The 461,373-nt window shown below is 38.9% G+C and carries 408 protein-coding genes, 11 tRNA genes, 3 rRNA genes, 6 pseudogenes, 5 riboswitches and 1 other annotated feature (2 of these 434 cut by a window edge); of the genes and pseudogenes, 379 read left to right on the top strand and 49 right to left on the bottom strand.

Annotated features, from left to right (window positions below):
• The 4 genes from aroA to hisC form a co-directional block, all read right to left on the bottom strand.
• Positions 1-940: the 5' portion of a 3-phosphoshikimate 1-carboxyvinyltransferase gene (gene aroA / locus QKW49_RS13645; protein ID WP_282863196.1), read on the bottom strand. The gene continues 341 nt to the left of window position 1, outside the view; 940 of the gene's 1,281 nt are visible here — the first part of the coding sequence; it begins with the start codon at positions 938-940; its stop codon lies off the left edge, out of view.
• 95 nt (positions 941-1,035) lie between these two features.
• A complete protein-coding gene (locus tag QKW49_RS13640) occupies positions 1,036-2,136 on the bottom strand; it encodes a prephenate dehydrogenase (RefSeq protein ID WP_282863194.1) in 1,101 nt (366 codons plus the stop codon).
• 301 nt (positions 2,137-2,437) lie between these two features.
• Positions 2,438-3,460, bottom strand: a complete 1,023-nt coding sequence (gene aroF / locus QKW49_RS13635) for a 3-deoxy-7-phosphoheptulonate synthase (RefSeq protein WP_282863193.1) — start codon at positions 3,458-3,460, stop codon at positions 2,438-2,440.
• A gap of 139 nt (positions 3,461-3,599) precedes the next feature.
• Positions 3,600-4,697, bottom strand: a complete 1,098-nt coding sequence (hisC, locus tag QKW49_RS13630) for a histidinol-phosphate transaminase (RefSeq protein ID WP_282863192.1) — start codon at positions 4,695-4,697, stop codon at positions 3,600-3,602.
• Positions 4,698-5,242: 545 nt separating this feature from the next.
• On the opposite strand from hisC, the gene fusA reads away from it, so the two are divergent.
• The 23 genes from fusA to QKW49_RS13515 all read left to right on the top strand — a co-directional run bounded on the left by fusA (position 5,243) and on the right by QKW49_RS13515 (position 31,973).
• Entirely contained in the window at positions 5,243-7,318 is a 2,076-nt protein-coding gene (gene fusA / locus QKW49_RS13625) for an elongation factor G (RefSeq protein ID WP_282863191.1), read from the top strand.
• Between the two features lie 82 nt (positions 7,319-7,400).
• Positions 7,401-7,898 (top strand): DUF4830 domain-containing protein, encoded by a 498-nt coding sequence (locus QKW49_RS13620; RefSeq protein WP_282863190.1) that lies wholly within the window; start codon positions 7,401-7,403, stop codon positions 7,896-7,898.
• Between the two features lie 131 nt (positions 7,899-8,029).
• Complete coding sequence (locus QKW49_RS13615; protein WP_282863189.1) at positions 8,030-9,526, top strand: hypothetical protein; 1,497 nt, start codon at positions 8,030-8,032, stop codon at positions 9,524-9,526.
• Between the two features lie 29 nt (positions 9,527-9,555).
• A complete protein-coding gene (locus QKW49_RS13610) occupies positions 9,556-10,920 on the top strand; it encodes an RsmB/NOP family class I SAM-dependent RNA methyltransferase (protein WP_282863187.1) in 1,365 nt (454 codons plus the stop codon).
• A 267-nt stretch (positions 10,921-11,187) separates the two neighbouring features.
• A complete protein-coding gene (locus QKW49_RS13605) occupies positions 11,188-11,922 on the top strand; it encodes a pseudouridine synthase (RefSeq protein ID WP_282863186.1) in 735 nt (244 codons plus the stop codon).
• 316 nt (positions 11,923-12,238) lie between these two features.
• Positions 12,239-13,450 carry a CapA family protein gene (locus QKW49_RS13600; protein WP_282863185.1) on the top strand — a complete coding sequence of 404 codons (1,212 nt, stop codon included), beginning with the start codon at positions 12,239-12,241 and terminating at the stop codon, positions 13,448-13,450.
• An 84-nt stretch (positions 13,451-13,534) separates the two neighbouring features.
• On the top strand, positions 13,535-15,688 hold the full coding sequence (locus tag QKW49_RS13595) for a Tex family protein (protein WP_282863183.1): 2,154 nt from the start codon (positions 13,535-13,537) through the stop codon (positions 15,686-15,688).
• 179 nt (positions 15,689-15,867) lie between these two features.
• Complete coding sequence (gene cbiM, locus QKW49_RS13590; RefSeq protein WP_282863180.1) at positions 15,868-16,590, top strand: cobalt transporter CbiM; 723 nt, start codon at positions 15,868-15,870, stop codon at positions 16,588-16,590.
• Complete coding sequence (locus QKW49_RS13585; RefSeq protein WP_282863179.1) at positions 16,587-16,919, top strand: PDGLE domain-containing protein; 333 nt, start codon at positions 16,587-16,589, stop codon at positions 16,917-16,919. Before cbiM ends, QKW49_RS13585 begins: the two co-directional genes overlap by 4 nt.
• Entirely contained in the window at positions 16,912-17,859 is a 948-nt protein-coding gene (gene cbiQ, locus QKW49_RS13580) for a cobalt ECF transporter T component CbiQ (RefSeq protein ID WP_282863178.1), read from the top strand. The genes QKW49_RS13585 and cbiQ overlap by 8 nt, the downstream gene beginning before the upstream one ends.
• A 68-nt stretch (positions 17,860-17,927) precedes the next feature.
• Positions 17,928-18,734 carry an ABC transporter ATP-binding protein gene (locus tag QKW49_RS13575; protein ID WP_282863177.1) on the top strand — a complete coding sequence of 269 codons (807 nt, stop codon included), beginning with the start codon at positions 17,928-17,930 and terminating at the stop codon, positions 18,732-18,734.
• Between the two features lie 113 nt (positions 18,735-18,847).
• Positions 18,848-20,062 (top strand): ROK family protein, encoded by a 1,215-nt coding sequence (locus QKW49_RS13570; protein WP_282863176.1) that lies wholly within the window; start codon positions 18,848-18,850, stop codon positions 20,060-20,062.
• 4 nt (positions 20,063-20,066) lie between these two features.
• Positions 20,067-20,666 carry a chromate transporter gene (locus tag QKW49_RS13565; RefSeq protein ID WP_282863174.1) on the top strand — a complete coding sequence of 200 codons (600 nt, stop codon included), beginning with the start codon at positions 20,067-20,069 and terminating at the stop codon, positions 20,664-20,666.
• Positions 20,666-21,253, top strand: a complete 588-nt coding sequence (locus QKW49_RS13560) for a chromate transporter (protein WP_282863173.1) — start codon at positions 20,666-20,668, stop codon at positions 21,251-21,253. The genes QKW49_RS13565 and QKW49_RS13560 overlap by 1 nt, the downstream gene beginning before the upstream one ends.
• A gap of 496 nt (positions 21,254-21,749) precedes the next feature.
• Positions 21,750-23,156, top strand: a complete 1,407-nt coding sequence (locus tag QKW49_RS13555) for a LysM peptidoglycan-binding domain-containing protein (protein ID WP_282863172.1) — start codon at positions 21,750-21,752, stop codon at positions 23,154-23,156.
• A gap of 388 nt (positions 23,157-23,544) precedes the next feature.
• On the top strand, positions 23,545-24,657 hold the full coding sequence (ugpC, locus tag QKW49_RS13550) for a sn-glycerol-3-phosphate ABC transporter ATP-binding protein UgpC (protein ID WP_282863170.1): 1,113 nt from the start codon (positions 23,545-23,547) through the stop codon (positions 24,655-24,657).
• Positions 24,658-24,750: 93 nt separating this feature from the next.
• Entirely contained in the window at positions 24,751-25,836 is a 1,086-nt protein-coding gene (locus QKW49_RS13545; RefSeq protein WP_282863169.1) for a helix-turn-helix domain-containing protein, read from the top strand.
• Positions 25,837-26,245: 409 nt separating this feature from the next.
• The gene (ftsE, locus tag QKW49_RS13540; RefSeq protein ID WP_282863168.1) at positions 26,246-26,932 is read left to right on the top strand and encodes a cell division ATP-binding protein FtsE; all 687 of its coding nucleotides are present in this window, start codon (positions 26,246-26,248) and stop codon (positions 26,930-26,932) included.
• A complete protein-coding gene (gene ftsX, locus QKW49_RS13535; RefSeq protein ID WP_282868144.1) occupies positions 26,898-27,821 on the top strand; it encodes a permease-like cell division protein FtsX in 924 nt (307 codons plus the stop codon). The genes ftsE and ftsX overlap by 35 nt, the downstream gene beginning before the upstream one ends.
• 29 nt (positions 27,822-27,850) lie before the next feature.
• Positions 27,851-28,987, top strand: a complete 1,137-nt coding sequence (locus QKW49_RS13530) for a peptidoglycan DD-metalloendopeptidase family protein (RefSeq protein WP_282863167.1) — start codon at positions 27,851-27,853, stop codon at positions 28,985-28,987.
• A 178-nt stretch (positions 28,988-29,165) separates the two neighbouring features.
• Complete coding sequence (locus tag QKW49_RS13525; RefSeq protein ID WP_282863165.1) at positions 29,166-30,377, top strand: S41 family peptidase; 1,212 nt, start codon at positions 29,166-29,168, stop codon at positions 30,375-30,377.
• A 105-nt stretch (positions 30,378-30,482) separates the two neighbouring features.
• Positions 30,483-31,724, top strand: a complete 1,242-nt coding sequence (locus QKW49_RS13520; RefSeq protein WP_282863164.1) for an ROK family transcriptional regulator — start codon at positions 30,483-30,485, stop codon at positions 31,722-31,724.
• Between the two features lie 54 nt (positions 31,725-31,778).
• A complete protein-coding gene (locus tag QKW49_RS13515) occupies positions 31,779-31,973 on the top strand; it encodes a small, acid-soluble spore protein, alpha/beta type (RefSeq protein WP_282863163.1) in 195 nt (64 codons plus the stop codon).
• 18 nt (positions 31,974-31,991) lie between these two features.
• Here QKW49_RS13515 and QKW49_RS13510 read toward each other — a convergent pair whose 3' ends face one another.
• Positions 31,992-32,516: an amidase domain-containing protein gene (locus QKW49_RS13510; protein ID WP_282863162.1), complete on the bottom strand. Its 525-nt coding sequence runs from the start codon at positions 32,514-32,516 to the stop codon at positions 31,992-31,994.
• A 158-nt stretch (positions 32,517-32,674) separates the two neighbouring features.
• Between QKW49_RS13510 and QKW49_RS13505 the strand changes: the two genes are divergently transcribed.
• The 20 genes from QKW49_RS13505 (at position 32,675) to QKW49_RS13410 (ending at position 53,697) form a co-directional block, all read left to right on the top strand.
• Entirely contained in the window at positions 32,675-33,703 is a 1,029-nt protein-coding gene (locus QKW49_RS13505) for a hypothetical protein (protein ID WP_282863160.1), read from the top strand.
• Between the two features lie 208 nt (positions 33,704-33,911).
• Positions 33,912-34,391 carry a transcription elongation factor GreA gene (gene greA / locus QKW49_RS13500; protein ID WP_282863159.1) on the top strand — a complete coding sequence of 160 codons (480 nt, stop codon included), beginning with the start codon at positions 33,912-33,914 and terminating at the stop codon, positions 34,389-34,391.
• Between the two features lie 123 nt (positions 34,392-34,514).
• Entirely contained in the window at positions 34,515-35,996 is a 1,482-nt protein-coding gene (gene lysS / locus QKW49_RS13495; protein WP_282863158.1) for a lysine--tRNA ligase, read from the top strand.
• Between the two features lie 140 nt (positions 35,997-36,136).
• Complete coding sequence (locus QKW49_RS13490) at positions 36,137-36,457, top strand: STAS domain-containing protein (protein WP_282863157.1); 321 nt, start codon at positions 36,137-36,139, stop codon at positions 36,455-36,457.
• A 6-nt stretch (positions 36,458-36,463) separates the two neighbouring features.
• Positions 36,464-36,880, top strand: coding sequence for an ATP-binding protein (locus tag QKW49_RS13485; RefSeq protein ID WP_282863156.1), 417 nt, complete (start codon positions 36,464-36,466; stop codon positions 36,878-36,880).
• A 1-nt stretch (position 36,881) separates the two neighbouring features.
• Entirely contained in the window at positions 36,882-37,649 is a 768-nt protein-coding gene (locus tag QKW49_RS13480; protein ID WP_282863153.1) for a SigB/SigF/SigG family RNA polymerase sigma factor, read from the top strand.
• A gap of 129 nt (positions 37,650-37,778) precedes the next feature.
• Positions 37,779-38,222, top strand: coding sequence for an ATP-binding protein (locus tag QKW49_RS13475; RefSeq protein ID WP_282863151.1), 444 nt, complete (start codon positions 37,779-37,781; stop codon positions 38,220-38,222).
• Positions 38,223-38,636: 414 nt separating this feature from the next.
• Positions 38,637-40,161, top strand: a 16S ribosomal RNA gene (locus QKW49_RS13470).
• Positions 40,162-40,451: 290 nt separating this feature from the next.
• Positions 40,452-40,527, top strand: a tRNA-Ala gene (locus QKW49_RS13465).
• Between the two features lie 5 nt (positions 40,528-40,532).
• Positions 40,533-40,609 (top strand) — tRNA-Ile (locus QKW49_RS13460).
• A 259-nt stretch (positions 40,610-40,868) separates the two neighbouring features.
• Positions 40,869-43,713 (top strand): 23S ribosomal RNA (locus tag QKW49_RS13455).
• A gap of 242 nt (positions 43,714-43,955) precedes the next feature.
• Positions 43,956-44,072, top strand: a 5S ribosomal RNA gene (gene rrf, locus QKW49_RS13450).
• The 16S, 23S and 5S rRNA genes sit together here with 3 tRNA genes alongside, the layout of an rRNA operon.
• Positions 44,073-44,079: 7 nt before the next feature.
• A tRNA-Asn gene (locus tag QKW49_RS13445) sits at positions 44,080-44,155 on the top strand.
• 458 nt (positions 44,156-44,613) lie between these two features.
• Entirely contained in the window at positions 44,614-45,759 is a 1,146-nt protein-coding gene (locus tag QKW49_RS13440) for an ROK family transcriptional regulator (protein WP_282863150.1), read from the top strand.
• A gap of 19 nt (positions 45,760-45,778) precedes the next feature.
• A complete protein-coding gene (locus tag QKW49_RS13435; RefSeq protein ID WP_282863149.1) occupies positions 45,779-46,858 on the top strand; it encodes an SIS domain-containing protein in 1,080 nt (359 codons plus the stop codon).
• A gap of 27 nt (positions 46,859-46,885) precedes the next feature.
• Positions 46,886-48,967 carry a hydantoinase/oxoprolinase family protein gene (locus tag QKW49_RS13430; protein WP_282863147.1) on the top strand — a complete coding sequence of 694 codons (2,082 nt, stop codon included), beginning with the start codon at positions 46,886-46,888 and terminating at the stop codon, positions 48,965-48,967.
• 16 nt (positions 48,968-48,983) lie between these two features.
• A complete protein-coding gene (locus QKW49_RS13425) occupies positions 48,984-50,645 on the top strand; it encodes a hydantoinase B/oxoprolinase family protein (protein WP_282863144.1) in 1,662 nt (553 codons plus the stop codon).
• 44 nt (positions 50,646-50,689) lie between these two features.
• On the top strand, positions 50,690-51,766 hold the full coding sequence (locus tag QKW49_RS13420; RefSeq protein WP_282863142.1) for a TRAP transporter substrate-binding protein: 1,077 nt from the start codon (positions 50,690-50,692) through the stop codon (positions 51,764-51,766).
• Between the two features lie 90 nt (positions 51,767-51,856).
• Positions 51,857-52,348 carry a TRAP transporter small permease subunit gene (locus tag QKW49_RS13415; protein ID WP_282863141.1) on the top strand — a complete coding sequence of 164 codons (492 nt, stop codon included), beginning with the start codon at positions 51,857-51,859 and terminating at the stop codon, positions 52,346-52,348.
• The gene (locus QKW49_RS13410; RefSeq protein WP_282863139.1) at positions 52,345-53,697 is read left to right on the top strand and encodes a TRAP transporter large permease; all 1,353 of its coding nucleotides are present in this window, start codon (positions 52,345-52,347) and stop codon (positions 53,695-53,697) included. Before QKW49_RS13415 ends, QKW49_RS13410 begins: the two co-directional genes overlap by 4 nt.
• A gap of 348 nt (positions 53,698-54,045) precedes the next feature.
• On the opposite strand, the gene QKW49_RS13405 is transcribed toward QKW49_RS13410, so the two are convergent.
• A complete protein-coding gene (locus QKW49_RS13405) occupies positions 54,046-54,681 on the bottom strand; it encodes a TrkA C-terminal domain-containing protein (protein WP_282863138.1) in 636 nt (211 codons plus the stop codon).
• A 252-nt stretch (positions 54,682-54,933) separates the two neighbouring features.
• On the opposite strand from QKW49_RS13405, the gene dapB reads away from it, so the two are divergent.
• From dapB to QKW49_RS13240, 33 genes are all read left to right on the top strand, one after another.
• Complete coding sequence (dapB, locus tag QKW49_RS13400; RefSeq protein ID WP_349239028.1) at positions 54,934-55,824, top strand: 4-hydroxy-tetrahydrodipicolinate reductase; 891 nt, start codon at positions 54,934-54,936, stop codon at positions 55,822-55,824.
• 128 nt (positions 55,825-55,952) lie between these two features.
• Positions 55,953-57,050 (top strand): aldo/keto reductase, encoded by a 1,098-nt coding sequence (locus tag QKW49_RS13395; RefSeq protein WP_349239027.1) that lies wholly within the window; start codon positions 55,953-55,955, stop codon positions 57,048-57,050.
• A gap of 309 nt (positions 57,051-57,359) precedes the next feature.
• Positions 57,360-58,442 (top strand): substrate-binding domain-containing protein, encoded by a 1,083-nt coding sequence (locus tag QKW49_RS13390; RefSeq protein ID WP_282863137.1) that lies wholly within the window; start codon positions 57,360-57,362, stop codon positions 58,440-58,442.
• 244 nt (positions 58,443-58,686) lie between these two features.
• Entirely contained in the window at positions 58,687-59,844 is a 1,158-nt protein-coding gene (locus tag QKW49_RS13385) for a diphosphate--fructose-6-phosphate 1-phosphotransferase (protein WP_282863135.1), read from the top strand.
• A 37-nt stretch (positions 59,845-59,881) separates the two neighbouring features.
• Complete coding sequence (locus tag QKW49_RS13380) at positions 59,882-60,811, top strand: triose-phosphate isomerase family protein (RefSeq protein ID WP_282863133.1); 930 nt, start codon at positions 59,882-59,884, stop codon at positions 60,809-60,811.
• A 225-nt stretch (positions 60,812-61,036) separates the two neighbouring features.
• Positions 61,037-62,461, top strand: a complete 1,425-nt coding sequence (locus QKW49_RS13375; RefSeq protein ID WP_282863132.1) for a lactate racemase domain-containing protein — start codon at positions 61,037-61,039, stop codon at positions 62,459-62,461.
• Between the two features lie 45 nt (positions 62,462-62,506).
• Positions 62,507-63,667 (top strand): class II fructose-bisphosphate aldolase, encoded by a 1,161-nt coding sequence (locus tag QKW49_RS13370; protein WP_282863131.1) that lies wholly within the window; start codon positions 62,507-62,509, stop codon positions 63,665-63,667.
• 48 nt (positions 63,668-63,715) lie between these two features.
• On the top strand, positions 63,716-64,990 hold the full coding sequence (locus tag QKW49_RS13365) for a glucose-6-phosphate isomerase (RefSeq protein WP_282863130.1): 1,275 nt from the start codon (positions 63,716-63,718) through the stop codon (positions 64,988-64,990).
• A gap of 209 nt (positions 64,991-65,199) precedes the next feature.
• Positions 65,200-66,057, top strand: coding sequence for a class II fructose-bisphosphate aldolase (locus QKW49_RS13360; protein WP_282863127.1), 858 nt, complete (start codon positions 65,200-65,202; stop codon positions 66,055-66,057).
• A 511-nt stretch (positions 66,058-66,568) separates the two neighbouring features.
• Complete coding sequence (locus QKW49_RS13355) at positions 66,569-67,609, top strand: LacI family DNA-binding transcriptional regulator (RefSeq protein WP_282863125.1); 1,041 nt, start codon at positions 66,569-66,571, stop codon at positions 67,607-67,609.
• Between the two features lie 372 nt (positions 67,610-67,981).
• Positions 67,982-69,178: a hypothetical protein gene (locus tag QKW49_RS13350; RefSeq protein WP_282863124.1), complete on the top strand. Its 1,197-nt coding sequence runs from the start codon at positions 67,982-67,984 to the stop codon at positions 69,176-69,178.
• Positions 69,179-69,440: 262 nt separating this feature from the next.
• The gene (locus tag QKW49_RS13345; protein ID WP_282868141.1) at positions 69,441-70,181 is read left to right on the top strand and encodes an ABC transporter permease; all 741 of its coding nucleotides are present in this window, start codon (positions 69,441-69,443) and stop codon (positions 70,179-70,181) included.
• Positions 70,181-70,987 carry an ABC transporter permease gene (locus QKW49_RS13340; protein ID WP_282863123.1) on the top strand — a complete coding sequence of 269 codons (807 nt, stop codon included), beginning with the start codon at positions 70,181-70,183 and terminating at the stop codon, positions 70,985-70,987. Before QKW49_RS13345 ends, QKW49_RS13340 begins: the two co-directional genes overlap by 1 nt.
• Entirely contained in the window at positions 70,960-71,727 is a 768-nt protein-coding gene (locus QKW49_RS13335) for an ABC transporter ATP-binding protein (protein WP_282863122.1), read from the top strand. Before QKW49_RS13340 ends, QKW49_RS13335 begins: the two co-directional genes overlap by 28 nt.
• 26 nt (positions 71,728-71,753) lie before the next feature.
• Positions 71,754-72,497 (top strand): ABC transporter ATP-binding protein, encoded by a 744-nt coding sequence (locus QKW49_RS13330; protein ID WP_282863121.1) that lies wholly within the window; start codon positions 71,754-71,756, stop codon positions 72,495-72,497.
• Positions 72,498-72,563: 66 nt separating this feature from the next.
• Positions 72,564-73,376 (top strand): glucose 1-dehydrogenase, encoded by an 813-nt coding sequence (locus QKW49_RS13325; protein ID WP_282863120.1) that lies wholly within the window; start codon positions 72,564-72,566, stop codon positions 73,374-73,376.
• A 148-nt stretch (positions 73,377-73,524) separates the two neighbouring features.
• Entirely contained in the window at positions 73,525-74,370 is an 846-nt protein-coding gene (locus tag QKW49_RS13320) for a transketolase (RefSeq protein ID WP_282863119.1), read from the top strand.
• A 1-nt stretch (position 74,371) separates the two neighbouring features.
• Positions 74,372-75,316, top strand: a complete 945-nt coding sequence (locus tag QKW49_RS13315) for a transketolase family protein (protein WP_282863117.1) — start codon at positions 74,372-74,374, stop codon at positions 75,314-75,316.
• Between the two features lie 63 nt (positions 75,317-75,379).
• Positions 75,380-76,123, top strand: a complete 744-nt coding sequence (locus QKW49_RS13310) for a sulfite exporter TauE/SafE family protein (RefSeq protein ID WP_282863116.1) — start codon at positions 75,380-75,382, stop codon at positions 76,121-76,123.
• Positions 76,124-76,194: 71 nt separating this feature from the next.
• Positions 76,195-77,232, top strand: a complete 1,038-nt coding sequence (locus QKW49_RS13305; protein ID WP_282863115.1) for an alcohol dehydrogenase catalytic domain-containing protein — start codon at positions 76,195-76,197, stop codon at positions 77,230-77,232.
• A 37-nt stretch (positions 77,233-77,269) separates the two neighbouring features.
• Complete coding sequence (locus QKW49_RS13300; RefSeq protein ID WP_282863114.1) at positions 77,270-78,085, top strand: sugar phosphate isomerase/epimerase family protein; 816 nt, start codon at positions 77,270-77,272, stop codon at positions 78,083-78,085.
• 518 nt (positions 78,086-78,603) lie between these two features.
• Positions 78,604-79,776 (top strand): MFS transporter, encoded by a 1,173-nt coding sequence (locus QKW49_RS13295; protein WP_282863113.1) that lies wholly within the window; start codon positions 78,604-78,606, stop codon positions 79,774-79,776.
• Between the two features lie 352 nt (positions 79,777-80,128).
• A complete protein-coding gene (locus QKW49_RS13290; RefSeq protein WP_282863112.1) occupies positions 80,129-81,628 on the top strand; it encodes a sugar ABC transporter ATP-binding protein in 1,500 nt (499 codons plus the stop codon).
• A gap of 19 nt (positions 81,629-81,647) precedes the next feature.
• Complete coding sequence (locus QKW49_RS13285; protein WP_282863111.1) at positions 81,648-82,661, top strand: ABC transporter permease; 1,014 nt, start codon at positions 81,648-81,650, stop codon at positions 82,659-82,661.
• 79 nt (positions 82,662-82,740) lie between these two features.
• Positions 82,741-83,769: an ABC transporter substrate-binding protein gene (locus QKW49_RS13280; RefSeq protein WP_282863110.1), complete on the top strand. Its 1,029-nt coding sequence runs from the start codon at positions 82,741-82,743 to the stop codon at positions 83,767-83,769.
• Positions 83,770-83,831: 62 nt separating this feature from the next.
• A complete protein-coding gene (locus QKW49_RS13275; RefSeq protein WP_282863108.1) occupies positions 83,832-84,836 on the top strand; it encodes a LacI family DNA-binding transcriptional regulator in 1,005 nt (334 codons plus the stop codon).
• Positions 84,837-84,910: 74 nt separating this feature from the next.
• Positions 84,911-86,185 (top strand): ArgE/DapE family deacylase, encoded by a 1,275-nt coding sequence (locus tag QKW49_RS13270; protein ID WP_282863107.1) that lies wholly within the window; start codon positions 84,911-84,913, stop codon positions 86,183-86,185.
• 1 nt (position 86,186) lies between these two features.
• The gene (locus QKW49_RS13265) at positions 86,187-86,921 is read left to right on the top strand and encodes a creatininase family protein (protein WP_282863105.1); all 735 of its coding nucleotides are present in this window, start codon (positions 86,187-86,189) and stop codon (positions 86,919-86,921) included.
• 16 nt (positions 86,922-86,937) lie between these two features.
• Positions 86,938-87,312, top strand: coding sequence for a sensory rhodopsin transducer (locus tag QKW49_RS13260; RefSeq protein WP_282863104.1), 375 nt, complete (start codon positions 86,938-86,940; stop codon positions 87,310-87,312).
• A 23-nt stretch (positions 87,313-87,335) separates the two neighbouring features.
• Positions 87,336-88,505: a Xaa-Pro peptidase family protein gene (locus QKW49_RS13255; RefSeq protein WP_282863102.1), complete on the top strand. Its 1,170-nt coding sequence runs from the start codon at positions 87,336-87,338 to the stop codon at positions 88,503-88,505.
• 519 nt (positions 88,506-89,024) lie between these two features.
• Positions 89,025-90,518 (top strand): sugar ABC transporter ATP-binding protein, encoded by a 1,494-nt coding sequence (locus QKW49_RS13250; protein WP_282863099.1) that lies wholly within the window; start codon positions 89,025-89,027, stop codon positions 90,516-90,518.
• A complete protein-coding gene (locus QKW49_RS13245; protein WP_282863098.1) occupies positions 90,511-91,464 on the top strand; it encodes a ribose ABC transporter permease in 954 nt (317 codons plus the stop codon). The genes QKW49_RS13250 and QKW49_RS13245 overlap by 8 nt, the downstream gene beginning before the upstream one ends.
• Before the next feature lie 57 nt (positions 91,465-91,521).
• On the top strand, positions 91,522-92,592 hold the full coding sequence (locus tag QKW49_RS13240) for a substrate-binding domain-containing protein (RefSeq protein ID WP_282863097.1): 1,071 nt from the start codon (positions 91,522-91,524) through the stop codon (positions 92,590-92,592).
• Positions 92,593-92,759: 167 nt separating this feature from the next.
• Here the strand turns inward: QKW49_RS13240 and QKW49_RS13235 are convergent, their stop codons facing one another.
• Positions 92,760-94,007 carry an IS110 family transposase gene (locus tag QKW49_RS13235; RefSeq protein WP_282863096.1) on the bottom strand — a complete coding sequence of 416 codons (1,248 nt, stop codon included), beginning with the start codon at positions 94,005-94,007 and terminating at the stop codon, positions 92,760-92,762.
• Positions 94,008-94,701: 694 nt separating this feature from the next.
• Here QKW49_RS13235 and ltrA point away from each other — a divergent pair.
• From ltrA to larC, 9 genes and pseudogenes are all read left to right on the top strand, one after another.
• Positions 94,702-96,009 carry a group II intron reverse transcriptase/maturase gene (gene ltrA, locus QKW49_RS13230; protein ID WP_282863095.1) on the top strand — a complete coding sequence of 436 codons (1,308 nt, stop codon included), beginning with the start codon at positions 94,702-94,704 and terminating at the stop codon, positions 96,007-96,009.
• A gap of 249 nt (positions 96,010-96,258) precedes the next feature.
• Positions 96,259-97,560 (top strand): ArgE/DapE family deacylase, encoded by a 1,302-nt coding sequence (locus QKW49_RS13225; RefSeq protein WP_282863094.1) that lies wholly within the window; start codon positions 96,259-96,261, stop codon positions 97,558-97,560.
• A gap of 198 nt (positions 97,561-97,758) precedes the next feature.
• The gene (locus QKW49_RS13220) at positions 97,759-98,745 is read left to right on the top strand and encodes a LacI family DNA-binding transcriptional regulator (RefSeq protein WP_282863093.1); all 987 of its coding nucleotides are present in this window, start codon (positions 97,759-97,761) and stop codon (positions 98,743-98,745) included.
• Between the two features lie 343 nt (positions 98,746-99,088).
• The gene (locus QKW49_RS13215; RefSeq protein WP_282863090.1) at positions 99,089-100,273 is read left to right on the top strand and encodes a Xaa-Pro peptidase family protein; all 1,185 of its coding nucleotides are present in this window, start codon (positions 99,089-99,091) and stop codon (positions 100,271-100,273) included.
• A gap of 110 nt (positions 100,274-100,383) precedes the next feature.
• Complete coding sequence (locus tag QKW49_RS13210; protein WP_282863088.1) at positions 100,384-102,054, top strand: ribulokinase; 1,671 nt, start codon at positions 100,384-100,386, stop codon at positions 102,052-102,054.
• Positions 102,055-102,352: 298 nt separating this feature from the next.
• Complete coding sequence (locus QKW49_RS13205) at positions 102,353-102,637, top strand: class I SAM-dependent methyltransferase (RefSeq protein ID WP_282863087.1); 285 nt, start codon at positions 102,353-102,355, stop codon at positions 102,635-102,637.
• A 550-nt stretch (positions 102,638-103,187) separates the two neighbouring features.
• Positions 103,188-104,030, top strand: coding sequence for an ATP-dependent sacrificial sulfur transferase LarE (gene larE / locus QKW49_RS13200; RefSeq protein ID WP_349239026.1), 843 nt, complete (start codon positions 103,188-103,190; stop codon positions 104,028-104,030).
• Between the two features lie 51 nt (positions 104,031-104,081).
• The gene (gene larB, locus QKW49_RS13195) at positions 104,082-104,840 is read left to right on the top strand and encodes a nickel pincer cofactor biosynthesis protein LarB (RefSeq protein WP_282863085.1); all 759 of its coding nucleotides are present in this window, start codon (positions 104,082-104,084) and stop codon (positions 104,838-104,840) included.
• A 120-nt stretch (positions 104,841-104,960) separates the two neighbouring features.
• Positions 104,961-106,240 (top strand): annotated as a pseudogene (larC, locus tag QKW49_RS13190) (nickel pincer cofactor biosynthesis protein LarC).
• 34 nt (positions 106,241-106,274) lie between these two features.
• Here larC and QKW49_RS13185 read toward each other — a convergent pair.
• Positions 106,275-107,282: an ABC transporter substrate-binding protein gene (locus QKW49_RS13185; RefSeq protein ID WP_282863084.1), complete on the bottom strand. Its 1,008-nt coding sequence runs from the start codon at positions 107,280-107,282 to the stop codon at positions 106,275-106,277.
• Positions 107,283-107,856: 574 nt separating this feature from the next.
• On the opposite strand from QKW49_RS13185, the gene QKW49_RS13180 reads away from it, so the two are divergent.
• The 5 genes from QKW49_RS13180 to larA all read left to right on the top strand — a co-directional run bounded on the left by QKW49_RS13180 (position 107,857) and on the right by larA (position 113,193).
• Positions 107,857-108,927: a TRAP transporter substrate-binding protein gene (locus QKW49_RS13180; protein WP_282863082.1), complete on the top strand. Its 1,071-nt coding sequence runs from the start codon at positions 107,857-107,859 to the stop codon at positions 108,925-108,927.
• A gap of 133 nt (positions 108,928-109,060) precedes the next feature.
• The gene (locus tag QKW49_RS13175) at positions 109,061-109,579 is read left to right on the top strand and encodes a TRAP transporter small permease (RefSeq protein WP_282863081.1); all 519 of its coding nucleotides are present in this window, start codon (positions 109,061-109,063) and stop codon (positions 109,577-109,579) included.
• Positions 109,579-110,865 carry a TRAP transporter large permease gene (locus tag QKW49_RS13170; RefSeq protein WP_282863080.1) on the top strand — a complete coding sequence of 429 codons (1,287 nt, stop codon included), beginning with the start codon at positions 109,579-109,581 and terminating at the stop codon, positions 110,863-110,865. Before QKW49_RS13175 ends, QKW49_RS13170 begins: the two co-directional genes overlap by 1 nt.
• Positions 110,866-110,895: 30 nt before the next feature.
• Positions 110,896-111,651, top strand: a complete 756-nt coding sequence (locus QKW49_RS13165) for an alpha/beta fold hydrolase (RefSeq protein WP_282863078.1) — start codon at positions 110,896-110,898, stop codon at positions 111,649-111,651.
• A 264-nt stretch (positions 111,652-111,915) separates the two neighbouring features.
• A complete protein-coding gene (gene larA, locus QKW49_RS13160; RefSeq protein WP_282863077.1) occupies positions 111,916-113,193 on the top strand; it encodes a nickel-dependent lactate racemase in 1,278 nt (425 codons plus the stop codon).
• A gap of 42 nt (positions 113,194-113,235) precedes the next feature.
• Here the strand turns inward: larA and QKW49_RS13155 are convergent, their stop codons facing one another.
• Both QKW49_RS13155 and QKW49_RS13150 read right to left on the bottom strand, forming a co-directional pair.
• Positions 113,236-114,363 (bottom strand): helix-turn-helix domain-containing protein, encoded by a 1,128-nt coding sequence (locus QKW49_RS13155; protein ID WP_282863075.1) that lies wholly within the window; start codon positions 114,361-114,363, stop codon positions 113,236-113,238.
• Entirely contained in the window at positions 114,344-116,413 is a 2,070-nt protein-coding gene (locus QKW49_RS13150) for a DctP family TRAP transporter solute-binding subunit (protein ID WP_282863074.1), read from the bottom strand. The genes QKW49_RS13155 and QKW49_RS13150 overlap by 20 nt, the downstream gene beginning before the upstream one ends.
• A 566-nt stretch (positions 116,414-116,979) precedes the next feature.
• On the opposite strand from QKW49_RS13150, the gene QKW49_RS13145 reads away from it, so the two are divergent.
• The 6 genes from QKW49_RS13145 (at position 116,980) to xylB (ending at position 124,966) form a co-directional block, all read left to right on the top strand.
• On the top strand, positions 116,980-118,107 hold the full coding sequence (locus QKW49_RS13145; protein ID WP_282863072.1) for an ROK family transcriptional regulator: 1,128 nt from the start codon (positions 116,980-116,982) through the stop codon (positions 118,105-118,107).
• A 376-nt stretch (positions 118,108-118,483) separates the two neighbouring features.
• On the top strand, positions 118,484-119,995 hold the full coding sequence (locus QKW49_RS13140) for a sugar ABC transporter ATP-binding protein (protein ID WP_282863071.1): 1,512 nt from the start codon (positions 118,484-118,486) through the stop codon (positions 119,993-119,995).
• A 1-nt stretch (position 119,996) separates the two neighbouring features.
• Entirely contained in the window at positions 119,997-121,016 is a 1,020-nt protein-coding gene (locus QKW49_RS13135; protein ID WP_282863070.1) for an ABC transporter permease, read from the top strand.
• A 92-nt stretch (positions 121,017-121,108) separates the two neighbouring features.
• Complete coding sequence (locus QKW49_RS13130; protein ID WP_282863068.1) at positions 121,109-122,101, top strand: sugar ABC transporter substrate-binding protein; 993 nt, start codon at positions 121,109-121,111, stop codon at positions 122,099-122,101.
• A gap of 250 nt (positions 122,102-122,351) precedes the next feature.
• A complete protein-coding gene (locus QKW49_RS13125; RefSeq protein WP_282863066.1) occupies positions 122,352-123,389 on the top strand; it encodes an NAD(P)-dependent alcohol dehydrogenase in 1,038 nt (345 codons plus the stop codon).
• Between the two features lie 53 nt (positions 123,390-123,442).
• Positions 123,443-124,966 (top strand): xylulokinase, encoded by a 1,524-nt coding sequence (gene xylB, locus QKW49_RS13120; RefSeq protein WP_282863064.1) that lies wholly within the window; start codon positions 123,443-123,445, stop codon positions 124,964-124,966.
• 1,070 nt (positions 124,967-126,036) lie between these two features.
• On the opposite strand, the gene QKW49_RS13115 is transcribed toward xylB, so the two are convergent.
• Positions 126,037-127,365 carry a transposase gene (locus tag QKW49_RS13115; RefSeq protein ID WP_282868035.1) on the bottom strand — a complete coding sequence of 443 codons (1,329 nt, stop codon included), beginning with the start codon at positions 127,363-127,365 and terminating at the stop codon, positions 126,037-126,039.
• Between the two features lie 192 nt (positions 127,366-127,557).
• Here QKW49_RS13115 and QKW49_RS13110 point away from each other — a divergent pair, with 192 nt between their 5' ends.
• From QKW49_RS13110 to nspC, 5 genes are all read left to right on the top strand, one after another.
• The gene (locus QKW49_RS13110; RefSeq protein WP_282868019.1) at positions 127,558-128,841 is read left to right on the top strand and encodes a hypothetical protein; all 1,284 of its coding nucleotides are present in this window, start codon (positions 127,558-127,560) and stop codon (positions 128,839-128,841) included.
• Positions 128,842-128,871: 30 nt separating this feature from the next.
• Entirely contained in the window at positions 128,872-129,468 is a 597-nt protein-coding gene (locus tag QKW49_RS13105) for a hypothetical protein (RefSeq protein WP_282868018.1), read from the top strand.
• 359 nt (positions 129,469-129,827) lie between these two features.
• On the top strand, positions 129,828-131,432 hold the full coding sequence (locus QKW49_RS13100) for a peptide chain release factor 3 (protein WP_282868017.1): 1,605 nt from the start codon (positions 129,828-129,830) through the stop codon (positions 131,430-131,432).
• A 107-nt stretch (positions 131,433-131,539) separates the two neighbouring features.
• Entirely contained in the window at positions 131,540-132,745 is a 1,206-nt protein-coding gene (locus tag QKW49_RS13095) for a saccharopine dehydrogenase family protein (protein WP_282868016.1), read from the top strand.
• A gap of 2 nt (positions 132,746-132,747) precedes the next feature.
• A complete protein-coding gene (nspC, locus tag QKW49_RS13090) occupies positions 132,748-133,887 on the top strand; it encodes a carboxynorspermidine decarboxylase (protein WP_282868015.1) in 1,140 nt (379 codons plus the stop codon).
• A gap of 330 nt (positions 133,888-134,217) precedes the next feature.
• Here nspC and QKW49_RS13085 read toward each other — a convergent pair whose 3' ends face one another.
• The 6 genes from QKW49_RS13085 to QKW49_RS13060 all read right to left on the bottom strand — a co-directional run bounded on the left by QKW49_RS13085 (position 134,218) and on the right by QKW49_RS13060 (position 140,347).
• A complete protein-coding gene (locus QKW49_RS13085) occupies positions 134,218-135,498 on the bottom strand; it encodes a TRAP transporter large permease (protein ID WP_282868014.1) in 1,281 nt (426 codons plus the stop codon).
• A gap of 5 nt (positions 135,499-135,503) precedes the next feature.
• Positions 135,504-135,980, bottom strand: coding sequence for a TRAP transporter small permease (locus QKW49_RS13080; protein ID WP_282868013.1), 477 nt, complete (start codon positions 135,978-135,980; stop codon positions 135,504-135,506).
• Positions 135,981-136,052: 72 nt separating this feature from the next.
• A complete protein-coding gene (locus QKW49_RS13075; protein WP_282868012.1) occupies positions 136,053-137,075 on the bottom strand; it encodes a TRAP transporter substrate-binding protein in 1,023 nt (340 codons plus the stop codon).
• A 159-nt stretch (positions 137,076-137,234) separates the two neighbouring features.
• Positions 137,235-138,233 carry a 4-hydroxythreonine-4-phosphate dehydrogenase PdxA gene (gene pdxA, locus QKW49_RS13070; RefSeq protein WP_282868011.1) on the bottom strand — a complete coding sequence of 333 codons (999 nt, stop codon included), beginning with the start codon at positions 138,231-138,233 and terminating at the stop codon, positions 137,235-137,237.
• A 28-nt stretch (positions 138,234-138,261) separates the two neighbouring features.
• Positions 138,262-139,569 (bottom strand): four-carbon acid sugar kinase family protein, encoded by a 1,308-nt coding sequence (locus QKW49_RS13065; protein WP_282868010.1) that lies wholly within the window; start codon positions 139,567-139,569, stop codon positions 138,262-138,264.
• 16 nt (positions 139,570-139,585) lie between these two features.
• Positions 139,586-140,347, bottom strand: coding sequence for a DeoR/GlpR family DNA-binding transcription regulator (locus tag QKW49_RS13060; RefSeq protein WP_282868009.1), 762 nt, complete (start codon positions 140,345-140,347; stop codon positions 139,586-139,588).
• Between the two features lie 239 nt (positions 140,348-140,586).
• Here QKW49_RS13060 and QKW49_RS13055 point away from each other — a divergent pair, with 239 nt between their 5' ends.
• The 6 genes from QKW49_RS13055 to QKW49_RS13030 all read left to right on the top strand — a co-directional run bounded on the left by QKW49_RS13055 (position 140,587) and on the right by QKW49_RS13030 (position 145,197).
• Positions 140,587-140,961 (top strand): putative PEP-binding protein, encoded by a 375-nt coding sequence (locus QKW49_RS13055; RefSeq protein WP_282868008.1) that lies wholly within the window; start codon positions 140,587-140,589, stop codon positions 140,959-140,961.
• Positions 140,958-141,116, top strand: a complete 159-nt coding sequence (locus QKW49_RS13050; RefSeq protein WP_282868007.1) for a hypothetical protein — start codon at positions 140,958-140,960, stop codon at positions 141,114-141,116. The genes QKW49_RS13055 and QKW49_RS13050 overlap by 4 nt, the downstream gene beginning before the upstream one ends.
• A gap of 249 nt (positions 141,117-141,365) precedes the next feature.
• Positions 141,366-142,004, top strand: coding sequence for a TetR/AcrR family transcriptional regulator (locus QKW49_RS13045; RefSeq protein ID WP_282868006.1), 639 nt, complete (start codon positions 141,366-141,368; stop codon positions 142,002-142,004).
• A gap of 24 nt (positions 142,005-142,028) precedes the next feature.
• Positions 142,029-143,237 (top strand): HlyD family efflux transporter periplasmic adaptor subunit, encoded by a 1,209-nt coding sequence (locus QKW49_RS13040; RefSeq protein ID WP_282868005.1) that lies wholly within the window; start codon positions 142,029-142,031, stop codon positions 143,235-143,237.
• A gap of 10 nt (positions 143,238-143,247) precedes the next feature.
• Positions 143,248-144,030, top strand: a complete 783-nt coding sequence (locus QKW49_RS13035) for an ABC transporter ATP-binding protein (RefSeq protein ID WP_282868004.1) — start codon at positions 143,248-143,250, stop codon at positions 144,028-144,030.
• A 12-nt stretch (positions 144,031-144,042) separates the two neighbouring features.
• Positions 144,043-145,197, top strand: a complete 1,155-nt coding sequence (locus tag QKW49_RS13030; RefSeq protein ID WP_282868003.1) for an ABC transporter permease — start codon at positions 144,043-144,045, stop codon at positions 145,195-145,197.
• 50 nt (positions 145,198-145,247) lie between these two features.
• On the opposite strand, the gene QKW49_RS13025 is transcribed toward QKW49_RS13030, so the two are convergent.
• A complete protein-coding gene (locus QKW49_RS13025) occupies positions 145,248-145,595 on the bottom strand; it encodes a hypothetical protein (RefSeq protein WP_282868002.1) in 348 nt (115 codons plus the stop codon).
• 156 nt (positions 145,596-145,751) lie between these two features.
• Here QKW49_RS13025 and QKW49_RS13020 point away from each other — a divergent pair, with 156 nt between their 5' ends.
• From QKW49_RS13020 to QKW49_RS13010, 3 genes are all read left to right on the top strand, one after another.
• Positions 145,752-147,338, top strand: coding sequence for an ATP-binding cassette domain-containing protein (locus QKW49_RS13020; protein WP_282868001.1), 1,587 nt, complete (start codon positions 145,752-145,754; stop codon positions 147,336-147,338).
• Between the two features lie 304 nt (positions 147,339-147,642).
• Positions 147,643-149,817: a DNA topoisomerase III gene (locus QKW49_RS13015; protein WP_282867999.1), complete on the top strand. Its 2,175-nt coding sequence runs from the start codon at positions 147,643-147,645 to the stop codon at positions 149,815-149,817.
• A 485-nt stretch (positions 149,818-150,302) separates the two neighbouring features.
• Entirely contained in the window at positions 150,303-150,437 is a 135-nt protein-coding gene (locus tag QKW49_RS13010) for a hypothetical protein (RefSeq protein ID WP_282867998.1), read from the top strand.
• Between the two features lie 124 nt (positions 150,438-150,561).
• Here QKW49_RS13010 and QKW49_RS13005 read toward each other — a convergent pair whose 3' ends face one another.
• Positions 150,562-151,509, bottom strand: coding sequence for a nitronate monooxygenase (locus QKW49_RS13005; protein WP_282867997.1), 948 nt, complete (start codon positions 151,507-151,509; stop codon positions 150,562-150,564).
• A gap of 379 nt (positions 151,510-151,888) precedes the next feature.
• Here QKW49_RS13005 and QKW49_RS13000 point away from each other — a divergent pair, with 379 nt between their 5' ends.
• The 56 genes and pseudogenes from QKW49_RS13000 (at position 151,889) to QKW49_RS12725 (ending at position 212,042) form a co-directional block, all read left to right on the top strand.
• A complete protein-coding gene (locus tag QKW49_RS13000) occupies positions 151,889-153,469 on the top strand; it encodes a DEAD/DEAH box helicase (RefSeq protein WP_282867996.1) in 1,581 nt (526 codons plus the stop codon).
• A gap of 244 nt (positions 153,470-153,713) precedes the next feature.
• Positions 153,714-154,322 (top strand): acetate uptake transporter, encoded by a 609-nt coding sequence (locus tag QKW49_RS12995; protein WP_282867995.1) that lies wholly within the window; start codon positions 153,714-153,716, stop codon positions 154,320-154,322.
• A gap of 263 nt (positions 154,323-154,585) precedes the next feature.
• Positions 154,586-155,554 carry a MoxR family ATPase gene (locus QKW49_RS12990; RefSeq protein ID WP_282867993.1) on the top strand — a complete coding sequence of 323 codons (969 nt, stop codon included), beginning with the start codon at positions 154,586-154,588 and terminating at the stop codon, positions 155,552-155,554.
• Positions 155,544-156,803 (top strand): DUF58 domain-containing protein, encoded by a 1,260-nt coding sequence (locus tag QKW49_RS12985; protein ID WP_282867991.1) that lies wholly within the window; start codon positions 155,544-155,546, stop codon positions 156,801-156,803. Before QKW49_RS12990 ends, QKW49_RS12985 begins: the two co-directional genes overlap by 11 nt.
• A 5-nt stretch (positions 156,804-156,808) precedes the next feature.
• Positions 156,809-158,146 (top strand): hypothetical protein, encoded by a 1,338-nt coding sequence (locus tag QKW49_RS12980; RefSeq protein ID WP_282867990.1) that lies wholly within the window; start codon positions 156,809-156,811, stop codon positions 158,144-158,146.
• Positions 158,147-158,382: 236 nt separating this feature from the next.
• Complete coding sequence (locus QKW49_RS12975) at positions 158,383-160,287, top strand: NAD(P)/FAD-dependent oxidoreductase (RefSeq protein ID WP_282867989.1); 1,905 nt, start codon at positions 158,383-158,385, stop codon at positions 160,285-160,287.
• A gap of 362 nt (positions 160,288-160,649) precedes the next feature.
• The gene (locus QKW49_RS12970; protein WP_282867988.1) at positions 160,650-161,006 is read left to right on the top strand and encodes an FMN-binding protein; all 357 of its coding nucleotides are present in this window, start codon (positions 160,650-160,652) and stop codon (positions 161,004-161,006) included.
• Between the two features lie 19 nt (positions 161,007-161,025).
• A complete protein-coding gene (locus tag QKW49_RS12965) occupies positions 161,026-162,600 on the top strand; it encodes a sensor histidine kinase (protein ID WP_282867987.1) in 1,575 nt (524 codons plus the stop codon).
• On the top strand, positions 162,601-163,287 hold the full coding sequence (locus tag QKW49_RS12960) for a response regulator (protein WP_282867986.1): 687 nt from the start codon (positions 162,601-162,603) through the stop codon (positions 163,285-163,287).
• A 76-nt stretch (positions 163,288-163,363) separates the two neighbouring features.
• The gene (locus QKW49_RS12955) at positions 163,364-164,752 is read left to right on the top strand and encodes a sodium:alanine symporter family protein (protein WP_349239115.1); all 1,389 of its coding nucleotides are present in this window, start codon (positions 163,364-163,366) and stop codon (positions 164,750-164,752) included.
• Positions 164,753-164,923: 171 nt separating this feature from the next.
• A complete protein-coding gene (locus tag QKW49_RS12950) occupies positions 164,924-165,325 on the top strand; it encodes an ATP-binding protein (protein WP_282867984.1) in 402 nt (133 codons plus the stop codon).
• Positions 165,325-167,343 carry a methyl-accepting chemotaxis protein gene (locus tag QKW49_RS12945; protein ID WP_282867983.1) on the top strand — a complete coding sequence of 673 codons (2,019 nt, stop codon included), beginning with the start codon at positions 165,325-165,327 and terminating at the stop codon, positions 167,341-167,343. The genes QKW49_RS12950 and QKW49_RS12945 overlap by 1 nt, the downstream gene beginning before the upstream one ends.
• Positions 167,327-167,650, top strand: coding sequence for an STAS domain-containing protein (locus tag QKW49_RS12940; RefSeq protein WP_282867982.1), 324 nt, complete (start codon positions 167,327-167,329; stop codon positions 167,648-167,650). Before QKW49_RS12945 ends, QKW49_RS12940 begins: the two co-directional genes overlap by 17 nt.
• A gap of 333 nt (positions 167,651-167,983) precedes the next feature.
• A complete protein-coding gene (queG, locus tag QKW49_RS12935; protein WP_282867981.1) occupies positions 167,984-168,886 on the top strand; it encodes a tRNA epoxyqueuosine(34) reductase QueG in 903 nt (300 codons plus the stop codon).
• 275 nt (positions 168,887-169,161) lie between these two features.
• On the top strand, positions 169,162-170,406 hold the full coding sequence (locus QKW49_RS12930) for a M14 family zinc carboxypeptidase (protein WP_282867979.1): 1,245 nt from the start codon (positions 169,162-169,164) through the stop codon (positions 170,404-170,406).
• Between the two features lie 78 nt (positions 170,407-170,484).
• Positions 170,485-170,853, top strand: a complete 369-nt coding sequence (locus QKW49_RS12925) for a VOC family protein (protein ID WP_282867978.1) — start codon at positions 170,485-170,487, stop codon at positions 170,851-170,853.
• 120 nt (positions 170,854-170,973) lie between these two features.
• On the top strand, positions 170,974-172,827 hold the full coding sequence (locus tag QKW49_RS12920; RefSeq protein WP_282867977.1) for a sulfite exporter TauE/SafE family protein: 1,854 nt from the start codon (positions 170,974-170,976) through the stop codon (positions 172,825-172,827).
• Between the two features lie 66 nt (positions 172,828-172,893).
• Positions 172,894-173,607, top strand: coding sequence for a response regulator transcription factor (locus QKW49_RS12915; protein ID WP_282867976.1), 714 nt, complete (start codon positions 172,894-172,896; stop codon positions 173,605-173,607).
• A gap of 4 nt (positions 173,608-173,611) precedes the next feature.
• Entirely contained in the window at positions 173,612-174,997 is a 1,386-nt protein-coding gene (locus tag QKW49_RS12910; RefSeq protein ID WP_282867975.1) for an ATP-binding protein, read from the top strand.
• A gap of 404 nt (positions 174,998-175,401) precedes the next feature.
• Positions 175,402-176,772 carry a dihydrolipoamide acetyltransferase family protein gene (locus tag QKW49_RS12905; RefSeq protein WP_282867974.1) on the top strand — a complete coding sequence of 457 codons (1,371 nt, stop codon included), beginning with the start codon at positions 175,402-175,404 and terminating at the stop codon, positions 176,770-176,772.
• A 14-nt stretch (positions 176,773-176,786) separates the two neighbouring features.
• Positions 176,787-178,151, top strand: coding sequence for a dihydrolipoyl dehydrogenase (lpdA, locus tag QKW49_RS12900; protein ID WP_282867973.1), 1,365 nt, complete (start codon positions 176,787-176,789; stop codon positions 178,149-178,151).
• 14 nt (positions 178,152-178,165) lie between these two features.
• Positions 178,166-180,637: an alpha-ketoacid dehydrogenase subunit alpha/beta gene (locus QKW49_RS12895; RefSeq protein ID WP_282867972.1), complete on the top strand. Its 2,472-nt coding sequence runs from the start codon at positions 178,166-178,168 to the stop codon at positions 180,635-180,637.
• Between the two features lie 103 nt (positions 180,638-180,740).
• On the top strand, positions 180,741-181,508 hold the full coding sequence (locus QKW49_RS12890) for a DeoR/GlpR family DNA-binding transcription regulator (RefSeq protein ID WP_282867971.1): 768 nt from the start codon (positions 180,741-180,743) through the stop codon (positions 181,506-181,508).
• A 200-nt stretch (positions 181,509-181,708) separates the two neighbouring features.
• The gene (locus tag QKW49_RS12885; RefSeq protein ID WP_282867970.1) at positions 181,709-181,918 is read left to right on the top strand and encodes a copper ion binding protein; all 210 of its coding nucleotides are present in this window, start codon (positions 181,709-181,711) and stop codon (positions 181,916-181,918) included.
• A 12-nt stretch (positions 181,919-181,930) separates the two neighbouring features.
• Positions 181,931-182,197 carry a metal-sensing transcriptional repressor gene (locus tag QKW49_RS12880; protein WP_282867968.1) on the top strand — a complete coding sequence of 89 codons (267 nt, stop codon included), beginning with the start codon at positions 181,931-181,933 and terminating at the stop codon, positions 182,195-182,197.
• Positions 182,198-182,212: 15 nt separating this feature from the next.
• Positions 182,213-184,678 (top strand): heavy metal translocating P-type ATPase, encoded by a 2,466-nt coding sequence (locus QKW49_RS12875; RefSeq protein ID WP_282867967.1) that lies wholly within the window; start codon positions 182,213-182,215, stop codon positions 184,676-184,678.
• Positions 184,679-184,887: 209 nt separating this feature from the next.
• Positions 184,888-185,017: riboswitch (FMN riboswitch) on the top strand.
• Positions 185,018-185,101: 84 nt separating this feature from the next.
• The gene (locus QKW49_RS12870; protein ID WP_282867966.1) at positions 185,102-185,704 is read left to right on the top strand and encodes an ECF transporter S component; all 603 of its coding nucleotides are present in this window, start codon (positions 185,102-185,104) and stop codon (positions 185,702-185,704) included.
• 84 nt (positions 185,705-185,788) lie between these two features.
• Positions 185,789-186,259 carry a small multi-drug export protein gene (locus QKW49_RS12865; protein ID WP_282867965.1) on the top strand — a complete coding sequence of 157 codons (471 nt, stop codon included), beginning with the start codon at positions 185,789-185,791 and terminating at the stop codon, positions 186,257-186,259.
• An 83-nt stretch (positions 186,260-186,342) separates the two neighbouring features.
• A riboswitch (SAM riboswitch) is annotated at positions 186,343-186,444 on the top strand.
• Positions 186,445-186,537: 93 nt separating this feature from the next.
• A complete protein-coding gene (gene metK / locus QKW49_RS12860) occupies positions 186,538-187,728 on the top strand; it encodes a methionine adenosyltransferase (protein ID WP_282867964.1) in 1,191 nt (396 codons plus the stop codon).
• 406 nt (positions 187,729-188,134) lie between these two features.
• A complete protein-coding gene (locus QKW49_RS12855; RefSeq protein ID WP_282867963.1) occupies positions 188,135-188,491 on the top strand; it encodes a glycosyltransferase in 357 nt (118 codons plus the stop codon).
• Positions 188,492-188,567: 76 nt separating this feature from the next.
• Entirely contained in the window at positions 188,568-190,796 is a 2,229-nt protein-coding gene (locus QKW49_RS12850) for an ATP-dependent RecD-like DNA helicase (protein WP_282867962.1), read from the top strand.
• A 116-nt stretch (positions 190,797-190,912) separates the two neighbouring features.
• Positions 190,913-191,662 carry a ComF family protein gene (locus QKW49_RS12845; RefSeq protein ID WP_282867961.1) on the top strand — a complete coding sequence of 250 codons (750 nt, stop codon included), beginning with the start codon at positions 190,913-190,915 and terminating at the stop codon, positions 191,660-191,662.
• Positions 191,663-191,677: 15 nt separating this feature from the next.
• Positions 191,678-192,109 carry a MerR family transcriptional regulator gene (locus QKW49_RS12840; RefSeq protein ID WP_282867959.1) on the top strand — a complete coding sequence of 144 codons (432 nt, stop codon included), beginning with the start codon at positions 191,678-191,680 and terminating at the stop codon, positions 192,107-192,109.
• Between the two features lie 118 nt (positions 192,110-192,227).
• A complete protein-coding gene (locus QKW49_RS12835) occupies positions 192,228-192,515 on the top strand; it encodes a flagellar biosynthesis anti-sigma factor FlgM (RefSeq protein ID WP_282867958.1) in 288 nt (95 codons plus the stop codon).
• A 34-nt stretch (positions 192,516-192,549) separates the two neighbouring features.
• Complete coding sequence (locus QKW49_RS12830) at positions 192,550-193,050, top strand: flagellar protein FlgN (protein ID WP_282867957.1); 501 nt, start codon at positions 192,550-192,552, stop codon at positions 193,048-193,050.
• 123 nt (positions 193,051-193,173) lie between these two features.
• Entirely contained in the window at positions 193,174-194,688 is a 1,515-nt protein-coding gene (gene flgK, locus QKW49_RS12825; RefSeq protein ID WP_282867956.1) for a flagellar hook-associated protein FlgK, read from the top strand.
• 82 nt (positions 194,689-194,770) lie between these two features.
• Entirely contained in the window at positions 194,771-196,288 is a 1,518-nt protein-coding gene (gene flgK / locus QKW49_RS12820; RefSeq protein WP_282867955.1) for a flagellar hook-associated protein FlgK, read from the top strand.
• 77 nt (positions 196,289-196,365) lie between these two features.
• Positions 196,366-198,390 carry a flagellar hook-associated protein FlgL gene (gene flgL, locus QKW49_RS12815; RefSeq protein ID WP_282867954.1) on the top strand — a complete coding sequence of 675 codons (2,025 nt, stop codon included), beginning with the start codon at positions 196,366-196,368 and terminating at the stop codon, positions 198,388-198,390.
• Between the two features lie 12 nt (positions 198,391-198,402).
• A complete protein-coding gene (locus QKW49_RS12810; RefSeq protein WP_282867953.1) occupies positions 198,403-198,957 on the top strand; it encodes a DUF6470 family protein in 555 nt (184 codons plus the stop codon).
• A 143-nt stretch (positions 198,958-199,100) separates the two neighbouring features.
• Positions 199,101-199,550, top strand: a complete 450-nt coding sequence (fliW, locus tag QKW49_RS12805) for a flagellar assembly protein FliW (RefSeq protein WP_282867952.1) — start codon at positions 199,101-199,103, stop codon at positions 199,548-199,550.
• A 4-nt stretch (positions 199,551-199,554) separates the two neighbouring features.
• A complete protein-coding gene (gene csrA / locus QKW49_RS12800) occupies positions 199,555-199,773 on the top strand; it encodes a carbon storage regulator CsrA (protein ID WP_282867951.1) in 219 nt (72 codons plus the stop codon).
• Between the two features lie 262 nt (positions 199,774-200,035).
• Positions 200,036-200,440 (top strand): annotated as a pseudogene (locus tag QKW49_RS12795) (flagellin); the annotation flags it as partial.
• A 1,956-nt stretch (positions 200,441-202,396) separates the two neighbouring features.
• A pseudogene (locus QKW49_RS12790) lies at positions 202,397-202,783 on the top strand (flagellin); the annotation flags it as partial.
• Positions 202,784-202,953: 170 nt separating this feature from the next.
• Positions 202,954-203,319, top strand: a complete 366-nt coding sequence (locus tag QKW49_RS12785) for a hypothetical protein (protein WP_282867949.1) — start codon at positions 202,954-202,956, stop codon at positions 203,317-203,319.
• An 18-nt stretch (positions 203,320-203,337) separates the two neighbouring features.
• Positions 203,338-203,535, top strand: coding sequence for a YjfB family protein (locus QKW49_RS12780; protein WP_282867948.1), 198 nt, complete (start codon positions 203,338-203,340; stop codon positions 203,533-203,535).
• A gap of 21 nt (positions 203,536-203,556) precedes the next feature.
• The gene (locus QKW49_RS12775; RefSeq protein ID WP_282867947.1) at positions 203,557-203,790 is read left to right on the top strand and encodes a hypothetical protein; all 234 of its coding nucleotides are present in this window, start codon (positions 203,557-203,559) and stop codon (positions 203,788-203,790) included.
• Positions 203,791-203,879: 89 nt separating this feature from the next.
• Positions 203,880-204,539, top strand: a complete 660-nt coding sequence (locus QKW49_RS12770; protein ID WP_282867945.1) for a hypothetical protein — start codon at positions 203,880-203,882, stop codon at positions 204,537-204,539.
• 137 nt (positions 204,540-204,676) lie between these two features.
• Positions 204,677-204,808, top strand: coding sequence for a hypothetical protein (locus tag QKW49_RS12765; RefSeq protein ID WP_282867944.1), 132 nt, complete (start codon positions 204,677-204,679; stop codon positions 204,806-204,808).
• Between the two features lie 208 nt (positions 204,809-205,016).
• Positions 205,017-207,014 carry a flagellar filament capping protein FliD gene (gene fliD, locus QKW49_RS12760; RefSeq protein WP_282867943.1) on the top strand — a complete coding sequence of 666 codons (1,998 nt, stop codon included), beginning with the start codon at positions 205,017-205,019 and terminating at the stop codon, positions 207,012-207,014.
• A 1-nt stretch (position 207,015) separates the two neighbouring features.
• Positions 207,016-207,420 carry a hypothetical protein gene (locus tag QKW49_RS12755; RefSeq protein WP_282867942.1) on the top strand — a complete coding sequence of 135 codons (405 nt, stop codon included), beginning with the start codon at positions 207,016-207,018 and terminating at the stop codon, positions 207,418-207,420.
• A gap of 23 nt (positions 207,421-207,443) precedes the next feature.
• On the top strand, positions 207,444-207,848 hold the full coding sequence (locus tag QKW49_RS12750) for a flagellar protein FlaG (protein ID WP_282867941.1): 405 nt from the start codon (positions 207,444-207,446) through the stop codon (positions 207,846-207,848).
• A 50-nt stretch (positions 207,849-207,898) separates the two neighbouring features.
• Complete coding sequence (gene fliS, locus QKW49_RS12745) at positions 207,899-208,411, top strand: flagellar export chaperone FliS (RefSeq protein ID WP_349239114.1); 513 nt, start codon at positions 207,899-207,901, stop codon at positions 208,409-208,411.
• Between the two features lie 10 nt (positions 208,412-208,421).
• Positions 208,422-208,886, top strand: coding sequence for a flagellar export chaperone FlgN (gene flgN / locus QKW49_RS12740; RefSeq protein ID WP_282867940.1), 465 nt, complete (start codon positions 208,422-208,424; stop codon positions 208,884-208,886).
• Between the two features lie 349 nt (positions 208,887-209,235).
• On the top strand, positions 209,236-210,291 hold the full coding sequence (locus QKW49_RS12735; protein WP_282867939.1) for an HD-GYP domain-containing protein: 1,056 nt from the start codon (positions 209,236-209,238) through the stop codon (positions 210,289-210,291).
• Between the two features lie 359 nt (positions 210,292-210,650).
• Complete coding sequence (gene galT, locus QKW49_RS12730; RefSeq protein ID WP_282867938.1) at positions 210,651-211,616, top strand: galactose-1-phosphate uridylyltransferase; 966 nt, start codon at positions 210,651-210,653, stop codon at positions 211,614-211,616.
• Between the two features lie 195 nt (positions 211,617-211,811).
• Positions 211,812-212,042, top strand: a complete 231-nt coding sequence (locus QKW49_RS12725; protein WP_282867937.1) for an alpha/beta-type small acid-soluble spore protein — start codon at positions 211,812-211,814, stop codon at positions 212,040-212,042.
• 47 nt (positions 212,043-212,089) lie between these two features.
• Here the strand turns inward: QKW49_RS12725 and QKW49_RS12720 are convergent, their stop codons facing one another.
• The 3 genes from QKW49_RS12720 to QKW49_RS12710 form a co-directional block, all read right to left on the bottom strand.
• A complete protein-coding gene (locus tag QKW49_RS12720; RefSeq protein WP_282867936.1) occupies positions 212,090-213,163 on the bottom strand; it encodes a DUF3048 domain-containing protein in 1,074 nt (357 codons plus the stop codon).
• Positions 213,164-213,316: 153 nt separating this feature from the next.
• A complete protein-coding gene (locus QKW49_RS12715; RefSeq protein WP_282867935.1) occupies positions 213,317-213,814 on the bottom strand; it encodes a hypothetical protein in 498 nt (165 codons plus the stop codon).
• A gap of 94 nt (positions 213,815-213,908) precedes the next feature.
• Positions 213,909-214,352 (bottom strand): cell wall hydrolase, encoded by a 444-nt coding sequence (locus QKW49_RS12710; RefSeq protein WP_282867934.1) that lies wholly within the window; start codon positions 214,350-214,352, stop codon positions 213,909-213,911.
• A gap of 239 nt (positions 214,353-214,591) precedes the next feature.
• On the opposite strand from QKW49_RS12710, the gene mutY reads away from it, so the two are divergent.
• Positions 214,592-215,677 (top strand): A/G-specific adenine glycosylase, encoded by a 1,086-nt coding sequence (gene mutY, locus QKW49_RS12705; RefSeq protein ID WP_282867933.1) that lies wholly within the window; start codon positions 214,592-214,594, stop codon positions 215,675-215,677.
• A 285-nt stretch (positions 215,678-215,962) separates the two neighbouring features.
• Entirely contained in the window at positions 215,963-217,150 is a 1,188-nt protein-coding gene (trpB, locus tag QKW49_RS12700) for a tryptophan synthase subunit beta (RefSeq protein ID WP_282867932.1), read from the top strand.
• 46 nt (positions 217,151-217,196) lie between these two features.
• On the opposite strand, the gene QKW49_RS12695 is transcribed toward trpB, so the two are convergent.
• Entirely contained in the window at positions 217,197-218,279 is a 1,083-nt protein-coding gene (locus QKW49_RS12695; RefSeq protein WP_282867931.1) for a LacI family DNA-binding transcriptional regulator, read from the bottom strand.
• 582 nt (positions 218,280-218,861) lie between these two features.
• Here QKW49_RS12695 and QKW49_RS12690 point away from each other — a divergent pair.
• The 7 genes from QKW49_RS12690 (at position 218,862) to QKW49_RS12660 (ending at position 225,714) form a co-directional block, all read left to right on the top strand.
• Positions 218,862-219,779 (top strand): sugar phosphate isomerase/epimerase, encoded by a 918-nt coding sequence (locus tag QKW49_RS12690; protein WP_282867930.1) that lies wholly within the window; start codon positions 218,862-218,864, stop codon positions 219,777-219,779.
• Positions 219,780-219,993: 214 nt separating this feature from the next.
• Positions 219,994-221,100, top strand: coding sequence for a tripartite tricarboxylate transporter substrate binding protein (locus QKW49_RS12685; RefSeq protein WP_282867929.1), 1,107 nt, complete (start codon positions 219,994-219,996; stop codon positions 221,098-221,100).
• A 9-nt stretch (positions 221,101-221,109) separates the two neighbouring features.
• Positions 221,110-221,715, top strand: coding sequence for a tripartite tricarboxylate transporter TctB family protein (locus tag QKW49_RS12680; protein ID WP_282867927.1), 606 nt, complete (start codon positions 221,110-221,112; stop codon positions 221,713-221,715).
• Between the two features lie 21 nt (positions 221,716-221,736).
• Positions 221,737-223,272, top strand: a complete 1,536-nt coding sequence (locus QKW49_RS12675; RefSeq protein WP_282867926.1) for a tripartite tricarboxylate transporter permease — start codon at positions 221,737-221,739, stop codon at positions 223,270-223,272.
• Positions 223,273-223,371: 99 nt separating this feature from the next.
• Positions 223,372-224,199 (top strand): sugar phosphate isomerase/epimerase family protein, encoded by an 828-nt coding sequence (locus QKW49_RS12670; RefSeq protein WP_282867925.1) that lies wholly within the window; start codon positions 223,372-223,374, stop codon positions 224,197-224,199.
• Between the two features lie 26 nt (positions 224,200-224,225).
• Complete coding sequence (locus QKW49_RS12665; RefSeq protein WP_282867924.1) at positions 224,226-224,879, top strand: aspartate/glutamate racemase family protein; 654 nt, start codon at positions 224,226-224,228, stop codon at positions 224,877-224,879.
• Positions 224,880-224,922: 43 nt separating this feature from the next.
• Positions 224,923-225,714, top strand: coding sequence for an aldolase/citrate lyase family protein (locus QKW49_RS12660; RefSeq protein WP_282867918.1), 792 nt, complete (start codon positions 224,923-224,925; stop codon positions 225,712-225,714).
• Positions 225,715-225,898: 184 nt separating this feature from the next.
• Here the strand turns inward: QKW49_RS12660 and QKW49_RS12655 are convergent, their stop codons facing one another.
• The 3 genes from QKW49_RS12655 to QKW49_RS12645 all read right to left on the bottom strand — a co-directional run bounded on the left by QKW49_RS12655 (position 225,899) and on the right by QKW49_RS12645 (position 227,165).
• Positions 225,899-226,087: a small, acid-soluble spore protein, H family gene (locus QKW49_RS12655; protein WP_282867917.1), complete on the bottom strand. Its 189-nt coding sequence runs from the start codon at positions 226,085-226,087 to the stop codon at positions 225,899-225,901.
• Positions 226,088-226,182: 95 nt separating this feature from the next.
• On the bottom strand, positions 226,183-226,371 hold the full coding sequence (locus QKW49_RS12650; RefSeq protein WP_282867916.1) for a small, acid-soluble spore protein, H family: 189 nt from the start codon (positions 226,369-226,371) through the stop codon (positions 226,183-226,185).
• Between the two features lie 83 nt (positions 226,372-226,454).
• The gene (locus QKW49_RS12645) at positions 226,455-227,165 is read right to left on the bottom strand and encodes a L,D-transpeptidase family protein (protein WP_282867913.1); all 711 of its coding nucleotides are present in this window, start codon (positions 227,163-227,165) and stop codon (positions 226,455-226,457) included.
• 241 nt (positions 227,166-227,406) lie between these two features.
• Here QKW49_RS12645 and QKW49_RS12640 point away from each other — a divergent pair, with 241 nt between their 5' ends.
• Positions 227,407-227,829 carry a rhodanese-like domain-containing protein gene (locus QKW49_RS12640; protein ID WP_282867912.1) on the top strand — a complete coding sequence of 141 codons (423 nt, stop codon included), beginning with the start codon at positions 227,407-227,409 and terminating at the stop codon, positions 227,827-227,829.
• A gap of 256 nt (positions 227,830-228,085) precedes the next feature.
• Here QKW49_RS12640 and QKW49_RS12635 read toward each other — a convergent pair whose 3' ends face one another.
• A complete protein-coding gene (locus QKW49_RS12635; protein ID WP_282867910.1) occupies positions 228,086-228,664 on the bottom strand; it encodes a TIGR00730 family Rossman fold protein in 579 nt (192 codons plus the stop codon).
• Positions 228,665-229,081: 417 nt separating this feature from the next.
• On the opposite strand from QKW49_RS12635, the gene cysK reads away from it, so the two are divergent.
• Both cysK and glpX read left to right on the top strand, forming a co-directional pair.
• Positions 229,082-229,984 carry a cysteine synthase A gene (gene cysK / locus QKW49_RS12630; RefSeq protein WP_282867908.1) on the top strand — a complete coding sequence of 301 codons (903 nt, stop codon included), beginning with the start codon at positions 229,082-229,084 and terminating at the stop codon, positions 229,982-229,984.
• A 483-nt stretch (positions 229,985-230,467) separates the two neighbouring features.
• Positions 230,468-231,457 (top strand): class II fructose-bisphosphatase, encoded by a 990-nt coding sequence (gene glpX, locus QKW49_RS12625; RefSeq protein ID WP_282868137.1) that lies wholly within the window; start codon positions 230,468-230,470, stop codon positions 231,455-231,457.
• 83 nt (positions 231,458-231,540) lie between these two features.
• Here glpX and QKW49_RS12620 read toward each other — a convergent pair whose 3' ends face one another.
• From QKW49_RS12620 to QKW49_RS12600, 5 genes and pseudogenes are all read right to left on the bottom strand, one after another.
• Complete coding sequence (locus QKW49_RS12620; RefSeq protein ID WP_282867907.1) at positions 231,541-233,973, bottom strand: glycogen/starch/alpha-glucan phosphorylase; 2,433 nt, start codon at positions 233,971-233,973, stop codon at positions 231,541-231,543.
• A 178-nt stretch (positions 233,974-234,151) separates the two neighbouring features.
• Positions 234,152-235,579 (bottom strand): glycogen/starch synthase, encoded by a 1,428-nt coding sequence (locus QKW49_RS12615; RefSeq protein WP_282867906.1) that lies wholly within the window; start codon positions 235,577-235,579, stop codon positions 234,152-234,154.
• Positions 235,580-235,594: 15 nt separating this feature from the next.
• The gene (glgD, locus tag QKW49_RS12610; RefSeq protein ID WP_349239113.1) at positions 235,595-236,710 is read right to left on the bottom strand and encodes a glucose-1-phosphate adenylyltransferase subunit GlgD; all 1,116 of its coding nucleotides are present in this window, start codon (positions 236,708-236,710) and stop codon (positions 235,595-235,597) included.
• Positions 236,711-236,840: 130 nt separating this feature from the next.
• Positions 236,841-238,001: pseudogene (locus tag QKW49_RS12605) on the bottom strand (glucose-1-phosphate adenylyltransferase); the annotation flags it as partial.
• Positions 238,002-238,553: 552 nt separating this feature from the next.
• Complete coding sequence (locus tag QKW49_RS12600) at positions 238,554-239,348, bottom strand: IclR family transcriptional regulator (RefSeq protein ID WP_282867904.1); 795 nt, start codon at positions 239,346-239,348, stop codon at positions 238,554-238,556.
• Between the two features lie 394 nt (positions 239,349-239,742).
• Between QKW49_RS12600 and QKW49_RS12595 the strand changes: the two genes are divergently transcribed.
• From QKW49_RS12595 to QKW49_RS12550, 10 genes are all read left to right on the top strand, one after another.
• Entirely contained in the window at positions 239,743-240,885 is a 1,143-nt protein-coding gene (locus QKW49_RS12595) for an ABC transporter substrate-binding protein (protein ID WP_282867903.1), read from the top strand.
• Between the two features lie 106 nt (positions 240,886-240,991).
• The gene (locus QKW49_RS12590; RefSeq protein ID WP_282867901.1) at positions 240,992-241,864 is read left to right on the top strand and encodes a branched-chain amino acid ABC transporter permease; all 873 of its coding nucleotides are present in this window, start codon (positions 240,992-240,994) and stop codon (positions 241,862-241,864) included.
• Positions 241,865-241,875: 11 nt separating this feature from the next.
• Positions 241,876-242,865: a branched-chain amino acid ABC transporter permease gene (locus QKW49_RS12585; RefSeq protein ID WP_282867900.1), complete on the top strand. Its 990-nt coding sequence runs from the start codon at positions 241,876-241,878 to the stop codon at positions 242,863-242,865.
• Positions 242,852-243,628, top strand: a complete 777-nt coding sequence (locus tag QKW49_RS12580; RefSeq protein WP_282867899.1) for an ABC transporter ATP-binding protein — start codon at positions 242,852-242,854, stop codon at positions 243,626-243,628. Before QKW49_RS12585 ends, QKW49_RS12580 begins: the two co-directional genes overlap by 14 nt.
• The gene (locus tag QKW49_RS12575; protein ID WP_282867898.1) at positions 243,621-244,580 is read left to right on the top strand and encodes an agmatinase family protein; all 960 of its coding nucleotides are present in this window, start codon (positions 243,621-243,623) and stop codon (positions 244,578-244,580) included. Before QKW49_RS12580 ends, QKW49_RS12575 begins: the two co-directional genes overlap by 8 nt.
• A 37-nt stretch (positions 244,581-244,617) precedes the next feature.
• Positions 244,618-245,328, top strand: coding sequence for an ABC transporter ATP-binding protein (locus QKW49_RS12570; RefSeq protein WP_282867897.1), 711 nt, complete (start codon positions 244,618-244,620; stop codon positions 245,326-245,328).
• Positions 245,329-245,353: 25 nt separating this feature from the next.
• Entirely contained in the window at positions 245,354-245,851 is a 498-nt protein-coding gene (locus QKW49_RS12565) for an L-2-amino-thiazoline-4-carboxylic acid hydrolase (protein ID WP_282867896.1), read from the top strand.
• A gap of 20 nt (positions 245,852-245,871) precedes the next feature.
• Positions 245,872-247,104, top strand: coding sequence for a Zn-dependent hydrolase (locus QKW49_RS12560; RefSeq protein ID WP_349239112.1), 1,233 nt, complete (start codon positions 245,872-245,874; stop codon positions 247,102-247,104).
• Between the two features lie 178 nt (positions 247,105-247,282).
• Positions 247,283-248,089 carry a rhomboid family intramembrane serine protease gene (locus tag QKW49_RS12555; RefSeq protein WP_282867895.1) on the top strand — a complete coding sequence of 269 codons (807 nt, stop codon included), beginning with the start codon at positions 247,283-247,285 and terminating at the stop codon, positions 248,087-248,089.
• Positions 248,090-248,412: 323 nt separating this feature from the next.
• Entirely contained in the window at positions 248,413-250,248 is a 1,836-nt protein-coding gene (locus QKW49_RS12550) for a GGDEF domain-containing protein (RefSeq protein ID WP_282867894.1), read from the top strand.
• 222 nt (positions 250,249-250,470) lie between these two features.
• On the opposite strand, the gene QKW49_RS12545 is transcribed toward QKW49_RS12550, so the two are convergent.
• Complete coding sequence (locus QKW49_RS12545) at positions 250,471-251,418, bottom strand: RluA family pseudouridine synthase (RefSeq protein WP_282867893.1); 948 nt, start codon at positions 251,416-251,418, stop codon at positions 250,471-250,473.
• Positions 251,419-252,142: 724 nt separating this feature from the next.
• Between QKW49_RS12545 and rpsJ the strand changes: the two genes are divergently transcribed.
• The 33 genes from rpsJ (at position 252,143) to QKW49_RS12380 (ending at position 269,926) form a co-directional block, all read left to right on the top strand.
• Complete coding sequence (gene rpsJ, locus QKW49_RS12540; RefSeq protein ID WP_282867892.1) at positions 252,143-252,454, top strand: 30S ribosomal protein S10; 312 nt, start codon at positions 252,143-252,145, stop codon at positions 252,452-252,454.
• A 216-nt stretch (positions 252,455-252,670) separates the two neighbouring features.
• Positions 252,671-253,300, top strand: coding sequence for a 50S ribosomal protein L3 (gene rplC, locus QKW49_RS12535; RefSeq protein WP_282867891.1), 630 nt, complete (start codon positions 252,671-252,673; stop codon positions 253,298-253,300).
• 27 nt (positions 253,301-253,327) lie between these two features.
• A complete protein-coding gene (rplD, locus tag QKW49_RS12530; RefSeq protein WP_282868134.1) occupies positions 253,328-253,951 on the top strand; it encodes a 50S ribosomal protein L4 in 624 nt (207 codons plus the stop codon).
• Complete coding sequence (gene rplW / locus QKW49_RS12525) at positions 253,948-254,244, top strand: 50S ribosomal protein L23 (protein WP_282868133.1); 297 nt, start codon at positions 253,948-253,950, stop codon at positions 254,242-254,244. The genes rplD and rplW overlap by 4 nt, the downstream gene beginning before the upstream one ends.
• Positions 254,245-254,398: 154 nt before the next feature.
• Positions 254,399-255,232, top strand: a complete 834-nt coding sequence (gene rplB, locus QKW49_RS12520) for a 50S ribosomal protein L2 (protein WP_282867890.1) — start codon at positions 254,399-254,401, stop codon at positions 255,230-255,232.
• A gap of 93 nt (positions 255,233-255,325) precedes the next feature.
• Entirely contained in the window at positions 255,326-255,604 is a 279-nt protein-coding gene (gene rpsS / locus QKW49_RS12515) for a 30S ribosomal protein S19 (RefSeq protein ID WP_282867889.1), read from the top strand.
• 147 nt (positions 255,605-255,751) lie between these two features.
• Positions 255,752-256,087: a 50S ribosomal protein L22 gene (gene rplV / locus QKW49_RS12510; RefSeq protein WP_282867888.1), complete on the top strand. Its 336-nt coding sequence runs from the start codon at positions 255,752-255,754 to the stop codon at positions 256,085-256,087.
• Between the two features lie 19 nt (positions 256,088-256,106).
• Positions 256,107-256,772, top strand: coding sequence for a 30S ribosomal protein S3 (rpsC, locus tag QKW49_RS12505; RefSeq protein ID WP_282867887.1), 666 nt, complete (start codon positions 256,107-256,109; stop codon positions 256,770-256,772).
• Positions 256,773-256,774: 2 nt separating this feature from the next.
• Complete coding sequence (gene rplP, locus QKW49_RS12500; RefSeq protein WP_282867886.1) at positions 256,775-257,215, top strand: 50S ribosomal protein L16; 441 nt, start codon at positions 256,775-256,777, stop codon at positions 257,213-257,215.
• Complete coding sequence (rpmC, locus tag QKW49_RS12495) at positions 257,205-257,405, top strand: 50S ribosomal protein L29 (protein ID WP_282867885.1); 201 nt, start codon at positions 257,205-257,207, stop codon at positions 257,403-257,405. The genes rplP and rpmC overlap by 11 nt, the downstream gene beginning before the upstream one ends.
• Positions 257,406-257,430: 25 nt before the next feature.
• On the top strand, positions 257,431-257,688 hold the full coding sequence (gene rpsQ / locus QKW49_RS12490) for a 30S ribosomal protein S17 (protein ID WP_282867884.1): 258 nt from the start codon (positions 257,431-257,433) through the stop codon (positions 257,686-257,688).
• 26 nt (positions 257,689-257,714) lie between these two features.
• Entirely contained in the window at positions 257,715-258,083 is a 369-nt protein-coding gene (rplN, locus tag QKW49_RS12485; protein ID WP_282867883.1) for a 50S ribosomal protein L14, read from the top strand.
• A gap of 23 nt (positions 258,084-258,106) precedes the next feature.
• Positions 258,107-258,430 (top strand): 50S ribosomal protein L24, encoded by a 324-nt coding sequence (gene rplX, locus QKW49_RS12480; RefSeq protein ID WP_282868132.1) that lies wholly within the window; start codon positions 258,107-258,109, stop codon positions 258,428-258,430.
• A gap of 26 nt (positions 258,431-258,456) precedes the next feature.
• Positions 258,457-258,999, top strand: a complete 543-nt coding sequence (rplE, locus tag QKW49_RS12475) for a 50S ribosomal protein L5 (RefSeq protein WP_282867882.1) — start codon at positions 258,457-258,459, stop codon at positions 258,997-258,999.
• 14 nt (positions 259,000-259,013) lie between these two features.
• The gene (locus tag QKW49_RS12470; protein ID WP_282867881.1) at positions 259,014-259,199 is read left to right on the top strand and encodes a type Z 30S ribosomal protein S14; all 186 of its coding nucleotides are present in this window, start codon (positions 259,014-259,016) and stop codon (positions 259,197-259,199) included.
• Positions 259,200-259,228: 29 nt separating this feature from the next.
• The gene (gene rpsH / locus QKW49_RS12465; protein ID WP_282867880.1) at positions 259,229-259,627 is read left to right on the top strand and encodes a 30S ribosomal protein S8; all 399 of its coding nucleotides are present in this window, start codon (positions 259,229-259,231) and stop codon (positions 259,625-259,627) included.
• Between the two features lie 31 nt (positions 259,628-259,658).
• Entirely contained in the window at positions 259,659-260,210 is a 552-nt protein-coding gene (gene rplF / locus QKW49_RS12460) for a 50S ribosomal protein L6 (protein WP_282867879.1), read from the top strand.
• A 17-nt stretch (positions 260,211-260,227) separates the two neighbouring features.
• Complete coding sequence (rplR, locus tag QKW49_RS12455) at positions 260,228-260,593, top strand: 50S ribosomal protein L18 (protein WP_282867877.1); 366 nt, start codon at positions 260,228-260,230, stop codon at positions 260,591-260,593.
• 15 nt (positions 260,594-260,608) lie between these two features.
• The gene (rpsE, locus tag QKW49_RS12450) at positions 260,609-261,112 is read left to right on the top strand and encodes a 30S ribosomal protein S5 (RefSeq protein WP_282867875.1); all 504 of its coding nucleotides are present in this window, start codon (positions 260,609-260,611) and stop codon (positions 261,110-261,112) included.
• A 12-nt stretch (positions 261,113-261,124) separates the two neighbouring features.
• Entirely contained in the window at positions 261,125-261,304 is a 180-nt protein-coding gene (gene rpmD / locus QKW49_RS12445) for a 50S ribosomal protein L30 (protein WP_282867874.1), read from the top strand.
• Positions 261,305-261,324: 20 nt separating this feature from the next.
• The gene (gene rplO, locus QKW49_RS12440) at positions 261,325-261,765 is read left to right on the top strand and encodes a 50S ribosomal protein L15 (protein WP_282867873.1); all 441 of its coding nucleotides are present in this window, start codon (positions 261,325-261,327) and stop codon (positions 261,763-261,765) included.
• A gap of 1 nt (position 261,766) precedes the next feature.
• The gene (gene secY, locus QKW49_RS12435; protein WP_282867872.1) at positions 261,767-263,038 is read left to right on the top strand and encodes a preprotein translocase subunit SecY; all 1,272 of its coding nucleotides are present in this window, start codon (positions 261,767-261,769) and stop codon (positions 263,036-263,038) included.
• A gap of 51 nt (positions 263,039-263,089) precedes the next feature.
• Positions 263,090-263,725, top strand: a complete 636-nt coding sequence (locus QKW49_RS12430) for an adenylate kinase (protein WP_282867871.1) — start codon at positions 263,090-263,092, stop codon at positions 263,723-263,725.
• A gap of 1 nt (position 263,726) precedes the next feature.
• The gene (map, locus tag QKW49_RS12425) at positions 263,727-264,473 is read left to right on the top strand and encodes a type I methionyl aminopeptidase (protein WP_282867870.1); all 747 of its coding nucleotides are present in this window, start codon (positions 263,727-263,729) and stop codon (positions 264,471-264,473) included.
• Between the two features lie 19 nt (positions 264,474-264,492).
• The gene (locus tag QKW49_RS12420; RefSeq protein WP_282867869.1) at positions 264,493-264,795 is read left to right on the top strand and encodes a KOW domain-containing RNA-binding protein; all 303 of its coding nucleotides are present in this window, start codon (positions 264,493-264,495) and stop codon (positions 264,793-264,795) included.
• Positions 264,796-264,810: 15 nt separating this feature from the next.
• Positions 264,811-265,029, top strand: a complete 219-nt coding sequence (gene infA, locus QKW49_RS12415) for a translation initiation factor IF-1 (protein ID WP_282867868.1) — start codon at positions 264,811-264,813, stop codon at positions 265,027-265,029.
• A 39-nt stretch (positions 265,030-265,068) separates the two neighbouring features.
• Positions 265,069-265,182, top strand: coding sequence for a 50S ribosomal protein L36 (gene rpmJ, locus QKW49_RS12410; protein ID WP_178522764.1), 114 nt, complete (start codon positions 265,069-265,071; stop codon positions 265,180-265,182).
• A gap of 340 nt (positions 265,183-265,522) precedes the next feature.
• Positions 265,523-265,891 (top strand): 30S ribosomal protein S13, encoded by a 369-nt coding sequence (rpsM, locus tag QKW49_RS12405; protein ID WP_282867867.1) that lies wholly within the window; start codon positions 265,523-265,525, stop codon positions 265,889-265,891.
• A gap of 19 nt (positions 265,892-265,910) precedes the next feature.
• Entirely contained in the window at positions 265,911-266,306 is a 396-nt protein-coding gene (gene rpsK / locus QKW49_RS12400) for a 30S ribosomal protein S11 (RefSeq protein WP_282867865.1), read from the top strand.
• Positions 266,307-266,341: 35 nt separating this feature from the next.
• The gene (rpsD, locus tag QKW49_RS12395; RefSeq protein WP_282867864.1) at positions 266,342-266,968 is read left to right on the top strand and encodes a 30S ribosomal protein S4; all 627 of its coding nucleotides are present in this window, start codon (positions 266,342-266,344) and stop codon (positions 266,966-266,968) included.
• 183 nt (positions 266,969-267,151) lie between these two features.
• On the top strand, positions 267,152-268,099 hold the full coding sequence (locus QKW49_RS12390) for a DNA-directed RNA polymerase subunit alpha (RefSeq protein ID WP_282867863.1): 948 nt from the start codon (positions 267,152-267,154) through the stop codon (positions 268,097-268,099).
• A 164-nt stretch (positions 268,100-268,263) separates the two neighbouring features.
• Entirely contained in the window at positions 268,264-268,605 is a 342-nt protein-coding gene (rplQ, locus tag QKW49_RS12385; protein ID WP_282867862.1) for a 50S ribosomal protein L17, read from the top strand.
• 457 nt (positions 268,606-269,062) lie between these two features.
• On the top strand, positions 269,063-269,926 hold the full coding sequence (locus QKW49_RS12380; protein ID WP_282867861.1) for a class I SAM-dependent methyltransferase: 864 nt from the start codon (positions 269,063-269,065) through the stop codon (positions 269,924-269,926).
• 114 nt (positions 269,927-270,040) lie between these two features.
• On the opposite strand, the gene QKW49_RS12375 is transcribed toward QKW49_RS12380, so the two are convergent.
• A complete protein-coding gene (locus QKW49_RS12375) occupies positions 270,041-270,982 on the bottom strand; it encodes an RluA family pseudouridine synthase (protein WP_282867860.1) in 942 nt (313 codons plus the stop codon).
• 385 nt (positions 270,983-271,367) lie between these two features.
• Here QKW49_RS12375 and QKW49_RS12370 point away from each other — a divergent pair, with 385 nt between their 5' ends.
• The 11 genes from QKW49_RS12370 (at position 271,368) to rpmE (ending at position 284,605) form a co-directional block, all read left to right on the top strand.
• Positions 271,368-272,219 carry an energy-coupling factor transporter ATPase gene (locus QKW49_RS12370; RefSeq protein WP_282867858.1) on the top strand — a complete coding sequence of 284 codons (852 nt, stop codon included), beginning with the start codon at positions 271,368-271,370 and terminating at the stop codon, positions 272,217-272,219.
• An 80-nt stretch (positions 272,220-272,299) separates the two neighbouring features.
• Positions 272,300-273,175: an energy-coupling factor transporter ATPase gene (locus QKW49_RS12365; RefSeq protein ID WP_282867857.1), complete on the top strand. Its 876-nt coding sequence runs from the start codon at positions 272,300-272,302 to the stop codon at positions 273,173-273,175.
• The gene (locus QKW49_RS12360; protein ID WP_282867856.1) at positions 273,172-273,975 is read left to right on the top strand and encodes an energy-coupling factor transporter transmembrane component T; all 804 of its coding nucleotides are present in this window, start codon (positions 273,172-273,174) and stop codon (positions 273,973-273,975) included. Before QKW49_RS12365 ends, QKW49_RS12360 begins: the two co-directional genes overlap by 4 nt.
• Before the next feature lie 165 nt (positions 273,976-274,140).
• Positions 274,141-274,887, top strand: coding sequence for a tRNA pseudouridine(38-40) synthase TruA (gene truA / locus QKW49_RS12355; protein WP_282867855.1), 747 nt, complete (start codon positions 274,141-274,143; stop codon positions 274,885-274,887).
• 23 nt (positions 274,888-274,910) lie between these two features.
• On the top strand, positions 274,911-276,104 hold the full coding sequence (locus tag QKW49_RS12350; RefSeq protein WP_282867854.1) for a DUF5711 family protein: 1,194 nt from the start codon (positions 274,911-274,913) through the stop codon (positions 276,102-276,104).
• Positions 276,105-276,112: 8 nt separating this feature from the next.
• On the top strand, positions 276,113-276,811 hold the full coding sequence (locus QKW49_RS12345; protein ID WP_282868131.1) for a CvpA family protein: 699 nt from the start codon (positions 276,113-276,115) through the stop codon (positions 276,809-276,811).
• A gap of 306 nt (positions 276,812-277,117) precedes the next feature.
• Positions 277,118-278,779: a dihydroxy-acid dehydratase gene (gene ilvD, locus QKW49_RS12340; protein ID WP_282867853.1), complete on the top strand. Its 1,662-nt coding sequence runs from the start codon at positions 277,118-277,120 to the stop codon at positions 278,777-278,779.
• Between the two features lie 250 nt (positions 278,780-279,029).
• Entirely contained in the window at positions 279,030-280,694 is a 1,665-nt protein-coding gene (gene ilvB, locus QKW49_RS12335; protein ID WP_282867852.1) for a biosynthetic-type acetolactate synthase large subunit, read from the top strand.
• A 246-nt stretch (positions 280,695-280,940) separates the two neighbouring features.
• Positions 280,941-281,111: riboswitch (M-box (ykoK) riboswitch) on the top strand.
• Positions 281,112-281,410: 299 nt separating this feature from the next.
• On the top strand, positions 281,411-282,343 hold the full coding sequence (locus QKW49_RS12330) for a magnesium transporter CorA family protein (RefSeq protein WP_282867851.1): 933 nt from the start codon (positions 281,411-281,413) through the stop codon (positions 282,341-282,343).
• Positions 282,344-282,607: 264 nt separating this feature from the next.
• On the top strand, positions 282,608-284,272 hold the full coding sequence (gene rho, locus QKW49_RS12325; RefSeq protein ID WP_282867850.1) for a transcription termination factor Rho: 1,665 nt from the start codon (positions 282,608-282,610) through the stop codon (positions 284,270-284,272).
• A 120-nt stretch (positions 284,273-284,392) separates the two neighbouring features.
• A complete protein-coding gene (gene rpmE, locus QKW49_RS12320; RefSeq protein ID WP_282867849.1) occupies positions 284,393-284,605 on the top strand; it encodes a 50S ribosomal protein L31 in 213 nt (70 codons plus the stop codon).
• A 143-nt stretch (positions 284,606-284,748) separates the two neighbouring features.
• On the opposite strand, the gene QKW49_RS12315 is transcribed toward rpmE, so the two are convergent.
• Positions 284,749-285,342, bottom strand: coding sequence for a tetratricopeptide repeat protein (locus QKW49_RS12315; RefSeq protein WP_282867848.1), 594 nt, complete (start codon positions 285,340-285,342; stop codon positions 284,749-284,751).
• 284 nt (positions 285,343-285,626) lie between these two features.
• Between QKW49_RS12315 and QKW49_RS12310 the strand changes: the two genes are divergently transcribed.
• The gene (locus QKW49_RS12310) at positions 285,627-286,505 is read left to right on the top strand and encodes a DUF1385 domain-containing protein (RefSeq protein WP_282868130.1); all 879 of its coding nucleotides are present in this window, start codon (positions 285,627-285,629) and stop codon (positions 286,503-286,505) included.
• A complete protein-coding gene (prmC, locus tag QKW49_RS12305; RefSeq protein WP_282867846.1) occupies positions 286,499-287,383 on the top strand; it encodes a peptide chain release factor N(5)-glutamine methyltransferase in 885 nt (294 codons plus the stop codon). Before QKW49_RS12310 ends, prmC begins: the two co-directional genes overlap by 7 nt.
• Positions 287,384-287,449: 66 nt before the next feature.
• Here the strand turns inward: prmC and ytvI are convergent, their stop codons facing one another.
• The 3 genes from ytvI to QKW49_RS12290 form a co-directional block, all read right to left on the bottom strand.
• Positions 287,450-288,529: a sporulation integral membrane protein YtvI gene (ytvI, locus tag QKW49_RS12300; protein ID WP_282867845.1), complete on the bottom strand. Its 1,080-nt coding sequence runs from the start codon at positions 288,527-288,529 to the stop codon at positions 287,450-287,452.
• Positions 288,530-288,767: 238 nt separating this feature from the next.
• Complete coding sequence (locus QKW49_RS12295) at positions 288,768-289,982, bottom strand: cofactor-independent phosphoglycerate mutase (protein ID WP_282867844.1); 1,215 nt, start codon at positions 289,980-289,982, stop codon at positions 288,768-288,770.
• A 214-nt stretch (positions 289,983-290,196) separates the two neighbouring features.
• Positions 290,197-291,483, bottom strand: a complete 1,287-nt coding sequence (locus QKW49_RS12290) for an aminotransferase class I/II-fold pyridoxal phosphate-dependent enzyme (protein ID WP_282867843.1) — start codon at positions 291,481-291,483, stop codon at positions 290,197-290,199.
• Between the two features lie 300 nt (positions 291,484-291,783).
• Between QKW49_RS12290 and QKW49_RS12285 the strand changes: the two genes are divergently transcribed.
• The 14 genes from QKW49_RS12285 (at position 291,784) to QKW49_RS12220 (ending at position 306,418) form a co-directional block, all read left to right on the top strand.
• On the top strand, positions 291,784-292,236 hold the full coding sequence (locus tag QKW49_RS12285; RefSeq protein WP_282867842.1) for an ACT domain-containing protein: 453 nt from the start codon (positions 291,784-291,786) through the stop codon (positions 292,234-292,236).
• A gap of 218 nt (positions 292,237-292,454) precedes the next feature.
• Positions 292,455-293,705 (top strand): homoserine dehydrogenase, encoded by a 1,251-nt coding sequence (locus tag QKW49_RS12280; RefSeq protein ID WP_282867841.1) that lies wholly within the window; start codon positions 292,455-292,457, stop codon positions 293,703-293,705.
• Between the two features lie 101 nt (positions 293,706-293,806).
• Positions 293,807-294,712, top strand: a complete 906-nt coding sequence (thrB, locus tag QKW49_RS12275) for a homoserine kinase (protein WP_282867840.1) — start codon at positions 293,807-293,809, stop codon at positions 294,710-294,712.
• Positions 294,713-295,036: 324 nt separating this feature from the next.
• Positions 295,037-297,700: a calcium-translocating P-type ATPase, PMCA-type gene (locus tag QKW49_RS12270; RefSeq protein ID WP_282867839.1), complete on the top strand. Its 2,664-nt coding sequence runs from the start codon at positions 295,037-295,039 to the stop codon at positions 297,698-297,700.
• 80 nt (positions 297,701-297,780) lie between these two features.
• Positions 297,781-298,626 carry a 23S rRNA (guanosine(2251)-2'-O)-methyltransferase RlmB gene (rlmB, locus tag QKW49_RS12265; RefSeq protein ID WP_282867838.1) on the top strand — a complete coding sequence of 282 codons (846 nt, stop codon included), beginning with the start codon at positions 297,781-297,783 and terminating at the stop codon, positions 298,624-298,626.
• Between the two features lie 429 nt (positions 298,627-299,055).
• Positions 299,056-301,389, top strand: a complete 2,334-nt coding sequence (locus QKW49_RS12260; protein ID WP_282867837.1) for a YcdB/YcdC domain-containing protein — start codon at positions 299,056-299,058, stop codon at positions 301,387-301,389.
• 256 nt (positions 301,390-301,645) lie between these two features.
• Positions 301,646-302,155 (top strand): NYN domain-containing protein, encoded by a 510-nt coding sequence (locus QKW49_RS12255; protein WP_282867835.1) that lies wholly within the window; start codon positions 301,646-301,648, stop codon positions 302,153-302,155.
• A 113-nt stretch (positions 302,156-302,268) separates the two neighbouring features.
• Entirely contained in the window at positions 302,269-302,919 is a 651-nt protein-coding gene (gene sigH, locus QKW49_RS12250) for an RNA polymerase sporulation sigma factor SigH (protein ID WP_282867833.1), read from the top strand.
• Positions 302,920-302,925: 6 nt separating this feature from the next.
• Positions 302,926-302,999, top strand: a tRNA-Gly gene (locus QKW49_RS12245).
• Positions 303,000-303,005: 6 nt separating this feature from the next.
• A tRNA-OTHER gene (locus QKW49_RS12240) sits at positions 303,006-303,076 on the top strand.
• Positions 303,077-303,107: 31 nt separating this feature from the next.
• Positions 303,108-303,377 carry a zinc-ribbon domain containing protein gene (locus QKW49_RS12235; protein WP_282867832.1) on the top strand — a complete coding sequence of 90 codons (270 nt, stop codon included), beginning with the start codon at positions 303,108-303,110 and terminating at the stop codon, positions 303,375-303,377.
• A 671-nt stretch (positions 303,378-304,048) separates the two neighbouring features.
• Positions 304,049-304,891, top strand: a complete 843-nt coding sequence (locus tag QKW49_RS12230; protein ID WP_282867831.1) for a basic amino acid ABC transporter substrate-binding protein — start codon at positions 304,049-304,051, stop codon at positions 304,889-304,891.
• 83 nt (positions 304,892-304,974) lie between these two features.
• A complete protein-coding gene (locus QKW49_RS12225) occupies positions 304,975-305,709 on the top strand; it encodes an amino acid ABC transporter permease (RefSeq protein ID WP_282867830.1) in 735 nt (244 codons plus the stop codon).
• The gene (locus QKW49_RS12220) at positions 305,696-306,418 is read left to right on the top strand and encodes an amino acid ABC transporter ATP-binding protein (RefSeq protein ID WP_282867829.1); all 723 of its coding nucleotides are present in this window, start codon (positions 305,696-305,698) and stop codon (positions 306,416-306,418) included. Before QKW49_RS12225 ends, QKW49_RS12220 begins: the two co-directional genes overlap by 14 nt.
• Positions 306,419-306,563: 145 nt before the next feature.
• Here QKW49_RS12220 and QKW49_RS12215 read toward each other — a convergent pair whose 3' ends face one another.
• Positions 306,564-306,872 carry a hypothetical protein gene (locus tag QKW49_RS12215; RefSeq protein ID WP_282867828.1) on the bottom strand — a complete coding sequence of 103 codons (309 nt, stop codon included), beginning with the start codon at positions 306,870-306,872 and terminating at the stop codon, positions 306,564-306,566.
• A gap of 251 nt (positions 306,873-307,123) precedes the next feature.
• On the opposite strand from QKW49_RS12215, the gene hisD reads away from it, so the two are divergent.
• The 16 genes from hisD (at position 307,124) to QKW49_RS12135 (ending at position 324,814) form a co-directional block, all read left to right on the top strand.
• Entirely contained in the window at positions 307,124-308,416 is a 1,293-nt protein-coding gene (hisD, locus tag QKW49_RS12210) for a histidinol dehydrogenase (protein WP_282867827.1), read from the top strand.
• A 121-nt stretch (positions 308,417-308,537) separates the two neighbouring features.
• Positions 308,538-309,173 (top strand): hypothetical protein, encoded by a 636-nt coding sequence (locus QKW49_RS12205; RefSeq protein WP_282867826.1) that lies wholly within the window; start codon positions 308,538-308,540, stop codon positions 309,171-309,173.
• Between the two features lie 198 nt (positions 309,174-309,371).
• Entirely contained in the window at positions 309,372-311,564 is a 2,193-nt protein-coding gene (locus tag QKW49_RS12200) for a methyl-accepting chemotaxis protein (protein ID WP_282867825.1), read from the top strand.
• A gap of 100 nt (positions 311,565-311,664) precedes the next feature.
• The gene (locus tag QKW49_RS12195; RefSeq protein ID WP_282867824.1) at positions 311,665-312,792 is read left to right on the top strand and encodes an HAD hydrolase-like protein; all 1,128 of its coding nucleotides are present in this window, start codon (positions 311,665-311,667) and stop codon (positions 312,790-312,792) included.
• 238 nt (positions 312,793-313,030) lie between these two features.
• On the top strand, positions 313,031-313,594 hold the full coding sequence (locus QKW49_RS12190; protein ID WP_282867823.1) for a Fe-S-containing hydro-lyase: 564 nt from the start codon (positions 313,031-313,033) through the stop codon (positions 313,592-313,594).
• Between the two features lie 112 nt (positions 313,595-313,706).
• Positions 313,707-313,919 (top strand): DUF1858 domain-containing protein, encoded by a 213-nt coding sequence (locus QKW49_RS12185; protein WP_282867821.1) that lies wholly within the window; start codon positions 313,707-313,709, stop codon positions 313,917-313,919.
• 122 nt (positions 313,920-314,041) lie between these two features.
• On the top strand, positions 314,042-315,268 hold the full coding sequence (locus tag QKW49_RS12180; protein WP_282867819.1) for an MFS transporter: 1,227 nt from the start codon (positions 314,042-314,044) through the stop codon (positions 315,266-315,268).
• Positions 315,269-315,447: 179 nt separating this feature from the next.
• Positions 315,448-316,869, top strand: coding sequence for an FAD-dependent protein (locus QKW49_RS12175; RefSeq protein WP_282867818.1), 1,422 nt, complete (start codon positions 315,448-315,450; stop codon positions 316,867-316,869).
• 160 nt (positions 316,870-317,029) lie between these two features.
• Positions 317,030-318,304, top strand: coding sequence for an adenylosuccinate synthase (locus tag QKW49_RS12170; protein WP_282867817.1), 1,275 nt, complete (start codon positions 317,030-317,032; stop codon positions 318,302-318,304).
• A gap of 93 nt (positions 318,305-318,397) precedes the next feature.
• Positions 318,398-318,613, top strand: a binding site (T-box leader).
• 231 nt (positions 318,614-318,844) lie between these two features.
• Positions 318,845-319,516, top strand: a complete 672-nt coding sequence (gene epsC / locus QKW49_RS12165; RefSeq protein ID WP_282867816.1) for a serine O-acetyltransferase EpsC — start codon at positions 318,845-318,847, stop codon at positions 319,514-319,516.
• A 203-nt stretch (positions 319,517-319,719) separates the two neighbouring features.
• Positions 319,720-321,123, top strand: coding sequence for a cysteine--tRNA ligase (gene cysS / locus QKW49_RS12160; protein ID WP_282867815.1), 1,404 nt, complete (start codon positions 319,720-319,722; stop codon positions 321,121-321,123).
• Between the two features lie 27 nt (positions 321,124-321,150).
• A complete protein-coding gene (locus QKW49_RS12155; protein ID WP_282867813.1) occupies positions 321,151-321,492 on the top strand; it encodes a hypothetical protein in 342 nt (113 codons plus the stop codon).
• Positions 321,493-321,507: 15 nt separating this feature from the next.
• The gene (locus tag QKW49_RS12150; protein ID WP_282867812.1) at positions 321,508-321,954 is read left to right on the top strand and encodes a ribonuclease III domain-containing protein; all 447 of its coding nucleotides are present in this window, start codon (positions 321,508-321,510) and stop codon (positions 321,952-321,954) included.
• Between the two features lie 194 nt (positions 321,955-322,148).
• A complete protein-coding gene (locus QKW49_RS12145) occupies positions 322,149-323,012 on the top strand; it encodes a YitT family protein (protein ID WP_282867811.1) in 864 nt (287 codons plus the stop codon).
• Positions 323,013-323,029: 17 nt separating this feature from the next.
• Complete coding sequence (locus QKW49_RS12140) at positions 323,030-323,875, top strand: transketolase (RefSeq protein ID WP_282867810.1); 846 nt, start codon at positions 323,030-323,032, stop codon at positions 323,873-323,875.
• The gene (locus QKW49_RS12135; RefSeq protein WP_282867809.1) at positions 323,876-324,814 is read left to right on the top strand and encodes a transketolase family protein; all 939 of its coding nucleotides are present in this window, start codon (positions 323,876-323,878) and stop codon (positions 324,812-324,814) included.
• Positions 324,815-324,862: 48 nt separating this feature from the next.
• Here the strand turns inward: QKW49_RS12135 and QKW49_RS12130 are convergent, their stop codons facing one another.
• Positions 324,863-325,207, bottom strand: a complete 345-nt coding sequence (locus QKW49_RS12130) for a PilZ domain-containing protein (RefSeq protein WP_282867807.1) — start codon at positions 325,205-325,207, stop codon at positions 324,863-324,865.
• A gap of 588 nt (positions 325,208-325,795) precedes the next feature.
• Between QKW49_RS12130 and QKW49_RS12125 the strand changes: the two genes are divergently transcribed.
• Positions 325,796-327,910, top strand: a complete 2,115-nt coding sequence (locus tag QKW49_RS12125) for an S-layer homology domain-containing protein (protein ID WP_282867806.1) — start codon at positions 325,796-325,798, stop codon at positions 327,908-327,910.
• 281 nt (positions 327,911-328,191) lie between these two features.
• Here QKW49_RS12125 and QKW49_RS12120 read toward each other — a convergent pair whose 3' ends face one another.
• Positions 328,192-328,437, bottom strand: a complete 246-nt coding sequence (locus QKW49_RS12120; protein WP_282867805.1) for a hypothetical protein — start codon at positions 328,435-328,437, stop codon at positions 328,192-328,194.
• 189 nt (positions 328,438-328,626) lie between these two features.
• Between QKW49_RS12120 and QKW49_RS12115 the strand changes: the two genes are divergently transcribed.
• The 3 genes from QKW49_RS12115 (at position 328,627) to QKW49_RS12105 (ending at position 332,090) form a co-directional block, all read left to right on the top strand.
• Positions 328,627-329,688, top strand: a complete 1,062-nt coding sequence (locus QKW49_RS12115) for a hypothetical protein (RefSeq protein WP_282867803.1) — start codon at positions 328,627-328,629, stop codon at positions 329,686-329,688.
• 258 nt (positions 329,689-329,946) lie between these two features.
• Positions 329,947-330,624 carry a response regulator transcription factor gene (locus tag QKW49_RS12110; RefSeq protein ID WP_282867801.1) on the top strand — a complete coding sequence of 226 codons (678 nt, stop codon included), beginning with the start codon at positions 329,947-329,949 and terminating at the stop codon, positions 330,622-330,624.
• A complete protein-coding gene (locus QKW49_RS12105; protein ID WP_282867800.1) occupies positions 330,621-332,090 on the top strand; it encodes a HAMP domain-containing sensor histidine kinase in 1,470 nt (489 codons plus the stop codon). The genes QKW49_RS12110 and QKW49_RS12105 overlap by 4 nt, the downstream gene beginning before the upstream one ends.
• A gap of 54 nt (positions 332,091-332,144) precedes the next feature.
• On the opposite strand, the gene QKW49_RS12100 is transcribed toward QKW49_RS12105, so the two are convergent.
• Both QKW49_RS12100 and QKW49_RS12095 read right to left on the bottom strand, forming a co-directional pair.
• A complete protein-coding gene (locus QKW49_RS12100; RefSeq protein ID WP_282867799.1) occupies positions 332,145-332,435 on the bottom strand; it encodes a YmaF family protein in 291 nt (96 codons plus the stop codon).
• A 226-nt stretch (positions 332,436-332,661) separates the two neighbouring features.
• The gene (locus tag QKW49_RS12095) at positions 332,662-332,979 is read right to left on the bottom strand and encodes a hypothetical protein (protein WP_282867798.1); all 318 of its coding nucleotides are present in this window, start codon (positions 332,977-332,979) and stop codon (positions 332,662-332,664) included.
• Between the two features lie 299 nt (positions 332,980-333,278).
• On the opposite strand from QKW49_RS12095, the gene pcrA reads away from it, so the two are divergent.
• The 11 genes from pcrA (at position 333,279) to QKW49_RS12040 (ending at position 339,279) form a co-directional block, all read left to right on the top strand.
• Positions 333,279-335,474, top strand: coding sequence for a DNA helicase PcrA (gene pcrA, locus QKW49_RS12090; RefSeq protein ID WP_282867797.1), 2,196 nt, complete (start codon positions 333,279-333,281; stop codon positions 335,472-335,474).
• A 101-nt stretch (positions 335,475-335,575) separates the two neighbouring features.
• The gene (locus QKW49_RS12085) at positions 335,576-335,878 is read left to right on the top strand and encodes a YerC/YecD family TrpR-related protein (protein ID WP_282867796.1); all 303 of its coding nucleotides are present in this window, start codon (positions 335,576-335,578) and stop codon (positions 335,876-335,878) included.
• 6 nt (positions 335,879-335,884) lie between these two features.
• Complete coding sequence (locus tag QKW49_RS12080) at positions 335,885-336,634, top strand: class I SAM-dependent methyltransferase (protein ID WP_282867795.1); 750 nt, start codon at positions 335,885-335,887, stop codon at positions 336,632-336,634.
• Between the two features lie 86 nt (positions 336,635-336,720).
• Positions 336,721-336,921, top strand: a complete 201-nt coding sequence (locus QKW49_RS12075; RefSeq protein ID WP_282867793.1) for a cold-shock protein — start codon at positions 336,721-336,723, stop codon at positions 336,919-336,921.
• Between the two features lie 271 nt (positions 336,922-337,192).
• The gene (gene hslO, locus QKW49_RS12070; protein WP_282867791.1) at positions 337,193-338,089 is read left to right on the top strand and encodes an Hsp33 family molecular chaperone HslO; all 897 of its coding nucleotides are present in this window, start codon (positions 337,193-337,195) and stop codon (positions 338,087-338,089) included.
• 199 nt (positions 338,090-338,288) lie between these two features.
• A tRNA-Val gene (locus tag QKW49_RS12065) sits at positions 338,289-338,364 on the top strand.
• Positions 338,365-338,458: 94 nt separating this feature from the next.
• A tRNA-Asp gene (locus QKW49_RS12060) sits at positions 338,459-338,535 on the top strand.
• A gap of 5 nt (positions 338,536-338,540) precedes the next feature.
• Positions 338,541-338,616 (top strand) — tRNA-Phe (locus QKW49_RS12055).
• 49 nt (positions 338,617-338,665) lie between these two features.
• Positions 338,666-338,740, top strand: a tRNA-Gly gene (locus tag QKW49_RS12050).
• A gap of 188 nt (positions 338,741-338,928) precedes the next feature.
• A tRNA-Cys gene (locus QKW49_RS12045) sits at positions 338,929-339,003 on the top strand.
• 63 nt (positions 339,004-339,066) lie between these two features.
• Positions 339,067-339,279, top strand: coding sequence for a winged helix-turn-helix domain-containing protein (locus QKW49_RS12040; protein WP_282867790.1), 213 nt, complete (start codon positions 339,067-339,069; stop codon positions 339,277-339,279).
• A gap of 264 nt (positions 339,280-339,543) precedes the next feature.
• On the opposite strand, the pseudogene QKW49_RS12035 reads toward QKW49_RS12040, so the two are convergent.
• Positions 339,544-340,007, bottom strand: a pseudogene (locus QKW49_RS12035) (transposase); the annotation flags it as partial.
• 262 nt (positions 340,008-340,269) lie between these two features.
• Here QKW49_RS12035 and QKW49_RS12030 point away from each other — a divergent pair.
• From QKW49_RS12030 to QKW49_RS11845, 38 genes are all read left to right on the top strand, one after another.
• A complete protein-coding gene (locus QKW49_RS12030; protein ID WP_282867788.1) occupies positions 340,270-340,446 on the top strand; it encodes a hypothetical protein in 177 nt (58 codons plus the stop codon).
• Positions 340,446-340,721 carry a diguanylate cyclase gene (locus tag QKW49_RS12025; RefSeq protein WP_349239131.1) on the top strand — a complete coding sequence of 92 codons (276 nt, stop codon included), beginning with the start codon at positions 340,446-340,448 and terminating at the stop codon, positions 340,719-340,721. The genes QKW49_RS12030 and QKW49_RS12025 overlap by 1 nt, the downstream gene beginning before the upstream one ends.
• Before the next feature lie 166 nt (positions 340,722-340,887).
• On the top strand, positions 340,888-341,466 hold the full coding sequence (locus QKW49_RS12020) for a TetR/AcrR family transcriptional regulator (protein ID WP_282867787.1): 579 nt from the start codon (positions 340,888-340,890) through the stop codon (positions 341,464-341,466).
• A 71-nt stretch (positions 341,467-341,537) separates the two neighbouring features.
• Positions 341,538-344,183, top strand: a complete 2,646-nt coding sequence (locus QKW49_RS12015) for a PAS domain S-box protein (RefSeq protein ID WP_282867786.1) — start codon at positions 341,538-341,540, stop codon at positions 344,181-344,183.
• A gap of 17 nt (positions 344,184-344,200) precedes the next feature.
• Entirely contained in the window at positions 344,201-344,593 is a 393-nt protein-coding gene (locus QKW49_RS12010; RefSeq protein ID WP_282867784.1) for a response regulator, read from the top strand.
• A gap of 306 nt (positions 344,594-344,899) precedes the next feature.
• Positions 344,900-345,121 carry a hypothetical protein gene (locus QKW49_RS12005; protein WP_282867783.1) on the top strand — a complete coding sequence of 74 codons (222 nt, stop codon included), beginning with the start codon at positions 344,900-344,902 and terminating at the stop codon, positions 345,119-345,121.
• Between the two features lie 431 nt (positions 345,122-345,552).
• Positions 345,553-345,912 carry a response regulator gene (locus QKW49_RS12000; protein ID WP_282867782.1) on the top strand — a complete coding sequence of 120 codons (360 nt, stop codon included), beginning with the start codon at positions 345,553-345,555 and terminating at the stop codon, positions 345,910-345,912.
• Positions 345,913-345,950: 38 nt separating this feature from the next.
• Entirely contained in the window at positions 345,951-346,199 is a 249-nt protein-coding gene (locus QKW49_RS11995; protein WP_282867781.1) for a hypothetical protein, read from the top strand.
• Between the two features lie 130 nt (positions 346,200-346,329).
• Positions 346,330-348,273: a methyl-accepting chemotaxis protein gene (locus QKW49_RS11990; protein WP_282867780.1), complete on the top strand. Its 1,944-nt coding sequence runs from the start codon at positions 346,330-346,332 to the stop codon at positions 348,271-348,273.
• Between the two features lie 18 nt (positions 348,274-348,291).
• Positions 348,292-349,767: a chemotaxis protein CheW gene (locus QKW49_RS11985; RefSeq protein ID WP_282867778.1), complete on the top strand. Its 1,476-nt coding sequence runs from the start codon at positions 348,292-348,294 to the stop codon at positions 349,765-349,767.
• A gap of 95 nt (positions 349,768-349,862) precedes the next feature.
• Positions 349,863-350,942, top strand: coding sequence for a chemotaxis response regulator protein-glutamate methylesterase (locus QKW49_RS11980; RefSeq protein WP_282867777.1), 1,080 nt, complete (start codon positions 349,863-349,865; stop codon positions 350,940-350,942).
• A gap of 9 nt (positions 350,943-350,951) precedes the next feature.
• Positions 350,952-351,815: an STAS domain-containing protein gene (locus QKW49_RS11975; RefSeq protein ID WP_282867776.1), complete on the top strand. Its 864-nt coding sequence runs from the start codon at positions 350,952-350,954 to the stop codon at positions 351,813-351,815.
• 25 nt (positions 351,816-351,840) lie between these two features.
• The gene (locus QKW49_RS11970; RefSeq protein ID WP_282867774.1) at positions 351,841-352,251 is read left to right on the top strand and encodes an STAS domain-containing protein; all 411 of its coding nucleotides are present in this window, start codon (positions 351,841-351,843) and stop codon (positions 352,249-352,251) included.
• The gene (locus tag QKW49_RS11965; RefSeq protein ID WP_282867772.1) at positions 352,252-352,647 is read left to right on the top strand and encodes an anti-sigma regulatory factor; all 396 of its coding nucleotides are present in this window, start codon (positions 352,252-352,254) and stop codon (positions 352,645-352,647) included. It abuts the gene before it with no gap.
• A 4-nt stretch (positions 352,648-352,651) separates the two neighbouring features.
• Positions 352,652-353,686 carry a SpoIIE family protein phosphatase gene (locus QKW49_RS11960; protein WP_282867771.1) on the top strand — a complete coding sequence of 345 codons (1,035 nt, stop codon included), beginning with the start codon at positions 352,652-352,654 and terminating at the stop codon, positions 353,684-353,686.
• 11 nt (positions 353,687-353,697) lie between these two features.
• Positions 353,698-354,693 carry an ATP-binding protein gene (locus QKW49_RS11955; protein ID WP_282867769.1) on the top strand — a complete coding sequence of 332 codons (996 nt, stop codon included), beginning with the start codon at positions 353,698-353,700 and terminating at the stop codon, positions 354,691-354,693.
• A gap of 42 nt (positions 354,694-354,735) precedes the next feature.
• Entirely contained in the window at positions 354,736-355,146 is a 411-nt protein-coding gene (locus QKW49_RS11950) for a response regulator (protein WP_282867767.1), read from the top strand.
• A gap of 14 nt (positions 355,147-355,160) precedes the next feature.
• Complete coding sequence (locus tag QKW49_RS11945) at positions 355,161-356,369, top strand: Hpt domain-containing protein (RefSeq protein ID WP_282867766.1); 1,209 nt, start codon at positions 355,161-355,163, stop codon at positions 356,367-356,369.
• Complete coding sequence (locus QKW49_RS11940; protein WP_282867765.1) at positions 356,359-358,278, top strand: HEAT repeat domain-containing protein; 1,920 nt, start codon at positions 356,359-356,361, stop codon at positions 358,276-358,278. Before QKW49_RS11945 ends, QKW49_RS11940 begins: the two co-directional genes overlap by 11 nt.
• Entirely contained in the window at positions 358,275-359,099 is an 825-nt protein-coding gene (locus QKW49_RS11935) for a protein-glutamate O-methyltransferase CheR (RefSeq protein WP_282867764.1), read from the top strand. Before QKW49_RS11940 ends, QKW49_RS11935 begins: the two co-directional genes overlap by 4 nt.
• Positions 359,100-359,111: 12 nt before the next feature.
• Positions 359,112-359,480, top strand: a complete 369-nt coding sequence (locus tag QKW49_RS11930; RefSeq protein ID WP_282867763.1) for a response regulator — start codon at positions 359,112-359,114, stop codon at positions 359,478-359,480.
• 15 nt (positions 359,481-359,495) lie between these two features.
• On the top strand, positions 359,496-361,727 hold the full coding sequence (locus tag QKW49_RS11925) for a chemotaxis protein CheA (RefSeq protein WP_282867761.1): 2,232 nt from the start codon (positions 359,496-359,498) through the stop codon (positions 361,725-361,727).
• 36 nt (positions 361,728-361,763) lie between these two features.
• Positions 361,764-362,132, top strand: a complete 369-nt coding sequence (locus tag QKW49_RS11920) for a response regulator (RefSeq protein WP_282867760.1) — start codon at positions 361,764-361,766, stop codon at positions 362,130-362,132.
• 29 nt (positions 362,133-362,161) lie between these two features.
• Positions 362,162-362,617, top strand: coding sequence for a chemotaxis protein CheX (locus tag QKW49_RS11915; protein WP_282867758.1), 456 nt, complete (start codon positions 362,162-362,164; stop codon positions 362,615-362,617).
• A gap of 2 nt (positions 362,618-362,619) precedes the next feature.
• Positions 362,620-363,081 (top strand): chemotaxis protein CheX, encoded by a 462-nt coding sequence (locus QKW49_RS11910; RefSeq protein WP_282867757.1) that lies wholly within the window; start codon positions 362,620-362,622, stop codon positions 363,079-363,081.
• A 29-nt stretch (positions 363,082-363,110) separates the two neighbouring features.
• Entirely contained in the window at positions 363,111-363,884 is a 774-nt protein-coding gene (locus QKW49_RS11905) for a ParA family protein (protein ID WP_282867756.1), read from the top strand.
• Entirely contained in the window at positions 363,868-365,607 is a 1,740-nt protein-coding gene (locus QKW49_RS11900; protein WP_282867754.1) for a chemotaxis protein CheW, read from the top strand. The genes QKW49_RS11905 and QKW49_RS11900 overlap by 17 nt, the downstream gene beginning before the upstream one ends.
• Positions 365,608-365,632: 25 nt before the next feature.
• The gene (locus QKW49_RS11895) at positions 365,633-366,025 is read left to right on the top strand and encodes a response regulator (RefSeq protein WP_282867752.1); all 393 of its coding nucleotides are present in this window, start codon (positions 365,633-365,635) and stop codon (positions 366,023-366,025) included.
• A 27-nt stretch (positions 366,026-366,052) separates the two neighbouring features.
• Positions 366,053-366,445 (top strand): response regulator, encoded by a 393-nt coding sequence (locus QKW49_RS11890; protein WP_282867751.1) that lies wholly within the window; start codon positions 366,053-366,055, stop codon positions 366,443-366,445.
• 41 nt (positions 366,446-366,486) lie between these two features.
• Positions 366,487-366,954 carry a chemotaxis protein CheX gene (locus QKW49_RS11885; protein ID WP_282867749.1) on the top strand — a complete coding sequence of 156 codons (468 nt, stop codon included), beginning with the start codon at positions 366,487-366,489 and terminating at the stop codon, positions 366,952-366,954.
• Positions 366,955-366,973: 19 nt separating this feature from the next.
• On the top strand, positions 366,974-368,020 hold the full coding sequence (locus QKW49_RS11880; RefSeq protein ID WP_282867747.1) for an HD-GYP domain-containing protein: 1,047 nt from the start codon (positions 366,974-366,976) through the stop codon (positions 368,018-368,020).
• Between the two features lie 46 nt (positions 368,021-368,066).
• Positions 368,067-369,140, top strand: coding sequence for a cobalamin-dependent protein (locus tag QKW49_RS11875; RefSeq protein ID WP_282867746.1), 1,074 nt, complete (start codon positions 368,067-368,069; stop codon positions 369,138-369,140).
• Positions 369,137-370,732 (top strand): ATP-binding protein, encoded by a 1,596-nt coding sequence (locus tag QKW49_RS11870; protein WP_282867745.1) that lies wholly within the window; start codon positions 369,137-369,139, stop codon positions 370,730-370,732. Before QKW49_RS11875 ends, QKW49_RS11870 begins: the two co-directional genes overlap by 4 nt.
• Positions 370,733-370,895: 163 nt before the next feature.
• Entirely contained in the window at positions 370,896-371,069 is a 174-nt protein-coding gene (locus tag QKW49_RS11865) for a hypothetical protein (protein WP_282867744.1), read from the top strand.
• Between the two features lie 9 nt (positions 371,070-371,078).
• Positions 371,079-373,835, top strand: a complete 2,757-nt coding sequence (locus QKW49_RS11860) for a diguanylate cyclase (RefSeq protein WP_282867743.1) — start codon at positions 371,079-371,081, stop codon at positions 373,833-373,835.
• Positions 373,836-374,093: 258 nt separating this feature from the next.
• A complete protein-coding gene (locus QKW49_RS11855) occupies positions 374,094-374,303 on the top strand; it encodes a hypothetical protein (RefSeq protein ID WP_282867741.1) in 210 nt (69 codons plus the stop codon).
• A 942-nt stretch (positions 374,304-375,245) separates the two neighbouring features.
• Entirely contained in the window at positions 375,246-376,277 is a 1,032-nt protein-coding gene (locus QKW49_RS11850; RefSeq protein WP_282867740.1) for a hypothetical protein, read from the top strand.
• Complete coding sequence (locus tag QKW49_RS11845; protein WP_282867739.1) at positions 376,274-376,921, top strand: response regulator transcription factor; 648 nt, start codon at positions 376,274-376,276, stop codon at positions 376,919-376,921. The genes QKW49_RS11850 and QKW49_RS11845 overlap by 4 nt, the downstream gene beginning before the upstream one ends.
• Positions 376,922-376,924: 3 nt before the next feature.
• Here the strand turns inward: QKW49_RS11845 and QKW49_RS11840 are convergent, their stop codons facing one another.
• Positions 376,925-378,643, bottom strand: coding sequence for a histidine kinase N-terminal 7TM domain-containing protein (locus tag QKW49_RS11840; RefSeq protein WP_282867738.1), 1,719 nt, complete (start codon positions 378,641-378,643; stop codon positions 376,925-376,927).
• A 220-nt stretch (positions 378,644-378,863) separates the two neighbouring features.
• Between QKW49_RS11840 and QKW49_RS11835 the strand changes: the two genes are divergently transcribed.
• The 5 genes from QKW49_RS11835 to QKW49_RS11815 all read left to right on the top strand — a co-directional run bounded on the left by QKW49_RS11835 (position 378,864) and on the right by QKW49_RS11815 (position 385,029).
• Positions 378,864-379,229: a YegP family protein gene (locus QKW49_RS11835; RefSeq protein WP_282867737.1), complete on the top strand. Its 366-nt coding sequence runs from the start codon at positions 378,864-378,866 to the stop codon at positions 379,227-379,229.
• A gap of 11 nt (positions 379,230-379,240) precedes the next feature.
• Positions 379,241-380,083, top strand: coding sequence for a hypothetical protein (locus QKW49_RS11830; RefSeq protein WP_282867736.1), 843 nt, complete (start codon positions 379,241-379,243; stop codon positions 380,081-380,083).
• Positions 380,084-380,105: 22 nt separating this feature from the next.
• Complete coding sequence (locus QKW49_RS11825; RefSeq protein WP_282867735.1) at positions 380,106-381,041, top strand: hypothetical protein; 936 nt, start codon at positions 380,106-380,108, stop codon at positions 381,039-381,041.
• A gap of 16 nt (positions 381,042-381,057) precedes the next feature.
• A complete protein-coding gene (locus tag QKW49_RS11820) occupies positions 381,058-383,322 on the top strand; it encodes a dockerin type I domain-containing protein (RefSeq protein ID WP_282867734.1) in 2,265 nt (754 codons plus the stop codon).
• A 72-nt stretch (positions 383,323-383,394) separates the two neighbouring features.
• A complete protein-coding gene (locus QKW49_RS11815) occupies positions 383,395-385,029 on the top strand; it encodes an S-layer homology domain-containing protein (protein ID WP_282867733.1) in 1,635 nt (544 codons plus the stop codon).
• A 469-nt stretch (positions 385,030-385,498) separates the two neighbouring features.
• Here the strand turns inward: QKW49_RS11815 and QKW49_RS11810 are convergent, their stop codons facing one another.
• The gene (locus QKW49_RS11810) at positions 385,499-386,140 is read right to left on the bottom strand and encodes a TetR/AcrR family transcriptional regulator (RefSeq protein ID WP_282867732.1); all 642 of its coding nucleotides are present in this window, start codon (positions 386,138-386,140) and stop codon (positions 385,499-385,501) included.
• A 693-nt stretch (positions 386,141-386,833) separates the two neighbouring features.
• Here QKW49_RS11810 and QKW49_RS11805 point away from each other — a divergent pair.
• The 5 genes from QKW49_RS11805 (at position 386,834) to QKW49_RS11785 (ending at position 399,903) form a co-directional block, all read left to right on the top strand.
• On the top strand, positions 386,834-394,795 hold the full coding sequence (locus tag QKW49_RS11805) for an S-layer homology domain-containing protein (RefSeq protein ID WP_282867731.1): 7,962 nt from the start codon (positions 386,834-386,836) through the stop codon (positions 394,793-394,795).
• Positions 394,796-395,201: 406 nt separating this feature from the next.
• Positions 395,202-395,615: a hypothetical protein gene (locus tag QKW49_RS11800; protein ID WP_282867730.1), complete on the top strand. Its 414-nt coding sequence runs from the start codon at positions 395,202-395,204 to the stop codon at positions 395,613-395,615.
• Positions 395,616-395,736: 121 nt separating this feature from the next.
• Entirely contained in the window at positions 395,737-397,170 is a 1,434-nt protein-coding gene (locus QKW49_RS11795; RefSeq protein ID WP_282867729.1) for a hypothetical protein, read from the top strand.
• Complete coding sequence (locus QKW49_RS11790; protein WP_282867728.1) at positions 397,170-398,375, top strand: SPFH domain-containing protein; 1,206 nt, start codon at positions 397,170-397,172, stop codon at positions 398,373-398,375. The genes QKW49_RS11795 and QKW49_RS11790 overlap by 1 nt, the downstream gene beginning before the upstream one ends.
• Positions 398,376-398,538: 163 nt before the next feature.
• Positions 398,539-399,903 (top strand): AbgT family transporter, encoded by a 1,365-nt coding sequence (locus QKW49_RS11785; protein ID WP_282867726.1) that lies wholly within the window; start codon positions 398,539-398,541, stop codon positions 399,901-399,903.
• Between the two features lie 73 nt (positions 399,904-399,976).
• On the opposite strand, the gene QKW49_RS11780 is transcribed toward QKW49_RS11785, so the two are convergent.
• Entirely contained in the window at positions 399,977-400,993 is a 1,017-nt protein-coding gene (locus tag QKW49_RS11780; RefSeq protein ID WP_282867725.1) for a LacI family DNA-binding transcriptional regulator, read from the bottom strand.
• Positions 400,994-401,657: 664 nt separating this feature from the next.
• Between QKW49_RS11780 and QKW49_RS11775 the strand changes: the two genes are divergently transcribed.
• From QKW49_RS11775 to disA, 10 genes and pseudogenes are all read left to right on the top strand, one after another.
• Positions 401,658-401,867, top strand: a complete 210-nt coding sequence (locus tag QKW49_RS11775) for a hypothetical protein (protein ID WP_282867724.1) — start codon at positions 401,658-401,660, stop codon at positions 401,865-401,867.
• Positions 401,864-401,953, top strand: a pseudogene (locus QKW49_RS26050) (hypothetical protein); the annotation flags it as partial. The gene QKW49_RS11775 and the pseudogene QKW49_RS26050, both read left to right, overlap by 4 nt.
• 27 nt (positions 401,954-401,980) lie before the next feature.
• Positions 401,981-402,109 carry a hypothetical protein gene (locus QKW49_RS11770; RefSeq protein WP_349239111.1) on the top strand — a complete coding sequence of 43 codons (129 nt, stop codon included), beginning with the start codon at positions 401,981-401,983 and terminating at the stop codon, positions 402,107-402,109.
• 189 nt (positions 402,110-402,298) lie between these two features.
• Entirely contained in the window at positions 402,299-403,231 is a 933-nt protein-coding gene (locus QKW49_RS11765) for a response regulator (RefSeq protein ID WP_282867723.1), read from the top strand.
• A gap of 128 nt (positions 403,232-403,359) precedes the next feature.
• Positions 403,360-404,070 carry an N-acetylmuramoyl-L-alanine amidase CwlD gene (gene cwlD / locus QKW49_RS11760; RefSeq protein ID WP_282867722.1) on the top strand — a complete coding sequence of 237 codons (711 nt, stop codon included), beginning with the start codon at positions 403,360-403,362 and terminating at the stop codon, positions 404,068-404,070.
• Between the two features lie 245 nt (positions 404,071-404,315).
• Complete coding sequence (locus QKW49_RS11755) at positions 404,316-404,882, top strand: chromate transporter (protein WP_282867721.1); 567 nt, start codon at positions 404,316-404,318, stop codon at positions 404,880-404,882.
• Positions 404,879-405,472, top strand: coding sequence for a chromate transporter (locus tag QKW49_RS11750; protein WP_282867720.1), 594 nt, complete (start codon positions 404,879-404,881; stop codon positions 405,470-405,472). Before QKW49_RS11755 ends, QKW49_RS11750 begins: the two co-directional genes overlap by 4 nt.
• A gap of 108 nt (positions 405,473-405,580) precedes the next feature.
• Positions 405,581-407,512, top strand: a complete 1,932-nt coding sequence (locus QKW49_RS11745; RefSeq protein ID WP_282867719.1) for a glycoside hydrolase family 15 protein — start codon at positions 405,581-405,583, stop codon at positions 407,510-407,512.
• Between the two features lies 1 nt (position 407,513).
• The gene (radA, locus tag QKW49_RS11740; protein ID WP_282867718.1) at positions 407,514-408,872 is read left to right on the top strand and encodes a DNA repair protein RadA; all 1,359 of its coding nucleotides are present in this window, start codon (positions 407,514-407,516) and stop codon (positions 408,870-408,872) included.
• Between the two features lie 46 nt (positions 408,873-408,918).
• A complete protein-coding gene (gene disA, locus QKW49_RS11735) occupies positions 408,919-410,001 on the top strand; it encodes a DNA integrity scanning diadenylate cyclase DisA (protein WP_282867717.1) in 1,083 nt (360 codons plus the stop codon).
• A 101-nt stretch (positions 410,002-410,102) separates the two neighbouring features.
• On the opposite strand, the gene QKW49_RS11730 is transcribed toward disA, so the two are convergent.
• Positions 410,103-410,501: a DUF1573 domain-containing protein gene (locus QKW49_RS11730; protein WP_282868127.1), complete on the bottom strand. Its 399-nt coding sequence runs from the start codon at positions 410,499-410,501 to the stop codon at positions 410,103-410,105.
• A gap of 280 nt (positions 410,502-410,781) precedes the next feature.
• On the opposite strand from QKW49_RS11730, the gene QKW49_RS11725 reads away from it, so the two are divergent.
• The 6 genes from QKW49_RS11725 to QKW49_RS11700 all read left to right on the top strand — a co-directional run bounded on the left by QKW49_RS11725 (position 410,782) and on the right by QKW49_RS11700 (position 422,603).
• The gene (locus QKW49_RS11725) at positions 410,782-411,048 is read left to right on the top strand and encodes a TM1266 family iron-only hydrogenase system putative regulator (protein ID WP_282867716.1); all 267 of its coding nucleotides are present in this window, start codon (positions 410,782-410,784) and stop codon (positions 411,046-411,048) included.
• Positions 411,049-411,169: 121 nt separating this feature from the next.
• A complete protein-coding gene (gene dapF / locus QKW49_RS11720; protein WP_282867715.1) occupies positions 411,170-412,003 on the top strand; it encodes a diaminopimelate epimerase in 834 nt (277 codons plus the stop codon).
• A 246-nt stretch (positions 412,004-412,249) separates the two neighbouring features.
• On the top strand, positions 412,250-413,485 hold the full coding sequence (locus tag QKW49_RS11715) for an LL-diaminopimelate aminotransferase (RefSeq protein ID WP_282867714.1): 1,236 nt from the start codon (positions 412,250-412,252) through the stop codon (positions 413,483-413,485).
• A 460-nt stretch (positions 413,486-413,945) separates the two neighbouring features.
• Positions 413,946-415,295 carry an NADP-specific glutamate dehydrogenase gene (gene gdhA, locus QKW49_RS11710; RefSeq protein WP_282867713.1) on the top strand — a complete coding sequence of 450 codons (1,350 nt, stop codon included), beginning with the start codon at positions 413,946-413,948 and terminating at the stop codon, positions 415,293-415,295.
• Positions 415,296-416,489: 1,194 nt separating this feature from the next.
• Entirely contained in the window at positions 416,490-421,088 is a 4,599-nt protein-coding gene (gene gltB, locus QKW49_RS11705) for a glutamate synthase large subunit (RefSeq protein WP_282867712.1), read from the top strand.
• 30 nt (positions 421,089-421,118) lie between these two features.
• On the top strand, positions 421,119-422,603 hold the full coding sequence (locus tag QKW49_RS11700; RefSeq protein WP_282867711.1) for a glutamate synthase subunit beta: 1,485 nt from the start codon (positions 421,119-421,121) through the stop codon (positions 422,601-422,603).
• Positions 422,604-422,747: 144 nt separating this feature from the next.
• On the opposite strand, the gene QKW49_RS11695 is transcribed toward QKW49_RS11700, so the two are convergent.
• On the bottom strand, positions 422,748-423,239 hold the full coding sequence (locus QKW49_RS11695) for a hypothetical protein (RefSeq protein ID WP_282867710.1): 492 nt from the start codon (positions 423,237-423,239) through the stop codon (positions 422,748-422,750).
• Positions 423,240-423,722: 483 nt separating this feature from the next.
• On the opposite strand from QKW49_RS11695, the gene glnA reads away from it, so the two are divergent.
• The 36 genes from glnA to QKW49_RS11510 form a co-directional block, all read left to right on the top strand.
• Positions 423,723-425,054: a type I glutamate--ammonia ligase gene (gene glnA / locus QKW49_RS11690; RefSeq protein ID WP_282867708.1), complete on the top strand. Its 1,332-nt coding sequence runs from the start codon at positions 423,723-423,725 to the stop codon at positions 425,052-425,054.
• Between the two features lie 38 nt (positions 425,055-425,092).
• On the top strand, positions 425,093-425,665 hold the full coding sequence (locus tag QKW49_RS11685; protein ID WP_282868126.1) for an ANTAR domain-containing protein: 573 nt from the start codon (positions 425,093-425,095) through the stop codon (positions 425,663-425,665).
• A 136-nt stretch (positions 425,666-425,801) separates the two neighbouring features.
• Positions 425,802-426,140: a P-II family nitrogen regulator gene (locus QKW49_RS11680; protein ID WP_282867706.1), complete on the top strand. Its 339-nt coding sequence runs from the start codon at positions 425,802-425,804 to the stop codon at positions 426,138-426,140.
• Between the two features lie 33 nt (positions 426,141-426,173).
• Positions 426,174-427,487, top strand: a complete 1,314-nt coding sequence (locus QKW49_RS11675) for an ammonium transporter (protein ID WP_282867705.1) — start codon at positions 426,174-426,176, stop codon at positions 427,485-427,487.
• 164 nt (positions 427,488-427,651) lie between these two features.
• A complete protein-coding gene (locus QKW49_RS11670; RefSeq protein WP_282867704.1) occupies positions 427,652-428,860 on the top strand; it encodes an MFS transporter in 1,209 nt (402 codons plus the stop codon).
• A 138-nt stretch (positions 428,861-428,998) separates the two neighbouring features.
• Positions 428,999-429,074: transfer RNA gene (locus QKW49_RS11665), tRNA-Lys, on the top strand.
• A gap of 258 nt (positions 429,075-429,332) precedes the next feature.
• Entirely contained in the window at positions 429,333-429,758 is a 426-nt protein-coding gene (locus QKW49_RS11660) for a hypothetical protein (RefSeq protein ID WP_282867703.1), read from the top strand.
• Entirely contained in the window at positions 429,737-429,955 is a 219-nt protein-coding gene (locus QKW49_RS11655; RefSeq protein ID WP_282867702.1) for a type II toxin-antitoxin system HicA family toxin, read from the top strand. The genes QKW49_RS11660 and QKW49_RS11655 overlap by 22 nt, the downstream gene beginning before the upstream one ends.
• Positions 429,956-430,415: 460 nt before the next feature.
• On the top strand, positions 430,416-430,991 hold the full coding sequence (locus tag QKW49_RS11650) for a DUF2202 domain-containing protein (RefSeq protein WP_282867700.1): 576 nt from the start codon (positions 430,416-430,418) through the stop codon (positions 430,989-430,991).
• Between the two features lie 580 nt (positions 430,992-431,571).
• Positions 431,572-431,976, top strand: a complete 405-nt coding sequence (locus QKW49_RS11645) for a GFA family protein (protein ID WP_282867699.1) — start codon at positions 431,572-431,574, stop codon at positions 431,974-431,976.
• A gap of 206 nt (positions 431,977-432,182) precedes the next feature.
• On the top strand, positions 432,183-433,082 hold the full coding sequence (locus QKW49_RS11640; RefSeq protein ID WP_349239110.1) for a DUF1186 domain-containing protein: 900 nt from the start codon (positions 432,183-432,185) through the stop codon (positions 433,080-433,082).
• 50 nt (positions 433,083-433,132) lie between these two features.
• Entirely contained in the window at positions 433,133-433,420 is a 288-nt protein-coding gene (locus QKW49_RS11630) for a hypothetical protein (protein WP_282867698.1), read from the top strand.
• Positions 433,421-433,429: 9 nt separating this feature from the next.
• Positions 433,430-433,666: an SEC-C metal-binding domain-containing protein gene (locus QKW49_RS11625; RefSeq protein WP_282867697.1), complete on the top strand. Its 237-nt coding sequence runs from the start codon at positions 433,430-433,432 to the stop codon at positions 433,664-433,666.
• Positions 433,667-433,681: 15 nt separating this feature from the next.
• Entirely contained in the window at positions 433,682-434,116 is a 435-nt protein-coding gene (locus QKW49_RS11620) for a hypothetical protein (RefSeq protein WP_282867696.1), read from the top strand.
• 902 nt (positions 434,117-435,018) lie between these two features.
• Positions 435,019-435,102, top strand: a riboswitch (cyclic di-GMP riboswitch).
• Between the two features lie 115 nt (positions 435,103-435,217).
• Positions 435,218-435,673 carry a LysM peptidoglycan-binding domain-containing protein gene (locus tag QKW49_RS11615; protein WP_282867695.1) on the top strand — a complete coding sequence of 152 codons (456 nt, stop codon included), beginning with the start codon at positions 435,218-435,220 and terminating at the stop codon, positions 435,671-435,673.
• Positions 435,674-436,094: 421 nt separating this feature from the next.
• A riboswitch (cyclic di-GMP riboswitch) is annotated at positions 436,095-436,180 on the top strand.
• 217 nt (positions 436,181-436,397) lie between these two features.
• Positions 436,398-437,414, top strand: a complete 1,017-nt coding sequence (locus tag QKW49_RS11610) for an HD domain-containing phosphohydrolase (RefSeq protein WP_282867694.1) — start codon at positions 436,398-436,400, stop codon at positions 437,412-437,414.
• A gap of 224 nt (positions 437,415-437,638) precedes the next feature.
• Entirely contained in the window at positions 437,639-438,337 is a 699-nt protein-coding gene (locus QKW49_RS11605) for a FadR/GntR family transcriptional regulator (RefSeq protein WP_282867693.1), read from the top strand.
• A 319-nt stretch (positions 438,338-438,656) separates the two neighbouring features.
• Positions 438,657-439,523 carry a transketolase gene (locus QKW49_RS11600; protein ID WP_349239109.1) on the top strand — a complete coding sequence of 289 codons (867 nt, stop codon included), beginning with the start codon at positions 438,657-438,659 and terminating at the stop codon, positions 439,521-439,523.
• A gap of 10 nt (positions 439,524-439,533) precedes the next feature.
• Positions 439,534-440,469, top strand: coding sequence for a transketolase family protein (locus QKW49_RS11595; protein WP_282867692.1), 936 nt, complete (start codon positions 439,534-439,536; stop codon positions 440,467-440,469).
• 53 nt (positions 440,470-440,522) lie between these two features.
• A complete protein-coding gene (gene garR, locus QKW49_RS11590; RefSeq protein WP_349239108.1) occupies positions 440,523-441,407 on the top strand; it encodes a 2-hydroxy-3-oxopropionate reductase in 885 nt (294 codons plus the stop codon).
• A 37-nt stretch (positions 441,408-441,444) separates the two neighbouring features.
• Positions 441,445-441,948, top strand: a complete 504-nt coding sequence (locus QKW49_RS11585; protein ID WP_282867691.1) for a TRAP transporter small permease — start codon at positions 441,445-441,447, stop codon at positions 441,946-441,948.
• 17 nt (positions 441,949-441,965) lie between these two features.
• On the top strand, positions 441,966-443,246 hold the full coding sequence (locus QKW49_RS11580; RefSeq protein WP_282867690.1) for a TRAP transporter large permease: 1,281 nt from the start codon (positions 441,966-441,968) through the stop codon (positions 443,244-443,246).
• 109 nt (positions 443,247-443,355) lie between these two features.
• Positions 443,356-444,450: a DctP family TRAP transporter solute-binding subunit gene (locus QKW49_RS11575; protein WP_282867689.1), complete on the top strand. Its 1,095-nt coding sequence runs from the start codon at positions 443,356-443,358 to the stop codon at positions 444,448-444,450.
• A gap of 256 nt (positions 444,451-444,706) precedes the next feature.
• Complete coding sequence (locus QKW49_RS11570) at positions 444,707-445,729, top strand: galactitol-1-phosphate 5-dehydrogenase (protein ID WP_282867688.1); 1,023 nt, start codon at positions 444,707-444,709, stop codon at positions 445,727-445,729.
• 546 nt (positions 445,730-446,275) lie between these two features.
• Positions 446,276-446,971, top strand: coding sequence for a FadR/GntR family transcriptional regulator (locus tag QKW49_RS11565; protein WP_282867687.1), 696 nt, complete (start codon positions 446,276-446,278; stop codon positions 446,969-446,971).
• A 44-nt stretch (positions 446,972-447,015) separates the two neighbouring features.
• Complete coding sequence (gene dgoD, locus QKW49_RS11560) at positions 447,016-448,164, top strand: galactonate dehydratase (protein WP_282867686.1); 1,149 nt, start codon at positions 447,016-447,018, stop codon at positions 448,162-448,164.
• Between the two features lie 251 nt (positions 448,165-448,415).
• Positions 448,416-448,832 (top strand): methylaspartate mutase subunit S, encoded by a 417-nt coding sequence (gene glmS, locus QKW49_RS11555; protein ID WP_282867685.1) that lies wholly within the window; start codon positions 448,416-448,418, stop codon positions 448,830-448,832.
• Entirely contained in the window at positions 448,833-450,230 is a 1,398-nt protein-coding gene (glmL, locus tag QKW49_RS11550) for a methylaspartate mutase accessory protein GlmL (protein WP_282867684.1), read from the top strand. It begins immediately after the preceding gene.
• 250 nt (positions 450,231-450,480) lie between these two features.
• The gene (locus tag QKW49_RS11545; protein ID WP_282867683.1) at positions 450,481-451,932 is read left to right on the top strand and encodes a methylaspartate mutase subunit E; all 1,452 of its coding nucleotides are present in this window, start codon (positions 450,481-450,483) and stop codon (positions 451,930-451,932) included.
• A 206-nt stretch (positions 451,933-452,138) separates the two neighbouring features.
• The gene (locus QKW49_RS11540; protein ID WP_282867682.1) at positions 452,139-453,383 is read left to right on the top strand and encodes a methylaspartate ammonia-lyase; all 1,245 of its coding nucleotides are present in this window, start codon (positions 452,139-452,141) and stop codon (positions 453,381-453,383) included.
• Between the two features lie 43 nt (positions 453,384-453,426).
• Entirely contained in the window at positions 453,427-454,806 is a 1,380-nt protein-coding gene (locus QKW49_RS11535) for an acyclic terpene utilization AtuA family protein (RefSeq protein ID WP_282867681.1), read from the top strand.
• Positions 454,796-455,113 (top strand): DUF4387 domain-containing protein, encoded by a 318-nt coding sequence (locus tag QKW49_RS11530; protein WP_349239107.1) that lies wholly within the window; start codon positions 454,796-454,798, stop codon positions 455,111-455,113. Before QKW49_RS11535 ends, QKW49_RS11530 begins: the two co-directional genes overlap by 11 nt.
• Positions 455,114-455,601: 488 nt before the next feature.
• The gene (locus tag QKW49_RS11525; RefSeq protein WP_282867679.1) at positions 455,602-456,528 is read left to right on the top strand and encodes an alanine-tRNA synthetase second additional domain-containing protein; all 927 of its coding nucleotides are present in this window, start codon (positions 455,602-455,604) and stop codon (positions 456,526-456,528) included.
• 90 nt (positions 456,529-456,618) lie between these two features.
• Positions 456,619-457,743, top strand: coding sequence for a TMEM165/GDT1 family protein (locus QKW49_RS11520; RefSeq protein WP_282867678.1), 1,125 nt, complete (start codon positions 456,619-456,621; stop codon positions 457,741-457,743).
• A 235-nt stretch (positions 457,744-457,978) separates the two neighbouring features.
• The gene (locus QKW49_RS11515) at positions 457,979-459,892 is read left to right on the top strand and encodes a sigma 54-interacting transcriptional regulator (RefSeq protein ID WP_282867677.1); all 1,914 of its coding nucleotides are present in this window, start codon (positions 457,979-457,981) and stop codon (positions 459,890-459,892) included.
• Between the two features lie 398 nt (positions 459,893-460,290).
• Positions 460,291-461,373, top strand: the 5' portion of a protein-coding gene (locus tag QKW49_RS11510; RefSeq protein WP_282867676.1) for a Na+/H+ antiporter NhaC family protein. It continues 246 nt past the right edge of the window; the window shows 1,083 of its 1,329 coding nt (coding positions 1-1,083); its start codon is at positions 460,291-460,293; the stop codon falls past the right edge of the window.

Raw genomic sequence — 461,373 nt, 5'->3', positions numbered from 1 at the left:
CATCAATAAGCCTTGGAATAAGAGCACCTTCAATGATAGTACCCACTAAAGAAGAAGATTTTACAACCACATCGGCAACAGGCTCATTATTCATTGTTCTCGTATTATTCATATGAATATTTGCGCCCATTTGAGTAAGCACATCAATGATTCCGGTTCGTGTAGGGTTGATTCCTACATTTTTGATTACGATTTCCGAATCAGGTACAATAAGACCTGCGACCATAAAATATGCGGCGGAAGAAATATCACCGGGAACCGTAATATGCTGTGCATGCAGCTGTGAGACTGGTGCACTATGCACATCAAGTCCATCGGTATAAATATTCGCACCGAAATAATTTAACATTAACTCAGAATGATCACGGGATTTCTCCGGCTCGATGATGATGGTATGATCTTGGGCATATAGGCTTGCCAGCAATAAAGCAGATTTTAATTGCGCGCTGGCGACCGGAAGCTTATACTTAATTCCATGTAAGGGCTGCCCTTTTATGACAAGGGGGCAGAGGTTGTTATTATCCATGCCTGTAATGTTTGCTCCCATTTGAGTGAGGGGTTCAATCACTCGGCCCATAGGACGTTTTCTTATCGATTCATCTCCGTCAATTTTGCTCTCAAACCCTTGGCCGGATAACAAACCTAACAACAGTCGTGTAGTAGTACCTGAATTCCCTGTATATAGTACGTCGGATGAAGGTTGTAATCCATACATCCCTTTTCCGAATACTTTTACTTTGTTATGTGGGAAGGTATCTATTTGTATGCCTAACTTTCGGAAACAATCAATGGTACTAAGACAATCCTCTCCGGTGAGAAAACCATCAATCTCAGTAATGCCCTCAGCAATGGCACCAAACATTACAGCTCTGTGTGAAATAGACTTATCGCCCGGGATAGTAATTTCACCCTTCAATGATTTTGCAGGACTGATAATCATGGTACTTCGCTCCTTAATTTATATATTCATCGTTCGTGCTGTACAAATCCCAGATATGAGGATTTGTCGGTATTTTTATAATGGCAATAAATATGCTAGTGTCTTTTAATTGCGTGATAACCATATTTTATTAAGATTTCATAAGATTTATCCATGCTTACACGATTGGGTAGACTGATGATCAATACTCCGCCTTCATATTCCCGGCTGTTGCTGATATTGATATTTTTTATATTAATATCATTTTTACCCAGTATGGTGGCAACTTCTCCGATGATTCCCGGCTTGTCCACCACATCCACAGAAAGTTCATACGTGCCTGGGATAAGTCCGGTAACTTTGGAGGGAAAGGAGTCTCTAAATTCTTTAGCATCCGCAAAGAATTGAAATACCTCATGGCCATTCAGTGTTTCGATGTACGTTTTATACGTATTCAAAAGACCTAAGTAGACATCTAAGATGTCCAAAATAGCATCTTTGTTGCTAAAACAAATATTATGCCACATTTCCGGATTGGAGGAAGCGATGCGGGTAATATCCTTAAAACCGCCGGCTGCCAGCTTCTGCATATATTGCCCGGAGGTATCCAGATCCTTAACCATGTTTACCAGTGCTGCGGAAATGATATGAGGTACATGACTGATGGCTCCGGTAACTTTATCATGCAATTCCGGAGGTATTTCAATAGGTATGCTTCCAAAGCACTCAGCCAATTCTTTTAAAATTTGAATATCGTCATGCGTGGATTTTTCGCATGGAGAAATAATATAATAAGCATTTTCAAATAGATGACTTTTGCTGGACATATAGCCAGATTGCTCAGAACCGGCCATTGGGTGACCACCTATGAAATGAAACATTTCCGGCAGTTTTTCCACCTGATTGATCAAATGGGCTTTGGTACTTCCCACATCCGTAATGATACAATGATGCGGCACAACAGAAGCTGCTTTTTGAATCCATTCTATGGTCTTATTTACAGGTGTACAAACAAAAACAATATCCGATTGATGCATTTCAGTAGAAACATCGTTCAATGCCACGGATATTATTCCCTCATCTATTGCCTGTTGTAATGTATTGTCATTATTATCTATTCCTATGATCTTATCTATGCCGCATCTTTCTTTTAGAGCCTTTGCGATAGAGCCGCCAATTAACCCCAACCCAATCACTGTTACACATTTAATGTTCATGATAACCTCCCGTATTTTATAATGGACAATGGACATTGTACAATGACGCAATAAGTCACACTAAGTACGTTACATATGCATTCAGACATATAGGAGCCGGTTCGAGGCCACTTAGTGAAGCATGAGGACGTGAAGCAGTACCTCCGTCACCATGCTTTCAATACTTTTGAATGTATTTCCAGTCACCCAAGGCGTCGTGTCAGGAAACCCGTTCCCATATCTCTACTTTTACGTCTGAATGCAATATATTTAGTGGTATTTATAAATAGTATCTGACCACGTTGTCTGAGTATAATAAGGTTTAATCAACCTTATATTCGCGGTCCAGCAGGGAGGCAATCTTGCTTATGTTGCTGCAAAGCTGATGAAAGTTCTGTGGAGTTAAAGATTGCGGACCATCGGACAGGGCACACCTGGGATTAGGATGAACTTCTATCATGAGTCCGTCCGCACCGGCAGCGATGGATGCACGGCTTAACGGTGCGACATATTCCCATTTGCCTGTAGCATGACTTGGGTCTACTATTACCGGCAGATGAGTTTTGCTTTTGATAACAGGGATAGCGCTAATATCGAGTGTATTTCTGGTAGCTGTTTCGAATGTGCGGATACCTCTCTCACATAAAACAACATTATAATTACCTTCGCTCATAATATATTCTGCTGCATTCAACCATTCTTCCACTGTTGCGGAAAGGCCTCTTTTAAGCAGAACCGGTTTTTTTGTTTTACCTACTTCTCTTAATAGGTAGAAGTTTTGCATATTTCTTGCGCCAATTTGAAACATGTCTACATATTTTTCAGCGATCTCGATAGATTTCTGGCTGATTACTTCGGTTATAATTTTAAGGCCGGTTCGTTCTCTAGCTTCGGCCATATATTTTAGACCCTCTTCTTCCAATCCCTGAAATGAGTAAGGAGATGTTCGGGGCTTGTAAGCGCCGCCTCTTAAAAACTGCGCTCCTGCTTGTTTAATTGAATCTGCAGCTTCGAAAAGCTGCTCTTTGCTTTCTATAGCACAAGGACCGGCCATAATCACGATTTCTTTACCGCCGATTTGAACACCATTGACATTTACTACCGAGGCCTCCGGTTTAAATGTTTTACTTGCCAGCTTGAAAGACTCCATAATAGGGACTAGCTTATCCACCCCCGGCATGAGTTCAAGAGGTACATCATTAAGCACTCTCTTATCACCGATTACTCCAATAATGGTAACCAGTGCGCCTTCTGAAATGTGAATGCCAAGCCCAAGAGAGTCCAGTACACCGCATACCTCTTTTACTTGCTCTTGGGTTGATTCGGGTTTCATTACAATAATCATAATATCTCTTCCTTTCTACAATACTACTTGTTTTTAGTGTTTGCCAATACCATGCTTCCATACTACACTAGTGAAAAGTTAATAGTGAATAATGAATAGTGAATAATTCTTGTGGTTACGCTGTACTATTCACTATTAGCTATTTATTATTCACTGTTTCTTTTAGTGCTTTAACAAACTCTTCACATTCTTCTCTCAAACCAATGGTAACTCTCAACCATGTATCCATTCCGTACAAATACCCCGGGCGTACGATGATACCCTTATGTAATAGTGATTGGAATACTTCTTTGCTGCTACGGTTCACATTCACCATTACGAAATTAGTTTCGGAGGGGAGATATACCAGACCAAGTTTATCGAAAGTACTATATAAGTACTCTTTGTTCTCTTTATTGGTCAAATAGCTCGTCTTTTTAAACGTATCATCTTCTAAGCTTGCTGTTGCAGCAGCTTGTGCGTATGAACTTACGTTAAAAGGACTTCGAACCCTTTCAAGATAGCTGATGATCTTTTCATTTGAAATGGCATATCCGATTCTAGCAGAGGCCAAGCCATAAATTTTGGAGAAAGTTCTTAAAATAATAATATTATTATATTTATCCAGCAGTTGTAAAGATTCAGGATAGTCATCACGCGTCACATATTCGTAATATGCTTCATCCAATACTACAACAACGTGATCGGGAACTTTTTCAAGAAAAGCATCTTGCTGCTCTTTGGTATACATTGTTCCTGTAGGGTTGTTAGGATTACATAGCCAAATCAACTTGGTCTTATCATTGATTTTTTCTTCCATCGCGTCCAAGTCAAAGAAATAGTCTTTGTCCAACGGGATTCCGATACAAATACCGCCGGCCAACTTGGTGTTTGTTTCATACAATGGGAATGACGGAACTGCCATAATGGCTTCATCATCGGGATCAATAAAGGCTTTTGGAATCATTTCTATAATTCCATCAGACCCGGCACCAAAGAAGAGTTGCTCCGGCTTAAGCTTCATTTTTTTAGCCAAGGCATTTCTCAATTCAGTGCTATTTGCATCAGGATAAAGTCCCGGTGTGTTCATCACTTCCATCATAGCGTCCTTGGCTTTGCTAGAACACCCTAATGGATTTTCATTGGAAGCCAGCTTGATAACCTTCTCCAATCCTAATTCCCGCTGTACTTCCGATATAGGTTTACCGGGGACATATGGGGCGATACTATTTAAAGCATCTCTAAAACGTATAGACATAATAACAACTCCAGTGATAGTGGGAGGTGAGTTAAGAGTGGCATACACCCAAAACCATTACACCGAAACGCCACTGTTTTTCATAATATTATATAGGAATATGAGTAAAAAAGAAATATATCTGACAAAAATAATGGTCAAATTATTGCTTTCAGCATTGCAAAAAATATATTACTTTTAACAAGACATAAGATTGCGAATGCAATATGCGTCACAATAAGTGTGGTACATATTTGCTCAGATAATATTGTCCACTGTACATTATTCACTATTCACTATTCACTATTAATTATTAGTTGTTAATTGCCTTCCCTCTTCCATGTATAAAAATAGTAGAATAATCAATATATACAAAAAAATAATGCACTAATAACTAAATTCATTATAAAGTTGGCATGGTTTTTGTATAAAATAAATATAAAAATATAAAAATATTGTTAAAAAATTTTAATTGAAAAAAGGAAATTTGGAAAAAATATCGAATAATATTAATAAGGATGTAATATTCTCTTAACCCAAAATTTACAGTCTAAGGGGGAAAACGTATGAAGCAATATCCAATATCAAAAATCAGAAACGTATGCCTGATGTCACACGGTGGAGCAGGTAAAACATCATTGGCAGAAGCCATCTTATATAATACGGGTGCGCTGGATAGATTTGGTAAAGTTGCTGATGGTACGACAACTACTGACTATGACCCGGAAGAAATTAAGAGAAAGATTTCCATTAGTACTGCAATAGCACCTTGCGAGTGGAAAGGTGACAAGTTAAATATTATTGATACCCCTGGATATTTTGATTTTGTTGGTGAAGTCATGGAAGGCGTCCGTGTTGCTGACGCTGCTGTGATTGTAGTAAGCGGGAAATCCGGAGTGGCAGTAGGGACTGAAAAGGCGTGGAAGTATGCTGTAGATAGAAAACTTCCCAGAATTGTTTTTGTAAATAAAATGGATGAAGACAATTCGAATTTCTATGCGGTGTTAGATCAATTGAGAGAAAAATTTGGAAAGATGATTGCACCTTTCCAAGTTCCTATTCGTGAAGGAGAGCATTTTACCGGTTTTGTAAATGTAGTTGATATGCAGGCACGAAAATTTGATGGTCAAAAGGTAATAGATGTTGCTATTCCTGATGGTATGGAAGAGAAAATTATGCCGGTAAGAGAAATGATCATGGAATCTGTTGCAGAATCCAGTGAAGAGTTAATGGAAAAATATTTTGCAGGTGAAGAGTTTACCATTGAAGAGATCCATCACGCTTTAAGGGTAGGCGTAGAAGAAGGCAGCATCGTTCCGGTGCTTTGCGGCTCTGCTCTGACCAATACAGGAGTGCAGGTATTGATGGATGCGATTGTTGAATACTTCCCGTCTCCTGATGAAATGGGTAAAGTTGTTGGCACACGACCGGAATCTGATGATGTGATTGAAAGAAACCCTGCTGAAAATGAGCCATTGGCTGCGCTGGTATTTAAAACAGTTGCAGACCCGTATGTAGGGAAATTATCCATATTTAAAGTTTTTTGTGGAACGTTGAACGCTGATTCCACGGTATATAACGCTAAGACTGATACAAATGAGAGGATAGGACGTTTATATTTATTAAGAGGTAAGAAACAAATTGAAGTTGATAAGATCACAGCAGGGGATATTGGTGCAGTAACAAAATTGGCGAATACCAATACAGGAGATACATTATGCGATAGTGCCGACCCTATCATTCTGGAAAGCGTTGATTTCCCGGAACCTGCAATCTCTCTGGCAATTACGCCTAAAGCAAAAGGTGATGAAGAGAAGATTGGTGTAGGCTTGCATAGACTGGTAGAAGAAGATCCTACGTTAAAAGTGGAACTGAATACCGAAACACATCAAATGCTGATATCCGGCATAGGTGAGCAGCATCTGGACATTGTGGTGAGTAAGCTGAAAGCTAAATTTGGAGTGGCAGTAGACTTAAGTGATCCTAAAGTTCCATATAGAGAGACTATTAAGAAAAGAGTGAAAGTGGAAGGTAAACATAAAAAGCAATCCGGAGGACATGGACAATATGGACATGTATGGATCGAGTTTGAAGCGGGAGAGACGGAAGATCTTATATTTGAGGAAAAGATATTCGGTGGTGCTGTCCCCAGAAACTTTTTTCCCGCTGTAGAAAAGGGTTTGAGAGAGAGTATGGTTCATGGAGTGCTTGCCGGCTATCCGGTAGTTAATTTGAAAGCAACATTAGTGGATGGTTCGTATCATCCTGTAGATTCTTCAGAAATGGCTTTTAAGGTAGCTGCTTCATTGGCATATAAGAAAGGGTTGGAGCAAGCAGGGTCTGTCCTTTTGGAACCTATTGCGCATGTGGAAGTAGTAGTTCCTGATGATTACATGGGAGATGTAATCGGTGATCTTAATAAGAGGAGAGGGAGAATACTTGGTATGAATCCTCAAATCGGAGGGCAGCAGCAGGTTGTTGCAGAAGTGCCCATGGCGGAAATGTTTAAGTATGCTACAGATTTAAGGTCAATGACGCAGGGAAGAGGAAGCTTCAGTTTGAAGTTTGAAAGATATGAAGAAGCTCCAGCCAATGTAGCGCAAAAGGTAATCGAGCAAGTTAAGAGCGAAAGCGCAGAATAAGTGCTAAAAATATATATTTACGCATATTTTATCTTCCTTAAAAATATGATGTAATAAGAATATTTTTAAGGAAGTGTATACTATGTTTATAGTTTCCTTCAAATTCAGCAAAAAAAAGTTAATCATTGCGGTATTAATCATTCTACTTATGATGATATCAGCAGCATCCATATTCATAAAAGCAAAATATACGATTATATTCAATACGTTGCAGAATGATATCTCATATAATTTTAAAAATATTAAAAGTAATGAGGATCGGATTAACTTTTTAAAGCAGTTTGGTTGGGAAGTCGAAGAGAAACCCATTGAGATCATGGAAGTCCAAATTCCGGAAAAATTTGGAAGTGTATATACTAATTATAATAAAATACAACAAGAAATAGGGCTTGACCTAGAAGTATACAAAGGGAAGAGAGTGAAAAGGTATACCTATAAAGTAATAAATCATCCTGTTTATAATAACGATGATGTACGAGCGAACATGCTTATATATAAAGATAGTGTAGTGGCAGGAGATATTATGACAACAGCAATTGACGGTTTTATGCATTCGCTGTTGTATAAGATTGATGGTTAAAAAATAGTAAACAAATAGTAAAGAAAAACACCAGTGTAATAAACTGGTGTTTTTAGTTTTTATTATGGTATAATACATTGGTAACGATTTGGATAGAGATATACAGGTGTATAGAAAGTGGGAACGAGGTCATGAAAACTATCAACATCCGTGATATTAGAAGAAAATTAAAAAAACGTTTAATAGATGTAGATAAATTACAAGAAATGCTGGAATGCTTGTTGGAAAGGCAGCAAGTTAATTATGCAATAAAGGGACTTGTTGGAATAAGCTTGGAATATGTTGCCTTACTGGATATATTAAACCAACCCAGGAATAGGCCCGTATTAGAACAGGAATATGAAGTAGAACAGGATATCATCTTTATAAGAGATCTGTTAAATCGAATTGATACATGGTTTATAGCCGACGAGAGAGAGAAAGATGATAGAATAAAAAGATTAAAAGCTATTAAAAAGATGATGTTAGAACGTGCGAAAGTCCTTGCTGCTTATCAAAATGTGCTGGAAGTATATATATATATATTAACTTCTGCTAGCGAAAAAAGTTATTTTGAGCAGCAGGAACTACAACAGGTGAATATGGAATGTTTTGTGGAGGAAGTCATAAAGTTTATCTTTTCACAGAAAGAGAAGCTTATTGTTAATGAAAAGCTTAAGGCGATATTAAGGTGCCTTCCTATAAAAATCAGCAAGCAAAGGTTTTATGATTATATTGTAAGCAGCATCGGAAATTATAAGGGGGCATATACTAAAGATCTGGAAGCATTTATAGAGATGCTGATGGACACATTTTATCCTGAGCGGATAAAACACTATGGAGAAACATTTAAATTTATTGTAAAACCGATTGAAAATATGAGAAATATTGACTTCAGTAATCTTTCACAGCACCAAGTGGACGAAAAAGGAGAAGAAATTCAGAACATAGCAGATGATATTAACCTAATGATCAATCTATGCAATTACACAACCGGTATAGTAAATAAAGCAATTGCAATGATCGAAAAGACATGTGTTGCTGACTATGAAGTACTGTGGCAAGAGGAACCTGCGCTAGAATCAGTAAGTGAAATGATGGGAATTATAAAAGAAATGATTAAAGAGACCGTATATGACTTCACGATGTCTAATGAAATAATCACTAAGCTTGTGAGGCTGGAAGGTAAGCAAGAGAAGTGGATGGACAGGATAGAACGATATATGGATGTGATTAATTATGCAGCAGATGAATATAAAGATACTATTTCCGATTTGGGACTACGAGAAGATATTGATAATATTAGAATGATAGAACTTTTTAATTCGGATTGTTTATTTGTTGACCCTGATATTTATATACATAATTATGAAGGATGTGAACAAGTAGATACTATGGTTGCAAATAATAAAGCGCAAAGCCTAATAGATTTTATAGAGGAAAAATCTAAAAGTACACCTCCAAATATTACAAAAGTTAAGATGAATATCCTGCTGTTTTTAATGCCGCCTGCTTTTAATACGGTACAAGAGGTAACGCAGTATGTAACCAATGCTATGAAATCATGCAGTGATAGGTATGAAAAGCTGGCAGTGATAGACGCAATAAGACAAATCATGGATAACTACGGATATAAACCATTTAATTGATAATGAGGAATGGAGAATCAAAACTGACAATGAGGTTACCCAAAAAATTTTTAGATAGAATGCAAGCATTATTAGTAGATGAATATGAAGATTTTTTAAAATCTTATGATGAAGGCCGGTTTTATGGATTGAGGGCGAATACCCTGAAAATCAGCAAAGAGCAATTCTTGGAGATTTGCCCCTTTGAATTAGAACCGGTTGCATGGACAAGGGATGGCTTTTATTATAAAGAAGAAGCGGCGCCGGGCAAGCATCCCTACTACCATGCGGGGATTTATTACATTCAGGAACCCAGTGCGATGGCTCCGGGGACAATCATAGATGCAAAACCGGGAGAAAAAATTTTGGATATGTGTGCTGCTCCCGGAGGCAAGACCATTCAAATTGCAGCAGGACTGCAAGGGAAAGGCGTGCTGGTAACCAATGATATTAACGCGAATAGGGTGAAAGCACTGGTAAAAAACATAGAACTGTATGGTGTTCGAAATGCTGTAGTAACCAATGAGACGCCACAGCGTTTAGCAGAGAAGTTTATCGGATATTTTGACAAGATTCTTGTAGATGCGCCTTGTTCGGGAGAAGGGATGATGAGAAAGGATGAGCAGGCTGCAAAAAGCTGGGAAAAATTTGATGTGCAGACTTGCTGTGCGATGCAGAGAGACATTTTAGAATATGCAGATAGCATGCTCAAGGGAGGGGGGCTGATCTGTTATTCAACTTGTACTTTTTCTCCAGAAGAGAATGAAGGAACCATTGAGTGGTTTCTCAATAAAAATCCCCATTACGAGGTGTTAAGCATACAAAGTGTGGAAGGAATGGGTAAGGGTAGGCCGGATTGGATAGAAGGAAGAGAAAGTTTAAGTAAATGTGTACGTTTTTGGCCCCATAAAATTAAAGGAGAGGGTCATTTCATAGCGTTGCTGCGGAAAAATGAAGATGTAAAGATTGTGCCGAAAAAAGGCTTAGCAGGTGTAGTAGAAAAAAATACCGAGAAGTTATGGACGGATTTTAGTGAGAGTATATTTCGCGCTATTCCGGAGGGTATTCTGCAGGTATATGGCAGCAATATACATATCATACCCGAAGACCTTCCCGATATAAGAGGTTTAAATATAGTAAGAACAGGTGTGCAATTGGGAAGTATCGAAAAGAATCGTTTCGAACCGTCACAAGCGCTGGTAATGGCATCGAAAATAGATGATTTTAAGAATGTACTTGATTTAAAAGCAGAATCCCAAGACGTTATAAAATATCTCAAAGGTGAAACGCTGATGGTAGAGGGAAAGAAGGGGTGGACTGCTGTATGTGTAGACAGCTATCCTTTAGGTTGGGCGAAGCAGGGTGAAGGGGTATTGAAAAACATGTACCCGAAAGCATGGAGAAAAATGGGGTAATAGTTCACGGAAACGATATACTCGATATATAGTTGTAGCGGCAGGCCTTGTGTCTGCCCGATTTGAAATGTACACGCTATTATAGATAACTAAAGTGAGACTTGAAAAATACCAAGTTATCTAACTTAGCACGCAGAAGGAGTGAAGCATGGGGACGGACCTACTGCTGCACTTGTTTTTTAGGGAAGCTGTAGGCCCGTCCCCATGCTTTGCGACTGACCAATCAAGCACTTTATAACATCCTATAGGAAATAACTGGAGGGCATTATGGCGGATACACAAAGGTTAGACAAGATATTATCCAACAGTGGTTTTGGAACCAGAAAAGAAATTAAACAAATGGTACGGGTCGGACAAGTAACTGTTGATGGCAGAGTTGTCAAGGATAGCAGTATGCATGTAAATCCATATCAAAATGAAGTGATGGTGAACGGACAAAAGGTGGAGTACCGCGAATTTGTTTATTTGATGATGAATAAGCCTGCGGGGGTAGTTTCTGCTACATGGGATAACAAGTTTAAGACTGTGGTGGATCTTGTACCTGAAGCCTATAGACATTTCGATGTATTTCCTGTAGGGCGCCTGGATAGAGATACCGAAGGATTACTGCTCCTTACTAATGACGGACAGCTGGCCCATGACCTGCTGTCTCCCAAAAAGCATGTTCCTAAGACTTATTATGCAAAAGTGGATGGGAAGATTTCACAAACAGACGTTGAAGTCTTCAAGAAAGGTGTTGGGCTTGATGACGGATACGAGACTCTGCCAGCTCAGCTTGTTATCCTAAAGTCAGAAGAGCAGTCGGAAATAGAGCTTACCATCGTAGAAGGAAAGTTTCATCAGGTCAAAAGAATGTTTGAAGCGGTGGGAAAGAAGGTAACTTATTTACAAAGAATAACAATGGGAGCTGTGGATTTGGATAGAGGATTAGAGCTGGGAGCGTGTAGAGAACTAACACATCGTGAATTGGATGAGTTGAAGAATATAGATAACGAACTTTAGGCTTGTGGCTTGCCATCATGCTAGCAGTTGAGATTCGGTAGGGGTGGACGACTCTGTCCACCCGTAGATCATGCAGTAATGCACCGGGCGGACAGGGTCGTCCGCCCCTACGGATAATCGCTTGAGTTCTTGTTACATAGGATTTAGGATTAGGATAATTCTAGCTTTAGAGTTTTTTATCTATATACGTGTTTTTAATTTTTATACTTAAAATAACTTAGGGATCAACACACTAAGTTATGTTTTTGTTATGCTTGCCTGTTTCTGTAGAGTATTGTAGAATTGGTTTAGATATTACAAAAAGTGGGGGAACTGTATGCAAAAGAATAAAATAATCAAATTGCTATTATTGGTGTTATGTATTGTGTTGCTTCCGGCCTGCGGTATAAGAGAAACACAAAAAGTTGAGCCGGTATTTACTGAAGTAGAGAAACCGGCTGAGAAGCAGGATATGCCGTCTTTTCAAAGTAACAACAGCAAAATTGAAGAGAAGAAGGAACCGGATAAAATTATTAATATTAAAGCGATCGGTGATATTATGCTGGGCCGGGGTGTGGCGTACCATACCAAAGGTGATTATACCTTGCCTTTTAAAGAAACTGCCGAGTTTTTAAAAAGTGCGGATATCACTTTTAGTAATGTAGAATTTGTTCTTTCAGAGCGCGGACAAAAATTAGAAGGGAAAATAAATTTGAGGGGTGAGCCTAAATCGGTTGAAGGGCTTAAGTTCGCAGGTATTGATATCGTAAGTATTGCAAACAATCATATGATGGATTACAATGAGTTGGGTTTGCTTGATACGATGGAGACGCTAAGCCGGAATAATATCAAGTATGCAGGAGCGGGGAAAAATCTTATGGATGCAAGAACGCCTGCTATCATTGAAGTCAAAGGTGTCAAAGTCGGATTTCTGGCATACTCCGATTTTGCCCATTATGGATTTTGGGATTCTCCTAAAAAGAATAGAATGCGCTTTTTTGAAGCCAAGGATGATGTTTCCGGGGTAGCGCCATTGAAGCATCAGGATGATAAAAACGGCAATGCGGTCAAGTATGAAATTGATCCTATCGTAGAAGATATTCAAAAGCTAAAAGAACAGGTGGATCTTGTTGCGGTATCCTTCCATTGGGGCGTGGAAAATTCTCATAATGTTCCTTCGCTGCAGAGAGAACTGGCACATAGCATCATAGATGCCGGTGCGGATATGATTTTAGGACATCATCCGCATGTGCTTCAAGGAATCGAAATTTATAAAGGTAAGCCTGTAATATACAGTATGGGAAATTTTATATTCGATCAGAATGAGAAAGCAAATAATGAAAGCATGATGGTAGATATGGACTTCACCAATGGAAAACTATCACGGTTGGAAATGCTGCCTCTTCAAATTATAGCTAAAAAACAAACCGTATTTGCGAAAGATGAAGATGCCGCGAGAATTATGGGGTATGTAAAAAAGCTTTCGCAGCAGCAAATGGATACCAATGCGGTGGAGAAAGAGAATAAGTTGATATTTGACATCCATTAATGTACATTTGTATTATACTTTTAATTGAAATAGTATGTTTTGTATAGTTATAATAATAGATATCATCATGAACGGGGGAAAAATATGGACGCATTATTGCAAAGGCTGCAGGGAGAGTTTTCGCTAAAGACCTTCCAAGTAGAAAATACGGTAAAATTAATTGATGATGGCAACACCATTCCATTTATTGCGAGATACCGTAAAGAAATGACAGGAGAACTGAATGACCAGGTTCTGAGAGAGTTTTACGATAGGCTTGTGTATTTACGAAATCTTGAATCAAGAAAAGAAGAGGTGAAGCGCCTTATCCAGGAACAGGGCAAGCTCACCGAGGAGATAGAATTAAGTATTGCCAAATCAGAGACACTGCAGGAAATTGAAGATATTTATCGGCCATTTAGGCCTAAGAGGAGAACCAGGGCTACCATCGCCAAAGAAAAAGGTCTTGAACCGCTTGCTAATATTTTATATTTGCAGAATATCTATACCGGAAATATTGAAGATATTGCTAAGCCTTATATTGATCCGGAAAAAGAGGTCAATAGCGTGGACGATGCTGTGAATGGTGCAATGGATATTATTGCTGAGATGATTTCGGATAATGCCGAATATCGAAAAGCGATAAGAACAATGACATTCCAGCACGGCATCTTGGTATGCAAAGCCTCAAAGAATGAAGATTCGGTATATTCGATGTATTACGATTTTAAAGAACCGGTGGCTAAAATCGCCAAGCACCGTGTGTTGGCTGTTGACAGGGGTGAAAAAGAGGAGTTCTTAAAAGTATCTATTGATATAGCCGATGAACAAATTATTAAGTATTTATATAAAGAAACAACGCCTCTAAAAAGAGCAATTACTACCGAGTATGTCCAAAGAGCAGTAGAAGATGCTTATAAGAGATTAATACAGCCTTCTATTGAAAGGGAGATTAGAAATGAATTATCGGAAGCTGCTCAAGAGCAGGCTATTAAGGTGTTTGCCGCAAATTTGAAGAATCTGCTGCTGCAGCCGCCGGTAAAAGGAAAAGTGGTGCTGGGGCTGGATCCGGCTTATAGAACCGGTTGTAAAATTGCGGTAGTAGATGAGACCGGTAAAGTACTGGACACTACGGTGATTTATCCTACGCCACCTCAGAATAAAATTGAAGAAGCTAAAAAAGTGCTTAAAGGATTAATAGATAAGCACAAAGTTGATATTATCTCCATAGGCAACGGTACGGCTTCCAAAGAATCGGAAATATTTGTAGCCGACTTAATCAAGGAACTGGACAGAGAAGTACTCTATATGGTGGTCAGTGAATCGGGGGCTTCTGTTTATTCTGCTTCTAAGTTAGGTGCGGAGGAATTTCCGGATTTTGATGTGGCGCTCAGAAGTGCTGCTTCGATCGCCCGAAGGCTTCAAGACCCGCTGGCGGAACTGGTAAAGATTGATCCGAAAGCTATAGGGGTAGGGCAATATCAGCATGATATGAACCAAAAAAGATTAGGAGAAGCTTTGAGCGGGGTAGTAGAAGATTGTGTGAACAGCGTGGGGGTAGACCTGAACACCGCATCACCGTCATTACTGCAATATATTTCAGGTGTCAGTAGTACAGTTGCTAAAAACATCGTAGCTTATAGAGAAGAAAAAGGAAAATTCTATAATAGAAAGCAGTTGTTAAATGTGGGCAAGTTGGGCCCGAAAGCCTATGAACAGTGCGCCGGCTTCTTGAGGATTACAGAAGGGGATAATATATTGGATAACACCTCCGTACATCCTGAGTCCTATGATGCTGCGGAAAAACTGCTGGCAAAGACCGGGTATACGCTGGAAGATGTAAGGAAGGGCGGTATTCGGGAGCTAAAAGACAAGGTATCACAGCATGAGGGAAAAAGGCTGGCGGAAGACTTAGGCATCGGCATTCCGACCCTGAGAGATATTGTAAATGAACTTTTGAAACCCGGCCGTGACCCGAGGGATGAACTGCCCAAACCCGTATTAATGAGTGATGTACTACATATTGAGGATTTGAAGACAGATATGGTTCTGACGGGAACGGTAAGAAATGTCATAGACTTTGGTGCTTTTGTAGATATAGGTGTACATCAGGACGGCTTGGTACATATTTCGCAGCTTAGTGATAAATATATAAAGCATCCGATGGATGTGGTAGCAGTGGGTGATATCGTAAAAGTCAAGGTGATGGAAGTAGATGTGCAAAGAAAAAGGATCTCTCTGACCATGAAAGGAATATAAAATCTTGACATAGTCAAGCGAGAATGTTTATAATATATATTATAATAAAGCGATCATGAAGGTTGCGTTTGAGTAGTTCACAATACTTGAAATATAACCACGAAGGTTATGACTGTATGAAGTACAGTCTGTCTTTTCGTGGTTTTTTATTTTAGAAATACATATGGGAGGTAATTTATATGCATATTCCTGACGGGTATATAGGGCTGGAAACCGCTATTCCTTTTATAGGAGTGATGATTCCTATCTGGAGGAAGGCTTTGCAGAAGATAAAAACTACTTTAAAGCGAAAACATATCCCGGTACTATCTATTGGAGCTGCTTTTTCATTTACCATTATGATGTTCAATGTACCGCTGCCGGGAGGGAGTTCGGGGCATGCTGTGGGTGCGGTTTTACTGGCTATATTGCTGGGGCCGTGGGCAGCATGCATAGGTGTTTCTCTCGCGCTTATTATTCAGGCTCTAATATTTGGTGATGGGGGCGTATGGGCAATCGGTGCCAATTGCTTTAATATGGCTTTTGCGATGCCTTTTGTCGGATATTACACATACAAACTTATAAGGGGTAACGCGGAAGTACTATCAAAAAGGGCAGTGATAGCTGCTATTGCTGCCGGCTATATTGGTCTGAATGTTGCTGCGCTGCTTACAGCAATAGAATTTGGAATTCAGCCCATGTTCTTCAAAGCAGCAGATGGAACACCACTTTACAGTCCGCATCCATTATGGATATCGGTGCCGGTAATGATGTTTGAACACTTATTGATTGCAGGACCTATCGAAGGAGCAGTCACGGCGTTGGCATATGTATATGTAGGCAAAACCCATCCTGAATTGCTTGGTGAGCAGAACAGGAAAGGCATTAGTACTCGGATTGCAGAGGGGGAAGCAATATCATGAAAAGATATAAATACCTTTGGGTCGCACTTGCAGTAATGATCTTTATTACACCATTAGGCCTATTGGCAGCCGGTACTGCATGGGGGGAATGGGGAACTGAAGAGGTGGGGGAAATGCTGGGTTATATCCCTGAAGGGATGGAAGAACTTTCGGAATCATGGACAATCGCGCCTATGACTGATTACAGTATATCCCTACTGAACGGCAGTTTTGTCGGAGAAGCAGCGGGATATATTCTATCGGCAGTAGCAGGCGTGTTATTAGTGATTGGTATTATTCATTTTATTGGGAAGATGGTTCCCGCAGAACAGGAAGGATTAAATGAGTGATTTAAATACAATTCCAAAATGGTTGCTGGAGCCGGAGCTGTCCGGCTCTCCATTTTTAAATAAACAAAAACGTATAAAAAGAAAAAGTTTTATAGTCAAGACGTTGGGACAGCTATCAGAGACACTGCGGAACGAATTTTTATCTGATCACTATTCTAAAGCGCCGGGATTGCTTCAACAACTTGATCCTAGGGTGAAGGTGCTCTCATTTGTTGCATTAATGGGATTTGCGGCAATGATGAGAAGCTTATCTGTTCTGATAATTATGTATGTATTTACCGTTTTGTTATTATTTTTAGGGAAACTGCCGGTTTTTACTTTTACAAAACGGATTTGGGTGGTGATGCCGCTAGCCACTGCCGTGATGGTACTGCCGGCGGTATTGAACATCATTGTGCCCGGGGAACCGTTGCTGATCATCTATGAAGTGAAAAACCCCATATCTTGGTTTGGAATTCCGCTTCCCCAGATGTTATCAGTTACAAAACAGGGAATGATCTCTGCGGTAACACTTATATTAAGAGTGAGCATCTCGGTATCATTAGGAGTTATTTTAACGGTGACAACCTCTTGGGCGGAGCTTATGAAGGGTTTGTGCCGAATTAAAATACCCTCTATTTTTATAACCATGCTGGACATGGCATATAGATATATCTTCGTGCTCATAAATATATCATTACAGATGTTTGAAGCGCGGAAACTAAGAACGATAGGAACTGTAAGCTACTTAAGCAATAAAAAGTTCATATCGGATATTATAGGCGTGTTATTTGCAAAGAGTATGTCATACAGTGAGGCTGTCTATGATGCGATGGTCGCACGCGGTTATACAGGACAAATTGAAACCATCTCTTCTTTTAAACTAAAAAGATTGGATATCTTATGGATTTTTAGTATAATGATATTTATATTGATATTATCTTATTTTAGTATCAGATAATGGCTGCAGCCTGCGGAGAGGCTTATAGCGGCTGTAGCAACACATCGTTTGAATAAGGAGAGAATATATTGCAACAGACAGATATCACGATTTTTGGATTAAATAATGTTAGCTATAGTTATATACACAACCAACCGGTTTTGGAGAATATAAACCTGAAAATTAGTAAAGGTGAAAAAGTTTGTATTCTTGGCGCCAATGGCTGTGGGAAATCGACGCTTTTAAAGATCCTATGTGGGTTGATATCTCCCAATTCAGGAGAATTTACTGCTTTTGAAGAAAGAATTACTGAGGAAAAGTTAGAGAATGATCATTTTTCCAAGCAGTATCACCAAAAAGTAGGATTTATTTTTCAAGATTCGGATGTGCAGCTCTTTTGCAGCAGCGTATGGGATGAAATTGCCTTTGGACCTCTGCAGATGGGATATTCGGAACAAGAAACTATGGATAGAGTAGAAGATGTCATACGAATGCTTCGCTTAGAAACGCTGAGAGAACGTCCTCCTTATCGTTTAAGCGGAGGAGAGAAAAAGAAAGTGGCGATAGCGGCTATTCTTGCAACTAATCCTGAGGTGCTTATATTGGATGAACCGACCAATGGCTTAGACCCTAAAAGTCAAAGATGGCTTGTAAGCCTTCTGGTTCAGTTGAACAAAGCAGGTAAAACGATTATAACAAGTACCCATAATCTTGAATTGGTACAGGAGATTTCGGACCGTGCAGTTGTATTTAATGAAAACTACCATATTGCAGAAGATGGTGCAACGCATAAGATATTAACAAATAAAGAGCTGTTGATTAAAGTGAATCTGGTAGATGAATACTATCATACGCATGGTGGGGTGCATTCTCATTATCACATTCACAACTACTGATTTGATTTATCTCATCTGATATTTCGCAATTTATTGTATCGACTTATTGCCAAAATGGTTAAAAGTTGATATGATAGAGGTATACAGTAGATATCTAAGAAGAGGTGGAACTAATGGCAAGTTGGGAGAAATGCTTTAAAAACCTAAGTAGAGAAAGTAAAAGTCTATTTAGCTTGTTACAAAAAAAAGGCCCGCTGACCAAGAATGAGCTAATACTTATTGCCGATATGAAACTAACTTCCTTAAATAGAGCGCTACGTCCTTTGGAAGAGCAGAAGATGATTGTTGAAGTGGGCATAGGTGAGTCCACAGGAGGCAGAAAACCTTTGCTATATGATGTAAATCCGGATATCTTCTATGTTATAGGAATAGACATTTCAAGAATTTATACGCGCGTCGTTATTACAAATTCAAAAATGGATATTATCCTTGAAGAAGAATTCCTGATGACCAAATCTTTTACACCTGTTAAGACTATTGAAGTCATCTCTGAAGTGCTGTTAAAAGCAATAAAGAAATTAGCAATCAGTAAAGCAGATATCATAGGGGTTGGTGTAGGAACCATCGGCCCTATTGACAGAGATAACAGAACAATGTACAGTCCTCGATATTTTTCTGCCCCTTCATGGGTGAATATACCTCTTGGTGAACTCTTGGAACAGGAAATTGGTTTGCCGGTATTGATTGACAATGGTGCCAATACGGCTATACTTGCAGAACTGCTCTTTGGATGCGGAAGTGGGTTTAAAAACATTGCGTATTTCAACTGTGGTATAGGGATAAGAACAGGTGCTGTTTCAGCGGGAAATATTGTGAGACCTATTAATGATGCAGAAGATGCCTTCGGACATATGGTTATTGATGTTGACGGTCAAAAATGCAATTGTGGCAATTACGGATGTATAGAAACATATTCGTCTATTCCTGCCATAACGCAAGCGTTTATTTCAGCATCAAAAAAAGGTCGTTACTCAATCATATCAAAGCCGCTGGAAGAAATAAATTATAAGGATATCTGCACTGCCGCAGAAAGAAATGACCACTTGTCCAGAGAAGTTATTACAGGTGCGGCGGATATCTTGGGAGTAGGGCTTGCGAACTATATTAACCTGCTTAATCCGCAGTTAATCATTTTAAGCGGACCGTTAGTGTGGCATTCAAATGTATTTTATCAGGAATGCAAGGAAGTCGCATTAAAGAAATATTATTTAAAAGAAGAGAATTCAGTGGTCTTTCATAGAAGCGGGTATTTTAAATATAGCGCCATTGCAGTGGGGGCAGCCGTGATGGTGATGGAAAGCAATCTGAATAATAAAATATTGGGGTGATTTTGTGAGTAAAAGTAAGAACAAAGTATCTATTTTTATTGAACTTTATATGCTTTTCTTTAAACTCGGTTGTTTCAGTTTTGGGGGAGGATATGCAGCGGTACCACTGATAGAACGAGAAGTCGTAGAAGAAAAGAAGTGGATGGAAAAAGAGCAGATCGTTGATATTTTTGCCGTTGCACAGGCTTTGCCGGGTGCAATTGCGTTAAATGCGGCAGGGTTCATAGGATATACGGTTGCAGGACTTTCCGGATCCATTATTTCGATCATTGGGAATTTAACACCTTCTGTAGGGATCGTGTTGACACTGTCCATATTATTTTCGAAAGTTAGCGATAATCCTGTTGTGCAGTCGGCTTTCCAGGGGATCCGGCCTGCGATTATCGGTTTGATAGCATATGCAGCTTATAAAATAGCTAAGACATCATTAGTAGACGTAACAACAGTTATAATCATGATTTTAGCTTTTGTCGCTTCCACGTTTTTTAATATAGCCCCTATTCCTCTTATTGTGTTTGGTGCAGTAGCAGGCATCGTGGTCAAACAGGTAAAATGCGTTTTGGCCAAAAAGGACATATCAGAGGGAAAGGATGGTGAACAGTAGTGACACTGCTATTAAAATTATTTATAGTATTTGTTAAGCTGAGTTTCTTTTCTTTTGGCGGGGGATATGTCATGATTCCTATTATGCTCAAAGAGCTGGAAGCAAATCATTGGGCTACTACGGCAGAAGTAACCGATATTGTTGCAATTGCAGGTATGTGCCCAGGATCGGTGGCAGTGAATGCCGCTGTCGGATTAGGATATAAGGTAGCGGGGGTTGGCGGGGTGATTGCGGCATTCCTCGGGATTGCGCTGCCATGTGCGTTGGTGGTTATTGTAGTAGCGGTTTTCTTCTTTAAAATATATCAGTATCCGGCGGTACAATCCGCACTGTATGGATTAAGACCTGTGATAACCGGGATTATTGTGTTTGCGGCTGTAAAGATTGCTCTGAGCAGTGGTATAGTTGCAGCAGCACCTGGTCAAATGATGGAAAACGGGTATAACATCAATATGGGGTCGGTACATTTGTTTGAATTGAAAAGTATACTCATGACTGTTGTTGCGTTTTTTTCGCTTATAAAAACAAAGGTTCATCCGATCTTTGTGATTATTGGTGCGGGTGTGCTGGGAATTGTACTTTTTTAAATAAAGTATATGACTATTGAATGGCTAATAGTGTAATATAGAATTAAGACGTAACAGATTTATATCTTGATTTAAAAAAATTGTAATAATATATGCAAATTTTATTAGGGAAGAGGGATCATAATGCCGCCCATAGGATGGAGCAAATTGCAAAAATGATTTCTCAGAGACAATTTTAGCAACCTCGACTGGTGTAGTAAATCAAAACTATATGTAGGAGGGTGTGCTAAATTCGACTTTATCACAGTCTTCTGTATAAATGTAAATAAACTTAACAATAGTGAAAACATCATTCGAATTGTAGACATAAAGTGAGGGTTTCCATTATTTACATCTTAAGTTTCTCCCTTGATTGACGATATATAAGACAGAAGAATATTAAGTATACATAATGCAATATATGATCTGATAATTCTAGTGCATAATGTATCCCAATAATATTATTCTATTTTTTTATTACAAAAATAACGTTATGTAAACAAGGGGGACGAATATTGTGAAGGGCAGATTAGTTAAAGGGTTAGCAGTACTTGGAATTTCTGCTGTACTGGCTTTCCATACTGGAACTCCTGCAAAGGCAGCTGATAGCATCTATATTGCGCACACGGTTATATCGGGAGAGTCACTGTGGAAGATTAGCGTGAAGTATAGTGTGAGCATTGAGGCCATCATACAGGCAAACAATATTACCGGAACAAGTATTATTGTGGGTCAGCAGCTAAAAATACCGGTAACTATTTCGGATAGCACGATAGAGTACACAGTGAAAAGTGGAGATGTACTATGGAAAATTGCGGATACCTATAAGGTAAGTATTCAAGCGATCGTTGATCTTAATAAAATTGATCCTAATAAGTCACTTATGATAGGGCAAAAAATATACATACCTGCACCAGAATCTGTAGAACCATCCACAGAATATACTGTTCATACTGTAGTGAGTGGGGATACTTTGTGGAAGATATCTGATTTTTATAAAATGAGTATTCAGCAAATTGCAGAACTTAATAGAATCGATCCTAATACTTCTTTGAATATAGGGCAAAAATTATTGATTCCAAAATCTCAGGTTGCAGATCAACCGGTATCTGAAGAAACAAATACTATTCACACCGTAATCAGCGGTGAGAGTATTTGGAAAATAGGTGCAAAATATAATGTTTCTGCGCAGGATATTCTGACAGCCAATCATTTGACCGAGTCTTCTGTAATATATGTTGGCCAAAAGTTGGTTATCCCTTCAGATAGCCAGAAAACTGAGACGGATATACAACCGCAGCCTGAAATGCCTCCTGCGAGTACGGAGCCATACATTACCTATAGTGAGCATGTTGTTCAAAAAGGGGATATCATTTGGAATTTAAGTATTCAGTATGGAATACCGCAAGCAGAACTGCTTAAAGCCAATAATTTAACCCTGCAATCCATGCTAAGCGTGGGGCAAAAGCTGCGTATACCTGTACACCATGTTCCTGTTACTTCTACACCGGGTGCGGAATATGGGGAATACCTGGACTGGTGGACGCAAGCACAGTATGTGTTTCCAATAGAAGCACAGGCAAAGGTAACTGATTTTGCAACCGGAAAAAGCTATAATATTAAAAGAAGTATCGGGGCCAATCATGCAGATTGTGAACCATTAACAGCGCAAGATGCAGCTATTATGTATGAAATATGGGGTAATAAGTGGAGCTGGGCTGAAAGAGCGTCTATAGTAGAAGTAAACGGAAGAAAAATAGCAGCATCAGTTGCCAATATGCCCCATGATATAGAAACTATAAAGGAAGAGAATAATTTTCAAGGTCATTTTGATATACATTTTAAAAATAGTACAAGGCATAATGATGGTTTGATGAATGAAGAGCATCAGGCACAAATCAGAATTGCAGCAGGAGTGAGATAAAGGCAATTAATAATGGATAGTGAATAACTAATAATTAATAATGATTTGAGGGCAGAGATAGTTTATACTTTTTCTGTCTTTTGTTTCGATATATTAACCGTTTTTAAAGATTTTACACAGAACAAGTTGTTCCTTATTTGATCATTATTATAAATTTTTTATCGCTATTTATATAAATAATGCTTGTAGCAAGACAATTATAGAATTTAAAGAAAGCACTATTCATTATTCACTATTCACTATTAATTGTTATTTAGTTTATGCATTGTCACTAAAATGATCTTTTAATTTTGTGAAAATCTGTCCTAACATAAGGATAAGCCGTATGCTATAGTAGATATATAAGATATAGATATAAAGAGACATAAATTTTAGGAGGGGGCGTAGTATGGCAAGCTTAAAGCTAAAAAATGTTTACAAAAGATATGCAGGGGGAGTTACTGCAGTTAGTGATTTCAATCTTGATATCGATGATAAAGAGTTTCTGATTTTAGTTGGCCCATCCGGTTGCGGTAAATCGACAACATTAAAAATGATTGCCGGTTTAGAAGAAGTCACTCAAGGAGAGCTTTATATCGGTGAGAGACTGGTGAATGAGGTTGCGCCAAAAGATAGGGATATCGCGATGGTTTTTCAGAACTATGCTCTTTATCCACACATGACAGTTTTTGAAAACATGGCATTCGGCTTGAAGCTCAGAAAGACTCCAAAGGAAGAAATAAAGGTACGGGTTGATGAAGCGGCAGAAATTCTTGATATCGTTCAACTGTTGGATAAGCAACCTCAGGCCTTATCAAGCGAGCAAAGACAGAAAGTGGCGTTGGGACGTGCCATTGTACGTAAGCCAAAAGTGTTTTTGATGGATGAGCCTCTTTCCAATCTCGAAGCTAAACTAAGAGTACAGATGAGGGCTGAGCTTAGCAAGCTGCATCAGAGGCTTGAGACAACATTTATCTATGTTACGCATGATCAGACAGAAGCGATGATGATGGGAACCAGACTGGTTGTGATGAAAGATGGATTTATTCAACAAATAGACTCTCCGGAAGATCTATATTCCAAACCTAATAACATGTTTGTTGCTGGGTTTATAGGAAGTCCTCAGATGAACTTTATAAATGTTATGGTGGTAAAAAAGGATGACCAAATCCATCTTGTATTCGGTAAGAATGAAATAGTTCTTCCTGGAGAGGCGGCAAAGAAGTTAGAAGATGCGGGATATATTGGCAGAGAAGTGGTTATGGGCATCAGGTCTGAAAATGTTTACGATGAAGAAACGGATGTCGTACAAATGGCTGGAGGTTTTATTAAAGCCAAGGTCCAATCTGTTAAAACGGTGGGTGCAGAGACTTATTTATATATGACAGTGGAAGGTGTAACCTTTATTGCAAGAGTTGATCCTAAGACCAAGGTGAAAGCTGGAGAAGTCATTAAGGTTATTGTTGATATGAATAAAATCCATCTATTTGATGCAGATACTCAAAGAGCTATCATCAACTAATTAAAAAAAAGGAAGAAATTATTCAATGGAATACATTTCCTCCTTTTTTTATTTATAAATTTGTTGTATACTATATACAAGGAGGTGTTGAAGATGTCCAATCGATTGTTTCAAAATATTGTGAATGAGATGAAAGAGATTATTAATAGAGAAATCGGGGTTATAGATGATACGGGATACATGGTCGCTTGTTCGAATACCGTCAAAAATGGGGATCAAATGGATGAAGTGCTTGAGAAGATAGAGGACAGTCATACTACAGTTGTGCTGGACGAACGCACTTATAAACCTATTATCAAAAAGAATCGGTTAGAATATATTATTTATGTTTCGGGAGCTGATAGCGAGGCAGAAAAGTATTGTTCGCTGATTGCCGTCAGTGTAGACAATATAAAACAGTATTATGATGAAAAGTTTGATAAAGGTACATTTATAAAAAATGTAATATTAGATAACACGTTGCCGGGAGATGTTGCTGTGAAGGCTAAGGAACTGCATCTACAGATAGACGCGCCAAGAGTAGCCTTTTTGATACGTACTTATGATGGAAATGACCTTTATGTGTATGATACTATTCAAAATTTGTTTCCGGGCAAAACTAAAGATTTTGTTTTTGTAATAGATGATCATAATATCGTATTAATAAAAGAAGTGAAAAGTGTGGATGAAACAGAGGAAGTAGAAAAGATTGCAAAGACTATTGTAGATACCATTCATACTGAGGCGTTAATGAAACTTTATGTAGGTATAGGCAGTGTGGTAGGAAATATTAGGCAGTTGGCAAAATCATATAAAGAGGCGCAAGTTGCGTTAGAAGTAGGTAAAGTTTTTGATACAGAGAATTACATCATTAATTATGATAACCTTGGTATAGGTAGATTAATATACCAGCTTCCGACTACTTTATGTGAATTGTTTCTGGCAGAGGTGTTTAAGAAAGAATCTATTGATGCATTGGATGAAGAAACAATCATAACCATTAAAAAGTTTTTTGAGAATAATTTAAATGTTAGTGAAACATCCCGTAAATTATTTGTTCATAGAAATACACTTGTCTATCGGTTAGATAAGATACAGAAATTAACCGGATTGGATTTAAGAATTTTTGATCATGCCATCGTATTCAAAGTAGCTATGATGGTTAAAAAATATCTGGATTCAAATCCAATTAAAATTTAATAAAAACTCGTGACAATAAAAAATATTAATGCTCACAGCTCATAGCTTTATAAACAATTATATAATCTGTGAACCGTGAGCTAACACGACACCTGGGAAATAATTTGCCCAGGTTTTTTTATTTACTATCTTTTCTTACAATAATAGAAGAGTGTGAAAAAGTCTAATTTAGCACATAGAAGGGCAAGACTTGGGGACTGGTCTGCTGTGAGGCCTGGTTTTTGGCCGGACTGCGGCCCTGTCCCTATGTGTTGCCCTAACCGATCAAGCACTTTTTCACATCCTCCTATATAGTTCCAAAAATTGACTTCTATATTTTTACAAAAAAAAGTGGGAAATAAGAAGGATTTTTGTCATGTTATGTAGAATAATGAAAATGGATTAATTATATAGTAGAAGGTGTTAAATTTTGATATTACTTACACATGTATCCAAAACATACAGCAATGGTACAATGGCGCTAAATGATATTAGCCTATTCATAAATAAAGGTGAGTTTGTTTTTGTAGTGGGTCCCAGCGGGGCGGGGAAATCTACTTTGATAAAGCTGTTGATGAGAGAAGAAGTGCCCACTTCCGGTAATATTATTATCAATGATTTTGATATATGTAATCTAGCCAGAAAAGATATCCCATATTTAAGGAGAAGTATTGGCGTGGTATTTCAAGACTTCCGTTTGCTTCCTAATAAGACAGTATATGAAAATGTTTCCTTTGCAATGCAGGTAGTCGAAGCTTCTTCTAAAGAAATTAGGAGACAGGTTCCCTTTCTGTTAAGCATGGTAGGATTAAGCCATAAGGCAAAGATGTATCCGCATCAATTATCAGGGGGAGAGCAGCAAAGAGTTTCTTTGGCCCGTGCATTGGCAAATAATCCGGCAGTACTTATTGCAGATGAACCTACCGGCAATCTTGATCCGGAGACGGCTTGGGATATTGTAAAATTGATACACGATATTAACAAAAGAGGTACAACGGTAGTAATGGCTACCCATGCAAAAGAAATTGTAAATAGTATGAAAAAACGGGTTATTGCACTGGAAAAGGGTATGATTGCCCGTGATGAAGAGAAAGGCGCATACGGCTATGAAAGTTAAAACGATAGAATATTTTGTAAAAGAAGGGTTAGCCAGTATCTGGTCTAATCGTATTATGAGTTTGGCATCTATTAGTACAGTAATGGCAAGCTTGGTGATTTTCGGCATGTTTGCCCTTATAACATCTAATTTAAATTATATTGGCGGCCAGGTTAAAGAGCAATGGCAGATCAAAGTATTTGTTGACGAAAATGAACCGGAAAGTCGGTTAGATCAAATAGAGCAGGAAATAAAAAATATTTCTCATGTTAAAGAGTGTATTCTTGAAACAAAAGAGCAAGCCTTGGAAAATTACAGAGAGCAGTTAGGGGAAGATGCGCATGTTTTAGAAGGGTTTGATAAGCATAACCCCTTAAGGAATGCTTTTGTTATTAATCTTAAAGATGATGTTGAAGATATTGAAGTTGTAGACGAGGTCATTACTCAACTGGGGGCCATACAAGGGGTCGCAAAGATTAGAAATCACCGCGAATCGGTAGATAAGCTGATAAAGATCACCGAATTTATAAAAATGGCGAGTCTATGGGTAATGGGGTTATTAACATTGGTTGCTGTCTTTATTATATCTAATACCATCAAGTTAGCGGTTTTTGCACGTAGAAAAGAGATTAATATTATGAAGTTTGTGGGAGCAACAGACTGGTTTATCCGTTGGCCGTTTATTATGGAAGGGATGGCTATCGGCATGATAGGGGCGTTATCATCTTTAGTGCTGGTCGGATACGGGTATAACTATACATTAAAACTTTTTTATCAAAGTATAAATATTTTTCAGCTAAGAGAATTTTCGGATATCGTGCAGGGTCTGGGGATTATTTTTATTTCTTTAGGCACTAGCATTGGTGCCGTAGGCAGTGCCATATCTATAAGAAAATATTTGCGTGTATAACATGTAACGTAAGGGGGAACAGAAAGAGGATGGGGAAAAAGCGTAGGTTATCAGCTATTATTATATCGTGTATATTTATTATTGCAGTGGCCTTGCCTGTTTATGCAGAAGATTTAGGCAGTCTGGAGAAAAAGCTAAATAGTGTAAATAGTGCTATGAACAAAGCGCAAAAAGAGTTGAAATCAGTCCAGACCCAGAAGAAGGGTGTGTCTAATGAGCTGGAACAGTTAGATGTGGAAATTGATAAAACAGAGAATGAACTGGAACAGATTAATATATTGCTTCGCGAAAGTGAAGAGAAAATAAAACAGAAAGAAGAAGAACTAAAACAAGCATCCGAGGAAGCAGAGCAACAGTTTGAAATGCTCCAACTACGGGTCAGAACGATGTATGAAGACGGAAATGCTACGTATTTGGAAGTGTTGTTCGATTCTGCCAGCTTTGCCGATTTTGTATCCAGATTGGAAATCGTAAAAGAAATTGTTGATTACGATAATAATCTTCTGGCGCAGCTAAGAGGGATAAAGGATAAGATCGCGGAAGCAAAGGAGATTGCGGAGCAAGAGAAAGTAAATAGAGAAAAAATAAAAGTCCGTGTTGTTACTGTGAAAGAAGACTTACGTCAGAAGCAGGTTTCCAGAAGTCAATTAATGCAGCGTCTTACCCAGGAAGAGAAAGAATATCAGAAACAAATGGACGCATTAGAGGAAACATCCAAGCAAGTTGAGAAAGAAATTAAGCGATTACAAGAGCAGAATAAAAGAAAGTATGCGGGGGGAAAATTGGAATGGCCGACACCGGGAGTTTACAATATAACCTCTCCTTTTGGTAATCGATGGCATCCGATATTGAAAAAGAACAGCTTGCATACCGGGGTAGATATCGGTGCATCTTCAGGAACAGCTGTTAAGGCTGCAAATGATGGGCAGGTTATTCTAGCAGGGTGGAACGGAGGCTATGGTAAGTGTGTGATTATTGACCATGGAGGCGGTATTGCTACGCTATATGCACACAACAGTACGCTTTTGGTCAAAGTTGGGCAAGAAGTGAAAAGAGGGCAGACCATATCAAAAGTAGGAAGTACAGGATGGTCGACCGGACCGCATCTGCATTATGAGGTGAGGGAAAACGGAAGTCCGGTAAATCCCATGAAATACTATCAATAATGAATAATAAAAAGATTTGAAATATGAAGATTGAGATTCTTTTTAAAAAATCTTAATCTTTATTTCTTTTATGTAATAAGGTATAATAACTTATTGTATAAAATATTATAATTAAGTAAAGATTTGATACTTATTTTTATAGATGTGTTTTTAAGAGATTATAAGGAGATGGAGTGGATTGTTTAGAAAAAGGACAGTTTTAATTGGCGGGGCGATACTGGTTTTGATAACGATCTTTGTGACTTTTATTGGCACAAATGTTTTATATTTTGCATTAGGCAATTTGCCGTTATATGGAATATTCAACATGAATGGCGATAAGACCCAATATAATAAGTTGAATCAAGTCAAAGAAATAGTAAAAAAATACTATGTAGAGCCTGTAGAAGATGACAAGTTAATGGAGGGAGCTGCAGCAGGCGTAGCAGCTGCTGTAGATGATCCATATACTGTGTATATGGATAAAAAAGAGTACGAAGACCTAATGACACAAACCCATGGTAGTTATGCCGGGATTGGAGTTGTGGTATCTGTAGATCCGAAAGATAATCTGATTACTGTAGTGGCACCGTTTGAGGATACTCCTGGAGAAAAAGCGGGTATACTGCCGGGAGATAAGATTGTAAAGGTGAATGGAAAGGATGTATGGGGCGATAAGCTGGATGAAGCGGTAAGCATGATGAAGGGCCCAAAAAATACGGAAGTGACGATTACAATTGTAAGAGGAAATCTTTCCGATTTCAAAGAAATTACTATAAAAAGGGATATCATTGTATTACAGACGGTAAAACATAAAATCATTGGTAATGATATAGGGTATATCAGAATTACGATGTTTGATGAAAAAACGAGCAAAGACTTTGATGCGGCATTGGATGAATTGTACCAAAAGAATATTAAGGGTCTTATTATTGATGTTCGTGATAATCCGGGGGGATTGTTGGACCAAGTTGTAAAAATTGCGGATCGTTTGGTTCCGGAAGGATTGGTTGTTTATACTGAAGACCGAAACAAGGAACGCAGTGAAGAAGTCTCAGATGCAGAGCAGGCAAACGTTCCTATGGCAGTGTTGGTTAATGGAGGAAGTGCAAGTGCTTCCGAGATATTGGCAGGAGCAATAAAAGACCATAGGAAAGGAACATTGGTAGGTACCAAAACCTTTGGAAAGGGATTGGTACAAACAGTATTTCCTCTTGGAGACGGGTCAGCAGTGAAGGTTACCATTTCAAAATATTATACCCCTAATGGGATTTCCATTCAAGGTGTGGGAATACAACCGGATGTAGAAGTAGTACTTCCTGATGAATTGCAAAAAAGTGTAGCACAAATAAAAGAAGAAGAAGATGTCCAACTTCAAAAAGCAATTGAAATAGTACAAAGCAGCACGTGACCAAAACAGCTAAAAGCTTCCTGTAGAGGAGGCTTTTAGCTGTCTATATAAAGTAAGTCACGTTATAAATAGCAATATAATCGTGGATAATGGTGGGTGAACTAAATGGGTAAGCAGCTCGTACCGGGAAGTTTTTCGCTTATGAAAAAAATGAATACTTCGCTGATTTTGAATACGGTGAGAGAAAAGGGTCCTGTATCTAGGGCGGAGATTGCCAAAATGACAGGGTTAACACCGGCTACTGTTACCAATATTACTGCAGAACTAATTAGCTATAACTTAATATTGGAAGCAGAAAGAGGAGAGTCTAGCGGCGGGCGAAAGCCGGTAATGCTTCGCATCAATTCTAACGGTTATTGTGTAGTAGGTGTATATATAGGATCTAAGGGTGTGAAAATAATCGTTGCAAATTTAAATTCTGAGCCCATTTACCAGGAAAGCCTCATCATTGACGGAATAGTTGAGAGTGATATTGTTTTAAAGAACATCACGGAGATAGTAAGTAATTGGATGAGTAGAAATAAGGATAAAAAAATACTAGGAATGGGAGTAGGCGTACATGGGCTTGTGAAATCGAGGGAAGGGATATCTATTTACGCACCTAACCTTGGATGGGAGAATGTGCCCGTCAAACAGATTCTTGAAGATGCGCTGGATATTCCTGTTTTTGTGGATAATGATGTTCGCACTATGACGCTTGGTGAAAGTTGGTTTGGCAGGGCGAAGAATATATCGAACTTTGTTTTTATATATGTAGGTTATGGAATAGGTGGCAGTATAGTGATAGATAATCAGCTTTATCGTGGTGCTAGTGAAGGTGCGGGAGAGGTAGGTCATACTACTATTGACATGAATGGTCCGAAATGCAGCTGTGGCAACTGTGGCTGCTTGCAGACAATGGCGTCGGAACAGGCTATGATGCGCAAAATAAAGGATGTTTTGGAAAATGGTGAAGCAACCATCATTAGTGATTGGATTAGTGGAGATTTATGTAGCATTTCCCCGGAAATAATCTATAAAGCTGCGTTACATAATGATCCTGTCGCATTAAGGGTGATTAAGGAGACTGCCGTTTATTTAGGCGTGGCGGTGGCGAACCTAATTAATACTTTTAATCCGTCCTTAGTTATTATCAATGGAAGAATTGCGGCGTTGGGAGAAACTGTAATGAAATGTATTCAGGAGGAAGTAGGCTGGCGAAGTATGAAGTATTTACAGTCATCTACAAATATCATATTTTCAACATTAAATCAGAGTGCTGTGTTAAAGGGAACAGTTGCGCTGGTGATGAGTGAGATATTTGAAGATCCTCATATTCTTTATTCTTCTAGTACTTTAAATCACTAAATGATGTATAAATACTATTTTTCTCCATAAACTACCATCAAAAGGAGGGCGATTATGGAGAAAAAACCACAGAAAAAAATAAATGAAGCTGATGAAAAGCTTAAACTTGAGATAGCAGAGGAATTAGGGCTGCTGGATAAAGTGAAACAAATGGGATGGAAAAGCCTTACTGCAAAAGAGACCGGTAGAATCGGCGGTTTGATGACTAGGCGTAAACGGTTAATAAAAGAAAAAAGTCAACAGATGTAAGCTGTTGACTTTTTTCTTTTATTTTCTAATGCCTTTTATATGTATAAACCTGATATACTCCCACTCATAATTGGATAAGGGATAATTATCTCTATCAATGGTATGTGCAGCGATTAATATATTATTTATATCCGGGATAGAGCCAGTGCTAACGATAACGGGCGAGTGATTAAAATCATCAGCTTCATCAAAAGAAAGTTGTACAATATCTCCCGGTTGCACATCTTTTACATCTACCTCTTCCGAAAAAGGGCCTGAACCGTTGTTTCTAATAAGGAATCTGTGTAAAAAATCTACTCCGGTCCAGGCAGGAGCGCGGTTATTAATATTGATATAATACCAGCCGATATTAGGGGTATAGTTCATAATTTCACTGCCCGCAAAAATACATTGGGACGCAAAGTTTGTGCAGTCTCCGCCAAGATCTTCAAAATCATAATAACGCGGATTCCGTTTGAAAGCCCACTGATGTGCATAAGATACGGCTTTTGTCCGGTTATACTTTAGTGTATGAGAGTTGATTTTAGGATTGATAATAAACATTAAGAAGCCTCCTTTTTATATACTGCTTATTAAATAGCTATGCATATGAAATGTATATCATGAAATGAAATAGTAATATTTTTACTAAACTATAATATTTATATAATACGCAAAAAGGAAAGTGATTTAAGCAATAATCAATGCAAGGAGGAGGTTATATGGGGCATTTTGGGATAATAACTACTACGCCAGAGTTAAAGAATAGATACGGGTATATTCCGGATATTATATATCATAAAATACCTGAAACAATACTAAACGTTATATGCTTGAAATTTAAAAAAATTGAATACCAAGATATCAGGATCCCTGATACAGATATAAAGATCACAATAGCCCAGCTGCCAATTACCGAGAAACAGCTTGATACTATACAGTCGGAGTCCTTAGAAAAAAAATGTAAAACCATCTTCAGTTTTTTTGAGAAACAAAAAGTTGAAGAGATTTTTATTAGTAAGCATTTAAAAGTGTATGAAAGACTCTTAGAAAGGGCACATGAATGCAAAAAAGCTTACAATCAGCAGGAAAGATTATTGTTGATGGCGATATCTTTTGATGTAGTAAAGAAAATATGCAAGATCCTGGGAATCGATCTATTTGAAACACATGTCAAGATTTTTGAATATTCTTATAGTTGGAAATCAAGACTACTCATAGAAATGATGTCATCCTATACAAAGTATATCACTCTGGTCACGCAACAGACAAAAGAAGCAGAGAGGCATATGGATGAGCTATATGATGAAAGTGGTCTTACCGTACATGTTTCAGCAGAAAGTCACAAAACTGATGATGTTGAAATAATATATATATTGGACGACCTCGATAGATATGTTAAAATGAATAGATTTAATCCAAATTCAATTTTATTTGTTTTTAGTCCATCAAACATGAGTGGATATCGAATGAATAACATAATCATTGATAGTGTAGATATAAAATTGCCGGATCAAATCGAGCAGCTTATAAAGCCGTTAGGGTTGTCAGACCATGAAGAACTTGTGGAATGCAGTATTTTAGGAAAGATAGATAACACATTGACTAGCCGAGATATAGCGTATTATAAACAAATTAGAAGGGTATTTTATCAGATGGGATATCAGATTAATGCTTTGAAAGCATGTGGCAAACCAGTGAGCATGGAGCGATTTGAAACAATAGCAAAAAATTTGAAGAGAATTAAGTAAACAATTTATTGACAATATATAAAGTGTTGTTTATAATAGAAAAAAATTAGCGCTTAATTCATTTCATGAATAATTACATGGTTATAGCATATATTATCAACATAAAAATTTGTAGGTCGTTTTTATTATGTTTCGGGTTTTACACGACAGCAATATTATTTATTATATGTTTAGATTAAGAAATAGATATTAAAAGGAGAGAAATAAAATGAGTAGTAGTAAGCAGATTGTACTAACGGTTGAGGGTCTTGAAAAACTTGAGAGCGAACTTGAATATTTGAAAACAGTCAAAAGAAAAGATGTTGCTGAAAAAATTAAACAAGCGATAGCTTTTGGTGATTTATCGGAAAACTCTGAGTATGATGAGGCAAAAAATGAGCAAGCACAGATGGAAGTACGTATTGTGCAGCTTGAAAATATGCTTAAAAATGCAAAGGTAATAGATGAAGAAGATATAAATACCGACATTGTTAGTATCGGGTCTAAGGTTACTGTTTTAGATTTGGAGTTTGATGAAAAAATAGAATATGCCATTGTAGGCTCTACTGAGGCAGATCCCAGCAACTATAAAATATCTGACGAATCTCCGGTAGGAAGTGCTTTAATAGGTCAAAAAGTAGGCAATACCGTAGACGTAGCTGTTCCGGATGGCGTGATTAAGTTTAAAGTGTTATCAATCAGCAAATAAAGAACGTCTGAAGCGGGAGTAAGAATATAAATATTTCTTACTCCTTCTTTATTTTTTTATTTTACAAAGAAAAAGATATAATATATAATAGATTCCACAGAATGTTAAACAGGAGGTTATACAATGACGGTGCAAAATCAGGACATGGAGTTAAGTGAAATCCTTAAAGTCCGAAGAGAAAAACTGAAAGAATTGCAGGAGATGGGACAAGACCCCTTTAAAATAGTGAATTTCGGAAAAACTCATAGCACTGAAGAAATAATCCAAAACTTTGATTCGATGGAAGGTATGTCTGTCTCGATTGCAGGAAGACTTATGTCCAAAAGAGGGATGGGAAAAGCATCTTTTTGTGATTTGCAGGACAGAGAAGGAAAAATTCAGTTATATATAAGGGTAAATGAAGTGGGGGAAGATACATATAACAAGGTAAAGAAGTTTGATATTGGCGATATTGTTGGTGTCAAAGGAGAAGTATTCAAAACACATAAAGGTGAAATATCCATTAAGGTAATGGAAATCATATTATTATCCAAGTCATTGCAACCGCTTCCTGAAAAGTGGCATGGTTTAAAGGACATGGACCTGAGATACCGTCAAAGATATGTTGACTTAATTGTAAATCCCGATGTAAAAGATACATTTATTAAAAGAAGTAAAATTATAAAATCTATCAGGGAGTTTTTAGACAATAGAGGATATTTAGAGGTAGATACTCCTATACTAAATACTATTCCGGGTGGTGCGGCCGCCAGACCTTTTATTACGCATCACAATACTTTAGATATTGATATGTACCTTAGAATAGCTACTGAACTGCACTTAAAAAGATTGATCGTTGGCGGTTTGGAAAAAGTATATGAAATGGGCAGGATTTTCAGAAACGAAGGGATGTCAATTAAGCATAATCCCGAGTTTACCACGATAGAGCTTTATGAAGCTTATACCGACTATAAAGGTATGATGGAACTGACCGAGCAAATGATTTCAGGTGTTGCACAAGAAGTTTTAGGGACAACTAAAATTGTGTATCAAGAAGAAGAAATAGACTTAACACCACCATGGAAACGCATGACAATGATCGAGTCCATTAAAGAATATACAAATGTGGATTTTGAAGCTATAACGACGGATGAAGATGCCAGAGCCGCGGCAAAAAGCTTGAAGGTACATGTGGAAGACAAGCATACAAGAGGTGAAGTAATCAATACCGTTTTTGAAGAATGCGTAGAAGAACATTTGGTTCAGCCAACCTTTATTACGGATTACCCGGTAGAAGTATCACCACTAGCAAAAAGAAAGCCGGATGCGCCTACGCTTACAGAAAGGTTTGAACTTTTTATTACACGTAGAGAAATGGCAAATGCCTTCTCAGAACTGAATGATCCTATTGACCAAAGAGAACGTTTTGTAAAACAAGTGGAAGCTAGGGAAGCCGGTGATGAAGAAGCAAATATGATGGATGATGATTTTATAAATGCATTAGAGTATGGGATGCCTCCTACCGGTGGACTAGGGATTGGTATTGATAGGTTGGTAATGCTTCTGACAGATTCTTATTCAATAAGAGATGTACTATTGTTCCCGACAATGAAACAGAGGGATTAAAATATAGAATAGAGATATCGGATAAAATAAAGATCGGATTAAGGAATTAGGACTTCTTAATCCGTATCTTTATTTTTATTGTCTTATTTTGTAATATATGATAGTATAGAATTGTCAATTTAATAATTGGAGGGGATAATATGGCTTCTAATTTAATAATTACAGAGAAAGAAGTAAATGATTCAGTTATTATTGTTGCTTTAAGTGGAGAAATAGACATTTCTACGATAGGGGAGCTAAAAGATAAATTATACGATATTATAACGAAAAATGAAAAGAGTCTTAAGCTGGATTGTATGAACTTGAATTATATTGACAGCACTGGACTGGGAGTGTTGGTTGGAGCACTTAAAAAGGTAAAGCACAACAATAAGGACATCGTTTTAGTTAATTTGAAAAGCAATATTAAAAAGCTATTTCTAATTACCGGGCTTGATAAGGTATTTGTCATTGAGGAGTGAATGTTGATGAGCCAGTTGTATAACAAAGATATTTCGGGTCCAAAAGAGATTGACCTGATTGTGCCTCTATTGCCTGAAATAGTACGGATTGTAAGACTTACGGTTTCAGGAATTGCCAGCGGAATGGGCTTTTCTATAGATGAAATAGAAGATATTAAGGTATCGGTAGCAGAGATCTGTAACAGGATTATAATACAGGCAGAGTCTATTTCTGATAGGTGCCTAATTAGATTTTATATTTTTGAGAAGCAGCTTAAAGTTAGTTTCAAATTTGAAAGCAAAAAACCAAATAGTTTTCAATTGTTTGACGAAGATGATATATTTGGAGTCTCTATTGTAAATTCTCTAGTAGACGAAGTAGATGTACATACATCTGAAGATGAGGAAATCGTTACCTTGTCTATATCATTAAAGGAGAATTAATATGACAGTAGTAAAGGAAGTAAACAGGCTGAGTCATATGTCGGAGGAACAGCTATTTGAAGCATATAATCAAAGTAAAGATAAACTGATTAGAGAGCTTATCATCAATAAGTATCTATATATTGCGGAAATTCTCACAAAAAAGTTCATAAATCGTGGATTAGAATTCGATGATATATATCAGGTAGCATGTATAGGGTTAATACAAGCTGTGGAACGCTTCGATGCGGAAAAGGGCGTGAAGTTTTCAAGTTTTGCCACGCCCACTATTATTGGAGAGATTAAAAGATATTTTAGAGACAAAGGAAACATTATTAGAATTCCCAGAAGGATTTATGAAATATATCAAAAAGTTAATCAAGCGAAGCATGTACTATCCCAAGAGCTTGGTAGAATTCCTAAAGTAGAAGAAATCGCAGAATACCTTAATGTTTCTGAAGAAACGATACTTGAAGTTATAGAATCGGCCAATGCCAGCGCTGTGCAGTCTTTAGAGCAATCAGTATATTCCGATGATGAAACAGCACTCGAACAGCTTGTAGGCGCAGAAGATGCTACGTTTGCTAAAATTGAGAATAGGGATTTTATAGAGAAAAGTCTAAACGAATTCAATGAGGCGGAAAAGGAATTCATAAAGCAGCGGTATTATAACAAAAGAACTCAAAAGCAAATAGCCGAATTGCTCGGAGTATCCCAAATGTATATATCAAGATTAGAAAGAAAAATTATAGATAAATTTAAGAGATTATATTATAAAAGTGTTAATTGAATTAACACTTTTTGTTTTGTATGCTCACGAATTGGGTAATTATATTTAGGTCTAGATTTTTTCTATATTTAGAAGTTAGGGTAATGCCAGTATGTTTATGTTTGAAGCTATAAAAGGGTGGGAATAAAAGTGAAAAATGATTGTTCTTGTTCAGTTACGATATCTGCGGATACGCAGTATATTGTCGGTGCTGTTGAAGAAATTATGATTTTTCTTCAAACGCATATGTATTTAAGTGACGGAGCATTTTTTGAAACGAAGGTAATATTAAATGAATTACTGGTAAATGCAGTAGTGCACGGAAATAAACAAGACAGTGAGAAGAAAGTATATATTAAGGCAGGTGTGTGTAAGGAAAATAAGATATATATTATTGTAGAAGATGAAGGAGATGGGCTGATTAAAAGTGCAAAAAGCTGTGGTAAGGAGATTTTGGATTACGATGCAGAAGTAGAACTATTTTGTTTAAATGAGAGTGGACGAGGACTTATAATAACATCATCACTATGCGATTGTTTTAAAAGAAATAAAAAAGGAAACAAAATAGTTGTAGTAAAAAAAATAAAACAATAGCATATTCAAGAATGCTGTCGCAAAAGAAAGAAAAACGCAAAATATGCAAAACAGATTATATTATTGAGGTTTAATGGAAGTTTTCCGAAGTTGAAACGGCAACCATGTTGTGTTATATTAATATAGCTGTCGCTGATGGCAAGCTCTAAAAAGAGTCATCGATAAGTGACAGTAAAAAAACGAAAATGTTGTTGACAAAAAGAATTTATTGTGATAACATAATAAAAGTCGGCAGTAAAAGTCGATGTTTGATTGGTCTTTGAAAATTAGATAGCGTAAGAGGTTCTCGTTTAATATAGTTAATAATTAATAACGAATAGTTAATAATTATTGATGATTTGAGAAAACTTTAGCGTACTTTATAACAAAGTAAAGCTAGTGATAATTTTGAGCTAATTAAACGTTCAATAAATTTTTATTGAGAGTTTGATCCTGGCTCAGGACGAACGCTGGCGGCGTGCCTAACACATGCAAGTCGAGCGGAGATTGGTTGAAGATTTATCGGATGCCAATTTTAGCGGCGGACGGGTGAGTAACGCGTGAGTAACCTGCCTTATACAGGGGGATAACACATCGAAAGATGTGCTAATACCGCATGATATCAGATAGTCGCATGGCTGTTTGATCAAAGGAGCAATCCGGTATAAGATGGACTCGCGTCTGATTAGCTGGTTGGTGAGGTAAAAGCTCACCAAGGCGACGATCAGTAGCCGACCTGAGAGGGTGATCGGCCACATTGGGACTGAGACACGGCCCAGACTCCTACGGGAGGCAGCAGTGGGGAATATTGCGCAATGGGGGAAACCCTGACGCAGCAACGCCGCGTGAAGGAAGAAGGCTTTCGGGTCGTAAACTTTTGTCTTCTGGGAAGAAACATGACGGTACCAGAGGAGGAAGCCACGGCTAACTACGTGCCAGCAGCCGCGGTAATACGTAGGTGGCGAGCGTTGTCCGGAATTACTGGGTGTAAAGGGCGTGTAGGCGGGACTGCAAGTCAGATGTGAAATACCGGGGCTCAACCCCGGGGCTGCATTTGAAACTGTAGTTCTTGAGTGCAGGAGAGGAAAGCGGAATTCCTAGTGTAGCGGTGAAATGCGTAGATATTAGGAGGAACACCAGTGGCGAAGGCGGCTTTCTGGACTGTAACTGACGCTGAGGCGCGAAAGCGTGGGGAGCGAACAGGATTAGATACCCTGGTAGTCCACGCCGTAAACGATGGATACTAGGTGTTGGGGGTATCGACCCCTCCAGTGCCGGAGTTAACACAATAAGTATCCCACCTGGGGAGTACGGCCGCAAGGTTGAAACTCAAAGGAATTGACGGGGGCCCGCACAAGCAGTGGAGTATGTGGTTTAATTCGAAGCAACGCGAAGAACCTTACCAGGGCTTGACATCTACAGAATCCCAAAGAGATTTGGGAGTGCCTTCGGGAACTGTAAGACAGGTGGTGCATGGTTGTCGTCAGCTCGTGTCGTGAGATGTTGGGTTAAGTCCCGCAACGAGCGCAACCCCTATTGTTAGTTGCCATCATTAAGTTGGGCACTCTAGCGAGACTGCCGGTGACAAATCGGAGGAAGGTGGGGACGACGTCAAATCATCATGCCCCTTATGTCCTGGGCTACACACGTACTACAATGGCCATTAACAGAGCGAAGCAAGACGGTGACGTGGAGCAAATCGCCAAAAATGGTCCCAGTTCAGATTGTAGGCTGAAACTCGCCTACATGAAGTCGGAATTGCTAGTAATCGCGGATCAGCATGCCGCGGTGAATACGTTCCCGGGCCTTGTACACACCGCCCGTCACACCATGAGAGTCGGTAACACCCGAAGCCTGTGAGCTAACCGTAAGGAGGCAGCAGTCGAAGGTGGGGCTGATGATTGGGGTGAAGTCGTAACAAGGTAGCCGTATCGGAAGGTGCGGCTGGATCACCTCCTTTCTAAGGAGCAGAGCTCCAGTTAATAGTGAATAACGAATAGTTAATAATTATTAACGGATGGAGCCAATCCTATGGTCGATAGATCATATTAGTATGATCTTCACGAGAACTCTTACGCTATTTAATTTTGAAAGACCAAGTTCTTTTTAGTGAATAGTTAATAGTGAATAATGAATAGTTTAAAAGCTATGAATGGAAGCTGTTAGCAGTCACTAAGAAAATGATCTTTCAAAAGTTAATAGAAGATAACTGTTCATTATTAGTTATTCACTATTAACTAAACCTGATGTGGGGGTGTAGCTCAGTTGGGAGAGCACCTGCCTTGCAAGCAGGGGGTCAGGAGTTCGACTCTCCTCATCTCCACCATATATGGGCTTATAGCTCAGCCGGTTAGAGCGCACGCCTGATAAGCGTGAGGTCGGTGGTTCGAGTCCACTTAAGCCCACCATTTAATTAATGTACAATGGACAATGATCCAATGTACAATTAGTTAAGTACAAATGTACCTTGAAAACTAAACAATGTAAAGACATGAGGAAAAGATTAAAAAAGGGTAATCGCAGTGGAACCACTGTATTACACTACAATTTTAAAGGAAAACTTTACTCATATAATTCTTAAGGAGAACACCAGACTGTTGAGGTGAAAAGCAGTAGGAAGATGAATAACACTATTCATTATTCACTACTAACTATTCACTAAACAAAGGTCAAGCTAATAAGAGCACAGGGTGGATGCCTTGGCATTAGGAGCCGAAGAAGGACGCGATAAGCTGCGAAAAGCTGCGGTAAGGCGCAAATAGCCATTGACCCGCAGATATCCGAATGGGGAAACCCGGCTGGAGCAATATCCAGTCACCATGCAGTGAATTCATAGCTGTATGGAGGAATACCCGCTGAACTGAAACATCTAAGTAGGCGGAGGAAGAGAAAGAAACATCGATTCCCTAAGTAGTGGCGAGCGAACGGGGAAGAGGCCAAACCTGAAGTAGCAATACTTTAGGGGTTGCGGACTGCAATATGTATCATGAAGGTTAGCAAAACTACCTGGAAAGGTAGACCATAGAGGGTAAGAGTCCCGTATGTGAAAACCGAAGTGAGCTAGCAGGATCCAGAGTACCATGGGACACGAGAAATCCTGTGGGAAGCAGGAGGGACCACCCTCCAAGCCTAAATACTACCTAATGACCGATAGCGCATAGTACCGTGAGGGAAAGGTGAAAAGAACCCCGGGAGGGGAGTGAAATAGAACCTGAAACCCTGTGTTTACAAGCAGACAAAGCACATTAAGGTGCGATGTCGTACTTTTTGTAGAACGGTCCGGCGAGTGTATGTAACGAGCAAGGTTAAGGTGTTAAGCACCGCAGCCGAAGGGAAACCGAGTCTTAAAAGGGCGCGCAGTTCGTTGTATACGACCCGAAACCGGGTGACCTACCCATGGACAGGTTGAAGCGGAAGTAAAATTTCGTGGAGGACCGAACCCACCAATGTTGAAAAATTGGGGGATGAGCTGTGGGTAGCGGAGAAATTCCAATCGAACTCGGAGATAGCTGGTTCTCCCCGAAATAGCTTTAGGGCTAGCCTCGGATTAATTTAGCGGAGGTAAAGCACTGAATGGGCTAGGGGCCTTATCCGGTTACCGAACCCTATCAAACTCTGAATGCCGCATAAATGATGTCCGGGAGTCAGACTATGGGAGATAAGTTTCATAGTCAAAAGGGAAACAGCCCAGATCAACAGCTAAGGTCCCTAAATAGATTTAAGTGGAAAAGGATGTGGAGTTGCTAAAACAACCAGGATGTTGGCTTAGAAGCAGCCACTCATTTAAAGAGTGCGTAATAGCTCACTGGTCGAGTGATTCTGCGCCGAAAATGTAACGGGGCTAAAATCTATACCGAAGCTTTGGCAGTAGCAATACTGGGTAGGGGAGCTTTCTATGACAGGTTGAAGCATGACCGCAAGGACATGTGGACGAGATAGAAGAGAGAATGCCGGAATGAGTAGCGAGAATTATGTGAGAATCATAATCGTCGAAAACCTAAGGTTTCCTGAGGAAGGTTCGTCCGCTCAGGGTTAGTCGGGAGCTAAGGCGAGGCCGAGAGGCGTAGTCGATGCACATACGGTTGAAATTCCGTAACCACCGAAGCCGATAAGTATATAAGGGACGCAGGAAGATAGTCTGACCGCACCGTTGGTTGAGTGCGGCGAAAGGGAGCGAAAACAAGTAGCGAAGCAGACGATTCTACACTGACGAGAAAAGCTTATATATTGGTTAGGTGCCCGTACCGCAAACCGACACAGGTGGGTGAGGAGAGAATCCTAAGACGAACGGGAGAAGCGTTGTTAAGGAACTCGGCAAATTGACCCCGTAACTTCGGGAGAAGGGGTGCCAGGGTGACCTGGCCGCAGAGAATAGGCCCAAGCGACTGTTTAGCAAAAACACAGGTCTCTGCTAAGTCGAAAGACGACGTATAGGGGCTGACGCCTGCCCGGTGCTGGAAGGTTAAGGGGAATGCTTAGCGCAAGCGAAGGTGTGAACTTAAGCCCCAGTAAACGGCGGCCGTAACTATAACGGTCCTAAGGTAGCGAAATTCCTTGTCAGGTAAGTTCTGACCCGCACGAATGGCGTAACGACTTGGGCACTGTCTCAACAACGTACCCGGCGAAATTGTAGTACCGGTGAAGATGCCGGTTACCCGCGACAAGACGGAAAGACCCCATGGAGCTTTACTGTAGCCTGATATTGGATTTTGGTATTTCATGTACAGGATAGGTGGGAGACTGAGAAGATAGCACGCCAGTGTTGTCGGAGTCGACGTTGGGATACCACTCTTGAGATACTGAAATTCTAACCAGTACCCGTAATCCGGGTATGGGACACTGTCAGGTGGGCAGTTTGACTGGGGCGGTCGCCTCCAAAAGAGTAACGGAGGCGCTCAAAGGTTAGCTCAGCGCGGTCGGAAATCGCGCAAAGAGTGCAAACGCATAAGCTAGCCTAACTGTGAGAGAGACACCTCGAACAGTAACGAAAGTTGGAGTTAGTGATCCGGCGGTATGAGAGTGGAATTGCCGTCGCTCAACGGATAAAAGCTACCCTGGGGATAACAGGCTTATCTCCCCCAAGAGTCCACATCGACGGGGAGGTTTGGCACCTCGATGTCGGCTCATCGCATCCTGGAGCTGTAGTAGGTTCCAAGGGTTGGGCTGTTCGCCCATTAAAGCGGTACGCGAGCTGGGTTCAGAACGTCGTGAGACAGTTCGGTCCCTATCTGTCGCGGGCGCAGGAGATTTGAAGGGAGCTGTCCTTAGTACGAGAGGACCGGGATGGACGCACCTCTGGTGCACCAGTTGTCATGCCAATGGCACAGCTGGGTAGCTAAGTGCGGAAGGGATAAACGCTGAAGGCATCTAAGCGTGAAGCCCCCCCTAAGATAAGATTTCCCATAGCGTAAGCTAGTAAGGTCCCACGTAGACTATGTGGTAGATAGGTCGGAGGTGGAAGTGCAGTAATGTATGGAGCTAACCGATACTAATAGACCGAGGGCTTGACCAAAAGGAATTTACAATGGACAATGTACAATGTACAATGACCATTAGTAAACAAAGAGAGATATATATGAAGTAGGTTTTTCCAAAGAAGTACTCATGATTTACATTGTATAGTTTTGAAGGTACATTAAAAAATGTACAATGGACAATGATCCAATGTACAATGAAGTACCAGAAAAGAGCAATAAAATTGTACATTGTCCATTGAAACATTGTACAATCATTCAAACAAAGTTTGAATGGCATTCCGGTGATTTTAACGTGGAGGCTACACCCGTTCCCATTCCGAACACGGTAGTTAAGCTCCACAGTGCCGATGATACTTGGAGGGTGACTTCCTGGGAAAGTAGGTCGTTGCCGGAACTGATATTCCTCAATAGCTCAGTTGGTAGAGCATGCGGCTGTTAACCGCAGGGTCGTAGGTTCGAGTCCTACTTGAGGAGCCAAAAAGAAGCTGGTCAATACGATGATGTATTGGCTAGCTTTTTTATTATCTAGGTAAAAGGTTTAAAGTGAGCTGCTAAGATTGCTTTGAAAAAATAACAAAATTAAGCTATATGATTTGTGCAATGTTTAAATGAAAAAGGATTGATTTCCTAAAAAATTGATGATATAATCTAAACGAACAGAAAGTAGATAATAAACTCGTTCTCTTGAGAATTAGGCGGCGAGTTTTTTTAAAAGTATATTAGTAAGTGCACTGTACTTATTATTAAACTTATTACCTGAAAATTTGCTATTATAATCTTTATAAACAGAAAAATACTTATGAAGATCGTTTCCTCAAGACCTAACAGGGAGGGATTTTTAAGAGCGAATTAGTAAGTACACTATACTTATTATTAAGAGGCAGATGTTTGGTGTATTGAACTCCATGCAATGCCAGAAAGATGGGGGAAGCACTATGGGAAAAACAAACAACTTAGGGCATCTGGAACTTATTCGCAGAATCAATCGTTCACTGGTTCTTAATACAGTGAAGGAGGAGCAGCCTATCAGCCGTGCTCAAATTGCGAAGCGACTCAACTTGAGCAAGACAACTGTCAGTGCTATTGTAGATGAATTGCTAAAAAAAAGACTGATTGTGGAATATGGCGATTGTCCCTCTCCTGCTGGTGTTGGCCGCCCATCCACAATGCTAGGTTTCAATCCAAAGTCAGCGTATTGCATCGGCGCGGATATTGGTGGAACAAAGCTGATGATTATAATTACCGACTTGTTGGGTGAAATCGTATACCAAGTAAAAGTGCCCACCAAAAACCATGTGGATGAATTGGTTGCTATCATACAAGGTGTCATACAGGAATGCGGCCTTAAGGAGGACGATATTTTCGGAATGGGGATTGGTGTGCCTGGTACAGTGACTGCGGATGGTGTAGTAGTTCGGGCCAAAGCTTTGCACTGGAACAATTTTCCTCTCCAGCGCATTATGAATCAGCATTTCTCATTTCAGGTATTTGTCGGTAATGATGTAAATCTAGCCGCCTTAGGTGAGCGCTGGTTAGGCTCCGGAGACCAGGTTGACAACATGTTGTTCATTGCGTTGGGAACCGGCATCGGTAGTGCTTTGGTCTGCGACGGCCAGTTGATCCTGGGGGCACAAGGAAGAGCCGGTGAGATCGGCTATTATCTTGAGAGTCGGGATGTGGAGAATGGAAATCTAAATCGTCTGGGTATGCAGGGGATTTTAGAGCGCAAATGCTCCGGTACCGCGCTTGGACAACATGGATATACCGCCGAGGAGCTTTTTCTTGCCTACGGCCAGGGAAATCAGCAGGTTGTCCAGATTATAGACCAGTTTATCCGTGATTTTTCCATCGCGATCGCAAATTCCATCAGTTTACTGAACCCGTCTAAGGTGGTCATTGGCGGCGGTGTATCCGATTCTATGAACACTGTGATCTATCGGATCCGCGAGGAGGTATCCCAGATGACCCCTATTCAGGCGGATGTTTGCCTGGCCAGTTTAGGCGCCTGCGCTGGCGCTTTAGGCGCCATCAATTACGCATTCATTCAAATAGAACAGCAGGATATTCAGGTTCAGATTTAAAAGGGGGTAAAAAACACAAATGAAGCAAAACATGAAAGGTTGTATGTTTGAGCAGCCTGACACTATTCGGAATGTGATTTTCAGAGCGCCGGAGCAAGTAGAGCGTGTCTGTGCTGCGGTTGGAGAAGGACCATTTCAAAAGATTTATCTGATTGGTTCCGGAACCTCTCTTCATGCGGCAATCGCGGCAAAATACGCATTTGCCCGCTGGCTGGATGCGGAGGTCCAAGTACTGACTCCTTTCGAGTTCCTCTACTACTTCCCCCATGACCGGGTGGATGAGAGTACGTTGGTCTTGGGTGTATCTCAGACCGCCCGCAGTATTGGCACTATCAATTGTGTGGAACTCAGCCGGAAGAGAGGAGCAAAAACTGTATTTGTTACCGCGGAGCCGGATAATCTGGGAGCCGCCAGTGCCCATGTGGTGCTGGATACTTGCACCGGTCAGGAGATGGTAGGCGCCAAAACCAAAGGTTTTACCTCTACCATGGCGATGCTCTATCTATTTGCAGCTCGATTGTCAGGTAAAGCGCTGGACCTTTCCCAGGTGCCTGATTGGATGGAGGAAACGTTCCGGCAAACCAGACAGGAGATAGAAGCGCTGGCGGAGGAATATAAAACCGCGCCATCTGTCACGATCCTGGGTGGCGGTCCGTTGTCCGCAGCGGCAAAGGAGGGTGGACTGAAGATGTTGGAGGGTGTTCGGATCCCTGTGGAGGTTTATGACGTGGAGGAGTATATGCATGGTCCCTACCACTGTCTGGAGCAGGAGTCTCATCTAATTTTTCTGGTGAACGGAGGAGCGGGAACCGAGCGGGCTAAGCGAATGATTCAATTCTCTCAGGAACATTCAAATCATGTTCTGGTGATTGGATATAAAGCTCTTGCTAAGGAGATGGACCTGAATTGCAAATTCCTTCCTCTACCCGAGGGAATGGATGAGATCCTGTCGCCGCTATTCTACGTGCTGCCGCTTCAGTGGCTGTCAAACGACGCCACTGAAAAGAAGGGCAGACGGCCGGAACAATCCCGTTACCCTCAGTTTCACGCCATTTTGGGCAGCAAATTTATGCCGAAAGTTAATTACTACGAAGGCTGATCTTTTACTATTAGGAGGGATATTATCATGTTCAAATTGAAACTTGGCGTTGATGTGGGCGGAACCTTCACCGATGTGGTTGGAATTAGCGAGGAAGGAAAGGTGTACTTTGCCAAAATGCCTTCCACCCCACAGGATCAAAGCATCGGGGTTCTCAATGGAATCAAAAGTCTATTGAGTAGCCTGGAGGTACCCGCCGACTGTGTTACCGGTGTGGCCCATGGCACCACAGTGGCTACCAATACGTTACTGGAACGAAATGGCGCGGTCACTGCGCTGATTACCACAAAGGGGTTCCGTGATGTCCTACATATTGGCCGTCAGAGTCGACCGGAGTTGTATGATCTGCACGCCCGCAAGCCGGAACCGCTGATTCCTCGCTATCTTCGCCGGGAAGCCGATGAGCGCACCTTGCACACCGGAGCGATCCTAGCTAATCTGGATGTTAACGGCCTGAAGCAAACCGTTCAGGAGTTGATGAAGGAAGGTGTTGAATCTATCGCCGTCTGTTTCCTTCACTCGTATGTCAACGCTAAAAACGAGTGCAAAGCTCTGAAAGCTATCCGCGAGATTGCTCCCGATTTTCCCGTTTCTGTCTCCAGCGAGATTCTTCCGGAGTTCCGGGAGTTTGAACGGATGAACACCACGGTCATAAATGCCTATGTCCAACCCCGGATGCAGCGCTATGTTTCCCAGTTGAGGGGACGTCTGGATGAAAATGGAATGTCCGCCCCCCTGACCATCATGCAGTCTTCCGGAGGCATGATGACCGATCAGGTGGCCGCTTCCCGCAGTGTCAACACGCTGCTTTCCGGGCCCGCCGGCGGTGTGCTGGCCGCAGAGTTCTTGTCCAAGATCACCCCTTACCACAACATTATTACGGGGGATCTGGGTGGTACCTCGTTTGATGTGGCCGTGGTGCAAAACGGCAATATTGACATTGCCAGTGAGGGCATGATTGAGGGATTCCATGTCAAATTCCCCCATATCGACATTACCACCATTGGTGCCGGCGGCGGTTCGATCGCCTGGCTGGACGTCGGCGGAGCCCTCCGTGTCGGTCCCCGCAGCGCTGGTGCCGTCCCCGGTCCTGTGTGTTACAGCAAGGGCGGTATAGATCCCACTGTGACGGACGCCCATGCCGTGCTGGGCCGTGTGGGCGGTGAGCTGCTGGGCGGTAAGATGAAGTTAGATGTGCCCGCCGCCAGAGCTGCTATAGAGGAGAAGCTGGCAAAGAATCTCAACATGATTGTGGAAGAGGTGGCCGAAGGCATTCTACGTGTGGCCAATGCTAACATGGTCCGCGCCATCCGTGTCATGACGGTGGAAAAGGGCATCGATCCCAGAAAATTTGTCCTTCTTCCCTATGGTGGTGCCGGCGCCCTCCACGCGGTGGATTTGGCTCGGACCCTTGAGATCCCCACCGTGGTCATCCCCATCGCCCCCGGCAATTTCTCTGCATTTGGACTCCTGGTGGCTCCCATCCGCTACGATGAGGTCTGTACTTACCGCAAGCACCAGAAGGACATCAGTTATGACTGCATGGAACAGCTGTTCCAACAGCTGGAGAAGACTGCCCGGCAGGAAATGGCGCGTGATGAGGTTGCTGAGGACACAGTCACCTTCCGGAGGAAGGCAGATATCCGCTATTTTGGCCAGGCCTATGAGCTGACCATTCCACTACCCAATCAAAAGATTGATGAGCACGTATGGAAAGGACTATTGGACGATTTCAGTACCGCGCATGAGCAGTCTTATGGATTTAAAAAGGAAAATGACCCCATCGAAGTAGTTAGTTTGCGCCTGTCTGTAGTGGGTCGTGCCGACAACGATGACCTCTACGCCAAAGGCGAGCGGGGCGATGGCAAGGTAATGCCTGTTACCATCCGGAAGGTCTACTTCATGGGCAAGTGGATGGAAGCCGGCATTTACAACCGCGATCTGCTAAAGGTAGGCGACACTTTTGTTGGACCGGCCATTGTGGAGGAGACTGGCGCTACTTCCGTGATTGGCCCCAGTGATAAGGTGGTCGTGGACGAACGGAAAAATTTAATTATTGAGGTGGCAGATAACGCTTCGTGCCGTGCTGCCGTTGATGCGAGCAAATAAAGGGGGAGAATTAGTCATGGATGCCATAACATTAGAAGTCATGCGTAACCGCTTCTTTGCGATTACCGAAGAAATGGGTGCGGCGCTGATCCGTACCGCTTACTCCACCAATATCAAGGACCGCCGGGACTGCTCCTGCGCTCTGTTCAATGTGGATGGTGATACCATCGCACAGGCGGAGCACATCCCTGTGCATTCAGGTGTGCTGCCCTGGGGCGTAAAGGGCGCGCTGAAGCATATTGACAAGTCAGCGCTTCAGCCTGGTGACGCTATTATGCATAACGATCCTTTTATTGGTGGGACTCACCTGCCGGATATTATCATCTTTTCCCCGATTTTTTATAAGGGGAAGCTAGTGGCCTTTGTGGGGAATCTGGCCCACCATGTTGATGTTGGCGGTAAAGTGCCTGGTTCCCTTACACCGAACGCCACAGAAATTTTCCATGAGGGAATTCGATTCCCACCGGTCAAAATAAAAAAGCAGGGAAAAATTGATCCTGAGATTTTTGGGATGTTCAACGCCAACATACGTACCAAATATGAGAGCAGCGGAGACCTGATGGCGCAAATCGCGGCCAACAATGTGGGGGAACGCCGGTTTGAACAGCTATGTGATGAGATGGGCGTTGATGTGGTGCTGGAGGCTGTTACAGAACTGGAAAATTACTGTGACCGCCGCATGGCGGTCGAGTTAGAAAAATTGCCTGCCGGAACCTTTGAATTTGAGGATATGCTGGAAGGAGACGGAGTCACCACCGATGAGCCTCTAAAGATCAAAGTGGCAGTTACCACCGGCGGTCCCCAGATCCGAATTGATTTTACCGGTACCTGTCCCCAGGTTACAGGCCCGCTTAATTGTGTGCGGCCGATGGCTCTGGCCTGTATCTACTATGTGGTTCGGGCAATGACCGATTCCACTATCCCGCCCAACTCCGGAACGTATCGGCGCTTCGATGTCATCACGCCGGAAGGGTCGCTGGTCAACGCAGTGTACCCTGCTGCAACCGGTTCCGGCAATTCCATCACCTGTCAGCGACTAGTGGACGCGCTGATTGGTGCGCTGGCACAGGCCGTGCCCGACAAGGCCTGCGCGGCAGCCTGCGGTTCCATGAATGGCATACAGTTGGGCGGTTATGATGCTAGTACCCACTCCTACTTTGCTAATGGCGAGACGGTCGGCGGCGGTTATGGAGGTATGTTTGATCAGGACGGCACTAGTGGCGTCAATACCCATATGACCAATACCCGCAACACGCCTGTTGAGGTGCTGGAAACTATCATGCCGGTAAAGGTAATTCGCTATGGTCTGCTACCTAATTCCGAAGGGGCCGGTATGCATCGCGGTGGCTTTGGTATGGAGCGGGTGCTGGAATTCCAGACGGATGAGGTGGACTGCTTCATTGCCTCCGACCGCGTCAATATGCCCCCCTGGGGTCTGGCTGGCGGCAAGCCTGCCCGAGGTGCTCGCTTTACAGTAGAGCGTGCAGATAAGCGGGTGGAGAACCTACCTTCAAAAGCCCATGTACGTTTCTATAAAAACGATCGGCTCTACATCCAGACCAGCGGCGGCGGCGGTTGGAATGATCCCGGTAAACGCGATAAGGACGCGCTGGCCCGCGACGTGAAGGACGGCCTAATTAGTCAGGAGCGAGCAGCGAGCGAATATGGAGGAATCTAAACCAAGCGGACATATCACAATAATATAAATAGGGAGGAAGTCAAATGAAAAAGATCACTGTGTTTTTGCTTTCCATTATGATGATGCTTTCACTGGTCAACTGCGGAAAAGGTAATACTGTTACCATGCCTAACAACTCTAAGGGAAGTGTCTCCGGCGGAGACACGCAGCCTTCGAATCCGGACGCAAAACGGCTGGTACTGACTACATCTGCGCTTGACCCCGCAGTTGCACCCGACTATAATCCTTGGGGAGACGCGCTGCTGAAGTTTAAAGAAGAAGTGGAAAAGAATAGTAATGGCCGGTACAAAATCGATATTTTCTGGTACTTTACCTATGGCAGCGACGCTGAGATGTTCCAGATGATCCAGGATGGAGAGACTGATTTCCATTTTGGTGCCGGTATGTCCAATGTAGATGGTCGTTTTGCCTGGCAGCGTATTCCCTTCCTCTTGAAGGATATTGACACGGTCCGGGAGAAGATGGCGAATCCTAAGGCAGAGGGATTTAAGATCAACAGCGAGCTTTATGCCGACAACGGGATTAAGCTTCTGGCGCAGAACACTGGTCTACAGCGGAATATCTTGTCCTCGAAAAAGATGATTAAGGTGCCATCGGATCTCAGTGGCGAGACCTTCCGCACTTACGAAGACGCCATAGTTAACACCTTCTATGGAGGGTTGGGTAATATTGCTGTTATGCCTTCCGGCGAGCTCTACACCTCTCTTCAGAATGGGCTGGTCACTGCCACGGAACAGCAGGTTCCCTCCTATATCATTGAGAAGTACTATGAGATCGCTCCTTATTATTCCTATGTAGGGGCTCAGTGGACCATGTACAGTCTGATGATGAATATGGACAAGTTCAACTCCTATAGTGAAGAAGATCAACAGATTTTTATTGACGCTGCCTGGAACGCATCTGAGGCAGAGTATCAGTCCTATGTGAAAATGCTGGGAGAGTCCGAGGCATTCTTCGACAAGAACGGTGTTACCTACTATCAGCCTACGGATGAAGAACTGAAGCAGTGGCAGGATTATGCCGCTTCTCTGGGCGATTCTTGGAAGGGATTGATTGGCGCTGAACTTTATGATAGAGTAACCGCACTGTTTGATTACTGATTCTAAACCAGGGGTCTGCGGAGTTTTTCTGACCCGCAGACCCCTGCACCATTCATTTTAAAAAGCTTGATTGGCTGGAGGAATATTGCTATGAAATTCTTGAAGTTACTGGACAAGTGGATAACATTTATCGTTGGCAACTTATCGGGTATACTGATGATGATCATGATGCTGATGATTAATGTGACCATTTTCAGCCGTTATGTATTTAATATCAATCTGCAGGGGTACGAGGAACTGCCTACCATGCTGTTTATTGTGTTCGTTTGGCTGGCGGTCATTCTGGTTGTCCGCGACGATAACATGCTGAAGGTGGATTTTTTTCAGAATCTCTGCAAGACAGCGCGCGCCAAAGAAATTTTACATCTGATTAGCTTGATCATTTCTGTAGTGATCTGCGTGCTATTTACCCCGTTGACCTTTAAACTGACCATGACACACGTTGAACGTGGAACCGTATCTGCGGCAGTGGGGTTCAGCATGTGGTGGGTATATGGTTCTCTCTTTGCCGGGTCTTTGGGCATGACCGTCTACTATGTGGTCAATGTATTTAAATCTATGAGGAGGCTGAGCGAGTTATGATTTTCGGATTAGCCGCGATTATCATCCTTGCACTGATTTTCATGGGAGTGGCGGTCCCGCTAGCGTTTTTAGGCGGATCCTTCTTTGTCGCTTACATGATGGGAACCAGCACAGGGACTTTTGCAACGAACTCTTTCTACATTTTAAATTCCATTTCCATGCTAGCAATTCCGTTATTTATTGTTGGAGGCGCCCTTATTGAGCGCAGCGGTATTGCAAATGTACTGATCAAATTAGCAGACAAAATGCTTCACAATGTCAAAGGGGGGCTGACAGCTACCATTCCAGTTGTATCCTGCTTCTTTGGCGCTCTATGCGGTTCTGCCTTGGCCACGGCCAACACCCTGTCCACCGCAATGGTACCAGAGCTGGAGCGAAAGGGATATGATAGAGCTTATCTGGCTGCGCTTATTGCTGCGTCCAGTCCGTTTGGGTTCATGATCCCCCCAAATGTGAATGCCATAATTTTTGCGTCTGTTACATCTGCCTCCGTTGGCGCTCTGTTTATGGCTACCATTGTTCCCGGAGTGTTATGGACGTTGCTCTACCTCGTCATCAACCGCTTAGTTTATCACAAATACTACCATCCGGAATTGGCCGCGACCAATACTAATAGGATGCGTCCTTCGGCCTCTGCTACTCCGCCGGAGAGCGGAGCGGATGGAACACATTTGCAGAAACTCAGTCCGATGCAGTTCTGGATCCAGCTGACGTTTGCCGTCCTCATGCCTGTCATCGTTTTGGGTGGTATTTATGGCGGTATTTTCACAGCAACGGAAGCTGGCGCAATCACTTGTCTTTACGGAGCTCTGGTTGGAGTGCTGGTCTACAAAAAAATCACAATCAGGCAACTGTTTGGGGTCCTCACCAAAGGAACCAAGGATGTGTCGGCTTTGGTTGTTATGTTCCCTATGACTTTGATTTTCAGCCGATTGATGACTGTAAATCACATTCCTGAGTTGGTGGCTGAACTGATGCTTAGCATTACAAACAATAAGATTGGCCTGATTTTGCTGATTGACTTGCTGCTATTCATGATCGGTTTTTTCCTGGATGGCAATGTCATCATTCTTACTTTGGTGCCACTGCTCACACCTATCGCTAGCGCCTGTGGGATTGATACCATTCAGCTTGCGGTGATCGTGTTTGTCTCTATCGGCATTGGCTCTATCACACCTCCGATGGCTACCTGCCTGATGGCCTGCTCGCGGGTATGTGATGTGCCGATTCACAAGCTGGTGAATCCCATCCTTCCCTTCCTGCTGTTTGGAGCTCTCCCCATTCTATTGCTTGTGTCTTTTGCACCAGCCTTATCAACCTGGCTTCCAGGTTTATTCTATAGCTTTTAGGGATAGGGTTCCATCCCTTCCTAAAAAAGTCCCCAGCAAGGCTTGCCTGCCGGGGTCAAAAGAAGAAGGATAAGAAAGGTCGTTACTCTTTCCGAAAGAGGGTAGCCAGACTTTAGGTGGAGTCAGGCATCAGCTCCAGGGCCGTCCGCAAGCACCCGGACCTAATGAACTCCGCCTTCCGTGGGTGTACTTATTCTTAGTATAGGGTCATCAATAGTGAATAACGAAGAGTAAAAGACTATTAACTACAAGAAATACGGAATATTTCAGCAACATTATTAATTATTCACTATTAATTGTTAACGGGTTTTTAATATGTGGTGTTCAACAAAAAAACAGAAGCTAATTTTAATCAGCTTCTGTTTTTTTATTTAAGAATGCTTCCACATTTCTCAGAATATCATTTCCGCCAACGACTACAATAGTGTCTCCTTCTTCTAAAACAGCATATGGCCCAGGAGATACAATTAATCGCTGGCCTTTTCTAAGTGCTACAACGGTACCGCCGGTATTTTGCCAAAACTTTAATTCAGAAATATTTTTACCGACAAAAGGTGAGTTTCCAGAGACTTCGACTTCAACCGGATTGTAAGGAGACAAGTTTTTTAGTTTATCAGAATATTCTATGATACTACTCATCTTTTTCTCAAATTCTTCATCAATTTGCTTTTTTTGCTCTATTAAATTCTCGACGTCATGCTTTAAAGAGTTTATCGAGTCAAGATACTTGAATCTTTGAATAAAGTTATATGCTCTATCGACAGAATTTATTACGATTCCGCTTCCTTGATTTACTTGAAGTACGTCCATATCCTGCAACAATGCGACTGCTTTTCGTATTGTCTCAGGCGATACATTATACATACTGGCAAGTACAGAGCGACCATGAACTTTTTCACCAATATTAAATTCTTTGTTAACCACTCTTTGTGCAATATCTAGTGCAATCTGCTGATATCTTGAAGGTAAACCGTGTTTTGACATTTGAAGCCTCCATTTATTAATAATTACAGTAGTTATTATACATAATTATGTTGTAGTTTTAAAGTATTTAATTCTTATAATTAATAATAGTTGCCTAAAATTTCAAAACCATACTAAAAACGCAATATTATTAGCAAATAAGTGTTATTAGGATCTACAACACAGATATTGACAAGTAACAACCTGTGTAGTATAATAAAGTTGTTGATTTATATTATAATGGTGTATAGTTATTAAATAGGAGGGATCAGGATGGCTGATATTATTAAAGTTTGTCTTATTGGTTTGGGTAGAACCGGGAAAGAGATTGCAAAAGTATTATTAGACCAGGAAGATATAGAACTTGTTATGGCGGTATGTAGCGAAAACAGTGATAAAATCGGTCACGATCTTGGCGAAATATTAAACTCACGTGATACGGGGATTATTATAGATAGTTGTGCCAATTTAGAGCAGAATATATTTAAGTATAAGCCAGATGTCGCGATAGATTTTTCTCACCCGGAAGCGACTATTAGGAACGCGGAAATATTATCAGCGATGAGAGTACGTATTGTGGTGGGTACAACAGGATTTACCGAAATCCAGTCTAAAAAATTAATGAGTATTGCGAAAAATAATAAGACCGCTATTGTACATACGCCTAATGTAACATTAGGGATAAATGTATTAATGGTGTTGACGAATTTAGCGGCAAGTATATTGGAAGGTTATGATTGTGAGATTATTGAATCGCATTTTAAGAGCAAAAAAGATTCTCCTTCCGGTAGTGCAAAGAAGATAGCAAATGAAGTTTTAAAAGGGATGTCTATTAATAATAATGATATAAATCTTCGGGATTTGGACTATAATGATGTACCTATTCACGCAGTCAGAGCAGGTGGCATTATAGGAAGGCATCGGGTGATTTTAGCAGGAGAGTATGATAAAGTTGAAATTCTTCATGAATCCTTCTCCAGAACGGCATTTGCATTGGGTGCACTGAAAGCAGTACGATTTATATATGACAAAATAGGCTTTTTTGAAATGAATGATGTATTAGATTTAAAACACGTTATGACACGATATCTTGAGCGTGAAGCATACTTTAAAAAGCAGAGGCATTTTAATACTGACATGCCTGACAATGAAATATCCGTTTAATTTAAATGAAAAGAAATGGAAGAAAAGCCTTGTACACTTCCATTTCTTTTTGTTATTATGTAATTAATATTAGAAATGCAAGATATTATTGATAATAAGTGTTGCATCCAAAAGTAAGAGGAGGATATATGATGCAGTATAAAGAATACGGAATGACGGGGAAAAAAGTATCTGCAATAGGATTTGGGGGGATGCGCTTCAGAAAAGAAGATTATACTAAATCTCTTGAAAAGTGCGCTGAGATTGTTAGAAGAGCGAGTGAGTTAGGTATAAATTACTTTGATACGGCTCCGGATTATTGCAATGATAAAAGTGAAGATATAATGGGTATAGCATTTAAAAATCTGCCCAATCCTTTTTATGTATCAACAAAAAGTGCGATATGGAATGAGAAAACTGCTGATGATGTGAGAAGAAGAGTGGATAAGTCTTTAAAGCGACTGGGAGTGGAGAAGATCACATTTTTTAATATGTGGTGTATCCTAAATATGGGGCAATATAAAAAAGTTATGGCACCGGGCGGCCCATATGAAGGTGCAGTGAAGGCTAAAGAAGAAGGTCTGATTGAACATATTGTTTTTTCGACCCATGCCAATGGAGAAGAAATTGAAACCATAGTAAATGAAGGTTATTTTGAAGGAATCACTGTAGGATACAATGCTACCAACTTTGCATTCAGGCAAAAGGGGATAAAGGCTGCCCATCAAAAAGGATTAGGAGTGGTTACGATGAATCCTTTAGGTGGAGGTATTATTCCACAAAATCCGGCGTTTTATTCCTTTATAAAAGAAAGTAAAGAAGATACCTTGGTACAAGCTGCTCTAAGATTTAATGCTTCTCATAAAGAGATTACCGTAGTGTTGCCGGGAATGGGAACCGTAGAAGAAGTAGAAGAAAATGTTAAAGCAGGAGAGAATTTTGGCGAAATGACAGACGAAAAGATAGCGCTTATGTCACAAAAATTGAACGAGTCATTAGATTCGCTTTGTACAGGTTGTCAGTACTGTAAGGGATGTCCTAAAGATATCCAGATTCCAAAATACATGGATGCGTATAACATGTACATACTTAATAAAAAGCCGGGTGCTATTAAAGACCGCTTAAATTTTCACTGGGGACTGTCGAAGGAAAAAGCATCAGAATGCATTGAGTGCGGTAAATGCGAAGCAATTTGTACACAGCATTTACCTATTGTGGAAAGATTAAAGCATATTGCTAGTATATAGTATAAAAGAATATAGTTTATATATTTCGGCCACCCTCACATAGGGTGGCTGTTTTTTGTACTTGGAAAGTATTATAAAACTTGATACTTTATTTTATTTTATTTTTTTAAAACATATAATAAAAATATAAACAAGATTAAATTCATTATTTTGCTGGAAGGAAGATTCACATGAACGCGAACATATATAGATAAAAATAACAGACGTAAATAAATTTTACGAAAACGTTTGGAAGAATGCAGGATTTTTGTGTTTTCTGTAGAATATATTAATATAAAAGAACTATAATTATTTTGAGGAGAAAACAATATGGCAGTCACACTAAAAGATATTGCAGAAAAAGCACAAGTATCCATTTCTACAGTATCCAGGATCATAAATAACGACCAAACAAAGCCTGCAAGCAAAGAAACAACCGATAAAGTATGGAAGATTGTTAGAGAATTGGGGTATGTACCTAACTTGAATGCGAGAAGCCTAATCAAGGGGCAGGAAGAAGGTGAAGGTGACGCAAGAACAAAGGCTATCGGGTGTATATTTACCTCTACCCGTGATACCTACAACGACCCCTTCTTCTCACAGATTGCGAGGGGCATTCAGGCAGAGGCCGCAAAACGGGGGTATGTCATGGGGTATTCCTTCTCTTCATGTGATATGAATGAATCCGCGCTATATAATAATGTTACCGCCAACAGAGTTGATGGGGCTATTGTTTTGGGGCGTTTTGATCAAGAGTTTTTGGCATTTCTCAAGAATAATATTAAGAATCTTGTCTACGCCGGGCTAAATTATGTAAATGCCGGATTTGACGAAATCATTTGTGATGCTTATAAAGCAGTAGCTAGTGCTATAGAACATCTAATCGGGCTGGGGCACATAAATATAGGATATATTGGTTCTATTCCGGGTACCCAAAAGATAAATGTAGTCAATGAGCATAGATTTGAGGCATTCCAAGATACGATGAGAAAACACGGGATTGAAGTGTGTGAAGGTTTTGTGCGAAATATCGAGCTTTGCACCGAAGAAGGATACAAAGGCATGAAAGAGTTGCTAAAGTGCAGTAATCGGCCGAGTGCAGTTTTTGCAGCAAATGATGTTGTAGCTATCGGTGTAATGAAAGCCATCCATGAAGAGGGATTACGTATTCCAGAAGACATTGCAGTAATGGGACTGGATGATATTGATATTGCAGCATATTTAAGACCAGGGCTAACAACCATTCATGTACCTAAAGAAGAATTAGGTAAATTTGCAGTGAAAATGCTGATAGATAGAATCGAAAACGGGCATGATTTACCTGTGAGGGTAGATTTGCCATTTGAACTGGTAGTACGCGAAAGCTGCGGGGCAAGCAAAGTTAATGATGAGATTCCGAAGAATTTGGGATAATAAAAAGGGTAGAGAAATTTTGCTTCTAAATACAAATTAAGTGGAAAAATAAAAAAAATTTACCCAAACGTTTGGAGTGAGAAGGAATTTTAAAGTTTATGTAGAATATGTTATATATAAGGGCAAATATTTTTTTTGAGCTATATCCAAAGGTTTGGGGCAAAATAGCAAAAGAGGTATTACGTGTGAATAAGAATAAAATAACCATAGTACGAGAAGATACTGTGAAAGGTGGTGAAATGACATGAAAGGAAATCTATTGATAGCACATGGCGGAGGCCCGACAACAGTGATCAATGCCTCACTTTACGGTGCGATTGAGGAAGCCAAAAAATGTGAAGAGGTTGATGCTATATACGGTTCATTGGGAGGAGTAGATGGTATCCTAAGAGAGGACTTTATAGATTTTAAGAAACAGCCTCAACAAAAGCTGGAACTTCTTCCATATACGCCTGCCTCAGCAATCGGAACCTCTAGGACAAAATTATATGAGGAAGATTATGAAAAGATTGTACAAACATTGGTGAAAAATAATATAAAGTATTTGTTATTCAACGGCGGGAATGGTTCCATGGATACCTGCGGGAAAATATATAAGTTCGCTGCGCAGCATGATATCAAGGTAATAGGTATTCCTAAAACCATGGATAATGATATCGCTGTTACCGATCATAGTCCGGGATTCGGAAGTGCTGCAAGATACATTGCGGTTTCTGTGGCAGAAGTAGCACAGGACATCAAATCAATGCCTATTCATGTATGCATCATTGAGGCGCTTGGCAGAAATGCGGGGTGGGTAACTGCAGCATCCGCCATGGCAAGGAAAAAGGAAGGGGATGCTCCTCATCTTATATATTTGCCTGAGAGACCATTCAGTGAAAAGGAGTTTTTAGAAGATGTAAAAGCAGTACATGAAAAATTGGGCGGGGTAGTTGTGGTAGTCAGCGAAGGCTTAAAGAATGCGAAAGGTGAACCCATTGTAGATCCTATCTTTACTAGAGGTCGGGATGTATACTTTGGAGATGTAAGCGCGCACCTGGCAACACTTGTTATCAAGGAACTGGGGATTAAGGCGAGAAATGAGAAGCCGGGTATATTAGGCAGAGCCTCTACTACATTGCAATCGAATGTTGACCGCCAAGAAGCGATACAAGCCGGTGCACTTGCAGCAAAAGCGGCTATCAGCGGAGAAACAGGAAAGATGGTTGGTTTTAAGAGGATTTCCGACCAGCCGTATCAATGTGAAGCAGCACTTATTCCAATTGAAGAAGTGATGATGCACGAAAAAATTATCCCTGATCATTTTATCAATACAAGAGGCAATGATGTTACCCCTGCATTTATTGAATACTGTAAAGGACTTATCGGAGGTCCGCTGCCTGAGTATGCGGAATTCAGATAATATATAAATCAAAGATTTCTAAGAGGAGGGAACAGTATTGAAACAAATATTTGTAAATTTAAAACGCTTTGATGTAGCTAAACGCCTTGGGGGCATATGTCCCATGGACAACCCGCGGGAGTGGATCGAATGGGTTATGGATGAAAGTGTAAAATATGGTCTGGGAAAACTTCAAGATATACAGGTCACTTATCTGCTGCCTGAAGCATTATTAATCAGTGCGATCGAGAAATTGGCTGAGTATGCTGAAGATGAAACCAAGAATATTCATATAGGATGTCAGGGTGTGTTTCGGCAGAATATTGCACCGGGCGGCAATTTCGGTGCGTTTACTACTAATCTTCCTGCAGCTGCCGCCAAGAGTATCGGCTGCACCTGGTCGATTATAGGGCATTCGGAAGAACGCAGGGACAAACTTCAAATCATAGGCGAATTTGAGCCTGCTTGTAATGATTCGAATGTATTGGGAGAAAAGGCGGCAAATGCTGTGCATGGCTTGATCAATGAAGAAGTACTGTGCGCATTGGATTCCGGAATAGATGTTTTGCTTTGTATAGGTGAAACTGCAGACGAAAAAGGGGAAGGTTCTTTTGAAGAGCAAAAGCCGAGAATTCAAGCAGTATTAAAATCGCAGTTGGAAATCGGGTTAAAGGGTGTGCAGGAAAAATTAGATGAACGGCAGATTGTGATCGGTTATGAACCAATTTGGGCAATCGGGCCGGGGAAAACACCACCGGATGGAGAATATATTGCATTTGTTTCCGAATACATTAAGTGGGTTGTAAAGGAATTGTATGATTTTTACCCTGTGGTTGTTTACGGGGGAGGTTTAAAAGAAGAAAATGCAGGCATGATCTCTAAAATAGAAAGCATTGGAGGAGGCTTGGTAGCCTTGACCAAGTTTACGCAGCCTATCGCATTTGAGCCGGAAGGATTAAGGAATATCATTCAAAAGTATGTAGATTAATAAGTATATTATGTTGTGTTTACAGTTCACAGTTCACGGAATTCGCTATCTCTACTGTGAACTGTTATAGATAAAAGCTATAAAATTACAGATTGGAGCATATAAGCAGGAATGCTAATTGGGGACGGCTCGTCTGTGGCATTTGGTAAGATTATTTCTAACTTTAAAGTTTTTTATCTATCACTGTGAACCGGAAAAAATGAAAAAATAAGGAGAGGATTATTAATGAAATTATCATTTGAATACGGGCAAGGACTAATGGAGGCAAATCTGCCGGATAATACCGATGTGTTTATTCCGGGAGAAACCGTGCCGGACCCTGCGTTATTGCAAAACATTGAAGAAGAAACCCGGAAATCTATTTTAAACCCTATTGGTGTTCCTCCTATTGCTGAACAAGTAAAAAAAGGTTCAAAAGTAACGATTATTTTCCCCGACAGGGTAAAGGGAGGATTTCAAGAGACTTCCCACAGAAAGACATCTATTCCCATTATCATAGAAGAATGCTTGAAAGCCGGTGTAGAGAAGAAGGATATCAAGCTGATCTGCAGCAATGGACTGCATAGAAAGAATACAAAAGAAGAGATTAAGTCAATACTGGGTGAAAAGGTATTCAATGAATTTTGGTGGAGCAATCAAATCGTAAACCATGACAGTGAAGACTGGGATAATCTTGTAGACTTGGGGAGAGATGACTACGGTAGTCATGTCATCATGAATAAAGAAGTATTCGAGTCGGATATGGCAGTACTTATCGGTCATACTTTGGGTAATCCTTATGGGGGATACTCCGGCGGATACAAGCATTGTTCAACCGGTATTACCCATTGGAAGTGCATAGGAGCACACCATGTACCTCACGTTATGCACCGGGATGATTTTACACCGGTAAATAATCACAGCTTGATGCGTAAGAAATTTGATGCGATTGGACAACACATGGAAAAATGTATGGGCAAGAAATTTTTTACTTGTGATGCCGTACTGGACACATACCAAAGGCAAATTGCCGTTTTTACAGGGTATGCGAAGGAAATACAGCCTTTGTCATGGGAAGTGGCCGATAAAAGGACCTATGTTCCGTGGGCTGAAAAGAAATATGATGTGATGGTTTTTGGAATGCCCCAGTTTTTCCATTATGGAAACGGTATGGGAACAAACCCGATTTTAATGCTGCAAGCTGTTTCTGCTAATATTATAAGGCATAAAAGAGTAATGAAGGATAATTGCGTAGTGATTTGTTCATCTATTTGCAACGGATATTTCCATGATGAAGAGTTTCCGGCGTATAGAGAAGTGTACGACCTGTTCCAAAGCGATTATCACAATACGCTTCCTGATGTTGAAAAATATGGGGACTATCTGTCTAATAAGCAAGAGTATATCGACAAATACCGTTTTAATTACGGATACCATCCGTATCATGCGTTTTCAATGATTTCATGCGGTCATATTGCAGAGATGAATTGTTCCGCCATTTACATTGTAGGCGCTCAGGAACCGGGATATGCACGTGGGATGGGAATGAAGACCAGAGCAACGTTTGAAGAAGCATTAAAAGATGCGGAAAAGTATGCAGGTAAAAATCCTGATATTCTTGCACTGCCTAAAACCTTTAAGACAGCAGCGGTACATTTAATGATGAAATAGTTTGGATTATGATGATTATTCATCACTGAAAGCGAGGAGTTTAATATGCCAATCATACCTTTGAGACCTCTGTTGGAGGCCACACATAAATACGGGTTCGCACATGGCGCATTTAATGTGAATGCTGTTGCGCAGGGCAAGGCAGTTATTGAGGTGCATGAAATGTTCCGATCTGCTGCAATTTTGCAGGGAGCCGACCTTGCAAACGGCTTCATGGGCGGAAAAACCGATTTTATGAATGCAACACTTGAAGACAAAAAAATAGGTGCAAAGAATATTGCAGATGCAGTAAGAAAATATGGAGAGAATTCTCCTATTCCCATCGTGCTTCACTTAGATCATGGGAAGGATTTTGAATCGGTAAAGGTAGCGATAGACAACGGATATACATCTGTGATGATCGATGGCTCACACCATGCCTTTGATGATAATGTGGAATTAACACGCGAGGTAGTAAAATACGCACATCCGAGAGGCGTAACCGTAGAAGGGGAACTGGGAGTTTTGGCCGGCGTGGAGGATGATGTGTTTTCCGAATCATCTACTTACACCAACCCTATGAAAGTCTGTGAATTCTTCAGGAAAACGGGTGTGGATTGTCTTGCGATTTCCTATGGGACGAAGCATGGGGCTGCCAAGGGAGTAGGAGCAAAACTGAGAAAAGAGATTGCGATTGCTTCAATGGAGAACCTAAAGCATGAAGGAATCTTTGGTGTGTTGGTTTCCCATGGTTCTTCCACTGTACCCCAGTATATTGTGGAAGAAATCAATGAGCTAGGAGGTAAGATTAGCAATGCGCACGGTATTGATATTCGACAACTGCAGGAAGTTATCCCTCATGGCATTGGAAAGATCAATGTAGATACCGATATACGTTTGGCAGTTACGAGAAATATGAGGGAGTATTTCGTAAATCATCCAAGCAAAAAAGAAAGCGCTTCTATAGGAGGTATTTGGAATCTACTGGAGCAGAAAGCAGATCAGTTTGATCCGAGAGCATTCTTGCCTCCGATCATGGAGACTGTAATGACCGGAAATATACCTGATGAGGATGTCGCGGATATTGTAAATTGTATCGAAAAAGGGGTAAAAGAGGTAGTAGGAGCCTTGATTGTCCAATTCGGTTCGGTAGGATATGCATCTAAGATTCAGGCTGCTTCACTGGAAGAGATGGCGGAACGATACAAAAAAGAAGTAAATAGGTAAAGAAGAAGCAAAAGTGGTATAAAGAATCCGGTTAGAAAGGGGAAAACCATGAGAACAATTGCATTAGATTATTCCGGCATTTTGCGAAATATAAACGAGAAGGACATCTATGAAATGATAGATAGCAATCGTGACATGCTGTCCTGCATTCTTCATTGTGAGGGTAAGGATTCTGACGTACTGGGATGGGTTGATATCGATATATGTGCCAATGAATTGCTGATTCGAGAGATAGAACAAAAAGCCGCAGAAATTCGGGAAAAGGCCGATGTGTTTTTGCTGATCGGTGTAGGAGGTTCCAATCAAGGCGCACGTGCCGTGATTGAATCTATGGGAGATGGAAAGCCTGAAATTATCTATGCGGGTAATAATCTTTCACCTGATTATTTAAACAGGGTGATGAATAAGATAAAAGGTAAATCTATCTATGTAAATGTTATTGCTAAGAATTTTGCAACCTTGGAGCCGGGCATTGTATTCCGGGTAGTAAGAAATTATATGGAAGAGGTTTACGGCGTTGAAGAGGCGGGCAAGAGAATCATAGCGACCGGTTCGCTGAATAACAGCAGTCTGGAGATATTAGGGAAGCAAAAGGGGTATACGTTATTACCGTTTCCATTAGATGTGGGAGGCCGCTATTCTGTATTAACGGCAGTAGGATTGCTGCCAATTGCGGTAGGGGGGACGGATATCCGGGAAATACTTGCCGGAGCGAAAGACATGAAGAAGACGATTCAAAGCGCTGCTCTTCATGAAAATCCTGCCGTGCTATATGGAGCAATAAGAAATGTATTGCTGGAAAAAGGCTATCATATTGAGATCTTAGCTTATTTTGAGCCGCTGCTGTACTATTTTTCTAAATGGTGGGTGCAGTTGTTCGGAGAAAGTGAAGGGAAGGATGGAAAAGGGATTTTCCCAACGGCATGCTCATTTAGTGAAGATCTTCATTCGTTAGGACAATATATCCAGGATGGACAGAAAATCATTTTTGAAACCTTCCTGCATCTTGAGGATCAGGGTGCTGCTTATACGATCCCATCTGGAAAAGAAGATGTTGATGGTTTTGCATATATTGAAGGGAAGGATTTCACGTATTTGAATGAAGTAGCGTATGAAGCGACAGTAAAGGCGCATAGCGAGGGAGGCATTCCATGTATAGTGTTGAATATTCCTAAATTAACACCCTATTATATGGGGCAATTATTCTACTTTTTTAAATATGCTTGTTATATCTCAGGCTCTATATTGGGAATCAATCCTTTTGATCAGCCAGGTGTAGAAGCTTATAAGAACAATATGTTTAAAGTACTTAAACCCTTTTAATTTTAAATTTCCATATATTATAGACAATCAATACGGGCGGATATCGAATCCGCCTTTATATCTTAGATGCCTTGAGGGATAGATGTAATACAATATTCCAAAAGGAGATAGGTAGGATATCGGTTATCTGTTTGGTTATTTATACACAAAGATGAAGAAATAAATGCTGGTAATAAGCAAAGAATTACTGATAAAAGGAGTGGTTAAAAATGGCACTTGCAACAAGTAAGGAACTGGTTGTGCATGCCCAAAGGAATGGTTATGCGGTACCGGCTATAAACGTACAAGGGGCAAATTATGACAATATACGGGCCATATGCGAAGCGGCAGAAGAAAATGGTTCTCCGATGATCATCGCATCATACGTGGAAACATTACATTATCATGGGATGGAATGGTTTGCGCAAGTTAGCAAATACCTGGCTGATAAGGTAAAAGTACCTGTAGCCATACATCTGGATCATGGAAATACCTTTGAAATTTGTATGAAGGCGATAAGATCGGGATTTACTTCTGTCATGCTTGATGGGTCGGCTGAACTGATTCAAGATAATATCAAGCACACGAATGAAGTAATTAATGCTGCTAGAGCAGTTGGAGTTTCGGTGGAAGCCGAGGTGGGAGAACTGGCAAGATTGGATGCACAAGGGAATCAAGGCAAAAATAAAAATCTTGCATCGGTAAAGGATGTAAAAGAATTTCTGTCAGGCTGCGAACCTGACCTTCTCGCTGTCGGAATTGGAAATGCGCATGGGTTTTATAATGGAAAGCCGGATATACGTTTGGACATTTTAAAAGAAATACGAGCAATTACCGATATACCATTGGTACTGCATGGGGCTACGGGCATTCCGGTGGAAGACGTAAAAGAGGCTATTGATATAGGGATTACAAAAATCAATTTTGGGACTTTAGTGCGCTATAAGCTGATGGAATATTATAAAGAGGGAATAGAGACATTGGATCATAAAGGACATATATGGAAAGTCTCCATGTATGCAGAAGAAAAATTAAAAGGTGATATTAAAGATATCATTATGCTGTCAAGGTCAAACAATCGGTATTAATGCTTCATTGCGGAAGATGTCTTATCGTTTACATGCCATGTAATTGTGATGATTTGAAGCAGCGATTTTTAAAAGCTTGAGAGTAGTATTTGAAGACGTTGTAGAATTATTTTAAAAAATTCTTGACAAACGTTTGTTATGGGGCTATAATGATAAATGTAATAAAAAATAATTACTTACTGTAAAAAATCTATACAATTTGCATAAAAAGTTCGCTGGTTATGCCATTTTTCATTAATTGTTTATTCTGTATGCAATCAAGTATTAAGAATTTCTATATAAAAGGCGACTCCTTTATTTAACTAGATTATCTTTGAAATCCCATACTGATATATAAATCACAACAGCTGTCAAAGTTTGCTGAGTTTCTAAATTATATAGAGGTGGGATGCCTGATTGCATCAATGACAAACGTTTTCTATAAAGAAGTAACAATGCTTGGTATAAATTTAACATTTCATGATATTATAAAAATATGTTTCTCTATTAACGGCAGAAGGAGGTATTGACGGTGTCTAGATTTAATAAAGCAACTATAAAAGATGTGGCAGAAAAAGCAGGGGTAAGTATTTCAACAGTATCAAGGATGTTAAGTGGTAATTATCCGATAGGAGATCAAACGCGCCAAAATATTTTGAATGCTATCAGTGAGACCAACTATCAACCTAATGTACTGGCGCGCAGCCTAAAAAGCGGACGAACAAAGATGATAGGTGTAGTGGTTGCAAATATGGCCAATAGATTTTTTATGCAATTGGCGAGGGGGATAGAAACGTTTGTTGAACCCCTTGAATATAATTTGATTATCAGCAGCACATACAATGACCGTAAGAAAGAAGAGAGAGTATTGTCCATGCTTACCGAACGTGCTGTTGATGCTATTGTACTTGCATCGTCTATAGACGATCCTAAATGCCTTGAGAAGATAGTAACCCGTAATACACCGCTGATTTTAATTGAAAGACGTGTTCCGGGAATACAGGCGGATATGGTGCTTGAAGACAACTATGCTTCAGGATATAAACTAATGAAACTCGTGACGGATAACGGTCATCGGAGGATCGCATTTGTAAACGGTATTGAAAGTCATCCAACGACTAAAGAGAATTTTGCAGGATTTAAAAGTGCTTTAGATGAAAAAAATATTGAGATTGATAGAAGGTATATCATCAAAGGTGACTTGGATAAGACGAAGGCATATGAAGGGATTAAGAAGCTTTTTAAAACATTACCAAAGGAAGAATGGCCTACAGCCGTCGCTTCAATGAGCGGTCTTATGACTGAAAGTACGATGCACGCATTGCGGGAGCTTAATCTCAGAATACCCGAAGATGTATCGGTGGTCTCTTACGGAGAACTTTCATCAGATCTTATATCACCAAGGATAACATCTATAAAACAAGATGCCAACAGGATGGGAAAAAAAGCGGCTGAACTTGTGTTGGAACGTTTGGAAGAAGTGGAGAAGGATGTTACAAATAGGCACTACCGGGAAATTTTGTTTGGTACGGAGATTGTTATTGGAGAGTCGATAAAAAGAATCAATGGTTAATATTCAAAAATAAATGTACTTAAGCGGATTATTGCAATGGATATATATATTGAATTTAAATATATGGTCTAAATATACAGGGAATTACTATTCTAATACTTTTCTATAAAAAATAAAGCAAAATAATGTAAAAATAAAACGTTTTGCGAGCAAATCATTATCAAAAAGTTAAATAGCTTTCTGCAATTGTTTTCCTACCATAGTGTATTGACATAATTCATTTTGAGGAAGAGACTAAGTCGCTATACCTCTTAGTCTCATGCAAAAAAATATTGACAGACAGCGCTTGTGATTCAACGTCAATCTTAAAAGTCTCAGGAAGAAATAGTTATCCTAGCCTCAAAGGAGGCTTAAAATATAAGGAGGGTTAATATGAAAAAAGTAGTTTGTATTATCATTACCGTATTATTGTGTGTGAGCATGTTTGCCGCATGTGCACCAAGTGCTCAAAAAGAGCCAGCGCCTAGCAAATCGAATGATACCGCACCAAGTAAGTCAGATGGAACCGTATCTGACACCGACAATCCGTATAAAGATGTGGAGCCGCTTTCAGAGCCAATTGAAATTACATTTGGTATATTAAATGGATCGCCTCATGGTGTCATTAGTGTACTCATTGAAAAAATGGGAGGTTTCGAGCAGGTAGGTATTAAACCAAAGTGGCAGGTGTTCGGTAACGGCCCTGTAATGGTTGAGGCGCTTGCTTCCGATGGATGGGACTGCGGTACTTACGGGATCGGAGGTACCCTTTCAGGTGCTATTGGACAAGGCGCTATCCATATCGGTGCCTCTAACCGTGATTTTGATTCGCTGCAATTCTTCACTCCCAAAGATTCCGATATAGTTAAAGCGGGTAAGAACATATCTACTTCTCCTGAACTTTACGGTACTGCGGACACTTGGAGAGGCAAAGAAATATATGTTCCTACCGGTACTACACTGCACTATGCTCTTGCGGTTGGTCTTGAAAAGTTTGGTTTAACCGATGCAGATGTAAAATTGACACATATGGATGTTACCAATGTAAATACGGCTATGAGAGCAGGAAAAGGAGAGGTTGGAGGTTTATGGGGCAACTTCACATACGCAGCCGACCTTGATGATAAGTTTGCCCGTGTTATGAAAGCTTCCGATACGGGTGTTGAACTTGTAACCACCATGGCGGCTAACCCTAGATCCTATAATGACCCTAAGAAGAGAGAAGCCATCAAAAAGTGGGCTGAACTCTATTTCAAGACAGTGGATTGGGTGTTTGAGCAAAATAATCTGGATAAAGCTTCCGAAATGTTTTATGAGTGGGATGAAGAGGTAGGAGTTAAAGCTACTCCTGCTGAGTGTAAAGCACTATTGGTGAATAATGAAAATTATACATTAAAAGAAAACTATTTAATGTTTACGCAAAAAAGTTCTAATGGAAAAATGACAATACAAGAAGAATTGAATTATAAGCCGCTTGAGTTCTTCATTGCAAAAGGAAAATATAAGCCGGAGGACGGGGAGAAATTCCTTAATGGTTCTTTCAATGGTGATATTGTAAAAGAGCTTTATGAAGCCTCGCAAAAAAAATAATATCCATGTATTAACATCAATGAAGTAAATTGCATAAGGAGGTTGGTAGGATACATCGTTATTCTGCCAACTTCCCGGATAAGATATTTATCATACCATTTTTTTGCTTAAAAATTATGATTTTAATTCCGTTATACGGACTTGTGTCAACTACAAGGAGTGAAAAATAAACATGGAAAAAAAAGTTGCAAATACAGATCAATCAATAAGCAGTAACAGAAAGAAGAGTACCTATGGTGATGCAAAATATACGATTCTTTCTATGGTCAGTATATTAAGTTTCTTATTTATATGGCAGATGGCGGTTCAATCAGGGATTATATCGCAAAAGCTGCTGCCTACACCATCCAAGGTATTTGCGCTTCTGTTTGAAAAGTTTACAAGCCCTAATCCGGATGGCGCAGTCATTCAGGTCAATATCATGGTAAGTCTTTCTGTCGCATTAACAGGTCTTTTGTCAGCTATCGTGATAGGAGCGCCGTTGGGTTTGCTAATGGGTTGGTATAAATCGGTAGACAGATTTGTAAGGCCTCTTTTTGAGATTGTTAGACCGATACCGCCTATTGCGTGGATACCGCTGACCATTTTATGGGTAGGTGTAGGACTTGAAGCGAAGGCGATGATTATCTTCTTCTCTGCCTTTGTGCCATGTGTGATTAATTCCTATACAGGGGTAAAAGGCACAAATCAGACACTTATCAATGTTGCCAAAACATTCGGTGCTTCTAACTTTGTTACATTCGTCAAGGTTGGTGTACCATCTGCAATGCCTATGGTTTTTGCGGGAATACGTATTGCACTGGGCAATGCGTGGGGAACCCTTGTAGCGGCAGAATTACTAGCTGCAAATGCAGGTCTTGGGTATATGATCGCCATGGGCCGGCAATTTGCCCGTCCCGATGTTATCGTATTGGGGATGGTGACCATTGGGGTACTGGGCTTTGGTTTTACCTACATCTTTACAAAGATAGAAAATATAGTAGTAAGATGGAGGACGATGTGATGAAAACAGTATATACGGATAAAAAAACTATTACCGCAAAAAGTATCTTTACAGCAGTTGCGCCATTCGCATCTATCGGTATTTTACTAGTTATATGGCTTTCGGCATCCAATGTGAATTCGGAATTGGTTCCCACACCTCTGATGGCATTCGATAGATTCTTACTTCTCTTTACAAAGCCCATCAGCAATATGACTTTATTCGGGCATATATGGGCAAGCTTACGGAGAGTATTCCTGGCACTTTTAATATCCTTTGCATTGGGTATTCCTTTTGGGGTTATGATCGGATGGAACAAAACGCTAAATGCGATATTTGGTACACTATTTGAGTTGATCAGGCCGATACCGCCCATTGCGTGGCTGCCTATCGTCATTATGTGGTTTGGAATTGATGAGCTGCCAAAAGTTATTATTGTTTTTATAGGAACATTTATGCCTGTCGTCATTAACTCATATACGGGGATTAAAATGGTACAGTCGCTTCACCTTGATGTAGCCAGAATGTTTAACGCTAATGAAAGACAGCTTTTACTTGAGGTTGCCGTTCCAGCTGCGATGCCGGCAATATTTGCAGGCGTCAGAAATGCCACCAGTGGCGGTTGGATGGTTGTGCTGGCGGCGGAGATGATAGGCGCAAAAGCAGGGATGGGATTCTTAATTACAAGAGGAATGGAATTCTTTGATGTTCCCTTAATAATGGTAGGTATGCTGGTGATAGGGGTTATTGGTGCGATTCTTGCAGTTATTACAGATTATATCGAAAGGTGGGCTTGTCCATGGAACAAAAAACTGGAGTTAGACTAGAAATCAAAAACATATCAAAAACATTTTACTCCAAAAAGGGCGAGTCGCATTTGGTAGTTGATAATGTGTCATTTGATGTAAAAGAGAATGAATTTTTGGTATTGCTCGGTCCGGGCCACTGCGGTAAGACCGTTATGCTCAATATGATATCCGGTTTGATGGAACGAGACAGCGGAGATATCGCATTGGATGGAGAGATCGTTACATCGCCTAATCCAAAGATGGGAATGGTGTTTCAAAAGCTGGGATTGATGCCTTGGAAAACAGTAATGGAAAACGTTGAAATAGGTCCCAAAATGCGTGGTGTAAGTGTGAAGGAACGTCGGGAAAAAGCGGCATACTACATCAATCTTGTAGGCCTGGGTGGTTTTGAAAACAGTTATCCTCATCAGTTATCAGGGGGGATGAAACAGCGTGTGGGCATTGCCCGTGCATATACGAATGACCCGGAGATCCTGATTATGGATGAACCTTTCGGGCAGCTTGACGCGCAGACAAGATACAACATGCAAAATGAAATTGCCAGAATTACGTCTCAAGAAAAAAGGACCATTATTTTTGTTACCAACAATATTGAGGAAGCAGTATATCTTGGCGACCGTATCATCCTTTTGACCGATTGTCCGGCAAAGGTGAAAGAAATATACACGATAGATTTAGCAAGGCCAAGAGATGTGATTGATCCCTTATTCCTCAATTTAAGAAAAGAAATATCCGGCAAGACTGACCTTGCTCTTTAAATAAATCAATGAAAGGGAGCAGTGCAATGTCAAATCAAAATAAAATCGAAGTTAAAAATCTTACAAAGTATTTTGGAGATCTGCATGTGTTGGATAATGTATCCTTCAACATAAAAAAAGGTGAGTTTGTGTGTGTTGTCGGACCAACAGGATGCGGAAAAACTACTTTTCTAAATTTGCTTACCAGAATATATATGCCTACCTCAGGTGATTTATTAATTGATGGTACCCAGGCAGACCCCAAAGTGCATAATCTTGCATTCGCATTTCAGGAGCCGTCGGCGATGCCATGGCTTACGGTTGAAAAAAACTTAGAGTTCGGACTTAAAATAAAAGGCTTGCCTAAAGATACTATCAAAGAAAGGGTAGAGCGTATTATTAAGCTTCTCGGGCTTGAGAAATTCCGGGACCAGTACCCGCATCAGTTGTCGGTAAGCAGTGAGCAGCGTATTATCATAGGCCGTGCCTTCGCAATGTTTCCGGATTTGCTTTTAATGGACGAACCTTACGGGCAAATGGATATAAAGATGAGGTATTATCTGGAAGATGAAGTCATTAAGCTGTGGAAAGAATTTAACAGCACGGTTGTGTTTATAACACATAATATTGAAGAGGCGGTATATCTTGCCGAAAGAATACTGATTCTTTCAAATAAGCCTACCACCATTAAAGAAGAAGTGATTGTTGATCTGCCAAGACCTCGTGATTTTACCGATCCTAAGTTTGTGGAAATACGCCGTCATGTAACAGATCAGATAAAGTGGTGGTAATAAGAGTAGTATATCCTTTCTTAGAAAGAGATTTGAGGTATGTAACTAAATTAGAGAGGTGTCATTATGAATGGTTTTAATAGATTAAAAGATCAAGTCGCAGTCGTTACAGGTGGTTCCAGAGGCATAGGACTTACCATTGCAAGAAAGCTTGCATCTGAAGGAGCAAAGATTCTTATAGCGGATATTTTGGAAGAGGAGTCCCGAAGTGCGGTGAAAGAGCTTTGCGATGAAGGGTATGCTGCCGATTGTTTTATTTTGGATGTAAGTAATGTTGAAGAAATTTATAAAATGACTGATTATTGTGAAAAAAAGTTTGGAAAGATAGATATTCTAATCAATAATGCGGGTATTCAAAAACCTTGTCCTTCTATGAAGCTGTCTGAAGAAGCTTTTGATAAAATTATGGATATAAACATTAAAGGTGCGTTTTTCTGTTCGCAAGCGGCAGGAAAGGTGATGAGAAAAAACGGCGGCGGAAAAATCGTCAGCATTTCTTCCGGCAATAGCCGTATGGTGAATATAGGACGTGCACCGTATTGTATATCCAAAAAGGGTATAAATGGAATGACAGCAGTACTGGGGGCTGAATGGGCCATGTACGGAATCAGGGTAAACGCAGTAGCACCGGGTTGGATCTATACGGCAATTGTAGAAAAAGGGTTGGCATTAAAAGCCATAAGTCAGGAGCAGGTGTTCTCGGTTTCACCGGTAGAAAGATGGGGAACCGAACAAGAAATTGCTGATTTAGTTTGCTATCTATGTTCCGATGAATCCACGTATGTCGTTGGACAGACCATCTTTTGCGACGGTGGATGGAATACAGGTATGCTGCCAAATGCATTGGACTTTATCCGGCAGCACGATACGATTGATTGATATATGATCGCGCTTCTATTATTTCCTTATGTCTTTATCAATACTTTATTTGAATAATAACCCTCAAGAATATCTGTTCAGATGAATAGGCCGGGCTTTTGGCCTGGTCTATATTGTGTAAGTATCCTAACGAAAAGGAGATCAAAAAATGGAATTTAGCTTAATCAATGAATTGCAGAGAAAAGCTGCTAAGATAAGAATGCATATTGTGGATAGTGTCTACTGCGCGGGTTCAGGACATCCGGGAGGCTCGCTGTCTATTGCGGAGATTCTTTCCGTACTATACTTCCATGAAATGAAATTAGAACCAAACAACCCCATGTGGGCCGACCGGGATAGGTTTGTCCTATCGAAAGGGCACGCTGCTCCGGCTTACTATGCGGCCATTGCTGAAAAGGGTTACATACCGGTAGAAGAACTGAAAAATTTAAGAAAGATTGACAGCATCCTTCAAGGACATCCCGATATGAAAAAAATACCTGGGATAGACATGTCCACCGGATCTCTCGGGCAGGGATTGTCCGCTGCCAATGGAATGGCTTTGGTGGGAAAGGCTGATCAAAAGGATTACCGGGTTTATGCCATCGTTGGTGATGGTGAAATTCAAGAAGGCCAAATATGGGAGGCAGTCATGACAGCAGCTCATTATAAACTTGATAATTTGACAGTGTTTCTTGATCATAACGGATTGCAGATTGATGGTAACGTAACGCAGGTGATGTCTCCATATCCTTTAAAAGAAAAATTTTCTGCTTTCGGATGGAATGTCATTGAAATTGATGGCAACGATATTGCGCAGATCATGAACGCCATTCAAGAGGCAAAACAGGTAAAAGATATGCCTACGGTTATAATTTGTAATACTGTTAAAGGAAAAGGTGTATCGTTTATGGAAAATCAGGTCGGATGGCATGGCGCTGCACCAAGCAAAGAACAATATGATATGGCTATTGGAGAACTGCAAGAAACGTTGAAGAAATTGGAGGGTGAATAATATGACGGTAAAGGTATCTCTAAGAGAGGCATATGGTAAAGCATTGTCCGCATTAAGTGATAAATATGATTTCTGGGTTCTGGATGCCGATCTGTCAAAGGCAACTAAAACGCAGATATTTGCCGACAAATGCCCGCAGCGTTTCTTTAATATGGGAATTTCAGAAGGGGATTTGATGTCTACTGCAGCAGGTATCGCGACCTGCGGCAAGACGGTATTTGCTAGTACGTTTGCGATGTTTGCTGCCGGGCGTGCCTATGACCAGGTGAGAAATTCAATCGCTTATCCCAATTTAAATGTAAAAGTGGCTGCTACACACGGTGGAATCTTAATTGGCGAAGATGGAGGTTCGCATCAATGTGTAGAAGATATTGCGCTCATGCGCGCCATACCGGGCATGACAGTTATAGTACCTTCGGATGCTGTTGAGACACAGGCACTAGTAGAACAAGCGATTTTATATAAAGGACCTGTTTATTTAAGATTGGGTACCCGATATGATGTCCCGGTTATTTATAATGAAAATGAATACACCTTTGAAATCGGCAAGAGCATCCAGGTGAAAGCAGGTAATGATGTTACTATTATCGCAACCGGAGAAATGGTCTGCGAAGCGATTGTTGCATCAGAAGAATTGAAAAATGTACACGGCATTTCTGCGCGGGTTATCGACATGCATACCATTAAGCCGATTGATAAAGATATGGTTATTAAGTGTGCGAAAGAGACAGGGGCAGTGGTGACAGTAGAAGACCATAATGTTTTAGGCGGTCTTGGAGGTGCTGTTGCCGAGGTGCTAATTGAAGAGTATCCGGTTCCAATGAAGAGAATAGGTGTAATGGATAAATTCGGTCGCTCGGGTACGAGGGAAGCTCTTGCTGAAATGTATGGCCTGAATTCAAAAGCGATCATTCAAGGTGTAAAGGCTCTTCTGAAGAGGGGATAGAAAGAGGGACTATTCTCCCGTGGTCAGGTATGTGGAGAATGATATGATTTTAAGGAGAAGAATATGGAGCTTAACAGCATAATCATACAAGCCGTCATCATATTCATTATTGTTTTATTCAGCAGCTTTATTCACTCTAGTACCGGCTTTGGATTCGCAGTTTTTTCTATGACCTTGTTGACGATAATACTTCCGCTTGCCTCGGCTGTTGCGGTGGTAAGGCTGTCACTGCTTGTTTTAACGGCTATGATGGTGGTGAGCCTGTGGAAGCATATTAACTGGCGGTTTATTGTTAGGCCGACGATTTTTACCATGGTAGGGAACACGGTAGGCTTTTATCTATTAATAATAATAAGCGCAGGTATTCTTAGCAAGATCATGGGTGGTGTATTGATTGTTTTTGCGATATATCTTTTGAAGTACTATGAAAAGATTATTATAAAAAAATCGAAAAAGGCAGATGTATGTATAGGATTATTAGCCGGTGTACTCAATGGAATGTTTAATCTTGGAGGAATCGTGTTGGTCACCTATTTTTTAGTGGCCATCGATGATAAATTGGAATATGCTTCATCGCTGCAAGCCAACTTTGTAATCAACGCACTATTCATCAATATTCTTGGTTTGATAGCCGGAGATTTTTCATCGCCGGGGATGATTGCTTTTTCTGTGGCAGTAGTGATAGCAGTAGTTGTTGGCAGCTGGTTCGGGTTAAAGGTATTGAAAAAAATAAATAAGGAACTCATTGGAAAGCTGTCGTACAGCTATATGTTGATTATGGGAGTTATAATGCTGATAAAGCATTAGAGCATCTGTGTGGATATGTAGAAACCTAAGGGAAAAAGAAATTTGTTTATAAAATAGTGGGGTGTTATTTGATGAAGGCAGCAGTTTTAACAAAAGTAGGTTGTATTGAAATCATGGAACATGAAATACCTCAGATATCAGATGATGAAGTTTTAGTGCATGTAGAATATGTAGGTGTTTGTGGTTCGGATTTGCATTTTTTTGCAGAGGGAGGCATAGGAGCAGCAAAAATTCAAGAGCCAAGAATATTAGGTCATGAAGCATGCGGAAGAGTGGAGAAAGTAGGAAAGAACGTAACTGATCTAAAAGAAGGCGATAATGTTGTTTTAGATCCTGGACTGAGCTGCGGGAAATGTCACTATTGCCGGACCGGGAGATATAATTTGTGCACATATGCTTTAAAATGGTTTTTGGGAAATCCGTGGACCGATGGTGCTTTTAGGGAGTACATGGCGTATCCGGCAGATCGGACTTACAAGCTGCCCGATAGTATTCCGAAGATACGGGCGGCGCTGATAGAGCCGTATTGTGTTGCGCTGCATGCAGTAGAACGCAGCGCGGCCGGATATGGTCAAAATGCAGTTGTGTTGGGGGCAGGATGCATCGGTTTAATGACATTGATGGCTTTAAAAGCCCATGGCATTAATGAAATTATTGTGGTTGATGTTATCGAAAGCAGATTGGCCAAAGCCGTGGAATTAGGAGCTTCCCATATTATAAATGCAGCAAAAGAGAATCCTGTTGAAAAGCTAAAAGAGTTGACAGAGGATATTGGTGTTGATCTGGTATTTGAAACATCAGGGAGCATACAGGCACAGGCGCAGACTGTAGAATATCTAAAAAAGGGAGGCACTATTACTTTTGTAGGTTTTTCATCGGGACAGCTTGTAAATTATGATATCAGCACGTTGATGAGAAAAGAGGCGAATATTGCCACTGTTTTCCGTTTTGCAAATCAGCATAAAAAGGCGATCGAGCAGCTTGCTGACAATCCGATAGAGCTCGAAAAAATCATGCCGCAAATATACAAGCTTGATAATATCCAGCAGGCAATTGAAGAGAATATACGGGATAAAGACAAGGTGATCAAGTGTGTAATAGAAATATAGTAAAGGCATACTGCATATGTGTGTGAAAAGAGGTCAAATGATGAATGAATTATGTGTAACGATATCTATGGAAGATTGTTTTCCAAAAGCGCTAGTAGTCTTTAAGGGAATAGAAAAAAACTTAAGCGCTATTAAAGATTTGGGTTATGATGGCATTGAATTAGCTTTGTATAGAAAGGATAATATTGATGTCAAAGCATTAAAGAAACTTATAGACGAATATGGTTTGCAAATTCCTGTGATCTCTACAGGGCAGATGTTTACGATGCTCAATGTGTGGTTTACACATACCGACAGCAAAGTGAGAGAAAAAGCAGTAGAAGAGTTTAAAGGGATTATTGATGTTGCAGCAGAATTTGGAGCAGATATAAACGTAAGCAGGGTAAGAGGATATATAGATGAGAACGACACATTGGATGAAGGGCTGAAGAAGTTAACCGAATGCTTGTACGAGGTGTGTGAATATGCCAAATCATATAACAGGGATATATTGCTTGAGCAGATGAATAGATTTGAAACAAATTATTTGTGCAGTGTGAAAGATGTGGGGAAATATATCAAATCTTTAAAGATACCTAATTTAAAGATTCATGCCGACTTGTTTCATATGAATATTGAAGATGTGGATATTTATGACACGTTAAAAGAGTATAAAGATCATATAGGATATATCCATTTCTGTGACAGCAACAGATTAGCTCCGGGAAAAGGGCATTTGGATTTTTATAGGACATTAAAGACGATGGACGAAATAAAGTATGGTGGATGGATTGGTTTGGAAGTTTTGCCTGAACCTGACCCATATACTGCAGCTAAAGATTCTATAGACTACTTGAGAACTATTAAAATATAGTGGCAATGTACCGGTTTAAAAGGAAACACAGATAAGGTGAATTTTATTCAGATTCTTATCTGTGTTTTTGCACCCAATGGCTATCAAATTTTAATCATATATTATGATCATATGCCTTCTTAAAATTGTCTCAGGATAATTAAATGATTCTATGTAAAATATTCTTGTGGCTCTTCCCCAAACCCTGACGCTCATTGCCGCGCGGCTAGACCTTTAAAATACATTGAAAAAATCCGAGTTCTATTTGTATCTTGCGCAGTGATAAAATACTCAATTATTTGTATTAGTAAATTCCACCCTATTGTTTGTAAGACTAAATTCCACTATTAGACATGGTAGGGGCGGAATTTATTTTTGCAATTAAGAAAGGAATTATTGCGTGACTATATTAAGATTTTTATAGTTGACAAAAAGAATAAAAAGTAGGTATAATCCAAGGAAGAAAATTCACATAAAACATGTAGGTGATGGCGGTTTCCAAGCGTCCGCTAAATCATTGAGAAAGGAGAAATAAGAATATGAAAAAACAGGAGTATTATTTATTTACGATTGTTTCTGTTATGCTGTTTATGTTAGGACTTGAAGCGGGAGGATTTCAATATGCGTTATTGAAAATTTCACAGGAATTTTCAATTGGAAATGCGGTAACGGGAATGTTGGTAACAATCCAGTTTGTTGGAATTATTGTAGCCTCATTGTTGGTGGGGCATGCAGCAGACCGGATAGGTAAGAAAAGAGTAATAGCAATATTTGGAGGGGTCTTTTTTATAGGAGTGTGTCTATTTACCAAGGCTAATACACTGGCTTTACTGATGCTGGGAGTTTTTGTGGTTGGAATGGGTTATGGTGTTAGTGAAAGTGTATCCTCGGCATTATTGGCAGATGTATTTAGCGAAAAGGCAGGGATGTATTTGAACTGGACGCAGTCCTTTTTTTGTTTGGGAACAGTTGTGAGTCCCTTGATTATGGAACAGATGATTTTCCGGTATTCTTGGGATTGGAGGGGTAGCTTTTGGATAGCTGGTATTTCTTTAGGCTTAATATTTATACCTTTCCGGTTGTGTAAAATAAAGGAAAAAGCAAATACAACAACAATCCACAAGATTAATAATTTTACAATTCCACCAGAACTGTGCTTTCTAATTATTGCTATGGTTGTATGTGTCAGCCTTGAAAATGGTATTGGGTATTTTATTGATACATATTTATGGCAGATAGATAAACAAAATCAGATTTCGGCAAAAGTATTGTCAGTATTTTGGTTGGTTATGATTCCTTCAAAATTGCTAAATGCGTTCTGGTATCGATATAAAAGCAAAGTACTTACAATATGCTTTAGCAGTTTAACAGTTTTGCTTTTTATTCTTACACTGCCGATTGGTGTAAAAGGAGCTGCCATTTGTTTTATATTAGCTGGAATTTTTATTGGGCCATTATGGCCAATGATTATGGCGATGGGAACAGAAACCATGAAGGGGCAGGCGGGAAAAGCAGCAGGTATCATGACTGCGGCAACGGGACTAGGAGGAGCAAGTGCACCGGCAGTTTTGGGAAAGTTGTCAGATCAATTAGGAATTCAAAAATCATTTATTGTTTTATGTATATTCAGCGCCGTTGCAGTGATAGCAATTCAATTGTATATGAGAAATGAAAAAATCGACATAAAAAACGAAAAAAATATTGACAGCTAGTTTTAAAAAGTATATTATAGGTTTATAAGTCATATCAAGTTCATATAAAGCAAGGATGCTGGCTAGTAAAAAAATAACTAGTTTTTTTAATTAATGTTTGGGCAAACGATTGCCCAACAGCCGGAGGTAATCAGTTGTGTTCAAGAGCCTATTTGCAATTAATCTTACAACTTTCAACAAATTTTAACTTGAACTAAGCAATATATGCAAAAAAATTTATGCAATACTATTAAAGACATATCAAGTTCATGTAAAGCAAAGTTGCTAACTAGTGCCCGATAACTAGTTTTTTAATTGCCACTTGAGCAAACGATTGCCCAAAATTAGATATAGAAGAAAGAGGTGAAAATGAATGGAAGCCCTTATTAGAATGGAGCATATCAGTAAAGAGTTTCCAGGGGTAAAAGCATTGGATGATGTACAGTTTAGCTTGAATGCCGGAGAAGTTCATGCTTTGGTTGGAGAAAATGGAGCAGGAAAGTCCACGCTCATGAAAGTTCTAACAGGTGTTTATTCCAAAGATAATGGCAGTATTTTCATGAATGATAAAGAAATCACGATTGGGAATGTGAGAGACGCACAAAAATACGGCATTGTTATGATTCATCAGGAACTAAATTTGATGAACCACCTGTCGGCAGCAGAAAACATATTTATTGGCAGGGAGTTTAAAACAAAATCAAAGGTATTTTTAGACAAAGAGAAGCAAGATGAGGAAGCAAAGAAAATTTTTGAAAAGCTGAATTTGGATATTGATCCTTCTGTAAAGGTTGGAAGTTTGACAGTAGCGAAACAACAGATGGTAGAAATTGCAAAAGCGCTTTCTTATGATTCTAGAATTTTAATTATGGATGAACCTACAGCTGCACTGACAGATACAGAAATTGAAGACCTATTCCGAGTGATTCGTATGTTAAAAAAAGAGGGCCGGGCAATTATTCATATTTCGCATAGATTGGAAGAATTGCAAATGATTTGTGACAGAATTACAGTCATGCGAGATGGAACTTATGTTAGCACAGTGAATGTAAAAGATACTACTGTAGGACAAATTATAAAAATGATGGTCGGTCGCGAAATCTTTGCATCAAAGCAAGAAGCATTTTTGAATAAAGATGCTAAAGTTGCTTTGGAAGTAAAAAATCTAAATGCCGGACGTATGGTGAAAAATATATCATTTAAAGTGCATCAAGGTGAAATTTTAGGCTTTGCAGGTTTAGTGGGAGCGGGAAGAACAGAAACGGCACGTGCAATATTTGGAGCCGACCCGCATGAGACTGGAGAAATTTTTGTTCACGGTAAACAAGTAAGTATATCGAGTCCGCAGGATGCAGTAAAATATGGAATTGCATATTTATCAGAAGATAGAAAACGCTATGGATTGGCCCTTGGATTGGATGTGGACTGTAATATAGCACTAGCAGATATGAATAAATTCACAGAATTGGTTGGTTTTATTAATTTTAAAAAATCAAAAGAAAATTCTGAAAAACAGAAAAACTCGCTGGCGATTAAGACACCTTCTATCCGGCAAAAAGTAAAATTATTGTCCGGAGGAAATCAGCAAAAAGTTGTTTTGGCGAAGTGGCTTACTAGGAATTCCGATATTCTGATATTTGATGAACCAACTAGAGGAATTGATATCGGTGCTAAAAATGAAATTTATAAACTGCTTAATGCATTAGCAGAAGAAGGCAAAACGATTATTGTTATCTCTTCGGAGCTACCGGAAATTATAAGGACTTGTCACAGAGTCTTAGTAATGTGTGAAGGCCGTATCACAGGAGAAGTGACAAAGGATGAGATTAATCAGGAAATGATTATGGAATTTGCTACAAAACGGGAAATATAATTAGAGGAGGGCTCAAAAAATGAAAACATCAGCAATTTTAAAAAATAACGATGTCTCTCAAAGAATGAAAACATCAGCAATTTTAAAAAATAAGGATGCCTCTCAAAAATTAATTATTGTAGGTGCATTAATTTTACTCGTTATTTTCTTTTCTATTATGAACAAAAGCTATGTAAGCTATGATAATATTATGACGATTTTACTTGCAACTTGTGTGAACGGATTGTTAGCAATTGGCGTCTCATTTGTAATTATTACAGGTGGTATTGATATTTCCGTGGGAACAATTATGACATTTTCATGTGTTATGAGCGGCACAGCATTTACTGTTTGGGGTTGGCCGATTTGGCTTGCGATTTTATTTGGATTTTTTATTGGTGCATTATGCGGGGCTATTAATGGTTTCGCAGTTACTAAAATGATGTTGCCTCCATTCATTGCAACGATGGCAATGATGATGATTACAAAAGGATTATCTTTAGTAATTTCGGGTATTAAACCTGTTTACTTTACAAAGGCTGCTAATTATCAAAAGATAGCGATAGGAGAGTTTTTGGGAATTAAAGGATTTTATAATGCAATTATTATTCTTATTGTGATAGGCATTCTGGCACATATATTATTCTCAAGAACTTTGATTGGAAGATATGATTTAGCGATTGGTTCGAATGAAGAAGCAGCGAGACTTTCCGGTATTAATGTTGTTAAATGGAAAATAGCGATATACTCCTTATGTGGATTGTTTTGCGGAGTTGCGGGTCTGATTATGTCGTCACGTTTGAATTCGGCACAGCCGCAGTTAGGAGCAGGATATGAATTGGAAGCAATTGCAGCAGCAGTTATTGGAGGAAATTCCTTAAATGGTGGGGAAGGAAGCATTGTGGGAACAATGATTGGAGCTTTAATCATTAGTTCTTTAACAAATGGACTTCGAATAATGGCCGTTTCAACAGAAATTCAGTCAGCTATTGTAGGTTTGGTACTAGCACTAGCAGTATTTTTGGATCAAATGAGAAAGAAAAAAGGTAATTAATCTAGATCTAGTAAAATTATTATATAGCTATTAGCCGTCAGGCTTAGCATAAACTATTTTAACAATGGAGGGATTAGTTATGAAACTGAAGAAAATGGTGGCTGTATTATTGACAATGGCAATGGTAATCGGTTTAATGTCGGGGTGCGGCTCGAAGAAACAGACAGCAGAGCCGGAAGAGGGAGCAAAAAAAACAGAAGCAGCAGAAGGTACAGAAACGGCAAAGGGAAAAGAAGAAAAGCCTTACATAGCGATGATAGCCCTTGGCTATGGGCATCAGTTCTGGCAGGCTGTAAAATCCGGTGCGGAGAAGGCTGCTGGGGACTATGGTGTAAGAATAACATTTGAAGGACCGGAACAGGAAACAATGGTTGATAAGCAGGTAGACATGTTGAAGACTGCACTTGGAAATAACCCGGTAGCTGTATGTATGGCAGCAATCGATACGGAATCGGTAGCTGGAATTCTTCAAGAAGCAAAAGGAAAAGGAATTCATGTAGTAGGGTTTGACGCGGGAGTTGGCAAAGAGGAATCTGAAGCAAAATGTTCTACCGATAGCTTGGCAGCAGGAGCACTGGCAGCAGAAAATGTAGCAAGAATCTTGGGTGAAAAAGGAACAATCGGTGTTATCGGACATTCACAGACGGTTATTGATGCGGTACAGCGCGTAGAGGGCTTCAAGGAGAAGATCAAAAGTGATTATCCAAACATTAAAATTGCAGATATTCAGTATGGGGAAGGGGATCACTTAAAGTCGGCAGAAGTAGCAAAGAGTATGGTTGCAGCAAATCCGGATATTCAGTTAATCTATACTTCTAATGAAGGAGCATGTGTTGGTGCATATAATGGATTAAAAGAAGCAGGAAAACTTGACAAAGTAAAATTGGTGGGCTTTGACTCATCCGCAGCGATGAAAGCAGCAGTCAAATCAGGTGAAATTGTCGGAGGGATTACACAGGATCCTATAGGTATGGGATATAAAGCAGTAGAATCAGCAGTAAAACTTATGAATGGAGAAAAAGTAGAATCCTTTATTGATACAGGTTGCTATTGGTATGATTCATCCAATATGAATGATGAAAAAATAGCCCCGTTGCTTTATGATTAATTCCAGTAATTGACATGAGGTTCCATAAATATTATAATAGATGAAAAAACAGGAGATATGGTATGGGAGTAACTTTAAAAGACATTGCAGATTATGTAGGCCTATCTACATCCAGCGTATCACGCGTATTGAATAACAAGGGACGCATTAGTGAGGAAATGCGAAAAAAGGTGCTAAAGGCAACAGAAGAACTCAATTATACACCAAATGTGACGGCTCGCGAATTAAAAATGCAGAGAAGTAATACGATTGGTGTGATCATTCCTGATGTTACAAACTCCTTTTATGTAAGGCTGTTAAAAAGTATCGATACTACGCTATGGGGTTTGGGATATAGTATTATTTTTTGTGATACAGATGAGGATGTCGGAAGAGAAAGAGAATATTTTCAATTACTTAAGTCCAAAAATGTAAGCGGTATGATAATATCTCCTGCGTGTAAAAGTGATATTTATGAGAAAGAAATTGAAGATTTAAACTGTGTTTTTGTAGATAATGCACCGTATGCAAATGGAAAACCATATTCCTTTATTAGCATTGATAATAAAAAGGCGGCTTATGAACTGACACAGAAGGCAATTGACTGCGGTCATAAGGATATTGCATTGATTATAGGGGAGCTGGAAGAAACATCAAGTAAAGAGCGCTATCTTGGATTTAAAAGATGTATGCAGGATAACGGTTTAAAGGTTCAAAAAAACAGAGTTTATAAAGGGAACAGTCATTTTGAAAGCGGGTATAAAATTACAAAAAGATTGATTGAAAAAAGAGAACTTCCTACTTGTATCTTTGCACATAATGGAGTGGAAGCACATGGGGTTTTGCTGGCATTAAAAGAAGCAAATATTCGTGTACCGGAGAATATTTCCGTTATTTGCTTTGATGGAGAAGATAATACAAAATTGATCGAACCGGAGCTCACAGGAATGGTTCAACCGGTCGAAGAGATTGGAAAGATTGCAGTAGAGATGATTATTGGAAATCTTGAAAAATCTTCTGAGAATAAAACAAGAGTTCACTTATTGGATTACTACTTTGCAGAGGGAAATTCGTTAGCTCACATTTAGTAAAAAAATAATATTATTTTGGCGCATGAGCAAACGATTGCCCGTTTGCTCGTGCGTTTTAGGAGAAGAAGATTATGGTTAGAGAACAAGTACTACATTATATAGACAGTCATAAGGATGAGGCTGTGGGGTTCTTACGTGATTTGTTGAAGATTAATAGTTCAGTAATTGAACATGGTTTGGATGGCCAGGAAGAAGAAGCACAGCTATTTTTGAAAAAATATATGGAAAACTTTGGCGCAAGCTCTTATATGTGCGAGCCAACCTATGAGCGTATTGCAAACTATAAAGAATATAGTCCGGGGCATAGTTATAAAGGCCGTCCTAATCTGGTTTGTACCTTTCCAGGCAGCAGTGGGGGACGTTCCATTATTTTGAATGGACATGTGGATACCATGGCTCCGGCAGATTTGGAACGTTGGACCTATGATCCCTATTCGGCAACCGTAGAAGATGGAACAATATATTCGGTAGGCGCCTGTGATATGAAAGCGGGATTGTGTGCGTTGGTTTTTGCATTAAAAGCAATTAAAGAGAATGCAAATTTAAAAGGAACTGTTTATGTACAATCAGTAGTGGATGAAGAGGGCGGAGGGAATGGAACGCTGGATTTGGTTGCACAGGGTGTTAAAGCGGATGCAGCTATTGTTGGCGAACCAACAGATTTAACAATTCAAACAGCTTCAAGAGGAGTACTTCTTACACATGTTAAGGTCAAAGGGAAAGCAATCCATGCCTGTATTAAGTGGAGTGGCGTAAATGCCATTGACAAAGCCTTGCTGATTAAAAATGCGCTAGAGCAATTAGAACATAAGTGGCTGGCTACAAAGTGTCACCCAACTCTGCCGCGTCCTACCATTACCCTAGGTAAGATAGAAGGCGGTGTAGCCGGTAGTGCGGTACCCGGTGAATGTGATATGTATTTTGATGTAAAATATCTTCCGTATGAATACGATTTAGGTGGAAATAAAAGAAAAGTAAGCGGAGATAAAATAAAAGAAGAAATTATAAATACAATTCATAAAACGGCGCAATCAGACGAGTGGTTATGTGAACATATGCCGGAAATTGATTTCTATCAGCATTGTGAACCCCATGATGTAGGAACAGATTTTGAACTGGTAAAATTGTTCATGAAAAATCAGAAAGAAGCAGTGCTCTCCGGATTTCCGGCAGGTTGTGATGCCAGGCATCTAGAAAAGACAGGAATTAGGACTATCGTATATGGTCCCGGACATATTAGAGATGCACATGGTGTAGATGAAAAAGTGCGGATTGAAGACTATATGCAGGCAATTCGTACCAATGCACTGACAATTATGGATTGGTGCGGAGTGGAGGAAGTATAAAATGCAGATGGAAAAAATGTTCCCGCGGGAATTGGAAAGAGCAAAAAAAGATCGAACGCCGGTAGTGATTACAATTGGAACGATAGAATATCATGGTCCGCATTGTGCTTTTGGTTGTGATACACAAATCGTTACAGGCCTTTTACGAGAGCTGGAAAAAGAGAGGAATATTGTAGTGTATCCGCCTATCTGGTATGGGGTCGCTAGTTATGCGGTAGGTGGACCAGAGACAAATACAGTACATGTTAATGCGGATACATTTGAAGATGTTGTGTACAATGTATTAAAATCCATGTTGTATGGAGGATTTCGCAATATTTATCTGATGAACCATCATCAATATGAATATGAGAATTTACTCCCGATGACATTGGCATGTATGAAAGCAGCGAAAAAACTGACATTAGAATTTTTAGAAGATCAGATGGGGATTGGATGGTGGGGTTCTAATGACAATCAGGAATTTTATAAGAAATTGGAATCTGACGACAATCCATGGAACTGGATTAAGGTCATTCCGGCTTTGAGTAAAGAAGTTCAACAGCAGACAGGATATGACCATGCGGGAAAATATGAGTCTTCGATATTGAGAGTGTTATATCCGGAATGTGTGAAAATGGAGAGACTTTCAGATTCGGATGAATGGTTTATTCAAAGCGCGATAGAAGGTTCAAAAGAACTAGGAGAGAAAATGAGGGATTTGGCCTTAGATTATTTACGCAGAACAATTATCTAAAAGAGAGGTAAAAAATGTGAAAAAGTACGGAAAAAAGATTTGGTTTTTCCCAGATGGAGACAGACCTCCTTTTGGAGACAGTCCATTAAAAGGACATGAGTCGGTAGTGGTGCTAAATCCGAATGAAAAAGATGCAGAGATAAAAATCACATTTTATTATGAAGATAAAGAACCGGTTATGACAGATGCAATTACGGTAGAAGCACAGAGAGTACGTTGTATGAAAACACATGAAGAAAAATATTTTGGAGATAAAACTCAACCTTTGGAAACGCAGTATGCAATGAAAGTAGAAAGTACGGAGCCGATTATTGTTCAATATGGAAGATTAGATTCACGTCAGGTGAATTTGGCTTATTACACAGTAATGGGCTACGGATTTGATGAATAGAAAAATAAAAGGAGATAAAAGAAATGAGTAGAATTTGTATTCCGGAACAAGAGTATAAAGAAAGAATCGCAAAAGCAGCAAAACTGGCAGGCGAGAGAGGGGTGGACGTCCTTTTGGTAAATGGTTCGGAAGCTGATTATGCGAATACACGGTATTTTTCCGGATTTTGGCCGGTATTTGAACGTGTAGGTGTAGCAATTACGCCGGCAGGCGATTGTACATTGCTGGTAGGGCCGGAAAGTGAAATTTATGCATCAGATTTTGGTAAAATTGAGAGAGTACGTGTTTTAAGAGAATACAGGGAATCTGCAAATCCTCAATATCCGGAGTTAACATGCTCTTCTTTTCGTGAGGTTTTTCAAGAACTTGGCGTGACAGGAGATTATATTAAGATTGGCATGGCTGCATGGTTAGATACGAATCTTGTTATTTATGAAGGTATAAAAGGAGCATATCCAAACGCAGAACTTATTCGTTGTGATGATATTATGGTTACTTTACGTTCTGTGAAATCAGATAATGAAATTGCATGTTTGAGAGAAGCGGCTAGAATTACTAAAATTGCAACGGATGAAGTGATTAGAAAAATAAAGCCAGGCATGACAGAATTACAGATGGTCGGAATTGCACAAAACAGCATTTATGAGAACGGCGCAGAATACGAGGGACTCCCTTTATATGTATTTTCGCAGAAGTCCACGAAACATGCTATTTCCCGTTCTTCTTACAGAGAAATCAAGAAAGGGGATATTGTTCAGATTAATCTTGGAGCAAAAATTGATGGATATTCTCCATCCATCGGAATGCCTATTTCCATGGGACCGTTAACAGGCTTCAAGAGAGAGCTGGTAGAATTCTGCTTGGAAGCACATATGTGGACAGAAAAGCAATTAAAAGCAGGGATTATTGCAGCAGATGTCGCAAAAGATTTTATTACGTATTTTAAAGATAGGGGATATGGTGATAATTTACTTTACGGACCATGCCATGGTTTGGGATTAATTGAAGTAGAAGCTCCTTGGATGGAGACTATTTCCGATTATCCATTAGTTTCTAACATGACATTCCAAGTTGATACATTTGCTATGGGACCAGATTTTGGACTTAGATGGGAAAAACCAGTCGTTATCACAGAACATGGATGTGAACTGTTAAGTCCACAGCTAGGGACCATTTATGAAATTGATTGTTAGAAATATTGTAAACTTGAAAAATAACAAGTGTTATATGAATTTATAAATAATTTATACAAAGGTATCATCGTCTTTAAGCACGATCGCTAGTTTCATTAAAAAATCTTTCATCGAATCATCCTAAAGAGCAGAGTTTGCCTGCTCTTTTATGTTATAGATAGTTAATTGTAAAGTTAGAAATATTCTTGCCGGAATGCCACATGGGGACAGTTCCTCAGTAGCATGAAAAGCATATGCCACAGACCAACCGTCCCCAAGTAGCATTCCTACTTCCGTGCTCCAATTTTTACTTTTAGAGTTTTTTATCTATAATCCTATTTTAACTTAAAAAGCTACTTTTTTAATTAGAATTAAGAAAGGCAACTCTTGAATCACTTTTACTATGTAATTGTGATTCTAAGTGCATATAAATAAACTAAGAAAATTGTACAGATTTATATTGACAAATATACTCGAGTACATTAATATATAATTATAATGTACTCGAGTATAAAATCTTATTGGGAGGTGAAACTTTAGTTGGAGCCACTTTTAAGAGTGAATAATATTTACAAAGCGTTTATGGGAAACAACGTGTTAAATGATGTTTCTATTGAACTATATGTCGGAGAATGCCTTGCGTTGGTTGGTGAAAATGGAGCTGGCAAAAGTACATTAATGAAAATCTTATCCGGTGTATATAAGATGGACAGTGGATCAATTGAAGTCAAGGGTAAAAAGGTTGAGATTACTAGTCCTAAAAAAGCACAGGAATTAGGAATAAGTATTATTCATCAGGAATTGAATCTAATCCCAAATCTTACAGTAACACAGAATATTTTCCTTGGAAGAGAAAAAACAACTCATTTACAAATCGATGAAGCTCAAATGAATCAAGAAGCAGAAGTTTTATTAAGCCAACTTGGAATTTCTATTCAACCAACAGTATTAATCAGCCAACTTTCAGTTGCAGAGCAGCAGGTAGTTGAAATAGCGAAGGTTTTATCTCAAGATGCAGATATCATTATCATGGATGAACCTACAGCCGCTTTAAGCCTAGAAGAAACAAGCAGATTGTTTCATATCATGGATAACCTCAGAGCTGCAGGGAAAAGTTTGATTTATATATCACATCGGTTAGAAGAGATATATAAGGTTGCTCAACGTATTTGTGTACTGCGTGATGGTAAGGTAGTGGAAAACTTAAAAACTTGTGTTCCGGTTAGCACAGTTGTAGAATCTATGGTTGGGCAAAAAATTGATAATTATTATCCCAAAAAGGCGTTTAAGACTGGAAAAGTTGTACTGGAAACAAGAAATTTAAGCGATAAAAGGAATTACTTTAATATCAACATTCAAGTACGAGAAGGTGAGGTTCTGGGGATTGCGGGTCTTGTAGGTGCGGGGCAAATTCAACTTGCGCGAGGCATTTATGGAATCTCTAAAGTTGAAGAGGGAGAAATATTTATTAATGGAGAAAAATATACTCACTTGTCTCCACGAAATTCTATTTCTAGGAATTTAAGTTTAGTGACAGAAAGCAGAAAAGATGAGGGACTTATTCTTCCCATGTCCATTAAGGAAAACATAGGACTTTCTCCATGGGCACCGGTTCATAATTTTATTGGTGTTATTAACAGTTTAGCCGAAAAGAAGATTTCCGAAAAAAGTATAGAAGATTATAAGATTAAGACGGATTCTATCCATAAGAAGGCGGTACTTCTTTCGGGAGGAAATCAGCAGAAGGTAGTTTTATCAAAAATATTAGCTACAAACCCTAATGTCATCCTTATGTGTGAACCCACAAGAGGTGTTGACGTAAATGGAAAGATTGATATCTATAATATTATAAACTATCTTTTGGAAAATAATAAAGCGGTTGTATTAATCTCTTCAGAAGTTCCTGAGGTACTTGGTATGAGCGACAGAATTGCTGTAATGTATAAAGGTAAGATTGTTTTTGAGACGAAGAATGAAGGAATAACCCAAGAAAAAATTATGTTTTATGCTACTGGAGGATATCAACATGGATAGAAGAAAATTTTGGTTTGTTGCTCGAAAATATGCGACATTGGCAATTTTGGTTTTCTTTCTTATTGTCATGTCCATTTTGACGGATAGATTCTTCACTTTTAGAAATTTGATGAATGTTGGCAGACAGATTTCTTTAAATGCAATTATTAGTGTAGGAATGACAATGGTGATTATTTCGGGAGGCATAGACCTTTCTGTTGGTGGTATTGTGGCGCTAACCGGATGTTTATCAGCAAGTGTATTATCGTCGACAAACAGTATTATGTTAGCTATTATAGTACCAATCACAACAGGCTTGATTATCGGATTTATCAATGGATTTATCACATCTAAGACAGGAATTGCGCCATTTATCATTACGCTCTCCTCCAGTTCCATTTGTACAGGAGCAACACTAGTGTTCACAAATGCCAGTCCGATTCCTTTGAGCAACGAGGGTTTTAAGCAAATTGGCCAAGGGAATATCATAGGAATTCCAGCGCCGGTAATTCTAATGCTAATTATCTTTGGATTATCAGCATTCGTGATGTCGAGAACTAAATTTGGAAGATATGTTTATGCCATCGGCGGTAATGAACGAGCTTCTAAAGTGGCAGGTATTAAGGTGTCACAAGTTAAAACTGTTGTATATATTGTTTCAGGGGCCTTGTCGGCGCTTACCGCAGTAATCTATACGTCACGACTGTCTTCAGGTGTACCCTCGTTAGGAAGTGGTTATGAAATGCAAGCTATTACGGCGGCGGTTATTGGCGGTGCAAGCCTTTCTGGCGGTCAGGGCGGAATATGGGGCACTTTAGTTGGTGCAGTAATTATTGGTATCTTAAACAATGCTTTAAATCTACTTAATATCAATTCATATTATCAAAATATTGTGACGGGCGTTGTAGTCCTGTTAGCAGTATTATTTGATCGGTTTATCCAGACAAGAATAAATAGCGAATCATAGCTTGCGCAAATGCTATGATAGCTTATTTATATAATTTAAATATAAAGGAGAGATATTATGAAAAAGTTTATTGCGGTTGTATTAAGCACTTTTGTGGTGATGTCTGTGTTTTTTGTAGGTTGTAATTCGACAACGACACAGAATGAGAGCGCAAAATCACAGACCCCTAATACCGATTCACAAAGCTCTACAGACACAAGTGATGCTGCTCAGGAAGAGAATACCCCTAAAGAATATAAAATAGGTTATACGTGTCCAACGCTGAATAATCCATTCTTTGTGGGTATGAAAGAGGGAGCGGAATTGGCTGCTTCGGAGAGAGGTTTGACATTGACGATGTTGGGTGGTGACAATAATGTCGCTAAGCAAGTTCAACAAATTGAAGACTTCATTGCACAAGGCGTAGATGCAATCATTGTACAGGCTGTAGATACAACCGGTATTGTGACTGGAATCGAAGCGGCTAACGAGGCAAATATTCCTGTGTTCACCACTGCTGAAAGTCCTACAGGTGGCAGGATTGAATGTGCAATTGTATTTGATAGCTATGAGTCTGGATTTAATGGCGGTACCTATATCGGAAAAGTCCTTGAAGGTAAAGGTAACGTGGTAGAGCTTCAAGGAATTCTTGGCCAGGAGACAAGTCGTGAAAAATCAAGAGGTTTTGTTGAAGCTTTGAAACAATATCCTGATATTAAGCTTCTGGCCTCGCAGCCGGCTAACTATGACAGAGCAACGGCCATGTCGGTAACAGAGAATATGCTTCAAACTTATGATGAAATTAATGCGGTATATGCTGCGAATGATGAAATGGCCCTTGGTGCAATGCAAGCGATTGAAGCTGCCGGGAAATTAGGGGATATCTTTATAATGGGTAATGATGGTACTGAAGAAGCACTGAAAGCAATAGCTGATAGTAAACTCGGTGCTACAAATGGTACTCCTGGTTATATACAGGGATATATTGCAATTGATATAGCCAGTCGTTATCTCAATGGTGAGAAAGTTCCGGAGATAATCAAAGAACGAAATACTATTATCGATAAGTCCAATCTCAGTCAGACCGATAAGATCTTAAAAGGGGTATCAAAAGATGATTGGTACTGGTTGGAGCAGTTGGAAAATTAGTAAAAAGGACGATTCTATTTAATAAAAACGGAGCGGATTTCCGTCCGCTCCATTTTAAATCTGAGGTGAAGGTTGAAAAAGAATAAAAGAGCACTTAACCAGATTAGAGGGCATACCAAATAGACCACCTTTCGCTAGTCAAAAAATTTAATATTGAAAAATTAAGGTTATTCAGTAGCTGACTTAATTCTATAACCTTGGAATTTTGCTATTAATATAGCCTGCTCCACTGTAATCTCGCGATTGGCAGGAATAATGTCAGATTTCCTATAAAGTTCAGCATTATATGGTTCATTATTCTTCAACATGTTGTATAATGCTGTTAGAAGCATTCTTGCTATTGCAATGATTGCCTTCTTGTGACCGCGGCGTTTCCTGAGGCGGAGGTAGCGGTTACGTATTTCAGGATGCTTTTCACTTTTGACCACTGAGTTGGCGCATTGAACCAAAAGTGGCTTGATGTAGCATCCGGCTTTGGAAACCCGGACAGACTTTTTCTTCCCTGCACTTTCATTATTGGTAGGCGTAAGACCTGCCCAAGAACATAAGTGTTTCGCCGAAGGAAAAGACTCCATATTAACACCAATCTCTGAGATAACTGTAATTGCAGAGAAAATGTTCTTAAAGGATGGAGCGGTTAGAATTAGGTCGAGTTTTTGCTGATAGGGACTGGCGAGCGCAAGAATCAGTTCTTCTAGCTCTGTTTTCCGGGATTCCAAATCTTCAAAATGCTTTTTGATAATCTTTAATTTACCAGCCTGTTCCGGTGTAATATAGCCGTCAATGGCGAGCTCTAATTCAGGGATTTTACCTTTCATAGAGCTATGAATTAAAGGTTCTATATCAAAGGAAGTATCCTGAGGATTTTCAAGAATCTTATCCAGAATTCTTTTAGAACTTTTACCAAAAGTGTCCGATACAACGTTTCCCAATTGAATATTGGAAACCGTGAGACAGTTTTGGAGTCTATTCTTTTCGCTGGACATAAAGCAGGTTAGTTTGTAACGATAGCGCATTAGGTCACGAAGCTGGCGGATATCCGCAGGAGGCATAAAGCTACCGGCAACAAGATCATGCTTAAACAGGTCAGCAATCCATTTAGCATCTTTCTTGTCAGTCTTTTTACCACGAATAGCCTTAACATACTTAGGATGTGCAAGTACAATAGAACAGTTTTCTTCCAAGACGTTGTACACTGGAATCCAGTACTTTCCTGTAGATTCCATACAGACATCCTTACAGTTAAATTCAAGCAGCCATTGTAACAGCTCTTTCAAACCTTTAGTGTAAGTGGAAAAGCGGTGGCGCTTGTAGGTGGTAACACCTTGATTGTTGGTGGAAGCGATACAGGCAACAACAAAAGTTTTGTGAACATCAATCCCACAGCAGACTTTGTACACAATTTTTAAAGCCATAGGGACTCCTTTCTGAACTGGAAAGCTCGCAAGAATTATAGGGGGATACGGCATTGACTGAACGCCTAGCATATAAACGAGATTGTTTAAACAAAGATAAGGTTACGTACTCAAAGGTACACTTATTTGTGCTTGGTGCGAGCTGCGAATGCAGCGGGGGGGATACTCCGCAAGCGTTCCACTTGCTTTTGAATATAACAAGGAAGCAATTGTAAGCTTCTGAATCACAGTGGAAATATCCACCAGGTAAAGTCTAACCAGCAGCCTGTACCTAGTCCTTGGATGCAAAACGGTAACGTCAGTATTAAGCGTAGGACAGGAAACAGACCGAGCCGAAAGCGAAAGTTGAAGCGATTTAGCCACGAAATAAATAAAATGACGAAGAGGCCGATGTCGTCAAGCAGACAGCAGGCAGCATCAACATATACGAAATGGTGAGTGTATGTTGGCTCTTCCGGGGTTTAAAAGCTCGGCGAGGATGTAGAGGGATTCAGGAGAACAGATGAGACCCTGCTGAGTCTGCCATTGGCAGTATGGAGAAGCAAATCCTACAAAGATGAGCCAACCAGACGCTCAACAGGGAGTCCGACTACCTCATAGTACTGTAGAAGTCCGTGAAAGCGGATAGAGGGAAGGGGGTAGCAACAACTGAACTGTGCAATGAAATTTTATTCCAGACAGGAGCTGAACAAGAATGACAATAGAACTGCACAGGATAAGCGAAATTGCAAAAAGGAACGTAAAAGTACAAAATCTAGCACATTTTATTGACGAAGCTAGTCTAAAACAAATTCATCGAAGAATGGATGGCAAGAAGGCTAAAGGCATCGACAAAGTGAGCAAGGATGAGTATGCTAAGAACCTGGAGGAAAATATTGAACAGCTAGTTTTGCGTATGAAAAGACAAGCGTACCAACCGCAACCCACACGAAGGGTCTATATAGATAAGCCGGGAAGCAAGAAAAAGAGACCATTGGGAATTTCTTGCTACGAGGATAAGTTAGTGGAAAATCGGGTTGCCGAAATTTTATCTGTAATATATGAGCCAAAGTTCTATGAATTTTCCTATGGATTCCGACCTGAAAAGAATTGCCATCAGGCAGTACGGAAGCTGATAGAATGTATCCGCAAGAATGTAGGTTATGTAGTAGAGGCAGATATTCGGTCATTCTTTGACACCATAGACCATGAGTGGATGATTCAATTTCTGGAACATGACATAGCTGACAGAAAATTTATCGATCTTATCAAGAAGATGCTGAAAGCAGATGTGCTAGATGGAGGGGAATTACTGGAACATGAAGTCGGCAGCCCGCAGGGCTCAGCTGCATCTCCAATCTTTGCAAACATCTATTTACACTATGTACTTGACTTGTGGTTTACCATAAAGATAAGCAAAGAGTGCCGAGGGGATGCATATATTATCCGATATTGTGATGATTTTGTATGTTGCTTTCAATACAAAGAGGATGCAGAAAAGTTCTACAAGGAGCTACCGAAACGGTTTACGAAGTTCGGACTTGAATTAGCGGAAGAAAAGACACGGATATTGGAATTTGGTAGGTTTGCGGAAAAAGACCGGGCAGCAAGGAGCGAGGGAAAACCAGAAACGTTTGATTTCCTTGGTTTTACTTTCTATTGTAGCATGGACACTAAGAAAAGATTCTTTCGTGTCAAGGTGATATCGTGCCGCAAGAAAACTACAGCAAAACTGAAAAAGCTGAATCTGTGGTTAAAGGAGCACCGAGATTGGTCTGTCAAAGATATAATTACCAGATTTAACCAATCGCTGCTGGGGCACTATCATTACTACGGAGTTACAGATAACTTTGAAAGTATTGCGAAATTCCGATTCATGATAGTTAATCTACTGTTTAAGTGGCTGAACCGAAGAAGCGAGAGGAAAAGCTATACTTGGGATGCATTTCGGGATGGATTGTTAAAAACCTTCCCAATAGCTAATCCAAAGATATATGTAAGCCTAATTGCAAATAACGCGTAAAGTTGTTGGGGAGCCGTATGCGTTAGTTGCGCACGTACGGTTCAAAGAGGAGCAAAGTCGGTAACGGCTCTGCTTACTCACGAAAAGGCGATCTACACATATAAACATACGGTCATCTGATAAGTCAGATAGCCCACTCACCTCCCCGTGATTTGTAGTTTACCGAAATCCCTATGGACTTAATTATAAAACAAATAACGCTCAAAAGCACTTTTCATTACGTTTTGTGCCTTGAGCGAAGCGAAAGGAATGGATATAAACATGAATCAAGAAAAGTTAATGGAATATATAGAATCTAATGCAAATCATGCGATAACTTTTTTACAGAAGTTAATATCCTTTGATAGTACTTTTAAGAATCAGGGAGTAGATGGAAACGAATTTGAAGCTCAAAAATGGCTTGAAAGAGAGTTACAGCAATGGGGATTTGAGACACACTTGTTTGAACCTGAGAATGAAGAGATTGCATCATTTCCCGATTACAATCCGGGGCATTACTATGAAAACCGTCCAAACCTTGTGGCCATCAGTAAGGGAACAGGGAATGGAAAAACGCTGATACTAAATGGGCATATTGATACAGTTCCATTAGATGATCTGAAAAAGTGGAAACACGATCCACTCAGCGGAGAAGTCATTGATGGAAAGATATTTGGCAGAGGTGCCTGTGATATGAAAGCAGGTGTTGCTGCTATGATTTTAGCAACTAAATATATTAATGACTTAGGTTTTGAACATAAAGGAGATATTATCATTCAATCTGTTGTAGACGAAGAAGGTGGGGGGAACGGAACATTGGCTTGTGTAGCAAAAGGATATACTGCAGATGCTGCTATTGTGACCGAGCCAACAGGCCTTCAACTATTCTGCGCAAGTCGTGGTGTCTTTCTGCTTAAAATAACGGTATATGGGAAACCTTCACATGCATGTTTTAAATGGAGCGGAGTAAATGCGATTGAAAAAGCAATAAAAATCATCCAAGGACTAAAAGAGCTGGAATGTCAATGGCTTGCAACAAAGAAAAATCCATTGTTGCCATCTCCTACTATAACCGTAGGTCAAATTGAGGGAGGTATTTCTGCTGCAACTGTACCTGGAACATGTGCATTATACTTAGACATTAAGTATTTGCCTACAGAGATAAATGAAGACGGTGTTGAGGTAAAGGTGAATGGAGAAGAGGTTAAGCAAGAAGTGGAGCAGTGTATTAGAAATATCTGTAATGGAGACGAATGGCTTAAGCTCAATCCTGTAGATTTAAACTGGTACTTAAGTGTGATGCCCCACTTAATTGACAGCAAGTGTCCCTTGATTGATATAATGTCTTCTGCTTGTGAAGATATTACAGGAAGTCATATCATATCCGGTCTGCCAAGTGGCGCGGATGCAAGACATTTACAGAACAATGGGAACATTCCGACAATCCTATTTGGACCTGGCAATATGCGGAATGCACACAGCATTGATGAATTTGTAGATATAAATCAATACTTAAACGCTATAAAGATATTGGCAAAAACTATTCTTAATTGGACTAATCAAGTTAATTAAATATCATCAAATAAAATTGCAAATTTCTGTGTTTGGAGAAAGAACTTACACTCGTATGATCAGAATACACTTTATTTTAATATCACTTGAAAAATTGTATTAAACAAGTATATAATTTACTTGAGTAGATTAGAATGAAGTAAAAATAGTATAATAAATAGTGCATAAACTTTTATAAGCACTTATGGAGCAGATATAATGGTTTCAATGAAGGAAATTGCTAAAAAACTTAATATTTCTAGGTGTACCGTTTCAAATATACTTAATAATAAATTGGATACTCATAAATATAAGGAAGAAACTATTAAGCTAGTACGAGATACTGCAAAGGAAATGGGTTATGTTTCTAATATCATTGCAAAATCCTTAAAGACTGGTAGGACTGGAACAATAGCTATAGTAGTGCCTGATATTGCAAATACGTTTTATATCAATATAATTAAATCTTTAGAGAAAAAGTCATATTTATCCGGATACAATCTAATAATTTGTGCTGCAGAAGAACAGGTTGAAAAAGAGGATAATATCCTTCTTATGCTGCAAAGTAGAATGATTGACGGCGTACTTATATCACCCGTATCGTATACTAGGTCAATTAAAGGTAACTATTCCTATCCGATTGTCTGTTTTGACCGTAAAGTCAAAAATGATAAATATCCGTCAATAATAATAAATAATAAAGAAATTACGCAGCAAGCGATAGAACTAATAATAAAAAAGGGAGCAAGAGAAATACTGTTCTTAGCTGGGGATCCGGAAGATTTTAGTGTGGTTGAAAGATTAAAAGGATATAAAAATGCACTTGCGAAGAACAATTTAGATTTTGATTCAAGGAGAGTCATATACGAAATCTATGATGAAAAAGTTGCATATGAAAAGATGTGTAAATTAGTTAAGGATAATGATATTTCTTTTGATTCAATATTCATTTCTACGAATTATTTTATTTATGGTGTCATTAAGGCATTGTATGAAAATGAAGTTGCGATAGAAAATATAATAGGTTTCGAAAAATTTATGGAGGCGGACTTTGCTTTCAAAAATATACCAAAAGTAATCCAACCTGAGAATGAAATTGCAGAAAGGGCTTTCAATCGATTGATTTCTGAAATTAAAGGAGAAAAGAGCGAGAATAGAATTGAGATTGTACCGGCATTTATAGAATGCAATAATGGATATATATAAAGAATTATTCAGACAACTTTTTTACATAGACGTTTTATTATGCGAAAAGTATACTCGAGTAAGTTGTAATATACTTGAGTATATGAGCAAATCAAACGATATTCTGACTAGGGAAAGAATATCATTTAGAATATTTAACTTTAAAAGAGATAATAGTGTGGAAGCTTAAAAAGCTGCCAAAGAATAAGGAGTAAATTTTATCTATACGGGTTCAACATCGAGATCAGGCATTTCAAAAGGAAGTACGAGGCATTTAGTGATAAAGTGTGTTGATTTTAAAATGTTCGGTAGGCACTGTATGGATATGATGGTTGAAATCATAGGTAGAAAAGGAGTTTTTTTTATGACAAAATATGAATTTTCCATTCCGATAGAAGAATTTTCGGATCGTATAGCTAAAGTACAAAAGCAGATGAAAAAAGAAGATATGGATGTTCTGCTAGCCTTCGGTAATGAAGCAGAACCTCAGTTTATTCGCTACCTGTCGGATTACTGGCCATCTTTTGAAACATCTGGAGTATTAATTCCAAAGGAAGGCGACCCTATACTTATTATTGGTCCGGAAAGTCTGACATATGCCAGCGATAGATCAAAAATTAAAAAAATAAGAAGATTGCTTGTTTTCAGAGAATCGTCAGATCCGGAATACCCGGGAACAAAACTAGATACTTTCAATACTGTGCTTGAGGAAGCACTTGGTGGGAATAAAGCACTGAAAATTGGAATTGCAGGATGGAGTTTGATTCCTCATACGATTTTCAAGGCATTGTCGGATGCTGTAAAATGCTATGGTGAAGTAGAGATATTTAAGGCTGACAGAATTTTGACAGATATGAGAGCTATAAAAACTGAAAATGAACTTAGATGTATGCGGGAAGCGTATAGAATATGTGAACTTACTTTTGGAAGGATGCTTGAAAATATTAAGCCTGGAATGACTGAGACTCAGGTAAGAGGATTAGCCTTAGGGATAATGCATGAATTGGGTGCGGAATCTGAAGCATATCCTTTCTGGGTGCTCTGCGGAAATGGGTCTGAGCAGGCTATCAGCCGTGCACGTAATAAAGTCCTAACAATAGGCGAGTTAATCCAGATCCAAATAGGAGTGCGGGTTGCCGGATACGTCTCTACTATTGGAAGGCCTGTTATATTTGGAGAAGCGCCAGAAAAAATAAGAGATTTGATGAAAGCGGGACTAGCAGCGCAGCAAGCCGTACTAAGAACATTAAGAGCAGGTATTCCGGCCTCTAGTGTTACGGATGCATACTATAGTGAGATGGAGCGTATTGGTTATAGGGATTGGCTTCTTTATGGTCCATGTCATGGCACTGGCCTAATGGAAGGAGAACCGCCGTGGATGGAATCTAACTCAGAATGGATACTAAAAGAAAACATGACATTTTGTACTTGCATATTTCTGGGTAAACCGGAGGAAGGTATGGGTTTGAGATTTGAAGATGGTGTGCGTATTCTTACCAATGGGGTAGAAGAGTTTTCAAATTACAGAAGAGAAATTATTGAATTATAATATAACAGAAATAGTACCCAGGATATAACGAAATTAACAAGATAATGATGTAAATTTGAAAGTTATTAACTATTTTACGTTTTTAATGTATGAAAGGAATGTTGGTTTTTATGAGCAAATATTCAATAGGAGTAGATTTTGGTACTTTATCCGCAAGAGCATTGATTGTAGATGTATTAACTGGTGAAGAGATCGCAACAAGTGTATATGAATACTCGCATGGAATAATAGATACAGTTTTGCCAAGCGGTAAAAAGTTAGGAATTGATTGGGCGCTGCAGCACCCTCGAGATTATATTGAGGCATTATCAGTGACAGTAAAAGAAGTTATCAAGCTGTCTCAAGTATCTAATGAAGATATTATAGGGATTGGTATAGATTTTACTTCGTGTACAATACTACCGGTTAAAGCAAATGGTATCCCCCTATGCATGCTCTCAGAATTTGAAGATGAACCTCATGCATATGTAAAGCTTTGGAAGCACCATGCAGCCCAGTATTGTGCGGATATTCTTAACGAAACTGCCCTAAAGATGAAAGAACAGTGGATTTCACTTTATGGCGGAAAGATATCTAGTGAATGGCTTGTACCTAAAGTAATGCAGATTATAAAGGAAGCACCGGAAGTATATGATGCAGCAGATAAAATCATTGAAGCCGGTGACTGGTTGGTTTGGCAGATGACAGGCATAGAGGCAAGGAGTGCATGTAATGCAGGATATAAGGCATTATGGCATCATTTGAATCAGTACCCTTCAAAAAAGTTTTTTAAAGCTCTCGATCCAAGACTTGAAGATTTGGTTGAAAAAAAATTATCTAACCAGATAAAGCCTTTAGGTTCGTGCGCAGGGTATATAAAAGACGATATTGCTGTTATGACAGGATTAAAGCCGGGAACGGCAGTAGCCGTTGGAATCATTGATGCGCACGCATCTGTACCGGCATGTAGAATTGATGGTCCTGGAAAAATGTTAATGATAATGGGTACATCAACGTGTCATATGCTGCTCAGTGAAAACGAAGTGGGTGTTCCAGGAACCTGTGGTATAGTAAAGGGTGGCATTCTACCGGGTTTGTTTGCTTATGAAGCAGGACAAAGCTGTGTTGGAGATCATTTCTCCTGGTTTGTTGAAAATTGTCTACCAATATCGTACTATAATGATGCAAAGGAAAAAGGGATTAATATCTACAAATATTTGCAAGAAAAGGCTGAAAAATTAAAAGTTGGTGAAAGTGGACTTATTGCACTTGATTGGTGGAACGGAGTCCGCTCTGTTTTAATGGATTTTGACTTGAGTGGAATACTTGTTGGCATGACACTACAGACCAAATCGGAAGAAATCTATCGTGCATTGATTGAAGCGACAGCTTATGGAACGCGTCAGATCATAGAGGCTTTTGAGTCGGCAGGAGTGTTTGTGGATGAGTTGTATGCAGCTGGTGGAATCGCTTCAAAGGATCCTATGACAATGCAGATTTATTCGGATATTTGCAACCGTGATATTAAAATCTCCGGCAGCTCGCAATCAGGAGCTTTAGGAAGTGCGATCTATGGAGCAATAGCTGCTGGAAGCGAAAAAAGCGGATTCAAAGACTTAGGTGATGCAATAAGAAGAATGGGGAAGATTAAAGATACAGTTTACAAACCCATTGCTGAAAATGTTGAAATATATAACATGCTGTTTAAAGAATATAAAATACTACACGATTATTTTGGACGCAGTGAAAACAATGTTATGAAAAACTTAAAAGCAATTAAGTATATGAAATTAAATGGTTAAAGTAGCGTAATTGCTATAAATAATTTTTGATTAAAATAGTAGTGTTGTTTTTTGGGGCATATTTCTTCTCTTGTAAACTAGACGGTAATTTTTCAGATTATGGGTTATATACATTTTATACACCCCTTTTAGATTTATTAATTGACAAACTTCGGCATTTAATTTATACTGATTATAGTAGATCTGTCAAGAAGACAGTATATGAGTGCTTGAAGGCATTTTGTTTTTTGAAGTTTAAAAACAATATGCTTTTAGGCATTTTTTATTTTGTGCCTAAATTCTGAAGGGTAGGGTTTGAATGCTGAAGTATGCTGATGAAAATGCGGCACGATATTGTGCAGATATCAAATGTATTTTATTAACAGAAGAAAATCTTCCCTTTGAGGATGAGTCTTTTGACATGGTTATTTCAAGGGATATGGCGTGGACGTTGCTAGAACCTGAAAGAATAATGGCAGAATGGAGGCGGGTTCTGAAAAAAGGTGGCAGGGTGCTTTATTTCGATGCCAATTTGCAATCTGCAGCTGTTTTGATGGGCATTACGTTTATTTCTTTTTCACTGCTTCATTTTTCACCGCCTTAACGAGCTTCTTTTCATAAATTCAATAGAAGCAGAGGGGCAGATACTGATGGTAAAGACATCAAAGCCTGTTCCGGCATTTATCTCAAGCCTTGCTGAATCTCTTACTGTGACATAGTGAACAAGCAGACTGCAACTGGCTGTAAATTTTATGAATACTGTCTGCAAGCTTTTTCTAAATGTGCCGAAGAAAGGCGGGCCTTAAAGAAAAGTGATGGAGAAGGTGGTAGAAGGATAGCCTGCTTTATAGACGGATAACGATGAGAATGTAAACTATGCATCTACACTATGTTTATGGTGTCAGGAGGAAAATGATACTCAAAAAACTTTCCACATACATACATATGTATACAAAACGTGTAAAATAATTTATAATTTATACTATAGAAAATGGCAAGGATGAAGCATTTTTCTTCCAAAGACGCGTCCGAATTCTCTTTGGTCAAACATGAATGGTTTTCTCAAGAAAAGTACTTCATCTTCGCTTATTGATAGTTTAATTCCTTTAACATAATGTATCAAGGAATTAAACTGCAAATTGGAAATGAATTTTATGAAAAGGAAGATACTCTTGGATTTAATAATCAAATATAATCATTTAAAGAATTATATAAAAGACTTAGGAAGTTTATGCGTTGCATTCTCAGGAGGGGTGGACAGCACATTTTTATTGGCTGCAGCACATCAGGTATTGGAAAACAAGGCGATGGCGGTTACTGTTCGGTCTTCGATGTATACCCAAAGGGAATTCAACGAAGCCAAAAGCTTTGCTGAAAGTTTAGGAGTCAAACATATTATTATGGATGCCAATGAATACAATATCAAAGAGTTTGTAGATAATACAAAAGACCGCTGCTATTTTTGTAAACATGCTATTTTTTCAATGATAAAAGAGGCAGCAACAAATAACAATATCCTTTATGTAGCGGATGGATCTAATATTGATGATAATGATGATTTCCGTCCCGGAATGAGGGCCATTAAGGAATTAAAAGTGGTGAGCCCGTTAAAGGAAGCACAACTTAAAAAAGAAGAGGTTAGACAATTGTCCAAGCAAATGGATTTACCTACATGGGATAAACCCTCTTTTGCCTGTCTCGCATCAAGGATTCCTTACGGTACGAAAATTACAAAAGAAAAGCTGGAGATGGTAGAGCAAGGGGAAATGTATCTAATAGATTTAGGTTTTAGACAATTTAGGGTAAGGCATCATGGGGAAATTGCAAGAATCGAAGTGCTCCCCGAAGATAGAAAGCGGTTTTTTAGCGAGGGATTATTGGATGAAGTGGTAAGAGAATTTAAACAAATAGGTTTCAATTATGTCACACTTGATCTAGAAGGATATAGGACTGGAAGTATGAACGAAATATTAACCGAAGCAGAAAAGAAATCATAGGTATGTGAGAAACAGCATAGGCTTATAAAAACTGATGAAAAGGTGAGAAAAATGGATATCGAAAGATTGCGAGATCTCTTGGGAAAAGTCAAGAATGAAGAACTTGATATTGATAGCGCATTGGAGAAACTAAAGACACTTCCTTATGAAGACCTGGGATACGCAAAGATAGACCACCATCGTGCTATAAGAAATGGCTATCCGGAAGTGATCTATTGCCCAGGTAAGTCTTTGGAACATATTAAGGGTATTGTAAAACACATGATAGAGTATAAAGATAACAATATCCTTGCCAGCAGGGCGAGTAAAGAGGTATATGAAGCCATTAAAGAAGTAACGGATGATGCGGAATACTACGAACTTGCAAGAACGGTTGTAGTTATGAAAAAAGACATCCCTAAGACCAGCAAAAAGATATTGGTGGTTACCGGTGGAACTGCGGATATTCCAGTTGCGGAAGAAGCGGCAGTTACAGCCGAAACGCTGGGAAATACGGTAGAACGACTCTATGATGTTGGTGTAGCGGGCATACATCGACTGCTCTCCAAGACCGATGTGCTCATGCAAGCGAATGTGCTGATTGTTGTAGCAGGCATGGAAGGGGCTTTGGCGAGTGTTGTGGGTGGTTTGGTAGACAAGCCTGTGATTGCCGTACCTACCAGTGTGGGGTACGGTGCCAATTTTGGGGGACTATCATCACTTTTATGTATGCTCAATAGCTGCGCAAGTGGAGTGGGCGTGGTTAATATTGATAACGGCTTTGGGGCAGCTTATTTGGCTAGCATGATTAATAAATTGAGTGGGGAGTGAGGAGTGGATAGTGGAGAGTCCTTATTTTCTGCTCTAAATTTGTTGAGCGCAAGGAGAGTAAAGCAGGCTACCTCCTCACTAATCACTCCCTACTCCTCACTAAATAAAGGAGGACATAATATGAAAATACTATACTTTGATTGTTTTGCCGGCATCAGCGGAGACATGACGCTAGGGGCATTACTTGACTTAGGCATAGACAAGGACGTATTAATAGATGAACTGAAGAAATTGAACGTTGAGGGATTCACCATTGAAATATCAAGAGCTAAAAAGAATGGGATAGAAGGCACTGATGTAAATGTAGTATTAGGTGAGCATAAACATGAGCAGCACCAGCCGCATGACCATGAGCACAAACACGATCATAGCCATGATCATCATCACCACCATCATGAAGAAAAAGTGCAGCACCAACACCATGTCCATAGTCATCATGAACATAGAAATTTACATGATATAGAGAAAATAATCGATGACAGCGCATTGGATGAAAGAGTAAAGAAGTTGAGTAAAGCTATGTTTATGAAAGTAGCCCAAGCGGAAGCAAAGATACATGGTACAACAATAGAAAAAATCCATTTCCATGAAGTAGGAGCACTGGATTCGATTGTTGATATTATTGGTGTTGCTATCTGTATCAATATGTTAGAAGTAGATAAGATCATGAGTTCACCTTTACATGATGGAACCGGATTTATCAAATGTCAGCATGGACTGATTCCAATACCTGCCCCGGCAACACTTGAAATCCTGAGGGAGGCATCAGTACCCTTTTATTCTACAGGTATAAAAAATGAATTGGTTACACCTACCGGAGCGGCAATCATCGCTGCTTTAGCAGAAGAGTTTGGAGATATGCCGGAGATGACGGTGGATAAGGTTGGGTATGGTACAGGGAAACGCAATATGGAAATACCAAACCTCTTACGAGTAACTCTCGGAGAAGAAAAAAAAAACTAAGCAATGAGGTAGTGGTCATAGAGAGTAATATTGATGATATGACAGGAGAGGTTGCAGGGTATGTGATGAGCAAATTGCTTGATGGAGGGGCTCTGGACGTATTTTATACACCTATTTACATGAAAAAAAATCGGCCTGCAGTAAAGCTCAGCGTAATCTGTTCACACGAAGGACTCGAAACAATGGAGAACATTATCTTGAGTGAGACCACTACTATAGGGATTCGAAAGTATAAGACCGAAAGAATATGTATGAACAGAGAAATCATAAACGTTCCGACTCCGTATGGCGATGCGGCCGTAAAAGTTTCTTCATTAAGAGAGATTAAAAAATATATACCGGAATATGAAGACTGCAAAAAACTTGCTAAGGCTGCAGGTGTTCCTTTAAGAGATATTTATGATTTAGTGGTTTCAATTGCTAAAAAACTGTGCTAGTAATCAACACTAGCACAGCATCTGGAAAAATACATTATTTCACTTCTTTTATAGCGTTTCCCGCAAATTCAGTAGTAACCACTTTTTGATATGGAACTTTCTGATCAAGTTCACCTGCTTCAGACATAATTTGTTGTAAAAGATCTAAGGCTTCCGGCTTCATAACTGGGTCTTTTGCCCAAGTATCCTGGTCTTTATATCTTTTTACTACTGTCACCAGCAGTTGGTCTTCAGCATCCGGGAAGAAAGGTTTGATCGCTTTTGCGATTTCTTCATAAGAACTTTTTTCAACCCACAGCTGTCCTTTATAGATGGCGTTGGTAAACTTTTGAATAATGTCTTTATTCTTTTCTATGTAACTTTTCTTTGCGGAGTAAACCGTATATGGAAGTTCGCCGCTATCTTTACCAATGGAAGCTACGATGTGACCTTTGCCTTCTTTTTCTAACATACTGGCTGTGGGTTCGAATAATGCCACATAATGGCCTGTTCCACCGGTGAAAGCACCAGCCATTAAGTTGAATTGGATGGTAGTATCACAATTAACATCTTTGTTAGGCACCAGCCCATGTTTGCGGATAACATATTCTAATGTCATTTCCGGCACGCCGCCTTTTCTACCGGCAATAATGTGGGTATCTTTTACTTTATCCCATGAAAAGTTAGGGTCCGGTTCTCTTGCTAACAAGAAGGAACCATCTCTTTTAGTTAGCTGTGCGAAGTTAACAGCATGATCCTCTTTTCCCTCATTATAAACATATAATGTTGCTTCGGGTCCCATGAAACCGATATCTGCCTGCCCAGACAGCAGAGCGGTCATAACCTTGTCGGCACCGCCACCGTTGGTAAGTTCGACTTCCAGTCCTTCTTCTTCAAAGAATCCTTGGCTGATTGCAGCATATTGCGGAGCATAGAAGACCGAGTGTGTAACTTCATTTAACCGTACTTTTGTAAGATCTTTTTTTGCGCATCCATTAAAGTTTAATGCGATAAAGCTGATAATTAAGATAGGAAGCAATACAAGTCTAATTTTTTGTTTCATTCCTATCACCTCCTTTCGATATTACATTATATTCTCAGTTAAGAATTTGGTGACAATGAAGATACCTGTGTGGCTGGAATTCATGAAAACAAAGAATATATTTAGATTTATTTATTACTTTTGATTAAGTTTTCCAATTCTCTTATGGAGTGTCATAATCCGATGGTTGTATGTGCTATCCATACAAAAAATTTAGTATTATATTAAATTCCCCACACATTTAAAATATGTAGGGAATTTAATATAATACTAATGTAAAGTAGTTAACTTAAAGTTCATAATACATAAAAAAGAAATTAATATGAATTAGTAATAACTCCTATGAATACTTGGGCTAAGTTGTAAAAACATTATTAACATAAATCCAAATTAGAAGATTGATAAAAAACTTCTAGAGTGAGGTTTGAAAAGCTAATATGTAAGGTACATCCAATGTTTATTATATATTCATAGAGAAAATATTAGCATTAGTTATAGAATGAAAATATAGTATATTTCTCATCTTAAAAAATCTGAGTTAAGTTTTATTAGATGAGAGAAATATAAACTTCAATTTTAAAAGGGGAGAGGGAAAATGAAAAGAAGTAAAATCATTTCTTTACTTGCATTAGTAATGACATTTGTGGTGATATTTACCGCATGTGGAAGCAGTACAGGACCAAAAGCAGGAACAGAATCAAAAGCAGGAACAGAATCAAAAGCAGACACAGGGGCGAAAACAAAAGCAATTAAAATCAAAGTAGCACATGTTAGTCAGTCAGATGTTCCTATCGATAAGGCTATGAAAAAGTTCTCTGAGATTATTGCAGAAAAGTCCGGTGGTACGATGGAGGTAGAAGTATATCCCAACTCGGCATTAGGAGGAAATAGAGAGCTTCTTGAACAATTACAACTTGGTTCTTTAGAAATGGCAATCTCTTCTGTTGCATTCCTTAGTGGATTTACAGATTCTACTGCAATACTTGACCTTCCTTATTTATTTAAGAATAATGAGGCAGCAGAAGCTGTTCTTGATGGGGAGATTGGACAGGGTATCTTTAAGCAGCTCGAACCTTCTGGTTTTATCGGTCTTGGTTGGCTTGCTACAGGGTGGAGACATGTAACAGCTAACAAAGAGATTAGAAAACCTGAAGATATGAAGGGGCTTAAGATTAGAGTAATGGATAATCCGATGCATATCGAGCATTTTAATACACTTGGTGCTTCTGCTATTCCAATGGCTTTTTCGGAAGTATTTACAGCACTACAGCAGAAAACAATTGATTGTCAGGAAAATCCATATGCCAATATTAAAGGAAGCCGCTTTTATGAAGTTCAGAAGTATATTATTAAAACAGGGCATATTTATGATACAAGTCCGCTTCTTGCTTCTCAGAAATTTTGGGATTCGCTTACGGATGAACAGAAAACTCTTATTACAGATACTATGAAAGAAGTGCTTTCTTGGGAGCGTGAAGTTTCCGCCAAAGACGAGCTTACTATTGAAGATGAATTCAAGGCGAATGGTGAAAATGTAGTTGTAGAGTTGACCGATGAAGAGAGAGCCGCATTTCGTAAGGCAGCAAAGCCTGTATATGATAAATATCAAGATAAGATTGGTAAGGAATTAATTTCTAAGGTTGATGAAATCAATGCTAAATATTAAATAAGTAACTTTATTAAAGGAACAACTGTTGAATACAGAGAAGATATAATCCGCCTTCTCTGTATTCATTTGGAAAAGGAGAATTTAGAACTCTCATATTGCGATGTATGAGATAATAAAAATGGAGGCAGGTATGAACCAAGAAAAAGTACCTTTCTATAATAAAATTGAGCTATTTATTATTGTAGCATTATTTACGTTAATGGTAATTATTACAGGATTTACAGTGATTTCACGATACTTCTTTTCTTTTACATTCTCTTGGGCTGAGCAACTAACTAGAATTATGTTTGTATGGGTTACTTTCGCCGGTATTAGCTGGGCAGGAATGCTTGGGGCACATATGCGAGTATCCGCAATCACAATGGTAACAGGTGAAAAAGTAGGCAAATACATATTTTGGTTTGGTGATATTGTTACGATATGCTTTGGATTTTTTATGTCTTATAAAATTGCCGCTGTTATGTTAGTAGTCATTGATAAAGGTCAAAGTTTCGCATCTATACCGTGGCTGTCCGTATCAGTAATATACTTGGCCGGTTCTTTGGGCATGATGGGTTTGGCAATCAGAGTTATCCAGTCAAGAGTAGTGGAGTATATAGAAAAAAACAAAAAGATTGTTAACGCAAATAAGGAAGGAGGAAATAACTGATGATATTAGTATTGCTTGGCTCGCTTCTCTTATTGTTGTTTTCAACAGTTCCGATAGCTGTTTCACTGGCACTGTGCACTATTAGCGTATTTTCAGTATTCTATTCCGGCACCGCTATGGATACCATGCTTGCACAGTCAATGGTAACAAGTACAGATTCTTTTGCACTTATGGCTATTCCATTTTTTATGCTTGTTGGCACGCTGATGGAAAAGAGCGGGATTGCTGACAAACTTGTGGACGTTGCTAAGATTTTTACGGGAGATAAGCCGGGCGGTCTTGGTATGGCTGCTGTACTTGCTGCTATGTTCTTTGCAGCAATTTCCGGTTCAGGTCCGGCGACTACAGCTGCTATTGGTGGTATCATGATTTCTGCAATGGGCATTCAGGGATATGATAAGGCTTATAGTGGTGCACTTGTTGCAAGCGCAAGTACAATTGGACCGGTTATTCCACCGAGTATCCCTATGATTATGTATGGAGTAACTATAGGTGTATCGGTTACAGAGATGTTTACAGCAGGTTTCCTGCCGGGTATTGTCATGGGGATTACTTTAATGGTGTACAATTATTTTCTTTCTAAAAAAAGAGGTTACAAAGGAAGTGTTGTTGCCAATTCTTTTAAAGATAAGATGAGAACTATAAAGAGCGGAATATGGGCAATGATTATGCCTATAATTGTACTTGGCGGCATTTATTCCGGTATCTTTACTCCAACAGAATCTGCTGTTATTGGTGTGATATATTCTATTATTGTAGGTACATTCATATACAAAACACTTACTTGGAGGCTATTTAAGGCTTCATTGATAGAGGCAGCCATTACTTCTGCTACAATTATGATCTTATTTGGAGGCGCCAATACATTTGGTCGCTTACTTACCATTGGTAAAATTCCGGTGCTAGTTACAGATGCAATGCTGTCATTGACACAATCGCCTATTATTATTATGCTGCTTGTCAATGTACTGCTGCTTATTGCGGGCATGTTTATAGATACTATTTCATCAATTATCTTATTTGCACCACTTTTTACACCTCTGATGGTAACGCTGGGTTATGATCCTGTATTCTTCGGAGTGATCATGGTTGTAAATCTTTGTATTGGAATGCTTACTCCACCGCTTGGCGGCAATCTTTTGGTTGCCCAAAGAATTTCTCAAAGTTCTTTTGAGTCGATTTTGAAAGAAACACTACCACTCATTGGAGTGTTATGTATAGCTCTCATAATATTAATTATATTTCCTGGTATTATTATGTTCTTGCCAAATCTGTTTGGAATGTAGTGTGATGTAAGTAATTCTGGAGGTGTATCGATGTATAAAAGTGTTGAACTAATAGTTGGTGATAAGTTACTTAGAGGTTGTGTACGTACCCCTGAGGGAAGTGGAAAATTTCCAACAGTGTGTTTTTATCATGGGTTTACCGTTGATAAAGTTGGACTTATGCGCTTGCATGAGCTTTTCGCAAGAGAATGTATAAAAAACGGGATTGCATGTGTGCGTTTTGATTTTTACGGATGCGGAGAAAGCGACGGGGATTTCAATGAAATGACTGTCAGTGCAGAAATTGAGCAGGCGGAGGCTATCTATAGGTGGACTTGTGAACAGGATTTTGCTGATTCTCAAAATGTGTACCCTTGTGGACATAGTTTGGGTGGTGCAATCACATCTGTTATCGCGCCAAAACTGCAGCCTAAGGGTGCAATTCTTTGGTCTCCCGGTTTGAATGTGTATTACGGTGCTAGCCATAGAGCCAGGACCATGCAGGGGCCTACTGAAAATGGCTATGATATCAATGGTCTAGAGCTTTCTCATAAATTCCTTGAAGATGTTAGAAAGCTTGACCTATTGGAGATGGCAAAGGGCTATGACAAAGGTGTACTTGTCATTCATGGTTCTAACGATGACGATGTGCCTGTAGCAGTTGTATATCAGTATGGTGATATTTATGGAGATACTATGGAATTCGATATAATTGAGGGTGCGAATCATCAGTTTAGTGCCTTGAGATGGAAAAAAGAAGTTTATGATCGCTCTATTGCATTTCTTAAGAAAAAGATTGCGGAGTGATCTATGTAAAATTTCTATACAATAAGTTTATTTAGAGTTAGATTACTGCAGGACATATGTAGGAATTATTATAGTTTGAAAAAAGATGAGATATAGTTAATAACAGATATACTGGATAGAGAGGATGTCTATTTTAATTGTTATAGTAGAAGACCTATGTAGTGAAATTAGGCTGGTAATTCATTGCATAGATCTTTTTTTATTATTCCTAGAGAGATATTTTAAAGCCTGATTTTATATACATAGAAAATGAGGAGGATGAATATGTCCAACTATTTATTACCATATGGAAGGGGACATCTAGAATTAGAAGTGGAAGATAGATATATAAAAGGGGTTCTATGTTCTTCGCTGGATCACTATCAGGTAAAAGGCAGTCAGGAAGAAATTATAGAATGGGCAATGCAAAATCCTATATGTGGTGAAACACTTTCTGAACTGGCAAAGGGTAAAAAGACAGCAACAATTATTATAAGTGATCATACTCGTCCGGTCCCAAGTCAGTATATCATTCCGAGAATGCTGAAAGAACTGCGCAAAAGCAGTGAGGATATTGATATTACATTGCTTGTAGCCACTGGTTGTCACCGCGGGACAACCAGAGATGAACTGCTGGAAAAGCTTGGTGAAGAAATCATAAAAAATGAAAAGATTGTAATACATAATTGTGAGGATACAGACTCGTTGGTTAAAATCGGGACATTACCATCAGGAGCAGAATTAATCATTAATAAAGTAGCAGCAGAAACAGAATTACTAATTTCAGAAGGATTTATCGAGCCACATTTTTTTGCGGGTTTTTCAGGAGGACGTAAAAGTGTTTTGCCGGGAGTGTGTTCTAAAACAACCGTGTTGGGCAACCACTGTGGGCAATTTATTGCAAGTCCATATGCTAGAACAGGAGTGCTTGAGAATAATCCTATTCATCAGGATATGATTGCGGCAGCTCATATTGCAAGATTGCAATACATCGTAAATGTGGTGCTTAACAGTAGAAAAGAGGTAGTCGCGGCATTTGCGGGATCACCAGAACAAGCACATGCTCAAGGTTGCTTGTTTCTGAACAGGTGGTGCAGAGTTAAAGCAAAAAACGCAGATATTGTTGTCACCACTAATGGAGGATATCCGCTTGATCAAAATATATATCAAAGTGTAAAAGGTATGACAGCAGCAGAAGCATGCGTAGGTGAAGACGGAGTTATCATTATTGCAGCTGCTTGCAATGATGGGGTCGGAGGAGACAGCTTCTATTATGCATTAAAAAATTGTACATCTCCGCAAGAGATTTTAAAAGAGATAGAACAAATACCTATGGATAAAACCTGTCCAGATCAGTGGCAGTATCAAATTTTAGCACGCATATTGTCGAAACACACCGTAATCTTAGTCAGTGATTGCTGCATACCAAGTATTATTACAGATATGAAAATGAAGTATGCAGCTACAATGGAAGAAGCAGTTTCAATGGCTAGAGAGATCAAAGGAAATGACGCCTCGTTTGTTATCATACCCGATGGTGTTTCAGTTATTGTTACATCATAATTAAAAAATACAGAATGATGAATTAATAAAATCTTGTTAGGTTTATTGATTCATCATTTTATAGTATATGTAGATCATGATAAGCGTAAAGCGGTCACTGTCATTGTGAAGAGGATTAAGACCAAATAGCTTCTTGATTTGGTTAATTCTAAAAACGGCAGTGTTACGATGAATAAAAAGATAATCAGCGGTAGAATTGATATCCATATTATTAATAATCAATGCTTCTATCGTTTCGAGTAAATGGCTTGCGCTATTTAAAATCTTGATGTATCTGCCTAAAAAATGTTCAAGCTCCTCTTGTGGTATTTTAGAAATTTCAAACTCTAAGAAATAATCGCTAATAAACGAAATCATCTGCTTGCTGTTGAATATCTGTCCATATTGTAGAGCAGTCTGCGCTTCAAAAAGACTTTCGCCAAACTCTGAAATATTTTTGGGAGGCATTCCCACTCCTACAGTTATAGAAATGTTATGCCGATCCATCAAAAGAGAACAAAGTGAAGAAAGATATGGATAAAGTTGCTTACGCAAAGATATTTTATTGCTTTCTAAAGTTTTGCATAAAACAATTTGATTGCTGTTTAACGGTGCTGCAATATCTTGAGAAGACGAATTCGTAAATGTTCTAAGGGTGTAAAGGATGGAACGGTGCATACTTTCCTTTAAACTTGTATTCAATTCATTTGTTTTTATATCTAAAACACAGACAGTTCTTGACAGCGATAAGTCGAATCCCAATTCTACTCCCCACAATGCTATATAAGCAATATCTTCAGGTGTTTTAGCGTTAAAAAGTCTATTGGAAAGAACGGTAACATTGTCTTGTGAAAGGCTTATTTTACTTAATATTATTTCCGTTTCTTTTATTAAATTAATGATATCATTAGCCATATTTACAACAGTAAGAGCACTATCATAATGTATATAATGAGCATCTATGATCAAGAGGTGAGTATCAGATAGCGGGAGTGTAACACCATATTTTTGTGTTTTTTCATTCCAAAATACCCCTCCTATGGGTTCCATACTTTCACTAGCAAGACTTTTATAATTCTCAGTTGTATTAGACAAAACGATTCTATTGTTTTTATCAAGTATCGTAATATGAGTTTCTAAGAATGAGTTACATAACGAATTAAAAATTTTTTCAATATATTTTCTTTGCATTGTAATCCTTTTTAGCCTCCATTATTCTGCTTAGAATATCCTGATGCTTGTAATTTTGGTATATAGGCTGTACAGACTGTAGCCACTCAGATTTCTCTTCTTTAGAAAGAGAAATTAGGTTAATTAATTTAGTATCTAATAATCTTTGCCGGCTGATCGCATTCATTTTTTTCATTTCTTCTCTTTGCCAGTGAGTTGCTTCCGTTGCAGAAGCTAAAACAATTTCACGTTGGCTTTTCGTTAATCTCTCCCATGTGCTTTTTATAGTAAGTAGAGCTACCAGATCGAAACAATGTTTGGTTTCAGTTATATATTTCTGATATTTGTAAAACTTCATTCCTAGTATATTGGTATAGGGATTATCTTGACCGTCAACCAACCCCCACTTCAAGGATTTTAAAACATCACCATAATTCATTTTAATAGGTAGTGCACCAAATTGTCTATAATAGGATTCCATCATATCGTTATGCATAATACGCATTTTCATACCTTCAATATCTTTTGGTGTCCGTATCTCTATACATCGGTTGGTTATATTGCGCCAACCCATTGACCAATAATTAAGACCGATAATTCCACTTGGCAGCAATTCACTAAAAAGCTCTTTTCCAATCAAGCCATCTAAAATATAGTATGCTTGCTGCGCACAATCAAATAGAAAAGGAAGATCAAGGACAGAAACTTTGTTATTGGTATATTCATTTAATGTATCAATTGCACATAATGCAAAATCAATTGAGCCACTTCTTAATGTGTCTCTTAAATGTTTGTTATCACCTGTTATCGATATTGTGTGTATGGTTAAAACCATAGAACCGTTACTTTTTATATGAATAAGCTCTGCAAATTTTTTATAACCTGCATGCAATGTACTGCCTTCTTGTATGACAACACCGGCATGTAATACAGTTTTTCTATTCTGGTAAAGTGCGTATTGTCTTATACTTAACCTGTCACGGTCATTATGCAAAGGATCAACATCCAAAGCTTCTTTTAGCTTGCTAAGCCGTTGAAGCATAGTGTTCCGATGAATACCTAATTCAGCAGCACTTTTCACAAGGTTGTTGTTGTTCTTTGAAAGAGCAACTAAGGTTTCAAGAATAAAAGCGTTTTCTTTAATGGTATTTGAGACATTCTTAAATCTATTTTCCAAATAGCTTGGCGGAAGCAGTGAAGTAAGATATTCAAAAATATGATGATTAACAAAAACCGTTGAACTATTACCAGCTAGATGAAAGAAGTTTGAAATAATAAATTGGGACTCCTTATAACTCTTTCTTAAATCAGCTAATTCTGTATAAGCACTGCCTGCACCAGCGATGATGGTAATACCGCAATTAGATTGTATTTCTTCATAAATATCTCCCGTAAACTCTACAATTAGTTTTTCAGACTCTTCAAAATTAATAGAGGGGATAGATTTGAAAATAATAAACTTGTCAAAATTTAACAATCCATAGATATCTTCAGTATTAAAATGTTTTGCATTTTTCAGTGCTTTTAAAAAATATTTTTCAAATATGTTATCACTAAAATTTCTGCTATCACTTTTATCATGATTAATTTCAAATAATATTGCACACCGTGCAATATTATTCGGATTATATTTTAATTGAACTGCAAGAGAAGAAAGATCTTCATTGTTCTTTTCTTCTGTACTAATTAATTGATTAATAAAAAACATTCTTTCACTAAAATCACTCTCTAATTGTTCTTTTAACTGTTGCTGTTCCAATATCAAATTTATCAGTGTATTTATATATACAACTGTATTTGGGAAAGTAGTATTTTCATCGAATAAAAGAATGTAGCAAATTAGCTTTTCATTGATATAGCAGCAGTGAAATGATGTATTATAAGCCGATGCTATTTCTTGATAGTTATCATTTTGAATGCATAGTTTTACTATTTCCTCGGCATAAATGATCTTTTCCGTGTGAGTACATCCTAATATATGTCCTTTTATATCAATGATAGCTATAGGGTTTTTTATTGTAAGGCGTATGCAATCAATTAAGTATTGACAAGAAATATCATCTAAATGCATATGCATTACCTCCTGTGAATATTTGCCTAAATTAATTATTTCATTTACAATAAATTTGAAAGCGTTATTTGTCAAAATCATATTTATTCCAAAGTACTCTTGATATGAGGTATAGATAAAAAACTCTAAAAGTAAAAATTGAAGCACGGAAGTAGGAATGCTACTTGGGGACGGTTCGTCTGTGGCATATGATTTTCATGCTACTGAGGAACTGTGCCCATGTGGCATTCGGGTAAGATTATTTCTAACTTTAGAGTTTTTCATCTATATTAGATGCCTCTAAAGACTTGTTTATAGGTGAGGCGTCTCTATACCATTATTGTTTTATGTAACCCAAATTATACCAGGGACTATACTGCGTGTCAATAGGATTTTAACTTGTTAGTACACCTATAAATATTTCTACATCAAAACTGGAAAAGAGGCATTTCTATTATGCAATAAATAAGTTTTAATTATAGCATTCCAAAAAAGGTAAATGTTAATGATTGCAAGAATAATAAAAATGTAATATTATTATATTAATGAATTTTAGAAAAGACATTTATAAAAGTGAGGGCGAATATATGGCAAGCAATAGAGCGAACAGTATTGAAGTCAAAAGAATTAACCGAAATGCTATATACAAATTTTTATATAGACATGAGCCTATTTCCATACAGGAGATAGCTTATTCTTTAAATTTGAGTTTGCCGACGGTTACACAAAATCTTAAAGAATTACAAGAAAAAGATTTGATAATTGAAGCAGGTTTGTTTAAATCTACAGGAGGAAGAAAAGCAAAGGCAATTGTATATAATAGTGTTGCAAAATATGCTGTTGGACTAGATATTACACAAAATCATGTTGGAATTGTATTAATTGATTTAAGCGGTAAGGTAATTAAAAATGTAAGAAAGCATTATTCATTTGCCAATTCAAAAGAGTATTTTAAAGGAGTTGGTAACTTAGTAGAGGATTTTATTGATGATAGTGGAATTGAGAGTAGTAAGATTTTAGGGGTTGGTATTGCTTTACCGGCAATATTATCCGAAGATAAACAAATGGTAAATTATGCTACAGTTATTGATTTTAAAGGAGGAAGCGTAAGAGATTTCGCTGAATTCATACCATATCCCTGTATTTTGAGCAATGATGCTAATGCTGCGGGATTTACAGAATTGTGGGGTGAAAAAGATACACAAAACGTGGTATATCTTTCTCTCAATAATAGTGTTGGGGGATCTATTATAATAGGGAAGAATATCTATACAGGACAAAATCAGCGTGGCGGTGAATTTGGGCATATGACAATTGTTCCAAATGGTCGCACTTGTTATTGTGGACAAAAAGGGTGTGTTGATGCATACTGCTCAGCTAAAGTTTTATCTGATAGTACAAATGGGAATATTGCCGAATTTTTTAGGTTATTAAGATTAAACAGTGAGCCACAAAAGACACTTTGGGAAGAATATCTTACAAATTTAGTAGGAACCATTAATAATTTGAGAATGCTCTATGATTGCAATGTTATTTTAGGTGGATACGTGGGAGCATATATGGAAGAATACATTGAGCATTTAAGAGAATTAGTATCAAAAAGAAATACATTTGAAGTTGACGGAGGATATTTGCACGTCTGCAAATATAAGTTGGAAGCTACAGCTGTTGGTGCGGCTTTACAACATGTTGAAAGTTTTATTAATAGTATCTAATTTATAGCTTATACATTAAAGTTCTCATAATACCATACTATATTGAATTACAATAATCACTTGGGACTATTAATAGAATAGCCTTCAATCTATGTTTAGAGCTAAAAGATACTTTAGAAATCATTACATTGATAAATTTTAGTCAAAATAGCTAAAGTCAACATATATTTTATAAAATATATGTTGACTTTAGCTAAAATAAGCTGTATAATCTTATTAAGATCATTTTATAAAAGTATTATACAAAACATAATAAATAAGTTGGAATATTTCAACAGCTCAAGTTAAAAAATTATGAGTGAAATCTCAGAAGGTAAGGTTCCAATCTCATTGAAGGCCGATTTGAGAAATTGCAAAAAATTTTAGGGGGAAGGATATGAAAGAAAATATTAAATTAAGGGTATCACAAATTGAAAAATCCTTTCCAGGAGTTAAGGCTCTTGATAAGATTGATTTTACTGTGAAAAAAGGTTCTGTTCATGTATTGTGTGGAGAGAATGGTGCAGGAAAATCAACATTAATGAAAATTATTAATGGAATTTATCAACCGGATAATGGTCAAATTTATATTGATGAAAAACCGGTAAGAATTAACAATCCTATACAGGCAAGGAATTTAGGCATCTCAATGATATTTCAAGAGATGAATTATGTTCCGGAAATGACAGTAGAAGAAAATATTTTTCTAGGGAATCTTCCGATTAATAAATTCGGAAACGTTAATTGGAAAGAGGTAAGACAACGCACAACAGAGCTATTGAAGGCAGAAAATTTACCTTATTCTCCGACCACATTACTCAAGGATTTAACTGTATCGGATATTCAGATGTTAGAAATCATTAAAGCTATTTCTTATAAGTCTGAGATTATTATAATGGATGAGCCGACTTCTGCAATCACACTTAAGGAAGTAGAAAAACTATTCGTTAAGATAGGAGAACTTAAAGCTAGAGGAGTATGCATTATTTATATCTCTCATAAGCTGGATGAAATTTTTCAAATAGCCGATGAGATAACAGTATTTAGAGATGGAACAGTTGTAGATAGCCGTCCTAAAGAAGAATGGGATATTGAAGCAGTTATAGCTATGATGGTAGGACGTAAACTCACTAATAAATATCCAAAGGAACAAATTGAGCTTGGAGAGGATATGCTCCAAGTTGAAGGTCTGAATTGCACTAACGTATATCATGATATTAATTTTCATGCTAGAAAAGGTGAAATTTTAGGATTTGCAGGGCTTATGGGAGCTGGCAGAACCGAAGTTATGCGTTCGCTGTTTGGTCTGGACGCTAAAACATCGGGTTTCATAAAAATTAATGGTAAGGAAGTTACTATTAAAAATGTTGAGCAGAGTATAGAGAACGGGATGGTAATGCTTTCTGAGGATAGAAGGAGATATGGTATAATTCCCATGCGATCTGTAAAAGAAAATACAACGATATCCTACCTCAAAAAGTTTTTCTATGGTTTCAGGAATCATAAGAAAGTTGAGCGTAGTGTCGTTTCCGATATGTTTAGTAAAATGAAAGTTAAAACACCGACAATTGATACTGCTATAGCATCATTAAGCGGTGGCAATCAGCAAAAAGTACTTCTCTCCAAATGGATGATAAGAAATCCGGATATTCTGATTTTGGATGAGCCTACTCGAGGTATTGATGTAGGCGCTAAATTTGAGATTTACAAGCTCATGACTGAATTGGCCAAAGAAGGTAAAGTTGTTATTATGGTCTCTTCTGAGCTTCCTGAGCTAATAGGTATGTGTGATAGAATTTATGTTATGGCAAAAGGTACTATCACAGGTGAGATTAGCCGAGAAGATTTTTCACAGGAGCTTATTATGAAATATGCTACTGGAACTACAACAGTTAATGGAGGGGAATAAAGTGGAGTTTGTAACTAGTTCATGGAATACGTTAAAAAAGAAATATAGCATTTATATGATCCTAATGGCATTGTTTATTATTTGCTCGATAGCGAATCCTAACTTTTTATCGGTAAACAACTTGACAAACATCTCAAGGCAGTTAGCGGTAACAACCATTCTGGCGTTCGGTCAGACATTGCTTATAATATCCGGGATGCTTGATTTATCAGCTGGTTCTGTACTTGCACTCTCAGGAGTATTTGCCGTATCTGCTTATAAAGCGACAGGTTCCTTGCTAATAGCAGTTTTAGTAGGTATATTGACTGCGGTTTTGTGTAGTCTCATAAATGTTGCTATGATCAGTAATTTTAAAGCACCACCTTTTATTGCCACATTGGCAATGCTTACCATGGCCCGCGGTGTTGCGCTTCTTTTCACAAAAGGCCAGAATATTCTTCAACTAGGTGATTTCGTAGTATTAGGGCAGGGATCAGTTGGAATCATTCCTATTCCTATCCTCTTCTTAGTAGCAATTGCAATTCTTACATGGTATATACTAAATCATACTAGATTTGGACGTTCGCTGTATGCTGTTGGAGGAAATGAAGAAGCATCAGTAGCTTCAGGTATCAACGTTCATAAGGTTAAGTATAAAGCCTTTATCATAAATGGCATTTTTGTAGGACTTGCGGGTGTCCTATTTATGTCCCGTGTTAATGCAGGTCTTCCGAATGGTGCTGTTAACTACGAGTTTACTGCTCTTACAGCAGCAATCATAGGTGGAACAAGCTTTTCCGGTGGTATGGGTACCGCTGGGGGTACACTTGCGGGTGCGTTCATTGTTGGTTTCTTGGACAATATTATGAACTTGACAGGTATAGATTCATATATACAGCAAATCATTCGTGGCGCAATTATAGCATTCGCTGTAATTTATGATATTCGCTCAAAGAATCGCAGAACAAAGAGCATGTTAGGAAGAATAGAAGAAAAGGGAACAGATAAGAAAGCAGGAATATTAGATAAGGCTAATAATTAATGGAATTTAAATAGTTAATCATAATTAGCTTATCAACAACCGAATTAAACAGCATAGCTGTTTAAAATAAAAAATAGAAGGATGGATAAAAAATGAAGAAGATATTTTTGAGTATGCTTTCAATGCTATTAGTAGTCGCTTTATTAGCCGGATGCGGCTCGAAGACAAAGACAGACGCTAATCAGAATGACAAAAGTGGTAGTGAGAAAACATTTAAGGTCGCTTATATTGCTCGTGCTCAATCCGATTCATTTGCTGCGTGGCTTGCGAATGCAGTGAAAGAGGAAGCTAACAAATATCCAAATATTAAACTTGATGTTTTTGATGGACAAGCGAATGATGATAAACAAAACTCAATGATTGAGAATGCCATAACTAACAAATATGATCTGGTTATCGTACAGCCGAATAATGGTGAAGCTCAAAGACCGTATGTAGAAAAGGTTGTTAAAGCCGGTATATTTGCAATCACAACAAATGCACGTATTTCCGGTATTGAAGGTGCATCCTCGGTAGATGCCGATCCTTATGAACAAGCAGCGGTTAATGCACGCGTGGCGCTAGAACAAATCCCGCAGAATGCACAGGTAGTTGTATTAAATGGACCTTCCGGTAACTTCCATGCAGATGAAAGACGTAAAAGCTGGCAAGCAGAATTTTTTGACAAACGCCCTGATGTTAAAATCGTTGGTGAACAAATTGCCAATTGGAACAAAGATGAAGCTATGAAGTATATGGAAGACTGGGTACAGGCTAATGACAAAATTGACGCTGTTATCTCCATGAATGATAACATGGCTGCAGGAGCACTTGAAGTTGTAAAGGATGATCCGAAATATAAAAATTTGCTTGCATATGGTGTCGACGGGACGGCGGAGGCAGTCCTACTAATAAAAGAAGGAAGAATGACTTCCACATCAATGCAAAGTGCTTTTGACCTTGCTGAGAAAATATTGGATACAAGCAACAAGCTCTTAACAGGGGCAGAAAAACAGATTGATACAGATATAGGCAATCCATTAGTTGCAAAGGATAATGTTGATGAATTTATAGAAATGCTGAAAAAATCAGGAGCAATTAAATAATATGTTTAATTAGAAATTTATAGAAGTTTAATCGCATTATACCCGTATATTAATAATAACATGCGTGAACATGTGAACAGAATGTGTTCACGCATCTTTTTTAATCTAAGTATCTATCTTGAAATATTTGTGCCAAAGAACAGAATTTTAGAAAAAATAATAAATGTGAAAATACTTGAAGAATGATGGTAAAAAATTAAGTAGGGCTTAGTACTATAAGGTTTTACCATTTCAATAGGAGGGTTATTAGATGGAAAACAGGGCAGTATATATGACGGGCCTTAACAAAATGGAAATAAGAGAAATCGAAGTTCCTATACCTAAGGAAAAAGAGGTACTTGTAAAGCTTGAATATGTAGGAATTTGCGGCTCTGATGTACACTATTTGGAACATGGGAGAATTGGTGATTTCATTGTGAATGGCGATTTTATTCTCGGTCATGAGTGTGCAGGAACGATAGCTGCAGTAGGATCTGGTGTGAAAAATCTAAAGGTTGGAGATAAAGTTGCATTAGAACCGGGATGTACGTGTGGTCAATGTGAATTCTGTAAGACCGGCAGGTATAACCTTTGTCCGGATGTAGAATTTTTAGCAACACCCCCTTATGATGGTTGCTTAATGAATTATATTGCGTTTCCTGAGAATATGGCATTTAAGCTGCCCGATAATGTGTCAACAAAAGAAGGCGCACTTGTTGAGCCTTTAGCTGTAGGGCTGCATGCCGCAGCACAAGGTGGTGTTAAGCTGGGAGATAAGGTTGTCATACTTGGTGCAGGCTGTATAGGGCTTGTAACACTTCTTGCCTGCAAAGCTTTTGGAGCAACAAATGTAATTGTTGTGGATGTTATCGAAAAAAGGCTTGAATATGCAAAAAAGTTAGGTGCATCATGTGTTGTTAATGCTAAAAATGAGAATGTGCTGGACAAAATAGCGGAGTTGACTGGTGGTAATGGTGCCGACAAGGTTATTGAAACAGCGGGAAGTGAGATCACAATAAAACAAACACCTTATCTTGCTAAAAGAGGTGGTACTATTGTACTTGTAGGACTTGCTTCCAAAGATATTATTGAGTTTGACTTTATGCAGATCATGGCAAAAGAGGTGGAGATCAAATCTGTTTTCCGGTATCGCAATCTGTATCCCGCAGCAATTGGAGCAATTGCAGACGGTAAAATCGATGTTAGCGGTATTGTCACCCATGAATTTGATTTTAAGGATAGTAAAAAAGCCTTTGATTTTGTTATTGAGAATAAGAATGATGTAGTTAAGGCAGTCATTAAGATATAAGCGAATCGGGTGAATTTTTGTTATCAAAATTAAACCCTATGGGAGGATATTTTATGGCATATTTACTTGGAATTGATATTGGCACATCAGGAACAAAAACTGTTATTTTTGATTTGCAGGGCAATACCATTGCTTCATCCACAGTTGAGTATCCACTTTACCAGCCAGATATCGGGTGGGCCGAGCAGGATCCAAAGGACTGGTGGGATGCTGTTTGCAGCACGATTGGGGAGGTGCTGCAAAAAAGTGCTGTAAAAGCTGATAGTATAAAATCCATAGGTCTTTCAGGCCAAATGCACGGTCTTGTCATGCTTGGTAATAATGGTGAAGTTTTGAGAAGGGCGATACTATGGTGTGACCAGCGTACAGAAAACGAGTGTGCAGAAATCACAACCAGAGTGGGTGCCGAAAGACTTGTAGAAATTACCGCAAACCCTGCTTTAACAGGTTTTACAGCCTCAAAGATTCTGTGGGTAAGAAATAATGAACCGGAAGTATATGAGAAATGTAAAAAAATCCTTTTACCAAAAGACTATATCCGATATATGCTAACAGGTGAGTTTGCAACAGAAGTATCAGATGCGTCAGGAATGCAGCTTATAGATATTAAAGAAAGAACATGGTCTGACGAGATACTCCGGAAGCTTGAGATTCCGAAAGAACTTTTAGGCAATGTATACGAATCTGTCGAAATAAGCGGCAGACTTAGTAAAAAAGCTGCAGATGAAACCGGACTTGCTGAAAACACCCCTGTAGCTGGAGGAGGAGGAGACCAGGCTGCTGGAGCAGTTGGAAACGGTATCATCAAAGAAGGAGTCATATCTTCCACTATCGGAACATCGGGTGTTGTTTTTGCTCACTTGGATAAGCCCGTTATAGATAGTCTTGGAAGAGTGCATACATTTTGTCATGCGGTCCCCGGCGCATGGCATGTGATGGGTGTTACGCAGGGTGCAGGTCTTTCATTGAAATGGTTTAGGGATAATTTTTGTATAAGTGAGATTGAGTCTTCGAAATATATGGAGATTGATCCGTACATTCTCATGGATGAGCAAGCAGGAAAAGTACCTACTGGTGCAAAAGGTATCATATATCTTCCGTATCTCATGGGTGAACGTACTCCACATTTGGACTCTCGCGCAAGAGGTGTTTTCTTTGGACTCTCGGCTGCTCATACTCGAAGAGATATGATAAGAGCGGTTATGGAAGGTGTTTCTTATTCCTTGCTTGACTGTATGGAGATTATTAAAAACATGGGCATATTGCCACGCATTGTTATGGTTTCCGGAGGAGGGGGCAAAAGTCCGTTATGGAGGCAGATTCAAGCGGACATGTTCGCCTGTCCTGTATCTACAAATAAATCTTCAGAAGGTCCTGCACTTGGAGCTGCTCTAATTGCGGGTGTTGGCACAGGTGTTTATAAAGATTTGAACGAAGCATGTGAGGTTGCCATTTCAACTAAAAACACTCAAGATCCTAACGTTCAAAACGTAGAAATTTATAGAAAATACTATCCGTTATATAAAAAGTTATATAAAGATCTTAAGGAAAGCTTCAAAATAGCATATGAAATTTAATAAATGAATTTTAAATTAAGGGAGAAAAGAACAGGGTCAAGCTTGACCCTGTTTGTCTAGGTTGAATGCTGTTCATTAAGAACACAGAGCGTCTAAATCTACAATGTACAATATATATCATCGGGCATGCAGAAGAAAATGAGTTGGAGTCAACAGGCTAATTCTATGTTATTGTAGCTTTTGCATTTCTTGCCACCATCATGTAAAAGTCTATTCGCATTTCATAATCCATGGAAATAAAATTTATAGCTTTTCCTATCCCATCTTCCGTTGCTATATAAGTTGAATTAAATAATTGGACTATTAGTCTAATATTCATGTTGATGATTAGTAGGGCCGTATGGAAATACGGCCGAAAACAGGAATACAGACATAGGATATTTAATCGGACGTATTGCCATACGTCTCTACATATTTTGCATAATTAGATCGTTACAAATATTTAATTCATCATATATAGTTCCTCTCCAATTTAATATTTTCTTTAAGATTGCTTTTTAATGCCCCTCCGACACTTATATTTTCGTTAGTGGAGATATGGCTTTTACTTGGTTTAAAAAACTTTACAAAAGATTTCATAAATACAACCCCTAATATCACTATACATAGTATTGTTTTCTCTTAGGGAAATTCTATATTTTGATGTAAGCAAAAATGTAATGACTGTTAATCTTTCTTTAGATAAAATGAACTGTAACGTTTTACATTTTACATTAGTAAAAATAAAAGTTTATTTATAAGTGTGGCGTAGGAATAGATTCCGTAGTTTCTTTTGACTGTTCATCGTTACCAAAAACATAGGATTTATCATTTCGAAATCCAAATGATTACCGATGTAATATAAAGTAAAATAATTAGAATATTTTGTTATATATGATTGGATTTTTGTGAAGAATAAAAAGCGTTAAAGTATATAGAAATTTAAGGAGTAGACATACCTCGAGAAGCTTGTCGTAAAATTAAGCCAATAAAGCGAAAAATTAAGATATTATATCTTTTAGAAATTTTATAAACTATAGTTTTGCAGAAAACTCTTGGGTAAATGTGTTACCATAAAAACCCACTGTGCATTATGCAACGAAGTCCACGATAGCATCTTTATCCAAGACAATTTCATGCTGTTCCGCTTCTGGTGCGGAATCAGCGAATACAAGTTTTCCCAAGGCATACTTTCTCAAACAATACCGTAGCTTGGAAAAACTTAACTCTGATACCCAAGGGGTATCCCCTGTATCGGAAGTAATATTTAACCATTTGCACTTGCCATACTTTATAAGTACAATTTTACCAATATTATAGGCGATACCAACAGTGTGTAAAAATCGTAATACAGGTAATAAGCTGTGGTGTTGGTATTCTCCAAAACCGAGATACTGCTTAACATCGCGTATTGCCAATTCTATTGAAAAACGGGAACCGTATATTTCAATAATCTGGGCAGCAGTGAGGGTTGTATCTGTACTGATTAATGCCATTAGCTTACCTTTATTAGTATGGAGCACTACCGTACGAACCTTTTTGGATAACTTGAGCATGCAAACATCGGCTACAGCAATTTCTATAGTTTGAATTTTGCCGTAAAGCTGTACAGTAACAATTTCATGTTCGGTAAGATTCCAAAGTTCACGAACTTTAATTTGTTTGCCATATTTGGGCTTACGACCCCTTTTTTTCTGCGATTGCGGTTCAGGGTCTAAACGTGCTACAGCATCAGCTCTTAATTTAGTAACAACATCAATGCCTTGGTCAAGCAATGGCTGAATAAAAGGTTTGTTTGCAAAGTATGCATCTTCTACGGTACGTAGTTTATGACCGCTTTGTAATACCCATTGATTTAACTGGAGTATTTGAGCATGTGCAACATCCCAGATTTTTAATGGTTCTGCTTGGCCTGATTGATTACATTTCCATTGGCTCTTTGCAAGCTTTCCTGTAACGAGTTTAAAGGAAATAAGGAAGCTAATATATTGGTTTTTGAAAAAGCCTGTAATACCAAGTACTCCCCAGTGATGTCCTATAATATATTCACCAGCATCAGCATTACCGCTGTGGTTATCCCATTTTTGAATGCCGATTACTTTCTTAGAATCTTTTGCATTCAAAGTAGTATCAAAGCAGGCTTGAATCTTACCATGTACCATGAGTTCATTTGGGAACAAGTTCAGAAGCAGCAAAAACATTTTTCTTATAACTTCTGTATAATCCCATTTATACTCCGTAAAGAACCTACACCAACTAGATACGTCTTTACGAAAGAAAAAGCAATGCCGATACAGCTTTCTGGTAGTTTTCTTGCCTGGAACCACAAGTAGGCACCATATATAGCAAATAAAATAATTATAAGTTTTTATGCATTTAAAGCATTCTTTTGGAAATAATAGTAACTGGATTATTTCCATAGGAATGTAGATAGTCATTGCAGAATCGCTCCTTTTTAAGGGATTGGGCCGGTGCCCTGCAATATCTATATTCCTATTTTATTGTGCTTTTATGCTGGTAATTGATGCATGTAATTTAAAAAGTGCAAAACTATAGTTATAAAAATAAGTTTTCATATTAATGATAAGCTAGGAAAGAGAGAGTAACCAGCTATGCTGTCGCCGGTAAAAAAGGAAGATGTACGATATATTAAGATGGATATTACACCATTTGGAATCAATTATATACATCGCTCCCACCCTTGGACTGCACTTTGGTGGTCTGCTGCCCTGCCTGGGTTTGGGCATATGCATTTGGGTGCCTATATAAGAGGACTGATGTTCATGATAGGGGAAATCCTTATCAATCTGGAAGGGCACCTTAACCTGGCAATTTTCTATACTTTTACTGGAAACTTTGAAAAGGCCAATCACGTTCTAAATGAACGTTGGTCTTTGTTTTATGCAGGTATTTGGGTTTTTGCCCTATATGATGTATGGCGATTGACCATAGAGATGAATGGAATATGTGAGTTGGAAGAAGCACAAGAAAAGAGATTTTTTAAGAGGATGAGTATATCGCCGCTTTCTATCACTAAGCTAGACCAGGGTAATCCTTTACTTGCTGCCTTTTTTTCTGCTGTAATGGGTGGCGCAGGGCAGATCTATAATGGTCAGTTTATCAAAGGGTTTATCTTGGTAGGATGGGTGATGACGGTTAATTATTATGCGCAAATAAACCATTTGATTTCTAAGTTTATTTCAGGGAAAGAGATTTACTTACAAAGCATAAATTGGCAATGGCTGCTTTTTTTTCCATCTATCTTTGTGTTTTGTATATGGGATAGTTATGTATCCGCCGTGGAAATCAATAAATTACTTGTAGAAGAACAACGCTATCATTTTGGAAAAAAGAAAGGTTTTCATGTTGTTAGTGAAGAAAGGAGTTACCCTATGTATCTATTAGGAACATCTAAACAAGGTACCAACCTGGAACTTATTGTTAATTCTCTAAAAACTCACGGTCTGAATAAATATGAAATTATTTTTTTAGACCGGCTAAATAATGCAAAGAAAGAAATCGGAGATAGTATTTGTAAGTCGGATGGCATTAGCAATTTTAACGGTGCCATGTGCGGAGCTATAGTTCTTATGTTATTTGGTACTATGTGGGGAGGGCCCCTTATTCCAGGAGGGCCGGTTGCCATTGGGCTGACAGGCTTTGTGCTAGGCGGGATTTTAGGCTATATTATTGATCGATATGCTGTAGGCTGGGTAAGAGCAAAGCTTAATCGGGACCCCATTAAAGGAAGTAATCCTGTGGATGGGCAAGTATTAATACTGGTAAAGACCGTGAACAAAGATCAATATGATTATATAAAAAGAATGTTTTCCGAAAAAAATATTGTCTTTGTAGGAGAAATAGAACAAGAGGCCCTCCAGGCGCTCGTTTCTTAAAATAGTAATGTAAGGAGCTTTGATAGATGTATGTATAAAAAGATAGGGATATTCATCTTTTCCATGCTATTTATTGTTTCTAATTTAAGCGGATGTGGATTGTATATTGCATCTGAACAGCATCGGAAAATAGACAGTAAAGAAGGAAGAAAGGAACTTCCTAAAGAAGCATATGATATGAAACATGTAGAAGTTCAAAAAAGAAGAGATCTTCTTGATTCCTATAAACTGGATAATGGACTTAAGTCCTTAAATGATTTAGATATTGTAAAAGATGCAAATATTGAAAAAAATAAAATAAAAGTCAGCTTTCTTATTAAAGATATGGAAAATATTTCGAATACCAATAAATCTATGGAAAAAATTATTTGGGAAAATACTTTATTTTTGTATTATACTATTTATGATACTTTTCCTAAAGTTGAAAAGATCAGTTTATCTGCCGATTATTATTTTATTGACCAATATGGAAATCCTTATAAAGAGCAATTATTTATTGCACAAACAAGCAGGAATCAATTAAAGCTCATCAATCGTGATTATTTCCAGCCGGAAATGCTTTCTGAGATTGTGAATTTTTATATGTCTGAATATACTACTGAGAAAGAAACTAAAGCTGAGAAATAGAAGAATGAAAAGATAATTGAAGAAAAGCTTTCTGTTAAAAAAATAGTAATTTATCCCTATCTATCTGTAAAAATATTACTTACTTATTATTGCCTTTTTATAAAAGTCTATACTACTAAAGTTCAATGATTCAAAATCCAGATATACATATACTATTAGAAATTTGCTGTAAAGAAAATTGAAAAAATGCTTATTATATATTAGAATAGTACTAGCTAATAACTGCTGGCGTTTATGAGGATGTATTATGAATGAAGAGAAGTATTATTGAAAAAAGATCTCATAAAAACTTAAATGTGCATAATCAAAAATAATAGGTTATAAGCTAGAAGTTATATTGATGAAAAGGTAGAGTGTAAATGTCGAAGATAAACGAATTAGAAAATCAAGTAAGAAGAAGAAAGACCTTTGCGATTATTTCTCATCCCGATGCAGGGAAAACAACTTTAACAGAAAAACTGCTGCTCTATGGTGGAGCAATACGGTTAGCAGGAACGGTAAAAGGCAGAAAAACGCAAAAGTACGCTGTCTCCGATTGGATGGAGATTGAAAAACAGAGAGGAATTTCGGTCACTTCCAGTGTGATGCAGTTTGACTATAATGATTGCCGCATTAATATCCTGGATACACCGGGGCATCAGGATTTCAGCGAGGATACCTATAGAACATTAGTGGCGGCCGACAGCGCAGTGATGCTGATTGATGGGGCGAAAGGGGTAGAGGAGCAGACGAAAAAACTCTTTCACGTATGTCGGATGAGAGGCATCCCCATCTTTACTTTTGTCAATAAATTGGACAGGTACTGCAAAAATCCATTCGAGCTCATGGATGAGATAGAGGCAACTCTGGGGATTCGTTCTTATCCGATGAACTGGCCTATCGGAGTAGAAGGAAATTTCAAAGGAGTCTATAACCGAAAACTGTCCCAGATCGAACTTTTTCAAAGTGGCGGGCATGGTCAAAAAGTAGTGGAATCCAATATCGGTGAGGTTGAAGATGAAAGATTTAAGGATATATTAGGAGTGCAGTTGTATGAGCAGCTATGCGAAGATATTGCATTACTGGATATTGCGGGTGATGATTTTGATCTGGAGAAAGTGAAGAAGGGAGAATTGACGCCGCTGTTTTTTGGTAGTGCAATGAGTAATTTTGGTGTACAGCCATTTCTTGAAGAATTTTTAAATTTGGCTCCCTCACCTACATCACGTGAATCTACAGTCGGGGCGGTGAATCCTGAAAGTGAATTATTCTCAGGATTTGTATTCAAAATTCAAGCAAATATGAATCCGACTCACAGGGACCGAATTGCCTTCATACGAATTTGTTCAGGTAAGTTTAATAAGGGGATGGAAGTAAACCATGTCCGCTTGAATAAAAATATACGGCTTACACAGCCGCAGCAGTTTTTGGCACAGGATCGGACTATCGTAGAAGAGGCTTATGCGGGAGATATTATCGGGCTTTTTGATCCGGGGATATTTAATATAGGAGATACCTTGTGTGAGGGAAAACAAGCATATAAGTATGAAGGGATTCCTATGTTTCCTGCGGAGCATTTTGCCCTTGTATCCATTAAAGATGCGATGAAGCGAAAACAATTTGTGAAGGGAATATATCAGATTTCGGAAGAAGGGGCCATTCAAATTTTCAAGCAGCTCAATATAGGGGTTGAGGATTTAATTATCGGTGTTGTAGGAATACTTCAGTTTGAAGTGCTGGAATACCGGCTGAAAAATGAATATGGGGTAGATATACGAATACAGAAGCTTCCATATAATTTTGCACGGTGGGTAATACCTAATAAATTTGATAAAGAAATGTTAGGTTACACCGATAGCGCGATATTGATAGAAGACCAGCACCATAGACCGGTAGTGTTATTTAGAGATGAATGGTCATTAAATAGGATTACAGATAAAAACAAGGAAGTAAAGTTTGTAGATATACCGCCTTCAATATCGTAAGGTATGGCAAAAAACTTATTTGTTTACAATATTGGCCTTGATTTTTAAAAATATTTTCTATATAATCATCGTGAGTAAGACAACAAAGCTATTTGGAGGTTATTAATGTGGGAAAAGCGTTGATTATCGGTGCTGGTGGCGTTGCGAATGTTGTGATTCACAAATGCTGCCAAAACCCTGAAGTTTTTGAAGAAATCTGTATAGCCAGCAGAACGGTAGAAAAGTGCGAAGCTATAAAGAATAAATTAGGTGAATGCGCTACAAAAGTACATACTGCCTATGTGGATGCAGACAATACCGAGATGGTCATTGACTTGATAAAGAGCTTTGGACCGGATATTGTAATTAATGTTGCGCTTCCGTATCAGGATTTAACCATTATGGATGCTTGCCTTGCCACAGGTGTTCATTATGTTGACACAGCTAACTATGAGCCGCCCGATACGCCAAAATTTGAGTACAAATGGCAGTGGGCGTATAGAGAGAAATTTGAAAAGGCAGGGATAACCGCCCTTTTGGGAAGCGGCTTTGATCCTGGTGTTACCGGTGTTTTTTGTGCGTATGCCCAGAAACATTACTTTGATGAAATTCATTATATCGATATTCTGGATGCGAATGCAGGGGATCATGGGTATCCCTTCGCGACAAATTTCAATCCGGAAATTAATATTCGCGAAATAACTGCAAAAGGCAGGTACTTTGAGAATGGTCAATGGGTAGAGACCGACCCGCTTTCTGTAAAGGAAGTATATGATTTTCCGGAAATCGGCCCTAAGGATATGTATCTTTTGTATCATGAAGAATTGGAATCACTGGCTGTGAATATCAAAGGGATCAAACGCATAAGATTCTGGATGACTTTTTCCCAGAATTATCTCAATCATTTGCGCGTGTTGCAAAATGTTGGGATGACCTCTATTGAACCTATTATGTATGAAGGCCATGAAGTGATTCCTCTGCAATTTTTGAAAGCTGTTCTTCCTGACCCTGCTTCTCTTGGTCCGAGAACAAAAGGAAAGACAAATATAGGTTGTATCATTCAAGGCGTAAAAGACGGAAAACCAAGAACCTATTATGTTTATAATGTTTGTGTCCATGAAGAGTGTTACGCGGAAGTTGGCTCGCAAGCTATTTCCTATACGACAGGCGTCCCTGCAATGATCGGTGCGATGTTGATCTTAAAAGGAATCTGGAAAAAGCCAGGGGTTTATAATGTGGAAGAATTTAATCCAGATCCGTTTATGGAAGCTTTAAATAAATACGGACTGCCGTGGAAAGAAGACTTTTCTCCAACTTTGGTAGATGAGGTATAGTTATGAATATTGATTTCAGTGCGCTGCCGTCACCATGCTATATTGTTGATGAAAGGCTGCTTAAAAAGAATCTTGAAATACTGCATTCTGTACAGGAACGTACAGGATGCAACATTCTGCTTGCTCAAAAAGGATTTTCCATGTTTTCGGTATATCCTTTAATAGGGAAATATCTAAAAGGTGTGACATCCAGCTCGTTATTTGAAGCTATACTTGGATATGAAGAAATGGGAAAAGAAGTTCATATTTATGCGCCGGCTTATATTGAAGAAGAATTTGATGAAATCCTAAAATATTGTGACCATATTGTCTTTAATTCTTTTGACCAATGGAATAGGTTTAAAGATAAAGTAAAGAATGTACATTCAAAAAAGATAGAATGCGGGATCCGGATCAATCCCGAGTATTCTGAAATAGAGACGCCGATTTATAATCCATGTTATAAGTATTCAAGGTTGGGAGTAACTTTGCCTAATTTCAGACCTGAAGAACTTGGTGGGATTGACGGACTTCATTTCCATACAATGTGCGAGCAGAATTCAGATACCCTTGAACGTACTGTCAAAGTGGTTGACGAAAAATTCGGAGAATTTATTAAAAAGATGAAGTGGCTTAATTTAGGCGGCGGACATCATATTACCCGGCCTGATTATGATATAGAAGCCCTTGTACGTTCCATTTTATATTTCAAGGAAAAGTACTCCATTGATATATACCTGGAACCGGGAGAAGCGATTGCGCTGAATACAGGATACCTGGTTGCGACAGTTCTGGATATAGTTGATAATGGCATGAAAAACGCGATTCTGGATACTTCCGCTGCGTGCCATATGCCTGATGTATTGGAAATGCCCTACAGGCCGAATATTATTGATGCAGGAAAGCCGGATGAATATAAGTATACTTACAGGTTAGGCGGACTTACCTGTCTTGCGGGAGATATTATTGGCGATTATTCTTTTAAGCAGACTTTAAAATCCGGGGACAAGCTTGTCTTTTGCGATATGGCACACTATACAATGGTTAAGAATAATATGTTCAATGGTGTAAACCTTCCTTCAATCGCACTTTATAGTGAGAAAAAGGGAATTAAAGTGATTAAACAGTTCGGTTATGAAGATTATAAATCCCGGTTATCCTGATAAGTCCTTAGAGCAAGCATGTAAAGAAGCGGTTCAGTTTCAAATAAATACAATTTCGATGTATGAAAGATTTTTAGATCAAAGTATTCCTCAAGATGTAAGAAAAGTATTACTAGAGATAAAAGACCAGGCTCAGCAAGATCTACTTGCGTTTAAGCCATAAACGAAAAAAGGCTATCTCAAGCATAGAATTGAATTCTATTTTGAGATAGCTTCTTTATTGGCGAAAAAGATCTAAATGTTCCGAGCAATGCTCCATCGCCTGCAATGAGTGCCTCTATGACAAACGTTTATAATTGATAAACACGGTTAAATGTAAATTTTCAGGAATTACTTTCCGAGCAGGCTAGGTATAAACATAATAATCTCAGGGAAATTAGACATTATGAAGACAATGACCAGCTCCACAATCAAAAACGGTATGATTCTTCGACTAATTTGTTCGATGCTTATATCTGCAACACCACAAGCAACAAACAGATTGACAGCCATTGGAGGAGTGATCATTCCTACTGAGGTATTGATAATCATAATTAGTCCCAGTACGATGGGATCAATACCCAGTTGCATCGCAAGAGGCAATAGAATAGGAGCCACCAGAAGGATAATAGCTTGAGTCTCCAGGAATGTGCCTAAAAATAACAGCATGATATTGATCATAAGAATGATAAGGAATTTGCTATCCGAAATACTCATCATGGCTTGTGTAACTTTTGTGGGTATCTGTGCGCTGGTAACCAGCCATGAGAAAGAAGACGAAGTTGCTATAACAAATAATACTACCGATGTGCTGAGGCCCGCCTTGACGATAACAGGACCCAATCCGCCGATTTTAAGTTCTTTGTAAACGAATATGCTCACTATAAAAGAGTACACTACGGCTACGGCAGCAGCCTCTGTTGGCGTAAACACACCTCCGTAGATACCACCAAGAATAATTACCGGCATTACAAGTGCGAGAATAGCTTCTTTGAAGGCTGAAACAAATGTCCTAATATTTGTAGGATCACACTTTGGCAAGTTCATTTTGATTGCAAAATAATAGATAACCGAAATCAAGCTTAAAGCAATAATGATACCTGGCAAAAATCCTGCCATGAACAATGTTCCGATAGAAACATTGGCGATAACGCCGTAGGTAACCATTGGAATACTGGGGGGGATAATAACGCCCAATGTTCCGCCGGCAGCAGCTACAGCAGCGGCAAAAGGCTTTGGATATCCTGCCTTTACCATGGCTGGAATCATAATGCCCCCGATAGCAGCAACAGTTGCAGGATTTGATCCTGAAATAGCTCCAAAAAACGCGCTGGCAATAACGGTGATAATACCTAAACCTCCAGGAATAGAACCGACGCATGCTTTGGCAAAATTGATCAGCCTGCGGGAAATCCCGCCGCTTTCCATAAGGCCGCCTGCCAGCATGAAAAAGGGTATAGCCATGAATGGAAATGAATCAACTGCTGTAAACATCCGCTGTGCTACCACCAAAGGCGGTGTAGGCATGGTGCCGAAGATAAGTGCGGCAAAAGAAGCTAATCCTAATGCTACACCTATAGGGATATTGATAATCATAAGAAGAAGCAGCGTACCAAACAGAATCAATGACATGAATATCAGCCCCTCCCTTCTGAAGTATTATTTTTTACGGGGAACACACTCTGAATGGTCCGGATGCACATTAACAAAGCACCTGTCGGCATCGCCAGATAAGCAACCCAAATCGGAATTTGGAGAGCTGGTGAAGTTTGTCCTATATTCATTTGATGTATCATAATCTTAAAAGAGAAATAAATTACCATTCCGTTAAAAAGAATCAATATGGCAATTCTTAACTTGCTAAGATATTTTACAACAGATGCAGGCATCAAGCTTACAAAAGCTTCTACTCCCAAATGAGCATTTTTCTTCACAGCCAGACCGGCGCCAATATAAGCCATCCAAATCATGATATATCTTGCAAGTTCTTCAGACCAGGGTATGGCACCTAATTTTAAATAGCGGGTAGCAGTAGCGATGAAAACTATCACGGTCATAATGGGAAAAAGAAAAATTAACAGATATTCTTCAATATTATCCAGAATTTTTTTCATGTTACTCACTCCTTGAGTAGAAAAGGGAGACCCATAACATAGCGATATGGGTCTCCTCCCCACATAGTTATATTATTTATTCATTAAAGCATTAATGACGTCTTCGCCTATTTCTGCCTTGAATTTATCGTATACAGGCTTGGTTGCCTCTTGGAATGCTTTCTTATCAGGAGTAGTAATAGTCATCCCGTTTTGCTTTAATTTCTCTACCAGGTCTTTTTCCATCTTTACGCAATAATCTCTTTGCCAGTCACGAGCTTCTTTTTCCGCTTCAGCAAGTGCTTTCTGCAGTTCCGGAGTCAACTTATTATAGAATGATTGACTGACCATGAAAACAGCCGGTGAGTAGAAATGACCTGTTAAAGCCAAGTTGTTCTGTACTTCATAGAATTTGCTGGTATCAATGATAACAAGCGGATTTTCCTGGCCATCAACTGTTTTCTGCTGTAAAGCTGTAAACAGTTCACCGAATGGCATAGGAACCGGCTGTGCACCCAATACTTTAAAAGTTTCCATATGCACCGGATTTTCCATCAAACGGATTTTCAGACCTGCAACATCTGCAGGAGTATTGATCGCAACTTTACTGTTGGTAATCATTCTGAACCCGTTTTCCCAGAAACCAAGTCCTTTAATGCCCTTGGAATCAAGCGATGCAAGGATATTTTTTCCCATTTCGCCATCCATAGCGGCAAAAGCCGTTTCTCTGTCATTAATTATAAAAGGAAGGTCAAAAACCATAAATTTCTTTGAAAAGTTTGCTAAAGGACCGGTAGAGCTCAAAGTTGCTTCAAGCGTTCCCATAGAGATACCCTCAATGGCATCCCTTTCGCTTCCAAGCTGAGAGCTATGGAACAATTCTACCTTTATTTTGCCTTCTGTCTTTTGGTCCACTATCTCGGCAAATTTTTGCAATCCTTTGTTGTAGTGAGAATCAGGAGCCAGTGTGTGCGCAATACGCATGGTAATTGCTTTTGCCTCTGCTTCTGCCGGCGTGGATGGTTTAGCGGGTGTAGGTTCGGAATTTTTTTGACCACATGCAGCCATAGAAACGGCAACGATAAAAACCATTAGAATACTAAGAAATTTTTTCATCATGTTACCTCCTCATTTTTTCATTTTGATTTTTATTACTACTAGTCTTTGGAAAATTAATATACTTGTTCCTTTCCTCCTTTCCTTATATAATATCTTTTCAATAGACGATGAAGACTTTACCTTAACGTCTTGAAAACAAGTCAAGAATGATTGTGATTAGTTCTTGAAATTAGGAGCATATTTTGCTGCTATTAAAATGGCTTCTATCATACTGGTTTCGCTTGCTAGTCCTTTCCCAGCAATATCCAATGCCGTTCCATGGTCAACTGAAGTCCTTAGAAAGGGTAATCCATTTGTAAGAGCGATGGTTCTCTCAAAATCTAATGTCTTAGTGGCGATATGCCCCTGATCGTGATATAACGATAATACTGAGTTGTAGCGGCCTTGCAAAGCAAGATGAAATACTGAATCGGCGCTTATAGGACCTACAACTTTATATCCCATCCTTTGAGCTTCTTGTACGGCCGGCTCCACATGTATAACTTCTTCATTTCCAAATAATCCATGTTCTCCACTATGTGGATTCAAGCCTGCCACCGCCATAGTTCCATCTTCAATTCCCAATTTTTTCAGCGCCTCTGTGCAGCGGACGATATATTCGATAATCTTTTCCTTTGTAACCAAATTGCATGCTTGTTGAAGAGATACATGCCGTGTTAGGAAGAAAACACGCATATTCCTAACCTCAAACATGGTAAGGGGATCGGTTGTATTGGTTAAACCGGCAAGTATTTCAGTATGTCCAATATAATCAATATTTGCAGCTTTTAAAGATTCTTTATTAATAGGTGTTGTTGCAATAGCATCAATTTCTCTTGACATAGCCATTTCTACTGATTTATTGATATAATCGAATGCTGCCTGTCCTCCTAAAGCTTGTATTTCACCTATCTTAAGATTGCTGATGTCAACATTTTTCAGATCTATTAAGTCAATGGTTCCAAGTTCATATGTTCCTTCTTCCGCTTTTTGAATAGAATGAATATTCAAAGATAATCCGCAAAACTTCAAAGCCTGTAAAACAACATCCTTATCTCCTATTACTAAGGGTCTACACGTTTGGTATACTTCAGTTTTTGATAGCGATTTTACAACGATTTCGGGTCCTATTCCGGCGGGATCCCCAAGAGGTATCCCAATAATTGGTCTGATCATAAATTCTCCTCCTGTTACAATAAATGCTTTATTCTACGCTAAGCTGCTCTTTTAAATAATGTATACATTGTTTCATACCATCTTTATCGCCAATCATCCCCCCTTTTGTCACCATTTTTAGGTTGCTGAATTCCCCTCCTATTAATTTGCCGAAGGCAACAATCGGAATGATTTCTTTGCAAAGCGACATTCCTAATGAATGGAATCTTTTACACACAGCAATGGTTACATCCCCGCCGCTAGTAAAAATTCCTTGGAAATCTGGATTTTCTTTTATAATTCTATAGGATATTTCTGCTATTCCCTGATTTATTCTTGCCGACAATTCTTCTTCTGCGACATTCTGTTCTTTTGCAATAGACTTAAGGTCCAGTCTGAACTCCGGGTAAATAGAGTTGGTTACCACACAAAATACATCACCTTTGTTTTTATGAGAGTTAACTTCCTTTACTACTCTGGAAATTTCATTCTCTTTTTGTTCATCCAAAAGTAATAATTTATCAGTGTTTATATAAAACTTAAATCCGGAATAGGTCTTGAATACTTCGTCAATCTGAATTTTACTCAAATTGGTAACACTACCGATCGACATTAGGATTTTCTTATTTCTTAAAGACTGCTTTGATGTTAGAATGATTTTTGCAGCTGCCTCAGTCAACGGACCGGGATCTGCAGTTATATAAGGTATACCGCTGCGTTGTGCTGCTTCAGCTATTGTATCCAAATCATCTGCATGGAGAGCATCAAAAATCAGTATTCGAGCGCCTTCTTTCACACACTTCAGTATTTCCTTTTTCAACGCTTCCGAGCCTTGATAGATGGTATCAAGGTATATGGACTTAACAATATATTTGGATTGCTTGCGAACAAGCGTTTCGACTACTGAAGTAGAGATAGGGTTCAGTGGATCTCTGGCCGCATCGGTATTTTGAAGCATCATTCCGTTTACCAGTAGATATCCTCCTACTACCGTTCTTCCTGCTTGAGGAAAACTCGGAGTAACGATAGCTATCCGGTCTTCTCCTAGTGCATCCAGCATTGCGTCTATTTCAGTGCCTAAATTTCCTCTACATGTGCTATCAATTCTTTTGTTGAATAATTTCACAGGAAAAGACTTGAATAATGAGACGGCACTAAAAACTCTGTGATATGCTATCTCTTCTTTTTGAGCCCTGCTGTCGGTCGGATAAACGATTGCATCAAATTGGGTTAAAATATCAAGATTGACTTTTTCCGTATTCATTAACGATGCGGTTTTAAGTTTTAACTTCTCTAATAAAACCCCTGTACCGTTACCGCCAGTCAAGTCATCGGCTATTACAACGTATTCCGGCATACATTTTCCCCCTTCGTTAAGTTACATTGATAACATCAATATTCATTTTGCTCAAGACTATTTGTTCATCTTTTGAAAAATGTCTATCTGTAACTAAGACATTAAATTTTTCCAGTGAGCATATTTTCACAAATGCTTCTTTTCCAAACTTGCTGCTATCGGCTAGTAATACACATTGAGAGGTACACGCCATTATTTTTTTCTTTAGTGTTGCCTTTTCAAAAGTAGGAGTACAAATATTCCAATCACTACTAATAGATGATGTACCAACAAATGCAATATCTACGCGGATATTTGAAATAAATGCTTCGGTTTCAGTACCAAGGGCCCCTGCTGTTTCTTTCTGAATCTCGCCTCCTGCAATAAATACTCTTATATCCGATTGATATAGTTCCAAAGCGATTTTCAAATCATTGGTTACAACGGTGATATCTTTTTTTTGTTTAAGTAAAACTGCCAATTCATAAGTAGTTGTGCCGATATCAAGAAAAATGGCATCCCCATCATTAACAAGTTGATAGGCAGCTTGGGCAATTTTTTGTTTTTGTTCATGATTGTTCATTTTTTTGATATCATACAGCTGCTCTTTTTGAAGGGGGTTTCTTAATGTAGCTCCTCCATGACTTCTGTATGCCAAGTTTTGACTTTCCAGCTTGGTTAAGTCTCTGCGGATAGTCATAGGAGTAACGTTCAACTCGTCTGCCAAATCTTCTACTTTTACTACGCCTTTTGACCTCAATATCTCAAGAATAATAGCTTCACGTTGTGCCGGAATCATTTCATCACCTTCTCACGTTTGTTTTTGTTATTATATTTGTTTTGTTTTTATCATTTTTTATCGTTTTTGTTATATTAATTATAGCATGGTTGTTCATATGTGTCAATAAATATTCAATAATAAAGCAACATTTTGTGTGTTATTCCTAATAAGTATATGTGGAAGAATATTATGAAGGACGGTTCTCTTTGGTGGACATTTTTTTATAATAATATATAAGTTCCATATTAATCTGTTCTATGATCGTCACTGTTGAAGAATTGAAACAAGCAAAGAAGATGCTGTACGAAAGGAATATTAAATATGATAAAGATATTGAAGTAGGAATCATGGTTGAGACACCTGCCGCTGCTGTAATGACAAAAGATCTTGCGAAAGAAGTTGATTTTTTCAGTATAGGTACCAATGATTTAATACAATATATGACTGCTTCCGACCGATTAAATGTGAAAGTTCAGAATTTGTATGATACCTGTAATATTGCGGTATTAAGAATGGTTCAACAGATTATAGAAGCGGGTCACTCAGAGAACATACGGGTTGGAATTTGCAGTGAAATGGCTTCCGATTATAAAATGGTTCCGATCCTTGTTGGAATGGAATTGAAAAATTGAGTATGGTAGCAAGCAGTATCGTGATGACGAAATATATCGTCAGAAGTATTTCTAAAAATGAAATGCAGAAAGAAGTAGAGAAAATACTAAGCTACTCGAGTATTGACCAAGCAAGAAAGCATATAGAACATATATATGAGAAAATTTCAAAGTAATAGCATTTTTTAATATGCGTATTTCAAACCGTAACAGCAGACCTCTAATTATCTGTAAAATGATATTAGAGGTCTGCTTCTTGTTTTCAGGAGATACCTTGCACAAAAGATTTAGAAGATAACAAATAAATATGATTTTTTTCTTGCTTTAGATAAATGATAGTAGTAAAATATGAGTGAGTACTCACTTTGAGATATTATTTCGTTAAGCTGTCTTGATAAAGTTTCATAAGAAAAGGAGGAAAAGGAATGGATATATCAAGGTACCAGGCTGACAATCTGTCAGAGAAAGAAAAACGGATATTAGACGCTGCGGCAAAGATATTTTCCCAAAAAGGCTTTAGCGCTGCTACAACCAATGAGATTGCAAAAGAAGCCGGGATTGCCGAAGGGACTATTTTTAGATATTTCCGCACAAAAAAAGATCTACTCCACGGCGTATTCGTTCAAATTGCAAACATTATGGCCGATAAAATTGCACTTCCATCTTTAGAAAAGATACTGGCCGATGATAGCGCCAAAGATGCGAGAGAAATTATTAAAGAAATTGTTAATGACCGTATTCAAATTGCCGAAAATAACTTTCCGATTTTGAAAGTAATGTTTTCTGAAGTGTTGATTCATGATGATGCAAGACAAATCCTTACAGATAAAATCGTTACTCGACTAATACCGGCCTTTGATAGATTTTATACACGTAAAGTGGAACAGGGCGTGTTCAGGCCAATGAAATCTGCAATCGTATTAAGAGCTTTTACCGGAAATATTATTATGCTGGTTGTTCAAAAGAATATGTTTAGTGATAAGATGCCCATTGATAATCTAAATGAAGAAATTGAGGTTTTAATTGATATTTTACTTCATGGAATTTCAATGGATAAAAAATAGTATTATTTTTTAGGGGGGACCCATATGAAGACAGGATGGAGTTCGGAGTTTGGAGCTTGGAGAAAAGAATTAAAGAATATGTGTAAAATCAGTTGCATATTGCTGGCAGGACTTATGATTCTAGCGGGATGTTCCGAAAAATCTGAAAGTCTGATTTTTAGCGGCACCATAGAAGCAACCGAGGTGGATGTGAATTCTGAAATCAGCGGAAAAGTAGTAGAGGTTTTAAAGGATGAGGGAAGCAGCGTATCAAAAGATGAAATGCTTGCATCGGTGGATTCTTCTGCGGTAGCACTACAAGTACAAAGTGCAGAAGCAGCACTAAAAGCAGCCCAAGCAAAACTGGAAGAGCTGCAGGCAGGTTCAAGGGGAGAAGAGATAAAACAGGCGGAAGCGGCAGTAAAAGCTGCAAAGGCAAAACTGGATGAATTACGGGCAGGCAGCAGGGATGAAGAAATCAGTAAGGCACAAGCGTCTTATCTGCAGGCTGAGGAAGCGGTCAATACAGCGCAGAGAAATTATGATTATAGAATCAAAAATTTAGAAAAATATCAAGAGTTGGAGGGAAGTGGCGGTGTTTCAGAGCAGCAGGTTGATGATGCGCAAAACCTTGCAGACTCGGCATATCAGCAGCTGGTCAATGCGAAAGCCCAGTTGGAAATCGCCAAAGAACAGGTTCAACTTTTGAAAAATGGTGCCACAGAAGAGAGTATTCGAGCTGCGCAAGCGAGCTATGAGCAAGCGATTGCGAAATTGGAGCTTGTAGAAAACGGTGCAACAGCTCAAACCATCACACAAGCAGAGGCGAGTGTGGAGCAAGCCCAGGCAACACTGGATACAGCAAAACTGCAATTGGATAAATACCGGATAAAATCCCCGGTTGAAGGCGTATTGTTATATAAGGATATTGAGCTAGGGCAGTATGTATCTCCAGGAACCATCATTGGGACGGTTCAAACCGTGGATTCCTACTGGATAAAGATTTATGTACCGCAAAAGTATAATGGAAAGGTGGCATTGCATCAAAAGGTAAGAGTCACCACATCATCACTTTCGGGAGAAAATATTGATGGAACGGTGATCTTTAAGTCTCCAAGAGCGGAATTTACGCCTAAGAACGTAGAAACCACCGAGTCAAAGGAAGAAAATACGGTTATCGCCGTTAAAATTCGCGTAGATAGTCATACTGATAAATTAAGTCCCGGTATGACAGCCAATGTGTATATAGATTGAAGGTGATTTTATGGACTATGCAATCGAAGTAAATGGCTTGACTAAAAAGTTTGATAAGTTTACTGCTGTTAATAATATAAGTTTTTCAATCGAGAGGGGAAAAATCTTCGGATTTCTGGGGCCAAACGGCTCAGGGAAGTCTACCACCATCAGGATGCTGTGTGGAGTGCTTACCCCTACCTCAGGGACGGCGAAGGTGGCAGGATATGATATCGAAACGGATACAGAGATGGTTCGGCAGAATATCGGCTATATGTCACAGCGGTTCGGTCTTTATGAAGATCTAACAGTAGAAGAGAATCTGGATTTCTACGGGGGCGTATATTCGGTGCCCAAAGAAATTCGTGACCAGCGTAAAAAAGAACTCATTGCGATGGCGAATCTGGAGGGAAAAGAAAAGAGTCTGGCAGGAACCCTGTCAGGTGGGTGGAAACAAAGGCTCGCTCTGGGATGCGCTTTGATACATAAGCCCAATATACTTGTACTCGATGAACCAACAGGCGGTGTTGACCCTGTATCCCGGCGGACTTTCTGGGAAATCATCCATATACTCTCCAAACAAGGCATTACGGTGCTAGTTACAACCCATTATATGGATGAGGCGGAAAGCTGTGATGTGGTTGGTTTTATTTTCAATAGTAATCTGATGGATATCGCTCCGCCAAAGGAGATTATTAAAAAGTACGGTGCTAGAAATCTTGAAGATGTATTTATCTCCATGGTTGAGACAGTAACCAATAAGAAGGTGATTTCTTCCTATAACGAGATGAAGTTTATCCATCAAGATGAATAGGAGGCGATTTACATGAAGAAAAATAAAGTACCTTTTAACTTCCAAAGATTTATTGCCATTATAAAAAAAGAATTCATTCAGATTCGAAGAGACCCGTTCAGTATGAGGGCGCCCATTGGTATGACCATCATGATGATGGTGCTGTTTGGTTATGCTGTCAATACGGAGGTCGACCATATTGCTACCGCTGTTTTTGATCAAAGTAAAACACAGCAAAGCAGAGAATATATTGATAAATTTGAAAGCACTCAGTATTTTGTTACAAAATATTCGGTATCAAGCGAGGATGAGCTCACTGCGCTATTGGATAGCGGCAGGGTGAAAGCAGGCATCATGATTCCTGCGGATTTTGCGACAGATCTCAAGCAAAATAAAAGTGCTCAGCCATTGCTGGTGATTGATGGAACTGATCCTACGCTGGCCAGGACTGCTTTAAATAGCGGTGTTCTCATTTCCAATCATTATTCGGTGGATTTACGGGAAAAGTTCCTCAATGCAAAAGGAATGACGGACATGAAAGCACCGGGGGTAGAGCTTAACACAAAAGTATGGTATAACCCGAATATGGATAATAACAAGTTTACCATACCGGGACTGGTAGGCTTAATACTGCAAAATATTACTGTAATGCTTACGGCTTTTGCAATGGTTCGAGAAAAAGAAAGAGGAACCATTGAACAATTGATTGTTACCCCTATTAAATCCACCGAATTGATCCTGGCAAAACTTATTCCTTATATTATGATCGGTTATGGCGCATTTTTGCTGGCATTAGGGATATGCCGCTGGTGGTTCAAGGTTCAGATATTAGGCAATGTTTTTTTACTGCTGCTGCTAGGCGCGTTATTTGTCATTTGTGCTCTTGCCATAGGAATGTTGATTTCTACATTCGCAAGAAATCAATCACAAGCGATGCAGCTTACAATGATTATCATTTTGCCAAGTGTATTGCTTTCGGGATTTGTATTTCCGCTTGAAGCAGTTCCGGTGTGGATTCGCCCTATCAGCTTTCTGATTCCGCTTTCCTATTTCATGCAGATTGATAGGGGAATCATTTTGAAGGGAATAGAAATGAATTATTTATGGCAGGACACCCTTGCGTTGGTCGTCTTTCTCACTATTATTCTTACTACGGCAATAAAGAGATTTAAAAAGAGTTTGGATTAATATGAAAATGATTACAAAAAGCTTCATAGTTGCTGGTAACTATGAAGCTTTTAAACGAAATACTGTGTGCTAAGCAGAAGATCAATCAGCTTTGCCTTTTCTGCTACAACTTCAGCGGATTCTTTTTTCACCGAATCATCTTCTTCAATATCAAAGCCGTATGCCCAGAGCTCCCAGATGAATTTGCCAATAGCAGGATATTTTTCTTTATACAATGCCAGTTGGTTTATGAAGTTACTGATTTGTTTAGATTCTATATAATTATTTTCTTTTAGCCGTATATACTTATTTACGTCGGTCAAAAATACTATCTCTTGGGCTAACTGAAGTCTTATATTTGGCGAGGATTTATTCAATTTTATAAAGTTATTAAGGTTTTTGCAGAACTGCCTATACATGAAATCTCTCCTTAAATAATTTAAGATTTTTTACAAATTTGCTCCATATATGTAGATATTATACCATATTATGATGATAGATAAAAAGCTATTTCCCATATCCATAGTATTATGATACAATAAGGCAGTATGCAAAATGTAAAGGATGGATAAGAAATGATTAATGTAATAAATGTCAGCTTGCGTTATGGAGAAAGAAAACTATTTGAGGATGTAAATATAAAATTCACCATAGGAAACTGTTATGGGGTTATTGGTGCGAATGGTGCCGGAAAATCTACCTTTTTAAAAATCTTATACGGTGAAATAGAACCCAATACAGGTGAAGTCGTGATAGATCCGGGTATGAGAATATCCGTACTGAAACAGGACCACTATCAATATGATCAATATGAGGTTATGGAAACAGTCATCATGGGTAATTTAAGACTATATGAAATTATGAAAGAAAAGGAAGCGCTGTATGCCAAAGAGGATTTCAGCGATGAAGACGGTATAAAGGCTTCGGAGCTGGAAGGCGAATTTGCGGAGCTTAACGGATGGGAAGCCGAATCGGATGCGTCCATTCTCCTTCAAGGTCTCGGAATAGATACGACATTACATTATAGGAAGATGAGTGAGCTTACCGGAGCTGAAAAGGTGAAAGTATTGCTTGCCCAGGCGTTATTTGGTAAGCCGGGTATTCTGATCATGGATGAGCCTACCAACCACCTTGATATCAAAGCTATTAATTGGTTGGAAGAGTTTTTAATAGATTTTGAAGGAACTGTCATTATCGTTTCCCATGACAGGCACTTTTTAAATAAAGTATGCACACATATGGCAGACGTTGATTTCGGGAAAATAAAGCTTTATGTAGGCAACTATGATTTTTGGTATGAATCCAGCCAGCTAGCACTGCAATTGGCTAGAGATCAGAACAAGAAAAAGGAAGAAAAGATAAAGGAACTTCAGGAGTTTATTGCACGCTTTAGTGCGAATGCTTCGAAATCGAAACAAGCGACTTCAAGGAAAAAGCTGCTGGAAAAAATCACGCTTGACGATATTCAGCCATCTTCCCGTAAATATCCGTTTGTAGGTTTCAAACCCAACAGGGAAGTAGGAAATGATATCTTAAGGGTTGATAGTATATCAAAAACCATAGAGGGAACCAAGCTTTTAAATAATGTTTCCTTTACGGTGGCAAAAGAAGACAAGATCGTGTTTTTAGGCGATGAGAATGCGATCACGGCACTATTTAAAATATTAAATGGGGAAATGGAAGCGGATGCGGGAGAATATAAATGGGGTGTGACTATAACAAAGTCATATTTTCCGAAGGATAATTCCCAGTATTTTAATGATTGTGAATTAAACCTTGTTGATTGGCTGCGCCAATTTTCCGAAGAGAAGAGTGAAAGTTATCTCAGAGGGTTCTTGGGGAGAATGCTGTTTTCAGGTGAAGAACCATTAAAGGAAGTACAAGTGCTTTCAGGTGGTGAGAAGGTTCGTTGCATGCTTTCGAAAATGATGTTAAGCGGTGCAAATGTGCTGATGCTTGATCACCCAACCAACCATTTGGACCTCGAATCTATTACTGCGCTCAATAATGGACTGGTAGATTATAAAAGCAATATTTTATTTGCTTCTCACGACCACCAGTTTATTCAAACCATAGCCAATCGGATCATAGAAATAACGGAAGATGGAGTTATGGATAAGAGAATGAGTTATGATGAGTATTTAGAATTTAAAGAACTTTAGGATTAACTTTTTCTATATGTCAAGCATGAGAACAGTCCCTGCCGTTGGTCAGTTTTTTCCATAACAGAGGGACTGTTCGAAACCACTGATAAAGTTGCAATTTTCTGAGAAGAAGAAATCAGACTAGGGGACTGGTCTGCTGTCAGGCCTGATTTTTGGCCGGACTGCGGCCCTGTCCCCTAGTGTGATTTCTGGACAATTAGGCACTGTTTCAACAGCCTCCGATTGTTCGCATGTTTGATCAAAAAAACATATAAATTATGGTATAATAAGTAAAGACTAGATATGAGAGGAAGATAAGTATATGGGAAAAATTTTGGTGCTCGCTGAGAAACCTTCGGTTGGACGTGATATTGCGAAAGTATTGAACTGCCGTCAAAACGGCAATGGATATATTGAAGGGCCAAAATATATCGTTACATGGGCTTTAGGACATTTGGTCACATTGGCTGATCCTGAAATGTATCATAAAAAATATAAAACATGGAACTTGGAAGACTTGCCGATGATTCCTAAAAAAATGGATTTGGTGATTATCAAGCAAACCGCCAAGCAGTTTGGGATCGTTAGAGGGTTGATGAAGCGGAACGATATAGAGGAAATGGTCATTGCTACAGACTCAGGGAGAGAGGGAGAGCTGGTTGCACGATGGATTATAGAAAAGGCGGGTTTCCGAAAACCAATAAGGCGCTTATGGATTTCTTCACAAACAGATAAAGCTATACGTGAAGGCTTTAATAATTTGAAGCCTTCACGGCAGTATGATAAGCTGTATATGTCAGCGCAATGCCGTGCAGAGGCGGATTGGTTGGTGGGCTTAAATGTTACCAGGGCTTTAACTTGTAAATATAACGCACAGCTTTCGGCAGGAAGAGTACAAACGCCTACTCTAGCAATGATCGTACATCGTGAAGAGGAAATAAAAAAGTTTAATCCAAAAGATTTTTGGACTGTTCATGCAAAAGTAAACGGATTTACTATTCAATGGCAAGACCGTTCCACTGGGCAGACACGTATTTTGAACAAAGATAAGGCTGATGAAATCATAAGAAAGATTAGCGGGCAGACAGGAGAAGTTATAGATGTAAAAAAAGATGCGAAGCAGGATCTACCTCCGCTTGCTTATGACCTCACGGAGCTGCAGAGGGATGCCAATCGTAGATATGGGTATTCAGCAAAACAGACCCTATCCATTATGCAGCGGTTGTATGAAACACATAAACTTGTAACCTATCCCAGAACCGATTCAAAATATATTACGGATGATATTGTGCCTACATTGCCTGAACGCTTAAAAAGTATAGCAATAGGTCCATATACTACCTTGGTAAGAGATGTATTAAAAAGTAAGTTAAGAGTAACCAAAAGGTTTATGGATAATAGTAAGGTTACAGATCATCATGCCATTATTCCAACCGAGCAATATGTAGATTTAAGCTCTTTAAACTCAGAAGAGCGTAATATTTATGATTTGATTGTGAAACGGTTTATAGCAGTGTTAAATCCACCTTTTGAATACGAGCAGACAACGGTCAAAGTGAATGCCGGCGGGGAAAACTTCTATGCAAAGGGAAAAATCATTAAGGCAAAAGGATGGAAGGCTGTATATGACGGGTATACCGAGGAAGAAGATGATGAAGGTGAAGAGAAGGATCAATCTCTTCCAAAGCTGCAAAAAGGTGAGAAACTGAAAATTCTTTCTACTAATCTGGTAAATGGAAAAACAAAGCCGCCGGCTCGATATACAGAAGCGACACTGTTGTCTGCTATGGAGCATCCGGGTAAGTTTATTGATGATAAAGCTTTACGGGAAACACTTGAGAATACCAGTGGACTTGGGACACCGGCAACCCGGGCGGATATTATCGAAAAGCTGTTTAACACCTTTTGTATCGAAAGGCGGGGAAAAGAGATTTACCCGACATCCAAAGGAATTCAGCTTGTAGAGTTGGTGCCGGAAGATATCAAATCTCCGGAACTGACGGCTGAGTGGGAGCAGCAGCTATCCGAAATCAGCAGGGGTAAAATAGAGGCTGCGGGATTTATTAACAATATCAGAGGTTATGCCAGCAAGCTGGTTTCTTCTGTAATAACCAGTTCAGCGTCATTTAAGCATGATAATATGACGAGAGAACGATGTCCTGATTGTGGGAAATATCTTTTAGACGTGAAGGGCAAGAAAGGCAAAATGCTGGTGTGTCCCGACCGTGAGTGCGGATACCGGAAAGGTGTATCGCAGGTATCCAATGCACGGTGCCCGCAATGTCATAAAAAGATGGAAATTAGAGGAGAAGGAGAGAACAAGCTGTTTACCTGCTCTTGTGGTTACCGTGAGAAGCTTTCCACATTTAATAAGCGAAAGAGTGAACAAAAGGGAAGTATGGATAAGAATCAAGTGAATCGCTACCTGAAAAATCAGAGCATAGAACAACCTATTAACTCTGCACTAGCTGACGCACTGGCAAAATTGAAAAAGTGATTCATCCCGTGCAAAATTTTATAGGCAACATAAATGTAGGGGTGGCTAGTGGCCGTCCGTATTGTTATTCCATGGCGTTCAAGGATGATTTCGAAGATTAACCAATAAGTATTAAAAACAAAAACGTGATGTTCATATTGAGCATCACGTTAAATTTTAGTTTAAGTATATCTGTTTATTTTGTGAGGGCTTTCTAGTATTCAACATATATTATTTTTAGCAGGGTCTGTTGCAGCATGGTTGATAGAATAAACATAAGAAAATCAGGATAAAAAAGAGTATCTCGGAACGATCTCCAAAAAGGCCGTAGCCACATCCGTCAGCCATTGTATATACCTCCTTGTGTTATTTTTTTGTTTACATATTACTAATACATATTATGCAAAGCAATGATAAATGGTGACAGACTACTATAATTGATGTAACCATTTAATGGTGAAAGGCATAGTATACTATTAGAAATGAGTAGAGAGGAGGCGAATATAATGGCTGATGTAAGAACTGATAACTATGGCTGTTATCCTTATGGTGGTAATGAATGGATTTGGATTATAGTTATAATTGCGATTTTCTTCTGTTTCTGTGGTGGTTTTAACTTTTTCGGTCCTTGTGAAAGATAAGTATACTAGATGAAAGTAGTCCATATCAGCAAGTAAAAGTCCATAAAAGCTTATCGCAAGGCAAACTGAAGTAAGAAAAGTTATTCTTTTTTATAAGAATAACTTTTTTTATTTGCTTATTTTATTAAGAGTTTTTTACATCATTTAATAAGTTCTTAAATATAGTTTTTACCGGAAGAATGTCTTTGATCTTATGAACATATTCGCCTGAAAAAACCAACGCCTTTTTATCATCCCCCGATATACATGCATTTTTCAGTGCATCCATAATACAAAAATTGTGGGAGCATCGTTTCAAGCATCCTGTACAGTTCTGTATCTGAGGGCTGTTTCCGCCTTCTAACAAATCAAAAAAATAGTTTCGTATTCCTTGACCGGGCAAGCCTACAGGACTTTTCACCAATACAACGTCTTCTTTTTTTGCTTTTACATACAAGTCCTTAAACTGTTGTGAAGCATTAGATTCATTGCTGGCAGCAAATCTTGTTCCCATTTGTACCCCATGGGCGCCGAGCTTTATAGTATCAATGATATCTTGACCGTCGATTACTCCTCCTGCACCAACAACTGGGATTTTAACAGCCTGGCACACCTCGGGAAGTATTTCTCTCATCGGTCTATCGGTACCGAGATGTCCGCCGGCTTCCTTACCTTCTACAACAACAGCGGAAGCACCTAGTTTTTCTGCAAGGATTGCCAATTTTGCAGAGGATACAATGGGGACGATAGGCACTCCAGCCTCTTTTCCCCAAACAAACATATCGCGGGAGAATCCTGCGCCGGAAATAATCAAATCTATGCCTTCATTAATCGCACCTTTCACCAAGTCGGCAAATTCTCTTACTGCAAACAATACATTTACTCCGACAATCCCTTTAGTCATTTCTCTTGCCTTGCGTATCTCGGCTTTTAATTCATCCAGTGTCATGCCGGTACCTGCGATGATTCCGATACCGCCTTCATTTGCCACCGCAGCTGCAAGAGGAGCTGTCGATATACGTACAGCCATTCCTCCCTGTATGATGGGAACCGGCACAGTAATATTTCCAATTTTTAATTCTTTAAGCTTCATATACAATTCTCCTTAACGATTATTACCTGGTGATATAACATGATATTAAATTATCTATAGTCTATCATAGTTTATATAAATGTACAATAATCATTATTAAATAAGATAAGCTTGAAGTTTCATTATTATACATTTTCTCCATACCATTTAAAGTTACACGTTATTTCTAGAAAAAATATTCACTTTTTCTTTGACAAATCGCTGATGATAGCATACAATAACTTTGCATGCTGGGGTAAATACAGCTATATTGACGGTAATAATTATTATGAATATTATAAGTATTATAATTTTATATAAATATGTGGATAATTAATACATAAGATATAGAAAAGAAGAATGATAAAGAAAATAGTTATGAAAGGAAATAAAAGAGATAATGTTAAAGTTAAAATTTGAAGATCTTAATTTGTCCGAGGAGATGAATAAAGCAATAGCCGACATGGGGTTTGAGGAAGCGTCACCTATTCAGTCCCAGGCTATCCCGTTTGTTTTAGAAGGCAGAGATGTGATTGGACAAGCACAAACCGGTACGGGCAAAACTGCTGCTTTCGGAATTCCGATTTTAGAGATGGTAGATGCTCAAAGCAAAAAACTTCAAGCAGTGGTTTTGTGTCCTACTAGAGAATTGGCTATTCAGGTTGCCGAAGAGATGAAAAGGCTGTCTAAGTATAAAAGAGGCGTAGAGATTTTGCCTATATATGGGGGGCAACCCATAGACAGGCAGATCAAAGCGCTTAGAAAAGGCATACAAATTATTATCGGTACTCCTGGACGTGTAATGGATCATATGAGACGTAAAACGTTAAATATGGAAACTGTAAAAATGATTATTTTAGATGAAGCGGATGAAATGCTGGATATGGGATTCAGAGAGGACATCGAAACAATATTGGAAAAGGTGCCGGAAGAAAGACAAACGATATTGTTTTCCGCAACGATAGCAAAAGAAATCATGGAGTTAACAAAAAAATATCAAAATAACCCTCAGATCGTGAAGGTAGTACACAAGGAATTGACTGTTCCTAGTATCGAGCAGGTATATTTTGAAGTAAAAGAAAAGATGAAAGCAGAAATTCTCTGCAGATTAATTGATATGTATAATCCTAAGCTGTCTTTGGTTTTTTGCAATACTAAGAAAAGAGTGGATGACCTGGTAAGTGCCTTGCAAATAAGAGGCTTCTTTGCGGATAGTTTGCATGGGGATTTGAAACAAAACCAAAGAGATAAGGTGATGAGCAAGTTTAGAAATGGAACCATTGATATCCTTGTTGCAACTGATGTAGCTGCACGAGGAATTGATGTTGATGATGTGGAAGCTGTTTTCAATTATGATATTCCGCAGGATGAAGAATATTATGTGCATAGAATTGGAAGAACAGGTCGTGCGGGAAGAACAGGCCGCGCTTTTACATTTGTAGTAGGCAAGGAATTTTATAAGCTCAGAGATATTCAGAGGTATACCAAAACAAAAATCATACTTCAAGCGGTTCCATCTATCAGCGATGTGCAAGAATTAAAGACAAGCTTATTCTTGGAAAAAGTGAAAGATACAATAGAAAAAGGGCATTTAAGTGAATATCTTCATGCGGTTGAGCGGTTAATGGAAGAGGATTATACTACTTTAGATATTGCGGCAGCATTGCTGAAAATGGCTACAACTGTTGAAAACAAACAAGAGGAAATCGAAGAAAACTATGGGGATACCGGTGCCGCTCCGGGGATGGTAAGATTGTTTATCAATATAGGACGCAATCATAGGGTCGGAGCAAAAGATATTGTTGGGAGCATTGCCGGCAATACAGGGATTTCCGGCAACCTGATCGGAAGTATTGATATTTACGATAAGTATACCTTTGTAGAAGTACCCAAAGAACATGCTAAAGAAGTATTAATGAGTATGAAGAATAATACTATTAAAGGAAGTAAAGTAAATATTGAGCCTGCCAACAGGAAGTAAATAACTATTATTCAGTAAAAATCTATTGGATGTAAAACAGCCAATAGATTTTTTGCTATTTAAAGGAGCATTATTAATAGAATTGTAGATAGTATAAATTTGCAATCCTTTATTTATTTCACGATACTGTATATTATCAAAATTTTAAAATATATATGGCTTTTTACATCATTCGCAGTTATAATATTTAGGTATGTATTTTAAATTTTATATATTTGTACAAAAGATACAGGGGGTTATTGTATTGCAAAAAGAGAACGGAATGCAAATGGGATCATCTATGACTGTGATTAAGGACACAACTGCCAATCCGGCGCCATTAGGATTACTAGCGTTTGGAATGACTACGGTACTGCTAAACATACATAACGCAGGCTTCTTTGGATTAAGCACAATGATCTTGGGGATGGGAATATTTTATGGCGGCTTAGCACAAGTGATTGCCGGTATCATGGAATGGAAGAAAAACAACACATTCGGAACAACGGCATTTACGTCTTACGGGTTCTTCTGGCTTAGTTTGGTGGGATTACTGGTAATGCCTAAGCTTGGCTGGGGCGAGGCGCCTGATGAGACTGCCATGGCTGCGTATTTAGCAATGTGGGGGATTTTAACAGGAGTATTGTTTATAGGAACATTAAAATTGAACAAAGCTTTACAGTTTGTATTTGGTTCATTAACAGTATTATTTTTCCTTCTGGCTTTGGGAGATATAACCGGCAGTGAGGCAATCAAGCATATCGCGGGTTATGAAGGCATTATATGTGGTTTTTCGGCTATTTACGCAGGTTTGGCCCAAGTATTGAATGAGGTCTATGGAAAAACCGTGGCTCCTATTTGGCCTGTAAAATAATCTTTAGTTTAAAAGCAAGCAGTTGGATATGATAAAGTGTCCCTCTGCTTATTTTTTATTATTTTGGATACAGCTCACACAAAATTTATGTGAACAGCATGATTGTAGGGGCGGCCATTGGCCGTCCGCATAGGTAATCAGCAGTATTGAGGATAATAGAAAAGTCCATTGATTATGAACAAAATTGACAAATATAAATACAAATTCTATAATATTATCATTAAATTGTAGAAGCGTTTTAGCATAACGTATGGAGGCTTATGATGCAAAAGATATCTGTTTCGGAAGCAGCTGCGAGTGTAATAAAGGAAGTAGAGAAAATAATTGTAGGCAAGTCCCAACAGATCCGACTGCTTGTAATGGCAATATTGGCAGAGGGTCATATTCTTTTGGAAGATATACCCGGAGTGGGAAAGACAACACTGGTGAAAACATTATCCCATGTTTTGGGATGTGATTATAAACGCATACAGTTTACGCCCGACCTGCTTCCTTCCGATATTATAGGTGTCAATACATATAATCAAAAACGATCGGAATTTCAATTCGTTCCCGGTCCTGTCATGACCCAGATTTTATTAGCTGATGAAATTAACCGGGCTATTCCTCGTACACAGGCTGCGCTATTGGAAGCGATGGAAGAAAAACAGGTTACAAATGACGGTGTCACATATGATCTTCCAAAGCCGTTCGTTGTAATGGCTACTCAAAATCCCATAGAATCGGAAGGGACATTTTTACTGCCGGCGGCCCAAATGGACCGGTTTATAGTAAAGATCTCATTGGGATATCCTTCTCATTCGGAAGAAGGGCAGATGTTGAACAATCTAGGAGACAGGATACCTTTCGGGAATATTCAAAGTATATTGTCGTCTGAAATCATCACTCAATTACAGCAGCAGATTTATGAAGTATATATCGCGCAAGATGTAGTAGACTATATTGTTGCTTTGGTACAGCAAACCCGCCGACATCCGATGGTGAAGATAGGAGCCAGTCCCCGTGCTTCACGTGCGTTATATAAAGCGGGGAAGGTGTGGGCAGCCATGCATCAAAGAGATTTTGTGACACCCGATGATATAAAAGAACTGGTGATACCTATACTCAACCACCGGCTTCTTTTAAATACCGAGGCGAGACTATCCAATAAGACGGTGGAAGGAATTATTTCTGAAATCATTTCAAGTATTCCCGTGCCTCCCCGGAAAGAGGCGATGTTTAATGGACGGTGAGCAGCAGACAAGCCATTTATCAAGCTGGTTGACACATCCATGGATGATAGTGGGATGGTTTGTGTTATTTGTGGTTGCAGTAATTAGTCAACGGGCGCTGCTGATGGCTTTTTTTCTATTCTCGTTTTCAATGGCTTTATTTTCCCGGATATGGAGTCGACACATATTAAAGAAGGTATCGGTTGAAATAACCACATCTAATTTCAGGCTCTTTCCCGGGCAAGAGATGACCATGCATTATCAGGTAAATAATAAAAAGGTTTGGCCGTTGATCTGGCTCCAGTGGAAGCAAATATTTTGGCCCAAAGGTGCGCTGGTGCCTAGTGACCCAAAAGAATGGGAAAGTGAAAAGATTGATGAAAACAATGCGGTATTTTTTTATAGTAAAAGAACGGCATGGATTTTGTGGCATGGTATGGCTCAATGGGAAAGTAGTTGGAAAGCACAATGTCGCGGGATATATACACTAGATTCCATTACGCTTGCTTCAGGAGACGGTTTTGGACTATCAGCTGCGACAAAAAACTATATTGTTGAAAATCCGCTGCACATGGTTGTATATCCAAAGTTGGTACCTGTGGATGCGGATAATCTCTTTCGGAAAGTATGGGGCACTAAATTCGGCACACAGGGATTTATTGAAGAGCCTACATTAAACAAAGGGATAAGGGATTTTAAACCCGGTGATCCTTGGAAAAAAATCAATTGGAGGCTGGCGGCATTACAAAGGCCTTTACAAGTGAATATATACGAGACATTGAAATATGATGCGATACATTTTATTGTGGATGTACAGTCTTTTTTATATAATCCGTGCAGGGAAGAGGATTTTGAAGATGCTCTCAGTATTTTAGCATCTGCGATGGTAGCTTTATGTGAAAAAAATATTGCTGTAGGTTTATCAGTGCCATCTTCCGGTCCATATCCCGTGGCTCATTATTCCCCCGGGACGGGAGAACATCATTTGATGGAATTGTTGGAAGGCCTTGCGCGGCTTTTGCTTGAAAGCAGCGGTAATATATATGAAGAAATACAGCGTTTAAGCATAAATAATGATATCCAAAGTATCTTTTGGGTAACGTACCAAGCGGTAATCCCAAGTAAACTGAAAGAAAACTTGAATGTATTGGGAAATAGGAAAAATATTGTGCTGACTTATCAAGATCATTCAAGTATGAAGCTCGATAGCTTTGCACTAGATTCTTATACGGTCCTCCCGATGAGAAATATAAAGACAATTAAGGATTGATATAAATGTGGAGTAGAATGATTCCTCTCGGAGCGGCATTACTAACCGAGATAACGTTTTTTTATAATATGTTTTTGTTTTTCTCCTATGATAAAACCGATAAGATTATGTGGATTGGCTATATACCTTGGGTAGCGGGAAGCATGATCATATTGCTGTTTAATGACCGGATTTTACGTAAGGCACGAACAATAGGATTTTTAGTTGCCGTCAACACTGTACTCATTACATTGTGGATACTGGCAGGTTTTTATTCTTTTTTTCAGATGGACGGAGTCGGGACCTATTGTTGGGCTGTTTTTTTGATGATCATTACCGGGGTCCGGTCAGCATATCTTGCACTGCAAACAGTTTCCGAACAGCAGGCTCTTATACGTACCGAGATATCCTTTTTGGCTGCCGGGTGCTTCTTTGCCACCCAGGCCGGGCCGTTTGATGTTCCGATGGCATTTAATATGCCGACGTTTATCATGATCGTCGTGAATATGCTTGTGCTTATCAGGTTTAGGATCGGTACGGGAGAGTTAAAAAATTCTCAGGCCATAAGGTGGCAAGGTGCATTTTTTATTCTGACATTATTAGGACTCATTGTAGGACTAGTTACCAGTACACTGCTCTTTATATCTCCATCTTTCCGTGAGTGGATATTAAAAGGCATATCGGTATTTATTGACCTCATAGTATGGGTATTTAAAGAAATACACAGATTACTGAGTATGCTGTTTGACCATTCGGTACAGGAGCCCATGGTTCTACCTCCACCATCAGACCCTATGAATGGACAAGAAATGATCAAAGAGGAAATCCCGGCAGCGAATATTTGGATATTATTGAGCCTTGCAGGGGCATCGGTTGTAGCGGCAGGCCTTTGGTTGTTTATGCGATTGCGTAAAAATATGTTATTTAAAAGACAGCTGGTGATTCCAAGGCAGCAATCATCTGGAAATTGGAAGTGGGATGTGCTGCGAAGATTTGCTGCGTTTATCGCAAAAATGTGGCGGAAGCTCAAGTTTATATTATCATGGTTACGCTGCAGATACACACCGGAAGGAATGTTTTTAACCATTGAAACATTGGGAAAATATAAAGGCTTTCCCCGGATCATCTCAGAAACCCCCGGAGTATACCTGAGGAGACTAAGCGATATAAGTCAACCGCAAAACGGCTGTGAGCAGCAGGATATAAAAAAATTAATACACATACTCAGTATTGAACTTGAAAAAAGCTTATATGGAAAGAAAGAAGGAAATGAGCAGTCCGGCATGTTGGATCAGAAGGAATTGAAAAAAATTCAGAAGCATTTTCTATTTTGGTACCCCGAAAAACCAAAAAATCGCATATAAATTCGTGAACAAAACTTACTAAATCTCGTCAAAATGAACATAAATCGCGTTTAATAGACATGACTTTTTGGCCATGTTATAATGGTATATATGAATGTGCGTGGGAAAAGATAGTTCGTTAAATAACAAACACCCGTGCTTTTTTCATGGCAAAAATTGATAAAAAATTAACAATTAGGCGTCTAATAAGTGGAAGTTAGTTTTACCAGGGAGTAGAAATAGAAGGGGGTATCATCGTGAGCAGCAAGAAAAAAGTAGTTGTTCTTGGTGGGGGATACGCAGGTGTATTGACCGCAAAAAAGCTTGCCAATAAGTTTAAAAGAGATGACAGTATAGAGATCACGCTTATCGATAGGCAGTCATACCATACAATGCTTACTGAACTTCATGAAGTAGCGGCGGGCAGAGTAGAAGAAGATTCCATTAGAATTGACCTGAAGAAGATATTCACAGGTAGAAAAGTAAATGTCGTACTGGACGAAATTACCGAATTAGACTTTAAAGGCCAGGTATTAAAATCGAAAGACAATTCTTATAAATACGATTACCTGGTAGTGGGTACCGGATGCAAACCTACTTATTTTGGGATTCCGGGTGCTGAAGAATATACTCAGAAGTTATGGTCTTATGATGACGCTGCTAATCTGAAGAATCATATTCTTACTATGTTCAGAAAAGCAATGAAAGAAACTGATAAAAAAGAAAGAGAAAAACTATTAACCTTTGTGGTGGTTGGCGGCGGCTTCACCGGAATAGAAATGATTGGTGAACTTGCTGAGTGGCAAGACAGGCTGTGTGAAGATTTCCATATAGATAAAGAAGAAGTGAAGCTTTATGTAGTAGACGCGCTGCCTACAATTCTTCCGAATCTTCCGGCAAACTTAATAAAGAAAGCCGAGAGAAGACTGGAAAAAATGAATGTGAAGATAGTAACCGGTGCAGGAGTTACTGAAGTAAAGAAGGACTCTGTAACACTTGGGGAAAAAGGAACTGTAGACACCTATTCCGTGATATGGGCAGTTGGTGTTGAAGGTGCCGATATCATTGAGAAAATGGATGTGCAGCAAAAAGGAAGAAAAAGAATTGTCACTAATGATAAGCTGCAGTCAGTGGATTATAAAAATGTATATGTTGTCGGAGATAACATGTTCTATATCCCTGAAGGGGAAGAAAGACCTGTTCCGCAGATGGTAGAAAACTGTGAGCATTCGGCGCCGATTGCAGCGCATAATATATATACCGATATAAAAGGCGGACAGAAGAAATCCTATAAACCGGAATTCCACGGTGTAATGGTATGTATCGGAGGACGCTATGGTGTAGCTCATCTGGGGCTTCCGGGCAGGTTCTTCGGTTTATCCGGATTCTTTGCGATGTTTGTTAAACATTTTATCAACTTGGTGTATTTTTTCCAGGTAGCCGGTTTTAATAAATGTTGGTCTTATATGATGCATGAAATTTTCCATATAAAAGATAGAAGAAGTCTTGTAGGAGGGCACCTTGCAAAATCTTCTCCTAATTTTTGGTTAGTACCATTGAGACTTTTTATAGGTTACAAATGGGTGGAGCAAGGTCTTCACAAATTACCGGGTATTTTAAAAGATCCTTCAAAGATATTCTTAATACCGGCTCCACCTGCGGCAGACGCAGTGACAGGAGCATCACAGGCAGCAGCAGAGACTGTTCAACAGGCAGCAGATGCTGTATCGGCGGCATCACAAGTAGCGGAAGCTGCTGGAGAAGCTGCATCGCAGTGGGGAAACGCTTTACCGGTACCGGATTTTATAGACAGTATTGTAAAATGGTCAATGGATATATTTTTCTATACACCTGATGGAGGCTTTACAGTTTTAGCTCAAGTTTTCCAAGCAGGGATGGTAATAGCAGAAGTGATCGTTGGTTTGATGCTCATTGCCGGGTTGTTCTCAGCAGCAGCATCGGTCATATCGGTGGCGATGGGAATGATGATCTGGGCTTCCGGGATGGCACCAACCGAAATGCTGTGGTATTTGACAGGTGGTGTTGCACTCATCGGTGGATCCGGAAGTGTTTTCGGATTGGACTACTATGTGCTTCCATTCTTGAAAAAGATTTGGAAAAAGATAGGGATCGTCAAAAAATGGTACTTGTATATTGACTAATATAGTTTGAAATGAGGCCTTTTAAAGCATTTGCTTTAGAAGGCTTTTTTCAAAGGATCAATGACAGAAAAACAGAACGATGGTATAATATTTCTATTGTTTATGCAATATTAGATACATGACGCTTTTACTAGTGGGGAGTGAGGAGAGGATAGTAGGTAGTGCTTAATTGTTCGGAAATCAAACATGTGGACAGTCCCTCTGTTGTGCCAAAACCGGGCAAACAGCAGGGACAGTCCCCAAGTTCGATTTCCTCTATGTGCTAAACTCGACTTTATGACAGTTTTCTATAGTAGAGAATGAAAAACTCCCCACTCCCCACTAGCTACTCCTCACTAATCCTTAGAAAGGGGCTGATGGAAATGAAGAGAACCGTACTTTTATTGCTGGTTCTTTTAATAAATGTATTTTGGACAGCCTGTGCATCACAAGAGGTTTATTATAAAGCCGGAAGTTATGAAGGTTCCGGAAACGGGCATCATGGGCCTATTAAAGTTGTGGTAACAACAGATGAACACAACGTTACTGAGATAAAGATTACCGAAGAATATGAAATGCCTGAACTCAGCAGTATTGTTTACGATAAAATTCCTAAAAGAGTAATAAAAACAAATAGTGCCGATGTAGATGTAGTAGCTGGAGCCACATATACCAGTGAAGGGCTTATTGAAGCCATTGGTGACGCACTGGAAAAAGCCTATGTAAACAAAAAGGAATGATGACAGAGGTGGAGAGCAATTGAAGTTGCAGCATAGAATAACGTTGTTTATGACCATTATACTGATTAGTGTTATCGGAGGTATAGGTCTCTTAACGTATAAGCAGGTGGAAAAAACCATAGAAAACCAGATGGGAAATAATGCGATGGATCTGGCAGTAACTGTTGCGGAGATGGATATTATTCAGAAGACTTTGGCAACCACCAAGGATTATCGAGTGATTCAAAATACCATCGAACGTTTCAAGCACAAAACCAGATTTCAATACATTATTGTACTGGATATGGATGGGATAAAATATTCTTATCCCATTGAATATGATCTGGGGAAAAAATATATCAGTGGCGGAGAGGAAAGAGTTCTTGAAACGGGAGAAGCTTATGTTTCAAAAGATAAGAATGTTTTGATTTCCGCCATCAGGGCATTCGCTCCTATCTATTATGAGGATCAGCAGGTAGGGGCTGTTTTGGTAGGCCTATTGAACAACAAGGTGTATAAAGAAATACGACCCTATATTTCGAATATTGAGATCACTTTGGCAATAGGGCTGTTAATTGGTATAATCAGTGCGGCTATTTTATCTTTTAGCATCAAACGCACCATATTTGGATTGGAGCCCGAAGAAATAGCGCTTCTTTTGGGACAAAGAGATAATGTACTGCAGAGCTTGAAAAATGGTATTTTAGCCATAGATGAAAAAGGGAAAATCATATTATTTAATAAAACAGCGGAGAAAATTTTTGGTTTTAAGGCTGATGATATTGGTAAGAATATAACAAACTTTCATTTGAAAATTGCGAACTACATTATGGAAGTGCTGGAGAGCAAGCAGTCGGCGTATAATCAGGAAATAAGAATAAGCCGTGGAAAAACATTGCTATGCAGCCATACTTTATTGAAAAATCATAAAAACGATATCATAGGCGTAGTATCAAGCTTTCAGGATCTTACCGAAGTGAAGAAGATGGCGGAAGAATTAACAGGCATCAAGCGAATAACTTCTGCACTGAGAGCTCAAAATCATGAGTTTATGAATAAGCTTCATACCATATCCGGTCTTATTCAATTAGAAGAATATGATAAGGCCATCAAGTATATTGCCGATTTGTCCAGTCAAAGACAGGAGATTGTAGAAATTTTAAATTATAAAATAAGAAACGCCCCTATCGCGGGAATACTACTGGCAAAATATAATAAAGCAGCAGAATCAAAAATCGATCTTGTCATCCATTCCAGCTCAAATATAACCGCAATACCTGAAAGCATAACGGAAGACGAAATATGCTCAGTAATCGGCAACTTGATCGAAAATGCTATGGATGAGTTAGTAAAATATGAAGATAGAAAAATTGTTGTGAAATTAATATCTAACGATAGTGGCTTGAGGATATGGATTGAAGATAATGGGCCGGGAATAAGCCAGGATATCAAAGATAAAATCTTTCAAAAGGGCTTTACAACAAAAACAGGGAGCAGAGGATATGGGCTTAGCATTGTAAAACAAATCGTTGATAATGCAGGAGGTACGATAGAGTTGATATCAAATAACGGAACTACTTGGGATATTTTTATCCCGGCGGGAAGAGGTGATTAAATGATACAGGTACTTATAGTAGAAGATGATCCTATGGTAAGAGAAATAAATGAAAAATTTTTAAGCAAGATAGAAGGATATCATGTGCAGCACAGTGTCAATAGCATAGAAAAAGCCAAGGAAATCATTAAACAAAAAAAACCTGACTTGATACTGTTAGATGTTTTTTTTCCTCAAGGCAGAGGAATAGACTTACTTAAATGGATTCGTAGTGAAAATATTGGGTGTGATGTCATCTTAATCACGGCCGACAAGAATATGAACACGGTAGAAGAAGCCTTTCGATATGGGGTTGTGGATTATCTTATTAAGCCCTTTACTTTCGAAAGGTTTAGAGAAGCGCTGCTGCAGTATAAGGACAGAAAAAACAATCTGAAGAAGATGTACAGTGCAGAACAGGATATTATCGATAAATATATTTTAAATGAAAAAAGAACGGGTTTGGAAGAAGAAGTAAAAGATATCAAAGGGTTTAGCCCTCACACCTATAAAAAAATTGTTGAGACCATCTCTGATATGAAGGGAGAAACTTTTACTTCTTACCAGATTGCAAAAAAAGTAGGAGTATCCAGAATAACAGCAAGGAGATATCTGGATTATCTGGAAAAAGAACAAAAGGTTATTGTAGAGCCTGAATATGGGAATGTAGGCCGACCCAAAAATAGATATAGATTAAAAGAAGATTAGGATAATTATGATATTGTTTTTACTTGCGATTGTTGCTAAAATAGATACAAAATGATTAGAAGGAGGAAGTGAATTTATGGAAGCTCTTTCGAGCATGATGGAAGTTTTAGGTAAGAATATCGCAGATATTCGTGACATCATTTGGGGGTGGCCCTTATTAATTTTACTTTTCGGTACGCACTTATATTTGACTTTTAGATTGGGATTCATTCAAAGATTCATAGGAAAAGGGATTAAACTGTCTATTACAAAAGATGATGATTCTGCCGGGGATGTCAGCCAATTCAGTTCTCTTGCTACTGCATTAGCGGCTACCATCGGAACAGGGAATATCGTAGGGGTGGCTACCGCTGTTGCGCTTGGCGGACCAGGCGCGGTGCTTTGGACATGGTTAACCGGTGTATTCGGAATATCTACAAAATATGCTGAAGCGCTGCTTGCGGTAAAGTATAGAGTCAAAACTTCCGACGGCACAATGGCCGGAGGACCTATGTATGTGTTGGAATACGGATTGAAGATGAGATGGTTGGGTGTGCTATTCGCCGTTTTTACTGCGATGGCTGCCTTTGGAATCGGAAATATGACCCAGGCGAACTCTATCTCCGATATGGCGTTAAAAACTTTTAATATACCAACATGGGTAACCGGATTGGTAATGATGGCACTTACTGCTGTTGTTATTATAGGTGGTATCCATAGTATAGCGAAAATATGCAATATACTGGTTCCTTTTATGGCGCTGTTTTATGTTGCGGGATGTATTATTATCCTCACGATGGGGTATAAAACATTGGGTGCTTCGGTAATGCTCATTTTGAAGTCGGCGTTTACCGGTCAAGCTGCCATTGGAGGATTTGCGGGTGCCGGTGTGATGGCAGCTATGAGATTCGGGGTTGCCAGAGGATTGTTTTCCAATGAATCCGGTTTGGGTAGCGCGCCAATCGTAGCTGCAGCAGCCAAAACCAGGAATCCCGTATCGCAGGCTTTGGTATCGGCCACCGGTACTTTTTGGGATACCGTTATCGTGTGTGCCATGACCGGACTAGTTCTTGTGAATTCCGGAGCGTGGCAAAAAGGCTTAGTAGGCGCAGAGCTTACTAAAGAAGCGTTTTCCGTTATTCCGGTAATTGGTCCTGCGATATTAACAGTCGGCCTTTTCACATTTGTATTTTCCACGATACTAGGTTGGTCATATTATGCTGAAAAAGCGATTGAATACCTATTTGGTAAAAGCGCGATTATGCCGTATAGGATTGTATTTATCTTTGTTGTCTTTATTGGTTCTGTCACCTCTCTCAATATCGTTTGGGATTTTTCCGACCTTACCAACGGACTGATGGCTATACCAAACCTTGTTTCATTACTACTTCTGAGCGGCGTTATTGCTAGTGAAACTAAGAAGTATTTATTCGATGATAACATCGATGAAATATCCACCGATGAAGTAATTTCTATCAAAAAATAGCAGTATTTAATAAATAATATTCAAAAAACCTTATTCGGCTTTTTTTGTCGAATAAGGTTTTTTTTTCAAGAAATTTGTTTAAAATATATGAAAATTGTGGTAAAATATATACCATAATATAGAAATGTAAAACCTAGATTTACATAAAAAAATTAGGGCTGAGGGATACAAATGGTTACAAAAAAGGAGTTTGTATTATTTGGTATAGATCATTATACGAACGTCATCAATGAAATTGTATCGGAGGTAAATAATCATGAATACGACATAAGATTAATTTTAACAGAAGGGATTACAAATGCATTTGTTCATGGGAATGACAGAAACCCGATAGAACCCATCTATTTAAGATATTATTATGATGGAACAATAGCAAGATTTGAATTTAAGAATGGAGGTGCTAAATCCGGACATATCCCTATTCCTAAGGAAATAACAGATGATCAGGTTTTAAATGAGCATGGCAGGGGATTATTTATACTTGGGTGCGTTTCAGATTATATAGAGTTTGCTGATGGTGTTTTAGTGGTAGAAAAGAAAATAAACAGAACTATCAATGAGGGGGAGCATTAATGAAAGTAAGTTTGAAAGCCAAATTATTATTAAGTTTTTTTGTTCTTATTGCTGTACCGGTCGTGATTTTAGGCTACCTATCATATTGTATGACATCTGATGCATTACAAAATACTATTGAGCAAGAATTGAATACTACTACCGGCCAAGCTGTTGAAGCGGTGAACAGAACGGTTGATTCTGTCAAAAAGTATATACAGATAGCAGCTAAAGATGCTGAGTTGATAAGATCTGCAGAAAATGAGGATGGCCGTGATGCGGTTGTTCGTTTTTTATCAAGCATACAGCAGGACAATGCTGAGATTCTTGAAATGGTGATACTTCTAGATAAACAGGGACGGACGGTTCTTAACAATGAAGGAAAACAGTCCAATGTGGATTTGAGAGACAGGGAATATGTCAAAAAAGCACTGCAAGGAGAAACTGTTATCAGTGAGGTAGTGGTATCAAACTTTACCAAACGACCGGTTATCGCGATAGCGCAGCCGTTACTTGAAGGGAGTAGGATCGTAGGGGTACTTGTCGGGAGTGTTAGATTTGAGGTGATCTCCGAGCATGTTGGGGAGATAAAAATAGGTGAGAGCGGATATGGGTATATGATCGACACAAATGGTCTGGTAGTATATCATCCTAATGCCGATAAGATCCTTGTAGAGAATGTTGCAGATACCGATAACACGGAATTGAAAGCGATTGTTGAAAGAATGAAGGCAGGAGAGACTTCTTCAGGATTTTATACATACGAAGGAGTTTACAAGTATGTATCTTTTCAGCCTGCGGGAAACTGGGTGGTAGCTACTACTGCAAATTATAAGGATTATATGGCTTCAGCCTTTGATATAAGAAATAGTACTATAATAATCGCACTGCTTGCAATTATCATTGCGATGGTGATAGCTTATATTATTGCTTCCGGTAATATCATAAGACCTGTCAGAAAACTCCAGATGCTTATGGATAGGGCTGGAGAAGGTGATCTGACAGTTAAATCGGATATACGTACAAAAGATGAGATACAAGCGTTGGGAGATTCCTTTAATACGATGATCATGAATCAGTCTAAGATTGTGCGGCAGGTACGTGAAGGTGCTGTGGAGCTGGCAGCTTCTTCTGAAGAAATGGCAGCTTCTTCTGAACAAGTGAATGCCGCCACCCAGCAAATTGCCGCAAGTATTCATGAAGTCGCGAAGGACTCTTCTAATCAAAACAGCGCTATTATTGAAACTTCTCAAGTACTGGTGCAGCTCTCCAGTTTGATTCAATTGGCTCAAAACAAAGCTGTTATAGCAAATGAGGGATCAAATCATACAATGAATACCGCATTGCAGGGGCGATCAAAGGTAGAGGAAACCGTCAAGGCAATGGACGTTATCAGCTATAATACAAAAGAAACGGTTGAAATATTACAGGCGCTTAGCAGCCTGTCTGAAAAGGTCAGTGGTATCGTTAAAACTATCAATACCATCGCAGAGCAGACAAACTTGCTGGCATTAAATGCTGCAATTGAAGCTGCCAGAGCCGGGGAACACGGCAGAGGATTTACTGTAGTTGCGGAACAGGTACGTAAGTTATCTGATGAATCTAATAAAGGGGCTCATGAAATCGCGGTACTAATCAATGAAATGTCAGCGCAGACAAGTAAAGCGGTGGTGTCAATGGACCATGGAAAACAAGCGGTAGACAATGGCGTCAAAGTGGTTAGCGAGACTGATCAAGCGTTTGTAGAGATTATTGAGGCGGTTAACAAAACAGTGAGCAGCATCAAAGAAATGGTTGAGATTACACAAGATGAAGTAGCAAGTTCTGAGCAAGTCATAAAGCTTATCGATAATGTTGCTACCATAACCGAAGCAACCGGAGCAAACAGTGAACAAGTAGCAGCAGCTACCCAGGAGCAGGCAGCTGCTGTAGAGACAGTAGCCGCAACAGCAGAAGAAACCAGCAGTATGGCAAACACCTTGGAAAGTTTGGTGGCAAAGTTTAAAATACAGGAGGACAACAATGGTAATAACAGCTGAAAACAGGAATGACCGAATAAGAATAAAAGTTCCCCAAAATTTTGCGATAAAAGAGGTGGACCAGTTCAGAAAACAGATGTATGACTTAATAAATGCAGGTGAAAAGGCTTTTGATATTGATTTTTCTCAATGCAGCTTTATTGATAGCGCAGGCTTAGGGGTGTTGATCTCTATTTATAAAAAATGTATGGAAAAGGGAGGGAGCTTAAAACTATACAGCCTTCAGCCGGAGGTAATGCGCATATTTACATTAACACGGCTGGATAAAGTGTTTGAAATATTGCCTCAATGCATTGTGGTAGATTAATTTAAAAAAAGGCCGTCAAGAGCCTGAATTCCATATAAGGAGTGAAGGCTCTCTTTTATATAAGAGTACTGTACAATTTACATAAGAAATAGGGTATAATACTCAATATAGATAAAGAAAGTTATGCTTGTAGTTTTTTTCAAGATATATCATGTTATCAATTATGCTCCTGTAGGGGCGGACGACTCTGTCCGCCCGGTGCAATATTGCGTAATCTGCGGGTGGACAGAGTCGTCCACCCCTACGAAAACTCGCATGATATATAAGTTGGAAAATCAAAGTTCTATATATGGCTATCTACAGGCCATAGGGATAAAGTGTTGGTGAATAAATTTGAAAGAAAAATTGAAAGAATTTTGTAAAGACATAGGGATTGAAGCCGTAGGCATAGCTCCTCCGGGGCCATATCACGATTTAGAAGCCATCTTAACGCAAAGAATAGGTAAAGGCTACTATACTGGTATGGAGGAAAAAGATTTGGAGAAAAGAATCAGCCCCTGCCTTACCATGGAGAATGTTCAATCGGTTATTGTATGCTTGTTTCCCTACCTAACTGATGCAGTAGAGAATTCCAATATATCAAAATATACGTATTCAATAGATTATCATTTGATTATTCAAGAAAAGCTCCAAAAGATCGGTGAGTTTTTAAAAGGGCAGATAAAAGGCTTTGAATACTTGGCCTTTGTTGATAACGGTCCGTTAGTGGATAGATATTTGGCATATATGGCCGGCTTGGGTTATTTCGGATTAAATAACAGCATTATTACAGAAAAATACGGCTCATATGTATTTATAGGATATATTTTAAATAACTATCTCTTTGAGTTTGACAGGCCTTTAGATAAGCAATGTGCGCAATGTGAGGAGTGCTTGAAAAGATGTCCCGGTAACGCTTTGCTGGGAAACTATCAAATGGACCCTACCAGGTGTGCATCCTATATCACTCAAAAAAAAGAAGACCTATCTAAAGAAGAGATTAAGATACTCAAGCGCAGCGGGAAAATATTTGGGTGTGATATCTGCCAGCAAGTATGTCCGCATAATAAGCATGCAGAGAAAACAAACTTAAAAGAGTTTGGACAAGACACTGTCTATAATATTAGTAAAGAGGATGTTGAAAGTTATTCAAACAAAGGATTTAAAAAAAGATATGGAAATAGGGCATTCAGTTGGAGAGGAAAAAAGATCATACTGAGAAATCTTAATGTCATAAATGAAAAAAATAATGATTAATTAACCTGTTCTATTATTTCCCAAGAGGGAAAAGTACATGCCTGTCGAATATAATATATTAGAGATTTTTCCCTATATGTAACGCATTAAAGAAATTACAGTAACGGTAGGTTTGGGGTGGTGTATGTTTCCGTAAGAGACCGTCCACTGTTTGAACGAAGTGAGTTTGGGCGCGTCTCTGAAGGACACATACACCACCTCAAAACCGTTTGCCACTGTAAAAACTTTAATGCGTTATATTATAGTATATTATATTTAGTAAGTAGGTATGTGTGATGGAAGTAAAGAAGATAATCTTTTGCAGCATGATAGGAATCGCTTTTTTGGCTGCCGGTGTGTCTCATTCTTATGCTCAGAATATGCAAGAGACTATTGGCACTGTTCCGGCAGTCAATATAGTTAATGATCAGTCGGATGTTATAAGTGAATCAGAGCTTGAACAAGTTGAGCAGAAGACTGAGGACGTTGGGCATGAGAAACCGGTGCAAGGCGATGAACAATCAAATAAACCGTTGTGGCAAAAGCAAGAGGTACAGTCAGATGAACAATCGGTACAGGAGCAAAAAGATGATATCGGCAGCAAAGGATCTGTTGTAAATCCCTACGTTGCTTACGGGTATGACCAAATGGCTAAGGACGCCCTCCAATTGGAGATACTATATCCCGATATTATCAAGTTGGACAGCATTGGGCAGTCGGTAGAAGGTCGAAACCTGTTGCTCATAAAATTAGGGAAGGGCAGTAGGGAAATATTATTATGTGGCAGCCATCATGCTAGAGAATATATTTCTTCCTCCTATCTTATGAAAATGGTAGAAACTTATTCGTCTTACTATAAAGATGTTAAAGACTTCGGTGAATACCATGTGAAGGATTTGTTGGATGAGGTTACATTATATATTGTTCCTATGGTCAATCCCGACGGTGTGAATTTGGTGCAAAATGGAATTGATGCAGTCAAAGATGCTGAAAAAGTAGCAGCAATGACGATGCTGCAGCCGCACTACTCACAATGGAAAGCCAATATTAACGGCGTTGATTTAAATAGACAGTATCCTGCGGAATGGGAAGTTAAGAAAAGCAATACCCATGTGCCCAGCTCTGAAATGTTTAAGGGATATAGCCCAGCATCGGAACCTGAGGTGCAAGCAATGATGGCACTTAGCCGACAGCATGAATTTCTTTTGGCTGCGTCTTTTCATTCGAAAGGAGAAGTCATTTACTGGGCCGATAGCGGAACTTACAAAGAGATTCCTTCAGCGGAAAAAATTGCAGACAGCATTTCAAAGCTTACCGAATATAAGAAAATGCCTGTATCACAAGACCCTGCAATTTATGGGGCAGGCTATGAAAATTGGTTCAGACTTGAATTTAAAAGACCGGCATTCTGTATAGAGTTAACCCCATTTAATAATACCGATATACCTCATGCCGACGAGAAGTTTGATAGTCTGGTATGGAATAAAGGGAAGTATATGGGTTTGCTGCTTATGCAAGAAGCGATAGATCTACAGAATTGATGGTATAAATTACTAATCTGGTATGATATAATAAGGATAAGGCAATCACTTATTTTACAATATTGAAGGAGCGATAAGATGAAATTCGTATTTAATCACAACAATATTAATGTATTGGACCTTGAAAAAAGTCTTGCTTTCTATAAAGAAGCTTTAGGATTGGTAGAAACAAGGCGTAAAGAAGCTGCTGATGGAAGCTTTATACTAGTTTTTCTAGGCGATGAAACTACTCCACACAAGTTGGAATTGACTTGGCTGAGAGACAGAAAAGAACCGTATAATCTTGGAGACAATGAGTTCCACATTGCATTTACCGCGGATGACTTTGACGCGGCACATGAATTACATAAAAAAATGGGATGCATTTGCTATGAGAACGAAGCGATGGGAATATATTTTATTAATGATCCTGATAATTATTGGCTTGAGATCGTACCTAAAAGATAAGAGAAGAGTAAGATACTCTTCTCTTTTTGTTCTTCTGAATTTCTTCATAAAATCTTCACAACTTGCTGGTATAATGATATCACCATAATATCGGCTTTAAAGCCGTCAGGGAGGATTTGTATGCCGCAAAGAGTGATTCAGAAGACGTTTATGATTGATGGGATGACCTGCACCAGTTGTGAAATGAGGATAGAGAATAGCCTTAAAAAAATAGATGGGGTAATATACGTGAAGGCTGCTTTCAGCAGTTCCAGAGTGGATATTAGTTATGATGCGGATAAAGTAGACCTTGCTAACATTATAAGTGTTATAGAAAAACTGCATTATAAGGTGAAAGAGAATGGTGTGTCTGCAGTCGGTAGGAACGGCAATGCTGGAAACCCGGCGGATGATAGAATGAAAATTAGTCATCTCTTAGGGATTGGGATATTATTATTAGCTGCATATACAATCATTAATAATACGGTAGGGTTCAATTTTATTCCGGAAATTGATCAGTCTATGGGGTATGGTATTCTTTTTGTGGTAGGTATATTAACATCGTTACATTGTATAGCAATGTGCGGCGGAATTAATTTATCCCAGTGTGTTGCTTATCACACAGGCAATGAGAAAGGAAACCTTACAAAGCTAAAGCCAAGCTTGTTATATAATTCAGGAAGAGTGGTATCCTATACTTTAATAGGCGGGATTGTTGGAGCATTAGGGTCGGTGGTGAGTTTCTCCGGAACGGCAAAAGGGATTGTTGCTGTGGCTTCCGGTGGATTTATGGTGATTATGGGATTGAATATGCTGAATATTTTTCCCTGGCTTAGAAAACTGAACCCGAGAATGCCTAAATTTTTCGGTAATAAGATATATAATAATAAAGGAAATTACGGACCATTTTATGTGGGACTATTAAATGGGTTGATGCCTTGCGGGCCGCTTCAAGCCATGCAGTTATATGCTTTGGGGACGGGGAGTTTTGCGGCGGGCGCGTTGTCCATGCTTATGTTCAGCGTTGGCACGGTGCCGCTTATGTTTGGGTTTGGGGCAATCAGTTCCTTCTTAAGTGGCAAATTTACAAATAAGATGTTAAAAGTAAGCGCCGTCCTCGTAATGATCCTGGGAGTCATTATGTTAAATAGAGGGTTAAGCCTGTCCGGTATTTCCGTTGCATTTGCAGCACCAAAATTAGCAAATGTGGCAGTTGTGGAAGGAGATGTACAGCTAGTAACAACTACACTGCAATCAAGACGGTATTCGCCAATTATCGTACAAAAAGGGATTCCTGTAAAATGGACCATTCAAGCAGATGCGAACAGCATAAATGGATGTAATAGCCCTGTGACTATTCCAAAGTATGGTCTTCAAAAAACACTTGTACCGGGAGATAATATTATTGAATTTACGCCGGATGAAGAAGGAAATATACCATACACTTGTTGGATGGGGATGATTACAAGTAATATCAAAGTTGTGGATGATATCAGCAAGGTATCCGATGCTGATATTCAGCAGGCTAAAGAGAGCGGAGGGGCAGGATTGTTTGGAGGAGGCGGATGCTGCTCAGCCGGCAGTTCGGCAGAAAAGTTTGCCAACGGTAATATACCCACCGATGAAATTGCCATAGGAGAAATCAATGATGGTGTACAGAATGTAAGCATTGCTATCAATGATGAAGGGTTTATTCCGGCTGTTGTCATACTTCAAAAAGGTGTAAAAACGAAGTGGAATATCAATGGAGAACAGCTGAATTACTGTAACAACCGCTTGATTTTTCCGGAGTACAATGCCAACATTAGTTTAAAGGATGGAGAAAACGCCATAGAGTTCACTCCGGAAGCGGATTTTACTTTTAGCTGCTGGATGCGAATGCTGAATGGCTACGTTAAAGTAGTGGACGATGTGAATAATATTAATATTGAAGAGATAAAAAAAGAGATAGAACAGTTTCAGCCTGTGGGTGGAACAGGCGGCTGCTGTGGTTGAAGAGCAAGTCTTAAGGTTCGGATGGGGGAATACTCTGTCCGAGCCTTAAAAAGCGTTATGTGAGAAATGAGGGAGGAAACAGTATTGAGCAGTAAAAAGATTCTTGTAGTAGATGATGAACCGAAGATTGTTGAAGTTGTTAAATCCTATCTTGAAAACAGCGGTTTTGATGTTTATGAAGCATATAATGGGAATGATGCTCTCTCAATTTTTCAAAAGGTCCATCCATCTTTAATTATCCTGGATTTGATGCTGCCGGATGTTTCAGGGGAAGAGATTTGTACAGTGATTCGAAAACAGTCACGTGTACCTATTATGATGCTTACAGCCAAGATTGACGAAGAAGATATATTGAAAGGATTGGATATAGGGGCTGATGATTATATCACTAAGCCGTTCAGTGCAAGGCAGTTAGTAGCCAGAGTGATCGCGCTGCTGCGCAGAAGCGGTGAAGAACCGATGCCGCTTTTTAATGTACTATCATTTAACAATGATGAGCTGATTATTGATAATATCAGGCATGAAGTCAGAAAAGACGGCAGCCTGGTGAATCTGACTCCAAAAGAATATAAATTGTTAGCGGTATTGGTGAAGTACCCTTCGAAAGTATTTACCCGGGAAGAACTGATGAATATGGCTTTAGGGGAAGATTACGACGGATATGACAGGACAATAGACACACATATAAAAAACCTAAGACAGAAGTTGGAGAAAAACACACGGAATCCTAGATATATCCTAACAGTACACGGTATTGGGTATAAATTTGGGGGTGGATGATCGCATGACAATGAGTTTACGAACAAAATTATCATTGGCTTTTGTGTTGATTACGGTGACGCTGGTACTTTCTATTGGTGTATTGGCAAATTTTTTGCTTGAAAAGAATTTCAGGGAATATGTGATTGAAAATCAAAAGAAAAAAAATACTGAAGTAGTAATGCGTATTAGCCAGCAATACACCGATAGTAATAAGTGGCGAATGGATGTCATTGAAGCCATCGGCATAAGTAGTTTGGAAGAAGGGCTCATTTTAAAAATCAAAGGTTCGCAAGGCGATGTTATTTGGGATGCCACCCAGCACAACAGTGGTTTATGCCAGCAGATGATCTACCACATGGCTAGAAACATGATGAGCAGATATCCTAATTGGCAGGGAGGATATGTTGTGGATGAATATCCTGTGATGAGAAAGCTTACCCAGGTAGGAAGTGTTGAAATAGGATATTATGGTCCCTTCTATTTTACAGATAGTGACCTTCATTTTATTAATGATTTAAATATCGCATTACTGTGGATCACTCTTTTTGCACTTACTATCTCACTTTTATTTGCGGCAGTGATTTCAAAAAAGCTGAGTTTACCTATTACAAGAGTGATTCATGATGCACAAATGATCGCAAAAGGAGACTATACACTAAAAAGTGCAGAACGTTCAAATACAAAGGAAATTCGGGATCTTACAGCAGCAGTGAAAGATCTGGCAAAAACCCTTGAGGTACAGGAAAATTTGCGGAAAAGGTTGACTGCGGATGTTGCGCATGAACTGCGAACACCCATGACCACGCTGCAAAGTCATATAGAAGCGATGGTAGATGGCATATGGAAGCCGACAGTAGAAAGATTAAAGAGCTGTCACGAAGAAATCATAAGAGTAAATAAGATGATCGGTGATCTGCATCTTTTGGCTAAGTTTGAAGGGGAACAGCTTCCCCTGAATCAAAGTACATTTGATGTTGGAGATATGATACATTCAATCATTATAAATTTTCAAGGCCAGTTTAGAAATAAAGGTATAAACATTGAGTATACCCAACGGAAACAAATGATCCACGCTGACCCGGATAAAATGAGACAGGTTCTTGTCAATTTGCTTTCTAACGCATTGAAATATACACCGAAAGAAGGGAAGGTATTTGTTGATGTTGAAAGCAACAAAGACATGGTAGAAATTATCGTTAAAGATACCGGACAGGGAATTGGGCAGGAGGATTTGCCGTATATTTTCGAAAGGTTCTATAGAGCGGACAAATCCAGAAATAGAATGACCGGTGGCTCAGGGGTAGGGTTAACAATTGCAAAGGCAATCGCTGAAGCCCATGGCGGCAGGATAGAAGTTAAGAGTGAAATGAATATAGGAACCGAATTTAAAGTAATATTACCAAAGTAGAATACAAAATTCATCATGTTTAGGTGATAAAAATATATGAGAGTGTCATAAAACTACTTTTTAAGTAGTTTTTGATACTCTCTATTTGTTTAAAATAAAAATAGCCACAAAATTACGGATAATACTTTCATTTCCTAGTATATAGGATGATTCCAAGCATTTTTTAACAAGCATTTCGATTTTAAGGTTTTTTTCATATTATTTAAAATGTAGGACGACCTGTGGTCGTCCGCAAATACTACTATTATCGTAAATATGTACAAAATTATTATTGACGTATATGACATTAAATGATATTATTTAATTAATAAATGATAAATGTTAACATTTAAATGAAATAAAATAACAGAACCTATCGCTTGTTGTTTACAAATCAATTAATAATCTTTTAACGGGAGGTCAATATGGCTACAGTAGTAATTATGCCCAGACAAGGTCAATCGGTAGAAAGCTGTATTATAGCAAAATGGTACAAGCAAAAAGGGGAGCCGGTTGAGGTTGGAGAAGTTCTATTTTCATATGAAACAGATAAGGCGAGCTTTGATGAAGAGGCGAAGGTCAGCGGAACTCTTCTTGATGTGTTTTTTGAAGAAGGAGACGATGTCCCTTGTTTAATGAATGTTTGTGTAATAGGAAATGAGGGTGAAAGTACCGATGAATTTAATCCTAATGCGCAAGCCGTTGCAGAAGAAAAAGCAGTAACTCCATCAGAACAAAGCCAAGCGGAAGTGAAGGTTGAGGAAAAAGCTGAATCTGCAAACCAAGATATTATATCTATGGCTGTAGATACAGGAGATAAGATTAAGATATCTCCCAGAGCAAAAAATCTTGCAGAAAAAACAGGGGTGGACTACCGCTATGCTTTACCAACAGGTCCTAACGGTAGAATTATTGAGCAGGATGTTATAACTCTCAAAGAGTCCGGTTATGTAATGACGGGCGCGGCAAGAGATGAATTTATGAAAGCCGGCGCGGGACAAATGCCGCAAGGTACCGGATTAGGCGGAAGAATTACAACCGGAGACCTGAGTGCAGTGCCTGCTAATACAGATGCAGTTCAGGCTGAACAATCTCAGCAGCCTCTTTACGAAGAAGTGAAGCTTACAAATATCAGAAAGGTGATTGCGAAAGCAATGCATCATTCCATCACTTCTACTTGTCAGCTTACTTTGAATGCTTCCTTTGATGCAACGGATATCCTTAATTTCAGGAAGAAGTTAAAAGAAGGCAAGGACAGGCTGGGACTTGAGAATATTACGTTAAATGATATTATTCTATATGCGGTTTCAAGAACGTTGATGAGTCATAAAGATCTAAACGCGCATTTTCTGGATGATAAAATGTTATACTTCAGAAATGTAAATCTGGGTGTTGCTGTGGATACTGAAAGAGGGTTGATGGTACCTAATATATTCAATGCAAACCTGAAATCATTAAATGAAATATCGAAAGAGACTAAGAAATTGGTGAAAGACTGCCAGTCAGGAACCATCAATCCGGATGTGTTAAAGGGAGGAAGCTTCACGGTGACCAATCTTGGAACATTGGATGTTGAAAGCTTTACGCCTGTACTTAATCCGCCGCAGACCGGAATACTGGGTGTAAATACCATCGTACAGAAAGCAAGAGAGGTTGACGGAGAGTATGAGTTCTATCCGGCAATGGGATTATCCCTTACTTTTGACCATAGAGCACTGGATGGAGCGCCTGCGGCAAAATTCCTGCAGGAATTGAAGAAGAATCTTGAAAACTTCAGCATTATGTTGGTGAAGTAGGAAGAGGTGATACTGTGACATACGATTTAATTGTTATTGGCGGAGGCCCGGCGGGCTATTTGGCTGCTGAAAGAGCAGGCCATGCCGGTTTGAGCACATTATTAATTGAGAAAAGGTCGGTTGGAGGCGTTTGTTTGAACGAAGGCTGCGTACCTTCCAAAGCACTTCTGTACTCAGCCAAGGTTTTTGATAATGCCCGCCACGGAGCAAAATATGGTGTTATTGCGGGAAAGGTAACACTTGACCACGCTGCCGTGATGGCGAGAAAGAACAAAGTTATTAAAACCCTTGTAACCGGGGTGAAGGGAAAACTTAAGAAAAACAAGGTAGTAGTAGTTGACGGTATAGCAGAAATTACCGGTAAAAATACCGAAGGATATGAGGTAAAGGTAGACAAAGACACCTACAGCGGCAAGCGCTTATTAATAGCAACAGGTTCAGCCCCTATTGTTCCGCCTATTCCGGGAGTGAAAGAAGGAATCGATAATGGCTATGTGCTTACCAATAGGGAAGTCCTCGAATTAAAGGAAGTGCCTAAATCATTAGTGATTGTGGGCGGCGGAGTGATTGGTCTTGAAATGGCTTCCTATTACAACTCTGCCGGAAGCAGCGTTACGGTGATTGAAATGCTGAATAAAATTGCAGGTCCTACTGATGGAGAAATTTCCGAAATCCTAATGAAGAATTATGAGAAAAAAGGTGTAGCGTTCAAGTTGGGTTGCAAAGTGGTTGAAGTGAAACCGGGTGCCGTTGTATATGAATCCAATGGACAGACCTTCACTGTTGAAGCCGATAAGGTATTGCTAAGTATTGGCCGGAGACCGGTCACCGAAGGTCTAGGATTAGAAAAAATAGGAGTACAAACCGAACGGGGTAGCATCAAGGTGGATGAACGGGGAAAGACAAACATTCCGGAAGTGTATGCTGCCGGTGATGTAAATGGAACTTCCATGTTGGCCCATACCGCGTATCGTGAAGCGGAAGTGTGCATTAACACGATACTGGGTAAAAAAGATATCATGAGATATAACGCCATCCCTGCGGTTATCTATACCAATCCTGAAGTGGGTTGTGTAGGTGAAACAGAAGAAACAGCGAAGCAGAAGGGCATTGAATTTGAGGTTGCGAAACTTTCCATGATGTACAGCGGCAGGTATGTAGCTGAAAATGAAGGTGGAGACGGCATATGCAAGGTGCTCATCGATAAGAAACACAGAAAGCTGATCGGTGTGCATATGATCGGAAATTATGCATCCGAAATCATCTACGGCGCAGGCTTGATGATAGAGACCGAGATGAGAGTCAACGATATTAAAGAATTGGTATTCCCGCATCCGACGGTATGCGAAATCATAAGAGAAGCCATTTTTGAATTTTAAAGGGGGATAATAAAATGCCAAAATCACTATATATTGATCCAAATGAAGTCAGAAAAAGCGGATGGGTGAAATTTAATGACATCCCGGTAAATCAATACAATAAAAGTATTGATGAAGAAAAAGACAATTTCTCTACAGAAGATTTCTTAAGAATATACAGAGATATGACCATTATACGTGAATTTGAAAGTATGATCAATATCATCAAGACTACCAGTGAGTATAATGGAATACAATACAATCATCCGGGACCTGCCCATTTGTCAATCGGTCAGGAAGCCTCTGCCGTAGGTCAGGCATATATCCTGGATAAGGATGACTATATTTTCGGTTCTCACAGAAGCCATGGAGAAATTCTTGCAAAAGGTCTTTCAGCAATTGAAAAGCTTAGTGATAAAGAACTGATGGAAACCATGGAAAAGTATTTTGATGGTGCTATCCTCAAAGTGGTGGAAGGAAAACAAAAGAATAAGAACGATGTAAAGGAATTGGCAGTAGACTTTTTAGTTTACGGTACCCTTGCGGAAATCTTTGCCCGTACAACAGGATTCCATAAAGGATTAGGCGGATCCATGCACGCGTTCTTTACGCCTTTCGGTATTTACCCTAATAACGCGCTGGTAGGCGGTTCCGGAGATATTGCGGTAGGTGCTGCGCTTTACAAAAAGGTAAACAAGAAAAAAGGTCTTGTTATTGCAAACATCGGAGATGCTGCCATGGGCTGCGGTCCTGTATGGGAAGGTCTATGTATGGCTGCAATGGATCAGTATAAGACGCTTTGGGAAGGCGAGCATCAAGGAGGACTTCCTTTTATTCTTAATTTCTTCAATAACCAATATGGTATGGGCGGTCAGACTGCCGGAGAAACCATGGGTTATAATATCCTTGCAAGAGTGGGTGCAGGTGTAAATCCTGAGCAAATGCACGCAGAACGCGTTGACGGATACAATCCGCTGGCAGTGATCGATGCAATGAAGAGAAAGAAAAAGATACTGGAAGAAAAAAGAGGTCCGGTATTAATGGATACTCTGACCTACAGATTTACAGGACATTCACCATCGGATGCTTCCAGCTACAGAACAAAAGAAGAGATCGAAGCATGGATGGAGCATGACCCGCTCATCACCTTCAAAAAAGCATTGATAGACGCAAAAGTCGGCAAAGAAGATAAATTCGCTGAAATACAGGAAAGCACTGTTGAATTAATTACAAAGATCTGTAAATTAGCAACCGATGACAGTGTATCCCCTAGAATGAATATGGTTGAAAAACCAAGACAGATTGAAGAGCTGATGTTCTCCAACGAAAAGATAGAAAAAATGGAAGACCGTGAATGTGACGTACTCATGTCGAAAGAGGAGAATCCAAGAGTACAGCAGATCGCCAGAAAGATCAGAGTAGGTGTACAAGATGGAAACCCGGTTTCCAAGAATAAGATGTATCAATACAGAGATGCGATTTTTGAAGCAATGATCGATAAATTCTATACCGATCCTACACTCATCGCTTATGGTGAGGAAAACAGAGACTGGGGAGGCGCCTTTGCGGTATATAGAGGACTTACGGAAGCACTGCCATACCATAGACTATTTAACTCCCCGATTTCAGAAGGTGCCATCGTCGGTTCAGCGGTAGGTTACGGCATGTGCGGCGGAAGAGCGGTAGTAGAACTGATGTATTGCGATTTCCTTGGAAGATCCGGTGATGAAATATTCAACCAGCTTTCAAAATGGCAGTCCATGAGTGCCGGAGTTTTAAAAATGCCGGTGGTTGTAAGGGTATCTGTAGGATCAAAATACGGTGCGCAGCATTCTCAGGATTGGACTTCTCTCTGTGCGCATATCCCGGGTCTGAAGTTGGTATTCCCGGCTACACCTTATGATGCAAAAGGCTTAATGAACAGCGCTTTGGCAGGAACTGATCCGGTGATATTCTTTGAAAGCCAGAGACTTTATGATATAGGAGAATTATTCCATACGGAAGGAGTACCGGAAGGGTACTATGAGGTTCCTATCGGTGAACCTGATGTGAAAAAAGAAGGGAAGGATATCACTATCCTGACCATAGGCGCAACTTTGTATCGTGCGTTGGATGCAGCAAAGATATTGGAAGAAAAGTATGGAATATTTGCTGAAATTATTGATGCAAGATCTATTGTTCCGTTTAATTATGAAAAAGTGATTGAATCGGTAAAAAAGACCGGACGAATTCTTTTAACCAGTGATGCTTGCGAACGTGGTTCACACCTGAAAGACATGGCGCAGACTATCAGTGAACTTGCATTTGACTATCTGGATGCGCCACCGGTAGTTGTGGGAGCGAGAAACTGGATCACTCCGGCCTTTGAATTAGAGGAATACTTCTTCCCGCAGCCGGAATGGATCGTGGATGCTATTCATGAAAAAATACTACCGCTTAAAGGTCATGTAGCGAATAATAACTTTACATCCAATGAACAGATCAGAATCAACAAACTGGGTGTATAAATAATTGCCTTTACTGTGAACTTCATGTTGCATATTGACAAAAATATGCTAAAATAATATCGTCAATAAGTGATAATATTGCATGGCTATGGAGAGTGATTACGTGAATAATGAAAGGCAGCAGCAGATACTGGAAATGCTCGAACAAAAAGGTGAGGTTCAACTTCAGCAGCTAAAAGACTTTTTTCCTGAGGTTTCGGTAATGACTTTAAGGAGAGACCTCATTAGTCTCGAAAATGAAGGTTATCTCATACGAACCCACGGGGGAGCTGTCAGTGCCAAAAAGGTAGCTGCGATCACCGGCGAAGAAGATGAATACTCAAGACGGGCTGCCGAGCATATTGAAGCAAAGCTGAAAATAGCTGAAAAAGCAGTGCCGTTGGTTGAAAGAGGAAGGTCCATTTATTTTGATGCTGGAAGCACCATTATGTGTTTGGCGAAGCTGATTCCCGATGAAAGCTTTTCAATTGTAACAAGCGGTGCCAATATTGCCTTGGAATTATTAAAAAAACAAAACTGTACCGTTATCACTCTTGGAGGACATGTCAACCCGAATACTTTGTCGGTATCCGGGCCGAATGCGGTATCTTACCTCGATAGCATTAATATAGATATAGCGTTTATGTCCGCTTCCGGCTTATCACCGGAAAGCGGCTTGACGGTTTCCAATGTTTATGAATGTGAAGTGAAAAAAAAGGTGGTCCGGCGGGCCAAAAAAGTTGTGATTTTACTTGATTCCCGCAAGATCAATAAAAACATGACTTTCACATATGCCAATCTTGAAGATATAGATGTATTGGTGTGTGAAAGGCCGCTGCCTGCTGATATCAAAGCCGAGGCAGAAAAGTATGGGGTTCGGATATTGGATTAAATCAACTATAAACAAAAGAATGCACAAAATCGTAAATTTACGATTTTGTGCATTCTTTTGTTTATAGTTGACAACCCGGAATAGTATGGTATAATATAATTAATCCTACCCCATATGGGGTGGGATTAATGGTAGGAGTATATTCTGCGATATATAAACAAAAATTATAATATCACAACAAAAAGAAAGGAATGGTTTTTATGACAAAGAAAATATTTATTGAAGGTATGAGCTGCGGACACTGTGTGAAACACGTGGAGGAAGCATTGAAAGAAGTGAGTGGCGTGAGCAGTGTCTCGGTAAGTTTAGAAGGTAAATTTGCTGAAGTAAGGTTAAACAGTCAAGTAAGTGATGATGCATTAAAGGCCGCGATAGAAGATGTAGGCTATGATGTTGTCAAAATAGACTGATGGAGAGGCATAATGGTTAAAAATGATAGCAAGCAAATACTTAATTTATTAAAAACTTCAAAAGGGCAAATAGAAGGTATTATAAAGATGGTAGAAGATGAGCGCTATTGTGTGGATATATCCAAGCAGATTCTTGCGGTGCAAGCTCTCTTAAAGAAGGCGAACTTAAAGATTATCGATGGGCATATTAAAAGCTGTGTAAAGCGGGCATTTGAAGAAGGACATGGGGACGAAAAGATCGATGAAATCATAGAAATTATTGACAAATACGCCAAGTAGAAGGAGGAGTGAGGAATGAAATCAGAACAACTTAAAGTACTTGGTATGACATGCGCAGCATGTGCGAAAGCAGCAGAAAGAGCTGTAAACAAGCTGGAGGGAGTTGCGCAAGCAAATGTTAACTTCGCAACCGAAAAGTTAAGTGTAGAATATGACGAGGGAAAAGTAAATATAGAAGGCATAAAAGCCGCCGTATCCAAAGCCGGATATGAGGCATTGGAAGAAAAAACAACAAAGGCAATCGCTATTCCCATTGAAGGCATGACCTGTGCAGCATGTGCAAAAGCCATTGAAAGAGTAGTAGGCAAGCTTGAAGGGGTAGAAAGTGTAGCGGTTAATTTTGCAACTGAAAAGGCCAATGTGCAGTATGACCCTCAGCAAACCAGGCTGTCTGAAATCAAACAGTCGATTTCCAAGGCGGGATATAGGGCCCTTGAGATTGAAGCGAACAGTAAAGTAGATGAGGATAAAGAGAGAAAAGGAAAAGAAATCAGGACATTATGGACAAAATTTATCGTATCGGCAGTATTTTCAATACCATTGCTGTATATTGCCATGGCGCCGATGCTTCCATGGATCAGCCTTCCTATTCCCGAATGGCTGGAACCCATGCATTATCCGATGAGATATGCGCTGGTTGAACTGGCTCTTACCATACCGGTAGTGATTGCAGGGTACAGGTTCTATACTGTAGGATTCAAAGCGATTATCCGCAGAAATCCAAATATGGATTCGCTCATCGCAATGGGAACATCAGCAGCCATTATTTACAGTATATACTCAATCTATAGAATTTCTATGGGTGAATCCATGCATGTGGATGATTTGTATTTTGAAACTGCCGGTGTAATCATCACACTGATTCTCTTAGGGAAATCCCTTGAAGCGGTATCTAAAGGAAGAACATCAGAAGCCATTAAAAAGCTGATGGGACTGGCGCCTAAGACAGCATTGATCATACAAGATGGAAAAGAGATAGAGATTCCTATCGAAGAAGTTGAGGCTGGCGATATTATTTTGGTAAGACCGGGGCAGAAGATCCCGGTAGATGGAGAAGTAATAGAAGGGAATACATCTATTGACGAGTCTATGTTAACGGGAGAAAGTATTCCTGTGGAGAAGAAGCCCGGCGATAAGGTGATCGGTGCAAGTATTAATAAAAACGGCTCTATCAAGTTTAAGGCAACAAAGGTTGGCAGTGATACGGCGCTGGCACAGATTATCAAGCTGGTAGAGGATGCACAGGGCTCTAAAGCGCCTATCGCTCAGATGGCGGATATTGTTTCAGGTTATTTTGTACCCGTTGTATTTATTATTGCGGTGGTATCAGCACTGGCATGGTATTTCACCGGACAAAGTGAAGTGTTTGCGCTGACGATATTTATCGCAGTACTTGTGATTGCGTGCCCGTGTGCGCTGGGACTGGCAACACCGACGGCGATTATGGTAGGAACGGGTAAGGGTGCAGAATACGGAGTGCTGATAAAAGGCGGAGAGGCGCTTGAATCAACATATAAGATACAGACCATCGTATTTGATAAAACCGGTACTATTACAGAAGGCAGGCCGGAAGTAACGGATATCGTCACTACAGGTATAGCTGATAAACAAAAGCTTTTACAATTGGCTGCTTCGGCGGAAAAAGGATCTGAACATCCACTGGGAGAAGCGATTGTAAGAGGCGCAGACAAAGAAAATCTAACCATATTGAAAATGGATAGATTCGCCGCTATTCCCGGTCACGGTATAGAAGTAGAGTTAGATGGAAAAGTGATGTATCTAGGTAACCGTAAGCTGATGCTTGAAAAAAATATAGAGTTGTCCAAATTGGAAAATGAGTCGGATCGGTTAGCATCCGAAGGGAAAACCCCCATGTATATAGCCATTGACAATCAACTGGCAGGAATTATTGCAGTTGCCGATGTAGTAAAAGAAAGCAGTGCCCGGGCTATCAAGAAGCTGCACGAAATGGGTATAGAAGTAGCCATGATTACAGGAGATAACAGAAGAACTGCCGAAGCGATTGCGAAACAAGTTGGAATCGACAGAGTACTGGCAGAGGTGCTGCCTCAGGATAAGGCAAGTGAAGTGAAGAAGCTCCAGGGTGAAGGGAAGAAAGTAGCGATGGTGGGTGATGGAATTAATGATGCTCCTGCATTGGCGCAGGCGGACATTGGGATTGCCATCGGATCGGGAACCGACGTAGCGATGGAATCGGCAGATATTGTATTAATGAAGAGTGACCTGATGGATGTTCCTACAGCCATACAGTTGAGCAAGAGTACCATTACAAATATCAAACAAAACCTTTTCTGGGCATTTGCGTACAATACGGCTGGGATTCCCTTAGCTGCCGGTATATTATATGCCTTTGGCGGACCAAAACTCAATCCGATTTTTGCGGCCGCTGCAATGTCATTGAGCTCAGTATCGGTATTAGCTAATGCATTGAGATTAAAACGATTTAAGCCTTATAAGTAATGAAGAGTAATATATTTGAGTATTTCTACAGTAGGGGTGGACGACCGTGTCCACCCGAATTCATAATGTGTATGATATGCGGGCGGACAGAGTCGTCCGCCCCTACAACAGTTAGCTTAATATCTAAAAAATTCGTTTATATTTGAATTTGTTATTGAATAAACCAATAGAGTATGATAAAATATTATCAAACCGAATATAGTATGCCAGGATATCTTCAGGGCAGGGTTAAATTCCCGACCGGTGGTGACAAGCTACGTGCTTTAAGCCCACGAGCCGAAAGGCAGATTTGGTTAGAATCCAAAGCCGACAGTACAGTCTGGATGAAAGAAGATGAGTAAAGTGTTTAACATGCGCATGAAACATATCATAATTCCCGAAGATATCTTCGGGAATTATTTTTTATTTAAGGAGGAACAAAAAATGATGAAAACGCAAACCGTAAAACAAGTCAAGGTACATTCTCTGGTGAAGATTGCTTTACTTGCTGCAATAGCGTCCATTGTCATGTACGCTGAATTTATGATTCCCATGATGCCTGTGTTCTTAAAAATGGATTTAAGTGAAATACCTATTTTGATAGGAACGTTCGCACTCGGGCCGGCTGCAGGTGTGGTCATTGAACTTATCAAAAATCTTGTGCACATGCCATCCACAAGTACGTCGTTTATAGGTGAAATCGCTAATTTTTTTGTTGGTATTGCTTTTATTATACCTGCCGGATATATCTATCGAGCCAAGAAAAATAGGAATGGTGCGATCTTAGGTTTGGTTGCAGGAACTATTTGCATGACGACTTTTGCTTCAATACTTAATTATTTTGTATTGATACCGCTTTATCAGACAGTATTGGGCTTACCAATGGATGCTATCATTGGTATGGGAACTAAGGCAAATGCAGCTATTGTAGACTTAAAGACATTGATCGTATTTGCATTCATTCCGTTTAATTTGCTTAAAAGCATTATAATCTCTACAGTCACATTATTCATTTATAAAAAATTATCACCAATATTGCATAAATAAATTCTAATTGCTTTTTTGTTTTGCATATAATAAAATGTTAAAGGGTAGGTAAAAAATCTTTAGAAATGATTAAGAGGTATTTTGATGGGTTTTTTAAGTGAGTGGATTGGTCAGATACACAATGAATTACTTATTGTAGGTCTTGCTGCGACGCCTGTTTTGGAATTGCGGGCGGCTATTCCGTTTGGTATGGCTATGGCTATGGATTGGAAGTTCGTATATATACTGAGTGTTTTGGGAAATTTAATACCAATACCGTTTATCATTTTATTTATGCGTCCGGTATTTGCTTTTTTAAGAAAGACAAAGTATTTTCAAGGGCTTATTCATTGGGTTGAGAATAGAACAATGAAAAAGGCTGAAACTATGATGAAATACAGTGCTTTAGGGCTGTTTTTGCTTGTTGCTATTCCCCTGCCGGGAACAGGTGCTTGGACAGGTGCGATGGTGGCGTCTATGTTGGATATGAGAATGAAATATGCGATACCTTCCATATTTTTAGGTGTTATTGCCGCCGGGGCACTTGTGATGACCATAAGCTACCATGTTTTTTAAATGGCAGAAGAATTTTGATGAGTGGGTATGTTGACTATTTTGTCAATATATGCTATATTATAAAATAAGTTAATAGAAGATATTCCTTATCAAGAGAGGTGGAGGGACAGGGCCCTATGAAACCCGGCAACCTGCGTTAGAAAAGGTGCCAATTCCTTCGGAATTTGTATTCTGAAAGATGAGGAGAATAGTGGTAAATCACCCCTCTTTCTGTCGGAAAGAGGGGTTTTGTGATATTTTACAAAACTTAAAGTGTTATTAAAGGAGAGAAACGTGATATGGCTAGAAAATTATTTACTTCAGAATCAGTTACCGAGGGGCATCCGGATAAAATCTGCGACCAGATTTCCGATTCGGTATTAGATGCGATTTTTCAAAAAGATCCAATGGCGAGAGTAGCATGTGAAACATCGGTTACAACCGGTATGGTATTGGTGGCGGGAGAGATTACTACCCAGTGTTATGTAGATATCCCTAAGATTGTACGTGAAACCATTAAAGGCATAGGGTATGATCGAGCGAAATACGGGTTTGACGGCGAAACTTGCGCGGTGCTGACTGCTATTGATGAGCAGTCTCCGGATATTGCGATGGGTGTTGATAAAGCGCTGGAAGCGAAAAAAGGTGAGATGAGCGAAGAAGAAATTGCGGCCATAGGAGCTGGAGATCAGGGAATGATGTTTGGATTTGCGTGTGACGAAACACCCGAATTGATGCCTATGCCCATCGCCCTTGCGCATAAATTAGCCAGAAGGCTTTCGGAAATAAGGAAAGACAATACTTTAGAATATCTCCGTCCGGACGGAAAAACCCAGGTAACAGTAGAATACGAAGATGATAAGCCTGTTAGGATAGATGCGATCGTTATATCCACCCAACATAGTGCTGAGGCGGAACATGAAACCATCGAAAAAGATATGATGGAACTAGTGATAAAGCCTATCGTTCCTGCAGAGCTGCTCGATGAAAAAACCAAATATTTTATCAATCCGACCGGAAGGTTTGTGGTAGGTGGACCTCAAGGGGATGCCGGCCTGACAGGAAGAAAGATTATTGTTGATACTTATGGGGGATACGCCAGGCACGGCGGCGGTGCTTTTTCCGGAAAAGACCCCACCAAGGTGGATCGTTCCGCGGCATATGCAGCAAGATATGTTGCTAAAAATATCGTAGCTGCCGGCTTGGCGAAAAAGTGCGAGGTACAGCTCGCATATGCGATAGGGGTAGCGAAACCGGTATCCATATTGGTAGAAACTTTTGGAACAGGAAAAATTGCAGACGAAAAAATTCAGGAGTTGGTGGCTGAAAACTTCGACTTGAGACCTGCCGGCATTATAATGAGCCTTGATTTAAGAAGACCGATTTATAAGCAAACAGCCGCTTATGGACATTTTGGCAGAACAGATATTGATTTGCCATGGGAAAGAACCGATAAAGCGCAAACACTTAGGAAGGCAATTAATAATTAATAGTGAATAGTGAATAGTGAATAGTGAATAGTGAATAGTGAATAGTGAATAGTGAATAGTGAATAATTATTAATTATTTTTGAGCTTCTAAATGAAAAACAGCCTGGTATTGAAGAACTAGTTCTTTAATGCTAGGTTGTTTTTATTATCATTGAAGAGATAGCTTGTTCGAAATTTCTTTAGACAATATAATGACAGGGTAGAGCATATTTAAGTTCCCTATATTAGGTTTTAATTATATCCTAAGTTACTGCTGCATTTGCGATTTAATATATTTTTATCGGTTCACTGTTAATTATTCACTATTCACTATTAATTATTAACTATCCACTAGTCACTATTAATTGTTCATTGATTTCCCTCACTTATCTTTTCATTTTCGCATATAGTGATAATGGGGTGATAAATGATGCTGGATATTTTTATACAATCGCTTTTTTGTTTCTTTGCTGTATATGGTATTATTCAGATGGGAGTAAATATATACAATATCCTACATAATTTTAAGCTGAAAAAAGATGATATTTACATAATCATTACTGTTAAAAACCAGCAGGAGACGATAGAAGGGATCATACGCTCGGTAGTTTGGAAGAGCTTGAATAATACGCAGAGTGGTATGGTTCCTAATATTCTGGTAGTCGATATGGGTTCTACGGATGAGACTGTAAATATACTGAATAAACTTTGTACGGAATATGATTTTATTCAAGTGACTGACAGTGAAGGATATTCGAAGATACTTCAAAATCTAATGCGCTAAAAACTTCTTCACTACAGCGGTTAAATACGATATACTTAGATTAATTGGATTTACTGGTAAACGGGAGGATGAAAACTTGCTAACAATTGAAGGTACGGTGGAAGAGATCATATTTACAAATGAAGGCAACGGCTTTACCGTTTGCGATATTAGCTATAACAATGATTTGGTCACTGCTGTTGGATATATGCCTTATTTGAGTGCCGGAGAAACGGTGAAGTTTATGGGCAGTTGGGTAACCCATCATGAGTATGGAGAGCAGTTCAAGGTGGAATACTTTGAGAAGGTGCTGCCGTGTACTGTTACTATGATATTTAAGTATCTGGCTTCGGGAGTTATAAAAGGAATACGTGAGGCTACTGCACAAAAAATTGTTGATAAGTTTGGGGATCAATCACTGGAAATTATACAAAATGAGCCTGAGCGTCTGGCGGAGATAAAAGGTATTAGCGTAAAGAAAGCAGAGGAAATCGGACAAAATTTTGAAGAGCAGAGGGAAGTTCGTAAGGTAGTGATGTTTCTGCAGCAGTATGGCGTTACACCCAATTATGCAGTAAAAGTATATAGAAAATTTGGCAGTGAGGCTATAGACCGTATTAAAGCAAATCCATATATTCTCTCGGAAGAAATATATGGAATAGGATTCAAGACTGCGGATAAGATTGCTTTAAGTATGGGGACTGAGCTGAATGATGTGGAACGCATTAAAGCGGGGGTTAAGCACGTATTGGCTTTTAATAGCTCGGGGGGGCATACATTTTTGCCTAAGAGTATCTTGGTACAACAGGCATCGGAGCTGCTGCAGGTCTCTGAGCAAGAAGTGGAATATGCTGCTATTTCAATGATGGTGGACAAGTCTATATATGTAGAGAAATCAGAAGATATGGAAAGAGTATACCTGGTTCCTTTTCATCATGCAGAGATAGGTGTGGCACGCCGGTTGATGAGCATCGCATTTGCACAACGGCAAATGGAAATGGACGGTATTGGCGATGATATTGCTGAGATAGAACAAGAAATAGGGATCACGCTGGCAGTACAGCAAAAAGAGGCTGTAAAAGAGTCCTTGCGCAACGGAGTACTGGTGATTACCGGAGGGCCGGGTACGGGGAAGACTACTACACTAAACACCATTATCAAACTGATGGAGAGAAAAGGTTATTCGATTGAGCTTGCGGCTCCTACCGGGAGAGCAGCCAAAAGGATGTCGGAGATGACCGGCAGGGAAGCCAGGACTATTCACAGACTGCTTGAAATAGGATATGCCGATGAGAGAGACGATTTGCATTTCGTAAGAGACGAGTCCAATACGCTGGAAGCGGAGATAATCATTGTTGATGAAACGTCTATGGTAGATATCCTATTGATGAATGGATTATTAAAAGCGATTGCGCCCGGAACCCGCCTGATTATGGTGGGTGATGTGGATCAGCTGCCGTCTGTCGGGCCAGGAAATGTACTTAGAGATATTATTGAAAGCGGTATGGTGAAGATTGTTAAACTAACAGAAATATTCAGGCAGGCGCAGGAAAGTATGATTATTGTAAATGCGCATAGAGTAAATCAAGGCAGCTATCCTATCTTAAATATGAAAGATAAAGATTTTTACTTTATGAATAGGGATAGTGCAGGGGAAATTGTATCATCCATTGTAGAACTGTGTAAATTCAGACTTCCCGGGTTTTACGGATATAACCCTGTTCAGGGCATCCAAGTATTAACGCCTATGAGAAAATCACCTATAGGAGTATCGAACCTTAATAAGGAGTTACAAAAAGTGCTGAATCCTCCTTCGAAGAGTAAAAAAGAAAAAAGCTACCGTGAGATGATCTTTCGTGAAGGAGATAAGGTGATGCAGATTAAAAATAATTATAATATAGTATGGGATAGATTGGATAGCAGTGAAGAGGGAACCGGCATATTCAACGGGGATGTAGGATGCATCGAAAAAATAAATGATGAGAGCAGCAGTATGACCATTGTATTCGATGAAGATAAAAGGGTGGAATATGACTATAGTCAATTGGATGAATTGGAACTTGCGTATGCGATGACTGTTCATAAAAGCCAAGGAAGTGAATTCCCTGCTGTGGTGATGCCTGTGTTTCCCGGAGCGCCTATGCTGATGTCACGCAATCTTTTTTATACTGCACTAACCAGGGCTAAAGAACTTGTGGTGCTGGTAGGAAAAGAAGGTTCCATTAGGGCGATGGTAGATAATAACAGGGAAATGAGAAGGTATTCGGGGCTGGCGGATAAATTGAGAATTAGTTCACAGTTCACGGTTCACAGTTCACAGAAATAGAATCCGGGAAATTGAGCGAGTATCGGAGTCTACTCGTGTTGCGTAGGGAACGCCCCCTGTGGCGTTCCGTTGCAGGGAATGATTATAGATTTACATTTTAGCTGAGGTATGACATCATGGATGGTTTTAAATCATATTTTAAGCGTGTTACAAGCTATATATTGGACTTGCTTTATCCGCCCAGATGTATCTTCTGTGGGATTGTGTTGCCTGTAGGCACAAAGTTGGAAATATGCGATATTTGTTATGAGAAGATGCCTATGGTGGGCGGAAAGGTATGTGAAACGTGCGGACAGCCAATGGAAACACCCTATGGGCCTGAGCAGTGCCTGGATTGCAGAAAAACCACGCTGTATTTTATTCAAAACCTCCCTGTTTATGAATATAAAGGGATTGTGCGGCAAGCCATCATGAAGCTGAAATTTTATAATAAAAAGCGCTATGCAAGAACACTTGGCATATTAATGGCAGATAAAATAAAACAAATGACAAGTTTGCCGAAATTTGATATAATTACCTATATACCGCTGTCGAAAAAAAGATTAGCACAAAGAGGGTATAATCAATCTAAGCTGCTGTGCAGTGTGATAGCAGAAGAGCTAAGCTTTCCCATAAGCGAGAACGTTTTGTGGAAGGTAAAGGATACACCACCTCAAAGCACACTGAACCGAGGTGAAAGACAGCGTAATATAAAAAATGCTTTTATGGTGAATGATAAATATTCAATAAAAGATATGATCATATTATTGGTAGATGATATATATACGACAGGAAGAACAGTCAATGAATGCTCAAGATTATTGAAAAAAGCGGGTGCAAAAGAAATCTATGTTGTTACTGCTGCTATAGGTAAGGGTATATATTAGTGTGGAGGGATGCTCATGTATGCAAAGAATTGTGCAAGGTGTGGAAAATTGTTTAGTCATTTATCGGGTCCGCCTCTATGTGCTGACTGTCGTCAGCAGGATGAAGAAGATTATAAAAGGGTTAAAGAATACCTGTATGAACACCGCGGCGCTACAATGACGGAAATATCGGAAGTGTTGGATGTTTCAATCAGTAAAATAAAGCGGTTTTTAAAAGAAGGACGAATCGAAATTATTGAGGATGGAAATTTCGTATTGCAGTGTGAACGGTGCGGAGCTTCTATAAAGAGTGGTCAATACTGTGAAGCATGTACCATAGAGCTGATGAATGACCTTAAGGGCGTATCCAACAAGGCAGCGAATAAAGAACATATTCATTCTGATGGGGACGCAAGCAAAAAAACAGCAAAAATGCGTTTCTTGAGAAAAGATAATATTAGAGGGTAAACAAGAAAAGGGAAAAGCGCAGGCTTTTCTTTTTTTTTATCAATAATGGTATAAATTATCTTCTGTTTATTGTCGATAATAATAATAGCATAAAAAATCAAAAAGAAGGTGTAGGACTATGCGCATACCGGGTGACTTTTCCAGAATTATGGGCGTATACAATAAAGATAAGAAGATTTCTAAAATAAATAGTGCTTCGGGAGTTGAAAGCAAAAAAGATACGATGACATTATCCAATCAGGCAAAGGACTACCAAGTGGCTTTTAAAGCGGTTCATCAGGTGTCGGATATCCGTAAAGAAAAGATCAGCGAATTGGAGAGGCAATACGCCGGCGGGACATATAACGTATCCGGTGCGGACGTAGCGGATAAGATGGCGCAGAAAATCATTGATAAGAAGATATAATAAGTTGTGATAAGTAAAGGTGCGGTGGATTAGTATGGAAGATATGATCAAGGAGTTATTCGATATTCTTGAGCAGCAGGAACGGGTATATGGGAAAATTTTAAAGCTGTCAAAAGATAAAACTGAACTGGTGGTTTCGGGTAAGGTGACAGAGCTTGAAAACGTTGTGAAACTGGAACAAGCATTAGTGATGCAAGTCGGACGGTTGGAACAGCTGCGGGGAACGATTGCCGAGCATCTTGCGGAAAAATTAAATTTGGGTAAACAAGATATTACAATATCTACCTTGATGGGATATATGGATGAGGTACAGCAAAAAAAACTTAAAAGCTTTGAACAAAGAATGCTGGAAATTCTCGAAGAATTAAAAGATACCAATCAACTAAACGCAAAGCTTATCAAACAATCTTTAGAATATATTGAGTTTTCCATGAATGTAATCGCCGGTACATCGGCGGCGGGAAACAACTATGAAGGCAAAGGAACTGCAAGAGAAACAAAAGGCGGTAAAAACCTGTTTGACATAAAATTATAAATATTAATAGTAACAAATGATAGTGTCGTTTGAATTTCTTTATTATAATTATTCACTATTCACTATTCACTATTCACTATTCACTATTAATTATTCATTATTAACTATTCATTGGGGGTTGCTATGGGGTCAAGTTTTTCTAGTTATGATATCGCAAGATCGGGGATGTATGTAAGTCAACGATCTTTAAATACAGTAGGACACAATATATCAAATGTCAATACCGAAGGATATGTTCGCCAGCAAACCATTATGAGTGAATATAATCCTGCAAGTTACGGAAAATTTCAAGTAGGATTGGGCGTCGATGTACAACAGACGCGGCAGATTCGAGATCAATTCCTTGACAATATGTATAGAGATGAAAGCAAGGTTCTGGGATATTGGGAAAGTAAAAATAAAACCATAGAAGATGTAGAAGCTATTTTCGGAGATCTTTCCGGTGAAGGGCTGCAGCAAGTGATTGACCAGTTTTTCCAAGGATGGCAGGAACTTACGAAAGATCCGGATAGCCTTACGGTCAGAGCCACGGTGAGACAAAGGGCAATTGCTTTCACCGATGCCGTAAACCATATTGGGGCTCAATTAGATAAGCTCCAGGAAGATCTGAACACGGAAATCAAGTTTAAAATAGAAGAAATCAATGATACTGCTAAGCAAATTACTAAGCTAAATAAAAAAATCATAGAAAATGAAGGGACGCGTGATGTTGCGAATGATTACCGTGATGAGCGGAACCTTCTTTTAGATAAGTTAAGTAAGCTGGCAAATGTGGATATCACCGAGCGAAATAACGGGATGGTTTATGTTTCCATAGGGGGTGTATACCTCGTTAATGGAGAAAAAACCGAAACCATCAAGGCGGATTATAATAAAGACAATAGTATGTTTGTAACGGCCAAATGGGAGAAGTCAGATAAGATTGTACAGTTGACAAGCGGTACCCTATTCGGCTTGATAGAGGCAAGAGGGGATGTAGCAGGGTATAAAGGAAGTGTAGAAAACGGCTCAGTCATTGAAACAGATGATGTGGATGCCGATGCGGCTTCGGATACCTATAAATTCGATCCTGCTTCCAATAGTTTGATTCCGGAAATCCGTAGAGGGCTTAATACCATGGTTAGCCTTATGGCCAGAAAGATTAACGAGATTCATAACAGTGGTGTAGGTATAGATGGCAGTACCGGGGTTGACTTCTTTACTAAGATGGATGATTCACTGTCTTTTGAGATGGGAAATATCCAGGTAAATCCCGAATTCAACGATTTGGATTTGATAGCATCGTCTGCCACAGGCGAAAAGGGTGATAACACCATTGCTCAAAAAATAGTGGAATTCCGCCGTGATGAACTGTACAGAACAACAAATCTGACGGTAGGGATTGATGATTTTTACCGTTCTATTATCACGTGGATAGGAACCACCGGGCAGGAAGCTGCAAGAGTTACTGAAAACCAGAATGTGCTTGTGAGTCAGATACAGAATAAGAAAGAGTCTATATCTGGTGTATCGATGGATGAAGAGGTGACGAATATGATGAAGTTCCAGCATGCGTATAATGCCAGTTCGAGAGTTATGAATACTATAGATGCGATGATAGATCAGATTATAAATAGAATGGGAATTGTGGGAAGGTAATTTAGTCAATAATTAATAGTGAATAGTGAATAGTGTTTTTTTCTTCTTGAGATTTTATATAGAGATATAGGAGAGAGTGAGTATGAGTTCTTTTTTCGGATTAGATGTTGCGATAAGTGGGTTGTTTGCCAGTCAGAGATCATTGGATATCGCAAACCATAATATTAATAACGTAAATACACCGGGCTATTCCCGACAGGTAGGGGTACAGAAAGCAACGCGCCCGGTCGGACTGCTTGATGGTACGGGAATGGTGGGTACCGGTACCGAGATTACCGCAGTAAACCGCGTTCGGGATGACTTTTTGGATTTTAAATACTGGAGTGAGAATGTTTCTTTTGGTGAATGGGAAACCAAAAGCAATGCGATGGAGGATCTTGAAGCGATTTTTAATGAACCGTCCGACACCGGTTTTACAACAGTCATGGACGAGTTTTTTGCATCCTTGCAGGAACTATCAAAGGATCCCAGTAGTGAAGCGGCACGAGCATCAGTGAAACAAAAAGGTGTATCATTATGCAAATATTTAAACAGCACAGCCGCCCATCTTCAAAAAATGCGAGACGACAATAATTATTCATTAAAAATTAAAGTAGATGAATTAAACTCTTACACCCGGCAAATAAAAGATTTGAACGAACAAATCTATAAGTCCGAATTAGACGGTAATGCAGCTAACGACTTAAGAGACCAAAGAACGCTGCTTCTTGACAAACTGTCTAAATTAGCTAATATACAGGCCAGTGAAGTTGTTGTCGGAAAGTTGCCTAACGGAAAGGAAGACCGCCGCTTTCAAGTAACTATAAATGGCTCATACCTTGTTAATCATTTTGATACATATGAATTGGAAACTTTTGAAATCGATGAAGGTTCCCATAGGGACGGCATGTATGGCATACAGTGGGCAAAGAGCGGTAATGAGATGATTCCAAAGGGTGGAGAACTAAAAGGATATTTGGATGTTCGTGATGGAAATGGAGAAGCAGGACAATATAAAGGAATACCCTATTACCTCGAAAAGCTGGATGAATTCGCACAAAGTTTTGCAAAAACATTTAATGAAGGAATATTGAAAGATGGCGAACAGCACTATGCGGGACATGCAGGAGGTGTGGGATTGGATGGTTCTGTTGGCGTAAGATTTTTCTCTTATGAGAACAAGTCTTCTGCCCAACTTGTAGAAAACGGTTACGATAAGCTCACAGCAGCAAATATCTCTATCTCTTCGGATGTAGAGAGTGATATTTATAAAATAGCTACAGCATCTGTAGGCGGAGAAGCAGGAAATAACGGAAATATCGCAAGTTTACTGGAACTACGCCACGAAAGCAAGATGTTCAATGAAGGTGCACCGGAAGACTTTATGAAATCACTAGTAGCGATGTTAGGGGTAGACGCCCAACAAGCAGTAAGAGTTTCGGGAAATCAGGAGAATCTTGTACAGCAGATCGACAATCGGAGATTATCGTTATCCGGTGTGTCTGTAGATGAAGAAATGGCAAATATGGTAAAATATCAGCACGCCTATAATGCAGCAGCAAAGATGATCACGGTGATGGATGAGATCTATGATACGTTAATTAATAGAGTAGGAGTTTAGCCAATAACAATTGACAATTAAAAAATTGGATTAATGAAAAATAATTATTGTTGACTTTGAAGTTTGGGAGGGTAAAGATGAGAGTCACGAATAATATGCTGGTTCGGAATATGATGATAAATTTAAATAACAATCTTGGCAGGATGGAAAAGGCGCAGCAGCAAATGTCTACGGGAAAGAAGATATCAAGGCCTTCTGATGACCCTATTATTGCTTCAAGGGCGTTGAAATTCCGGACCGATGTCTCTGAGATAGAGCAGTTCCAAAAGAATACCAGCGATGCGTTATCGTGGACGGAAGTAACTGAAAGTGCTTTAAGCAATTTGGGGGATGTTATCCAAAGGGTTCGGGAATTGACAGTGAAGGCATCAAATGGTGTGTTAAGCGTTGATGATACATTAAAGATAAAAGAAGAAATTTCTCAGCTTAAAAAAAGTATTGTTGAAATCGGTAATACTGCTTATGCCGGAAGATACGTTTTTGCGGGTTTTAAAACAGATGAGCCACCGTATAAAGCTGAAAAGATCACGCTTCCTCCGGCACTAAAAAGTATTGCGCCAATAGATTTGTCAGGAGATGAAACGGGATCAAAGTTTGTTTTAAATGTAGATGGTGTTGAAACGGCTATTACATTGACCGCGGATTACGGTACGCCGGCAGATTTTATAGCGGCATTGCAACCGGAGCTGGATACTGCTTTTGGCGCGGACAAGATAAAAGCTACTGTTGATACATCCGGATATTTAACCTTTGCAGCGGAAGCAGGTACGCAAGAAATTACCATTGGTCCGGATACACCTCCGGGCATCAATGCGTTGAACTTTATGAAAATCGAAGAGCAGTCTGTGGTAGAGGCTGAAATGGAAAAACTTAGTTATAAAGGCAAGTTTTCGGGCATTGGCGGGCCGGTTTCCGGTTCTGTTACCGACGCGATGTATGAAATATTTTATAATGAGAATATGGATAAAGTATATGGACAGCCTGAACTGATGATGGGGAAATTTGAAGAGTTTACCGCGCAGGCTCCCGATCTGTATTTTGATATATCGCTAGATGGCACTGTAGAACGCATAAGTTTAACAGAAGGTACTCATTATGATCTTGATTTTATGGTAACCGAGTTGAATCTGCAGCTTGATACCGCTTTCGGGCCTGACAAAGTCAAAGCAAGCAGTGAGAATGGGCGATTAAAGTTTACAGTGCTCCAGGGAGAAAATATTAAGGTAAATAATGCTGGTGATTTTGATGTATCTTCGCTAGGTTTTAGCAGTGGGGGGAAAAGCAGCAGCGGAATGCTTGAAAGTTCGGCTTTCACATCCTTTACTGCTGCAGTACCGGATCTGTTTTTTAATATTACGTTAGACGGGGGTACACCTACAACCATAAAATTACAGGATGGTGTTACATATAAGCTGCCTTCACAAACTCCCGCAGCCGGGGAGAATATTATTAATGATGTACTCATACCTCAGCTTAACAGTACATACCCGGGCGTATTCACCGTAACAGAAGGGGCAGGAGGTACTATTCAAATACAAGCTGCCGCCGGACAGGAGTTTACAATAAGCGATTCAAAACCGGATACGTTAACTACCCTAGGCTTTACCGATGGAGCACAATCAACAACCAATCAAAAACAGGAAATTGTGTACGAAATAGGTGTTGGTAACAATATCAAGATTAATGTGGAAGGAACAGATATATTTGGACAAGGTACCGAAGGGTTATTTGAAACCTTTACAAAACTTGAGATGGCGCTGGAGGGACAAACATCGTATAAGACAATTACGGATGATTCGGGAACTTTAGTTGTTACCAACTATGAATTCGAGATAGACGATATGCTTGCCGACTTGGATAAAGATATGAATCGCTTACTTAAAGTGAGAGCTGATGTAGGCGGGAGAATGAATTTTATTGAACTTACAGATAACAGGTTAAAAGATGATAACATTAGTTTTACCGGACTTATGAGTAAAAATGAAGATGCAGATATGGCGGAAGTCATCATTCGCCTGCAAATGGAAGAAAGCGTATATCGCGCTTCGTTATCAACCGGTGCCAGAGTGATCCAACCAACATTAGTTGACTTTATTAAGTAGTGGGAGGATATTATGCTGCAGATAACCCAGACCTATGCACGAATAGGGATTGAAACAAAAAATACACAGCTTAATATGAAATCAACACCTCCTAGATTAGATATACGCCAAGAGAATGCTAAAGTTGAGATAGAGTCAGAGCTTCCTAAAGTGCAGATAGACCAGTATCAGTGTTTCGCGGAAGCTGGATTAAAGAACAATATGGATCTTTTGAAGGAAGCATCTCAGTTGGCATCACAGCAGGTGATGCAATATATTTCTAAAACGGTCGCAGACGGACATACGCTGGCATCAATAGAAAACGGCAGTAACCCTATTCCGAACATGGCGGTACGCGACGCGTATCCGGAAAAACAATTTAACATTGGGTTTATACCTAAAAGCAGACCTAAAATAGAAGTGACAGGAGATATAAAGTTTAACTACCAACCCGGTGCAGTTCAATACGATTATCAGCCGGGTCAGGTAGATATACAAGCTTCACGTCCTGAAATAAATATATATCTGGAACAAGAAGCATCCATTCAATTTAAATATGCAGGCAAGAATGTTGATATCAGGTTGTAGATTTCTACACTCTTTTAATTCAGCAATATTGTATGGTAGGGGTAGGCCTTGTGTCTACCCCAGATATTTAAATAATTCTTAATTATCCTATTTAAAGTTTAACTAAAATGGAAACAATGTATAATGAATGCAGGAGGAAGTTTATGAAGTTACATACAAAGTACTTTGGTACAATTGAAATAGATGAAAAAAATATCATTGATTTCCCGGAAGGCATCCCCGGTTTTGAGCAAATTAAAAAGTTTATAGTTATCCATAGCGAAGATGAGACCCTTCCTTTTAGCTGGCTCCAAGGAGTGGACATGCCGGAACTTGCCTTTGTAATCATTGACCCAAGACTTATCACTCCAAATTATGTGATAGATATTGATGATAGTGAGATAGAAGTTCTAGAGATCAAAGATACTGCAAAAGTAAACATTTATTCTATTGTAGTAGTACCCGAAGAACTGGCTAAAATGACAGCTAACTTAAAAGCGCCTGTATTGATTAATGCTGATAATAATAAAGGCAAGCAGGTTGTAATGGAAAAAGGCGATTATCCCATCAAGTACTATTTTATGGAACAATTCCAGCAAAAGGCAGGTGGATGAAACCATGCTCGTGCTATCTAGAAAAAAGACCCAGTCCATCATCATCGGAGATAATATCGAAATTACTATTATTGATATCCAGGGAGACCAAGTACGCCTTGGCATTAGTGCTCCTCGTAATATAACCATACATAGGAAGGAAGTATTCCTTGAAATTCAAGAAGAAAATAAAAAAGCAGCTGACAGTAAGCCTACAGATCTTTATGGACTATTTAAAAAGTGATATCATTATTGAATTATCTAGAGATTATAAAAAATTCTACAAAACCTGTAGAATTTTTTTGTTTTTCGCTAAAGTATTTGAAGATTTAAATCGATATATATATTGAAATCTAAAAACAAATGGTTGGCCAACCATAATGTTAATATCGGACAATTGCTTTGAACGGTCGGCAATTTTATATTGTCCATTGTCCATTGTCCATTGTCCATTAAAAAAGTAGGGGCATGGATGCCCGAAATATTTATCAAGGAGGAGTTATATTATGAGAATTAACAACAACTTAATGGCAATGAACACCCACAGACAGTTGGGTACTGCTGGTGCTAATGGTGCAAAGTCAATGGGAAAATTATCATCAGGCTTTAGAATCAACAACGCAGCAGATGATGCAGCAGGTCTTGCAATCTCTGAAAAAATGAGAGGACAAATTAGAGGTTTAAATCAAGCTTCTAGAAATGCACAAGACTCCATTTCTTTAATTCAAACAGCAGAGGGTGCTCTTGGAGAAACTCAAGCGATTCTCCAAAGAATGAGAGAACTTGCTGTTCAATCAGCGAGTGACACTAATGCAGGTGTTGACCGTGGAGAAATACAAAAAGAGCTAGATCAATTAAAAAGTGAAGTGGATAGAATTGCCTTCACTACTGAATTCAATACGAAGAAGCTACTAAATGGTAGTTTAAGTTCATCAAGAGAATTACAAGGTACAAAAGCAGTTTCCAATAAATTCAATGCAATGGATGTTCAAGCTGCAGCAGGTACAGCTACAGCAGGAGGTGCAGTAGCTATCAAAGAAGCCATTGCTGGACAAGAAGGACAGGGATATAAATTAACTGGCTCTATCGCATTGGCTGAAACCACAGTGATTAGATCTGACGTAAATGATGCCTTTGATATTACGATCAATGGTGAAGCATTGGCAGATGTTACCATTGCTGCAGGCAGCTACTCTAGAGAAGACTTTGCATCAGCTGTTCAAACGGCAATTAATGATGCGTTGACAGCTGCTTCAGCGAATGAATATTATAAGCAAGTAAATGTAACTGTAGATGATAATAATAAACTGGTCATCCAAACAAGAGATGACGGCTCAGGTACAAGTATTACAGTTGCCGCTGCTACTTCTGCTGGAACAGAAGGGGACGCACTTGCAACCATGGGATATGGAGACGAATATCGTACAACCGGTGCAGGAGATGGTACGATACATGCAACTACAAATACAGTAGCGGCTGGTGCAAGTGATCAAATAGATATTACTATAGGTAGTAAGACAGCAACGATTACTTTGGATGCAGGTACCTATACTAGAGAAGACTATGTAACTCATATTCAAGGAAAGATAAATACTGCATTTGGTGCAGGTGCATTAACTGTAGGTCTCAATGGTAGTAACAATATGACATTTACCTTGGCAGAAGGATTGCGTGCAAATGCTTTGACTGTAGATACATCAACAAATGGTGCAGTTAATGTTGGTACAGTTACATCAGCTGCAGCAACCACTGTAGGGGCTGCAAGTGCTACATCAGGGGTAGACCATATCAATGCAAGGGCAGAAGGAACTGTGATCTCCACAGGTGTTAATGATGTCCTTAACTTAACAGTAGACGGAGGAACTGCCCAAAACATTACTTTAGAGGCTGGAACCTATAAGACTCGCCAAGACTTAGTAGATGAAATCAATACGAAAATAGATGGAAATGCAGCCCTAAAGGGGAAAGTAGAAGCCTCTTTAGATGATAATAATAAAATTGTCTTCACATCAGCTACAAAGGGCGCAGATTCTAGCGTAGCGGTTGCAGGAACAGCACAAACAGCAATTGGAAGAGCTGCTACAGCAGGAACGATAACCAGTACAGTAGACCTTGCTGGAGGAATAAGTGCCCATGCAACAGATAATACCCTGACCTTTACCTTAGGTACAAAAGCAACCTCTTTAGATTTAACAAGTGCAGCTGAAATCACAGCTTCTAAGGATGTTTCCAGTAATACTTTAGCTAAGGTTATTCAAGAGCATTTAGATACTGAATTTGGCAAGGATGCCGTTACAGTGAACATAGTAACGGATGGTGGAGCAGAGTATCTTCAATTTACACCGAATGCAGGGGCTTCCGCCTTTACAATCACTGGAAATGGAGCTGCTCAATATATTGGAAATGCCACTAATACAGCTACAGTAAGCACAGCACCAAATAATGTTGATAATGCTGGAACAGACCACATAGATGGTAGTTTAGGAAACTCTGCTCAGCTTATTACTTTAGCAGATACAGATGGAAACAGTTTAGGAATTGAAGCAGGAAATGTAATCACTTTCAGTGGAACACAAGATGGCAAGGCATTCTCAACATCTGTTACTGTTACAAATGATACAACAGTACAAGATTTATTTAATGAAATGAAGAAAGTTGATGAATTAAAAAATGCCAATATTACCTTAGATACAGATACAGGTAAACTGAATATCGAAGGTGAAGCAGGAGCTTCAAAAGATTTAAGTAACATGAAATTTAATGCTGTAAAATCAGCAACAGATAGCTCTGAAGTTGGTGCATTTAACAGAGTTTTCAATGATATGACTGTTACGCAACAGGCTCAAGATGCAAAAAGCGATGCATCTTTAGCAATGCATATCGGAGCAAATGAAGGTCAAACATTGGCAGTAGACTTAAATGAAATGAGCAGTAGTGCATTAAAAGTAAGAGATATTGATGTAACAACACAAAAAGGTGCAGAGTCTGCAATTACTGTAATCAATAATGCAATCGAATCTGTGTCAGCAGAAAGATCTAAGCTTGGTGCTCTTCAGAACAGATTAGAACATACAATCAAGAACTTAGATACATCCTCTGAAAACCTACAAGCATCTGAGTCAAGAATCAGAGATGTAGATATGGCGAAGGAAATGATGGAATTCACTAAGAACAACATTCTTCAACAAGCAGCGCAAGCAATGCTAGCCCAAGCGAACCAAGCGCCTCAAGGAGTACTTCAGTTATTAAGATAATTGAATACCTAGCAATAACAGTAGAGGGTCAGGGGAATATTTCCTCTGGCTCTTTTGCATACTTTATAGGTAAGGAAGAATAGTGTTGTATTCTTATGTTAGGTATAAAGTTGTTATTAAAGATTTTAAAATACAGAATATATAACGAAATTAAGAAAGTAGGTGATAATATGCCAAATCAAGAAGTCATAGCACAAATATTAGACCTTTTAGAAACTATGGAAGAGGGAATGGACTATGTAAAACAAAAACTAGAAGAACTTAATATAGAAGGAACTATAACTGTTCTTACAGATTTAACATCTGCCTTTATAGAAATAGAAAAAAGCATATCTTCAATGCTAGAAAAACTACCTGAGAATAAGATAATAGAGAAAGCTGGAAAACTAAGCACAGCTTTTGACATCATGGTAAAAGAATACGAAAGCACAAATCGACAAAAAGTTTATGAAATCATGCAGTTTACATTAGAACCAACTTTCAAGAACTGGAAAGACGAACTGGGAGAAATCATGAAACCTCTAATATTATCATAGGAGAAAGGAGGCAATACCATGGATATAGCAGCATTATCAATGGGACTAAGCCAAATGAAAGTAGCCCAGCAAGCAAGCATTTCAGTCATGAAGATGGTAATGGATGCAGGAAAAATACAAATGAATGATATGGTACAAATGGTACAGCACAATACTAAGATAATGGATCAATCTGTCACCCCTTACCTTGGAAAAAATATAGATGTTCGACTGTAGAGAAGAAAAAGAGATGATGACATGAAAGAACAAGAGCATGCGAAGAAAGAGCTACAAGAACAGTTGGAGCGAGTGAAACAACGATTGCAAATCCTTGATATGATCGAAGAGAAACTCCTTCAAATGAAAGGACTAGCTCAGTGGGTAGCAAATGAAAACGTGACTGATGAAGAAATGCAAAAGATCGACAAAAACGTGAAAGACCTAGAAGAGCAGGTGAGACTACTGGACAGTGAGAGTACTAAGTTGTCCTAGGGAAAAGTATTTCTATTTCAAAACCTGCCAAAGATCCTACGCATGTAGACAGTATTGCGTTGGGAAATTATCGGGGGTATACAAAATATATGGAAAAACTGAGAGGAAAATCAGAAGGATTTTTGATGGATTTTTGGGAATCTATATTTGGCTTTTTAAGGCAAGTATCCATGTTTAGTCTCGTATGTAGCATTATAAAAAACGCTTTTAAAAAAGAGATTACCCATACTTTTGTGGATGGATGGGTTTTAGGCAATCTGATAGGATCTATTGTTAGCTCCTATTTGGTGTTCAGAATAGGAAAATCGGTTCCTGAATTGATGTTCCTGGTTATATTTTACGGAAGTATTCGGGTTTTTGAAGTAATTATCTATCAAATCAATGTTCTGCTGTTTGATTCTTATCGATCTTGGAAAATTGGTAAAGAATATAAGATAAAATCTATTCGGAGGATGGTATTAGCTCTTCTTCATAACTATATAGAAGTTATATTTTGGTATAGTGCTGTGATTATTTCGATCATTGCCATTGCAAATCAGCCTATGTCTAGATCATGGCTAGAGTATGTAGTAAAGAATTTCCTGTGCATGGCTACCTTTCAATATAGTGAGCTTGTATCAGATTTTGGAGATACATTTAGTATCTTACATAGTATTGCAGTTCTTGAGGTGATTTCTGGAATTATTATGACGGTTATATCACTGGCTAGATTTGTTGGGGTTCTTCCAGAGGTAGATGAGCAGGAATAGTAAAGAATAGATTTCACGGACACTTAACATATATTAACTTATTGCAATTCAAAACAATAGTGTCTATAGCATATAATGACCAATGTGATATAATACAACCAAAGCTAGGAGTTACTACCTATAATAGTATTATTAAAATGAGAGAGTTAGCTCAAAAAGTAATTAATCAAGATCTATCTGTTGAAGAAACCAAAAAGATTAATGAGCAGTTGAAAGACCTTGAAGAGCAGGTGAGGCTTCTAAACGGTGAAAGTATCCTATTGTCTTAGAAAGATGCTTGTTTAGAATAAATGAAAGATCCTAAGAAGGATCTTTTCTTTAATTTTGATAATAAAATTCTGAAATATATTATTAGTATATAAATAATTTAATCTAAATTGACGATATAATACTTAGAAGGTTACAACAGATATGTTATAGCTTACTACAAAAAATTGATTCATTGACAGCGTGGATGTGTAAAAGGAGTGGAAAATTATGACGATTTCGCGGATTAACAGTATGAGGTTGACAGGACTGGCTACAGGACTGGATACTGATTCGATTATCAAAAATACCCTCAGTATTGAGAGAATGCGTATTGATGTCGTATCACAAAAAAAACAAGTTGCCGAGTGGAAACGTGATCAATACAGAGAGGTTACCAACCTATTAAGAGGGATTAAAAGCGAGTATATGGATGTTTTGAAACCATCAACCAATATGCTGTCTCAATCCAATTATAAAAAATATACGGCTTCTACTGTGGATAGCGCTACAGGACAAACCAGTACATTAGTTTCTGTCAGTGGCACGGTAAATGCGATGTCGGGCAGCCATAGTGTTAAAGTGCTGCAGAGGGCTTCAGCAGCGCAAGCACAAAGCACTGAAAATGTTACCCAGGAACTGATTAGTACGCGAGATATGAATTTATCATCAGCGAAGCTTAAAGGTAAAAGTATAACACTTACATTGGATGGTGTTACAAAAGAGATCACTTTTGATGCCGACTATTCAACGACAGATGACCTGATAACCGGAGGAGGCGATCCTGCAAAGAAGGGACTTCAAAAACTAATTAATGAAGCCTTTGGAGCAGATAAAATTGAGGTACTACAAGTGGGAACAGATGATAAGATTAAATTTTCTACCGTAAGTGGAGCTACAAAACTATCAATATATAGCGGTAGTTCCGAGACAAAAGATGCGACAAGCATATTGAGAATTACGCCAGGTACCAGTAACCGTATTAATATCTATGATTCCTTAGAGAACATTGTACCAAAAATGAAAACTGCATGGAAATTTGATGAAAATGATAAGCTCAAATTTACCATTAATAATAAAACCTTTGAGTTTGATAGAACAACGTCTCTAAGCAACATGATGAGCACCATTAATGGCGATGAAACTGCCAATGTGACCATGAGATATGATGAAACCACCGATCATTTTGTAATAGCCTCTAAAGAGACCGGTGCCGCAGGGGCAATTATAATTAATGAAGAAGATCCGGGATATAATTTTGTAAGTGCTATCTCAGTAAACAATGTCATACCAAACAGCGGTGATGTAGACGGGGTGACCTATGGTAAGGATGCGAAGGCACTGATTGATGAGCAGGAGATTACCCGAAGCACAAATTCTTTAAGCGTAAATGATCTTACCTATACATTGCTGCGAGATCCGAAAGATACAGAAGTAGATACAATTCAAAATGTTACTGTAGATTTGGATGTAGACGGTATTTATGAAAATATTCAGAAGTTCGTAGAAAAGTATAATGAGATGATAACGACCATTAATAACAGGCTATCGGAAAAATATGATCGCAATTATGTCCCTCTTACAGATGAGCAGAAAGAGGCCATGAGCGAAAAAGAAATAGAGAATTGGGAGGAACAGGCAAAGACGGGTCTATTAAGAAATGATGCTATTTTAGAAAAAATCGTAATGGATATGAGAAGGGCGCTTTTTGATCCTATTGAAGGTGTAAATATAAATCTGACCAGTATTGGCATCACTACCGGGGTTTATACAGAGAAGGGTAAGCTGAATATCGATGAAACCAAGCTTAAAAATGCAATACAGAATGATTCGGATGCTGTAATGAATTTATTCAGCCAGAAGTCATCAAGTGAACCTGCTTATTATAGGACGTTATCACAGGAACAGAGGGAAATTCGATACGATGAAGAGGGATTGTTCCAACGGTTATACGATATTATTGAAGATAATATATCCACTTTTAGCGATAGTGGCGGGCGTAAAGGGGTACTCCTTGAGAAAGCCGGAATTCAGGCAGATCGTTCTTATACTAATAATATGATCTATAATGAAATATTAGGTTATGAAAAACGCATGGATTTAATGTGGGATAATTACTATAGCAAGGAAGACAGTCTATATAAAAAGTATGCGAATCTGGAAACAGCAATGAACCAGTTGAATAACCAAACAAATTCACTATTGGCTCAGTTGGGGATGGGTAGTTAATATGGAGGATAGGAATACTCTACTGCTGGAGAAAAAAGAACTCTCCGAGAAGATATATAAAAATACACTCGCTCAGAGTGAAAGCATTGCTGATGAAAATATTGAGAATCTATTGATCTTAGTTGAAAGTCGTCAGAAGCTTTTAGATAGGATTGCTGGAATAGATCAAGGTATGGAACAGTATCAGAGAAATGCAGGAAAATTACAGACACTTGAATTGGACATCATAAATTTTTTTAAACAAATATATGAATTGGATAAAGAAAATGCTGAAAATCTAGCCAAGATAAAAGAAGAGACTTTTAACCGTATTCAGCAAGTAAAGCATTCAAAAGAAGCAATGTCTAATGGGTATATGAAACAAAACATATCTGCTTACGGATATTTTTTAGATAAGAAAAAATAATTTAGCGTATTGGGGGAAAATTTATGGGAATTGAAATCAGTAGCATTAATCAGCCAAACTATACGGCATATCCTTCTAAAAGTACAGAGAGTGCTATTGACACTAAAGTCAACATGAGTGAGTATACAGAAAAAATACAGAGTTTACCTTCTTCGAAAGAGTTGTTGGAGAAGAAAGATACGAGTTATAATTTTCTTTCTATTTCAGAAAAAGCAATTATTGACGCCATTGAAAAAGCAAATAAAGCGGTACAAGGGATTAATACATCCTTTGAATTCTCTATTCATGAAAAGACACGAGAAATTATGATTAAGGTGCTTAATAAGGAAACGAAAGAAGTGATTAGAGAGATTCCGCCGGAAAAGACTTTGGACATGGTTGCGAAGCTGTGGGAGATGGCAGGTATTATTGTCGATCGAAGAGGATAACTTGATAACACAGGGATATATAAAGTAAAAAGTTGAATGAGGTGTATACAATGGCATTGAATAATCCCTATGCAGCATACCAAAGATATGCTACAGTAAAAAAAACGCAGACCAATCAACAAGCTGTTAACAATCAGGAAACATATAGAACTACAACAACGCAGCCTGTGAATTCTATACAAACTACAAACACCGCTAACGGAGCGAACCAATATTTAGAGAATGCGGTACTATCAGCATCTCCTGAAGAGCTAACCCTAATGCTGTATGACGGTGCGTTAAAATTCATGAATCAAGCGATTATCCATATACAGATGAAAAACATTGAGAAGTCCCATATGACAATCGTAAGAGCTCAAGATATTTTTACAGAGTTAATGAGTACTTTAAACATGGACTATGAGATGTCCCAAAATTTATATAGCCTATATGAATTCATAAATAATAGCTTGATGCAAGCAAATATTAAGAAAGATACTGATTTATTAAGAGAAATGATAACTTTTACCCGAGAACTGCGTGAAACATGGGCGCAGGCCATGAAAATTGCAAAAAAAGGTTAAGGGATTTATAATGGATATAAAACTTCTATCTCAGCATTTGTTAGATATTGCAAAAGAAAAATATCATCTTGTACAGGAGATACATGAACTAACATCAAAGCAGGCGGAAATGATTTCTGACAAGCATCTGACAGATTTTTTTTCTTTAGCTGCTGAGAAGCAAGAGATTATTGATAAAATCAATGCTTTGGATGAAAAATTTGAAAAGCAGTATGACTTATTAAAGAAATCAACTGACGGACATATATTTGTTGAAGTGTTTTCAAAAGAAAAGTCGTTAAGAGAGCTCCAAAGTGTTGTGATCCAAGTGGCCAAGGAGATGGAAACCATAAAAGATTTAGAACTTAGGAATAAAGATGTGTACAAAAAAGTACTATTGGATATGATGGTTTCTATTAATCATTCCATGGCAAACAGGAGTGAGCAAGTGTTACGGTACAAAAGAATGAATGACTATAAGAAAAGCAAATCCTAGCAGGAATCTGCCGGGATTTTATTTTATCTACATTTTTTTCACATCGATAAGCTATCCCAAAGTATAACAGTAAGCTTTAATACATATATTATGACTTGTTTTTTGCATATTGGACAAGTAAATATCTATTAATAATTATTAAACTCTGGAAAAGATACAAAATAATGAGATAGAATGTTGAATTATGTGTAAGAACATAGTAATATGTTTATATGTAATAATATAACATAAATAGCATTTATATAATAGTGTAGTATAAGTAATCAATGGTGGCGACATTTAAGTAAATTTATCCGTGAACATAACTGGAAATGTTTAAGTGATAGAAAGGTATATTTGAGGTGATAGTATGAAAAGAAAGATGGTTTCCGTATCGAAATGTAAAGATGGAGATATACTGGCAGAAGATGTATTAAATAAAATGGGTACATTAGTCATGCCCGCTAAAACAGTGATAAGTGATTCGATAAAAGATAGATTGAGCAGTTTTAAGATTATGGATGTTATGATATTAATACCCGAAGATAGGGAGGAAGATGAAAACAGCAGCGCGATTCAGCAGCTAAAGACCAATTATGGGCAAAAGACACAGCAGATCAAAATGCTGCTGGAGGATCTCGCCAATGGTAAGGATATGGATAGTGAGAAGGTCAATGACATAACAGATTTTATGTATAGTAAGGTAACCAGCAGTTATGATGTGGTTCAATTAATGAGTCGAATAAAATCTATCGGTGATATGACTTATACACATAGCATGAATGTTTCTATGTATTCGATGCTCATAGGAAAATGGCTTGGATATTCTGAGAAAGAGACAAAAGAACTAATGGTAGCAGGTGTTCTTCATGATATTGGAAAGACAAAAATACCCTTAGAGATTTTAAGGAAAAATGAGCCTCTAACATCTGAGGAAGCTGCAATATTCAAGAAGCATGCTGCTTACGGGTATGAAATCTCAAAAACCATTCCCAACATAAGTGGGGATGTCCGACAAGCGATCCTCATGCATCATGAAAGGGAAGATGGCAGCGGGTATCCTTTAGGTGTAAAAGGAGATAAAATCAATGCATTTGCTAAAATTATATCACTAGCGGATGCATATGACTCATTGATGTGTCAGAGAAAAGGTAAAAGATTCAATACACCGTTTGAAGCGATTGAAGAGTTTAATAAACAAGGCTTAATATATTTTGATCCGAAAATCTTAATGACTTTTCTAGCGCGTATATCGAACTACTACATAGGAACAAAAGTAAAAATGAGTACCGGTGTGATAGGTGAGATTGTATCCATACTGCCCCAGAGTATTTCCAAACCGATTGTAAAAATAGAGGATAGATTTGTTGATTTATCAAAAAATAAAAGAATAGAGATTACCGGAATCGTAGATGAAACCGCTTAATAAAATTTATAGGAAACTATAGTAATTGTAAATACAGTGTTTCAAGAGAATAAATTTTTTATATTTAAGAATTTATTCTTTTTTTGTGCAGTTTTATTTGGTATAATAACGTGCTATACTAAGTAGTGAACAGTTAATAAAATGTACAATGGACAAGGTACAATGGACAATATGGTAGGGTACTCGAATATGAACGTGTGTCTTAGCACATAGTGGAAGCCGAATATGGGGACGAACCTACTGCGTCTGCTTTTGATGAAGCTGTATTTTTGTTTAATATCTTATGCTTCGTGTGATTGGTTTAATAATTATTAATTATTAATTATTAATTGTTAATTGCTTTTATTGGGGGTTTTGATGTGTCGCAGTTCCGTAGAGATATAATAACCGGTGAGTGGATGATTATTTCTGAACAAAGAAAAGGACGTCCTTATCAATATGGAGAACATGAGGAGGAGAATGCTTGTCCTTTCTGTCCGGGAAATGAGCATATGACACCAAATGAGATAATGAGGAAAGAAGATGAGCATGGTTGGAAAATGCGGGTAGTACCCAATAAGTATCCTGCAGTTTGTGCTCAGGACGGATTGATGGATGAGGATACATTATTTTACGCTATGTGTGAAGCACCGGGCAGACATGAGGTAGTGGTGGAAACTGCGTCACATGAACAGATGCTGCACCATATGGAAGATGAAAAAATTTTTGATGTTTTTTTTGCATTCAAGGAGAGGTTTGTTGAATTATCTAGAATAGAAGATATAAAATATGTTCAGATTTTTAAGAACCATGGAAGAAACGGAGGAGCGTCTATTCGACACTCTCATTCTCAGATTGTAGCCATGCCGTTTATACCTCCAAGGATTCAGTTGGAGTTGGAAGGTGCCCATAGGTATTATCAAAGTGACGGCAAATGCGCATATTGTGAAATAATCAAAAAGGAGATAGGGTACCAGCAAAGACTGCTCTGTAAAAATGAGCATTTCATTGCGGTATTGGCGTTCGCTCCCAGGTTTGCATATGAAACATGGATAATTCCTTTGGATCACCAGGCTGTGTTTTCTGAGGCCGACGATACGTCGATAATATCATTAGTAAGTATCTATAAAAAGATAATGGAAATGTTTACAAGTATTCTGGGAGAATTTCCATATAACCTTGGAGTGCATACGGCTCCATATCATTTTACCGATCAATACTATCATTGGCATATTGAATTAATTCCACGTGTTACATACCATGCCGGATTTGAGTTAGCTACCGGAGCATGTATAAGTGTTATTTCGCCGGAAGAAGCGGCTCGAATCATTAAAAAGGAAGTATAACGGGTATTATTGTCGCATTTCCCGGGAAATATGTCGATTTTTAAAGCCCGATTAACATAATTTCAATTATTTGCTATGTAAAAATAGACCGGGAAATGTAAATACTATGATTGCAGGCAGATAATATATCATTATCCGCTGCAACGTGTGTTTATGAATTATAAAAACATCAACAACAGATAATTGAGGTGATAAATGATGGCTGGTTCAAGAAAGTCAAAATTATTAGTTCCGGAAGCTTATGATGCAATGACTAAGTTTAAGATGGAATGCGCTGAAGAAATTGGACATCTGGATTGGGTAAAAGAAAACAATGATCATTATAAAGGAGATGTTCCGGCGAAAGTCAATGGACAGCAGGGCGGCCCTATTGGCGGCATGATGGTTAAGAAAATGATCCATGCATATGAAGAACAGATGAAATAATGAATACAAAAAAATCGGCCGTTATTGGCCGATTTTTTAAATGTAATTTATTCAAAAACAACATTGGCATTTATGGGTGTAATTTGTATCCAGGTTTGGCCGTCATTCAGCTGTATCTCATGACCTTGTTCATCAGTATACAATGTTTTTGAAGAGCGTTTATCCTTTTTCCAATTGATTTTAACCGTTTTTCCGTTGGTAATGTAGTAGCCTGTTCCGGTACCTACAGTATCTAGCTGCTGCCGGCCGATATTAGGTTCTCCGTCACCGAGATAATAATTTTTTACATACTGTATAATGATGTTTTTAGTAGAAACAGCGTTGTCAGAAGTTGATAGCGCATGGGGCGTGCCGCGCATCCATCTTTTGTACAGCTTTGCGGTTTCATCATATTCATATGCGGTAGTGTGATACCGGGAATAGGGTATTTCAATTTTTCTAGCGCTCGCTCCATCAGCAAGCGTTAATTCTGACGATGCATATTGAAAATTTTGTACTTCCGATGTGTCCCTGTATTTTTTTTGCTTCATCATTTCTTTTATTTTTTCAATGCTGGTATATACGTCATGATAGTCCCACTTTCGTTTCGGTTCGCGCCAAAAAATCCAGTCATCTCCACCCAAAACCCCATTGATATTATTAATCTTAAGAGCGGGAATATCTTTTCTGGCCTTTGGACTCCAGCCGTAATGGACATATACTGCATCATTTTCCATGGCATAATCCAGAAAATAGTGACGGGAACTCCTAACCGGGCCGATTTTTTTTGTATCGGTGCCTTTAAATAGCGCCATAAATCTTGTGGAACCGCCTTCTACAATCGTTTCATAGATAACATATGCTTCTTCAAGGCCCGCGTGAGGCCATGCGTCAGAATTGTCATTGTCAATCATGACAGCAATAGGACGTTCATTGGTAGTATTCATAAATTTTTTTGAAGGTTTTATAGGATCGGTAGGCGGAGATGAAGGTGCAGGGTCGGGTTTACTATCTGATATAGCAGTTTCAGACTTTGGAGCAGGCTGCTGCTGCGTAGGCGGTTCATTGGTCTTAGTGCCGGTACATCCTGAGAGCATAGCAAATAACAAAAATGCTGTAGTGATATGTAGTAATTTTTTCATTTAATAACCCCCGATAATTAATATGAATGCATGAAACATAAAGATTATTTTGTTTCTACTATTATACCATGACATTGATATGACAAAAAAGAACAAAAAATGGAAGTCAAATAAATGACCTCCATTAAAAAAGTAGAGGGGATATAGTCAATATTAATAGAAAAACTTCACGAATTTGATAGAGTATAAGTCACATAGTAATAGGTCATCTGTTTCAGCTTCCTGAATAATAACGTAGTTAATGCCGACACTTACCAATGTACCTTCTCTATCTACCAACATGTTTGTTCCAAGCAAAAATTCAATTTTTACTCTTCTGCCGATTTGAGTTCTCAGATATGCCGGTGTGTAGCCTATATCTGTTAATGTAGGGGGGCCTTCTTCAAAGCCCACATCCGGAGGCATTATAGGCTGCACTGATGGAGTCTGGCCATAAGGTGACGGTTGAGGATAACCCATCTGGGGATAGCCTGTTTGCGGGTATTCAGGATATACCGGCGTTGTCGGATACATGGGAGTAGGCTGCATGTCGTAGGAAGGGTACCCCGGTGTCAATGGTCTATAGGTTTCGGGATATTCGGGATACATCATATCTTGTCTTTCGGGCATCTGATAATATTGCTCGGGTGCTTGTTGTATGAAATTATACATAAAATCTCCTCCTGTTCAAAATTTTCAATTAAAATGGTTTGCCAAGACAAATTTTAGACTTGTTTTTTATTTGAATCTTCGTCCGTATACTGTTTTATGTTTGCGCGTAAAGTGATGTTGGATTAAAGTAGCAATGCTCACGTACGCGGTGATGCCAGTAACCTGTGCCATTATAAGGAAACCTGGGTGGACATTCAGGTCTGAATGGATTCATATACCATAGACTTTCTCCTAATAGCGCATGAACATTTCCTGCTAAAGCCCAATCGGCTACTTGATAATGAATTTCCTCAGGTGTCATTGACCATATATTTTGAGTATTAGGTTGACCGCCAATAGAAGTTTTATAGCAAGTAAATTGGCACATCTGTGATAATACCTTGCGTAAGTCTCCTTGGCCTAACCGCAGGTATTCCCCATAAGCTACATGCACTCTATTCATTATTACTGTGGCAACAGCCTGCATTCCCTCGAGGCCTTCTCCTTCAGCTTCACATCGTATCATTCTTGCAAACATTTCTCTTGCAGACATTGGCATTTTGCTCACCTCCACGTTTGTCGGATTCGTATACCTGTAAGTATCACGGGAAGTCTGAAAAAATTTGTTTATATAATTTATGCAGTATGAAATTTTCAATTGGTTTACACTAATAATATATTCTTATGGTAACAATCTTGACACTAAATATAGATAATTATGTTAAATAATTCTTCTTTACTTTTTATTTTATTAGCGCTAAGATGGAAAATAGGAATTTAATTGGAGTGTTACTGAGCATGAATCAAATAAGAAATAATGCGATAAACAATGAGATACAGGAGAATCTATTAAAATGGTTTGATAAAAACAAGAGAGATTTGCCGTGGCGGAAAACAAAAGATCCATATAAAATATGGATTTCAGAAATTATGCTTCAACAAACTCGCGTAGATACTGTTATCCAATACTATCAGCGGTTTGTTAAAAGATTTCCTGCGGTCAAAGAGCTTGCTGAAGCGGACGAGCAGGATGTTTTAAAACATTGGCAGGGATTAGGGTACTATTCCCGCGTACGCAACCTTCATAAAGGGGCTAAAATGATATTGAAACAATATCACGGGATTTTTCCGGATACCATGGAAGAAATCAAAAAAATACCCGGGATAGGGCCATATACGGCAGGTGCGGTTCTAAGCATTGCTTTTAATCAACCGTATCCGGCGGTGGATGGAAATGTTCTGCGTGTATTCAGCAGAATCATGGATATCCATGAAGATATTGCCCAAGCATCAACTGTGAAGCTGATTCAGGAAAAAGTAAAAGAGCTTATTCCGCAAGGCCGGGCGTCAGATTTCACTGAGGCGTTAATGGAATTAGGGGCACTCCTATGTATCCCTGCAAATCCGTTATGTTTAGCATGCCCGCTTTATGAGCAGTGCGAAGCAAGGGCAAGGGGAGTGCAGAATGATCTTCCTGTAAAAACAAAAAAACAGAAACCCAAAAAGATGCATATGGTTTTTTGTGTGGTTAAAAAAGGTGAAGAGATTTTAATGATCAAAAATCCTGCTAACGGTTTATTAGGAGGATTATGGTCGTTTCCCGGCAAAGAAGCTGGAGAGAAACAAGATGAAGAAGCAGTAAATCAGATACTGGAGGAACTAAAATTGAACGCCATAGACATTAAGAAGATAGGGACGGCAAGGCATATTTTTACTCATATGGATTGGGATATGCACATATATCAGTGCGCCGTTAAGAATAAAGAGAAAATAGATGAAGAACATTTATGGATCACAAAGGAAGAGTTCGGCGATTACCCTATACCTAAAGTATACCAAAAAGTATGTAAGCTGATTTTAAATTCTAACAATATGGATAACTAAATGTAGAAATCCAATTTTCCAATTTATATATCATGGGAGTTTTTGTAGGGGTGGACGACTCTGTCCACCCGCCTATCATGCAATAGTGTATCGGGAGGACAGGGTCGTCCGTCCCTACAGCTATACATTTAAATTCGTGCTATTGGGATTTAGAGATAGGATAATTTTAACTTTAAATTTGGTTATCTATATATTTGACAACTCTATAGGTTTTTATTTATACTTGATATAACAGTAAGAAATACTAACAGAAAAGAAGAGATGGGTTGAGAGGAGAAATGTACAATGTATCAATTACCTGATGAAAAAGGATATTTCGGTGAATTTGGGGGCCGGTTTGTACCGGAAAATCTGGAAGGGGTTTTGGAAGAAGTAAAGCAGGCTTTTGAAAAGTATAAGGATGACCCGGAGTTTATTAAAGAACTGGAGTATTACAATAAGTATTATGTGGGAAGACCCAGTCCGCTTTATTATGCCGAAAAGCTCAGCAATCGCCTTGGCGGAGCTAAAATATATTTTAAAAGAGAAGATTTGAATCATACCGGCTCGCATAAAATCAATAATACGATCGGGCAGGTTCTGCTGGCAAAACGATTGGGAAAAAAGAGAGTGATTGCGGAAACCGGCGCAGGGCAGCATGGTGTTGCGACAGCTACGGCTTGTGCGCTGTTTGATATAGAATGTATTATTTTCATGGGAGAAGAGGATACCAGAAGACAGGCATTAAATGTATTCAGAATGGAACTTCTGGGTGCGAAGGTCGTACCGGTTACTTCGGGAACAAGAACTTTAAAGGATGCGGTAGATGTTGCACTTGGTGACTTGATAGAAAACTATCAGACAACTTATTATATGTTGGGTTCTGCTGTGGGCCCTGATCCATATCCCGCGATGGTAAAACATTTCCAATCTGTCATCGGACGGGAAGCCAAAGAGCAGATTAAAGATTTTGAAGGAAAGCTGCCGGATTATATCGTAGCCTGCGTTGGTGGAGGCAGTAACGCGATTGGTTTATTCGCACCTTTTTATGAAGATAAAGATGTAAAGATTATCGGTGTAGAACCTGCCGGTAAAGGTTTGGAGACAGGAATGCATGCTGCCACATTAAGCCTGGGTTCACCTGGGGTCATTCATGGTTTCAAATGCTATGTGCTTCAGGATGAGAAAGGAGAGCCGCTGCCGGTACATTCTGTTTCAGCAGGGCTGGATTATCCGGGTGTGGGACCGGAGCACAGTTTCTACAAGGATAGCGGTAGAGCAGAATATGTTTCGGTAACTGACCAAGAAGCACTGGATGCGTTTTCTGAATTATCACGTATCGAAGGGATTATTCCCGCTCTGGAAAGCGCCCATGCGGTTGCCCATGCTATGCAAATGGCAAAGCAGCTTCCGAAAGATCAGATGATACTTGTCAACCTTTCCGGAAGAGGAGATAAAGATGTGAACCAGGTTGCAGAAATGATGGAAAAATAAACAATAAAGAACAAATAAAAATGATGCTGTCTTTGCAGCATCATTTTTATTTGTTCTTTATTGGCCCTGTTGAATTCCTTACCACCAACTGAGGCTGGTATTCTATCCTGTAAATGCTTGAGTGGCTTGTTTCCACCAGGCTGGGTTTTTGACCGGCGGAGTTCATCTTTTCCAGTAATATATCCATGGCTACTTTTCCGCGGTGATGTAGGCAGTGATCAATAGTCGTTAAGCTGGGGGTAGATATGGATGAAACAAAAATGTTGTCAAATCCGCATACCGAAACTTGCTGAGGGATTTTATACCCGCGGGAAATCAATGCCGCGATGATGCCGTATGCGGTCATATCATTTACCCCTATAACGGCTGAGAAATCTGCTCCTTCATCTATAAGTTCCAAGGCTAGATTATAACCTATTTCCGTTTCGTAGATACTATTTGGCCGTTCATATTCATTCTCAATCGTTGCGGACCTTACAATCAAGTTTTTATCTAATCCATGCTCGCTTAACTTATCTTTTATGCCTTCTAAACGCTGTTTACGTGTAAGCGTCATATTATCAAAAGGTGTCGAAATATAAGCGAATTTTTTATGTCCTAGTGAAAGCATATGCTCTGCAATAATCATTCCGGCTTTATAGCTGTTAAGGCCGATGGTATCGATGTTCAGTGTATCGTTTTTTTCGCCTACAATGACTACCGGTGTTGCAGTGGCTATCCCTTCAATAAGACTTGGAAAGGTTGGGGAGAAGGCATAGATAATGCCATCTACCAGCTCCTCAGTTAATAACTTGAGATATTCTTTCTCTGTTTCATGATTACGATGGGTATTGCACAGCAATACATTATATCCATTTTCAACCGCTTGCTGCTCAATGGACTGAACTAATAAAGGATAGTAGGGGTTCACCATTGTGGGGGTCAGCACTCCGATAAGTTTTTTATGTGCACGCTCATTGCTCTTTAGAGGAAATGGAACATGGTACTTTAAGTTTCTAGCAGCTGCATGTACTTTCCTGACGGTCTCTTCTGAAAAAGAAACGTTATCCTTATTATTCAATATGAGAGATACAGTAGATTGTGATACTCCGGCCAATTTGGCCACATCTTTAGAAGTTATTTTCTTCATATAATACGCTCCTCTAGTATACGAATGCTTAAAAATAAATATTATTAATAATTATTAATAAAAAAATAAAATATATAATACAAATTAGTGGATTCACTTCAATGAAATTAATAATTTAATATATATTATATATCAATTGCATAGCATTAGTCAAATAAATCCTGTTTTAAATAAGAGGTTAAAGCTATAGACTATCAGCACTGGACAAGGCATCGGCACAAGAAAAAAAATGCATGATATTCAAAACTGTAAATAAAATTATCAATAAAATTATAAATAACATTGACAAAAAAGATAGACGGTATTATAATTGTTAATAATTAATATAATTAATAAAATGAACAAATAATTATTTAGTTATAATTAATATTTATTAATAACAATCATTTCAAAGAGGCTGATTTTAGTTATACTCGTTATTCAAAAAAACTTATCAATAAATAATATTTTGATAAATGCTGAAGTTAAAAATCCGTGTAGCAAGAGGATGCTTAAGAGAAGGTTAAGGGTGTGTATTAGCATGCTGCGCTATCTATAAAGCAGAACAATATATAATGTGATGAATGATTGGGGGTAATAGGAATGAATGAATCACTGAGTAAGTATATGAAAGTGGGCTTGATTCATTTTATGGCTTATCCTGATGTTGTATCGGGAGAAGGGCCTGTTGAAGAAACACTGAAAAAGATTGCTGTAGATGATTATTTTGATGTAGTGGAGATTACGTGGATAAAAGATAGCAATGTAAGGAAAATAGCTAAAAAAATGATAGAAACAGCGCATTTGACAACTGCATATTCTGCAGGACCCAGATTAATGATTCAAGGATTAAATATTAATGATTTACATGAAGATGGAAGAAAAAGAGCTGTCGATACATTAAAAGATGGAATTGACGAGGCTTATGAAATGGGCTGTGTCGGATTCGGGTTTTTGAGCGGAAAATATCCTCAAGATCAGAAAGGCAAAGAAGAGGCGTATCAGGCACTGGTGAAATCCACTAAGGAGCTTTGCGGGTATGCAAAAGCAAAAGGGGATATGAAAGTTGTACTAGAAGTATTTGATTATGATATAGATAAAAAGTCTATTATAGGGCCTGTGGCACTTGCCAAAAGATTTGCCCAAGACATTAGGAGCGAATATAACAATTTTGGGTTAATGGTTGACTTGAGTCATATTCCTCTGCTGAGAGAAACAATAGAAGAATCCATTCTTCCTATTAAGGAATATATCGTTCATGCACATATGGGAAATTGCGTATTAAAAGACCCTGCGCTTCCCGGTTATGGGGATTTACACCCGAGATTTGGGTTCCCGGGGGGAGAAAACGATGTGAAAGAGTTGGCAGAGTATTTGAGGGTATTAAAGGAAATAGGTTTTCTTAATGAGCAAGAGAGGCCTATTGTGAGTTTTGAGGTAAAGCCGTTTGAAGATGAAGACCCGAATTTGGTGGTTGCCAATGCAAAAAGAGTATTAAATGCGGCGTGGGCAATGGTTTGATATGGAGCTGCACAAGTAAGTGGAATACATATGTTGATAAGGAGCTATTTACTCTTACGCCCTGGTGGGTTATAAGAGTGAAATATAAAGGGCATCTGTTGGAAGAAATAATGTGTTTAGTTGGAGGGAGGAGGAGAGCGTAACATTTTAAAGTGTAAAGGATGTCCCGAAAAGAGGAGCCAAGAAAATCATTTATTAATGAGGGGGAGTAATAATGATCAAAAAGACTGGTTTTAAAAAGATGTTGAGTTTTATCGTTGCAGCAATGCTAATGGTTACTTTTGCAGCGTGTGGTCAAAAAGCGCCGGATAAAGCAGAAGCACCTGCAGCGGATACGAAAAAGGAAGAAGCACCAAAAGCAGAAGCGCCAGAAGCACAAACTGAAGAAGCGTGGAAGCCGACCAGGCCTGTTACCATTGTATGTTTTGTTGGTGCCGGCGGTGGAACAGACCTTGCCAGCAGAACCATTGCCAAAGTATTTGAAAAAGAATTTGGCGTGCCGTTCCAGGTTGTAAATATGACCGGGGGTTCAGGCGGAGTTGGTGCTAATCACGTTTTGAACGCAAAGAGAGATGGGTATACAATCCTTGGTGCATCTGAGCCCCTGCATGGATTAACTGTTCTTGGCGCGTTGGATAAACCGACCGCAGATATCTGGGAAGCAATGATGATGATCGGAAGCGAAGGTGCGATTTCTGTGCCGGCGTCATCACCATATCAGACACTTGAGGAACTTGTCGAGGCTGCTAAAACAAAAGAATTAAAAGCAGCGGCAGCACAGGCTACCAGTACATGGGGCGCAAAGCTTCATCAAGTTGAAGCTGTAACAGGAGTCAAGTTCAATCAGCTGCCGTATGAAGGCAGTCATCCTTCACAAGTAGCAGCACTTTCAGGAGAAGTAGATGTTGTTGTAACATCCCTGGCAGAACAAGCTGAATATATAAAGGCTAAAAAGCTGCGTCCTTTAGCTGCCATCAGTACTGAAGATGAAGAAGTACCCGGATATGGAAAAGTGCCGGCCATTACCCATAGCTATCCTAAGTATGCAGAGTTGACACCTGCGATGCAGTGGCTTGGCATAGCCATCCCTAAGGATTTGCCTGAAAATATTAAGAAAGCATATCATGATGCCTTTGAAAAAGCGAAAGACAGTGAAGAAGTTAAAAAGGTTGCAAGTGATTTAGGGTATAAGATATACGGACTTCATGGAGAAGCGGTAGAAAAAACACATAAACAACTAGATTCCATATACTCTTGGACATTATATAATGCCGGTGCAGCAACAAAATCTCCTGAAGAATTTGATATTCCTAAACCTTAAGGATATACAATGTTGATAATTCTGGGTGTGGCAGTGTGCTGCCGCATTCAGAATTATGACTTTTTCATAAATTATTTTGAAAGGTCAGGTGATAATATGGATAAGGTGGAGATAACAGAAGACACTAAGAAACTTAGAAAAATAGATATAATAACAGGTATTATACTTTTTGTATTTGGCTTTTTATTTTTCTTAGCTGCCATACGTATGCCGGTAGAAGAACTAACCGGTTCTCCGGGTAAGTGGTTTGTAGCACCGGGTATTTTCCCTGCGTTTATAGGGTTGGGACTTATGTTTCAAGCAATTATTCTACTTTTTATAGGTATAAAAGAAGCAAAAGGAATAAACAAAGAAGATTTTGATAAAGCCATCGCATTTTTGAAAACAGAAACTTTTGCACGGTTTTTGATAGCATTAGGATTATTGACCATTTATATTTTTGTGTTATTGGGAAGAGTTAGATACGAAATTTCTACATTTATATATCTATTTATCAACATGTCAATCTTTAAAACCAATAGATATGCAATTTGGAAAATTATTATCATTTGCGGCATTTGTTCTGTTGTTGTTGGATATGGTTTTTCGAACTTCGCGAAAATACCTTTACCATAAGAGAAGGAGGGGGATTAGGCTATGGAGCAAATAATAGCTCTGTTTGTTGCGTTTTTTAAATTTTTAACAGTACAAAATATACTTTTACTATCGGTAAGTTCTATTGCGGGAATCATTATCGGTACGCTGCCGGGATTATCTGCTACGATGGGTATCGCGCTTCTTACGGGTTTGACATATGGGCTGCCGACTGAAGCGGCTCTGATCGTTTTGCTGGGCATTTATGTTGGAGCCATTTATGGTGGATCTATTTCTGCGGTTCTTATCGGTATACCTGGTACAGCTTCGGCGGCAGCTACGGTACTGGACGGGCAGCCGCTGGCTATGCGGGGTGAAGGTGGAACTGCATTGAGTTTGGCTACTATTGCATCTTTTATAGGTTCATTATTCGGTATGGTATGTCTTGCGGGATTTACGCCGCTGCTTCAAAAGCTGGCATTGAATTTTACTTCTGCAGAATATGCACTGCTTGCGATTTTTGGTGTTCTAATCTGCGGTTCTCTCACCGCTCAGGGTCTTCCTTTGAAAGGTTGGATAGGAGGGTTCATAGGTCTGGCTGCATCATGTATAGGTTTTGAAGGGATCTTTGGTTATCCGCGATATACTTTTGATGTTGTAGGTTTGATGGGGGGAGTCGCTTTCGTTCCGGCTATGATTGGGATGTTTGGGATTCCCAGTTTGCTATCTGAGTTGTCAAATAAAGGTGGTGCTGCAAAAGTAGCCGAGGTAAGCAAAGGAAAAGGGCCGGGCATCTTTAGAATGATTAAGGATTATTTTCCTACCATCTTAAGGTCGGGATTAATTGGGACCGGAGTAGGTGCAATACCTGGCGTAGGAGAAGATGTTGCGGCATGGTTGTCCTACGATACGGCCAGGAGAACCAGTAAAAAAAGTGAAGAATTCGGCAAAGGTTCCTATGAAGGTGTTATTGCGGCAGAGACGGCAAATAATGCTGCGATAGGTGGAGCATTAATTCCGCTTTTAAGCCTTGCTATCCCCGGAAGTGCTCCGACTGCCGTGTTGTTGGGAGCATTATGGCTGCACGGAATTAGACCGGGTCCCATGCTTACTTTTGAATTTCCGAACTTCATTGCAGAAATGAGCGCGCTGCTGCTGCTTGCTGCGCTTACGATGAGGATATATGGATGGATTGCTTGTCAATTTGCACCTAAAGTTGTAAAAGTGCCTACTTTCATTTTGATGCCCATCGTAGGCGTGCTTTCTATCATTGGCAGTTATGCATTGAATATCAATACCTTTGATCTGTATGTTATGTTTGTATTCGGAATTATCGGATTCTTATTCGAAAAAATGAATTATCCGGCAGCGCCTGTTGTTTTGGGGATTATTTTAGGGCCTCTTGCGGATACCAATATCCGCCGTACTCTTCAAGCATCGGGAGGAAGTTTGGCACCGTTCTTTACAAGACCTATCGCATTAATTGTTGTGTGTATGATCGTATATGCGATATTAAGTCAATTAAAAGTAACCGATAAGCTTTTTGCATGGATAAAAACTAAAGTACTGCATAAAGGAAAGACCGCTATCGAACAGTGATTATTTTTGGGTAGAGTAAAGATATTTGAATCATTAAACATATTTAGCAAGTATGGATGAATATGTTGATAATAATAAACGATCAAGGAGAGTGGACGCATGAAGTTGTGTTATCAGGTTGCAACACCGGATGTCGCAATATCCCCGGCAGTTACCGCGTTTCAGGGTGAACTTGAAGATAGCTTCGGACGACTAAGCGAACTTGGATATGATGGTGTTGAACTTATGACATTGAATCCTTCTGAGTTGGATTGGGAGTTGGTAAAAACCCTGGCGGACAAAAACAATTTGGATGTTGCGCTGGTATGTACCGGAGAAATTTTTGGACAGTTAAAGCTTTCATTTATGGACAAAGATGAAAGTGTACGCACTGAAGCTCGTAAAAGGGTGAAAGGCATTATAGATTTTGCAGCGGCTTTAGGAGCTTATATCAATATCGGCAGGGTGAGAGGGCAATTTTGTGACGCACTCCCCAAGGAGGGTTCTTATGCATATGCGATTGATGCATTTAAAGATATCAGTGACTATGCCGGGAAGAAGGATGTAAAGATTGCATTGGAAAATGTGACTTTGATGCAGACGAATTTTATTAATACCATTGAAGAAGCGGTAAAGGTAGTAAATGATGTAGATAATGAATATTTTAAAATCATGATGGACGTATTTCATATGCATATAGAGGAAAAAGATATGTTTAAAGAAATCGAAAAATATGCTGATTATAATATTCATGTGCATTTAGCGGATAATAATAGAAGGTATCCGGGGCACTGCGGATTGGATTTTGAAAAAATCATTAGCGCGTTTAAGGATGTAGGTTTTGATGGCGCCTTCTGTACAGAGATATTTCAAATACCGGATCAAGATGCTGCGGCACAGGGTGCCATCAAGCATTTAAGACCGATTTTAAATAAAATTTATGAATAACCATAAAATTGTAAGGGGGGAGAAAGATGTACAAAGTATCTTTAGTTCACACAGTACCCAGTGTTTATGCCACTTTTGCAGGTAAAATAAAAGAAGTAATAAACGATGTTAAAATCGTCAATACGGTGGATGAATATCTTGCTAGTGATCCCGCAGAAAAGGGTGTATTCACCATAGATAATATGAATAGGCTTCTATCCATTATAAAATGTGCTGAGATGATAGAACCGAATGCCATTGTAGTAACTTGTTCTACGTTGTCGCCTGCGGTTGAAAAAATAAGACCTTTTATTAAAGTACCTTTGATTACCATCGACGAAGCGATGATAATTAAAGCCGTGGAATTAGGAACAAGGATCACAATTCTTGCAACTGCCGATAGTACTATCGGTCCAACCAAAACAAAGCTTCTAAGTGAAGCGAAAAAATTAAATAAAGAAATTGAGATATCCGTAGAGGTTTGTCCGGAGGCGTATATCGCCATTAAAGCAGGAGATCAGCAGTTTCATGACGAAGATGTCAAAAGAAGGGCTTCGGAAATCAAAGGACAGGATGTTATCATATTGGCCCAGGCGTCTATGGCTCATTTGGAAGAAGAAATAGCAGAAATTTGCGCTTGTACGGCAGTATCCAGTCCGAAGTATTGTATTGAACAGTTGAAAAATACATTATGTAGATAATTTGGGACGTTGTTATATAAAAAACTAAAAGTGAGTGACTATAATGAATGATATCGAGCAAATAAAAAATCCTGTAAGAAAAGCATTGCTTCAAAGACGAGTTACATTGGGTACATGGATACAAATAGGTAGTTCGGTGGTGGCTGAAATATTCTCGAATGCTGGATTTAATTGGGTTGCGGCTGATTGTGAGCATTCTGATATTGATATTGAAGTATTTTCAAATCTTGTGAGAGGGATGTATGGTAGAGGAAGTGTACCAATGGCCAGAGTAAGGGAAAACAATACCCTTGCTATCCGGCAGGTGCTTGATGCAGGTGCGCAAGGAGTGATTGTTCCGTTGGTGAACACTGCCGAAGAAGCCCGAAAAGCTGTATTGGCGTCTAAATTTCCGCCTATTGGTGTGCGAGGGTTCTCGTTTTTTAGAGCGAATAATTGGGGTGTGGACTTTGATGAGTATGCCGAAAGCGCAAACAGGGATATAGCCGTTGTGGTGATGATTGAATCAAAACAAGCAGTGGAAAATATAGATGAGATTCTTGCGGTAGAAGGCATTGATGGGGTGTTAATCGGACCTTATGATATGAGTGGATCATATGGAATTACCGGACAAACTTCACATCCGCTAATGATAGAAGCATGTAATAAAGTGGTACATGTTTGTAAAAAACACCGAAAATCTGCGGGGATTCATATTGTAAAGCCAACGGATTGTTCTATAAAAAAAGCATTAGATGATGGATTCACATTTATTGCATTAGGTATTGATACGGTCTTTTTGGATCAGTCAGCAAGAGGGACTTTGAATATTGTCAGGAAGGTAATGGAAGATTGATGTGAAGTGATAAAAAATATATTATGTAGAGAGTTCAAGTCTAAAGGAGCGTCAATAATTTTAACAGATTATTGATGCTCCTTTGTTTTATTAGAAGAATCTTGTATTTTTTCTTGGTCTTGCTGAACTGAATAGCCGATCTGAATCTTAAGCTAAAAATGATGCTGCAGTTGCAGCATCATTTTTAGCTTAAGATGGTTCTCTCTGAAAGCTCAGAAGCAGGAACTTCAGAGGTGGTGTCACTGGTTAGATTGTTTATTTCAACACTCTGCTGCTCGCTATCTAAGCGTGTAATCCATACAGGGTCGTCTCCATGAAGTACTTCAATGGTGGAAGGGGAGAGAAAGATTTCTTTTGCTCTTTCGAATCGCATATAGTTACCTCCTTCCTTTAAATTTTAGTATTAGTATATGTAAAGGACAGGCTGTTTATAAGCAATGAGAAAAAGCAATGGATAAATTGTACGATCTATCCTAGTGCTCTCCCTTCAGAAAGTTCCCATACTGGTACTTCTATGATAGAATCATTTGTAATATTTTTGACTTCAACATTGTTATTGTTTGTGTGCAAGTGTGTAATCCATACCGGATTTCCTGCATGTAAAACTTCAATCGTGTTAGGTGAAAAATATATTTCCCTTGCTCTTTCCAACTGCATATCATCGCCTCCTATAAAATTTAATATTATTATATGAAAGACGAAGTTTGTTTATAACTGATCAAAAGCATAGGGAAAATTTTCTATTCAAATCGAAAGATACCTAGTGCTTTTAAGGTTTGCTTATCTATTTCGTTATGAGGCTCAATTCCGTTTTTCTTTTGCATAGCAAATACGGCGGATTTCATACCATCGCCATACACACCATCCAGCGCGCCTTTATAAAAGCCATTTTTCTTTAATATCATTTGTACATGAAGGACATCGGACCCTCTGTCCCCGGGTAGGATAATGCGGGGATTGAGTCCGAAAGGACTGTAAGGACCATTTGTGATTACGACAGGGGTGCCTTGAGGAACTATTTTCCATAGTTCTTCTACGTTTTTATTAAACATGCGAATACAACCATGGGAGGCGCTGCGGCCAACGGAACTTGGGCGGGTAGTGCCATGGATCCCGTATGTACCCCAGGGAACATTCAGTCCAAGCCAATGTCCGCCAAACCATTTTCCCCATTCACCTTTATCGGCCACTTTCCATACCCCGAAAGGAGAAGGAGTAGCATCCTTTCCTCCGGCAACTGGGTATTTCTTAACAACTTCACCATCTTTAAAAAGATATAGACGATATTCCGATAAATCAATATATATTTCATATGGATTTTTTTGTAAGAAAGTAGATTGCTGTTCATCTTCCCAATTGAAATAATCTTTTTTTGTATAAATATCTTTGAAAGCTACTGCAGAGATGAATAATATAAGACCTATCAATAGAATAGGGTTGATTTTCTTCAATAAGATCACCTCAAAACAAAGTATATCTTCTATATTGTATTTAAAGATTTAAAAAATAGAATATAAAATTCATGTATTTGTAGTACTATTGTTTGAATCGCTAACAATGGGGTAGGAATTGCAATAATTGGCTTTTTTATTGAAGTTCTGTTAAATAATAAGGAAAACATTGATTATAGCAAAGAATAGATCGATTAGGTATAATTAATATGAACATATTAGCGTTATTTAGGAGGTTTTTATGAACAGAATAACAGTATTGTTTATGGTGGTTATAATGAGTGCTTCTTTTGTCGCATGTGCAAATAAAGGATTAAATACCGGAAATAAAAGTACACAGAATAGCAATAAATATCAAAAAATTTCTCCTTCCGAAGCGAAACAACGTTTAGAGGAAGAAGAGGGGATTATTTTATTGGATGTTAGAACAGAAGAAGAGTATCAAGAGAAACATATCCCTCAAAGTGTGCTCATTCCTTTAGAGATTCTTGAGAAAGAAATGCAAGATAAAATTCCGGATAAAAATACCGTCATTTTCGTATATTGCAGAAGTGGAAGACGAAGCGCAAATGCTTCTGAGATACTTGTGAGCCTTGGCTATACAAACATATACGATTTAGGAGGTATCCAAGATTGGCCTTATGATATAGAAAAAGGAGATTAAGGACGAAAGAAGGAAGGCTGATCTCAAATTTCAAGCCAAAATTTACTTAACATAATATTTGTTTGCCGGGATAAAATAAGTGCATAGGGTTCATGATGATTGTGCCAACATCATTACAGGTTTTTTAAGATTTATAAACTTTGTGATGAGGTTTATGAATTTAATGATTGATTCTAATTTCCGTAAAAGACTCTGTAATGGCTGGTAAGATCTAGATCGCAAGTCAATCATCATGAACTCTTTATTTAATCCAACTCTATTTAACCCATTTATCTAATTTTACCGCCTGGTGATGTAACATTTTATCAATTAACTCTTCTGCGGTATTAGCAATAATAAGTTTTTCTTCATGTTCATGTTTCAAAAACCCTTCATGTGTCATGTGCCCTAGAAATTTCATCAGACTGTCAAAAAAATTATTTATATTTAAAATACCAACCGGTTTTTGATGATAGCCTAATTGATACCAGGTAAATACTTCGGCTAATTCTTCAAGGGTTCCGATCCCACCGGGTAAAGCGATGAAGCCATCAGCGAGATCATACATTTTTGCTTTTCTTTGATGCATATTATCAACGATATGAAGTTCGGTCAATTCAACATGATCTACCATATCATACAGCTTTTTAGGAATCACTCCCGTGACTTTCCCTTCTCCTTCCAATACCGAACGCGCGAGTTCGCCCATGAGCCCGACGTTGCCACCGCCATAAACAAGCTCGATGTTATTCAGTGCCAAGTGCTTTCCGAGTTTTTGCGCTTGTTCCTTATATTGAGTATTTTTTCCAAAACTCGAGCCACAAAAGATACATATTTTGCTTAATGAAACTGTCATATTCGTCTCCTCCTAAAAATGGTGATGTTATTATTTTCTATATGTGTAACAATGAGTGCATTATAGTCACCCATGTTATTTTAGCTTTATTATACATAAATATATTCTACTTATTGTACCAAATTCCTTCCTAAATATTATTGACTTATTTATTGAGATAATATTAATATATTATAAATACTAAGTCGTTTTTGCTATTTTTAGTATGCGATAGGTATGAATATCTATCATATGATTGCATATAATAATTTTTTTGTAATGTAGGAAAGTATTTCTAACTTATAAAGGAACTTGAGGATGGATAAGTAATATAATATAGCACAAGTTTAAATCTATAAGTAAGCTACAATGGAATAAATATTATAGCATTACATCCGCTTGATTTTTGAATCTATAATTATTAAGGAGGAGTACGGTATGAATAGCAAATCTATTCTTGATATGATTGGTAATACACCTATGATCTCTCTTGAGAAAATGTCAAAGAAAAAAATCTTTGCCAAGGCGGAGTTTCTTAATCCTGGTGGAAGTATAAAGGACCGAATCGCAAAATTTATGATTGAAGAAGCTGAAAGGCGGGGCAGCTTAAAACCTGGGATGACCATTATGGAACCTACGTCGGGAAATACCGGTATCGGATTATCGTTTGCCGGTACTCAGAAAGGCTACCGCGTTGTTGTGGTAATGCCGGAAAATATGAGTGAAGAAAGAAAAAAAATTATAGCTGCATTTGGAGCGGAATTAGTACTAACACCCGCTGAAAAGAGCATCGGAGGTGCGGTTGAGGAAGTTAAAAAGCGTGCTGCTCAGGATTCATCTATTTTTGTGCCACAGCAGTTTGAAAATGCTGATAATCCTAAGATTCATTATCTTACTACCGGACCTGAGATATGGAATCAGTTGGACGGGAAGGTAGATATCTTTGTATCAGGATTGGGAAGCGGAGGAACATTGGGTGGTGTGGGAAGATATTTAAAAGAAAAAAACCCAAAATGTTTAATAGCGGCAGTGGAACCTAAAAACGTTTCCGCGCTTTTAGGAGATGAGCCTGGCCTTCATAAGATACAGGGAATAGGGGATGGATTTATACCTCCTGTATTGGACACATTTCTGATAGATGAGGTAGTAGAAGTTACTGACGATGATGCCATTGAAACTGCAAGACTGCTGGCACGGGTTGAGGGGCTGCTTGTAGGAACATCGTCCGGTGCCAATGCTTGGGCAGCGCAATATCTGGCAGATAAATACGGTGAAGATAAAGTGATTGCTACTGTTCTTGCGGATCGGGCAGAAAGATACTTTAGTACTTCGCTGCTCTAAGCTGAAATTATAGGGACGCGCATTGCGCGTCCCTATTGGGTAATGTAATGTTAGCGGACGACCAATGGCCGCCCTACAAAAACTCGCAAGATATATACTTTAGCAAATTACAGGGTTAAATATAAGTAGTTAGCACCAGAAATAAAATATAATGATGTGTAAACAACCTTATAGGAAATATTAGAATTTGTTTGCTTCTACCGGTCTTTTATTGAGATCTCATATACGGTTTCCTCGATTTTCTTACCCTCCTTATCAAATATTTTAGTTGAAATGTACACTGTTTCCTGTTCTTTGTGCATTTTGCATCCCTCCCATATTTAATATATTAATTTTATAACTTGTTTCATGACTTTTATGAAGTTATTTTAATATTTAAAATAATGCAGTTTTCTTGACTAAAGATGTCATATAAGAATATAATGAGAGTAGTCAAAGTTAATATATGGCAAAAAATAACTAAATGGGGGGTTCTATTTGGATTTGCAAAGAGAGATTTCTCTAAATATGGTGAGAGTTACAGAGGTTGCTGCACTAAAGGCAAGTCGATGGATGGGAAACGGAGATAAAAATAATGCGGATAAAGCAGCTGTAGACGGGATGAGAGGCATGCTTGATTTATTGGACATTAAAGGTCGAATTGTTATTGGTGAAGGAGAGAAGGACGAAGCTCCAATGCTGTATATTGGGGAACAGGTAGGAAGCTGGATGGAAAATACACCTGAAGTAGATATTGCAGTGGACCCTATTGATGGGACCCGTCTTGTAGCGAATGGACTTCCCAATGCTTTGGCAGTGATTGCGGTAGGGGAAAAGGATTCTATCGCTTATCTCCCTTGCTTCTATGTAAGAAAACTGGCGTATGGACCTAAATTGAAAGGATTTATAGATATTAATTGCAGCATAAGGGAAAACTTGAAAGTTGCTGCCGCCAAGCTTAATAAAACAGTTCATGAGCTAACGGTAGCCATATTAGACCGCGAAAGACATCTAGAGAGTATTCGTGAAATACGGGAATGTGGTGCCCGCATAAAGCTGATCCCAGATGGGGATGTCGCTGCTGCAATAGCAACCTGCATGGATGATGGAAGGATTGACTTATATCTTGGGATCGGAGGAGCGCCGGAAGCAGTATTGGCTGCGGCAGCTATCCGATGCATGGACGGTGATATGCAGATAAAGCTGGTTCCTAAAGATGAGCAGGAAATGGAAAAAGTGGTTTCCAGTGGTTATGATATCAATAAAGTGTATTTTGCAAAAGAACTGGCTAAAGGGAAGAACATCATATTTGCGTGTACGGGCATTACAGATGGCGACTTGCTTCCGGGCATAAAATTTACCGGTTCCAAAGCTATTTCCCACTCACTGGTAATGAGAAATAAAACTAAGACCATGCGGTATATACAGACCGACCACAATCTGCAATATAAAACTATTCCGTCAAAAGAACTGAAATTGGAAACAAACATCTAGAAAAAAATGTACAATGGACGACGAATAATGTCCATTGTACATTAACAACTATTAACTATTAATTATTCACTATTCACTATTAGCTATTCACTAATATGCGTTGGGTCAATCTTCCATATCCCTACCGCATATTCATGTATCGTTCCATCGCTGGAGAACTTGCCTGAATGAGCAATGTTATTAGCTGACATCTTATACCACTTATTTTTATTCTTGAATTTTTGCTCCAGCCTGTTTTGTGTATCAACATAAGAAGCAAAATCCTTCAAAACGAAGTACTCATCATTGTTATATAAAAGGTAATTGAAGATATTCCTAAATTGTTCCTTTTCATCCGGTAAAAAGCCGTTGATCATTTGGTTGAGGATCATCTTGACTCTAGCATCGCTGTTATATATATCCCATGCGTTATATCCGCCGTAACGATAAAAATTCAGCACTTCATCTGAAGTAAGTCCCAATATAAAGATATTTTCATTTCCTACTTCTTCAGTGATCTCTATATTGGCTCCATCCATAGTACCGATAGTTATAGCACCGTTCATCATGAATTTCATGTTTCCCGTACCCGATGCTTCTTTGCTGGCTGTGGAAATCTGCTCGCTCACGTCCGAAGCGGGGAAGATCTTCTCCGCAAGCGACACGTTATAGTTTTCTAAGAATACTACTTTGATTTTATCTTTAATCGTTTTATCATTGTTAATGATGGAGGCGAGGGTGTTTATGAGTTTAATGGATAATTTCGCGATATAATAGCCAGGTGCTGCTTTGCCTCCAAAAATAAAGGTACGCGGTGCAATATCCAAGTCAGGGTTTTCACGAAGCCGGTTATAAAGGTCCATAATGTGAAATACATTCAGTAATTGTCTTTTATACGCGTGTATACGTTTTACTTGCACATCAAATATAGATGCCGTATCTAGGGTGATGTCGTATTTATTTTTGATTAGCGAAGAAAGCAGTTGTTTATTCTCCATCTTTATCTTGTATAACTTTTCAAGTACCGAAGCATCATCCGCATATCTGGTCAGTTTTATCAGATCATGAGGATGCTGGACCCAACTTGGACCGATGGTATCGGTGATGAGGGATGCAAGAGAGGGGTTGGCTTTTAATAACCATCTCCGATGGGTAATCCCGTTGGTTTTGTTATTAAACTTGTAAGGAAAAAATTCATAAAAATCCTTCATCACTTCTTTTCTAAGTATTTTGGTGTGCAGCTTAGCTACACCGTTAATACTGTAGCTTCCGACAATGGCAAGGTGAGCCATTTTCACATATCCGTCTGCGATAATCGCCATATGGTGGATTCTATCCCAGTCACCGGCATATCTATTCCAAGCCTCTTTGCAGAACCGTTCATTGATTTCATTTATGATCATAAAGATTCTGGGGAGGAGGGATTTAAAAGCATCTACAGGCCATTTCTCCAATGCCTCCGACATAATGGTGTGGTTGGTATAAGAAATGGTGGACGTGGTAATACGCCATGCCTCATCCCAACCCAACCCTTCTTCATCCATAAGAATACGCATTAATTCAGGTATGGCCAATACAGGGTGGGTATCATTAATATGTATTCCTATCCTGTCGGCGAAAGAGAAGAAGTTTTTATGCTTTTTCTTGTATCTTCGTATAATGCTTTGCAGACCTGCAGACACAAAAAAGTACTGCTGTTTCAGTCTCAATATCTTATTTTCAAAGTTGCTGTCATCAGGATAGAGAACTTGTGAAATCGCTTCAACCGAATATTTATACTCTACGGCTTTCATATAATCGCCGCGGCTAAAAGACGAAAAGTCAAAATCCTTTGTTGACGGTTCGGCACTCCATAAGCGCAGGGTATTCACCGTGTTGTTTTCATATCCTACAATAGGAGTATCATAAGGGACGGCGAGGACACTATCGTAATTTTCGTGAATAAAAACCATGTCGCCGTCAGATATTTCAGTTCTTATATTACCGCCAAATTTGACTTCTACAGCTTTGTCAGGCTTGCGGATTTCCCACACATTTCCGAACTTGAGCCAGTTATCCGGTAATTCAACTTGGTATCCGTCTACGATTTTTTGCTCAAACAATCCGTATTTATACCTGATTCCGCAGCCGTGTCCGGGTAATTGAAGAGAGGCGAGGGAGTCGAGGAAACAGGCTGCCAATCGTCCAAGTCCGCCATTGCCTAGTCCCGCGTCCGATTCCATATTTTCAATCATATCAAGGTCAATATCCAGTTCTTGCAGTACCTCTTTACATGCATCGGCAATCCCCAAATTTAAGAGATTGGAGCCGAGAAGCTTTCCCAATAAAAACTCTAGAGAGAAATAATACATTTCCTTTTGATTGTTTTTCATATATTGGTTATTGGTTTCTATCCATTTTTGAGTGATGTAGTCACGTATCAGGTTTCCGAGTGCGGTATATTTTTCCATATCTGTTGCTAGATCAAGAGTGGTTCCGTGGACAGTAGCCAATTTTTCAATAAAAGCTTCCTTAAACGTTTCTTTATTTTTGAACATACATTACCTCCAAATTTGAGAATCAGCTTGATATATAAGTTGAATTAAAGATTTGAGTCGGAACGGCACAGGGGCCGTTCCCTACATAGAACACCAAATTCCATTCATACATGATTTACAATTCGTAGGGAACGCCCCCCGTGGCGTTCCGTTGACTTGCAATATCCAATTATTTAATTCAACTTGATAGTGAATGATAAAGAGTTAAATACTGTTGTGCGGTATCATTCCAATTTAACCGGGTTTTTAATGCGGAGCTAACGATCTTATTCCAGGTATCTTTATCATGATATGAATCCAGAGCCTGTTCTAGTGCTTCTATCATGCTGTCAGGACTGCTGTTTGAAAATATAAAGCCCGTACCCTCTTGGGAATCCGCATGAAAGGGGTGTACCACATCTTTTAAACAGCCAGTATCACTGGCGACCGGGACAGCCCCGTATCTTAATCCGGCGAATATATGGGGCGTATAGGGTTCGCATAGGGGCGGGAATAGCAAAATATCCGATGCCGCATATATTTTATAAGTGAGGGCATTGCTTTCGGAAAGAATAACAGAGATTTTATCGGGATACTTAGCGGAAAAATCTCTTAATTGTGCTTCGAATTGTTCCGGACCCTGACCTGAGATAATCATTTGAATATTTTTTGATACAAGTGTCTCAAGATTATAAGAAATGATATCTACTCCTTTTGTGCATGTTAGAGGAGAAATCACGGATATCAGCGGAATATTTTCATCCACAGGAAGGTTCAGGTAGGCTTGGAGTTTTTTCTTGTTTTCTGCCTTCTTTTTTAATGACCGTTGATAGTTAACAAAAATATAGGGATCGGAGGCAGGGTCATATTGGGTATAATCTAATCCATTTAAAATTCCAAAAATATTTTCGCTGTGTTTCTTAAAAAAACCGTCCAGGCCTTCACCCAAAAATGGTGTTTGTATTTCTTGTGCGTAATGCTCGCTAACAGTGGTAATGATATCGGAATAGGCGGCTCCGCCTTTGAGATAGTTTACCTGACCATAAAATTCCAAACCGTCCAATGTAAAGTATTCTTCATTAAGACTTAGCAGATCGTCAAGAATTTCCCGAGGGAATATGCCTTGGATTTTTAAGCCATATAGGGTAAATATGGTGTGAATATTTTTATAAAATGGATGTTTGGCATAATGAGCTTTTAAAAAAACGCTAAGCATTCCCGTAGGCCAGTCGTGACAGTGAATGATATCGGGCTGAAAGCCAATCAAAGGGAGCGCCTCTAAAACCGCACGGCAGAAGAAAGCAAAACGTTCTGCATCATCATCATACCCGTATAGGTTCTTGCGGTTAAAGTAGTGCTGGTTTTCAATGAAATAGTAACGGATATTCTCAGATTTTAACTCTTCCAGATCGGAAAACTGGTTTCTCCATCCAAGAGGGACTGTAAAGCTTTTTTTCCATGACATTTTTTCTTTGATATCATTTGGAATGCTGCCGTAATGGGGCATAATAACCCTAATGTCTATGTCTTGTTTTTTAAGTTCCGAAGATAGGTGATGTACGGTACCAGCTTGTAAATTTTCATTAGTAAAGGGGTACGCTTCAGAAGCAACATAAAGTATTTTCATTGATGTCATCCTCCTTTAAATCACAGCTTTTTTCTCAAGTATCACAGGGTATTCCTGAACTCCTATTAGTTTCTTTCCTTTGGTGATATGAACCTCTTTATCTAAAATCACATTTTCCAGCATAACGTTCTCGTCAATAACGCATTTTTCCATAATAATGCTATTTTTGATATGTGCCCCTTTATGTATTTGGACTCCTCTAAACAGAATACTATTTTCTACTTTTCCTTCAATCACACATCCATTGGCAACTAAAGCATTTTTAACCTCTGAGTGTTCCATATATTTTACCGGTGCTTGGTCTTTTACTTTCGTATAGATCAACCCAGGATTGGAAAATAATTGTTTCCATATAATAGGGTTCAGTAAGTCCATATTATGTTTGTAATAGCTCTGAATGGAATTGATCCTTGCGACATAAGAACTATAAAGGTAGCCATATATATTAAGTTTATCGACATTTTTAATAATAGCATCCTTTATGAAATCGTAATCGCCTCTGGAAGTACATTCATCAATAATATCTATAAGCAGTTCGCGCTCAATAATATACATTTCCATCGATAAATTATCAGTCTTCGCGTTGACAGGGCTAAATTCCATTCTTGTCACACGACTTTCATCAGATATTTCCATTACGGTGCATTGGGAATAATCCGTAGTAGTTGGACATTGGTGATAGATAATGGTGATGTCGGCATTCATATCTTCATGAAATTTAAGCGCGTCGGTATAGTCGATATTGCAGATGATATTTGCTCCGGATATTATTACATATTTCTGTCGGCTTCTGGAAATATAGCTAAGATTATTATAGAGGTTTTCCAAATCTCCTTTACGTACGGATGTAAAATAATCGGGGGAGGGGGGAAGGATGAACAAGCCATCCCTCTTTCGATCCAGATCCCATTCTTTTCCTGAACGCAGGTGATCCATCAGTGAGGCGTATTTATTTTGTACCAGAATGCCTACATTGCGGATGCCCGAATTCACCATATTAGATAATGCGAAATCAACGATTCTATATCTTCCTCCAATGGGTACCGAAGCCACAGAACGTTTATGTGTTATTTCTTTTAAATATGTATCATTCTTAGTATTGTTAATAATTCCGAGTACATCTCTCATCATTGTTATCAATCCCTTCTTAACTTATTTAGCGAACCGTGAACTATTACGATACACTGCAGGATTTGAATTGAAGATCTTCTATATTTTCCAAACTGATTCGTGCATTCTTTTCTATTTTCAGATTTTTCGGAATAATGATATTTTCTGCAATGACAGTAATTTGTGGTGGTGCATCTATATTAACTGCCGGATTACTTACGGTATGGCCATATCCGATTTGGCATCCGTCAGAAATGATCGTCCTCTCGCAGATGATAGCATTTTCAATACGTACATTATTACCAATGCTTACATTGGGCAGGATTACCGAGTTTTCTATTTTACTTCCTGCGCCTACTGAAACCCCCGGGAACAATACACTATTTTCTACTTCTCCAAAAATCATGCAGCCTTCATTTATAAGTGAACGCCGAACGTTAGCTTCTGCTGCAATATAGTTAGGCGGCTGGGTTGGATTGACAGAATATATTTTCCATTTGGAATCATAAAGGTCAAGTTTGGGATGATCGGAGACAAGGTCCATATTTGCTTGCCAATAGCTTTCAAGGGTTCCTACATCTTTCCAGTAACCTTCAAATGGGTAAGCATAAAGCTTTAATCTGTTATTTAACATCTTTGGGATGATATTTTTACCAAAATCATTGCTGGATCCAGGGTCTTGCTCGTCTTCAATCAGGTAACGTCTAAGGACAGACCAATTGAATATGTAAACACCCATAGAAGCTAAATTGTTTTTGGGGATATTGGGTTTTTCATCAAAGCTCTTTACTAGGTTATCTTTATTGGTATTCATGATTCCAAAGCGGCTGGCTTCATCCCAGGGTACTTCTATTACCGAAATGGTTGCATCAGCGTCTTTTTTCTTGTGATATTCCAACATGAGAGAATAGTCCATTTTATAAATATGGTCTCCGGATAGGATAAGAACATGTTCAGGATTATATTGATCAATAAAATCAATGTTTTGATAAATGGCATTTGCAGTTCCTGTGTACCATTCACCGCCTTTTTGTCTTACGTAGGGAGGGAGCACGATAACTCCTCCGTTTTTACGATCCAAGTCCCAGGGACTGCCGATACCTATGTATGAATTTAAAACAAGTGGTTGATACTGTGTTAGAACTCCTACTGTATCTATATTGGAGTTTGCACAGTTGCTCAGAGTAAAATCAATAATACGGTATTTCCCGCCAAATGGAACAGCAGGTTTAGCTAGCTTTTTGGTGAGAAGTCCTAATCTGCTGCCTTGACCTCCAGCCAGCAACATGGCAATACATTCTTTTTTTTGCATGAAATATCCTCCTCAGATTATATAATAAAAAATGCACAATAAACTAACTTATAAAATCTATATACCCTAAAAGTATGGTGCTTAATCAATCATTACGGTTAAGTAGTATAGTGGGAAAGCCGGTATAGGTAAATAATAACTGTCATAATTTAAAATATTGTTAAGCATGAGTGAAGACACTGTTAAATTAGAAATAATCATTGCTTATTTCAAAAGTGCTGATAAGCACATACAAGAATTTTACAGAATTTCCAGATAAAAATCAAGCAAAAGATACATTTAAAAGTGTTAAAAATTTCCATAATCCTATGGTGAGAATTGTATAAATTATACAATCAGTATAGCATGGATTTCATAAAATGGCAATAGAAGTAATATTATATGGGTAGTAATAGAGTAGTTAGATTAGAAGTACCGTAGGGGTTGAAGGAAATCAGAAGTAAAGGAATTTAAAAGAAGATGACATTTTGTTAACATCTTAATTTGACATAAATAAAAAAATGATCATCTTCTAGTTGTTAAAAAACAATAAGGTAATATGCAATAAATGTCTTATTTTGTGTCTAAGTCATCGAGACAAGTCCATCCAAATTCTCTAGAAATTGCTTTGGAAGTTTCAATTAAATCTTCACGAATTTGAGCTTCATTCTCCTTAATACGTGCAACCGGTCCGGAAATACTTACAGTTGCAAATACACGTCCTTTGTGGTTTTTAATAGGTGCGGCTACACTGTACGCACCAAATTCCACCTCTTCTTCTTCAGTTGAAAAACCTTGCTTTCTAATCGTGTCAAGCATATCCAATAGCTGCTGCTTGTCGGTAATGGTTGTTTTTGTAAGTTTAGCAAAGTTATAGTCTCTTAAGTTTTTTTCCAGTTCTTCTTGAGATAAATTTGCGAGGATGAGTTTACCTGAGGCTGTTGCGTGAATTGGAAGACCGTATCCAACTTTTGAACTCACAATCAAATAGCTCAATGGAGACCAAACGGTATCGACGCAATAAATTTCACCATTCTGATAAAAACACAAATTTGTTGTTTCTTGATACTTTTCTGTCAGCGCTTTGATAAAGGGGTGTCCGATCTCTTTAAGGTCGAGATTATCTGAAACCAGATTAGCTTTAAATAAAAATTTTAGACCTAGCCTGTATTTTCCGTTATCCGGATTTCTATCGATATAAGAATATGTAAAAAGCGTATTCAATATCCCGTGAACAGTGCTGATATTTAAACCTACCTTTTCGCTTATTTCGCTAAGAGATAGCTGGGTATTGAGAGGATCAAAACAATCTAAAATTTTCAATGCCCTTTCAACAGATTGAATCAGATGAGGCCTTTTTTCGCTCAAGGTGTATACCTCCAATAATAAATTATAATTATTAAATTCAAAAGTTTTTTCTGTACTATTATATGTTCTTCTATTTTTAATCTAAAGTCAATATGTATTTTCTTGTAAATTCACAATCTATGAATAATATGAATAATATGAGTAATTTTAGATTTAAATATTGAAAATAATAAAAACTTGTGTTATGATAATGTCATAATAAATTTGACAATATCAAAACAATCTTTCTTTTGAATTCCATTTCATTAGATACATGTGAATGTACAATGGCGTACTCCATAAACGAAATAAGTGGGGTGGTTAATGTTTTCTGTTTTTTTTACGCGATGACAAGGGTGAATTGCTGTATAATCAAGGTATTACTGTAAAACAAAATTTTAGGGAGTGTGACGACATGATATTGAAAAAGAAAATGATTTATGCGTTATCTTTAGTAGTAATGATGACGTTTGTTGTGGCAGGCTGTGGTGCGCAATCAAGTTCAAGCGAAAGTAAAGCCATTAAGCTTGGTTTTGCAGGTCCTCTAACCGGTGCCAGTGCACAGGATGGGGAGTCAATGAAAAAAGGTGCAGCATTAGCTGCGGATGTAGTGAATAAAGCCGGCGGTATTGACGGCAAACAGATTGAATTTGTGTTTGAAGATGACAAATCCGATCCTAAGGAAGCGGCATCAGTTGCAAATAAGTTTGCTTCAGATACAAATATATTGGCAGTTGTTGGCCATTTTAACAGTTCATGTACATTGGCAGGGGCACCGATATATAATAAAGCAGGAGTGGTAGAAGTCTCGGGAGGTTCCAGTTCACCGGCTGTCACCGATGCAGGGCCTTATACCTTTAGAACAATTACAACAGATGCTTTCCAGGGTGAATATCTTATAAACTGGGCTGTAAAAGAAGAAGGTTTTAAAAATATTGCCATTGTATATGAGAACACAGACTATGGCCAAGGATTACTAAAGGTAGCTGAAGAAGAAGCAGGTGAACTAGGTGCTAAAATTGTTGTGAAAGAGTCATATATTCTTGGACAAACAAAAGATTTCAGCCCAATCGTAACAAAGATAAAAGATACTAAGCCGGATGTAGTGATTATAGGTGGCCTATATAATGAAACTGCACTTATAGCAAAACAGATGCAAAGAAGCGGTTATAAAGTACCGATCATGGGTGTTGATGCTATTTATTCCGATGCTTTGATTGAGCTTGGCGGAGATGCTGTGGATGGTGTTATGATGACAGGATTTTTCCATGAGTCAAGTTCCAGCAAAGAAGCTCAGGATTTTATAGCTGCTTATAAAGAGGCCTATAAAGAAGAACCCGGTACATATGCAGCTTACGTTTTTGATGCCGCCAATATCGTGATTGAAGGCTTGAAAAACGGAGGACAAGACCGTAAGAAGGTAATGGAATATCTCACTACACTCAAAGATTATAACGGTGTTACCGGTATTACTTCCTTTGATGAAAACGGTGATTGTATTAAACAGCCTTTAAAATTAATAGTAAAAGACGGAAAGTTTGAAATATATAATAAATAGCTTTAGGATATGGAATGGGGCTCCTAAGGGGTCCCATTCAAATTAATATTCAAAAGTGTTTTTTTGTTTCTCTTAGGGAGGCAAATTGACTTAAGGAGCTGGTGTAGTGTTTTTTGAACAATTATTGAATGGATTGACCATGGGTGCAATATATGCACTTATCGCATTGGGTTACAGTATGGTATATGGGATACTTCAGATTATCAATTTCGCACATGGTGATATTTTCATGCTGGGCACTTTTATTGCTCTTACGCTCATTAAGGTTTTGCATGTACCGTTTGCCGGGGCATTTGTAATAGCTATGGTTATAACCGCAATGATAGGAATCATTATTGAACGGCTGGCTTACAGACCTTTAAGAATGGCTGATCGTATGGCACCTCTTTTAAGCGCGTTGGGAGTATCCATATTTTTAGCTAACTTCGCTCAATTGATTTGGGGTACGGAAACCCATCCCTTCCCTAAGGTGGTCAATATTGCAAATATCAAGCTTGGAGAAGTCAATATAAACAATTTACAGGTATATATACTTCTGATGTCTATTGTATTGATGATCATACTTCAGCTTATTGTTAAAAAAAGTTCATGGGGAGTTGCCATGAGAGCAACTTCATATCATAAAGACCATGCCCGACTCATGGGCATTAATGTTGATAAGGTTATTTCATTAACTTTTGCTGTAGGTTCGGCTTTAGCAGCGGCTGCGGGAATCATGGTCGGACTTTACTATGATGCCGTATATCCTACGATGGGGTACTCTGCAGGTCTGAAGGCATTTACCGCTGCTGTTCTGGGAGGCATAGGCAGTATTCCGGGAGCTATGCTTGGAGGCCTTGTGCTGGGTGTGTTTGAAAATTTCGGAGCAGCGTATTTAAGTTCCGGGTATCGTGATGCGATTGCTTTCTCAATTCTGATTATTGTTTTATTGGTAAAACCTTCAGGGTTGCTTGGTAAGAGTCATCAACAGAAAGTGTAGGTGTAGGCGTAATGGATAAAATATTTAACAGAATAAAAAAAATGAGTACACTTGCAAAAGTGATAGGATTGCTTCTCCTTCTTCTTGCGCCTTTAATTATTACATACGGTTATTTCATTCATATCCTGATCGGCATTGGCATGTATGTGATTTTAACGCTTAGTCTCAATCTGGTAACAGGTTATGCAGGACAGTTTTCTATAGGTCATGCTGCTTTTTATGGAATTGGTGCATATGTAGCAGCTCTCTTGATGTTGGAAAAGGGCATATCTTTTTGGCCGGCAATGGTTATAAGTGCTTTTGCAACAGCGGTATGCGGATTTGTATTAGGATTGCCTGCCCTTCGTTTGCAAGGTGATTATCTAGGCATTGTAACACTAGGTTTTGGCGAAATTGTACATCTTATTTTTGTAAATTGGATAAGTGTTACGAGGGGGCCAATGGGCTTACCGGGCATTCCGGCTCCACAAATCGGTTCTTATGTATTTTCTGATAAAGTTCCTTACTATTATACCATTCTTATTTTGGCTGCGGTAACTATTTTTGTAATGAATAGGCTGACTACTTCAAGGTATGGTCTTGGACTGCTTACAGTAAGAGAGGATGAAGTAGCCGCATGTGCGATCGGCATCAATACCACAAAAGCAAAATTATCGGCTTTTATTGTAGGTGCTTTTTTTGCCGGAATCACAGGAGCATTTTTTGCAGGCTATATATCGTTTATAAGCCCCGACTCATTTATGTATGTTGACTCCATTACAATTCTATCGATGGTTGTATTAGGGGGAATGGGCAGCATTATAGGTTCGGTAGTGGGAGCTGTTGTGCTGGTAGTCGCACCTGAGATGCTGCGTTTCTTAGTGAATTACAGAATGATCCTATACGGGTTAATGATGATCATAGTAATGATTTATAAGCCCGAAGGTTTTTGGGGTATTAGTAAAAGAGCCAAAAATACCTGGCTTAGAGCAACAGGAGGACGAGTAGATGAAAATGCTTGAAGCTAAGGGTGTTACCATCCGTTTTGGAGGTCTTGTAGCGATTAATAATGTGGATCTGGATTTGGAACAGGGAGAAATACTTGCCATTATAGGTCCTAACGGAGCAGGAAAAACGACTCTTTTTAACTTGCTTACCGGTATTTACATGCCTACAGCAGGGACGATAAAGTTTCGAGGGGAAGTCATTAACAAACTGAAACCTCATCAGCGTGTTAAAAAGGGAATAAGCAGAACTTTTCAGAATATTCGATTATTTCACTCGCTCACCGTTCTGGAAAATGTTATTGTGGGTCAGGGAGGATGGACAAAAGAAGGCATATTTGGCGGACTTTTTATGTCAAAATCCGTAAAAAATGAAAGAGCTAACGCTTTAAAAAAATGTTTGGATATTCTTGAATTTGTAGGGCTTGAAAATAAATTGGAAGAATTTGCGACAAGCCTTCCTTATGGCGAGCAGCGGCTTCTGGAGATTGCAAGGGCTTTGGCTTCCGAGTCCGACCTTATTCTTTTAGATGAGCCTGCTGCAGGTATGAACAGCATCGAAAAGGAAAAGCTGAAGGCTTTGATCAACAGGATTCGAACTGAAATGAGCAAGACAATTCTTCTTATCGAACATGATATGAAAGTAATTATGGATATCTCTGACAGGATTGTTGTGCTCGACCATGGTGAACAGATTGCACAAGGTAAGCCTGAAGAAATAAGAACAAATCATAAAGTAATAGAAGCATATTTAGGCCGGGAGGAAAATGAAGATGAGTAAGAATGGGTACGTATATCAAAGAACGCCTTCTTTTCTGGGAGTTCCAATAGTTAGAACAAAAGAAGAGCTTAAAGGCTATGACACAGTGGTTTTAGGGATGCCGTGGGAAGGCAGTGTTACGTGGGGGATCACTACAGGGACAGAGCTTGCAACAAAAACCATACGCAGTGCTTCTGCAAGATATAGCGGGTATATGCCGGAACTTAATATAAATATTTTTGATACATTAAAGGTATGTGATTACTCTGATGTTGACATTTACCCCGGAAATCTGGAAGAGTCTTTTAGGCGCTTCAGCAGCAGGCTAAAGAATATTTTTGAAGCAGATGCATTTCCGATCATAATGGGCGGAGACCATGGCATAAGCTATCCTGCAATTAAGACATTGTGCGAGTCTACTACCGGGAAAGTGGGTATCATCCATTTTGATGCGCATTATGACAATAAGCCTGAATATGAAGGAGATAAATACGCAAGATGCTGTCCTTTTCATAATGTAGCTGACATTCCCAATCTAAAAACAACAAGTATGGTTCATTTAGGGATAAGAGGGCCGAGAAATACCCAGGAACAGGCAGAGTATGCTAAAAGTATAGGAGCTACTACCTTTACAAGCTTTGATGTTCATCGCATGGGAATAGAGGCAGTGGTGGATGAGGCCTATAAAATTGCTTCAGATGGAACAGAGAAGATTTATGTGACCGTATGCAGTGATATTCTGGATGTGGCTTTTAACCCCGGAGGACCGCCGGATCCTAATGGTTTGACTTCTTATGAGTTGTCGCTGGCTTTATATAAACTAAGCAGCTATGGAATACATGGTTTCGACATCGTTGAGTTTTATCCTCCAAGCGATCCTACAAATGAGGCTTCGCATGTTGCAGCGTGGCTTATACAGTATGTCATGGCAGGACTGGCTCAAAGGAAAAACAATAATATCACTTTAGGATGATATCATTGTAAAGCGATATGGAAAGGTTGAATAGCGAATGTTGACTATTGAAGCTCTTGAGGTGTGTTATGGAGTAATTCCCGCAATTAAGGATATGAGCATACAAGTAAATGAAGGGGAAATCGTTACGCTAATTGGAGCGAATGGCGCCGGAAAGACAACAACTTTGAAGACAATCTCCGGATTGGTAAAGCCGGCGAATGGGCGAGTATTTTTCAATAACGTAGATATTACAGGAAAACCTGCCCATGAGATCGTGGCACTCGGATTGCTTCACGCTCCGGAGGGGCGAGGGGTATTTGCCAATCTTACAGTAATGGAAAACCTCATGTTGGGGGCTTATCTCAGAAAAGATAAGGATAAGGCTAAAGAAGAAGAATTATCTATGGTTTTCGAAAGGTTTCCACGTCTCAAAGAACGTGTTAAGCAGATGGCAGGAACGCTGAGCGGTGGAGAGCAGCAAATGCTGGCAATCGCCAGAAGTCTGATGGGCAAACCAAAACTGTTGTTATTGGATGAACCTTCTATGGGATTGGCTCCTATTTTGGTTAAGGAGATTTTTAAGATTATAAAAGATATCAATGAGAAATACGGTACGACCATACTTCTTGTTGAACAAAATGCTCATTTAGCGCTAAAGGTTGCGCACCGAGGCTATGTACTTGAAACAGGGGAAATTGTCGCAGAGGGGAAAGGAAGCGATTTATTAAATGACCCTGAGATAAGAAAAGCATACCTAGGTTATTAAACAAGGAATAAAGGTGAGAAAACTCATGAAAGATAAATTCAAAAAAGAGAATGAAAGCTTAGAGCCGGTCTCGATGTATAATATAGCGGCAAAGCTTTTTGCTCATTTGGCTAAAGCTGTAATAGATGAATTTGGAGAAGACGGACGAAAAGCCATTCTTCAAGGAGTAAGTACGTTTGGAGAAGAAAGAGGCAGAGATATTGCAAGGCGTGCGGCGGCTGTCGGCCAATCCAATAATATTGAGAATTATCTTACAAATTACGATATGGGCAGAAGTGAGCTTTTTGAGTATGAAGATATATATAAAGAGAATGAGATTGAACAGTATTTTACAAAATGTGTTTTTGCAGATCAATGGAAGAAGGATGGTATGGAAGAGTATGGAATCCTATACTGCCAGGAGATTGATCCTGCCATTGCAAGAGGATTCAATCCTAATTTGCATGTTGTTCATGATAAGCATTTTTTTAAAGATGGAATATGCCATTTTTGTTTTCAAATGAAAAAAGAAGATAACGTATAGAGAAAAGTAGTGAGAATGTTATGGTGATTAATCAAAAAAGACTATTTCATCGGCTCTTAGAGATAGGGCGGATCGGAATGCAAGAGCAGGGCGGGATTACCCGCCTTTCTTATACAAAAGAAGAAAAAGAGGCCAAAGAATTATTAACTTATTATATGCTTGATGCCGGTCTTGAAGTACGCCAAGATGCAGTGGGCAATTTGATCGGAAGAAAAGAAGGTGGCAGATCGGATGCGCCGGTTATTCTCACAGGATCGCATTTTGACACGGTCCCTCAAGGGGGCATGTTTGATGGCGTGCTTGGAATACTTGCGGCAATTGAAGTTCTGCAATGCATGAACGAGAAGAGGATTGAAACTGAACATCCTATTGAAGTCATTGCGTTTGTAGATGAAGAAGGTGCCAGATTTGGCTTTGGAATGGTCGGAAGCCGTGCGATTTCCGGAAAATTAAGACAAGAAGACCTGCAATTCACCGATTCACAGGGAATAGCTCTGGCCGAGGCCATGAGGCAAGCGGAGTTTCTTCCTGACAATATAGCGGATGCGGCTGCAGAATCAGAGAATATTAAGGCATATATTGAACTTCATATTGAACAGGGAAAAGTGCTGGAAAATCGGAATTTACCTGTTGGAGTGGTGTCGGGGATTGCAGGACACTTATGGATAGATTTTCGATTGATCGGTGAATCCGGACATGCAGGTGCTACACCCATGAAAGCGCGAAGAGACCCTATGACAGCTGCTGCCAAAATGATAAGTTATATAGATGAAGAAACAAAAAAGTATCCCAATGCCGTTGCAACTATCGGAAAAATGTCTGTCTTACCTGGGGGAGTAAATGTAATTCCCCGTGAAGTAGAATTTACCATTGATTTAAGGGATATTGACGAAACTGTTCGGAACAAAATAGAAGAGAATATTGTAGAATATGCGCAGCGAATATGTAAAGAACAGAATATCGAATTGAGTTTGAATACTTTACAGAGAGTATCTCCAGTCAAATGCTCAAAAGCAATATGTGATACAATAGAGCGAGCGTGCATAGAAACAGGACAGGAGATTTTCACATTAATCAGCGGTGCAGGGCACGATGGAATGCAACTGAAAGATTTTTGTCCTATCGGCATGATCTTTATCCGCTCGAGAGGTGGTGTCAGCCACAATGCTGACGAATGGAGCTCAGAAGATGATTGTGGAGTTGGAGCGGATGTTTTGTATCATACCATTCTTGAACTAGCTGAGAGAGTATAAGCGTATGTAAATTTGTTTTAATATGTATATTTTATATGACGAAAGGTTATTTCCGTTAATATTAGGGAATGGCCTTCTTTTCTTTTGTGAACTTAATGAAGTTATCATTTATTGTATTATCACCAATAATATAATATAATGAAATAACGCAAAACGGCAAACAAGCCCAAGGAAAGGAATGACGATTGTGAATTGGTTGGAAAAGCTTGAGAGAAGATTCGGGCATCTTGCCATTAAAGGCTTGATGACCTATATTGTAGGACTAAACGGATTTATCTATTTTTTAATGTATGTAGATCATACCGGGGGATTTACTACTAAATTAATGCTGATTCCATCTCTGGTTTTTAGAGGTGAAGTGTGGAGGCTGATCACATATGTGTTTATTCCGCCTTCCGTATCGTCCCCTATATGGATTATATTTGTGTTATATCTTTATTATATGATTGGAAATGCACTGGAGCATGAGTGGGGAAGCTTTAGGTTCAATATGTATTATCTGTTGGGAATGGCAGGAACGACCGCTGCGGTTTTCATTACGGGAGGAGTAGGAACTTCTACATATTTAAACTTATCACTGTTTCTGGCTTTTGCACGTATTTACCCTAATTATGAATTCTTATTATTTTTCATTTTACCTGTGAAAGTAAAATATTTGGCATGGCTTAACTGGATTTTTATAGGTTTTACAGTGTTGTTCATGCCCATACCTCAAAAAGTGATGGCGATCGTCTCTATTATTAACTACTTCATTTTCTTTGGACGTGAAATATCTACCGGCGCAAAAATGACACGGCAAGTTCACAGCAACCGCAGGAGATTTCATGAGCAGATTCCAAGAAATACTACCATACACAAATGTACCATATGCGGTATTACCGAAAAAGATGATCCAAAAATGGATTTTAGGTACTGTGTAGATTGTGAAGGAGACCATGAATACTGTATGGAACATCTAAAGAACCATGAGCATATTAAGGAGTAGTCAGATCGGAGAGTATAGACAACGAACTTTGGACTTTCAATTTACCAAGTTATATCACGCCAACAGTTAAGATTCCGTAGGGGCGGACGACTCTGTCCGCCCGTAGGCAGGATAATGGTATAGCGGGTGGACAGGGTCGTCCGCCCCTACGATAATAAAAAGATATATTGAAACAAGCACTATTATATTTCTACTTTCAACTTAAACGATCTATAAGTGAACCACCATACTTTACGTGAATTTAATATTATTTTAATGAAAATCTAACACGAGAAATATATACTTACCATGCTAGATTATCGACTTTGAAGGGAGATAGTGTAATGGATGGCATGGCCCTTGATTTTTATTATGATTTACTAATAGACGAGAATAGACGAGGCAAAGCAGAGGGCTTAAAAGAAAACGAGCTGTCTTTATATAATAAATTTAAAGAGATACTGCTTCATGGTTCTGTTAGGACTTTTTTTCAGCCCATTGTTTCGCTAAGTGACGGGAATATCCTTGGTTATGAGGCGCTTTCAAGGGGACCGGTCGATTCAGCTTTAGAATATCCCGATGTGCTTTTTGAAACAGCAAGAAGGTTTGGAAGAACGTGGGACTTGGAGTCGTTATGCAGGGCAAAAGCATTAGAAAATGCGAAGGATATCTTTCCTCAGCATATGTTGTTTTTAAATGTTGATCCAAAAGTAATATATGACGATAAGTTCAGGCAAGGATTTACAAAAATATTTTTGCAAAGGTATCATATTGACCCGGAAAATATTATTTTTGAAATTACAGAGAAATCTTCTATAGATGATTTTAAAAGCTTTAAAAAGATTATCGATAATTATAACCAGCAAGGATATAAAGTTGCAATTGATGATACCGGCTCAGGTTACTCCGGCCTAAATCTGCTTGCGGAGATCAGACCTCAGTATTTGAAAATAGATATGAAATTGATTCGAGATATAGATAAGGACGGGTTCAAGCAAGCTTTATTAAAGACATTATACGACTTTTGCCTGATTGCCAATATAAAAATGATTGCGGAAGGGATCGAAACGGTAAATGAACTGAATACTTTAATCGATTTAGGGATTCCCTATGGGCAAGGTTATTATATTCAAAGACCGTATCCGGATTTCTACGCTGTTGCACCGGAAATAAAAAAGCAGATCATAGAAAGAAATAAAATCAGAAGCGGTGCATATTATCATAACACATCCACCATTGCGATTGGAGATATCGCAAGGCAAGGGTATACCGTATCGCCCCAAACTACCGGAGCAGGGCTGCTGGAGAAGTTTAACAGCAATGCTAATATGAAAGGCATTGCGGTGGTGGATGGGAATAAATTGATGGGATTGGTCATGAAAGATAAGTTTTTTGCCAAGTTGGGTACGCAATACGGTGTTGCGATTTTTATGAAGAGACCTATTACGCTATTGATGAATCGAAATCCATTGGTTGTAGAGTATTATACGCCGCTTGACAAGGTGTCAAAGCTTGCGATGGCAAGAAAAGAAGATGATCTCTATGACTACGTACTGGTTACTAAAAACAACGATTATTATGGAATCATCACAGTAAAAGACTTATTGGAAAAATCCACTCAGCTCGAAATAAATTACGCGAAACACCTTAATGCATTAACCGGACTGCCGGGAAACAATCTTATCGAGAAAAAGCTGGCAGGGATCATGGATGGGGATAAGCCGTACTGTGTTTTATATATTGATATTGATAATTTCAAATCATATAATGATGTTTACGGTTTTGAAAGTGGGGACAAGCTTCTTCAAATGACTGCAAAGGTATTGAATGATGAAAGTGCTAAATATATGGCTGCTGATAAGTTTGTAGGGCATATCGGAGGAGATGACTTTGTTATTATTGCAGATACCCATGATGTATGTGAGATTTGTACAAATATTATGAAAAGCTTTGATGAGAAGGTAAAAGAGCTGTATAAGCAACAAGATGTTGAACGAGGATATATTATCACTAAGAACAGGCATGGTGTAGTGGAACATTTTCCACTTGTGACCATTTCTATTGCCGGGGTGACAAACAGGTATAGAAGATATACCGATATATTGCAGCTTGCGGAAGATGCCAGTCAGATTAAAAAGCTATGTAAAACGATATGGAAAAGCTGTGCATATATAGAATAGTTAAAAACAGCTTGCGCAAATTTTTTGTGGTATATGCTACATTTGTGGGTACATTTAACGTGCGTATGGGAGAATGTTAAAAAGTGCATCGTGGGTCAGTCGCAAAGCACGGGGACGGACCTACAGCTTCACCAAAATCAGGTGCAGCAGTAGGTCCATCACCGTGCTTCACTCCTTCTACGTGCTAAATTCTACTTTATCACCGTTTCCTATATATGTGTTTTAAAATAATTTTGTAAAGGGTACTTCTTTTACTTCGAAGGTTCTTCTTGCTAAATAATTCAATTTTCCGGCATCACTGGAGAAATTAAAAAAGATCTTATATGAATATAACGCTTGATGCTTAAACCCTGCAGAATGATTTAATGAGTTTTCTCCATATTTCCGGTCACCAACCAAAGGGTGCCCGATAGAAGCAAAATGCGCCCGGATTTGATGGGTTCTTCCGGTGATTAGCTCTATTTCCAATAAACTCATATTATTTTTTTCTTTTAAAACCTTATATTTTGTAATGATCTTTTTTGCTCCTTTTTCAGGTTTATCTAAGATGGATACTTTCTTAGCCGAATAGTTTCTACTGAGATAATCGGACAAATCTCCTTCTTTTTTTTCAAGAAGACCGTGAACCATACAAAGATAAAATTTTCTGATTTCTTTTTCTTTAATCTTTTCATTGATAATCCTCAATGCTTCCGCATTCTTAGCCGCAATCACAATACCGCCGGTATTCCGGTCAATTCTATTGCAAAGTGCCGGAGCAAAAGTATTCTCTTCTTCGGGTAAATATTCTTTCTTATGATATAGATAAGACTGAACATGGTTAATTAATGTATTTACCTGCTCCGATTCATCAGCATGCACAACCATTCCCGGCATTTTATCGATGAGAAGAATATTGGTATCTTCATAAAGTATATGGATATCAGGTTTAATGGCCGTAAAATTTATTGCCGGCTTGGTATCTTCAAAAAACTCATCATTTATATATAGATCTATTTTATCATTTACGGCAAGCTTATAGCTAATCTCTATTTTCTTTCCATTAACTTTTACTCTTTTTTTCCTTATGTATTTATATATTGCACTTAGAGGCATCGTATTAAAATATTTTTGGAGAAATTTATCTATTCTTTGATCGGCATCATTTAAATTTACGAGGATAGTTTTCATATTCGCAGAACTCCTTTTGTTTTGATAGTGGGGAGTGAGGAGTGGGGAGAAAAAGGAATCTTATAAAAACTCATCACATACCCGTAAAATACCTGCACTTTTTTAATATATTATATATACTCTACACTATACATATCAACTATACTGCGTTATAATTTTTATGCAAATCTCCCCACTCCTCACTAAATAAATTTTTTTTAAAAAAACCCTTGCAAAATCCGCGCCAATCATGTAATATGTAAGAGTTGTGACATGACATACGATGAAGTGGAAGGTTGCCAACCGTTGAGTTGGGGGAATTTTCATGGAGAATGTCCGATTCATGAAACCGGGCGACAGCGTCACTGTACACTTTAATAGTGCGAGTAGGAGAAATTTTAGTATTCTGTTTGCATTGCCAGATTTGTATTAATTTGGCAGCGTTAAGAGTGGTGAACTTTTTGTGCTGAACGAGAGTTTTTATGCCCAGGTTATGTCATTTGACGGTAATCTGGGTTTAATTATAGGATAATATGAAACACCCGGCACAGTGTACAGTTTTTTGCTACTGTCGTACGTATCACAAGACCATTTGCCGAGAGCGGCAAGAAAAAACAGGAATTGAAAAAACATTAAGCACAAAAGTGCAGTGTTAACAAAGCTTATCTCACAAGCTTTAAAACGCAGCAGTGCCAGGTTTATTGAGATTCCGAAAAAACGTACGATTGAAGGAGGGTTAGCTAATATGGCAGCAAATCAAAAAATTAGAATCAGATTGAAGGCTTATGATCATATGTTATTGGATCAATCAGCCGAGAAGATTGTGGAAACTGCTAAAAGGACAGGAGCAAAGGTATCAGGACCTATTCCACTGCCTACTAAAAAAGAAATCATTACTATTTTGAGAGCAGTTCACAAGTACAAGGATTCCCGTGAGCAGTTTGAAATGAGAACGCACAAAAGACTCATTGATATTTTGCTTCCGACCCCAAAAACTGTGGATGCCTTAATGAGACTGGATTTGCCAGCAGGCGTAGATATTGAAATCAAACTGTAAAAAGCAGTGAATAATGAATAGTGAATAATTATCCCGGCAATTTTTAAAATGGGAGTATGATATTATTGCTACAAATTTTGATTTATCAACATAAGTCTTAATAGAGATATTAGTTGGAATCAGATCAATCATTATTAATTATTAACTATTAATTATTAATTAGTAAATCGGTCATGTTCGCAAATGTGAACCAATAACCAATTAGGAGGTGCCATAATGGAGAAGGCGATTTTAGGTAAAAAAATTGGAATGACTCAGGTGTTTGATGAAGACGGCAGAGTAATTCCTGTAACTGTTATAGAGGCTGGACCATGTACGGTTGTACAGAAGAAAACTGTTGATAATGACGGGTATAGCGCTGTGCAGGTGGGTTTTGCCACTAAGAAAGAGAAAAATGTCAGCAAACCTCAAAAAGGACATTTTGACAAAGCAAAAGTTGAATACAAAAGGTTCTTAAGAGAATTAAAATTGGATAATGCAGATGCACTCAACGTCGGAGATGAAATCAAAGTTGATGTTTTTGCCGCGGGAGACAGAATAGATGTTACCGGCACTAGCAAAGGTAAAGGTTTTGCAGGTACGATTAAAAGATGGGGTACCCATAGAGGTCCGATGAGTCATGGTTCTCACTATCATAGAGGCCCTGGTTCTTTGGGAGCTTGTAGTACACCTTCCAAAGTTATGAAAGGTAAAAAATTACCTGGCCATATGGGTGTTGAAAAAATTACAATACAAAACCTTGATGTTGTTAAGATAGATACAGAAAAGAATCTTCTTTTGGTAAAAGGTGCGGTACCTGGACCAAAAGGCGGACTGGTAGTTGTTAGAAATACAGTAAAAGCATAACAAGCTTATAAGAAAGGAGGATGTATGATGCCTAAGGTGGCTTTGTACGATATGAGCGGTAAACAAGTTGGAGATATCGAATTAAACGATAATATTTTTGGAGCAGAAGTAAATAAAACTGTTCTTCATCAAGTAGTAGTAAATTACTTGGCAAATCAAAGACAAGGGACTCAAAATACCAAGACCAGAGCGGAAGTTCGTGGCGGCGGTATTAAGCCTTGGAGACAAAAAGGTACCGGTAGAGCAAGACAAGGTAGTATCAGGTCTCCTCAATGGGTAGGAGGCGGTGTAGCTTTAGGACCTAAACCAAGAAGCTATAGATACTCCTTAAATAAAAAGGTAAAAAGATTAGCGCTTAAATCTGCTTTAAGTTCTAAAGTATTAGATAATGAACTTTTAGTATTAGATGCTTTAAGTATGGACGCTATAAAAACAAAAGAATTTGCAAAAATATTAAGTAATCTTAATGTTGACTCGAAGGCATTGGTAGTACTTCCGGAAAAGAACGAAGTTGTTATCAAGTCTGCAAGCAATATTCCAGGGGTAACGACTACGCTGGTAAATACATTAAATGTTTATGATATACTCAATCATGATAAATTTATAGTTACTAAAGATGCAATTGCAAAGATTGAGGAGGTGTACGCATAATGAGAGCTGCACATGATGTCATTATCAAACCTATAATTTCTGAACGGAGTATGGAGCAATCTGCCGACAGAAAATACACCTTCGCAGTGCCGTTAAATGCCAACAAAATAGAAGTAAAAAATGCGGTCGAAGAAATTTTTGGCGTTAAGGTAGAAAGCGTAAATACTATGAGAGTTTTAGGTAAGATTAAAAGAATGGGAATGCATTCCGGAAAAAGACCTGATTGGAAAAAAGCGATCGTTACGCTGACTGAAGACAGTAAAAGTATAGAATTCTTTGAAGGAATGGCGTAATTAATTAATAATGAATAATTAACAATTAATAATTATTTGTTGGTTTTTCATTAGAAACAGATAATTAACAATAAAATTGAACGATTCGATAGTGAATATCAATTATTCATTATTCATTATTAATTATTAATTAGATAGATGGGAGTTGAAAAGGATGCCAGTTAAAAAGTTTAATCCTACTTCTCCGGCAAGAAGATTTATGACTGTTTCTACTTTTGAAGAGGTGTCAAAGGTAGAACCTGAAAAATCTCTACTAGAACCGATAAAAAAGACTGCCGGCAGAAATTCATATGGTAGGATCACAGTGCGTCACAGGGGTGGCGGTGTTAAGAGAAAATATAGAATCATCGATTTCAAGAGAGATAGAGACGGTGTTCCGGCAAATGTACTTACAATTGAGTATGATCCTAACAGAACAGCAAATATCGCTCTTGTTGAATACGAAGATGGAGAAAAAAGATATATTATCGCTCCTTTAGGGTTAAAGGTAGGAGATACTATATTGTCCGGAGCCGGTGCAGACATAAAGCCTGGTAATGCAATGGCATTAAAGGATATGCCGGTAGGTACTCTGATTCACAATATTGAGTTAAAGCCTGGTAAAGGTGCCCAGTTGGTAAGAGCGGCGGGAAATGTGGCACAGTTAATGGCTAAGGAAGAAGACTATGCACAGGTAAGGTTGCCTTCCGGTGAAGTCAGAATGATAAGACTAAACTGTAAAGCAACGATAGGACAGGTTGGAAACTTAGAAAATGAAAATATCTCCATCGGTAAAGCAGGAAGAAAGAGACATATGGGTTGGAGACCAACCGTACGTGGTGTTGTAATGAATCCTGTTGACCATCCACACGGTGGTGGAGAAGGTAAATCACCGATCGGAAGACCAAGTCCTGTAACTCCATGGGGTAAACCTGCTCTTGGATACAAGACAAGAAAGAAAAAGAATAAATCAGATAAGTTTATCGTTAAGAGAAGAAACGCGAAATAACAAAGTGGGGAGTGGACAGTGGGGAGTGGGGAGTAACTTTTACTTACCGCTTGTCATAGGATACTAGCCACAGATGTGGAAGGAGGCAATGGAATGGGTAGATCACTGAAAAAAGGACCTTTTGTAGAAGAAAAGCTACTTGAGAGAATACAAGATATGAATAAAGCTGGAGAAAAAAAGGTTTTAAAGACCTGGTCCAGAAGTTCTACAATATTCCCTGATATGGTTGGACATACAATCGCCGTGCATGATGGCAGAAAACATGTTCCGGTATATGTTACAGAAGATATGGTTGGACATAAACTGGGAGAATTTGCTCCTACCAGAACCTATAAGGGACACGCTGGAGAAAAGTCATCCGGAGTAAGATAAGTGAAAAGATAATAGTGAATAGTGAATAGTGAATAGTGAATACAGGACAGCCAACAATCAGCATCAAGTTTTATACCGATTGCGTATGAATCTGTGAACTGTGAACTGTGAACTGTGAACTAATGCTATTCGAAAGGAGGATTATTTGTGGAAGCTAGAGCAATACTTAGATACGCTCGTATCTCACCGAGAAAAGCAAAGATTGTGATAGATTTGATTCGTAACAAACCTGTAGGAGTAGCAATGGGTATCTTAAAGCACACTCCAAAGGCTGCGTCCGAATTACTTGAAAAGCTATTGAAGTCAGCAATTGCAAATGCAGAAAATAACCATGAAATGGACGTTGAGAAGTTATATGTTGCTGAAGTGTATGCTAATCAGGCCCCAACACTTAAGAGAATTATGCCAAGAGCACAGGGAAGGGCATACAGGATTAGAAAAAGACAAAGCCATATTACACTCGTGTTGAAAGAAAAGGAATAATAGAAAAGGAGGTTGAAGAATGGGCCAGAAAGTTAATCCACATGGTTTAAGAGTCGGCGTAATAAAGGATTGGGATTCCAAATGGTTTGCTAATGATAATGTTTTTGCCGATAACTTAGTAGAAGACTATAAACTTAGAAAATATATTAAGAAGGCACTTTTTATCGCTGGAGTATCCAAGATAGAAATTGAAAGAGCTGCCAATAGAGTGAAAATTAATATTCACGGTGCGAAACCTGGTATTATTATCGGAAGAGGTGGTTCCGAGATAGATAAATTGAAACAACAGCTGGAACAAATGACAGGTAAAAATGTTGCTATAAACATTATTGAAGTTAAATCTCCGGAACTGGACGCGCAGTTAGTAGCTGAAAACATTGCTGCACAGCTTGAAAGAAGAATTTCATTCAGAAAAGCTATGAAACAAGTAATGGCAAGAGCTATGAAAATGGGAGCTAAAGGTATCAAGACTGCTGTTGCAGGTCGTTTAGGCGGTGCTGAAATTGCAAGAACCGAACATTATCATGAAGGTACTATTCCTTTACAGACTTTAAGAGCAGATATTGATTATGGTTTCTGGGAAGCAGATACCACTTACGGAAAGCTCGGTGTCAAAGTTTGGATATATAAAGGGGAAGTCCTTCCGGAAAGTAAGAAGCAAAACCGCGGGGAAGGAGGAAGATAAAGATGTTAATGCCTAAAAGAGTAAAACGTCGTAGAGTGATGAGAGGTCGTATGACTGGTAAAGCTACCAGAGGTAATAAAATAACCTATGGAGATTTTGGGATACAAGCACTTGAACCGGCTTGGATTACAAGTAATCAGATTGAAGCTGCCAGAATAGCAATGACCCGTTATATAAAAAGAGGCGGTAAGGTTTGGATCAAGATCTTTCCTGACAAGCCTGTTACAGAAAAACCTGCTGAAACCCGTATGGGTAGTGGTAAAGGTTCTCCGGAATACTGGGTGGCTGTTGTAAAGCCGGGAAGAGTTATGTTTGAAATTGGTGGGGTTGCAGAAGAGACTGCCAGAGAAGCAATGAGACTGGCAATACACAAGCTTCCTATCAAATGTAAGTTTATTGTTCGTGACAAGGAAGAAATGGGTGGTGAAGATAATGAAGGCTAATAAAGTGCGTGAATTAACATCAGCTGAATTGCAGCAAAAGCTATCGGAACTTAAAGCCGAGTTGTTCAATCTGAGGTTTCAGCACGCAACAAATCAGCTGGAGAATCCCATGAGAATCGTAGAGGTTAAGAAAACGATAGCAAAAGTAAAAACCATCCTTCGTGAAAGAGAATTGAAGGAGTCCGTTTAAATAGGCTTGAAAGGAGGTAGTTTCTGTGAGCGAAAGAGGCAACAGAAAGGTAAGAATCGGCAGAGTTGTTAGTGATAAAATGGATAAAACCATCGTTGTTGCTATAGAGGGCAGTGTAAAACACCCGTTATATGGGAAAATTGTAAAAAGAACCTACAAGCTGAAAGCCCATGATGAAAATAATGAGTGTGCGATAGGCGATAGAGTAAAGGTAATGGAAACAAGACCTTTAAGTAAAGAAAAAAGATGGAGATTAGTCCAAATCGTTGAAAAAGCTAAGTAGAACAAGCTTGAAAGGAGGGTATACCGATGATTCAACAGCAAACAATGTTAAAAGTAGCTGACAACACCGGTGCGAAAGAGCTTTTTTGCATCAGAGTACTAGGCGGGTCAAAAAGAAGATATGCGAATATAGGCGATGTGATCATTGCTTCGGTTAAAAAAGCAACACCCGGTGGAGTTGTTAAAAAAGGTGATGTTGTTAAAGCGGTAGTAGTAAGATCGGTAAAAGGATTAAGAAGACCTGATGGTTCATATATAAAATTTGATGAGAATGCAGCGGTTATTATCAGAGATGATAAAAATCCGAGAGGGACTCGTATTTTTGGGCCTGTTGCAAGAGAATTAAGAGATCAAGAATATATGAAGATATTATCATTAGCCCCAGAAGTACTGTAGTTAAGGAGGTGGCGTAATTGGCTATTAAAAAGGTACATGTAAAAAAAGATGATACTGTACTGGTTCTTTCCGGTAAAGATAAAGGAAAGAAAGGTAAAGTATTAACTGTATACCCTAAAGAGGGTAAAGTGATTGTAGAAGGCGTAAATATGGTAACTAAGCACACCAAGCCGAGAAAGCAGGGACAAACAGGTGGAATCGTTCATCAGGAAGCACCTATTTATGCTGCAAAAGTAATGCATGTGTGCAATAAATGTGCAAAAACTACCCGTGTTGCAAGAAAGATATTGGAGAACGGTGATAAAGTAAGATATTGCAAGCATTGCGGCGAGGTTTTTAACGACTAAGGTTTTTTCGAAAGGAGGTTTATTAAATGGCAAGAATGAAAGATAAATATATAAATGAAGTTGCACCGGCGCTCATGAAAAAATTTAGCTATAAGAGCCCGATGCAGATTCCAAAATTAGAAAAGATCGTAGTAAATATGGGCGTTGGAGAAGCTAAGGACAATGCTAAAGCATTGGATGCGGCAGCAAATGAGTTAGCGACGATTACCGGTCAAAAACCTGCGATTACAAAAGCGAAGAAGTCGGTAGCGACATTTAAGATTAGACAGGGAATGAATATAGGCTGTAAAGTAACTTTGAGAAGTAGTAAAATGTACGAGTTTCTTGATAGATTATTTAATGTAGCTCTTCCTAGAGTTAGAGACTTTAGGGGTATCAACCCAAATGGGTTTGACGGCAGAGGAAATTATGCGTTAGGGATCAAGGAACAATTGATTTTTCCTGAAATTGATATCGATAAAGTAGATAAGACCAGAGGTATGGATATTATCTTTGTTACTACAGCTAAAACGGATGAAGAGGCTAGGGAATTGCTTGCACTGATGGGTGCGCCATTTCAGCGTAGCTGAGAGGAGGGAAATGCGTGGCAAAGAAAGCAATGATTTTGAAACAGCAAAGGGAACCTAAGTTCAGCACAAGAGCTTATAACAGATGCAGAATATGTGGGAGACCTCATGCATATTTGAGAAAGTTTGGTATATGCCGTATTTGCTTTAGAGAATTGGCCTATAAGGGGCAAATTCCGGGAGTTAAAAAGGCTAGTTGGTAAAAGGGAGACTATGGAAGGAGGTAGGACAAATGCAGATAACCGATCCAATCGCTGATATGTTAACGCGTATCAGAAATGCGAGTTCAGCTAAACATGAATCTGTTGATATTCCGGCTTCTAATTTGAAGAAGGCGATCGCAGATATATTACTTGAAGAAGGTTATATTAAGAGATATGAATATATTGATGATTCAAAACAGGGGATGATTAGAATAACCCTTAAATATGGAGCCAACAAGGAAAAGGTTATTACTGGCCTGAAAAGAATCAGCAAGCCTGGTTTAAGAGTTTTTGCAGGCAAGGATGAACTTCCTAGAGTTCTTGGTGGATTAGGGATAGCAATTATCTCAACATCAAATGGCGTAATGACAGATAAGAATGCCAAAAAGAATGGAATAGGCGGCGAAGTACTGGCGTTTGTATGGTAGGACGCAGGCTGATGATAAGGAGGTGTGAGAAGTGTCAAGAATAGGAAGAATGCCAATCACCGTACCAAACGGTGTAGACGTAAAGATAGAAGGCAGCAATTTTATGACTGTAAAGGGGCCAAAAGGCACTCTACAAAGACAGCTTCATAAAGATATGATTATTAAACTTGAAGATAAAGATGTTATTGTTCAGAGACCATCAGAAGAGAAAACACATAAAGCACTGCATGGTTTGACAAGGACACTTATCGCTAATATGGTGGAAGGTGTTACGAACGGGTTCCAAAAAGCTCTTGATATCAATGGTGTTGGTTACAGAGCTCAAAAACAGGGTAAGAAATTAGTTCTTACGCTGGGATATTCTCATCCTGTAGAGATGGAAGAACCTGAAGGAATCACTGTTGAGGTGCCTGCACCGAATAAGATTCTTATAAAAGGTGCAGATAAACAAGCTGTTGGACAATTTGCAGCGCAAATTAGATTCAAGAGAGAGCCTGAACCATATAAGGGTAAGGGTATTAAATATGAAACTGAAGTGATCAGACGTAAAGAAGGTAAGACTGGCGGTAAGGGCAAGAAGTAGGAAAGGAGTGATTGGTAATGATAAATAAGCCAAATAGTAATGTTGCAAGGCTTAGACGTCATGCAAGAGTTCGTAAAACCTTATTTGGAACTGCGGAACGCCCAAGACTCAACGTTTATAGAAGCCTTAAAAACATTTATGCGCAGATTATAGATGACGAGACTGGTAAAACCTTAGTTGCAACATCTTCATTAGATAAGGATTTACAAGACATAGCATATGGCGGAAATAAAGAAGCAGCTAAAGAAGTTGGAAAATTAATTGCGAAGAAAGCTGTAGAACAAGGTATAAAACAAGTTGTTTTTGATAGAGGCGGATACTTGTATCACGGAAGAGTTGCTGAACTGGCTGAAGGAGCTAGAGAAGGCGGATTAGAGTTTTAAAGAAGGAGGGACATTATGGCACAGCGCATAGACGCAAGCACATTGGATATAAAAGAGAAAGTTGTTAATATAAGCCGTGTTGCAAAAGTTGTTAAAGGCGGTAGAACCTTTAGATTTAGTGCATTGGTAGTAGTCGGAGACGAAAACGGTCATGTAGGCTGCGGAATGGGTAAAGCAGCAGAAATTCCTGACGCAATCAGAAAAGGAATTGAAGATGCAAAGAAAAATCTCATCAATGTACCTACTGTTGATACAACCATACCACATGAGATTATCGGACAATATGGAGCAGGAAGTGTATTGTTAAAGCCGGCTGGCCCTGGTACCGGAGTAATCGCCGGTGGACCGGTAAGAGCGGTACTTGAACTTGCAGGTATCAGAGATATAAGAACAAAATCTTTAGGTTCCAATAACCCAAGAAATATGGTAAATGCTACTATTAACGGATTAAACAATCTTAAAAGAGCAGAAGAAGTTGCTAAGTTAAGAGGGAAGACCGTTGAAGAATTGTTAGGTTAGGAGGGAACTTAATTGGCTAAGCTTAAAATAACACTAACGAAAAGCACGATCGGCCGTAAAGACGACCAGATCGCGACGGTAAAAGCACTAGGTCTTAAAAAAATCAGAGATGTGGTAGAGCACCAAGATAGTCCACAAATCAGAGGAATGGTGAACAAAGTTTCACATTTGGTAGAAGTTGAAGAAATATAAACGAGAGGGAGGTGTAGCAAATGAAATTATATGAATTACAGCCTGCACCAGGCTCCACAAATGAACCTAAAAGAAAAGGAAGAGGGCATGGCTCAGGAAATGGTAAAACAGCCGGTAAAGGCCATAAAGGTCAAAATGCTCGTGCGGGTGGTGGAGTAAGACCTGGTTTTGAAGGCGGTCAGATGCCATTGCACAGACGTATTCCTAAAAGAGGATTTACTAATATCTTTGCAAAAGAATATGTTGAAGTAAATGTTTCTCAATTAGATAGATTTGATAATGGAACTGTAGTTACTCCGGAATTGTTAAAAGAAACAGGAGTAGTTAGCAAGATAAAAGATGGTATAGTTGTTCTCGGTAGAGGAGAAATAACTAAAAACCTCACAGTCAAGGCACGTAAGTTCAGCAAATCAGCTGCTGAAAAAATAGAAGCAGCAGGAGGAAAGGTTGAGGTGATGTAGTGTGTTTCAGATATTGAGAAATGCCTGGAAGATTCCCGATTTAAGAAAAAGAATATTATACACCATATTGCTGTTGATCGTTTTTCGTTTCGGTTCCTTTATTCCGGTACCGGGAATGGATAAGACTGCACTTCAGCAATTAATCGGCAATAATAATTCTTTGTTTGGGTTCTTAGATACGCTTACAGGCGGCGCATTTGGTAATGCTACCATATTTGCCATGAGTATCACACCTTACATCAACGCATCGATTATTATGCAACTGTTAACAGTTGCAATTCCCAGTCTTGAAAAGCTTGCAAAAGAAGGGGAAGAAGGTAGAAAGAAAATTGCTCAGTTTACCAGATATGGGACTGTTATTTTAGGATTTATTCAAGCAACAGGATTGTACTTTGGTTTAGGCGGAGCAATTATGAATAGAGGAATTCTCTCTTTCATTACAATAACACTTACATTTACAGCTGGAACTGCATTCTTAATGTGGCTAGGAGAGCAAATAACTGAAAAAGGTATCGGAAACGGTATCTCATTACTGATATTTGCCGGTATTATATCAAGAGGACCACAGATGGTAACAGCATTATATGCAAACTACGTGAATAAGAATTTAAATATCTTTACAATACTGTTATTTGCTGTGTTTGCATTGGGTGTTGTTGCGGCAGTTGTTATGATGAATCAGGCAGAAAGAAGAATTCCTGTACAATATGCAAAAAGAGTTGTCGGAAGAAAAATGTACGGTGGACAAAGCACCCATATTCCTATTAAGGTAAGCTTGGCCGGGGTTATTCCTATTATATTCGCAATGTCTATAATGGCATTCCCCTCAACCATTGCACAATTTTTCTCACAACCGGCACAAGGAACATTCTGGTATGGATTCCTTAATTTTATTTCTCCGGACTCTTGGTTCTATGGTACATTCTACTTCATATTGATTATTTTCTTCACATATTTCTATACGGCGATTTATTTCAACCCTATTGAAATAGCTAATAATATGAAGAAGAATGGCGGTTTCATACCTGGAATCAGACCCGGAAAGCCAACTTCCGACTATATCAATAAGGTGCTTTCAAGAATTACGCTTACAGGAGCGGTATTCTTGGGATTGATTGCTGTAATGCCAATATTCATCAACTATGGTGTGAAATTGGGAGGATTAGCAATTGGAGGCACCAGCCTATTAATCGTAGTGAGTGTTGCTTTGGAGACAGTAAAACAGATGGAATCACAGATGTTGATGAGACACTATAAAGGATTTTTAGAATAATTGATATTTAAATATGATCGACTAGAACTCTACAAGAATGGGGGCGAAAGCATGAGACTGATTATACTGGGAGCACCAGGTGCAGGTAAAGGGACGCAAGCGGAAGGTTTGTCAAAAAAGTTTGGCATACCGACAATTTCTACAGGTGAAATTATTCGTAATGCACTAAGGCAGGGAACAGAGCTGGGAAAAGAAGCGAAACAATATATTGACAGAGGATTACTTGTACCGGATGATGTAGTCATCGAAATAATAAAAGAACGGTTGGTTCAAGATGACTGCAAGAATGGCTTTATATTAGACGGATTTCCAAGAACTGTACCGCAGGCAAATGCACTGGATAAAATGAATATTACCATCGACAAGGTACTAAGCATAGAAGTTGAAGACGAAAAAATTGTTGAGAGAATTTCAGGAAGAAGACAGTGCAGCCAATGTGGTGCTACTTACCATATTATATATAAGCCTTCAAAAGTAGAAAATGTATGTGATACGTGCGGTGGGAACCTTATCATGCGACAGGATGATGCACCTGAAACGGTTGAAAACCGCTTAAAAGTATACCATGAGCAAACTGAACCCCTTAAAGATTTCTATGCAAAAAAAGATTTGTTAACAGTAGCTTTTGGACAGGAAGAAGTTAGTGATACTACCGAAGAAGTCTATAAAGCGCTTGGAGTAGAGTAGAATGATTACTATTAAATCGGCTCAAGAAATTGAATATATGCGTCAAGCCGGTCGAATTGTCGCACAAGCCCACGATATTTTAGAGAGAGCGATTCGGCCCGGTATTACAACGAAAGAGCTGGATAGTATCGTAGAAGAATTTATAAGAAGCCAGGGTGCTGTGCCATCCTTTAAAGGCTATAATGGATTTCCGGCAAGTATATGCGCTTCCGTCAACGGAGAAGTGGTTCATGGTATTCCAGGTTTAACGAAGTTAAAAGATGGCGATATTATTAGTGTAGATATCGGTGCCATGCACAATGGTTATCATGGTGACGCAGCACGAACACATCCGGTCGGTAATGTTTCAGATGAAGCGATGAGGTTGATCGAAGTGACACAACAGAGCTTTTATGAAGGCATAAAACATGCTGTAGAGGGAAGTAGATTATCTGATATCTCTTCAGCTGTCCAAAAATATGTAGAAGATCATGGATATTCAGTGGTACGTGATTTTGTGGGACATGGCATTGGACAGCAAATGCATGAAGAACCGCAGATACCTAATTATGGTAACCCTGGCAGGGGGCCTAGGCTGATTGCGGGAATGACGCTGGCGATTGAACCTATGGTTAATGCGGGAAAACATGACGTAAAAATCATGCCGAACCGTTGGACCGTTGTAACAGCAGATGGCAGTTTGTCAGCCCACTATGAGCATACCATTTTAATTGCTCAGGGAGGTCCGGAGATATTAACCAGTACCTGAATAAAATGAGGTGATAGTGATGGACATATATCCTGGACAAATCGTTTATTCGACAGCCGGTAGGGATAAAGGTAAATACTTTATCGTAATAGAAAGAATAAACGATGAGTATGTTTATTTAAGTGATGGAGATATCAGAAGAATTGAGAATCCTAAAAAGAAAAAGAGTAAGCATTTGAGAACTGTTGGTAAGGATGTGGAACAACTTGTAGATAAGCTTAAAAATCAACAGAAGATAACGAATGCTGAAATTAGAAAATGTCTTGCTGCATATGCAGTGGAGTTACAACAGCATAAGCAGGAATCATATAGTCGTAGTTAAAGGAGGTTTTATTCCTTGGCAAAAGAAGATATAATAGAGGTTGAGGGCAAAGTAATAGAGGCTTTGCCTAATGCAATGTTTCAAGTAGAATTGGAAAATGGACATCAAATTCTTGCTCATATTTCGGGAAAGTTAAGAATGAATTTTATAAGAATTCTACCGGGAGATAAAGTGACTGTAGAATTGTCTCCCTATGACTTGACCCGCGGAAGAATTACATGGAGAGCAAAATAGTCCGTGATTGGTCAATTGGTATTCAAAGGAGGGATTCCAGTGAAAGTAAGACCATCAGTAAAACCGATATGTGAAAAATGTAAGATTATCAGAAGAAAAGGAAGAATTATGGTAATCTGCGAAAATCCCAAGCATAAGCAAAAACAAGGATGAGTTATTGATAATGTACAATGTACAATATACAATATACAATTGACAGCTTTGTTTCAGGTATGTTATGTTTCATAGTGTACCTAAATTTGCGTTTATAGCTTGTTAAGTGCGGCTGCATAATCCGGTGATGATTATGTCTTAACAGCTATAATATATATTTGATGAGTCAGTAATTAAGTATATGACTCTCATAAGATCAATGTAGAATGTAGGTAGTAAGTAAGCTGTAAAAAGGGAATAGATAGATGGACTGACAAATGCTATGATGGGCCCAATGTAATGGAATTGTCCATTGTCCATTGTCCATTGTCCATTAAAGTCATGGGAGGTGTAAAGTAGAATGGCGAGAATCGCTGGTGTTGACTTACCAAGAGAAAAACGTGTAGAAATAGGATTGACTTATATATTCGGTATTGGTAGAAAAAGATCAAATGAAATTCTAGCTATCACAGGAATCAATCCTGATACAAGAGTAAGAGATCTTACCGATGATGAAATTGCAAAGCTCAGAGAAACCATAGATAAAAACCTAAAAGTTGAGGGGGATCTGAGACGTCAAATTGCACTTGATATCAAGAGACTTATCGAAATTGGATGCTATAGAGGATATAGACACAGACGTGGACTTCCGGTAAGAGGTCAGAGAACTAAAACAAATGCAAGAACCAGAAAAGGTCCTAAGAGAACTGTTGCAGGTAAGAAGAAGTAAAAGGAGGGAATAGTAAGTAATGGCTAAAGCAACCAAGAGAACCACACGTAAACGCCGTGAGCGTAAGAATATTGAACGTGGCGCTGCGCATATTCGTTCAACATTCAATAATACGATTGTAACGATTACTGATGTTGCCGGTAACGCACTTTCATGGGCTAGTGCCGGTGGGTTAGGTTTTAGAGGCTCTAGAAAAAGCACTCCATTTGCTGCTCAGATGGCTGCAGAAACTGCTGCTAAATCTGCAATGGAACATGGACTGAAAACTGTGGAAGTTTTTGTAAAAGGTCCTGGCGCAGGAAGAGAAGCTGCAATTAGAGCACTTCAAGCTGCAGGCTTGGAAGTAAGTATGATAAAGGATGTAACGCCAATTCCACATAATGGCTGCAGACCACCTAAGAGAAGAAGAGTATAATTTGAATGATAGAACTATAGGAGGTGTAAGTATAGATGGCGAGATATACTGGGGCAGTATGCAGACTATGCCGTAGAGAAGGACAAAAGTTATTTCTCAAGGGCGAAAGATGCTATACTGATAAATGTGCTATCGCAAGAAGAAGCTACGCTCCGGGTCAGCATGGCCAAAGCAGAAAGAAACCTTCTGAATATGGTATTCAGTTAAGAGAAAAGCAAAAGGCCAGAAGATATTATGGAGTGTTAGAAAGCCAGTTTGAAAAGTATTTTGAAATGGCTAATAAGAAAAAAGGTATTACCGGTGAAAATCTGCTGCAAATTCTTGAAAGCAGATTGGACAATGTAGTCTATAGATTGGGTCTTGCAACTTCAAGACCGGAAGCAAGACAGTTAGTAAGACACGGACATTTCACAGTTAATGGGGCAAAAGTGAATATTCCATCCTATCTTGTAAAAGAGGGAGATATTATCACAATTAGAGAAAAGAGTAGAGGCTCAGAAAAAATTAAAGCAGTTCTTGAATCAACTGAGGGAAAAGTTATACCTAAATGGTTGGATATGAATAGAGATACACTGGAAGCAAAAGTAATCAGCCTTGCTACCAGAGAAGATATCGATCTGCCGCTTGAAGAACATTTAATTGTAGAGTTGTACTCTAAATAATAAAGATATATGGTGGATAATGGATTGCGGGTGGCTTGCGCTAACCTTAAATCCGATATTCACACTCAAACTATATAGATATAAATACTGTAAGTGATGTAATCTGTTATACAGTAATAAAATAATCAGTTGCCCTCGGAAACATCAACAATAAAATGGCAGTTAGTCAGGGGAGGGTTATATATGATAGAAATTGAAAAGCCAAGAATTGAATGTATTACATCCAGTGATGAAGGCACATACGGAAAATATGTTATTGAGCCTCTTGAAAGAGGATATGGTACAACATTAGGCAATTCCTTAAGAAGAATATTATTATCTTCTTTACCGGGAGTTGCAGTATCTTCAATTAAGATTGACGGTGTTCTTCATGAATTTTCTACAATCCCGGGAGTGAAGGAAGACGTAACCGAGATTATACTTAACATTAAGAATCTTGCTGCGAAGCTTCATTCTGAAGGCCCTAAAGTAGTTTATATAGAAGCAGAAGGTGAAGGAGATATTAAGGCCAAGGACATCAAAATTGATGCAGATGTGGAAATACTAAATCCCGATCTTCATATTGCGACCTTAAATGAAGACGCAAAGTTATATATGGAACTAACTTTAAATAGAGGCAGAGGATATGTATCGGCAGAAAAAAATAAAGTACCTGGCCAGCCGATTGGCTTGATTCCAGTGGACTCAATATATACGCCGGTGCATAAAGTAAACTATACTGTAGAAAATACCCGTGTAGGGCAGGTTACCGATTATGATAAGCTGACACTGGAAGTATGGACAAACGGTATTATAAAGCCGGATGAAGCGATTAGTCTTGGTGCAAAAATCATGAGTGAGCATCTTAACTTATTTATTGATCTCTCAGATCATGCAAAGAATACCGAGATCATGGTAGAGAAGGAAGAAACCAAGAAAGAAAAAGTTCTTGAAATGACCATTGAAGAGCTGGATCTTTCGGTAAGATCCTATAACTGCCTAAAAAGAGCAGGGATTAACACTGTAGAAGACCTCATCAACAGAAGTGAAGATGATATGATGAAGGTAAGAAACCTTGGTAGAAAATCTCTTGAAGAGGTAATACAGAAGTTAGAAGCATTAGGGTTGGGTCTTGCACCAAATGAAGAATAGTATTGTAGTTCACAGTTCACGGTTCACAGTTCACAGATTTTGTTCTAAAAAGCTGGTGAAAGATGAATCGTACATCATGAGCCGTGAGTTTTTACTATGTGATTTCTGATTATTAATTAAATATGATTAGGTGTTATATAAAAACGGCAAAGGAGGTTTAAACGATGCCAGGTACAAGAAAGCTAGGTCGTCCAACCGACCAAAGAATAGCTATGCTGAAAAACCTTGTTACTTCCGTTTTAGAACACGGAAAGATTGAAACTACCGTGACTAGAGCAAAAGAAGTAAGAAGCATGACAGATAAAATGATTACTCTAGGCAAAGAAGGTTCACTGCATTCAAGAAGACAAGCATTAGCTTATATTACTAAAGAAGATGTAGTGAAGAAACTTTTTGATGAAATTGCTCCTAAGTATACAGAGCGTGCAGGCGGATATACCAGGGTAGTAAAAATGGGACCCAGAAGAGGGGACGCTGCAGAAATGGCAATCATTGAGTTAGTATAACTAGCGGAGAGTGGGGAGTAAGGAGTGAGGAGTGAAAGCCTTGCGAATTGCAAACTATATTTTACCCATAAAGAGTTTACCGCTTCATAAAGCAGAATGTTAAATACAATATGTATCTAATGTTCTGCTTTTATTTATATCAAGAAAAAACCATGGACACAAATTTTTAGATAAAATGATTGTAGGGGCGATTTGTGATCGTCCGCATTTTTAGTCTATATTCTTCGTAAACGAATAATAGATTATCTCCAGTGTTTATTTGGTAGGCGATATTAGTTCTGTTTAATTTTCAATATATTGACGCACAATATGTGTGATGATAAAATCTACTAATGAAGTGTGATCACTATACTAGAATAGTGGATATTATTTATTACATATGGGTTTGAGAATGTGGTGCAAAGGGTACTCCCCACTATCCACTCCTCACTCCCCACTACACAAGGAGGTTAACGTCATGTGGATAGCTGATGAATGGAAAGATTATGAACTTATAGATACAGGTAATGGTGAAAAGCTGGAAAGATGGGGGAAGTATGTTGTAAGGCGCCCCGATCCACAAGTCATATGGCCGATTGATTCAAATAACAAGGTATGGAGAAACGTGGACGGGCATTATCATAGAAACAGCAGCGGTGGTGGAAAGTGGGAGTTTTTTAGTAAGCTTCCTGAACATTGGACCATTTCATATGAGAATTTAAAATTCAATATTAAGCCTATGGGTTTCAAGCATACCGGACTTTTTCCCGAACAAGCTGTTAACTGGAGTTGGATGATGGAAAGAATTAAATCTACTGATAAGCCTGTAAGAGTATTAAATTTATTTGCATATACGGGTGGTGCAACAGTAGCTGCGGCCTACGCAGGGGCGGAGGTTTGTCATGTAGATGCCGCAAAAGGGATGGTAAGCTGGGCAAAAGAAAATATTGCAGTTTCAAAGCTCGCAGACCGTAAAGTACGATTTATCGTTGATGATGTGCTAAAGTTTGTTCAGCGGGAAAATCGTAGAGGAAGACAGTATGAAGGAATCATCATGGACCCACCATCCTACGGACGGGGACCGAATGGAGAAGTGTGGAAAATCGAAGATGAGCTATATAACTTGGTGAGTGAATGTATGCACGTGCTTTCTCCAAATCCCCTATTTTTCCTAATTAATTCATATACAACCGGATTGGCACCAACGGTACTCACCAATGTGTTGAAAATGACAGTTGGTAAAAAACACGGGGGACATATCGCATCTGATGAAATCGGATTGCCGATAACACAGTCAGGCTTGGTGCTTCCATGCGGTGCATCGGGTCGTTGGGAAGTGTAATAGTTTACAGTTCACGGTATTAAGAACTTACACCCAGTGAATCATGAGTTGGTTATCTCAGAATTAGAGTAGGGGCGGACGACCCTGTCCGCCCGGATTTGTCTATAGCTCCATTTATTTTATAGGAAACTGTATATTATTAGTTTCAAATACTTTACCTTTTAAATAATTTAATATTCCTGCATCTTTAAAGTCGAACATCACTTTATAGGCCCAAAGGCATTGATGTTTTACGCCGAATTGCTTGTTTAGCCGGCGGTCACCATATTTATCATCGCCAAGGATTGGATGCCCTATATAAGAAAGGTGTGCGCGTATTTGATGCGTTCTTCCTGTAATGAGTTCTACTTCCAGGTGGCTTACTATATCCCCAGGTTTAGTAACCTTATACTTTGTGATAGCAGTTAAGCCTCCTTTTTGCGGGATATCATGCATATAGACACGACTTTTCAGTTCGTTTTTAACGAGAAAATGTTTTAACTCTCCTTCCATTGGAGAAGGGCAGCCTTTCACCAGGCACTGGTAGTATTTTTTCACTTCTCTATTCTTAATTTTTTCCAGCATTATTCTTAAAGCCTCTTTTGTTTTGGCGATGATAACTATTCCGCCGGTATAGTGGTCAAGTCTGTGGCATAGGGCCGGCAGGTCCGTATTTGGCATGGAAGAAATATAATCTTTATTCTGATTCAAATATCTTGTTGCCATATCAATTAATGTGTCTTGATTCGCATGCTTATCAGGATGCACAGAAATTCCAGGCTGTTTATTTACAAGCAGCAGATGCTCATCTTCATATACTATTTCGATAGGATGTAAATCCTTTTGCTCGTCGTTTGTACTATTTAATCCGTATAATATTTCATCTTTGATATATATTGTCAGGGAATCACTAGCTTTCAGTGTAATATTTTCATTAATTTTTACATCGTTTATACGTATATCTTTTTTTCGTAACGCTTTATAAATAGCACTCATAGGTAGTTTGGGAAATTGATCTCTTAGAAATCTGTCAAGCTTCTTACCGTTATATTCATGAGGTACAGTAATGATTATCATATTTATGCTCCTTGTTAATGTAGTGGGGAGTGGACAGTGGGGAGTGGGGAGTACTGCACCAGGCCACGGAAGTATATTTACTATTGTATAATACACAGTATAGCATCTGCTCAAAAGTATTATTAATTATAAAGTCATTTTTATACTGAACCAATATAGTATTAGCATAGCCTTATAGCACACATTATATATTATTTAATGTTTAAGTACAATGTAAAGGACTATAAGAAGGGTGTAAAAATCTGCAAGCTAATCATTTTACATATGTATTTATTCTCCCCACTCCCCACTCCCCACTTTTTTTCAATAAACTATTTTTATATTGCTCAAAATACAGTATAATATATAATTAGTGTATATAATACATATCAAGCGAGGTTTTGTAATGGGTGAAATGATTAATACGATTAACTTGAACTATCATTATGGACAGGATGAAGAATCCAATAAAATAGACTTGGTTTTGAATAATATAAATATTAAAATAGATAAAGGTGAATTTGTAACTATCTTAGGACATAACGGTTCCGGTAAGTCTACACTGGCTAAGCATTTTAATGCATTGCTTCTGCCTGTGGGAGGGACGGTATTTGTTAAACACTTGGATACTGCTGATTTGGATTCTCGTTGGGAGATCAGGCAGACTGTGGGAATGGTATTTCAAAATCCCGATAATCAAATTGTAGCAACCATTGTGGAAGAGGATGTAGCATTCGGGCCTGAAAACCTGGCTGTTCCGCCTTCTGAAATCAGAGAGAGAGTAGATTATGCCCTAAAGGCGGTAGATATGTACGAATATAAAAAGCATGCACCGCATTTGCTGTCAGGAGGCCAAAAGCAAAGAATAGCGATTGCCGGTGTTATTGCCATGAAGCCGGAATGCATCGTGCTTGATGAACCCACTGCGATGCTGGATCCTTCTGGAAGAAAAGAAGTTATTGGTACCATAAAAAAGCTAAATAGGGAAGAAGGAATTACGGTAGTGCTTATTACGCACTATATGGATGAGGCTGTGGAGTCGGATAGAGTTGTCGTGATGGAAAAAGGAAAGATCATAATGGATGGCAAGCCCAAAGAGGTTTTCTGCCAAGTAGAAAGGCTTAAAACTGTAGGATTGGATGTTCCGCAGGTGACAGAGTTGGCCTATGAGCTAAGAAAGCAAGGAATTGAAATCCGTCAGGATATTTTGACGGAAGATGAGTGTGTTGAGGAGCTTTTGAAATTGATTGAGAGATGAGAGCAGCGTGTCATGGACTGAAGAGGTACGACTTTGGCCATTGATGCAATTTAAGTTGTTTTGTTTGGAGGACTAATGTTGTGACAATAAAAATAGAGAATTTGAATTATACATATATGCCCGGTAGTCCCTTTGAAAAGCAAGCATTAAAAAATGTCAATCTGGAAATCGGCCAAGGGGAATTCGTTGGATTAATAGGACATACAGGGTCGGGAAAATCTACACTTGTACAGCATCTAAACGGCTTACTTAAAGCGGCGAATGGAAAGATATTTATTGGTGAAACGGATATTACAGGTAAAAGTGCTAACCTTAAAGCTATAAGAAATAAGGTAGGTCTTGTCTTTCAATATCCTGAGCACCAATTATTTGAAGAAACTGTCTATAAAGACGTTGCGTTTGGGCCGACAAATATGGGTTTGGCACAAGACGAAATACAAAAAAGAGTGAACGATGCATTGCATGTGGTAGGTTTAAGTAGTAATGTTCTTGAAAAGTCTCCTTTTGAACTTTCCGGTGGTCAAAAGCGCAGGGTTGCAATTGCGGGTGTTCTGGCAATGAGACCCGAAATACTTGTACTGGATGAGCCTACTGCAGGGCTTGACCCGGCAGGGAGAGATGAAATATTATTTCAAATCAAATCTCTTCATACAAGATTAGGTATGACAGTCATACTTGTATCACATAGTATGGAAGACATCGCACGACTGGTCGATAGAATTATTGTAATGCATAGAGGTTCGGTAGCAATGAATGACATGCCTGGCGAAGTTTTTAAAAGAGGCGATCAATTAGAAAGTATGGGACTCGCTGTGCCGCAAATTACAAAAGTGATTAGCAAGCTAAGAAGCAGAGGGGTTCATATAAAAGATGATATCTTTACTGTTCATCAGGCAAAAAAAGAGCTTGTGGCTCTGTTAGGCGGTTCCAATAGAAGGATGGAGGAAAGTAAATGATTAGAGATATAACGCTGGGGCAGTACTTTCCGGGTGAATCTGTTATACATAAACTCGACCCCAGAATAAAGATTATATTAACGTTAATGTATATTGCAGCATTGTTTATGGTAAAGAATTTTACCGGATATATTATATTTGCTGCTTTTACTTGTCAGTTAATATGGATTTCTACAGTACCTGTTAAGTACGTTTTTAAAGGGTTAAAACCTTTATTCTTTATTATTATTTTTACTGCCTTTGTCAACATGTTTATGACTGGGGGAAGAACATTATTTACGATATGGAAATTGACAGCTACGGTGGAAGGTGTGGAAATGGCAGTACTTATGACATTAAGATTGCTTTTTCTGATTATAGGTACATCATTGCTGACTTTTACTACTTCACCTATACTATTGACAGATGGGATTGAAAAGTTATTAAATCCTTTTAAAAAAATTGGCGTTCCAGCCCATGAGCTTGCCATGATGATGACCATAGCGCTGCGTTTTATACCAACATTGTTAGAAGAAACGGATAAAATAATGAAAGCGCAGATGGCACGCGGTGCTGATTTTGAAAGTGGGAATCTGCTTAAAAGAGCAAAGGGGCTTGTGCCGCTTTTGGTTCCGCTGTTTATAAGTGCTTTCAGAAGAGCTGATGAACTGGCTGTTGCGATGGAATCACGCTGTTATCGGGGCGGAGACCATAGAACCAGAATGAAGCAGCTAAAAATGCATGACAGGGATTTTATGGCCATAGCAGTCATGATAGGGTTAATGGTAATGCTGTTTTTTGTGAGAAATTTACGGTATTAATATACAACTTAGTATTTATTAGGTAGGGGCAGGCCTTGTGTCTGCCCGTTCAGAAGAAGTGCTTCATACAGGGCAGACACAAGGCCTGCCCCTACAATTACAGTGGAGAGAATTAGAAAACATTTTCTGTGAACCGTGAACCAATACAAAAAGGATGAATGATTATTGCGAAACTTAATGTTAGAATTAGAATATGAAGGTACCAATTATCATGGCTGGCAGCGGCAGGAAAATGCGTTAACAGTTCAAGAAGTATTGGAAAATTCTATAAAAAAAGTGACCAAAGAAGATATAAGGGTAATAGGATGCAGTCGAACAGATACAGGTGTGCATGCATTAGGCTACGTATGTAATTTTAATACATGCAGTACTATTCCGGCGGATCGTATGCCCTATGCACTGAATAGACTACTGCCTGACGATGTCATTGTATTGAAGTGCAAGAAAGTTTCTTCGGATTTTCATGCGCGTTATTGCGCGGAAGGGAAAAAATACAGATATAGGGTCATGAATAGGACGTTTCCTTCGGCTTTTGAACGTAATTATGCAAGCCATTGGCCATACCAGGTAGAGATAGGGCTGATGAAAGAAGCAGCGGAATATTTTATAGGCACCCATGATTTTAAAGCATTTATGGCATCGGGAAGCGTTGTTAAGGATACGGTTCGAACGATTTATAACCTTACAGTGGAAGAAATAGATCATGAGATCATAATGGAAGTATCCGGTAATGGTTTTTTATATAACATGGTAAGAATTATTGCAGGAACTATTCTTTATGTGGGCAATAAAAAGATTGATGTAAAGCAAATCCCTCACATTATAAAAAACGGAGATCGAAGGGAAGCAGGGATTACGGCGCCGCCACAAGGACTCTACCTCGTTGAAGTATATTATAACCAATCCGAATGAGAGAATTCCAAGGAGGAATAATCTTGAATACCAATGAAGTAAAAACGATTGAAAGCCAACGACAAAAGCATAAGGAAAAAAAGTTGTTATTTATAGTTCAACTATTATTAGGGATGATTTTACTTGTGACCGCTAGTTACGTTTTATATATCAACAGATACCATCCGGCTGTAAATAATTTACTAGGTGGCAACTTAAATAGCATAAGGTCAAAAAATCCTTCCAGTGTGACATTAGATTCATCAATAGAGTATAATTTTAATGTATATAAAGATAATATTCTTCTTACCAGCAGGGATGGTATTAAAGCCATTAATAAAGCCGGTGAAGAGATATGGAGTATTACCATGACCCTATCCGACCCGTTGGTTGAAAGCAATCATAAATACATTCTGGTTGCCGATAAGGGCGGAAGAGAAGTGAATGTTGTTACAAATTACTCTATTGTATGTACAAGGAAAACCGAGGAGCCTATTGTTGCGGTAGCTATTAATGAAACAGGATATTTTGCAATCGTTACGAAAGAGAAGGGTTATAAAGGCAAGGTGAGCGTATTTAATCCAGAAGGTCAGGAAATATATAAGTGGCATTCGGTGGATAACTACATAGCAGACTTGGATATCTCCAATGATGGAAAAAAACTTGCGGTAAGTACCATTGATTTGAGCAAAGGGTATGTATCCAGCGGAGTAGCTTTTTTTAATCTCACTGAAGAAAAACCATATGCAGGGATCGTAATAGATGAGACACTGATTTCCAATATAAAGTTTTACCAAGATGGCAGTGTCGTAGTTGTAGGTGATAATCAAATGATCGGATTTTCACCACAGGGTATTCAGAAATGGAATATTAGTTACGCGGAAAAGGACTTGCAGATTTTTAGTATGGATTCTGATAAAATTATAGCACTAGGACTTACGGAAAAAAAAGGCGGAAGTTTATTAAATGGCAATAGCTTAGTGGAAATATACACATTTGGCGGTGTGAAAAAAGGTACCTATGAGGTGGACGGTGACATACAATTTGTGGATGTGGAAGATGATTTAGTTGCGCTCAATAAAAAGAGAGATGTGTATGTAGTTACTTCTCAAGGGAATGAGATTGCAAAAGCAGTATCCAGCAAAGATATCAGGGATATTATTTTATTTCAGAATAAAAGAGACATAGTCGTAGTATCCAGGAATACATTAGAAGTGTTGGAGTTAAAGAGGAATTAGAGGTGAGGATGGTGACAATCCTTGATATCGCGGTTATTTTGATCATTATTTTCAGCAGTATTAGGGGAATGATGAAAGGGTTTTTTCTATCAGTCTTTGACATATTATCCTTTTTTATTGCTGCTATTCTAACTGCCAGGTTATATCCTTATTTTGCAGCCATATTATCTAAAACAAAGGTATACCAATGGATACAAGATAGTATTTATCAGATTGTAGTTAGAGCAAATCCCATTGCAATAGAAACGACAACAAGCAGCATAAAGGATGATACGGTTAAGAATGCTATAGATATCATTTCACTGCCGGCATCGATAAAAGATGCACTGATGGAACAGCAGCAGCGTGAATGGATAGAAGTAATAAATATTAATAATATAAATCAGCAATTAGCCGGAGGTATTTCCGGGTTGATTATCAATGTCCTTAGCATGATCATACTGTTCTGTGCTATTAAAGCAATACTGGCAGTAATAGCAAGTGTTATCAACCAGTTTATGAAACTGCCTATACTCAATGAAGTAAACAAGTTGGTAGGAGGCGCATTTGGCATTGTAAGCGGCATAGTCGTGGTATATCTTATTTGTGCATTCTTTGTTTTGCTTTTGCCTATTGAAGGGTTTAGTCCGCTGGCGGCGCTGATAGACCGTTCAGTGATAGTAAAAGGATTCTATAACAATAATATCCTGTTGGAATGGATATTATAGCCATCCAAAATAAATGTTTTTTGTTTTTTATCAATACTTGAAATATGCTTTTCTAAAGTATTTATTTCATATTACTAGACAGATGCCGATAAAATGTGTAAAATGGAACTTGAAGCATACTAACTAATTGATAATGGATGACAGCGTATGGTGATGAAGGTCACCTAAATACAGTTAAATTAAGATATAGATATTGCAGCTAAGTATAGCCGGACCAATAGGTTCGGCTATGTTGATAATTCTAGTGGTTGAAGTTTAGTATAAAGTTACTGAGAACTGATAACTTATAGATGGGGGTTGAATGTTTTGAGAAGTGATAGTGTGAAAAAAGGATTGGAAAAGGCACCGCATCGTTCCTTGTTTAAAGCAATGGGGTTAACAGATGAAGAGATTAATCGCCCGTTGATCGGTGTAGTAAACGCAAAAAATGAGGTAATTCCGGGGCATATTCACCTGGATAAAATAGCTGAAGCTGTTAAAGCCGGAGTCAGAATGTCGGGAGGAACACCGCTGGAATTTCCGGCAATAGGCGTTTGTGACGGTATCGCGATGGGTCATGTAGGCATGAAATATTCACTGGCATCCAGAGAATTAATCGCGGATTCCATAGAGGCTATGACTACCGCACATGGGTTGGACGCGCTGGTATTGATTCCGAATTGTGATAAGATTGTTCCGGGAATGTTAATGGCGGCAGCCAGATTGGATATTCCGGCTATCATCGTTAGTGGCGGACCAATGCTGTCACTTAATAAAAACGGAAAAGATCTGGATTTGAATAGTGTATTTGAAGCAGTTGGTGCTGTAAAAGTCGGTAATATGAGTCAGGAGGAGCTGATGGTTGTCGAAGACAATGCCTGCCCCGGATGCGGTTCATGTTCAGGAATGTTTACAGCAAACTCTATGAACTGCTTAAGTGAGGTTTTAGGCTTAGCGCTTCCTGGAAATGGTACCATACCGGCTGTGTATGCAGAAAGAATTCGTCTTGCTAAGCTTGCAGGTATCAAGATTATGGAGCTTTTAGAAAAAGATATAAAACCAAGTGATATTTTAAATCCGAAGACTTTCGAGAATGCACTCACTGTAGATATGGCATTGGGCTGCTCAACGAATTCCATGCTGCATTTGCCTGCAATTGCACATGAAGCAGGAGTAGACATCAACCTGGATATTGCAAACGACATAAGCGGCAGAACTCCAAACCTGTGTAAGCTGGCTCCTTCAGGACCTCACCACGTGCAGGACCTTTATCAAGCGGGAGGAGTTCAAGCAGTAATGAACGAATTAGACAAGAAGGGCTTGCTTCATCTAGGCTTGCTGACAGTAACCGGCCAAACAGTAGGCGAGAATATTAAAAATGCTGTGGTGCGGGACTATGATATTATTAAACCGATTGAGAAACCCTATAGTGAAACCGGCGGTATAGCGGTGTTAAGAGGTAATCTTGCGCCGGACGGTGCAGTTGTCAAACGCGCTGCGGTTGCGCCGGAAATGCTGGTTCATAAAGGGCCTGCCAGAGTATTTGAATCGGAGGAATCTGTCATTAAAGCTATTCTGGATGGTCAGATAAATAAAGGTGATGTTATTGTTATCCGATATGAAGGTCCGAAAGGCGGGCCGGGTATGAGAGAGATGCTTTCACCCACATCGGCTATTTGTGGAATGGGATTGGATAAATATGTTGCATTGATTACAGATGGTCGGTTCTCAGGTGCTACACGAGGCGCTTCAATAGGCCATGTATCCCCGGAGGCCATGGAAGGGGGGCCTATTGCCATTGTTGAGGAAGGCGATATCATCAGCATCAACATAACAGAGGGGAAACTGGATATAGAACTTTCTCAAGAAGAAATAGATCGGAGATTCGAACAGTGGAAGGCACCTGCGCCGAAGGTCACCAGAGGATATCTTGCGAGATATGCAAAACTGGTAACATCAGCGTCAACCGGAGCGGTACTAAAGGATTAAAAGTCAACAAAAATATATTTACAGTCAGGCGTAGAAGAAAAAATGTGACATGGGGACGGTTTTCATGTCACAACGATTTTGGGTGACAGGAGAACCGTCCCGTGTTACATTTTTGAACAAGCATGTAATATACTTAGTGTGACGTATATAGATTTTCAAAGATAAATTTGTAATGTCGAGAAAAGAAGATGGAGTTTTGATTCTCAACCCTTCATCTTCAATTCCGCATTAGGAGATAGGAGGATTTGTATTGAAGTTGAATGGTTCAGAAATCTTTGTGCACTGTCTTAAAGAACAGGGTGTTGATACTATTTTTGGCTATCCTGGCGGATCAGTTCTTAATATATATGATGCTTTATATAAGCATAGAGAAGAGATTAAACATATACTCCCTTCACATGAACAAGGCGCTGCACATGCGGCAGACGGATATGCGCGGGCTACCGGTAAAGTAGGCGTGTGCCTTGCAACATCCGGCCCCGGTGCGACCAATTTGGTTACAGGGATAGCTACAGCCTATATGGACTCTGTTCCTATGGTTGCTTTTACGGGACAAGTACCTACAACACTACTAGGGAAAGATTCTTTTCAGGAAGTAGATATTACCGGTATTACTACACCCATTACAAAACATAATTATATCGTCAAAGATGTGAATGATCTCGCTCAGGTTATTCGAGAAGCGTTTAGAATAGCAAAAGAAGGAAGACCGGGACCGGTACTGGTAGATATTTGTAAAGATGTTACTGCGGCCGTGACCGACTATACACCTGTACAGCCTGAAAAACCAAGGGATGTGCCTATGGGGGTAACACAAGCACAAATTCAGCAAGCGGCGGATTGCATCGACAAAGCCAACCAGCCTATCATTCTCGCCGGAGGTGGTGTCGGAATTGCGGATGCATGTGAAGAACTTCTCCAGCTTATAAATAAAGCAAATATTCCTGTTGCTACAACCTTAATGGGGTTGGGAGGATTTCCCGGAACGCATTCATTATTTACAGGATTGATGGGGATGCATGGAACGAAGACCTCAAATTTAGCGGTCTCAAACTGTGATCTGTTTATTGCCATTGGTGCAAGATTTAGTGACCGGGTGATCAGCAATGTAAAAAGGTTTGCTCCTGGCGCGCAGATCATGCATATAGATATTGATCCGGCTGAGATTGGAAAAAACATTAATGTACATTATCCGTTAGTAGGCAATGTAAAACTTATTCTGCAGCACTTGGCTGATAAAGTACACGATCAGAAGCGGGATTTGTGGATAGAACAAATTATGGAATGGAAAAAGCAATATCCTATTAAGCAGCAATCAGAGGGTGCACTAACGCCCCAGTATGTTTTGGAGAAAATCGATGAACTTACAAACGGTGAAGCGATTATTACTACCGAAGTGGGCCAAAATCAATTATGGGCTGCCCAGTATTTTAAATATACGCGTCCGAGAACATATATTTCCTCCGGCGGCCTGGGAACCATGGGGTACGGGTTGGGAGCCTGCATTGGTGCACAAGTGGGCATGCCGGATAGAAAAGTGTTTAATATCGCAGGAGACGGAAGCTTTAGAATGAATTGCAATGAGATTGCTACAGCGGTTGAATATCAATTGCCCATTATCGTTGTCATTTTGAATAATCATGTTTTAGGGATGGTAAGACAGTGGCAGGAATTATTCTATGACAGTCGTTTTTCATCTACTACTATCGATAGAGGAACTGATTTTGTAAAATTGGCAGAAGCATATGGTGCAAAAGGGATCAATATCACTTCAAACGAAGAAGTTGAAAAGGCTATTAAAGAAGCGCTGGCTTCCCGTGTTCCGGTAGTGATTAATTGTGAAATTGACAGGGATGAAAAGGTATTTCCTATTGTGCCCCCCGGTGCTGCCATTGATGAGTTAATAGAAGAATAAGATCTGTTATATAGGATATATTTTTTGGGAATTAAAAGGTCTGATATTAGTAGAAGAGCGCATGTGGGTTTTTCTACTGTATAAGATGTATATTTATAACGAGGCCAAAAGATGTCCCCCGCCTCGTTGAAACGGTGTGTTGTAATTGCTTGCGCAATTACTTCCGTTGTTATAAAAAAGCATTTTTCCTCAATAACTGTTGCAAACAAATATATTTATGATATAATAAAACCGTAACGCAATTGAATAATCTCTTGTTAGGTGAGGCTCCTATACGGATATATGCTGCTGCCCGGAAACATCGAGAGATGCCAATGGGTCAACAGGTACTACCGAAATCAAGGTTTTACTTAATGCAGTTGAGTTTTTTTTACTCTATGCTGTATAGTGCCAAAACTCAACGAATGGAGAGGTGTTTTATTACTCATGTTTAATAAATCCTTCCTTTGTTGAGGGATTTTTTATTTTGTTTATGACTTTTTTTAACTTTTGAATGGTGGTGATGTCAATGGATACAGACCCGGATACGAATTATTATTTGTTTAATGGAAATACTTTTTCTCACACATGTAGTAGTCATTGTATTACATGTAGAGTATCTTTTGACATGATTATATCTGCAATGAGTTAATATGAATATATATAGACTGATTATTGGTAAGGTCAAAAGCTACTCTTTGATGATGAATGTAAAATGAATAAGGAGGGTAGCTAATATGTTAGGTTATTATAAGACTATTGAAGGCAGGATACAACCTATCGATCGTATTGAAGAAGGCTGTTGGATTAATATGATTTGTCCAAACGAAGAAGAGATAGAATCTGTGTTACGTACATTGCATGTAGATGCCGGATTTTTAAAGGCGGCATTGGATGACGAGGAGACATCTCGTATTGAAATAGAAGATAATCAAACATTGATTATTATTGATATTCCGTTGGCGCAGAAAGACCAGGATGCCATCATCTTTTCGACCATTCCTTTGGGTATTGTGATTACTGATAAAAACATAATTACTATTTGTTTAAAAGAAAATTCGGTTATAAGAGAGTTTTCGGATGGGGTTGCTAAAAACGTATATACTAATTTAAAAACGAGATTCATCCTTCAGCTATTCTTTAAAGTAGCCACTCGGTATTTGCAGTACTTAAAACAGATAGACAAAATAAGTAATGAAGTTGAAAAGCAGCTCCACCGTTCTATGAAGAATAAGGAATTGATACAGTTGCTTGATTTGGAAAAAAGCCTTGTTTATTTTTCTACATCTCTTAAAGCAAATGAAATTACTATGGAAAAAATTCTAAGAGGCAGAACCATCAAATTGTATGAAGAAGATCAGGATTTGCTGGAAGATGTATTAATAGAAAATAAACAGGCAATAGAAATGTCTAATATATATAGCAGTATTTTAAGTGGTACGATGGATGCATTTGCTTCAGTGATATCAAATAATTTGAATATTGTAATGAAATTTTTAACATCGGTGACTATTGTTTTATCATTGCCTACAATGGTAGCAAGTTTTTACGGTATGAATGTGGAGCTGCCTTTGCAGGATTCACCTTTAGCTTTTATATTTACTATTATTCTTGCACTGATATTAACTATTGCGGCTACGCTTGTGTTACTTAAAAGAAAGATGTTTTAGTGTACCTAGTATCGTTCGAGGTTTGGAGTATCATGCCTTAACTCCAGACTTCGGGCGATTTTTTATTAATATCTATTATTGACACATTTTCTTCAAAATGATATAATGCATTTTAAGTATAGCCTATAGTCCTTTCTAAGTTGCAAACGTATAATGCTAGGCCTTCACTTCTGGAAGGTTTTACTTATTTTACACTCTCCTTGGTATGGATTTCCCTTTTATTGGTTATAACTATAACAGTATAGTATTATAAGGTGGTGAATTATGGATAAAGATATTGATCTAAAAAAGAAAACCCTGGAAGATTTGAGATATATTGCAAAGATGATGGGATTAAAAGGAATTTCCAGGGCCAAAAAAAACGAATTAGTTCAGCTTATATTAGAAAATGCTGAAAAAAGCGAAGGATTTCAACAACAGCAACTTGATACAAGTCCAGTGGAGGATGAGAAAAAAATAGATATTGAGCAAGAACCGATAGAAAAGAAAGCTATAAGAAAAGGCAGAAAAAAGAAGGCAGATTCCATACCTGAGACACCATCTGTTGAGGATAAGGAAACGGAAGATACAAAACAGGAGCCGGAGAATAAGGTTAGAACTAAGCCTAAAGTTATAGTTGAGAGTAAGGCTGAGAAAGACTCTGAACAAGAGACCGAAAAAGAGAAGCCGGAAATTCAACCGAAGGTTCAAAAGAAAGATTTGACAGATGATGAGAATGAGAAGCAAGAAGTTGATGATAATGCAAAGCCTGAAGAAGAGACAAAGGTACAAAAACGTCCTAATAACTATCCTGCTGCTTTTGAGAAGATTGAAAGTGATGATCCGGTAGGCGGAGTGCTGGAAGTATTGCCTGACGGATATGGATTTTTAAGAGGTGAAAACTACTTGTCGGGGGCGAAGGATATATATGTATCACCATCCCAGATAAGAAGATTCAATCTGAAAACAGGTGACAAGATTGTGGGGAAAGGTAGAATCCCCAAAGAAGGAGAAAAGTTTCAAGCATTATTATATGTACAGCAGGTGAATGGAGATCATCCTGAAGTTGCAGCGAGAAGACAGCCTTTCGAAACATTGACACCGATATACCCGGAAAAAAGGATCACCCTTGAAACAGGTCCGCGAGAGTTAGCGATGAGGCTTATCGATTTAATCGCACCTATCGGTAAGGGTCAAAGAGGAATGATTGTAGCTCCACCGAAAGCAGGAAAAACAATTCTCTTAAAAAAGATTGCCAATAGTATTTCTATTAATTATCCAGATACTGAATTAATTGTATTACTGATAGATGAGCGTCCTGAAGAAGTTACTGATATGCAGCGCTCTATTAAAGGTGAAGTGATCTATTCTACTTTTGATGAAGTGCCGGAGCATCATATCAAAGTAGCGGAAATGGTTTTGGAAAGAGCGCAGAGATTGGTTGAACATCAGAAAGATGTAGTCATACTACTTGACAGTATTACCAGATTGGCGAGAGCTTATAATCTAACAATTCCGCCTACCGGCAGAACGCTTTCAGGAGGGTTGGACCCGGGTGCGCTGCATAAGCCAAAGAGATTTTTTGGATCAGCAAGAAATATTGAGTTTGGCGGAAGTCTTACCATTCTTGCTACTGCGCTTATTGAGACAGGAAGCAGGATGGATGATGTTATCTTTGAAGAATTCAAAGGTACCGGTAACATGGAACTGCATCTTGACAGACGCTTATCGGAGAAGAGGATTTTCCCTGCAATAGATATTAACAAGTCGGGTACCAGAAAAGAAGAGTTACTGCTTTCTCAAAAAGAATTGGAAACAATTTGGGCAATTAGAAAGGCAATGAGTAATCAAGGAACTGCTGAAGTTACTGAGACACTTATTAACCGTTTAATGTCTACAAAATCCAATGATGATTTTGTTAATAATATTGTGAATACCTTTGATAGGTAATAATGGTAAAGTTTTAGTTGCAAAAACACGTTTTTTATGTTAAAATATTTTTTGTTGTCAAAATAGAGTTGTATCTTAATATAAAAATATTAATCAATGCTGGAGAAAGAGGTGAGATTAATGAAAGAAGGAATTCATCCAAATTATGAGCCAACAGAAATAAAATGTGCATGTGGTGAAATAATTGCTACCGCTTCTACTAAAAAGAATGTGCACGTTGAAATATGTTCAAAGTGCCATCCTTTCTATACCGGAAAGCAGAAATTTATTGATACCGGCGGACGTGTTGAGAAGTTTAGAAAGAAATTCGGCTTAAAAGCTGATAATGAATAATAGTTGGCTATTATAATTAAAATGAGGTAAGAAAAATTTCTTACCTCATTTTTGTTTTTATCATTGCGTAAAAATTCTGCGGATAATCTGATCGTAGGGGCGCGCATCGCGGGTTCGGCAAGGGGTATCCTTATAGTAGTCGATTAAGAGGAGGGATTTTGCTCCTCGGAAGATTTATTATAGACCTTTTCAATATAGGTTTTGAAAGCGTCAAAGCTGATAGTCTTGAATCCTAAAGCATTTGCTTTTTCCAAATGTTTTTTCGCACTTTTAGGCTTTTTTTCGATAATACCGATAATCGCCAGATTATAATAAGGAACCGCATACAAGTCATCTTCTTGCAGCGATTGATCAATGGCTTCCTTTGCTTTCTTAAGCTGAGACAGATTGATATAGCAGGAAGCGATATTATTATAGATAACAGCAGTAAGTTTTTCGGTGTATGATCTGAAAGTAATATACATCAAATATCGTATAAAGGGTTTTGCAGTGATATCATTTAAAAAGGAATGATATTTTTCCAATGCTCCTTCATAATTTCTCTGTTGAATGAGCTTTCTGCCTTCATAGAACTTTTTCCACGCAAGCCTTGTAACAATATTTATTCCCACAATTAGTACAACAGGCAGCAGAAAGACAACGGGTGATTTATAGGCTTTATAAAGGTCAATCGCCAGAAAGATGATAAACAGCCAGAAAGTAATATTCATTATTTTAAATCGGGTCGTTCTTTTCATGTTAAATCCTCCTAAGAGCTATTGTTTATTATTTTAATAGATTGGCAGTAAGGACAATCTTTATTTATTCTAACATAATTTCCATTGGATTAAAAGAAAGATTGTGCATTAAACAAAAAGCATGCTAAATAAGTTATACTAACAATTTTATTCATTGCAGTGACAGCTATATTTTGTTACAATAGATATATAAACGGACATGAGAGGAAGAAAACAAATTGGACAATAAAAATAAAAAAATACATCTGACATCTATAGGAGGTCAGGCAGTAATAGAAGGGGTTATGATGAGGGGACCCAAGGATATCGCTATTGCTGTAAGGACACCTGATGGTACAATCACTGTAGACAAAAAACCGGTACAATCGGTCACAATGAAGTATAAATTTTTAAAACTTCCTATTCTGCGGGGCGTTATCGCTTTTTTTGAATCGATGATTATAGGCGTGAAGTCATTGATGTTTTCTGCAGAGTTTTTCGATCTGGAAGAAGAAGAGCAGCCATCCAAGGTGGATAAATTTTTAGAAAAAGTATTTGGCGATAAGCTTCAAGAAGCATTAATCTATTTTTCCGTTGCATTTGCATTATTGTTCGGAGTGGGCCTTTTCATGCTGCTGCCTACAGTCATTGTAGGATTTGTAAAGCAGCTGGTACAAAACCATATCGTTGCGAATATAGCTGAGGGTACAATAAGGATCTTGTTATTTTTAGCTTATATACTATTGATCTCTAAAATGCAAGATATTCAAAAAGTATTCCAGTATCATGGGGCAGAGCATAAAACCATCCATTGTTATGAACATAATGAAGAACTTACGGTAGATAATGTAAAAAAATATACTACCTTACACCCTCGATGCGGTACAAGTTTTCTCCTTATTGTAATGGTAGTCAGCATTATCGTTTTTTCCTTTATTTCATGGCAGAATATCGTAATAAGGCTGGTTTCAAGGCTTTTACTTTTACCTCTGGTAGCCGGTGTATCCTATGAGATTATTAAATATGCAGGCAAATATCAGAATCCTTTTACCTGTGTAATCAGCAAGCCGGGCATACTTTTACAAAAGTTAACGACACGTGAGCCCGATGGCAGTCAGATCGAGGTAGCTATTGAAGCATTGAAGAATGTTTTGACACAAAATAGAGAGGACGATAAATGGTAATGGGCATAACCATTGATGAGTTACTCAAGCAATCAGTAAAATATTTAGCAAATCATGGCGTCGAGAATAGCACTGTTCTCGACGCTCAATTGATTCTAGGCCATATTTTAAAAGTAGATCGATTGTATCTGATTGTGCATAAGGATGAGCAGTTGGATGCAGAGGCAATAGAAGAGTATCATAATTTATTGCAGCTGAGGGTACAAGGTATGCCTCTGCAGTATATTACAGGTATTCAGGAATTTATGTCACTCCCCTTTGATATCACTGCAGATGTTTTGATCCCCCGGGGCGATACCGAGATTCTCGTAGAGCATATTATCAGCAAATGTAAAGAGTGTAGAGGAAATGATAAAATCAGCATCATGGATATCGGGACAGGTTCCGGATGCATTGCGGTAAGCCTGGCGTATTATATTGGGAACAGCCGTGTATATGCAGTAGATGTTTCTGAAAAAGCGTTGGATATTGCACGGAAAAATGCTGAACTGAATAAGGTCATGGGCAAAGTCTCTTTTATTCAGAAAGATATTCTTACAGGTTTTCCGAAACTTCCAACAGAGGAGGGCGCAGATATTATTGTTTCGAATCCTCCTTATATTAAGACGGATGTCATTGATACGCTTCAAGTGGAAGTAAAGAAATATGAACCCCATCTTGCTTTGGATGGTGGCCTTGATGGTCTGGTATTTTACCGTACTATCATACAACAGGCCGATGAGCATCTCAGGCCCGGAGGACTGTTGGCGTTTGAAGTAGGTCATGATCAAAGTGACCAAGTGGTGCAGCTAATAGAGAAGACCAAGATGTATAAGGATATTGAGGTAATAAAGGATTTATCCGGAATCAACCGGGTAGTGGCGGCAACAAAAGCATAAGATAAGGAATGACGGAATAATAATGCCCGCTTGAAAAATGGGAATTTATTATTTTGTCATTCCTAATTATTCTCTCCACAATCTAAATACACCTGCACGCTGTAAATTTCTTATGATTAAGATTGTAATAGGGCCCAATATCATCCCTATAATTCCGAAGATTTGGAGTCCGACATACATCGACATCAAAGTGACCAAAGGGTATAGCCCGATTTGCCCTCCGACGATTTTAGGTTCAAGCAGTTGTCTAACCAGCAACACAATACCATACAATATTACCAAAGATAATGCACGGGGGAGATTTCCCGACACCATCAGGACGATTGCCCAAGGAATAAGTACAGTACCTGTACCAAGAATAGGAAGCGCATCGATGATGCTAATGAGTAAGGCCAGCAGTATGGCATAATCTACACCGATAATGAGCAAGCCAATAGAAACTTCCACAAAAGTAAAGCTCATAAGAATAAGCTGTGCTCTAATATACCCCAATAATGCCAGGAGTAAGTCACGTTTTATATCAATGATTCTAGCAATCCATTCTGTCGGCAATTGCTTTACTAAAAAATTAGAGATCTTTTGCTTATCGCTGCTCATAAAGTAAGCCGAAATAAATAGTACGATAATAAAGACTAAAATAGATGGCAGCGACGTGGCAAAGTCAATAGCAAAGTCTTTTGTCGCAACAGTAGCCGGCTCAAGCACCTTTATCAAGTTATTTCTGATAGTTTGAAACACTTCGTCCGCAAACAGAGAAATCTCAGGAGGCAACGTTAAATATATGTTTATTCCTTTATTCATTAAATTGTTTGCTTGTTCGGAGATCATATTAAAAAGCTCAGGAAGTCGTTCAGCCAGCTTTTTAATTTCATAGATAAGTCTATAAATAATGGCAGTAATTAATGAACCAATGATTAATAAGATAGATAGAATAGCGATTGCGCTCGCGAATTTTCGCGGAATTCTCATCTGTCTTTCCATAAAAGTAACTACAGGGTCAGAGATGTAGGCGATTGCATAAGCAATTATAAATGGCAACAGCAGTTTAAAAGCTGTTGTAAAGACAAAATAACCTATAGCAATGCCAGCGATAATAGCACCCACAACTAAAACAAAGTTTAGATATTTTTTCGATAGTGAGTTCATATAATTAATCTCCTAATACAGATTTGTCTCTAATTCCATTATATAGCATATGTTTTGTTGTGACAACAAGTATTTAATATCAATTTTTGAATAGGTTACCTATAGTTTTTTGTTCCTACAATTAGCATTATTTTGTAGGGGCGGACGACTCTGTCCGCCCGTAAATGCAGCAAGTTATCGATTTGGGCGGACAGGGTCGTCCGCCCCTACAAGATAGATATATCACATAATTCCTTATTTACTCCGAAATAAAATAATCCATTAATTTATATCCTTCCGGAAAATATATACCTGTTTTCTTTGCGGAAAACTCATCATAACCTTCTACGGATTCGCAGTACTTGTTGTCCCTGCTATTGTAGATAATAAACGGCACAGGGTCAGATGTATGTGTCCGAAGTTTTAAAGGGGTAGGATGGTCAGGGAGAATCATGATTTTATAATCTTCACCAATCGCATCTAACTCATCTTTTATCACTTTTACAACATGCTGATCTATTAATTCAATAGACTTCACCTTGTTTTCAATCTCATATCGGTGGCCGCATTCATCCGGCGCTTCAATATGTACATATACAAAGTCCTGTCCGTTTTTCAGTTCTTTAACAGCAGCCTCTGCTTTACCGGCAAAATTGGTATGAATATTTCCGGTTGCACCCTCGACATCTATAGATTTAAGTCCTGCGCATATTCCGATCCCTTTTATTAAATCCACTGCGGAAATGACAGCGCCTTTAATTTTATATTTTTGATAGAAACTGGACAACGCAGGTTTCTTGCCTTCTCCCCAGATCCAAATTGAATTTGCCGGGCGCAGACCTTCTTCCATACGCTTAATATTTACGGGATGATTCTTTAATAGTTCGCTGCTTTTTTCCATCATATCCAGTATGATTTGGCTATGGGGTCCTTTTGGAAGGTAGTTACTGATCTTTCTTTCAAGAATATCATGAGGCGGTGTGAGATTGAACTCATACGGTCCGTTCTGCCATACCATAAGGTGCCTGTAACTGATTCCCGGATAGAATTTTATTATTTCTGTCCTTAGATGCTCATCTATACAAGAGATAATCTCTGTGGCTTCTGAAGTAGAGATTTCATCGGAACTATAATCTATCATTACTTTTTCTGAATACGGTTCTTCCTCTGATAATGTAACAAGATTGCATCTAAAAGTAATATCAGAGTCTGACAATGGTACACCCATACTTGCAGCTTCAAGGGGTGACCGTCCGGTATAGTATTCATAAGGGTTATAACCCATAACAGATAAATTTGCAACATCACTTCCCGGTGCAATATCATCAGGTACCGTCTTCACCATTCCCAGTTGTCCATGTTTTGCCAGATCATCGATGGTTGGGATATTGGCATATTGAAGAGGTGTTTTCCCTCCAAGTTGTTCAACTGGAGTATCAGCCATACCATCCCCTAAAATAACGATATATTTCATAATATATTTCTCCCCTACTATAATATATTTGTGTTTGAAGAGAGGGCATAAGTCCTCGGTACAAAAACATCAGATATTTTGTATTATAGCAAAAGATTGCGAAATGGGGAAGAGATTATTTACGATTAAAGTAAAGAAAAAAAGAAACATTGGCATAAATGGAGATGGTTTTCACTGCTTTTAAGAACAGTGAAAGTCATCCCCGTTAACTTGTTTATGCTATCTCTACATCCTCAACTTTAACTTTTGGCCTATTAACGATATCGTATTTTTTGCCTAAATGCTCCAGCACATCTAGCACTCTATCCAGATGCTCTTTTGTATGATTACACATAATACTCATACGGACGCGGGAGAGCTTGCGTGAAACGGCAGGATACTGTACGGGATTCACATAGATTCCCGCCTCATGCATCTCTCTGCATACTTCACGGACTTTAACATCATTACCGATAATAACAGGAAATATAGCAGTCTGACTGTTTCCCATATTAAATCCTAAGGATAGCAGATTTTCCCTAAAATAATTAATATTCTTCCATAATTTCATACGCAGTTCCGGCTCATCCTCAATCACATTCATCGCTTCTATCAGTGATGCTGCTGTCTGAGGAGTTTGTGCTGTTGAAAACATGTACGGACGAGAGTAGTAGTGCAAGTATTCGATAATTTCGTTCTTACCTGCGACGAATCCGCCAACAACACCAAGTGCTTTGCTGAATGTACCTGCTACGATATCAACTTTACCTTCGATATTAAAGTGTTCTGGAGTCCCTCTGCCATTTTTGCCAATTACACCGGTTGCATGGGCTTCATCCACCATCACATACGCTCCATATCTATGAGCCAATTCAACGATTTTATCAAGATGGGAAATATCTCCATCCATAGAATATACACCATCTACAATAACTAGTTTTGTTCTAAATTTATCTTTACACTTTTGCAGTACTTTTTCAAGGGAATTCATGTTGTTGTGGCGGAAGTATTCCATATGGGTGCCCTTGCAGCCATCAATGATGCTGGCATGAACGAGCATATCCAAAATAGCTACATCGTTTTCCCGAAGTAAAGCTGCGATAGACCCGCAGTTTGAGCCGAAGCCATTGGTGTATATGATAGATGATTCGCATCCTTTAAATGCTGCTACTCTTTTTTCTAAATCAATATGTATGTCCAATGTGCCGCCCAGCAAAGGAACACTGCCCGCACCGGTGCCGTATTTTTCAAGAGCAGATCTTCCTGCCTGAATCGTACGGGGATGGCGGGTAAGATTGAGATAGTCATTTGAAGCCATATAGATCATTTCTTTTTCAATACCGGTATATGGATCAAAGATGGACATCATAGGTCCGGACCCGTTAAGGGATATTCTACGATACTGGCTATGATGGTTTTTGTGAATATCCTCTAAGTATTCATAAAAGAATTTTGCTCTATCCATCATATCCATATCATCAATATCATAGAAATCTGCAAGGCTGTATTTTTTTGAGTTCATGTATTTATCACCTCATACTGTATTAAGGAATGACAAAATAATAATTTTCCATTGAAAATCGGGCATTATTATTCCGTCATTCCTAAATAAGTATTATTTCCAAAATAATCAATGTTATTATAATAATTGATTTACTCTGATAATTATATGTGATTTATAGTGCATTTGGGTAAAAAAGGGAGAAAAACAAAGGATAATGGATATGGTTTCATCAAAACAACGAATATCTGCATTGATGGGGTGTGATGATTATGTTAATATTTCTACAGATTAAAAACATTTGTGCATGAGTGAAGGACAATGAGGAATATGAATAAGCAGTCAATGTACTATCTTGTGGACGCTGCAGTACTTCCCGAAGTTTTTGGCAAAGTTATTGAAGTTAAAAAGCTTTTGCAAACGGGAAAAATAAAAACAATCAATGATGCTGTTCAGATGGTTGGAATAAGCCGAAGTGCTTATTACAAATACAAGGACTTTGTTTTCCCGTTTTATGAAATATCTCAGGGGAAAATCATTACGCTTTTTTTTGTTTTAGAAGATGTATCGGGTATCTTATCAAATATTTTAAATATCATTGCGAAGGCGAAAGCAAATGTTTTGACCATCAATCAAAATATACCTGTTAATGACATCGCTAATATCACCATATCAATACAGACAGGAAAGATGGAAGGAAATATTGAAGATCTTATTATTGAAATGGAGAAAATAGAAGGCGTAAAGAAGATTGATATACTTGCAAGAGAATAGGGTGGAGAATTAAATTAATAATGAATAATTAACAATTAATAATTATAAAACAATATCAAATATACCACGGCGAGGATTAAAAGAAGAAGTGTCTCTAATTCAAGCAGATATATAAGATATTTATTATATAGCGCTTAATCATGAATTATTAACCGCAAATAAGACGTAGGACATAATTATTCATTATTAATTGTTAATTGATAAACGGAGGGGTTTACATGGTTAAAATTGCAGTTTTAGGTTTTGGTACAGTTGGGTCGGGAGTCGTTGAAGTTATACGTAAGAATGGAGAAAGTATAAGTAAAAAAGCAGGAGAACAAATCGTTGTAAAGCATATATTGGATATTAGAGATTTTCCTGATCATCCTGACAGAGATTTATTTACTAAAGACATTGAAGACATCCTCAATGATGATGAGGTTAGTATCGTAGTAGAAGTAATGGGTGGGGTAGAACCGGCGTATACATTCACAAAAAGAGCATTATTATCAGGAAAGCATGTAGTTACCTCAAATAAGGAGTTAGTCGCAACTCACGGTTCTGAATTGCTTTCTATCGCGGAAGAAAAAAATATCAATTATATGTTTGAAGCAAGTGTAGGTGGAGGCATACCAATTATCAGACCTCTTAACCAATGTCTTGCGGCCAATCAAATAACAGAAATCATGGGTATTCTAAACGGAACGACAAATTATATTTTGACCCAAATGATTAAAGCAGGACAAAGTTTTGAGAATGCTCTCAAGGACGCGCAGGAAAAAGGATACGCTGAAAGAAATCCTGCGGCAGATGTGGAAGGGCATGATGCATGCAGAAAAATAGCCATTTTGTCTTCTCTTGCATTTGGCCATCATGTAGATTCCGATCAAATCCATACTGAAGGAATTACCAAAATCAGCCTGGAGGATGTTGAATATGCAGAGGAAATGGGCAGTGTGATTAAACTGCTGGGTATAAGCAAAAAGGTTGGAGATAAAGTTTGTGCCCGTGTAAGTCCGATGATGATACCTAAGGAGCATCCTCTCGCAGGAGTTGAAGATGTGTTTAATGGGATCCTTGTAAAAGGTGATGCGATTGGCGATGTTATGTTTTACGGGAGAGGTGCGGGTAAATTGCCTACAGCGAGTGCAGTAGTAGCAGATGTGATAGATATTACAAAGCACATTGACAGGAACAACAGATTTATATGGAAGAAATCCGAGCGTGAGATTTTAATGGATATCGGGGAAAGCAATACAAGTTATTTTGTTAGAGTTAAAACAGATGACAAGCCGGCCGTGATCAATACTATAAGTAAGATGTTGGGGAAATGCAGTTTTATCTCTATTGATAATCCCAGTACAGAAGATGAAGTAGCGTTTGTGACGCCTGAGAAAAAGGAAAAAGATTTGAAAAATGTGTTAAACAGTCTTAATAACTTACCTTTTGTTAATTCGGTGCATAGCGTAATTCGTGTTGATAAAGAATAAGAAATAATCAAAATTGTTAAGTGAGGAGAGAATAGTGGGGAATTTAATGCTCTCCCACTAAAGCAATATATTATTGATTACTGTTAAACTGGAGGAGTTGAATGATTTCAGTAAAAGTTCCCGCAACAAGCGCTAATCTTGGCCCGGGATTTGATTGTATGGGATTTGCTCTGCAAGTATATAACTCCATTGATGTACAAGAGATTTCAAGCGGATTGGAAATAAACATATCGGATGATACAGCAAAATTTTTGCCCAAGGACGAAAAAAATCTTGTTTATCAATCTATGGTTAAGATTTTTGAAAAAGTGGGATATTACCCCAAAGGACTAAGAATAAATATGGAAAATAAAATACCGGTAACACGGGGATTGGGCAGTAGTTCTGCCTGCGTAGTGGGTGGTCTTTTTGCGGCCAACGCATTATCCGGCAATCAATTAAGAAAAGAAGAACTGATCCGTATTGCTGCGCAAATAGAAGGACATCCGGACAATTCAACGCCTGCTATTCTGGGAGGGATGGTAGTAGCGGTGCAGGATAAAGAGGATGTGCATTATGTAAGGACTGCCCTTTCGGAGATATTACAGTTTGCTGTATTTATTCCGAATTTCACATTGGCTACCAAGAAAGCTAGGAAAATACTTCCGGATACCATTCCGCACAGTGACGGTGTGTTTAATACAGGAAGAGCAGCCTTAATGGCCGCTTCGCTTATCACAGGGAACTTAAAAAATATTACCATGGCTGTAGAGGACAAACTGCATCAGCCATATCGGGAAAAATTCATTCCTGGGATGAAAGAGATATTTGAGATAAGCAGGAAAAATGGAGCAAAGGGTGTTTTCTTAAGTGGTGCAGGACCTACCCTTATTGCTATACTTGATAAAAATTATCAGGATTTTAAAATAGAAGTAAGCAAGCAGCTAAAACAAAAGGTGCCTGATTGGACAGTTGAGATGATCAGTCCGGATAATGAAGGAGTTAAAATATCAGTTAATAATGAATAATGAATAGTGAATAATTAAATACAGAAAATAAACCTAATAAAGCCTTTTTACATATTAGAAATGTATGTAGTAAAGGCTTTTACATTTGGCTGGAACAATAGGTGATGAGTACTGTGTTTAAGTGTAGGGGCAGGCCTTGTGTCTGCCCATCCTTTGCGACTGACCGATGAGGCACTTTTTCAGTACTCTCGAACTGTTCCTCTTGTGGCCGTAATAAAATAACAAACTTCAAACTTAGACACTTGTCGCTGAAATATCTCAAGGCATATAATAGGCATGAATGTGGTATAAATATATTTGTATCATAACAACAAGGAGTGTGACATGGCTATGGATGAGAGATTCTGGCATAACCGGGAGATAAAAGATATCGTTTCAGAATTAGATAGTGACATCCATCAAGGACTGAACGATAGCAAAGTAGAAGAAAAGATAAAAAAGTTCGGGTATAACGAAATTGAGCAAAAAAAAGGGAAGACTTTACTAGGAAAATTTCTGGACCAATTTAAGGACTTTATGGTTATTATCCTGCTGATTGCGGCGATTATTTCATTCTTATCCCATGAAAAAGCCGATGCCGTTATCATTTTAGCCATTGTAACATTAAATGCAGTATTGGGTGTAGTGCAGGAAAGTAAAGCGGAAAAATCCCTGGAAGCTCTCAAAAAGTTATCTGCGCCTAATGCCAAGGTGCTAAGAAATGCCCGTGTCATGTCGGTAGCAGCTAGAGATTTGGTGCCGGGAGATATTATCTATCTGGAAGCGGGCGATTTTGTACCTGCCGATGCCAGATTAATAGAAGCGGCAAACCTGAAAGTCGAAGAATCAGCACTTACAGGAGAATCAGTGCCGGTTGAAAAAAATGCGGAACTCATTACAGAAGAGAGCATTCCTTTAGGAGATAGAAAGAATATGGTTGCTTCCAGCAGTGTCATTACTTATGGCAGAGGAAGTGCAATTGTGGTGGAAACCGGAATGAGCACTGAAGTAGGAAAAATAGCCGGTATGATTTTGATAGAGCAAGACGCAGCTACACCATTGCAGCAAAAATTATCCCAGCTTGGGAAGATGCTAGGTATTGTTGCATTAATCATATGTGCTGCAATATTTGGATTAGGGGTGCTGCAAAAAAGAGATGTTTTTGAAATGTTTTTAACTGCGGTCAGTTTAGCTGTTGCAGCCATACCTGAAGGTCTGCCTGCTGTTGTAACCATTGTATTAGCAGTGGGTGTACAGCGAATGGTTAAAAAACATGCTATTATTCGAAAACTGCCTGCTGTTGAAACGCTAGGAAGTGCCTCGGTCATCTGCTCTGATAAGACGGGAACCCTTACGCAAAACAAAATGACAGTGGTGGAACTGGCGACATCTTTTAAAACATGGGAATTAAGCAGCGATATTAAGACGGAAGAACAATCTGCTGTATCAATAATATTGGAGATGGCTAGTCTATGTAATGACTCAAAACTGGAGAAAGTGGATAATGAATGGGATGCGGTAGGAGACCCTACGGAAACTGCGCTTGTGATTGCAGCTGCAAAGATGGGGAAAAATAAAGGACAATTGGAAGAAAGCATGCCGCGGGTTAAGGAAATTCCCTTTGACTCGGATAGAAAACTAATGACTACCATTCATAAAATTGACGAAGGGTATAGAATAATTACAAAGGGAGCACCTGATGTGCTTGTAGGACGTTGTGCCAGTGTATGGGAAAACGGAGATATTGTCAATAAGGATGTCAAACAGATCAGCAATATTGAAAAGGCAAACAGCAATATGGCGGATAAAGCTTTGAGAGTGTTGGGAGTGGCATTTAAAGACATTACATCCATTCCTGAAGAAGTAAGTACCGATACGATGGAAAATAACTTGACGTTTGTAGGATTGATAGGAATGATTGATCCTCCACGGGAAGAAGCCAAAGAGGCGGTCAGATTGTGTAAGAAAGCAGGAATAAAGGCTGTCATGATTACAGGAGACCATAAAGCGACAGCAGTGGCAATCGCAAAAAAACTCGGAATACTTCAAAACAATCAAGAAGCTTTGACAGGTGCGGAATTGGATGAGCTGGATCAGCAATTTTTAAATGAACATATAGACCGATATTCGGTTTACGCCAGAGTGTCACCGGAACATAAGGTAAAGATTGTTAAAGCATGGCAGGCAAAAGGACAAATTGTTGCAATGACGGGAGACGGTGTAAATGATGCTCCTGCATTAAAGAGTGCCAATATCGGTTGTGCCATGGGGATTACCGGCACGGATGTGGCAAAAGGAGCGGCACATATGGTACTGACCGATGACAATTTTGCCACCATCGTGGAAGCTGTTAGAGAAGGTCGGGGAATCTTTGACAATATACAAAAGTCTATACAGTTTTTGCTTTCCTGTAACATTGGAGAAATTATAACATTATTTATTGCAATGCTGTTGAATTGGGACGCACCGCTGCTACCCATCCATATACTGTGGGTGAATCTGGTCACAGATAGTTTGCCCGCGCTGGCGCTAGGTGTTGAGCCGGTAGCTGAGGATGTTATGGGAAGGCCGCCTAGGGATCCTAAGAAAAGTATCTTCGCCGATGGATTAGCAGCAATTATCGGGATGCAAGGATTTATGGTTGGAGCGCTTACATTAGCAGCTTTTTTAGCAGGACAGCAGGTTTTATCTGCTGGACAGAGTCCGGAACAAAGTCTTTTAGTAGGAAGGACAATGGCATTTTTAACATTGGCACTATCACAGTTGGTGCATGCGTTTAATGTACGTTCACACAGTTCACTGTTTAAAGTGGGTTTATTTACAAACCGTTTTATGCTAGGAGCAGTCGGAATATCGGTTTTATTACAAATTTCGGTGGATATCATACCGGGATTAAGTGATATTTTTAAAGTGGTTCCATTGAATTCAACGCAGTGGCTCACGGTATTAGGTTTAGCAATTGCGCCATTGATAGTGGTTGAAATAGGAAAAGCTCTTACAAAGAAATAACAATAGATGATTGAGAATTATATGATTTTCATTTATACTTAATTATAAACATCATAATATACAGAAAGAGGAAGACAGCTATGAAAAGACCGCCTTTTAGAAAAGATAGCAGAAATAATGAGATCACAAGGAAAGATACAGGTAAGGGTAAAAAGCAAATAGTCAAAGAAGAAGATATTGCTTCTGAGGAAGTGCAGGATAAATTGGAAGGCAGAAACCCTGTGATGGAAGCATTAAAGTCAGGAAGAGAAATCAATAAGATATTTATCCAAAAGGGTGAAAGAGAAGGTTCTATTGTTAAAATCATTGCCATGGCAAAAGAAAAAAGGATAATCGTACAAGAAGTGGAAAGACAGAAGTTGGACAGTCTTTCTTCCACTCGGGCTCATCAGGGGGTTATCGCTTTTGTATCCATGCAGCAATATGTGGAAGCAGAAGATATTCTGGAGAAAGCTGCACAAAAGGGAGAGCATCCTTTCGTCATACTGGTGGATGAGGTGAACGATCCTCATAATTTAGGCTCCATCCTTCGTACTGCAGACGCTGCTGGGGTACATGGTGTGATTATTCCTAAAAGAAGAGCGGTAGGATTGACCGCTGCGGTTGCAAAAGCCTCTGCCGGAGCCATTGAATATGTGCCGGTAGCCCGTGTAACCAATCTTGGACAGACTATCGATAAGTTGAAAGAACAAGGGATCTGGATAGTAGGAGCGGATATGAATGGTGATAAAAACTTTTATGACGCTGATCTAAAAGGACCTATCGGTTTAGTTATCGGCAGTGAGGGAGAGGGCGTAGGACGTCTTATTAAGGAAAAGTGCGACTTTTTGGTGAAGATTCCTATGAAGGGTAAAATTACTTCTTTGAATGCATCTGTGGCAGGAGCCGTTTTGATGTATGAAGTGGTAAAGCAGAGAAACGGATGATAGATAATGTACAATGGACAATGGACATTGTACAATGAAAACCAGAGGCAATGGTAAGTAGTGAATAATGAATAGTGAATAATGAATAGTGAATAATGAATAGTGAATAATGAATAGTGAATAATGAATAGTGAATAATTATTAGTTGATAATACGTGCTGCATGATGAGGGATGGGAAGTATAGGATTTCATTCCTCATTTTTTTGTTTACTACTCGAGGATATTTTCCGCTGAATCCTGTGGACGGCATTATTGTAGGAACGCCCATTGGGCGTCCGCATTGGTAATCTGAGGTAGTGGCGTATAAACAATGGTTGTTGCGGGGGAATGTTACATTTGATTTACAATTATTCCATATTTGTTGTTAGTATGGGAAATAAGTAATAATATAGGTAATGTGACATTATTTACTCAATGGAGGGATGAAAATGACTGGAAAGAGAATAGTATCACTGATGATTATTGCAGGGCTGTTGTGCTTGAATATAGTGGCAGTTTCTGCGGATCAGGTGGTGGTACGTGAAGCGGTGAGGGTTCAGAGTGAGGTGAGTAGCGGAGCAACCGCAATGGCCCAAAGTACGGTGGATGAAAAAAATGCGGAGATTTCCAAGGATGAGGCGAAAGCAATTGCTCTGAAAGCATTAAAAGACTATTTTGGAACCCAACTTGATGAAAAAAAGTATGAGACGGAGATAAGTTTTCGGCAGGACTATGAATTGAGAGAGACATTTGTATGGGATATACAATGGCATATGTATAACGAAGAAAAAAGCGTGAACATTAATGTTTCTATTGATGCCAATAAAGGAAAAATATTCGATATCCGCAAGCATGAATATTTTCACGGACAAGATTCAAGAAGAATTGCTACCATTACACAGGAGCAGGCAGAGGTACTGGCACAAGATTTTATAAAAAAAGTGAATCCTGATAAATATAAGCAGTTGAGTCAGATGGAAGATGAGTTTGCCCAATATCGATATGGTACAGGGTCGGCAGAATATTACTTTAAATATGTGAGACAAATAGACGGTGTACCCTTTGACGCAAATTATATCTCGGTGGAAATTGATGGGGTAGATAAGAGGATTATCTCCTATAGCTGCCGGTGGAATGATGAAGCGGATATTCCTTCACGAACAGACGTTATAAGCAAGGAAAAGGCGGAAGAAATATACCGGGAGAAGCTAAAAATGTCATTGCAATACATACCCTATGGAGACAGATACGATTATTCAAAGCCACCGAAGAAGATCAAATTGGTATATGCTCCCGGATCGGCTGCCGACGATTATTATGTGGGAGTGCTTGATGCTAAAAGCGGTACAATGACTGACTTAGGCATAGTAGAGAGGGCGGAACAAAAAGTAAAGGATATCACTGGCGAAGAAAAAGAAAAAATATATAGAAAGAATACTTCGAAGGCAGTAAAAGAGATTGATCAGAATGAAGCCAGTAAACGAATGACAGACATTGTGCAAAAAATGTTCGGAGACGGATATACTATAGAATCATTGCGCTATAGTGAACAGAACGATTACTGGGAAACTAACGGGCAAAAGTCATGGTCCGCGCAATTCAGCAAAGAAGAAGGAAGCATGAGGTACGATTATGGCGGGCGGATTACTATTGATGCGAAGAGCGGGCAATTGATTTCTTTATACAGGCACTATGACTTTGAGATGCAGGATACAACACAACAGCCCAAGCTTACATGGGAAAAAGCTTATGATAAAGCAATAGAGATGATTGGCAAGTATTATCCCGAAAAGATAAAAGATATTGACACAAAGCAAATATATATGCAGAGTATCCACTATATCAATGATAAGCAGTATGTCGATAGAACTTTTTATTTTAACTTCCAGAGAATGGTCAATGGTGTACCTTATTCCAATAATCAAATTTCCATTGGCTTTGATGCCTACAGCGGGATGATTAATGATATCAGATGCAGATGGGATGAAGATGCGCAGTTCCCGTCGGTTGAGGGTGTTCTGGGGGAAGAAAAAGCAGAAGAAATCTATTTTGAGAGCAGCAAGCTGCAATTGGCGTATATGGCGGTTAATAAGAGTAAAGACTTAAATAAACCACAGATGGAAGTCGTTCTTATTTACAGAATCAAGCCTGCACAGAGTGGGTATCAGATGGGGTATGTAGATGCTTTGACCGGAGAAGTAGTAGGGTATGATGGAGAAGTAATCAAATCCCAACAAAACGATTTTGAAAAGAAAATTCACGGACATTGGGCAGAAAAACAGTTGAACATATTGGCCTTCCAAGGCATTATTGATCCTAAAGCATTTGAAATGGATAAAGAAGCTACGTGGATGGACGTGGTTAAAATGCTGGTCAATACCAAGGGATATGAACCTTATATGCTCAGAAGTGCAGAACCACTGAAAATAAGGAATATAAAACAGGACCACGATGATTACAAATACCTGCAAATGGCGGTGATGTATGGTATTCTGGATAACACGGAAGAGCCTTTCAATAGAGAAGTAAACATTACACGGGAGGAAATGGCTCAATTGGTTGTTAAAATGCTTCAATATGATAAACTTGCCAAATCTTCTGATATTTTTAAGCTTCCTTTTACCGATGCACAGCAGGTAAGCAAGGATAGAATAGGCTATGTAGCGATAGGGGTAGGGCTTGGAATTTTTGAAGGAGACAATGGTGCTTTCAGGCCTTTAGATAATGCTACCATGGTCGAAGTAGCTTCTACAGTGTATAAGGCCCTTGGAAGCATGAAATAAATAATAATATACCGTACGGATATAATAGAAGAGCAGCTGTTTGGTTGTTCTTCTTTTTATGTTGAAAATGACTTTATTGTAAGTTAGAATAATGATAAACTATTTTTATATTTTATATAAACAACACTAAATGTATTAAGTGAAGAGGAAAAAAAGAAAGATGGGGACGGTTTGGATCACTGGAGAGCCGCCCCGCGTCTTATATTTTAAGCCGTCAACCGTGAACTTTGAACCGTGAACTAATGAGGTGCAATAGATGGAGTACTTGATCATAGATGGTTATAATATTATAAATGCGTGGCCGGAGTTGGCCAAATTGGCTAGAGATAATCTTGAGAATGCCCGATGGAAGCTGTTGGAGATTTTAGCGGATTATCAGGGCTATAAAAAAAATAAAGTCATTGTTGTATTTGATGCGCATCTTGTCAAAGGAAGCATTGAAAAGAAGGATATATATGCCGGTGTGGATGTAGTATATACGAAAGAAAATGAGACAGCGGATAATTATATCGAGAAGCTCGTGCATGATATCGGGAGAAGTGAGACTGTTCGTGTAGCTACGTCGGATTTCTTAGAGCAAACAATTATATTGAGCAAAGGTGCTACACGATTGTCGGCGAATGAATTAAAAGAAGAAGTTAAAGTATCACATAAAGATATGGATCATAAATATTTACAGCGGGGTATAAAAGACCATACTATTGGTTCCAGACTGGGGGAGGATACGTTAAGAGTATTGGAGAAACTGAGAAGACAGAAGTTTTAGCTTGACAGTCTGGATAAAGATACACTATAATAAAATATATGTGTAATAGGATAGATAGAAATATAGAAAATAGATATAGACGATGATTTTATTTTGTTATAGGGGGCGTTATCGTGAAGTCAAATGCTAAGCTTAATTCTATGAATTGCTTTAGCACTATGCTGGATGAAGAAGTAGTTGAAGATGCCAGAACAGGCAATGATAAGGCCCTTGAGTACATAATAGATAAATATAAAAATTTTGTTCGTGCAAAAGCCAGAACATATTTTCTGATTGGTGCAGATAGGGAAGATATAGTTCAAGAAGGAATGATTGGTTTATATAAAGCGATCCGAGATTTTAGGGAGGACAAGTTGTCATCTTTCCGTGCCTTTGCTGAATTATGCATAACACGGCAAATCATTACAGCTATCAAAACAGCAACTCGCCAAAAGCACATCCCTTTAAACTCATATGTGTCATTGAACAGGCCTATTTTTGATGAAGAGTCGGATAGAACTTTACTGGATATCTTAAGCGAAGAACGGATGTATGATCCTGAAGAAATGATTATAAATAGAGAAGAGTTTACCGGAATAGAAGAAAAGATGGGTGAGATTCTCAGTGAATTGGAATGGGAGGTTTTGTCTTCCTACCTTCAAGGAAAATCCTATCAGGAAATTGCTGAGGATCTTGATAGACATGTGAAGTCTATAGATAACGCTCTGCAAAGAGTTAAAAGAAAACTCGAAAAGTATCTTGAAGAGGTAAAACAAAAACTATAAATATCAGCGGGTATAGCTCAATGGCAGAGTTCCAGCTTCCCAAGCTGGCTGTGCGGGTTCGATTCCCGTTACCCGCTCCATTATTTGCCCATGTAGCTTAATGGAAGAGCACTGTTTCATTCTTGCAGGAGGAGTCGGTTCAAGTCCGGCCAGGGCGACTAGATATCATTCAAAGTGAGGGGATTTTCATGTTCAATGACAAAACTTTAGTATGTAAGGATTGTGGACAGGATTTTGTGTTCACAGCAGGTGAGCAAGAGTTCTATGCTGAAAAGGGATTTCAAAATGAACCGGCTCGATGCAAGGATTGCAGGACTTCAAGAAAGAATTCTTTAAAGCAGTCAAAAGAGATGTATACTGCTATATGTGCATCCTGCGGTCAAGAAGCAAAGGTTCCTTTCAAACCAAGAAATGAAAGACCTGTTTATTGCAGCAGTTGTTTCTCGGATCACAGATAATCCCCGGGCTTTGAGGATTAGAAGTGAAATAAGTTGGTACCGGATAGTGAGCTGTGGGCGATAGTTGCCGGCGTACTGTACCGTATATGTACCTAAAGAATAATGCACCTCGTTTAAGTGACGGGGTGTATTTTTATTTAGCTCACGGTTCACAGGTCACAGAAAAACCAATGAATCAGAGAAAGTTATCGAATATAAATAGAGAATGTATGTGATTTGAGGCAGACCAAAACCATCCACTTCTACAGGAACTAGGTTGACAACCTAGTAAGCAAGCCAGATGATTAAGGATCTAAAGCCTTTTACTTATGTGCATTATTTTCTTTTGTAAAATGTGTATAAATAGCTATTCATTATTCACTATTCCTTACTCGCTAACACGACATAACTTTGTAGGGGTAACCCCTTCTGGATAGGTTGTCCACATGCTAAAAAACGCCAAAATTAAGTTATGCACAGGTTTATCCACATTGTCCACAGGTATTATATGCACAAAACACATGTTTTGTGGATTAGAATATAAACACCTGTGGATAAAGTGTGTATATTTTTTATAGAATATGCGTCGATTCTTTAACATACTTATTGAAATTAAGCATAATATAAGATATAATGTCATAGGTAAATAAAATAACATATTGCATGATTATGCAACTAGGAGGCAAAAATCCATGAAAAGAAATTTATTGGTAAGAATAGCGGTGTTAATGCTAGTACTCGCTATTGGATTAACTTTTGCAGCGTGTGGACAAGACCAAAAAGCTGAACCAGGTGAAAAGGCTCCGGCTGGAGAAAAGCCGCAAGCAGATGCAAAGCAGGAAGAAGCGGGAACCATGTCTAAAATAAGCAAAAATGGGACGGTGGTAATGGGTACAAATGCAGAGTTTCCACCATTTGAATATAGGAATGACAAAGGTGAAGTGGATGGCTTTGATGCTGCGATGGCAAAAGAAATTGCGAAAGAATTAGGCGTAGAATTGAAGATTGAAGATATGGCTTTTGATTCATTATTGAATGCATTAAAATCCGGCAAAATTGATTTTGTTGCTGCCGGTATGAGCGTTACGCCGGATCGTCTTCAAAATGTAGACTTTTCAGAAGCTTATTATACTGCATCACAAAAGATTATTGTTAAAAAAGACAATGCCGATATAAAAGGTAAAGCCGATCTCGAAGGAAAGAAGATTGGTGTTCAGGAAGGAACTACCGGAGACCTTGAAGCATCCAAGATCAAAGATGCAAAATTAAGCCGGTTTAAAAAAGGCATTGACGCAATCATGGACCTGAAGAACGGTAAAGTGGACGCAGTCGTTATTGATGCAAGCCCTGCAGAAGTATTTGTTAGTAAAAATGACGATTTGAAGATTATTGAAGAAGAACTTACCCAAGAGGAATACGCAATTGCAGTTAGAAAGGGAGATAGAGAGCTTCTTGAAAAAATCAATAAGGTGATTAAGGATTTAAAAGACAGTGGGAAGTATGATGAATTGGTAACTCAATATATCGGAGAATAATTTGTCTTGGAACATGACGGCTAGTAGTTGGCGATAAATCCATACCAATTGCTAGCCTTATTCTATGTGAGGGGGTGGACAGGATGTATGATTATATGAATAATTTATTAGTGGCGGACGGTTTTCTTAATGCTTTTAAAGATGCATTTATACTGAACTTTATTAATGAAAATAGGTATATGTTTATATTAAAAGGATTACTTGTTACAGTTGAAATCACTTTTTTTGCTACATTGGTAGGTGTGATTATTGGGTTTGTTGTAGCGTTGGCAAAACTGTCCAATTTTAAAATCGGAAATATAAGAGTTTTAAATATACTGGCGTCTACCTATATTAATGTTGTGAGAGGGACCCCTGCCGTGGTGCAGTTGCTGATCATTTATTATATTATTTTCGGGAGTGTCGATATATCAAAGATCGTTGTAGCCATCCTTGCATTTGGGATTAATAGCGGTGCGTATGTGGCCGAAATCATACGGGCAGGTATTCTTGCAGTTGACAGGGGGCAGATGGAAGCGGGCAGGTCGCTGGGGCTATCTTATGGTGCTACCATGCGGTATATTATACTTCCTCAGGCCATCAAAAATATTTTACCTGCATTAGGTAACGAATTCATTGTATTGTTAAAAGAGACTGCAATAGCGGGATATATTGCCATTGAAGATTTAACAAAAGGCGGAGATATCATCCGAAGCAGAACTTTTGATCCGTATATGCCGCTATTAACAGTAGCTGTCATGTACTTGATCCTTACAACGGTACTTTCTAAATTTATGGATCGACTGGAAAGGAGAATGAGACAAGGTGATAGTCATTAAGGATTTGCATAAGCATTTTGGAAATCTTAAGGTATTAACCGGGATTGATGAGCATATACACAAGGGCGAAGTAGTAGTGGTTATTGGTCCCAGCGGTTCGGGAAAAAGTACTTTCTTAAGATGTCTTAATCTTCTTGAACAGCCCACGAACGGAGAAATCTCGATTGAAGGAGTTTCTATTACCGATAAGCATAATGATATTAACAAGTTAAGGCAGAAAGTTGGGATGGTATTTCAGCAGTTTAATCTTTTTCCACATTTAACCGTAATGGAGAATATTACGCTTGCGCCTATGAAGCTTAAGAATAAATCTAAGGATGAAGCTGAGCAAATCGCGATACAGCTATTAAAGCGTGTTGGTTTAGCGGAAAAAGCCGCTGCATATCCCAATCAGTTATCGGGAGGTCAGAAGCAGCGTATAGCCATTGCAAGAGCCTTGGCAATGGAACCGGATGTGATGCTCTTTGATGAGCCTACATCAGCTTTGGACCCTGAGATGGTAGGAGAGGTTTTAGAAGTTATGAAACAACTGGCTAGAGAAGGAATGACGATGGTGGTTGTAACCCATGAAATGGGTTTTGCCCGCGAAGTAGGTACTCGAGTGCTATTCATGGATGAGGGAGTTATCGTAGAGCAAGCCGAGCCCAAGCAGTTGTTTGCTGATCCTAAAAATAATCGTACAAAAGCGTTTTTAAGCAAGGTATTATAAATTATAATATTATCTTCTAATACATTTTGTTTTAGTGGGGAGTGGGGAGTGGATAGTGCGGAGAACATAAAAACTTCCCACTCTCTACTTAATGATTATTGATGTAAATTCTTATTGCAATTTATAAAATTGTGTAAAAACTCAGTTACCCTACGGCTGCAGGACTGTTAAGCAATTCTCTGTATATTTTCGCCCCTGACATATGGTCGTTTGAAAAGTGGCAAACATATTTGCAATTTAAAGAATCCATGATCTCACATATAGAAGATAACATGCCCGAGAGGTTGTCCTTTAAAGAAATACATACCACATCATGTCTTTTCTCTATATCACATGAAATTGACGCAATATTACGAAGTCGGTCGTTAGATAAAATTTGATTAAAAATGATATTCTTTTTCTGGGTATCGGTAAAACTATCTGATACTAAAGTTACCACATACTTTGGAAGCATTTTCATCTCTCCTTTTTGTCTTATTGAAAAACTGCAAAGGCTTTGCCAAAAAATAACTGTTTCTATATATTTTACATCAGTTCCATTAAAATAACAATAAGAAGCTTGTATTTCTAAAGTAATATTTATTAAGCATGTGGTGCATAACATAATATTGTTAAAGAATAAATAAAGTGTAAATAATAGGATTGCACTTGCAGATGATTTAAATTATAATATGAATAATATAGCTTATTACAGGAGGACGGCAGATGAATATTTATAAGCTCAAGGAATTATCCAAAGAAAAAAAAGATTTTATATTAAAAAGAGCAGAGATAGATATTACAGAACATATGAAACTAGCACTCGAAGTATCTGAGAGAATTCGAAAAGAAGGCGATTCCGCTGTTTTGGAATATACCGAAAAATTTGATAAAGTAAAGCTAAGCAAGGATATGATCAAGGTAAAACCGGAAGAAATCGAACAAGGATATGAAAAACTTGATAGAAAAGTACGGGAGACAATCGAGTATGCAGCAAAAAATATCAGGGATTTTCATGAAAAGCAGCTTCCGGAAGAAATGTGGTTCACCAATGTAGATAAGGGTTTGATGGTAGGGGAAAAGGTAACACCTATAGTAGACATTTGCTTATACGTGCCTAGAGGAAAGGGCAGCTTTCCTTCTGTGCTTTTGATGCTTGGCATACCGGCAGTTGCAGCGAAAGTCCCTAAAATTGTAGTTGTGACTCCCCCTAATGAAAAAGGGGATGTGGATGATGCGATATTAGCAGCGGCTAAAATTGTAGGTATCTCCGAAATATATAAGGTAGGAGGCATCCAGGCGGTAGCCTCGGCAGCATTTGGAACAGAAACCATACCTAAATGCCATAAGATTATCGGGCCGGGTAACGCGTACGCAACGGCTGCTAAAAGGGTATTGGGTAGTTATATTGACACAGGGCTCCCGGCAGGACCCAGTGAGTCCATTATTCTCGCCGATGAATATGCTGATCCTGAAAAGGTCGCACTGGATTGGATGATCGAGGCGGAACATGGTCCCGATTCGGCAGCGCTGTTGGTAACTCATAGCGAAGCGTTGGTAGACAAAGTGATTCCCATTGTTCAAAAGCAGTTGGAAAAGATATCACCTAAGCGAAGAGAATTTGTTTCCGCCAATTTTTCAGCTTACGGAGGGGTGATTATTACAGAATCACTGCAGGAGTCCATTGATTTTGTCAACGAATATGCACCCGAGCATATGGAGATCATGACACAAAATCCGTTTGATGTGCTGCCGGAAATAAAAAATGCCGGTGAGATTTTATTAGGAGAGTACACGCCAATTACACTTTGCAACTTTTTATTAGGACCGAATGCCATATTGCCGACGGGTGGTTTTGCCAAAACCTATTCCAGCGTATCTGTTTTTGACTTCCTAAAGCGATCATCAATAGGGTATGCAACCAGAGAAGGATTTGAGAGAGTGAGAGAAATGGCGGATACTTTTGCGACAGTTGAAGGATTTGATACACATGCTCTTGCGGTAAGAGAGAGAAAATAGCTCACGGTTCACAGTTCACGGTTCACAGTATTCATACAGATGTCTGATTGTGTGGATTGAGAATTGCCAGCAGTGGCTTTCATAAATAAACTAAATGAACAAAGGAGGCCATGATCATAGTATGGAAAATAAAATAATTACTGTAAAAAGGAAGACCACGGAGTCGGAGATTACAATTATATTGGATTTTAATGAGTTTAAGTCGGATTATAGAAAAAGAATAAAGACACCCATACCGTTTTTAAACCATATGATCGAGCATATTGCTTGGAGATCGGAAGTAAATATTGAAGTAGATGTAAAGCTGGATGAATTCAATTTAAGTCACCTTGTTTGTGAAGATGTTGCCATTACCTTTGGAAAAGCGGTAGCAGAGTATGTGAATGATAATAGGGTAAATGGTGTAGTGGGTTTTGGGGATGGAATAGGAATTATTGATGAGGCCATGGCTCGCTCAGCGATAAGTTTTGAAAGCAGGGCATATTTCCAGTTGGATTACAATGGTATTGATGCGCCGAAAGAAACTGAAGGAATGCTTAGCGAAGATTTGGAGACATTTCTGGAGGCTTTTGTACAAGGAGCGATGTGCACACTGCATGTGGATTTGTTGAAAGGACATAACGGTCATCATATATGGGAGGCCATTTATCGCTCGTTTGGTGTAGCTTTGAATAGGGCAATGACCCTAAGTGAAAAAAGAAAAGGCATGACATCAGGTGTGGCGGGTAAAATAAATTTTGAAATCAATAAAGAATAAAATAAAGTAGAGGATACCTCAGGTGGTATCCTTTATTTTTAGAATAATTGCATGTTATTTAAAAAGAGTATGTTTATTAAAGAGATATTTGATAGGCTAGGAAGTTAAATAATTAAAAATAAAGGCAGGAATTTACCGGTCTATGTAGAATATTGTTTATGGTAGAATTTATAGAATAACTACTATATAGGAGGAGTTATGATGAAATTACCTAATATCGTTAATAAGATGCATGTTTTTTTAAAGGGTAAACACAGAACTAGAAGCAATGTCAAAACAGTAGTCCATCATAAAGTCCGTATATCAAGTCTGTATAGCATACGAGTTAAGCTGATTGTCGCTTTTTTGGTGATGATCATACCAATCAGCGCTTTAGGATTCATCTCTCAAAAACTTACGTCGGACGCACTTGAGCAGCAAGCCATCGAGAGCAGTGTGGTAACAGTACAAAAAACATGTGATTATCTTGATTTACTATTTCAAACGATACAAGATACATATATGCAAATAACGTCTAACGCGGTTATCCGCAGTTACATACAAACGGATATTATGTTTGATAGCGTTGGAAATGTTACAGGTGAAAATGCTTTTGAAAACTTTAAAAAAGTAGGGGCGGCAAAGCAAACCCTTACGAACATTGTGCTGGGAAGCCAGTTTTTATCCAAGGCTATAATAGTAAAAGACAGCCAAAGCTACATTGGCTCTACATCGTTAGAGTTAGATAAAAGAATGGAAGCTATAAAAGAAACACGATGGTATAAAATAGCTGAAGAGAAGCGAGGAGATCTTTTATGGCTAGGGAACCATGAAGAGATTGATCAGTTAGTATCTAGTAAATATGATCAATTATATGCAATGAGTGCAGTTGCCATTTTACCGAATTATATGACAAATGGGGATGATACACTCAAGCCATTGTTTATAGCAGATATAAAACTGGATTTTATTGAAAAATTGTTAAAAGAGACTTATCTTGGGAAGGATAGTGAAAGACACTTAATTAGTCCGGATGGACGGATACTTTCATCTTCAGATAATGAAGACGTGTCAGGAGATCTGTCGGAATTAATCAATCAACCATTTTATAAAGATATTCAGATAAGTGGGCAGCAAAGTGATGCAAAGCTTGTATCTTATCGTGAACAAGACTACCTAATGGTCTATAGCAGAATTGAGAAAAATGGATATGTTTTATTAGGTCTTATACCACGTGAGGATCTTCTCACTGCTGCCAGCAATATTAAAAAATGGACATTAGGTTTAGTATCATTTGCCGTACTTATCGCTTTGGGTATGGGAATATATATGGCAATGGGCATGGGACAAACCATTAATCATATCATGGATATCGCTGACAGTGCTTCAAATGGGGATTTAACCCTTAAGCCGGTATCACGTAGAAAGGATGAGTTTGGTGTTCTTACGAAAAGCATGTCAAAAATGATATCAAATATGAGAGAACTTATACAGCAGGTATTGGATATTGCGAATATGGTAGCTACTTCTGCTGATACAGCAGCGGCTACATCTGAGCAAATTTCTCAAACATCGCGTGAGGTGTCTGCCGCAATACAGGAAATATCCCTCGGTTCATCAGAACAGGCCGGTGATGCGGAACGAGGCAGCAAAAAGATGGAACAGCTAGCTTTAAAAATCAATAATGTATCGAATAATACTAAAAGTATACATAATGTTTCACAGAATACTACGAAATTAGTGCGCGAGGGATTGGTCTCGGTTGAAGATTTGGATAGAAAGTCTCATGAGACAACAGTGATTGCTGAAGCAATCTTATCAGATGTTCACCAGCTGCAACAGCAGTCCAAGTCTATTGATATGATTAACAGAGTTATTGACGGCATTGTAGAGCAGACAAATTTACTGGCATTAAACGCTGCCATTGAAGCCGCCCGTGCGGGAGAAGCCGGAAGGGGTTTTGCAGTAGTAGCCGATGAAGTACGAAAGTTAGCCGAACAGTCTAGAGAAGCTACTCGTGAAATAACATCTATTATTCAGATTACGCATCAGCAGACAGCACAAATGGTTCAACGAGCGCAATCGGTAGAAGAAACCATTAAATCTCAAAACCAATCAGTCATTACGACTATTTCTATATTTAAGCAAATTGCTGAGTCTATGAATAGTCTGAGCGCCAATGTTGATGAGGTGATGGCAGGAATTGTTGAGATGGAGGAGAATAAAAATGAGGCAGTTTTAATGATACAGAATGTTTCCAGTGTATCACAGCAAACAGCTGCGTCCACTGAGGAAATTACTGCATCCACTGAGGAACAGCTATCAAGTATAGAAGAGCTGACAGCTTTTGTGCAAGAGTTGAATGATACAGCACAAAAATTGACTAAATCCATTGGAAGATTTAAAATATAATAAATATGCCAAAAAGGATAGCATAAATGATGAGTTTACAAGTACAAATGTATTACATGCATAAAAGATAAAACTAATGATATAATTCAGGAGATTGAAAGTGGAAAAACATAAAAGACCAGCAACTTTTTTAGAAGGTATTGACCGGATAATATTTGATATGGATGGAGTGATCACAAGTGAACAGAATTATTGGAATGCGGCAGCTCTGACAGTACACGAGATGCAAAACGGTAAAGAGTATTTTGGAAACCAGGATATTGAGACAAGTTTATCGTCGCAGCAAATCAAAGATATCCGGACGACGGTGTTTGTCAATGATCAACTTATCTCGTTGTTAAAGGATAGAGGTGTCAATACCAATTGGGATCTCGCATATGTAGTATTATGTATTAGCGGCATCGTATTAATGGACAATGGACAATGGACAATGGACAATAAGGGGCCGGTTGAAAAACAGGATAGTTCCTGTGAAATATATGCTGATCATTTTAATAATGTTTATCAATATCTTATTGACAATCCTATCACGGGGTATGAGATCTATGATTTTATTGAGCACAAGCTTTGTGAATTAACTGGGAAAGAAAAGAGATATTTCAGGCGTCAGGGAGAACTATGGAATATATGTCAGCAAGTATTTCAGGAGTGGTACCTGGGTGATGAGGTTTTTAACGAAACATACGGGCAGGCACCGAAGGCGTCCGGAAAGCCAGGATTGGTTTTTTCCGAACAACCTATTTTACCATTGGACGAATTAAAGGATATTATTGAGACACTTTACTCAGCAGGGATTATCCTAGGTGTGGGTACAGGGAGGCCTTTTGTAGAAATAGACCATCCTCTCATTAGCTGGGATATAAAGAAATATTTTGATGAGCAGTCATATGTGACATATAGAGAAGTGATGGACGCAGAACAGAAGCTGGAGGGCATATATGCAGGTACAAGCTTGGCAAAGCCGCATCCCTATGTTTTTCTAAAAGCTATTTATGGTAGAAATTACTCTGATATGGCACTGGTACAGGGTGATTATGACAAAAGAATGATTAAAAGTACTCTTATCATTGGTGATGCAGGATCAGATATCATGGCGGCTAAAGCAATGAATTGTAAATTCGCAGCAGTACTTACCGGAGTATCGGGAGAAAAGGCAAGAAATTACTTTAAAGAAATGGGCGCCGACTATATACTTAATAATATAAGGGAACTGATTGTTAACAGTTAACGATTCACTGGTACAGATATTGTATTTTAAGTTTGTAGTGATTACTCTATATAGATAGAGAGATTTAGACTTATCATTTACGAAGTTATACATCACGCTAACAGTTAAGATTCCGTAGGGGCGGACGACTCTGTCCGCCCCTACGATAATAAAGCAGATATATTGAAACGAGAATTAACATATTGGCTAGTAATAACTTGAAAGTTTTTATCAACATAGAAGTGAGGGAGGCATTTATATGCAAATACATATTCAGGCACCACTAACCCATGATAAAGTGAAAGAACTGAAGGCAGGGGATAGCGTGCTGATTTCGGGTACCATTTATACGGGCCGGGACGCAGCACATAAAAGAATGGTCGAAGCGTTAGGAAAGGGAGAAGAACTTCCTTTTGATATCCGGGATCAAATCATCTATTATGTTGGTCCCTGTCCGGCAAAGCCGGGACATATTATCGGGTCGTGCGGGCCTACTACAAGCGGGAGGATGGATGCATATGCGCCATGCCTGATTCAAAGAGGATTAACAGGAATGATAGGGAAAGGCTTGCGTAATAAGCAAGTAGTAGACAGCATGATTCAGTATGGAGCGGTTTATTTCGGTGCGATAGGGGGAGCAGGCGCTTTGATAGCAAAAACGGTGCAAAGTGAAGAAATTGTCGCTTATGAAGATCTTGGACCGGAAGCGGTAAGAAAATTGGAAGTTGAGAACTTTCCGGTTGTGGTAATAATAGATAGTAAAGGAAACAATCTTTATGAAGACGGACGTAAAGAGTATGTTCATAATAAATTCACAGATTAATCACATTTAAAACATTGCATTTTGCAAAAGTAATAGTATATAATAAATGATAGAATTCTAGTATGTTCTTTGATATATGATAAAGACGGTTAAATACGAGGAGGCGCGGAATATGCCAAAAGTAACGCTAGATACCATCATCGCAGATGTATTAAAAATGAACAGAGGTACAGTACCTATTTTCATGAATGCCGGAATGCACTGTTTAGGATGTCCTTCATCCTCTGGAGAGAGTATTGCGGAAGCGTGTGCCATTCACGGAATAGATGCGGAACAGCTAGTAAAGGAATTAAATGACTTTTTAGATAGCCAAGAAAGCAAATAACAATAAAATAAATAAGACATCCGGTGTGATGTCTTATTTATTTTATTGTTATTAAATGGAAGAGAGATTTCCTGGCGGAAACAAATTGATGCAGTCAAATTTGTTATTAGGAGGCCATGAAAATGAATACTTTAAAATCTATAAAAACATATATTTTCTCAAAAATTCACCCTCAAAGTTATCTTTCGCCGGAGTTAATAACTTTATTAACTGTACATGGGATATTTTTGATGGGTGTTGGTCTTTCGAACACTTTTGTTAACATATTCCTATGGAAAGTAGAGAAAAACTTAAGTATTGTCGTATTATTCAATGCGATTTACTTTGCGACGGTTCCTATTATATTTATATTCGGAGGATGGCTGGCGAAAAGAGTATCACTTACGTTTAATCTTAGGATAGGGATTGTGTGTTATAGTGTTCTATTTATTATTCTTTTAACTGTTCAGAATAAGGCTTCTTCTTATATATGGCTGCTTGGCGCGCTTATGGGAACAAGCGGAGGCTTTTATTATTTGAGTTATAACGTACTGGGGTATGATTTTTCTACAAATGACAATAGAGACTTTGTAATGGGTATTCAGGGGTTGGTGCTCTCTGTTGCCACCATGATTGCTCCTTTTGTTGCTGCAGCTATTATCGAGTGGTTGGAAGGGTCGACAGGATATATCCTTGTTTTCTCGACATCATTGACGTTATTTATAATCGCCGGTGTATTAAGTACACGAATTCCGGCAAAGACGATTAATAAGCAATACTATATTAAATCGGTGCTGTTTCTTCCGTTAAAGAAAGCCAATTGGAGATATGTTATGGTAGGTGAGTCTTTGCGTGGTTTCCGCGAAGGCGTCATGATGTTTTTGACCGGAGTTCTACTATATGCCATTGTGAACAGTGAATTGTATATTGGATATTTAACATTGATAAGCTCAACCATACAGTTTCTATCTTTTTATTATATCAGCGGAAAGATGAGACCTCATACACGTAAAAAATATATGTTAATTGGGGCGGTATTTATTGCAGCGGTCAGCTCAATATTCTTATATAAGATTAGTGTAGTTACTTTATTTATATATAGTATTATTTCATCTATCTTTGTTACTTTTATCAATAATTCAAGTATGGGTATTATTTACTGGGTGATACACAAGACCCCAAACAGCCAAAAACGAAGGATAGAGGGGATTGTTGTAAGAGAAGTATATCTCAATATTGGCAGAGTAGCCGGGGTGGCACTGTTATTGCTTTTTCCGAATGATCTAAAAACGATTGGGATGATTATATTTGGATTAGGTGTTTCGCAAATACTGATGTGGCACTTGTTTAATAAGGTAGAAACAGAATAAAGTCGAATGTTTTTTTTGTAATTATAATAAATATTCGTATTTTTATTGCTTTTATACGGGGAATCTGTTATTATATATAAGGAATGTTCAAGTAATTTTATAGTGTTTATCTAGACAGCGGCCTTTAGCCCTGTCTATGTTAATGTTAGGATGTATTGTGATTAGGGAGGACTAAAAGGATGAAAAAAAATTATGATGTCATCATCATAGGAGCAGGTCCTGCAGGTATTTTTACGGCATTAGAATTGACAAAAAACAATAGTGAGTTAAATATTTTAATTGTAGATAAAGGAAGACAGATTCATAGAAGAATATGCCCGGCAAGAAAGACAGGTAAATGTGTAAACTGTGATCCTTGCTCCATTGTAAATGGCTGGTCGGGAGCAGGTGCATTTAGTGATGGTAAATTATCATTGGGTGTTGATGTGGGTGGAAATGTAAAAGATTATATTGGAGAAGAAAAAACGGCGGAATTAATACGATATGCCGATAAGATTTACTTAGAATTCGGTGCGCAGAAGACGGTATACGGCGAGAATGATAAGCGTGTGGACGAAATTATGTATGAAGCTTCAAAGCATAATATCCAGTTAGTACCATGTCCTGTTAGACATCTTGGTACTGAAAAAGCCTTTGATGTACTTGGAGGAATGTATGAGCATCTTTTAAATCATACTAACACTGAGTTTAGAGAATTAACTTCAGTTTTAGAAATATTATGTGAGAACGACAAAGTGACAGGAGTAGCATTACAGACCAAAGGCAAGGAACGAGAAGAAGTTTGGTCAAAAAATATCGTGATTGCGCCGGGACGTGAAGGTGCCCAATGGCTGACAGAGCAGGCACGAAAGCTTGGGATTAAGACTAAGAATAACGCAGTGGATATAGGAGTTAGAGTGGAAGTTCCTAATTCTATTATGGACCATTTAACAAAAGAACTGTATGAGGCGAAGTTTGTTTATTATTCCGATACATTTGAAAATAAAGTAAGAACTTTCTGTATGAATCCCGGAGGGGTGGTGTCGGAAGAGCACTATGACGGACACATTGCGGTAGTAAATGGTCACAGTTATGCAGATGATAAGTTGAAGACTCAGAATACTAATTTTGCAATGTTGGTATCTACGACATTTACCGAACCCTTTGATGAGCCTATTAAGTACGGTAAATATATCGCACATCTTGCCAATATGCTTACCGGTGGCGGGATTATGGTACAGCGTTTGGGTGATTTGCTAAAAGGAAGAAGAACAGATGCAAGCAGACTTAAAAAATCTACCACTATTCCTACTTTAAAAAGTGCAGTTCCGGGAGATCTAAGCTTTGCACTGCCACACAGGCATCTGATGTCAATTATAGAGGCGTTGAAGGCACTAGATAAGGTGGCGCCAGGAATGTATTCCAAAAATACATTACTGTATGGCTGTGAGATCAAGTTCTACAGCAGCCAAATTGAGGTAAATAATAGTTTTGAAACCCAGATTAAAAATCTATATACCATTGGTGACGGTGCGGGGATCACAAGAGGATTAATGCAAGCATCGGTAACCGGAGTGGTGGTAGCCAGAGAAATCGTAAAAAAAGTGGGGAGTGGGGAGTGAGCAGCGGATAGAGATATATCTGCTGGTATATGAACCTGATCCACATAAAAATATAGATTAGCAGTAAGTGAATATTGGATGGAGTATAGAGTGGAATGTAGGAAAGATTACTCCTAACTCCCCACTCTTCACTCCCCACTAATTAAGGGAGGAAGGCAGTATGGCAACTAAAGTTGTAATTGGTGCCCAATGGGGTGACGAAGGTAAAGGAAAAATTATTGATATTCTTGCCCAACAGTCAGAGGTCGTAGTAAGATCTCAAGGAGGGAACAATGCGGGACATACTGTTGAAGCAAATGGAGAGCAGTATAAGCTGCATCTTACACCTTCGGGTATATTAAATGCAGATACTTTGTGTATTATAGGAAATGGTGTTGTTTTAGATCCGGCTGTATTGTTGGGAGAGCTGGATATGCTTCAGGGAAGAGGAATTTCTGCTGATAATTTAAAAATAGATGCAAGAGCGCATATTATTTTCCCTTATCATCGGGAGCTAGATGGATTATCAGAAATTGCAAGAGGAAAAGGAGATATCGGGACAACCAAAAAAGGCATAGGTCCTGCCTATATGGACAAGGCTGAACGTTCCGGAATCAGAATGTGCGACCTGATGAACACAGAACTGTTTATCGAAAAAGTAAGAGCAAATGTTGAATTAAAGAATACTATAATAGAAAAAGTATATGGCGGCACCGGTGTGGATGCCGATGGAATCATTGAAGAGTACTTAGGCTATGCACAGAGATTAAAACAGTATGTGACAGATACGACTGTTCTTCTGTATGCAGCAATAAAAGCCGGCAAGAGAGTGTTGTTTGAAGGCGCGCAGGGAACACTGCTTGACCTTGATTTGGGAACCTATCCTTATGTAACGTCCTCACATCCTATTTCCGGTGGAGTATGTGTCGGAACAGGCATTGGTCCGACGATGATTGATGAGTGCATAGGTGTGGTAAAAGCATATACAACCCGTGTAGGGAAAGGGCCGTTTCCAACTGAGCTCTTTGATGAAACAGGCGATCAAATCAGAGAAAAAGGCAATGAATATGGGACTACTACCGGAAGACCAAGAAGATGCGGATGGTTTGATGCTGTTATCGTAAAATATGCTGTAAGAACAAGCGGATTAACATCTATCGTAGTAAATAAGATTGATACATTAGGTGATATTGATAGGCTTAAAATTTGTGTGGGCTATAAAAAAGGCAGTGAAACAATGACCGAATTCCCACCGAGCCTGGAAGAGCTTGCTGTTTGCGAACCTGTATATGAAGAAATGGACGGGTGGGATGGAGATATCGGTCATATCAGAAAATATGAAGACCTTCCTGAAAATGCAAAGAAGTATATAGAGAGAATAGAGCAGATTTGTGATGTTAAAGTCGGAATGATTGGTGTAGGACCGGGTAGAGAACAGAATATTATTAAACCTTAAATATTTTGTGATAATTCTTAAATATTCCTGTTACAAGGTACTATCATTGTGGTACAATAATATACAGTGAAATAAAAGTAATCCTATAAATTTATTAATGCGTGGATTGAGAAGAGTAGGTCATGTATACTTTACAGAGAGGGATTGCCATCGGGTGAAAGCAATCTTAATGCGATGTATGATTGAAGTGCGCTCATGAGCTGAAAAAGGGAACTTGCAGTATCTTTTTCCGGTCGGCACCGTTATATGCCAATAGAGATGGGATAAATACCCGAATAGAGTGGAACCGCGGATAACTTCGCCTCTGTGTATAGATAATATATGCAGAAGCGAAGTTTTATTTTTATCCGCATTTTATCTATATATGGGCGGATGTGAAAAAGTGCTTAATCGTTCGAAAATCGGACTTTTTTTAGTAGTCTCGGACTGTCCACAAGTTCGATTTTCCCTATGTGCTAAATTCGACTTTATCACAGTCTCACATAGGAACTAATTATTAACTATTAACTATTAATTATTAATTAAACACGGGGGTGACATATGTTTAGAATGGTCAAAGAAGAGATAAAGGTAATCATGGAGCGGGATCCGGCAGCAAGAAGCTGGCTAGAGGTGCTTCTTCTTTATCCCGGACTTCACGCTGTCATCAGTCACAGAATTGCACACTGGTTTTATAATAGAAAAATGTTTTTTACAGCCAGAGCAATATCCCAATTGAATCGGTTTTTGACAGGTATTGAAATACATCCCGGAGCTAAAATAGGCAAAGGATTGTTTATTGATCACGGTATGGGTGTTATTATAGGAGAAACTACTGAAATAGGGGACAATTGTACCATATACCAGGGTGTAACTCTTGGTGGAACAGGGAAAGATAAGGGGAAGAGGCATCCTACGATTGGAAATAACGTTTTAATAGGTGCCGGGGCAAAAGTGCTGGGGCCGTTTGCGGTGGGAGATAATTCCAAAATTGCGGCGAATGCAGTCATCCTTAGAGAAGTTCCACCTAACAGTACAGTTGTAGGAGTGCCCGGCAGGGTTGTAACCAAAGACAATAAGAGAGTAGCGCCTGCTGCGGGCAGTGATCTGGATCAAATTCACTATCCGGATCCTGTATCTATGGAGCTTTGCAGGCTGCTGGTTAAATTCGAACATCTGCAGCAAGAACTACATGGGTGCCAAGCAAGAATGAAGAACATAAATGATAAATAATTAGTTCACGGTTCACAGTTAACAGTTCACAGAAGCCGGATATTATACTTTAGTGTTCTACTGAACCTAGGATGCGAAATGGTTCCGTAGAATATGCTTTTAATGCATAGAGGTATCGTTAAGGTGGTGCGGTGCGAAACACATCTGTAACCTGTAAAGAGGGTCTGTGAACTGTGAACCATATAATCAAGGAGGAGTTTACTTTGAAATTATACAACACACTAACAAAACAAAAAGAAGAATTTCAGCCGATTACGCCCGGGGAAGTCAAGATGTATTCTTGCGGCCCTACGGTATATAATTACTTTCATATAGGAAATGCCAGGCCATTTATCATATTTGACACATTAAGAAGATACCTTGAGTATAAAGGGCTAAAAGTGAATTTCGTTCAGAATTTTACAGATATTGACGATAAAATGATAAAGAAGTCTAATGATGAAGGAATAACAGTAAAAGAGCTGGGAGAAAAATTCATTGAAGAATATTTTAAGGATGCAAAGGGATTGGGAATAAAAGAAGCCACCGTGCACCCCAAAGCCACGGAAAACATTGAAGCGATTATTGAATTGATTGAAAAATTGGAAGACAAAGGGTTTGCTTATAATGTTGATGGAGATGTATATTTTAGTACTAAAAAATTCAAAGAGTATGGAAAATTATCGCATCAACCGTTAGAAGACCTTGAAGCGGGGGCTAGGATTGATGTAAATGAGCAAAAGAGAGACCCGATGGACTTCGCTTTATGGAAAAAACAAAAAGCAGGAGAACCTGCATGGGAAAGCCCATGGGGAATGGGAAGACCGGGCTGGCATATAGAGTGCTCTGCAATGGCCAACAAATATTTAGGAGAGACGATTGATATACATAGTGGAGGACAAGATTTAGTATTCCCGCATCATGAAAATGAAATCGCTCAAAGTGAGGCTGCGAATGACGCACCCTTTGCAAAGTATTGGCTTCATAATGGTTATATCAATGTAGATAACCAAAAGATGTCAAAATCGTTGAATAATTTCTTTACGGTAAGGGATGTAGCCAGCGAATATGATTATGAAATAATAAGATTTTTTATGCTTTCAGCCCATTACCGCAATCCCATTAACTTTAGCAAGGATTTAATGGAACAGGCGAAAAGCGGATTGGATCGGATGTATACCTGTCTTAACAATCTGGCCTTCTTTAAAGGGAATGCCCAGGACAGAGCAATGAATGAGCGGGAAATAAAACTGTCCGGCCAATTGGAGAAATACAAGGAGAACTTTATAGCTGCCATGGATGACGATCTAAATACCGCTGATGCAATTGCTGCTTTATTTGAAATGGTAAGAGAAATTAATGCCAATATCACAGCGACTAGCAATTCATCGGTTACAATCGTGGAGTTTGCAGCCAATATGCTAAAAGAGCTAGGGGATGTATTAGGGATACTCCAAAAATCACAAAAGGATACATTAGATGCGGAAGTAGAACAATTAATAGCCAAGAGGCAGCAAGCTAGAAAAGATAAAAACTGGGCTTTGGCCGACAGTATACGAGACCGGTTAAAGGATATGGGAATCGTGCTGGAAGATACACCGCAAGGCATAAAATGGAGAAGAGCATAAGTGGACTAAACAAAGGGAGATGATGACATGTCTCTTTCATGGAGAGGATTCAGATATCAAACAGGAGAAATAGAAGATATAGTGAAAAAACTTCGTGATGAAGGGCTGGTGGAAGTGGATGCGGATACCGATGAAGAAGTGAATGAGGTTATCAAAGACTTGGGAAAAATGAATATTTATCAGATAGAGGGTCTGCCTTATGATTATAATGCACGGGTCTTGGCAGATGAGCCGGAATTTCTTGTAAGAATCGGTTTTTCTACCAGGCCTGTGAAAGCAGAAGATATTGATAAAGATAAGATTCTGTATATTGATTTTTTTAGAATAGAAGAACCGGAAAAGAGCTATGATGAGGTATTCTGGGGATAAATATGAGGTGTAGGTATGTTCGATGAATTCATAAATCAGCAAGCTGGGCTAATAAAGAAAGAACATGGTATAAATCCATCACAATATTCACCTTTGGTGCTTGCATATATAGGAGATGCAGTATATGAAGTATATATTAGAACCATGCTTATAAAAAAAGGCAATATGCCGGTACATAAGCTACATCGACAGGCAACCCTTTATGTAAAAGCAAAGGCGCAGAGTGATACAATCCACAGAATAGAAGGGTACCTGACTGGTGAAGAACTTGCAGTGTTCAAAAGAGGAAGGAATGCAAAATCAGGAACGGTTCCTAAAAATGCGGATATAAATGATTATAGGCATGCAACGGGCTTTGAAGCTTTGTTGGGGTATCTCTATTTATCAAATAATACTGAAAGATTAATGGAAATTCTAACTATGTCACTAGGAAATGTAGATGATGGGAATAATAATAAGTAGTTTATAATTTGCAGCTATATAAGTTGAATTAAATAATTGGATATTGCAAGTCAACGGAACGCCACGGGGGGCGTTCCCTACGAATCGTAAATCATGATGAATGGAATTTGGTGTTCTATGTAGGGAACGGCCCCTGTGCCGTTCCGACTCAAATGTTTAATTCAACTTATATAGTTATGATTGGAGGCAATCGGATGCTAAAGCTTAGCTTAAAAAGACTTTTTTCTGATTGGAAAAGCTACTTTTTGATTATTATTGGTTCTGCCATGACGGCGGCATCTATCAATATGTTTCTAACGCCGAATAAAATCGCACCGGGAGGATTAAGCGGCATAGGCATTGTGTTGTATTATTTATTCGGGCTTCCGGTGGGTACTACCATGTTGGTGCTGAATATTCCGTTGTTTATTCTGGGAATAAGGCATCTGGGAGGAGTATTTGGCGTAAAGACGCTCTTTAGTACGGTGATTCTTTCAGTTATGATAGATTCAACTACCTTTTTACCGGTTTTAACCAGAGAACCATTGCTTGCGTCCATATATGGTGGTATAATGATGGGGGCGGGTTTGGGACTGGTATTTCGTTCCGGTGCTACTACAGGGGGCACAGACCTCGCGGCGAAAATTATTCACAAGTTCATACCATTTTTAACGCTGGGACAGCTGTTGTTAGCAGTAGATTTTTCAGTTATAGTTTTCGCAGCGGTTGTATTTGGAGATTATGAGCTGGCTCTTTATGCGATTATCACTTTATTTGTTGGATCGCAGGTGATAGATGGCATACTGGAAGGGGTTAATTTTGCAAAGGCCGTATTTATTATTTCCAACAAGTCGCAATACATATCAGAAAGAATAATGAAAGACTTGGATCGTGGAGTAACAGGGCTAGGCGGTAAAGGAATGTATACCGGGAAAGACAAAGTCGTTTTGATGTGCATATTGAAGAGAACCGAAATCCCTATCATTAAATCAATAGTCAAGGAAATTGACAGCAATGCATTTGTTATACTTACTGATGTTAGGGAAGTTTTAGGTGAAGGTTTTAAATCATATGAATAAAGAAAGGAGCAAGATATATGGACAAGCAAACAGTCAAACAGTTAGCGGTTACCGCTACTAAGGTCAGAAAGCATGCGATAGAAGCCGTATATAGTGCAGGATCCGGACATCCGGGAGGATCATTATCGATAGCAGATATATTGGCAGTGCTTTATTCTGAAGTAATGAAGGTAGATGCAAAAAATCCTAAATGGGAGGACAGAGATAGATTTGTACTTTCAAAAGGACATTGTACACCGGCACTTTATGGCATACTCGCAGAAAAGGGTTTCTTCCCTCAAGAAGAAATAAAAAATTTCCGTCATATAGACAGCTATTTACAGGGACATCCCGATATGAAAGGGGTACCTGGTGTGGATATGTCTACAGGGTCATTAGGCCAGGGAATCTCTGCGGCAAATGGTATGGCACTTGTGGCAAAGTTAGATAAAAAAGACTACAGAGTTTATAGCGTTCTGGGAGATGGAGAGCTTCAAGAAGGCCAAGTATGGGAAGCAGCAATGTTTGCAGCTCATTATAAATTGGACAATCTAACAGCTTTCATCGATTTCAATGGCTTGCAAATTGATGGTGATATTGCTGAAGTAATGTCTCCATTACCAATTGATGAAAAACTTAAATCCTTTGGCTGGCATGTCATTGTAATAGATGGTCATGACTATGAGCAAATACTGAATGCTGTAAATGAAGCAAAAAATACTAAGGGTAAACCTACCATGATTATCGCTAAAAGCGTAAAGGGTAAAGGCGTATCCTATATGGAAAATAATGCAGGCTGGCATGGAAATGCACCTAATAAAGATCAGTATGAACAGGCGATAAAAGAATTAGACGGACAGCTTGCAAAACTGGAGGTGGAGTAAATGGCAGATAAGATAGCAACCAGAGAAGCCTACGGTAATGCCTTGGCTGAATTCGGTGAAAAATATGATTTGGTTGTACTGGATGCGGATTTATCAAAATCAACAAAGACAGATACATTTAAAAAGAAATATCCTGAAAAGTTTATCAATATGGGTATCGCAGAAGGAAATATGATGTCCACTGCAGCCGGAATCGCAAGCTGCGGAAAAGTAGTATTTGCAAGTTCTTTTGCGATGTTTGCGGCAGGTAGAGCTTTCGAGCAGGTAAGAAACTCTATCGGGTATCCTAAATTGAATGTAAAAATCGGAGCGACGCATGCAGGACTTTCGGTTGGTGAAGATGGTGCATCGCATCAATGCCTGGAAGATATAGGAATTATGAGAACCATTCCGAATATGGTAGTCATTAATCCTGCTGACGCTGTAGAGGCAAGGGCAGCGGTAGAAGCAGCTATCAAACATTATGGACCTGTTTATTTGAGATTTGGAAGACTTGCGGTACCTGTTATTTTTGATCAGGAAACTTACAAGTTTGAAATAGGAAAAGGTGTGCAGTTGGAAGAAGGTAATGATGTTACCATCATTGCTACAGGATTGTTGGTACCTGAAGCGTTAGAAGCTAAGAAAATGCTGGATGCTGAAGGAATTAGCGCGAGAGTCATCAATATACATACCATTAAGCCAATTGATAAAGATATCATTGTAAAGGCTGCCAAAGAAACCGGAGCAATTGTTACTGCAGAAGAACACAATGTGATCGGCGGATTGGGCAGTGCTGTTGCAGAGGTATTGGCTGAGAACGCTCCTGCACCTATGCTAAGAGTAGGTACACAGGATGAATTCGGAAGATCAGGTAAACCGGGTGCATTGCTTGAAATGTATGGATTGACAGCTAAAAACATCGTAAATAAAGTAAAAGAAGTTATAAAAATGAAATAATAGCATAAAAAAACAGGCTTAAATATTTAAGCCTGTTTTTTTATGCTATTATTTCTCAAGTTCCGAAATATACTCGTCAATTTGCTTTCCAAGTATATCTGCCAACCCTACGAACTCACTGCCAATGAGATATCCCTTGTTGATTTTTTGTGAACGAACAATTTTTAGCACACAGTAGAACATTTTATCCTCATCAATGACCACCTTGCTGTTGAAGAAGTGGTTAACAGGCAAATCAGTTTCACAGATGAAACCCAATCCCGTTTTAGATATATTTGTGATGATGATGTCGGTATTCATTTTAATAGATTCTTGTTCGCCGGAACGAAAGAGGGATTCAATCGATATACTTGAGTTAAAAGGAACTCTTTTACTTTTTCTTTTTTCATCCATAGTACTTTACCTCCATGAACACTATACTTTCGTTTTATAAATAATACTTATATTATACTACTATTCTGAATGTAACACCATAAAAATTTTGGCATTTGATTGATCATTTCTATCTATGGTAGTAATAGTATTATATAGAGCTATTTTTAAAACAGATCAATATGAATATAATATTAATAAGCAATGATAGATTTTTCATACTTTCATAAAAGGTATCCGTAAGAGTATATTAAGGAATGACGAAATAATAATTTCCCGATTTTCAAGCGGTTACTTTTCGATATTGCTAAGGAACAGTGAAATAATAAATTCCGAAATTTTCAACGAGGAATTTTTCCGTCAGGCTAGGCGGAGACCTTTGGCAATACTGACGTATGGCAAAGGTTGACAACGATGCATGACACAAAAATAACCGTTGAAAAATCAGAAGTTATTATTTTGCTGTTCCTAAGTAGAAAGATTACAGAATAGTTACAATATAAACAATTTGGGAACTTGTATATTCGTATCGCAGTCTATATGTATAACTAGAAATCTGTATATATTTTTGGAATATTAAGATGTGAACTGTCAAGGGGGTTAACTGTTTTGAGAAAATGGACTTTGGTTTTAATGATAATACTTCTTTTTTCTTTTAATAATGTATCGGCTTTAGAAATTAATTATAGAAATACATACCATCATTGGGCGGTACCTTATGCGAGCAACCTGTCGCAGAGGCTAATCCCGGTTAGAAAAGCCGCAGCTGAGCGTTCGGATATTTCTGTGGAGGATATAGACAGCATCCGTGACGAAGTTCTTAATGAGGAACATTTGAATGAGCACATTACTTTTGTCAACTGGCAGAAAATGCTGAAGATTATTCTGGGAGCACAGACTGACGAAGTATATTCACATAAAGGGAATATCACACGAGAAAACGCGGTGGTAAGTATGATGAAAATATTAAATACAAAATATGAGATGACATCCTCTGGGTTAAATGCGATGGAAGCACGTGACAAGTTTAATGATAGTATCAAGGCGGTGCAGGATACGATGGATTTGCTTGGCTTGGCTTACAGCAAAGGGATTATATCCGGTTATGATGATTCAAGCTTTCGTCCGAAAGACTATCTTAAAAATAGCGAAGCTATTGCGATCATTGAAAGAGTATGCAGCAAGTTTGGATTGCCTGAAACACAATGGCATGGGAATATAGAACTGCTGAGCATAGATGGTTTTCTGCGCATCAATGGACCGGAGGCGGTTGAAGAAGCCTTTTGGACAAACGATAAAGGCATTTTATTGATTTATAGTATTAAGGATTCCAATGTAAGACAAGCAGCCAAGGTTTTTATAGATGAAAATAGGATTATCAATGCTTTTGAATATGATAACCGAAATCTGACGGAAAGTCTGTTTAACGAGAATGCCTTTAGAGAAGAACGCGGATATTTATCCATCAATAAGATCATCTGGAATAAAGACCGGAGATATGTAAACATTAAAGGTGAGATGAAAAGCATATATATTCCCTATGTAAATTATTCAGTATCAGATGATAACAGAATGGTACTAATGCAGGATGAGGAAGAGCGCGCTGTAAGAGTTTTTGATTTTTTAACTGAAAAATCTTTTGTTCTTGATAAATATTATAGATGGGCCGATGAACAATATGACCGGGGAATAAAATGGTCTCCTGACAGCCGGTATATTATTTCAACCTTATTTAAGCCTGAGGATGATATTGGTATTGAAGAGAAGAACCGTTTTGCTATTTTTGATTGCCGCAGCGGTAATCTAATAAAAGTCATTAATGACCCGGGGTATTACTCCTTTTATCCTGTATGGTCTGCTGATGGAAGCAAAATTGCTTTTTATAGGGTGAAGATAGATGATGAGTCGTTAAAGGGATTTTTAGATAATAGTGTTGATTCCAAGTTCGATTTGCTTGCGCGAGAGATTGGGATATATGATGTAAAGACCGGAGAAGTAAAGTACTATCCTCATCCCGATAGTATCATATTCGCAAAATATCAGAATGGGCTGATATGGTCACCCCAAGGAGATTCATTATATGTGCAGATAGCTGCCGATAAAGAGAAAGTTTTAAATGACATTAATCAAGATGTTAATACAGATATTAACCAAATTACAAATGATGTATGGTCCCTTAATGTAGGAACTGGGTCGTACACTAAAGAGCTTAATGGGGATGCACGTAAGTTGAATGAAGAAAGTGAAAAAGCCACCCAATCTGAAAAGGAAGATATATCGGTATTTAATCCATTGGGAGACGGTGCACAAGATGATGTGTATACAATGGAATCAAACGTAAAGAGTGTTTCTTCTAATGGTAAATTAGTGTTATATGAAAAACAGCCATATAATTTATCGCGATATGAAAATATCCCTCCGCAATATATTTTAAAGAACTTAGAGACGGGAGAAGAAAAAGGAATCAGCAATATGCTGCTAACTGACCATTGGTGGCTTTCTGACGGAAGCCTCTTGCTCGTGGAAAGTGAGCTTGTCAGAAGCCGATATGCTGCACAAACCACTTATTCGATTAAAAAAATCAAGCCGAATTTTGAAGAGATCGAATTAGCAGAGCTAAGTCAGTATCCAACATCAATATCGCTGTCACCGGATAAGAATTATCTTATGCTTTATCAGTATAGAGGCAGTAAAGATGTGAAAATTATTGATCTCAATAAGTAGACTAAGTACTATCTATTAGGCCGGATAAGTGGGTAGTGAAGAGGAAATCTCTTTGTGTCGGACACTCTTTACTTAAGTAGGGAACGCCCCCTGTGGCGTTCCGCTTTGATTCTAAATGATGCAGGAAAAGGGGTATGTCATAAATTTGAGGAAATACTATAAATGTATCCTAACATCATGATTGATAAATTTATTGTGTGGGCTTAACCATTTATGACGATATAATCTGGCGGAACGGCACGGGGGCCGTTCCCTACATGTATGGAAACATAAAAATACGGCTATTCTTTTTTCTTCTTCACACCAATAATATTCAAATTATGATTATATTTGGCGGTTTTTGTTGATACTTCAAATCCATTCATCACAAGTGTGTCATAGAGTGTATCAGTCTGTTGTTCGTCATTATTGTCAACTGAAATAATAATAGATTCTCCTTCTTTTACATCGGCAATCACATCTTTAAGCTGCTTAACTTCATTGCTCGTATATTGGTTTAAATTATAATTTAAAAAATGATCTGTCATTTCTATATCTCCTTTTTATAAACACTAATGATTTGTCATCATTTATTTTTTGTAATAAAAAGTATTTTAAACAGGCATATTTTAAAAATTCATAGAATTCTCAAGTTTCTTTCACAAGACCATCACATACACTTTATATAATAACATCATCAAGTAAAATTGATAAAAAACAAAAAGGAGAATGATTATATGAATAAAAATATGACGCTTAAAAGAGTTTTAAGTGGCTTGGTAATCGGGGGCATACTGGCATCTATGGGAGGGATGGCACTGGCAGATAGTACGGACAATAGTGATGCCGGTTCGGCAACGGGGAATCGCCCTGCCATAAGAGAAGGCATGCACAGCCGAAATGATGGGCAAAGAGGTTTTGGGATATCCAGTGAATCGGTATTGGATGAACTTGTAACGCAAGGCCTTATAACCCAGAGTGAAGCTGATCAATTACTTGCTTTACAAAGTGAGAAAGCAGAAGAAAGAAAAGCCGAGATGGAAGAGTTAAAGAATATGACGGCTGAGGAACGTAAAGCGCTTCGTGAAGAAAATAAAGAAGCCGTAAAACCGGAGAAAAGGCAGGACTTGTTCAGTGAAGCGGTAGAAAAGGGAATATTAACACAGGCAAAAGTAGATGCGATTCGTGAAGAGATGCAAGAGCAGCAAAAAGAGAAGATGCAAGAACAGCAGCAGAAAAAAATCAATAGTCTTGTTGAACAAGGCTTAATAAACCAGGATCAAGCGAATCAATTACTTGGTTTACAAGATGAGAAAGCAGAAGAAAGAAAAGCCAAGATGGAAGAGTTAAAGAATATGACGGCTGAGGAACGCAAAGCGCTTCGTGAAGAAAATAAAGAAGCCGTAAAACCGGAAAAAGGGCAGGGTTTGTACAGTGAAGCAGTAGAAGCAGGGATATTGACACAAGATGAAGTGGATACGATTCAGCAAAAAATGCAGGAAAGCCGTAAGGCAGAAATGCAGGAAAAACAAGACGAAATATTTGCTGCTTTGATAAATCAAGGGACGATCACACAAGCACAGGCAGATACCATTCAAGCATATCTGGAAGAAGAAGCTGAAAATAGAAAAGCTGAATTTGAAAAGATAAAAGATTTGTCTCGTGAAGAACGTAAAGAATATTTGGAAGAGAATAAAGAAAGCAAAAAGGGCTTGCTAAGTAAATTGATGGAAGAAGGTACCATTACACAAGAACAAGCTGATGAAATAGCTAAGCTGCTGCACAAAGGAAGACCATAAGCTAAAACCGATACAGATGATGCAGATAATAACTGAATAATGTCTGGAATAGGAATTTTTCGATAAAACAAGTGAATTTATATTGGTTGGTGCAAGCCATCAAAAAGAGTTATGAGGACAGAAGCTCCATAAAAATATTTTGTGGGGCTTCTGTTGTCATATGTAAAATAATGTGAAAAAGAGTATCCTAATATGGATATATTTTATATAATATTTATTATTTATAATTCATCCAACATGATGAAAGGAGATATATAAATGGGTGTTAAGAAAATAATGATCGCAGATGATGAGGCGCGCATGCGAAAATTAGTTGGAGATTTTTTGAAGAGGGAAGGATATTGTATTGTTGAAGCAGAAGATGGAAAAAGAGCGCTTGAGCTTTTTAAGGATGATCCAAATTTGGATTTAATCATCTTAGACGTTATGATGCCCGAGTACGATGGATGGGCAGTATGCAGAGAAATCCGTAAAACATCCAATATACCTGTGATCATGTTGACTGCGAGAGGAGAAGAGTTTGATGAATTATTTGCATTTGAACTGGGGGCGGATGAATATGTGACAAAGCCTTTTAGGCCGCAGATCCTGGTTGCAAGGGTTCAGGCTGTATTGAGGCGTACAGAGAATGATAATAGGCCTGTGATTGCGTATAATGGTTTGGTATTTGACGAAAGCGGAAGACATGTGCAAATAGATGGTCAGTGTGTAGATATGAGCCCAAAAGAATTTGAACTGTTATCGTACTTGATTAAAAATGAGGGACGAGCATTGAGCAGAGATCAGATTTTAAATGCTGTTTGGGATTATAACTATTTTGGTGATGTACGAACCGTAGACACGCATATTAAGCAGCTAAGAACCAAGCTGCGAGATAAGGGGCAGTTCATACAAACGGTGAGAGGAGTAGGCTATAGATTTGAGGTGAAAAAGTGATTCGCTCTGTAAGAACAAGGCTTTTTATAGGGGTTAATTGCCTTATCGTATTATTTGTAACGATATCATGGACGCTGAATTCAAGATATCTTAAAACATACTACATCTTTGAGAAGAAGAAAACATTAGCCCAGAGCAGTAAATTAGTAGACAAGATCTATGAAGGGGAGCCATACTTAATCGCGCTGGAGCTGGAAAAACTTGAGCGGAATGCCGGTATAAATATTATGATATTAGATGAGAGTCAAGATATAAAGTATGATTCGTCAGTAAGGATTTTTGAAAAATTCGAACCACGTAAGAGGATAGACTACCGCATACATATGGAGTTATCTGAAATGCAGAGGCAACAGAATCGAAAAGCTATGTTTAAAATTACCAAAGACCCCAGAATAAAAACGGATTTTTTAAATTATATTTATTTATTGAAGAATGAAGAATATTTGGTTCTTAGTACCCCTTTGGCGGCTATGCACGAAAGTGCTCAGATTGCGAATCATTTTTTCTTTTACTCGGGTATTCTGACATTTATCGTTGGAAGCATAGCGGCATTTATTTTTGCCAAAAAGTTTACCAAGCCGATCTTGGAATTAAACGATATTGCTTTAAGAATGACAAAGCTTGATTTTAGTAAAAAATATTTAATCCAGACAAAAGATGAAGTAGCGGAGCTTGGGAAAAGTATCAATTCACTTTCGGACCAGCTGGATAAGTCAATTACAGAACTGACACAGGCAAATGAGAAGCTTCAACGAGATATAGAACATGAGAGAAAAGTGGATGAGATGCGAAAAGAGTTTATCTCCAGTGTTTCACATGAATTAAAGACACCTATTGCGCTTATTCAAGGTTACGCTGATGGATTAAAAGTAAATGTCAATGAAGATGAAGAGAATAAAAATTTCTACTGTGATGTAATTATTGATGAGGCCAGTAAAATGAACAATCTGGTAAGAAATCTTTTAGACTTATCGCAAATCGAGTCAGGATATTTCCATTTGGAAAAACGCGTGTTTGACCTATCGCAATTGATAGAAAATGTAGCATACAAATATCAACCTATATTTAAAGACAAGCATATATGCGTATCAGTAGAAAAAGAAGACAATATTATGGTAGATGCTGATAGTATCCGAACCGAGCAGGTGTTGGTGAATTATCTGAATAATGCGATAGACCACGTAGATAATAAAAAAATCATTGGAATCACAGCAAAAGCGGATAATAAAAAAGTACGAGTAACAGTTTTTAATTCAGGTAAACATATACCAAAAGATTGTCAGGATAAAATATGGAAAAGCTTTTACAAGGTTGATAAGGCCAGAACGAGGATGTACGGAGGAACAGGTTTGGGACTATCTATTGTTCGGGCTATTCAAGAACTCCACCAAAATGCATATGGCGTAGTAAATACAGAGCAAGGGATCGAATTTTGGTTTGAGCTTGACAGGGTAGAAGTTTTATAGATTGTAAACGCTCCCGGCTTTGCGGGAGCGTTGATATAACTAAGAGTAAAGAAACTATACTCTTGATACGGATGTACTGGTTTTGAATACATGCTCATGTGAATCGGAAGCCAGTAATATGCGCATGTCATGAAAATGGCTTCCATCAGGGAGCTGGATCGCCAAACCTGTTACTGTTTCATATTGATGTGTATGACCATCTTCACCTTCTATCATCCCGCTAATGGTATGTTTATGGCTATTTAAAGCGTATTCTGCCGAGGTCCTGCCGGTAATGAGGTGACGATGATCATCAACTTCAGGGGTTGAAGACCTAAGCGAATGAAAATGTTTTGTAGATAGCATAAATAATTAACTCCTTTCGAATTTATTACAGATACCTTTATGTGTAATGTAGACATAAAGTTTTCACTATAATATATTCGAACAGTGTTGAATTTGACACTATAAAACCTATTTTTACGCGTTATTCCAGAAGAACGGATGTATTGTTAGATTGGTTGCAACTGTTAAACGTAATACTTAAGGGATACCTGAAATAGGTATCCCTTAAGCGATTTATATAAAGTTATTAGTATGAAATAATTTCTTTCTTGCAGTTCATCCATTCGTCATTATAATTGGTAACCGGTTGTTTAACTTTTATTGCATGTTCTTCTAGTGCATCCCAAGTCATATTGTTTTTTGCCCAATCTAAGAGAATATCATTGTTTTCCAGACCATAGTTCTTTTCATCTTCAAAGACCCTTGGAGGTAAACAACTTGCATGATAGGTGATACGGTCACTGGATTGGGCAGCGTAATAGCGGGCTCTGTTTTCTGCAATAATTTCTACGGGAATATCATATAGTTCTCCATTAGACATTTGAACTCTTAAGTACTTCTTCATTGAAAGCAGCTCCTTTTTAGTAACATGAATAATATAATTAATATTATTAAAAATTTAACCTTCATATTTATTATAGAATATTGTTAAAAATTTGTCAATATATTTTTGTTTTAACATAGGTTTTTTTAACCAATAATGTATGGTAAGATATAGAATGAATATAGGTCACAGTTCACGGTTCACAGATAACGAAAGTTTCTGAAAATTGCGAATATGGAAAAATGGAATGTATACGATATAAATCGCTGTGTAACTATTTTAGATATTTATACTTATAGAGATTTTGAAGAGGTGGGAAAATGAATCAATTGCTGGAAGGTTTGAATGATAAGCAAAAAGAAGCGGTTTTATGTACGGATGGACCGCTGCTGATATTGGCAGGTGCCGGGTCGGGAAAAACCAGAGTATTGACATATAGAATTGCGTATCTGTTACAGGAAAAAAAAGTAGCTCCCTGGAGTATATTGGCGATTACTTTCACCAATAAAGCGGCAAAAGAGATGAAAGAACGTTTAGAACGCTTGGTTGGAGATCAAATCAATGATATGTGGGTCAGTACTTTTCATTCTGCTTGTGTGAGGATGTTAAGAAGAGATATTGAGAAGTTAGGTTATGAAAGAAATTTTGTTATTTTTGATTACGCGGATCAACAGACCGTGGTAAAGGATTGTTTAAAAGAGCTTAGATTAAACGATAAAAATTTCCCGCCGAGAAGTGTATTGTCTGAAATCAGTAAAGCAAAAGATGAACTAATGGATGCCAGGACATTTAGTGCTGTCTATGAAAGTGATTACAGGATGAGCAAGATTGCGGCGATCTACTCATTATATCAGAAGAAACTGCGCCAAAATAATGCATTGGACTTTGATGACATTATTATGAATACGGTAACTTTATTCAATGAAAATGAAGATGTATTAGAGTATTATCAAAGAAAATTCAAGTACATACTTGTTGATGAGTATCAGGACACCAATACATCGCAGTATATGCTGGTAAGCTTATTGGCGCAAAAACACTGTAATCTCTGTGTTGTAGGAGATGATGATCAGAGCATATATAAGTTCAGGGGTGCGAATATCCGAAATATATTAGACTTTGAGAAGGAGTTTAAACAAGCGACTTCTATAAAATTAGAGCAGAATTATCGTTCTACTCAAAATATTTTGAATGCGGCCAACCATGTAATCAAAAACAATTACGGACGAAAAGGAAAAGAACTTTGGACAGAAAACACATCGGGGGAGAAGATACATCTTTTTGGTGCGAATAACGAACATGAAGAGGGATTATATATTGCGCAGGAAATTGAAAGAATGCGGATTGAGAAAGGCAAGCGTTATTCCGATTTTGCGATCCTTTATAGAATGAATGCCCAATCTCGTGTAATAGAAGATATGTTGCTCAGAGAAGCTGTTCCATATCGGGTATTAGGCGGGTTAAGATTCTATGATAGAAAAGAAATTAAAGATTTGATTGCTTATCTAAGGGTAATACAGAATCCGATGGATAATATCAGTTTAAAAAGAATTATCAATGAACCCAAAAGAGGAATAGGAAAAACAACGGTGGAGAATGCTGAAGAAATCGGGAACCAGCGGGATATGAGCATTTTTACAGTGATTTCAAATGTGGATAGTATCCCGGCTTTATCTAGAGCGTCTGCCAAGCTGACAGATTTTGTGCATATGATTAACAGTATCCGCGCTGAAAAGGACGAGCTGAATGTTACCCAATTGGTAAATAAAATTCTGGATAGCTCAGGTTATATGAAAGCATTGGAAAAAGAAGAAACCATTGAAGCTCAAACCAGGATAGAAAACTTGAAAGAGTTTATATCCATTGCGATGGAATTTGAAACAGGCGCTGATGAAAAGACGTTAGAGGCCTTCCTGGAACAAATATCATTGGTATCCGATATCGATAATTATGATGAAGAGCAGGATGCGGCGGTGCTTATGACACTGCACAGCGCCAAAGGACTTGAGTTCCCCATTGTTTTCCTTTGCGGCATGGAAGAGGGGATTTTTCCGGGATATCGTTCAAGTGCTGATCAAGAGGAATTGGAAGAAGAGAGAAGACTTTGTTATGTGGGTATTACCCGTGCACAGGAACAACTCTATATTACACATGCGTTTCAGAGGACGCTGTTTGGAAGTACCATGTATAACAGGCTTTCCAGATTCATAGAAGAGATTCCTGGAGAATTTATAGATGGAAGAGAGGATAAAGAGGAGACAGATTTTAAACAAGGGCAAGAAAGCGTTCAAATGCCAAAAATCTCGGAAGCCAGTATTTTTAGCACTAATATTATTAGACCCAAAAATGTACCGCAGGATTTTAACATAGGAGATGTTGTATTTCACAAAAAATTCGGAAAAGGACTCATTATTGGTATCCAGCCTATAGGGAATGATGCCAAATTGGAAATCGCTTTTGAAAGCGTGGGAACAAAAAATCTTATGGCGGCTTTTGCCAATCTGACAAAGCAATAGGTTGTTTACTTTAGTGATTTAGTATGTTAAAATATAAATAATATTTGCCGATGTCAAGTTGCATAAAGCGGCATTTAAACAAATAAGGTGCGGTGATTTAAATGAATGAAAAAATCAGGGATCAGCATACCGATGAGCTTTTAGACGCTATCCTGTCGTTAAACACTATGGATGAGTGTTATAATTTTTTTGAGGATCTGTGTACGATTGCGGAGATTAAAGCAATGGCACAAAGGTTTCAGGTTGCCAAGATGCTTAATGAGCATCATGTGTACACCGATATTGTTACCAAAACAGGGGCGAGTACGGCTACGATCAGCAGAGTAAACCGCTGCCTGAATTATGGCGCCGACGGCTACAAGACCGTATTGGACAAGTTGGCCCGTTTGCGTGCAGGAGAGTAATTAGCTATGACGGAGAGCTATTCAGGGTTTGCGTATATTTATGATAAATTAATGAGTGATGTCGATTATGAGCAGTGGATTGAATATATTGAATCAATATTTGAAAAGAACCATATTCATCCTAAATTAGTTTTAGAACTGGCATGCGGAACGGGAAATATTTGTACACGTCTTGCGCAGCGCGGATATGATATGATAGGAATAGACCTTTCGGAAGATATGTTGAACGTAGCTGTACCAAAAGCAAAAGAAATGGAACTGGATATTCTTTTCTTACGGCAGGACATGACGCAGTTTGAGTTGTATGGTACGGTAGACGCGATCCTTTGTTTAATGGATAGTGTTAATTACATATTGGAAGAAGAAAAATTAATAGATATGTTTAAGCTGGTAAAGAATTATTTGAATCCCGGAGGATTGTTTATATTTGATATTAATTCATCATACAAGCTGAGAGAAACACTTGGGAATAATACTTTTGTAGAAGATGAGGACGAGATTTTCTATGTATGGGAAAACAATTATGATGATGAAAATGAAATTTGTGATTTTTATTTGAATTTTTTTATCAGGCAGGGAAAAAAATATATAAGAGTAGATGAAGTCCATCAACAAAAAGCATATAGTATTGCTGCTATCGAAAAATGTTTACTAGCATCGGGGATGAAATTGCTTGATGTATATGAACCGTTCTGCTTTGAAAAACCGGAGGATGATGGCGAAAGAGTTTTCTTTATAGCCTCTCGAAAAGATTGACAAAGATACCCTCATATGGTAGACTGTAACTTGTAGTTAATATAGCTATGTAGCTACAGTTTGAAATTATTAGGAGGTTTTTTGCAATGCAAAAAGGTAAAGTAAAATGGTTTAACGCTGAAAAAGGATATGGATTCATTGAGAGCGAATCTGGAAATGACGTATTTGTTCATTTTTCAGCAATCGAAATGGACGGTTACAAAACCCTTGAAGAAGGAATGGAAGTTCAATTTGAAGTGATTGAGGGTGCAAAAGGTCCTCAAGCTGCTAACGTAACAAGAGCATAATTTTGCCAATAACCTTTAAGGTTTCGGATATAGAAAGCTCTACTATTCAAATGCAGTAGCCAAGAATCCCCTGTATAATTAATAATTATGCCGGGGATTTTTCATGTAGTTAGTGAGGAGTGGAGAGTGGATCGTAGGGAGCATAAAACAATTATACATTGTTAATATTTATTGCATAAGTGGGAAAATGGGTACTTGCTGTATGACCTAGCACAGCCTTCTCTCCGCACTCCTCACTACCCACTCCCCACTAAATTAAGGAGGAATGAATATGTCAGACTATATTGTTAGAGCCCTGTCAAGTGATGGTGGTGTCAGAGCTTTTGCAGCAGTTACAACCGATATGGTAAATCAAGCACACAAGATACACCAGACAAATCCTATTGCTTCTGCAGCACTGGGCAGGACGCTTACAGCTGCTGCAATGATGAGTACAATGTTTAAAGGGGAGAAAGATACACTCACTATCCAGATAAAAGGTGATGGCCCCCTTAGAGGTGTTGTAGCGGTTGCAGATGCAAATGCGAGTGTCAAAGGATATGTGTATCAGCCGCAAGTCGAACTTCCCTTAAAGCCAAATGGAAAACTTGATGTCTCAGGTGCAATAGGAAAAGGAAGTATTACCGTTATTCGTGATTTGGGTTTGAAGGAGCCCTATGTAGGCCATGTGCCTCTTGCTACCGGTGAAATTGCAGAGGATCTGACGCTATATTATGCGAGGTCCGAGCAAATCCCTTCCGCTGTTGCACTTGGTGTATTGGTAGATGTTGATTTATCTATAAAAGCATCAGGAGGTTTCATTATACAATTAATGCCGGAGGCAGACGATAAAGCTGCGGACAAGATAGAACAAGTGATATCACAGATTTCACCGGTAACTACCATGATTTCAGAAGGAATGCGTCCTGAAGATATATTAGATACGCTGCTTAAGGACTTTGAATGGAATATAACCGACAGGATTGAAACACGGTATCAATGTGACTGTTCCAGGCATAGAATTGAGAGAGCACTAATCAGTTTAGGAAAAAAAGAGCTGGAGGATATCATCAGTGAACAAGGACAAGCAGAGCTGACTTGCCATTTCTGCAATGAAATATACCATTTCGATAAAGAGCAGTTGGTGGAATTGTTAAGTAAAAGCCAGGGTGCTCAGAATGTGGAGTAAATGAGTTATAAGCAGGAGTTAGAGGATGAATTTAACGTATGTGGTTTAAAGAGATATAGTTAGTAAAGAAGAGATAAATAGAGAATGGTGTGTGCAATTAATTATAAAAGCTGAAAACCACATTATAAGGTGTTGACTTTATGCTAGGAATTTTGTATACTAATATCTGTCGCTAAACACGACACCTGATAATTGGTGAGGGCGCATAGCTCAGCTGGGAGAGCACCTGCCTTACAAGCAGGGGGTCATAGGTTCGAGCCCTATTGTGCCCACCAAATTCAATGAATAATTAATAGTGAATAATTATATACTATCGGTCATAATTACTAAAAACTATTAACTATTCACTACTAGTTATTACTATTAAGTGGCCCGGTAGTTCAGTTGGTTAGAATGCCAGCCTGTCACGCTGGAGGTCGAGGGTTCGAGCCCCTTCCGGGTCGCCATATATGCCTCTGTAGCTCAGTCGGTAGAGCAGGGGACTGAAAATCCCCGTGTCGGTGGTTCGATTCCGCCCGGAGGCACCATTGTAATTAATAAGGTATTATTGTTAATTACTGAGTGTTAATTAGATGTGCGGGAGTGGCTCAGTGGTAGAGCGTCACCTTGCCAAGGTGAACGTCGCGAGTTCGAATCTCGTCTTCCGCTCCATCCAAAAAAATAAGAGACGCAAGTTGCTGTCTTTTATTTTTTTGAAATAACACTATAGTATTTGATTACTATAGAGACTTGTAAAAAATAAATATTGTAATATTGTTTAACTTAATGAAATATAAATGAATAGGATTGACAAATTAACGGTATTCATTTATAATAGTTAAGGCTAAATGATATAATATGGCGCCATAGCCAAGTGGTAAGGCAGAGGTCTGCAAAACCTTTATTCCCCAGTTCAAATCTGGGTGGCGCCTCCAAAAGAAAATCCTCAAAAGGCTTAACTTTAAAGCTTTTGAGGATTTTTGTTTTAGTTAAATTCTGTGGGACTTATTGGTAGATACATTAAGCGTGAATACGGGTATAATTATTCTATCCGTGGAATAACCAAAATGCTAGAGCTAGACCGCATGGGACTTTCATATACTCGACCACCCTATGTACTTGCTAAGGCAGACAAACAAAAGCAAGAGGAATTCGTTCAGGCATTTGAGAAGCTAAAAAAAGCTGCTGGATGGAGAAATGATGTTAAATGAATTTGGGCAGATTGTACAAAATAAATGGCTAAAATCAGCAGAAATACAAAAGGAAATAAGGATTAATAAATTTGTTGTATTGCCGAAGCATTTCATGGAATATTGATTATTAACAAGCAACATGCTGTAGGGCCGTATGGAAATACGGCCGAAATAGAAACCGTTAAGCAGTCAGGAAATATAGATCAAAAAAAGAATCCAGTTCTGGCGAAGGAAAAAAATAACCGGACGTATTGCCATATATTTCAATACAAGTAAGCCTTGTTAGTGGCTCAGAGGTGTTAACACCTCCAAGCCTAACTTATGAGCTTCAGCAATAATCCTTCGAATCCGATTAGATCGCTGCTTGCTTCTTACTTGTTCAAAATGTACATCATCGTAATCTGTATCATGTTTTAACATATTGTAGATTATGACAAGAATTTTTCTTGCTTGCTTTTGAACATAAGTATCTACAGCTTCGGGTGTTATGTTTCCACGAATTGCCAAATGGTTAACAATTGCTCAACCTGATACTCTAGAAATGTCGAAAGCTTAAATCCACAGGATTGTAAATGCTTTTCTACTCGATTTTTATGGCTGCAAACTTCTTCAACGATGCATTTACGGTAACGAGTTAAATCTCTAAGTTCCCGTATATCGCTAGAAGGAATAAAACTTCCATTAAGAAGACCTGCGCGTAGTAATGTAGCAATCCATTCGGCATCCTTCATATCGGTCTTCTTTCCACTCCTCTCCCCAAGCTTGATGATATAATCCGTGCGGACAACTATGAACTTAGTGCTGCTGGTAACATTGATATCTATTTATCTGAAAACACGTACAGGGAAAGATACGTCTTTTATACAAAAAGAGAATAATCATTCAGAGGAGTATATTTTGCATAGTGCTGATGGAGCCTGTCGTGCTTAAGCTCATGAGCGCAAATAATCTTTTGCATCCCTTCCTCCTAAGAACAATTAATCACTATGTACCGGAACCGCCTATCATATGTATGTGCAAAAAGCTTTTGAAATCGGCTGTGATGCTGTTGCATCAAAACCGATCAATACCGGACAGTTAGCTGTTGAAAGAGATAATATTTTAAAAGAATTAGCAAACCTATTGAAGAAAACATGCAGGAACTTTGATGTTGTTTCAGAAACGGGGGAGAGGAGTTTTCCGTAATACTTTTTGATTGCCCGGCTAACCAGGCAATAGAAGTGGCTGAACGTGTAAGAACAACGATTGAAAAACATGTGTTTATACTGAGATCAGGACAACAGCTTAAGATTACTTTATCAATAGGTGTATCAAGTTATCCTGACACAACCCTGGACTTGAGCAATTTGAAGGAGCAGGCAGATGCAGCTTTATATAATGCGAAACTCAAGGGAAGAAACAAGGTGGTTCTTGCTAATTTTTATGAGGAAAGGCCTAAATTATTAACCCGAAATGCTTAAAGCATTAAAGTATAAAGGTGAACATCCGGCAGCTTCAGTAGCTAACCTTAGTTATTATAATGTCTATAAGCTGACAGTGCAATACTTGACAAGGGATAGTTGCATATATACAATTAATACAAAAAGACTAGGTGAGTGGTTACTCGCCCGGATGCCGGGGGTTAATATGAGCTTCTACATAAAGCGGAAAGAGGGAATCATCCTTACTGCAATAGAAATTATTGACGAATTGGGTTTTCAAGGTCTGTCAACAAGGGAAATAGCTAAAAGACAGGAGATTGCTGAGGGGACTTTATACAAGCATTATCGCAGCAAAAAGGAGATTATTCTAGCTGTTTTGGACTATTATTCCATGTTTGACGTTGATATTAAGCAGACCATTGAAATGAACAGGTTTTCTGCCAAAGACAGTATTACATATTTTATCACAAGGTTTGCCGAATACTATGAAAGCTACCCTGCCATGACTTCTATTTTACAATCCTATGAGGTACTGAAAAATGAGGCGGGAATTGCACATAGAATCATAGAGATATTTGAATTGCGCTCCAATCTTATCACATATCTCATTGAGAGGGGAATAAAGGATGGCGAAATTAGACCTAACGTCGATAGTGAAAGCCTTTCTGATATCATTCTTGGTACTTTCAGAGCAATCACCTTGAAATGGAGAATAAGAAAGTATAGCTTTCCGCTCAAGGAAAGGATTCTTACAGCTCAAAACTATATAATGGAGACTTGCTAATCATATATTGGGTTTTTGGTGATTCAAATGTAAGTGAACATACCCGAGGAATAGAGGATAAGAGGGTGAAAATGATGAACGAATTAAACACTATAGAGGTACTTACTTGTATAGGAGAAGGTGTGACCATTACCGATTCGGAGGGGGTAATAACTTTTATGAACGCTGCTGCCGAGGAGTTAACGGAATGGTCATCACGAACAGCTATTGGAATGGATTTTGACAAGGTGTTTTCAGTAGTAAATGTCAATACTGGGGAAGCTGTAGAAAGCCCAATTGCTATGGCTTTGGATGCTGGAACAGCTGTCGGACTTCACAATCATACCGTTCTAATTTCAAGAAGCGGGATAAAAAAATTTATATCAGCCAATTGTTCACCTATAAGGAATTCCGAGCAGAATGTTACGGGTATTATTATAATTTTTCGCGATATTACCCGGATTAAAATGATAGAGGAGGAACTTTGCCAAGAACGAAACAATTTAAAGATCCATTTTGAGTCAAGTCCATTGGGAATGGCCATAGTTGACAGAAACATAGTTATTAAGCAGGTGAATCCTGCTTTTGTTAAAATGACGGGAAGTGGTTATGGAGGAATTTTCGAGCCGAGATTAGGGTCCGGGATCGGTTGTTTAAATAGCTTTGAAAAAAGATGCGGGGAAGCTGAAAAATGTGCACTTTGCGATCTTAGAAAATCAGTAAGGCAGGTTCTGCAGTCAGGGGAACCTCTCAATGATGTAATTATTCAGCAAACCTTAATGGTTAACGGGAAAATTCAAAAGCCATGGTATAAAATTAACTTTGTACCCGTTGCTGTATTTGGGGAAAAACAGGTTATGATAGTCATTGATGACATTACAGGACAGAAACGGAATGAAGAAAACGTTCAGAAAGCAAGAGATTACTACTTAAGTATATTGGAATGCTTTCCTGCAATCGTATGGAGGATTGGGCTGGACAATCAATGTAGTTATATAAACAGGCAATGGACAGAGTTCACGGGCGTACCAGTAGAAAAAGGTCTTCAAGGAGGATGGATAAACTTTATTCATCCCGAGGATATTAGTAAGGCGAGGGCTAAATATTATGAGGCATTTAGGGAGCGAAAGCCATATAACGTAGAAATGCGGCTGCAACATTTAAGTGGAGAGTATCGTTGGGTATTAAATATGAGCAGACCGTTCTATAATATGGAGGGTAGTTTTGACGGGTATATAGCTTTGGCCTTTGACATAACAGATCAAAAAGCTGCTGAAAAGCAATTAGAGAAAACAAAAGAAACTGCAGAGAGCGCAAATAGGGCAAAGAGTGAATTCCTTGCAAATATGAGCCACGAAATTCGTACTCCCTTGAATGGAATGCTTGGAATGCTCAATTTGACATTAATGTCAGATCTCGATAATAGACACAGGGATAATCTAAAAATAGCGAAATCCTGTGCCGACTCACTGCTGAAGATAATCAATGATATCCTTGACTTTTCAAAAATGGAAGCAGGGAAGTTGATCATTGACAATGAGGACTTTAATATTTTTAGATTAGTTGAGGATGTTATAAAAGCGCACTCTTTTCAAGCCTGCGAAAAGAGTCTCTCACTGGACTATCAGTTTTCGGCAGGAATACCGACATATTTAATAGGTGATTCCATAAGGATAAAACAGATATTGGATAATCTTATCGGAAATGCATTAAAGTTTACTGAAGATGGGGGTATTATATTATCAGTAAAAAAGCATTCTAAGAAATTAGACAGTTTTGAGCTTTTATTCAGCGTGTCCGATACAGGCATTGGGATTGCTAAAAGTGAAATAGATCGACTGTTTCGGTGCTTTAGTCAAGTGGATGGTTCCATTACCAGAAAATTTGGTGGAACAGGCCTTGGGCTGGCAATTTCAAAACAGCTTGCGGAAATGATGGGAGGTACGATCTGGGTAGAAAGCAAAAAGGGAGAAGGAAGTACTTTTTTCTTTACGTTACCTCTAAAGGTTGGACAAGTACCTGTAAAGAAAGAAGTCGATCAGAACTTGGTTAAAAAACCGAATATTCCCCTGAAGATCCTTCTGGTAGAAGATGATAAGGTAAACCAGATTGTGTTTCAGCAGATGCTGTCCGATAAGGGGCATACTATGCAAATTGCATCCAATGGCAAAGAAGCCCTGGAAATTATTAAGAAGGAGAAATTCGATATTATCTTTATGGATATTCAAATGCCGGAAATGGATGGTATTGAAATAACTCAACGTATCCGGCAGATGGAAGGCGGGACAAAACACGTCCCGATTGTCGCAGTGACCGCATATGCTTTAAAAGGAGATAAAGAGCGCTTTTTGTCTCTTGGTATGGATGAATATCTGGCAAAACCGATGCAGATGGAAGCGCTATTCTCCGTGCTTGACAGGTATGCTAAGAAAATAAAGGAGATGGATATCCTAAACTCACTACAGGCGGATGAGAAGGTCATGAATCCAATGGAAACCATTGATCTGCACGAAAGGATAGGTCAACATATCCGGAGCATGAAAAAAGCGCTGGATAACAACGAAATACCGACAATAGAGAAAGAAGCTAATATGCTTAAAAAGCTTGCTGCCAGTATTCAAGCAGATGAGTTGAAAAGAATTGCTTTCACCATAGAACTTGCAGCAAGACGTGAGGATTTGAAAAGTATTATACGTGAGATGCCGAGAATAAGGAACGAGTTTGAAAATATTTCGTAAACAAGGAGGAACTCGGAATGAGAATACTGATAGCAGAAGATGACCTGGCCAGCCGAAAGTTTATATCCAAATTTATGTCTTTCTATGGTGAATGTGATGTAACAGTAGATGGTATTGAAGCAATTGAGGCATTTATCCTGGGGCTTGATACGGGAAAACCCTATGATCTGATATGCCTTGATGTAATGATGCCCAAAATAGATGGAATCAAGGCAGTAAAAACAATACGAGAGTTGGAGGCTGTCAGGGGAATTGAAGAGGCAAAACGTGTAAAAATTATAGTTGCGACTGCTTTAGGAGAGACCAGTTATGTTATGAGTGCTTTTACAACAGGGTTGGAAGCCTATGTAAATAAGCCGATTGATCTGGATAAGCTGGAAGAATCCATGAAAAAGCTGGCGTTGCTTTAGGTATATTGAGTGAGAAAGATACTGGGAAATAAGCAGGTGGGGATAGTGGTGACAGGATTGAAAACATTTGAAAAGGCATTTAACCTGGAAAGCCATCAGGTTGTTTATTTCAATTGAAAATTCTCCTTGGACAGAAATCGAACAACTTTTCCCATATTATTCTCCATAACATAACAAAATCCTACTTAATTCTACACCAAAAAAAGACTATAGGACTTGACATGTAGGACTATAGGACTATATAATGAGTACATGAATATATTGGGTGAGTGAACGCTCGCCTGATGGCGTCATGGGTGTGTGGTTGTGAGCAGCTACATAAAACGAAGAGAAAGCATTATCTTATCTGCGATAGAGATCATAGACGATCTGGGTTTTCAAGGCATGTCAATTAAGGAAATCTGTCGTCGTGAGGATGTTACAGAAGAGACTTTGTTTCAGCACATCTATAGATTGCGAAAATCTTTCAGATATCATCCTGGGTTCATGCAGAGAGATTACGTTAAAGTGAAGGATGCGCAAATATAATTTCAAACTGAAGGAACGTCCGGCATCAACCTTGGACATGATCTTAAAAGCATATCTATATCCTGGTTGCTAGTACATTTCATGTTTCTATATCTAGCATACTTAGTGAAGTATAACCAATTGGATTGCAGATACAAATATAAGTGTAAAGTAGACATAAATCCGTATTGAATCAATTGAAAGATGACTTGGCTAAACGATAGCTATGCCAAAAAGTTTTTAGAGTGTCTTTAGTATCAGGAATAACTACTTTTTGATGATAACAGTACCAAATTGAAAATATTGTAGATGTAAATAATTTAATATAGATACCATTTTATGTAAAAATGTTATGTGAAACTATTAATGCAAGCCTGGATATGGTTAATAATTAATGAATTATAACAGATAGCACCAACAGGGTATTACCTGTTGCTTGGAAAGGGGTTATTATGACATCTGTATTGATTGTAGACGATGCTGCTTTTGTCAGGATGCAGCTAAAACAAATGCTGGAGAAAAACGGATTTCATGTTGTTGGTGAGGCGGAGAACGGAAAGATAGCATTAAAGAAAATACAGGAACTGAATCCGAGTATTGTTACACTTGATATTACCATGCCTGAAATGGATGGAATTCAGTGTATGCAGGAGATTTGTAAATTGGAACATAAACCTGTAGTTATTATGGTTTCTGCCATGGGGCAGGAGTCTTACGTACAAAAGGCGATTTTGAGTGGAGCCAAAGGGTTTATAGTAAAACCATATAAGGAAGAGGTCGTGATAAAAAGCCTGACCAAATTTAAAAAGTAAACATACCAATACAAAGATTTCGAAGGAGGGTAATTTAAATGCTCCAACTGATGGATGAAGAATTCTTAAAATACATAAAAAGCAGCGAATCTGAAGTTAATACGCTGGCGGAAATTCACAGGATACTTGTGCAAAACAGAATTATATGCAGTATAGAAGAACTCCGCCAGAAAATCGTACCGCTGCACCGGGATGGTTATTTGGGAAACGAACCTACAGGGGATGGCGTGAATATGTATTACATCATTTTCTGCCCGGATGATGGAAGTGATAGTTCAATGACTTAAAATGGCTTTATTTTTACCGGATGATTATGTGCTTGGAATATGGAGAAGTGCATGGTCTATATTTTAGTACATTTTATCAATAAATTCATTTCAATTAAAACAGTGAATAATTTTAGGAGGTTGAATTGGTATGGAAAAAAAGCTTGCAAAGCCTTCAAACGACAGAACTGCAAAAGGATCTGCACATGTATCAACAGCAACAGATGAAATGGAGAGAAAGAGAGAACTTGCCAGAAAACAGGCACAGGACAAGGTGAAAGCCAGGACACTGGCTAAGCAGCAGCAGTTGGCTGAAAGAATTGCAGTAGCCACGGAACAGCTTGCGTCAGGAATAGAAGAAGCCAGCAGCGCTGCTGAAGAACTGGGCGCAACAATGGAGCAAATTTCCAAGGGAGCAAATGAGGCATCTTCTGCAGCAGAAGAATCTAGAGCTGCCATCAACCAGATAGACAAGTCATCAGTTGTAGCAGATAAAAATGCGAAGGATTCCTTGGAAAGAGTTGAAACCGCAAAGGAACTTATTGAGAATACAACAAATGACATAGAGTTAATGGTCAAGGGGATTAAAGAATCAGCGGATACTAATATGGAATCGGTCAAGTTGGTAGGAGACCTTGAGAAGCAGTCCAACGAAATTGGGGAAATTGTACAGGCAGTTGTCAGGATTGCTGACCAGACCAACCTGCTTGCGTTGAATGCCGCTATAGAAGCAGCTAGGGCAGGTGAGCATGGAAAGGGCTTTGCGGTTGTTGCGGATGAAGTGAGAAATCTGGCAGAAACCTCCGAAAAATCTGCAAGAAATATTAGAGAATTGGTTACTGAAATACAGGATAATGTAAAGATTGTCGTTGTAGATATCGAAAATGCGGGCAAGGCTGCCAATGATGAAGTTGAGAAAGCAAAGAAAACTACTGCGGACCTTATAAAGATCAATGAAGAAATTGTATTGGTGCAAAAGGGTGTTACCGATGTTACCCAGTATGCAAGCGATTCAAACAACGCAACAGGGGAGTTCCTGGGTATCGCTGAGCAGATTGCAGCGGCTGCCGAGCAGCAAAGCAGTGCTGCGGAGGAAGTAGAAAAATCGATTCAGATGCAGAATAAGGCGTTTAATGAGCTGAATGCAGGTGCTGGGGATTTGGCCCAAATGGCTGAAGACCTCAAGGTATCTACAGATGCTCAGAAATCCTCTGAATCGCTGGCAGCAGCTTCGGAGGAACTATCTGCAAACGTGGAGGAGGCTAACTCCACAGCCGCTGAAATATTAAAAGCGATGGAGCAGATATCTTTAGGGGCCAAGGCTCAGGCGGAGCTTACCGATAAAGCTTCAAATCTGGCTGAAAGACTTGCAGCAGCTGCAAAGCAAATGAATGAAAGAGCAGGCTTTTCAGGAGATAAGATCACGGAACTCCAGCAGCTGCTGGAGGCTAATAAAACTGCGGTTGACAACATGATTGCCGGTATTTCATCTTCTGCTGAATCCAATGTGGTATCAGCCAGGAATATCAAGAGCCTTGAGGAAACCACCCGGAGGATCGATAAAATTGTCGATGCCATAGTGAATGTCACTATACAGACAAACATGTTGGCTGTAAACGGCTCTATTGAAGCAGCAAGAGCAGGCGAGTTTGGCAGAGGCTTCTCTGTAGTTGCCGGGGATATAAGGGCACTTGCCAATGAATCTGCAGAAAACACAGATAAAATTAAAGATCTTGTAAGAGGCATACAAAACCAGATTCAAAGAGTATCTGCCGACATTGATCTTTCGAGTAAAACCTCTTTCGCAGAGGTAGAAAAGTCAAGGAAGACAACACACAACATGAATTTAATCGTAGAGAATATGATGAAAATACTTGCGGGAGCCAAGGAAATTCAGAAGGGCTCGGAAGAGTCTATGGTAGCTCTGGAACAGGCAAGAAAGGGTGTTGAACAAATTGCTGCAGCAGCTCAGGAGGCTAGCAGTGGAGCACAGCAGGCATCAACCGCAGCCTCTGAACAGGCAAAAGGGATGCAGGAGCTTGCAGAAGCGATTGAAGAGATATCCGGATTGGCTGATGAGCTTCAGAATATGTAAAGAATGGAGGGGATAGTTATGGCTTCTGGTATAAATAATACCAGCTTTACAGAGCGCCAGCTAGTTACCTTCCTGCTTGGAGAGGATGAGTTCGGTGCTGATATCATGGATGTGAAGGAAATCATCAGGGTTCCTGATATCACAAAGGTACCGAATGCTCCTGGATATGTCGAAGGGGCCTGCAACTTAAGGGGCAACGTCTTGCCGATTATTGACGGAAGAACCCGGTTTAGTCTGGAAAGAAAATTAAAGGATGAAAACAGCAGGGTGCTTGTAATTGATGTTGAAGGCAGGGCTACTGGAGTTATTGTAGATAAGGTATCCGAGGTAATAAGGGTAAATACTGTAGATATTGAAGAGCCGCCACAAATCGTTAAAAATCTTGATTCTGACTACCTTAACGGTGTTGTGAAACTGGACAATGGAAACAGGCTTATAATGCTTTTAGATGTTGCAAAGGCTTTAAGAGTCAATACTGTCGGGAAAGAACGGATAAACAATTATAATGAAAACCTGCAAAAGAATAGTGTTATGACAAATAGTTCCGGAGCAGAGTCCATAGACGAGGAACAACTGGTTTCGTTCCTATTAGACAAAGAAGAATACGCGATTGGAATTATGAAGGTTAAAGAAATTATCCGTGTGCCTCAAATTGTAAAGGTTCCAAATTGTGAAGCCTATATTGAGGGAGTAGTTTCCATACGCAATAATTTGCTTCCGATTATAAACCTAAGAACTTATTTCGGAATGAAACATGTGGAAATGAATGACCACACGAGAATACTTGTGGTGGATATGGGAAGGTTTACAGCAGGAATCATGGTGGACAAGATTTCGGAGGTTCTGAGAGTACAGTCAAATACAATCCAGCCTCCGCCCAAATTCTCCATACAGAGCGGGGAACAGCTTAAGGGCGTGGCAAAACTCAATAACGGTCAAAGAATGATTCTGATGCTTGAACCTTCAAAACTGATTTCTGCTGATGAAGTCTGTGCAATAACCGGTAATACGGGAGCTTGTGAAGAGCAAACAGAGGAGAAGAGCATTACAGGTCAAATCCTTGATGAAGAGCAACTGGTGACTTTTAAAATTGGTCTGGAAGAGTATGGAATAAAAATAGCAAATGTACAGGAAATCAACAGGATGACGGAAGTGACCAAAATACCCAGGGCACCTTATTATATTGAGGGTATAGTAAACCTTAGAGGCAATGTAATCCCTGCTCTGGATTTGCGAAAACTCTTTAATCTTAGTGAGAAGGAAGTAACGGATGCCACAAGGATTATCATCGTGGATTTCAATGGAAAGCGAACCGGAATTGTGGTAGATTCGGTCTCAGAAGTACTAAGATTTGAGAAGACGTTGATTGAAGAGCCGCCGGATATTTTAAGCAGCGGCATTGACAGTGACTATGTAGAAGGTGTCGGGAAACTCGATAGCGGCAAAAGGATGATTCTGATTCTGGATATTGGCAAAATATTGAGTTTCAGTTAAGTTTCAGATTTTCGGGCATTTCCCCGGGGTCATACAAGTTTTATGCTCCGGGGGTTTAGCCCTATTTATCTTAAAAAAGGTGGTAGGTGAACTTTGTGAGCGACAAAATAAAAGTGCTGATTGTAGATGATTCTGCTCTGATGCGAAAATCGCTGAAAGAGATCATCATGACTGACCCAATTCTTGAAGTCGTAGGTACTGCCAGGGATGGACAGGATGCTATCGAAAAAGTCCAAGATTTAAATCCGGACGTAGTTACCATGGATATTAATATGCCGGTGATGGACGGATTAACCTCCCTACAGTATATACTAAGCGAATACCCTCAAACACCTGTTTTAATGGTAAGCTCACTTACTTCCGAGGGGGCGTTGACTACTTTCGAAGCCTTGGAACTCGGAGCTTTTGATTATGTTACAAAGCCCTCCGGAACAGTATCCTCCAACCTGCATGTAGTAGGCAGGGAAATTATCCAAAAAGTGAAACTGGCATATAAAAATGTAAACAAGAAAAATATACGAGATAGGGCAACAAGACGCGGCAGTTCTTCAGTAGCACCTAAGATATCGATACCTGTAAAAAAAACGGTTTTGCAAACAAGCGGAGATTTGACAAAAGTAGTAGTAATAGGTATTTCTACTGGTGGGCCGGGTACACTTATGGAAGTGCTGCCGATGCTTCCACCGGACCTGAGAGCGGCCGTAATCATTATACAGCACATGCCTCCATCTTTTACTTCTTCCTTTGCAAAGAGATTAAATGCTGCATGCAGGATTCCGGTAAAGGAAGCAGAAGCCGGAGATGTTCTGCAAAACGGAAGGGGGTTTTTGGCACCAGGCGGATACCAGATGGTAATTCGCGGAGAGGGTGGAACTATAAGGCTTCCGAGCAGCCCGCAAACGGTTTTCATGCCCTCTGTAAATGTGACAATGGAATCGGTACTGGATACTTTTGGGGGACAGAACGTCATCGGAGTCCTTATGACAGGGATGGGGGATGACGGGGCAGACGCAATGGTAAAGATTAGAAAAGCAGGAGGTGTGACCATTGCGGAGGATGAATCTACTGCAGTGGTTTTTGGTATGCCGAGGGAGGCTATAGAAAGAGGTGGCGCAGAAATTGTGGTACCATCTTATAAAATTGCGGATGCTATAACAAAAGCGGTAAGAAAATAGGAGGAAAACATGGATAACTTAGCCAGCAAAAAAACGAACACAGTATTGAAGCAATTAAAAGACAGCTTAACGGGAAATTGGATTGAATACATCCATCGGAAATCGCTGATTAAGAAAGGACTGTTTTCTGAAAATGAAATAAACAGTCTTTGCGACAAAATTGTTACGGCATTTTTAAAGTTTATAGAATATGAAGGGGATGTGGCGTTAAAATCAATAGAACTTAATAATGTGAAAAAAATTCTGTCGGATTATTCCAAAATTACTGTATCCAAAGGTCTAGGTCAAGTTGAGGTCAGCAACTTTATATTTTCACTAAAGAATATTATTTTTGATGAACTAAATAAAATAGACTGCGACGACAATACAAGTCTGTATAAGGAGACCGTTAGAATTTCCGAAGTTCTTGATAAAATGGGCTTATTTACTTTTGATCTATATGTAAAGGAACGTGAAGAAATCATCCTCCGCCAGCAGCAGGACATGTTAGAATTATCCACGCCTGTAATACAGGTATGGGAAGGTATTTTAGCCATACCCCTGATTGGGACCCTGGATAGTAAAAGAACACAGATGATTATGGAAAAGCTTCTTGAAATGATTGTTTCTACTTCGTCGAAGGTTGCCATTATTGATATAACCGGCATCCCTACAGTGGATACGCTGGTGGCAAATCATTTGTTGAAAACAGCAAGCGCCACAAGGCTTCTTGGAGCAGAACTCATTATTACCGGAATCAGCCCGGTTATAGCCCAAACCATGATTCACCTGGGAGTAGACCTGTCGGGTATTACTACCAGAGCTGTGATGGCCGATGGTATAAAGCTGGCTATGGAATTGGCAGGATTTAAGGTCGTCAGGCTGGTGAAGTAAATTAAATGGAATGGAGCATGAAGAGATGAATAGTATCCCTCTAATTTTTATTAATAAAATATTGATAATCTCTCTTCAAGGAGATATTAATGACAAAATGGCTCTGTCGCTTCAACAGAGTGTTCTTGATAAAATATATACAACCGGTGCTAAGGGAATACTTCTTGACATTTCACTGCTGGACATTGTCGATTCCTATCTGGGAAGGATTATTACCGAGACGGTAAAAATGGTACAACTTTTGGGAGCGAAAGCTGTTTTGACCGGTATGAAGCCGTATGTTGCAATAACCCTGGTAGAGTTAGGTCTGGATATTGATGGCGTAGAAATTGCTCTAAATGCAGATTTAGGAATTAAAATACTTGAAGATCACATAAAAGCCGGTGATATTGAAGAAATGTTCTCCGAAGACCTGGATGAACAGGGAGTGGATTAAATGATATTATTCGAAATTCACATAAAAGATGAGAAGGATATCGTGATAGCCAGGCAAAGAGCGCGGGAAGCAGCAAAGAACATGAAGTTTAGTATTACAGATCAGACAAGGATCATTACTGCTGTCAGTGAGTTATCAAGAAATATTTATGAATATGCTTCTACCGGTACTGTAACTATCGAGATTGTATCCAATAGTACAAAACGAGGTTTGATGATTTCTTTCCATGATGAAGGCCCGGGAATACCGGATGTAGAGAAGGCTTTAAGTGAAGGTTATACTACAGGTAAAGGAATGGGGTTGGGACTTCCGGGGAGTAAAAGGTTAATGGATGATTTCAGCATTACCTCACAACCAGGTAAGGGAACAAAAATTATAATCAAAAAGTGGCTTTAGGGAGGTGGACCCTATTAATGAATATGAAGTGCGGGGCACGTATGACATAGGATTTATAAGAAGGCAGATAGCAGACAAGATGAAGAGTCTTAATTTTTCCGATAAGGAAATCTCAGAGGTTTCTATTGTTGTAAGCGAACTGTGCAGTAATATTATTAAACATAATGCAGTGGATGGAAAGATTCGGTTTTTTGAGATTACTGAGAGAAGCAGGGTTGGAATCGAAATCGTTGCAGAGGATAAGGGTCCGGGAATTGAAGATATCGATGAGGTGTTAAAAGATGGCGTGTCCAGTAAAGGTACAATGGGCGGTGGATTTGGAGCTATAAGACGCTTTAGTGACTTTTTTGAGATTAGATCAAATACAAAAGATATTGAAAACAAAGGTATGCTGGCGGGTACGATGATAACAGTAAGAAAATGGAGATTCACATCAATTGATGCATCAGGAACAGGCAGTTCCGAAATTAAAGTTAGTGTGATGAGCAGGCCACATACTGGTTTTTCAGTAAACGGTGACTGCTACTATACAAAGGGTTTTGGGGATAGAGAGATTATCGCTGTTGTTGATGGCCTGGGCCATGGAATGGAAGCACACGAAGCCGCAAGCCGTGCTGTAAAAATAATCGATGAGAATATACATTGTTCTATTGATGAAATTATAAGAAACATGAATATGGCACTGAAGAATACAAGAGGAGCTGTTGTAGCTCTAGTTATAATCTATAAATTCATAAATGAGTTTGAAATGATATCTATTGGTAATATCGACTGCAGGTATATAGCAGGGGGTACAACCGAGAAACTGCTGTCTTATAATGGTTATGTTGGAGCATACCGCGGAAGCTGTAAAGCTAGAAAACATAATTATAATAAAGGGGATATACTGGTATTATGTTCAGATGGTATCTCCTCCAAATGGGAAATAGATCGTTATTCCCATGGTATCATAAATAGTCCATCAGTATTATGCAGTACGGTTTTCAAGGAGCATGCAAGGCAAAACGATGATGCGACAATGCTGGTCGCGGTTCTGTAAGCGGTGATTCCATGAGTAGAGAATATTTGCTTTATTACCTGCTGTTTCATAAATTGAACGAAGAGAATAAGAGCCTTAAAAGAGAAGTCAAGGAGCTAACCGAAGAATTGATGGAAACCAATACCGGGGTTCTCGCACTCATACAGGAGTTTGAAAAAAGCAGTAATGAGCTTCAAATAAATGATAAGCAAAAGGCAGAATTTTTAGAAAAATTAAGAAAATCAAACAAGGAACAGATTGAAAAAATTAAGGCACAGGAACAAGCGTTAATCCAGGCGGATAAAATGGCCTCTTTAGGTCAATTGGTTGCAGGTGTAGCTCATGAGATCAACAATCCGACCACTTATATTCGGGCAAATATTGAGCTGCTGCAAAAATATTGGAATATAATAGAAAATACCAATGTGATGAATAGTGACAGATTTATTCCATATGTTGATGAGTTTAAGGATACTTTAGAGTCAATGCATAAGGGTACTGACAGGATTATGGATATTGTCAGCGGATTGAAATTTTTTTCAAGGCAGGAGAAGGTGGCCTATGAAGTCTTTGACTTGTATGGATGTTTTATTGAAGTTTACAAGCTGATAAAAAATGAATTTATCAGAAATAAGATAAACTACTTTAACAATATTGATAAGGACAGGTTTTTTATTAATGGATCCCGACAACAGATGGAACAGATTTTTATCAACTTGTTTTTAAACTCCATTACAGCCATTAAAGTATCTGATTCTAGTAAATCAGGGTTTGTGGAAATAGATGTAAAGAGAGAGGGTATGAATACCTTATCCATTAGCGTAAGGGATAACGGGTGCGGTATAGGTGAGAAGAATTTAAATAAAATTTTTAATCCCTTCTTTACCACAAATCAAGCCTTTGGAGGTACGGGGCTTGGGTTATCCATCGTATATGGGATTATCAAGGAGCACGGTGGGAATATACAGGTCAGAAGTAAGGAAAAGCAAGGCACAGAATTTATTATTACCTTACCGGAACATCAATAAGTGACATGTAAACAAATTCACATAAATAAGTGGAGGGACCTTATGAAGCAAAAATATAAAATACTGATCGTGGATGATGAAGAGGGCATTGTAGGTTCAGTGAAAAATCACCTGAAACTGGAAGGATATACGGTGGATACGGCGCACAATGCTGCAGAAGCTTTTGAAAAAGTCAAAAAAGATAAGTACCATATCGTGCTCACAGATATTGTGATGCCTGAAATGGATGGTATTGAGCTGCTCCGGGAAATAAAAAGCTATGATGCTCTTACCCAGGTTATTATGATGACCGGTTATTCCACCATGGATAAAACGCTAAGTTCACTTGAATTTGGTGCAAATGACTATATTCTCAAACCCTTTAAAAGTGTCGAACACGTGATTCGGATTATTGACTACTCTGTACAAAAACTGGAGAGGTGGAGAGAGTCTATTACCCATATCGTGAAATAAAGGTGGTGGCTATTATGGATGCTGTATTACAAGTTTACATGGAAGAAACCGAAGAATTAATGCAAAAGGCAGAAGATTGCATCATAAGACTTGAAACGGAATATTCATCTGTAGATATAAATGAACTGTTTAGAATAGCCCATACCATTAAAGGCTCTTCTCACATGGTCGGATATGAGGATATAGGGAATCTGATGCATAAGGTAGAGGATATGCTTGATTATGCAAGGAACGGTTATATATTATTTGACCAAAGTATAGTTTCGATGTGCTTTGAGGGCTTGGATACAGTTAAAAAGATGCTTGATAATAAAAATCGGACATGTTCCCTGGAGATTAAAGAAAATCTGGACAGTGCCGCCTCCAGAATCAGTGAGATGATCGAAGCTTTTATTAGGGTAAACCGGAAGCAGAAGGAAAAAGTAGCGGTCAAACAGACTGAGACAGGGATCGTTTCTTCCCTTTTAAATCAAAGGACAAAAGGAAAAAACAAGTATTACATATCTATTTTCATTGAAGAGGATGCTCCCATGGTATCCCCTGTATTCATGATGATTATAAAAAACGTTGATGAAATCGGGTCCCTTATATATTCCAGTGTTTCAGACCATTATTTTACAGAATGTTCAGTTGATAACGAAATAAAAACCCTGGATATTATTATAAGTACTGATATGGAGGAGGCTGAACTGTACACCAGCTTTGCGTTGATTTACATAGAAAGAATCAATGTAGTTGATTTATCCAGGAATAAACTCCAACAGAGGGACGTTTATCTGAATGATGGAGGGGTGGATAAAATAAGCTGCAGCTCTTTTAGGCAGGACTTGTTCGAGGTTTATAATAAATATTTGCTGAGGACGTTCAAGCCGGAAAAGGATGGGTTTGTTAATCAGATGAAGACTTTTGTTGACTCGATCAAAAAAGTATCAACTGTAATGGTTTTGGTTGATACCAGTCAATTGACCATCATTCATGAAAGTGAAATAAAAGAACTAATCGAGATTCAGAGGCAATTAAACATAGACAATATTGAGATGGCAATCGTAGTAGGTGGTCCATACGTTAGAAGAATTATGAATATTTTTGATTCTATTCGGTTAATTGAAGAATTCAAGATTTATAGAAATGAGATGGAAGCGATTCAAATAGTGCTCCAATCTGATAGATGCTTTCAGAAGCTTAGTAAAGTTGTAAAGGACGTGTTATCTAATGAAGAATAGAGATGAAATATTCAATGGACAGGAACTAACTGCTCTCATTGAAAGTCTCGCTATGGAAATTGATGCTGATAATAACGGGCAGGATCTGGCGGTTCTTATTCAGAGCCTTACTTCAGAAAAGGATAGATATAAACAGGAGAAACTTGCACAGAAAATCGGACGTGTACAACTTGAAAGAACTGCTGAACTTGTTACCGATCTGCTTTATTCAGATGATGCATATATTAGGAATTTGGCGATTGAACTGCTTGTAGCGTTGGGTGATAAGGCTTTGCCGGCACTGAAAGCGAAACTGTGCGATAAAGACAGGAACATTAGAAAATTTGCATTGGATGCTCTTAAATATATTAACGGAAAGAACAGTTGTAAAATTGCTCTTGCAGCACTGGACGATCCGGATGAAAATGTTGTGGAAGCAGCCTTGGAAGTTATTGCTGAACAGAAATACGAGGATGCTGCAGGTAAGCTCCTGCATATACTTGATAACACAAGCAGCGTATGGGTTATGAACTCAATTTTAAGGACTTTTGAAAAACTAGGTATAAAAAAAGTTTCAGAAGACATTGCAGATAAAATATTTTCCATGAATGTTTCTACTGTAGAAAAAAATATTTTAATGAATACATTTGTAAGAGCATTGGGAGCCATCGGTTCACATTCTGACATTGAGAGGATCCTTGAAAAGTATTCAAAAGATTATAGCATTGATGATGAAAATCTGGTCTTTAGTCTTTGCAGCCTGATCGTTAATAACAAGATATGCAGGCTTTCTGAAAAAGAATTGGAGGAGCTTGAAAGAGTTTTCAAAGAGCATTGGGACTACAGGGATTCAGATCATGTACTTATTTCGATTACTGCCTTTGTTCAACTGCAGATGGATTTCTTCCTTCGGAATATTAAAGAAATATATGATTTTAACAAGGGAGAGGAATTCTTCTTAGAAAACCTCAGTGATCTCTTGCATAAGCTTGACCGCATTCCTGCTTCATTTATAAAAGAAGTACTGGAGTACAAGGAACCGGATTTAGTATTGATGGGACTAAGACTTATATACAAAAAAAGGATAGAGGGCTTTAACAGCATTATAGAGAAACTGTGCAGTTCTCAGGATGGGAATATTTCCAGCCAGGCTATAGGCATTGTTGCGAAAATTACTTCGTATAATAATCCACTTCTACTTGAAAGTCTGACGGACTTTAGTGATGAAGCAGAGATTGCTTCTGTTGAGAGTAAGTGTGCAAGTGGGATGCAGGATGTTGATTTCCTTTTGATAAAGCTGGAGCACCCAAGCAGGAAAGTAAGAAAAGCTGTAACCGAGAAGCTTGTATTGCATAAAGAGGAAGTAAGCCTGGAACAGCTTGAAGAGATTGTTTGGCGTAATCCGGGAGAAGAAGGTATGGAAGCTCTGGAAGTTCTGTTCAGACTGAATACCGATATTGGTTGGAAACATGTTAATACCAGGATGGACAGCAATAATGAGGGTGTCCGGGCCGGATTGATAAGTATAGTTGAATACTCTTCAGAGGGTGAGTTCTTTAGTTTTATGAATACAATGATCAACGATCCGTCTCCAGTGGTCAGGAAAAAAGCAATAAAAGCTTTAATTAAAAAAGTTGATGTCAGAAGTTTAGATTTACTGGAAAAATTGTATAACGATGAATCCAGTATCGTTAACAGGATGGATATTGTCTCAAACCTGCATAAATTTAAAAATGATGCTGCTTTCGATATCGTAGTCGCTGCTGCCAGCAACAAAGATACCTTAACAAGAATTGCAGCTGTGAGAGCACTGGACTTGTTTGATAATAGCAGGGCAGAGGCTGTGTTGCAAAGCTTATTGGAGGACCCGGTAGAAGAGGTACGGGAAGCGGCCAAAGAAGCTTTGCTAAAGACAGAGGTGGGAAAATGATACTAACAGACGAATTGTATGATAAATTTATAAAATTGATTTATAACAAAACGGGGATTCATTATGAGTACAACAAGAAGTATTTTGTACAAAAAAGAATTGAAAAGCGTGCTGAAATGCTTGAAATCAGCAGCCTGAATGAATATTTTGTCATGTTGAAATTTGCAGAGGATGTCCAAGAGTTCGATCAGCTAATTAACGACCTTACAGTCAATGAAACGTACTTTTTCCGTGATTTTCCCCAGTTGCGCAACTTTGCAGAGGATGTACTTCCCATATTTGAGAGGGAAAATGAAAGCAGGAAGAAAATCAAGATCTGGAGTGCAGCTTGCTCTACAGGAGAAGAGCCCTATACCTTATCGATTATACTCCAGGAAATACTTGATAAATTTGATAAATGGGAGGTTCAAATCATTGCATCCGACATCAACACTGAAGTATTGCAATTTGCGAGAATGGGAATATATGAAAGCAGATCGGTAAAGGATGTACCTCCTGAATATTTGGAGAAGTATTTTACAAGACGCCACGACAAGTACCTGATTAATTTGAATGTAAGAAAACCGGTGACGTTCAAGCGGATTAACCTTATGGATGAAGATGAGATGAGCAATATTACCGGATGTGATTTTATATTCTGCCGGAATTGTTTGATCTATTTTAATGACGAGTCAAGAAAAGAGGTTTTAGCCAACTTTTATAATTCTTTAAATTCCGGTGGCTTTATATTCTTAGGTCATTCGGAATCGGTAGGAAGAATATCATCGGCCTACAAGGTGCAAAGGATAGGGGATACCATCGTGTATTCCAGACCAAAGTGAGGTGTGAAGAATTTGAAGCAGAATGAAAAAAAGAAAATATTAATTGTGGATGACTCTGAGATGGTCAGAAACTTCCACACTTATATTTTGAAAATGTTCGGATATCAGGTGGGAACAGCTGAAAATGGTGCAGTAGCCTTGGAAAAACTGCTGACCGGAGACTATCATCTACTGGTAACAGATATCAATATGCCTAAAATGGATGGCTATGAGTTAATTCGAAACGTACATGCCCAGGGAATAGATATCCCAATTATTATTGTTTCAACCGAAGAGGAGTATAAAGTCAGCGATTGTGGTATAAATAAGGATCCCGGCATTCATATGGTAAAGCCTACCGATCCGGAGAAACTGGTTTCAACCGTCAGAAGGCTTCTATAATGAGGAGTGTGAATTATGAGCAGCAGGGTTTATATAGAAGATATTGATGTAGTCAAAATGTTTATCGATGAGTGGATGGAATGTCTTGAAGGCCTTGAAAAAGAAATTCTGAAGCTTGAAATCCATTCGGAAGATACGGAATTGATAAACAATATATTCAGAAGGGTCCACAGTATAAAGGGCGGTTCATCCTTCGTAGGGTTGTCGAGCATAACCAGGCTCAGCCATGAAGTAGAATTTACATTGGATGCTATTAGAAAGAAAATAGTCAGTGTAAATACGGAGCTTATCGACAGTTTGCTTTTATCTGTGGATTTTTTAACTAGCTATATCACTCAATTATTCAACAAGCTGAAAGAACAGGATTTCACCAGTGAAAACGATGCAATCTATATGGATTTTGAGAACGAGCAGGACGAAGAGCCGGTACTTACAAGCCTCAAGCAGGCACGTGACAAATGTGAGAAGCTGGAGATAGAAAGCAGGAATTATGAGGAACTCCCACAGGAAGGAACTGAACTGGATATACTTCAGACTGAGGAGTTCAAGAAAGGCCTGGCTGAGGGAATGAGAGAACAGTTTCTGCTTGAATGCACAGAGCATATCGAGCAGATTGAGAATCATTTACTGATCGAGCTGGACAAGAATGGGAATGACAGGGAGACTATCAACGAAGTTTTCAGAGCTGTGCATAGTGTCAAAGGGGGGACAGGAATATATCTTGCGGCGTTACTTCCCCAGAGTCCTGCCTACTTTGGTTTAAGGAAGTTCTCTGAGATTATCCATACTTTTGAAAGCTTATTGGCTTTGATAAGGGATAAGGGATGTATGTTCGAGAAAGCCCTTATCGATTTGAGCTATATAGTAATGGATTATTCAAAGCTGTTTATCACCTCTGCAGCATCAGAAGAATTCAGTGAACTGCCTGACAGCAGCATTCTTGACAAAATCAAAGAGCAAATGACGCTGTTGCAAGTACAAACAGGTAGTGTGGTACAGCTTCCGGAAGAAGCCTTGCAGCAGGAAGCAGTAAGAACAGAAAACGCAAAATTAAAAAGTAGTGTAACCCAGAGTATCCGGGTCAGTCAGGAAAAGATCGATAAGATGATGAATATGATTTCCGAACTTCTAATTGCAAAGAACTCGTTTATGCATATTTCTGCAAAATTAAATATTGAATATGATCTGCCAGAAATGTCCAAGGAAGTAAAGCAAGTGGGAGCCTATGTAAACAGGATTTCAGATGAATTGCAAAATGCTGTTATGTCGATAAGGATGGTAGAAATAAAAACTGTATTTCAAAAAATGCCAAGGGTTGTCAGAGATATTGCCCAGAGTACCGGGAAAAAGATGGATTTAATTATGGTAGGCGAGAGTACGGAAATTGACAAAACCATCGTTGAGCAGATTAGCGATCCTCTGGTGCACTTGATTAGAAATGCTGCGGATCATGGCATAGAGAGTATAGGAGACCGATTAAGGAAGGGAAAACCGGAAACAGGGAAGCTTGTTTTGCGAGCATATAACAAGAATAAGTATGTATACATTGAAATCGAAGATGACGGAAAAGGAATAGACGCTGACAAGATAAGGGAGAAAGCCATTGGAAAAGGGTTCATTACCAGTGCGGATGCCGAAAGGATGAGCCGTAACCAGCTGGTAAATCTTATTTTTCTTCCGGGTTTTAGTACTGCCAAGCAGATTACTGAAGTCTCCGGTCGAGGAGTTGGTATGGATATTGTTAAAAGCAATATTTCAAAGATCAACGGCAATATAACCATTGAGAGTGAAGTGGATAAAGGAACGAAAATGATCATACAATTGCCGCTTACTCTTGCCGTGTCGAGAGGCCTGATTGTAGAAGCAGCGGGTGACAGTTACATTTTTCCTCTGGAATATATCACTGAGACTGTAAAAATTCAAAAGGCAAATATCCATGAATACAAAGGTAAATATTTCACATACCTCAGGGGGGATGTAATCGGTGTTGACTGGCTTTGTAGAATATTTCTCACAGGAGACAAGGATGATGCACAGGATGAGCTTAATGCTGTTATCATCTCAAATGGTGCTGAGAAATATGCAATCATCATTGACAAGTTAAAAAGTGAGCAGGAATTTGTCGTAAAGACATTAGATGGTCAGTTGGCAGCTATTCTTGGGATTTCTGGTTCAACACTGCTGGGGAATGGTAAGGTTGTGTTAATTGTAAATCCTATCGATATTCTTCAGCTTGTTCATAACTAGTAAAACAATTTTTCATTAGGAAAGGAAGCGGTAAATGTGAGTAGTAAGAAATTAATGATTGTAGATGATTCACCCGCGATTCATTTAATTATTGAGAAAGCTGCAAAGGCAAATGGATATGAGGTTTGCGCTCATGCAAAAAATGGAGATGAGGCAGTGAAACAATTTGAACTATCAATGCCGAATGTGGTGACTATGGATATAACTATGCCTATTAAGGACGGCCTGGCTGCATCAAAGGATATACTTGCAAGATATCCGGATGCTAAAATTCTGATGCTCAGTGCAATGGGGGATGAAGAACTGATTAATGAGGCGAAAAGTATAGGGATATCACGCTTTATGAGAAAGCCCTTCAAAGGTGAAGAAATAATAAATGAAATTAACAGTATGTTGCAAATATAAAGTGAAGTCACTGTATTAAGGAGGCAGGCATGGAATATATCAATTCTTTTAAAGACTCCATAAAAGAAGCATTCGGAATGATGTTTGATGAAAATATTACTCTTGAAACTGAGAGTCCGGCTCCAAGCTGGATTTCTTCAAAAGGGGTTGCCGTAGTTGTCGGAATAACAGGAGAGAAAAAGGGCAGAGTTCTATTAGATATGTCGCGTTTTACAGCGATGGAGCTTGCAATGAGAATGGATTCCGAGTTGAACAACGAAGATCTGGCATTATTTACGATTGCGGAATTCTGCAATATTGCTTCAGGAGGAGCGGTAACAACCATGAATAATAACTACAAGAAATCAGGCCTAAGGCTGGTAACACCAAGTATTTTTTCGGGGACGAAATCCAAGATTTTTTCACCAAGCCTGAAGGCAACGATGCTGTCTTATACTACCCGTTTCGGAAAGATTGATTTCCATATCGGTTTTGAAGGAGTATGAATATGGACGAAAGATATGTGAAGCCGTTTACTGATTCCATAGCCGGAATTTTCAGTAATTTTGGATTTGGAGAGATCACCACAGAAAATATCTATAAAAAGGATTCCTTTACCTGCAGATACAATCTGACCACTATCATAGGCCTGTCAGGTAAAATTAAAGGAAATATTGCTCTAAGTATGCCATATGAGACTGCAAAGAAAATCGCCTCTAACATGATGATGGGTATGGAAGTCCCCGAAATAGACGAGATATCAGTAAGTGCCCTCGGAGAGATGACAAATATGATTTGCGGGCAGGCTGCAGTAGCGTTATCCATTCAGGATCTTCCAATAGATATTACTCCTCCGACGATTATTCACGGAGACAACATGAAAGCTATAATCAGCCAGGTCGAAACAATTGTTGTTGATATAAGCACCTCGCTAGGCAGCATCGAGCTCAATCTCGGCCTTGAGGGATAACTTTTGTGTAAATGAGGAGGTTAAAGGGTATGGAACGCAGACTTAAAAAATATGCTGTGCTTAATAACAAGGGCGGAGTCGGCAAAAGTACTATTGCTGTGCATGTTGCTCACGGACTTGCTATTAAGGGGAAAAGGGTGCTATTGATAGACATGGATGGGCAGAATGATGCAAGCCTCTTTCTTGGATTTACCTCAGAAGATTATAACAAGAGCCTTTATGATATGATTGCTGGAGGGGAAAAACCGGATTTTGCCGAGTGTATCTTACATGCTAGAGAGAACCTGGACCTGCTGCCTTCCAAAAGTATGGAGAGGATTAATGCTGAGCTTTATAAAGAACCGGATATGAAATTATTCTTAAATATGAGGCTTAAAGCGTTGGAGGAAGAAGATTATGATTATATCATTATTGACTGCGGGCCTCAAAGAAGCAGGGTTAATGATGCTGCTTTATACTATGTTGACGGTATCATAGTGCCGGTTCAGGTGGAGTCTGCTGCGGTAAGAGCTATAGGAAACATTTATGAGTACCTTTCGGATCTGGGCCTGGATTCAGGGATGATTTCTCTGGTAGTACCCAATATGTATGATCAGAGAACCAGTGATGGCAGAGAAAATCTTGATTTTATTAAAGAGTTTTTTGCGGATACGGATGTTTTGACAGCACCCATTCATCGGCGTATTAAAATTACAGAAACAGGTAAGTTCGGAAAGACTGTATATGAAACAGATAGCGACGCAGCTAAACAGTTTGATCATGTGATAGAAAGGCTGGTGAGCATCGATGGCCGGAAGGAGTAGTAAAAAAGAGAACGATAATTTTGAAAAGATGAAAAGGGAAATGACAGCAAAGAAGCAGAGAGCAAAAAAGCAGGAGAATCTGGAGATTTCACTGCAAAGCAGTGAAAGATTTGAGCCAGAGATGCGTCCGGATGATAAGGAGGAAGTTGTTCAAAGCAATTGCGACAAGTTTATGGCACCGGTAGAAAATTCTGTTGAAGAAGAAAACGGCGATAAAATTGAAAAGAAGTTTGTAAAAGAAATTATTCATGAACCGCAGCAAGATGAAAACAGGGATTCTTTAGAGGAAATAAGCAAAATGCAAATGGTGATATTTCGAATCGGTGAAGAAGAGTATGCTTTCGAAATATCCAATATTAAAGAAATTATCCGGATACCCCCTATGAAAAATGTACCGAACAGCCCATTTTATATTGCGGGCTTATGCAGCCTAAGAGGTGAACTGCTCCCTGTAATCGACAGTCGGAGACTTTTTGGAATAGCAGATGTGGAGAATGACGAGGGGAGCAGGGTTGTAGTAACCGACATTGAGGGGAATAAGGTTGGATTAATTGCTGACAAAGTGTCGGAAGTAATCAGTATTGAAGAATCTATGCTTAAGGACCCTCCTGAAAGTATCAGAGGTAGGGATGGTGGAGTTGTAAAAGGTATTCTTCTGTTGAATGATGGTAAGAGAGTAATCATGGTGCTGGATGCTGTGAAAATTGTTAATGCAGGAAATTATGAAGAAGGCTTCAAACAGCAGATTGTACATGAGAGCACCAATCATGACTTGGATGACAAGCATTTGGAAGAGGAACAAGTGATCCTGTTTCATATTGGGACTGAAGAATATGCGTTTGGCATTCATACTGTAAAGGAAATAATCCGGCTTGCTGATATAACCAAGGTTCCGAATGCGGCCCATTATATAGAGGGAATGCTTTCAATCAGGAATCAGCTGCTTGCTGTTATTAATCTGGGAATGCTTTTGGGGAAAAACTATAAAAGTATAGACGAACAAAGCCGAATCATTATTATAGATGATGGGAATGCAGCTTTTGGAGTTATCGTAGACAGGGTATCGCAAGTGACGAGAGTTCGGAGTGATGAATACAAAAGTACCAGACTGGATACAAAAGCCTCTGGAATGGAGTATATTAAGGGATTTCTGGAACTGAACAAAGGAAAAAGGCTTGCCATGGTATTGGACCCGTTAAAGCTTGTTTCATTTGAAGATGTGAACAAAGTTTTGATTTTGGACAACAAAAATAGTTTTGCTGATATGCCTAAAGACAAAGGTGGATCGGAAACCAAACTCGAACATACTGTCATTTTCAAATTGGGCAAGGAAGAGTTCGGAATAAGCATCCATCATGTAAAGGAGATCAATAGGGTTAGCGAAATTGTTCATTTTCCCGGAGCCCCGGTTTTTATAGATGGAATGGTGAATCTTCGCGGAGATGTAATTCCTGTTCTAAACTTAAAGACAATGTTTAAAGGTAGTTTGGTAATGTCTGACTCCTCGAAGTTTTTGGTAGTAGAGTATGATAACAAGAAGATCGGAATATTGATTGATTCAGCTTCCGAGGTTCTAAGAATTCCAAAGATTCATATTGAAGAAGCATCAGAAATGCTTAAAGGAAATGAAAATGACAGGTACATTGATGCCATTGCCAAGCTGAACGAAGGAAAGCGAATTGTACTAATCTTAAATCTTTCGACAGTGCTAAGCTTCATGTAATAATTTTTGGTAAAGGGGTGGTGGGATGAGGATATTAATCGCTGAAGATGATTATGCAAGCAGGTTGTTTTTACAGAAATTTTTAGTGAACTATGCTGAATGTGATACGGCTATAGATGGTTTTGAAGCTCTTGATGCTTTCCTTGCAGCACTGAAAAGTAACAAGCCGTATGATTTATTATGTCTTGATGTCATGATGCCAAAGTTTGATGGCCTGAAAGTATTGAAGGCTATCAGAGATATAGAAACTGAAAGAAAAACCGACCCTGAAAAGAGGGTCAGAGTTATAATCACAACTGCGCTTGACAAGTCACTTATTAATCATCATTCCGTAGATAACCTGTACGAGACATATTTGTCCAAACCGATAGATACTGAAAAATTAAAGAGTATTATACAAACTATGGGACTGGTGTAAGAATTGATAAACAAGGAGGAACTCAGAATGAGAATACTGATAGCGGAAGATGATCTGGCCAGCCGGAAGTTCATATCCAAGTTTATGTCTTCCTATGGTGAATGTGATGTAACAGTAGATGGTATTGAAGCGATTGAGGCATTTATCCTGGGTCTGGATTCGAGAAAACCCTATGATTTAATATGTCTTGATGTTATGATGCCAAAAGTTGATGGAATTAAGGCACTGAAGACGATTCGTGAGTTAGAGGAAGTTAGGGAGATCGATAAGTCAAAGAGAGCAAAGATTATAGTTGCGACTGCTTTAGGAGAGACCAACTATGTTATGAGTGCTTTTGAAACTGGAATGGAAGTTTATGTAAATAAGCCGATTGATCTGGATAAGCTGGAAGAAGCTATCCAAAAGCTGGGTCTTCTGTGATAATAACAGTTACCATTATCGTAAAGTAAAGGGGCATAAGTATGAATGTTGAATACATTAATCCATTTATCGTAGCAAGCACAAAAATAATAAGCGAAACAACCGGTCTTACTCCAAAGTTGGGAAAAGTATATGTAAAAGATATACCTTATAACGGAGGAAATGTATTGGTCTTGATTGGGCTGACCGGAAAAATATCCGGATGTGCTGTCATCACATTTAGTACAGAAGTAGCATGTAAAATTGCATCTGCTATGATGATGGGAGTTGTAGTGACAGAACTGGATGAGATGGCAAAAAGTGCACTTGGCGAACTGTGTAATATGATACTGGGCAGTACTGCTACCCTGTTTTCACAAAAGGGGATTAGCATTGATATTACTCCCCCAACCATTATGACTGGTGATAACATTCAATTAACTCCACATAAAAGTGTTATTGTATGCGTGCCGCTTGTATTTGAAGATGGTAAGGCATTAGAGATAGATATATCCTATATGGATAAATAGTTGATGTTCGGGTGATAGTATGTGTAAAATATGTGCACCGGTAAGTTTATGCAATATTGGGGATGTTTTGGCAGAAGATATAATTAACGATAATGGGGTTACCCTTGTAGCTCGGCATACAGTGGTCAACTCGTATATTAAAGATAGACTTTCGGAGATTGGCATTTCCAGTGTGTGGCTGTACAAGCCGGATGTGTTAACAGATAACCAAAAGTGTGAGGAAAGATTTAATCAGTTTAAGGAAAGCTATAAAGAATCTGTTCTGGCAGCAAGGCAGATTTTGCAGGAAATATCCATCAATGGCACTGTGAATTACCATAAGCTTGAAACAATTTCTAAAACAATTCACCAAAATATCATACAAAGCGGTCATATTATTAAATGTCTTGCCGAAGTCAGAGATGTAGATGAATATACATATACTCACTGTGTAAACGTGGCTTTTTATTCGATGCTTATTGCTAAATGGCTCAATCTTTCCGAAACTAAGATACAGGAAGTAATTCAGGCAGGATTGTTACATGATATTGGAAAGGTAAAAGTACCTTGTGAAATCCTTAATAAAATCAGTAAATTTACTTCAGAGGAATTTGAAGTGATGAAGAAGCATTCTGACTATGGATATGAGATGATTAAGGGTATAGTTAATATTAATGAAAATATAAAGAATGCGATAATCCAACACCATGAAAGGATTGATGGCTCCGGCTATCCTAAAGGGTTAATGGGTGATTCCATAGAGATCTATGCAAAGATTGTTGCAGTTGCTGATGTGTATGATGCCATGACTCAAAACAGGGTATATAAAAAGAAAGTTTCTCCCTTTGAGGCATTCCAAATGTTTTTGACTACAGGAATAAGCTACTTTGACACAACTGTATTAACAGCATTTTTAAAAAATCTTGCAGTTAATTATACTGGGACAAAGGTACTGCTTAATAATGGTGAAACCGGTGAAATTGTTTATATACCTCCCCAGGATATTGCTTGTCCAATTGTTGAGGTTAAATCAAGATATATTGACCTGTCAAGAGAGAAAGATATAAGAGTTATGATGGTGTTATAGAGAGAGCAAAGCCAATCGATGAATGAAATGGAGCAGATGGTAGACTATGAATAAACAAATATCAAATAGACTAGACAATGAAAAAGAGAGTATTGCTGAACAAGTCTTAAAGCTGCAGTACGAAATTCAACCTGAGTTAAAACAACAATTTGGTCAAGAGGGATATGAAAAATGCAAAGTCGATACAATTTATCACCTTAGTTACCTTGCAGAGGCAATAGCTCAAAAGCAGACCAACCTCTTTGAGAGCTACCTGACATGGGTAAAAGTACTGATGGAGAGTTTGAAAATAGGCACACAGCATATGATTGTAAATTTGGAATGTACAATTACTATTGTGAGTAAAATGTTTCCAGTGAGTGAACATGAGATTATTTTAAAATATTTGAATGCTGGGTTAAACCATTTAAAGAGTGATTCGGTAGATCTACCTACTTTTATGGCAAAAGATTTACCTTTAGCAGATTTGGCGGATAAATACCTCGAATTTATTTTGAATGCAGAAAAATATAATGCTATGGATTTAATCAATCATGCAGTTCAAAGTGGTGTTAGTATAAATGATCTATATTTATATGTATTTCAGAAAACACAATATGAAATTGGCCGTTTATGGCAGATAAATAAAATCAGTGTGGCTCAGGAACACTATTGTACTTCACTTACGCAGGTCATCATGTCACAGCTTTACCCGTTAATTTTGAAAAACAGAAAGGAACGGAATCGCCTTAGGTTCTTAGGACTATGCATAACAAGCGAACTGCATGAACTGGGGATACGAATGGTATGTGACTTTCTGGAACTGAATGGTTGGGATACACACTATTTGGGTGCCGGGATGCCGGAACACGATATACTAAAAGCAATAAAAGATATTAGTCCAGATATTATTGGTATATCTGCCACATTGGCAATAAACATCAGTAAAGTAGAACACTTAATAGAAGAGGTAAAAAAACAATTTAGTGATAAAAGGCCTCAGATTATCGTTGGGGGTTGTCCCTTTAATATTTGTCTGGGTCTTTGGAAAAATATTGGAGCTGACGGGTATTCAGTAGATGCCAAGGAAGCTGTGGTTTTATGTAATAAATTAGTTTTAAATAAAGGTAATTGGATATGATAACTAATCAAGTTAAAGCAATAACTAAAGACAATTCTATGGATCATTACTTTTACATGGATAAAATGAGTGCATTAAATAATCAGTTAATTAATGCACAGAGGGAGCTGTACAAAAAAAATGATGAACTTGAAAAAGCAAATGACTTAAAGAATCAATATCTGGGAATGGTTGTCCACGATCTGCGTAATCCTTTGGCCGCCATTTTGACATATAGCCAATCCTTAATCAGTGATATTGGTGAATTTAGTTTGGAAAAACAACTTGAGTTTTTGGGTTATATCAGAACATCGACTGAATCTATGCTCAAAATGGTAGATGAACTGCTTGATATATCGAAAATAGAAGCAGGCAAACTAGATTTGAAACTTGAAAATGTTAATTTGGGAAAATTAGTTCAAAGAAATGTTACAATTAATAACCCCTTAGCCCAAAATAAAAAAATTGATCTTTCTTTATATGTACAAGAAGGTCTTCCAGACACTGCAGTTGACATCTACAAGATTGAACAAGTACTAAATAATCTGATCAGTAATGCTATAAAGTTTTCGAAACCAGGTGGTAGTGTAGAAGTTCAAGTATATAGCGAAAGAGAAAATATTGTTATTGCTGTGATAGATCAGGGAGAGGGTATCCCTGAAAATGAGATAGGAATGCTGTTTCAACCCTTTAGTACTACTAGTGTAAAGAGTACATACGGAGAAAAAAATACAGGATTGGGACTTGCGATTGCCAGGAAGATTGTGGAGGGACATAATGGAAGAATTGAAGTACAGAGTAAGGCTGGAGAGGGGTCTAGATTCTTTGCCTACCTTCCCATTGTAAATAGAACAAATGATTTAGAAGATAAAAGTGATCATGAGATTAAGCAATGTCTGGATGTACCTAAAGAACCATTGAAAATTCTTATAGTGGAAGATGATATTGTAAGCATTACCGCCGTTGAAGAATTGTTCAGAGGCTCGGGGTGTATAATAAAAAAAGCCGGTTGCGGAAAGGAAGCATTAAAAATAATTAATAGCGCAGAGATGGATCTGGTGCTTCTGGATATAGAAATGTCGGGGATGAACGGAATGACTGTATGCAAGCATATTAGAGAGTGGGATCGAGAAAGACGCAAACATACCTATATTGCTGGACTGTCGGCACATCCTGCCGAACAGTATAAGGCGAGATGTATAGAAGCAGGAATGGATCACTATATCAGGAAGCCGTTAAATAGGCAGTTAATAAATGAAACAATGAACAGATTAGTTGTTTTGAAAGCCAATAGCGAGGAGAGTTGTGTGGAAGCAGCCGCTGCTGCGAAATCCTCTTTTAATAAGGAGATTTTCTTTGCATTCTTTAGTGAGTATCCTGGCCGAAAGAAAAGCCTTGAAAAGGCCATTAAAGATATGAATTTCTCAGAGATAAGAAACATTTGTCATGTATTAAAAGGAGGATTAACTTATCTAGGGTTAAAATCAGCGATTGAAATAGCTGATGAAATGGAAAAGGGTGCAGAGGATAGTGTATCTATAAAAGAACTGTTTAATAAGCTTATTTATGAAATTGAGAAGATTAGAAAAAGTTTTGTTAAGCTCAAAGAATAACGTTTCCAGTTTCACAATAGCGCGACAACAACGTTCAAACAGTAATATCCAGGGAATGATGTTACAGATTCTTATTACAAAACGGTTAACCGGATAAACAATAGCAATTAAGTTGGTGGTAAATTATCAAAGAAATAAGAAAATGTCTGGTTGCGAGGATGATATGAGCAGCATATTAAAGGTTACAGCAAATTTTGTTAACAGTATGGATCATTATAATGTAAGAGACAAAGCCAAAGAGAAAATTGAACAGGGGCATGAGTTTTTAGGTACAAAGATAAATCTGGACGATAAGACAATAAGCTATGTATTTATGCTTACGAAGAAAATGAAGTGAGTGGATTCAATGTTTCTTGCTTTATTAATGCACAGTATTGCTAAAAAGGATGGTGAGTTTGTGAAAGATAACAGAAGAAATATCTCGATCAAAAGAATAATTATTATTATATTCATATTAGCTATGCTTGTGTCCATCGGCAGTATAGGATATTTGATCTTTACAAACTGGTTTTCTTCTGCAAGGCAGACATCTGAGAGCATTGCTGAAGATCTCAATGAGAGTATATATAATAATATATATTCTTTTATGCATGTGCCCATTCAAATCAATGAAGCCAATCATAAAATCATAGCAAACGACATTCTTGATATAACTGATGAAAGACTTAGGGATAAGTTTTTTGTTGGTGCGCTGAGCTTGTATGAAGATGAGATGTATAGTTTTAGCTATGGTACTGCTGAAGGTGAATATTACGGTGCGCGCAGAAATGAAAAAGGCGTTATTGAAATCATGAGAAATAATGCCGGTACAGGAGGTAACTCATGGTATTACTCAGTAAATGATGATATGACAGCCGGTGACCTTGTTGTTCAGACAGGTAAATTTGATCCACGCACGCGGGCATGGTATAAGGCAGCTGTTGAGGTAGGTAGCCCCACCTTCTCCCCTGTCTATAAGCATTTTGTGATGGACGACTTAACCATATCGTTTGCATTCCCTGTTTACAATAAAGCAGGCGAGCTTCAGGGAGTTATTGGAACTCACATGCTGCTTACTGATATTGGCGCTTACCTGAAGGATGCGGTAAGCAAATACAATGGATATGCCGTTATCCTTGAGAAAGGCTCGAATGCCTTGATTGCTAATTCAATGGGAATAGATAATTTTGCTGTTCTTCAGGATGGCACCTTAGAAAGGCATGGAATTGATAAGGTTGAAGATTCTGATTTGAAGCAGGCATATAAAAAATATAATGCAAACCCAGAACAGCATTTCTTGTATGAAGGTAAAGGCCAAAGCCTATACATGAACGTAAAAGAAATTCATATGGAAGGTCTGGATTGGGTCGTTATTTCAGCAATTCCGGAAGGTCTTCTTATCACACCTGTTGTTCAAAGTATTCACATGACTGTGCTGCTGACTGCACTGGCCTTGTTGTTGTCACTTGTTATATATATGATTATAACCGGAAGACTTTTGAAGCCGATGAATAGTCTCCTCCAAGTTTCTGAGGCCTTATCCTCCGGGGATTTGACAAAGAGAGTTGATGTAGCTAGAAATGATGAAATCGGAAGAATTTCAGAAAGCTTTAATAATGTAGCTGATAAAATGCAATTTCTGATAAATAATCTTGAAGCTGCTGTAAAAGAACGGAACGAGGAATTGTGCTGGGCAAACGCAGATTTGGAAGAAAATAAAAATCAGCTGCAGCTTATATTGGATTCTACCGCAGAGGCGATTTATGGGATGGATCAAAAGGGAGAATGCACCTTCTGTAATTTGAGCTGCGTTAAGTTGTTGGGATATAACAGCCAGGATGAATTGCTCGGGGAAAATATGCATCATCAGATTCACCATACCCAACGTGATGGAACACCGTTTCCTATTGATGAGTGCAGAATCTTTCAGTCAATTAAACAAGGCAAGGGGTTTAAGGCTGATGATGAAGTGTTCTGGAGAGCTGACGGCACTTCCTTTGATGTGGAGTACCACGCGTATCCTCAAATAAAAAATGGTGAGGTTGTTGGCGGAGTTGTAACCTTTATGGATATCACCGAGCGCAAACAAAAAGAAGCAGAAATACAATTTCTGAGCTGTCGTGATACTCTGACCGGACTTCATAACAGAAGATGCTTCGAAGATAGCCGCAATAAAATTGATACTCCGGATAACCTGCCGTTGTCTGTCATTTTTGCCGATATTAACGGGTTAAAGATGACCAATGATATATTCGGACATGCTTATGGAGACGAGCTGATAAAAAAATCTGCCGAAATACTTGTGAGCTCCTGCAGAGAAAATGACATTGTCTCTCGTGTAGGTGGTGATGAATTTATTATTCTTTTACCAAATACAAATGGTGAAAATGCTGAAAAGGTCGTTTCACGAATTAAGTCCGAATTTTTAGATGCCCGTGTGGCGGCAATAAAGTGCAGTATTTCCATTGGCCTTGATACGAAAAGAAGTCCGGGTCAGTCATTAGGCGAGATAATGGCCAACGCTGAAAATGCGATGTATAAGGACAAGACCATGAACCGCAAATCGGTAAATATGGATATTATTGATACTATTATTGAGACACTGCATTCAAGGAGTGCCAGAGAAAAGCAGCATTCAATAGCTGTAAGTGAGTTTTGCAGTGAAGTTGGTTCTATAATGCAGCTTTCCGAACTGGAAATCAATAAATTAAAACGGGCCGGTTACCTGCATGAAATTGGTAAAATTACGCTTGATGAAAGTCTTTTGTCCAAAGAAGATTTGACAGAAGAAGGATTTGAGGGAATGCAGCAGCATTCAATCGTTGGATATCGCATATTGAATCTTTTCGATGATACATTGGATTTAGCGGAATACGTTTACAGCCACCATGAATGCTGGGATGGTAGCGGATATCCGCGTGGGCTTAAAGGTGAACAGATCCCCCTGATAGCAAGAATAATATCAATAGCAGAAACCTATGAACGTGTGTTGAACAGAGGTGAACTTTCATTATCAGAAAGTAAAAAGAAGGCAATTGAAACAATTAGAGAGGGTGCGGGTAAGCAATTTGACCCTGCACTTGCTGAAACATTTGCTCGGTTGATGGACGATAATAACGGATGAAGAAGCGGGCGTAGTCTAGAGAACAACTTCTGGAATGAATTGAAGATCTTGAGGATACTGAATCGTGAATTGCTGGTAGAAAAGAAACATAAAACTAGGCTGGGGTATGCTTGGACGGCAACCTTGGACATTGGTAGTGGAATATCAAGACCAATGCAGTGACATGCATGAAGATGGAGCAGGGTGCAAAGGTTGCTTAAACTCAGTTAGAACAAAATATCGAGCTGAGTTTAATTTTTACAATAGGGGAGAAGTATATTGGATGCAAAAGCAAAATTCGATTTAATGTTTATCGGGGATGGATATCTGCTTATTTATTTTCATAAAGCAACGAATGTAAAAGCTGAGTTAAATATTAAACCAAAAGAATTTGTAAAAGTTGAGTTGCTGCTTAAGCTGTCATCACTGAAGCTCTTAGAGGAAACTAAAGTAGAAGAAGTATTACATTACATACAGGAATATGGATGAACACAAATTCCGAGGGTCTGCACAATTGACTAATGTTAAAAAGCTTTGTATTGTACTGAGTTTTGGGAGAAATTTAGATGTCACTGCGTGCTGATTATATGTGTACGCACATATCAAAGGGCTCAATATTATCAAACATCTTGACTATGTTCTAAAAACAGCATAAACTTATCACAAAAGCCGTGATTTCTATTGTAATACTGATGTAATACTGATGTAATACCAAGCAAAAGGCTATGGCCTAAAGCTGTTGAGAATAGCGCCTCACAGGATTTTGTAGTTCAAGTCTGCAAAACCTTTATTCCCCAGTTCAAATCTGGGTGGCGCCTCCAAATAACAATCCTCAAAAGACTTGATTTCAAGACTTTTGGGGGTTTTTGTTTTACCGGGCGGTCATGATTGCGCGAAATAAAAATGTTTTTGCATGCTACACAGTTTGTATATTACTAATATTGTATATCAATCCTTTTACCTCTCATTTGTGTTGATTCAATTTGGGGACTGAAATAGATAAAATTCTATTCTTATATCCTGCCTTAGCCTGTTCTGATTTAACCTTAACAGCTAGAGGGATTGTCCTCGCAAAGCCTGAAAATAATACATTTAAATGGTATAATATTAAAGAATATTTTAACTTTAAAATAATACTTTCACATTTGACTGTCAAGGAAGATTATAGATTTTGGGAATGATTATTTGGTTGCTATTGATGAACTTGAAGATGAAATAGATGAATATGATAATGAATATGAAAACAGTGCTATAGGCAGTTGTGAAATGCAATATTAAAGGTCTACCTCTAGTAACTATCAAATCCATGAAAAATTAATTCTATTTCGATGCTCTTTGCTAATAGGTACCTAATGAAACTGTATGTTGTATTAATTGGGATGACAATGGTTATGTCGTAAAACATGGATAGTAATGTACTGGATTTTCAGCGTGTTATCTGATACTATAGTACACAAGAAACTTGAATTGATTAAAGAGAGTGGTGAATCAATGCGGGTTATGGAACAATATATTATATTGAAAACAGCGGCACTATTAGCACTACTTCTGCTGTCATGTGCTGCAAACATACATTTTTTAGTGCGCAGGAAAAGAAATGCATATTCTGCTTTTTTTCACATTTCATCTTTTGTAGCTATATTGGGCACTTTTTGCCTTCTTATGGATACGGTAGTAATTGATTTATCTTTTGAATACAGCTTCAGGATGTTAGGATATATATGCCTTATGACAAGTGTAGTATTTTTTGCAATTTTGATTTTGAGTTATTTACTTATTCGAGAAAAAGCATCCCTCCATTTTCAGTTTGCACCCGATCTTAAATCTGTTTTTACTACAATAGATGACCTGGCTTTTATAGCAGATTACAATGGCTGCATTATAGAAATGAATCACCTTCAAAAATGTGAAGCCATGTTTGGACAGGGTAAAACCATTGAAGATATACTAAAGCAGCTGGAAGAGAATATTTCGGAAAAACAGCGAGATTCATTAGGGAAGGGTATTTTGAAAAAAGAAAAGGCACAGTCGGAAGTCCATATAAATAAAACTGAGGAACATTACCTTATTACCTATATTCCCATTGTAAAACGGGGAGCAGGTTTTGGTTCCATTATTGTGATGACAAATATATCTGATATTAAGAAGTCTGAATTGGAATTGCAGAAGCAAAACAGGTACCTCAAAGAAGCTAACCGTAAACTTGCGGATTATGTGAAAATTGCAAGTATATTGGAAGCTGAGAAAGAGAGGCTGTCACTGCTTGAGCAAATACAGAAGGATTTGATTCACAAAATTGAAAATGCAGTTATTCGCATAAGGAACATTCAACAGAATCTTAATAACAAAAGACATTCTTACCAAAATGACATATTGCAAGTTGCAGATTTGCTCAGAGAAATATACAAGGATGTCAGAAAATCAATAAGTCAGATACAAAAAAGCGGGAAGGTGATAAAATGATTAAGGTACTGATAGCAGATGATCAGCTTCTATTTCGTGTGATGCTTGAAGAAATGTTGAAAAAGGATAAAGACATTGAGATTGTTGCGTCCTGTGCAGGCGGTGAGGAGGCAGTTAAGCTGTCACAGCTGAACAAGCCGGATATTGTATTGTTGGATATTCAAATGCCTGATAAAACAGGTGTTGAAGCTTTAAAAGATATTAAAACCCATCTGCCTGATACAAAGGTTGTTATGCTCACAACCTTTGAGGATATTGAAAACATTTCAGCGGCATATCAATTAAGGGCGGATGCCTACCTTGTAAAGGATATAAAACCGGACATACTGATAATGGCAATAAAATGTATTTATAATGACATTGTACTTTTTCACGGCAGTGTTTTTTCGGCTATGGTTTCTTCTAAAATGATGCTCTTTCAAAATACCAACGACAGGGTTGAAATCGGAGATATTGTTTTTGATTCTGTTGACGTTGCCATTATGAAGCAAATAGCAGAAGGGAAAACCAATAAAGACATTGCCCGGCTTTTAAACTACAGTGAGGGAACTATAAAAAACAGAGTTTCAAGGATATTAAGCACTACAGGTCTATCCGACCGAACCGAAATTTCTGTTTTTGCAATCAAGAACCAGATAATATGATAATCATTGAGGCGTAACTTTTGGAAGTGTGGCATGGATGGTAAATCCCTGCTCTCCGTCTGAACCAAAACTTACTTTTCCGGAAAGAGAATTAATTCTCGTTTCTATACCTAATAGGCCATAACTTTTCTTTATCTCCCTGCAGCCTGCTCCGTTGTCTATGGTATAAATATCAATTTCATGCGGTTTGTAGCGAAGAATTATATGAATTGTTCGGGCATTTCCATGTTTGATGGCATTGGTAACGGCTTCCTGGCACAGTCGGAAAACTGCTTCTGTTTGCGAGCTGTTCAGCTCATAAGGGTTTCCCTGGTATACAAAGTCCACATCGATTGCCTCATTTTTCAAATGTAAAATAGCCTTTATCAAAGAAGTTTGACCCCAGTCATTTTTACCGATAAAGGTGTTCTTTACATCATTCAGACTGCTTATCAGCAATTCATTGATCCTGGAAAGCTTTCGACCGACAACATCCATGTCGGAATCTGTAGCAGCAAGCTCTGCTGTTCCAATTACTACGGTCAGACTGTGACCCAATATATCGTGAACGTTTTGAGCCATTTGAGCTTTTGTTTTGGCAATTGCAAGTTCTCTTGAAGCCTGGGCAAGAGCATCCAGCCTAATATTGATTTGTGACAGCTCTTCATTTTGCTTTGCCAGTTCACTCCGGTTCCTGGCAAGTATTGATATATCGTAAAAGCAAAGGAGTAAATTATTCTTCTTAAGTATTTTTTTTGTAACCTTGTAGCAAAGATTGTTTTTTAGTGTCATTTCAAATTGGGGTATACTGTCCGAAACTAAAAAGTCTAAAAACTGCTGAATTTGTTCAGATTCTATAAAGGGTAAGGCTTTTGCAAAAGAGTATATATCTCTATTCTCAGTGACATTCAGAAACATGGAATAAAATGAACTGTTGCCTGAGTATAGATTTTTATCTGAATTCAAAAATACGATGCCGTGAGGAATCCAGTCGAAAAGCTTCCAATAGGAAATTGGTGAAATGTCAAACACCCTGAAGGTAAGAACCGGAATTGTAAATAGAATAAGTGAAATTGAGGCTGCAATAGGAGTAAAATCAAAAACCGGAAAAGGAAAAAGCCAAGGGAAAACATTGAGTTTAAAAAGAATATAATACACGTTGGCAATAATAGGCATCAGGGTCAAGACGGCGAAAATCCTTGCCCACTTTCTTTTACCTCTAAATCCGGGCTGTAGGGTAAATCCTTTGGATAAAAGATAGATACCTGTGAATAAATATATATAGTGAATAAACTGCGTCGAATAAAACAGGGGACCAAAGCGGTCCTTGTAAAAGTCATAATAAGAATAAAATCCCATGTGAAGAGGATTTGTCGGTACAACAAGAAAAGACAGTATGGGTAATACAGACAATAAAATGAAAGTGTTCCGGGCAGGCATCTTATCCTTCGTATAAATATAGGCAAAAACCACCAAAAAAAACCCCAGGAAATCAATCCCAAAGTATTGTGTCACAATAAAAAACCAGCGAAGCCCTTGCGTAGGAGCTACGGTTTTCAGTATTTTAGATACCATCCACAGCATGATCATCAACACCACAGACAGGTAACTGTAAAGAAGAGGTGTTTTTTTTGCTTTTAAAAACATGTAAAAGCTGAAGCTGAATAAAATGAGCAGAGCAATTGTATGAAAAATGATTATTGTAAATATTTCAAAAGCCAATTTATCAGATACCTGCATCATTATTACCTATCTCCTTTAAATGAAACTATAAGACTCTAAAGATTATCGCACAATTATCCTTTTTTTTCAACTCATACCTTTTTGGACCTTGCTAAGTCACACAAAATGATTTTTAAAGTCATTTTGTGTGACTGTATTTTTGAAAAAAGTGCTTTTTTTTGTACTAATCGGCACTGGATATATACAAAGGAAATTTATACAATATTTATGGAGGGATGATATGAAACAGGCTGTATTTGAAATAAAGCTGAATCCGGTGGGAAGATACTATTTTGTTTTCAGGGATGTAGAAGAAGCAGGACTTGTTGTTTCAAAAAGCTTCAGGAGCCGTGCGCAGCTTGAAAAGTGCCTTTCGGCTGTGAGAGATACGGCACAGGTAGCAGAGATAACTGAGGATGCAAACGGTAAGCTGCCTCCGTATTTCTGGATAGAGAATAATGAAGAAAATTTTGTTTTTTCTCTTCTGGACTTTGAAGGTGAAGTTGTTTTTTCAAGTGAGAGCTATCAACAAAAAAGTGAATGTTTAAAGGCTGTTAGACTGCTTAAAGACCTATCTTTTGACGCGGGTATTGTGGACTCTGTATAGGGGGTGTAAAGGTGCGGCAGAATATTTCGAGGCTGATTATTCTGTTGGTTTTAGGGTTGCTGAGTTTTGTAGGATGTGAGAACAATGAGAAGAACTCTATAATGCAACTGGAAAATAAAAAGACTCAAACAGCAGACGTCTCTGTGTCGAAACAAAATTCATCTTCAAGACAGGTTTTAAACGAGACTTACCATGAGGAAACAAAAAATCTTGAACAAAAAACCTCAATAGAGATGGAACTGGGAAAAACACAAAACGAAACTGTTACACCATACCAGTTTTTAAGCTTACTGGTTGGAAATGCTGAAAATATAACAATCGAGTATTCCGTTTTACACCAAGGAAGCAGCAGGAAAGATACAGGAGCATTCTATAAAGCGGGTGAAAAATTTGCTGCGGTTTTTACGGCAACAGATATGAATGGAAAGCCTGTTACGGTGAGAGAACTGGAAATGGATGGACGTGTCCACTACATCATGGAGGAAACCAAAACCATAAAAAGCTACACGGCTCCTGCGGAAGACTTCTTAATTTATGAAATGCTGAAAGCAGCAGCTTCTGTATTGCTTAAATCATACGAGCAGGATGGTTTTGGGATCTATGAATACAGCCTACCTTTCGACCAGGATGAGGAAACAAACCGTGAATATCGGTTTTTCATGAAAGATGGCTTACTGAAGAAGATGGAATATGGATTTAATAACGAATTCAGCGAGACCTTCGAATTTTCCGGGTATTCGCAACGGGCAGCAGATGAAAGGATATTTGAATACCCCGCAGGCGGGTATTCCGAAGAATGGTTTCAATACCCGTACACAGGCGAAAACATACCGCCGTGGTGGGAAAATAAATAATTTAATGTTGGAGGAATTTTCTATGATGAAAAAATTCATTATTATGAGTTGTATTGCGCTACTTGCCTTTACAGCCGTTACAGGCTGCGGAAAAAAAGTAGAAACACCTGTGCCGGGCCAGGTTGAGACATTCTCAAAGAAGGATACCGACAAGGCAAACAAGGAAAACACAACTGCCAGCATCAACGGCAAAGAACTTGATGAAAACACTGTGAACGATATAAAAAACAGTTTACAGAGCAATGCAGTGAAAGGTCTTCCTCAAGGCTTCCCTAAATCTATCCCTATCTATAAGAATGCTGAAATACTGGAGGCAAACGCTTATGGTACAGACGGCTACAACGTGGTTTATTCAGTAAGTGAAAAGTACAAAAAAGTTGTGGATTTCTACATGAGCAATATCAAAGAACTTGACGATTCAGGCGTAGGTGAAGAAGAATCATATTTTGAGGGAATGGACATCGGAGATATACATATTAACGGTCTTACTATTACCGATGCAGGTGACAAGACACAAGTCTTTATTACCTTGAGGGATTATTCAAAAGCGCAACACAATGACGGAGGCGATGATGGAAGTGCTGTGGTTGAGGCGGCTGAAGAGGAAGATGAGACTGAGTCAATAAAATACTCAGAGGCAGTGGGAGTTCCACTCAAAAAAGGTTATCCAGAGGATGTCGTCCCGGTTTATCCGAAGGCAAAGGTGATAGATTGTTCCATGACCCCCAGCGGTGATGGCGGTTTTGCAGAACTTGTTCTGCCACCGAAGTCATACAAGGATGCCGTGAGCTTTTACAAAGAGGAACTGGGACTCAATCCTGAAAAATTTGACTCTGAAGTAATGAGCTCAGAGACGTTCAATGGAGAGGTGAAGGGCTGGAGAGTATCTGTCCAAGTTGCAGAGCTTAAGTTCGGAGACAACGACCCCAGTGTAAGCATCACTATTGATAAAAATTAACGGGGGCGGGTTTAAATTGAAAAGAATATTACTCTCAATTATACTTGTTTCTATTGTATTCTTGTCTGGATGTTCGAGCTTTCATGAAAAAACTTCAAGCAGCAGTAAACAAATCGTGTTCGATTTGAATAAGTATGAAGACCTGGAAAGGGCTAAGCTGGAGCTTGAAGAAAAAGTCTTTGAATACTTTGAGAACAACCCGATAATAAGGGATAACTACTTTCCGCTGAAAGGCAATAACGAGGTCAAGGTAAAAATCAAAGACAGCAAAATAGATTTTTCCGGTTACAAACTAGATGGGGATGTCAACAGCGACGGGGCAATCAATGAAAAAGACCTGGGAATCATAATGGAAAAGTTTCTAAACAGCAGCAAGGAAAAAGAATTTGATTTAAACAATGATGGAAACCTGTCAACACAAGATATTCAGTATGTCTGTGACAGAATTCTCACAGAGGTTGTTACTTTTGGCTTTTATGACAAGGATGGGAAGAAGACGGGTATCCCAGCGATTCCTTTTGGTAGCAAGCAAATTGTCAATATTAAAGAATATCCGGCTGTTTCACTAAAAGAAGGAGATGACGTAACTGTTGTTCCTGAGGATGTAAACGGTGCGTCAACACGTAATGTTCCGCCTCCTCCGGGCATTGGACAGCAGGAAGCCATTCCCGAGCTGGAGGAAATCGTAGAAACTTTAATCAATCAATTGGATGTGACACCGGAAAAGTATTTGGTTGGATGGAGTGCAAGCATTCAGGCAATCGGTCGGTCAGTTGAAACATCCCCAAACACTAAAGCTGCCAATGTGTTAAATGAAGGCATCCTAACCCCATACTTGAGCAGGTTGACAGAGGCATTCAAAAGCAAAGTGGAAGCTTTGCACTTTAAATACCATATGAAGTACGGAGTCAAATATATTGAAAAACCCCATCGTTGGCAGGCGAGTGCAGGCATACACTTCAGCAACTTTTTTTCCAAAGGGTACAAGACTGATGTTGAGTCAATAAACAAAACCCAGGTTATAAGCCACACTACACAGGATGGGGGAAGGACAGTTAAAAGAATAATTGCATACAGAAGCACGATTATGTATACGGATTACTCTTCTCCAAGGGAAGGAACTCTGGAGGTGGCGGGCTGGGGGAATGTATTTGGAGATTTGGAGGTTCAAAGAGTCGGTCCGGGAAAAGGTCATGATGACATTAAAAACGAAGTAAAAGTGGAAAAGGGGCATATACCAAAGCTTGATCCCCTCTACACCGGAGATTATAGAGTAACCTTGAAGCACGAAGACTGCGGGTTGAATATGGTTCTTGATGAGGATCATGTTTACCGCCATGACGAGGATTATGTATTCAACGTAAAAATTGCAAACAAAGTAAAGGTTACAGGAAAGGCAATTGATAAAATTACAAGAGAGCCCCTAAAAAATAAAAAGGTTGAACTTATAAGCAAATGCCCGAAGTTGAATATTGAAAAAATTGAGCCTGAAATGACAAATAATGCAGGTAGTTTTACGTTTAACGATGTACCTTATGGCATATATGAGCTGAAAATTGATGACGAGTATATACAGGATGTCAAGCTGGAAAATGCAAAGGAAACCCATCGCGATTTGGGAGATGTGATGCAGGCAGGAACCTTTGACATTGAGTTCACCTATAAAAACAATGTTTATGAATACGAGGTTAAAGCAAAATGGAAGGATGTTGAAATTGACCGTGACGGCAAGGCTGGGGAAAATGGGTTTAAAGTGCTGCTTGACGGCTTAGACAATGAAGAGAATGTTGATGAAGATGAAGCTTACCGTCCGGAGCTGTCGCCCGATGAATATAAGCTTAATGTCCGCAATCCACAGTGGAAAATGGTATATGACGACCCAAGTGAGCCGGTACCCGTGACAATAAAGATCCTGCAGGCATCAGAAAAGGGCGCGGCAATTCAGGGTTCCTTCAAAACGATCAACTTTGAACCTGGAGCTGTATTCGTTGAAATAACGGAAAATTTCGATGTCCGCTACAGTGAAGAGCCGGATTTTGAGTTGGGACCGGGATTTACAGTTCCGCTTTTTTCAAGGCTGATTACCCATGAGGATATTAAAAATATAGATCCAAGAGCCGGCATTGATGACGGATGTGGTCTGGGGTACTCCGCGAAGGTTGATAAGGAAAAGTTCATGAGTATTTTTAGTGGAGAAACCTTTGAGCGAAAAGGTGCAGGAAGAACTTCCGATGGAATTGGAGATGAATACAGACTGGTTATAAAGCCCCATGAAAATTAAATGCAAATCCATATTGAATGATGAGGTTTTTTATTAAGACTTAAATATCACAAAGAGTGGAGGATTTTTATCATGAAAAAGAAGATATTGGTGTTATTGTTGGCTATGTCAGTACTGCTTCCGGTTTTTATTTCTACACAGCCGGTTCATGCCATGGGTGAAAGCAGCTATATAGCTGCAGGCTGGGGTACTACGTTTTATGTTACAAAAGACGGTACGCTATGGGGGTTTGGGAAAAATGACCAGGGGCTTTTAATGGGCAGCGGAAAGGACTATGTTTCAGAGCCCGTTAAATTGCTTAACGATGTTAAAAGTATTGCAGCCAATAGATATGCTGCCCTTGCAATAAAAAGAGACGGTACGTTATGGTATTGGGGAAGACTGCCCGGATTGGACAAGAGCCTTGAGCCGGTAAAGCTGCTTGACGACGTTGTTATGGCTTCGCTTGATCCTTATAACAATCAGAACATCTTATTATGCAAGACAGATGGCACACTATACCTCAATTCAGGGAAAGGCTTTGAACAAATAACACACCCTGCTAAAGTAAAACTTGTTGCTCTAAGTGATTATAACAAGTTTTTTATTAACGATAAAGACGAACTCTGGGGCTGGTGTACAAATAAAAACGGAGCTGATGGCTCCCTAGGAGTAGGACACACTGAAGCTGTTTTAGAGCCTGTGAAAATTATGGAGGATGTTCAGTCTGTTGCCGGAAACAGCGGCGATACAATGATTATCCGCAAGGACGGCACGTTGTGGATGTGTGGAAATGGTGATGACGGTAAATTTTATGATGGAACCACAGAGATCAATACTCCGGTTTTATCACCGATAAAGGTGATGGACAATGTAATGCATGCTGCAACCTATAATTCACACTTTTTTGCTGTGAAAAGAGATAACACCTTATGGGCTTGGGGAGCTAATGATAGCAACAGTTTGGGGAAAAGTCATATCTCCGTACCCGTAAAGTGGGCGTCAAACGTAAACAGCATAACAGTGGGTTATCAGCACAAGGTAATTGCAAAAACTGATAACACTGTATGGACGGGTGGGAGAAAAGACGGTGTCTATCATGCTGAAAATAGTAGCCAAAATGAATTAAGGCAAACAGCTTCGGACCTTGTGGATTCTCCTGCGCCCTGGGCACTGGCTGAAGTCCGTGAAGCTGAGTACCGCAAGCTTGTACCGCCTGCCATGCAGAGCGAGTACAGCAAGGTTGTCAATCGCAGTGAGTTCTGTACACTTGCAGTTACCTGTATTGAACAGGCAAAGCAAATGACAGTGGAGGAGTATCTGACTTTAGAAGGAATCGAAATCCCAACATCGTCTCCATTTACCGATATCGGCATGCTGACAGACAGATCGAAAAAAGATATCATGGCGGCATATGCATTGAAAATAGTAGCTGGAACGTCGGCAACTACCTTTGAACCGGGCAATCCCATCACAAGGGAACAGGCGGCAAAAATGCTGACTGCAACGGCTGCTGTCATGGGAGAAAATTCGGAAGCTCCAGTGCCTGCTTTTGCGGATGGAGAGAGCATTGAGAATTGGGCAAAGCCTTATATCGGTTATGTGTTTAATGCGAAAATCATGAGTGGTGTAGGAGGAAACAGATTTGATCCCAAGGGCGGATATCAGCGCCAGCAAGCCTATATGACAGTGTTGAGACTGTATAAGAAAGTGACAGGAATAAAATAGAGATTGATAATTACCTGCTGAACTTTCAAGGAAAGTGAATAGAGTAGATGTAAAAAAGATCTGTTGATGTCAAGGACTAAAGCAGGTCTTTTTTTGCAAAGAAACTCGAAGCATGATAATTTGAAGATTTGCAATTAAGTTATATTGACTTTGCCCCAATAGCTATGATACTCTAAATATATATTGACTTACACGTAAAAGTAAAAAATACAGAACTATCTGTAAGTTTTGTACAAATTCTTAATTCAAATGTCTTAGGGGTGATTAAAACTGTGCAATTTGCATGGCCTTTTTTATTTGTACCCAATATGGTGAGATTATTATTGTATTAAGAAAGTAATATTTATAAATGCAAAAAAAAGAAGTTTTCAGGGGCAATTTTTTGACGTAATTGTGAGGCTGTAGTAAAATAAAGCTACCCCTTTGATGAATATGACAATAAAATAGGTGTACATGACCCTGAAACAAATCAGTTCCTGTTCTCGCAGCCCTGAGAAATCAATCCCGCCAGGTAAATTTTAAAGTGTTCCTGTAGACTCTGATTCAGCTTCATATCCGGATAATTGGAAATCCATTCGAAAATAAATCCCCTCACAGTCGTGACAAAATCACCTGCAATTGCATCGGCGGAGTATGTCGTTTTGAACTCCCCTCTTTCAATGCCTAGCGTTATCAGTCTGAAAGCGGCGCTGTAGAGGGCCTTGTTATAATTCATAAGCAGGTCATGGTTTATGGTTTTATTGATCTGAATAATTGCTGCATTCTTGTTCAGGGGATAGCCCAGTTCCTCTACTTTATTAAATGAGACCCGTTCTAAAATCTTGAGAAGGGTGGCGGTCACAGGGGTATCGTCTTCAGCTGTATTTATGATTGAATCAAGGTCAATATCTATTTTGCTGATTGCGGCGTTAATGGAATGGGCGATAATTTCATCCTTCGAATTAAAATGAACATAGAAGGCTCCTTTTGATATCCCCACCTTTTTTACAATGGAATCCACGCTTGTATTATCAAAACCATGCTCCTTGAATAACACTTCTGCACTTTTCAGAATTTTACCTTTTGTTTCGGCGGATCTTTTCTTATTGCTTGCTGTTTTTTTATTTTGCATTTTCTATTCACCCCTATTGAAAATATGTCGAAATTTGTATATTATTAAAGAATGAAAGTGACTGCGGTCAGTATTATCATTTGCCTGTAATGTAATTTAAAAGCTTATTTATGCGAATTGTCGATTGAACCCAAGTCGTGTGAAACCCAATAATAAAATACAACAAAAATAAATTAATTGCAACTGCTATGATGCTTGCAATCAACCAACTCTTATAGTGAAAATTTTGATTATCAATAGTCGTATGAAGAATCAAAAGAAGTAATTACCTGAGCGGAATACGATTTATCTAATGATTTTAATTTAAAAAGGGGGAATTAGTGTAAATTGTAAAAATGAAAGAATCCTGCTTAAGGGGTTTCTATAGTCTGCTGTTATCTATTTGCATTATAGCTACAATGTACATTCCGATATATGCAGCAGAAACTACTGCAACGTTTAATGAGCTTAACTATGTGAGCTATGTAAAAATTTTTTGTTTTATTATCTATATTGTATATTTTTGTTTGCATTCAAAAGAATATTGTATCTAATGTCCAAGGGGGTTAACAAATGCATAAGTGATTGGGAAAGAAGTTATTTTCGGTATTTTTATTGGCATTGATTATGTCATGAAAATATTGACAATGCAGTGAGATTACAAATGTTTTGGGATTAATTATTTGCGCTAAAGATAATAATGGGGGCGATTTTATGAAAAAGGAAACAGTAAAATCCATTCGTAGATTAATTAGCTTTTTATTGCTTGTAATGGTGTTGTTTGTGGGAGCCACTGTGGTATACGCATATGATCCACCGCCTGCTTTAAGAGTAATATGGCAGGAGGGAGAGCATGGAGGTCTCGATCAGACTGGTACCTGCCATGACTATGGAGACTATATTACCAATGTCACTTTATCAAAAGATGGAACAAACATATTAGTTTGCGGTGACGGTATTGAAGACACCAGTAACAACTGGCATACAGACTTTGGAAGAACATCACCTCAAATAGCTCCTGTAGATGTCATCATCGGGCAGACATATCAAATATCAGTGACTGTTACTGGTGATGATTTAATTTATCAGCATCTCTCAGTTTATATTGACTGGAATCAAGACCAAAAAAATGGTGTTTTGTCTGAAATAGATCCTAATGAAGAAATTGCTGTATGGTATAATTATGCTACAGGCTCAGGAACGAAACTGCTAACAAAAGAGTTTACAGTGCCAACTGGAATACCAATAGGAAAGGCATACATGCGGGTTATACTGGATGCAGATGGTGGGGGTCAAAATGGAGGAGATTATACTTGCGGTATAGGCTACGGTGAATTCGAAGACTATGTATTAAATGTATCCTCTGGCAATACTGCTCCTACTGCCACTAGTGTACAAATTTCAGGAACCGCTCAGGTGGGTCAGACACTGACAGGCAGCTATGATTATGCAGATGCAGACAGTGATGCGCAGGGAACAAGCACCTTCAAGTGGTACCGTTCCAACGATGCAGGCGGGGCAGGTAAAGTGCAAATCGCAGGAGCATTAAACAGTACATATACCTTGGCGTCTGATGATGTCAATAAATATATTAGCTTTGAAGTGACACCTGTAGCTGCGGCAGGCACATCACCGGGAACGGCGGTGGAAAGCGGAAGAGTAGGGCCTGTAACGCTGCCGGAAATCACCGCAGCATCGGTAACCGTCACAGCCCCCGTACTGGGAGCAGTACCTCAAAACGCAGCAGCGGTGGAAGGTGCAACTTCAAATGCAGACTACACCGTAACAAGCGTAACCTGGAACGAAGCACTGGTAAACGGTAAGTTCAAGGCAGATCAGACATACACAGCAACAATCGTGCTGACCTCCAAGAACGGAAAACAGTTCCAGGCAGGAGCCTTCACCCCGACAGTAGCAGGAGCCGCATCAGTAGGAACAACCACTACGGCAGGAACGGGAGCAGGCAACACAGTAAGCTTCACAGTAACCTATGCGCCAACAGGAGCAAAAGAGGTAACGGGCATCACGGTAAAGACACAGCCAACAGATTTGACATATATACAGGGAGAAAACTTAGACCTCACAGGACTTGAAGCAACCTTGACCTACAGCGACACCTCAACAGAAGACGTAGCATTGGCAGACTTTGCAGCAAAAGGGATAACAGCAACTCCGGCAAACGGAACAGCCATGACAGTGGCAGCCCACAACGGAAATGCAGTAACAATAAGCTGCAACGGACAGCAGGCAAGCACAAGCAATCTGACGGTAACGCTGCCGGAAATCACCGCAGCATCGGTAACCGTCACAGCCCCCGTACTGGGAGCAGTACCTCAAAACGCAGCAGCGGTGGAAGGTGCAACTTCAAATGCAGACTACACCGTAACAAGCGTAACCTGGAACGAAGCACTGGTAAACGGTAAGTTCAAGGCAGATCAGACATACACAGCAACAATCGTGCTGACCTCCAAGAACGGAAAACAGTTCCAGGCAGGAGCCTTCACCCCGGCAGTAGCAGGAGCCGCATCAGTAGGAACAACCACTACGGCAGGAACGGGAGCAGGCAACACCGTAACCTTCACAGTAACCTATGCGCCAACAGGAGCAAAGGCGGTAACGGGAATCACGGTAAAGACACAGCCGACAGACCTTACATATATACAAGGCGAGAACTTAGACCTCACAGGACTTGAAGTAACCTTGACCTACAACGATACCTCAACAGAAGACGTAGCACTGGCAGACTTTGCAGGAAAAGGAATAACAGCAAGTCCTGCAAACGGAACAGCCATCACAGTGGCAGCCCACAACGGAAATGCAGTAACAATAAGCTGCAACGGACAGCAGGCAAGCACAAGCAATCTGACGGTAACGCTGCCGGAAATCACCGCAGCATCGGTAACCGTCACAGCCCCCGTACTGGGAGCAGTACCTCAAAACGCAGCAGCGGTGGAAGGTGCAACTTCAAATGCAGACTACACCGTAACAAGCGTAACCTGGAACGAAGCACTGGTAAACGGTAAGTTCAAGGCAGGACAGGCATACACAGCAACAATCGTGCTGACCTCCAAAAACAGCAAGCAGTTCCAGGCAGCAGCATTTACACCAACAGTTGCAAATTCTTCATCAGTAGGGACAACAACCACTACAAACACAGGAGAAGGCAACACAGTAAGCTTCACAGTAACCTATGCGCCAACAGGAGCAAAAGAGGTAACAGGAATAGCGGTAAAGACACAGCCGACAGATTTGACATATATACAAGGAGAGAACCTTGATTTAACAGGGCTTGAAGCAACCTTGACCTACAATGATACCTCAACAGAGGACGTAGTTCTGGCAGACTTTGCAGGCAAAGGGATAACAGCAAGCCCTGCAAACGGAACAGCCATGACAGTGGCAGCCCACAACGGACACGGTGTCACCCTGGAATGCAGTGGAGAGCAGACAGCCACAGACAACCTGACGGTAACACTGCCGGAAATCACCGCAGCATCGGTAACCGTCACAGCCCCCGTACTGGGAGCAGTACCACAAAATGCAGCAGCGGTGGAAGGTGCAACCTCAAATGCAGACTACACCGTAACAAGCGTAACCTGGAATGAAGCACTGGTAAACGGTAAATTCAAGGCAGGACAGGCATACACAGCAACAATCGTGCTGACCTCCAAGAACGGCAAGCAGTTCCAGGCAGCAGCCTTCACCCCGGCAGTAGCAGGAGCCGCATCAGTAGGAACAACCACTACGGCAGGAACAGGAGAAGGCAACACAGTAAGCTTCACAGTAACCTATGCGCCAACAGGAACAAAGGCGGTAACGGGAATCACGGTAAAGACACAGCCGACAGACCTTACATATATACAAGGCGAGAACTTAGACCTCACAGGACTTGAAGTAACCTTGACCTACAACGATACCTCAACAGAAGACGTAGCACTGGCAGACTTTGCAGGAAAAGGAATAACAGCAAGTCCTGCAAACGGAACAGCCATCACAGTGGCAGCCCACAACGGAAATGCAGTAACAATAAGCTGCAACGGACAGCAGGCAAGCACAAGCAATCTGACGGTAACGCTGCCGGAAATCACCGCAGCATCGGTAACCGTCACAGCCCCCGTACTGGGAGCAGTACCTCAAAACGCAGCAGCGGTGGAAGGTGCAACTTCAAATGCAGACTACACCGTAACAAGCGTAACCTGGAACGAAGCACTGGTAAACGGTAAGTTCAAGGCAGATCAGACATACACAGCAACAATCGTGCTGACCTCCAAGAACGGAAAACAGTTCCAGGCAGGAGCCTTCACCCCGGCAGTAGCAGGAGCCGCATCAGTAGGAACAACCACTACGGCAGGAACGGGAGCAGGCAACACAGTAACCTTCACAGTAACCTATGCGCCAACAGGAGCAAAGGCGGTAACGGGCATCACGGTAAAGACACAGCCAACAGACCTTACATATATACAGGGAGAAAACTTAGACCTCACAGGGCTTGAGGCAACCCTGACTTACAATGACACCTCAACAGAGGACGTAGCATTGGCAGACTTTGCAGGCAAAGGGATAACAACAACTCCGGCAAACGGAACAGCCATCACAGTGGCAGCCCACAACGGACACGGTGTCACCCTGGAATGCAGTGGAGAGCAGGCAACTACAGACAACCTGACGGTAACACTGCCGGAAATCACCGCAGCATCAGTAACCGTCACAGCCCCCGTACTGGGAGCAGTACCTCAAAACGCAGCAGCGGTGGAAGGTGCAACTTCAAATGCAGACTACACCGTAACAAGCGTAACCTGGAACGAAGCACTGGTAAACGGTAAGTTCAAGGCAGGACAGGCATACACAGCAACAATCGTGCTGACCTCCAAGAACGGAAAACAGTTCCAGGCAGCAGCCTTCACCCCGACAGTGGTAAACTCTGCATCCGTAGGAACGACCACTACAGCGGGAACAGGCGTAGGCAACACAGTAACCTTCACAGTAACCTATGCGCCAACAGGAGCAAAGGCGGTAACGGGAATCACGGTAAAGACACAGCCGACAGATTTGACATATATACAGGGAGAAAACTTAGACCTCACAGGACTTGAAGCAACCTTGACCTACAGCGACACCTCAACAGAAGACGTAGCATTGGCAGACTTTGCAGCAAAAGGGATAACAGCAACTCCGGCAAACGGAACAGCCATGACAGTGGCAGCCCACAACGGAAATGCAGTAACAATAAGCTGCAACGGACAGCAGGCAAGCACAAGCAATCTGACGGTAACGCTGCCGGAAATCACCGCAGCATCGGTAACCGTCACAGCCCCCGTACTGGGAGCAGTACCTCAAAACGCAGCAGCGGTGGAAGGTGCAACTTCAAATGCAGACTACACCGTAACAAGCGTAACCTGGAACGAAGCACTGGTAAACGGTAAGTTCAAGGCAGATCAGACATACACAGCAACAATCGTGCTGACCTCCAAGAACGGAAAACAGTTCCAGGCAGGAGCCTTCACCCCGGCAGTAGCAGGAGCCGCATCAGTAGGAACAACCACTACGGCAGGAACGGGAGCAGGCAACACCGTAACCTTCACAGTAACCTATGCGCCAACAGGAGCAAAGGCGGTAACGGGAATCACGGTAAAGACACAGCCGACAGACCTTACATATATACAAGGCGAGAACTTAGACCTCACAGGACTTGAAGTAACCTTGACCTACAACGATACCTCAACAGAAGACGTAGCACTGGCAGACTTTGCAGGAAAAGGAATAACAGCAAGTCCTGCAAACGGAACAGCCATCACAGTGGCAGCCCACAACGGAAATGCAGTAACAATAAGCTGCAACGGACAGCAGGCAAGCACAAGCAATCTGACGGTAACGCTGCCGGAAATCACCGCAGCATCGGTAACCGTCACAGCCCCCGTACTGGGAGCAGTACCTCAAAACGCAGCAGCGGTGGAAGGTGCAACTTCAAATGCAGACTATACAGTAACAGGCATAACCTGGAACGAAGCACTGACAGCAGGAGGCAAATTCAAGGCAGGACAGGCATACACAGCAACAATCGTGCTGACCTCCAAGAACGGAAAACAGTTCCAGGCAGGAGCCTTCACCCCGGCAGTAGCAGGAGCCGCATCAGTAGGAACGACCACTACGGCAGGAACGGGAGCAGGCAACACAGTAAGCTTCACAGTAACCTATGCGCCAACAGGAGCAAAAGCAGTAACGGGAATCACGGTAAAGACACAGCCGACAGATTTGACATACACACAAGGAGAGAGCTTAGACCTTACAGGCCTTGAAGTAACCCTGACTTATGACGACAGTTCAACAGAGGACGTAGCGTTTGCAGATTTTGCAGGAAAAGGAATAATAGCAAGCCCTGCAAACGGAACAGCCATGGCAGTGGCAGCCCACAACGGACATGGCGTCATGCTGGAATGCAACGGACAGAAGGCAGCCACAAGCAATCTGACTGTTAACCCAGTGCCGACCTACTCAATAGAGTTCATCGGCAATCAGACCATGACGGGCCTGACAGCAGGGTATGCAGCAGGTACACAACAAACAAAAACTATTACTGTTACAATGGCAGGCACAGGAATCTTGGAAAATATGGCAGTTGCAATAAGCGGAAACAGCTTTGATATAACCCAGCCAGTAGCAACAACCTTGAGCGGAGCAACACAATCGACCACCTTCACGGTAAAAGCAAGAAACGGACTTGCAGGTGGAACGTACACTGAAACAGTAACTGTATCGGCAGATAATATGGTTGATGTAACCTTTACTGTAACCCAGACTATTACAACACCCGGAATTCCTGCAATCATATCAGCAGAAGAAGGAGACGGACATGTATATCTAATATGGAACGATGTAACAAATGCAGAAAGATATGATGTTTACTTATCAACGCAATCCGGATCTTATGGTACAGTTTGCGATACGGTATACGGTGCTGTATATAGCAGCAGCGATATAACTGGACTTACCAACGGCGAAACCTACTACTTTGCAGTAAATGCAATAAATCCTGATGAAAGCAGTATAATGTCTTCCCAGGTAAGTGCATCGCCGAAGACAGTACCGGGAGCACCAACAAATGTAACAGCGATTGCCGGCAACGGGCATGCGGTGATCAGCTTTACAGTACCGGGAAATAACGGAGGAAGAGCTATTACAAAATATATTGTTACATCAAGTCCGGACAATATAAGCGTTGAGGGGACAGCCAGTCCGATAACGGTAACGGGACTGACTAACGGAACTTCATATACCTTCACAATAAAAGCTTTCAATGAGGCAGGAGCAGGCCGCGAGTCACAGGCATCAAATGTTGTAACACCAAGAGCACCATCCAGCGGAGGAGGGTCGGACGGAAGCAGTACACCAACAACACCTGCGCCTGAAAGACCTTCAGTCAGCGGAGTAGAGATACTTGTAAACGGCAAGACAGAAACAGCAGCCACTGCGGTAACAACAAAAGAGGATGATAAGACAGTTATAACCGTAACAGTGGATGACAAAAAAGTAGAGGAAAAACTGCAAAGCGAGGGCGACAGATCAGTTGTCACGATACCTGTTAACGATAATTCAGATGTTGTCGTAGGGCAGTTAAACGGCCAGACAGTAAAGAACATGGAAGCAAAGGAAGCAGTACTGGAAATCAAGACCGAAAATGTTACTTACACACTTCCGGCGGCACAAATGAACATCGATTCGGTATCAGAACAGATAGGTTCCCAGGTGGAGCTGAAAGACATTACAGTAAATGTAAAAGTATCATCGCCGCCTGATGATACGGTGAAAATAGTTGAAGAAACGGCAAACAGGAACAATTATCAGATAGTAGTAAAACCTGTTGAATTTGAAATCACCTGTACAAGCGGAAGTAGAACTGTAGAGGTTTCAAAATTCAACGGATATGTGGAGAGAACGGTTGCAATACCTGAGGGTATTGATCCAAGCAGGATTACAACAGGAATTGTGTTGAATCCAGATGGAACCTTCTCACATGTGCCGACCACAATAATTAATATAAACGGAAAATATTTTGCAAAAATCAACAGTCTGACAAACAGCACCTATTCGGTAATATGGAGTCCTAAGACCTTCGCGGATGTAGACAATCACTGGGCGAAGGAAGAGGTAAATGACATGGGATCAAGGCTCGTTATCAACGGAGTGGGAGACAGCAGGTTTGAACCGGAAAGAGATATTACCAGAGCTGAATTTGCAGCCATAATAGTTAAAGCGCTGGGTCTGATGCGTTCGGGTACAGGAAAGAATGTATACAGCGACGTAACAAAAGGTGAGTGGTATTACAATGCAGTATCTATAGCCAATGAATACGGAATAATCTCAGGCTATGGAAACGACAAATTCGGCCCCAATGACAGGATTACCCGTGAGCAGACCATGACCATGATAGCAAGAGCTATGAAAATAACAGGACTGAAGGCGGAATTTAAGGAAAGCGAAGTAGAAAAGCTGCTTTCTGAATTCTCAGACTCTACCGAAGGGTCGGCATGGGCAAGAGAAAGTATGGCTGCTTGTGTAAGTTCAGGCATAGTTTCAGGAAAGGGCGGCACGCTCATAGCTCCGGCTGACAACATTACAAGGGCGGAGGTTGCGGCAATAGTAAGGAGACTGCTGCAGAAGTCGGATTTAATAGATTAAAGTAATACAAGTGTACTTAGCTGAAAATTTAGCGGTGATTATGGCAGGCTATGCGAAAGTCATAGGTTTTGAGCTGCGGCGGGAGTACTGTTTCCACCCCTCGTAGGGCTTGTTGTCAATGTGCTTACCGAGCTGATAAGAAAGAAAGATGCTCATTGCCAATGAATATTGATATCCGGACGGAATCTTTAGGAAAAAAAGGTACTTGGACTATTAAGTCCAAGTACCTTTTTTGGATTGTTATTCGCTTCAGTGGCAGGAATGCAAATAAGTAATATTGACTTTGCCCAATAGCTATGATACTCTAAATATAAATTTACTTACACGTGAAAGCAAAAAAATGTAGAACTATCTGTAAGTTTTGTGCAAATTCTCAATTAAAATATCATAGGGGTGATTAAAGAGGATGGCAGAATTAATTAGGTTGGGAGAGAAAGGGAAAATCGGCGTAAATGTAAAACCAAAAGAAGAAGCTATGGAAGAATACGATCTAAAGACAGAGGCTTTATCAACAGGCGGTTTCTGGATTATACTTTTTGTAATGTATCTGCCTGTTATCGGCTGGGTTGCAACACTTATATTTTCCTTTGGAAAAAATAAAAATTCTAATATACGGAATTTGGCAAGAGCAACATTGATAAACAAACTGATCCTTTTAGTAATGTTTTCTCTTTTGGCATGGGGCCTTCATATTGTCTATGAACACATTCGAACGCAGCTGAATTACTTATCTAAGCTTATTTCTTCTTTACCGGATAATCCACAGAATCTAGTAACCATACTTGAAAAAATAAAAGAAATAAGTAAGTACTTTCAATAGAAAACAAGGAAAATAGTTAAAAATAATAAAAGAAAGGATAAATGCAGACTGTCCATTTTTCAACCATATATATTTGTTGGACAGTATTACGGACATCGTCTGTAATATGCAGGGTGGCAATATGAAATCATTTCTTATTTTTATTGTTGTAGCAGGCCTATTTGGTTTTTTGATGCAAAAACTGGAAAAAGAAAAGACCTATAGACCGGAAGACGGATCAAAAAATGAATTTGAGCGGAGAATTAGTGAAGAAAAATCTCAAAGATTCAGAAATCTTTATTTTGATTTATTCAGAAACAGAAATATCAATACAATTATGAACAGTATGTCTGACTTATTGTTTCAGGCGCTCAATATGGAGATAAATAATCTTAACAGGCTGGGACTCAAAAGAGATATAAAATTCATTCCCAAAAAGGAAAAGGAAAGAGATGAATCCATAACAGTTTCAGATTTTGGGAAATTCTCCGTTACAGAAGAAAAATTGACAGGAAACTACCAGGAGAGTCTAATAGATACTACAAATGACACTGTATTATGGAAACGACAATTTTCTAAATCCAATCTGACTATGGTTTTGTCCAGAAATCCGGAGCAAAGAGAGAAAAAAGAATTTTATTGTCAGGGATGTGGAAGTCCAATTAAACTGGTAGGAGAACAGTTTATTTGTCATAATTGCGGAGCGAAGTATTCTTCTGACTCCTATGATTGGATTATCGGAGATATTAAGCTGTCTAATGAAGGACTTCTCGGGGGTACGAGCGGCGAAAAAACAAAGTCGATAATAACTGAAGAAATAAGTAAAAAAGCAGGGTTAGTCCTAGGTTATGCAATAATTGCAGTGGTTGTGGCAAGCTTATTTTTGGGGAAGAGCAGTATTGTTTCAACTTTGGCCGGCTGGGCATCAAATTTCTTGGTTTTTACAATGCTGCTGGGTGGGGTTTATTATATTTATTTAATTTTTCCCTATAGACACCTGATTAAGTATGATAAGATGAGCAGCCCTCAAAGGGTCAATGAAAGAGCGGGCTATTTATTACGGAGGCTTATGCTTACATATCAGAATTACCCGGGGAAAATGAAAGCATTTATGGATTCTTCCTTCTTTGAAAGGTGGAAGAATTCCTTGAAAACAGAAGAAGACCAACTAATCTTCACAGAGACTGACTTATCAAAGCTAAATATTAAAAAATTCTGGGTGAAAGACGGCAGACAGCATATAAAGCTGGAAGTTGCAACTTTCAATTTATATATAACACCAGAAAAAGTCATTAAAGAAACTTCGGAAAATATTGGAGTAATTCTATATAGAAATCAGAATGTATATTACCAAAATGTTTTTGATGTTCAGACATTCTACTGTGAAAGCTGTGGCATGCCAATGGATTTAGCTGCTGACGGCAAGTGCAGGTACTGCGGAGCAGAATACGATCTTGCAGACTATGACTGGAAAATTGAAGCACTATATAATGTGAGTGATGAAATTGCTAAAAAAGTAAATAGATTCATTATTAAAATTAATGACATTTTTAAAGGGAAAAAGGAGGCGGCATAATGGGATTGCTAAAAATTACTCTTGATAGTATAAAAGGAACAATCGGCACCCAGAGCTTAACCACCATCAGGTGTGATGATATGGGGGATCATATTCTGATGATGAAAAAAACCGGCAAGAATGGAATCATCAGAAACGGAAGTGTTATTATTGTGAATCCGGGCCAAATGGCTGTTATTGTTGATAACGGAAAAGTTTTGGATGCATCGGCAGAACCGGGGGCCTTTGAATTCAGATCAGAAGCTTCCCCATCCTTCTTTTCGGGTGATTACATGGATACATTTCGTGAAATGTGGACCCGTTTTACATTTGGAGGAGCAGGATTTCAGGATCAAGCAGTTTTCTTTTTAAATACAAAAGAAATACTTAATAATGGCTTTGGTACCCTTGCACCTGTAATGTACAGGGATTGGGAGCATTGCATGTCGGATGCGAGAAGACCGGGACATGTGGTACCTATCAGGGTAGGAATCAAGTGCAGCGGCAATTATACCTTTCAGATAGACCAGCCTGCACGATTCCTGGAGAGAATAGGAGGTACGGCTCCAATTTATGGTAAGGAAGAGCTTTGCGATCAGATGAGAATGGAGATCATAGCTGTTTTCCAGGCAGTATTGAATTCGCTTTGTGATGAGGGACATCAGGTATTTCCTTTAGATTTGCCTTCACAAGGCTTTATGATAAAAGAATTAATGCAAGAAAAAGTGTTTGATAAAAACATACGTGAAAGAGGTTTACGTATAGTTGATTTCCATATTATAAATGTAATACTGGATGATGAAAGCAAGAGAAAAATAGATGAATTTGAGCGCTCAGGAGATTTTGCTTCTCAACAGGCAGTTCTTACTAATGCTGTTCATGCAGCTGCAGGGAATGATGCAGGTGCCGGTGTGGGATTTATGAATCTTAATATGATGAGTCAGGCAATGGGAGGAATGTTCCACAGAACCATACCTTCTCCATCGATTGTTCAGAATGGGAATCAGGGACAGCAACAATCTCCGGGGGTTGACCAGACATTTATGCAGCAGAACAATAAGAACATGTCAACAGGCATATGCAGCAAATGTGGCGGTCAGGTCAGCGGGAAATTCTGCAGCAACTGCGGAACACCGTATGTGGTGAATAAAGAACGTTTCTGTTCAAATTGCGGCACGAAAGTACAGGGGAACTTCTGCTCCGATTGCGGTACAAAAATGGAGTGAAATCTATAAAATTATATCCAGAACCTGGTTAACCTTTAAGCTGTTGATGAATCATTACATTCTTTTACTGGATAATATATTTTTTTTATGCTAGGATAAAAGCAGAATTTCCAAAAAGGTGATGTAATGACCGGATTGAAAAGTAAACTGCGAGGATGATAAAATGGAGAAGCCACCACAAATAAAGCTGCCGCATACATTTGTCTTTCTGTTTATATTGGTCCTATTATCGTGCTTGATGACCTACATAATACCTGCGGGTTCCTTTGAACGTGTGTTTGATGAGAAGGCAGGGCAAACGCTTTTGGTTCCCGGAAGCTACTCGTATATGGAACAAAGTCCGGTGGCCCCATGGCTGATATTCCATAAGTTTTATGAAGCGCTGTGTTTACCCAAAACGGCCTCCTTAATGTGGTTGATTTTAATTACAGGAGGATCCTTTGAAATAATCATGGGAACAGGATGTTTGACGAAGCTATGCGCAAGGTCATTGAGGATTTTTCATGGAGGGGAACTCTGGATTATTCCGATTTTTATCAGTCTGTTTTCTGTTTTCGGGTTTACGATGGGATTAACAACGGCTTCTGTTATATTTGTACCTTTAGGGATTGCGGCAGCACATGCATTGGGTATAGACCGAATGTCAGGTTTAGCAATGATAACGCTTGGTGTCAATGCGGGATTTACAGCAGGAGTATTTAATCCATTTAGTGTAGGTGTAGCCCAGACAATTGCTGAATTACCACTTTTCTCAGGAGCCTGGCTGAGGTGGTTGACCCTGCCGGTTTTAATTGTGGTTACCAGTGCCTATATTATGTCATACGCCAAGAAAAATCGCCTGTCGATGGGTTATGAGAAAACACTGTCAGAAATGGACCAAAGCCCTATAAATCATAGTGAGAAATTTAGTCTGATTTTATTTTCAACTGGATTCTTGATTTTAACCATGGGTATCTCATTATGGGGGTGGAAAACCGCTGATATTGTTGTAGCATTTCTGGTTATCGGTGTTACGGTTGGCTTGGCGGCCGGATATAAAATATCGAATATTTGTGATTGCTTTATTGCCGGATCAAGAAAAATGATGAAAGGTGTCATTGTTATTGGAATTGCGTCAACTATACGCCTAATACTCACAGACGGAGGCATTATGGACACAATAACCTACTATCTGACGCAGCGGGTTTATCAACTTCCGCCGGTTTTTCAATTATTAGGCATGTTTTTGTTTAATGCGTTGATTAATTTCCTGATTACATCAGGTTCTGCGAAGGCAGCCTTGATTATGCCGATTATGACGCCGATGGCGGATTCTCTTGGGCTGTCTCGTCAGGCTGCGGTATATGCATTTCAACTGGGGGATGGATTAACTAATGTCGCTTCTCCTATTTCTACAACGCTTAATGGTGTATTGGCGGTCAGCGAAGTCACTTATGAGAAATGGATCCGGTTCTATGCACCGCTGGTAGGCATATATCTGATGGTCGGAGCGGTACTGGTTATATTTTCGCAGCTAATTGGTTATTAAGTAATCCAAATGATTTGTCAAGGAGAACCGCAGTTCTCCATTCGGTGACTGTTTTTTAGTATAGTTGCAAAGTTTATGCTGACACATTGCTTGTGGTATTTCGTATCACCAGGTTGGTTGTAAATACTTGATGAGGTACAATGGAGTCCTTTTGTTCAATTAAACGAACAGCTAGTTCAGCAGCAGCTCTGCCCAGTTCTTGCATGGGGGTGTGAAGCGTGGTCAGTTCTATACCTGCAAGCCCACTGATATATAGGTTATCGTGACCAATTAAAGATATATCCTCCGGTACACGGATACCATGTGCTCTAAGAGTGCTAAGTACACCAACAGCCATCAGATCACTGGCACACCAAATTGCAGTTGGCAGGCGGCTTTCAGAAATGAGTTTGCTAACCAAGTCACGACCTGCAGAACTTGTGTCGTCACAATGACCGGTTGTAAGAATATTCGGCTGTAGTCCGCGTTGGGTCATCTCATAGATAAAACCTTCTTCTTTTTGACGGATAGTATTATTCTCCGGGCCATATGTGAACAGAGCGATATTTTTATGCCCCAAAGTATAAAGATGCTGTACAGCAAGAGAGGCACTATAGCGATAATTGCAAGTCATCGAATATACTTCATCCAGTCCCGTTTTCCCACCTACAAAAATGACCGGCACATGTTCGCGACAAATTTCCTTTATATGAGAAACATCACTTGTGGATGAGGCTACAATCAATGCACCGACCCGGCTTTCACACATCATGCGGCAATGTTTCCTTTCCAGCTCCAGATTTCGGTGGCTGCTTCCCAACAATACCGTATAGCCATACTCTGCGGCAGCATTACTCACTTGATTGAAAACAGAACTGTAGGCTGTATTTTCTGCGAGCGTCGGAATAATCATACCGATTGCATTTGTATGTTTCGAAGAAAGACTGCGGGCTGCAGCATTAGGTGTATAACCGACTTCATCAGCAATTTTAAGAATACGTTTTGTTGTTTCAGGGGAAATGTCAGAACATCCGCGCAGTGCTCTGGAAACAGCAACGTGTGATACGCCGGCTATCTGTGCAATTGTCTTAATCGTAGGTCTAATGGCCATGAATGTTCTCCTTTGCAGTATTGTAGCAGTTATTCCTTTTGTCACCACAATGTAATATTTTTGTTAATTTCTTCAGTCAAATTGACGAATTTTACAACCTATGCTATTCTATATCATAACATACTTTCGCGTGAAAGTATAACTCGTAATTCATCCCCAAAATATAATTCAAATTTTTAAATAGTGAGAATGCAGAAAAGTATCATCATCTTTCACATGCATGCCAATAGAGGAAAGTATCTCACGATATGCCAACTATATACATCTTTGATGGAATTATTTTTATAGACGTTATTACATGAGCCTAAAGCTGGACTGGCAATAGGGGGAATTTATAAAATCAATATTTGTATCCAGTACATTCAGGGATATGCAGGCCGAAAGGGACATGCTCCATCTGGAGGTGATACCGAGACTTCAGGAAAAGGCCAGGGAGTATGGAGAGAGAATCAGTTTCACCGACCTTAGATGGGGGGCAATACCTGGAATGTTTGCTGACGGCAGCTGCTGTCATGGCGGAAGGCCTTGTCTGAAATTATTGGGTTTAAAGGTTGTACGCACATTAACCTAACCAGGTGCGAAAGTTGAATTGTTTAGATTAAAGGAAATTCTCAAAAAGATGATATGATGACTGGATTAAAAAGCTAAACATGAGGACGAAGATATGGAGAATCCAACACAAAAAACTACCGCATACCTTTGTCTTACTGTTTATGTTGGTCCTGATATCGTGAATATGCCTTATCGTCTGAGGGCATCCTACGAAAATGAAACGACCTCATATTACGCTGAAAACATGAATCCCCAAGGACAGATGGAATTTGGAGATTCACCCAAGATCTCCTGTGACAGAAATGGAGACACAATGTTATAGAAAACAATGATGATGCTAAATGGTTCGATAGAGCTTACAGTACAGTTGCTTCTGATATTATTAAAAATCAAACTGCAGATGTGGATTCTATATCCGGGGCGACTTACTCCTCAATGGGTATTAAAGAAGCTGTAGCCAACACTTTGATTAATGCATGGGGAGAAAATGCCAAGGCTATTGTGGATGATCTGCCTCAATCCGGTAAACAACAGCATAGAGGAAGAAGAAAACAAAACAATTGAGAATTTCTCAATGTGGCAAAATTCCTATATTTTATTCAATTGACTGTTTAATTTTGCAAAAGTATGTTATATAATATATAATGCTATTATTTATGAGTTGTGCGAAGTAATGGTTATCGAAAGAATGGTGGATAATTTACTTGATATAGGATTTAACCATAAATTGCCTGCCAGATGAGAGGCGTTGCTATGTTTAAGAAAAAGATTCTGGTCATTGATGATACCGAGTTTATGATCAAATTAATATCGGATATTCTGGAAAATGCAGAATATGAGGTAATAAAAGCATTTAGTGGAGCAGAAGGTCTGCTTAAGGTACGATCAGAAAAGCCGGATCTGGTTATCCTTGATATTGTCATGCCCGGAATGAATGGGTTCGAAGTATGTAAAATTTTAAGAGATGATGAAAGCAATAATCTCATGCCTATTATTATGCTAACAGCTCAAGATAATGAAGAGGATAAATTGAAAGGATTAGAGCTGGGTGCGGATGATTATATTACCAAGCCTTTTAATCCTCGTGAACTTATTAGCAGAGTCAGAAATACCCTTAAGCGGATTGACAGAAACAGATGGGCCAATCCGCTAACCGGTTTAAGAGGCAATATCGAAATACAGTCGGAAATAAACAGCCGGATTGCCAGAAAAGAGTTATTTGCAGTATTATACATTGATCTGGATAATTTTAAGGCATACAATGACGTTTATGGGTTTGCCAGTGGTGATAGGGCTATTAAGCTAACGGCAGATATTTTACATGATACCGTTAAGCTTTTTGGGAGCGGTAAGGATTTTATCGGCCATATCGGTGGGGATGACTTTGTAATTATTACTATCCCTGAACAATCCGAAAATATCGCAGAGGCCATTATAGAAGATTTTGATAGGAAAATATTAGATTTATATGAAGAGAAAGATAAGAAACGAGGTTATATTATTACTACTGACCGTTTAGGGAATCATATGAAATTTCCATTAATAAGTGTATCGGTTGCAATTGTAACCAATGAATTTAGGATTCTCTTTAGTTCTTTGCAAGTATCGGAAATAGCAGCAGAAGTTAAGAAAAAGGCTAAAGATATACTGGGAAGTGTTTATGTAAAAGATAAAAGAAAAGGATAGAATGAAATAAGACCGACAGATGCCGGTCTTATTTCATTCTATCCTAACATAGAGTCATAATGAAAGTCTAAACAGAATATTCTTATTATAAGACTATTTGGCAAAGGGATGATAATCGGATGATTCTAATGGTAAAAAGAACAAATCTTTTACTAATAATACTAATATGTATCCTTTCATATATGACCTTCAATTTATATACGCAGAATGATAATATTCCTACAATAGCACTTCCCACTACCAATAGAATTATTATCATTGATGCAGGGCATGGATATCCTGATGGAGGTGCATCAGGAAAAACCTCAGGGGTACTTGAAATGGATATTAACTTGAAAATAGCACAAAAACTGCAGGCATTGCTGGAGCAAAGCGGAGGAACGGTAGTACTTACCCGCGCAGATGATAATTCTATTCACGATGCCGATAAGAATACAATAAGGAGTAAGAAAAATTCTGATTTAAGAAACCGCAAAAGTATAATGGAGCAGAGTCAGGCGGATGCATTTATAAGTATACATCTCAATCAATTTGAGCAATCAAAGTATTATGGTGCGCAGGTTTTCTATTCAACAAATGATGAACAAAGCAAGGTGCTTGGAGAAGTCATTCAAAAAGAATTAATAGAAGGGGTCGATAACGGAAATAACCGGAAAGCCAAGCCGGCCACCAGCGATATCTATTTATTGAGAGAAGCATCCATTCCTGCTGTAGTCGTAGAATGCGGATTTTTATCCAATCCTAAAGAAGAAGAACTGCTTCAAAGTGACAGCTATCAAAAAAAGTTGGCATGGAGTATGTATGTCGCGTTAATAAAGTATTTTAATACGTTGCAATAGCGGGTATTTAGACAGTGCACAGATTTTCAATTAATAAGTTTATTATAGGTGCTATCATTCGACGATAGGGCCTTTTATTTTTTGAATTTTATGTTAAAATGTTTAAGTGGTTTGATTTAGGGTAGCAGTGAAAGTAAGGAACGACTGAAAAAGCGCTTAACGTTCGGGAATAGGGTTTTTTCAGTAAGCTCAGCCCTTTGCTGATCATTGCTTTCCATTTTAAAATAAAGGGGACTGATACGGTAATGAAAAAAATAGAGCTTAAAACATTATGGAAGATGTTTATGATTTTTTTTCGGATTGGCGCGTTTACCATAGGTGGAGGATATGCCATGCTGCCTTTAATAGAAAGGGAAGTAGTTGATAATCAAAATTGGGTTTCGGAAGAAGAAATTGTAGATGTATTTGCTATTTCACAATCTATTCCCGGTGTAATAGCTATTAATACATCGATATTTATCGGATATAAAGTAGGGGGTATTGTTGGGGCGATTGTCGCTGCATTAGGAGTAATATTGCCATCTTTTCTTATCATTCTTATGATTGCATTTCTTTTATTCAATATTGAGGAAAATGCATATGTACAAAAAGCCTTTACCGGTGTCAGAGCAGGCGTTGTAGCACTAATCGGACTGGCGGCTGTTAAATTGGGTAAAGCTGCGGTGAAAGATAAAGTAGGAATGATTCTGGCAGGGGCTGCCTTCATAGCCGTGGTGGTCTTTGATGCACATCCCATATTAATGATTATTGTTGGAGGGGCAATCGGGTTTATCGCATATCACAGGAAGATTAGAAATGAGGGGAAAGCATGATCTTATTCAAACTATTTTGGACTTTTTTTAAGATAGGGCTATTCAGTTTTGGAGGCGGATATGCGATGATTCCGCTGATTCAGGAAGAAATCCAAGCCAATGGATGGATAGAAGCACAAGAATTTGCCGATATAGTGGCCATATCCCAGATGACACCCGGTCCTATTGCTGTGAATGCGGCAACATATATCGGTGTGAAAACAGCAGGTGTATTAGGATCAGTTGCTGCGACGCTGGGCGTATCATTGCCATCATTTATACTAGTGATTCTAATAGCGGGGGTTATGGTTAAGTTTAAGCAAAACAGCGGCGTGGAGTCGGTACTGAGAGGAATACGCCCTGTGACGATAGGCCTCATCAGCTCTGCGGTATTGTTTTTTGCGGAGATGTCCATATTTACAGATGAACTGCCGTTTGAAAGAATAAAATATCTTTTGACAGGACAGACTGTCAATCTCTTCGAAGGGATCAACATACAACCTGGAGCAATAACCATTTTTCTGATTATATTGGTGGCGGTAAAAAAATTTAAGTTGAATCCGATTTTAGCAGTCATTAGTTCGGCAGTATTAGGAGTTCTTCTTATATGACCCAACGCATTAATTTATCTTTATTGAATATAATATCCTAAAGTAGTACAATTTTGCTATACATTGTATGATACAGTAATATTATTGATACAACTTGGGAGGACGGATATGAAGACATACTTTAATGACGCAGTGATTGGAAATTCAAGAGTTTTGGCATGTATTGATAAGCGTGGAGAATTGGTAAGGCTGTTTTGGCCTCACATCGATTATCCTCAGCATCTTGATAGCTTTCAAATAGGTATATATACTTCCGGCAGCAGTTACAGTACCAAATGGCTGCAAGGCGATGAGTGGGAACGCAGCCAGAGATATATTCCCGATACCAATATCGTTGAGACAGTTTATTTAAGCAATGATTTGGGATTTAGAATTACCTGCACGGATTTTTTAACAATAGAAGATAATGTTTGTATCCGGTATTTTGAAGTTGAAAATATCAGTCAAGAGAAGAAAAGTATAAATATGCTGGGCTATTCCAGCCTTACCAGTTCTATCGGTGATATGAGAAGTACGTTATTCGATTTTGAATTGGATTGTTTGGTACATTATCGTCACAATTATTATTTTGCGGTAGCTGCCAACAGAAAAGTAGTGGATTATCAAATAACCAATGACCCCTATAATGCAGCAGTACGTTCCGAGTTTTACGGTATTGATGACGTGGGTATGCTTGGGCAGGGCGTTCAGGCGTGGGAATTGGGAAGCATCCTACCGGGAGAAAAAAAGAACATTACGATTTACATTTGCTGTGCCCATACGTTGAAGGATGCCGCTTTAAGTGTATCACACATCAAAAGCAAAAATATATATGCGCTTATGCAGGAAACAGAGGATTTTTGGCTGGATTATCTTAAATCAGGGAAAGAGATAATAACCGGCAATAGAGAATTGGACGAATTATATCGCCGTTCTCTTTTGACTTTTAAGCTGATGAGTGATGAACAGACCGGAGGACTTCTTGCTGCACCTGAAATGGATGAAGAATTTACTAAGTGTGGGAGATATGCCTATTGTTGGGGTAGGGACGCGGCTTTTATTACTTCTGCTTTAGACCGTGCCGGTTATCCAAAGCTTGTGGAAAAGTTCTATCAATGGGCGGTAGATGCGCAGGCGAATGATGGTTCGTGGTACCAAAGGTATCATTTGGATGGAAACCTTGCTCCTTCATGGGGGCTTCAGATTGATGAGACAGGAACACTGCTGTGGGGAATGCTGCAGCATTATAATCTTGTTAAAGATAAAAGTTTTTTGGAATGGGCATGGGCGGCCATTCAAAAGGGAGCGGATTTTCTGATAGAATTCGTGGATAAAGAGAATCGTCTGCCTAAACCTACCTATGACCTATGGGAAGAAAGGATAGGCCAGCATACCTATTCATGCGCCGCGGTATATGCAGGATTGAAGGCAGCTGTAGAGGTGGATGGAATATTAGATAAAGATTATGTCAATCGTTCGGAGTGGGAAAGAAAAGCTGCAGATATGAGGAATGCAATAGAGAATGTATTGTGGGATCCGGTGCAGAACAGATTTTATAGAGCGGTCAATTCTACGGTACAAGGCTGGGGCTTTGAAGGTCATGGCGGGAAAAAAGAAATCGTTTTGAATCCCAAGGGATATAAAAAATGGGTGTCTGCATTGGATATAATGGTAGATATAAGCTTGCTGGGTGTTTCAGTACCCTTTGAAGTGATGGACCCGCAGCACCCTAAAGTGGAGAGTACGGCAAAGGCCATAGAGTATCACCTGACCTCACCGGAAATAGGAGGATTGAAAAGATATGAGACCGACGCATATATGGGAGGTAATCCATGGATACTGACAACGCTATGGATGGCGCTGTACCATATACGGGTGGAAAACTATGAAAAAGCAAAGGAATATTTGGAGTGGGCTGCGGCCCATAAGACATACCTTGGGTTTCTTCCTGAACAGGTTGATAAATATACCGGGGAAGCAGCGTGGGTTGTCCCGCTGACATGGTCCCATGCAATGTTTGTTTTGGTTTATCTGGAATTGGCGGAGAGAGGAAAGTTATAATATGGCAAAACAAAAGACAATTTTCATATGTCAGGATTGTGGGTATGAATCGCCCAAGTGGATGGGGAAATGTCCAGGATGTGGTGAATGGAACTCACTTGTAGAAGAAGTACAGCAAACACAAAATAAGGCCGGTACGATTACATTTAAGACGGCGCCGGTACATTTAAATGAAGTAGAAGTGACCCGTGAAGAGAGGCTTTCCACCGACTTGAAGGAGCTGGATAGAGTGCTGGGCGGAGGAATGGTGAGAGGTTCTCTCGTGCTGGTAGGAGGGGACCCGGGGATAGGAAAGTCTACCCTTCTATTGCAAATATGTGAGAACATCGGCAGAAAGGCAAAGATATTATACGCATCGGGAGAGGAATCGGTAAAACAAATTAAAATCAGAGCGGATCGGCTCGCGATCACCACACCTAACCTGTTGCTAATGGCAGAAACTAATATTGACGCCATTGTACAAAGCATCAATGACTTGAAACCGGATGTGGTGATCGTAGATTCAATCCAAACCGTCTTTAAACCTGATCTCACTTCGGCACCCGGAAGTGTCAGTCAGGTAAGGGAAACTACTATCCATTTGATGAGATTAGCCAAAGAAAGCAATACTGCAATTTTTATCGTCGGGCATGTGACAAAGGAAGGGACACTGGCAGGGCCGCGAGTGCTGGAACATATGGTAGATTGTGTTTTGTATTTTGAAGGTGAGCGGCACCAATCCTATAGGATTCTAAGGGCGGTAAAAAACAGGTTCGGTTCCACAAATGAGATTGGGATATTTGAGATGAGGGACAAGGGGTTGGTAGAGGTTGATAATCCTTCGCTGATGTTCCTATCGGGAAGGCCGATTAATGTTTCGGGTTCTTGCGTCGTATGTACATTGGAGGGCACAAGACCGGTTTTGGCAGAAGTCCAAGCGCTGGTATCACCTACCGGTTTTGGAATACCACGGCGAATGTCTACAGGGATAGACTATAACAGAATCTCTTTGCTTATGGCGGTATTGGAGAAAAAGGTAGGACTTCATTTGCAGAATCACGATGCGTATATCAATGTGATTGGTGGAATAAGAATTGAAGAGCCTGCAGCCGACTTAGGTGTAATTACTGCAATCGCATCAAGTTTTAAGAATTTCCAAGTTTCACCCCACACCCTGTTAATAGGAGAAGTAGGGCTTACAGGTGAGGTGAGAGCTGTCAATCAAGTGGATAAAAGAGTAAATGAAGCCTTTAAGTTAGGATTTAATGTATGTATAGTACCTAGTGAAAATGCAAAGAATCTTAAGCAAGAAAAGGACTTGAAAGTCATTGGTGTAAAAAGTGTAAGTGAGGCATTGGAAGTTATTGCACGAAACATTTAAAAGTAACAAATTAATGTAAATTACAAACTGATGCTGGAGGTTTCATATGCGGGATGAAAGAATGAAAGGGAATGCACTAATGGAAGCGTTAAAGGTAGTTGCTCCCGGTACATCTTTCAGAGAAGGATTGGAAAGTATTTTAAGAGCGAAAACCGGTGCGCTGATTGTAATAGGTGATTCTTCTCAGGTGATGGATATCATAGATGGCGGCTTTACCATTAATAAAGAGTTCACACCGGCACATCTGTATGAGCTTGCGAAAATGGATGGAGCGATCATATTAACCAGAGATATAAAGAAGATTCTGTTTGCAAATGCACAGCTTGTACCTGATCCATCTATAGACACATTTGAGACAGGAATACGGCACCGGACAGCCGATAGAGTGGCAAAACAAACCGGAGAGCTGGTGATCTCCATATCTCAACGCCGCAATATTATTACGATATATAAAGGACACAACAGATATGTTTTGAAAGATGCGGGCAGTATTTTAGTTAGAGCAAATCAGGCACTTCAAACTTTGGAAAAGTATAAATCCGTATTGGATAATGCGATGACAAATCTAGGTGTCTTGGAATTCGAAGATATGGTTACACTCTATGATGTGGTGGTGGTACTACAGAGAACGGAAATGGTAATGAGGGTAGTATATGAAATTGATAAATACATCTGTGAGCTGGGATCAGAGGGACGGTTGGTTAGTATGCAGCTGGAAGAGCTGGTAAATCATACTGAGCAAGATGGTGCGCTGGTAATACGGGATTACTACGTTCCGATGGAAGGAAAGACAGCCGAGGATATCGTGCGGCAAATTCATTGCTGCACACAGGAAGAGTTGCTGGACTTTTCTTTCTTGTGTCGCGCGTTGGGTTACTATGGAGGTATGAGTATATTGGATGCTGCTGTGGGCTGCCGCGGATATAGGATGCTTAGCAAAGTGCCACGGGTACCGGCTTCGGTCATTGCGAATCTGGTAAATAAATTTATAGATTTCCAAGGTATTTTAAACGCTTCCATAGAAGAGTTGGATGAAGTAGAGGGCATCGGAAATGTAAGAGCAAGAACCATCAAAGAATCTCTTGAAAAGATTCAGCAGCAGCTTCTTACCGATAACCGTAACATATAAGAAAGCAGATAAAAGACCAAATCTTCTATCTGCTTTAAAAATATGATTTTTATAAATAACAATAAACCTGTAAGGTATAGGATTCAACTATCGACCATTCACTATCTTAAGTTGTATTTTCCAAGCACTTTTACCCTATCAAGTTCTTTTATTAGAATATCATACATATTCAGATCTAATATATTACATAATGAGGCCAAATAAAATAAATTGCGTCCCATTTCTTTTTCTATCATGTCTCTGCAATTTTCGCATAATGTCCCTTCCAGATGTGTTGACAGGTTACTCCGGACTTCATCAAAATCTGCATCTTCAGGAAAAAGTTGTTTTTCTGCATTTATTTTTATGCAGCTGCATTGTGTAACAGCCTTAATAATAGAACGGTTTACACGTGCGTTAGAATCTTGAAACTTAGTTAAAGAATCAAGAATACTTTTGTTCCTTACCAGCAGCTCTTGTACTGTATATTGAAATTCATCACTTAGTATGTCTTTTACCATCATTTTCCCTCCTCAGATTCTATCCTTTTCCAATTTCTAATATTATTATACTTATAGCTGCGGCAATTTGTCAACGCATTAGTAATAATTGCACTAATTTTCCAATAAATAAAAGAACAATGAGCGGATAATAAATTATAGTAATATCGGACAGCATATGTATGGGTACTAGTATACCTAAGTGAGGAACAGATTGTTTAAAATAAATTGACATGTTATAATATTGACTACTGAATATATGAGATGTTTAAGGATATCTCTGGTTGATGGAGGCAGAAAAATGACAGAGCAAAGCAAAAAAAACGAAACGAGAATTGCGGTAGTTGGCATTATAGTTAGTAATAGAGAAGATGAAGCAAATAAAGTCAATGAAATCCTTTCCAATTATGGTCATCTTATTGTAGGCAGAATGGGATTGCCGTATAAAGATAAAGGAATATCTATCATTTCTCTGATTGTAGATGGGACAAATGATGATATCGGCGCTATGACCGGTAAACTAGGGAATATAAAAGGGGTAAAAGTGAAATCGGTAGTGACCTATTAATATTAAAAAATGTGAAAGTTTAAGGGGTCAATCTTGCAAAAATCGGGCCGTCCGAATTGACATTTTCCAATAGATGTTATAATATAAATACATAATTAAGTAATTGTAAGGAGGGATGATATTGAAGTTTACTAAGATGCAGGGGATCGGAAACGATTATGTATATGTAAATTGTTTTGAAGAAAAAGTTGCAAATCCGTCGGAGGTTGCGATTAAAATAAGTGATAGGCATTTTGGCGTGGGTTCTGACGGATTGGTACTCATTATGCCGTCAGCTGCTGAAGACTTTAGGATGAGGATGTTTAATTCCGATGGTTCGGAAGCTGAAATGTGTGGGAATGCTATTCGGTGTGTTGGTAAGTTTGTCTATGATAATGGTCTAACTAATAAAGATACTATTTCGGTAGAGACATTGGCGGGAACGAAAATTCTTCAAATGGAAGTGGAAAATCGCCAAGTGAAAACCGTAAAAGTGGACATGGGAGAGCCTATCTTAATACCTGATCAAATACCGGTAGTACATGCAAAAGAAAAATTTGTTAATGAGGACGTTGAAGTAGACGGTCAAATTTATAAATTTACCTGTGTATCTATGGGGAATCCTCATGCGGTAACCTATATGGAGGATATAGATAAGCTTAAAATAGAAGAAGTTGGTCCGAAATTTGAGCATCATAAGATTTTTCCAAAGAGAACCAATACCGAGTTTGTAGAAGTCATGGATAGGCAGACATTGAAAATGAGGGTATGGGAAAGAGGTGCCGGTGAGACACTAGCATGCGGTACAGGTGCATGTGCGGTACTGGTTGCATCGGTGATGAATAATATTAGTGACCGAAAAGCAACCGTCAAGCTCATCGGAGGGGATTTATTCATCGAATGGAATGAGCAGGATAACCATGTATATATGACAGGGCCTGCGACAAAGGTATTTGATGGGGAAATAGAAGAGTAAGCAGTGAATAGTGAATAACGAATAGTGAATAATGTACAATGAACAATGTACAATGGACAATATAAGAAGATGTGAAGAAAGTCAGATTTCCGAACAATTTAGCACTTTATTATGACTGCGGTCCTGTCACCGCTCGTGTTAGATTAAAAGTGGTTCACCGTTCATGGTTCACAGAAAAGCGCTTAGAAATTCTGTGAACTGTGAACCGTAAACAGAAAATATATTTTAAGGAAGGAATGATTTACAGTGGCATTAGTGAATGAGAATTATTTAAAGCTGCCTGGCAGTTATTTATTTGCGGAGATTGCAAGAAGGGTTAATGCTTTCCAGAAAGACAATGCGGAAGCAAAGATTATTAGATTGGGAATCGGGGATGTTACCAGACCACTTCCTGAAGCAGTAGTTTCCAATCTGCATAAAGCGGTTGATGAAATGACAGACGCTGAAACGTTTAGGGGATATGGCCCGGAACAAGGCTATCAATTCCTGATTGAAAAGATTATACAATGTGATTATGCTGCGCGCGGTATCAAACTGGATACCGATGAAGTATTTGTGAGTGATGGCTCTAAGAGTGATACCGGTAATATTCAGGAGATATTCGGAGCAGAGAATATCATTGCTGTGACTGATCCGGTCTATCCTGTTTATGTAGACACCAATGTGATGGCCGGCAGGTCAGGTGAATTGAACGATCAAGGAAAATGGAGCAAGATCGTATATATACCATGTACCGCAGAAAACAATTTTATACCTTCACTTCCCAGCGAAAAAGTAGATATCGTTTATTTATGTTTTCCTAATAATCCCACCGGTACCACCATCACCAAGGAAGAACTAAAAAAATGGGTGGATTATGCGAAGGCCAACAAGGTGATTATACTTTACGATGCAGCTTATGAAGCATATATCCAAGAGGATGATGTGGCGCACAGCATTTATGAGATAGAAGGTGCCAAAGAAGTTGCAATTGAATTCAGAAGCTTTTCAAAAAATGCAGGTTTTACCGGAACCCGGTGTGCATTTACCGTTGTACCTAAGGAAGTGGCGGCGTACACAAGTACCGGTGCCGAGGTGCAGTTGAATAAATTATGGAATAGAAGACAAACTACCAAGTTTAACGGAGTACCCTATATTATTCAACAAGGAGCTGCTGCCGTTTATTCCGAAGAAGGACAAAAGCAAATCAAGGCATTAATCAGTTACTATATGACGAATGCAAAAATCATTCGGGAGGGTGTTGAAGCATTAGGCCTGCAGGTATTTGGCGGAGTGAATGCACCGTATATCTGGCTGAAAACACCGGCGGGTTTGGATTCATGGGCATTCTTTGACAAGCTGCTCAGTGAAGCAAATGTAGTTGGAACACCTGGAGTAGGTTTTGGTCCGAGCGGACAGGGATACTTTAGATTGACTGCATTTGGCAGTAAGGAGAACACTGAAGAGGCAGTTCAAAGATTAAAGAACAGATTACAGTTGTAGAACATATGAGAGACCTAATGTACTGTTTGAAAAACACTACATGGGTCTTTTTTTTTGTAAGAAAAATACAAATATAAAACGCCGGTATGTTTGGTGTGTTATTTTTATGCATGTAAATATTCAAAATGACCAATATTTTGCAAGTTTTCTTGCATTAATTGCAAAATATATTGCAAAAAAAGTAGAAGATACATATGCATATATAATGTATTAGAACTGTAAATATTAGTTATATTTGATTTTGCGCATTTTTTCCAATATTAAATTTGAAGTAATGTATATTACGGTTTTGAAATTTTGAGAAAAAAATGTTGCAAATTTTTATTAATTACAATATAATTATACTAACGTGTTGCAAGCTTATATTATTGGCTATGTAATATAAGTTTTGATCAGTCCGTTTGGGGAAGCGGGCAAAGTCAGCAAACCAACAATACTAAATTATAGGGGGTAAATCTAAATGACTTTTAAAAATGCTTATTTAGCAGAAGTAATGGAAACAGTAATTAAAAGAAACCCAGCTGAGCCTGAATTTCATCAGGCGGTAAAAGAAGTATTGGAATCGCTGGAGCCGGTTGTAGAGAGACATCCGGAGTTCGTAAAAACCGGTATCATTGACAGGATGGTTGAACCTGAAAGAGTTATATACTTTAGAGTACCATGGGTAGACGATAGTGGCAAGGTTCAGGTAAACAGAGGGTTTAGAGTACAGTTTAACAGTGCTATTGGTCCATATAAGGGTGGTTTGAGATTCCATCCATCCGTTTACGCAGGTATTATCAAATTCTTAGGTTTTGAGCAAGTCTTTAAGAATTCCTTAACCGGACTTCCTATCGGTGGTGGTAAAGGTGGTTCGGATTTCGATCCTAAAGGTAAGTCCGACCAAGAAGTGATGAGATTCTGCCAAAGCTTTATGACAGAGCTTCAGCGGCATATTGGTGCAGACACTGACGTTCCTGCAGGGGATATCGGTGTAGGCGGACGCGAAATTGGTTATATGTATGGACAATATAAGAGACTAAGAAATGAATTCACCGGTGTTTTAACAGGTAAAGGCTTAACTTATGGCGGAAGCCTTGTAAGAACTGAAGCCACAGGATATGGCTTATGCTACTTTACAGAAGAAATGATGAATGCTGCCGGTAAGTCCTTCAAAGGTTCGACAGTTGTCATTTCCGGTTCCGGTAATGTTGCTATCTATGCAACTGAAAAGGCTTATCAATTAGGGGCTAAGGTTGTCGCTTTAAGCGATTCCAGCGGTTATATATATGACCCGGAAGGAATCAAACTTGATACAGTTAAGCAGATTAAAGAAGTAGAAAGAAAAAGGATTAAAGAATACCTCAACTACCATCCGAATGCAGAGTATTTCGAAGGATGTGGCGGTATATGGTCGATCAAGTGTGATATTGCTCTTCCATGTGCCACTCAGAATGAGCTGGATGAAGAAGCTGCAAAGGCACTTGTTGCAAACGGATGCTTTGCCGTTGCAGAGGGTGCTAACATGCCTTCAACCCCAGAAGCTGTTGAAGTGTTCTTAAAGAACGGTGTTCTTTTTGGACCTGCTAAGGCTGCCAATGCCGGCGGTGTTGCAACATCAGCCCTCGAGATGTGTCAGAATAGCATGAGATATTCATGGACATTTGAAGAAGTAGATGCTAAATTGAAGAATATCATGGTAGATATTTATAAAAATTCAGCTGCTGCAGCAAAAGAATACGGTCATGAAGGAAACTTTGTTGTAGGTGCCAATATTGCCGGATTCATGAAAGTTGCAAAGTCCATGTATGCACATGGAATTGCATATTAAGATCTAAGATATATGAAGTAAATGCGATAAAAAGTTTTGTGTTATGCAAACTTATTGCTGGATAATGCTCTGACTGTTCCATAATAGTGTGCGTTTATGAACATAAACTATGTTTAATATGTTGCTTATGCAATTTGTTGAGAGTAAAGTTGCATAAGTAATAAAAGAGGTATTGCATTTTCTTTAATTGTATAATATAATGAAGTTAAGTAAAGTTTAATATGCAAAGAACAATGGCGTTCTCAATCGTTCTCTTATGGGGAATTTGTTTGAGTGCGCCTTTTTTATTAACTATTGTTATGTCTTAATATTGTTGAATTTTCTAAAGTTTTAAAATCCTATGTATAGGATCGGATATTAAGATTAATATATAGGAGTTATGAAAAAAATCGAATATAGCACATAGAGAAAATCGAACTTGGGGACTGTCCCTGCTGTTTGCCTGGTTTTGGCATAACAGAGGGACTGTCCACATGTTTGATTTTCGAACGGTTAAGCACCTTTTCACAGCCTCTTAATATGAAGTAAATACAAAATGCGATAAGAGATTTTCTGCATTATAAAACTCTTGTAGAATGATGCTTTTGTTGTGTCGTGATGATGTATAAATATGAACATAGACTACGTTTAATATGTTTTTGCAATTCGCGAAGGAGAAAATTGCAAAAAAAGCAAAAAAGGTATTGATTTTTCGTTAATTATATAATATAATGAAGTCAATTAGAGTTTAATATGCAAAAGAACAATGGCGTTCTCAATCATTCTCTTTTAGAGAATTTGTTTGAGTACGCTTTTTTTATTAGCTTTAACCGTTGTTTTATTGGTCATTATAGTGTGATATCCCGGCATCGCATTATGATTTAGACAGTCAGCGGTCACTCGTGACAGTTGATTTACTCCCTATAAAGGCAATTAGTTCAAGATTGGTTTTGAACTTGCTGCCAAAGCATAATTCCCTATAATGATATCGGTATAGCCAAAGCCGGGACCGATATCACCATAAAGTTAACCTATAATAGCGATGATGTTATTATTTAAAATTGTTTGTATATGTTTTACAAATAAGGATATATATCATAGCTGTTATTGAGAGTAGATTTCATAACAGCTATTTTGCTTCCTATTGATGTTTTACTCCGAGCTCCAAATGCCGAGCTCCGAGCTAATATAATAAATATAGAAAGGTTGGCCATTATGAATCATCTTGGAATACCAAAAAAGCAGGGGCTTTATGACCCAGGCTTTGAACATGATGCCTGCGGTATTGGTTTTGTGGCGAATATAAAGGGGAAGAAGTCACATGAGATCATACGTCAAGCAATAACAATACTGATAAACCTGACTCATCGTGGTGGGTGTGGTTGTGAAACCAATACAGGTGACGGCGCCGGTATATTGCTTCAGAATCCGCATAGCTTTTTTGTAAAAGTATGTGCAGAGAATGGGATGAAGCTTCCTGAGGAAGGACAATATGGCGTCGGAATGCTTTTCCTATCGCCTAATGTTGAGGAAAGAGAAGCATGTGAAAAGCACCTGGAAAAAATCGTTCAAGAAGAAGGACAAAGTGTTATCGGGTGGAGAACGGTTCCTACCAATGACTCTTCATTAGGTAATACTGCAAAGGCTGTAATGCCTTATGTAAGACAAATTTTTATCAAGAAGGATGAAAATGTTAAAGATCAGCTTTCATTTGAAAGAAAACTTTATATTATTCGTAAGCGTGCAGAAAAAGAAATTCGTCATTCCGACATGAAGGGTGGAGAGTATTTCTTCTTTACAAGCCTTTCTTCCCGTACTATCGTATATAAGGGAATGTTGACGCCGGAACAGGTGGACGAGTTTTATCCTGATTTATTGGATGAAGATATGCAAACAGCGATTGCGCTTGTGCATTCACGGTTCAGTACCAATACTTTCCCAAGTTGGGAGAGAGCACATCCGAATCGTTATATTATACACAATGGTGAAATCAATACTTTACGTGGAAACGTGAACTGGACTCATGCCAGAGAAGCGATGTTTGAATCAGACTTATTTGGTGAGGACATGAAAAAAGTGATTCCTGTTGTTGATCAGGATGGCAGTGACTCAGCGATGCTGGACAACTATATTGAATTGCTCACACTGGCAGGTCGTTCTTTACCACATGCCGTGATGATGGCTATTCCTGAGCCATGGGAGAATCATGAAAGCATGAGCGACGAAAAAAGAGCTTTTTATGAATACCACAGTTGTATGATGGAACCATGGGATGGCCCTGCAGCGATCGGCTTTACCGATGGCACATATGTAGGGGCGGTATTGGACAGAAACGGTTTAAGACCTTCAAGATATTATGTAACAAAAGATGATATGGTTATTTTATCGTCGGAAGTAGGTGTTTTAGATATTGATCCGGCGAATGTTCTGAAGAAAGAAAGACTTCATCCGGGTAAAATGTTCCTAATTGATACAAAAGAAGGACGTATTATCGAAGATGAAGAATTAAAGAATAGCATTGCTGTACAGCAGCCTTACCGTGAATGGTTAAATGAGCACCTTGTTGAGTTAAAGGATTTACCTGATGTTGAACATGGACGTTTAGAAGAACATCAATCGGTTCTTAAAAGACAAAGAGCATTCGGGTATACTACTGAAGAATTAAAAGTGCTTATCGGGCCAATGGCAAAAGACGGAATAGATCCGATCGGAGCAATGGGTACCGATATCCCGTTGGCGGTCTTATCCGACAAGCCACAGCTTTTGTACAATTACTTTAAACAGCTTTTTGCGCAGGTAACCAATCCGCCTATTGACGCACTGCGTGAGGAATTGATTACATCTTCTATCACCATGATCGGTTCGGAAGGGAATTTGCTTCAACCGGGGCCAAGAAGCTGCAGACAGATTAAATTAAAGACTCCTATTCTTAGCAATGAAGAGTTGGAAAAACTAAGAAGAATTACTAGAGAAGGCTTTAAGGCAACAACTCTTCCGATTCTGTTTAATGCGGCGGAAGGCGGCATAGGATTGGGAAAAGCGATGGAAGAGTTGTTCCAATCTGCAAATAAAGCAATCGATGACGGATATAATTTCTTAATACTATCCGATAGAGGTGTAGATGCTGAGAAAGCACCCATCCCGGCGCTGTTAGCAGTTGCGGGTCTGCATCATTATCTCATTCGTGAAGGAACAAGAATGAAAGTGAGCTTGCTGCTCGAATCAGGCGAACCGCGCGAAGTACATCATTTTGCTCTTTTACTGGGATATGGTGTGAGTGCGATTAATCCGTATTTGGCATTTGAAACAATAGAAGATATGATTGAACACGACCTTCTAACGGATATCACTTATAAAGATGCGATTTATAAATATATTAAAGGAGCTACCAAGGGTGTTGTAAAAGTAATGTCCAAGATGGGGATTTCAACCATACAGAGTTATCAAGGCGCACAGATTTTCGAAGCGTTGGGTATTGATAGTGCAGTAATTGATAAATACTTTACATGGACACCATCCCGAATTGGCGGTGTTGGCATTGAACAGATTGCTCAAGAAGCAAAAATGCGTCACGAGAGTGCTTTTGCCGAGCGTCAGGCGGATGTAAAAAATCTGGAGAGCGGCGGAAATTATCAATGGAGAAAAGATGGAGAATATCATCTTTTCAATCCGGAATCAGTGCATAAGCTTCAGCACGCGTGCAGAACAGGTAACTATGAACTGTTCAAAGAATATACCGGATTAATTAATGAGCAGGCTCAAAGTCACTGCACCATTAGAGGTTTATTGGATATGAAAATGGTAGAGCAGCCGATTTCTATCGATGAGGTAGAATCCGTTGAGTCTATCTGTAAAAGATTTAAAACCGGTGCGATGTCTTACGGTTCCATCAGTAAGGAAGCGCATGAAAGTATAGCAATTGCGATGAACCGTATAGGCGGAAAGAGCAATACCGGTGAAGGCGGAGAAGACCCTGAAAGGTTTATTCCGGAGGCGAATGGAGATTCAAAATGTAGTGCGATCAAACAGGTTGCGTCAGGACGTTTTGGGGTTACAATCGAATATTTGGTAAATTCCAAAGAGATTCAGATTAAAATGGCACAAGGAGCTAAACCGGGTGAAGGCGGGCAACTGCCGGGTAGAAAGGTATATCCGTGGGTTGCAAAAGCAAGATATTCTACACCGGGTGTAGGATTGATTTCACCGCCTCCGCACCATGATATCTATTCCATTGAAGACCTTGCACAGTTGATTCATGACTTAAAAAATGCAAACAGAGGTGCAAGAATTACGGTTAAGTTGGTATCTGAAGTGGGTGTAGGAACTATTGCAGCAGGTGTTGCAAAAGGCCGTGCCGATGTTGTACTCATCAGCGGTTATGATGGTGGTACCGGAGCATCACCAAGAACCAGCATACGTCATGCCGGACTTCCTTGGGAGTTAGGTGTTGCTGAAACACACCAAACGCTGTTGATGAACGATTTGAGAAGCAGGATTACCGTTGAGACCGACGGAAAACTTCTCACCGGTCGTGATGTAGCGATTGCCGCATTGCTTGGTGCCGAAGAGTTTGGCTTTGCGACAGCTCCACTGATTGTTCTGGGCTGCGTCATGATGAGGGTATGTCACTTAGATACATGTCCTGTAGGGGTTGCTACTCAAAATCCGGAGCTGAGAAAGAAATTCATGGGTAAACCGGAACATGTAGAAAACTTCATGAGATTTATTGCCCAGGATTTACGTGAGTGGATGGCTAAAATGGGCTTTAGAACAATAGATGAAATGGTTGGCCGTGTAGATAAGCTGATGCCTAAGAAAGCTATTGACCATTGGAAGGTTAAAGGCGTAGATTTATCCGCACTGCTTTATACACCTGAAGTAGGAGAAAATGTAGGAAGATATTGTACCATGAAGCAGGACCATGAACTGGAAAAGTCTTTAGACTACAACTCCTTACTTGAAATATGCAAACCTGCATTGGAATCAGGAAAACCGGTGGAAGCGATATTGCCTATAAAAAATACAAACCGTGTGGTTGGAACGATTTTGGCAAGTGAGATCGCCAAGAAGCATGGACTAAAAGGTTTTGATGAAGATACTATTAAGCTTTACTTTAAAGGTTCAGCGGGTCAAAGCTTTGGGGCTTTTGTTTCCAAAGGTGTAACCATGAAACTTGAAGGTGACAGCAACGATTATATCGGTAAAGGCTTATCCGGTGGTAAACTTATTGTAGTGCCTCCGAAAGAGTCTACCTTTGTACCTGAAGACAATGTTATCGTCGGTAACGTTGCATTCTATGGCGCTACAGCAGGGGAAGCCTATATCAGAGGAAGCGCCGGAGAACGTTTCTGTGTGAGAAACAGCGGTGTGTATGCAGTTGTTGAAGCAGTAGGCGATCACGGATGCGAATACATGACAGGAGGACGCGCGGTGATTCTGGGGTCAACCGGAAGAAACTTTGCGGCAGGTATGTCAGGGGGGATCGCATATGTGTACAATGAAAACGGAAAGTTTAAAGAAAACTGTAACAAAGAAATGGTTTATTTGGAAGACCTGCAAGATGAAGAAGATGCTCAAGAACTAAAAGATATGATTACCAAGCATGCAAACTATACTGAAAGTACGGTTGCAAAGCGGATCCTTGAAAACTGGGATGAAATGGTGAAAAAATTTGTTAAAGTAATACCTAAGGATTATAAAGTGGTACTTCAAGCGCTTAAAAGAGTACAAAGTGCCGGCTTGAGCGGCGAAGAAGCCATGATGGCTGCTTTCCAAGAAAATAATCGTGATATGGCACGTGTAAGTGGAAACTAAGCTGCAATCACAAGAAATGGAGGACATGAGATGGGTAAACCAACAGGATTTATGGAATATACACGTGAACTGCCTGTAGATCGTGCACCTTCCGAAAGGATTGGTGATTGGCAGGAGTTCCACGACCATTTTAATGAAGAAGAACTGCAAAAGCAAGGCGCGCGGTGTATGGATTGCGGAATACCATTCTGCCACAGCGGTATGCTGCTAGCCGGAATGGCATCGGGCTGTCCTATTAACAACCTGATCCCTGAATGGAATGATTTGATCTATAAAGGGATGTGGAAAGAAGCCCTTAATAGGCTTCTTAAGACCAACAACTTTCCGGAATTTACCGGAAGAGTTTGTCCGGCACCTTGTGAAGGATCATGTACATTGGGGATGTTGGAGCCGGCAGTTACTATCAAAAATAATGAGTGTCATATCATTGATAGAGCCTTCGAAGAAGGCTGGGTAGTAGCGGAACCCCCTAAGGTACGTACAGGAAAGAAAGTGGCAGTAGTTGGGTCCGGACCTTCAGGTCTGGCCTGCGCTGCTCAATTAAATAAAGTAGGACATTCGGTAACAGTATATGAGCGGGCTGACCGTATCGGCGGCTTGTTAATGTATGGTATTCCTAATATGAAGCTGGATAAGGGCATCGTGCAGAGAAGAGTAGACCTAATGGCTGAAGAAGGAATTACTTTTGTTACCAATACGGAGATCGGTAAGGATTATCCTGTAGAAAAACTGAAATCTGAGTATGATGCCTTAGTTTTATGTTGTGGATCTACCAATCCTAGAGATTTGGCAGTAGAAGGCAGAGAGTTAAGCGGTGTATACTTTGCAATGGAATTTTTGAAGGCCAATACAAAGAGCCTTCTTGACTCCAATCTTGAAGATGGCAACTATATCAGTGCAAAAGGAAAAGATGTCATTGTTATCGGTGGCGGAGATACCGGAACAGACTGTGTAGGAACATCTATCCGTCATGGCTGCAAGAGTGTGGTACAGCTTGAAATTATGCCGAAGCCGCCGGAAGAACGTACACCTGATAACCCATGGCCGCAGTGGCCCAAGATCTATCGTATGGACTATGGTCAGGAAGAAGCTGCGGAGTTGTACGGTAAAGACCCGCGTGAATATTGCATCATGACCAAGAAAATCGTCGGTGATGAGAACGGTGCGGTTAAAGAAGTACACACTGTAAATATCGAATGGGTTAAGGATGCACAAGGCAGATTTAGTCCGAAAGAGATTGAAGGGTCAGAAAAAGCATGGCCTGCACAATTAGTACTCTTGGCGATGGGATTCACCGGTCCGGAAGATACTGTTGTATCACAGTTAGGACTTGAGAGTGACGCTCGTTCCAATGTAAATGCAGCTTATGGTAAATTTGCTACAAATATAGAAGGTATATTTGCAGCCGGTGATATGCGTCGCGGACAGAGTCTTGTAGTATGGGCAATCAATGAAGGCCGTGCTGCAGCAAGAGAATGTGACAAATATTTAATGAGTTCAACAAACTTAAAATAATTAGATTTAAATTTCAATAGAAATAAAAAAACATGGTACCGATTAAGGTGCCATGTTTTTTTCATGACTAAAATAATAAAGAAACAGATTTTACTATAACGGGTAGCCGCTATGGGGCGGCCATTGGCCGTCCGCATATGTAATTTACATGATAATATCCTGCTGAGGTTCTTTACTTAGCATAGGAGATGCATTTCTTAAGTTGAATATATAGATAGGCCCCATGAAGAACAATATAAAACTTAAGACAGTCATCAACGTAGCTTTATCACCCTTATACATCTTGAAGAGTTGATACGTGACGAAGATATTAAAAACAAAATACGCTAAACCCAGCAACCACCCGATCACTGGGATGCCTGATAGAACTATCATAGCCAGGGTTGCTACCGGTAAAACAATTTCAAGCCTGCTGATGGTGTAATCAGCAATCTTGATTTCCTTAAGGATCTTCCCAATAATGTAAAGCTGGAGTATGGGGATCCAGGCGAACCATTCGTTTTCCAGTTGTTGATTTTTTGCCATCCCATAGAGTCCTATTGCAAACAAGACATATAGTACGATGCCGATGATAAATAAAAACAACATGAAGACTCCAAGCACTGCAAACAGCATTGATAAATTGTTCATGTCCATATGTATAATCCTTCCTTTCTAAAATATTTATGGTAAAATTATATAATATCTTTATAATATATTCAATAAATAATTGGAAGATACCTGATGTTTGTAAATACTATTATAATTGTACATGCTTGTAAATGCATATTGAAATATTTATTGATTCAAAATTCTAATACTTTATATACAATTTACAATATATATGCACTAAAAATGAAATTTTTCATAAGATAAATTGCAAAATATTTATAATTTTCTATTGCATTTTTTTAAAATTATGATATAATAGAATCAAGTTAAAGCATTACCAATATATTTAATAATTATTGGAACAATGACGTTCTTTAAAGATAATCTTAAAAGTTGTCTTTAAGTAGGAACGTCTTTTTGTATTTAATTCTATTTTACTAGATATGAAATGTATAAAATAGGGAATGAATAATAATCAGTAGTTAATCGTTATTATTTATAGACCATGATGAAAGGGGTTTGATATGCATGTCAGACTATACCAAAGAAGATGTAATGAGAATGGTGAAAGAGCAGGATGTCAAATTTATTAGACTTCAGTTTACGGATATTTTTGGAACTTTGAAAAATGTAGCTATCACATCAAACCAATTGGAAAAAGCGTTAAGTAATCAATGCATGTTTGACGGTTCATCAATTGAAGGATTTGTAAGAATTGAAGAATCAGATATGTACTTAAGACCCGACCCAACTACTTTTAGTATTTTTCCTTGGCGACCACAGCCCGGAAGAGTAGCAAGAATGATTTGTGATGTATATAACCCTGATGGTACTCCATTTGAAGGAGACCCTAGATATATTCTAAAAAAAGTCGTTAAAGAAGCGGCCGATATGGGTTATACATTTAACGTGGGACCGGAATGTGAGTTCTTCCTATTCTTGACCGATGAGAATGGAAATCCTACAACCATTACCCATGATAATGCAGGATATTTTGATTTAGGACCTATTGATCTTGGTGAAAATGCAAGAAGAGATATGTGTCTGATGTTAGAAGAAATGGGTTTTGAGATTGAAGCATCCCATCACGAAGTTGCAAGAGGACAACATGAAATAGATTTTAAATATTCCGAAGGGGTGCAAACCGCCGATAACATTATGACATTCAAGCTGGTAGTAAAGGCCATGGCGCAGAGACATGGATTGCATGCAACATTTATGCCTAAGCCGATATTCGGAATCAGTGGTTCAGGAATGCATACCAACATGTCACTTTCTAAAGATGGCATAAATGTATTTTATGATCCGGATGATGAGCTAGGCTTAAGTAAAATCGCATATAATTTTATTGCCGGTATTTTAAAGCATGTAAAGGCAATGGCAGCAATCACAAATCCGACTGTGAATTCATATAAAAGATTGGTGCCGGGGTATGAAGCACCCGTTTATGTTGCTTGGTCTGCTAAAAATAGAAGTCCCTTAATAAGGATTCCTGCAACAAGGGGAGCAGGTACTCGTGTCGAGTTGAGAAATCCTGACCCTTCATGCAATCCTTATCTTACACTTGCAGTCGCATTGGCAGCGGGATTAGATGGGATAAAGAACGATTTAAAGCCTCCGGCCAGCATCGAAAAAAATATTTATGAAATGGACGCTGCCGCCAGGGATAAATATGGTATAGATAGTCTCCCGGAAAGTCTGGAGGAAGCTATTCTGCAGCTGAAAAACGATGAGTTAATGAAAGCGACGCTTGGTTCTCATACTCACGCAAGATATATAGAAGCAAAATTAATTGAATGGGATGATTATAGAACAAAGGTTCATCAGTGGGAAATTGATCAGTATCTCACCAAATATTAACTCGATCTTTATTGAGGGATGATGGGGGAGTGTTGGTGATGAGCCGTGCAGATATAATTGTTTCAATAAATAATATGGAGTTGGGAAGTCGTATAAGAAACGTGCTCATACAAAGCGGACTCAATGTTCTGGATGTTTGTAATTCTGGAAATGAGGCTATCAGAAGAGTTCGGATGTTAAGACCGGATGTTCTGATTATCAACTATGAGCTTCCCGATACTACAGGTTTTGAAGTTGGAAAGATCGTAGCGGGAGATGGTTTGTGTACTGTGATAGTGCTAACAAATCAGAGTCAGAAGGAAGATATTGAAGGTTCAGCAGGCCATTTGGATATTATTTGTCTAAACAAACCGCTGAATAAGACAACATTAATTTATACTATTGATATTGTTTTACGAAGTAAAAGAAAAGTCAAGAAGCTAGAAGACGAAGTAAATGAATTGAAGAAAAATCTTGAATCGAGAAAATTGATTGACAGAGCAAAAGGTCTTTTAATGGAAAAGATGGGACTTCCGGAGCCGGAAGCCTATAGAAGGATTCAAAAACAAAGCATGGACAGCGGAGTTCCAATGAAAGATATCGCAAAGATCATAATAGATACAATGCAATAATCAGTAACTTGTAATACCCACTACCCGTAAATTTCATAGCTCGTTGATGAGCATATATTATTATGTTGGCTAAGGCGCCGGTGTTTATTCACGGCGTCTTTTCTTATATAAAAAATAAAGGAGAGGTGTGTTATTTATGAAAAAGCTTGAAATTATTATCCGCCCGGAAAAAATGGAGGAGCTGAAAGAAGTTCTTGACAAAGCAGGGATAAAGGGAATGATGGTATCCACCGTGATGGGATGCGGGAACCAAAGAGGAATAAAAGAAATGTATAGGGGTGCAGAGCTTACCATTAATTTACTGCACAAAATAAAAGTAGATATTATAATTCCTGATGCCTCCGTAGAAGGAATTATTAAGAAAGTAAGAGATACGATGAATACCGGCAATGTAGGTGATGGTAAGATATTTATCTACGATGTAGAAAATGCGATAAGAATTAGAACAGGAGAAACTGGAGACGCAGCATTATAAGCTATGAATAAATGAGATGAAAGGGTGTTTTAAATGTCAAGAAGAGTGTTAGTGTTACTTTTGATAATGAGCATAGTATTACTACCTGTAGTTGCTTTTGCAGCCGACGAGGCTTTAACACCGGAAGGTGTGCAAAACGCGTTGGATACAATTTGGGTACTGATCGCAGCATTCCTGGTATTCTTTATGCAAGCAGGTTTTGCGATGGTAGAAGCCGGATTCACAAGAGCAAAGAATGCAAGTAATATTATTATGAAGAATTTAATGGACTTTTCTATAGGATCAATTACATTTTTTGTTGTAGGCTTCGGAATCATGTTTGGTGATGACTTAATGGGATTCATCGGTACTACCGGTTTTCTAAATCCGGATACTATTGATCTTGGTCTAAATATACCAATGCCTGCCTTTATCATCTTCCAAACCGTATTTGCTGCAACTGCAGCGACTATCGTGTCAGGAGCTATGGCTGAAAGAACGAAGTTTGCTTCTTATGTTGTATATAGTGCAGTTATTACCATCATCATTTATCCTGTCGTTGGTCACTGGACATGGGGAGGCGGCTGGCTTTCAAGCTTAGGATTTATAGACTTTGCAGGATCAACCGTTGTACACTCGGTAGGTGGATGGGCAGCATTGGTTGGTGCAGCCATTATCGGGCCTAGAATAGGGAAATACGGTGCTGATGGTAAGGTTTACGCAATACCTGGCCACAATATTACTTTAGGTGCGTTAGGTGTATTCATCCTCTGGTTTGGATGGTTCGGATTCAACCCTGGTAGTGAATTAGCTGTTGACGCAGCAGTTGCAAGTATTGCAATGACTACCAACTTAGCAGCAGCAGCAGGGGCATTAGTAGTTATGATTATTACATGGATAAAATATGGAAAGCCCGATGTAAGCTTAACACTAAATGGTGCTCTAGGAGGATTAGTTTCAATTACAGCAGGTTGTGCGGCGGTAAGCATGTGGGGTGCCCTTGCAATTGGTGCAATTGCCGGAGTCGTTATCGTATACGGAATAGAATTTATTGATAAAGTATTAAAGATCGATGATCCTGTAGGTGCTGTAGGCGTTCATGGATTATGCGGTAGTGTTGGAACAATTCTTGTTGGTTTATTCGCAGTAGAAGGCGGATTGTTCTACGGCGGCGGTGTGAATCAATTATTGGTTCAATTGGCTGGTGTAGCTGCTGTAGCGGCATGGACTCTAGGCACCACATTCGTGCTGTTCTCTGTGATTAAGAATACAATGGGATTGAGAGTTACTAAACAAGAAGAAGAAATGGGACTCGACCATGGTGAGCATGCTACCCAAGCATACGCAGATTTTGTATTAAAAATCTAAGATATAATTTAATAGTAAAAAGGAGTTCATCAGAATATTCTGATGAACTCCTTTTTTGTTGTAATGCTGCATAAGATGGTATATAATAATCGTTGTGTTTACTGAAGGATTTAGTAGAGTGTATAAACTGTCCGGTAAATAGAATCAATATCTGGGGGTTGAGTATGATAAAAAGAGTACTAAATCATTATAATAAGGATTTTCTTTTGTTCATTTTATGCAGTATGTTTATAGGCATAGGAATGGGAATATATGATACAACATTTAATAATTTTTTAGATAAAACTTATGATATTACTGCGTTTATGAGAGGGTTAACAGAGTTCCCAAGGGAGTTTCCGGGATTCTTTGTTGTTCTGATATCTTTTTCGGTATTCCACTTTTTGGGAGATATAAGATTAGCTATCTTTGCTAATATTGTTGCCGCGGTGGGATTTATGGGCATGGGTTTCTTTTCACCGAGTTATGGGGTTTTAATGGCTTGGCTTTTCATTCAGAGTTCGGGCGTTCATATATATCTGCCGTTGACTTCCAGTATCGGGATGTCTCTATCAGATGGCAAAAAAGATGGAAGTGTTTTAGGTACTTTTCAGGCCATTACCACAGCAGCTACTGTTGTAGGATGCAGCATCATATGGCTGGGTTTCAGATATATGAACTTTAGCTATCAGATTACCTTTACTATTGCTGCGGTTGCAATGGCCTGTGCGGCAGTTGGTTTCATGTTTATGACACGAAGCGTCTATCAACCTCGCAAAACGAAAGTGCTATTAAAAAGAAAGTATTCGCTGTTTTATTGGCTGAATATATTATACGGCGCAAGAAAACAGGTATTCATGACTTTCGGGCCTTGGGTGCTGATAAAAATTTTTAATCAGGATGTGGAGATTTTCGCCATATTAGGTATTGTAGGGTCCATGGTCGGGGTTTTCTTCAAGCCTATGCTAGGGAAGCTTATCGACCTATTAGGAGAAAAATTAATATTGGCAGCCGAAGCGGTAATTTTAGTATTTGTATGCATAGGATACGGCTTTTCTGAAAAAATGGGATTGGGCAGCTATGGGATCTATCTGGCATATGTATGCTTTATTATTGACCAAATGCTGATGGGGGTAAGTATGGCAAGGGCTACTTATGTTAAAAAGATTGCAGACGAACCGGGAGATATATCACCAACCATTGCAATGGGAGTGAGTATTGACCATGCAGTAGCGATGACAATGCCTTTTATAGGAGGTATCGTTTGGACCCGCTTCGGGTATGAGTATGTTTTTCTCTGTGCTGCTGCCATTGCAGTGATTAATTTTATCTCTGTGCTGCGTATTAAAATTCCTACACAACGGCCGGCAGATGTTGTTGAGAATGCAGCATAGGAAGAGAAATTATAAATATTCAGTACTTTTTTTTGAAAGTTATCTATAAAAAGTCAAATTTTATCTTGACATAATTCAGGTTATATAGTATCATAAATACCTGTGACGCACAGGAATTCCCAGCGTCACATTATATTTGGGCCATTAGCTCAGTCGGCAGAGCACTTGACTTTTAATCAAGGTGTCCCGCGTTCGAGTCGCGGATGGCTCACCATGGAAACCGCTTATCTGTAGGGATAGGCGGTTTTTTGTTATGTGGGAATTAGTTGGTAATTTATTCCGTGTGCCAATTTCGTGCCAATCTATTTGGAAGAATAAGTACACGAGGACAAAAGCAAGTAAAAATAAATAAAAGCTGTGGAGATAACCGTTGACTGTTGAATATTTTTTTTACTTTTTCATATAATGAAATGTACATAATTGACGTTGTGTACATTTTGTTATATAATGGAGGTGTGAGGAGATGAATAATATGTTTACGATTAGTGCAACTGAGGCGAGAAAAGAATGGAGTAGTGTAATCGATACTGTTGTACGTGAAAAGCCTGCATTTGTTACAAGAACAAGAGATTTAATTATACTGAGCAATTTACAAACGATGGAGGCTTTACTTGAGAGGTACTCTTTCACGGCCGAGGAATTTATTGAGGACAACGGAAGTGTTACTCTTTCATTAAATGAGATTGATTTAGTGGTTAACTCCGAAACAAAAGAAAAAGCAGTGCTAATGTTAGCTGAAGAATTGAAAGAGTATGCTGAGGAATATTACAATGAGTTTAATTTCTGGAGTAATGCGCCCAACAGAAAATCACATTTGCCGTATGTTCTTAAAGTTTTGTTGCTTGATGATATTAATAAAATAGGAGCAACTGTAAAATGCCAACCTGGAAAGAATTAAAGCGTTTTTGTGAGCGTGATGGATGGGAATTATACAAAGAAACAGACCACTATTTTTACAGAAAAACTGATGATAACGGCAATATCAGAAGAACAAAGGTTTCGAAAGGTACTGGTGAGATTTACGGTAATGTGTGGAGAGAAATATTAAAAAAACAGCTAGGCATTACAATGGAAGAATTTAATAAAAAAATATAAATAAATTTTAATCAAAAACGTCGGTGTTTATAAATCCTAAACAACGTTTTTTTATTTATCATCACAGGTGTCCCGCGTTCGAGTCGCGGATGGCTCACCATGAAAACCTTCTATCTGTAGGGATAGAGGGTTTTTCGTTGTGTGGATATTTATTGAGGTAATTAAAATCGTGCCAATTTCGTGCCAATCTTGGCACATGAATAAATACCGAGAAATAAAAATATACACCAATAAATAAATTTTATAGATATTGAAAGATACTCTTGGGATAATCATTCGAGTTTAAAAAGAAAGCCTTGAAAACAGGATATAGGCTAAGAAAAGCAAGAGTAGCTTCTAAATCAGTTTGCAGAAAGTTCATAAAATAACATATAATTTACCATATTTTTGTCACAATTCAGCGGTATAGTATAAATAACAAAATCATTAAATTAAAATTTTTAAAAGGAGATGTATGGTAATGAAAAAATCATTAGTAGCATTTGTAACAATTAGTTTGCTGGGAATTATGATTTTTGGCACAACGGTTTTGGCAGCCGGAGAGGATTTTGGTGCTAGAGGTGCAAGTTTACAAGAGAGTTATTCGCTTGAAGAAATGCTGAAGTATGCGGTTCAAGATGAATATCTTGCCCGAAGTGAGTATCAAAAGATCATGGATACATTTGGGACACAAAGACCATTTTCCAACATTATAAAGTCTGAAGAGCAGCATATATCGTTATTGAAGCCGCTATTTGAAGTATATGACATTGAGTTACCGGAAGATACTGCAAATGATTACGTCATTATACCAGCTAGTATTAACGAAGCGCTTGAAACCGGGGTGCAGGCTGAAATTGCAAATATAGCAATGTATGAAAAGTTCTTAAAACAAGAATTGCCTGTAGATGTCAGAAGTGTTTTTGAAAGATTAAAGAATGCATCTGAAAATCATTTGAGAGCTTTTAAAAACGGAGTAGATAGAGAAGATGGCAGTAGAGGTAACAATCAAGGTCAAGGCAAGTGGAGACAAGGAAGAATACAAAGTGGTGGCTGAGGTAGAAATTAATCACAGTCCAACTGCTAAATTTTAAAAAATATGTTTAGGTAACAGTTTATGTGGTATTAATATTACATAACAAACAAAGGAGATGATTCCCTTGCACAATAAAATGTATGGAATCAATAGATCACTATAAAATGCCTGAAAGAATGTTTGATAGATGAAACAAAAGGTGCTTCCACCTAAAGAGGAATACAGGCAGTGAATGGAAGAAAAACTCAATAAAGCTTATACATGACGGAGATGGTGCCATTGGTGATTAGCTTTTAAATGGAAGTTGTTTTTTTGAACAGAGGGATCTCTGATTAGATAGATTCTATTTGAGGAGGTCAAGGTAGTTTAACTGTTATTTAAGTCAGTATTTGTTGTTAAGATTGTAGTAAAGCTAAATGCAAATTAATATATAATTCGGAATGGAAAAGAGTCTAGTATGAGTTTCATGCTTAGGCTCTTTTCTTTTCCTTGAGATATGGAAAAATCTTGTGGGAATGTTTTAGTTTCTAAAGATATGTGATACAATCGACTCTGATACGAAATCAGATATAACGGAGAATTATTGAAGGGAGATTTGATTATGAAATATACAGGATCATGTCTTTGTGGTGAAGTTACTTTTGAGATAGAAGGGGATTTTGAAAAATTTTTTCTTTGTCATTGTGAACGATGCCGTAAGGATACAGGTTCAGCCCATGCAGCCAATCTGTTTTCTTCTACAGCCGAGTTAAGATGGCTGTCTGGTGAAGATAAAGCTAAAACCTTTAACTTGCGTTCAGAAGGACACATAAAAAGCTTTTGCATCAATTGCGGATCAGCTCTGCCAAATATTCAATTTGATGGAAAACTACTGGTGGTTCCCGCAGGAAGTATTGATAGTGACATAAACATTAAACCGCGAGGGCATATCTATTATGCAAACAAAGCAAGCTGGGATAATGACTTAGAGAAAGTACCAAAGTTTGAAGAACTCCCAAATGGATGAAGAAAAGAAACATTATTCTTCAAAATTGGTTTACATTGAGAAGATACTCTGCCATCAAGGAAGAAATATGTCTTAACGGCATAATTTTTGTCTACTCCACGCACGTGGAGACGGTAACACTGCTATATAGAACTTAAACACATTGATGTGACTGGGTTTGGCGGGCTTACGAATAAAATTACCGAATAAAATAAGGAGTTGGAGCAATGCAGGAACTAATAAAGAAGATTGAGTATAATAATGGCGTTTTCCCTAGGGATGCAATAAAAGAGATTATTGATAGAAAAGATGAAGCTATACCATACTTGATTGATATAGTTAAGCAAGTCAGAGATAATTCGGAAAAGTATAAAAATGAGCATAAGTACTTTGCTCATATCTACGCAGTCTACCTTCTGGCTCAATTTAGGGTCAAAGAGCTGTTTCCTATTTTTCTGGATATTTTAAACCTATCTGGTACAATGCCACACGATTTGTTTGGAGATGTGATATGTGAAGATGCAGGAAGAATACTAGCTACAGTGTACCATGATGATGCTCAACCTATAAAGAACCTGATAACGAATGTAGAAGCGGATGAATATGCTCGAGGTCAAGCACTGAGAGCATTGGCAATATTGGTGCTCAATGATAGAATGGAAAGAAATGTGGTTCTGAATTATTACAAAGAGCTATTGAATGGAGGCTTAGAAGATCAGCATCCGTATGTTTTAGCCGAAGTAGTAGTCTATTCTGATGAACTATATCCTCAAGAAATCTATGACGAAATTAAAAATGCGTTTAATAATGACATGATTGATGAAGGAGTTATTGGAATTGAGTCAGTTAATCGAACACTGAGAAGAGACCAGATATCTGTTATTGAAAGTTCAAAAAATAATACACATATGAAGCTGATAGATGATACTATAGCAGAAATAGAGCACTGGGCATGCTTCCATATAGATTGTGAAGAGCGGAAGAGAAAACGAATGCTACAAAATAAAATGATAGAGGGTAGTAAGAAATCAAATACACAGACAGTTGTTAAAGATTTAAAAGTTGGACGAAACGATCCCTGCCCCTGTGGTAGTGGTAAGAAATATAAGAAATGTTGTGGTGGATGAGAAAAAGATGTGAACCAATGAGTTTTACAGGGAAATGACATATATATGATATGGAACAGTGGGATGAAGATTATTTTAACATGGAAGTACAGGCATATATTGATGTTTTGCCTGATAATCTCGGCAACTTTCAATTTGGTTTAATATCAGCTCAGTTACATGGCAGGACAATAGATTATGCTGGGAAAAACCGATTTGAGTTTACTTTTGAAGGAAATGATGAAGGTGAACCAGTGAATGGTTATGGGTGGGTAATGTACAAAGAAAAGGATGTAATTGAGGGTGAGTTCAGGTTTCATCTGGGCGATTCATCGTATTTTGTGGCAAGAAAGGCGTGAAAATAGATTATGTATATTGATGGTATTGGTGAAATAGATGAAGATGTATCAGAAGAAGAGATTGTTGAGATAAAGCGGTTATTAGCAGAGAAGGAGCGACTTGAGGAAGAAGCCGAGCGGTTAAAAAACAAGATTAATGAATTGAAACCCCAGATACATGCATTAGCTAAAAAAGAGAATATTGGGAGAAATGACCCGTGTCTCTGTGGAAGTGGCAAAAAATATAAAAAATGCTGTGGTAGATAAAAAGGTGAGATTTTTATGCTGATACTTCAATGTACAAAGAAACTGGAAGATGAACTTAAAGTCAGTTTGCAAAACATAATTCCAATAGGATCAGATGGATTATATTCCTGGCATGCCAATCTGTTTATCTATAACCGGAGAAAGTGTGCCATAATTATGAACGATAAAACCAGATTCTGCTTTATCCTTTATGGGTTGAAAAAAGAGCATGTCAAGGATTTTGACAGAGTTGTGAAAGCGGCAATAGCTGAGAACCTCGCAGCTGAAGGAATTGAACAGGCTATTATTGATAAGTATTTTCAGGAATCCGGTAGTATCCTTTACACGAAAACCAGTGACCGTAGTACATTGGGTCAGATGAATGACATGGTTTTTATGGCTACGCAGGTTTACCTGGAGAAAACTATTAATATTAGCATCTATTACGGCAACGTTACTATTAGTATATAAAATAACTAGCATAATTGATAAACTATTAATACTGTTTTAACTACTGCTTATTCCCATATATAATATACCTATAAAAAAAAATAAATGCTGTCAATAAAACATTTGACTTTTCCTGCGAACCGAGATGATATGCTCATTAATAATTTATGGAGGTGCAACACATGAATAAATACTATTTCCTTATATTCTTTGGAATATCTCTATTTATTGCAACATTAAAGTCATTAACATTTATCCAACAAATAACATGCGGGATAATATCTATTATACTGTTATCAATGTTTTTATTTATGTATATTAGGGATAAAAGGAAGAATCATATAGAATAGTATTTAGTAATTACATTCTTCTAATCCAAATTTCTTATAATCTTGATTAATACAATATTAACAATTACTTTAATTTAACCGAATACATGAGCAGTCTCATTGTTTATTATCTAATCCACATTTTGTAAGTATGTAAGTCAAGTAGTTCCGAAAAATAAATAACAAGCATTAAATGAATTCTTGTGCCATTCTAGTGCCAATTTGCACGAAAAAGCATGAACAAATAAGAAAAAATATTCCAAAAGCACGTAAAACCAAGTAAAAATATATGCAAATAAAGCTATACATATACAAAACGCACCTTCTTTTAATCAAGGTGTCCCACGTTCGAGTCGCGGATGGCTCACCACTAAGACCTTCTATCTATATGGATAGAGGGTTTTTTGCTGTTCAAATGCAAACTGTAAAGTTTCCTACCATTTTTTATTGCGAATAATTAAAAAAATTTCTATTTTTAATAAAAAAAAAGAAGGAATTTGTAATATAATGTCGAATGTATTAAGATATAAATAGGACTATATACCTATTGTGTAGGACTGGGGTCGTATATGAGGATATCCATTTAATAATCGATGACAATAAAGGCACACTTGTCGAAAGGCAGGGTCGCAAAGCTATGAGTCTAAGGGTAATACCTATGATTGTCAGGTTGCAGAAATAGAAATAATTACTGAGCGTTCTATTTTTAAGCACCTGTGAGAGTTCATAGGTGCTTAAATTATTTCTCATGACAGCTTTCGTTTTAATAGATTACATAATGGAGGGATAGGCTATGAGTTATGCTTATATGACAATATTTAGAATCAAGACATTTTTAAATAAAGCTCAGCAAGAATACCATCGTATTAAAGAATGGCTGCACAATATAGGGTTATTTATAAAATTATTCATTGATGGGATCAGGGATGTTAGGTTAAAAGTCATTAATGTAAAAAGATTATTAATCTTTTTTATAATGTTGGTTATATGTAGTGCTGTTTTTGGTAGTATTTTAATTTCTAATCTTCAGGTTAATAAACAATCAGTTGTAAGATACGTTAATGTATATACCACAAATGGTGATACGTTGTGGGATATTGCAAAGGAATATAATAATAATAAATTGGATATTAGACAGTATGTAGAAATGATTCTTATAGAAAATAATATGGAAAGCAGTATGATTAAGGCTGGGCAAGTACTTAAAGTTCCTATATTTAATAATGTTGAGATAGGATTGGCAGATTAATGTGGTTTAGATGAGAATAGTATGAGTTTTAGTTATAAGGAATCCAGTTATTACTATATTCATTAATAGTATAAGTTGCATAAGGAGATGAGTGCACTACTATGAAATGAGGATTATAAAAAGGAAGTTGCAGAGAAAATTAAGGTTAGAGTGGTAACCTGGAGTATAAAATAATATTTATCATTATACATGGCATCTAGTCTTATAGCTAGGTGTTTTTTTGTAAAAATAGATTTTCCAAAAATTATAAAATAATTAAATGTTTAAAGTATCTATTATGTTAATTAATTATCATAGTTACAAAAAATGTTGAAATCTGTAATATATTAGTTTATAATACATATAGGACTAATGGTCTATTTTAAATGGTAAAAGAACACTATAGTCCTATGTATACTCAATAAAATTAAATATATATGATGGTCGATAATAGCACATTTACCGAAAGGTAAAGCCGCAAAGCCATGGGTCTACGGGATTTAATTCTATGACTGCCAGGTTGCCGAAACTTAGTATACTTTGATTATTAGTATGTTAAAGGCACCTATTATAGGTGCCTTTTATATTATTCTTCGATGACATTGCTGTGAAGTATCTAAATTTTATAAAGGGAAGATATGTGGCAGTACATCGGCGGATAACGGTTTCTAAGGATAAAGGGAGTTGAATTTCTGTCTGAATCTAAGAAATCGTACTTATTACGATTTTTGGTGGAGGTAGTTATATGATAAGTAGTATTATTGAGAGACAATGTATTGACAGTAAAGATTTAACCGACCTGTGTTTTTTTGATAGTATTAGCGACCCCATACTTATTCATGATTTTTATGGGAATCTTATCTATGTGAATAGAAGTGCCACAAAGATATACGGATATCTGGAAGATGAATTAATTGGAAAAAATATTTGTGAAATAAGAGGGGAACTAGCCGGCACTATGGATATTCGTTCTCAGTCTTTAAAAAATAATGGTCAAGATGTATTTGAAGCCTTTGAACATCGTAAAGATGGCTCTATTATATATGTACGTGTACACCAGTATATCTTAAAGAAATGTAATAATGGACTCATACTCACCGTTGTTCACCACCTTTCTGATATCGATGAGCGTACATATAACAGTACCAATAAAGAACGGTATAGTTTGGAACATTATTTAAGGATCGTTAATACTTTGCTTAGTATTACAGAAATACGAGACCCGTATACTGCCAATCATCAAAAAAGAGTAGCAAATTTAGCGTATAAAACAGCTCAAGTATTTGGTCTTAGCGCGGATAAAAGACAAGGAATATACATTGCAGGTTTGCTGCATGATATAGGCAAAATATACGTGCCAAATGAAATATTAACAAGACCGGGTAGGATTAATGATTATGAATTTAGTATTATTAAAAAGCATAGTGAAATCGGATATAGTATACTGAGTAAATTGTGTTTTCCATGGAAGATTAAAGATTATGTAATACAGCACCATGAAAGAATAGATGGTACAGGTTATCCTTTTAAGCTTACCGGTGATAATATTTATTTAGAATCCATGGTTTTAGCGGTAGCAGATGTTGTGGAAGCCATGGCATCACATCGTCCTTATCGCCCGGCTCTAGGGATTGATAAAGCTCTTGAAGAAATAGAAGATGGGAAAAATACAATTTATAATTGTGATATAGTAAATGCATGCAAGTTAGTGTTGACTTCCAATACATTTGATTTTGACAAAGCCCCGGAAGATATGGAATAAGAGATATTAGCGAATTTTTAAACAGGTAGATTTTTTATTCTGAAAAAGACAAACATACTAGTGATGATAGTTACAAAATTAACAAAAGTTTTATCTGAAAAGAGGACAGATATTGAAAAAAAACGAATTATATGCTAGACTACCTGTATGATAGGATACCGTAGACAGGGTTTCTACCTTAGAACAAAAGGACTATATAAATATTAAGAAGTAGGCGATGGTGAATGGGAATAAAGCCAATAAAACGTACTAATGTTAGTAATAAAGTTTTTGAACAATTAAGAGACGAAATTATTTCAGGAGAATGGAAACCGGGAACTAGAATTCCATCTGAAAATGAACTTGCTCAACAATTAGATGTAAGTCGTATGACAGTTAGACAAGCTGTGCAGAAGTTAACAACTTTAGGGTTATTGGAAACACGCCCTGGGGAGGGGTCTTATGTAAAGGAGCCTTCACCGGGTGTCTATATGAACTCTATTATTCCGCTTGTTTTTTTGAGTGATGCAGCTACATTGGAAGTATTGGAGTTTAGGCAAGTAATTGAAGTTGAAACAGCGGGATTGGCAGCAAAAAAAGCAACTGAAGAAGATATAGAGGTACTTAAGGGAATTCTGGAGAAGATGCATAAGTGTAAGAATGACCCTGAAAAGTTTGCGATTGAAGATTTGAATTTTCATTTAGCATTGGCAGAATCTACAAAAAATTCTTTGCTCATACAGTTAACTCATATTATAAAGGATATATTAAGTGTTTCAATGAAAGATATAGTAAATACGTTAGGATCTCATATTGGGTTATATTATCATGAAAAGATCCTTGAAGCATTAATAGAGAAAGACAGGGTTAAAGCGAAGGAAGTAATGGAAGAACATGTGCAGACAACATGGGCAAATATGCTGGAAAAAAAGTCTAAGAAGTAGTCTTTTTTTATGTATACAATATTGAGATAAATGTCAACTAATTAAAATTTCAAAAAAATAATAAGAAATTATCATTTTTTTATTTACAATGTACAAGTAATCCAGTATAATAAGTATCAAGTTAGTTTTTTGGTTACAACAACATGTAGCACAACTAACAACAGATATCTGCTATACAACAGACGTTTAATGTTAAAGAAATATTTCTCAATGAAATTTAAACTTTCGCAGAAAGAATCGATTATTTATTATCAGCAAATCCATGGTAAAATCAACAACTTTATTTATCCGTTTATTTTAGTTCATTGATTTTGATATTTTGTTTAAAATCATTAAAGAAAGAAGGGTCAAAATGGTATCAAAAGAAGTAGTAAAGGCAGTAGAGGAAAAAGCTCTGCAATTAAGAGAAGATATTGTAGACATTATTGGCGTAGGAAAGGTAGGACATCTTGGTGGTTCCAGTTCTTGTGCCGATATTGTAGCTGCTCTATACTTTCATAAGATGAAAGTAGATCCAAAGAATCCGTCTGATGAAAATAGAGACAGATTCCTACTTAGTAAAGGACATGCAGCTTTAGTGCAATATGCTGCTTTGGCAGAGGCAGGATTTTTTCCGAAAGAGGAACTTAAGAAAGTAAAAACTTTAGGAGCAAAATTGCAAGGTCACCCTGATATGACTAAGACACCGGGGATTGAAGCAAATACCGGTTCGTTGGGGCAGGGATTGTCCATTGCGAATGGAATGGCGCTGGGACTCCGCTTGGATGGCAGTAAGAATAAAGTATACGTCATCATAGGTGATGGAGAACTGGCTGAAGGACAAATATGGGAAGCTGCCATGGCATCAGCAAACTTTGAGATTGATAACTTGGTAGCGATTGTAGATAGAAATAGATTACAGGCAACCGGCGCTGTAAAAGAAAGATTCAATACCAATCCTATCCCATCAAAGTGGGAAGCATTTGGATGGAATGTGATAGAAATTGATGGACATAATGTGGAACAAATCATAGAAGCCTTAGACAAAGCAGATAAAGCGAAAGGAAAACCAACAGTCATTATTGCAGAAACTATAAAAGGGAAAGGTATCTCCTTTGCTGAAAATAATGTGGCATATCATAATGGGTCAATGACTGAGGAACAATACGAAATAGCTAAAAAAGATCTAGAAAAGTTAAAGGCGTGAGGTGATAAAAATGAGTACAAAAAGTCAAAGAGTAGCTTATGGTGAAACATTAGTTGAACTTGGAAAAGAAAATAAAAATATCGTAGCTTTAGAAGCTGATTTGGGTAAATCAACAATGTCTTGCATGTTTGAGCAGGAATTCCCTGAAAGATATTTTGAAATGGGAATCGCTGAGCAAAATATGGCATCCACTGCGGCGGGACTTTCACTAACAGGAAAAATTCCATTTATCAGCACTTTTGCAATATTTGCAATGGGAAGAGCTTACGACCAATTAAGACAAACCATCTCCATTGCAAAGCTGAACGTAAAGATCTGCGGTTCAAGCTCAGGATTATCGGATTTTGGTGACGGGTCAACTCACCAAGCCGTAGAGGATATGGCAGTAATGAGAGCGATACCGAATATGACTGTCTTGGTACCGGTAGATGCGATAGAAACGAAGAAAATGGTAAAAGCAATGGCGAGCTATCCGGGACCTGTATATATCAGAATCAACAGAAATGACCTGCCTTTCTATACTGATGAAGCGCAGGAGTATGAAATAGGAAAAGTATATCAAATCAAAGATGGAAAAGATATGGTGGTATTTGCAAACGGCGTAATGGTATCCAAAGCAATGGAAGCAGCTGAACAATTAGAAAAAGAAGGCATCTCAGTAAAAGTTGTAAATGTAAGCACCATCAAGCCGTTAGACCAGCAGGCTGTTATAGAAATGGCCAAAGGATGCAAAGGGGTCGTAACAGCAGAAGAACACAGCATTATAGGCGGACTGGGAAGTGCGATTGCTGAGGCATTAAGAATGGAAAGCAATCTTCCGATCGAGTTCGTTGGCGTGAAAGACTGTTTCGGGACATCTGCAAGCAACTATGATGAGTTGATGGAATACTATGGTTTGACATCTCAGGCAATTGTAGAGGCTGTAAAAAAGGTGTTTAATAAATAGTCTAAAAGAGCATAATTTTAAAATGATTATAACATTTAACAGGAGGCATATATATGAAAATCGGATTTGTCGGATTAGGAATTATGGGAAAACCTATGTCAAAAAACTTGCTTAAAGCAGGATATGAGCTGGTAGTATTTGATATTAATAAAGACGCGGTGAATGAAGTGGTTGAAGCCGGCGCTACAGCAGGAAATTCACCAAAAGATGTAGCATCACAATGTGAATATATCATTACCATGCTGCCGAATTCACCCCATGTAAAAACCGTTGTATTAGGGGAAAATGGTGTATTGGAAGGTGCTAAAGCTGGAAGTATCGTGATAGATATGAGTTCTATCGCACCGCTGGCTTCTAAAGAAGTATCTGCAAAGCTGGCTGAAAAAGGGGTAGAGATGTTGGATGCTCCGGTAAGCGGAGGAGAACCGAAAGCGGTTGATGGAACCTTATCCATTATGGTAGGCGGAAAGCAGGAAGTCTTTGATAAATGTAAAGATATATTAAGCAAGATGGGTGCATCCGTAGTACTTTGCGGCGAGATTGGCGCAGGTAATACCACTAAGCTTGCAAATCAGATTATTGTAGCATTAAATATCGCAGCGATGTCTGAAGCTTTAGTATTGGGAACAAAAGCAGGAGTAAGTCCGGAAGCGATTTATAATGCGATCCGCGGAGGCCTTGCAGGCAGCACGGTATTGGATGCAAAAGCACCAATGGTAATGGCAGGAAACTTCAAACCTGGCTTTAGAATTGATTTGCATATAAAAGATTTAGCAAACGCAATTGAAACCGGAAGAGAAGTAGGAGCGCCTTTAATGCTCACAAGCCAGGTAATGGAAATATTACAGGCTTTAAAAGTAGACGGTAAAGGACAGAACGACCACAGCGGGATCGTTCAGTTCTATGAGAAGTTAGCACAAGTAGAAGTAAGAAAGTAATAGGTATTAGGTATCAAGTTGCTGGAGGAGGAAAAGTATGGGGGTAATACGTAGTATTTACGAGCGTTTGTTAACCGGCATTAAATACTTACTGGTATTATTGAGTACTGTGTTAATTGTGGTTGTTTTTTCAAACGTTATTAGTCGTTATTTCTTACACAATTCATTGGCATGGGCAGATGAAACTGCAAGGTTCTTATTTATATGGATAACCTTTTTAGGAGCAGTTTTAGCGCACGATAGAAGTGAACACATGAATCTAGACATTGTTATTCAAAGCGTGCCTAGAAAAGTAGGGTTAACACTTCTAGTCATAGCGAATTTGATTGTGGTGGGTATCCTAATCCTGATCACTAAAGGTGGATTTACCGTTGTGATTGAGAATTATGAGTGGATGACTCCGGCTTTAGAGATTTCTTATGGGATGGTATACAGCGTTGTTCCTGCATGCGGCGTAATTTTATTGCTGCAAACCTTAGCTAGAATAGTAAAAATTATAAAATTATTTGGATCATCCGGCGGATTATCCACACAACGATAAGGGAGGGTGTCTAGAGAATGCTTGCAGCTTTTTTAATAACGTTATTTGGTTTGATATTAATTAATGTACCTGTTGCTTTCTGTCTTATTGCAACAGCGATTGTGATGATGATGCTTCAAAGTAATACTGTTTCTGCACAAATTCTTACCCAGAGCCTGATCAAAGGTGTAGATAGTTTTCCGCTATTGGCTATTCCTTTCTTTATGATCGCAGGCGAAATCATGAATCAAGGAGGACTTTCATCTAAAATTGTGAAGTTTGCTCAAGCGTTGGTAGGTCATATTACTGGGGGAGTAGGATATGTAGGGGTAGTTGCCAGCATGATTTTTGCAGGCGTATCCGGTTCGGCGGTAGCAGATACGACAGCTGTTGGGTCAGTTTTGCTTCCCATTATGAAAGAAAACGGATATGAGAGCAATAAAAGTACTTCTTTGATTTGTTCGGCAGGTTGTATAGGTCCTATTATTCCGCCAAGTATCCCTTTGATTCTCTATGGAGTAACAGTAGGGGTTTCAATTGTCAAGCTATTTCTGGGAGGGATTGTCCCGGGCGTATTAATTGGGTTTGCTTTGATGACTGTATGGTACTTTCATGCGAAAAAGCACAATTACAGATCCGGAGGACGCGCTTCGGTGAAAGAGGTGCTTAAGGCCAGCAAAGAGGCCTTTTGGGCGATTATACTTCCTATCATTATTCTAGGAGGTATTGTAACAGGTATTGCTACACCTACTGAAGCAGCAGTTGTAGCGGTAGTATATGCTTTTGTGGTATCCAAGTTTATCTATAGAGAATTAAAGATGTCGCAGATGCCGGAGATACTGATTGATGCTGCAAGAGGGACTGCAGTAATTATGATGGTGGTAGGCGGTGCTACTACAGCAGCTTATCTTATTACCACCGCGCATATTCCTCAATTGTTGACCTCTGCACTCCTTGCGATTTCCGATAATATTTATGTTATTTTGTTCTTGGTTAATATTCTTCTCTTATTAGTAGGGTGTGTTATGGATATGGGTCCTGCAATTCTTATCCTAGCGCCGATTTTACTGCCGCTAATAGAAGGATTTGGTCTTGATCCGGTGCACTTCGGAGTAATCATGACGGTAAATCTTTGTATAGGGTTGTTAACACCGCCTGTAGGAAATGTTTTATACGTTGGAATAGGGCTTGGTAAAACGTCAATGGTAGAATTGACCAAAGCGATGTGGCCGTTTCTTGCGGTAATGGTAGCGGTACTGTTATTGATTACCTATACACCCGGGTTAGTAATGTTTATTCCAAATATGATAGGAAGATAGAAAGAGTATATCTCAAAAATTATTGTATATAAAAGGGGAGCTGCTTGATTAAGTAATCACCTTTTTATAGAAACAATCTAAGCAATCAAAAAATAAGGAGGAATTTACAATGGGAAAAAAATTAACAGCAATTCTTACAGCAGGAACTCTGCTGGCAACAATGTTAACTGGATGCGTCCAAGCTGGGAAGACTCCGCAGCAAAATGATCCGAAGCCTGAAGATAAGCCTGGAACACAGCAAGAAGCAAAAAACGATGCCAATGGAAAAGAACCAGAAATGGTTATTAAAGTCAGCAATGGTGTTGCAGAAAAGCATCCTGCCGTAGTAGCTTTAAGAGAGAAATTCAAGACAATCGTTGAAGAAAAGACAAATGGAAGATATGTAGTTGAAGTTTATCACAGCAATCAGTTGGGTGATGATGTAAAAGCTACCGAAGCTTTAAGAGCAGGGACGCTAGAAGCATGTGTCACTTCTACTGCTCCATTGGTAGGTTTTACAAAAGAGTTAGCTATTTTTGACATACCTTTCTTGTTCCCGGATGAAAAGACTGCAGATGCAGTATTGGATGGCCCTATTGGAGAAAAAATGTCAGCTTTAATGCCATCAAAAGGTTTGATCAACCTTGCATGGTGGGAAAATGGTTTCAGACATTTAACAAACAGTAAGTTAGCAGTAAAAACTCCGGAAGACTTAAAAGGAATGAAAGTAAGAACAATGGAAAATGCCTTCCATTTAGCTGCTTGGAAAGCGATGGGGGCTAATCCGACGCCAATGTCATGGTCAGAAGTGTTTACAGCACTTCAGCAGCATGCAATGGACGGACAAGAAAACCCTGTACCAAACTTTTATACTGCTAGAATCCACGAAGTAAATAAATATATCACTACTACCGGACATATTTATTCACCATTTATGTTCCTGTTTAGTAAAAAAATATTTGACACTATTCCAAAAGAAGACCAGGATATTATTATCGCAGCTGCAAAAGAAGCCGGTTTATATGAAAGACAGTTGAATAGAGAAGCAACTGAAACTTATTTAGCTGAAATTGAAAAAGAAGGCGGCGTAGTTACTAGATTAGCTGCAGAAGATAAAAAACCGTTTATGGAATTGACTGCTGGCGTTTGGGATGAGGTTGCTGACAAAGTAGGAAAAGATTTGGTAGAAGAATTAAAAGCTGAAATTGCAAAAGCTCAACAATAATAGTGGTTAGATAATTTTACAAATTACCCTTTAACAAATGTTAAAGGGTAATTTGTAGAATAAGCCATGAATAATGTTATAGAAGAATAGTGTTTAATATGGTATTTGTGTTTTTAATACAACAGAAATATAAGAATATATAATTAAATAATACGGTCTTATACATGCGTTAATGATTATTAAAATGGACTAAGGAAACAATGAAAGATTATTATAAATAGTTATTTTAAAAATACGAAATAGGAGATTGATGATAATGAAGGCACTGGTTTATCATGGTCCCGAGGACCTCAGATGGGAAGAAATTGAGGATGTACGTCCGGGCAAGGATGAAGTATTAATTAAAGTCAAAGCCTGTGGTATATGCGGATCGGATGTTCATGGATATCTAGGCATCACCGGAAGAAGAATCCCACCGATGGCAATGGGGCATGAATTCGCGGGGATTATTGAAGAAGTAGGAGAAGAAGTAACTACAGTGAAGGTAGGAGACCGCATTGCACCATATCCTGTTCTTTACTGCGGCGAGTGTGAGTTTTGTAAGCAAGGTAAACCGCATATTTGTCTTAATAAGAAAGCTTATGGTGTGTTAGAGTGTAATGGTGCCATGGCAGAATATATATGTATGCCTGCAAAGCTGATGTTCAAGCTTAGTGATAATGTATCCTATAACGTAGGTTCTATGATGGAACCTATGGCTGTTGCCTATAGAGGCGTAAATAACGCCGGTGATTTGAGCGGGAAAAAAGTACTCATTGTAGGTGCAGGAACCATTGGTATGCTGGTTTTGGCTATTGTTAAAATGCGGAATCCTGCAAAAGTATTTGTTTCAGATTTAAGTGATAGCAGACTGAGTGTAGCCAAGGAAATGGGCGCAGATATTGTAATTAATCCATCGAAGGACAATCTGGAGGAAATTATTCAAAAAGAAACGGAAGGTATGGGTGTAGATGTAGCTTTAGAAGCTGTAGGAGCGACTCCAACCGTTCAACAAGCAATGGCAAGCTTAAAGCTTGGAGGAACAGCCGTATGGATTGGTAATTCCGCTAAGATGATTAATATCAACATGCAGGAAATAGTAACAAGAGAGTTAAAGGTATTCGGTACTTTCCTTTACACACTTGAAGAGTTCGGAGAAGTCGTAGATATATTAAACAGCGGAAAACTTAACGTAGAACCTATGATAAGCCTAGTAGAACCAATGGAAAAAGGTGTTGAACTCTTTAAGCGGTTGGCAAAGGACCCTGGTCCATTGATTAAAGTGATCTTAACGGACTAATTTGATTTTACAGGCGTTATTGGGGATATGCAGGCAACCAAGTGTAAAATTACAATTTTTTGACTTATATATTATGCGGGTTTTGTAGGGGCGGACGACTCTGTCCACCCGCAGGTCATGCAACAATGTACCGGGCGGACAGGGTCGTCCGCCCCTACGAACAGTCGTGTGATATAACTTGGTGATTTTAAATTGAAGTTGATCATCTATAATTAATTTGTAGATTGAGATTAAGTAAAACATGTAATGGTCTATTCATTAAATTTCCAGTAGGGAGGAATCATCCTGTCCATCCTACTGGACCCCCATAATTCACAATATTATAGCAAGCTTATGTCACAACATGTAGCACAACCCACAAGTTGTGTGCAGGCCTTTATTATTATAAGATGATATACAAATTATTTATTGGAAAGGCTAAAGATAAGTTTAAAAATCATAGTAAAGATGGTATTATTGGTATATATAGGACAGTAGCGTTACTTGTAACGCAGAATGAAATATAAGGCAAAATACTTGTGATCTTATACGATAAGGGGTTAGGGTATGGGTATAAAATCGATTGGCAGAAAAAATGTAGTAGACGAAGTATACGCACAAATGAGAGAACTCATTTTAAGCGGAGAATGGCCTCCGAATAGTAAGATACCATCTGAGAATGAATTAAGCAGAGCATTTGATGTTAGCAGAAATACGATCAGAAACGCTATTCAAAAGCTGAAGACAATGGGTGTATTAATCACAAAACAAGGGGAAGGCAGTTTTGTATGCGGTTCAACGGCTGAAAATATAGCAGAAAGCTTTATTCCGGTAATATGCCTGAATAAAAAAGAAATTATAGAAATATTGGAGTTCAGAAAAATTATTGAGATCGAAAGTGTGGGTCTAGCCGCTATAAAAGGTAATGAGCAAGACATTAACACAATAAAACAATATTTGAATATGATGAGCAATGCGCTGCAAGATTACAGACAATACTCTATTGCGGATTATCAGTTTCATTTGAGTATTGCGAAAGCATCCCAAAATTCTATCCTGTATAGTGTGATGATCAAGCTGGAAGAATTGATTTATAGTCATCTTGAAGAAATGAATAAGGATTTGGGGCCAGCTATGAGTATCGAAAATCATAAAAAAATATTCAATGCGATTAAAGACAGAGAACCTGAGCTGGCGAGGCTTTTATTAAAAGAAAATATTGAATTAAGTATAAATATTTTAAAGAGTAAGTATACATCATAGCTCATCAACATGATTATTAAAAAATTGTAAAGGAGTTTATTATCATGAAGATTAGAAGTTTGGAATTATTTAAAGTACCTCCGCGTTGGCTATTTTTAAAAATAACTACAGAATCGGGTTTAGTAGGTTGGGGAGAACCTGTTGTTGAAGGTAAGGCAGACTCTGTGGCAGCAGCTGTAAAGGAAATGGAAGAATACTTAATTGGCAGAAGTGCCGGTGATATCGAAGATATATGGCAGGTACTCTACCGAGGCGGGTTCTACCGAGGCGGACCCATCTTGACAAGTGCTATTTCAGGAATTGAGCAGGCATTATGGGATATTAAAGGAAAAGCTCTTGGCGTACCGGTATATGAACTACTGGGTGGAGCGGTTAGAGATAAAATAAGGGTGTACTGCTGGATCGGTGGAGATAGACCTGGGAATGTAGCACAAGCTGCAAAAGAAAAAATGGAACAGGGATACACAGCAATAAAAATGAATGGAACGCCGGAAATCGGATGGATTGATTCTTTTCAAGTAGTACAGGATGTATTGGATAGAGTACAGGCTATCCGTGATCTTGCAGGGCATAAACTGGATATCGCCGTTGACTTCCATGGACGTGTGCACAAAGGAATGGCAAAAGTATTGATGAAAGAACTGGAACCTTATAAGTTGATGTTCGTAGAAGAACCGGTATTATGTGAGAATGAAGAAGCATTCGTTGAACTTAAGAGATGTACAAGTATACCTATTGCCACAGGTGAAAGAAATTATACACGCTGGGGATTCAAGAAGCTTCTTCACGATGGAGGCGTAGATATCATCCAACCCGATTTAAGTCATGCCGGAGGGATATTAGAGGTTAGAAAAATAGCTGCAATGGCGGAAGCTTATGATATTGCGGTAGCACCTCACTGTCCATTGGGTCCTATTGCGCTGGCATCATGCCTGCAGTTGGATTTCTGTTCACCTAATGCGTTTATACAGGAGCAGAGCTTAGGCATTCATTATAACCAAGGTTCCGATCTGCTAGACTATCTGGTAGATAAAACCGTATTTGAATATAAAGATGGATATGTTAGCAAATTGACTAAGCCTGGACTTGGGATAGAAGTGAATGAAGAAAAAGTGAGAGAGATGGCAAAGATAGGCCATAATTGGAAAAATCCTATTTGGAGAACAGTAGATGGTGTCATAGCCGAATGGTAAATTAAATACTTAAAAATAATAAAAAAAGCCGCTGATTAGCGGCTTTTTTTATTCTATCCATGTATACAAGTATAGCTGGATATCGGAATTTAAGTATACTTTTCAAATCTATTGAAATATTGGCCTGAAGGGATGATAATAAGAGTGACACGACAAAGTTACATTATAAGTATAGAAGCTGTAGCTCTTAAAAGTCAAAATTATTGGATAAGATACTACAATAATATATGCGTAAAAAGGTGGTGGAAAAAATGGAAAAAAAGACATTGGTGATGGGTGTGATAGGGGCGGATGTTCATGCTATAGGAAACAAGATTTTAGAATATGCGTTTAAACAAGCCGGTTTTAATATTGTAAATCTTGGGGTAATGGTATCACAGCAAGAATATATTAAAGCTGCAATAGAAACCGCGGCAGATGCTATTTTGGTTTCTTCATTATATGGGCATGGCGAAATAGATTGTCGTGGTTTAAGAGAAAAGTGCGATGAAGCAGGATTGGAAAAAGTGCCTCTATATGTAGGCGGTAATCTTGTGGTTGGAAAAACATCATTTGAGGAGGTAGAAAAGAAGTTTAAGGAAATGGGTTTTTACAGGGTATACCCTCCCGGTACGCCTCCTGAGCACACCATTGCGGATCTGAAAAATGATTTGGGAGTTGACGAGTAGATGCAGCCGGTCTTATTAATAGATTTTGGAAGTACCTATACAAAAGTTACGGCAGTAGATATTAGCAATGAATCAATCCTTGGAACTGCCAGGGCCTTTACTACGGTAGAAACGGATATTAGTGAAGGGTTGCAAAATGCTGAAGCGGCGTTGAAAGATAAAATAGGGCAGGTTGAATTCGAAACTCGGCTTGCTTGCAGCAGTGCAGCCGGAGGTCTCAAAATGGTGGCGGTGGGTTTAGTGCCTGACCTTACGGCGGAAGCCGCAAAGAGGGCCGCGTTGAGTGCAGGGGCAAAAGTTTTGAAGGTCTATTCCTATGAAGTAAATGAAGATGAGGCGCAGGAAATAAATAAGCTTATGCCGGATATCATCCTGCTGACAGGAGGAACTGACGGAGGAAATAAGCATGTAATTTTGCACAATGCAAAGGTAATATCTGAAATAGAAGGGCGGTTTCCCGTTGTGGTAGCCGGCAACAAATCAGTTGCACGGCAGGCAGCGGAAATCATAGAACGTTCAGGCAAACAAACAAGGATTTGTGAAAATGTAATGCCTGAGTTTAATGTATTAAATATTGAGCCTGCAAGGACTGCAATACGTGAAATATTCCTTCAAAGAATCATTCAGGCAAAAGGACTTACAAAAGTGCAGAGTTTAATACAAGGATTATTAATGCCCACTCCTTCAGCAGTTTTAAATGCGGCCCATAAGCTATCGACCGGTGTCGGTAATGAAAAAGGGATAGGAGATTTAATGGTAATAGACGTAGGGGGGGCTACAACCGATGTTCACTCTATTGCCGGTGGTGAGCCAACACGTTCCGGTGTTGTCATGAAAGGTCTTCCGGAACCTTTTGCAAAAAGGACCGTAGAAGGAGACCTGGGGGTACGTTACAGTGCTTTGGCACTAACAGAAGCGGTAGGGATAAAAGAACTGGAAAAGTATTCAGGCCTATCTGACCATACCATTATGAATCATGTTGAAAAAATTACCAGGTATCCCGAAACTCTTTCAAATGAGAATGTGGAAGCAGCGCTTGTTGATGATTCACTTGCAGCATTAGCAGTAAAGCATGCCGTTGAAAGGCATGTCGGTAATATAGAAACGGTATATACGCCTTTTGGTGTCACTTATTTGCAAACGGGAAAAGATGTAACCGGATTAGCTAAAGTGATTGGAACCGGAGGACCTATCATCAACAGTAATAATCCTACCGGTATCTTGAAACAAAGCCTTTTTGACGAAACAAATCCGGTAATGCTAAAGCCGCAAAAAGCTGATTTGATATTAGATAAAAGTTATATTTTAGCTGCGATGGGACTGTTGTGTGAGCACTATCCTGAAACAGCGGTAAGGATATTGAAAAGGGAATTACGATTAGTGGGGAGTGGGGAGTGAGGAGTGAGGAGTGGGGAGTATTCTTCTCTCAGGACATTTTTATAAAATAGAAGAAAAAGCTAATATAAACTTATTAGTGCCGTATAGAGAGTCAAAAGCAAAGTTAGAATAGAATTATTCTATATCCAAATTCCCAGATAATGAAGCTAATGTTCGTTTATAGAAGTAGATTCTATTTTGGAGCAGAGTGGAAGATTCCCTCCCCGCTATCCACTCCTCACTCCCCACTAAAAAGATTGGAGTTGATAACATGGAACTTAGGAACAAAAAACTAGATGAGTGCATATTCAGAGAGATTCAGCAGGAAGTGCTGCAGCAGTGGCCTACAGGAAAAAATGTAAATTTTCAAGATGCAATAGATTACCATAAAAAAATACCTTCTCAAAAGGTGTTCTCTAAGAAGTTGAAGAAAGCAAAAGAAAAAGGAACTACACTTATTCAGCCTCGTGCAGGAGTTGCATTGGTAGATGAGCATATACAATTGCTGCAGTACCTGGAGACGCATGGGGAAGCAGATTTGCTTCCTACTACTATTGATAGTTACACCAGACAGAATCGATATCAAGAAGCTGAAAATGGTATTGTTGAAAGCAGGAATGCAAAGAGATCTCTTCTAAATGGATTTCCGGCGGTCAATCATGGCATTGAAACATGTAGAATGGTAAATGAGGCTTTAAATGTACCGGTTCAGGTACGCCACGGAACGCCTGACGCAAGACTGCTAACCGAGATATCTATTGCCGGAGGGTTTACGGCGTATGAAGGTGGAGGTATCTCTTATAATATCCCTTATGCCAAAAGTGTTTCGTTGGAAAAGACGATTTACGATTGGCAGTATGCGGACCGATTAATCGGTATGTATGAGGAGGCAGGGGTTTCTATTAATAGAGAACCTTTCGGCCCGCTAACAGGGACTTTGGTGCCGCCGTGTATTTCTCATTCGGTTGCCATCGTAGAAAGCTTATTGGCAGCTGAACAGGGAGTAAAGAATATCACTGTCGGATACGGGCAGTGCGGCAATTTGCTTCAAGATGTAGCGGCAATACGTACATTAGAAGTATTAACGGAAGAGTATTTGAAGAAATACGGATATGGTGATGTATTCGTTACTACGGTACTGCACCAGTGGATGGGAGGTTTTCCGCAGGACGAAGCAAAGGCTTTTGGTGTGATTTCATGGGGGGCTGCTGCCGCAGCGCTGGCAGGAGCTACAAAGGTGATTGTAAAAACACCTCATGAAGCGATGGGGATCCCTACCAAGGAAGCAAATGCCGACGGGCTAAAGACAACCCGGCAGTTGGTGACCATGCTGGTTGACCAAAGGATGCCGCTTACCCATGAATTGGAAAGTGAAATGAACATCATTATGGCAGAAACCCGTAATATCATGGATAAGATGCTTGAACTGGGTGAAGGAGATATTGCAATAGGAATTATAAGGGCATTTGAAGCGGGCGTCATTGACGTACCTTTTGCACCTAGTAAATATAACCTGGGAAAAATCTTGCCTGCAAGAGACAATGATGGTGCGGTTCGTTTGCTGGATTGCGGGAATCTTCCGTTTAGTAAAGATATCATAGACTTCCATAAAGAAAAAATTGAAGAAAGAGCACGGTTTGAGAAGAGGGATGTCAGCTTCCAGATGGTGATAGATGATATCTATGCGATTGGAAAGGGAAGATTGGTGGGAAGACCGAGATAGGACAGTGAATAGTGAATAGTGAATAGTGAATAGTGAATAGTGAATAGTGAGTAATGGACAATGTACAATGGACAATGAAAAGCTTGAAAATATCTAATTTAGTCGGTAAAACGAAGGTTACATGGGACGGTTTGAGATCGCTGAAAAAGTCCGATTTAGCACGCAGAAGGATTAAATTATAGGATTTATATGATGGGAGATAGGTTATGAGGATAGTAGATGTTGTTTGTTCGAAGGGGAGGACCGGTTTTTTCTTTGATGATCAAAGGGCGATTAAGAAGGATGCGGTGCCTGATGGGGCGACTTATTTAGGGTCACCGGTGACAAAGGGGTTTACAGCAATAAGACAGGCCGGGGAGTCTATTTCGGTAATGCTTATTCTGGAAGATGGGCAGGTTGCTTATGGAGACTGTGCGGCGGTGCAGTATTCCGGAGCAGGAGGACGGGACTCGCTGTTTTTAGCGCAAGATTTTATACCGGTTATAGAGAAGTATATTGCCCCGATATTAAGGGGTCGAGAATTAAGAAGTTTCAAGGATTTGGCGCAAGAGATTGACAGTTTTGTCAATCCCGGTACTGGAAAAAGGATACACACAGCACTTCGTTATGGGATTACACAGGCGGTATTGGATGCGGTTGCTAAAAGCAAGAAAAAACTTATGGCAGAAGTGGTTGCTGAAGAATATGGTACTCAAGTGTCTAAAGAAGAGATCCCGATTTTTTCTCAATCCGGTGACGAACGGTATAGTAATGTTGACAAAATGATTATAAAAAGGGCGGATGTGCTGCCCCATGGTTTGATTAATCATGTGAAGACAAAGCTTGGGGAAAATGGTGAACTGCTGTTAAAGTATGTAGAATGGTTAAGGGACAGAGTGATGACGCTAAAGCCGGATCATGACTATCAGCCGGTATTGCATATTGATGTCTATGGAACAATAGGGCTTGCTTTTAATAATGATTATAGCAGAATGGTGGAGTATTTCAAACAGCTTGAAAAAGCGGCTTATCCTTTTCAACTTCGAATAGAAGGCCCGATAGATGTAGAGGAAAGAGAAGGACAAATGATTGCGCTGCAGGAATTAACCCGTTTGGTAGATGAGAATAAAATAGATGTTCAGATCGTTGCGGACGAATGGTGCAATACTTTAGAAGATATCAAATATTTTGCCGATCATAGAGCCGGACATATGATACAAATAAAAACACCCGATTTAGGCGGTATTAATAATATCATTGAAGCAGTACTATACTGTAAAGAGAAAGGTGTGGGCGCATATCAAGGAGGAACCTGTAATGAAACTGACCGTTCGGCTCAGGTGTGCGTACATATTGCCATGGCTGCACAGCCTGATCAGATGTTAGCAAAACCCGGAATGGGTGTGGATGAGGGATTTATGATTGTATATAACGAAATGCAAAGAATTCTTGCACTGACAAAAAGAAGTTAATGATAATATAGATCAATATTTATATGGAAAGGGAGAGAATAAGTTGGAAGAATTAAGAATTTTATCACCAACAGCCATATTAGGCTACGGATTTCCGGTGAAATCCTTTGAAGAAGGTATGAAAAGGCATCCTCATGTTATCGCTGTAGATGCGGGGTCGACTGACCCGGGGCCTTATTATCTAGGAGCGGGTGTATCTTTTACTGACAGAAGCGCTGTAAAGAGAGATTTGGAAATTATGCTTGCCGCGGCGGTTGAAGAAGGTATTCCGGTGATTATCGGAACTGCCGGCGGCAGCGGGGGAGCGCCGCATTTAAACTGGACTGTAAGCATCATTAAGGAGATTGCGCGGGAAAAAGGACTCCGATTTAAGATGGCCTCGATTGATGCGGAAATAGATAAAGAATTGGTAGCAGAAAGATTAGATAAAGGAATAGTAACACCACTTCATCCTGCACCCCAACTTACAAAAGAGGAATTGCAAGAAACTGAGAGGGTTGTCGGGCAAATGGGCATGGAACCTTTTATAAAGGCATTAGAACAGGAAGTACAGGTGATTGTGGCCGGTAGAGCATATGATCCTGCTGTTTTTGCCGCGTTGCCGGTTTACAAAGGGTATGACAGAGGATTAGCCATACATCTGGGCAAAATTCTTGAATGTGCTTGCATAGCGGCTACACCGGGCAGCGGCAGTGACTGTATGTTCGGGTACCTTGGAGACGATTATTTCAAGGTGGAACCGCTGAATCCCATACGTAAGTGTACGACGTTGTCGGTAGCCGCACATACTTTATATGAAAAAACAAATCCGTATATTTTACCAGGCCCCGGGGGCATACTGGACCTTACCGGAACGAAGTTCGAGCAAGAAACAGAGAACATGGTAAAGGTAAGCGGTAGTAGATTTATTCCTGCTGATCAATATACAGTGAAGCTGGAAGGCGTTAAAAAAATCGGTTATAGAACAGTTTCTATTGCAGGCACACGTGACCCGGTTATGATTTCACAAATAGATGAAATCATTCAAGGTGTTCGCGAAAGAGTGGATGATAATTTTAGCGGCGCAGATATGGAATATTATTTAGATTTTAAGGTATATGGAAGAAATGGCGTAATGGGTTCATTGGAGCCTAATAACGCTATCAGCAGTTATGAACTGGGTATCGTTATAGAAGTGGTAGCGGATAAACAGGATACTGCAAATACGATATGCAGTTTTGCAAGGTCTACCATGCTTCACTATGGATACAAAGGAAGAATCTCCACGGCAGGTAATTTGGCATTTCCTTATTCTCCATCTGACTTTAAGGCAGGAGAAGTATATAACTTCAGCATATATCATTTAATGGAAGTTCAAGATGGAGCAGAGTTATTTTCTATAAACATCGAAATAGCAGGAGGGAGGGTTGGCTTTGAAGACTAAGCTTACTGAGATTGCAGAAGTAATTAGAAGTAAAAATTCAGGTCCCTATGAATTGACCTTTGATATTATTTTTAAGGATTGGAATGTTTTTAATATATTCTGTACAGAGAGATATATTAATGAGCAGCTTATTGCAAATTTATATAATATACCTGTTGAAAACGTGATAAATGTCATTGAGTTTAAGCCTGCAAAAGCAATAAAAGCAACTATTGTAAGACCTATAGCGTCAGGCGAGTTGGGAGAAACGGATGTGTACGGTGCCCAGCAGCATGCGCCATTGTTAAATTTGGAGTTTGACGTTTAATTTATTAATGGACAATGAATAGTGAATAGTGAATAGTGAATAATGAATAGTGAATAACGAATAGTGAATAGTGAATAGTGAATAGTGAATAACGAATAATGGACAGTGAATAATGAAAGATGTACTGTGGCCAATGAACAGGAAAGCGCGGGAAATAATGGTCAAGTATGGTGAACATATTTTGTATCTGTATGGTAGGGGCGGACGACTCTGTCCGCCCGTATATACGATCTTATAGTATATACGGGCGGATAGCGTTTTCTGTCCTTACCAGTTTATCTATAGTGGGATGTAAAGAAGTGCTTAATCGTTCGAAAATCAAACATGTGGACAGTCCCCAAGTTCGATTTTCTCTATGTACTAAATTCGACTTTATCACATGCTATGATCAAAACACTCATGTTCAATCTAAAATATATTGTACATTGTACATTGTCCATTGTACATTAATATCGTCTATTGTACATTAAAAAGAAAGGTGTGGTAAGATGGCGGTTTCTGTGGCACATGAAGCATTAATGTATGCTGTATATTTTGCTCCCAGAGGGAAAAAAAGGTTATATGGACTTGGCCATCAGCTTGCTCAGCGGCATTTAAGTCCTTTTGACAAGTTAATTGGTTTTATTGGAGATGCAGGCGCGGGCAAATCTCTGCTCATTAAAGGGATGTTCCCGGGGCTTGAACTTACCAATGATGATGAAGGGATTAATATGCGTCCGCTGCCTTTATTGAAGAATATTGATAGAGGCTTCTTTAGCAGTCATACTTATCATATGGATGTCCGGTTTGAGTCGGCATTTACACAAATGCATGTATTGGTGGATGCGGTTAAAAAAGCTGTAAACCAAGATAAAAGAGTGATTGTTGAGCATTTTGATTTAATATATCCATATCTTGGTTTGAATGCGGAAGTGCTTGTAGGGATAGGAGAAGAAGTGATTGTAACACGCCCGAATATATTTGGCCCACAGCCCCAAGATATTGCAGATATCGTATTTAAATCTATTAGATATAGAAAAATGGCACATACTGCAGAAGATCTCACATCTAAAGTATTGGAGCAGGAATACGGCTTAACGCATCCTCCGGATCACGGAGATGTTAAGCATGGATTCGTGCTGGAGTTTAGTGAAAAGCCGGATATGGATATTTATGAAGTGGAAAAAAAGGTGCTGGATTATATTGAAAATGAGATAGATATATGTTATCTTGATGATAATCATATCCGTATTGGAGATGAAGAGCGATACCATTGTACCGGTCCAAGAATTCATGTTAGAAATGCAGGAGAGATTGAAAATTTCCGTTTGCTGAAAGAGTATAAGTTTGATCCTATTTCCAAAATATATAATTTGGTAGGGCTGGTAGGGGAACAAAGAACAGATTCAAATGATTTAAATAAACTAAGCATATAGATAGAATTTCTTCAATGTACAATCTTTGCCGTATTGATATCAAGCTAAGAGTTACTGAAGAGATTATATAAGGACACGAAGGAGAAGGCAATGATTCAGGAACTTGTAAAGGCATTTTTATTAATATTTATGGCAGAGATGGGAGATAAGACGCAAATCCTTGCAATGGCTTTTGCGACAAAGTATAAAGTGCAACAGGTTTTGTTGGGAGTATTCATCGGTTCTTTACTGAATCATGGTATAGCGGTGATATTAGGGATGTATATGTCCAGTATAATACCGTTGGATATTGTTCGTTTTATTGCTGCTTGTGCATTTATTATCTTCGGATTATGGACTTTGAAAGGTGGAGAAGACGAGGAAGAGGAAGACTCGAAAGATAAATATGGGCCTGTTGTAACTGTAGCGCTTGCGTTCTTTATAGGTGAGTTGGGTGATAAAACACAACTTGCGGCAATTACATTGTCTACAACAGCACAATATCCCGCATTTATCTTAATAGGAACAGTACTAGGAATGCTAGCTACAAGTGGCATGGGTATATTTGTAGGCAGCAAGCTTGGAAAGAGAGTTCCTGAATTAGCTATAAAAATCGTTTCAGGGTTAATTTTTATTTTCTTTGGAAGTGTGGCATTGTTGGAGGTTGTTCCGCCACAATATATTACTATCTTCAATAATACAGCATTTTTTGCTATTTTACTAATCAGTATATGGCTGCTGTTAAGACCTTCTCTTAAGACCGTAAAAAGAGGAAGAGTATCTGTTTATAAGAAGACAGCGGAAGAGCTTTACGAGCATGTGCATAAAGTTCGGCAGGCTGTGGAAAACATTTGTCTGGGAAAGATAAAATGTGGAAAATGTGCAGGAAGAAAGTGCATGATTGGTTTTTTGAAAGAAACCATGAAGAATATTGATGAGCAGGGAATCTGCATTTATCCTGAAAAATGGGATGATATAGCGCAAACAGTGAAAAAAGAATATGATATGGACAGCGTGGCAGAAGGATTAGCGGTATCAATTATAGTTTCTCAGCGGTTTAATAAAAGTGGAGAGCACGATTTTATTGCAAATAGAGCAAGGGAGACATTTGAGGTTATTGCATTGGGTCGTAAGCTTCCTTTTGGTGGGGATACTAAGAAATATTTTTCTTTATTGCTTAAAAAGAATAAGGATGTCGGCCAAAAGGCCATTGATAAGTATAATGAGTTAACTTGACTTGTATAAAAGCAATATATTCTATGTAAAATCTTTAATGCATTTAATATGGCCTGAATTTCGTAATCAGAGCTGCAAGGTGGTGTAAATCACTTTGCGGCTTTTTCTTAACATTGAAATATGCTCAAACCAAATGATATAATTTATATATTGTAATTTGGTTCACATATCTGTGTGTTCTTTTTATAAGCGGGTTTTAGCAGATGATGTATATAGCGTTGAATGAGGAGGAAATATGATTAAAATTACTTTTGTCGCTCCATATCAGGAGTTGGAACAGTTGGCAACAGAAGTGTTTAACGAATATAACCACCCGGACATAAAGTATAAGATTATCAGTGCTGTAGGTGCAAAAGTAGTAAGCAATCTGAATTTTCACTGTGATGGGATTATTGCCAGAGGAGTAACGGCATCGGCAATTAGAGACTTTCAAAATAGTATTCCTGTTATTGAACTGCCGGTTACCGGATATGATGTAATCAGAGCAGTAGATCAATGCAAGAAGAAATTTAATCCTAGCAAAGTAGCTATTATCGGTTCAACAAATATGATCTATGGCGCACAAAGTCTCCAAGAAATATTGGGAGTTGATATAGAGTGTTATACGGTTGAAAAAGAAGATGATGCTGAGTATTGTGTAGACCGGGCTTTGATGTCAAAAGCCGATGCAATTATAGGAGGTGTCATGACCATCAAAATAGCTGCTTCTAAAAATGTGAATACCGTATTGATCGAGTCGGGAAGGGAAGCAATTCGTCAAGCGCTGGAAGAAGCGGTTAGGACAGCAACTATTGCACAGCAGGAACGGGAAAAAACAGAACGTATCAAGATCATTATGGATTATGCACATGAAGGGATTGTGGCTGTCGATAAAGAGGGATATGTTACTGTGTTTAATAAATCGGCACAAAAAATAACAAGTTCGGAAAATCGGACAATCGTGGGCAGGCATATCACGGAAGTCATACCCAATACAGGATTGATGGAAGTACTTGAAAGAGGAGCAGAAGAATTGGGGGCTTTGCAAAAAATACAAAAAGTTGTAGTGGCTGCAAATCGAGTGCCTATCAAAATAGAAGAGCAAGTGATAGGTGCGGTAGCCACTTTTCAAGATATTACAAAGATTCAGGAACTGGAAGGGCAGATCAGAAAAAAGATCCATCATAAGGGACTGATCGCAAAATATTTTTTTAGTGATATTATCGGAAAGAGCCAGTCTATTAGAGAAACATTGTATGACGCTGAAAAATTCAGTAAGGTGGATTCAAATATCTTAATCATCGGTGAAACGGGTACGGGGAAAGAGCTAGTGGCTCAAAGCATTCATAATTCAAGTAATAGGAGTATAGGTCCTTTTGTTGCAGTAAACTGTGCAGCGCTTCCTCCAAGTTTATTGGAGAGTGAGCTTTTCGGATATGTCGAAGGGGCGTTTACCGGTGCCGCAAAAGGCGGAAAAGCAGGCCTATTTGAATTGGCACATAAAGGTACCATATTTCTTGATGAAGTCTCGGAAATTTCTCTGGATTTGCAGGGCAGGATGTTGCGGGTTTTGCAGGAGCGCGAGATTATGCGGTTAGGAGACGATAGAATTATTCCTGTAGATGTAAGAATCATCAGCGCTACAAATAGAAATCTAAGGAAGATGGTAGCAGAGGGAAAGTTCCGCCAGGATCTTTTGTACCGCTTAGATGTGTTGAAAATCAATGTTCCTTGTCTCAGGGATAGAAAAGAGGATATCTTACCGCTCATAGAGTATTTTCTGAATAGATATAATGAGAAATTTAGGAAAAATATACATTGCATTACACCTGATGCACAAAACCTTCTTATCGAATATGAATGGCCGGGGAATATACGTGAATTAAAGAATATTGTTGAAAGACTGGCAGTATTAACAGTAGATGTTAGAATAAATACCGATAGTGTGAAAAGAGTCATTGAGGTGGATGACTTGATATATGCTCTGTCTGAGAAATCGAATGTGAAAGCTGCAGAGAGGGTACATATTCGGCAAAGGCTTTGTGATATTGATAAAAAGGAAATGACTGTATTATTGCAGCAGACCGATAATAATAAGGCGGAAGCAGCCAGGATTCTCGGAATCAGCAGGACAACTTTATGGAGAAAATTGAAAGAGTTAGATATGTAACGTTCCAAATGAAACTATGTTACGGAAGAACGTTTCGATTGAAACGCATTAGTAAAGGGAAGTAATGGGATCATACTTTGAAACCTTCTTAGAAACCGGATTTTTCTTATTTCTAAGGAGGTTTGTTTTTTGGCATCATATTTGCAAAAAGTAATAGATGTGAGGTGAGTCAGAAAGAGATTAGCTATCCCTCTCGATAGGAGATTTGAGTAAATTTTGATTTTTTAGTAGAACAATGTGACCTGGCAGCGGTGAATTCGTTTGTCATGCTTGGTACCGGCATGATGGATGCATAAAAGACCACTTGAGGCGCATTGCTAAGTGATCAAGCATTTTACACAGTTTTCTGTTTTAGAGAGTTGCAATATATTATCAAAAAATAAAAGGGGGAGCTTTTAATGACAAGTACAGGTATTATTATTGCATTTATTATTGCCATCGTATTAATGGTATTGGCTATCTCTAAATTTAAGGTTCATGCAGCTATGGCTATCCTTATTATTGTTTTGGGTTTGGGTGTGGTAATAGGAATCGACCCGCCGGCAATCGTAAAAACGGTGCAAAGCGGTTTTGGTAAGACCATTGGAGATATTGGTATTGTTATCTTGCTTGGTTGTTTACTTGGTAAGGTATTGGAAGAAACAGGAGCAGCAGTAAGCATAACAAACTCTACACTGAAAATATTCGGAAAGAAAAATGTAATTTGGGCAATTGTAGTCAGTTCTGCTATTCTAGGGATACCGGTTTTTGCTGATTCTGTTGTGATTGTTCTTATGCCGGTTGTTTCGACATTAGCGCTTCAGACCGGAGCATCTATGGCACAATTCGGTACGGTGCTTTATCTTGGTGCATATATTACCCATTCATTAGTACCTCCTACCCCGGGTCCGCTTGCAGCAGCAGCGCTTCTTGGAGTAGATCTGGGACAAGCGATCCTATGGGGAATAGTGGTTTCGGTTCCTGCTGTCATTGCTGCAACCCTTTACTGTAAAACTTTGAAATTCCATATAGATCCTAAAGAAGAGTTTATTAAGACTGCGAAAAACATTACTGATCCCGCAAAACTTCCGGGCTTATTTGTATCCTATTTACCCATTATCATTCCTATTGTATTGATTATGGTTTCTTCCATGTTAAATGCGGTAGATAAAGAAGCGCCGCTTGCAAAGGCATTTGGATTTGTGGGTTCGCCGCTGGTAGCGTTGTTGATAGGTGTTATTTTTTCATTGATATTGACAGGAAAAGAATGGAAAAGCAAAAAAGTCTTAAATGATTGGGTAGAAGACGGATTAAAGATGTCTGCTATGCCCATCATTGTTACCGGTCTTGGTGGAGCGCTGGCACTGCTGATTAAAGACGCAAAAGTTGCAGAACAACTTGCGGACGCAATTGGAAAAAGCGGTATTCCTCCGCTGTTCATCCCATTTATAATCAGTGCTGTTGTAAATACCATTACAGGTTCCAACACACTTGGTGTTATG

Source organism: Petroclostridium sp. X23, assembly GCF_030013905.1.
In the GTDB taxonomy this organism is placed as follows: domain Bacteria; phylum Bacillota; class Clostridia; order SK-Y3; family SK-Y3; genus X23.
This window is presented reverse-complemented; position numbering and strand designations above follow the sequence as displayed.

What these genes read in the sequence shown, in the direction of transcription:
- QKW49_RS12710 (WP_282867934.1), bottom strand. Translation starts at nt 214,352, where the DNA reads ATGCCAATGTCTGCAAGAGAAATGTTTGCAAGAATGATACGATGTGAA.
- QKW49_RS12950 (WP_282867984.1), top strand. Translation starts at nt 164,924, where the DNA reads ATGGTTACAAAAAAGGAGTTTGTATTATTTGGTATAGATCATTATACG.
- rpsM (WP_282867867.1), top strand. Translation starts at nt 265,523, where the DNA reads ATGGCGAGAATCGCTGGTGTTGACTTACCAAGAGAAAAACGTGTAGAA.
- fliD (WP_282867943.1), top strand. Translation starts at nt 205,017, where the DNA reads ATGACGATTTCGCGGATTAACAGTATGAGGTTGACAGGACTGGCTACA.
- larE (WP_349239026.1), top strand. Translation starts at nt 103,188, where the DNA reads ATGAAAAGGAAGATACTCTTGGATTTAATAATCAAATATAATCATTTA.
- QKW49_RS11795 (WP_282867729.1), top strand. Translation starts at nt 395,737, where the DNA reads ATGAAATCATTTCTTATTTTTATTGTTGTAGCAGGCCTATTTGGTTTT.
- QKW49_RS12915 (WP_282867976.1), top strand. Translation starts at nt 172,894, where the DNA reads ATGAGGGAGGAAACAGTATTGAGCAGTAAAAAGATTCTTGTAGTAGAT.
- QKW49_RS12690 (WP_282867930.1), top strand. Translation starts at nt 218,862, where the DNA reads ATGAATGAATCACTGAGTAAGTATATGAAAGTGGGCTTGATTCATTTT.
- QKW49_RS12555 (WP_282867895.1), top strand. Translation starts at nt 247,283, where the DNA reads ATGACGATTGTGAATTGGTTGGAAAAGCTTGAGAGAAGATTCGGGCAT.
- QKW49_RS13225 (WP_282863094.1), top strand. Translation starts at nt 96,259, where the DNA reads ATGGATATAAACATGAATCAAGAAAAGTTAATGGAATATATAGAATCT.
- QKW49_RS12155 (WP_282867813.1), top strand. Translation starts at nt 321,151, where the DNA reads ATGTCTCTTTCATGGAGAGGATTCAGATATCAAACAGGAGAAATAGAA.
- QKW49_RS13295 (WP_282863113.1), top strand. Translation starts at nt 78,604, where the DNA reads ATGAAAAAACAGGAGTATTATTTATTTACGATTGTTTCTGTTATGCTG.
- QKW49_RS13370 (WP_282863131.1), top strand. Translation starts at nt 62,507, where the DNA reads ATGCCAATCATACCTTTGAGACCTCTGTTGGAGGCCACACATAAATAC.
- rpsK (WP_282867865.1), top strand. Translation starts at nt 265,911, where the DNA reads ATGGCTAAAGCAACCAAGAGAACCACACGTAAACGCCGTGAGCGTAAG.
- QKW49_RS12695 (WP_282867931.1), bottom strand. Translation starts at nt 218,279, where the DNA reads ATGAAGAAAATAACTTCTAAAGATGTGGCCAAATTGGCCGGAGTATCA.
- QKW49_RS13600 (WP_282863185.1), top strand. Translation starts at nt 12,239, where the DNA reads ATGCAAAAGAATAAAATAATCAAATTGCTATTATTGGTGTTATGTATT.
- QKW49_RS12390 (WP_282867863.1), top strand. Translation starts at nt 267,152, where the DNA reads ATGATAGAAATTGAAAAGCCAAGAATTGAATGTATTACATCCAGTGAT.
- pcrA (WP_282867797.1), top strand. Translation starts at nt 333,279, where the DNA reads ATGAATCAATTGCTGGAAGGTTTGAATGATAAGCAAAAAGAAGCGGTT.
- QKW49_RS12280 (WP_282867841.1), top strand. Translation starts at nt 292,455, where the DNA reads ATGGTTAAAATTGCAGTTTTAGGTTTTGGTACAGTTGGGTCGGGAGTC.
- QKW49_RS12905 (WP_282867974.1), top strand. Translation starts at nt 175,402, where the DNA reads ATGGCTACAGTAGTAATTATGCCCAGACAAGGTCAATCGGTAGAAAGC.
- QKW49_RS12190 (WP_282867823.1), top strand. Translation starts at nt 313,031, where the DNA reads ATGCAAATACATATTCAGGCACCACTAACCCATGATAAAGTGAAAGAA.
- QKW49_RS12345 (WP_282868131.1), top strand. Translation starts at nt 276,113, where the DNA reads ATGGTGACAATCCTTGATATCGCGGTTATTTTGATCATTATTTTCAGC.
- QKW49_RS12370 (WP_282867858.1), top strand. Translation starts at nt 271,368, where the DNA reads ATGGGTGAAATGATTAATACGATTAACTTGAACTATCATTATGGACAG.
- QKW49_RS12375 (WP_282867860.1), bottom strand. Translation starts at nt 270,982, where the DNA reads ATGATAATCATTACTGTACCTCATGAATATAACGGTAAGAAGCTTGAC.
- QKW49_RS12980 (WP_282867990.1), top strand. Translation starts at nt 156,809, where the DNA reads ATGTGGAGTAGAATGATTCCTCTCGGAGCGGCATTACTAACCGAGATA.
- QKW49_RS12360 (WP_282867856.1), top strand. Translation starts at nt 273,172, where the DNA reads ATGATTAGAGATATAACGCTGGGGCAGTACTTTCCGGGTGAATCTGTT.
- QKW49_RS11985 (WP_282867778.1), top strand. Translation starts at nt 348,292, where the DNA reads ATGGCTTCTGGTATAAATAATACCAGCTTTACAGAGCGCCAGCTAGTT.
- QKW49_RS12270 (WP_282867839.1), top strand. Translation starts at nt 295,037, where the DNA reads ATGGCTATGGATGAGAGATTCTGGCATAACCGGGAGATAAAAGATATC.
- QKW49_RS12420 (WP_282867869.1), top strand. Translation starts at nt 264,493, where the DNA reads ATGGACATATATCCTGGACAAATCGTTTATTCGACAGCCGGTAGGGAT.
- QKW49_RS11595 (WP_282867692.1), top strand. Translation starts at nt 439,534, where the DNA reads ATGAGTACAAAAAGTCAAAGAGTAGCTTATGGTGAAACATTAGTTGAA.
- QKW49_RS13025 (WP_282868002.1), bottom strand. Translation starts at nt 145,595, where the DNA reads ATGTATAGGCAGTTCTGCAAAAACCTTAATAACTTTATAAAATTGAAT.
- cbiM (WP_282863180.1), top strand. Translation starts at nt 15,868, where the DNA reads ATGCATATTCCTGACGGGTATATAGGGCTGGAAACCGCTATTCCTTTT.
- QKW49_RS13265 (WP_282863105.1), top strand. Translation starts at nt 86,187, where the DNA reads ATGCAGATGGAAAAAATGTTCCCGCGGGAATTGGAAAGAGCAAAAAAA.
- flgK (WP_282867956.1), top strand. Translation starts at nt 193,174, where the DNA reads ATGGGGTCAAGTTTTTCTAGTTATGATATCGCAAGATCGGGGATGTAT.
- QKW49_RS12180 (WP_282867819.1), top strand. Translation starts at nt 314,042, where the DNA reads ATGAATACTTTAAAATCTATAAAAACATATATTTTCTCAAAAATTCAC.
- QKW49_RS12685 (WP_282867929.1), top strand. Translation starts at nt 219,994, where the DNA reads ATGATCAAAAAGACTGGTTTTAAAAAGATGTTGAGTTTTATCGTTGCA.
- rho (WP_282867850.1), top strand. Translation starts at nt 282,608, where the DNA reads ATGGATAAAGATATTGATCTAAAAAAGAAAACCCTGGAAGATTTGAGA.
- QKW49_RS12230 (WP_282867831.1), top strand. Translation starts at nt 304,049, where the DNA reads ATGAAAAGAAATTTATTGGTAAGAATAGCGGTGTTAATGCTAGTACTC.
- metK (WP_282867964.1), top strand. Translation starts at nt 186,538, where the DNA reads ATGGCTAGAAAATTATTTACTTCAGAATCAGTTACCGAGGGGCATCCG.
- QKW49_RS12430 (WP_282867871.1), top strand. Translation starts at nt 263,090, where the DNA reads ATGAGACTGATTATACTGGGAGCACCAGGTGCAGGTAAAGGGACGCAA.
- prmC (WP_282867846.1), top strand. Translation starts at nt 286,499, where the DNA reads ATGGTAATGGGCATAACCATTGATGAGTTACTCAAGCAATCAGTAAAA.
- QKW49_RS13245 (WP_282863098.1), top strand. Translation starts at nt 90,511, where the DNA reads ATGGATAGAAGAAAATTTTGGTTTGTTGCTCGAAAATATGCGACATTG.
- QKW49_RS12110 (WP_282867801.1), top strand. Translation starts at nt 329,947, where the DNA reads ATGGGTGTTAAGAAAATAATGATCGCAGATGATGAGGCGCGCATGCGA.
- QKW49_RS12985 (WP_282867991.1), top strand. Translation starts at nt 155,544, where the DNA reads ATGGACGGTGAGCAGCAGACAAGCCATTTATCAAGCTGGTTGACACAT.
- QKW49_RS13610 (WP_282863187.1), top strand. Translation starts at nt 9,556, where the DNA reads ATGAGGTTACCCAAAAAATTTTTAGATAGAATGCAAGCATTATTAGTA.
- QKW49_RS13545 (WP_282863169.1), top strand. Translation starts at nt 24,751, where the DNA reads ATGTCCAATCGATTGTTTCAAAATATTGTGAATGAGATGAAAGAGATT.
- QKW49_RS12650 (WP_282867916.1), bottom strand. Translation starts at nt 226,371, where the DNA reads ATGCAGTTGGAAAGAGCAAGGGAAATATATTTTTCACCTAACACGATT.
- QKW49_RS13315 (WP_282863117.1), top strand. Translation starts at nt 74,372, where the DNA reads ATGACGGTAAAGGTATCTCTAAGAGAGGCATATGGTAAAGCATTGTCC.
- rlmB (WP_282867838.1), top strand. Translation starts at nt 297,781, where the DNA reads ATGAAAAGACCGCCTTTTAGAAAAGATAGCAGAAATAATGAGATCACA.
- QKW49_RS12660 (WP_282867918.1), top strand. Translation starts at nt 224,923, where the DNA reads ATGAATGATATCGAGCAAATAAAAAATCCTGTAAGAAAAGCATTGCTT.
- QKW49_RS11975 (WP_282867776.1), top strand. Translation starts at nt 350,952, where the DNA reads ATGGATAACTTAGCCAGCAAAAAAACGAACACAGTATTGAAGCAATTA.
- QKW49_RS12030 (WP_282867788.1), top strand. Translation starts at nt 340,270, where the DNA reads ATGTATGTGCAAAAAGCTTTTGAAATCGGCTGTGATGCTGTTGCATCA.
- QKW49_RS12020 (WP_282867787.1), top strand. Translation starts at nt 340,888, where the DNA reads ATGAGCTTCTACATAAAGCGGAAAGAGGGAATCATCCTTACTGCAATA.
- QKW49_RS11780 (WP_282867725.1), bottom strand. Translation starts at nt 400,993, where the DNA reads ATGGCCATTAGACCTACGATTAAGACAATTGCACAGATAGCCGGCGTA.
- QKW49_RS12015 (WP_282867786.1), top strand. Translation starts at nt 341,538, where the DNA reads ATGATGAACGAATTAAACACTATAGAGGTACTTACTTGTATAGGAGAA.
- QKW49_RS12960 (WP_282867986.1), top strand. Translation starts at nt 162,601, where the DNA reads ATGATACAGGTACTTATAGTAGAAGATGATCCTATGGTAAGAGAAATA.
- QKW49_RS13150 (WP_282863074.1), bottom strand. Translation starts at nt 116,413, where the DNA reads ATGCATTTAGATGATATTTCTTGTCAATACTTAATTGATTGCATACGC.
- QKW49_RS13385 (WP_282863135.1), top strand. Translation starts at nt 58,687, where the DNA reads ATGAAAGGAAATCTATTGATAGCACATGGCGGAGGCCCGACAACAGTG.
- rplQ (WP_282867862.1), top strand. Translation starts at nt 268,264, where the DNA reads ATGCCAGGTACAAGAAAGCTAGGTCGTCCAACCGACCAAAGAATAGCT.
- QKW49_RS11990 (WP_282867780.1), top strand. Translation starts at nt 346,330, where the DNA reads ATGGAAAAAAAGCTTGCAAAGCCTTCAAACGACAGAACTGCAAAAGGA.
- glmS (WP_282867685.1), top strand. Translation starts at nt 448,416, where the DNA reads ATGGAAAAAAAGACATTGGTGATGGGTGTGATAGGGGCGGATGTTCAT.
- QKW49_RS13405 (WP_282863138.1), bottom strand. Translation starts at nt 54,681, where the DNA reads ATGTCAAAACACGGTTTACCTTCAAGATATCAGCAGATTGCACTAGAT.
- QKW49_RS13360 (WP_282863127.1), top strand. Translation starts at nt 65,200, where the DNA reads ATGGCACTTGCAACAAGTAAGGAACTGGTTGTGCATGCCCAAAGGAAT.
- QKW49_RS13065 (WP_282868010.1), bottom strand. Translation starts at nt 139,569, where the DNA reads ATGCCGGAATACGTTGTAATAGCCGATGACTTGACTGGCGGTAACGGT.
- QKW49_RS13100 (WP_282868017.1), top strand. Translation starts at nt 129,828, where the DNA reads ATGTCGAAGATAAACGAATTAGAAAATCAAGTAAGAAGAAGAAAGACC.
- QKW49_RS12095 (WP_282867798.1), bottom strand. Translation starts at nt 332,979, where the DNA reads ATGAAGAAGTACTTAAGAGTTCAAATGTCTAATGGAGAACTATATGAT.
- QKW49_RS13300 (WP_282863114.1), top strand. Translation starts at nt 77,270, where the DNA reads ATGATGAATGAATTATGTGTAACGATATCTATGGAAGATTGTTTTCCA.
- flgN (WP_282867940.1), top strand. Translation starts at nt 208,422, where the DNA reads ATGGATATAAAACTTCTATCTCAGCATTTGTTAGATATTGCAAAAGAA.
- QKW49_RS11785 (WP_282867726.1), top strand. Translation starts at nt 398,539, where the DNA reads ATGGAGAAGCCACCACAAATAAAGCTGCCGCATACATTTGTCTTTCTG.
- QKW49_RS13305 (WP_282863115.1), top strand. Translation starts at nt 76,195, where the DNA reads ATGAAGGCAGCAGTTTTAACAAAAGTAGGTTGTATTGAAATCATGGAA.
- QKW49_RS11995 (WP_282867781.1), top strand. Translation starts at nt 345,951, where the DNA reads ATGCTCCAACTGATGGATGAAGAATTCTTAAAATACATAAAAAGCAGC.
- QKW49_RS12770 (WP_282867945.1), top strand. Translation starts at nt 203,880, where the DNA reads ATGGAAAAACTGAGAGGAAAATCAGAAGGATTTTTGATGGATTTTTGG.
- trpB (WP_282867932.1), top strand. Translation starts at nt 215,963, where the DNA reads ATGTATCAATTACCTGATGAAAAAGGATATTTCGGTGAATTTGGGGGC.
- QKW49_RS12640 (WP_282867912.1), top strand. Translation starts at nt 227,407, where the DNA reads ATGAACAGAATAACAGTATTGTTTATGGTGGTTATAATGAGTGCTTCT.
- QKW49_RS12330 (WP_282867851.1), top strand. Translation starts at nt 281,411, where the DNA reads ATGTTAGGTTATTATAAGACTATTGAAGGCAGGATACAACCTATCGAT.
- rpmC (WP_282867885.1), top strand. Translation starts at nt 257,205, where the DNA reads ATGAAGGCTAATAAAGTGCGTGAATTAACATCAGCTGAATTGCAGCAA.
- QKW49_RS13075 (WP_282868012.1), bottom strand. Translation starts at nt 137,075, where the DNA reads ATGAAAAAATTTCTTAGTATTCTAATGGTTTTTATCGTTGCCGTTTCT.
- aroF (WP_282863193.1), bottom strand. Translation starts at nt 3,460, where the DNA reads ATGATTATTGTAATGAAACCCGAATCAACCCAAGAGCAAGTAAAAGAG.
- QKW49_RS12675 (WP_282867926.1), top strand. Translation starts at nt 221,737, where the DNA reads ATGGAGCAAATAATAGCTCTGTTTGTTGCGTTTTTTAAATTTTTAACA.
- glgD (WP_349239113.1), bottom strand. Translation starts at nt 236,710, where the DNA reads ATGATGAGAGATGTACTCGGAATTATTAACAATACTAAGAATGATACA.
- QKW49_RS11765 (WP_282867723.1), top strand. Translation starts at nt 402,299, where the DNA reads ATGTTTAAGAAAAAGATTCTGGTCATTGATGATACCGAGTTTATGATC.
- QKW49_RS11650 (WP_282867700.1), top strand. Translation starts at nt 430,416, where the DNA reads ATGAAAAAATCATTAGTAGCATTTGTAACAATTAGTTTGCTGGGAATT.
- QKW49_RS12670 (WP_282867925.1), top strand. Translation starts at nt 223,372, where the DNA reads ATGAAGTTGTGTTATCAGGTTGCAACACCGGATGTCGCAATATCCCCG.
- hisD (WP_282867827.1), top strand. Translation starts at nt 307,124, where the DNA reads ATGAATATTTATAAGCTCAAGGAATTATCCAAAGAAAAAAAAGATTTT.
- QKW49_RS11775 (WP_282867724.1), top strand. Translation starts at nt 401,658, where the DNA reads ATGGAGAATCCAACACAAAAAACTACCGCATACCTTTGTCTTACTGTT.
- QKW49_RS12575 (WP_282867898.1), top strand. Translation starts at nt 243,621, where the DNA reads ATGAGTAAGAATGGGTACGTATATCAAAGAACGCCTTCTTTTCTGGGA.
- QKW49_RS12940 (WP_282867982.1), top strand. Translation starts at nt 167,327, where the DNA reads ATGGTAATAACAGCTGAAAACAGGAATGACCGAATAAGAATAAAAGTT.
- QKW49_RS12085 (WP_282867796.1), top strand. Translation starts at nt 335,576, where the DNA reads ATGAATGAAAAAATCAGGGATCAGCATACCGATGAGCTTTTAGACGCT.
- QKW49_RS13115 (WP_282868035.1), bottom strand. Translation starts at nt 127,365, where the DNA reads ATGGAAATAATCCAGTTACTATTATTTCCAAAAGAATGCTTTAAATGC.
- QKW49_RS12855 (WP_282867963.1), top strand. Translation starts at nt 188,135, where the DNA reads ATGATGCTGGATATTTTTATACAATCGCTTTTTTGTTTCTTTGCTGTA.
- QKW49_RS13205 (WP_282863087.1), top strand. Translation starts at nt 102,353, where the DNA reads ATGCTGAAGTATGCTGATGAAAATGCGGCACGATATTGTGCAGATATC.
- glmL (WP_282867684.1), top strand. Translation starts at nt 448,833, where the DNA reads ATGCAGCCGGTCTTATTAATAGATTTTGGAAGTACCTATACAAAAGTT.
- QKW49_RS11565 (WP_282867687.1), top strand. Translation starts at nt 446,276, where the DNA reads ATGGGTATAAAATCGATTGGCAGAAAAAATGTAGTAGACGAAGTATAC.
- QKW49_RS13510 (WP_282863162.1), bottom strand. Translation starts at nt 32,516, where the DNA reads ATGTTTATTATCAATCCTAAAATCAACTCTCATACACTAAAGTATAAC.
- QKW49_RS13080 (WP_282868013.1), bottom strand. Translation starts at nt 135,980, where the DNA reads ATGAAAAAAATTCTGGATAATATTGAAGAATATCTGTTAATTTTTCTT.
- QKW49_RS12585 (WP_282867900.1), top strand. Translation starts at nt 241,876, where the DNA reads ATGGATAAAATATTTAACAGAATAAAAAAAATGAGTACACTTGCAAAA.
- QKW49_RS12080 (WP_282867795.1), top strand. Translation starts at nt 335,885, where the DNA reads ATGACGGAGAGCTATTCAGGGTTTGCGTATATTTATGATAAATTAATG.
- fliS (WP_349239114.1), top strand. Translation starts at nt 207,899, where the DNA reads ATGGCATTGAATAATCCCTATGCAGCATACCAAAGATATGCTACAGTA.
- QKW49_RS11895 (WP_282867752.1), top strand. Translation starts at nt 365,633, where the DNA reads ATGAGGATATTAATCGCTGAAGATGATTATGCAAGCAGGTTGTTTTTA.
- cysK (WP_282867908.1), top strand. Translation starts at nt 229,082, where the DNA reads ATGAATAGCAAATCTATTCTTGATATGATTGGTAATACACCTATGATC.
- QKW49_RS11655 (WP_282867702.1), top strand. Translation starts at nt 429,737, where the DNA reads ATGCCAACCTGGAAAGAATTAAAGCGTTTTTGTGAGCGTGATGGATGG.
- QKW49_RS13140 (WP_282863071.1), top strand. Translation starts at nt 118,484, where the DNA reads ATGAAAGAAAATATTAAATTAAGGGTATCACAAATTGAAAAATCCTTT.
- thrB (WP_282867840.1), top strand. Translation starts at nt 293,807, where the DNA reads ATGATTTCAGTAAAAGTTCCCGCAACAAGCGCTAATCTTGGCCCGGGA.
- QKW49_RS12720 (WP_282867936.1), bottom strand. Translation starts at nt 213,163, where the DNA reads ATGAAAAAATTACTACATATCACTACAGCATTTTTGTTATTTGCTATG.
- QKW49_RS13615 (WP_282863189.1), top strand. Translation starts at nt 8,030, where the DNA reads ATGAAAACTATCAACATCCGTGATATTAGAAGAAAATTAAAAAAACGT.
- disA (WP_282867717.1), top strand. Translation starts at nt 408,919, where the DNA reads ATGCGGGATGAAAGAATGAAAGGGAATGCACTAATGGAAGCGTTAAAG.
- QKW49_RS11695 (WP_282867710.1), bottom strand. Translation starts at nt 423,239, where the DNA reads ATGGACATGAACAATTTATCAATGCTGTTTGCAGTGCTTGGAGTCTTC.
- QKW49_RS12885 (WP_282867970.1), top strand. Translation starts at nt 181,709, where the DNA reads ATGACAAAGAAAATATTTATTGAAGGTATGAGCTGCGGACACTGTGTG.
- QKW49_RS11945 (WP_282867766.1), top strand. Translation starts at nt 355,161, where the DNA reads ATGGATGCTGTATTACAAGTTTACATGGAAGAAACCGAAGAATTAATG.
- QKW49_RS13055 (WP_282868008.1), top strand. Translation starts at nt 140,587, where the DNA reads ATGATCGTCACTGTTGAAGAATTGAAACAAGCAAAGAAGATGCTGTAC.
- QKW49_RS11620 (WP_282867696.1), top strand. Translation starts at nt 433,682, where the DNA reads ATGCTGATACTTCAATGTACAAAGAAACTGGAAGATGAACTTAAAGTC.
- rpsJ (WP_282867892.1), top strand. Translation starts at nt 252,143, where the DNA reads ATGGCAGCAAATCAAAAAATTAGAATCAGATTGAAGGCTTATGATCAT.
- garR (WP_349239108.1), top strand. Translation starts at nt 440,523, where the DNA reads ATGAAAATCGGATTTGTCGGATTAGGAATTATGGGAAAACCTATGTCA.
- QKW49_RS12225 (WP_282867830.1), top strand. Translation starts at nt 304,975, where the DNA reads ATGTATGATTATATGAATAATTTATTAGTGGCGGACGGTTTTCTTAAT.
- QKW49_RS12380 (WP_282867861.1), top strand. Translation starts at nt 269,063, where the DNA reads ATGTGGATAGCTGATGAATGGAAAGATTATGAACTTATAGATACAGGT.
- cwlD (WP_282867722.1), top strand. Translation starts at nt 403,360, where the DNA reads ATGGTAAAAAGAACAAATCTTTTACTAATAATACTAATATGTATCCTT.
- QKW49_RS13165 (WP_282863078.1), top strand. Translation starts at nt 110,896, where the DNA reads ATGTATAAAAGTGTTGAACTAATAGTTGGTGATAAGTTACTTAGAGGT.
- QKW49_RS12205 (WP_282867826.1), top strand. Translation starts at nt 308,538, where the DNA reads ATGGAAAATAAAATAATTACTGTAAAAAGGAAGACCACGGAGTCGGAG.
- ltrA (WP_282863095.1), top strand. Translation starts at nt 94,702, where the DNA reads ATGACAATAGAACTGCACAGGATAAGCGAAATTGCAAAAAGGAACGTA.
- QKW49_RS11675 (WP_282867705.1), top strand. Translation starts at nt 426,174, where the DNA reads ATGTCAAGAAGAGTGTTAGTGTTACTTTTGATAATGAGCATAGTATTA.
- QKW49_RS13425 (WP_282863144.1), top strand. Translation starts at nt 48,984, where the DNA reads ATGGATGCCATAACATTAGAAGTCATGCGTAACCGCTTCTTTGCGATT.
- QKW49_RS11905 (WP_282867756.1), top strand. Translation starts at nt 363,111, where the DNA reads ATGGAACGCAGACTTAAAAAATATGCTGTGCTTAATAACAAGGGCGGA.
- QKW49_RS13330 (WP_282863121.1), top strand. Translation starts at nt 71,754, where the DNA reads ATGTCAAATCAAAATAAAATCGAAGTTAAAAATCTTACAAAGTATTTT.
- QKW49_RS11875 (WP_282867746.1), top strand. Translation starts at nt 368,067, where the DNA reads ATGAATAAACAAATATCAAATAGACTAGACAATGAAAAAGAGAGTATT.
- QKW49_RS11680 (WP_282867706.1), top strand. Translation starts at nt 425,802, where the DNA reads ATGAAAAAGCTTGAAATTATTATCCGCCCGGAAAAAATGGAGGAGCTG.
- QKW49_RS11540 (WP_282867682.1), top strand. Translation starts at nt 452,139, where the DNA reads ATGAGGATAGTAGATGTTGTTTGTTCGAAGGGGAGGACCGGTTTTTTC.
- QKW49_RS12955 (WP_349239115.1), top strand. Translation starts at nt 163,364, where the DNA reads ATGGAAGCTCTTTCGAGCATGATGGAAGTTTTAGGTAAGAATATCGCA.
- larB (WP_282863085.1), top strand. Translation starts at nt 104,082, where the DNA reads ATGGATATCGAAAGATTGCGAGATCTCTTGGGAAAAGTCAAGAATGAA.
- QKW49_RS13585 (WP_282863179.1), top strand. Translation starts at nt 16,587, where the DNA reads ATGAAAAGATATAAATACCTTTGGGTCGCACTTGCAGTAATGATCTTT.
- cbiQ (WP_282863178.1), top strand. Translation starts at nt 16,912, where the DNA reads ATGAGTGATTTAAATACAATTCCAAAATGGTTGCTGGAGCCGGAGCTG.
- QKW49_RS13570 (WP_282863176.1), top strand. Translation starts at nt 18,848, where the DNA reads ATGGCAAGTTGGGAGAAATGCTTTAAAAACCTAAGTAGAGAAAGTAAA.
- QKW49_RS13345 (WP_282868141.1), top strand. Translation starts at nt 69,441, where the DNA reads ATGGTCAGTATATTAAGTTTCTTATTTATATGGCAGATGGCGGTTCAA.
- QKW49_RS13255 (WP_282863102.1), top strand. Translation starts at nt 87,336, where the DNA reads ATGAGTAGAATTTGTATTCCGGAACAAGAGTATAAAGAAAGAATCGCA.
- csrA (WP_282867951.1), top strand. Translation starts at nt 199,555, where the DNA reads ATGCTCGTGCTATCTAGAAAAAAGACCCAGTCCATCATCATCGGAGAT.
- QKW49_RS11970 (WP_282867774.1), top strand. Translation starts at nt 351,841, where the DNA reads ATGAATAGTATCCCTCTAATTTTTATTAATAAAATATTGATAATCTCT.
- QKW49_RS11815 (WP_282867733.1), top strand. Translation starts at nt 383,395, where the DNA reads ATGAAAAAGAAGATATTGGTGTTATTGTTGGCTATGTCAGTACTGCTT.
- hisC (WP_282863192.1), bottom strand. Translation starts at nt 4,697, where the DNA reads ATGTCTATACGTTTTAGAGATGCTTTAAATAGTATCGCCCCATATGTC.
- QKW49_RS12545 (WP_282867893.1), bottom strand. Translation starts at nt 251,418, where the DNA reads ATGAAAACTATCCTCGTAAATTTAAATGATGCCGATCAAAGAATAGAT.
- pdxA (WP_282868011.1), bottom strand. Translation starts at nt 138,233, where the DNA reads ATGATCAGACCAATTATTGGGATACCTCTTGGGGATCCCGCCGGAATA.
- QKW49_RS13240 (WP_282863097.1), top strand. Translation starts at nt 91,522, where the DNA reads ATGAAAAAGTTTATTGCGGTTGTATTAAGCACTTTTGTGGTGATGTCT.
- QKW49_RS11840 (WP_282867738.1), bottom strand. Translation starts at nt 378,643, where the DNA reads ATGATGCAGGTATCTGATAAATTGGCTTTTGAAATATTTACAATAATC.
- QKW49_RS12115 (WP_282867803.1), top strand. Translation starts at nt 328,627, where the DNA reads ATGAATAAAAATATGACGCTTAAAAGAGTTTTAAGTGGCTTGGTAATC.
- QKW49_RS12150 (WP_282867812.1), top strand. Translation starts at nt 321,508, where the DNA reads ATGTTCGATGAATTCATAAATCAGCAAGCTGGGCTAATAAAGAAAGAA.
- QKW49_RS12175 (WP_282867818.1), top strand. Translation starts at nt 315,448, where the DNA reads ATGAAAAAAAATTATGATGTCATCATCATAGGAGCAGGTCCTGCAGGT.
- QKW49_RS13270 (WP_282863107.1), top strand. Translation starts at nt 84,911, where the DNA reads ATGGTTAGAGAACAAGTACTACATTATATAGACAGTCATAAGGATGAG.
- QKW49_RS11640 (WP_349239110.1), top strand. Translation starts at nt 432,183, where the DNA reads ATGCAGGAACTAATAAAGAAGATTGAGTATAATAATGGCGTTTTCCCT.
- QKW49_RS12565 (WP_282867896.1), top strand. Translation starts at nt 245,354, where the DNA reads ATGAAAGATAAATTCAAAAAAGAGAATGAAAGCTTAGAGCCGGTCTCG.
- QKW49_RS12075 (WP_282867793.1), top strand. Translation starts at nt 336,721, where the DNA reads ATGCAAAAAGGTAAAGTAAAATGGTTTAACGCTGAAAAAGGATATGGA.
- QKW49_RS13280 (WP_282863110.1), top strand. Translation starts at nt 82,741, where the DNA reads ATGAAACTGAAGAAAATGGTGGCTGTATTATTGACAATGGCAATGGTA.
- fliW (WP_282867952.1), top strand. Translation starts at nt 199,101, where the DNA reads ATGAAGTTACATACAAAGTACTTTGGTACAATTGAAATAGATGAAAAA.
- QKW49_RS12735 (WP_282867939.1), top strand. Translation starts at nt 209,236, where the DNA reads ATGAAAAGAAAGATGGTTTCCGTATCGAAATGTAAAGATGGAGATATA.
- QKW49_RS12865 (WP_282867965.1), top strand. Translation starts at nt 185,789, where the DNA reads ATGGGTTTTTTAAGTGAGTGGATTGGTCAGATACACAATGAATTACTT.
- QKW49_RS13595 (WP_282863183.1), top strand. Translation starts at nt 13,535, where the DNA reads ATGGACGCATTATTGCAAAGGCTGCAGGGAGAGTTTTCGCTAAAGACC.
- QKW49_RS12755 (WP_282867942.1), top strand. Translation starts at nt 207,016, where the DNA reads ATGGAGGATAGGAATACTCTACTGCTGGAGAAAAAAGAACTCTCCGAG.
- QKW49_RS12185 (WP_282867821.1), top strand. Translation starts at nt 313,707, where the DNA reads ATGCCAAAAGTAACGCTAGATACCATCATCGCAGATGTATTAAAAATG.
- QKW49_RS11770 (WP_349239111.1), top strand. Translation starts at nt 401,981, where the DNA reads ATGGGTATTAAAGAAGCTGTAGCCAACACTTTGATTAATGCATGGGGA.
- rpsC (WP_282867887.1), top strand. Translation starts at nt 256,107, where the DNA reads ATGGGCCAGAAAGTTAATCCACATGGTTTAAGAGTCGGCGTAATAAAG.
- QKW49_RS12750 (WP_282867941.1), top strand. Translation starts at nt 207,444, where the DNA reads ATGGGAATTGAAATCAGTAGCATTAATCAGCCAAACTATACGGCATAT.
- QKW49_RS11890 (WP_282867751.1), top strand. Translation starts at nt 366,053, where the DNA reads ATGAGAATACTGATAGCGGAAGATGATCTGGCCAGCCGGAAGTTCATA.
- QKW49_RS12010 (WP_282867784.1), top strand. Translation starts at nt 344,201, where the DNA reads ATGAGAATACTGATAGCAGAAGATGACCTGGCCAGCCGAAAGTTTATA.
- QKW49_RS11845 (WP_282867739.1), top strand. Translation starts at nt 376,274, where the DNA reads ATGATTAAGGTACTGATAGCAGATGATCAGCTTCTATTTCGTGTGATG.
- QKW49_RS13335 (WP_282863122.1), top strand. Translation starts at nt 70,960, where the DNA reads ATGGAACAAAAAACTGGAGTTAGACTAGAAATCAAAAACATATCAAAA.
- QKW49_RS12130 (WP_282867807.1), bottom strand. Translation starts at nt 325,207, where the DNA reads ATGGATGAAAAAAGAAAAAGTAAAAGAGTTCCTTTTAACTCAAGTATA.
- QKW49_RS12785 (WP_282867949.1), top strand. Translation starts at nt 202,954, where the DNA reads ATGCCAAATCAAGAAGTCATAGCACAAATATTAGACCTTTTAGAAACT.
- QKW49_RS13035 (WP_282868004.1), top strand. Translation starts at nt 143,248, where the DNA reads ATGGACTATGCAATCGAAGTAAATGGCTTGACTAAAAAGTTTGATAAG.
- QKW49_RS12100 (WP_282867799.1), bottom strand. Translation starts at nt 332,435, where the DNA reads ATGCTATCTACAAAACATTTTCATTCGCTTAGGTCTTCAACCCCTGAA.
- QKW49_RS12775 (WP_282867947.1), top strand. Translation starts at nt 203,557, where the DNA reads ATGAAAGAACAAGAGCATGCGAAGAAAGAGCTACAAGAACAGTTGGAG.
- QKW49_RS12930 (WP_282867979.1), top strand. Translation starts at nt 169,162, where the DNA reads ATGGAAGTAAAGAAGATAATCTTTTGCAGCATGATAGGAATCGCTTTT.
- QKW49_RS13320 (WP_282863119.1), top strand. Translation starts at nt 73,525, where the DNA reads ATGGAATTTAGCTTAATCAATGAATTGCAGAGAAAAGCTGCTAAGATA.
- QKW49_RS11570 (WP_282867688.1), top strand. Translation starts at nt 444,707, where the DNA reads ATGAAGGCACTGGTTTATCATGGTCCCGAGGACCTCAGATGGGAAGAA.
- flgL (WP_282867954.1), top strand. Translation starts at nt 196,366, where the DNA reads ATGAGAGTCACGAATAATATGCTGGTTCGGAATATGATGATAAATTTA.
- QKW49_RS13290 (WP_282863112.1), top strand. Translation starts at nt 80,129, where the DNA reads ATGGAAGCCCTTATTAGAATGGAGCATATCAGTAAAGAGTTTCCAGGG.
- QKW49_RS11835 (WP_282867737.1), top strand. Translation starts at nt 378,864, where the DNA reads ATGAAACAGGCTGTATTTGAAATAAAGCTGAATCCGGTGGGAAGATAC.
- QKW49_RS11870 (WP_282867745.1), top strand. Translation starts at nt 369,137, where the DNA reads ATGATAACTAATCAAGTTAAAGCAATAACTAAAGACAATTCTATGGAT.
- rpmE (WP_282867849.1), top strand. Translation starts at nt 284,393, where the DNA reads ATGAAAGAAGGAATTCATCCAAATTATGAGCCAACAGAAATAAAATGT.
- QKW49_RS12845 (WP_282867961.1), top strand. Translation starts at nt 190,913, where the DNA reads ATGGATGGTTTTAAATCATATTTTAAGCGTGTTACAAGCTATATATTG.
- rplC (WP_282867891.1), top strand. Translation starts at nt 252,671, where the DNA reads ATGGAGAAGGCGATTTTAGGTAAAAAAATTGGAATGACTCAGGTGTTT.
- QKW49_RS12725 (WP_282867937.1), top strand. Translation starts at nt 211,812, where the DNA reads ATGATGGCTGGTTCAAGAAAGTCAAAATTATTAGTTCCGGAAGCTTAT.
- QKW49_RS11790 (WP_282867728.1), top strand. Translation starts at nt 397,170, where the DNA reads ATGGGATTGCTAAAAATTACTCTTGATAGTATAAAAGGAACAATCGGC.
- QKW49_RS12910 (WP_282867975.1), top strand. Translation starts at nt 173,612, where the DNA reads ATGACAATGAGTTTACGAACAAAATTATCATTGGCTTTTGTGTTGATT.
- QKW49_RS11910 (WP_282867757.1), top strand. Translation starts at nt 362,620, where the DNA reads ATGGACGAAAGATATGTGAAGCCGTTTACTGATTCCATAGCCGGAATT.
- QKW49_RS12925 (WP_282867978.1), top strand. Translation starts at nt 170,485, where the DNA reads ATGAAATTCGTATTTAATCACAACAATATTAATGTATTGGACCTTGAA.
- rplB (WP_282867890.1), top strand. Translation starts at nt 254,399, where the DNA reads ATGCCAGTTAAAAAGTTTAATCCTACTTCTCCGGCAAGAAGATTTATG.
- rplD (WP_282868134.1), top strand. Translation starts at nt 253,328, where the DNA reads ATGCCTAAGGTGGCTTTGTACGATATGAGCGGTAAACAAGTTGGAGAT.
- QKW49_RS11685 (WP_282868126.1), top strand. Translation starts at nt 425,093, where the DNA reads ATGAGCCGTGCAGATATAATTGTTTCAATAAATAATATGGAGTTGGGA.
- QKW49_RS12235 (WP_282867832.1), top strand. Translation starts at nt 303,108, where the DNA reads ATGTTCAATGACAAAACTTTAGTATGTAAGGATTGTGGACAGGATTTT.
- QKW49_RS13110 (WP_282868019.1), top strand. Translation starts at nt 127,558, where the DNA reads ATGCTGTCGCCGGTAAAAAAGGAAGATGTACGATATATTAAGATGGAT.
- QKW49_RS11585 (WP_282867691.1), top strand. Translation starts at nt 441,445, where the DNA reads ATGGGGGTAATACGTAGTATTTACGAGCGTTTGTTAACCGGCATTAAA.
- radA (WP_282867718.1), top strand. Translation starts at nt 407,514, where the DNA reads ATGGCAAAACAAAAGACAATTTTCATATGTCAGGATTGTGGGTATGAA.
- larA (WP_282863077.1), top strand. Translation starts at nt 111,916, where the DNA reads ATGTCCAACTATTTATTACCATATGGAAGGGGACATCTAGAATTAGAA.
- rplR (WP_282867877.1), top strand. Translation starts at nt 260,228, where the DNA reads ATGATAAATAAGCCAAATAGTAATGTTGCAAGGCTTAGACGTCATGCA.
- QKW49_RS13175 (WP_282863081.1), top strand. Translation starts at nt 109,061, where the DNA reads ATGAACCAAGAAAAAGTACCTTTCTATAATAAAATTGAGCTATTTATT.
- QKW49_RS11645 (WP_282867699.1), top strand. Translation starts at nt 431,572, where the DNA reads ATGAAATATACAGGATCATGTCTTTGTGGTGAAGTTACTTTTGAGATA.
- QKW49_RS13015 (WP_282867999.1), top strand. Translation starts at nt 147,643, where the DNA reads ATGGGAAAAATTTTGGTGCTCGCTGAGAAACCTTCGGTTGGACGTGAT.
- QKW49_RS12310 (WP_282868130.1), top strand. Translation starts at nt 285,627, where the DNA reads ATGATGAGGGGACCCAAGGATATCGCTATTGCTGTAAGGACACCTGAT.
- QKW49_RS13030 (WP_282868003.1), top strand. Translation starts at nt 144,043, where the DNA reads ATGAAGAAAAATAAAGTACCTTTTAACTTCCAAAGATTTATTGCCATT.
- QKW49_RS11660 (WP_282867703.1), top strand. Translation starts at nt 429,333, where the DNA reads ATGTTTACGATTAGTGCAACTGAGGCGAGAAAAGAATGGAGTAGTGTA.
- QKW49_RS13145 (WP_282863072.1), top strand. Translation starts at nt 116,980, where the DNA reads ATGGCAAGCAATAGAGCGAACAGTATTGAAGTCAAAAGAATTAACCGA.
- QKW49_RS13505 (WP_282863160.1), top strand. Translation starts at nt 32,675, where the DNA reads ATGGGGCATTTTGGGATAATAACTACTACGCCAGAGTTAAAGAATAGA.
- QKW49_RS13420 (WP_282863142.1), top strand. Translation starts at nt 50,690, where the DNA reads ATGAAAAAGATCACTGTGTTTTTGCTTTCCATTATGATGATGCTTTCA.
- QKW49_RS11630 (WP_282867698.1), top strand. Translation starts at nt 433,133, where the DNA reads ATGGAACAGTGGGATGAAGATTATTTTAACATGGAAGTACAGGCATAT.
- QKW49_RS11670 (WP_282867704.1), top strand. Translation starts at nt 427,652, where the DNA reads ATGATAAAAAGAGTACTAAATCATTATAATAAGGATTTTCTTTTGTTC.
- rpsE (WP_282867875.1), top strand. Translation starts at nt 260,609, where the DNA reads ATGGCACAGCGCATAGACGCAAGCACATTGGATATAAAAGAGAAAGTT.
- dgoD (WP_282867686.1), top strand. Translation starts at nt 447,016, where the DNA reads ATGAAGATTAGAAGTTTGGAATTATTTAAAGTACCTCCGCGTTGGCTA.
- QKW49_RS12880 (WP_282867968.1), top strand. Translation starts at nt 181,931, where the DNA reads ATGGTTAAAAATGATAGCAAGCAAATACTTAATTTATTAAAAACTTCA.
- fusA (WP_282863191.1), top strand. Translation starts at nt 5,243, where the DNA reads ATGAAGCAATATCCAATATCAAAAATCAGAAACGTATGCCTGATGTCA.
- QKW49_RS11860 (WP_282867743.1), top strand. Translation starts at nt 371,079, where the DNA reads ATGTTTCTTGCTTTATTAATGCACAGTATTGCTAAAAAGGATGGTGAG.
- QKW49_RS13215 (WP_282863090.1), top strand. Translation starts at nt 99,089, where the DNA reads ATGACAAAATATGAATTTTCCATTCCGATAGAAGAATTTTCGGATCGT.
- QKW49_RS13640 (WP_282863194.1), bottom strand. Translation starts at nt 2,136, where the DNA reads ATGAACATTAAATGTGTAACAGTGATTGGGTTGGGGTTAATTGGCGGC.
- QKW49_RS12970 (WP_282867988.1), top strand. Translation starts at nt 160,650, where the DNA reads ATGAAGAGAACCGTACTTTTATTGCTGGTTCTTTTAATAAATGTATTT.
- QKW49_RS13125 (WP_282863066.1), top strand. Translation starts at nt 122,352, where the DNA reads ATGGAAAACAGGGCAGTATATATGACGGGCCTTAACAAAATGGAAATA.
- QKW49_RS12000 (WP_282867782.1), top strand. Translation starts at nt 345,553, where the DNA reads ATGACATCTGTATTGATTGTAGACGATGCTGCTTTTGTCAGGATGCAG.
- QKW49_RS11915 (WP_282867758.1), top strand. Translation starts at nt 362,162, where the DNA reads ATGGAATATATCAATTCTTTTAAAGACTCCATAAAAGAAGCATTCGGA.
- QKW49_RS13170 (WP_282863080.1), top strand. Translation starts at nt 109,579, where the DNA reads ATGATATTAGTATTGCTTGGCTCGCTTCTCTTATTGTTGTTTTCAACA.
- QKW49_RS12870 (WP_282867966.1), top strand. Translation starts at nt 185,102, where the DNA reads ATGATGAAAACGCAAACCGTAAAACAAGTCAAGGTACATTCTCTGGTG.
- QKW49_RS11625 (WP_282867697.1), top strand. Translation starts at nt 433,430, where the DNA reads ATGTATATTGATGGTATTGGTGAAATAGATGAAGATGTATCAGAAGAA.
- QKW49_RS13185 (WP_282863084.1), bottom strand. Translation starts at nt 107,282, where the DNA reads ATGAAACAAAAAATTAGACTTGTATTGCTTCCTATCTTAATTATCAGC.
- QKW49_RS13480 (WP_282863153.1), top strand. Translation starts at nt 36,882, where the DNA reads ATGACAGTAGTAAAGGAAGTAAACAGGCTGAGTCATATGTCGGAGGAA.
- QKW49_RS11575 (WP_282867689.1), top strand. Translation starts at nt 443,356, where the DNA reads ATGGGAAAAAAATTAACAGCAATTCTTACAGCAGGAACTCTGCTGGCA.
- glnA (WP_282867708.1), top strand. Translation starts at nt 423,723, where the DNA reads ATGTCAGACTATACCAAAGAAGATGTAATGAGAATGGTGAAAGAGCAG.
- QKW49_RS13275 (WP_282863108.1), top strand. Translation starts at nt 83,832, where the DNA reads ATGGGAGTAACTTTAAAAGACATTGCAGATTATGTAGGCCTATCTACA.
- ytvI (WP_282867845.1), bottom strand. Translation starts at nt 288,529, where the DNA reads ATGAACTCACTATCGAAAAAATATCTAAACTTTGTTTTAGTTGTGGGT.
- QKW49_RS13000 (WP_282867996.1), top strand. Translation starts at nt 151,889, where the DNA reads ATGTTAAAGTTAAAATTTGAAGATCTTAATTTGTCCGAGGAGATGAAT.
- QKW49_RS12295 (WP_282867844.1), bottom strand. Translation starts at nt 289,982, where the DNA reads ATGAAATATATCGTTATTTTAGGGGATGGTATGGCTGATACTCCAGTT.
- QKW49_RS13440 (WP_282863150.1), top strand. Translation starts at nt 44,614, where the DNA reads ATGGGAAAAACAAACAACTTAGGGCATCTGGAACTTATTCGCAGAATC.
- xylB (WP_282863064.1), top strand. Translation starts at nt 123,443, where the DNA reads ATGGCATATTTACTTGGAATTGATATTGGCACATCAGGAACAAAAACT.
- QKW49_RS11950 (WP_282867767.1), top strand. Translation starts at nt 354,736, where the DNA reads ATGAAGCAAAAATATAAAATACTGATCGTGGATGATGAAGAGGGCATT.
- mutY (WP_282867933.1), top strand. Translation starts at nt 214,592, where the DNA reads ATGAATCAAATAAGAAATAATGCGATAAACAATGAGATACAGGAGAAT.
- QKW49_RS11730 (WP_282868127.1), bottom strand. Translation starts at nt 410,501, where the DNA reads ATGGTAAAAGACATACTAAGTGATGAATTTCAATATACAGTACAAGAG.
- QKW49_RS13435 (WP_282863149.1), top strand. Translation starts at nt 45,779, where the DNA reads ATGAAGCAAAACATGAAAGGTTGTATGTTTGAGCAGCCTGACACTATT.
- QKW49_RS11965 (WP_282867772.1), top strand. Translation starts at nt 352,252, where the DNA reads ATGATATTATTCGAAATTCACATAAAAGATGAGAAGGATATCGTGATA.
- QKW49_RS12315 (WP_282867848.1), bottom strand. Translation starts at nt 285,342, where the DNA reads ATGAAAAGAACGACCCGATTTAAAATAATGAATATTACTTTCTGGCTG.
- QKW49_RS13620 (WP_282863190.1), top strand. Translation starts at nt 7,401, where the DNA reads ATGTTTATAGTTTCCTTCAAATTCAGCAAAAAAAAGTTAATCATTGCG.
- QKW49_RS11725 (WP_282867716.1), top strand. Translation starts at nt 410,782, where the DNA reads ATGACAGAGCAAAGCAAAAAAAACGAAACGAGAATTGCGGTAGTTGGC.
- QKW49_RS12715 (WP_282867935.1), bottom strand. Translation starts at nt 213,814, where the DNA reads ATGTATAATTTCATACAACAAGCACCCGAGCAATATTATCAGATGCCC.
- QKW49_RS11925 (WP_282867761.1), top strand. Translation starts at nt 359,496, where the DNA reads ATGAGCAGCAGGGTTTATATAGAAGATATTGATGTAGTCAAAATGTTT.
- QKW49_RS13415 (WP_282863141.1), top strand. Translation starts at nt 51,857, where the DNA reads ATGAAATTCTTGAAGTTACTGGACAAGTGGATAACATTTATCGTTGGC.
- QKW49_RS11700 (WP_282867711.1), top strand. Translation starts at nt 421,119, where the DNA reads ATGGGTAAACCAACAGGATTTATGGAATATACACGTGAACTGCCTGTA.
- QKW49_RS12550 (WP_282867894.1), top strand. Translation starts at nt 248,413, where the DNA reads ATGGATGGCATGGCCCTTGATTTTTATTATGATTTACTAATAGACGAG.
- QKW49_RS13155 (WP_282863075.1), bottom strand. Translation starts at nt 114,363, where the DNA reads ATGCAAAGAAAATATATTGAAAAAATTTTTAATTCGTTATGTAACTCA.
- QKW49_RS13520 (WP_282863164.1), top strand. Translation starts at nt 30,483, where the DNA reads ATGGGTAAGCAGCTCGTACCGGGAAGTTTTTCGCTTATGAAAAAAATG.
- QKW49_RS13130 (WP_282863068.1), top strand. Translation starts at nt 121,109, where the DNA reads ATGAAGAAGATATTTTTGAGTATGCTTTCAATGCTATTAGTAGTCGCT.
- QKW49_RS12260 (WP_282867837.1), top strand. Translation starts at nt 299,056, where the DNA reads ATGACTGGAAAGAGAATAGTATCACTGATGATTATTGCAGGGCTGTTG.
- QKW49_RS12120 (WP_282867805.1), bottom strand. Translation starts at nt 328,437, where the DNA reads ATGACAGATCATTTTTTAAATTATAATTTAAACCAATATACGAGCAAT.
- QKW49_RS13210 (WP_282863088.1), top strand. Translation starts at nt 100,384, where the DNA reads ATGAGCAAATATTCAATAGGAGTAGATTTTGGTACTTTATCCGCAAGA.
- QKW49_RS12780 (WP_282867948.1), top strand. Translation starts at nt 203,338, where the DNA reads ATGGATATAGCAGCATTATCAATGGGACTAAGCCAAATGAAAGTAGCC.
- QKW49_RS11810 (WP_282867732.1), bottom strand. Translation starts at nt 386,140, where the DNA reads ATGCAAAATAAAAAAACAGCAAGCAATAAGAAAAGATCCGCCGAAACA.
- QKW49_RS12920 (WP_282867977.1), top strand. Translation starts at nt 170,974, where the DNA reads ATGCCGCAAAGAGTGATTCAGAAGACGTTTATGATTGATGGGATGACC.
- QKW49_RS13325 (WP_282863120.1), top strand. Translation starts at nt 72,564, where the DNA reads ATGAATGGTTTTAATAGATTAAAAGATCAAGTCGCAGTCGTTACAGGT.
- QKW49_RS12290 (WP_282867843.1), bottom strand. Translation starts at nt 291,483, where the DNA reads ATGAACTCAAAAAAATACAGCCTTGCAGATTTCTATGATATTGATGAT.
- QKW49_RS11755 (WP_282867721.1), top strand. Translation starts at nt 404,316, where the DNA reads ATGAAAAAAATAGAGCTTAAAACATTATGGAAGATGTTTATGATTTTT.
- QKW49_RS13485 (WP_282863156.1), top strand. Translation starts at nt 36,464, where the DNA reads ATGAGCCAGTTGTATAACAAAGATATTTCGGGTCCAAAAGAGATTGAC.
- rpsH (WP_282867880.1), top strand. Translation starts at nt 259,229, where the DNA reads ATGCAGATAACCGATCCAATCGCTGATATGTTAACGCGTATCAGAAAT.
- QKW49_RS13285 (WP_282863111.1), top strand. Translation starts at nt 81,648, where the DNA reads ATGAAAACATCAGCAATTTTAAAAAATAACGATGTCTCTCAAAGAATG.
- QKW49_RS11520 (WP_282867678.1), top strand. Translation starts at nt 456,619, where the DNA reads ATGATTCAGGAACTTGTAAAGGCATTTTTATTAATATTTATGGCAGAG.
- QKW49_RS11515 (WP_282867677.1), top strand. Translation starts at nt 457,979, where the DNA reads ATGATTAAAATTACTTTTGTCGCTCCATATCAGGAGTTGGAACAGTTG.
- QKW49_RS11940 (WP_282867765.1), top strand. Translation starts at nt 356,359, where the DNA reads ATGAAGAATAGAGATGAAATATTCAATGGACAGGAACTAACTGCTCTC.
- QKW49_RS12835 (WP_282867958.1), top strand. Translation starts at nt 192,228, where the DNA reads ATGCGCATACCGGGTGACTTTTCCAGAATTATGGGCGTATACAATAAA.
- QKW49_RS13350 (WP_282863124.1), top strand. Translation starts at nt 67,982, where the DNA reads ATGAAAAAAGTAGTTTGTATTATCATTACCGTATTATTGTGTGTGAGC.
- QKW49_RS12635 (WP_282867910.1), bottom strand. Translation starts at nt 228,664, where the DNA reads ATGACAGTTTCATTAAGCAAAATATGTATCTTTTGTGGCTCGAGTTTT.
- QKW49_RS13375 (WP_282863132.1), top strand. Translation starts at nt 61,037, where the DNA reads ATGAAATTATCATTTGAATACGGGCAAGGACTAATGGAGGCAAATCTG.
- rplN (WP_282867883.1), top strand. Translation starts at nt 257,715, where the DNA reads ATGATTCAACAGCAAACAATGTTAAAAGTAGCTGACAACACCGGTGCG.
- hslO (WP_282867791.1), top strand. Translation starts at nt 337,193, where the DNA reads ATGTCAGACTATATTGTTAGAGCCCTGTCAAGTGATGGTGGTGTCAGA.
- QKW49_RS12580 (WP_282867899.1), top strand. Translation starts at nt 242,852, where the DNA reads ATGAAAATGCTTGAAGCTAAGGGTGTTACCATCCGTTTTGGAGGTCTT.
- QKW49_RS12620 (WP_282867907.1), bottom strand. Translation starts at nt 233,973, where the DNA reads ATGTTCAAAAATAAAGAAACGTTTAAGGAAGCTTTTATTGAAAAATTG.
- QKW49_RS11615 (WP_282867695.1), top strand. Translation starts at nt 435,218, where the DNA reads ATGAGTTATGCTTATATGACAATATTTAGAATCAAGACATTTTTAAAT.
- QKW49_RS11805 (WP_282867731.1), top strand. Translation starts at nt 386,834, where the DNA reads ATGAAAAAGGAAACAGTAAAATCCATTCGTAGATTAATTAGCTTTTTA.
- epsC (WP_282867816.1), top strand. Translation starts at nt 318,845, where the DNA reads ATGTTTAGAATGGTCAAAGAAGAGATAAAGGTAATCATGGAGCGGGAT.
- QKW49_RS11955 (WP_282867769.1), top strand. Translation starts at nt 353,698, where the DNA reads ATGAGTAGAGAATATTTGCTTTATTACCTGCTGTTTCATAAATTGAAC.
- QKW49_RS13530 (WP_282863167.1), top strand. Translation starts at nt 27,851, where the DNA reads ATGGGGAAAAAGCGTAGGTTATCAGCTATTATTATATCGTGTATATTT.
- QKW49_RS12560 (WP_349239112.1), top strand. Translation starts at nt 245,872, where the DNA reads ATGGTGATTAATCAAAAAAGACTATTTCATCGGCTCTTAGAGATAGGG.
- QKW49_RS12990 (WP_282867993.1), top strand. Translation starts at nt 154,586, where the DNA reads ATGCAAAAGATATCTGTTTCGGAAGCAGCTGCGAGTGTAATAAAGGAA.
- QKW49_RS11825 (WP_282867735.1), top strand. Translation starts at nt 380,106, where the DNA reads ATGATGAAAAAATTCATTATTATGAGTTGTATTGCGCTACTTGCCTTT.
- QKW49_RS13105 (WP_282868018.1), top strand. Translation starts at nt 128,872, where the DNA reads ATGTATAAAAAGATAGGGATATTCATCTTTTCCATGCTATTTATTGTT.
- QKW49_RS11900 (WP_282867754.1), top strand. Translation starts at nt 363,868, where the DNA reads ATGGCCGGAAGGAGTAGTAAAAAAGAGAACGATAATTTTGAAAAGATG.
- QKW49_RS12655 (WP_282867917.1), bottom strand. Translation starts at nt 226,087, where the DNA reads ATGCGATTCGAAAGAGCAAAAGAAATCTTTCTCTCCCCTTCCACCATT.
- QKW49_RS12945 (WP_282867983.1), top strand. Translation starts at nt 165,325, where the DNA reads ATGAAAGTAAGTTTGAAAGCCAAATTATTATTAAGTTTTTTTGTTCTT.
- QKW49_RS11885 (WP_282867749.1), top strand. Translation starts at nt 366,487, where the DNA reads ATGAATGTTGAATACATTAATCCATTTATCGTAGCAAGCACAAAAATA.
- rpsS (WP_282867889.1), top strand. Translation starts at nt 255,326, where the DNA reads ATGGGTAGATCACTGAAAAAAGGACCTTTTGTAGAAGAAAAGCTACTT.
- QKW49_RS13490 (WP_282863157.1), top strand. Translation starts at nt 36,137, where the DNA reads ATGGCTTCTAATTTAATAATTACAGAGAAAGAAGTAAATGATTCAGTT.
- QKW49_RS12875 (WP_282867967.1), top strand. Translation starts at nt 182,213, where the DNA reads ATGAAATCAGAACAACTTAAAGTACTTGGTATGACATGCGCAGCATGT.
- QKW49_RS13515 (WP_282863163.1), top strand. Translation starts at nt 31,779, where the DNA reads ATGGAGAAAAAACCACAGAAAAAAATAAATGAAGCTGATGAAAAGCTT.
- QKW49_RS13060 (WP_282868009.1), bottom strand. Translation starts at nt 140,347, where the DNA reads ATGATTCCGGCACAACGTGAAGCTATTATTCTTGAGATATTGAGGTCA.
- QKW49_RS12570 (WP_282867897.1), top strand. Translation starts at nt 244,618, where the DNA reads ATGTTGACTATTGAAGCTCTTGAGGTGTGTTATGGAGTAATTCCCGCA.
- gdhA (WP_282867713.1), top strand. Translation starts at nt 413,946, where the DNA reads ATGACTTTTAAAAATGCTTATTTAGCAGAAGTAATGGAAACAGTAATT.
- greA (WP_282863159.1), top strand. Translation starts at nt 33,912, where the DNA reads ATGAGTAGTAGTAAGCAGATTGTACTAACGGTTGAGGGTCTTGAAAAA.
- QKW49_RS12595 (WP_282867903.1), top strand. Translation starts at nt 239,743, where the DNA reads ATGATATTGAAAAAGAAAATGATTTATGCGTTATCTTTAGTAGTAATG.
- QKW49_RS12215 (WP_282867828.1), bottom strand. Translation starts at nt 306,872, where the DNA reads ATGCTTCCAAAGTATGTGGTAACTTTAGTATCAGATAGTTTTACCGAT.
- QKW49_RS12255 (WP_282867835.1), top strand. Translation starts at nt 301,646, where the DNA reads ATGGAGTACTTGATCATAGATGGTTATAATATTATAAATGCGTGGCCG.
- QKW49_RS13005 (WP_282867997.1), bottom strand. Translation starts at nt 151,509, where the DNA reads ATGAAGCTTAAAGAATTAAAAATTGGAAATATTACTGTGCCGGTTCCC.
- QKW49_RS12680 (WP_282867927.1), top strand. Translation starts at nt 221,110, where the DNA reads ATGTTGATAATTCTGGGTGTGGCAGTGTGCTGCCGCATTCAGAATTAT.
- nspC (WP_282868015.1), top strand. Translation starts at nt 132,748, where the DNA reads ATGAATATTGATTTCAGTGCGCTGCCGTCACCATGCTATATTGTTGAT.
- rpsD (WP_282867864.1), top strand. Translation starts at nt 266,342, where the DNA reads ATGGCGAGATATACTGGGGCAGTATGCAGACTATGCCGTAGAGAAGGA.
- lysS (WP_282863158.1), top strand. Translation starts at nt 34,515, where the DNA reads ATGACGGTGCAAAATCAGGACATGGAGTTAAGTGAAATCCTTAAAGTC.
- map (WP_282867870.1), top strand. Translation starts at nt 263,727, where the DNA reads ATGATTACTATTAAATCGGCTCAAGAAATTGAATATATGCGTCAAGCC.
- gltB (WP_282867712.1), top strand. Translation starts at nt 416,490, where the DNA reads ATGAATCATCTTGGAATACCAAAAAAGCAGGGGCTTTATGACCCAGGC.
- QKW49_RS13365 (WP_282863130.1), top strand. Translation starts at nt 63,716, where the DNA reads ATGAGAACAATTGCATTAGATTATTCCGGCATTTTGCGAAATATAAAC.
- ftsX (WP_282868144.1), top strand. Translation starts at nt 26,898, where the DNA reads ATGAAGAGAAAGGCGCATACGGCTATGAAAGTTAAAACGATAGAATAT.
- QKW49_RS11580 (WP_282867690.1), top strand. Translation starts at nt 441,966, where the DNA reads ATGCTTGCAGCTTTTTTAATAACGTTATTTGGTTTGATATTAATTAAT.
- QKW49_RS12140 (WP_282867810.1), top strand. Translation starts at nt 323,030, where the DNA reads ATGGACAAGCAAACAGTCAAACAGTTAGCGGTTACCGCTACTAAGGTC.
- QKW49_RS13410 (WP_282863139.1), top strand. Translation starts at nt 52,345, where the DNA reads ATGATTTTCGGATTAGCCGCGATTATCATCCTTGCACTGATTTTCATG.
- QKW49_RS11750 (WP_282867720.1), top strand. Translation starts at nt 404,879, where the DNA reads ATGATCTTATTCAAACTATTTTGGACTTTTTTTAAGATAGGGCTATTC.
- QKW49_RS13180 (WP_282863082.1), top strand. Translation starts at nt 107,857, where the DNA reads ATGAAAAGAAGTAAAATCATTTCTTTACTTGCATTAGTAATGACATTT.
- rplP (WP_282867886.1), top strand. Translation starts at nt 256,775, where the DNA reads ATGTTAATGCCTAAAAGAGTAAAACGTCGTAGAGTGATGAGAGGTCGT.
- QKW49_RS13235 (WP_282863096.1), bottom strand. Translation starts at nt 94,007, where the DNA reads ATGGCTTTAAAAATTGTGTACAAAGTCTGCTGTGGGATTGATGTTCAC.
- QKW49_RS12830 (WP_282867957.1), top strand. Translation starts at nt 192,550, where the DNA reads ATGGAAGATATGATCAAGGAGTTATTCGATATTCTTGAGCAGCAGGAA.
- QKW49_RS12665 (WP_282867924.1), top strand. Translation starts at nt 224,226, where the DNA reads ATGTACAAAGTATCTTTAGTTCACACAGTACCCAGTGTTTATGCCACT.
- QKW49_RS11605 (WP_282867693.1), top strand. Translation starts at nt 437,639, where the DNA reads ATGGGAATAAAGCCAATAAAACGTACTAATGTTAGTAATAAAGTTTTT.
- QKW49_RS12615 (WP_282867906.1), bottom strand. Translation starts at nt 235,579, where the DNA reads ATGAAAATACTTTATGTTGCTTCTGAAGCGTACCCCTTTACTAATGAA.
- QKW49_RS13430 (WP_282863147.1), top strand. Translation starts at nt 46,886, where the DNA reads ATGTTCAAATTGAAACTTGGCGTTGATGTGGGCGGAACCTTCACCGAT.
- QKW49_RS11745 (WP_282867719.1), top strand. Translation starts at nt 405,581, where the DNA reads ATGAAGACATACTTTAATGACGCAGTGATTGGAAATTCAAGAGTTTTG.
- QKW49_RS12810 (WP_282867953.1), top strand. Translation starts at nt 198,403, where the DNA reads ATGCTGCAGATAACCCAGACCTATGCACGAATAGGGATTGAAACAAAA.
- rplE (WP_282867882.1), top strand. Translation starts at nt 258,457, where the DNA reads ATGGCAAGAATGAAAGATAAATATATAAATGAAGTTGCACCGGCGCTC.
- QKW49_RS13310 (WP_282863116.1), top strand. Translation starts at nt 75,380, where the DNA reads ATGGAGCTTAACAGCATAATCATACAAGCCGTCATCATATTCATTATT.
- QKW49_RS13045 (WP_282868006.1), top strand. Translation starts at nt 141,366, where the DNA reads ATGGATATATCAAGGTACCAGGCTGACAATCTGTCAGAGAAAGAAAAA.
- QKW49_RS11880 (WP_282867747.1), top strand. Translation starts at nt 366,974, where the DNA reads ATGTGTAAAATATGTGCACCGGTAAGTTTATGCAATATTGGGGATGTT.
- QKW49_RS12200 (WP_282867825.1), top strand. Translation starts at nt 309,372, where the DNA reads ATGATGAAATTACCTAATATCGTTAATAAGATGCATGTTTTTTTAAAG.
- QKW49_RS11525 (WP_282867679.1), top strand. Translation starts at nt 455,602, where the DNA reads ATGGCGGTTTCTGTGGCACATGAAGCATTAATGTATGCTGTATATTTT.
- QKW49_RS11865 (WP_282867744.1), top strand. Translation starts at nt 370,896, where the DNA reads ATGAGCAGCATATTAAAGGTTACAGCAAATTTTGTTAACAGTATGGAT.
- QKW49_RS11610 (WP_282867694.1), top strand. Translation starts at nt 436,398, where the DNA reads ATGATAAGTAGTATTATTGAGAGACAATGTATTGACAGTAAAGATTTA.
- QKW49_RS13010 (WP_282867998.1), top strand. Translation starts at nt 150,303, where the DNA reads ATGGCTGATGTAAGAACTGATAACTATGGCTGTTATCCTTATGGTGGT.
- QKW49_RS11800 (WP_282867730.1), top strand. Translation starts at nt 395,202, where the DNA reads ATGGCAGAATTAATTAGGTTGGGAGAGAAAGGGAAAATCGGCGTAAAT.
- ugpC (WP_282863170.1), top strand. Translation starts at nt 23,545, where the DNA reads ATGGCAAGCTTAAAGCTAAAAAATGTTTACAAAAGATATGCAGGGGGA.
- QKW49_RS11935 (WP_282867764.1), top strand. Translation starts at nt 358,275, where the DNA reads ATGATACTAACAGACGAATTGTATGATAAATTTATAAAATTGATTTAT.
- QKW49_RS12285 (WP_282867842.1), top strand. Translation starts at nt 291,784, where the DNA reads ATGAGGAATATGAATAAGCAGTCAATGTACTATCTTGTGGACGCTGCA.
- dapB (WP_349239028.1), top strand. Translation starts at nt 54,934, where the DNA reads ATGGCTGATATTATTAAAGTTTGTCTTATTGGTTTGGGTAGAACCGGG.
- QKW49_RS13395 (WP_349239027.1), top strand. Translation starts at nt 55,953, where the DNA reads ATGATGCAGTATAAAGAATACGGAATGACGGGGAAAAAAGTATCTGCA.
- flgK (WP_282867955.1), top strand. Translation starts at nt 194,771, where the DNA reads ATGAGTTCTTTTTTCGGATTAGATGTTGCGATAAGTGGGTTGTTTGCC.
- QKW49_RS12895 (WP_282867972.1), top strand. Translation starts at nt 178,166, where the DNA reads ATGCCAAAATCACTATATATTGATCCAAATGAAGTCAGAAAAAGCGGA.
- QKW49_RS11545 (WP_282867683.1), top strand. Translation starts at nt 450,481, where the DNA reads ATGGAACTTAGGAACAAAAAACTAGATGAGTGCATATTCAGAGAGATT.
- QKW49_RS13040 (WP_282868005.1), top strand. Translation starts at nt 142,029, where the DNA reads ATGAAGACAGGATGGAGTTCGGAGTTTGGAGCTTGGAGAAAAGAATTA.
- QKW49_RS13340 (WP_282863123.1), top strand. Translation starts at nt 70,181, where the DNA reads ATGAAAACAGTATATACGGATAAAAAAACTATTACCGCAAAAAGTATC.
- QKW49_RS12135 (WP_282867809.1), top strand. Translation starts at nt 323,876, where the DNA reads ATGGCAGATAAGATAGCAACCAGAGAAGCCTACGGTAATGCCTTGGCT.
- QKW49_RS13220 (WP_282863093.1), top strand. Translation starts at nt 97,759, where the DNA reads ATGGTTTCAATGAAGGAAATTGCTAAAAAACTTAATATTTCTAGGTGT.
- QKW49_RS13085 (WP_282868014.1), bottom strand. Translation starts at nt 135,498, where the DNA reads ATGTCATTGATTCTGTTTGGTACGCTGCTTCTTCTTATGATTATCAAT.
- QKW49_RS12765 (WP_282867944.1), top strand. Translation starts at nt 204,677, where the DNA reads ATGAGAGAGTTAGCTCAAAAAGTAATTAATCAAGATCTATCTGTTGAA.
- rplO (WP_282867873.1), top strand. Translation starts at nt 261,325, where the DNA reads ATGAAATTATATGAATTACAGCCTGCACCAGGCTCCACAAATGAACCT.
- QKW49_RS13390 (WP_282863137.1), top strand. Translation starts at nt 57,360, where the DNA reads ATGGCAGTCACACTAAAAGATATTGCAGAAAAAGCACAAGTATCCATT.
- QKW49_RS12170 (WP_282867817.1), top strand. Translation starts at nt 317,030, where the DNA reads ATGGCAACTAAAGTTGTAATTGGTGCCCAATGGGGTGACGAAGGTAAA.
- QKW49_RS12145 (WP_282867811.1), top strand. Translation starts at nt 322,149, where the DNA reads ATGCTAAAGCTTAGCTTAAAAAGACTTTTTTCTGATTGGAAAAGCTAC.
- QKW49_RS13020 (WP_282868001.1), top strand. Translation starts at nt 145,752, where the DNA reads ATGATTAATGTAATAAATGTCAGCTTGCGTTATGGAGAAAGAAAACTA.
- QKW49_RS12840 (WP_282867959.1), top strand. Translation starts at nt 191,678, where the DNA reads ATGTATGCAAAGAATTGTGCAAGGTGTGGAAAATTGTTTAGTCATTTA.
- QKW49_RS13605 (WP_282863186.1), top strand. Translation starts at nt 11,188, where the DNA reads ATGGCGGATACACAAAGGTTAGACAAGATATTATCCAACAGTGGTTTT.